Annotated in this window: 323 protein-coding genes, 6 tRNA genes and 1 pseudogene (1 of these 330 only partly in view); 142 read left to right on the forward strand and 188 right to left on the reverse strand. The window is 35.6% G+C overall.

Annotated features, from left to right (window positions below; genetic code table 11):
* Positions 1-583, forward strand: partial view of an outer membrane beta-barrel protein gene (locus tag VB264_RS00430; RefSeq protein ID WP_323246050.1) — the 3' portion only. The gene continues 2225 nt to the left of window position 1, outside the view; only the last 583 of its 2808 coding nucleotides appear in the window; its start codon lies beyond the left edge, outside the window; its stop codon occupies positions 581-583.
* Between the two features lie 100 nt (positions 584-683).
* Positions 684-1427, forward strand: a complete 744-nt coding sequence (locus tag VB264_RS00435) for a GLPGLI family protein (RefSeq protein WP_323246051.1) — start codon at positions 684-686, stop codon at positions 1425-1427.
* Between the two features lie 105 nt (positions 1428-1532).
* On the opposite strand, the gene VB264_RS00440 is transcribed toward VB264_RS00435, so the two are convergent.
* The 3 genes from VB264_RS00440 to VB264_RS00450 are packed head-to-tail and all read right to left on the reverse strand — an operon-like array spanning position 1533 to position 4114.
* Positions 1533-2525 carry an MlaD family protein gene (locus VB264_RS00440; RefSeq protein ID WP_323246052.1) on the reverse strand — a complete coding sequence of 331 codons (993 nt, stop codon included), beginning with the start codon at positions 2523-2525 and terminating at the stop codon, positions 1533-1535.
* Between the two features lie 2 nt (positions 2526-2527).
* Positions 2528-3298, reverse strand: coding sequence for an ABC transporter ATP-binding protein (locus VB264_RS00445; RefSeq protein WP_323246053.1), 771 nt, complete (start codon positions 3296-3298; stop codon positions 2528-2530).
* Between the two features lie 6 nt (positions 3299-3304).
* Positions 3305-4114 carry an MlaE family ABC transporter permease gene (locus VB264_RS00450; RefSeq protein ID WP_323246054.1) on the reverse strand — a complete coding sequence of 270 codons (810 nt, stop codon included), beginning with the start codon at positions 4112-4114 and terminating at the stop codon, positions 3305-3307.
* A 212-nt stretch (positions 4115-4326) separates the two neighbouring features.
* Here VB264_RS00450 and VB264_RS00455 point away from each other — a divergent pair, with 212 nt between their 5' ends.
* Positions 4327-4932, forward strand: a complete 606-nt coding sequence (locus tag VB264_RS00455) for a 2,3-bisphosphoglycerate-dependent phosphoglycerate mutase (RefSeq protein WP_323246055.1) — start codon at positions 4327-4329, stop codon at positions 4930-4932.
* A 6-nt stretch (positions 4933-4938) separates the two neighbouring features.
* Here VB264_RS00455 and VB264_RS00460 read toward each other — a convergent pair whose 3' ends face one another.
* The 6 genes from VB264_RS00460 to rho all read right to left on the reverse strand — a co-directional run bounded on the left by VB264_RS00460 (position 4939) and on the right by rho (position 10500).
* Entirely contained in the window at positions 4939-5385 is a 447-nt protein-coding gene (locus VB264_RS00460) for a PA2169 family four-helix-bundle protein (RefSeq protein WP_323246056.1), read from the reverse strand.
* 126 nt (positions 5386-5511) lie between these two features.
* On the reverse strand, positions 5512-5838 hold the full coding sequence (locus VB264_RS00465) for a hypothetical protein (protein ID WP_323246057.1): 327 nt from the start codon (positions 5836-5838) through the stop codon (positions 5512-5514).
* 315 nt (positions 5839-6153) lie between these two features.
* Positions 6154-7260 (reverse strand): hypothetical protein, encoded by a 1107-nt coding sequence (locus VB264_RS00470; protein WP_323246058.1) that lies wholly within the window; start codon positions 7258-7260, stop codon positions 6154-6156.
* Between the two features lies 1 nt (position 7261).
* A complete protein-coding gene (locus VB264_RS00475; protein ID WP_323246059.1) occupies positions 7262-8350 on the reverse strand; it encodes an SPFH domain-containing protein in 1089 nt (362 codons plus the stop codon).
* 279 nt (positions 8351-8629) lie between these two features.
* Positions 8630-8718: transfer RNA gene (locus VB264_RS00480), tRNA-OTHER, on the reverse strand.
* Positions 8719-8781: 63 nt separating this feature from the next.
* Complete coding sequence (gene rho, locus VB264_RS00485) at positions 8782-10500, reverse strand: transcription termination factor Rho (protein ID WP_323246060.1); 1719 nt, start codon at positions 10498-10500, stop codon at positions 8782-8784.
* A 468-nt stretch (positions 10501-10968) separates the two neighbouring features.
* Here rho and VB264_RS00490 point away from each other — a divergent pair, with 468 nt between their 5' ends.
* From VB264_RS00490 to VB264_RS00500, 3 genes are all read left to right on the forward strand, one after another.
* Entirely contained in the window at positions 10969-11217 is a 249-nt protein-coding gene (locus VB264_RS00490; RefSeq protein ID WP_309994555.1) for a hypothetical protein, read from the forward strand.
* A 100-nt stretch (positions 11218-11317) separates the two neighbouring features.
* Positions 11318-12379: an NAD-dependent epimerase/dehydratase family protein gene (locus VB264_RS00495; protein ID WP_323246061.1), complete on the forward strand. Its 1062-nt coding sequence runs from the start codon at positions 11318-11320 to the stop codon at positions 12377-12379.
* Between the two features lie 86 nt (positions 12380-12465).
* Positions 12466-13200 carry a glycosyltransferase family 2 protein gene (locus VB264_RS00500; RefSeq protein ID WP_323246062.1) on the forward strand — a complete coding sequence of 245 codons (735 nt, stop codon included), beginning with the start codon at positions 12466-12468 and terminating at the stop codon, positions 13198-13200.
* On the opposite strand, the gene VB264_RS00505 is transcribed toward VB264_RS00500, so the two are convergent.
* Positions 13201-13644: a small multi-drug export protein gene (locus VB264_RS00505; protein WP_323246063.1), complete on the reverse strand. Its 444-nt coding sequence runs from the start codon at positions 13642-13644 to the stop codon at positions 13201-13203. It abuts the gene before it with no gap.
* Between the two features lie 148 nt (positions 13645-13792).
* Here VB264_RS00505 and VB264_RS00510 point away from each other — a divergent pair, with 148 nt between their 5' ends.
* On the forward strand, positions 13793-15538 hold the full coding sequence (locus VB264_RS00510) for a hypothetical protein (RefSeq protein WP_309914116.1): 1746 nt from the start codon (positions 13793-13795) through the stop codon (positions 15536-15538).
* A 3-nt stretch (positions 15539-15541) separates the two neighbouring features.
* On the opposite strand, the gene VB264_RS00515 is transcribed toward VB264_RS00510, so the two are convergent.
* The 3 genes from VB264_RS00515 to VB264_RS00525 form a co-directional block, all read right to left on the reverse strand.
* Positions 15542-17071 carry a glycoside hydrolase family 10 protein gene (locus VB264_RS00515; RefSeq protein ID WP_323246064.1) on the reverse strand — a complete coding sequence of 510 codons (1530 nt, stop codon included), beginning with the start codon at positions 17069-17071 and terminating at the stop codon, positions 15542-15544.
* Between the two features lie 216 nt (positions 17072-17287).
* Positions 17288-17983, reverse strand: coding sequence for a response regulator transcription factor (locus tag VB264_RS00520; RefSeq protein WP_309914109.1), 696 nt, complete (start codon positions 17981-17983; stop codon positions 17288-17290).
* Between the two features lie 229 nt (positions 17984-18212).
* Entirely contained in the window at positions 18213-19064 is an 852-nt protein-coding gene (locus VB264_RS00525; protein ID WP_323246065.1) for a hypothetical protein, read from the reverse strand.
* Between the two features lie 198 nt (positions 19065-19262).
* Here VB264_RS00525 and VB264_RS00530 point away from each other — a divergent pair, with 198 nt between their 5' ends.
* From VB264_RS00530 to VB264_RS00545, 4 genes are all read left to right on the forward strand, one after another.
* The gene (locus tag VB264_RS00530; RefSeq protein WP_323246066.1) at positions 19263-20072 is read left to right on the forward strand and encodes a serine O-acetyltransferase; all 810 of its coding nucleotides are present in this window, start codon (positions 19263-19265) and stop codon (positions 20070-20072) included.
* A 9-nt stretch (positions 20073-20081) separates the two neighbouring features.
* Positions 20082-20966 carry a cysteine synthase CysM gene (gene cysM, locus VB264_RS00535; protein ID WP_309914102.1) on the forward strand — a complete coding sequence of 295 codons (885 nt, stop codon included), beginning with the start codon at positions 20082-20084 and terminating at the stop codon, positions 20964-20966.
* A 371-nt stretch (positions 20967-21337) separates the two neighbouring features.
* Positions 21338-22579, forward strand: a complete 1242-nt coding sequence (locus VB264_RS00540) for an RsmB/NOP family class I SAM-dependent RNA methyltransferase (RefSeq protein ID WP_309914100.1) — start codon at positions 21338-21340, stop codon at positions 22577-22579.
* A gap of 148 nt (positions 22580-22727) precedes the next feature.
* Positions 22728-23945: a peroxiredoxin family protein gene (locus VB264_RS00545; protein WP_323246067.1), complete on the forward strand. Its 1218-nt coding sequence runs from the start codon at positions 22728-22730 to the stop codon at positions 23943-23945.
* A 301-nt stretch (positions 23946-24246) separates the two neighbouring features.
* On the opposite strand, the gene nhaD is transcribed toward VB264_RS00545, so the two are convergent.
* Entirely contained in the window at positions 24247-25530 is a 1284-nt protein-coding gene (nhaD, locus tag VB264_RS00550) for a sodium:proton antiporter NhaD (RefSeq protein ID WP_323246068.1), read from the reverse strand.
* Between the two features lie 446 nt (positions 25531-25976).
* Between nhaD and VB264_RS00555 the strand changes: the two genes are divergently transcribed.
* From VB264_RS00555 to VB264_RS00590, 8 genes are all read left to right on the forward strand, one after another.
* A complete protein-coding gene (locus tag VB264_RS00555; protein WP_323246069.1) occupies positions 25977-27182 on the forward strand; it encodes a pyridoxal phosphate-dependent aminotransferase in 1206 nt (401 codons plus the stop codon).
* Between the two features lie 276 nt (positions 27183-27458).
* A complete protein-coding gene (locus tag VB264_RS00560; RefSeq protein ID WP_323246070.1) occupies positions 27459-28505 on the forward strand; it encodes a sensor histidine kinase in 1047 nt (348 codons plus the stop codon).
* A 286-nt stretch (positions 28506-28791) separates the two neighbouring features.
* A complete protein-coding gene (locus VB264_RS00565; RefSeq protein WP_323246071.1) occupies positions 28792-29526 on the forward strand; it encodes a LytR/AlgR family response regulator transcription factor in 735 nt (244 codons plus the stop codon).
* 319 nt (positions 29527-29845) lie between these two features.
* Positions 29846-30634: a lysophospholipid acyltransferase family protein gene (locus VB264_RS00570; protein ID WP_323246072.1), complete on the forward strand. Its 789-nt coding sequence runs from the start codon at positions 29846-29848 to the stop codon at positions 30632-30634.
* 109 nt (positions 30635-30743) lie between these two features.
* A complete protein-coding gene (locus tag VB264_RS00575; RefSeq protein ID WP_309914080.1) occupies positions 30744-31523 on the forward strand; it encodes a TIGR00266 family protein in 780 nt (259 codons plus the stop codon).
* 55 nt (positions 31524-31578) lie between these two features.
* Positions 31579-32202: a gliding motility lipoprotein GldD gene (gene gldD, locus VB264_RS00580; protein ID WP_323246073.1), complete on the forward strand. Its 624-nt coding sequence runs from the start codon at positions 31579-31581 to the stop codon at positions 32200-32202.
* Between the two features lie 268 nt (positions 32203-32470).
* Positions 32471-33196, forward strand: a complete 726-nt coding sequence (locus VB264_RS00585; protein WP_323246074.1) for a nitroreductase family protein — start codon at positions 32471-32473, stop codon at positions 33194-33196.
* Between the two features lie 21 nt (positions 33197-33217).
* Positions 33218-34681 (forward strand): amidohydrolase, encoded by a 1464-nt coding sequence (locus VB264_RS00590; protein ID WP_323246075.1) that lies wholly within the window; start codon positions 33218-33220, stop codon positions 34679-34681.
* A 132-nt stretch (positions 34682-34813) separates the two neighbouring features.
* Here the strand turns inward: VB264_RS00590 and VB264_RS00595 are convergent, their stop codons facing one another.
* From VB264_RS00595 to VB264_RS00615, 5 genes are all read right to left on the reverse strand, one after another.
* A complete protein-coding gene (locus tag VB264_RS00595) occupies positions 34814-35299 on the reverse strand; it encodes a hypothetical protein (protein WP_323246076.1) in 486 nt (161 codons plus the stop codon).
* 513 nt (positions 35300-35812) lie between these two features.
* Complete coding sequence (locus VB264_RS00600) at positions 35813-37144, reverse strand: vanadium-dependent haloperoxidase (RefSeq protein ID WP_323246077.1); 1332 nt, start codon at positions 37142-37144, stop codon at positions 35813-35815.
* A 40-nt stretch (positions 37145-37184) separates the two neighbouring features.
* The gene (locus VB264_RS00605; RefSeq protein WP_323246078.1) at positions 37185-40457 is read right to left on the reverse strand and encodes a VCBS repeat-containing protein; all 3273 of its coding nucleotides are present in this window, start codon (positions 40455-40457) and stop codon (positions 37185-37187) included.
* Positions 40458-40654: 197 nt separating this feature from the next.
* Positions 40655-42238 (reverse strand): SusD/RagB family nutrient-binding outer membrane lipoprotein, encoded by a 1584-nt coding sequence (locus tag VB264_RS00610; RefSeq protein ID WP_323246079.1) that lies wholly within the window; start codon positions 42236-42238, stop codon positions 40655-40657.
* 26 nt (positions 42239-42264) lie between these two features.
* Positions 42265-45345 (reverse strand): SusC/RagA family TonB-linked outer membrane protein, encoded by a 3081-nt coding sequence (locus VB264_RS00615; RefSeq protein ID WP_323246080.1) that lies wholly within the window; start codon positions 45343-45345, stop codon positions 42265-42267.
* Positions 45346-45999: 654 nt separating this feature from the next.
* On the opposite strand from VB264_RS00615, the gene VB264_RS00620 reads away from it, so the two are divergent.
* The 4 genes from VB264_RS00620 to VB264_RS00635 all read left to right on the forward strand — a co-directional run bounded on the left by VB264_RS00620 (position 46000) and on the right by VB264_RS00635 (position 50815).
* The gene (locus VB264_RS00620) at positions 46000-47232 is read left to right on the forward strand and encodes an ROK family protein (protein ID WP_323246081.1); all 1233 of its coding nucleotides are present in this window, start codon (positions 46000-46002) and stop codon (positions 47230-47232) included.
* A 258-nt stretch (positions 47233-47490) separates the two neighbouring features.
* On the forward strand, positions 47491-48024 hold the full coding sequence (locus VB264_RS00625; protein ID WP_323246082.1) for a hypothetical protein: 534 nt from the start codon (positions 47491-47493) through the stop codon (positions 48022-48024).
* Between the two features lie 393 nt (positions 48025-48417).
* On the forward strand, positions 48418-48885 hold the full coding sequence (locus VB264_RS00630; protein ID WP_309914041.1) for a MarR family winged helix-turn-helix transcriptional regulator: 468 nt from the start codon (positions 48418-48420) through the stop codon (positions 48883-48885).
* A 130-nt stretch (positions 48886-49015) separates the two neighbouring features.
* Positions 49016-50815, forward strand: a complete 1800-nt coding sequence (locus VB264_RS00635) for an acyl-CoA dehydrogenase family protein (protein WP_323246083.1) — start codon at positions 49016-49018, stop codon at positions 50813-50815.
* Positions 50816-50885: 70 nt separating this feature from the next.
* Here the strand turns inward: VB264_RS00635 and rplS are convergent, their stop codons facing one another.
* The gene (rplS, locus tag VB264_RS00640; RefSeq protein ID WP_309914035.1) at positions 50886-51245 is read right to left on the reverse strand and encodes a 50S ribosomal protein L19; all 360 of its coding nucleotides are present in this window, start codon (positions 51243-51245) and stop codon (positions 50886-50888) included.
* A 377-nt stretch (positions 51246-51622) separates the two neighbouring features.
* Positions 51623-52705 carry a class II fructose-bisphosphate aldolase gene (gene fbaA / locus VB264_RS00645; protein WP_309914031.1) on the reverse strand — a complete coding sequence of 361 codons (1083 nt, stop codon included), beginning with the start codon at positions 52703-52705 and terminating at the stop codon, positions 51623-51625.
* Positions 52706-53014: 309 nt separating this feature from the next.
* Here fbaA and VB264_RS00650 point away from each other — a divergent pair, with 309 nt between their 5' ends.
* Positions 53015-53572, forward strand: a complete 558-nt coding sequence (locus VB264_RS00650) for a hypothetical protein (protein WP_323246084.1) — start codon at positions 53015-53017, stop codon at positions 53570-53572.
* On the opposite strand, the gene VB264_RS00655 is transcribed toward VB264_RS00650, so the two are convergent.
* Positions 53569-54477, reverse strand: coding sequence for a sugar phosphate isomerase/epimerase family protein (locus tag VB264_RS00655; protein ID WP_323246085.1), 909 nt, complete (start codon positions 54475-54477; stop codon positions 53569-53571). The two genes, VB264_RS00650 and VB264_RS00655, sit on opposite strands and share 4 nt — an antisense overlap.
* Positions 54478-54664: 187 nt before the next feature.
* Positions 54665-56380: a GMC family oxidoreductase gene (locus VB264_RS00660; RefSeq protein ID WP_323246086.1), complete on the reverse strand. Its 1716-nt coding sequence runs from the start codon at positions 56378-56380 to the stop codon at positions 54665-54667.
* A 273-nt stretch (positions 56381-56653) separates the two neighbouring features.
* On the opposite strand from VB264_RS00660, the gene VB264_RS00665 reads away from it, so the two are divergent.
* The 7 genes from VB264_RS00665 to VB264_RS00695 all read left to right on the forward strand — a co-directional run bounded on the left by VB264_RS00665 (position 56654) and on the right by VB264_RS00695 (position 69016).
* Complete coding sequence (locus tag VB264_RS00665) at positions 56654-58414, forward strand: T9SS type B sorting domain-containing protein (RefSeq protein ID WP_323246087.1); 1761 nt, start codon at positions 56654-56656, stop codon at positions 58412-58414.
* A 274-nt stretch (positions 58415-58688) separates the two neighbouring features.
* Positions 58689-59780 carry a carbohydrate-binding family 9-like protein gene (locus VB264_RS00670; protein ID WP_323246088.1) on the forward strand — a complete coding sequence of 364 codons (1092 nt, stop codon included), beginning with the start codon at positions 58689-58691 and terminating at the stop codon, positions 59778-59780.
* A 30-nt stretch (positions 59781-59810) separates the two neighbouring features.
* The gene (locus tag VB264_RS00675) at positions 59811-60890 is read left to right on the forward strand and encodes a family 10 glycosylhydrolase (RefSeq protein WP_323246089.1); all 1080 of its coding nucleotides are present in this window, start codon (positions 59811-59813) and stop codon (positions 60888-60890) included.
* Positions 60891-61488: 598 nt separating this feature from the next.
* Positions 61489-64146, forward strand: coding sequence for a PAS domain-containing protein (locus VB264_RS00680; protein ID WP_323246090.1), 2658 nt, complete (start codon positions 61489-61491; stop codon positions 64144-64146).
* A 573-nt stretch (positions 64147-64719) separates the two neighbouring features.
* Positions 64720-64842 carry an ATP-binding protein gene (locus tag VB264_RS00685; RefSeq protein WP_323246091.1) on the forward strand — a complete coding sequence of 41 codons (123 nt, stop codon included), beginning with the start codon at positions 64720-64722 and terminating at the stop codon, positions 64840-64842.
* A 158-nt stretch (positions 64843-65000) separates the two neighbouring features.
* A complete protein-coding gene (locus VB264_RS00690; RefSeq protein ID WP_323246092.1) occupies positions 65001-65375 on the forward strand; it encodes a response regulator in 375 nt (124 codons plus the stop codon).
* Positions 65376-65464: 89 nt separating this feature from the next.
* Positions 65465-69016 carry a PAS domain S-box protein gene (locus VB264_RS00695; protein ID WP_323246093.1) on the forward strand — a complete coding sequence of 1184 codons (3552 nt, stop codon included), beginning with the start codon at positions 65465-65467 and terminating at the stop codon, positions 69014-69016.
* A 3-nt stretch (positions 69017-69019) separates the two neighbouring features.
* Here VB264_RS00695 and VB264_RS00700 read toward each other — a convergent pair whose 3' ends face one another.
* From VB264_RS00700 to greA, 4 genes are all read right to left on the reverse strand, one after another.
* Positions 69020-70111 (reverse strand): hybrid sensor histidine kinase/response regulator, encoded by a 1092-nt coding sequence (locus VB264_RS00700; RefSeq protein WP_323246094.1) that lies wholly within the window; start codon positions 70109-70111, stop codon positions 69020-69022.
* Positions 70112-70445: 334 nt separating this feature from the next.
* Positions 70446-70850 carry a response regulator gene (locus tag VB264_RS00705; RefSeq protein ID WP_323246095.1) on the reverse strand — a complete coding sequence of 135 codons (405 nt, stop codon included), beginning with the start codon at positions 70848-70850 and terminating at the stop codon, positions 70446-70448.
* Between the two features lie 328 nt (positions 70851-71178).
* Positions 71179-73254 (reverse strand): BatA domain-containing protein, encoded by a 2076-nt coding sequence (locus VB264_RS00710; protein ID WP_323246096.1) that lies wholly within the window; start codon positions 73252-73254, stop codon positions 71179-71181.
* 172 nt (positions 73255-73426) lie between these two features.
* On the reverse strand, positions 73427-73900 hold the full coding sequence (gene greA, locus VB264_RS00715) for a transcription elongation factor GreA (protein WP_309913988.1): 474 nt from the start codon (positions 73898-73900) through the stop codon (positions 73427-73429).
* 506 nt (positions 73901-74406) lie between these two features.
* Between greA and fmt the strand changes: the two genes are divergently transcribed.
* On the forward strand, positions 74407-75321 hold the full coding sequence (gene fmt / locus VB264_RS00720) for a methionyl-tRNA formyltransferase (protein WP_323246097.1): 915 nt from the start codon (positions 74407-74409) through the stop codon (positions 75319-75321).
* Positions 75322-75635: 314 nt separating this feature from the next.
* On the opposite strand, the gene VB264_RS00725 is transcribed toward fmt, so the two are convergent.
* Together VB264_RS00725 and VB264_RS00730 are read right to left on the reverse strand one after the other, a co-directional pair.
* Positions 75636-76070 carry a hypothetical protein gene (locus VB264_RS00725; RefSeq protein ID WP_323246098.1) on the reverse strand — a complete coding sequence of 145 codons (435 nt, stop codon included), beginning with the start codon at positions 76068-76070 and terminating at the stop codon, positions 75636-75638.
* 12 nt (positions 76071-76082) lie between these two features.
* Positions 76083-77303 carry a sulfite oxidase gene (locus VB264_RS00730; RefSeq protein WP_323246099.1) on the reverse strand — a complete coding sequence of 407 codons (1221 nt, stop codon included), beginning with the start codon at positions 77301-77303 and terminating at the stop codon, positions 76083-76085.
* Between the two features lie 190 nt (positions 77304-77493).
* On the opposite strand from VB264_RS00730, the gene VB264_RS00735 reads away from it, so the two are divergent.
* From VB264_RS00735 to VB264_RS00745, 3 genes are all read left to right on the forward strand, one after another.
* Positions 77494-78327: a fumarylacetoacetate hydrolase family protein gene (locus VB264_RS00735; protein ID WP_323246100.1), complete on the forward strand. Its 834-nt coding sequence runs from the start codon at positions 77494-77496 to the stop codon at positions 78325-78327.
* Between the two features lie 135 nt (positions 78328-78462).
* Complete coding sequence (locus VB264_RS00740) at positions 78463-79026, forward strand: hypothetical protein (protein ID WP_323246101.1); 564 nt, start codon at positions 78463-78465, stop codon at positions 79024-79026.
* Between the two features lie 23 nt (positions 79027-79049).
* Complete coding sequence (locus tag VB264_RS00745; protein ID WP_323246102.1) at positions 79050-79613, forward strand: hypothetical protein; 564 nt, start codon at positions 79050-79052, stop codon at positions 79611-79613.
* 47 nt (positions 79614-79660) lie between these two features.
* Here the strand turns inward: VB264_RS00745 and VB264_RS00750 are convergent, their stop codons facing one another.
* The 11 genes from VB264_RS00750 to VB264_RS00800 form a co-directional block, all read right to left on the reverse strand.
* Entirely contained in the window at positions 79661-80200 is a 540-nt protein-coding gene (locus VB264_RS00750) for a DNA polymerase III subunit psi (RefSeq protein WP_323246103.1), read from the reverse strand.
* A 12-nt stretch (positions 80201-80212) separates the two neighbouring features.
* Positions 80213-80935, reverse strand: a complete 723-nt coding sequence (locus VB264_RS00755) for an alpha/beta fold hydrolase (RefSeq protein ID WP_323246104.1) — start codon at positions 80933-80935, stop codon at positions 80213-80215.
* 41 nt (positions 80936-80976) lie between these two features.
* Positions 80977-82326, reverse strand: a complete 1350-nt coding sequence (gene eat / locus VB264_RS00760) for an ethanolamine permease (protein WP_323246105.1) — start codon at positions 82324-82326, stop codon at positions 80977-80979.
* Between the two features lie 241 nt (positions 82327-82567).
* The gene (locus VB264_RS00765) at positions 82568-83710 is read right to left on the reverse strand and encodes a cysteine desulfurase family protein (protein ID WP_323246106.1); all 1143 of its coding nucleotides are present in this window, start codon (positions 83708-83710) and stop codon (positions 82568-82570) included.
* Positions 83711-83817: 107 nt separating this feature from the next.
* Positions 83818-84897 carry a hypothetical protein gene (locus VB264_RS00770; protein WP_323246107.1) on the reverse strand — a complete coding sequence of 360 codons (1080 nt, stop codon included), beginning with the start codon at positions 84895-84897 and terminating at the stop codon, positions 83818-83820.
* Between the two features lie 49 nt (positions 84898-84946).
* Complete coding sequence (gene glmM / locus VB264_RS00775) at positions 84947-86338, reverse strand: phosphoglucosamine mutase (protein WP_323246108.1); 1392 nt, start codon at positions 86336-86338, stop codon at positions 84947-84949.
* Positions 86339-86552: 214 nt separating this feature from the next.
* Positions 86553-86623, reverse strand: a tRNA-Gln gene (locus VB264_RS00780).
* A gap of 69 nt (positions 86624-86692) precedes the next feature.
* Positions 86693-86763, reverse strand: a tRNA-Gln gene (locus VB264_RS00785).
* A gap of 69 nt (positions 86764-86832) precedes the next feature.
* Positions 86833-86903, reverse strand: a tRNA-Gln gene (locus tag VB264_RS00790).
* 174 nt (positions 86904-87077) lie between these two features.
* Positions 87078-87959, reverse strand: coding sequence for an ACP S-malonyltransferase (gene fabD, locus VB264_RS00795; RefSeq protein ID WP_323246109.1), 882 nt, complete (start codon positions 87957-87959; stop codon positions 87078-87080).
* Between the two features lie 111 nt (positions 87960-88070).
* Complete coding sequence (locus VB264_RS00800) at positions 88071-88490, reverse strand: thiol-disulfide oxidoreductase DCC family protein (RefSeq protein WP_323246110.1); 420 nt, start codon at positions 88488-88490, stop codon at positions 88071-88073.
* Positions 88491-88616: 126 nt separating this feature from the next.
* Here VB264_RS00800 and VB264_RS00805 point away from each other — a divergent pair, with 126 nt between their 5' ends.
* The 3 genes from VB264_RS00805 to VB264_RS00815 all read left to right on the forward strand — a co-directional run bounded on the left by VB264_RS00805 (position 88617) and on the right by VB264_RS00815 (position 92213).
* A complete protein-coding gene (locus VB264_RS00805) occupies positions 88617-89792 on the forward strand; it encodes a cation:proton antiporter (protein WP_323246111.1) in 1176 nt (391 codons plus the stop codon).
* 74 nt (positions 89793-89866) lie between these two features.
* Positions 89867-90961, forward strand: coding sequence for an MBL fold metallo-hydrolase (locus tag VB264_RS00810; protein WP_323246112.1), 1095 nt, complete (start codon positions 89867-89869; stop codon positions 90959-90961).
* A 322-nt stretch (positions 90962-91283) separates the two neighbouring features.
* On the forward strand, positions 91284-92213 hold the full coding sequence (locus tag VB264_RS00815) for a hydroxypyruvate isomerase family protein (protein ID WP_309913941.1): 930 nt from the start codon (positions 91284-91286) through the stop codon (positions 92211-92213).
* A gap of 75 nt (positions 92214-92288) precedes the next feature.
* Here VB264_RS00815 and VB264_RS00820 read toward each other — a convergent pair whose 3' ends face one another.
* From VB264_RS00820 to aroQ, 4 genes are all read right to left on the reverse strand, one after another.
* Positions 92289-92927, reverse strand: a complete 639-nt coding sequence (locus VB264_RS00820; protein WP_323246113.1) for a ribonuclease H family protein — start codon at positions 92925-92927, stop codon at positions 92289-92291.
* Positions 92928-93124: 197 nt separating this feature from the next.
* Positions 93125-93700, reverse strand: coding sequence for a MarC family protein (locus VB264_RS00825; RefSeq protein ID WP_309913936.1), 576 nt, complete (start codon positions 93698-93700; stop codon positions 93125-93127).
* Positions 93701-93705: 5 nt separating this feature from the next.
* Positions 93706-94752, reverse strand: a complete 1047-nt coding sequence (locus tag VB264_RS00830) for an aminotransferase class V-fold PLP-dependent enzyme (RefSeq protein WP_323246114.1) — start codon at positions 94750-94752, stop codon at positions 93706-93708.
* 91 nt (positions 94753-94843) lie between these two features.
* Positions 94844-95269, reverse strand: a complete 426-nt coding sequence (aroQ, locus tag VB264_RS00835; RefSeq protein ID WP_323246115.1) for a type II 3-dehydroquinate dehydratase — start codon at positions 95267-95269, stop codon at positions 94844-94846.
* Between the two features lie 148 nt (positions 95270-95417).
* Between aroQ and xerD the strand changes: the two genes are divergently transcribed.
* Entirely contained in the window at positions 95418-96338 is a 921-nt protein-coding gene (gene xerD / locus VB264_RS00840; protein WP_323246116.1) for a site-specific tyrosine recombinase XerD, read from the forward strand.
* Here the strand turns inward: xerD and VB264_RS00845 are convergent.
* From VB264_RS00845 to ade, 11 genes are all read right to left on the reverse strand, one after another.
* Entirely contained in the window at positions 96328-96924 is a 597-nt protein-coding gene (locus tag VB264_RS00845; RefSeq protein ID WP_323246117.1) for a Crp/Fnr family transcriptional regulator, read from the reverse strand. The genes xerD and VB264_RS00845 overlap by 11 nt on opposite strands.
* 107 nt (positions 96925-97031) lie before the next feature.
* Positions 97032-97235 (reverse strand): hypothetical protein, encoded by a 204-nt coding sequence (locus VB264_RS00850; RefSeq protein ID WP_309913921.1) that lies wholly within the window; start codon positions 97233-97235, stop codon positions 97032-97034.
* A 192-nt stretch (positions 97236-97427) separates the two neighbouring features.
* Entirely contained in the window at positions 97428-97829 is a 402-nt protein-coding gene (locus tag VB264_RS00855; RefSeq protein WP_323246118.1) for a hypothetical protein, read from the reverse strand.
* A gap of 283 nt (positions 97830-98112) precedes the next feature.
* On the reverse strand, positions 98113-99333 hold the full coding sequence (locus VB264_RS00860) for an alanine dehydrogenase (protein WP_309913916.1): 1221 nt from the start codon (positions 99331-99333) through the stop codon (positions 98113-98115).
* Between the two features lie 55 nt (positions 99334-99388).
* The gene (tsaE, locus tag VB264_RS00865; RefSeq protein WP_323246119.1) at positions 99389-99832 is read right to left on the reverse strand and encodes a tRNA (adenosine(37)-N6)-threonylcarbamoyltransferase complex ATPase subunit type 1 TsaE; all 444 of its coding nucleotides are present in this window, start codon (positions 99830-99832) and stop codon (positions 99389-99391) included.
* Between the two features lie 126 nt (positions 99833-99958).
* Complete coding sequence (locus tag VB264_RS00870; protein ID WP_323246120.1) at positions 99959-100879, reverse strand: sugar phosphate isomerase/epimerase family protein; 921 nt, start codon at positions 100877-100879, stop codon at positions 99959-99961.
* 94 nt (positions 100880-100973) lie between these two features.
* A complete protein-coding gene (locus VB264_RS00875; RefSeq protein WP_323246121.1) occupies positions 100974-102689 on the reverse strand; it encodes a GMC family oxidoreductase in 1716 nt (571 codons plus the stop codon).
* A gap of 104 nt (positions 102690-102793) precedes the next feature.
* Positions 102794-103651, reverse strand: coding sequence for a BT_3987 domain-containing protein (locus VB264_RS00880; RefSeq protein WP_323246122.1), 858 nt, complete (start codon positions 103649-103651; stop codon positions 102794-102796).
* Between the two features lie 74 nt (positions 103652-103725).
* Positions 103726-105195, reverse strand: a complete 1470-nt coding sequence (locus VB264_RS00885; protein ID WP_323246123.1) for a SusD/RagB family nutrient-binding outer membrane lipoprotein — start codon at positions 105193-105195, stop codon at positions 103726-103728.
* Between the two features lie 64 nt (positions 105196-105259).
* A complete protein-coding gene (locus VB264_RS00890) occupies positions 105260-108430 on the reverse strand; it encodes a SusC/RagA family TonB-linked outer membrane protein (protein ID WP_323246124.1) in 3171 nt (1056 codons plus the stop codon).
* A gap of 233 nt (positions 108431-108663) precedes the next feature.
* Complete coding sequence (ade, locus tag VB264_RS00895) at positions 108664-110313, reverse strand: adenine deaminase (RefSeq protein ID WP_323246125.1); 1650 nt, start codon at positions 110311-110313, stop codon at positions 108664-108666.
* A gap of 207 nt (positions 110314-110520) precedes the next feature.
* On the opposite strand from ade, the gene cmk reads away from it, so the two are divergent.
* The 4 genes from cmk (at position 110521) to VB264_RS00915 (ending at position 117322) form a co-directional block, all read left to right on the forward strand.
* Positions 110521-111204, forward strand: coding sequence for a (d)CMP kinase (gene cmk, locus VB264_RS00900; protein ID WP_323246126.1), 684 nt, complete (start codon positions 110521-110523; stop codon positions 111202-111204).
* 31 nt (positions 111205-111235) lie between these two features.
* Positions 111236-112294, forward strand: a complete 1059-nt coding sequence (locus tag VB264_RS00905; RefSeq protein ID WP_323246127.1) for an NAD(P)/FAD-dependent oxidoreductase — start codon at positions 111236-111238, stop codon at positions 112292-112294.
* Positions 112295-112400: 106 nt separating this feature from the next.
* Positions 112401-115655 (forward strand): hypothetical protein, encoded by a 3255-nt coding sequence (locus VB264_RS00910; RefSeq protein WP_323246128.1) that lies wholly within the window; start codon positions 112401-112403, stop codon positions 115653-115655.
* 17 nt (positions 115656-115672) lie between these two features.
* Complete coding sequence (locus VB264_RS00915; protein WP_323246129.1) at positions 115673-117322, forward strand: CotH kinase family protein; 1650 nt, start codon at positions 115673-115675, stop codon at positions 117320-117322.
* 10 nt (positions 117323-117332) lie between these two features.
* Here VB264_RS00915 and VB264_RS00920 read toward each other — a convergent pair whose 3' ends face one another.
* The 4 genes from VB264_RS00920 to VB264_RS00935 form a co-directional block, all read right to left on the reverse strand.
* Complete coding sequence (locus tag VB264_RS00920) at positions 117333-117845, reverse strand: hypothetical protein (protein ID WP_323246130.1); 513 nt, start codon at positions 117843-117845, stop codon at positions 117333-117335.
* Between the two features lie 239 nt (positions 117846-118084).
* Positions 118085-118822, reverse strand: coding sequence for a dioxygenase family protein (locus VB264_RS00925; protein WP_323246131.1), 738 nt, complete (start codon positions 118820-118822; stop codon positions 118085-118087).
* Positions 118823-118892: 70 nt separating this feature from the next.
* Positions 118893-119573 carry a pirin family protein gene (locus VB264_RS00930; RefSeq protein WP_323246132.1) on the reverse strand — a complete coding sequence of 227 codons (681 nt, stop codon included), beginning with the start codon at positions 119571-119573 and terminating at the stop codon, positions 118893-118895.
* 89 nt (positions 119574-119662) lie between these two features.
* Complete coding sequence (locus VB264_RS00935) at positions 119663-120085, reverse strand: (4Fe-4S)-binding protein (protein ID WP_323246133.1); 423 nt, start codon at positions 120083-120085, stop codon at positions 119663-119665.
* A 98-nt stretch (positions 120086-120183) separates the two neighbouring features.
* On the opposite strand from VB264_RS00935, the gene VB264_RS00940 reads away from it, so the two are divergent.
* From VB264_RS00940 to VB264_RS00990, 11 genes are all read left to right on the forward strand, one after another.
* Positions 120184-121458 (forward strand): glutamate-5-semialdehyde dehydrogenase, encoded by a 1275-nt coding sequence (locus VB264_RS00940; RefSeq protein ID WP_323246134.1) that lies wholly within the window; start codon positions 120184-120186, stop codon positions 121456-121458.
* 71 nt (positions 121459-121529) lie between these two features.
* Complete coding sequence (locus VB264_RS00945; RefSeq protein ID WP_309913864.1) at positions 121530-122309, forward strand: RMD1 family protein; 780 nt, start codon at positions 121530-121532, stop codon at positions 122307-122309.
* 168 nt (positions 122310-122477) lie between these two features.
* Positions 122478-123074 carry a porin family protein gene (locus VB264_RS00950; protein WP_323246135.1) on the forward strand — a complete coding sequence of 199 codons (597 nt, stop codon included), beginning with the start codon at positions 122478-122480 and terminating at the stop codon, positions 123072-123074.
* A gap of 103 nt (positions 123075-123177) precedes the next feature.
* On the forward strand, positions 123178-123762 hold the full coding sequence (locus VB264_RS00955) for a porin family protein (protein ID WP_323246136.1): 585 nt from the start codon (positions 123178-123180) through the stop codon (positions 123760-123762).
* A gap of 179 nt (positions 123763-123941) precedes the next feature.
* Positions 123942-125663, forward strand: a complete 1722-nt coding sequence (locus VB264_RS00960; RefSeq protein WP_323246137.1) for a DNA polymerase III subunit gamma/tau — start codon at positions 123942-123944, stop codon at positions 125661-125663.
* A gap of 60 nt (positions 125664-125723) precedes the next feature.
* Positions 125724-126812, forward strand: coding sequence for an MBL fold metallo-hydrolase (locus tag VB264_RS00965; protein WP_323246138.1), 1089 nt, complete (start codon positions 125724-125726; stop codon positions 126810-126812).
* Between the two features lie 134 nt (positions 126813-126946).
* Positions 126947-127330 carry a BlaI/MecI/CopY family transcriptional regulator gene (locus tag VB264_RS00970; protein WP_309913847.1) on the forward strand — a complete coding sequence of 128 codons (384 nt, stop codon included), beginning with the start codon at positions 126947-126949 and terminating at the stop codon, positions 127328-127330.
* Between the two features lie 178 nt (positions 127331-127508).
* On the forward strand, positions 127509-128006 hold the full coding sequence (locus VB264_RS00975; RefSeq protein WP_323246139.1) for an ExbD/TolR family protein: 498 nt from the start codon (positions 127509-127511) through the stop codon (positions 128004-128006).
* Between the two features lie 52 nt (positions 128007-128058).
* Positions 128059-129726, forward strand: a complete 1668-nt coding sequence (locus VB264_RS00980; RefSeq protein WP_323246140.1) for a M56 family metallopeptidase — start codon at positions 128059-128061, stop codon at positions 129724-129726.
* An 87-nt stretch (positions 129727-129813) separates the two neighbouring features.
* Positions 129814-130653: an energy transducer TonB gene (locus tag VB264_RS00985; RefSeq protein ID WP_323246141.1), complete on the forward strand. Its 840-nt coding sequence runs from the start codon at positions 129814-129816 to the stop codon at positions 130651-130653.
* 415 nt (positions 130654-131068) lie between these two features.
* The gene (locus VB264_RS00990) at positions 131069-131371 is read left to right on the forward strand and encodes an isoamylase early set domain-containing protein (RefSeq protein WP_323246142.1); all 303 of its coding nucleotides are present in this window, start codon (positions 131069-131071) and stop codon (positions 131369-131371) included.
* Positions 131372-131581: 210 nt separating this feature from the next.
* Here VB264_RS00990 and VB264_RS00995 read toward each other — a convergent pair whose 3' ends face one another.
* Together VB264_RS00995 and VB264_RS01000 are read right to left on the reverse strand one after the other, a co-directional pair.
* A complete protein-coding gene (locus VB264_RS00995; protein ID WP_323246143.1) occupies positions 131582-132691 on the reverse strand; it encodes an acyltransferase family protein in 1110 nt (369 codons plus the stop codon).
* 39 nt (positions 132692-132730) lie between these two features.
* On the reverse strand, positions 132731-133681 hold the full coding sequence (locus tag VB264_RS01000) for an alpha/beta hydrolase (protein WP_323246144.1): 951 nt from the start codon (positions 133679-133681) through the stop codon (positions 132731-132733).
* Positions 133682-133961: 280 nt separating this feature from the next.
* On the opposite strand from VB264_RS01000, the gene VB264_RS01005 reads away from it, so the two are divergent.
* Entirely contained in the window at positions 133962-134681 is a 720-nt protein-coding gene (locus VB264_RS01005) for a tRNA1(Val) (adenine(37)-N6)-methyltransferase (protein ID WP_323246145.1), read from the forward strand.
* Between the two features lie 50 nt (positions 134682-134731).
* Positions 134732-135682, forward strand: coding sequence for a glycosyltransferase family 2 protein (locus VB264_RS01010; RefSeq protein ID WP_309913824.1), 951 nt, complete (start codon positions 134732-134734; stop codon positions 135680-135682).
* Positions 135683-136149: 467 nt separating this feature from the next.
* On the opposite strand, the gene VB264_RS01015 is transcribed toward VB264_RS01010, so the two are convergent.
* Positions 136150-136374, reverse strand: coding sequence for a helix-turn-helix transcriptional regulator (locus VB264_RS01015; RefSeq protein ID WP_309913822.1), 225 nt, complete (start codon positions 136372-136374; stop codon positions 136150-136152).
* Positions 136375-137245: 871 nt separating this feature from the next.
* Between VB264_RS01015 and VB264_RS01020 the strand changes: the two genes are divergently transcribed.
* Positions 137246-137929, forward strand: coding sequence for a PAS domain-containing protein (locus VB264_RS01020; protein WP_323246146.1), 684 nt, complete (start codon positions 137246-137248; stop codon positions 137927-137929).
* Positions 137930-137994: 65 nt separating this feature from the next.
* On the opposite strand, the gene VB264_RS01025 is transcribed toward VB264_RS01020, so the two are convergent.
* From VB264_RS01025 to VB264_RS01040, 4 genes are all read right to left on the reverse strand, one after another.
* A complete protein-coding gene (locus tag VB264_RS01025) occupies positions 137995-138798 on the reverse strand; it encodes a polysaccharide deacetylase family protein (protein ID WP_323246147.1) in 804 nt (267 codons plus the stop codon).
* Positions 138799-138842: 44 nt separating this feature from the next.
* On the reverse strand, positions 138843-139682 hold the full coding sequence (locus VB264_RS01030; RefSeq protein ID WP_323246148.1) for a hypothetical protein: 840 nt from the start codon (positions 139680-139682) through the stop codon (positions 138843-138845).
* Positions 139683-139795: 113 nt separating this feature from the next.
* The gene (locus VB264_RS01035; protein WP_323246149.1) at positions 139796-140242 is read right to left on the reverse strand and encodes a GNAT family N-acetyltransferase; all 447 of its coding nucleotides are present in this window, start codon (positions 140240-140242) and stop codon (positions 139796-139798) included.
* 212 nt (positions 140243-140454) lie between these two features.
* Positions 140455-141243 carry a hypothetical protein gene (locus VB264_RS01040; RefSeq protein ID WP_323246150.1) on the reverse strand — a complete coding sequence of 263 codons (789 nt, stop codon included), beginning with the start codon at positions 141241-141243 and terminating at the stop codon, positions 140455-140457.
* 173 nt (positions 141244-141416) lie between these two features.
* On the opposite strand from VB264_RS01040, the gene VB264_RS01045 reads away from it, so the two are divergent.
* Positions 141417-141575 (forward strand): hypothetical protein, encoded by a 159-nt coding sequence (locus VB264_RS01045; protein ID WP_323246151.1) that lies wholly within the window; start codon positions 141417-141419, stop codon positions 141573-141575.
* 96 nt (positions 141576-141671) lie between these two features.
* Here VB264_RS01045 and VB264_RS01050 read toward each other — a convergent pair whose 3' ends face one another.
* The 7 genes from VB264_RS01050 to VB264_RS01080 form a co-directional block, all read right to left on the reverse strand.
* Positions 141672-143252 (reverse strand): DUF1501 domain-containing protein, encoded by a 1581-nt coding sequence (locus VB264_RS01050; protein ID WP_323246152.1) that lies wholly within the window; start codon positions 143250-143252, stop codon positions 141672-141674.
* Between the two features lie 65 nt (positions 143253-143317).
* On the reverse strand, positions 143318-144880 hold the full coding sequence (locus VB264_RS01055) for a DUF1800 domain-containing protein (RefSeq protein ID WP_323246153.1): 1563 nt from the start codon (positions 144878-144880) through the stop codon (positions 143318-143320).
* 322 nt (positions 144881-145202) lie between these two features.
* Positions 145203-146051: a prephenate dehydrogenase gene (locus tag VB264_RS01060; protein ID WP_323246154.1), complete on the reverse strand. Its 849-nt coding sequence runs from the start codon at positions 146049-146051 to the stop codon at positions 145203-145205.
* Positions 146052-146163: 112 nt separating this feature from the next.
* Positions 146164-147330 carry a pyridoxal phosphate-dependent aminotransferase gene (locus VB264_RS01065; protein WP_323246155.1) on the reverse strand — a complete coding sequence of 389 codons (1167 nt, stop codon included), beginning with the start codon at positions 147328-147330 and terminating at the stop codon, positions 146164-146166.
* Positions 147331-147582: 252 nt separating this feature from the next.
* Positions 147583-149991, reverse strand: a complete 2409-nt coding sequence (locus VB264_RS01070; RefSeq protein ID WP_323246156.1) for a ligand-binding sensor domain-containing protein — start codon at positions 149989-149991, stop codon at positions 147583-147585.
* A 78-nt stretch (positions 149992-150069) separates the two neighbouring features.
* A complete protein-coding gene (locus tag VB264_RS01075) occupies positions 150070-150519 on the reverse strand; it encodes a regulatory protein RecX (RefSeq protein WP_323246157.1) in 450 nt (149 codons plus the stop codon).
* A gap of 16 nt (positions 150520-150535) precedes the next feature.
* On the reverse strand, positions 150536-150745 hold the full coding sequence (locus VB264_RS01080) for a hypothetical protein (protein WP_323246158.1): 210 nt from the start codon (positions 150743-150745) through the stop codon (positions 150536-150538).
* A gap of 371 nt (positions 150746-151116) precedes the next feature.
* Here VB264_RS01080 and VB264_RS01085 point away from each other — a divergent pair, with 371 nt between their 5' ends.
* Entirely contained in the window at positions 151117-153186 is a 2070-nt protein-coding gene (locus tag VB264_RS01085; protein WP_323246159.1) for a S9 family peptidase, read from the forward strand.
* A gap of 74 nt (positions 153187-153260) precedes the next feature.
* Positions 153261-154064, forward strand: coding sequence for an SDR family oxidoreductase (locus VB264_RS01090; protein ID WP_323246160.1), 804 nt, complete (start codon positions 153261-153263; stop codon positions 154062-154064).
* Between the two features lie 166 nt (positions 154065-154230).
* Here the strand turns inward: VB264_RS01090 and VB264_RS01095 are convergent, their stop codons facing one another.
* The 7 genes from VB264_RS01095 to tsaD form a co-directional block, all read right to left on the reverse strand.
* Positions 154231-155562 (reverse strand): amidohydrolase, encoded by a 1332-nt coding sequence (locus tag VB264_RS01095; RefSeq protein WP_323246161.1) that lies wholly within the window; start codon positions 155560-155562, stop codon positions 154231-154233.
* 626 nt (positions 155563-156188) lie between these two features.
* A complete protein-coding gene (locus VB264_RS01100) occupies positions 156189-157091 on the reverse strand; it encodes a DUF4349 domain-containing protein (RefSeq protein ID WP_323246162.1) in 903 nt (300 codons plus the stop codon).
* Between the two features lie 162 nt (positions 157092-157253).
* The gene (locus VB264_RS01105; RefSeq protein WP_323246163.1) at positions 157254-158411 is read right to left on the reverse strand and encodes a DUF4349 domain-containing protein; all 1158 of its coding nucleotides are present in this window, start codon (positions 158409-158411) and stop codon (positions 157254-157256) included.
* Between the two features lie 175 nt (positions 158412-158586).
* Positions 158587-159531 carry a 3-oxoacyl-ACP synthase III family protein gene (locus VB264_RS01110; protein WP_323246164.1) on the reverse strand — a complete coding sequence of 315 codons (945 nt, stop codon included), beginning with the start codon at positions 159529-159531 and terminating at the stop codon, positions 158587-158589.
* Between the two features lie 358 nt (positions 159532-159889).
* A complete protein-coding gene (locus VB264_RS01115) occupies positions 159890-161158 on the reverse strand; it encodes a DEAD/DEAH box helicase (protein ID WP_323246165.1) in 1269 nt (422 codons plus the stop codon).
* 127 nt (positions 161159-161285) lie between these two features.
* Entirely contained in the window at positions 161286-162398 is a 1113-nt protein-coding gene (locus tag VB264_RS01120) for a DEAD/DEAH box helicase (RefSeq protein WP_323246166.1), read from the reverse strand.
* Positions 162399-162518: 120 nt separating this feature from the next.
* Positions 162519-163517, reverse strand: a complete 999-nt coding sequence (gene tsaD / locus VB264_RS01125) for a tRNA (adenosine(37)-N6)-threonylcarbamoyltransferase complex transferase subunit TsaD (protein WP_323246167.1) — start codon at positions 163515-163517, stop codon at positions 162519-162521.
* A 124-nt stretch (positions 163518-163641) separates the two neighbouring features.
* Between tsaD and VB264_RS01130 the strand changes: the two genes are divergently transcribed.
* A complete protein-coding gene (locus VB264_RS01130) occupies positions 163642-168171 on the forward strand; it encodes a translocation/assembly module TamB domain-containing protein (RefSeq protein ID WP_323246168.1) in 4530 nt (1509 codons plus the stop codon).
* Position 168172: 1 nt separating this feature from the next.
* Here the strand turns inward: VB264_RS01130 and dapF are convergent, their stop codons facing one another.
* Complete coding sequence (dapF, locus tag VB264_RS01135) at positions 168173-168949, reverse strand: diaminopimelate epimerase (protein WP_323246169.1); 777 nt, start codon at positions 168947-168949, stop codon at positions 168173-168175.
* Between the two features lie 37 nt (positions 168950-168986).
* Positions 168987-169508 (reverse strand): DinB family protein, encoded by a 522-nt coding sequence (locus VB264_RS01140; protein WP_323246170.1) that lies wholly within the window; start codon positions 169506-169508, stop codon positions 168987-168989.
* 118 nt (positions 169509-169626) lie between these two features.
* Here VB264_RS01140 and VB264_RS01145 point away from each other — a divergent pair.
* From VB264_RS01145 to VB264_RS01165, 5 genes are all read left to right on the forward strand, one after another.
* Positions 169627-169700, forward strand: a tRNA-Asp gene (locus VB264_RS01145).
* 130 nt (positions 169701-169830) lie between these two features.
* On the forward strand, positions 169831-173160 hold the full coding sequence (locus tag VB264_RS01150; RefSeq protein ID WP_323246171.1) for a helicase-related protein: 3330 nt from the start codon (positions 169831-169833) through the stop codon (positions 173158-173160).
* Positions 173161-173164: 4 nt separating this feature from the next.
* The gene (locus VB264_RS01155; protein WP_323246172.1) at positions 173165-176737 is read left to right on the forward strand and encodes an Eco57I restriction-modification methylase domain-containing protein; all 3573 of its coding nucleotides are present in this window, start codon (positions 173165-173167) and stop codon (positions 176735-176737) included.
* Between the two features lie 4 nt (positions 176738-176741).
* Positions 176742-178613 (forward strand): AAA family ATPase, encoded by a 1872-nt coding sequence (locus VB264_RS01160; protein ID WP_323246173.1) that lies wholly within the window; start codon positions 176742-176744, stop codon positions 178611-178613.
* A 13-nt stretch (positions 178614-178626) separates the two neighbouring features.
* Positions 178627-178731: a 5'-nucleotidase gene (locus VB264_RS01165; protein ID WP_323246174.1), complete on the forward strand. Its 105-nt coding sequence runs from the start codon at positions 178627-178629 to the stop codon at positions 178729-178731.
* A 247-nt stretch (positions 178732-178978) separates the two neighbouring features.
* Here the strand turns inward: VB264_RS01165 and VB264_RS01170 are convergent, their stop codons facing one another.
* From VB264_RS01170 to VB264_RS01185, 4 genes are all read right to left on the reverse strand, one after another.
* Positions 178979-180400, reverse strand: coding sequence for a RagB/SusD family nutrient uptake outer membrane protein (locus tag VB264_RS01170; RefSeq protein ID WP_323246175.1), 1422 nt, complete (start codon positions 180398-180400; stop codon positions 178979-178981).
* Between the two features lie 42 nt (positions 180401-180442).
* Positions 180443-183952, reverse strand: a complete 3510-nt coding sequence (locus tag VB264_RS01175; protein WP_323246176.1) for a TonB-dependent receptor — start codon at positions 183950-183952, stop codon at positions 180443-180445.
* A 182-nt stretch (positions 183953-184134) separates the two neighbouring features.
* Positions 184135-185235 (reverse strand): FecR family protein, encoded by a 1101-nt coding sequence (locus VB264_RS01180; RefSeq protein WP_323246177.1) that lies wholly within the window; start codon positions 185233-185235, stop codon positions 184135-184137.
* A 131-nt stretch (positions 185236-185366) separates the two neighbouring features.
* Positions 185367-185975, reverse strand: coding sequence for an RNA polymerase sigma factor (locus VB264_RS01185; protein ID WP_309913692.1), 609 nt, complete (start codon positions 185973-185975; stop codon positions 185367-185369).
* 304 nt (positions 185976-186279) lie between these two features.
* On the opposite strand from VB264_RS01185, the gene VB264_RS01190 reads away from it, so the two are divergent.
* From VB264_RS01190 to VB264_RS01200, 3 genes are all read left to right on the forward strand, one after another.
* Positions 186280-186801 (forward strand): hypothetical protein, encoded by a 522-nt coding sequence (locus VB264_RS01190; protein ID WP_323246178.1) that lies wholly within the window; start codon positions 186280-186282, stop codon positions 186799-186801.
* Positions 186802-187017: 216 nt separating this feature from the next.
* Positions 187018-188070 (forward strand): arginyl-tRNA--protein arginylyltransferase, encoded by a 1053-nt coding sequence (locus VB264_RS01195; RefSeq protein WP_323246179.1) that lies wholly within the window; start codon positions 187018-187020, stop codon positions 188068-188070.
* 61 nt (positions 188071-188131) lie between these two features.
* Positions 188132-188800, forward strand: coding sequence for a Rossmann-fold NAD(P)-binding domain-containing protein (locus tag VB264_RS01200; protein ID WP_309913683.1), 669 nt, complete (start codon positions 188132-188134; stop codon positions 188798-188800).
* Here VB264_RS01200 and VB264_RS01205 read toward each other — a convergent pair.
* Positions 188797-189771: an adenylate/guanylate cyclase domain-containing protein gene (locus VB264_RS01205; RefSeq protein ID WP_323246180.1), complete on the reverse strand. Its 975-nt coding sequence runs from the start codon at positions 189769-189771 to the stop codon at positions 188797-188799. The two genes, VB264_RS01200 and VB264_RS01205, sit on opposite strands and share 4 nt — an antisense overlap.
* 418 nt (positions 189772-190189) lie before the next feature.
* Here VB264_RS01205 and VB264_RS01210 point away from each other — a divergent pair, with 418 nt between their 5' ends.
* From VB264_RS01210 to VB264_RS01245, 8 genes are all read left to right on the forward strand, one after another.
* The gene (locus VB264_RS01210) at positions 190190-190936 is read left to right on the forward strand and encodes an acyl-CoA desaturase (protein WP_323246181.1); all 747 of its coding nucleotides are present in this window, start codon (positions 190190-190192) and stop codon (positions 190934-190936) included.
* 107 nt (positions 190937-191043) lie between these two features.
* Positions 191044-191856 carry a phytanoyl-CoA dioxygenase family protein gene (locus VB264_RS01215; protein ID WP_323246182.1) on the forward strand — a complete coding sequence of 271 codons (813 nt, stop codon included), beginning with the start codon at positions 191044-191046 and terminating at the stop codon, positions 191854-191856.
* A 158-nt stretch (positions 191857-192014) separates the two neighbouring features.
* Complete coding sequence (locus VB264_RS01220) at positions 192015-192401, forward strand: group III truncated hemoglobin (protein ID WP_323246183.1); 387 nt, start codon at positions 192015-192017, stop codon at positions 192399-192401.
* Between the two features lie 203 nt (positions 192402-192604).
* Complete coding sequence (locus tag VB264_RS01225) at positions 192605-193684, forward strand: efflux RND transporter periplasmic adaptor subunit (protein WP_323246184.1); 1080 nt, start codon at positions 192605-192607, stop codon at positions 193682-193684.
* On the forward strand, positions 193681-194940 hold the full coding sequence (locus tag VB264_RS01230; protein ID WP_323246185.1) for an ABC transporter permease: 1260 nt from the start codon (positions 193681-193683) through the stop codon (positions 194938-194940). The genes VB264_RS01225 and VB264_RS01230 overlap by 4 nt, the downstream gene beginning before the upstream one ends.
* Before the next feature lies 1 nt (position 194941).
* A complete protein-coding gene (locus tag VB264_RS01235) occupies positions 194942-195625 on the forward strand; it encodes an ABC transporter ATP-binding protein (protein ID WP_323246186.1) in 684 nt (227 codons plus the stop codon).
* Positions 195626-195777: 152 nt separating this feature from the next.
* Complete coding sequence (locus VB264_RS01240; RefSeq protein ID WP_323246187.1) at positions 195778-196059, forward strand: hypothetical protein; 282 nt, start codon at positions 195778-195780, stop codon at positions 196057-196059.
* Positions 196056-196802 (forward strand): NlpC/P60 family protein, encoded by a 747-nt coding sequence (locus VB264_RS01245; RefSeq protein WP_323246188.1) that lies wholly within the window; start codon positions 196056-196058, stop codon positions 196800-196802. The genes VB264_RS01240 and VB264_RS01245 overlap by 4 nt, the downstream gene beginning before the upstream one ends.
* 57 nt (positions 196803-196859) lie before the next feature.
* Here VB264_RS01245 and VB264_RS01250 read toward each other — a convergent pair whose 3' ends face one another.
* The 3 genes from VB264_RS01250 to VB264_RS01260 all read right to left on the reverse strand — a co-directional run bounded on the left by VB264_RS01250 (position 196860) and on the right by VB264_RS01260 (position 198615).
* Positions 196860-197021, reverse strand: a complete 162-nt coding sequence (locus tag VB264_RS01250) for a hypothetical protein (protein ID WP_323246189.1) — start codon at positions 197019-197021, stop codon at positions 196860-196862.
* Positions 197022-197127: 106 nt separating this feature from the next.
* The gene (locus VB264_RS01255; RefSeq protein ID WP_309913664.1) at positions 197128-198285 is read right to left on the reverse strand and encodes an iron-containing alcohol dehydrogenase; all 1158 of its coding nucleotides are present in this window, start codon (positions 198283-198285) and stop codon (positions 197128-197130) included.
* Between the two features lie 120 nt (positions 198286-198405).
* Positions 198406-198615 carry a hypothetical protein gene (locus VB264_RS01260; protein ID WP_323246190.1) on the reverse strand — a complete coding sequence of 70 codons (210 nt, stop codon included), beginning with the start codon at positions 198613-198615 and terminating at the stop codon, positions 198406-198408.
* A gap of 328 nt (positions 198616-198943) precedes the next feature.
* Between VB264_RS01260 and VB264_RS01265 the strand changes: the two genes are divergently transcribed.
* Positions 198944-199930, forward strand: coding sequence for an alpha/beta hydrolase (locus tag VB264_RS01265; protein WP_323246191.1), 987 nt, complete (start codon positions 198944-198946; stop codon positions 199928-199930).
* A gap of 46 nt (positions 199931-199976) precedes the next feature.
* On the opposite strand, the gene VB264_RS01270 is transcribed toward VB264_RS01265, so the two are convergent.
* Complete coding sequence (locus tag VB264_RS01270; RefSeq protein WP_323246192.1) at positions 199977-200813, reverse strand: universal stress protein; 837 nt, start codon at positions 200811-200813, stop codon at positions 199977-199979.
* 254 nt (positions 200814-201067) lie between these two features.
* Between VB264_RS01270 and VB264_RS01275 the strand changes: the two genes are divergently transcribed.
* Positions 201068-202477: a DUF1593 domain-containing protein gene (locus VB264_RS01275; RefSeq protein WP_323246193.1), complete on the forward strand. Its 1410-nt coding sequence runs from the start codon at positions 201068-201070 to the stop codon at positions 202475-202477.
* Positions 202478-202544: 67 nt separating this feature from the next.
* Here VB264_RS01275 and hemN read toward each other — a convergent pair whose 3' ends face one another.
* The gene (gene hemN, locus VB264_RS01280) at positions 202545-203906 is read right to left on the reverse strand and encodes an oxygen-independent coproporphyrinogen III oxidase (protein ID WP_323246194.1); all 1362 of its coding nucleotides are present in this window, start codon (positions 203904-203906) and stop codon (positions 202545-202547) included.
* Positions 203907-204149: 243 nt separating this feature from the next.
* Between hemN and ccoS the strand changes: the two genes are divergently transcribed.
* The 9 genes from ccoS to VB264_RS01325 all read left to right on the forward strand — a co-directional run bounded on the left by ccoS (position 204150) and on the right by VB264_RS01325 (position 215157).
* Positions 204150-204293, forward strand: coding sequence for a cbb3-type cytochrome oxidase assembly protein CcoS (gene ccoS, locus VB264_RS01285; protein WP_309913645.1), 144 nt, complete (start codon positions 204150-204152; stop codon positions 204291-204293).
* A 142-nt stretch (positions 204294-204435) separates the two neighbouring features.
* The gene (gene ccoN / locus VB264_RS01290) at positions 204436-206568 is read left to right on the forward strand and encodes a cytochrome-c oxidase, cbb3-type subunit I (protein WP_323246195.1); all 2133 of its coding nucleotides are present in this window, start codon (positions 204436-204438) and stop codon (positions 206566-206568) included.
* 302 nt (positions 206569-206870) lie between these two features.
* Positions 206871-207773, forward strand: a complete 903-nt coding sequence (locus tag VB264_RS01295) for a cbb3-type cytochrome c oxidase N-terminal domain-containing protein (RefSeq protein ID WP_323246196.1) — start codon at positions 206871-206873, stop codon at positions 207771-207773.
* Between the two features lie 102 nt (positions 207774-207875).
* On the forward strand, positions 207876-209288 hold the full coding sequence (gene ccoG / locus VB264_RS01300; protein ID WP_323246197.1) for a cytochrome c oxidase accessory protein CcoG: 1413 nt from the start codon (positions 207876-207878) through the stop codon (positions 209286-209288).
* Positions 209289-209694: 406 nt separating this feature from the next.
* On the forward strand, positions 209695-210120 hold the full coding sequence (locus tag VB264_RS01305) for a FixH family protein (RefSeq protein ID WP_323246198.1): 426 nt from the start codon (positions 209695-209697) through the stop codon (positions 210118-210120).
* A gap of 75 nt (positions 210121-210195) precedes the next feature.
* On the forward strand, positions 210196-210909 hold the full coding sequence (locus VB264_RS01310; protein ID WP_323246199.1) for a sulfite exporter TauE/SafE family protein: 714 nt from the start codon (positions 210196-210198) through the stop codon (positions 210907-210909).
* Between the two features lie 88 nt (positions 210910-210997).
* Positions 210998-211822 (forward strand): universal stress protein, encoded by an 825-nt coding sequence (locus VB264_RS01315; protein ID WP_309913626.1) that lies wholly within the window; start codon positions 210998-211000, stop codon positions 211820-211822.
* Positions 211823-212057: 235 nt separating this feature from the next.
* The gene (locus VB264_RS01320; RefSeq protein WP_323246338.1) at positions 212058-213959 is read left to right on the forward strand and encodes an AAA domain-containing protein; all 1902 of its coding nucleotides are present in this window, start codon (positions 212058-212060) and stop codon (positions 213957-213959) included.
* Between the two features lie 172 nt (positions 213960-214131).
* Entirely contained in the window at positions 214132-215157 is a 1026-nt protein-coding gene (locus VB264_RS01325; protein WP_323246200.1) for a 2-hydroxyacid dehydrogenase, read from the forward strand.
* A 68-nt stretch (positions 215158-215225) separates the two neighbouring features.
* On the opposite strand, the gene VB264_RS01330 is transcribed toward VB264_RS01325, so the two are convergent.
* From VB264_RS01330 to VB264_RS01345, 4 genes are all read right to left on the reverse strand, one after another.
* Positions 215226-216821, reverse strand: a complete 1596-nt coding sequence (locus VB264_RS01330; RefSeq protein ID WP_323246201.1) for a hypothetical protein — start codon at positions 216819-216821, stop codon at positions 215226-215228.
* 39 nt (positions 216822-216860) lie between these two features.
* Positions 216861-217592, reverse strand: a complete 732-nt coding sequence (locus tag VB264_RS01335) for a hypothetical protein (RefSeq protein WP_323246202.1) — start codon at positions 217590-217592, stop codon at positions 216861-216863.
* Positions 217593-218061: 469 nt separating this feature from the next.
* The gene (locus VB264_RS01340; protein WP_323246203.1) at positions 218062-218433 is read right to left on the reverse strand and encodes a hypothetical protein; all 372 of its coding nucleotides are present in this window, start codon (positions 218431-218433) and stop codon (positions 218062-218064) included.
* A 12-nt stretch (positions 218434-218445) separates the two neighbouring features.
* Positions 218446-218856: a hypothetical protein gene (locus VB264_RS01345; protein WP_323246204.1), complete on the reverse strand. Its 411-nt coding sequence runs from the start codon at positions 218854-218856 to the stop codon at positions 218446-218448.
* Between the two features lie 159 nt (positions 218857-219015).
* Between VB264_RS01345 and VB264_RS01350 the strand changes: the two genes are divergently transcribed.
* Together VB264_RS01350 and VB264_RS01355 are read left to right on the forward strand one after the other, a co-directional pair.
* Positions 219016-220605, forward strand: a complete 1590-nt coding sequence (locus VB264_RS01350; RefSeq protein WP_323246205.1) for a sensor histidine kinase — start codon at positions 219016-219018, stop codon at positions 220603-220605.
* A 207-nt stretch (positions 220606-220812) separates the two neighbouring features.
* Positions 220813-221871, forward strand: coding sequence for a response regulator (locus VB264_RS01355; RefSeq protein WP_323246206.1), 1059 nt, complete (start codon positions 220813-220815; stop codon positions 221869-221871).
* Positions 221872-221874: 3 nt separating this feature from the next.
* On the opposite strand, the gene VB264_RS01360 is transcribed toward VB264_RS01355, so the two are convergent.
* From VB264_RS01360 to VB264_RS01375, 4 genes are all read right to left on the reverse strand, one after another.
* On the reverse strand, positions 221875-222540 hold the full coding sequence (locus VB264_RS01360; RefSeq protein WP_323246207.1) for a DUF3267 domain-containing protein: 666 nt from the start codon (positions 222538-222540) through the stop codon (positions 221875-221877).
* Positions 222541-222583: 43 nt separating this feature from the next.
* Positions 222584-223321 (reverse strand): LytR/AlgR family response regulator transcription factor, encoded by a 738-nt coding sequence (locus VB264_RS01365; RefSeq protein ID WP_323246208.1) that lies wholly within the window; start codon positions 223319-223321, stop codon positions 222584-222586.
* Positions 223322-223375: 54 nt separating this feature from the next.
* Positions 223376-224476 carry a sensor histidine kinase gene (locus VB264_RS01370; protein ID WP_309913595.1) on the reverse strand — a complete coding sequence of 367 codons (1101 nt, stop codon included), beginning with the start codon at positions 224474-224476 and terminating at the stop codon, positions 223376-223378.
* A gap of 216 nt (positions 224477-224692) precedes the next feature.
* Positions 224693-225352, reverse strand: coding sequence for a histidine phosphatase family protein (locus VB264_RS01375; RefSeq protein WP_323246209.1), 660 nt, complete (start codon positions 225350-225352; stop codon positions 224693-224695).
* A 148-nt stretch (positions 225353-225500) separates the two neighbouring features.
* On the opposite strand from VB264_RS01375, the gene VB264_RS01380 reads away from it, so the two are divergent.
* Together VB264_RS01380 and VB264_RS01385 are read left to right on the forward strand one after the other, a co-directional pair.
* On the forward strand, positions 225501-225926 hold the full coding sequence (locus tag VB264_RS01380; RefSeq protein ID WP_323246210.1) for a hotdog fold thioesterase: 426 nt from the start codon (positions 225501-225503) through the stop codon (positions 225924-225926).
* A 140-nt stretch (positions 225927-226066) separates the two neighbouring features.
* Complete coding sequence (locus VB264_RS01385; protein ID WP_323246211.1) at positions 226067-227317, forward strand: chorismate-binding protein; 1251 nt, start codon at positions 226067-226069, stop codon at positions 227315-227317.
* A 5-nt stretch (positions 227318-227322) separates the two neighbouring features.
* Here the strand turns inward: VB264_RS01385 and VB264_RS01390 are convergent, their stop codons facing one another.
* From VB264_RS01390 to VB264_RS01420, 7 genes are all read right to left on the reverse strand, one after another.
* Entirely contained in the window at positions 227323-228624 is a 1302-nt protein-coding gene (locus VB264_RS01390) for a hemolysin family protein (protein ID WP_323246212.1), read from the reverse strand.
* A gap of 82 nt (positions 228625-228706) precedes the next feature.
* Positions 228707-228994: a hypothetical protein gene (locus tag VB264_RS01395; protein WP_323246213.1), complete on the reverse strand. Its 288-nt coding sequence runs from the start codon at positions 228992-228994 to the stop codon at positions 228707-228709.
* A 74-nt stretch (positions 228995-229068) separates the two neighbouring features.
* Positions 229069-231642: a cytochrome c biogenesis protein CcsA gene (ccsA, locus tag VB264_RS01400; protein ID WP_323246214.1), complete on the reverse strand. Its 2574-nt coding sequence runs from the start codon at positions 231640-231642 to the stop codon at positions 229069-229071.
* Between the two features lie 132 nt (positions 231643-231774).
* Positions 231775-232212 (reverse strand): cytochrome c maturation protein CcmE domain-containing protein, encoded by a 438-nt coding sequence (locus VB264_RS01405; protein WP_309913574.1) that lies wholly within the window; start codon positions 232210-232212, stop codon positions 231775-231777.
* 132 nt (positions 232213-232344) lie between these two features.
* The gene (locus tag VB264_RS01410) at positions 232345-232566 is read right to left on the reverse strand and encodes a CcmD family protein (protein ID WP_309913571.1); all 222 of its coding nucleotides are present in this window, start codon (positions 232564-232566) and stop codon (positions 232345-232347) included.
* A 4-nt stretch (positions 232567-232570) separates the two neighbouring features.
* Positions 232571-233230 (reverse strand): cytochrome c biogenesis protein, encoded by a 660-nt coding sequence (locus tag VB264_RS01415; RefSeq protein WP_323246215.1) that lies wholly within the window; start codon positions 233228-233230, stop codon positions 232571-232573.
* Positions 233231-233484: 254 nt separating this feature from the next.
* On the reverse strand, positions 233485-234150 hold the full coding sequence (locus VB264_RS01420) for a heme exporter protein CcmB (protein ID WP_309913563.1): 666 nt from the start codon (positions 234148-234150) through the stop codon (positions 233485-233487).
* Positions 234151-234417: 267 nt separating this feature from the next.
* Between VB264_RS01420 and VB264_RS01425 the strand changes: the two genes are divergently transcribed.
* Together VB264_RS01425 and feoB are read left to right on the forward strand one after the other, a co-directional pair.
* Positions 234418-234636, forward strand: a complete 219-nt coding sequence (locus VB264_RS01425; RefSeq protein ID WP_309913561.1) for a FeoA family protein — start codon at positions 234418-234420, stop codon at positions 234634-234636.
* Between the two features lie 151 nt (positions 234637-234787).
* The gene (feoB, locus tag VB264_RS01430; RefSeq protein ID WP_323246216.1) at positions 234788-236908 is read left to right on the forward strand and encodes a ferrous iron transport protein B; all 2121 of its coding nucleotides are present in this window, start codon (positions 234788-234790) and stop codon (positions 236906-236908) included.
* A gap of 112 nt (positions 236909-237020) precedes the next feature.
* Here feoB and VB264_RS01435 read toward each other — a convergent pair whose 3' ends face one another.
* The 5 genes from VB264_RS01435 to VB264_RS01455 form a co-directional block, all read right to left on the reverse strand.
* Positions 237021-237404: a type II toxin-antitoxin system VapC family toxin gene (locus tag VB264_RS01435; RefSeq protein ID WP_323246217.1), complete on the reverse strand. Its 384-nt coding sequence runs from the start codon at positions 237402-237404 to the stop codon at positions 237021-237023.
* Positions 237401-237601 carry a type II toxin-antitoxin system VapB family antitoxin gene (gene vapB, locus VB264_RS01440; protein ID WP_323246218.1) on the reverse strand — a complete coding sequence of 67 codons (201 nt, stop codon included), beginning with the start codon at positions 237599-237601 and terminating at the stop codon, positions 237401-237403. Before vapB ends, VB264_RS01435 begins: the two co-directional genes overlap by 4 nt.
* Before the next feature lie 80 nt (positions 237602-237681).
* Complete coding sequence (locus VB264_RS01445) at positions 237682-239199, reverse strand: NAD(P)H-hydrate dehydratase (protein ID WP_323246219.1); 1518 nt, start codon at positions 239197-239199, stop codon at positions 237682-237684.
* Positions 239200-239217: 18 nt separating this feature from the next.
* The gene (locus tag VB264_RS01450; protein WP_323246220.1) at positions 239218-239814 is read right to left on the reverse strand and encodes a precorrin-2 dehydrogenase/sirohydrochlorin ferrochelatase family protein; all 597 of its coding nucleotides are present in this window, start codon (positions 239812-239814) and stop codon (positions 239218-239220) included.
* 177 nt (positions 239815-239991) lie between these two features.
* Complete coding sequence (locus tag VB264_RS01455) at positions 239992-241641, reverse strand: fatty acid--CoA ligase (RefSeq protein ID WP_323246221.1); 1650 nt, start codon at positions 241639-241641, stop codon at positions 239992-239994.
* Between the two features lie 428 nt (positions 241642-242069).
* On the opposite strand from VB264_RS01455, the gene VB264_RS01460 reads away from it, so the two are divergent.
* On the forward strand, positions 242070-244733 hold the full coding sequence (locus VB264_RS01460) for a T9SS type A sorting domain-containing protein (RefSeq protein WP_323246222.1): 2664 nt from the start codon (positions 242070-242072) through the stop codon (positions 244731-244733).
* 106 nt (positions 244734-244839) lie between these two features.
* A complete protein-coding gene (locus VB264_RS01465; RefSeq protein ID WP_323246223.1) occupies positions 244840-245886 on the forward strand; it encodes a WD40/YVTN/BNR-like repeat-containing protein in 1047 nt (348 codons plus the stop codon).
* A 5-nt stretch (positions 245887-245891) separates the two neighbouring features.
* On the opposite strand, the gene VB264_RS01470 is transcribed toward VB264_RS01465, so the two are convergent.
* From VB264_RS01470 to VB264_RS01495, 6 genes and pseudogenes are all read right to left on the reverse strand, one after another.
* On the reverse strand, positions 245892-246803 hold the full coding sequence (locus VB264_RS01470; protein WP_323246224.1) for a DMT family transporter: 912 nt from the start codon (positions 246801-246803) through the stop codon (positions 245892-245894).
* A gap of 156 nt (positions 246804-246959) precedes the next feature.
* Positions 246960-248282, reverse strand: coding sequence for a ribosome biogenesis GTPase Der (der, locus tag VB264_RS01475; RefSeq protein ID WP_323246225.1), 1323 nt, complete (start codon positions 248280-248282; stop codon positions 246960-246962).
* A gap of 237 nt (positions 248283-248519) precedes the next feature.
* Positions 248520-249425, reverse strand: a complete 906-nt coding sequence (gene era, locus VB264_RS01480) for a GTPase Era (RefSeq protein ID WP_407654636.1) — start codon at positions 249423-249425, stop codon at positions 248520-248522.
* Between the two features lie 156 nt (positions 249426-249581).
* Positions 249582-249654: transfer RNA gene (locus VB264_RS01485), tRNA-Met, on the reverse strand.
* Positions 249655-249820: 166 nt separating this feature from the next.
* Positions 249821-250550, reverse strand: a pseudogene (locus VB264_RS01490) (ABC transporter ATP-binding protein).
* Positions 250551-250657: 107 nt separating this feature from the next.
* Positions 250658-253105, reverse strand: coding sequence for a tetratricopeptide repeat protein (locus VB264_RS01495; protein WP_323246226.1), 2448 nt, complete (start codon positions 253103-253105; stop codon positions 250658-250660).
* Positions 253106-253650: 545 nt separating this feature from the next.
* Between VB264_RS01495 and atpD the strand changes: the two genes are divergently transcribed.
* The 5 genes from atpD to mnmD all read left to right on the forward strand — a co-directional run bounded on the left by atpD (position 253651) and on the right by mnmD (position 259725).
* On the forward strand, positions 253651-255168 hold the full coding sequence (gene atpD, locus VB264_RS01500) for a F0F1 ATP synthase subunit beta (protein WP_323246227.1): 1518 nt from the start codon (positions 253651-253653) through the stop codon (positions 255166-255168).
* A 102-nt stretch (positions 255169-255270) separates the two neighbouring features.
* Entirely contained in the window at positions 255271-255501 is a 231-nt protein-coding gene (gene atpC, locus VB264_RS01505; RefSeq protein WP_323246228.1) for an ATP synthase F1 subunit epsilon, read from the forward strand.
* Between the two features lie 246 nt (positions 255502-255747).
* Positions 255748-257412 carry a hypothetical protein gene (locus VB264_RS01510; protein ID WP_323246229.1) on the forward strand — a complete coding sequence of 555 codons (1665 nt, stop codon included), beginning with the start codon at positions 255748-255750 and terminating at the stop codon, positions 257410-257412.
* 393 nt (positions 257413-257805) lie between these two features.
* Positions 257806-258903 carry a glutamine-hydrolyzing carbamoyl-phosphate synthase small subunit gene (gene carA, locus VB264_RS01515; protein ID WP_323246230.1) on the forward strand — a complete coding sequence of 366 codons (1098 nt, stop codon included), beginning with the start codon at positions 257806-257808 and terminating at the stop codon, positions 258901-258903.
* A gap of 168 nt (positions 258904-259071) precedes the next feature.
* A complete protein-coding gene (gene mnmD / locus VB264_RS01520) occupies positions 259072-259725 on the forward strand; it encodes a tRNA (5-methylaminomethyl-2-thiouridine)(34)-methyltransferase MnmD (protein WP_323246231.1) in 654 nt (217 codons plus the stop codon).
* A 310-nt stretch (positions 259726-260035) separates the two neighbouring features.
* Here mnmD and VB264_RS01525 read toward each other — a convergent pair whose 3' ends face one another.
* Both VB264_RS01525 and VB264_RS01530 read right to left on the reverse strand, forming a co-directional pair.
* Positions 260036-261460 carry a TonB-dependent receptor gene (locus VB264_RS01525; RefSeq protein WP_323246232.1) on the reverse strand — a complete coding sequence of 475 codons (1425 nt, stop codon included), beginning with the start codon at positions 261458-261460 and terminating at the stop codon, positions 260036-260038.
* 249 nt (positions 261461-261709) lie between these two features.
* The gene (locus VB264_RS01530) at positions 261710-262564 is read right to left on the reverse strand and encodes an N-acetylglucosamine kinase (protein WP_323246233.1); all 855 of its coding nucleotides are present in this window, start codon (positions 262562-262564) and stop codon (positions 261710-261712) included.
* Between the two features lie 137 nt (positions 262565-262701).
* Between VB264_RS01530 and VB264_RS01535 the strand changes: the two genes are divergently transcribed.
* On the forward strand, positions 262702-265284 hold the full coding sequence (locus VB264_RS01535; protein ID WP_323246234.1) for a YCF48-related protein: 2583 nt from the start codon (positions 262702-262704) through the stop codon (positions 265282-265284).
* Positions 265285-265336: 52 nt separating this feature from the next.
* Here the strand turns inward: VB264_RS01535 and VB264_RS01540 are convergent, their stop codons facing one another.
* Positions 265337-265570: a cytochrome b5 domain-containing protein gene (locus tag VB264_RS01540; RefSeq protein ID WP_323246235.1), complete on the reverse strand. Its 234-nt coding sequence runs from the start codon at positions 265568-265570 to the stop codon at positions 265337-265339.
* A gap of 88 nt (positions 265571-265658) precedes the next feature.
* Between VB264_RS01540 and VB264_RS01545 the strand changes: the two genes are divergently transcribed.
* Together VB264_RS01545 and thiL are read left to right on the forward strand one after the other, a co-directional pair.
* Positions 265659-266132 carry a hypothetical protein gene (locus tag VB264_RS01545; protein WP_323246236.1) on the forward strand — a complete coding sequence of 158 codons (474 nt, stop codon included), beginning with the start codon at positions 265659-265661 and terminating at the stop codon, positions 266130-266132.
* Between the two features lie 114 nt (positions 266133-266246).
* Positions 266247-267275, forward strand: coding sequence for a thiamine-phosphate kinase (gene thiL, locus VB264_RS01550; protein ID WP_323246237.1), 1029 nt, complete (start codon positions 266247-266249; stop codon positions 267273-267275).
* Positions 267276-267349: 74 nt separating this feature from the next.
* Here thiL and VB264_RS01555 read toward each other — a convergent pair whose 3' ends face one another.
* On the reverse strand, positions 267350-268240 hold the full coding sequence (locus VB264_RS01555) for a geranylgeranylglycerol-phosphate geranylgeranyltransferase (RefSeq protein WP_323246238.1): 891 nt from the start codon (positions 268238-268240) through the stop codon (positions 267350-267352).
* A gap of 218 nt (positions 268241-268458) precedes the next feature.
* On the opposite strand from VB264_RS01555, the gene bshA reads away from it, so the two are divergent.
* The 5 genes from bshA (at position 268459) to VB264_RS01580 (ending at position 274096) form a co-directional block, all read left to right on the forward strand.
* Positions 268459-269628 carry an N-acetyl-alpha-D-glucosaminyl L-malate synthase BshA gene (bshA, locus tag VB264_RS01560; protein ID WP_323246239.1) on the forward strand — a complete coding sequence of 390 codons (1170 nt, stop codon included), beginning with the start codon at positions 268459-268461 and terminating at the stop codon, positions 269626-269628.
* A gap of 7 nt (positions 269629-269635) precedes the next feature.
* Complete coding sequence (locus VB264_RS01565; RefSeq protein ID WP_323246240.1) at positions 269636-270928, forward strand: NAD(P)/FAD-dependent oxidoreductase; 1293 nt, start codon at positions 269636-269638, stop codon at positions 270926-270928.
* Positions 270929-271107: 179 nt separating this feature from the next.
* Positions 271108-271758: a sterol desaturase family protein gene (locus VB264_RS01570; RefSeq protein ID WP_323246241.1), complete on the forward strand. Its 651-nt coding sequence runs from the start codon at positions 271108-271110 to the stop codon at positions 271756-271758.
* Positions 271759-272012: 254 nt separating this feature from the next.
* Positions 272013-272699 (forward strand): response regulator transcription factor, encoded by a 687-nt coding sequence (locus tag VB264_RS01575; protein WP_309913487.1) that lies wholly within the window; start codon positions 272013-272015, stop codon positions 272697-272699.
* A 23-nt stretch (positions 272700-272722) separates the two neighbouring features.
* Positions 272723-274096 carry a HAMP domain-containing sensor histidine kinase gene (locus VB264_RS01580; RefSeq protein WP_309913482.1) on the forward strand — a complete coding sequence of 458 codons (1374 nt, stop codon included), beginning with the start codon at positions 272723-272725 and terminating at the stop codon, positions 274094-274096.
* Here the strand turns inward: VB264_RS01580 and folK are convergent.
* Positions 274087-274584, reverse strand: coding sequence for a 2-amino-4-hydroxy-6-hydroxymethyldihydropteridine diphosphokinase (gene folK, locus VB264_RS01585; RefSeq protein ID WP_323246242.1), 498 nt, complete (start codon positions 274582-274584; stop codon positions 274087-274089). The two genes, VB264_RS01580 and folK, sit on opposite strands and share 10 nt — an antisense overlap.
* A gap of 136 nt (positions 274585-274720) precedes the next feature.
* Between folK and VB264_RS01590 the strand changes: the two genes are divergently transcribed.
* The 3 genes from VB264_RS01590 to VB264_RS01600 all read left to right on the forward strand — a co-directional run bounded on the left by VB264_RS01590 (position 274721) and on the right by VB264_RS01600 (position 277114).
* Positions 274721-275275: a YqgE/AlgH family protein gene (locus VB264_RS01590; protein ID WP_309913475.1), complete on the forward strand. Its 555-nt coding sequence runs from the start codon at positions 274721-274723 to the stop codon at positions 275273-275275.
* 1 nt (position 275276) lies between these two features.
* Entirely contained in the window at positions 275277-275735 is a 459-nt protein-coding gene (locus VB264_RS01595; RefSeq protein WP_323246243.1) for a hypothetical protein, read from the forward strand.
* A gap of 143 nt (positions 275736-275878) precedes the next feature.
* Complete coding sequence (locus VB264_RS01600; protein WP_323246244.1) at positions 275879-277114, forward strand: 3-phosphoshikimate 1-carboxyvinyltransferase; 1236 nt, start codon at positions 275879-275881, stop codon at positions 277112-277114.
* A 361-nt stretch (positions 277115-277475) separates the two neighbouring features.
* Here the strand turns inward: VB264_RS01600 and VB264_RS01605 are convergent, their stop codons facing one another.
* Positions 277476-278042 carry a DUF6580 family putative transport protein gene (locus VB264_RS01605; protein WP_323246245.1) on the reverse strand — a complete coding sequence of 189 codons (567 nt, stop codon included), beginning with the start codon at positions 278040-278042 and terminating at the stop codon, positions 277476-277478.
* A gap of 181 nt (positions 278043-278223) precedes the next feature.
* Between VB264_RS01605 and VB264_RS01610 the strand changes: the two genes are divergently transcribed.
* The 4 genes from VB264_RS01610 to VB264_RS01625 all read left to right on the forward strand — a co-directional run bounded on the left by VB264_RS01610 (position 278224) and on the right by VB264_RS01625 (position 281888).
* The gene (locus VB264_RS01610) at positions 278224-279357 is read left to right on the forward strand and encodes a 5-(carboxyamino)imidazole ribonucleotide synthase (protein ID WP_323246246.1); all 1134 of its coding nucleotides are present in this window, start codon (positions 278224-278226) and stop codon (positions 279355-279357) included.
* 174 nt (positions 279358-279531) lie between these two features.
* Positions 279532-280521 carry a DUF2167 domain-containing protein gene (locus VB264_RS01615; RefSeq protein WP_323246247.1) on the forward strand — a complete coding sequence of 330 codons (990 nt, stop codon included), beginning with the start codon at positions 279532-279534 and terminating at the stop codon, positions 280519-280521.
* Positions 280522-280636: 115 nt separating this feature from the next.
* Complete coding sequence (gene purE / locus VB264_RS01620; RefSeq protein WP_323246248.1) at positions 280637-281122, forward strand: 5-(carboxyamino)imidazole ribonucleotide mutase; 486 nt, start codon at positions 280637-280639, stop codon at positions 281120-281122.
* 79 nt (positions 281123-281201) lie between these two features.
* Entirely contained in the window at positions 281202-281888 is a 687-nt protein-coding gene (locus tag VB264_RS01625; RefSeq protein WP_323246249.1) for a LysM peptidoglycan-binding domain-containing protein, read from the forward strand.
* Positions 281889-281947: 59 nt separating this feature from the next.
* Here the strand turns inward: VB264_RS01625 and gpmI are convergent, their stop codons facing one another.
* The 6 genes from gpmI to eno form a co-directional block, all read right to left on the reverse strand.
* Positions 281948-283468 carry a 2,3-bisphosphoglycerate-independent phosphoglycerate mutase gene (gene gpmI / locus VB264_RS01630; RefSeq protein ID WP_323246250.1) on the reverse strand — a complete coding sequence of 507 codons (1521 nt, stop codon included), beginning with the start codon at positions 283466-283468 and terminating at the stop codon, positions 281948-281950.
* A gap of 188 nt (positions 283469-283656) precedes the next feature.
* Complete coding sequence (locus VB264_RS01635) at positions 283657-284256, reverse strand: DUF1684 domain-containing protein (protein ID WP_323246251.1); 600 nt, start codon at positions 284254-284256, stop codon at positions 283657-283659.
* Positions 284257-284760 carry a low molecular weight protein-tyrosine-phosphatase gene (locus VB264_RS01640; RefSeq protein ID WP_323246252.1) on the reverse strand — a complete coding sequence of 168 codons (504 nt, stop codon included), beginning with the start codon at positions 284758-284760 and terminating at the stop codon, positions 284257-284259.
* A gap of 132 nt (positions 284761-284892) precedes the next feature.
* Positions 284893-285201, reverse strand: coding sequence for an FtsB family cell division protein (locus tag VB264_RS01645; protein ID WP_309913427.1), 309 nt, complete (start codon positions 285199-285201; stop codon positions 284893-284895).
* 245 nt (positions 285202-285446) lie between these two features.
* Positions 285447-286028: a hypothetical protein gene (locus VB264_RS01650; protein WP_323246253.1), complete on the reverse strand. Its 582-nt coding sequence runs from the start codon at positions 286026-286028 to the stop codon at positions 285447-285449.
* Positions 286029-286146: 118 nt separating this feature from the next.
* On the reverse strand, positions 286147-287424 hold the full coding sequence (eno, locus tag VB264_RS01655; protein WP_323246254.1) for a phosphopyruvate hydratase: 1278 nt from the start codon (positions 287422-287424) through the stop codon (positions 286147-286149).
* Positions 287425-287649: 225 nt separating this feature from the next.
* On the opposite strand from eno, the gene trxA reads away from it, so the two are divergent.
* Together trxA and VB264_RS01665 are read left to right on the forward strand one after the other, a co-directional pair.
* Positions 287650-288369 (forward strand): thioredoxin, encoded by a 720-nt coding sequence (trxA, locus tag VB264_RS01660; RefSeq protein ID WP_323246255.1) that lies wholly within the window; start codon positions 287650-287652, stop codon positions 288367-288369.
* Positions 288370-288953: 584 nt separating this feature from the next.
* Positions 288954-290063, forward strand: a complete 1110-nt coding sequence (locus tag VB264_RS01665; protein ID WP_323246256.1) for an IS110 family RNA-guided transposase — start codon at positions 288954-288956, stop codon at positions 290061-290063.
* 204 nt (positions 290064-290267) lie between these two features.
* Here the strand turns inward: VB264_RS01665 and VB264_RS01670 are convergent, their stop codons facing one another.
* Positions 290268-290810, reverse strand: coding sequence for an META domain-containing protein (locus tag VB264_RS01670; protein WP_323246257.1), 543 nt, complete (start codon positions 290808-290810; stop codon positions 290268-290270).
* 97 nt (positions 290811-290907) lie between these two features.
* Between VB264_RS01670 and purN the strand changes: the two genes are divergently transcribed.
* Positions 290908-291474 (forward strand): phosphoribosylglycinamide formyltransferase, encoded by a 567-nt coding sequence (gene purN, locus VB264_RS01675; RefSeq protein WP_323246258.1) that lies wholly within the window; start codon positions 290908-290910, stop codon positions 291472-291474.
* A 3-nt stretch (positions 291475-291477) separates the two neighbouring features.
* On the opposite strand, the gene VB264_RS01680 is transcribed toward purN, so the two are convergent.
* The 14 genes from VB264_RS01680 to VB264_RS01745 all read right to left on the reverse strand — a co-directional run bounded on the left by VB264_RS01680 (position 291478) and on the right by VB264_RS01745 (position 310280).
* Positions 291478-292503, reverse strand: coding sequence for a M28 family peptidase (locus VB264_RS01680; protein ID WP_323246259.1), 1026 nt, complete (start codon positions 292501-292503; stop codon positions 291478-291480).
* Between the two features lie 96 nt (positions 292504-292599).
* The gene (locus VB264_RS01685) at positions 292600-294192 is read right to left on the reverse strand and encodes a M28 family peptidase (protein WP_323246260.1); all 1593 of its coding nucleotides are present in this window, start codon (positions 294190-294192) and stop codon (positions 292600-292602) included.
* A gap of 169 nt (positions 294193-294361) precedes the next feature.
* Positions 294362-295807, reverse strand: a complete 1446-nt coding sequence (locus tag VB264_RS01690) for a TolC family protein (protein WP_323246261.1) — start codon at positions 295805-295807, stop codon at positions 294362-294364.
* Positions 295808-295810: 3 nt separating this feature from the next.
* On the reverse strand, positions 295811-298957 hold the full coding sequence (locus tag VB264_RS01695; RefSeq protein ID WP_323246262.1) for an efflux RND transporter permease subunit: 3147 nt from the start codon (positions 298955-298957) through the stop codon (positions 295811-295813).
* A gap of 40 nt (positions 298958-298997) precedes the next feature.
* A complete protein-coding gene (locus VB264_RS01700; RefSeq protein ID WP_323246263.1) occupies positions 298998-300119 on the reverse strand; it encodes an efflux RND transporter periplasmic adaptor subunit in 1122 nt (373 codons plus the stop codon).
* A gap of 297 nt (positions 300120-300416) precedes the next feature.
* Complete coding sequence (locus VB264_RS01705) at positions 300417-300938, reverse strand: hypothetical protein (protein WP_323246264.1); 522 nt, start codon at positions 300936-300938, stop codon at positions 300417-300419.
* A 158-nt stretch (positions 300939-301096) separates the two neighbouring features.
* Positions 301097-301354 (reverse strand): DUF4834 family protein, encoded by a 258-nt coding sequence (locus VB264_RS01710; protein ID WP_323246265.1) that lies wholly within the window; start codon positions 301352-301354, stop codon positions 301097-301099.
* A gap of 322 nt (positions 301355-301676) precedes the next feature.
* Complete coding sequence (gene mraY / locus VB264_RS01715; RefSeq protein WP_309913389.1) at positions 301677-302891, reverse strand: phospho-N-acetylmuramoyl-pentapeptide-transferase; 1215 nt, start codon at positions 302889-302891, stop codon at positions 301677-301679.
* Positions 302892-303040: 149 nt separating this feature from the next.
* The gene (locus VB264_RS01720) at positions 303041-304501 is read right to left on the reverse strand and encodes a UDP-N-acetylmuramoyl-L-alanyl-D-glutamate--2,6-diaminopimelate ligase (protein WP_323246266.1); all 1461 of its coding nucleotides are present in this window, start codon (positions 304499-304501) and stop codon (positions 303041-303043) included.
* Between the two features lie 44 nt (positions 304502-304545).
* Positions 304546-306651 carry a penicillin-binding protein gene (locus VB264_RS01725; RefSeq protein ID WP_323246267.1) on the reverse strand — a complete coding sequence of 702 codons (2106 nt, stop codon included), beginning with the start codon at positions 306649-306651 and terminating at the stop codon, positions 304546-304548.
* A 656-nt stretch (positions 306652-307307) separates the two neighbouring features.
* A complete protein-coding gene (locus tag VB264_RS01730) occupies positions 307308-308414 on the reverse strand; it encodes a sensor histidine kinase (protein WP_323246268.1) in 1107 nt (368 codons plus the stop codon).
* A gap of 109 nt (positions 308415-308523) precedes the next feature.
* Entirely contained in the window at positions 308524-309504 is a 981-nt protein-coding gene (locus VB264_RS01735) for a Kelch repeat-containing protein (RefSeq protein ID WP_323246269.1), read from the reverse strand.
* 98 nt (positions 309505-309602) lie between these two features.
* The gene (locus VB264_RS01740; RefSeq protein ID WP_309913374.1) at positions 309603-309803 is read right to left on the reverse strand and encodes a helix-turn-helix transcriptional regulator; all 201 of its coding nucleotides are present in this window, start codon (positions 309801-309803) and stop codon (positions 309603-309605) included.
* 12 nt (positions 309804-309815) lie between these two features.
* Positions 309816-310280, reverse strand: a complete 465-nt coding sequence (locus tag VB264_RS01745; protein ID WP_323246270.1) for a hypothetical protein — start codon at positions 310278-310280, stop codon at positions 309816-309818.
* Between the two features lie 262 nt (positions 310281-310542).
* Here VB264_RS01745 and VB264_RS01750 point away from each other — a divergent pair, with 262 nt between their 5' ends.
* On the forward strand, positions 310543-311127 hold the full coding sequence (locus VB264_RS01750) for a Crp/Fnr family transcriptional regulator (RefSeq protein ID WP_323246271.1): 585 nt from the start codon (positions 310543-310545) through the stop codon (positions 311125-311127).
* A gap of 15 nt (positions 311128-311142) precedes the next feature.
* Here VB264_RS01750 and VB264_RS01755 read toward each other — a convergent pair whose 3' ends face one another.
* The 33 genes from VB264_RS01755 to rplC form a co-directional block, all read right to left on the reverse strand.
* Complete coding sequence (locus VB264_RS01755; protein ID WP_323246272.1) at positions 311143-311520, reverse strand: FtsL-like putative cell division protein; 378 nt, start codon at positions 311518-311520, stop codon at positions 311143-311145.
* A gap of 11 nt (positions 311521-311531) precedes the next feature.
* The gene (rsmH, locus tag VB264_RS01760; protein WP_323246274.1) at positions 311532-312461 is read right to left on the reverse strand and encodes a 16S rRNA (cytosine(1402)-N(4))-methyltransferase RsmH; all 930 of its coding nucleotides are present in this window, start codon (positions 312459-312461) and stop codon (positions 311532-311534) included.
* Between the two features lie 63 nt (positions 312462-312524).
* Positions 312525-313484, reverse strand: coding sequence for a hypothetical protein (locus VB264_RS01765; protein ID WP_323246276.1), 960 nt, complete (start codon positions 313482-313484; stop codon positions 312525-312527).
* Positions 313481-314020: a hypothetical protein gene (locus VB264_RS01770; RefSeq protein ID WP_323246278.1), complete on the reverse strand. Its 540-nt coding sequence runs from the start codon at positions 314018-314020 to the stop codon at positions 313481-313483. Before VB264_RS01770 ends, VB264_RS01765 begins: the two co-directional genes overlap by 4 nt.
* A 119-nt stretch (positions 314021-314139) precedes the next feature.
* Positions 314140-314676, reverse strand: a complete 537-nt coding sequence (rplQ, locus tag VB264_RS01775; RefSeq protein ID WP_309913356.1) for a 50S ribosomal protein L17 — start codon at positions 314674-314676, stop codon at positions 314140-314142.
* 179 nt (positions 314677-314855) lie between these two features.
* The gene (locus VB264_RS01780) at positions 314856-315845 is read right to left on the reverse strand and encodes a DNA-directed RNA polymerase subunit alpha (protein WP_309913354.1); all 990 of its coding nucleotides are present in this window, start codon (positions 315843-315845) and stop codon (positions 314856-314858) included.
* Between the two features lie 322 nt (positions 315846-316167).
* Positions 316168-316773 (reverse strand): 30S ribosomal protein S4, encoded by a 606-nt coding sequence (gene rpsD, locus VB264_RS01785; RefSeq protein ID WP_309914672.1) that lies wholly within the window; start codon positions 316771-316773, stop codon positions 316168-316170.
* Positions 316774-316886: 113 nt separating this feature from the next.
* Positions 316887-317282: a 30S ribosomal protein S11 gene (gene rpsK / locus VB264_RS01790; protein WP_184128614.1), complete on the reverse strand. Its 396-nt coding sequence runs from the start codon at positions 317280-317282 to the stop codon at positions 316887-316889.
* Positions 317283-317397: 115 nt separating this feature from the next.
* Positions 317398-317775, reverse strand: coding sequence for a 30S ribosomal protein S13 (rpsM, locus tag VB264_RS01795; protein ID WP_109741970.1), 378 nt, complete (start codon positions 317773-317775; stop codon positions 317398-317400).
* Positions 317776-317835: 60 nt separating this feature from the next.
* Positions 317836-317952, reverse strand: coding sequence for a 50S ribosomal protein L36 (gene rpmJ / locus VB264_RS01800; RefSeq protein WP_109324399.1), 117 nt, complete (start codon positions 317950-317952; stop codon positions 317836-317838).
* 88 nt (positions 317953-318040) lie between these two features.
* Positions 318041-318259, reverse strand: a complete 219-nt coding sequence (gene infA / locus VB264_RS01805; protein ID WP_095160735.1) for a translation initiation factor IF-1 — start codon at positions 318257-318259, stop codon at positions 318041-318043.
* 18 nt (positions 318260-318277) lie between these two features.
* Positions 318278-319072: a type I methionyl aminopeptidase gene (map, locus tag VB264_RS01810; protein WP_309913350.1), complete on the reverse strand. Its 795-nt coding sequence runs from the start codon at positions 319070-319072 to the stop codon at positions 318278-318280.
* Between the two features lie 36 nt (positions 319073-319108).
* A complete protein-coding gene (secY, locus tag VB264_RS01815; protein WP_309913348.1) occupies positions 319109-320431 on the reverse strand; it encodes a preprotein translocase subunit SecY in 1323 nt (440 codons plus the stop codon).
* Between the two features lie 209 nt (positions 320432-320640).
* The gene (rplO, locus tag VB264_RS01820; protein WP_323246281.1) at positions 320641-321087 is read right to left on the reverse strand and encodes a 50S ribosomal protein L15; all 447 of its coding nucleotides are present in this window, start codon (positions 321085-321087) and stop codon (positions 320641-320643) included.
* An 80-nt stretch (positions 321088-321167) separates the two neighbouring features.
* Positions 321168-321347: a 50S ribosomal protein L30 gene (gene rpmD, locus VB264_RS01825; protein ID WP_309913340.1), complete on the reverse strand. Its 180-nt coding sequence runs from the start codon at positions 321345-321347 to the stop codon at positions 321168-321170.
* 77 nt (positions 321348-321424) lie between these two features.
* Positions 321425-321943 carry a 30S ribosomal protein S5 gene (gene rpsE, locus VB264_RS01830; RefSeq protein WP_309913337.1) on the reverse strand — a complete coding sequence of 173 codons (519 nt, stop codon included), beginning with the start codon at positions 321941-321943 and terminating at the stop codon, positions 321425-321427.
* Positions 321944-321998: 55 nt separating this feature from the next.
* Positions 321999-322346 carry a 50S ribosomal protein L18 gene (gene rplR / locus VB264_RS01835; RefSeq protein ID WP_309913335.1) on the reverse strand — a complete coding sequence of 116 codons (348 nt, stop codon included), beginning with the start codon at positions 322344-322346 and terminating at the stop codon, positions 321999-322001.
* Between the two features lie 132 nt (positions 322347-322478).
* A complete protein-coding gene (rplF, locus tag VB264_RS01840; RefSeq protein WP_323246283.1) occupies positions 322479-323033 on the reverse strand; it encodes a 50S ribosomal protein L6 in 555 nt (184 codons plus the stop codon).
* 89 nt (positions 323034-323122) lie between these two features.
* Positions 323123-323518 (reverse strand): 30S ribosomal protein S8, encoded by a 396-nt coding sequence (gene rpsH, locus VB264_RS01845; RefSeq protein ID WP_184128579.1) that lies wholly within the window; start codon positions 323516-323518, stop codon positions 323123-323125.
* A gap of 133 nt (positions 323519-323651) precedes the next feature.
* A complete protein-coding gene (gene rpsN, locus VB264_RS01850; RefSeq protein ID WP_109741979.1) occupies positions 323652-323921 on the reverse strand; it encodes a 30S ribosomal protein S14 in 270 nt (89 codons plus the stop codon).
* A 105-nt stretch (positions 323922-324026) separates the two neighbouring features.
* A complete protein-coding gene (gene rplE, locus VB264_RS01855; RefSeq protein WP_323246285.1) occupies positions 324027-324581 on the reverse strand; it encodes a 50S ribosomal protein L5 in 555 nt (184 codons plus the stop codon).
* A gap of 85 nt (positions 324582-324666) precedes the next feature.
* Positions 324667-324999: a 50S ribosomal protein L24 gene (gene rplX / locus VB264_RS01860; RefSeq protein WP_309913327.1), complete on the reverse strand. Its 333-nt coding sequence runs from the start codon at positions 324997-324999 to the stop codon at positions 324667-324669.
* 14 nt (positions 325000-325013) lie between these two features.
* Positions 325014-325382, reverse strand: coding sequence for a 50S ribosomal protein L14 (rplN, locus tag VB264_RS01865; RefSeq protein ID WP_309913324.1), 369 nt, complete (start codon positions 325380-325382; stop codon positions 325014-325016).
* Between the two features lie 70 nt (positions 325383-325452).
* The gene (gene rpsQ, locus VB264_RS01870) at positions 325453-325716 is read right to left on the reverse strand and encodes a 30S ribosomal protein S17 (protein ID WP_184128565.1); all 264 of its coding nucleotides are present in this window, start codon (positions 325714-325716) and stop codon (positions 325453-325455) included.
* Between the two features lie 86 nt (positions 325717-325802).
* Positions 325803-325988 (reverse strand): 50S ribosomal protein L29, encoded by a 186-nt coding sequence (rpmC, locus tag VB264_RS01875; RefSeq protein WP_309913321.1) that lies wholly within the window; start codon positions 325986-325988, stop codon positions 325803-325805.
* Positions 325989-326081: 93 nt separating this feature from the next.
* On the reverse strand, positions 326082-326507 hold the full coding sequence (rplP, locus tag VB264_RS01880; RefSeq protein ID WP_184128559.1) for a 50S ribosomal protein L16: 426 nt from the start codon (positions 326505-326507) through the stop codon (positions 326082-326084).
* Positions 326508-326613: 106 nt separating this feature from the next.
* Complete coding sequence (gene rpsC / locus VB264_RS01885) at positions 326614-327501, reverse strand: 30S ribosomal protein S3 (RefSeq protein ID WP_323246286.1); 888 nt, start codon at positions 327499-327501, stop codon at positions 326614-326616.
* A 27-nt stretch (positions 327502-327528) separates the two neighbouring features.
* On the reverse strand, positions 327529-327894 hold the full coding sequence (gene rplV / locus VB264_RS01890) for a 50S ribosomal protein L22 (RefSeq protein WP_184128552.1): 366 nt from the start codon (positions 327892-327894) through the stop codon (positions 327529-327531).
* 96 nt (positions 327895-327990) lie between these two features.
* Positions 327991-328269: a 30S ribosomal protein S19 gene (rpsS, locus tag VB264_RS01895; protein ID WP_184128536.1), complete on the reverse strand. Its 279-nt coding sequence runs from the start codon at positions 328267-328269 to the stop codon at positions 327991-327993.
* 4 nt (positions 328270-328273) lie between these two features.
* On the reverse strand, positions 328274-329101 hold the full coding sequence (gene rplB / locus VB264_RS01900) for a 50S ribosomal protein L2 (RefSeq protein WP_309913315.1): 828 nt from the start codon (positions 329099-329101) through the stop codon (positions 328274-328276).
* Positions 329102-329221: 120 nt separating this feature from the next.
* The gene (rplW, locus tag VB264_RS01905) at positions 329222-329509 is read right to left on the reverse strand and encodes a 50S ribosomal protein L23 (protein ID WP_309913312.1); all 288 of its coding nucleotides are present in this window, start codon (positions 329507-329509) and stop codon (positions 329222-329224) included.
* Positions 329510-329594: 85 nt separating this feature from the next.
* The gene (rplD, locus tag VB264_RS01910) at positions 329595-330224 is read right to left on the reverse strand and encodes a 50S ribosomal protein L4 (RefSeq protein ID WP_323246287.1); all 630 of its coding nucleotides are present in this window, start codon (positions 330222-330224) and stop codon (positions 329595-329597) included.
* Between the two features lie 127 nt (positions 330225-330351).
* Entirely contained in the window at positions 330352-330969 is a 618-nt protein-coding gene (gene rplC / locus VB264_RS01915; protein ID WP_309913306.1) for a 50S ribosomal protein L3, read from the reverse strand.
* 667 nt (positions 330970-331636) lie between these two features.
* On the opposite strand from rplC, the gene VB264_RS01920 reads away from it, so the two are divergent.
* Positions 331637-332389, forward strand: coding sequence for a glycosyltransferase family 2 protein (locus VB264_RS01920; RefSeq protein ID WP_323246289.1), 753 nt, complete (start codon positions 331637-331639; stop codon positions 332387-332389).
* A gap of 9 nt (positions 332390-332398) precedes the next feature.
* On the opposite strand, the gene VB264_RS01925 is transcribed toward VB264_RS01920, so the two are convergent.
* Complete coding sequence (locus tag VB264_RS01925) at positions 332399-332689, reverse strand: YciI family protein (protein WP_309913301.1); 291 nt, start codon at positions 332687-332689, stop codon at positions 332399-332401.
* A 207-nt stretch (positions 332690-332896) separates the two neighbouring features.
* Between VB264_RS01925 and VB264_RS01930 the strand changes: the two genes are divergently transcribed.
* Complete coding sequence (locus tag VB264_RS01930) at positions 332897-333469, forward strand: Crp/Fnr family transcriptional regulator (RefSeq protein ID WP_309913298.1); 573 nt, start codon at positions 332897-332899, stop codon at positions 333467-333469.
* A gap of 41 nt (positions 333470-333510) precedes the next feature.
* On the opposite strand, the gene rocD is transcribed toward VB264_RS01930, so the two are convergent.
* Positions 333511-334761, reverse strand: coding sequence for an ornithine--oxo-acid transaminase (gene rocD, locus VB264_RS01935; protein WP_323246291.1), 1251 nt, complete (start codon positions 334759-334761; stop codon positions 333511-333513).
* Positions 334762-334857: 96 nt separating this feature from the next.
* Entirely contained in the window at positions 334858-335034 is a 177-nt protein-coding gene (locus tag VB264_RS01940; RefSeq protein WP_323246293.1) for a hypothetical protein, read from the reverse strand.
* 91 nt (positions 335035-335125) lie between these two features.
* On the opposite strand from VB264_RS01940, the gene VB264_RS01945 reads away from it, so the two are divergent.
* The 3 genes from VB264_RS01945 to VB264_RS01955 all read left to right on the forward strand — a co-directional run bounded on the left by VB264_RS01945 (position 335126) and on the right by VB264_RS01955 (position 336488).
* Complete coding sequence (locus tag VB264_RS01945) at positions 335126-335299, forward strand: DUF5522 domain-containing protein (protein ID WP_323246295.1); 174 nt, start codon at positions 335126-335128, stop codon at positions 335297-335299.
* A 118-nt stretch (positions 335300-335417) separates the two neighbouring features.
* Positions 335418-335936 carry a GNAT family N-acetyltransferase gene (locus VB264_RS01950; protein WP_323246297.1) on the forward strand — a complete coding sequence of 173 codons (519 nt, stop codon included), beginning with the start codon at positions 335418-335420 and terminating at the stop codon, positions 335934-335936.
* 12 nt (positions 335937-335948) lie between these two features.
* The gene (locus VB264_RS01955; protein ID WP_323246299.1) at positions 335949-336488 is read left to right on the forward strand and encodes a P-loop NTPase family protein; all 540 of its coding nucleotides are present in this window, start codon (positions 335949-335951) and stop codon (positions 336486-336488) included.
* Between the two features lie 40 nt (positions 336489-336528).
* On the opposite strand, the gene VB264_RS01960 is transcribed toward VB264_RS01955, so the two are convergent.
* Together VB264_RS01960 and VB264_RS01965 are read right to left on the reverse strand one after the other, a co-directional pair.
* Entirely contained in the window at positions 336529-338058 is a 1530-nt protein-coding gene (locus VB264_RS01960) for a DUF7133 domain-containing protein (protein ID WP_323246301.1), read from the reverse strand.
* Positions 338055-339149 carry a plastocyanin/azurin family copper-binding protein gene (locus VB264_RS01965; protein WP_323246302.1) on the reverse strand — a complete coding sequence of 365 codons (1095 nt, stop codon included), beginning with the start codon at positions 339147-339149 and terminating at the stop codon, positions 338055-338057. Before VB264_RS01965 ends, VB264_RS01960 begins: the two co-directional genes overlap by 4 nt.
* 257 nt (positions 339150-339406) lie before the next feature.
* On the opposite strand from VB264_RS01965, the gene VB264_RS01970 reads away from it, so the two are divergent.
* The 5 genes from VB264_RS01970 (at position 339407) to VB264_RS01990 (ending at position 342922) form a co-directional block, all read left to right on the forward strand.
* Complete coding sequence (locus tag VB264_RS01970; RefSeq protein WP_323246303.1) at positions 339407-340177, forward strand: helix-turn-helix domain-containing protein; 771 nt, start codon at positions 339407-339409, stop codon at positions 340175-340177.
* 67 nt (positions 340178-340244) lie between these two features.
* Positions 340245-340637, forward strand: a complete 393-nt coding sequence (locus VB264_RS01975) for a DUF1398 domain-containing protein (RefSeq protein WP_323246304.1) — start codon at positions 340245-340247, stop codon at positions 340635-340637.
* A 144-nt stretch (positions 340638-340781) separates the two neighbouring features.
* Positions 340782-342152: a chloride channel protein gene (locus VB264_RS01980; RefSeq protein ID WP_323246306.1), complete on the forward strand. Its 1371-nt coding sequence runs from the start codon at positions 340782-340784 to the stop codon at positions 342150-342152.
* A gap of 158 nt (positions 342153-342310) precedes the next feature.
* Positions 342311-342763 carry a DUF1569 domain-containing protein gene (locus VB264_RS01985; protein ID WP_323246308.1) on the forward strand — a complete coding sequence of 151 codons (453 nt, stop codon included), beginning with the start codon at positions 342311-342313 and terminating at the stop codon, positions 342761-342763.
* 21 nt (positions 342764-342784) lie between these two features.
* Positions 342785-342922: a hypothetical protein gene (locus VB264_RS01990; protein WP_323246309.1), complete on the forward strand. Its 138-nt coding sequence runs from the start codon at positions 342785-342787 to the stop codon at positions 342920-342922.
* A gap of 25 nt (positions 342923-342947) precedes the next feature.
* On the opposite strand, the gene VB264_RS01995 is transcribed toward VB264_RS01990, so the two are convergent.
* Positions 342948-344882, reverse strand: a complete 1935-nt coding sequence (locus VB264_RS01995; protein ID WP_323246311.1) for a DsbA family protein — start codon at positions 344880-344882, stop codon at positions 342948-342950.
* The gene (locus tag VB264_RS02000; RefSeq protein ID WP_323246312.1) at positions 344879-346048 is read right to left on the reverse strand and encodes a pyridoxal phosphate-dependent aminotransferase; all 1170 of its coding nucleotides are present in this window, start codon (positions 346046-346048) and stop codon (positions 344879-344881) included. The genes VB264_RS01995 and VB264_RS02000 overlap by 4 nt, the downstream gene beginning before the upstream one ends.
* 446 nt (positions 346049-346494) lie before the next feature.
* Here VB264_RS02000 and VB264_RS02005 point away from each other — a divergent pair, with 446 nt between their 5' ends.
* The 10 genes from VB264_RS02005 to VB264_RS02050 all read left to right on the forward strand — a co-directional run bounded on the left by VB264_RS02005 (position 346495) and on the right by VB264_RS02050 (position 364631).
* The gene (locus VB264_RS02005; protein ID WP_323246313.1) at positions 346495-347082 is read left to right on the forward strand and encodes an RNA polymerase sigma-70 factor; all 588 of its coding nucleotides are present in this window, start codon (positions 346495-346497) and stop codon (positions 347080-347082) included.
* Positions 347083-347188: 106 nt separating this feature from the next.
* Complete coding sequence (locus tag VB264_RS02010) at positions 347189-348226, forward strand: FecR family protein (RefSeq protein WP_323246314.1); 1038 nt, start codon at positions 347189-347191, stop codon at positions 348224-348226.
* Positions 348227-348407: 181 nt separating this feature from the next.
* Complete coding sequence (locus VB264_RS02015) at positions 348408-352025, forward strand: SusC/RagA family TonB-linked outer membrane protein (protein ID WP_323246315.1); 3618 nt, start codon at positions 348408-348410, stop codon at positions 352023-352025.
* Positions 352026-352104: 79 nt separating this feature from the next.
* Positions 352105-353919, forward strand: a complete 1815-nt coding sequence (locus VB264_RS02020) for a RagB/SusD family nutrient uptake outer membrane protein (RefSeq protein WP_323246316.1) — start codon at positions 352105-352107, stop codon at positions 353917-353919.
* 129 nt (positions 353920-354048) lie between these two features.
* A complete protein-coding gene (locus tag VB264_RS02025; protein ID WP_323246318.1) occupies positions 354049-355710 on the forward strand; it encodes a DUF4957 domain-containing protein in 1662 nt (553 codons plus the stop codon).
* A gap of 75 nt (positions 355711-355785) precedes the next feature.
* Positions 355786-356853 carry a pectate lyase gene (gene pelA, locus VB264_RS02030; protein ID WP_323246320.1) on the forward strand — a complete coding sequence of 356 codons (1068 nt, stop codon included), beginning with the start codon at positions 355786-355788 and terminating at the stop codon, positions 356851-356853.
* A 55-nt stretch (positions 356854-356908) separates the two neighbouring features.
* Positions 356909-361702, forward strand: coding sequence for a pectinesterase family protein (locus VB264_RS02035; RefSeq protein WP_323246322.1), 4794 nt, complete (start codon positions 356909-356911; stop codon positions 361700-361702).
* A gap of 30 nt (positions 361703-361732) precedes the next feature.
* Positions 361733-362686 (forward strand): pectinesterase family protein, encoded by a 954-nt coding sequence (locus VB264_RS02040; protein ID WP_323246324.1) that lies wholly within the window; start codon positions 361733-361735, stop codon positions 362684-362686.
* A 500-nt stretch (positions 362687-363186) separates the two neighbouring features.
* The gene (locus VB264_RS02045) at positions 363187-364185 is read left to right on the forward strand and encodes a DUF4382 domain-containing protein (RefSeq protein ID WP_323246326.1); all 999 of its coding nucleotides are present in this window, start codon (positions 363187-363189) and stop codon (positions 364183-364185) included.
* A 215-nt stretch (positions 364186-364400) separates the two neighbouring features.
* Complete coding sequence (locus VB264_RS02050; RefSeq protein WP_323246327.1) at positions 364401-364631, forward strand: serine hydrolase; 231 nt, start codon at positions 364401-364403, stop codon at positions 364629-364631.
* 194 nt (positions 364632-364825) lie between these two features.
* Here the strand turns inward: VB264_RS02050 and VB264_RS02055 are convergent, their stop codons facing one another.
* The 3 genes from VB264_RS02055 to VB264_RS02065 all read right to left on the reverse strand — a co-directional run bounded on the left by VB264_RS02055 (position 364826) and on the right by VB264_RS02065 (position 369273).
* Entirely contained in the window at positions 364826-366001 is a 1176-nt protein-coding gene (locus VB264_RS02055; RefSeq protein ID WP_323246329.1) for an acetyl-CoA C-acyltransferase, read from the reverse strand.
* 142 nt (positions 366002-366143) lie between these two features.
* Positions 366144-368543, reverse strand: a complete 2400-nt coding sequence (locus VB264_RS02060) for a 3-hydroxyacyl-CoA dehydrogenase/enoyl-CoA hydratase family protein (protein WP_323246331.1) — start codon at positions 368541-368543, stop codon at positions 366144-366146.
* 199 nt (positions 368544-368742) lie between these two features.
* The gene (locus VB264_RS02065; RefSeq protein ID WP_323246333.1) at positions 368743-369273 is read right to left on the reverse strand and encodes a GNAT family N-acetyltransferase; all 531 of its coding nucleotides are present in this window, start codon (positions 369271-369273) and stop codon (positions 368743-368745) included.
* A 164-nt stretch (positions 369274-369437) separates the two neighbouring features.
* On the opposite strand from VB264_RS02065, the gene VB264_RS02070 reads away from it, so the two are divergent.
* Together VB264_RS02070 and VB264_RS02075 are read left to right on the forward strand one after the other, a co-directional pair.
* Entirely contained in the window at positions 369438-370340 is a 903-nt protein-coding gene (locus tag VB264_RS02070) for a LysR substrate-binding domain-containing protein (RefSeq protein WP_323246335.1), read from the forward strand.
* 19 nt (positions 370341-370359) lie between these two features.
* A complete protein-coding gene (locus tag VB264_RS02075) occupies positions 370360-370830 on the forward strand; it encodes an Lrp/AsnC family transcriptional regulator (protein WP_309913206.1) in 471 nt (156 codons plus the stop codon).
* The last annotated feature ends 110 nt before the right edge of the window (positions 370831-370940 follow it).

Genomic DNA, 370940 nt, shown 5'->3' on the forward strand with positions numbered 1-370940 from the left:
CACAAGTTTCCCTATTGTAAAAACGAAATTTACGGTAAATTTGAATGGAAGCATCAATCTCAGCGAAAACCCAACATTTATCAACGGTGTTAAAAACAAAACAAACAACCAAGGTTATAATATTAACTTAGGTTTTAACATTACCCCAAGCGATAAATTGTTGATGAGTCTTAGCGGAAATTTAGGTTTCAATAATATCAAATACTCTATTGAAGAAGGACAAAATCAGAACATTAAAACCAAGGGTGTAGATGCATCTGTAAAATGGAATTTTGCGAAGAAAACCTTCTTTGAAACCAACCTTGATTATAATGGCTACGAAAACGACCGCTTCGGCTTTAACCAAAATATTCCTATCTTGAACTGTTCGGTTAGACGTTTGGTGATGAAAGATAATAAAGTTGAACTTCGTTTAGCGGCCTTTGATGTTTTCAATAAACGCCAGACTATTACGCAACAAGGTTATGTAAACTATGTAACTAACCAAACTTCATTAACCTTGGCTCGTTATTTTATGTTGAGCATTACTTACAACGTAAAAGGACATGTTGATAAATTAAAGAAAAATAATAATGGCTGGTAGATAAAATGAATTAATGAGGATGAGTTTTTAACATTTGTTACATCTGCGAAAACTCATCCTTCATACACTTGAAACATATCAATAATTACAAACTTGAAATATGAAAAAACTATTAATTATAGCACTTATTTTATCGTCTATCCAGATTTTCGCACAGACTAATGAGGGCGTAGTTCAATATACTCGCACAACTTATTGGACAAAAATGAATAACCAATTGAGTTATCTGAGTAAGCAAGAAAAAGAGAGAATGACTTATATGTTTGCTGGAAAGGATGATTGGAAGGTTTATACTACTTTATACTTTAATGAAAACGAAAGTAGGTATATTGACTCTGACGAAAAACCTGAAGAAGACGAAGGCTATGCAGGTAGAAAAGAAGAATTTAGTGTGAATAGAAATTTTGCTAAAAATACAATGACAGATGTTTTTGAAATGTTGGGCAAAACGTATATCATCGAAGATTCTTTGCAAATGCCTAATTGGAAAATCTTGAATGATATTAAAGAAGTAGCAGGGCATATTTGTATGAAAGCGATGATTGAAGACCCTATTAAAAACCAAAAAATCATTGCTTGGTTTGCACAAGACATTCCTTTAAATGCTGGGCCGGAAAGACTTTGGGGATTACCCGGACTGATTCTTGAATTAGATATCAACGATGGTACTGTGACGATAATCGCTTCAAAAATTGAATTCAAGAAATTAAATCAAGAGTTGGCTTTGCCTAAGAAATTAAAAGGCAAGAAAATAAACGAAGCCGAATATAAAGATATGCAGATAAAGTTTATCAAAGAGAAAACCAAAGAAGAACGAAATCCTTTTTGGTTCCTTAGATATTAGTGTAAATTTTTATTCTTTATCACTAGCGAGGGACTTAAGTCCCTCGCTAGTGATAAAGAATATTTTTTTGGAAATGCTATTCTTGAAACTTTAATACTTACGATTTCAATCAGCTTTATTTTTCTCTTTTTCCTTTTTCTTAAAAAAGCCTCTGAATAAGAAATTATGCTGAATCGCTTCAAGATCTTCATCTAGTTTCTTACTACCAGTCTCTAAGTTCTTCAAGGTCATTTTTATGGATGTGGCCGATGCCGAATCATTCAACAATACTCCTACTGTATTATCTTTTCTATTCATTTTTTCGCTTACCATTCTTAGGTTGGCTGTAAACTTATTCACAGAAGCGGACGCACTTTGTAACTGTGTAACCGTACCTACAATTCTATTATACACGAGCGTATCGCTAGCAAAATCATTAATGGAATTGCCGGGGCGATTAATTTTACCAGAGAACTCTTCAAAATTCTGCATAGTCGTCTTACTATTCTCTGAAACAGTTTTAAGATTACTAGCCATTTCTTGGAGATGGTCTACGGTTTTGTTCAACTTTATAGCAAAGCTAGGGTCGTTTAATAAACTTCCTAGACTACCTTTCCCTGCATTCATTTTACCACTAATACTCTTGAAGTCATTAGTAATGGCAAGCAAATTTTTATTATTTGCTTGTAGCGTTGCTAACATATCATCAGTACTGATGCCATCTTCTACTTTCAGTAAATCATCTTTTTGTACTGGCGGATAAGCGGGCGTGCCACCATAGATAACCACGATTTTATTACCAATGAAGCCATCTGAACCAATTTTTGCTTTAGCATCTTTACGGATATGGCTCTCAGCATCTTTTTCTATATTCATCGTAACTTCAACTTGTGAGTTACCATAAAACCCAATTTTCTTTACCGTTCCTACTTTTACACCTGAAAACCAGATGTTAGCACCAACCGATAAACCACCCACATCATTAAAAATAGCCTTTACTGTGAATGATTTCACAAAGGTTTCTTTTTGTCCGCCTATGGTAAACAAGGTAAGGAATAGAATTACTATCCCCAAAAGGATGAAGATTCCAACAACTACGGGGCGATTATTTTTTACCATTTTCATTTATCGTTAATAAAATTATAGTCATAAAAACTTCTCAGGCTCTCATCATCTGAGCTAAAAACTTCTTTGAAAGTACCAATTTCAGAAAATCTTCCTTTCTGTAACATCGTCACTTTATTGGCAGTATTTTTAGCACAGGTAAGGTCATGAGTAATGATTATTGAACTGGTTTTATATTCCTGCTGTACTTTTACAATTAAGTTATTGATTTCAATAGAGGTAATAGGGTCAAGTCCAGAGGTAGGTTCATCATACAGCATAATCTCTGGTTTCAGAATGAGTGTCCGTGCAATACCAATACGCTTTCTTTGTCCGCCAGACAGCTCAGAGGGCATCTGATTGATAGTTTGCGACAGCCCTACTTCATGCAATACCTCCTCAATGGCGTTGTTTACTTCGCTCTTACTCAAGTCACGCTTATTTCTTACCAACGGGAACTCTAGGTTAGCTCTTACACTCATACTATCATACAAAGCACTATTCTGGAACGAAAAGCCTATTTTCATCCTTAGTTCCTGCAAGGCTTCCAGACTAAGTTTATCTATTTCCTGCCCCAGCACTTTTACTGTACCAGAGTCTGGTTTTAATAAACCAGATATTATTTTGATTAATACCGATTTTCCAGTTCCCGAACGCCCTAATACAGCTACGTTTTCCCCTCTGTAAAGGGTCAAATCGATACCATCAAGCACTTTTAGCGTATCAAAAGATTTTTTCAAATCCTTGATATCAATCACGATTTCGTTATCTATGGTCTTATCTTTCATTCCTTTTTACCTAATAGCATTCACAAATTGTACAATAACCATTTCTTCTACAAAAATCAAAAACATGGATATTACTACTGCCGTATTAGCAGCTTTGCCCACGCCTTGCGTACCGTTTCCAGCATGATAACCTTGATAACAACCCGCTACGCCAATGGTAAAACCATAACAAATGGCTTTGAAAATAGAAGCATAAATATCTAAAAAGGTAATGTTTGCAAAAGCACTTTTAAAAAAAGCAACAAAACTGGTTAGCTCCGTTTTGTGGATATTTAAATAAGAGCCCATCATGCCTACAAAACCTGTATATAAAACCAAAATAGGAATCATGATTGTAACGGCTATAATACGGGTCACTACCAAATATTTGAATGGATTGGTAGCTGATACTTCCATCGCATCAATTTGTTCGGTTACTTTCATTGAGCCTAGTTCGGCTCCCATGTTAGAACCTACCTTGCCTGCCGCTATCAAAGACGTAACTAATGGTGCCAAGGCTTTGACGATAGCAATAGATATTAGCGACGGTAGCCACGAGGTAGCGCCAAAGTTTGCCAATGATGGGCGAGACTGCTTAGTGAATACGATGCCCGTAATAAAACCTGTTAAAGAAATTAAGGCTAATGACTTATAACCAACCAAATAGCATTGATTGATGATTTCCTTGAATTCAAAAGGAGCAGAAAAAGCTTCTCTGAAAAATCGGAGAATAAACGTATAGACATTGTATAAATCTATCAAAAAAGCATCTATCTTTTTTGAGATAACGTATTTTTTCCCTACTCCAACTTTTGACATTTCTGAATCTGTTTTCATAAAATCTCATTCCCTATACCAAAGGGCTTTAAACGGTATATAACTTTGTTAATGAAAGTAGTTAGGAAAGGATATAGTTTCAAAAGCATTTCACCGTTACAAACGCTTATTTTCTTTATAATCGCTATACTATTTAGAACTTCCTCGAATAAGCTATGCATTAATATCGTTATGTTATTATACTTACTTTTCAGTACTGATAAAATAAACAGATGGCGATATTAACATTGATACGGCACGGGCAATCGTCCTATAATTTAGAAAATCGTTTCACTGGAAATGTAGACGTAGCATTGACTCCTTTAGGAGAACAAGAAGCTTTGTCGGCAGGGAAAAAGATTAAAGCAATCAACTATGATATTGCTTATACCTCAATGTTGAAACGTGCTCAGAAATCTTTAGCAATTATTCTACAAGAAATTCATCAAAAAACTATGCCAGTTGTTAGAAATGGCGCTTTAGATGAACGGAAGTATGGAGATTTGCAAGGACTTAATAAGGAAGAAACAGCCAAAAAGTATGGAGAAGAACAAGTATTGATTTGGCGAAGAAGCTTTGCAGTTCGTCCACCCGGAGGAGAGAGTCTGGAAGATACTTATAACAGAACTGTTCCCTATTATCAGTCAGAGATAGAACCAAAGCTGAAAGATGGTGAGAACGTGCTGATAGTAGCACATGGGAATAGTTTGCGAGCCTTAATGATGTATTTAGAAAAAATTGATAATGAGGCAATCTCGAAAGTAAATATTCCAACAGGTACTCCAAGGAATTATACATTTGATGGGCAACTGAATATCCTGAAAGTTGAATATTTATGAGGTATATTATTGGCTTAGTTGGCTCTTTACCTGATGGTAATCATTTTCAATAAAAGATAACTGCGTAGTAATCATAACGACGTATTTATCCTCAAGGATTTCCAGATGGTCGTCTAGTACTTTTTTGTATATTATTAGAGCGATCTTTTCGCCAAAAACACACGACTGTAGAATAGATTTATTAGCATGATTTGTAAGCCACGTCTTGATTTCCATCCAAACTCTTAGGAACTTAAAAGCCGTTTTGGTTCCTTTTATGGGTTCGCCTCCTAATTGTTCTACTTCATGAATAAGAACTTTGTTATTTGCTTTACTTGTTTGTATGCAATGAGTAAACAAGGTTTTTAAGGATGTATCTAGTGTTTCTTTAAAGGCAGTTTCATAACCTACTATGCGGTCATTATTTACTTGAATAAGTTTATTGAAGGCGTCAATCTTTTTTGCCTTTTCCAAGGTATGTGCGGAGAAATAATGGAAGTTTGTTTTAATCAGCCTTCATCACATTTAGTACGAAGGATATAAAAAAGTTTGAGGTGTGAATTAGTCAACGCATTTGCTAGCTCACACCTCAATAAATAATTAAAGTAAAAGAATCAACAATAAAACAATAATGATAATTGCCCCTGCTGAAAGGTAAACACCTCCGCCTACTTCTTTCATAGATTTTTTGATAGAACGAACTTCTTGTCGTAAGGCTTTCTTTTCAGCCGAACTCATGTTCGATTTATCCATTGCTTTTATTTCTTCTAGCCTATTCATCATAGACTTTACCTCGGCCTTCACCTCGGGAGATGCTGCTTTTTCTGTTTTTACTTTTTCTAGTTCAGAGGTCTCTGCTTGTACCGAAACAGGCACCACGAGCATGAATAACACTGTGATTAAGAGATATTTTTTTAGTTTTTTCATCTTTGTTATTTTTTAAAGTACTTGGTTTATAATGAAGCTGTTTAAACTTTCCCTTACGGGTTAAACTAAGTCTTTTAGCATAGCTTGTTCCAAAATTTACTCAACGTAGAGATGCTATGCTTCCCAAATTTTGAAAAAATCAATTCAAAAATACAATACTTTCACCTCAGAAACGGAAAGTTTAAACAGCTTCAATATGTATTCGACTTTATAAATACCAAATTGTCATGCCAGACCAAGTAAAAACTCAGATGATTTACTGTTTTTTTAAATATTTTTTTAAAATAAGAAGGTTTCTAACACTAACACCAATTATTACCTTTGATAATTGTTAAAATAGAATATTACCGACGCTATCACAGCAATAATCCCAAGCACAGCAAAAGTTATTTTTATCCAACTATAAGGGCGCTCACCCTGAACTTCGCCAGTACGTGCATTTACTAAAAACTGATACACTTTGTTATTGTATTTGTAAACACTAACATACACAGGGAATAATAAATGTTTAAAAGTAATGTTTTTGTAGCCAGTATTTTTACTATTGATTCTTTGTTCGTCTCCTCCAATATCTCTTCTAATAACCTCCCTGATTCTTTCCTCAGTCATATTTTTAGCGACTTCAAATCCTTCTTTAAGGTCAATTTGATATTTTTCAGTTATAAATCCACTCAAATAACTTTTATCAAAAGGCACTAAATTTTCCATGTCCCAAGGTTCAAGCTGAAGGATGTAAGCAGGTGGAAGCGATTTAGTGGCAGGCACTAATAAATCATCAAATGATACCTGAACATTACCACTTACATAATACCATCGCGTTTTACGAACTTGACGCGTTTGTGTAACTGATTTGCCATTTTCTGTTACAGTGTACATTTCTGTTTCGTAGTAATAGATACCCTGCTCGCCAGTATAGCTAGTGTATGTGTAAGTATCATACGTCCAATAGGGCAAATAAACTCCTTTAAAATTATCAATAGTAAGTACTTTCTTTAAGTCGCTTGGCGCAAACCAACGACTATTAAGCCATTTTTTAAACTCATCTTTGGCGTGGCCTATATCAAGCTTAAAAGGAAGTAATGATTTGGGCTGAATAACATTTTCAGTAAAAGCATTTTTGATAATTAACGGAGTTGAACAATAAGGGCAACAAGCAGAACTTAAGTCACTTATTGTTGAAGTAGCATTACAACTTTCGCATGTTACAAAATGTTCAGCAATAGTTTTATTAGAAACCCTATTATCAAGAAACTCAACATAATCAAGTTCTTCAATAGGTTCATTTTTACTGATAATTTGATTTTCAAAGCCACAATATTCACAACGAAGCAACTGTGTACCAGCTTTGTATTTTAAGTGAGCCCCACAGCCAGTACAGGCAAACTTTATGCCTTCACTAGGTTTATTTTCTGTATCTTCCATTCTACTGGACTGGTATTGGTGGAGGAAGTAATTCAAATAGATGTTTTAATTCAGGCAATACACCTGCTTTACTCCAGTTTGCCATGCCTGCATACCATACCAGTGTCTCTTTTGTAAATACATTTTGAACAGCCATTTGCTTTAAGGTATCTATTTCAAATGGACCAGATTGTTGCCCATTTATTACGGTGTAATAAGTTAAAGCTGTGGGTACTGGTGGAGGTGTTTGAGGTGATGATTGGTTTTGTGAGCTTTGTTGAAAAACATGATTCATCATTCCAGCCACAGCAAACCCCATTCCTGCTCCTGCTGTCCCATCATTTTCAGCAGCCCCTTCTATGGCCTTAGCCATTTTCATTTTGGTAAGCTTATCTAAATCAATAGCATTCAGACGGCTATATTCAAATATTTCTTCTTTAACTTTATCAGGCATTGAAACATTTTCAATGACAAATTTAGTTAACTCAATGCCGTATTCTTCAAACTCACTCTCAATGGCTTCGTGGACTAATTGCGATACTCCGTGTATATTTGATGCATAATTTTCAACAGGTAAATTTGCTTTGCCAATTGTATCAGTAAACCTTGCTACAATCATGCTTTTTAATTGTTCCGCAATTTTATCGGTTGTAAAATAACCATCTGTCCCAACAATTTCTTTCATAAAAACTGCTGCGTCTTTCACACGTATTACATAGGTGCCAAAGGCACGAATCTCAATCATTCCATAACGGTTATCATGAAGTGTAATAGCATTCTTTGTCCCCCATTTTTGATCAGTAATATTACGCGTACTAACAAAATAAACTTCAGCTTTAAAAGGACTATCAAATCCATACTTCCAGCCTTCTAACGTTGAAAGAATAGGGAGGTTTGCGGTACTTAATGTATGTGTACCAGGTGTAAAAACGTCAGCTATGTTTCCCTCTTTGATAAATACAGCCACCTGACTTTCACGGACGATTAGTTTAGCTCCGTTTTTAATTTCGTTTTGATAACGATCGAAACGATATACCAATGTATTATTAGATTCGTCAATCCATTCAATAATGTCAATAAATTCATTCCTTAATTTGTCAAATAGTCCCATTTTGTTTGTAGTGTTTTAAATTATCGTTACTCATTTTAGCCACGAGGCAAGAACTATACGTTTTGATTGATAAATTTAACATCGTATAGGCAACATAATTTATAAAAAAGGTTTGAAAATTCCATGCAGTTAAAACAAAAAGCCTGATAATGTTATAGGGCTTTCAATTTCGTTGTTTTTTTATAGGACATTTTAACAAGGCTGTAAATACAATATTTTAAATTTCAGGGCAATAAAAAAGGACAAAGCTGAATTAATCAACTTTGTCCTTTCTTTATGTCGGGATGACAGGATTTGAACGGCAACGGCCGACCGTCTGCGACTACACGTCCCCAGACGTGTACGCTACCGGACTGCGCCACATCCCGATTTTGAGGATGCAAATCTAAAATTATGTTTTTATTTTTTCAAATTTATCTCCTCAAAAACTATTATCTATTCATCGAAACCAAGAACTCTTCGTTGGTTCTTGTGCCTTTCATTTGTTGTTGTAAAAACTCCATAGCCTCCACAGAATTCATGTCACTCATGTGTTTTCTCAGAATCCATACTCTTTGTAGGGTTTCTTTATCCATCAATAAGTCTTCACGACGAGTACCTGAAGCGGTAACATCAATGGCTGGATACATTCTACGGTTAGACAATTTACGGTCTAGCTGTAATTCCATGTTACCAGTACCTTTGAATTCTTCAAAAATTACTTCATCCATTTTTGAGCCTGTATCTATCAACGCCGTAGCGATAATTGTTAACGAACCACCGTTTTCTACATTTCTGGCAGCACCAAAAAAACGTTTTGGTTTGTGCAATGCGTTAGCATCAACACCACCCGATAAAATTTTTCCTGATGAAGGAACGACAGTATTATACGCACGTGCTAAACGAGTGATAGAATCTAGCAGAATTACTACATCATGTCCGCATTCAACCATACGTTTTGCTTTTTCTAAAACAATGCTTGCTACTTTTACGTGGCGTTCAGCTTGTTCATCAAAGGTTGATGATATTACTTCTGCCCTAACGCTACGTTGCATATCTGTAACTTCTTCTGGACGTTCGTCTATCAACAAAATCAATAAATAAACTTCTGGGTGGTTTTTAGAAATAGCATTCGCAATCTCTTTCAACAATACCGTTTTACCTGTCTTAGGTTGGGCTACAATCATCCCACGTTGACCTTTACCAATTGGGGCAAATAAGTCCAGAATACGGGTTGAATATTGGTCTGGGCGCGAAGAAAGCTTTAATTTTTCTTCTGGGAAAAGCGGTGTTAAATATTCAAAAGGAATTCTATCTCTGATTTCTTCAGTAGTTTTTCCGTTAACAGATTCTACTCTTAAAAGGGCAAAATACTTTTCTCCTTCTTTAGGCGGGCGAATCGAACCACGAACGGTATCCCCTGTTTTTAAACCAAATAGTTTGATTTGTGAAGGAGAAACATAAATATCATCGGGCGAAGCTAGGTAGTTATAGTCTGCTGAACGTAGGAAACCATATCCTCCATCTTGCATAATTTCAAGTACGCCTTCATTTTCAATGATGCCATCAAACTCACGAATGGCTTGATTATAGATTGGTTTTTTGAAATTCCCGTTATTGTTCTGACGAGTCACTTCATTGCTCCGTACTTCCTGTTCTTGTGGTAAACCACCCGTTGGCTCATCAGGTGTAATAAATGATGTATCAATAGCAAATTCTTCTTCTACTTCAATGGGAAAATCTACGATTGGTTCTTCATCAAATTCATAAGCTATTTCTGTTACTACCTCAGGTTTAGCTTTTATTTCTTTTACTTCCTTTGTCGGTTTTACCTTAGGTTGTTCTATAGGGCTTGCTTTGGGTGTTGCATTTTTAGCACTCACTGCTGGATTTTCAGCATCTTCTTTAGAAATACGCTGTCTTTTAGGACGAGGACTATCTGAAGCTGCTCCGGAATCTTTCCTCACTTTTCGTTCTGTTTTATTATCGTCTTGCATAGTATCTTTGCTGGAAGGTTTGCGGCTTTTTGTGGGCATTACCGCCTGTTTATCAAGAATTTTGTAGATGAGTTCTTTTTTGGGAAGGTCATTAACATTAGAAATGGCATATTCTTTGGCAAGCTCATGAAGCTCAGATATAAGCATCATGTCTAATTCTTCAATTTTGTACATAAGGGTTAATGAATAGACTATCTACAATTAAAGTCTTTCTAAATTGTGGTTAAAAAATATTAATAAAAAACATCTTAAAAAAGATTGTCAACTTTAAAGTCAAATTTGGGAAATATTAGAATGATGTGGATGTATGATGTTAAGTATTTAATAATCAAAATCTTAACGGAAGAAACACACAGGATTGTGAATTGTTCTGCAATGATAATTCCATTATTTCAAATAATCAAATTTTTTTGCTTATTTTTTAATACATTTTTTTTAACGTTCTCATAATCAGTACCCTCACTGGTCTATTATATTTTCAAAGACTAAACAGATATCCATATTTTATGATTTATCTTTTACCAAGATTAAAATTAAAAATTCTTAGAATATTATTAAAAAGGGTTAAACTTTATGATAAACTTTTTTAATTGGGAATCCCCTGTTATTTTTGTGTCATCAAACCAGAATATCACGGAAAAAATGAATCGCAAAAATATCTTAGCTATCGCCAGTATCGCTTTGTTAGCCATCGCTTGTGACTATCAAAAAAATAATACCATCAAACAAGCAGACGTTCATGAAGGAGATGAATATGTGTATGGTGTACATCCAGATTCTGCTGCTCGTCAGACAAAAAATAAATATACAGCAAAGCCTGAAAACGAAGTAAGAGCAATCAAAATTCGTGAAAAACTATTCAATGATAGTACGAATGCTCAAGGTAATTAATCTTGACTTCTTGGATATAATTTCTACCTAATATCACATCTCAAAGCGTTGCAATTAAGATTGTGACGCTTTTCGTATTTCTTAACTTTGAACCAATATAATGAACATAGCTCTTGTAACAGGCTCTGCTGGATTAATCGGCAGTGAGGCAGTCGCTTTCTTTTCAGAAAAATTTGATTTAGTAATAGGTATTGATAATAATATGCGTCAGTACTTCTTTGGTAACGAAGCCTCTACTGCTTGGAACCGTAATCGTTTGGAGGAACAATATACTAATTACAAACATTATCAAGCTGATATTCGTGAGGTTCCTCAACTAGAAGTAATCTTTAAAGAATACGGTACTGATATCAAGTGTGTATTACATACAGCTGCACAACCATCGCACGATTGGGCGGCAAAAGAACCTTTCACAGACTTCTCAGTGAATGCTAACGGTACATTAAATATGTTGGAAATGACACGTTTGCATGCACCAGATGCTGTGTTTATCTTTACGTCAACGAATAAAGTTTATGGGGATAATCCAAATTATTTACCATTAATCGAAACGGAAACACGTTATGAGATTGACGCAAGTCACCCTTATTTTGAAAACGGTATCGACGAAAATCATAGCATCGACCATACCAAACACTCATTATTTGGCGCTTCTAAAGTAGCAGCCGACGTATTGGTGCAAGAATATGGTCGTTATTTCGGCATGAAAACTGGTATTTTTCGTGGTGGATGCTTAACAGGTCCAAACCATTCAGGTACGGCCCTACATGGTTTCTTGTCTTACCTGATGAAATGTGCTATTACTGGTAATCACTATACCATCTTTGGCTACAAAGGCAAGCAAGTACGTGATAATATTCACTCTTATGATTTAGTGAATATGTTCTGGAATTTCTATCAAAACCCACGTGCTGGTGAAGTGTATAATGCTGGTGGTGGACGATTCGCCAACTGTTCAATGCTTGAGGCAATTGCTATTTGTGAGGAAATGACTGGCAAAAAAATGAGCTTTAGCTATTCTGAAACGAATAGAATCGGTGACCATATTTGGTACGTTTCTGACCTTTCTAAATTCAAGTCTCATTATCCAAACTGGAATTGGACTTTCGGATTAAACGAAACTTTACAACAAATTCATGATGGCATTGCATCTCGTTTATAAGAGATGTAACTATTTTGATTTCGCTTTAAAATATTTAATTAAAAGATGAATCCGTTTACTATCAAACGGATTCATTGTTGATAGCAATGAAACTTAGTGTAGTAATTCCAGCATATAACGAAGAAGAGTCAATTCCTGAAACGTTGAGGTCATTATATCAAACCCTTCAAGAAAATGGCATTGAGCATGAAATTTGTGTAACAAACGATAACTCAAAAGACCATACGGAGGCTGTTTTGCAAGCACTACAAAAAGAAATTCCTACATTAGTTTATTATACAAACAAAGGCCCTAACGGTTTTGGCTATGCTGTTAGATATGGCCTTGAACGTTTTACTGGCGACTGCGTAGCGGTAATGATGGCTGATATGTCTGACGACCCCAACGATTTAGTAAAGTATTACAACACCATGCTTGAAAAAAACGTTGATGCCGTTTTTGGAAGCCGTTTTATGAAAGGTGGAAAAACCATCGATTACCCTCCTCTGAAACTTTATATCAATAGAGTAGCCAATCTAATCATTCGTTTTTTAGTAGGTATCAAATACAATGATACCACCAATGCCTTCAAATTATACAAAAGAGAAACCATTGAAGGTATCAAACCATTCATATCTCCACACTTTAATTTAACAGTAGAATTACCCCTAAAGGCCTATGTTAGAGGTTATTCTTTTGCTATTGTTCCTAATAGTTGGACTAATAGAAAATATGGAGAATCAAAACTAAAAATCAAAGAAATGGGAAGCAGATATTTCTTTATCTTGCTTTATTGTATGATTGAAAAGTTCTTTTCGCGTGGAGATTATAAGAAGAAATAATCAAACAAATAGTGATTTCAACCATGTAATCTGGAAAATTAGATAACTAAAAATAATACCCCAAGATACCGCAAAAAGTAGCATTGTGAAGAAAATCTTTGCGAAGGGTACTTTAAAAGATAAAGCTAAAAGTGTTCCACCTATTGGTGTAAAAAACAATGGAGTAAAACAAGCAATACCCCAAATGCCTAGTTTTTTCCAGATTTTAACAGCAAATCTTGTCCTTTTTGAAAACAATTTAGGCTTTGATTTCCGATATTTACCTATTAAAGTTTGAATTCTTTTTCCTAAAAAAGTGATTAAGGTTACAGTCGTCATCATACCAATGATACAACAAATAGCTGTTTCCCACCAAGTCAATCCCAATAAAATTCCAGCGATAGGACCATTAAAAAATTTAATGGCTGTTGCAAGCATTACGGTAAAATATTTTCCAAATGTCATAATTATGTGTTAGTAGTTGTAAGTCAAGTATTTATACTTTCTATTGATTAAATCTCCTCATGAAATTATTTAATTTTCAATCAATAATTTTAAACTAACTTGCGAAGGTATTAATTGTAAAATGAAATGCCCAAACCTTAATAAAATTATGTATCAAAAATTACGTTTTTTTACTCTTTTAGTTTGCTCCTTTGCAAGTATTTATACTCAAGCACAAAGTGTTTTCGTTCCCCTCAATCAAGACTATTATCATTTAATAGATCGTTATGAAATAAAGCGTGGAAAATTTTCTGAGGGTTTTCATACTACTATCAAACCTTATACCCGCAAAGGTGTAGTACAATTGGTCGATAGCATCTGGGCAAGCAATTCGATGATATTGTCGGACAGAGATAGATTTAACCTTCAATATCTTGAAAACGACAGTTGGGAATGGAAAAACAACGATACTACGGGCAACAGCAAAAAGCCTTTCTGGAAAATATTTTATCAAAAAAAAGCAGACGCTTATTCTAATTCCGACGATATTCTTGATTTACACGTCAGTCCTGTACTTAATTTAGAATATGGTGCAGTATCGGGCGGTACTCAGAATAGTACAAGCTTAAATACTCGTGGCATCGAAATTCGTGGAATGATTAATAGAAAAGTAGGTTTTTACACCTTCATTTCCGAGAACCAAGCTTATATTCCCGACTATGTAAAGACTTTTGTTGATTCTTATAACCAAAACGAGTTTAGACAAGCAGACCTCCGCCTACCCGGAATGCCGGGTGAAGGACTAACCAAGGCATTCAAGAATAATCCTTATGGTGCAGATTTCTTTGCTGCAAGGGCTTATATTACTTTTCAAGCCACTAAAAATATCCAACTACAATTTGGGCATGATAAGAATTTTATTGGAAATGGTTTCAGGTCAATGCTACTTTCGGATAATGCTGCTCCTAATTTGTTTCTTAAAATCAACACCCATATCGGTAAGTTTCAATACCAAAACCTTTTTACTCAGCTAGTCTATACAGGTTTACAACCTAACAGCCAGATTTTCCCAAAGAAATACATGGCCATGCATCACCTTAGCCTAAATATTTCTAACAATTTAAATATTGGTATCTCTGAAAGCATTATTTTTCAACGTGATAGCACAAATGGTGATAGATTCGATTTGAATTATTTGAATCCAGTAATTTTTTATCGCTCAGTAGAAAGTTTTCAAGGCAGTGGCGACAATGCCCTGATTGGCCTAGATTTCAAATGGAATTTTGCCCAGCGTTTTTCAATCTATGGTCAGTTAATGTTAGATGAATTTATTGCTAAAGAGATTTTCAAATCATCAGGATATTGGGCTAATAAATATGCTTTTCAAGCTGGAGCAAAATATATTGATGTATTTGGGATAAGTAATCTAGATTTCCAGACTGAAGTAAATGCTGCTCGCCCATATACTTATAGCCATTCCGACGGTTCAAATTATACACAGTATAACCAAGCCTTAGCGCATCCGCTTGGAGCCAATTTTGTTGAATGGTCTAATATTATTCGTTGGCAACCTGCCAAAAAACTTAATATCGTTGCTACGATTATTTACGCAAAATTCGGTGAAGACAGAACTCCAACTGAAAACTGGGGAGGAAACATTCAAAAAAGTTATGATACTAGAAGTAGAAAAGTACTTTATGGTGATGATTATGGTAATTTTATCGGGCAAGGTAGAAGTGCTAATACAATGATTTATGATGTAAGGGCATCGTATCAATTCAAGCATAACTTTTTCATAGACTTACACTTGCTAAGTCGTAATTACAAAAGTGGCAACCCTTTATTGGATTATACCAATACGATACAATCTTTTGGTATTCGTTGGAATCTCCCTTATCGACAAATGCTATTCTAAGGATTAATAGCCATATTCGGTCGTAAAAAGAGCATAGTCTTGTGACTCATTATGAAGTCTGTCAAAGGAAGTCACACAATAAATATAACCACGGTATTTCTCCACAGAAGTATCATTAAAAGTGTTGCTTTTGCCTATGTAAATTATTTTTATTGCTTTTGATAGGTCTGGTTTTTCTCCTTTTTCAAAACGATAGACTACAAAATAATTATTTTCGTCACCATCAGTAGCCTTTTCCCCAGGTTGCCAAGTCAACACAGGGGTGCCCTCATCATTTTTGACGACAATTAACTTTTGTGGTGATAAAGGCGGAATGCTATCTTTCCAAGACATAGCGGGAATAATGGCAGGATAGTGGTAATAATTATTCCTTAGAGAGTCTTGAAAACCTCCGTAGTTTTCTGTTAAACTTTTTGAACTAAAAAAGATACTCCCTTGAATTGTCGTCGGGTTTGCACGATTAAATTTAATCTGCTTTGGGGCTTCTGTCAGTAACCAACCCGCTTTAATTTTATAAATTCCATGTCCGATGTAGAGGTGCTTGCCAAAGCTATTTTGTCCCCACCACAATGCTAGTTCGTTAAAAGGTATTTTGCCATGAGCTTGGTCAAAATAAATTTGTGGTGCAATGTAATCTATCCAACCCTGTTGAAGCCATTTACGTGTATCGGCATATAAATTATCATACGACGTTTGTGAAGCATTGGTCAACGAACCTGTGGGGTTTTTGGTGCTATAGTTTCTCCAAACACCAAATGGACTAATGCCAAATTTCATCCTTGGCTTTACTTTTTTGATACCTTCGCTAATTTGGTAAATTAATGAATCAGTATTACTCCTCCGCCAATCTTTTATATTTTTGATACCTCCATTATATTTTCTAAAAGTTTCATCATCTTTCAACACGCCGCCTGCTACCTCATAAGGATAAAAATAATCGTCGAAATGTATTCCATCTATATCATAGTTTTTGGCAATTTGGACTACTATATCAGTGATGTAATTCCTTACTTCGGGAATACCAAAATTCAATAGTTTTTGTCCATCATATACCAACATCCATGCTGGTTTTGTTACACTGATATGGTCTGGAGCAATCGTTTTTCCTTTTTTAAAAGTCGCACGATTGAGGTTTAGCCAAGCATGAAACTCTAGGTTTCTACTATGGGCTTCTTCAATCATAAAACTGAGAGGGTCATAAAATGGTGTGGGGAATTTGCCTTGCTGACCTGTCAGAAATTCAGACCAAGGCTCGGCACCTTTGGCATAATAAGCATCGCAAGCATCTCGTACTTGTACAAACACAGCATTAAGGTTCGATTTCTTATGCTCGTCCAAAATTCGGATGAAATCTTGTTTTTGAAGGTCTGAATTATATTGACCATATTTTGGCCAGTCGATATTCTCTACGGTAGCTATCCAAACTGCTCTAAATTCGTGTTTCTGAGGTTTGCTCAGGTCAGGACTCTGGGCATTACAACTAAAACAAGAAAGGCTAGAAAAAAATAACAGTATAATTTTATTAATCATCATATACGAGACAAAAGGTAATATTTCTTACATAAAAACATTGTCTAAGAAAATCCTGTGAAAAAAGGCTAAACCGTATTTACACAAAAATAATGAATTATCCCCTAAATTGGTAATTTGGGTAAAACTCGCTCATCCAAAATGAGAAAGCAGTGTATATATTCTTGAGGTGTCAAGAATATATACACTGCTTTTGCTAACCTTAATCGTTAATACTATTTAGTCTTCCAAGGTAAACATATACCCAACACCTTTAAGGGTTTTGATATAATGCTCAGGAATCTTTTCTCTCAATTTTCTAATATGAACATCCACTGTTCTTTCTACCACGTACACATCTGCCCCCCATACTTTTTCTAATAATTCGTCGCGGTTAAACACTTTATTAGGATGTTTGGCCAAGAATGAAAGTAATTCAAATTCTTTTTTAGGCATTACCAAAGGGCTTCCATCATTCAATACACTATAGTTTGTACGATTTATCACCAGTTGGCCTATTTCAATTTTCTCATCATTTTCAATCTGCTGTGCATCACGCCTAAACATCGCTTTTATCCTACTTACCAAAGCCCTAGGTTTAATTGGCTTCACGATGTAATCGTCTGCTCCTACATCAAAAGCGGCTACTTCAGTGTACTCTTCAGCACGCGCCGTAAGAAATAAGATATAAACCTCTTTAAACTCTGGAATAAGACGAAGCTGTCTTGCCGTTTCGATACCATCCTGACGTGGCATCATAACATCCAGTAAAATCAAATCTGGTTTGAAAAATTTTGCTACTTCTAAAGCTTGAATGCCATCCAAAGCTGATTGAATTTCAAAACCTTCTTTTTGAAGATTATATTCTAACAACTCAATGATGTCTGGATCGTCATCAACCAGTAAAATTTTGGGAATAGGTAATGCGTTTGCCATATTTTCGTTTGCAGCAATCCATAATTTTCATTAAGAAAACCCTAATTAAATACTTCTTCTGCTCAATTGTTAATGCAAAATTAATAAGCTCAATATTACGAAATTGTTAAATCTAAATCATTGAATCTTTACAGAATCTATGAAAGAAAACATAATGAGGTATTTAAGCAAATTATCATTGGGTATTCCATGAAAATGAAAACGAATATTTGGAATCATCGGTTATTTATCATTTTTTTTCAATGTCAATTTTAATCATTTCTCCTTGCTCATTTGTTACCAACAGCGTATTATTTGTTAAAAAAGTAATCGCTTCTGATTGCTGAAAAGCCAAAAGGTAGCATTTTTGTGGATGTTTGAAGTCTATTATATGATTTTTGATTTTGAAAAATACTACCTTCCCATAGGTTATAAGTGCGAATGTTTTTTCGTCAGGACTTATCGCTGCGCCAGTCACCATCGCATTAATCAATACTTGTCCTTTGGGTAGTAGTGCATAATTCCCTGCCTTGGTCGGAACGGCATACATTTTCACAAAATCATTGCCTCGGTTTTTTGAAAATAAATATAAGCTATCGCTATGTACAAAAAACGCTTCGCAATCAAAATTCTTATCTGCTTTATCTGGCGGAAAACGCTCTTGGTCAGCATAATGAAAAGAGATGGCTTCTGTATGGGTAGGATTGTTTTCGTTTACTTTATAAATCGTTAGATTCCTTCTGGTATTACTATTATTACCGATGTCTCCGATATATAAATTCCCATTTTTATCTCTGGTGATTTCTTCCCAATCTTCATTTTCAATATTATTAAAGTGAATTGTGGATAATAGCTTCCCATGCATATCTACTTCATATATTTCAGGTTTGCCTCCGCTGTCGTTATGCGTCCAGAAGGTTGTGTCTTTTGCACTTTTTATAATGCCCGAGCTTTCATTTACTTCGGGGGCTAATTTCCCGATGGATGTTATTTTATAGAAATTACCTCCTTTCGAAAAATCACTTTTACTGCTCTCTTTATGACAGCTACACAATAGCAATTGAAGATTGAACAACCATAAAACAATTTTTGAATGGAACATAATAATGGGGGTTTCGATTAGTCCTGAATTAACGATTTTTTTATCAAAACAGAATCAAATCAGTACATTTATCGTTATCATTGCGTGAAATTTAATTAATCAGTGGTTAATTGTTTCTTTAATAAAGCAAAATAATATGGTTTTATTTTATGCTTTTACAAATATCAGGTTAGTTTGCTAATAAATATTTGATAACCGATGTCTCAAACGTTGCCGTATAGTTTTTTAGAGGCTCTTTGCCAAAAACATTCAAAACCCAATACTTTTCCATCTACTTCGACGGTAAAAGAATTGTTTACCGACATTTTGTTGGCAATGTTTCCAGAACAAACTCAACGCCATTTTGGCTGTGTTGACGAATTGCAAGAAGCCTTTGATCAAATTCAATTGAGGCTAACCCGTGTATTGCGGTCTATGCAGCAACATCTTGAAGAGGATGCCCGCACCTTGGCAGAGGCTTATATTCAAAAACTTCCAGCAATATACAATGTATTATTAACAGATATACAAGCCATCATGATGGGCGACCCAGCCGCCCAAAGTGAATACGAAGTAATCAGGGCGTACCCAGGTTTTTATGCTATCTTCTTTTATCGCCTTGCTCATGCTTTATTAGAGATGAACGTTCCTATTGTTCCTAGGGTGTTGACAGAATATGCCCACTCAAAAACGGGAATTGATATTCATCCTGGTGCAAACATAGATGAATATTTTATGATTGACCACGGTACTGGCGTAGTAATTGGCGAAACCACTACCATTGGTAAACACGTAAAACTATACCAAGGTGTTACCCTTGGAGCATTGTCAGTTAGCAAAGAAATGGCTTCGCTAAAACGCCATCCTACGATTGAAGACCATGTAGTAATTTATGCTGGAGCCACAATTTTGGGTGGAGAAACCGTAGTAGGGGCAAATTCTATCATCGGAGGAAATGTTTGGCTTACGCGCAGCATTCCTTCATTCACAAAAATATATCACCAAGAGCAGGTAAAAATATTGCAGTAACATAATTGAATGGCAACACTCTTAGACTTAGTTGGCAATACGCCAATTGTTGAATTAAACAGAATCAATCCGAATCCGAATGTTAAGATTTACGGAAAATTAGAAGGACATAACCCAGGGGGTTCGGTAAAAGACCGTGCTGCCTATGGAATGATTCGCGGAGCAGTAGAACGTGGCGAGATAAAACCTGGCACAAAATTGATTGAAGCTACTTCTGGCAATACAGGTATTGCCCTAGCGATGATTGCTCGATTATACGACCTTGACATTGAATTGGTAATGCCTGAAAACTCTACCCGTGAAAGGGTATTAACGATGGAGGCTTTCGGGGCGACAGTTACGCTTACGCCTGCTAGCGTTGGTATTGAAGGCTCAAGAGATTATGCTGAAGCTAAAGTAAAAGAGGGTGGTTTTTTTATGTTAGACCAGTTTTCTAATCCTGATAATTACATGGCTCATTATCATTCTACTGGGCCAGAAATTTGGAAAGATACCAATCAGCAGATAACCCACTTTGTGAGTTCGATGGGAACAACTGGAACAATAATGGGTACTTCTAAATTTTTGAAAGAAGTAAACCCTGATATTCAGATAGTAGGCTGTCAACCGACTGAAGGAGCAAAAATTCCGGGGATTCGTCGTTGGGAAAAAGAATATCTTCCTAAGATTTTTGATGCGTCCAGGGTTGATAGAATTATGGATATTTCAGAAACAGAAGCACGTGCTATGGCCAATACGTTAGCGAAAGTAGAAGGCGTATTTGGTGGAATGAGTAGCGGTGGGGCTGCGTCAGCCGCTGTTAGGTTAGCACAGGAACTAGAATCGGGCGTTATCGTTTGTATCATCTGCGACCGTGGCGACCGTTATCTTTCAAGTGATTTATTCGGAAGCTAATAAGACTCAGTAAGAGTTATGAATTGTGAGTTTTGAGTGTAAAAATAGCCCATACTTGTCGATGTAATTTCCACAATAATATTGTTTTTTGATTGACTACTTAATAGAAAGATAGTTTTTTATGGACATAAAAAAAGCCTTGCTTCACAGCAGGGCTTTTTTGTTTTATTTGTGATATGATATTAAAACGCCAGATGATATACTTTTGTTTCATGACTGAAAAATTATTAAACTATTTTTCAAAATAAAATTAAATATTTTCAAAGGGGTATTTAAAAGCCCTCCGTTCCATAAAAAAGAGCAAGTCTCAACAAATTTTCGGAACTTTGTATTTATTACATAGTATCAAAATTTGAAAATCCAAGATTAGCATGCGTCTTCATCGCCCATTAGTGATAGCAACCGTAAAGGCTCTGCAAGAAATATTTTTTGTTAAGAATCCTCGTCAAGCCGACCGAGTAATTGAACAGACATTGAAATCGAACAAGCAATGGGGTAGCCGCGACCGTGCCTTTATTGCCGAAACTACTTATGAAATTGTCCGCTACTGGCGTTTAATACTTTTCTCGAACAATCTTTATGAAGATAAACTAAAAGCCCCTTACTTCTGGCAAATTGTTGGCTCATGGTTATTAATCAAAAAACGTTTGTATCCCAATGCTGATAATGTTGAGTTTTTACCAAAATGGGACGAATTTTCGCATATCCAAGCGGGCAAAATATTAGACCGCTTTGAAGAAGGTATGCTAATTCGCAAAATTCGTGAATCTGTTCCTGATTGGCTCGACCAATTATGTGAAGAAGAAATAGGCGATGAAAAATGGTCAGAAGAAATCATGGCGATGAACGAACAAGCACCCGTAGTGCTAAGAGCCAACAGATTAAAGACTAATCAAGATAAATTACAAGATTTACTGGATGCAATAGATATCGAAACCATCGTTCCAGAAGGTCTGCCAGATGCGTTGATATTAAAACAACGCCAGAGTATTTTTAGAACTGATTATTTCAGAGAAGGATTCTTTGAGGTACAAGATGCAGGCTCGCAACTGATTGCCCCCTTCTTGGATGTACAGCCCGGCATGAGGGTAATAGATGCCTGTGCTGGTGCGGGGGGGAAATCGCTTCACCTAGCGGCTTTGATGGAAAACAAAGGGAAGATTGTAGCGATGGACGTGGAGGAATACAAACTCGTTGAATTAATGAAACGAGCCAAAAGAAATGGTGTGGATAATATAGAAGTAAAATTGATTGAGCCTAAAGTATTGAAAAAATACGAAGCCAGTGCCGATAGATTATTGCTTGATGTGCCGTGTTCTGGCTTAGGAGTTATCCGTAGAAATCCTGATTCTAAATGGAAATTGACGCCAGAATTTATTGATAACCTCAGAGTAACGCAATGGAATATCCTTACTGAATATTCTGCGATGCTGAAAAAAGGCGGAAAAATGGTTTTTGCTACTTGCAGTCTTTTACCTTCTGAAAGCGAAAATCACATTAGACGCTTTATGGCTGAGTTTGGTGACCAATGGGAGTTTTTAGGCGAACGCCGTACTTCTACTGCTAAAGAAGGTTATGATGGATTTTACATGGCTTGCTTGCAGAAAAAATAGGATTTTGCATAAAAAAACACTCAAAATGAATCATTGAGTGTTTTTTTTATGTTCTTTTACTATATTTAGTATATCTATTTACTTGTTTAGTAGTATCTAATAAAATTTCTGTAAAACTTATCAACAACTAACATCATTAAATTACACAATGAAAAAATTAATCATTTTATTTTTAATCACACTGATTGGGCAACACGTAGATGCACAGGTTGCTACTCGTTGGCGCGCAACTATTCAGACCGACGGTGGAGCATTACCTTTTGGCCTTGAGATTAAACCTACTAAAAACAAAAAAAAGTTTGATGTTTATGTATTGAATGCCGCTGAAAGATTCAAGACAGATGAAGCTACCTTAGAAGGCGACTCGCTTATTATTCCAATTTCATTATTTGATGCTGAGATTATAGCGAAGAAAAGCGATAAAAATCTGGTAGGCTTTTATCGTAAAAACAAAGGGCGTAAGTCTTTTGCACAATCTCCATTCCAAGCTACTTTAGGTTATGCATTCAGATTCAGAACCAATAAAATGGCGATTCTTGGTAATACTACAGGTAAATGGTCTGTGAATTTTATCAATGCTGAAACTCAAAAAGCTAGTTATGCGGTGGGTACTTTCCAACAAAAAGGTACTACCGTAACAGGTTCATTCTTGACAACCACTGGCGATTACCGCTATATGGATGGTAATATTGTTGGCGATAGTTTGTTCCTTTCTACTTTCGACGGCTCACATGCTTTCTTGCTAAAAGCTAAAGTTGAAGGTGACCAAATCACTGGTAAATTTTACGGCGGTATCAAAGGGTTCAGAAACTTTGAAGCGAAAAGAGATGACAACGCAAGTCTCCCCGATTTAAGTAAAATCACGTTATTGAAAGATGGCTACGATCGTTTTGATTTCTCATTCTTAAATGAAAAAGGTGAAAAAGTTTCTCTTTCAGACAATGCTTATAAAGGCAAAGTGGTAGTGGTACAAATTTTAGGCTCATGGTGCCCGAACTGTATGGACGAAACTAATTACCTAGTACCTTTTTATAATAAAAACAAAGCACGTGGTTTTGAAGTAATTGGTTTAGCTTATGAGAAATCGACTGACTCAGAATTCTTTAAACAGAAAATGGCATTACTTCGCAAACGTTTCGGCATTGACTATCAGTTATTAAATGCTGGGCTAAACAATTCTGAAAGTGCTTCACAAAGTTTGCCATCGCTCAATCAAGTTATAGGTTTCCCTACAACCATCATATTGGATAAGAAAGGAGTTATTCGTTTAACTCACGCAGGTTTCTCTGGCCCAGGTACAGGTAAGTATTATACCGAATGGGTGAAGGAGTTTGAAAGTAAGATAGATGAGTTGATTAAGGAATAGGAATAGGAATAACTTTTCTATTCCTATTAGTGGGTGACTTAAGTCCTACTCATTACCCACATCTTTTAAAAAGTTGAAATAGAAATGTTATTATTGATCAAATTAGCTTAAATGTACATAAATAGTCTTTAAAACCAAGCGTTGAAGCCCTCATATCTAGCGAGGGACTTAAGTCCCTCGCTAGATATAAGTATCTGATTATTAATAATTTATAAACTTATGAGTAATCAGTAGGACTTTAGTCACCGACTAAAAGAAAATCATTTCTCCCCAACCCTTTTTAAAGTAGTATCTTTTGAAATCAATGAACTAAAGCATAAATCAACAAATAAGCCCCTACCCCAGCAAAGTAACCTAACAATGCTGTAAAGCTAATTTTACGCATATACCAAAGAAAATCTATTTTCTCCATCCCCATCACTGCTACACCAGCCGCCGAGCCAATAATCAATACACTTCCCCCTGTACCAGCACAATAAGCCATAAATTCCCAAATTTTTGAATCTGTCGGGAAAGCTGTTAAATCATACATACCCATTGATGCCGCCACTAATGGTACGTTATCAATCACAGCAGAAGCCAAACCAATCACTACTACAATAATATCTTGGTTTCCTATCGTCTTATCCATCCAAGTAGCCAATCCTGTCAGTAAGTGGGTAGATTCTAAAGCACTAATAGCGATTAAGATACCAAGGAAAAACAGAATACTCGAAGTATCTATTTTGCTCAAAGCATGTGCGACTGTAAAAGGCTTTCTCTCCTCCTCATCCTTACCCGAATGCAAGATTTCGGACACAATCCAAACAATGCTTAATCCCAGCAAAATACCCATATAAGGGGGCATGTGTGTAATAGTCTTGAAAATGGGCACACCTAATAAAACGCTGAATCCAGTAATAAGCATAATCCTTGAATGCTGTTTTTGATTGACAGCCTCATGGATTTGAGTCTCTTTTTCTTGAGCTTTTTTCACAGAGCCTTTCAGATGATAGCTCATATAAATCAATGGTATAAGGAGGGAAATCAAGCTTGGAATAAATAATACTTTAATGATATTCATAGTAGTAATTTGTCCACCAATCCAAAGCATCGTCGTTGTTACGTCTCCAATGGGAGTCCAAGCTCCTCCAGCATTGGCTGCTATAATCACAATACCTGCAAAGAGCTTCCTAGCTTCTTCGTCTTTTATCAATTTCCTAATTACCGAAACCATCACAATGGCAGAGGTAAGGTTATCTAATACCGAAGAAAGGAAAAAAGTAATGAAGGCTATCGTCCAAAGTAAAGTAACTTTATCACGGCTTGTAATACGGTCTGTAATTAATTTAAACCCTTGATGAGCGTCAATCAATTCTACGATAGTCATGGCTCCTAACAAAAAGAAAAGTATCTCTGATACTGCACCAAGATGATGTGATAGTTCTTGTAAAACAGGCGTTTTCTCCGAAGAGAATATCATGTAGGTAGTCCAACACAATACTCCTGTAAGCAATGCCGTAGCAGTTTTATTAATTTTGATAGGATGTTCTAAAGCGATGGCCAAATAGCCTATTACAAAAATAGAGATAATTAAAATATGCATTATGCGGTTTGTTATATTGAAGCTGTTTAAACTTTCCGTTTCTGAGGTGAAAGTATTGTATTTTTGAATTGATTTTTTCAAAATTTGGGAAGCATAGCATCGCTATGTTGAGTAAATTTTGGAACAAGCTATTCTAAAAGACTTAGTTTAACCCGAAAGAGAAAGTTTAAACAGCTTCTTTGGTAGTAAAGGTAGAATAAAATCCATTTTAATTTTAATCATTCACAATTTTGAAAAGCCTTTATTAAAAATAAGGATACCCAAACAAGGGAAAAATACAAGATTTTCATTCACTATTTACAAAATGCCAGCAGAAATGCTCAATAAATTCCTTTTTTTCTTTCGCATCCCATAATACTCTTCTAACTTTGTGGGATTTAATTTTTTAGTAATGAAAGTTCTTCCATAAAGGCTTTCTGATTTCCATAAATAAATTCTAGCAAAAAATGAGTTCAATAGTATCGCTCGCAGACCGCATTAATGCACTGGAGGAGTCAGCAACGCTCGGGATGACAAAAAAAGCCCGTGAACTTGCTGCTCAGGGACACAAAGTTATCAGCCTTTCAGTAGGCGAACCAGATTTCAAAACCCCAAAGCACATTTGCGATGCCGCCAAAAAAGCCATTGATGATGGTTTTCATGGCTATTCGCCTGTAGCTGGTTATCCTGACCTTCGCAAAGCGATTGCTGATAAGCTCAAGCGTGATAATAATATTGAGTGGAACCCTGAAAATATTGTAGTTTCTACAGGAGCGAAACACTCATTGGCAAACGTAATTTCTACGTTGGTTAACCCTGGTGAGGAGGTAATTATTTTTGCACCATATTGGGTTTCTTACTCTGAAATGGTAAAATTAGCAGAAGGTACTTCTGTCATAATAGATGGTGCTTTTGATAATAACTTCAAAGTAACACCTGAACAATTTGAAGCGGCTATCACACCAAAAACGAAATTGGTGATGTTTGCTTCGCCAAACAACCCAACGGGTTCTGTTTATACTGAGGCTGAATTAAGAGCTATCGGTGCAATAGTAGCAAAACATCCAAATATTTTTGTGATGGCTGATGAGATTTATGAATACATCAACTTTACAGATGCTGGTCATTTTTCTATCGGTTCAATCCCTGAAATCAAAGACCAAGTAATTACGGTTAATGGCGTTGCTAAAGGGCATGCCATGACGGGTTGGAGAATTGGTTTTATCGCTGCGGCAAAATGGATTGCTGATGGTGTTGAAAAATTACAAGGGCAAGTTACTTCTGGAACAAACTCTATCGCTCAGAAAGCAGCTACGGTAGCTTTCAATGGTACTTTAGAGGAGGCTTACAAAATGAAGGAGGCTTATCTTCGTCGTCGTGATTTAGTAGTAGGTCTTTTACGTGAAATCGAAGGTTTCAAAGTAAATATGCCTGACGGTGCATTCTATGCTTTCCCAGATGTAAGCTATTACTTCGGAAAATCAGACGGTACAACTACCATTAAAGATTCTGATGATTTCTCAATGTGGATATTAGCAGATGCTTTTGTAGCTACTGTAGCTGGAACTAGCTTTGGCGCTCCAAATTGCGTTCGTATCTCTACTGCCGCTGCTGACGAACAATTAATTGAAGCTTGTGAAAGAATTAAAACTTCTGTAGCTAAGTTAAAATAATATTTTTTCTAGTGTATTTGAAAACAAAAGTCCACAAGGTATGTATTTACCATGTGGACTTTTGTTTAATCTAGCAAAAAAACATTCATTACCCTTCTTTAAGCCCTAAGGTTTTTTTTCTACGAAAATTATACTTAGTCTGCCTATTAAAATTTGTAATTGATACTTTTATAAACAAAATCTTACACTTATGGAAAATTCATATTAAATATCAATTTAATGAAATTTGTTTTGATTAAATTGTGACGTAATGCCTAATCATTAATGCAAAGTAGTATGGGAAAGAAAGAAATATATTGGACAATTCAATTGATATGTTGGAGTCTATATATTATTTATACAACGAGTGAATATATTTATTATAAAGTAAACATCAATACAGCCCTTATTTCAGGTCTTATCAACTTATGTATTTTTATCATTAGTACCCATCTTTATTATTTAGCTGTTAATAACAAACAAATAGAATTATTCAATTGGCGTAAGTTTATAGTATTTCCAATTCTGGCCAATTTTATTATTTCTATCATCGTTTATAGTATCAACTTATTCTTTTGGAATATTACTATTCCTTATTCAACCAATGATAATAATACAGACTTTTTAGGCCATGTTTTTTGTTTTACTAGAACATTCAGGTTAATTATGCCTTGGTTTATTTTTTATCATGGAATTAAGTTTGCTAAACGTTCCATCCATGAAGAAAGAGCCAAATTGGAGGCAGAAATGCATGTAAAAGAAATAGAATTAGTCAGTTTAAGAAGTCAGCTAAACCCCCATTTTTTATTTAATTCTCTTAATAGTATTCAGTCCCTTACTTTAACCGAACCTAAACTAGCCAGAGATGCTACGATGAAGCTTTCTGATTTATTGAGGGTTTCTCTATCGTTTTACGATTTAAGAGACATTACTTTTCAAGAAGAACTATTGCTTGTTAAAAACTATCTAGATCTTGAAAAAATGCGTTTTGACGAACGCCTGAATTATAAAACAGATATTAGCAAAACTGTATTGATGGCTAGGGTTCCGCCGATGTCCTTACAACTATTAGCCGAAAATGCCGTAAAGCATGGCATTAGCAAACTTAAAAATGGAGGGAATATTACAGTATTTGCCCACAAAAAAAATAATATACTAATATTTGGCATTCAAAATACTGGCACAATTTTGGCAGATAACTCTGAACATAAGACAAGAAAAGGGATTGGACTTGAAAACCTTAATAAAAGACTGCTTATCAATTATGGACTAAAAGATGCACTGACGATTGAATGTGAAAATAACATTGTGACGGCGCAAGTAAGCATTCCTTTTAAGATATAGTTTTTTTATAACGTTGTTTTTCTATCCAAAAAAACTTTATTTCAACGTTAATCAAAAAAAATAACGAGAAAATTGCTAATTAACACCCTCAAATTCCTTGAAAATGGAATGGAAATTGCTATATTAGCGGAAAATACTAGGTAAGTACTAGAACTACCCCTGAAAGGCTCACAGGTGATGACCTATATTAATTATTGCAAATCAGTTAAGCGAGATGGCTAATAGAAAACCTTACTCTCCAAGAGCTGTTGATCGCCAAAATCAAGACTTGTCCAATATTAAGCCAATGAGTAAGAAAATTAAGACTATCTTGGTGGATGACGAGAGGTTAGCTCGCCAAGAATTAAAGTATTTATTACAAGATTATCAGGACATTCAAATCATTGATGAGGCTGAAAATGTGGACGATGCTATTGAAAAGATTCATCGATTACAGCCTGATTTGATTTTTTTAGATATTGAAATGCCTGAAAAAAATGGATTCGATTTATTGGATGAGCTTGAGTTCATTCCTAAAATTGTATTCGTAACAGCGTATAACCAATATGCTATTCAAGCTTTTGAATCGGAAGCAATGGACTATCTATTGAAGCCGATGAAAGCCGAAAGACTTGCGAGAACGATAGAAAAAATCCGTGCTGAAATCCAACAAGCAAGAATCTCTGAGGCTGTATCCGAAGGAAGACTTCCGCCTGATAAAAGAATATTCTTGAAAGATGGAGACAAATGTTACTTTGTACGTCTTACTGAAATATACATGATTGAATCTGTGGGGAATTATTGCCGTTTCCATTTTGGAAATAACCGACCGATGATTCACCGTTCGCTGAACAAAATTCAGGAGCGACTAGACCCGAATACATTTTTCAGAGCTAATCGCCAGCAAATTATCAATACAGAATACATTGCTGAGATAGATTCGTATTACAAGGGAGGCATGAAAGTAGTACTAAACAATGGAATAGAATTGGAGATTTCAACAAGAAACTCGGTTGCGTTTAAAGACATGATGGGTATTTAGTACATCCGTATTTTATAGCTTATAATTTTAGGAGGTTCTCAAAATATAAATTTTGAGAACCTTTTTTGTTCTGCACTTGAACGGTTTTTTTAATTCTTACCATGAAATTTCTCATTTCAAAACTTTTTTAAACACGCCCACCCCTTAATACAGACCTCATCATCCTATTTCTGCGAAAGTGTACTTTCTCTTGCTTTTGTTACCATAAGTTAAGTACATTTACTTAAAGTAATTCAAAAATTACTCAGAAAAAGGTTTAATGGTGGCGGCTATTAAACCTTTTTTATTGTGAATCATTTCTACTTTGGCAAGCAACTGAATGGCAGATTTTATTATCTTTGCTATTATGCGTATACTGAAAATTTTATATACCGTTTGGGCTGTTTTCTGGTTCGTTTCTTTATTCCTTATACTTTTTCCTTTTTTCTGGCTTTTTCTACAGAAAGAAGTATGGAAACCCAAAGCACACTATCTAAACCGATTATGGGGTAAAATATATTTCCCTATAATAGGTGTTCCCATCCATATCAAATTTGAAGCCCCTATTGATGTCAATAAAACGTATGTTTTTTGTGCTAACCATTTTTCATATATAGACATTGCCGTTATGGGTATGGTTATTCAAAACTATTACGCATTTGTTGGCAAGGCAGCCCTCAAGAAAGTTCCCTTGTTTGGCTATATGTTTAGGAAACTGCATATTCAAGTAGATAGAAACGATAAAAAAAGTCGTACAACTTCGCTTACTCGCTCGCTTAGGGCATTAAAAAACGGGCGAAGTATCATCATTTTCCCCGAAGGTGGTATTAAAACCAAGCATCCTCCTCAAATGCATACTCCTCTTAAAGACGGAGGTTTTTTAATGGCTATTAGTCAGCAAGTGCCTGTAGTCCCCATTACTTTTCTTAATAATTTTCATGTATTGAAAGATGGTGAGTATCTATTATCTCCCAATCCTATTCAAGTAATTGTTCATCAGCCCATTGAAACAATAGGAATGACTACAAATGATATTGAGTCTTTGAAAAAACAATTTATTGAGGTTGTTCAAGGAACGTTGAATATGGCATATCACAATCAGGTCAATTTTCAAGAAAGTATGCCATAAAATCCAATCAAAAGTTTGTTTTGCCTATTATCCAAAATAATAATATCATTTGACACGATAGAATTTACTTTGAATCAAAATAAACAATCAAAATCTAAAAGATAAAGTCATGAGATCTCACGAAATAGATTACAAAATTATAGGAGAAGACATCCAACTGGTAGAAGTAGAACTAGACCCTAATGAAACCGTTATTGCCGAAGCAGGAACAATGTGTTATATGGAAGAAGGCATCGTTTTTGAAACAAAAATGGGTGATGGTTCTAGTGCTGACAATTCGATAATAGGTAAATTATTTCAGGCTGGCTCACGTTTATTAACAGGCGAGTCATTGTTTATGACACATTTCACCAACCGTGGTTATGGGAAACGCAAGGTAGCCTTTGCTGCACCGCACCCAGGAACAATTATACCGATTGACCTTTCAACACTCCCTGGTAATACCTTAATTGCCCAAAAAGATAGCTTTTTGTGTGCAGCTTTAGGGACACAAATTTCAATCACTTTCAATCAGAAAATTGGAGCAGGTTTGTTTGGAGGCGAAGGGTTTATTTTAGAGAAACTACAAGGGGATGGTTTAGCTTTTGTGCATGCAGGTGGAACAATCATTGAAAAAAGATTAAACAATGAAACCCTAAGAATAGATACAGGTTGTATTGTTGCGTTTGAACAGACACTAAGTTATGATATTCAGAAGGCTGGAAACCTAAAATCGATGGTTTTTGGCGGAGAAGGTATCTTCTTGGCTACCGTTCGTGGAACTGGTCGCGTTTGGATTCAGTCGATGCCATTATCAAAATTAATCCGTACTTTATCACCATACGGAGGAAATGCTAATAAAGAGAGTGGCTCTGTGATAGGTGGTTTAGGAAATATATTTGGCGATTAATCTATTAACTAAATTATCGGCTTATTTTTGTTGATAATTTTGATTGATACTATTTATGATGATTAAAAAAAGATTCCTTTTTTATAGTAGTGCAAGTTTGTTGGCTTGCACTTTTCTTATTTTGAGCCTTAGCAGTTGTAGGAAAACGCAAGACAAAAACGATTATGTACCTAAACCAAAAGGGTTTAACCGTATTGACTTACCCCCTACAAAGTATGTTCAGTTACTTGAAAATCATCCTTATACTTTTCAGTATTCTAGCCAAGCCATTATAAAGCCTGATACGGTAGCATGGGCAGAGCCCCATTGGATATATATTTATTATCCAGCCTATAAAGCAGTGATTCAGTTAACTTATAAAGACCTTAATAACGACCCCAACAAACTGTCGAAGCTGATTGATGATGCCTACAAACTGGTGGCGAAACATAATCAAAAAGCGTCGTCTATTCAAAATTATGTATTAACAACGGGAGCAAAACAAAAAGCAATGCTGATACAGCTTGAAGGTGAAGTACCCACTTACCTACAGTTTTATACCACAGATTCTACAAAACACTATTTACGTGGAGCATTGTATTTTAACACAGCCCTCAAAAGCGATTCTCTTGAGCCCGTTATCGAATACCTAAAAAAAGATGTGATTCATCTAGTAAATACCTTGCAGTGGAAAAAATAATATGATAAATATGAAGCTGTTTAAACTTTCCGTTTCTGAGGTGAAAGTATTGTATTTTTGGATTGATTTTTTCAAAATTTGCGAAGCATAGCATCGCTACGTTGAGTAAATTTTGGAACAAGCTATGCTAAAAGACTTAGTTTAATCCGAAAGGGAAAGTTTAAACAGCTTCTATATCAATTTCAAAAGCTAGTCTCAAAAGGACTAGCTTTTTATTTTAAGGATTTTCGAGTAAATTACACTTACAAATTATTCCTAATTCCCATATATGTCTGACTCCCTTTTTAAAAGTATTGTTGAGAGACGTCGCTCTGTAAGAGTTTTTGATAACAATGCCCCTTTCGATGACTCAGTAGTTTCTAAAGCCTTATCGCTTGCCGTACTTTCTGCCAATAGCAGTAATATGCAACTTTGGGAATTTTATCAAGTAAAAACACAAAGTGTGCATGAGGCTCTTAACAAAGCTTGTATGGGACAATCGGCGGCAAAAACAGCCAATCAATTAGTAGTTTTTGTTACTCGCCAAGATAAATGGAAAGAAAGAGTAAAATGGAATTTAGCCAATCTCCATAAACAATTTGAGGGCAAAACATTAACCAAGAAAGATGAGCGAGCTTTGGCTTATTATCAAAAATTGATGCCTTTAGTATATCGCAACGATTTCTTTGGTCTCAATACACTTATACGCAGTATTATCGTATTTTTTATGGGTTTCAACAAACCATTTCTACGTATTCGTAATCATGGCGACCAGCGTGTAATGTGTCATAAATCTTGTGCTTTAGCAGCCCAAACTTTTATGCTGAGCATGGCTTCAGATGGATATGATACTTGTCCTATGGAAGGCTTTGATAGCGATTTAGTCAAGAAAATTTTGAAGCTCCCTCCTGCTGCCGAAATCAATATGATAATTGCCTGTGGTGTCGGCAAACCAGAAGGTATTTATTCAGACAGAATAAGAGTGCCGAACGAAGACGTAATCTTTGCAGTATAATTAACAAACTATCTTTATTTTATGAAAAAACCATTATTACTAGCCCTTACGCTAATGTCATTTTGGGGAAATGCCCAAAAGAAAAAAACAGCACCAGTTGCTACTGATACCGATAAACAAACGGTAATCAGCAATATCGACAAACGCTTTGATGAATACGCAGGTATCTCAAAGCAAATCTGGAATTTTGCAGAATTGGGCTATATGGAAGAAAAAAGCTCATTGCTCTTGCAAGAACAGCTCAAGAAAGAAGGCTTTACCGTACAAGCTGGCATTGCAGGCATTCCTACGGCTTTTGTAGCTACTTTTGGCGAAGGCAAACCCGTTATCGGTATTTTGGGTGAATATGATGCCCTACCGGGCTTAGCACAACAGGCAGTTCCAGAAGTAAGTCCTATTCCTAACCAAAAAGGTGGACACGGTTGCGGACATAACCTATTCGGAACGGCTTCTGTAGCGGCGGCGGTTGAGGTAAAAAATTATCTAGTAAAATCAGGACAAAAAGGAACTATCAAAATTTACGGCTGTCCTGCTGAAGAAGGAGGTTCGGGGAAAGTGTACATGGTGCGTGAAGGCTTTTTTAACGATGTAGATGTAGTATTGCATTGGCATCCAGGCTCACAAAACTCAGCCGATGCGGGTACATCTTTAGCCAACAAAAATGCTAAATTTCGTTTCAAAGGAATTGCCTCACACGCTGCGGCTTCACCTGAACGTGGACGTTCTGCCTTAGATGGTGTAGAAGCGATGGATATGATGGTAAATATGATGCGTGAGCACATTCCTCAGGATACTCGTATTCACTATGTTATCACGAAAGGTGGTGACGCACCAAATGTTGTTCCTGCCTATGCAGAAGTATATTATTATGCTCGTCATAAAGACCGTGAAATATTAAAAAGCGTTTGGAAACGCATTGAAAATGCGGCACAAGGTGCTGCTTTGGGAACTGGTACAAAGGTGGAATGGGAAGTGCTAGGAGGAGTATTTAACCTATTACCAAACATTACTTTGGCCAATGTAATGCACGCCAACTTAGCTAAAGTTGGGGGCGTAATTTACAATGAAGAAGAAAAGAAATTTGCCTTATCGCTCAGCGAAACCCTCGGCGAACAAAAACAACCTATCGAAAATGCGGCACAAGTAAAAGATTTTCGTGATGGTGCTGAAAGTGCAACAAGCGGAGGTTCTACAGATGTAGGCGATGTTAGCTGGACAGTTCCGACGGTGGGATTACAAACTGCTACTTGGGTTCCAGGTTCATCTGCACATAGCTGGCAATCTACAGCAGCGAGTGGCATGGGTATTGGGCAAAAAGGAATGATTGTGGCGGCTAAAACCATTGCTTGTACAGCCATCGATCTTTTGAAAGACCAAACATTAATCGACAAAGCAAAAGCTGAGTGGGAACAAAAAAGGGGTGCGAATTTTAAATACGAAGCCTTGTTGGGCGATAGAAAACCAGCGTTGGATTATCGTAAATAGGTTAGAGGATTGTTTTTTTGCTATAAACATTTAAATCTTAACGGTTTTGTAGTTACAAATCCCAAAGGGATTAAATGTTTATAGCAAAAACAAGTTAGGTCAGTAATAGTAAATATTTTTTATAATAATATCCTACTGCAATTTAAAATACTTCATCGTCAGATTACATGAAAACATACTCTCCATATTAAAGTCTGTACGTCCAATACTTTTCAAATGACCAGACAACATGTCATTTAATGCTGATATGTGATTTACTTCCAAAAAGCCTAAAACTCTTTGATAAGTTTTAATCAAAAACTCGTCTCCGAACTGGCAAGAAATCATTACCGTTCTTATATTATTTGAAGCACGTGCCATCCCAAAATAGAATACAGATTGGTCTATTTCCGAATCTTCATAAAGCACAGGATTTTCTGGATTTTCAAGCGATTGGTATAAGATTGGATTCAACTCATTGAGTAAAGAGGTAGATTCATCCACTTGAGTTTTAAAATGTTGTTGCAACGCTGGCGTATAGACTGTCTCAGACAGCTTACAGTATACCTCTATACGTTGACGATTAATTTTAAAGATATTAATCAAGCCTTTCAGTATTTCTTCATTAGTAATTTTCATGGTATGCTATTGGTGTTATAAAATGGATGACGATTCTATCTTTATTATTTTTTTGCAAAAAATGCTATAATTTTTGCAGTGAATATTACCATATTTAGGCAGATAAGCTGGTAAGCGTAGCTAGCATATTTATTAAAAAAATATACCAGTTGCTATTGAATAGGCAATCATCTCATTTTATGAGTAAATAGCTCTACGAGATAGGTCTATAAGGGGAAAAAAATCATTATTATTTATTGAGTGCTTCAAATTCGCTACATCATGTATAGCAAATCTAAACAACGAATAAATGAAATATACCACTAACCGATGAGGTTAAACGGTGCAAAAAAAGGGATGATTGTAAAGATGAAGCTGGTAAAAGATTATCTTTTTAATTGAAGGTGATTGAAAAAATTTAATAACTTACTTTGTTAGGTAAGCTTGCAGAAGCATTGTCAACTTTTTGAAAGTTGACAATGCTTCTGCAAATGCAAATATTATTACCTGCTTTGATATACGTTTAAGCCGGTTTTATTGAGCAAGCACTTTTTTAATAACAAAGTCACCAATATTGGCTCCTTGTTTTGCACCATACTCTATAGAATCTTTGAAGTGAATCCCTCCATAGAATCGAGAAATAGCCGCTTCAGACGCCGCCTGTTTGAAGGATTTAAACGAACGTTTCGGAATACCAAACTCCACTTCTACCACATCAGTATAGGCAAAATTATCCCCTACTAAATGCGTCAGAAGCGTTGCCACTGCCGAAGAGATTACGCTATGCCCACTGGTGTACTCAGGGAAAGGCGGCGTTTGTAGTAATCCTCGCCAATTAGGATCTATTTGTTGATTGATAGCGGTTTCTGGTCTAATTCTATTACTTCTGTATTTTTCATCCCAACAAGAAATAAAAGCATCAGCCATCGTGATGCCCACCATCGCATGCCAACGTACTGCTTCTGATAGATTGACTTTTTTCTGTAAACAAGCTATTCCTGTAATACCCATCCAGTGTCCGCCCGGAGATATTTTTTTGGTGCCAAAACTAACATGCCCTTTTTGATTCAAGAAAAAAGGATTACAATCCCAAAAGTTAGCAATATGAATTTGTTCTTTGGTGAGATGTTGTGTAGCATCGTACACTTCTTTTACGAGTCCAAAAAAGGCACTATTTTTATCTTTACTATATGGAATAGCGGGTGTTGGCTTGAATTGAGCGGCACTATCTAACACAAAAGGACGGAGCGTACGCCAATGTGGCTCGTAGGCTTCTGTATATGCTGGGGGTGTTGGTTGCCAATAGCCTTCTTTATTGATAGGAGTATATCGTAAATAACCACTCGTTTTTACATAGCCGTCTTTAGCGGCATATTTCACTAAGCGTTTTACAACAGAATCGGCATAAGCTATAGATGCTTGCAAAGTTTGCGGCGTAATTTTTCGAGACTGTTCAACATTTTTTACCAATTCTTTACGAGCACTTTCTAAGGTATATCCCGAGGGCAACAAATCTTCGCCCATTCTTAATAACGAATAAATAGCCGCAAAGTCTTCTGCAATGGGTGAAGTAGATTTTAAATCATCAAAATTAGGATAGGCATTTAACTTCCCTTTCAGCTTTACTAATTTGGCATTGGCAACGTTACGCGACAAAATTTCATAAGGGGCTAAGTTGGCATAAGCATAATAACGTGCAGCTGCGCAGGGGCCTGTAACATCGCTCACCATGACATCGGTAAGTTGCTTTAAAGCTTTTACATAAGCTTTTGTATCCGTCAAAGAAGGCGTTTCTTTAGCATATAAGCTAGTTTGTAATAACATTCCCAAACATATTATCACATGGATAAAACCTTGTTTTTTCATTTTTATTATTATTTTATTCGTGGTTAGGTTATCAGCTATCCTAATTATTATTCCTTAATTGATAAGTTGAAATGGTATCGTTATTTCTAAAAAAATGTAACTGTTGTCCTTTTTTATTTTTCGTAATTACAATATCTCTGACTTCCCCTTTCACTTGCAAACCTGTTTGAGATTGTGATAAATATTCAAATTGACAATTACCTTTATTTACAAAAAGCATTCCATAATTGGCGTCCATTTTCCCTATTTTGATACGACTATGAAACTGATTCCCTGCTAGTATCAAATCCTTCAAGCCATCGTTGTTTACATCTATCAAACTAATGGCATAGACGGGGGCAAATTGTGCCTCAATAGGCAAAGCTATGGGCTGAAATGTGCCATTTCCCTTGTTTTCTAGCACAATCGATTGAAAGGAATTCGCTGTGAGCGTATCTGCTAATTTGAGTTGCTCGACATTTAGCATATCTTTTAGCTCGGCATTGGCATAAGCGGCATAGGTTGTAAATTTTTTACGCAGGGCAAATACTTGATTCAAGGCTTCGTCACGACTGACTAAAGGATAGGCTTTTCCTTGAACATAATAACAAAGAAATGGGTCAATGGCTTCATTCTGGTCAAAATCCCCATAGACTAACGACACAGGCTCTTTATCTGAAGGTTTTAGCTGATTATTTAAGCCGTAATTGCCCACAATCACATCCAAATCTCCATCATTATCTAAATCGGCTAATTCCATTGTATTCCACCAACCTTTCTGTTCGTCACCTACAATAGCATTAGCATTTTGAACAAATGTACCTTTATTGTTTATCCAGACGGTTATGGGTTGCCAATCGCCAGCAATAATAAGGTCATCCCATCCATCTTTATTAACATCTAAGCTTTGTGCAGTCGTAACCATTCCCAGCTTTTCAAAAGCTGGTGCCAGTGTTTTGGTGACATCTGTAAAAAAGCCCTTTCCATCATTTTGGAGCAGTCTGCTCGTTATTGCAAGTGGATATGAACCAGGTACTCCCCTCCCTCCAATAAATAAATCAATGTCTCCATCATGGTCAAAATCTATGGCAGTTACACAGGCATCACTATTTATATCACCCGCAATTAGATTATCCTCTGCCTTTTTAAAATGACCTTTTCCATCGTTGATATATAACCTATCTTGAAGCAATAAATCATCTGGTAAATAAGCATAACCTCCACTTACTACGTATAAATCAAGGTCGCCGTCTTTATCTGCATCAAAAAATAAAGCATCCGTATCCGTACACATGATGTCTGCTTCTATACTTGCTTGCTCAGTTCCTAACCATGAACCATCGGCTTGTTGAATCACAATAGCGCCCGACTGTCCTTTTGAGCCTCCAATATAAATATCTTCTAATCCATCACCATCGACATCCCCTTTTGCTACTTTAGGTCCAACATACGAAAGCATATTGGGCAATAGTAACTGACGTTTGAAGTCATTATAATCATCCTCAACATTTCCGTAAGGAATTGTATCTTTTTTGACGGCAACAAATAAGCTGGGTGTAGCTTTTGGAAGAATATCTTTAATGTTTTTCACTGGACTTACAGTTAAAACTTGATTTGCCTTTACTGATTTAAATACTTGAGAAGTCTGATTAGCAAAAACTACCTTGACACTATCTATCAAAGTATGTTCACCTACACCAAAATGTAAGGGCATCAGCATACATGATTGAAATCCACGTGTTGGATAATGCTCTCGATATTGCATTTTTCCTTGATTGTATACCCAAACTTTAGCACCATACGTACTGCTTTTAGCCATATCGCTAAGTTGTACCTTTAAATAGTGCTGTGTAGTATGCTCATTTTGATAAATAGCGGCCTCGTTATTGACGTTATTGGTAATAATTTCTAGATCTCCGTCATTATCCAAATCTGCATACACTGCTCCGTTCGACAATAAAAGCTGATCACAATGCCAATCTTTCGTTTTATTTTCAAACTGCAATCTTCCGTTATTTCTAAAAATATAGTTTTGAGTAGCTGTAGAAGGCATTTCTTTTAAAATATCCATCATGGCAGTAGGACTTCCCTGAGCGGCTTTAAGTTCTTTGTCTGCATAAAACTTCATAAAATCCATGTTGGTATAATCACGGAGGTATCCATTGGTAACAAACAAATCTTTAAACCCATCATTATCAAAATCAGCTACTAATGGCGACCAACTCCAGTCTGTATTAGAGATACCACTTAGCTGGCCGATTTCGCTAAACGTACCATCACCATTATTCAGTTGGAGCATATTCCGCATAATCTGGTGATAAAAACCATTACGAATCATGCTTTTATAATTTTCATAATTCTCTGGGCCATACAACAGTTTTTGTCGGCGGTTGTCCTCAGGAAGCATATCAAGGGTGAAAATATCTGGTAAACCATCATTGTTCATGTCTACTACTTCATTGCCCATTGAAAACTGGCTCAAGTGACCAACTGACTCTTCTAATTTATCTGTAAAAGTACCATCCCCATTATTGATATACAGATAATCTTGTTCGATATAATCGTTTGAAACATAAATATCAGGCCACCCATCAAGGTTAATATCAGCAATAGCAATGCCTAATCCAAAACCTAAAGGATTGCCTTTGATATTAGCCTGTATACTGACATCTACAAACTTTCCCTTTTCATTCTTAAGCAAACGGTCGCCAGCGGTTTCATCACGCTGAGATTTTAGCACCGAGGCATCAAAGCGTTTATAATCTTTGATGCTATGGTTGAGTAAAAAACAATCTAAATCACCGTCTTTGTCATAATCAAAAAATGCAGCTTGCGTAGAATTAGTAGGTAAATCAAGACCGTATTCTGAGGCCTTTTCTTGAAAAATGAAGTTTTTTTGATTGATATACAATTTATTGCGGCGGGAATTTGCATCACCATCTCCTGAATAACATACATAAATATCTAGCCAACCGTCTTGGTTAATATCTACTAAAGTCACGCCTGTTTTCCAGCCATTCCCTTTACTTATTCCTGCTTGTTGCGTAACATTTTTAAACTTTAGATTACCTACATTTTGGTAGATATGGTCTTGCACTATATTACCTGTAAAATACAAATCAAGCAATCCATCGTTATTCAAGTCACCAACAGCTACACCACCACCATTGTAAAAGTATTCATAAGCTAATACATTCCTTTTTTCAGTTTCTATTAACTGATTCACGAAAGTTACACCAGACTCAGTGGAGGGCACAAACCTGAATTGGGCATTTACAGCGCTTGTAATTAACCCAAACAACATTTGTAGGAACAATGCATAAGTCAATTTCATAAGATTCTAAATTTGTGATGAATTTTTGGTTAGGGAGTATTACAAATCAAAATATAACTTAATAAAATTAAGATACAAAATTTAGAACTTCTCTATCATTCAAAATGCCTCCGTAAACAGAGGCATTTTGACATAGCTTTAATATTATAAGTTGTACTATGGGCTTTAGGTTTACCCTAAAGCCCAAAACATTATTATTATTGTTTATCCCACCACATACGAGTAGTAAACAAGTCAGCTCCTTGTTGAGCAATTGCAGCGTTGTACTGAGCAGCATTTTTACTTGATTCGGACTGAGGATATTTTAAACGGCGAGGAATAACACCAGCCGTTTCGTTACCTATGTAGTTAGTCGGTGTTAATACTGGGTATCCAGTACGTCTCCAGTTAGCATACGCTTCATAAGAGTTCAAGAAGTTAACAGCCCAATACTGAGTATGGATTTGTTGCATCTGAGCATCAGTAGTTGTTGCTGTATATGGGTGAGCCACCAAATAAGCAGTAATATCTGCATCAGAAATAGTTGCACCATATAAACTAAACATTTTCATAGCAGCCGTAACACCTTTGTTGTAGTGAGTAGCCGCTTGGCCATCGCCCCAACCACGAACTGCAGCTTCAGCTAATAGATACTCAACTTCTGCATACGATTGGAATACTGTTGGAGCTGCTGGACTAGCGATATAGTTTAGGTTTGCTTCAGAATATTCAGCCAAAGAATTGTCGCCCCAAGTAGGAATCAACGTTTTGATTGTCGTATTGTCATAGCCATTTGGTAAGCCTTTTTGTACAGCAGGAAGAGAGCTTGTTGGTAACTGTGTTGCGTCAGCATTTCCTTGCCACAAAGTAGCAATGTATGGCAAACGAGGGTCGTTATTGTTTTTCAAGAAAGAAACAAAAGTATTACTCAATTTGCTATTAGCTTTACCTTTCAAGTTAGCTGCATCATACTCTTGTGTTCTCAAGGTATTACCATCTAAGTTACGGTTGTTATCGTTGGTATTTTGGTGATTAATCTTAGCAAGATCATCATTGCTTTGCATTACACCAGCAGCGATAGCTTTTTTCACCCAAGCCTGAGCAGAAGCTGCATCAACTTTAGTTAAACGCATACCTAAACGAAGCATCAATGAGTTAGCAAAACGTTTCCATTTTACAACATCTCCTCCATATACAGGGTCAGCAGTACCATAAGTTGCTTTTGAAGCATCTAAAGCAGTACCAGCCGCTTCCAATTCTTTCAACAAGTCTGCATAAATATCTGCTTGCTTGTCATATTTTGGAGAATACACGTTATTCAAATAACCTTTACCAGCTTCAGAGTAAGGAATATCCCCGTAAAGGTCAGTCATACGGCTATAGATATAAGCTCTCCAGATTCTAGCAATGTTGTACTTGTTGCTTAAAGCTGAGTTATCTTTTGTCAACGATACAATTTGCTCAATTTCTTTTACTTGGTTTTGGTAACCAGTATCGAAATAAGCACTATAGTATTCAACATTCGATAAATACTTATCGCCCGACCAATAGGTAGTCAACGAGGCAAAATGTTGAATCATTGCACCACAGTAAATCAAATTGGCACGGTGGTTTTCGTATCCAGTACCTGCAGTTTTAACAATGTTATAAGTAAACAAGTTTTCTAAAACTGGCTCAGTAAGAGCGTTAGGGTTCTTGTTCATTTCTTCGAAACCACTATCGCATGATGAGGCTAACAATGAGGCAGCCGTTAGCATACCTGTTAGCATTAATCCTCTTTTTTGTTTTATATATCTAATCATTATTTCAAAAGTTTTGAGTAAAAAAACTAGAATTTAGCCATTAAGTTCAAGCCAAAACTACGTGTAGTTGGCACACCAAACATTTCTAAACCTTGAGCGTTACCGTTGTTGTAAGTAGATTCTGGGTCAACATTTGGCACGTTGTTGAACAACATCAACAAGTTACGAGCTACAAAAGAGATACTCAATGATTGAATTGGTGATTTACCCAATACCGATTTAGGGAATGTATAACCAAATGTCAATTGTCTCAACTTTGCGTAATTAGCATTATAAACAAACTCATCAGTGATAGTAGTTGAGATTCCAGTGAAGTAATCCTGAGCAGAAATCGTTTTTGTAAACGCCTCACCATTTTCATCAACACCTTTTACTGTTACACCAGTTTCTCTGATACCATTTTCAGCAGTTCTTTGAGCCAAACCGTATCTAGTTGCAAAAGCATTAGTAGCAGAGTACAACGAAGCACCAAATTTTGCATCAATCAAGAAACTCATGTTGAAGTTTTTATAGCTAAACGAGTTAGTTAAACCCATCGTTACTGGAGGTACGCCTCTAGCTATTTGTGTGAATTCTCCTTGTATTGGTAAACCAGTAGCTTTGTTATATACAATATTTCCAGCAGCGTCTCTCTTAGCTTTGTAACCAGCAATCATACCATATGACTGTCCTTCAAAGTTATATACATAAGCGTTACGAGTTCTAGACTCATCCATTGAAAGCGTTTTCAAACCAGGAGCAATTGTTACTACCTTATTATTATTATAGGCTAAGTTATAACTAACATCCCATTTAAATGAACTTGTTCTTACTGGATTCCCAGTTAATAAAATCTCAATACCTTTGTTTTCAACACGACCTACGTTCAACAATACATCTTGATAACCACTTGCTGAAGAAACAGAAGCTTTAACAGCATCATCGGTAGTAACACGATTATAAATAGTTAAATCGATTCCTAAACGATTGTTCAATGTTTTCAATTCAATCCCTAATTCAGACGTAGTAGTAGAGTTTGGTTTCAACGTTGAGTTTGGAATTGTGTTGCTACCAATATTCATCAATGGATTTGAGAAATATGGGTTTGACTGCAAAGTATATGGTAAATTCAATGCGTATTCTTCAGGATATCCACCTCCTACAGTAGCCCAAGAAGCACGTACTTTACCATAAGACAACCAGTTTGGACGTTCAGCTATAGCGTCTGAGAAAACAAATCCTGTACTCACACCTGGATAAAAGATGTTATTGTTTTTAGGATCTAATGTTGAGAACCAGTCATTACGACCTGTCAATGTTAAGAAAAGTATATTCTTATACCCAAAATCAGCTGAACCATATATTGAATTTACAGCACGTTTTTTGTATTCATAGTTCCAGTTACTTGAAATCAAGTTACTTGGGAAATAATTAAATGGAACGTTAAACTGACCACCACTAATACCTGTAGCTTCGTTAGTTCTTAACATTTTGTTTCCTCCAACAAAAGCGTTAATCGAAAGATTACTTACTTCTTTTTGGAATCCTACAATCACCTCAGCATTGGTTTCAATAATCTTACGTTCGCTTTGGCTCATGCTACCAAGTGTGCTATATGCAAGACCAGTTGGCTCTATTTGCCAGAACTTCAATTGGTTATAGTCTGTACCCAAACGACCTTTAGCATAGAAATTATCGTTGAAGTTATAACGCAAATTAAATGAACCCATGAAACGGTTACGATCATCAGTATTTTTTACTTTAGTAGTAGCAAAATATGGGTTTTGGGCATACACGTTATCGTTCCAAAGTGATTCGTAACCACGACTATCAACACCTGGAGCCAAAGTACGAATATCAATACTTGTTGCCAACAATTGTGCTGCTACGTTAGGGTTTTTAGGAGTATCAGACAAGAAAGAACGGTTTTCACCTTTTTCAACGTTGTACTGCACTACACTTTCAAATACAACTTTATTAGAAAGTCTTCCATTCGTACTCAAGTTAAATGATTTACGACCAAAAGTAGAATTAGGAACAACACTTTTTGAGTCTGCATTTGACATCGAGAAACGGAAGTTTAAATCTTTGTTACCTCCGGAAACTGCCAAAGTATTAGAGAACGTACTACCCACATTGTAGAAGTTCTTGATATTATCTTTCTGAGCTACGTAAGGACGAGCAACACCATCAGACTGGATTACTGGAGAACCATCTAACTTAGCACCCCATGACAATTTACCAGCAGCAAGAGCTTCGTCAGCTGTTGTTGGTTTTGCACCACGTGTACCAGCACCGTATTGATATTGATAATCAGATAGCTTCAATGGTACTTCAGCTGTATAAGTAGAGTTGAAATCTACCCCTAAGCCTTTTTGAGATTTACCACTTTTTGTAGTAATCAAAATTACACCACTACCTGCACGGAAACCATATAAAGCAGCAGAGGCACCACCTTTCAATACTGTAACAGATTCGATATCGTCTGGGTTGATTGAGTTCAAACCGTCACCTGTATCGAAACCACCCCACATACCAGCAGAGTTTACGTTAGTATTATCAATAGGTACACCATTGATTACGTATAATGGTTGGTTGTTACCACCCAATGAACCATTACCACGGATAATTACACGGCTAGAACCACCAGGACCAGTAGCAGTACTCGTAGCATTCACCCCTGCAATTTTACCAGAAAGAGCATTACCAAGGTTTAATTCACGAGCTTGTGTAAATTCGCTACCTTTTAATTCAGATACAGCATAACCAAGTGCTTTTTTGTCTTTCTGAACACCTAAGGCAGTCACAACTACTTCATCAAGACTTGCAGCAGTAGCCTCTAATACAACATCAACAACAGTGCGATCTCCAACTTCTACTTCTTTAGTAGCGAATCCTAGCGAGCGAAAAATTAATGTACTTCCTTTTGGTACATTAAGCGAGTAGTTACCTAAAACGTCGGTAACTGTTCCTTTGGCAGTTCCTTTAATAAGGACGTTAACACCCACCAAGGCAGATTGATTACTGTCAGAAACTTTACCTTTTATAGCCTGAGCAAAAAGCTGCGAGCTTGAAAAGAGTAGTAATGCAGTAATTAACATAGTAAAATTACTTTTGCATGCTTTCATTTTTTTTAAGATTACAGTGAAAAATAGACTTCTTTAATAAACTTGACCTAGGTCAAAAAAAATGTAATAAAGACTTTAAGGAGGGATTTGGGTTTTGGAGTACATAACTTTATTTATTAATTAAATTGTTGTTCAATTGATTAGTTTTAGTCACACAGCCCGCCCCACTTTTGTTGTTGAGAAATACTATTTATTTAATTTAAATTAGTACAATTTCCTTTATTTGTAAATAAAATTTATATATATTTAATACATAATAAATTTATTTAAAATATAGATTTTCGATACATAATCTAAAAAGTGAATAAATATAAGAAAATACTATAAGTTCTAACCAAAATAATTAAAAAAAGTAAAAAAAAATGCAAAATTTTCTTTTAATCGGTAACATATTGCATAATTTAAGATTATTTTACACCTACAGTCAAATTTATAAATTGAGCAATTAGTAAAAATTATTAAAAAGTATTTTAAGAATAAATTAGGTAAAGGATAGCTCGGTTGTAGAGGAAATTATTTTTTTGTTCTTTTGTAATGAAACCCATTTAACTCTCGCTTTTGTATCAGATAATTCGTTTTTATAAGACTATTTATTGAAATAAAAAGCCTAATATTGACAACCTTATTTTTCACATAAACTCCATTTATTAAAACATGTCTTTTCATTCCCTAGAATCTTCTGAAATAGAAGTATTTGATAAAGAGTCCATCGTAGATAAGAAAAAAAATAGTTTAAGACGTAAAATATTACAAGACTTATACTTCAATGGGAATAAAACAATTGCTCAGTTAACTAAAGAGATTCATACCAGTGTTCCCTCTGTTACGGCATTACTCGAAGAATTGATGACCGAACGTTGGATTATAGAAATCGGCCCAGCGGAAGCTCAGTTTGGAAGGAAACCCATTCTTTATACATTAAATCCTAAGCAACGATATACTATTATCTTGGATATTGCTATTCATGGTTCTAAAGCAGCCATTATCAATTTGCAGAACCAAGTAGTATTTGAACAAGACATTCATTTTTGTTTAGAAGACAGCCCTGCTATCTTAGATAAAATATGTACATCTATTGATACCATCTTATTAAAGTCTGATATTCAGCTACAGGAAATCATCGGCATTGGTATTTCTATGCCGGGATTGATTAATCCCAACAATGGCTATAATTATACTTATAGAAATATAAACCCTGAAAACCAATCGCTGGTTGAGTGGCTCAAAAACAATTTTTCTATTCCTTTTTACCTTATTAATGATACTCAAGCGACTATCATTGGTGAAAACCAATTTGGGCTATCTAAAGGTATGCAAAATGTGTTGTCTGTAAATATGGATTGGGGTGGGGTTGGATTGGGTATTGTATTAAATGGAAAGGTTTTTCAAGGTTCAAACGGTTTTGCTGGCGAATTAGGACATATCCAAGTAAAGGAAAATGGCGAGTTGTGTTCGTGTGGTAAAGTTGGGTGTTTGGATACGCTCACCTCGGCAGCATCATTAATTCGTAGAGTAAAAGAATGTTTGAAAGAAGGAAAAGTTTCCAGACTTGCTAAAACCAATCTTGCTGATATTGATATAGAGTTGGTGATAGAGGTTGCTAATGGTGGCGATGCCTTGGCTATTGATTTACTACATGATATCGGGAAAGAAATGGGTAAGGGGTTATCTATCGCTGTGCATTTATTTAATCCAGAAGCCATCGTCATCAATGGTATTCTAGCAAAAGCTGGGCGGTTTATCAGTAACCCAATAGAACAAGCTATTAATAAATATTGCTTAGTAGATTTTAAGAGTAATTTAAATATAGAGGTTTCTACTTTGGGTGAATCAGCACGTTTATTGGGCACTCAAGTTTATTTAATTGAAAACATCTTGATTTCTTAACCTTTAATGAGATAGAGATTTTACTACTATATATAGTAAGAAATTCATCTTGATAAAAATAAACCTCCGCCTTAAAAGTACTCTTACATCTAATTATTTTTTTGAATTAGTAACGTAAACATATCATCGTATATCATGAATGTTTGTTTTTTTCCGATACCTCATAATTTTCATATTGATAATGATGGGAAATTTGGAATCTTATTAACTTTTTGATTACTTTTATGGTCACGCCTTTTAACTAATTCACCAGAAGCAATGAAAAAATTTCTGTTTATCATTAGTATCCTATCCTTAACAAGCTGTCAAAAAAACGTTTATTTGACAGGTTCTTTAATGCACCAACTTCAAGAGAATGAACTTGACCTTACTAGAATTCAATTTTATAACGACAATCCCCTTTATTTAGAAAGAGAAGTGCCCTCTTCAGATGCCAATATTAAATCTGGGAAAGTGGTTTTCAAAAATGGAAGATATATCAATAGGATTACCCTAGAAAAAAATACGCCGGGTGTAATGCAAGTTGAGAACAACGGACATTTAATGATTGCCTTTGAAAAAAGCAACGAAGAAAGTTCTTTACGATTTGGCCCTGTAGCGGGTGAAAAAGGAGAATATTTCTATCAACTGGTTGATGTCAACGGTAACCCGATGTTTTCTCGTATAGATTACGAAGGCAGTAAGTACCTTGTCGTTTATAAAAAACCAAGGGTACGCATTATGCTTTCAAGAAGCATTTTTACAAATATGAAAGTAAAAGTACGCAGAATGAAAGGGAACAAGATAAAGTAATAGTATCAATCCTCTGATTTTTAACGATATAATTTGAAGAGTAAGCTTTAAAAGGCTTGCTCTTTTTATTTACATAATATTGCCATCTACCTTTTATGACAGATGCTACTAAAATTGATAAAACATTTATGCACTTGCTTATAATACTATCATTGTGTTCTATATTTTCAAACGTAGTAATTAACTCGTCTGAGGCAAAACACCTGCAAACATCCTGATTGGGCAATCTTTGTTTTTTAGTCTTTACTGATAAAAGGATAATCTCGACAAAATGATTAATTTAGTAGTATGCTTGCATAATAATTTTTTCCTCTCCATTTTTACCATATTATGCCAAGCATAACATTATAATATCCAAAACAGAACCCATTCCTTTATAAATAATTGACCAATATGAAAGCAGACAAAACTGTAGATTATCACATCAAATCTGGTTGGCACGCCATTAGCAGAATGTATAATTCATTTGCAGCACCATTCGACATGACGATGGCAATTGGTTATGTATTATTGAATATTGATAAAAAAGGGACTCCTGCTACCAAAATCGCCCCTGCTTTGGGGTTAGAACCCCGTAGTTTAACAAGAATGTTAAAATCTTTGGAGGATAAAAAATGGATAAGAAGAGAAACCGACGAGGAAGATCGTAGGGTAGTAAAGGTGTACCTGACCGAAGAAGGAAAAAGGAAAAGAGATAAAGCACGAGAAGGAGTATTATTATTTAATAATGCTATTTATGAAAAAATTGGGGCTGAAAAATTGGAGATTTTCTTTGAAGTAATGCAAAAAATCAGTGAAGTGGTAGATATCGATACTGCTGGTTATAAAGCTGATAACATTGGCGAAGATGAGTTTATCTAAAGAATTGAAGAGCACAAAAATAATTTTAAATGTTATGCTTGCATAACATTTTTTTTATTGCTTATCTTTACATAAAATAGTATGTAAGCATCATATTTTAGGCTTTTATTCAGAATAAATTTATAAAGACATGACAATCACAGCTAATAAAGCTTCCATAAAAGGGGGTGAGTTTTTAATTAAAGACATTGACGCTTCACAAATTTTCATTCCTGAAGATTTTACAGAAGAGCAACAAATGATTGCACAGACTTGCTTGGATTTTCTTCGTACAGAAGTGCATCCACGTTTAGATGATATCGATTATGCCAAAAATACTGATTTAATGGTTTCGCTAATGGACAAAGCTGGAGAGCTTGGTTTGTTAGGAACAGCCATTCCTGAAGAATACGGTGGATTCGGAATGAATTTTAATACCTCGATGTTGGTAGCGGAAGCTTGTGGGGGTGGTCATTCATTTTCGGTAGCTTTATCGGCTCATACTGGAATCGGTACATTACCTATTTTATATTATGGAACTGAAGAACAAAAAGCTAAATACCTCCCGAAGTTAGCCACTGGCGAATGGAAAGCGGCTTATTGCTTAACTGAACCAGATTCAGGTTCTGATGCTAATTCGGGGAAAACGAAGGCTGTTTTATCGGAAGATGGAAAACATTATATCATCAATGGGCAAAAAATGTGGATAACTAATGGTGGTTTTGCCGATTTGTTTATCGTTTTTGCTAAAATTGATAATGATAAAGCTTTAACAGCATTTATTGTTGAAAAAAGTTTTGGTGGTATTACGATGAATGAAGAAGAACGCAAGATGGGGATAAAAGGCTCATCTACTCGTCAGATTTTCTTCAATGATTGCAAAGTACCTGTTGAAAATCAGCTATATACGCGTGAAGGTGGATTCAAAATTGCCGTAAACATCCTGAATATTGGTCGTATTAAATTGGCTTCGGCAGTAGTGGGTGCGTCTAAAGGTATTATTGGCAAGGCAGTAAATTATGCCAACGAACGTAAACAATTTGGTACTTCTATCAGCAATTTCGGTGCAATAAAATATAAAATTGCCGAAATGAATGTAAAAGTATTTGCTTCTGAATCAGCATGTTATCGTGCTGGACAAAACATTGATGATGCCATTGAAGATTTATTGGCATCGGGTGTAGAGTCGGCTCAGGCAAAACTAAAAGGTGTGGAGCAATTTGCCATAGAATGTGCGATGCTGAAAGTACATGGGTCGGAAGTATTAGACTATGTTGTTGACGAAGGTGTACAAATTTATGGTGGTATGGGCTTTTCGGCGGAAGCACCTATGGACAGAGCTTACAGAGATTCTAGGATTAACAGGATTTTTGAAGGTACCAACGAAATCAATCGCTTGCTTGCTGTAGGAACGGTTGTGAAACGTGCAATGAAAGGCGAAATCAATTTGATGCCTGCTGCGATGGAAGTTGGCAAAGAGATTATGTCGATTCCAGATTTCAGTGTTTCGGATGACGAAGGTATTTTTGTAGCAGAGAAAAAGGTAATCAAAAATCTGAAAAAGGCCATTTTGATGGTGGCTGGTGCTGCCTTACAGAAATTCATGATGAAATTTGAACAAGAACAAGAAATTATCATGAATCTGGCAGATATGATGATTGAGCTTTATATCGCAGAATCAACCTTATTAAGGGTTGAAAAATTGATTGCTGTGCGTGGAGAAGCTGCATGTGCTTTACACAAAGATGCCGCTTTAATTTACTTACACACTGCTGTAGAGAAAACAAATAATGCTGGCAAAGCAGCGATTACAAGTTTTGCTGAGGGCGACGAACTTCGCGTGATGTTGATGGGATTGAAACGTTTTACTAAAATAGAACCTATCAATTTAAAAGAAGCACGCAGACGAGTTGCCGAAGCGTCTATTGAAAAAAACAGTTATGTATTTTAGTATTTTTTGGTTAGAAACAAAAAGGTCGTTCAATATTGAACGACCTTTTTTTATTGAAAAATCAGTATGATTATTTTTTCTTAACCAATTCTCTAACTTTCGCAGCTCTACCTTGTTTTCCACGTAGATAGAATAATCTAGCACGACGAACTTTACCTCTACGCAATACTTCGATTTTCTCGATGTTTGGTGATAATAAAGGGAAGATTTTTTCTACACCAATACTGTTTGAAATTTTACGTACTGTAAACATTTCACCAGCACCGCTATTACGACGTTGGATTACAGTTCCTTGGAATACCTGAATACGTTCTTTAGCTCCTTCACGGATTTTGATGTAAACATTGATGGTATCACCTGCTGAAAACTCGGGCAATTCTGCACGGCGTGCAGCATTTTCAGCTTCTACGAATTTAATTAACTCGTTCATTTCTTGATTATTTTGCTGTTAAATTCTTAAATAATTTATCCAAAAGACAACCAGCGGTAACTTTAAAGGTCTGATAAACAATTGCTTGCTTCATACAGATTGCCCAGCCACATAATTGCTCTTTAATTGGGGTGCAAAGTTAAGGAGATTTTTCTAAATTTCAATATTGAAATTCAAAAATTATCCATAAAAAAGAGTCAGATTTCATTATGATGAAATCTGACTCTTTTTTTTAGTTTAGGGTTTATGAGTTAAAAGTACAATAATGCAATAGAATTATTTACTATAGCTTTTCATAAGCTTTAAACTAAATGAATACTAAAACTAAACTCTTCAATCCTAAACTTTAAACTCATGAACTCTAAACTCATAAACTACTATAAATATTGATTAGCATTCGCTGCGTTCAAATCTTCAAAAGCTAATTTCAAACGGCTTACAAAAGTATCTTCACCTTTACGTAACCATACACGTGGGTCGTAATATTTCTTGTTTGGTGAATCTTCGCCTTCTGGGTTACCGATTTGTCCTTGTAAATAACCTTCTTTCGCTTTGTAGTATCCTAAGATACCTTCCCAGAATGCCCATTGTAAATCTGTATCAATGTTCATTTTGATAGCTCCATAAGAAAGCGCCTCACGGATTTCTTCACGAGATGAACCAGAACCACCGTGGAATACGAAGTTGATTGGTTTCTCAGCAGTTAAACCATACTTTTCTTTCACAAATTCTTGAGAATTATGAAGAATAACTGGAGATAACTTTACGTTTCCTGGCTTGTAAACACCGTGTACGTTTCCGAAAGCAGCAGCAATCGTGAAACGGTGAGAAATTTTGCTCAATTCTTCATAAGCATAAGCTACTTCTGAAGGCTGAGTATATAATTTTGAAGAATCTACGTCTGAATTATCAACGCCATCTTCTTCTCCACCTGTTACACCTAATTCAATTTCAAGCGTCATACCCAATTTAGCCATTCTCTCAAGGTATGTTTTACAGATTTCGATGTTCTCTTCGATTGGCTCTTCTGAAAGGTCAATCATGTGTGAAGAAAACAATGGCTTACCATGTAGTTCATAAAACTTCTCGCCAGCGTCTAACAAACCGTCTAACCAAGGTAATAATTTCTTAGCACAGTGGTCAGTATGTAAAATCACCTGAACACCATAAACCTCTGCTAATTGGTGTACATGGTGAGCACCTGAAATAGCACCTGCAATAGAAGCCTCTTGTTTACCGTTTGGTAACGATTTACCTGCATAAAACTGAGCTCCACCATTTGAGAACTGGATGATTACTGGTGAATTTACGGCTTTTGCTGCTTCTAAAACGCCATTTACTGTATCTGTTCCTGTAACGTTTACGGCTGGTAAAGCAAACTGGTGCTTTTTAGCGATTTCGAAGAGCTCTTGCACTGCATCTCCATGCAATACGCCTTTTTGAGAAGATAAACTTGACATAGTTTAATTTTTTCTTGTTAAAAACTTATTTCAACTGATTTTTTGGATAAAAGAACCCAAAAATAATTATTTTAATTGGCTTTCTTAGGTTTTGCAGAATAATATTCGGCACTGACCCAATAAACCAAATATTATAAAAACTAATCTAATAACATTTATACAAAGATACAAATTGAATTTTCGATTTTATAGTTTTCTACTAAGTACTTCATTATCAATTATCAAATGTTAAAAAATCTTAATATTTATCATTTTAAAAATACAAAATCAAGTCGGTCGTTCTCAGCAAAACATTAATTGCATGACTATATGAAAACTAATTTTTTACTTATTTTTTTCTTCCTACCATTAACTTTTGTATGTGCTCAAAAACCTCCAGAGTCAAAACAACCTTTTCGTTGTCTTACATTGCAAATGACAGGCAAAATACGCAATATCCATTTTCATGAAGGTAGTGATATTATTTTAAAAACGTTTGGCAATAGGAAAAAACAACACCTCACAATCGTTCAGCTAAGTGATAGTTCATTTTTTTACTTTCCTGATGAAAACCAACATAGTATTTTTGATCTTCAAGAAATAAAATTCAGGGAGATTAAAAAAATATATTCTCAAGGGGAAAAACAACTATTTGCCTTAAATGGGGTTGGGGCATTGGGCGGAGCAGGCGTTTTTCTATTTTCGTTTGATGTATTAAACCAACTCAAAAACCCGCCTATTGTAATAAATCCTACTCTTGTAGCAATTAGTACAGGTTTTATAGGACTTAGTTTTATCATCAATAAACTTCAACATCCTATTTACAAAATTTCTAAACGCCGTTATTTGCGACTATACCACATTAATAATCCAAAACTGCATGACTAAAAGTACTTTTTAATGGCTATCGGAAAATCAGGTATCGCAATTTCTGGTTCTTGAATTTCTGGATGCCAAAGTTTTTCCCATTCAAAGCAATAGTAACCTTTGTATCCCCCTTTTGTTAATACTTTTATCGCTTCTGCGAGGGGCGTTTCGCCCTTACCCAATAGTACGTATTCTTCTTTTCCATTGACCAAATTGGCATCTTTGATATGGGTATGACGAATATATTGATGCAGTTGTTGATAAACGTAAGTGGGACTTTCTTTGGTGACAGACCACATATTAAAAATATCCCAAATCATCCCAACATTGGGGTGTTCGGATGCTTTCATTATCTTTAATAGTATATCAGCCTGAATAACTTTTCCGTGAGATTCTAATAGAACGGTAACGGAAGAGCCTTTGGCATAGTCGCCAAGTTCCAATAATCCCTTGATGATTAAATCGATGGTTTCGTCATCCCGTTGTTCTTTGGGTAAATCATTAGGGAATACCCTTATAAAGGGACAATCTAGCTTTGATGCTAAATCGATAAACCGTTTAGCATCGTCTAATTGTGCCTTGCGTTTGACAGGATTGGCATGGTGCAATTCTGTAGAAGAACCCAAATCGACAATTTTTAACTTATTATCGGCTACCTTTCTTTTAGTCTCTGCAATATTTACTGCACTAAACTCGGGGCATTTTGTCAAATCCAATTGCTTTTGGATTCCCCTGATTTCGATACCGTCATAGGCATTCGCTACAGCATATTTCAAAATGGTATCAAAAGACCAATTAGGACAGCCTAGTGTTGAAAATGACAATAAGGGTTTAGCTTTCTTGAAATCTAAAGAAACTTCAAACATAGCCAACCCTGCTATGGCGAGTGAATTAATAAGAAAATCCCGACGGGTATTTGTATTCATGAGGTTTTAATTGTGATTGAGTGAATTAGTGATTGAGTGATTTTTTTGAAACTCATTTACTATGAAAGTACTTTCTTATCACAACTTATTATCACCTAATTCCTTACGTCTTATATCTAATTTCTTGATTCCTGCATCTTATATCTAATTTCTTGTCTCTAGCATCTTATGTCTAATCTCTTCCTCCTCACAATCTCTGTGCCTTCATCTGCTTTACAGCATAGTCAACAGCCCTCGCAGTAAGTGCCATATACGTAAGGGATGGATTTTGAGTGGCCGTAGATGTCATACAAGCACCATCCGTTACAAATACATTTTTACAACTATGCAACTGATTCCATTTATTGAGCAACGACGTTTTGGGGTCTTTGCCCATTCTGACTCCTCCCATTTCATGATTCTCTGAACCCGGCATTCGGTGGGTTTCGTGTAACTGAATATTATTAAAGCCTGCCTTCGTGTACATTTCAGCAAATTGTTCATGAAAATCCTTCATCATTTTGCGGTCGTTTTCATCAAACTTTACTGATATTCTCAATTGTGGAATCCCATATTTATCTTTCAAATGTGGGTCTAACCTCACTGAACTTTCTTCTTTAGGAATGGTTTCGCCCATCATGTGTGAGCCTATTTTCCACAAGCCTAAATCATTTTTCAACAAGGCACTCTTCAGGTTTTCGCCCATTTCATTAAAAGACTGAATGGGACTCCTCGAAGCGGTAAAGCCAGCAGCATAGCCTCTCAGAAAGTCAGTTTCTTGTTTGAATACATTCCTGAACCTTGGTATATAACTTGCATTGGGTCTGCGACCGTCAGTCGTGGAATCTAACATACCATCATACTCGGCTGAAATTCTGCCTTGATAGGTATGAAAAGCAATGTATTTACCCAATAATCCATTATCATTCCCTAATCCGTTTGGAAAACGCTTTGAAATGGAGTTCAACAAAATAAGGTTAGAATTGATAGCAGATGCATTCAAGAAAATAATGTTAGCGTAATATTCCGTCATTTCTCGAGTAATAGCATCAATTACTCTCACCCCTTTGGCTTTTCCTTTTTGCTCATCATAAATAATAGAATGTACGACCGAATGCGGACGAAGGGTAAGGTTCCCTGTTTTCTCTGCCCAAGGAATAGTTGAGGAATTACTGCTAAAATAGCCCCCAAACGGACAGCCTCTTTCGCATAAAGTACGGTTTTGACATTTTCCACGCCCTTGCTTTACATAAATGGGCTTACTTTCGGTAATATGCGCTGCTCTTCCGATAATCACATGCCTACTGGTTGCATAGTTTTTAGCCACTTGTTGTTTAAAATGCTTTTCAACACATGACATTTCGTGGGGTGCCAAAAACTCGCCATCTGGTAATTCAGGCAAGCCATCTTTGTTGCCAGTAATACCTGCAAATTTTTCAACATAGCTATACCAAGGAGCAATATCTGCATAGCGAATGGGCCAATCTACGGCAAATCCGTCGCGAGCAGGCCCTTCAAAATCAAAATTGCTCCAACGTTGGGTTTGTCTGGCCCATAGTAGCGACCTCCCTCCTACTTGATATCCTCGCATCCAAGTAAACGGATCATCTTGAATATATTCTTGTTCAGCATCTTTCACCAAAAAATGTAAGGTACTTTCTCCGAAAATATAATGGTCGCGCGGAATTTTATATTCGTCATGGAGTGCCAATGGTACTTTCCCATGATGTTCAAACTCCCAAGGGTTCATCATTGTAGTAGGATAGTCTGTTACATGTTTTACATCTCTCCCTCGTTCTAAAACCAACGTTTTTAAACCCTTTTCTGTTAACTCTTTTGCAGCCCACCCTCCACTGATTCCAGAGCCAATCACGATGGCGTCAAAAGTCTGTTTTTTATTACTATCAATATTAAAGTATGTCATATTGTCAATTACACTTGATGAGTCTATAGCCTTGAAAGCTAATTTTTTAGTTCAATTACTTAAATTAATCAATAGTTTTTTTAACTTTATCCTGATTAGTAAATCTAATTCTTCCATGCAACGCTTTCTACTGCTTTACCTGTCTATATAATTACTACACATTGCTCCCTTTTATTAAGATTTATACCTTACCTACAGCTTAAAATTAATAATGATCTCTCTTGTAAATTCATGAGTTAAAATTCTGTTGGATTATTTCATAACCTGATTGAAATGCAAAAACTTTTATTCATTAGCATATTTTTTGTTTTATCAACTGTTTACAGTTTTGCACAAACAGACTGTACAAATATCGGTTTTGAGCTTGGTAATATTAGTGGTTGGACTGTTACTTCAGGAACCGTCACTGATAATGGCACAAAGACAGAGTTTGGTCCTGAACAATCCGGTGGAATTTATAAGATTACCAATAGTTCAAGTGGTTTTGACCCGAAAATAACGAATGAAAGAATTCCGATGGTAGCACCTGGAAGTAATTATTCGATTCAGTTAGGGAATACAACCGAAACTACGCCTGGAGGTGTATATCATCGATTAAGAACTTCTTTTATGGTGACACAAGACAATACCTTGTTTCAATATAAGTTTGCAGTTATTCTTCAAAATGATAATAATAACCATACTGATGCACAAAAACCAGCCTTCAATATCAATATCACAGATGAGAATGGTAACCCGCTGACTTGTAGTAATTTCAATATCCAACTTTCAAGGTCTGGAACAGCTTCTAATTTTAGTGTGCAAAATTATACAAGTGGAGGTAATATTGAGTACCGCAGCTGGACGGTTGGCTCTATCAACTTGTTAAACTATATTGGAAAAAGAATTAATATTGAAGTGACGGCTCATGGTTGTACGAAACAAAAACATTTTGGCTATGCATATTTTGATGCACAATGTCTGAAATCAGAAGTAAAACCTATTGCCGCTTGTCCAGATGCTGATGGTTCTATGACATTAAGTGCTCCTGATGGTTTTGAAAAATATACATGGAGCAATGGCGAAACCACCCCTTCTATTAAAGTATTAGCAAAATTAGGAGATAAATATTCAGTTAAAATACTTCCACAGTCGAGCTTAGACCCTTCTTGCGAACTAAACTTAGATTATACCATTAAATATCAACACCCGTATAATACAATAACTGCTAAAATTTGTGAAGGTGAAAAATATACCCTTGGTACCAAGGATTACAAAACAAGCGGTACATTTATTGAAAATATACAAAGGACTAATATTTGCGACAGTACCGTCACCTTGAATCTTACCGTCAATCCGCTTCTTAAAAAATATCAAGATATTGTCATCTGTGCAGGTACTACTTTAAAGGTTGGTCCTGAAGTTTATAACGCCACGGGTGTATATACTACAACAATTAAGAATGCTGGGCAATGCGATAGTATTGTTACTACTAACCTGAAAGTGATTGACTTTGATGTCACCCTACAAAATAAGGATTTTAATATCCTCTCGGGTGATAAAGTGCTACTGAAAGCCATTGTATCCACTACGGGGAATTATTCTTATTTATGGCAACCTGCGACTGATTTAAGTTGTGCTAATTGTGCGGAAACGTGGGCTAGCCCCACATCAACCAGACAATATTCTGTTTATGTAAGTAGTTTAGACGGCAAAGCATGTGAAAAAATAAAAGTAGCCAATATTTCCGTTAGGAGTTGCGGGTTGGTTTTTCTACCAGATGCCTTTTCGCCTAATAATGATGGTAACAATGACATTTTTTACGCTTTTGCCTCTGGATGTGTCAAACAAATCAAAAACATGAAAGTGTTTGACCGATGGGGAGAAGTTATTTTCTGGAAAGAAAACATCGTTCCTTCACAAGCAAGTTACGGGTGGGATGGCACACACAATGGTTTACCTTCAGACGCAGGCATATACGCCTATGAGGTAGAGGTAGAACTCAATGATGGCACTACTTATAATAGTCAGGGAAGTATTACGCTCTTGCGATAATCGTTTACTCACGAAGATTAACAATTGCCAATTAATTATTAAACATAAGCAATATAATACCGAATTATATTTTTAAATTAAACAACACCTGCCTATTTCCTAGTCATTTATGCCTATTTTACTAGTTTATTGAGTATTTATAGGCTTTTCCTTCCCTTATAATTAGTAATTAGAAGTAAATAATCCTTACTTTGTTTAACTAATTATTACAAGCGATTCGTGGTTTTGTATATCCAACGAGCAAAACCGCGACAATTATCCAAATTTAATGTATATGAAAAAATTATTCCTTACTGGAATAATTGGGTTGAAACTGTGCTCTTCGTTCGCCCAAGTTGTTCCTGAACCTCTTCAATACCATTGTTTCCGAAGTACAGAACCCTTAAAAATTGACGGTAAGCTCTCTGAACCAGCATGGCAAAAAGCTAAGTGGACAAGTCTTTTTGTGGATATTGAAGGAGATAAAAAGCCTAAGCCTTTGCAAGCTACTAGGGCTAAGCTTTTATGGGATGATACGCATCTTTATATAGCTGCTGAACTAGAAGAAAAAAATATCTGGGCGTATCAAAACAAAAAAGACCAGATTGTTTTTTTAGAAAACGACTTTGAAATTTTTATTGATCCAGACGGAGATGCCCAAAACTACTTTGAATTAGAAATAAACGCTATCAACAATACCTTTGATTTATTTCTGCCAAAGCCATACAGAAATGGTGGCAATGCCTTAATCAATTGGGATATTAAACAACTTAAGACGGCGGTAAGTATAGATGGAACGGTAAACAATGCTACAGACACAGATAAAAGGTGGGTAATAGAAATGGCGATTCCATTTGCTTCAATCAGCTTAGATAATCATTTAAACAAACCAGAGGATTTGTCGCTTTGGCGAATAAATTTTTCAAGGGTTGAATGGAATCATGATGTTCAGGCGGGTAAGTATAGTCGCAAGAAAAAAGAAGATGGTCAAGGTGTGCTTCCAGAATATAATTGGGTTTGGTCACCACAAGGCAAAATTGATATGCACATGCCTGAAAATTGGGGCTACTTAGTGTTTTCTGATAAAAAAGTAGGTTCAGAAGATTTTAACTTTGCCATTCCAGACATTGAGAAAGTAAAAAAAATAGCTTGGGATATTTATCATCACCAAAAGGAGTACTTTGCTAAAAATCACGAGTATGCCAAAGAATTATCGCTTTTGGCGATAGACTCTACTGTTCTTAAAACTAGCGAATTAACTCATAGCATCGACATAGAAGCTACTAGTCAAACTTTTGTAATAACGATTATTGACAAAGCGGAAAACAATAAAATATTCCTCAATCAGGACAGCCTCCTCAAGATAAGCAAATTGAAGTCTTTATAATTGTAACAATCTTCAACAAAAAACAAAACAATGGAAAAACGTACTTTCTTAAAACAAATGGGCTTAGGGGCATTGGCTGTTGGGCAAAGCGCAAATTTACTTCAAGCACGCCCTTTAGTTCTTGAGGAAAAAAGCACTCAACTAAAAAACTGGGTTTGGATAAACCCTGACCATAAGGAAACAGAAGACGTACTTACTGAACGTTATAAAAAATATAAAGCACATGGTATCACAGGTGTTTTCTTTGAAGCCGACGATGAAAAACATTTTAGCATTGCCAAAAAGCAAGGATTGACTACGCATCGTTGGATTTGGACCTTGAACAGAGGCGAAGAAAGTCTTTTGAAGGCACATCCAGAATGGTATGCTATCAACCGCAAGGGGGAATCTTGTGCTACTAACCCTCCTTATGTAAATTATTATAGATGGCTTTGTCCATCTCGTCCAGAGGTAAGAGATTATCTAGAGAAAGCTGTTAAAACAGAATTAAGCAAGCCTTATGTAGACGGTATTCACTTAGACTATGTACGTTATTGCGATGTGATTTTAGCAGTAAATCTATGGCAAGTATATGGTATCAAACAAAATCAAGAATTGCCTGAATACGATTTTTGCTATTGTGATGTTTGTCAGGCTAAATTCAAAGAATTGAAAGGGATTGATATTAGAACCTTGGAGAACCCAGACCAAAATTTATCTTGGCGTAAATTCAGATACGATAATGTTACTCGTCTGGTAAATCATTTAGCTAAAACAGCAGCAAGCTTTAAGAAACCTATTACTGCGGCAGTTTTCCCTACGCCAGAAGTAGCCAAAAGAATTGTAAGACAAGACTGGGTAAATTGGAATTTATCGGCTGTATGCCCAATGATTTACCATAAGTTTTATAAAGAAGACGTAAGTTGGATTGGCGATGCCGTAGAAGAAGGCGTAAAGGCATTACATGGAAAATTTCCATTATATGCTGGCTTGTATTTACCCGATTTTGATAGTAATGACGAAATTGTTCAAGGCATTAAATTAGCGTTAAAAAATGGTGCGGCTGGGATTTCATTATTCGGAAACGTTAATGACGATGTACTTAAAGCCTTAGTAAAAGGTACAGCTTAAATCATTGTTTTGTTGACAACCCTATAAAATTTGAATTTATCCTTAAGAAGGGACTGAAGTCACTTCTTAAGGATAAGCATTTAACCGAATAACTCTGCCTCAGGCAAAGGATTTAAACAGCTTCCAAGCATAAGTTCCTAGTTGCCAACTCCGAAACAACATTCCTTATTTTCTGTTCTCAATAAAAATAGCGTATTCCTTCAAAAAAGCTTTATTAGTGGTAAATCTTATCAATACTATTTTTACCTAAAACTTAGCATATACTCAAAATTGCTTTAATTTATTATTGAAGCTGTTTAAACTTTCAGTTTCTTAGGTGAAAGTATTGTATTTTTGAATTGATTTTTTCAACATTTGCGAAGCATAGCATCGCTACGTTGAGTAAATTTTGGAACAAGCTATTCTAAAAGACTTAGTTTAACCCGAAAGGGAAAGTTTAAACAGCTTCATTGTATAAATCACTGTATCTGTATAAATTAAGAGTATATTTCAATTGCAATTAATATTATTAAACCATTTTACCTCTGTTTTTTTCACTCTGCCTCACCAATAAGAGGGGACAAAATTGTTTTCCTTACGACAGATATTTTTTAATGTTATGACAAACTACTTAAAGAATGAATTAGACCTTCATCTAAAAAATGATGAAGAACTTTATGATTTTGTTCAAAAAAATGCGAAAAACGGTTTATGGTTTTGGGATTTGGAGGTATCAAATTTCTGCTGGATAAGCACTGAAATTGAATTGATATTAGGCTACAACGCTATTTTCGAGTATTCTGTATTTGTAAATCAATTAATAGGCTTTTTTATTGATAATGATTTATTAAACTCTACTAGACTAACTGCTAATAATACTCCGCATCCAGAGTATTTATTGAAGTATATTCATCAAAATGGCTCAACAGTAGCCATGAACTGTGTTTGTAAGATATTCTATGATGCTGAAGGAAATCCTAATAGAGTTTTGGGTGCTAATACGCTTGCCCAACATTATGAATTTCCACTGGTAACTTCTGATACAACTTATCAATCAATAGGTACATCTATCAAAAACAGTAAAGTCTTATTTGTGATGAAAACCGACATTTATGGTAATTATAATTTCATTAACGACAACTACCATCAGCTTTTCTGTTCAGATAAAGAATCTTTGCTAGGTACAAACGCTATGCTCTATGTGATTGAAGAGGACCATGAAGTATGCAGAGAAACCATTATGAAATGCTTTAGGAGTCCACTTACTCCTTTTGCGATCTTTCTAAGAAAAATAAATAAACATGGGGAAATCATTACTAATCAATGGGAATTTACAGCCCTAATTGATGATGAAGGTAAACCTTTTGAGGTACTATGCATCGGCTACAACGTTTCTGATCATGTTAAGATAGAAAATGATTTATCAGTATTGGTAGCCAACATGACAGACTTATTGATTTCAGTGGATGATAACGGCGTAGTTACTTATGTTTCGCCCAATGTTACGAAGCTTTACCATTATGAACTAAACGAAATTGTTGGAAAACATTATATAGATTTTATACATCATCAAGATTTAGAAATTGGAATCCGCACTGTAAAAAACGCATTGATTTCGGGTGTGCCGTTTAAAAACCTAGAAATTAGGTTAAAAGAAAAACATGGTTCTTATTACTGGACAAATATCAATTCGAGTATCAATCCGCTGAACAAGGAAACCATCATGGTGCTCAATGATATAACAGCCAGAAAACACGCAGAAATAGAGCTAACCCGAACCAAGACACTCTTGCAAGAGACTAATCAGGTAGCTAAAATTGGTGGGTGGGAGCTTAATATTAGCACAGGTACGCTATATTGGTCTAAAATTACGAAAGAGATTCATGAGCTTGATGAATTGTATCAACCTACTATTGAAGATGGAATTAATTTTTACAAAGATGATAGGAGTAGAAAAGTTATAGCCAATGCCGTAGAAAGCTGTATTAATTTTGGAACTCCCTATGATGTTGAGCTTGAACTCATTACTGCCACAGGTAAAGAAATATGGGTGAGAAGCGTAGGGAAAGCAGACTTTTCTAATCCAAATAGACAAAGAATTTATGGCACTTTTCAGAATATTACAGAAACAAAACTGGCAGAGGAACAACTCAAGAAAACAAAGGATTTACTAGAACAAACCAACAAGCTAGCCAGAATTGGGGGCTGGTCATTTGATGTAGCCACAAGGGATATTTATTGGTCTGATGTAATGAAAGAGATTCTTGAAGTAAACCTAGATTTTAATCCTACCTTTGAAACGGGTATCGCTTTTTATAAAGAAGGCTTTTGCCGAGAATTAATAGAAAATGCCATTCAGAACTGTATAGAATATGGAACACCCTTTGAAGTAGAAACTAAAGTAATAAATACCTCACAAAAAGAAATTTGGGTGAAGCTGATAGGGAAAACTGAAATAGAAGACAATAAAATTAAACGAATTTTTGGCACATTTCAAGACATTCATCAGTCTAAAGTAGTAGAAGAGAATAACAAAAACATACAGAATTTAGAAATCCTTCTGACCAAAGAGAAGCAATTAAATCAGCTAAAATCAAGATTTATCTCGCTCACATCTCACGAGTTCCGAACACCCTTATCTGTCATTCTTGGAAGTACGGAATTATTAGACGTTTACATTAGCAAAATAGAAGATGCTCAACTAAAAGATAAAACGAATAAACAATTAGAAAATATTATTACGCAGGTTAATAGGCTGACAGGGATTATCACCGATATATTAAACTTAGAAAAGACTGCAGAAGGTAAAATTACTGTAAAAAAAGAGCCTTTGTTGATTAAAGCGTTTCTTGAAAAAATGGCTCAGGAATTTCAATATCAACCCAATGAACATAGAAACCTAACGTTATTTCTTCCTAGTGAGGAAAAAGAAATAATTTCAGATGAGTCTATCTTACGGCACGTCATGAATAATCTTATTGGCAATGCCTTTAAATATTCCAGAGGGATATACCAGAACCCCGAAATTCATTTAACTTATTTTGATAATCACTTTTGTATCAATGTAAAAGATTACGGAATAGGCATCCCACAAACTGAACAAAAATATTTATTTGAAACCTTTTTTAGAGCTAGTAATGTAATAAAAACCGAGGGAACTGGCTTAGGATTGAATATTGCCAAAGAATTTACAGAAAAGCTACAGGGTGAAATTAGTTTTGAAAGTGAAGAAGGAAAAGGGTGTAAATTTACGCTGATATTTCCTTATAGTATTTGAGTAAAGCATATTGTCTTTTTACATCTTTATTTGTATCACTAGAGAGGGACTTAAGTCCCTTTCTAGTGATACAAATAAGAGTAGAAAGCTACTGGCACCCTAACAATGTTATCTCCTTATTTTCAGAACGATAGCAATTTTTTGTTAACGTTTCTAACTGAAAATCAATTATTTAATTTTTATTTTTTAGTCTTTTAACTTACTTTTTCTACACTCTATTGCTCCTACCAACAGCCATCACATAAACACAAAAAAGGGTTGATTATAATTTGCTTTTCATCATTGTAAATAGGCTTCCTTTTAATTAAATTGCCAAGTATAAGCCTCTAATTTTAATATTCAAATAATTTATTTTGTTTTCTTACTTAGCGTAAAAACATTTTATCTTATGATAATTTTTGTCATAAATTTACAAGTGATATAAGTATGGCAAATTATTAAAAAATGAGCTTATATAAAGAATCAATGGTTAGATATTTTTAAAGAGAAAGAGCTTTCCCTCCTCTCGTCAAAAAAACATAACACTATATGTTATGTTGATGCTATCACCACCTATTATGTCCATAAAGATGAATGGGCATTCCTTCAAACGACCAACAACATTTATTTGAAACTTTCTTCAGGGAAACGAATGTAATTAGTACAGAGGGTACGGGCTTAGGATTAAGTATCGCCAAAGAATTTACCAAAAACTAGGCGGAAAGATAGATTTTGAAAGCGAGGAAGGAGTTGGAAGTATATTTACATTAAAACTTCCCTATTAAAATTTGTAAACTCTTTCTTTGAAGAAGACAAAAATTATTGTAATTTAATTAACCATTTATTTATGAAAAACTTACTTTATAAATCCTACAATGAAAACTAAAATATTATTTGTTGAAGACGACGTTGTTCTTAGGAACAATTACGTTGAGATTTTAGAGTTATTTGATTTTACAGTTATTCCTGCTGAAGATGGAGAAGAAGCGATGGAAATCCTTCAAAAACAAGATATAGATGTCATTGTTTCTGACATAAGAATGCCCCGTATGAATGGTTTACTATTTTTGAAGAATGTCCGTGCCGAAGAAAAGTGGGCTAATTTACCCTTTATTTTACTATCTGCACATGCTGAAAATACTGATTATGAAAACGGAATAAAAAGCGGAGCCAATGAATATTTGACAAAGCCCATCCGAGGCAAAGATTTGGTAAATGCTATTCAAAATGTAATTGCTGAAGTACAATAAATAATATCCCTGCTAAAAAATACTGTACTGCTAAATAAGCATGAAAGAGTAGGCCTTAAGATGTGATTTAACCTATATAAACAATAGTAATGGAAGATAGTCAAATTTCTTCAAATGAAATCCTTCGTTTGTCCGCCCTAAAGGAATTGAATTTACTTGATACTCCCGCCGACCAAGATTTTGATGATATAGTCACTTTAGGTATTCAGATAAGCGGTGCTACTATTGCTTTGATTAGCCTTATGGATTCAGACCGTCAATGGTTTAAATCAAAAATTGGTATTGACCTTTGCGAAGTATCTCGCGATGACTCTTTTTGTAAGCACATTATTGAAACAGAGTCAATGATACTAGTAGAAGATGCACTTAATGACGACCGCTTCAAAAATAATCCCTTCGTAATAGGTGAGCCTTATGTGCGTTTTTATTTAGGTATTCCCATCAAAAATCAAAAGGGATTGATACTTGGCACTCTTTGTATTCTTGATTCTAAAATATTAAAATTAAGCTCCCGACAAATTAATAGCTTGCAGATTCTGTCGAGACAAGCTCAATCTTTATTTAATAAAAAATCGGAACTACTGCATTCGGAAAAAATTCTCTCTACTTACGTAAATCATACCCTTGAATCTATCATTTTGTTAGATAAAGATAAAAACATCATTGATTCTAATAAGATTTTCCAAAAGAGAGTTAGGGAATTATTACACAAAGAATATCATCAAGGAGAGAAAATATTTAACTACTCACATCCTTCCACACATAGTTTTATTAACAAACACTTCGCTAAAGCTATCCTTGGCGAAGAAATAAAAACAGAACTGCTTATTCCCTTTGATAGTGGCGATAGGTGGTATAAGGTTCTTTTTTTCCCAATTAGAGATTCTTTTCATGAAATTATTGGCGTAATGATTTCATTGACCAATATTACTGATCAAAAAAACTATGAAAAACAATTAAAGTCTTTAAACAATGAACTTAACTTTCATTATACGAACTCGCCATTAGGGGTAATTAATTGGGATAGAACTTTAACCATAAAAAGTTGGTCAGAACAAGCAGAAGTGATTTTTGGCTGGAAAGCCTTTGAAGTTGTGGGGAAATCATTATCTGAATTAAATATTATTCACGAAAGTGATGTTAATAAGGTAAGCGAATATGCTGATGAAATGCTGAGTGGAAGCGTAAATAGGCTGACTTCAAAAAATAGAAATCTAACAAAAACAGGAGAAACTATTTATTGTAATTGGCACAATTCTATCTTAAAAGATGAAAATGGCAAAGTGATTTCTATTTTATCTTTAGTAGAAAACGTTACGGATGTTATCAACATCGCTAGAGATTTAGAATTAAAGAAAAGTAATTATGAGGCTTTGATTAACAGTACAGATGATTGTATTTGGAGCATAGATACCAACTATCAGTTAATGACCATGAATAATGCATTCCTAAAGAGTTTGGCTTTCTCATTGGGCACTAAATATTTTATTGGCGATTCTGTGTTTAAAGCTCCTATGCCCGATGCCCTAAAAACATTTTGGAAAGGTTTGTACGATAGAGTATTCCAAGGAGAACACTTTACGACTGATTTGCTACTGCCTGATTTGAAGCCTAGTATTGACGATGAAATACATTTTGAAATTAAAGCAAATCCTATCTCAAAAAATGGATTAATAGTAGGCGCTGCCTTATTATTGAGAGACGTATCTGAACAAAGAATTGCAGAACAAAAATTATGGGAATCTGAAGCAAACCTTCAAGCTATTTTTAATACAACTGATACGGGCTATATCCTTATTAACAATCATTTGGATGTAGTTTCATTTAATAAAATTGCCAGCGATATTTCTTCTCAGAACTTCTTTAATGCCAATAAAAAAGCGAAAGTAGGAACTCCTATTTTAGATTATTTCCCCGAAGAAAGAAAACCCATACTCAAGACAATGATGCTGACTGTTTTGGATGGCAAGAAGATTGAATACGAAATCAATTTCCCTCAACCCAATGGCTCAACAAATTGGTATTACGTAAGATTATACCCCATAGAGAACAAAACTAATCAGAACTATGGACTGGTAATGGCTTTGTCGGATATTAGCAATCAAAAACTTTCTGCTATTGAGCTGAATATCAGCAAAGAAAGATTTGACCTTGCCGTAAAAGGTTCTAGTGATGGTATTTGGGATTGGGATATTACCCACAATATCACTTATTTATCTCATAGATTCAGGGATATGTTGGGGTATCCTCATGATGAAATATACCTTAATATTCCATTTCTTACCTTTTTGAAAGAATCGAGCCACAATGATGATGTAGATTCGGCTACTTCTGCTATTAATAAACACCTTGAACAACGTGATATTTTTCATCATGAGTTTAGGCTAAAAACTACAACAGGTATTTATCGATGGTTTCTAATTCGTGGGCAAGCTACGTGGGATGAAGAAAATCGTCCTTCAAGAATGGCTGGCTCATTAACAGACATTACCGAGCGTAAGCTAGCAGATAAGCAATTACAACAAAGCGAAAAAATGTTTAGCGATTTAGCTAAAAACTCGCCAGGTATTGTTTTCCAATTCTGTGTTGAGCCTGATGGTTCTTCTTACTTCACTTATTTAAGCGATAAAGGTCTTGAGATATTTGGTACTTTGATAAATGATAAAGACTGGGCATCAAAAATAAAAGTCTCGCATAAAGAAAGTAATGCTTTCTTCAACTCTATCGCAGTGGCTATTGCCAACAAAAAAGAGTGGAACTATGAAGGAGAAATAGAAACAAGGGATGGCAAGAAAAAATGGTTTCAGGGACTAGCAAGTCCGATTATTAAAGAAGATAAAATCACGTATAATGGTATATCTTTTGATATTACTGAAAGAAAGATTGCAGAGGAAGACCGTAAGAATTTACGAAAATTAGAACTCTCTCTTGCTAAAGAAAAGGAAATTAGTAACCTAAAATCAAGGTTTATTTCTCTGACTTCTCATGAATTCAGAACACCCATTACGGCAATTGTCACAAGTGCTGATTTATTGGATTTTCACACCCAACAGATTAGCGATAGTGTACTGCAACATAAAATTAAAATGCATATCGACAAAATAATCCTCCAAACAAGTAGGCTAGATGGTATGTTGAAAGATATTTTAATCATTGGCAAAACAGCGGACGGGAAATTGCCTGTGAAACCCCACCCTATTAACATCAATAAATTCTTGAATGATATTAATAATCAATATTACACTAATAGAAAAGATGGTAGGAAACTAAGGATGTTCTTGAGCGAAGAATATAAGGAAATATCTACTGACCCTGTTTTATTAAGCCATATTATCAGTAATTTAGTCAACAATGCCTTTAAATATTCTGCTAATGCCAAAGAACCAGAGCTTCATTTAAAGTATTATCCTTCATTTTTTTCCATTACCGTAAAAGATTATGGGATAGGTATTCCGCTAGAAGACCAAGAACATTTATTTGAAACTTTCTTTAGGGCCAATAATGTCCTGAATATTGAAGGTACAGGCTTAGGATTAACTATTACCAAAGAGTTCACCAAAAAATTAGGGGGTGATATCAACTTCAGTAGTAATCAATCCAAAGGAAGTACTTTTACACTCAGACTTCCCTATACATTGTAAATTTCAATCAATTTGTAATACTGGGATTTTGAGGATAACCTCAAAAATATTGTTATTTGTATTCACTTCTAAACTTCCCCTTTGTTTGGTAGCCCATTCCTTTACAATGTATAAACCCAAACCAGAGCCATTCATATCTTTAGCATAATGTGCCTGATAAAAGGGTTTTATCAGCGCTGTATTCATAGAATATGAGCCTTTATAATAGTTTGTTATCTTTAATACAAACATATTATTTTCTGAAAAGGCTTCAGAATGTATTTCGAACCGAGGGTCGGAATGCTGAATTACATTTTGCAATAATTCAGTAAGCATTTGCTCAAGCAATTCTCTGTCACAGCCAAACCAAAAAGAGCTTTCACCTTTAAAGGAAATATTAAATTGGGTATTTGTACTATTCTTTAAGAAATAGAAAATATTTTTCTGTAATTCAGCAATATTCACTTTAGCATTGCTGTGAGCATTTCCCCAAGGGTCAATTCTATTTACTAATTGATTATACCACAACAGCTTACGAGTTACCCTAAGCATTCTTTGTCCAGAAGCTTGGATGGCTTTTACAATACTATTCGCCTCTTTTAAATCATTTTGGTTAATCATCTCTTCAAGGAGCCTACCAAAGTTGATGATGCCATTCAAGGGCGTTAGGTATTCGTGTGTAGAAATTTGATAGAAAACATCAATCGCATTTTTCCTTGTTTCAATTGCAGCGTTTACTTTTTTAGCAGAACTTATTTCTATCCTTGCTTGAATAGTTTCAATTAAATCTTTTGATGAATATGGCTTTGTTAAAAAATCGTCAGCTCCAAGATTCATTCCTTTTCTCTTGTCTGTTAAATCTGCTAAGCCTGAAAGGAAAATAAAAGGTAAATTAATAAATCCCTTTTCTTGCCTTATTATTCTCAGGACGTCAAACCCATCCATTGAGTCGAGCATGATATCACAAACCACCAAGTCTGGAATAATCTCTTCTATTAGCAAAATTCCCTCTTTACTACTATTCGCTACAAAACATTCATAGCCATTGAGCGTCAAAATTAAACTGGTATTTTCAGCAAGAAGTAAGTCATCTTCAATGAGTACTATCCTAGACATGGCTTTATCGTTTAGTCAGTAGATTATTTCTAATATAAGTACTTCAATATCTTGAATTTGGTTGCTTTGTATTCATTACGTTCATAAATTTCAATATTATTTGTACTGCATAATACGTTAAAAATAAACAATTTATCAGTCTTTTCATAGAAGTAATATATTCTATTTCTCAAAAACAAGATTATAATACATTGTCTTAAAATTATTTGAATACAATTTAATATTTTTATAGTTAAATTTCAGTATAAATTATTTGAAAACTACCCCTCTTTAAACGAAAATCCCTTTTAGCATTTCTGCTAAAAGGGATTTTCGTTTAAAGACACTTTTAGTGTTATACAATAGCATTGAAATACTCTTGTGCTTGTAAAATAGCTTCATAAAGAGCCTCTTTTCCTACAGGCTTAGAGAGATATTTAATGATTTCAGCATGAGGAGCATTCTGCCTAAAAACGGTATAGTCAGATGCTGAAACTACAATCGTTAATATCTTTTTTTCTTTGAATTCAAAATAGTTATCTACCGTATATTCCAAAAACTCATATCCATCCATTACAGGCATATTCAAATCAAGCAACACTATAATTTTATCATGCTCACTATTTTTAATCCATTCTATGGCCTCTTGTCCATCTGTAACTTCATCAAAAGGGATATTACACGACTGTAAATATTTTCGCATCAAAAAGCGGTTAAGGTGTTCATCGTCAACGATTAAAGCGATAGAGTTATTTGGCATTTTACTAATGTGTTAGTTCTAATATTAAGAATACCGATTTATTGCTAATTATGTTTTGTTAATCAAGTGGTTTGTATTTAATTAAAGGAGAAATCATTCTTTAAAGATAATAATACTAAATGTAATAATATTAGAACATTTGCTTGAAAGAAAACTAACATTCGTCAGGTATTCTACTGAAAGGTTACAATTATCATTCCACATTTCAGGAAACATATAAAATGCTAATCTTTCTACAAATACATCATGTACTGGAAAGTATAAATTTCTCTTACACAAAATTAACATTTGCGAATTCAAAAGCAACTTATTCTTGATTTAAGAAGCATTATTTCATCATTTTTATAATGGCAATCTCAATCAATAAAAAGGCTAATGCGGCTATTAAAAAGTATTTCCACAACGATATACCAAAGTTTTGTTCCTTAAAGGTATCTACTAAGTCGGCATCATCTATTTTATCAAAAACTTCAATATTTTTGTTTTTACTAAAAATATTTTTCAAGTCATTTACACTATAAAAATCCATGATTGATTCATTATGGTCATGATTGAATGCTAATACTTTCTGTAGTTGTCCGTCTAACAACAATTCATAATAGCCCGACTCCAACACTTGATTATCATTCAATTGATTGGCTTTGGGCAGTTCAATCATTAGCGTATTACCAACTAAATTCTGTACAGGAATAAATTCCATCTTATTTCTTTTTAACGTAAACAAAGACTTGCGTCCATTCACATCAGCTTTGACATTGTCCAGAACGATAGCAATAGTATTAGACTCAAAAGAAAAGGCTGCTTGTTCCTGTATAACACTCTGAGCCGCTATCTTATACATGATTGGGACAAATAGTGCATTTCTGGCAAACTCGCCAAATTGAATAGCTAGGGGTGCCGCTAATAAATATAGTTTTCCTTTTTCAACGGGCGAAACCGTTAGGAAAGCTTGATTATTTCTAAAACTCAATAGTTTATCTCCAACAGCTTGCCAATTGATTACGGCTTGTTGGTTAGGCATTTGCATCATTTCTTTTTGAGTAGTATTATCAAAAATATCTGCAAAGAATGAAGACGACTTGGCAGGTTCTGCCAAGGGTGTAGATGCTGTATTAATATTTTTATCCTGAATATTCCGAATATTGAACACACTTAAAAAAGCATTGTAACTATTCAAATCAGGAGATTGATTAGGAATCACCATTAAGCTCCCTCCTGCTCTTACAAAGTCCGTCAAGGCAGTCTTCATGCTTCCTTCGATACTTTGTAAGCCTTCTAAAATAATAAAGTCTACTGTTTTGAAAATCCCCACATCAATATTGGATGCCCCATAGCTTTTAAAAGCAAAAATGCTATCATTGGCAAAAACTGCTGGTAAATATTTATCTCCACTATTTTGCCCAAACAAATGTAATACCTTGATTTTGGGCGCAACATTCAACACAAAGAAATAATCATTATCAAAAGTAATGGGCGTATCATCAAAAGAGATATTGGCTTTTTTAAAGCCTTTGCCTTGAATATTGAAAGAGAAGTTACTGACAGTAGAAGATTTTGCAGGGATAGTAGCAATGGTAGATGAAACCTGTAAGCCATCAATTAATAGTTTTACAGGCAGGTTCTCTACTGCTTTCTCGCCTGTATTAAATAGTTTTACCGATAATTGATTTACCTGCATTTCACGCACAAAAGGTGTATTCAACCAAACAGAATCTACAAAGATATTCTGTAATGCTTTAGCCTGTACAGGTACAACAAAAAGGTGTGAGTTGGAATCTAACGCAAGCTTTGATAGGTTTCCAGCAGTTGATTTTTGAAAATCTGAAAACCAAACGTATTGATTACCGCCCTGTGAGTTATGTTTGGATGCAAGGTTTTTTTGTCGGTTCAAAACCTGTTCTAACGTACGGGGACTATGCGTAAACTTGATTGATGTGGTTCGCTCTTTGATTTGCTGAGTATTGCCAATGGCGTGTTCGTCGGCAGAGAAATCATTGGTAACTAACTGTAGTTTTGAACCTTGCGGAAAGGCAAGTAACAATTCTTCGGTTTTATTGATGGCTTTATCCAGATACGTTTTTTTATCCAGCTCGTTTTGCATTGATAGCGAATTATCAATGTACAAGCTCGTTATTCCTCCTATTTTCACCTTACTCCCACTTTTTGAGGGAATAAATGGCTGGGCAAATGCTAAAACCAATGCGATAATAAAAGCCATTCTAGCAGCCATAATCAATAGGTGTTTTAACCTACGAAATGACGATGTGGTAGTATTGACTGCCCGCAAAAAAGCAACATTGGTAAAATATACTTTTTTGGTTCTTCTAAAATTAAAGAGGTGAATAATTAAGGGAATCGCTGCGGCTAAAAGTCCCCAAAGAAAAAACGGATATAGAAATTGCATGAAAATGTTCCTTCGTTTTTGTTCAAGTCACAGCCTATTACTACTGAGCCTGAAATTTCATTAATGTATAAAACTACAAAAAAAAGCCATCATTGATTAAATCAACGATGGCTAATTCAAGATTTGTATAACATTCTTTTATAGAAAGATGAAATCAAAGAATAGACAATGCCTAGCGACTGATTTCAAGAATTTCAAATTCAAGTTTTCCGGCTGGGGCTTGGATTTCTGCCACGTCGCCTACTGATTTACCGAATAGTCCTTTTCCGAAGGGTGATGAATTAGAGATTTTACCCGCTTTCAAGTCTGCTTCTTCTTCCGACACGATGGTATAAACCACTTCCATGCCGTTTTTCTTATTCTTGATTTTTACTTTTGATAAAATAGATACTTTAGATGTATCAATGTTAGTCTCGTTCAATACACGGGCATTGGCAACGATTTCTTCCATTTTAGAAATCTTCAATTCCAACAAACCTTGTGCATCCTTTGCGGCATCATACTCCGCATTTTCACTAAGATCACCTTTATCACGAGCCTCTGCAATTTGCTTGGCCATATCCGAACGACCCTGCAATTTTAAATATTGCAATTCAGCTTTTAATTCCTCTAACTTCTCTGGAGTATAATACTGTACTTTTCCCATTGTTTTATTTTTTACAAAGTATTAATGTAAACTGACACAAAACCTTAGCCTAGATTTTTGCCGTTTCTATTCATAACTTCTTTGAGTTGATACAAAAAAAATTACTGACATCGCTGCCAGCAAGTGTTATATCAATTCTGAAAATAATAATCTTCAACTCTTTACAAACAAAAAGAACGGCTTTCGACCGTTCTACAAGATTTTTTATGACCTTTGCAGAAATTTCGAAGCTAATTAGCTTTGCTTGATTGAGTCTTTCGTTGCATATTTTACTGAATTGAGTTAGCAAAGATAATAAAACGTATTTCGATTTCAAAGAGAAATTTCAAATTGTGTTTTTTTTAGAAATTTTGTATTCAAATAAAGAAGCTATGCGCTTTGAGCCTTTAGCTGTGAGTTAAAAACTATTACAAGGAAAATCATTTCTTTCACTGAAATATCATTTTTAAAGGACAAATTCAGCATTCTCAATGCCACATTAATCGTGGTATAAAAATATTAATCTTATGAAAATAATCTTTATGGGTACTCCCGACTTTGCGGTTGAGAGTTTGAAAACTTTAGTTGAAAATAATTGTAATGTGGTGGCGGTAATTACAGCACCCGATAAACCGATTGGACGTGGATTGAAAATCGGTATGTCGCCTGTAAAAGAATATGTATTAGCCAATGCTCCACATATACCTATATTACAGCCTGAAAAATTAAAAAATCCAGATTTCTTAACTGAATTAAAAAGCTATGAAGCCGACCTACAAATAGTAGTTGCTTTTAGAATGTTACCCGAAGCTGTTTGGACAATGCCACGCTTAGGAACGTTCAATTTACATGGTTCGCTTTTACCACAATATCGTGGTGCTGCCCCTATCAACTGGGCAATTATGAATGGCGAGACCGAAACGGGTGTTACGACTTTCTTTTTAAAGCATGAAATAGACACAGGGTCAATCATCTTTCAAGAAAAAGAACCGATTGCTGAGACCGATACTGTAGGCGATGTCTATGTGCGTTTGATGCAGATTGGAGCTAAATTGGTTTTAAAGACTGTTAGAGCCATTGAAGCGGGCAACTATCCACAAGAGCCACAGATAGAATCGGATGAAATAAAACACGCTCCTAAGATTTTTAAAGAAACCTGTGAGATTGATTGGCAGAAATCTACTAAATCAATATATGATTTTATCAGAGGGCTATCGCCTTATCCAGCAGCTTGGACAACCTTGAACGGTAAAGTGTGTAAAATATATCGTACTTCAAAAGTAACGGACGAGACTATTCAATTTGAAGATGCGTATAAAAGTGATGGTAAAAAGTACCTGTATTTTAAATGTGCTGATGGCTATTTAGCCATTGAAGAGCTACAATTAGAAGGCAAAAAACGCATGGGAATTGAGGAGTTTTTGAGGGGGTATAGGTTATAGTTTGGACTTTAGGACTAGAGGACTTTAGGACTAGAGGACTTTAGGATTAGAGGACTTTAGGACTAGAGGACTTTAGGACTAGAGGACTTTAGGACTAGAGGACTTTAGGACTAGAGGACTTTAGGACTAGAGGACTTTAGGACTAGAGGACTTTAGGACTAGAGGATTTTAAGACTAAAAACAGCTTATTTATACTTAAATAGTGATGTAAATATTGATTTAAATGGGGTGAAATAATCCTTCAAATTGGGCTTTTCCTCCTTATCACTAGCCCGGGACTTAAGTCTCGGGCTAGTGATAAGGAGGGATATTCATCAACGATTCTCCAATTTATACCACTGTATAGTTTTCAATAATTCACGTCTGTTCTGAATTTTCTGAGAAGCCATCTTTGGTGAATAGTATTTCTCTAAATAATCAAGTACTACTTTTTCTGACTCGCCTAAATCCCATAGTTTATGGTTCTTTTGCATCCATCTGATTTTATCTTTCCAGCCTTCTCGTGTAAATCGATGTTGCTGAATCAATTGGGTATTATGGCAAGCTGTACATTGTGCTTTTATCATTATCAAATTAGCATCGTTGACTAATCCAGTTTCTGAATCAATCGTCAATGAATCAGATAGGTTTTTATAAGGACTTTGAAGTGCTGAGCTTGCTGTATTGATATTACTTTCTTCTGATTGCTTGAAGGCAAGAAAAAACATCATTATCGTTCCGACAAATAAATATGTGTTGATAACTTTCATCTCGATGTTGGTTTATACGACTTTCACCGCAATTCTATGACAAGCATTATTCAAATATCCCCCCGGATTCCACTGAGGAATTACCATTGGTTGTGTAATTCCTTTGCTATCGGTTGCCTTTACCCATACCTCAAAATAGCCCTTTTGTGAAAAATCTAAGGCTAAAGACCAATGTTGCCAAGCTAAACGATTTTTAGGGGCTTCCAGATTACACTTTTTCCAACTAACACCATAATCAAGTGAAACGGCTACTTCTTTAACGGCTAAATCTCCCGCCCAAGCGTGTCCACGCAAGGTAATCGTTTTTCCTGTATCAATTACTGCTCCCGTTTTAGGATAAGTAATTAAAGACTTTACAGGCATGGCTTCGATAATTTTAAAATTTTCGGGCGTTTCGGCTAATTTCTCTCCTGGTTCAATTGGATTAATCGGCACTCTGTAGCTATGCCCACTCATTTTTTCGCCATCATGCTCTTTGTTTCTGACCACAATTTTATCCAACCACTTTCCAGAAACAGAAGCAGGCCAACCACCAATGACTAAGCGTAGCGGGAAACCATGTTCCAAAGGAATATCTTTTCCATTTACAGCCCAAGCAATCAGGGTTTCATCTTCCAATGCTTTTTTAATCGGTACGCCCCTTGAAATAACTGACTTATTGGGTGTTCTGCTCAGGTGAATATCTTTTCCGTAATAACCAATATACACGGCATCTTCTTTTAACCCTACATCTGCTAAAATATCTTTCAATCTAACGCCTGTCCATTCTGCACAACTTACTGCTCCTTGGTCCCATTGATTACCCGAAGTTTGTGGAAAATAGCCAGAACGTCCATTTCCTCCACATTCCAACGTAAGCTGATAAGTATAATGTTTAAATTTTTCCTTTAAGTCTTTGAGTTTATACGTCTTTGAAGTCTTTACAGATTCACCGCCAATGGTCAATGTCCAAGTATTAACGTCAATATTGCCTTCTGGCACCAAGCCATTGTTGCGAATAAACATTTTTTCAACAGGCGTTACTTTATCGTCAAGTAAATGTGGAGGCGTTTCTACGTTCCAAGGTTTATCAGAAAGAATGATTAATTCTTTGTTTTTCCAGTCGGGTAAACCGCCTTCTGCTGGACTTAAAATTGTTGGAGAAGACTTTGCAAAAGGGATGTTGGGAATGACTAATCCCAACAAAGTAGAATAAGTACTTTTCTTTAAAAAATCTCGTCTGTCTTGAATCATTTTTTTATTGTTAATTTGTCTTTCAATAATGTACAAAAAATTAAATCGACATTTTTAGCCAATCAGGTGGTTTGATTCCTCACTACAAAGTTGACTTATTTTAACATACTACAAGCAAGATATTCAGTAAAAATACTATTTCTATCTGCTTTTAGGATTTGAGTCTCCCAAAATAGAAAAAACATTTAATATGAAAATATACAAAACCAAACAAGGAATTATCGTAGAATCGGCAGGTAAGTTTTATTTATCCGCTGAAAACAATTGGGATGTTTATGTAAATCGTGATGATTTATATGAACAAGTCAGCAAGGAAATCACCACACTTTCAAGCATTGAATGGGCTGGGAATGACATCCTTGCCCCTATCAGTCAACAAGAAATTTGGGCATCAGGCGTAACCTATATGCGTAGCCGTGAAGCCAGAATTGAAGAATCTAAAGATGCGGGTGGTGGAGATTTTTATGCACGCGTATATGATGCAGAACGCCCAGAGATTTTCTTTAAATCATCAGCAAGCCGTTGCGTAGGTACAAATGATTTTGTTCGCATCCGTAAAGATTCAGCATGGAATATTCCTGAGCCAGAATTGACTCTCTTTGCTACTTCTAGTGGAAAAATTGTAGGTTATACAGCAGGGAACGATATGAGTTCAAGAGATATTGAGGGCGAGAATCCTTTGTATTTACCGCAAGCTAAAAGTTATGATAAGGCAGCCGCCATTGGCCCATGTTTGTATATAACTGATGGAGAAATTAGCCCTGACACGTTGATTTCGCTAGAGATTTTGAGAGATAACGTTTCTCAATTTCAGGGAAGTATTGCGATTAATCGTATGAAACGCCAGCACAATGAATTGATTTCATTCTTATTTAGAGAGATGTCTTTCCCACACGGAGCTTATTTGATGACAGGAACAGGCGTAGTGCCACCGAATGAATTTTCGTTAGCCATTGGCGATATTGTGAATATTTCTATCGAAGGTATTGGTACACTTACTAATACTGTAGAGCAGAAGGCGTAAAATTAAATAATAACTTAAAAGTAAAATAGTCACTGGTAAAATAATACTAGCGACTATTTTATTTTATAAGTATATATCGATATATTTAACTACAAATACTACTCTTACTCTACTCTTCACTAAATAAGTTACCTTATGAAAAGCCTCCTATTACTATCCATCCTTTTTTTATTCCTTTCTATCAATAGTAAAGCTCAATGCGAGCTAATGAAAGTGGAAATTAAAGATACTACTGTCAAGAAAGCCCTTAAAGAATACATAGGGCTAGGATACAAGTATTCTAAACTACCCGGAGATAAAGGTATTGTTTTATTACAAATTAGTAGAGGATTACAAAGTACAGGAAATGATGGACATGAAACGGGAACACAACTCTGTGTATCTATCACTTGGGATAATCATTATAAGGAGTTTCAGACCCCCTATACAAATTATACTATTATTGATGATGAAATTGTTTTGATTGAGTACGAAGGGCAAGAGGGTATTATTAAACCATCTAAAGAATGTTCAAAATGTATTGATAAAATTGTTGGTAATAAAGTAAAACAATTCCCTGCCAAAGAAGAGTATTGGACAACATTGCCCCTTTCTAATAAAAGAGTAAAAATGATTAAGGAACGTAAAAGTGACACTTACATGGGTGGTTGTTATTATATTGATTTGAAAGGGAATTACATCTTCCGACAAGGTATTTAAACCCTCAATAACAACGTTGTTCTATGAAAAAGCTTCTATTATTATCCATCCTTTTTTTACCCCTTTCAATCAACAGCCATGCTCAATGCGAACTAATGAAAGTGGAAATTAAAGATACTACTGTCAAGAAAGCTCTAAAAGAATATATTGGTCTGGGCTATAAGTACAATAAGCTTCCAGGGGATAAAGGTATTGTTTTATTACATATTAGTAGAGGTATGAAATATATGGGAAATGACATATATGAGATGAAAACTTCGTTGGATGTATGCATCACTTGGGATAATCATTATAAAGAGTACAAAACACCTTATACCAATTATACCATTATTGATGATGAGATTGTTTTGATACAGTATGAAGGACAAGGGGGCATAATAACATCTTCTGAAGAATGTTCAAAGTGTATAGATAAAATTGTTGGTAATAAAGTAAAACAATTCCCTCCTCTTGAAGAATACTGGACGACATTACCTCTTTCAAATAAAAGAGTGAAAATGAGAAAGGATCGTAAAGTAGAAATTTATATGGGTGGTTCTTATTGGATAGATAGTAAAGGAAATTACACCTTTGGATATGGTATTTAATGTTTCAATTTTTGAGCCATAGCTTTAAAAGCTATGACTCAAAAAAACTACAAAAACATTTCCTGCAAAGCCTTCCAAAGGGCTTTTTTCTTTTCTACATCATGCTGCAATTCACTCAATGCATGAGAAAACAAAAAACGAATATTTTTGATTTCTTTGGTTTGATATGGATTGAGTGGAATTTCAAGCTTTATCTTTTGCAGCGCGACCCCAAAAGTAATAAAATGACTAATAAGGTTTTGCGAGAAAGCTGTTCTGGCATTCATCTGGCTCAAATCTGCCAAGTGAACTAAATCTATCTGATTAAGATTGAGCTTTACAGCCGTCAAGATTTTAGCCAATAACGCTTGGTCTGCTTCGCTATATTCATCTACCAAAATAACTATTCTGTGATTAGGCACAAAATGTAAAACTTTTACCTCTTCTACTTTGGTGTCAGCTTTTACTATTGTTTTTTCCTCAACAGGTGTTGCAATTTGGCTATTTTCAACAGCTATTTCTTCTTTTTGCAAACTATGTTCAGGAATTACATACAATTGTTCTCCTACAAAAAGTTGTTGAAAAAGGATGGTATTATTCTCGGGCATTATCTCTTACAATTAACATTTCAACAAAAACTTCCCTACAAATTTCAAACAATCTTCTGGTTCTTCAATCATCCCCATGTGTCCGACTTCATCAAGAATAGAAGATGAGAAAAATTTAGGTATCATAATTTGTGCTTTGGCATCTGCTGGAGCTACACTTTTATCTCTTTCACCAATAATAAACATTACAGGACAACGCAACGACTTCAACACGTGCTTGCGGTCGGGACGGTCGCGCATGGCTTCCATTCCGGCAATCAATGCTTCAACAGGCAAAGACGAAGACGCATCTATGTGTTTTTGGATGATTTCAGGATATTTTTTGGCAAAAGCTTCTGCATATAAATTAGGTGTCGAAACTTTGATAAAAGCTTCCGCACCATGCGTTTTTATGAACTCCACATTTTTATTTCTAGCCGCCTTTTTCTCGTCTGAATCTGCAAAGGCTGTAGAATGAAAAAGTCCAACACCTAATACTTTGTCAGGATATTTTTCCGCAAATGCCAAAGCAATATACCCTCCCATTGAGTGCCCGATGATTACACATTTTTCAAAACCGCTTTCGCTAACTTTTTTTTCCACAAAATCAGCGTAATCATCAATCGTCTTTAGATTACTCAATCGTGCATATTCTGGAACAATTATATAAAAATCCTTTTGTAAAAAAGGTACATAACCGCTCCAAATGGTAGCATCCTCACCATAACCATGTAATAATACAACTGCTTTTTTCATAATATTGATATCAGAAGTCAAGTCTAAACACTTGCTTCTTTTTATTTAATGATAGTTTTTGGAGCCATTTTCCCTCCAAACTTTAATACGAACCCAAGCAAACACACAATCAAACTTCCAAAAAATAAAACACTTAAATACTGATTATAATACACAATAGCAACCATACATACCAAAGACAACACTAAGGCTATAATAGGAAAATATGGATAAAAAGGAGCAATAAAAGGTCGGTCTAGCTGAGGTTCTTTTTTCCGTAAAGCTAACAAACTCAACATACTCATGGCATACATTACCACAGCCCCCAAGCCCGACATAATAATGATTTTATTGGTTGTACCCGTAAAAATAGCAATTGCTCCTACTACACCGCCCGCTATCAATGCCCAATGAGGCGTTTGATACTTTTTGTTAACAACTGATAAAAATTTAGGCAAATAACCCGCCCGAGCCAACGCAAAGATTTGTCGAGAATAACTAATCGTATTACAATGAAACGAAGCAATCAAGCCAAATAGTCCTAAACTAGCAAACACTTTTGAAAGACTATTGTTTTTTCCTAAGGCCATCGATAGTGTTTCGGGCAAAGGATAGTCAATATTACTCAATGTTCGCCAATCGCCAACACCTCCGCTCAGAATCATTACGCCCAAAGCCAATATTACCAAAGTAATGATACTAGAAATATAGGCTTTTGGAATAGTAGTACGGGGTTCTTTTACCTCCTCTGCTACCATGGCTACGCCTTCAATCGCTACAAAAAACCATATTGCAAAAGGTATACCAGCAAAAACACTATCGACCGTGATAGTAGGTGGATTGTTGGCAATAAAGTTTTCTGTTTTGTAAAAAGGAAAGATAACCGCTATAAAAATGATTAATTCTAAAACCGACAAAATAGTGACAAACAATGAAAACCGTGCAGATTCTTTGATACCGAAAAGATTTATCGTAATAAATATCACATACATGCTTATTGCCGTAGGTACTACAGGAATAGCTGGATGTAGGAAATTGACATAACTCCCAAGGGCATAAGCAATCGCAGGTGGTGCTAATAAAAAATCTACTAATGTGGCAAAACCTGCAATAAAACCGCCCACTTGACCAAACGCTCTGTTGGCATAATCAAAAGCTCCACCAGCATGAGGAATAGACGTTGTAAGCTCGGTATAGGAGAAAATAAAGGTAATATACATTACCGTCACCAACAATGTTGCTATTAAAAAGCCAATTGTTCCAGAGGAAGCCCAGCCATAATTCCAGCCAAAATACTCACCTGAAATAACAAGTCCTACTGCAATTGCCCACAATTGGGTAGTATTAATAACTTTTTTAAGGGTTGGTTGATGGTTGTCGGCTGTCGGTTCTCGGCTGTCGATTGTCTGCATAAGTTTATAGTATTAATAAGGATTAAAATGCTGATGAATTGATAATGCTATATATTTTAAATTAAGACGAAACCCACAAACGCTACTAAAACCCATTCCAAAAACCTAGTTACTAAAAAATTGATAGCCGAATTTCGACTGCATAGCGCCATTTTCAAAATGGCTAATTAAACAAATATACAAAAGGCTCAGAGAATCTCTGAGCCTTTTGTATTAAATTCTAAATTGATAATTATAGCACCTAAGCTGTTACTTTCAACATACTCACCAATTTATCTACTACATAATCAATCTCTTCTATCGTATTATACTTTGAAAACGAGAATCTAACTGATGGTCTTTCAGGCGAAACATTCAAGGCAGTTAATACGTGTGAGCCAATATCTGAGCCACTTGTACAGGCACTTCCACCCGACGCTGAGATTTTGTTGATATCTAAATTGAACAAAAACATATCTGCTTCTTCAGATGGTGGGAAACTTACATTTAGCACCGTGTAAAGGCTTTTATCTAAATTGTCAGAGTCGCCATTGAATTCAACATCATCTAATTCACTGCTTAATCTAGCAATCATTCTAGCTTTCAGTGTTTCAACATGCTTTCTGTGTTCGTCCATGCCTGCATAAGCAATTTCTAATGCTTTAGCCAACCCTACGATACCATATACATTTTCCGTTCCTCCACGCATATTTCTTTCTTGCGAACCGCCATGAATAAAGGGAGTTATTTTGCTCTTGGCATTGATGTACAAAAAACCAACGCCTTTAGGACCATGAAATTTATGCGCTGCACCTACCAAGAAATCAATTTTCATTTGTTGTAAATCATGTCGATAATGTCCCATAGTTTGGACGGTATCTGAATGAAAAATAGCACCGTAGTCTTCGCACAATTGCCCAACCACTGTTAAATCTAACAAGTTACCGATTTCATTATTCCCATGCATCAACGAAACTAATGTCTTCGGGTTATCACGTAGTAATTCTTCTAAATGCTTTAAATCTACATGACCTTTTGTATCCAATTCAACATAACTTAGCTTGATTTTCCCTTTTTTAGCCATGTATTCCAATGTATGAAGTACAGCATGGTGTTCAAGAGGCGAAGTAATGGCATGTGTGATGCCGAAATCTTCAATAGAACGGACGATAGCAGTGTTGTCTGCCTCTGTTCCACCAGAGGTAAAAAAGATTTCCGCAGGCGAGGTATTTAATAACCCTGCAATCGTTTTTCTGGCACGCTCAATGGTATTACGCACTTCACGTCCGTGAGTATGGATAGAAGATGGATTTCCAAAATTAGATTCCATCATGGGTAACATCGCTTCGATTACTGCTTTGTCCATTGGGGTTGTGGCAGCATTATCTAAATAAATTCTATTCATTTGCTTGATAAAGTCTATTACTTCTGTCTATTTAATTGGATTTCTTATAAATGCAGAATGTCAGCCCATAGGTCTGACATTCTGCACAAATCTCATTATTCGTATTTTTAAAACTCATACTGATAGCCAACTGCTATTTGTCGTAAACTCTTATCAGTTGATTCTCTGTATTCAATTTTTACAGCTCTTTTCCAGCTAAGCCCAGCGCCCAAAAAACCATTACCTCCATATCTTCCAATCCAAGACATTCCTGCATTGAAAAAAGGTCTAAAACTCTTATGACCCAAAAACTTCCCAAATAATAAACTTACGTTATATACTTGAATAACATCATCAGGTTGAGGATAATAGTAAATACTCTGATCTCTGCTAATATTACTAATATTATTATAGGTACCCTCTACTTGCAAATAAGTATTATTAAAATTACGAGGGAAACTCATCCTTACTGATAGTCCAGCAAGCCAATTCTTTGGATTATCAACGTTTAAATAATGCCCTCCTATAACACCCACAGCAAACCTAGTCTTATCGTTTTTATTTAAGCTTGCATCTATTGTTGATACTGACTCACTATCCTTACATTTCAAATATGACACACATAGTTTTGAAATATCATTTTTAGAATATGGAAAATCATCATTAATTTTAATTTTATCACAATCCGCAAACAATGCCCTTAACTGACCGACATATCCCTTTTTAGTTGTAAGAAACATTCTATCATTCTCATAATGATAATCTTCTGAAAAAAATAATTCTTGAAAAATATTATCTTTTTCGATAAATAGATGATTTTTTCCTTTTGGGTCAACAAATTCAAAAAGTATTATCTTAGGAGTTTTCAAGAAAACCCTTAAAAAATAATCACCTCTAAAAAATGCTGCAATAATTTCGCTATTGGCTTCTTTTGGTGTATCATGATCAATTTTAACATCAATCTTTTTAGAGATATAAACTTCATCATGCACAAAAAACTCTTCAGCACTTTGAGCATTTATTAGTTCAACGGTGCTATTTAAGCTAGCTTTAAATTCTATTGTGTGGGGAGTCCTTAACCAACTCTCATACTTAATAAAACCTTCATTTTTTTTCCCATCTTTAATATAATAGCCTACTTCAAAATTTTGGGAATAAATTGGCAAAAATCCTGTCATTAAGAAAAACAATAAAACTATCTTTTTCATTCAATTAGGTGTTTTTATTTAAAATTAGTTAAGTGTAAAGTAGCAAATTTTATTTCCCAGCGACAATCTCCTTAATATCACTCATCAATTTCTTAGCTAAATTATCAGCTTTGGTGATTGAATCTGATTCAGAATATATCCTAATAATAGGTTCAGTATTTGATTTTCTAAGGTGAACCCACTCTTTATCAAATTCAATTTTTACGCCATCAATCGCATTGATTGGGTTTTTAGCATACTTTTTCTGAATAGCTTCCAACACTCCATCTACATCAATATCTGGCGTAAGTTCAATTTTATTTTTTGAAATATAGTATTCAGGATAGCCTTTTCTCATTACTGAGATTCGCTTGCCTGATTTGGCTAAATGTGTCAAAAACAATGCAATACCCACCAATGCATCACGGCCATAGTGTAATGCTGGATAGATAATACCGCCATTCCCTTCGCCACCGATTACTGCTTTAGCAGATTTCATCAAGGTCACTACGTTTACTTCTCCAACGGCCGAAGCATAATATTTTCCACCAGCCTTCTCTGTTACATCGCGTAAAGCACGTGTCGAAGAAAGGTTTGATACTGAGTTTCCTTTATGGTTTTGTAAAATATAATCTGCCACTGCTACTAAAGTATATTCTTCTCCAAATGGAGAACCGTCTTCACACATAAAGCACAGTCTATCTACATCTGGGTCAACTACTATTCCTACATCAAACTTACCTTTTTCAATAGCCTTCGTAATATCGGTTAAGTTTTCAGGGAGTGGTTCTGGATTATGTGCAAAATGCCCCGTAGGTTCACAGTGCAATTTTGTAATTTGTGTCACCCCCAATGCTTCAAGCAACATCGGTACAGCTATTCCTCCTGATGAGTTTACAGCATCAACAATTACTTTAAAGTTCTTATTTTTGATAGCTTCAACATCTACTAATGGTAAAGCCAAAATCAAATCAATATGCTTTTGAAGCCAAGTATCATCTTGGGTATAGCTTCCTAATTTCTTGACATCAACAAAATCAAAATCTTCATTTTCAGCAATCAGCAGCATTTCTTCTCCATCATTGCCAGAAATAAATTCACCTGCGGCATTCAATAACTTTAAGGCATTCCATTGAATAGGATTATGGCTTGCCGTTAGAATAATACCTCCTGCGGCATTTTCGGCAGGTACGGCCATTTCAACGGTTGGTGTTGTAGAAAGTCCTAAATCAAGTACACTTAATCCTAAACTTTGGAGTGTACCTACTACCAATTTAGAAACCATGTCTCCAGAAAGACGAGCATCACGTCCAAGCACAATCTTAAGGGTCTCAGGGTTTCTTCTTTTTAACCAAGTGCCGAAAGCTGCTGTAAATTTAACAACGTCTAAAGGTGTTAAGGATTCTCCTGCTTTTCCACCGATAGTTCCTCTAATGCCTGATATTGATTTGATTAGTGTCAATTGCTTAATAAAATTTTTAAAAATCGTTTAATTATCAAAAACTAAAGTTAATATAAAAATGCTTGTCTGCTATGATAAACCTAAATTGTATCTATTTAATTGTGCATAAATTTATCTTGCGGTATTCTTTAAGTTTCTTTAACGATATTTTGGTACGTGTACGAAATGATATTAACATAAAAGCCTTCAAACTGAATAGCTTGAAGGCTTTTTGTTAACCGACATGGATTCGAACCATGAATGACGGTACCAAAAACCGTAGTGTTACCATTACACCATCGGTCAATATAATTCTTTTGTGAGTTGACTTGTTAATTAAAAATCTCTCGAAACAATTGTTTCAAGAGATTTTTGTTAACCGACATGGATTCGAACCATGAATGACGGTACCAAAAACCGTAGTGTTACCATTACACCATCGGTCAATATAATTCTTTTGTGAGTTGACTTGTTAATTAAAAATCTCTCGAAACAATTGTTTCAAGAGATTTTTGTTAACCGACATGGATTCGAACCATGAATGACGGTACCAAAAACCGTAGTGTTACCATTACACCATCGGTCAATCACATTTGAATTGTGGTGCAAAATTAGTCGTATAATTCGGCTTTGTCAAGTCATTTTTTCAAAAAATAAAAAAATGACACATTAATATTTTATAAGTTATTGACTAATTGACCTTTATATTTCAAAAAAAACATCATCTCTACCTTACTATTTATGGTAGAAGCAGGATATTTTAAACAGCTACGCCACTAGTTTCAACAGTTGGAGCAATCTTTTTTACTAATCCTTGTAATACTTTACCTGGACCACACTCTACAAAAACCGTTGCGCCATCTTCAACCATATTACGAACTGATTGTGTCCAACGAACAGCACCAGTCAACTGCGAAATAAGATTTGCTTTAATTGTTTCAACATCCGTTGATGGCAGTGCATTTACATTTTGATAAATTGGGCAAGCAGGTTGTGCAAAAGGTGTCGCCTCGATAGCAGCAGCTAGTTCTTCACGAGCAGACTCCATCAATGGCGAGTGAAATGCACCACCTACTGGCAACAATAAAACACGCTTTGCTCCTGCTTCTTTTAGTTTTTCACCAGCTTGGGCAACACCCTCGTTAGAACCAGAAATCACTACCTGACCTGGGCAGTTATAGTTAGCAGCCACTACTACTTCATCCGTAATAGAAGCACAAATTTCTTCAATTAATTCATCTGATAAGTTTAACACCGCTGCCATTGTTGAAGGATTGTTCTCACAGGCTTTTTGCATGGCTAACGCACGTGCAGAAACCAATTTCAAGCCATCTTCAAAACTCAATGCACCTGTAGCTACCAATGCCGAGAACTCTCCTAACGAGTGTCCCGCTACCATTTCTGGGTTAAAATCTGCTGTTTCTTTGGCTAAAATAACTGAATGCAAGAAAATAGCAGGTTGAGTAACTTTGGTTTGTTTAAGCTCCTCATCTGTACCTTCAAACATAATATCTGTAATACGAAAACCTAAAATTTCGTTTGCTTGCTCGAATAATGCCTTGGCTGATGCTGAATTATCGTAAAGGTCTTTACCCATGCCCTTGAATTGAGAGCCTTGACCCGGGAAAACGTATGCTTTCATTTTAATAATTAAATGAATGTGAGTAAAATAAGTAAAAGAGTATAGTATTTCTATTACTCTTGTGCTAAAGTCCGCAAAATTAACTATTCAATTTAACTATTTACTATCCGTTCAGAGAAATCTTTCTCTGAACTCAGGCGTTGGCATTCGGCAAGAATCTGATTTTCCAAAAATTTTATAGCGATTCTTGGCTATCAAATCATAAAAAAAATCAAGAATTGAACTCGGTAATACGCTAAAAAGGGACAAATACTTCCAACAACCGCATAAATCTTTGGCAATTTCTAATGCTGCTTTTGATTTGGTGAATATTCTATTATTTTTCAATAAAATTACCGAATCAAAATCCGTAGTATTTCTCTGGTACTTTTTCAAAACGGCATCCCCAAATTCAGATTGCAACGAAGCAAATTTGAAATGTTTGTTTGGGTCATGGTCAATCACAAAATTGATTGAAGCATTACAAAAATTACAAACACCATCAAATAATATCACTTGTTGTCCATCAACTATTGTATCTATATTTTCCATTTAAATGAATTATTAATCTCCGATTATCCCCTTATTATCTAAACAAAAATATCAGTATAAAAGTCTTAACAATACAAAGAATATCTATTTGCTTTTAAATTAAAGCTAACCTTAATCTTATAAAACATGAGTACAACCATCATCATTACTGTATGTTCGTTATTATTAATTGCCTATGCATTTGATTTAACTGCGTCTCGGACAAAAATTCCATCTGTTATCTTACTCCTATTATTGGGCTGGTTAGTGAAACAAGTTACTACTTTCACTAATGTCCGCGTACCCAATTTAACTGCTATTCTACCTGTGTTGGGCACAATCGGATTAATATTGATTGTGCTAGAAGGAGCCTTGGAACTTGAATTGGACAAATCCAAAATTCCGATTATCAAAAAATCCTTTATTGTGGGTTTCTTCCCGATGGTAATTTTAGCATTTTTGATGGCAGCCACTTTCCAATACTTTGGTGGAGGCTCTTTCAAAAACAATCTGACCAATGTTATTCCTCTATGTGTGGTAAGCAGTGCCATTGCGATACCAAGTGTGAAAAACCTAAAAGCTACGGACAAAGAATTTATCATTTACGAAAGTAGTTTATCCGATATTATTGGGGTGCTTTTTTTCAACTTTATGGCACTCAATGCTACTATTAATGTTGCCTCCTTTACAGAGTTTGCCCTTGAGCTTTTGATTATTATTATAGTATCGTTTGTTTCTACGGCTACTTTGTCATTTTTATTAAGCAAGATTGAACATCCTATCAAATTTGGGCCTATCATTTTATTGGTAATTTTGATTTATGCCATCGCCAAACTGTATCATTTACCTAGCTTGGTTTTTATTCTTCTTTTAGGACTTTTCTTAGGAAACCTCGATAAACTAAAACAGTTTCATTGGATTCAACGATTAAAGCCCGATCAATTAGAAGTAGAAGTTAATAAATTTCATGAACTGGTAGGCGAAGCTACCTTTTTAATCAGAGCCTTGTTTTTTCTTTTATTCGGCTACCTTATCGAATCTGCCGAAATATTAAATACAGATACCCTCAATTGGGCTTTAGGAATCGTCTTTATGATTTTCCTGATTCGTGCTATACAATTAAAATTATCTAAATTAAACCTCCGTCCACTACTTTTTGTAGCACCCAGAGGGCTGATTACAATTTTACTCTTTTTGGCGATAGAACCTAATCAGCATATTCCGTTAATGAATAAATCATTAATTATTCAAGTAATTGTATTAACTGCATTGGTGATGATGTTTGGATTGATGAATACCAGCAGAAATGAACAAAAGCATTAAGAATAGGTGTTAGCAAGGTAATTATTCAAATAACTATTCATTAAAAAGTGATCCTAACATATTTACGCAAAATTATGCTACTAATTATCCTTATTATTGCCTTTCTCGGAATGGGCTTGTATGTCTTTATGCAACAAAAAGTTTTCGGAAAAGACCCTTCAGGCGCTCGCCTAGCTCGTATCGAAAAATCACCTAATTATTCAAATGGCTCTTTCCACAACCTATCGCTTACTGAAGTAATGCCAAAGGATGCTTCTTATTGGGGATTGCTTAACGATTTTTTGAATAAGCCTAAAACAGTTGAACCTGACAATGTCCTTCCCTCTATCAAAACTGATTTAAAAACATTAGCTTCTGAGAAACCAACCATCGTTTGGTTCGGACACTCTTCCTATTTAATCAAATCAAAAAAAACCACGGTTTTGGTTGACCCTGTATTTAGTGGCTCGGCTTCTCCTGTTTCTTTTTTTGGAAAAGCCTTCAAAGGTGCTGATGTGTACAACGTTGAAGATTTTCCTGATATCGATATGCTAGTGCTTTCGCATGACCATTACGACCACTTGGATTATGTGACTATCAGTAAATTAATCCCCAAAGTAAAGAAATTCTATACCGCTTTAGGTGTAGGCGCACATTTAGAAGAATGGGGAGTAAGCCCTGAAAACATTGTCGAGTTCGATTGGTGGGAAGGTAAAAAGATTAATGATGCCTTAGAGATTACATCAACGCCTGCAAGACACTTTTCGGGACGAGGTTTTACACGTGGCAAAACCCTTTGGTCTTCTTTTGTTTTGAAAATTGATGGCTACAGCATTTTTATTGGTGGGGATTCTGGTTATGATCATCACTTCAAAACCATTGGAGAGAAATTTGGCCCATTCGATATTGCCTTATTAGAGAACGGTCAGTATGGTAAAGATTGGCCATTGATACATACTTCGCCAGAGGAAACGGCCAAAGTGGCCGCAGAATTGAAGACCAAAGTATTGATGCCAGTACACTGGGCAAAATTTGCCTTAGGTTATCACGCTTGGGACGAGCCTATCAATCGCTTGGTAAAAAGCTTGGAGCATTCAGATATTAAACTCACAACCCCTCTTATTGGCGAACCCGTTGTTCTAGACAGCATATATCCTCATAAAATGTGGTGGAATTTTAAAAAGCCATAGTCCTATAAGTACGTGCATATTTTATATTTAGCATGTGTATATTTGAACAGTAGCAACTTAAAGAAAAAGTAGTTCAACAAATATATCGGGGCCAAAATAGCATAAAACTAATCTTTTTTGAAGTGATACAATTTTATGACAGATATAATCAATGACTTGCTGATTTTTGTTGTAATTAACTTCGTTAGTTGGTTTATTTAGATACTTTTAGTAAAACCAGTGATAAAACGAAGAAAAAATAGCTATCAAAGGATGATTGATGAAAGTATTTTAGCGGGTATAAAAAATTACTTTATAATATTACTGAAAATTAACTTAAACTATGAAAAGAAGAGATTTCACAAAAAACATCATTGCTGGCACAGGCTTGGCGACGTTGCCAACTTTGGCAAAATCGGCTGAAAAAGCAAATGTAGCTAGTCCTCAACCTGTATTTAAATTAAAATATGCTCCGCACTTTGGTATGTTCCAAAATTCGGCAGGCAAAGATGAAATTGACCAATTGAAGTTTATGCACGAGATGGGATTCCGTGCTTTGGAAGATAACGGAATGATGGGTAGAACCCCAGAATTACAAAAGAAAATAGGCGATACCATGGCTAAGTTGGATATGGCTATGGGCGTTTTTGTGATTGATGGTGGCGACAATTGGAAAACATCTTTAACCACAGGCAAACAAGAATTTAAGGATGTTTTTTTGAATACTTGTAAAAAGGCAGTTGAAGTAGCCAAACGGTGTAATGCAAAATATATGACGATTGTGCCAGGCTATTTTGAACGCAACTTACCGATAGGTGTACAAACGGGGAATGTAATTGATGCTTTTAGAAGAGGTGCTGAGATTTTTGAACCACATGGTTTGGTAATGGTAATGGAACCGCTTTCTGATAATGCTGATTTATTCCTTCGCAATTCTGACCAATCTTATATGATTTGCAAGGCTGTGAATAGTCCATCGTGTAAAATCTTATTCGATATGTGGCACATGCAACGCAACGAAGGACGCATGACCCAACACATGGATTGGGTTTGGGATGAAATTGCTTATTTTCAGATTGGTGATGAACCGGGCAGAAAAGAACCTACTACTGGCGAAGTAAATTATAAGTTTTTGTTCAAACACATTAACGAAAAAGCCAAAGCAACCAATAGAGGCGAATTCATTTTAGGAATGGAACATGGCAATTCTATTGGTGGAAAAGAAGGAGAAATGAAGTTGATTGAAGCATATCGTGCTTCTGATTTAGCTTAAACATATCCCTTCATCACTAGCGAGGGACTTAAGTCCCTTGCTAGTGATGAAGATTAAGACTTAGCGCTGACAGACCTATTTCCTACCATAATCAGCAGGGTTTTCGCCCCAAAATTCCGTTTCCCATTTTAGTATCTTATTCGTGTATTTGTTATTCTTTAACCAAAGCACTCCTCTTTCCATGAGCTGAAATAGCTCTTCATTTTTAGCATTTCGCTCTAGCTTCGTTTTTACGGCTTTGTTCTTTACCCAACTAATGGCTGTTTTAGAATCTGAATAGATTGGTAAAGTAGAATGATGTTTTTGCAAAAAAGCTAATCCATGAACGATGGCTAAAAACTCACCAATGTTTACTGTTCCTTCTGGAAAAGGTCCCATCGAAAACAATACTCGTTTTGTACCTGTTTCTACGCCTTGGTATTCTAACTTGCCCGGATTGCCCGCACAGGCTGCATCTACAGAAATGCTTTCAGCAATAGGTTTGCCAACCAATGCCGACGACTTCCCCGACTTACCTGTAGCACCACTTTGTGTTTTTTGTACAGATTGCCAATAATTACCTTTGAAGGCATCGTCTGCCTCTTTTCTACTTTCAAAAGATTTATATTGAGCGGTCTCAAAACCTTTTACTTGTTCCTCTGCTTCTGCCCAAGTTTCAAAAACGCCCGTTTTTCGTCCTTTCCAGACTACATAAAATTTTGCTTTCTTTGCCAATGTTAATAGATTCTTTTAATGAAGCTGTTTAAACTTTCCGTTTCTGAGGTGAAAGTATTGTATTTTTGAATTGATTTTTTCAAAATTTGAGAAGCATAGCATCGCTACGTTGAGTAAATTTTGGAACAAGCTATTCTAAAAGACTTAGTTTAACCCGAAAGGGAAAGTTTAAACAGCTTCAATGTCGTCAAAAACAATTATCCAATTCTCGACTTAATTATTTTAATTGAGATAGCTAAGAGAATTACGCCAAATACCTTTCTCAGCACGTTAGCACCTACTTGTCCTAAACGGTTTTCAATCCATTGCGAAGCCCTCAAAACAGTGTAGATAAATACAAGATTCAGTAAAATTCCTACTAGGATATTGATTTCATCAAACTGAGATTTCAAGGAAAGAATAGTAGTCATTGTTCCTGCCCCAGCAATTACTGGAAAAGCTAAGGGCACAATTGAAGCAGCTTTGGCTCCGCCTGTCGATTCCTCTGATTTGAAAATACTTCTACCGAGTGTCATTTCTAGACCAATCAAGAAAATGATTAAAGCCCCAGCAATGGCAAATGAGTTGATATCAACACCAAAAAGGTTCAGAATTGACTTCCCGACATATAAAAAGCCGACCATAATTCCGCCTGAAACCAAGGTAGCTTGTTCTGCATGAATATCGCCTGTTTTCCTACGAATATCAATAATAACAGGAATCGAGCCTAGAATATCAATGACCGAAAAAAGAATGAGTGAAACCGAAATGATTTCTTTAAAATTTAATGCCATCTATTTTAATATAAAATTTCTTTTAGTTTACTAATTTCAAATGCTTCAATCGCTGGAAAATTAGCAATCCTAAAAGTAGTATTTTTCCAAGTACCGTAGCCATTCCCCAACGTTATCCCTGATATTTTAGTTCGCTCTTTTATTGCTTTAATTTGCTCTGTTGTCCCTTGTACAGCAATTACAGTATCCGACTGTATATCAATATTTTGCACTAAACAATTTAGACCAAATTTATCATTATCATTGAAGAAATTATACCAATCTTTTGCTTGTTTTTTTATTTTCCTTGAAATCTCAGAAATATTCGAAATATCACTTAAAACTTTATTCAACAAATAAATACTTAGCACATTTGGCGTATAATGCGTTTGATATTTAGCAAAATTTTCTTGTATAAACAACAGACTATTATAGTATTTTCTATCATTAATCAGCTCGGCTTTTTGCAAGGCTTTGGGCGAACAAATCATAATGCCCATACCCGCAGGCAAGCCCAAACATTTCTGAACCGATGCAAACCAAACATCGCCATTGTGCCAGTCTAATTCAATTCCTCCTAAAGATGAAGTAACATCTACCGCAATAATACTCTCTGAAAAAGTCTTTCTAAAAGTGCTCAAATCTCTGATTTGTGTACCGTTTGATGTTTCGTTTTGTGTTAAACAAAGTACTTCTACCTCCGCATTCAGTGCCAAATTTACCGATGGTATTTCTTCTACAGCAAATGATATTCTGTCCACAGTCTTTACGATTTTACTACTATAATCTGCCCATTTCTCTCCAAAAGCCCCATTATAAAAATGTGTTGAGCTTTTTGAAGTAAGCGACTGAGCGATTATCTCCCAAGCCTCTGTTGCTGAAGAAACAAAGTAAATGCTATAGTCAGGAGGAATATTCAATTTTTCATGCAAAAGCTGTATGGCATTTTTTGTAATTGCCATGCATTCAGCACTGCGATGATTGATACTCAAAACGCCTTCCTCAAAAGCCTCTTGCATATAGTTAGCTACTTGCGGATATACTTTTGAAGGTCCAGGATAAAAAGTAATCATTGACATAATGTTACCCGAAATCGGTTAACTGTTAACGGTGTTAATTTTGGTAATCTGTGATTTTATGATGAAGCCTCACATCTACCCAATCTTATAAAAATGTTTGAATCGCAAAATCATAACCTCGCAATCCAAAACCAATGATGATACCAATTGAATTTTTACTGATATAACTATGGTGACGAAACTCTTCACGCTTATGAACATTGGAAATATGCACTTCTACCACAGGCGTTTTTACCCCTGCAATAGCATCAGCCAACGCAATTGATGTGTGTGTAAAAGCACCTGCATTCAAGACGATACCATCGTATGAAAAACCTATTTCATGAATTTTATCAATCAAAAAACCTTCATGATTCGACTGGAAATACACTAAATCTACTCTATCTGAATATTTATCTTTTAATACTTCAAAATATTGCTCAAAAGTTTGGTGACCATAAATTTCTGGTTCACGCTTGCCCAATAAATTCAAGTTTGGGCCATTGATAATGATAATTTGTTTCTTTGACATTGTTTTTTAAATGAATGGTTATTCCTACTCTGTAAAGCAATGCTTCACAAATGGTTTTTAAGTATCTTTGAATTAATTCTGAGGTATTAAAATCAAGATTTTTATTTTTACCGACTTTCTATTCAATAAATCCCAACCGATATTTCTTATGGTATGGCAAAGCTATCTAAAAAATTTCAAAAGCTATCTTACTTTAGAACGTTCTCTTTCTGAAAATTCCATCGAAGCTTACCTGCGTGATGTTCAAAAATTGTGGGAATATCTTGATATTGCTGGTGAAAATGACATTAACCCGACGACCGTTACCGATACACACATCTTTAATTTCTTTACTTATTTAGGTGAATTGGGCTTAGAGACTACTTCCCAAGCACGAATGTTATCTGGTCTTAAAGCTTTTTTTAAATATCTTTTGCTAGAGGATGTAATCAAAACAGACCCTATGGATTTGATTGCTTCTCCCAAAATTGGACGGAAATTACCCCCTACGCTTTCTTTTCCTGAAATCGAGACGATTTTATCCATCGTTGACCTTTCTACACCCGAAGGAGCGAGAAATAGAGCCATACTGGAAGTACTTTACAGCTCTGGTTTAAGGGTTTCTGAATTAGTAGAAATGCAATTAACAGAGTGTTTTCTGGATATTGGTTTTATCAGAATTATCGGTAAAGGCAACAAAGTTAGGCTTGTGCCTATTGGTAAAGATGCCATTCATTATCTTCAAATTTACCTAGAAGAAATCCGAAAATATCAGGTTATCAAAGAGGAAGCAGGCAATTATGTTTTCTTGAACCGCCGAGGGAACAAGCTAACAAGGGTAATGATTTTCCTGATTATTAAAGATTTAGTGGCACAAGCTGGTATTCAAAAAAATGTTAGCCCCCACACTTTTAGGCATTCGTTTGCTACGCACTTAATTGAGGGCGGAGCCGACCTGCGTGCTGTTCAAGAAATGCTTGGGCATGAATCTATCACTACTACAGAGATTTATACTCACCTCGACCGAGAATATTTACAACAGACCATTGTTGATTTTCACCCTAGAAGTAAAAAACATCTTAAAGTTTGATATGGTGACGTATACGGCTCAAACTATCTGGATGAATGCCCAAATAAGAAGCCAAATCTTTCACAGCAATCAGTCTGAGGGCATCTGGCTGATTCTCTAATAAATATAAATATCGCTGTTCGGCATTTTTCGAAATCAGTGAATAAGTCCGTTTGCTCTCTCTCACATACAGTTGTTCTGCAATTAATCGATGAAAACGTTCTGCATTCTTTGATTGCTCCATTAACTCCAACACTTTAGGGTAATATAACCTAAAAGCATTTACAGCCGTCACTGCTTGAATTGAAATATTTGAAACTTGTTGGGATAAACAAGAGGCAAATGAACTAACAAAACTTCCTTTAAAGCCTAAATCAACACAAATACTTTTGCCCTCGGGCGTATATGCTTCATATTTCACAGCCCCTTCTATGATAAAATAAGCATATTTTTCTACCTCGCCCTTTACCGTCAAAAAGGTTCTTTTAGAAAATGTAACTTCCTCAAGGAGTTGTTTATAATACTCCCATTCTTCCGTGGAGAAATTAGCAAGTTTAAAAATCGACTCTTTGACCAGATTAGTTTTATCAAAAGGAAAAGCTACCATACCTATTAATCGTATTAATGTATTACAAATAAAAAATGCTGAGCTTAGTTTAACAACTATACTCAGCATTTAACAAAGTTAAAACATTTTAGATTTCAAAATAACTATTAGTTCCACATTAGATATGTAACAAGGTCGTTATCTCTTTCTACTTCTTCAATAATTTCAAGCGGATAATCGAATTTGATTTCTTTTGAATCCGTTTGTGTAAATGTAATTACGTAGCCAGTAGATTTCAAATTTACAACTACGCCATCTCCATAGTCCGTATGGCGGATACGAGAGCCGATGCCTAAGATTGGGTTTAACATAATGGTTAATATTTTAAATGATTATACATGCTTATTTCTTTATACAACCTTCCAATTATTGTACCATAAATAAGCTTTAGTGGTTGAGGTTGTAAAATTAGTAAACGTAGTTTAATAATCTAAATTATTTGTATAATTATTTTTTTTATTTATATAGTTATATTTTACATTATGCTAACAAATTCCCTATCATCAGTCTTCTGGGAAGGGAATATAAATAAAACTAGCAAAATCTCTGTCTAATACGAAAAGGCAACAATACTCATCGGGGTCTTTATAGCTGCTTTGAAAAACTTCTACATTTTCCTCAGCAATAATTCCCCGCTGTAGAAATTCTTCTACAAATGAGGCATGATAATTCCACGTATTTTCGTTCATCTCATGAATCCCAATTAACTTCTGTCCTATTTGAACAGGATTTTGCGAAACAGCAAAAATTGGAAACTTAGAAAAACCCCTCGTTCTGATTTGATAAGATGCTTCCTTTAAAAATTCAGAAACTAACGCAAAATCTGCTGAAATAATGCCCAAATATTTCCCATTTAAATCAGGAGAATTCGGAGCATTGGATATGGCTGTGTAATCTTCTATCATTGTTTTTTTTTCTTTGTTGGACTTTAGGATTGTAAGACTTGAAGATTTTTTCTTTTGGACTAGAAGACTTTAAGACTGGAGGACTTTAGGATTTTTAGCGTTGAAGATTTAAGAGCTTCTCTTAAAAACCTAAAAGTCCTTTAGTCAGAAAATCAAAGTCCATTATCCTAAAATCTTCTAGTCATAAAGTCCTTTAGTCGGAAAATTAAAGTCCTCTAGTCCTAAAGTCTAAAAATCTTCAAGTCCTAAAGTCTTCAAGTCCAACAATCCTAAAGTCTAAAAATCAAAATCTCGCTGCGGATAGCAAGCTTAAATCCTTATAATTTAAACCAAATTTCTTAGCTACAGTTGCATTTGTTAAACTTCCTTTAAAAGAGTAAACCCCCTTCATAAATGCTTTGTTCGCAAAAATGGCTTCTTCAATCCCTCCCGTCTTACCTGTTTTAAGTAAGAATGAAGTAAAAATATTACTCAACGCCTGACTAGCCGTATGGGCAACCCTCGAAGGAATATTAGGCACGCAATAATGAATTACATCATATTTTCTGAATATTGGCTGGTCGTGCGTAGTAATTTCAGATGTTTCAAAACATCCTCCACTATCAATGCAAACATCAATAATGACCGAATTAGGCTTCATCATCGATACCATCTCTTCTGTGACGATACAAGGCGTAAAACCATCCTCCGCACGCAAAGCACCAATCACCACATCAGCATCACGAATCGCTTGTGTTAAAACATTCGAGTCGATAATACAGGTATAAATATTTTGACCTACCGAGTATTTCAAGCGTTGTAGTTTAAAAATGTCTTTATCAAACACTTTTAAATCTGCCCCTAAGCCTATGGCTATTCTAGCGGCATATTCTGAAACTGTTCCAGCACCCAAAATCACAACTTTGGTTGGTGGAACTCCCGTGATGCCTCCTAGAATAACGCCCATGCCATCATTCCCACTACTCAAATACTCAGCAGCAATCAACATCACCGTACTTCCTGCTATTTCAGACATCGCCCTAATAATCGGAATTCCGCCAGCATTGTCTTCGATATATTCATAGCATAATCCTGTTATTTTTTTTCGATTTAGCTTCTCGAAGTATTCTTTCGTTAGTTTCGACATATTTAAGGAAGAAACTACCGTAGCACCATGCTGTAAATATTCAATTTCAAGGTCTGTTAATGGCTGAACCTTTACGATAACATCAGCTTTATACAATTCTTCGGTTGAATAAACTACCTGTGCGCCAGCCTCAGAGTATTGGCTATCTGTAAATTTTGCACCATTACCTGCCCCAGTTTCAATGACCACTCTATGTCCATTCCTGATTAATAAACCAACGGCATCTGGTGTAAGTGATATCCTATGCTCTTGCATAGACACTTCGCGAGGAAGGCCTATAAACAGGCTTTTTGCATTTTGTTTTGTCCAAACCAATGCCTCTTGTGTCATTAAGCCTGTCTGAGCAAGTACTTCTTTAAATCCTGAAGGTTGAGCCATTTTGATTGCTGAATTTCATTTATCAGAATGAACTAGTCATTCATCAATGATAATCTTAAACTTTTAACAAATTTATCACTCTTTTACCATTTTCATCTACTTCAATATTCACTTTCAAGTGCTTAGATGGCAAGAGGTTTTCTATTCTTGATGGCCATTCAATAAAACAATAATCACCAGAGTATAAATAATCATCCACACCTATGTCCATTGCCTCCTCCTCATTTTTAATTCTATAAAAATCAAAATGATAAATGTTTTCGCCACGTGTAGTAGCATATTCATTCACCAATGAATAAGTTGGACTCTGTACATGGCTATTAACCAACATACATTCGCAGATAGCTTTTATCAACGTGGTTTTCCCAGCACCCATTTGTCCTTCAAAAAGCCAAATTGGTGTGCTTTTCCCAAAAGCTAAAATCGCCTGTGCTGCTTTCTTAATATCTTTCAGTGACGAATATTCTATGGTTTTGCTATTGCTTACGTTTTTACTCATTGTTATGGCTTTAGGCTAAGAGTAGCGAGCTTTTATTGATTTTAAGCAGAAAGCTAATACTCTAGACTTATTGATTTATGTATTAACAGTAATCTCTTGGGATTACTGTTAACAGAATTCTTATTATTAACCTAAAAACTGACTCAAATAGTTTCTTGCTGTTAAGATGGCCGTCTCTACATCTTCGGCAGTCCCTTCATATGCTTTGTCTTCTACTTCTATAACAACTGGTCCACGATAGCGAGCATCGTTCAAAGCAGAAAAGAATTTACCCCAATTAATATCTCCTAGACCCGGTAGTTTCGGTGAATGATATTCCAATGGGTTACCCATAATACCTACTCTATTTAGTTTGTCAGGATATACTTTCGCATCCTTTAAATGAATATGATGTATGCGGTCGCGGTAATCATATAGTGGACGAGTATAATCCATCATTTGCCACACCAAATGCGAAGGGTCATAGTTTAACCCTAATGTTGACGAAGGAATAATGTCAAACATTTTATCCCAGATAGCTGGTGTCGTGGCTAAGTTTTTACCCCCTGGCCATTCGTCATTAGTAAAAAACATCGGACAGTTTTCAATCCCAATCTTCACTCCTACTTCCTCTGCCAGCTTTACAATATCTGTCCAAGTCTCCTTGAATTTATCTAAGTTATAAGCGATATTTTTAGAAGGGTCTCTACCAATAAAGGTATTCATTACAGGAATATCCAATTTGGTTGTTGCCAAGATGATTTTCTTGATATGATCTACATAAAAATTGGCCTTATCAATATCTGGATCAAGCGGATTAGGATAATACCCTAATCCAGAAATAAATACACCTTTTTCGGCTGTATATTTTTTAATATGCGCAATCTGTGCATCGTCTAGGGTATCAACATTAATATGCGTAACCCCTGCATACCTGCGGGCATCAGCATTTCCAGCTGGCCAGCACATTACTTCTACACATTTAAAGTTTTTCTCTGAAGCAAAATCTATTACTTGTTCAAAAGTATGATCCGCTAAAATAGCACTTACAAATCCTAACTGATGCATTGTATGATAGTATATTTATTAAATTGGCTTTAGTAATTTTAAGTAAAATTAGAGAATCCATTGAAGAGTTTATACTATATCGTAAAATTACTTATCATAGCATCCCCTTCTTCCTCTCTTCTACAGCATGATTTACTGCACGCGCCGTAAGTGCCATAAAAGTAAGCGATGGATTTTGGTTGCCCACTGAAGGCATACAAGCACCATCTGTTACAAATACATTTTTACAGGCATGCAATTGATTAAACTTATTCAATAATGATGTTTTGGGGTCTTTTCCCATGCGTACGCCACCCATTTCATGAATATCTAACCCTGGAGCCTGTTTGCTATCCGACATATAAATATTTTTGCATCCTGCCTTTTCTAGCATTTCAGTAGCTTGTTCATGAAAATCTTTAATCATCCTCTCATCGTTTTCAGTATCGTATCCAATAGATGTAATCAACTGTGGAATGCCCCATTCATCTTTCTTTTCAGTACTTAGTCTAAGATGATTTTCTTTTTGAGGAACTGTTTCTCCTTGCATCATAATAAATACTCCCCACTGCCCAGCTTTGGTAACTTTTGCTTTATAATCTTCTCCAAAAGTAGGCTGACTTATATCTTGTTGCCAACCTGCTCGCGAGGCTGAAAAGGCTACCATGTATCCACGTTGAAAATCCATCTCTTGCTTTTCAAGATTTCGGAACGATGGCATAAAAGCAGAAGTAGGTCTTCGACCTAAATAATATTGGTCTTCAAAACCATCGAAAGTAGCTCCACCTGAACCACGATAATTATGGAAAGCCACGTACTTACCCATTAACTCATTATCATTTCCTAAACCATTTGGAAAACGATTTGAAGTAGAATTCAACAAAATCAAGTTAGTATTTAAAGTAGCGGCATTCACAAAAATGATTTTTGCATAAAATTCCAGTATTTCCTTTGATTGTGAATCTACCACTCTTACACCTTTGGCTTTTCCTTTTTGCTCATCGTAAATGATTGAATGTACTACTGAATACGGACGAAGCGTTAGGTTTCCTGTTTTTGCTGCCCAAGGGAGCGTGGAAGAGTTGGAACTAAAGTACCCACCAAAAGGGCAACCACGATAACATAAATGTCGAGCCTGACATTGACCACGCCCTTGTGCTAAATGAATTGGATTGGGCTTAGTTAGATGTGCGCAACGTCCAATAATCACCTGTCTGTTAGCATAATTTTCTTTTACACTTTTCTGAATATGCTTCTCTAAACAATTCAATTCCCAAGCAGGCAGGAATTCACCATCGGGCAAGCTCTTGATGCCATCTTTATTACCACTAATCCCTACAAATTTCTCCACTTTGCTATACCACGGCGCAATATCTTTATAACGAATGGGCCAATCTACAGCGAAACCATCACGAGCAGGCCCTTCAAATTCATAGTCACTCCAGCGTTGTGTTTGTCTTGCCCATAGCAAAGATTTCCCTCCTACTTGGTAGCCTCTAATCCAGTCAAAAGGTTTCTCCTGGATATAGGGGTGCTCTTTATCTTTCACAAAGAAATGTTGAGTCGCTTCATCAAAAGCATAGCAACGGTCTGCGATAGGGTTTTCGCTGACCATTTCCTCAGTTAGTTTACCATGATGAGGTAAATCCCAAGGGTCAGTCATTGCAGTTGGGTAGTCTTGGATATGTTTTACATCTCGTCCACGTTCCAATACAAGCGTTTTCAACCCTGCCTCACACAATTCCTTTGCAGCATATCCACCGCTGATTCCAGAGCCAATTACGATGGCATCGTACGTTATTTTTTTTGAAGCTATTCCGTTTAGATACATTATAAGCTGTTTGATTTTATACGTCAATTTAGCATAAAAATGATGAAATGCCATAAAAAAAGGGTCGCCTAAGAGCGACCCTTTTTTAGTAAAATAAAAAAAAACTATTTTTTCTTAATTACTTCAGATATAACACGTGTTCCAACATTATATTGATAATTCAATGTAAATGTTTTAGTAACAGGGTCATATTTATTTACTCCTGTTTGTTCAAAAGGGCCAGCCAAAGTAGCAGCAGTTCCTTGAGGAATAATAGTTACAGTGTTATCCTTATTCACTTTCAACCACATGATATACCCTAAATCTGCAAATTCAGTTTCAGAAGTAGATTTATCAATGGTTTTTAATGTTTTATCTCTATCTATATCACGAGGTGCTGTAGGGTGAGAAAAATATCCTGTAGCGTGATAAGCACCGTCAAATTTATTAGGAGTACCCCCAACAAAGATGTTCATAAAACCTAAGTTTGAGCTGATTTTAACACCGCTAGCATCTGCAATCCCAACTGGAATTACATATTCCTTCGAGAAATCAAGTGTTTTAGGAAGCTTCACTCGCACTTTTAAAGTATCATCTCTTTTTCCAGCTTTAATCACTACAGGATTTACAAATGTGTAAGCCGATGTAGGCAAAGCCTCGTAAGGGTCATCCCCAGCCGCTGCTCTTTTAGCATTGGTAGATTTTAAGAAATCAGTTGCAGCCGAAGTAACTCCAATTGTTAATGATAAATCTTTATCTAAAGGATTAACAGAGCCCAAATTAACCAAGTATTTTACTTCAACTAATGTATCAATTTTAAATTGTCCTGTTTGTAATGAGCCCCCTGCATTTCCAAAAATACTAACGATTGGTTCTGCTCCGACACCATTGATGATGTCTGTATAGCCTTTGTCCTCTAAACAACTGCTTAGTCCGATAATTGAAGCGAAAAGTATCAGACCTGTTTTTATTATTCTTTTCATTTTGTAATTGCTAATGTTATAATTGAGTAAATGTGACCACTTGAGTAATAATTCACTCAAATTTTCAAATTAATTTATTTCTTAGCCCAGAAGATTTTGTTATCAAATTGACTAGTAACATTTTGTGCTGCCACGTTATCTGCATTTGTTGCAATTTCAGAAGTTGGATAGAACAAACGAGCTGGAGCTTTCGCTTGCACAGCTTTAGTAGCCAAAGGTACTTTAGGGAAACCTGTTCTACGGAATTCACTCCATGCTTCAAAACCTGTCAAACTAAACATTGCAACCCATTTCTGAGTAATAATAGCCTCAATCTTATCTGGGGAATTAGCCCAGTTTGCATTTACAATGCTAGACCCATAATACCCTGCCGCATCAGCAGCTGTTAAACCAGCAGCAGTAAAGGCTTCAGTGATACCAGCTTCATAGGTAGCTTTGGCATCGCCAGTCATAAAACCTCTTTGAATAGCTTCTGCTTGTAAAAAGAAACTCTCGGCAGCCGTCATTAAAACCATTGGTTGATCAAACGACTTGATAATAGCCGGGCCAAACCATGAACGTTTAGGGAAAAGATTGGCATCATTTCCATCTCCAAGTGGTACACCAACATAAATACCAGCATTGTTTTTAGCAGCCAAACGTGGTAAGCGTGGGTCTTTCAACACATCTTGAATAGTAGTAATAAAAAAGTCTGAACAAACATAAGCTTGTTTAGCACCAGCATCACTACCTGCAGCATTTTGCACGTAGTTTTCCCAGAATGGATTAAGCTTACCTGCTGTTTTCAAATAACCAGGCGTTGAAGTTACAGTAGCACCAGCACCTAAGAAACCAGCACCTTCAGCAACTACTTTTGCAATTTCAGTTTTTAAATCTTTGCCGGTTACATTGGTTTGACGCATTAAAATTCTCAATCTAAGCGTATTAGCAAATTTTCTCCATTTAGTCAAATCACCTTTGAAAACGATGTCTTGACCAGCAGGACTTGGGTTATCCCCAGAAATTGCTACTTTCAAATCAGCAGAAGCTGCATCTAATAATGTAATTAATCCGTTATAAACTGCTTGAGCATCATCATATTTCGGACGAATTGACGTAGTACCTTTCAAAGCATCGCTGAAAGGAATATTCCCATAAGCATCTACTAAGATTTGATAATTGAATGCTATCATTACTTTAGCAATTCCTGAAACAGCTTTCCATTTCTGAGCCTCTGCTTTATCTACAATATACTGATAGTCAGTCAAGTTATCATAGCAACCATTCCAAACACCTGTACCATAAGTAGCACCGTAGTCAAATTGACGTTCTTCAATAAAACCTGAATAACTACCCGATGGAGCCCAGTATCCTCCGAAGAAATTACCGATTTGATTGTGCGTTAATCTACCAGCTGTCGTATTTAATGCATTGGATAATACTAGTTCTGGTGTTGAAGATACCGCTGAGTTGGGGTTATCGTTAATATCTAGATAATCACCTGTACAACCTCCTAAAAATAAAAGAGCCGTTGCGGTAAGGATTGAATATATTTTTCTTTTCATCTTGAATTTCTATTTAACGTAAAATATTTATCTGAAGGACAAGTATTTAACTTAATATTTTGATTTAGAATCCTAAATTAACCGTAAAACCATAAGTACGAGTTGGAGGTGTCTGTCCTGTGTTATTCAAACCAACTGCATTAGAAGTTGTATTAGCAAATTCTGGATCAGTATAAACGTTCTCTTTAGGAAGTAAAGTAATTAAGTTACGACCCACTAAACCAACTGAAGCACTTTTGATAAATTTAGTACTTGCTAAAACTTTCTTAGGTACATCGTAAGTCAAAGCAATTTCACGAAGTTTCCAGAATGCAGCACTTGTTACGAAGTTTTCACCATAACGACGAAGGTTACTATCCCATACTCCTAAACCACCATCTTTTACAGTAACTGTAGTATTAGGTGTGTATGAACCATCAGCATTTTGAATTACTGAGTTAGGGAATACAAAACGCTCGCGACCATAAACTGCTGTAGCTTCAGCAACGCCTGTAAACCACATAGTACTTGCTAAACCATGATACACATAATTTCCACCACGGTATTCAGCCACTGCATTAAATCCAAATCCTTTATATCTCAAACTTGTTGTTAATCCTAATCTGTATTTAGGGTTAGTCTGACCAATAGTTTTCAATCCAGTAGCAACTGATGGATAACCAGTTTCAGAGTTTACGATAACACGACCTTGTGGGTCACGCTTGTAAGCAATTGCTTTAATTAATGGATATTGCTCTCCTACTGTTGCAAATACTTGTCCTAAAGAAGCATCACTTGTTAAACCATAATAGTTAGAAAGATTCAATTCGTTAATACCTTGGTATAACTCAAGCACTTTGTTATCTACTTGGCTAAAGTTAATGTTGAAATCCCATTTGAAACCATTTGCCAATTTAATTGGAGTAGTTTTCAAATCTAATTCAAAACCAGTGTTTTGCATTGTTCCAGCATTAATCAAAGCTCCGTTATAACCTGTAGCTTGTGAAGTAGAAATTGTAACTGTTTGTCCAGTAGTCTTTTGAGTATAATAAGCTACTTCTAAGTTTACTCTATTATTTAAGAAACCAAATTCTCCACCAATTTCATACGAAGTTGTAAATTCTGGTGTTAAGTTAGGGTCAGGTAATGTATTACCTACTGAATAACCAGCTAAGCTACCATAAGGGAAGTTACCTGTTCCAAATGTTGTTTGAAGTGCATAAGGACCAACATTAATACCCCCTACTTTAGTAGCAGCTCCTCTAAGTTTAGCAAAATTCAAGAATGTTAATTCTTTCATTGCTGGAATAGCTTCAGTTAATACTAAAGAAACGTCAGCACCAGGATAGAAGAATGAACGGTTTTGTTTGCTCAATAATGAAGACCAGTCGTTACGACCTGATACGTGTAATGAAAGGAAATTATTGTAAGTAATAGACAAATCACCATAAGCACCGAACAAACGGTTTTTGTAATCACTTTCACCAGCACCTGCTTCGCCAATACGGTTACCTACGTTATACAAACCTGGCACAACTAATGAATTGGCACCTGTACTTACGTTTTTGATAGTAGTTTCTTTATTATTGATACCAGCGATAAATACTCCAGCAAACTTACCTATTTTCTTATCAACTGTTAAGAAGAAGTCAGAACTTAAACGCGTTTCGCTTGAATTATAATCATAAGCATTTCCATTCAAATCATTCTGAGCTTCAGAGAAATCTGCTACGCTTTTAGCATAAGCACTATATTTGAATTTTTCTTGGTAATATTTACCGTTGTAATCTTTTTTGGTAATACCCACACGACCCAAGAAACTTAACCAAGAAGTAGCTTTATAAGCAAGTTCAACGTTACCTGTTAAGTTAGTGTTAACTTCTTTTCTACGGTTTACATCTTTGAAGAAGAAAGGCGAATAGAAATAAGCATTATAATAGTTATTTGGATGAGCATAGTTTAATGAACCATCTGCATTTTTAAAATCTCTCCAATTTCTATATTGATCAAGTGGTACTTGTCCACCTGTATTTAAGATATTGTTATAAAAATCTGAAGTAGTGAAATCAACCGTATTAGTAGTATAACCAATGTTGAAAGCACCTTTAAACTTACCGTACTCGTGCGAAGCATTTGTACGAATAGTAGTTTGATTCTTTACATCACCCGGAACAATTGCTTTAGTATTGTTTTGTTGAGCAGAAATAAAGAAAGTACTTGATTTATCTCCTACTGAAAGAGATACCGCACTTTGAGTTGTAACACCTTTATCATAAGATTTCAATTTTGAATCTTTTTTGTAAGAATAAGGAGTTTTTTGGATTGTTCCATCTTCTAAAGGCATACCTAAGTCAACACTTGTTCCTGGTTGCATACCACCTGGACTAACAAGTACTGAACCCGAAGTATATTCTGGGCCAAAAGATTGGTTTTCGAAAGGGATGTAAGTACGGCTATAAGATTCTGTACCACTACCAAATCTTTCTTGTAACTTAGGCATGAAGCTAATTTCTTCGATGTAAGTAGTATTAGATACTGAAATTTTTGGAGCTCCAGCAGAACCTTTCTTTGTAGTAATAATTAAAGCACCGTTTGATGCATCAGAACCATAAAGAGCAGCAGCGTTAGCACCTTTCAATACAGTTACATCATCAATATCATTTGGGTTTAAGTAATTTAATACATCCGAAGGCGCTACCGTACCATCTACTACAATAAGAGCCTCGTTATTTCCTAATAATGAACGGTTACCACGCAAAACAACACGGTTTGAAGGGTTAACACCATTGTTAACAGTATTGATTTGAAGACCTGACACCTTACCTTGTAAAGCACTTGCTACAGATACTGCTTTAGCTTGATTAAGCTCTCCACCTTTCACACTTGTTGTACTATAGCCTAAAGATTCTTTTTGGCGAGAAACCCCTAAAGCAGTAATTACTACTTCTTGAAGTTGTGATGTATTTGCCCCTAGTGTAACATTAATAGTGGTTTGTCCACCCACAGCGACTGTTTTAGAGTCGAAACCTACAAAAGAAAAGGTTAGAGATGCTGTATTACTTACACTGATTTTAAAAACACCTTCAGCATTTGTAGTAGTACCTCTTGAAGTCCCTTTGACAGTAATGCTAACTCCTGGTAATGGAGAACCATCTTCTGTTGCTGTCACTTTTCCTGTAATGAGCCTATCTTGAGCATAGGTTTGCCCGATTAAAGCCAACAGAAACACGGAGGTAATGAGTAGAAATTTTCTCATTTCTTTGATTAGTTTTGGTTGATTAAAAAATAAATATATTACAAACAAATATGTAATCGATTTTAATTTACCCTAAAAACAGTTGGGTATTTTTATGATACCTAAAAAAACGAGAAATGCTTGGAACATGGCATATTTTACTACCACTGTTCCTTAAAAGAAGCAAAGAGAAATGTTTTTTTAGTTTTGGTTGATGATGCAATAACCTTCAATAGATTATTACAATGTTAAAATTAGTTAATTTTTTCAATAAACAAGCTAGTTAGTGAAAAATTTTCTCCATCGAATAATCCAATGTCTGATAATTTAATATTGGGTATCACTAAAAGTGCCATAAACGATAGACTCATAAAGGGTGAATTCAATGTACATCCTAAATCTTTTGCAAATTTGTCAATCGCAGAATATTCTTTGGCGACTAAATAGCCATCTTCCCCTGTCATAATGCCCGCTATCGGCAATTTAAGTAACATTTTGGTCTTATTTCCACCAATTGCGGCTACTCCCCCCTGTGTTTCAATAAGCATATTCACTACTGTTACAATCGACTCGTCGTCTACTCCTACTACTATAATATTATGAGAGTCATGAGCCACAGAAGATCCTATTGCACCTTGTTTTAATCCAAAATTTTTAATAAATCCAATGGCTGGAGGAGCATCATGATAACGATTAACAACTGTGATTTTTAAAATGTCGTTTGCTAAATCTGACACGACCATATCGTCTTTGACCATAGCTGGGTATTCAGACTTCAAAGTAATCAATTGGCCATCCAATACTTCTATTACTTTAATAGTTTCCGTTTTAGCCTTTACTTGAAATTGTTCAATTGTTTTAAAGTTGCAATCAAAGTGATTTATTATATCACTAGGTAAATCAGGAATCTTTGAAAAACCATTTTCTGCAACAATTTCTCCAGAAATGTATGTTGCTAGTACCTTAAAATTCTCAAGGTTTTCTACTACCACAAAATCAGCAGTATCTCCTTCTTGTAACAAGCCCACTGGTAAATTGTAATGTTTTACAGGATTCACACATGCCACCTGCAAAATTTCGAACAATAATGAGGGGAATTTCTCCAAGGCCCTTAACACAAGTAAATTAATATGTCCCTCCACTAAATTATCAGGATGTTTATCATCCGAACAAAACATTAGTTCATTATAATACTTGGGCAGTAGTTCGATTAAGGCATCAAAGTTTTTTGCCGCAGAGCCTTCTCTTATTAGTATTTTCATACCATATTTTAGCTTGTCTAAGGCTTCATCTGCCGTAAAGCACTCATGGTCTGTCTGGCAACCAGCGTCTATGTATTTCTTGGCAGCCTCACCCCTCAAACCTGGTGCATGCCCATCTACGGGCTTGTGATAGGCTTTTGCTAAGGCAATTTTAGCGAGCATATCTGCATCTCCATTCAATACTCCCGGAAAGTTCATTACTTCTGCTAAGTAGCCTATTTCTTCATATTGTTGAAAGAGTTCTTCTATATCGGTTGGTGTGATGGTTGCTCCTGCTGTTTCAAAAACCGTTGCAGGCACACAAGATGGTGCACCAAAGCAAAATTTGAAGGACGTTTGTCTTGCATTGTGAATCATGTATTCTACACCAGCTTTCCCCAACACGTTGCCAATTTCATGTGGGTCTGAAACAGTTGAAACCGTTCCATGAACTACTGCCAATCGGGCAAATTGTACGGGTGTAAGCATCGAACTTTCTACATGAACATGGGCATCTACAAAACCTGGCAAAATGTACGGAGCATTATCATCTATGTTCTCTGCTAGTATTTCTATTTTACTAATGTTGCCATTTTGCACTTCGATACTTCCATATTTTATTGTTTTATCAAAAATGTTGATGATATTTCCTTTTACTTGCATGATTTATATTTTTTTGAAAGTCAATTGTTTAACCTAAAATGAATTTTATTCGAAATTTTAATCTATATATTTAAACATTCAGAAGCCATCTGTACTGCCCATTTAAGTATCTTTGTTTATATTTAAATGTTGTTCTATTGAATTTTTCTAGCGAATAAAGCTATTTATATTATCATTTTATTGTTTTATCCTCAAAATTATCTTTCAATGAAAAAAGTTATTATTGCTCTTGATGGGCATTCGAGCTGTGGAAAAAGTACCACTGCAAAGCGAGTTGCTGCTAAATTAGGGTATGCTTTTATTGATACAGGGGCGATGTACCGTGCAGTTAGTCTTTATTTTCATGAAAATCATGTGACGTTAACTAATCCAAAAGAAGTTGAAAAGGCACTTGCTGACATTCATATTAGTTTTCAATTTAATGAACATCGAGGTGCAAGTGATGTTTATCTGAATGGCTTGAATGTTGAAGAGGAAATCAGGAAAATGTATATTTCTGAAATGGTGTCAGAAACCAGTGCGATTACTTTAGTAAGAAAAGCAATGGTTGCTCAACAACAACAAATGGCTAAGCATCGTGGTGTGGTAATGGATGGAAGAGACATTGGCTCTAAAGTGTTCCCTGATGCTGAAGTAAAAGTATTCATGACAGCCGACCCTGTAATTCGTGCGGAAAGAAGACAAAAAGAATTGCTTGATAAAGGAGAATTGGTTGATTTAGATGAAATCATTGATAATTTAAAGAAAAGAGATATTCTGGATTCTACTCGTGCCGAAGGGCCATTGGTGCAAGCCGAAGATGCCGTATTAATGGATACTTCTTTTATGACATTGGAAGAACAAGTGAATTTTGTATTACAATTACACCAAAACGTATTAGAAAGGCTTTAAGTTAGTTGCCCGTTCAATACTATTATATCTTATGAGTAAAGAATCCGCTGAAACAGATTTTATAATTGTTGGACAAGGTCTGGCAGGCTCTTTATTAGCTTACTTACTTCTTCAAAGAGGGAAAAAAGTGCAGATTTTTGATGCACCAGAAATTCCTTCTTCGTCAAGGGTGGCCGCTGGTATTTTCAATCCTGTTACTGGTAGAAAATTAGTTAAAACTTGGATGGCGGATGAATTATTCCCATTTCTTGAACAATTTTATCTTGAATTAGAAGATGTTTTACAAGTAAAATTTTTTCATCAGGTTCCAATTTATCGCCCATTTCCTAACGAAGAAGTACAAGAATATTTTAAAAGTGATAAAGTACCCGAGAATTTCGCTGATTTTGCTACTATTGAATTTGAAAACATCGCCTACCAAGACCTTGTCAATAGTCAGTTGGGAGGAGTAACTACCAAACAATCGGGCTGGGTAGATTTAAAAATATTATTAGATGCATTCAGAGCATTTTTTAGGCAAAAGGGTGTCCTTTTTCAAGAAAACTTTAATCCTGAAAGTGCATTGTCTAATAATTGTAAGACTATTTTTTGTGAAGGCTTTCAAGCAAGAGTAAATCCTTATTTCAATTACCTTCCTTTCAATCCTGTAAAAGGGGAAGTGTTAGAGGTAACCATTGAAGATATCAATTTAGATACAATCATTAATCAAGGGGCTTTTGTGGTTCCTTTATCCCAAAATACATTCAGGCTCGGAGCAACTTATAGCTGGCACGAACTTGATTTTATACCAACACATCAAGGTAAAGAAGATTTGTTAATGAAGTATCATAAACTAATGAAGCCAAATTTAGCAGTAATCGGTCATTTGGCGGGTGTACGCCCTGCTACAAAAGACCGTCGCCCATTCATAGGAATCCATCCAGATTTTCCACAAATAGGGATTTTCAATGGTTTAGGCTCAAAAGGGGTATCACTTGCCCCCTATTTTGCTACCCAGTTTACAGAATTTTTACTCTTTGGAAAAGAACTTTCTCCAGAAGTCAATATAAATCGTTTTACTTCGTTATATTTAAGAGCTGGGAATTCGTGATTGCTTATTCGTTGTTTATTAGGGAATTGGCTTAAAATGCACTTCCCTCTTTCATATAGCAGTGGTTAATATACGAAGAAACGCCCTTTAACTTCGTCCTAAAACAATGAGAAAACTATTACCAATAATATTTATTCTGACTACTTTTTGTTCATTAGCTCAGAATTTTTTACCTACACAAGAACCTTTCGGTAAAAACCGTATTCAATACCGTCCGTTCAAATGGAAGGTACTGGCTTCGCAAAATTTTGAAATTTATTTTTACGAAGGGGGTCAGCAAACCGCTACTTTGGCCGTTCAATTGGCTGAATCAGAATTCGATAGAATTACTGAAATTCTAGGCTATTCGCCATTTACAAAAACAAAGATTTTTGTGTATAATGCCACACAAGACCTCAATCAAAGCAATGTGGGGCTAAACCTTTCAAGCGAAAGAGAGATTCGTGAGGAAAATTTAGCAAAATCGAGAATCGAAATTGCGTATTCGGGCAATGCCGAGAGCTTCAAAAAGCATATTACCAAAGAAGTTGCCCATGTTTTTGTCCATGATATGCTATATGGTGGAAGCATCAAAGAATCTTTACAAAACTCTTTGTTGCTAAGTGTACCTGAATGGTATATGAGCGGTATTACAGCCTATATTTCTGAAGGCTGGAATACCGAAGTTGATACTTATATGCGTGATGCTATCAACAATAAATATTTAAAAAGACCCAACTTAGCGAGTGGCAGAGAGTCGGAATTAATAGGACAGTCTATCTGGACTTATATTGCTGAAAAATATGGAAAGGATAATATTGCCAATATTCTGAACTTAACCAGAATCATTAGGAATGAACAAACGTCGATTTCTAGTACTATTGGTGTTCCTTTTTCTAGATTTTTGAAAGATTGGCGTGAATATTATTCAGTAATGAATGATGCTATCAATAATAGTAACTATCAGGCGCTGAAATACGATTTAAAAATAGACGAAAGCAAATTCAACAGTTTTGATAAAATCAGCAAGTTCAAAATAAGTCCAGACGGCGCTTTTATTGCTTATTCAAGAAATGAACTGGGCAAATCGAGTATCGAAATACTGGATGTAAAAACTAAAAAGAAAGCCTTGTTGCTTACGGCGGGCTATAAAACACTCAAGCAGTCTGTAGATTATAATACGCCTTTACTTTCATGGACAAAAGGTGGCTCGTTGGCTGTTATTTATGAGAACCAAGGCGATGTGGTACTCAGTGTATTTACAGATATTACAGAGAAAGATTTGACAGGTAAGTTTTTTACTCGAAAAGTATTGAGCGATTTTGACCAAGTTCAGGATTTTGATATTTCTGACAATGGTAGCACTGTAGTACTTAGTGCCATCAGTAAAGGACAAAACGATTTGTTTCTTTATGACATTCCAAGAGGGAAAGTACAGCAATTAACAAATGATTTGTATGATGATTTAAGCCCACAATTTGTAGGCAGTGCGGGTAAAATTATTTTTACCTCAAACCGACTGAAAGATTCTTTAGATATTGATAAGGGTACCTACAAGCAAGTAAATAATCATTTCAACTTATTTTTACACGAAGGCAAGCCAAAGCAAGAAACGGTAAAGCGTTTGGTTGATTCATTAGGAACGATTACAAGACCTATCGTATCAGACGGAAGTACGGTGTATTTCTTAAGTGATGAGCGTGGTATCAAAAATATTTATCGTTTAACTGCTGGAGATTCTACCGTAACGCAAGTAAGTAATTTCAGAAATAACATTGAAGATTTCGACTATACAGCAAGCACTAATAGCTTGATTTACAAATTTTTAGAAAAAAATCAGGATATTATCGCCTATCAGGCACAAGCTGACTTTAGTCCTAAAACTAATGTTCCATACACGCTTAGAAATGTAAGGCTTTATGGCATCAATCAAGCGGCTTATAATCCTGTAAAACCAACCACGCCATCATCAACACCTACTACTGAAACAGCAAATACTGCTGTTAAAACTCCGAAATTAATACTTGATAAAGGAGAAATAGATACAAACGATTATACGTTTGATATTACTTCTGTTCCAAAAAATTCAGGACAAAATAGTACTGAGGCACCGAAAAATGATAAAAGAAATAAGGTAGAGAAAATCATTTTAGCAAAGCAAAATCGTAAAGAAAATATTAAAATAAAAGCCCCGACAGATTATAATAACCCTTTTGTTGTTAATAATACCGACCTTGACTTTATGGTTGACCCGCTTCCGCAAAGAGGCTTTGGGTTGAAAGGAACCATCAATATGAATGACTTGCTTGAAAACCACCATCTTCAAGGAGGGATATTTATTACGCCAAATTTGAAAAACTCAGATTTATGGGGTGAATATTCATATTTAGCGAATAGAATAGATTATAGTGTAAGATTTGACCGTCGTTCAATTTCAGAAGAAACATCATCGACTATCAATAAATATCATTTTAATAGAATTTCAGTAGCAGCTTCCTACCCTATTAATACTAATACCCGCATTACGGCAACGCCTTCATTTACCACAAACAGGTTTTTGAATTTGGTAGATTTGACTACTCCCGATGGTTTCTCTTCTTATTTAGGCGGTAAAATTGAACTTGTTTACGACAATACCATCAGCCACGGCGTAAATATGTTGGAAGGAACTAGGTTCAGAGCCAGAATTGAACATTATACTGGTCTAGCCAATTCTATGGATGGGTATAATAGAATCTATCTCGATTTACGTCATTATCTAAAACTAGGGAAAGGCACTATTATCGCTGCAAGATTGTCGGGAGGACATTCTTTTGGAAACTCTCCGAAACAAACTGTAATGGGAGGTATGGATAACTGGCTTGGTATTCAGTATCAAGATAGAAGTGGTGATACTAAAAATCCTTTTAATCCTTTAACTGCCAATACAAAAGAGCCACAAATCGATAATAAAGATATATTTTTATTAGACTACGCTACTTCATTGCGTGGCTTTAATATCAACAAGTTATCAGGAACAAGTCACTTATTATTTAATTTTGAGGTAAGATTACCGATTGCTAAATATTTATACAGTGGACCGATTTATAATAATTTCTTCAAAAATCTTCAGTTAACTGGCTTCACTGATGTTGGTTCTGCTTGGACAGGTGCTAGTCCATTCTCTAGAAGAAATGGTTTTAATACCATCGTAAAAGGGCCTTCTACTAACCCATTTCAAGCAACAGTAACGGATTTTCGTAATCCATTCTTGGTTGGCTATGGTGTAGGTGCAAGAACTACCATACTAGGATATTTTGTAAAGTATGACTTGGGCTGGGGGCTAGACAATAAAGAGATACAAAGTCCAATTTCTTATATAACTTTGGGATATGATTTTTAAAATATCCTAAAGTTTATATGAATAAGTCAATTTGTGTATTATCTATTTTATTGTCGTTTAGTTTCTATTCAGGGAATAGTCAAATTTTGACGACTTCAAATCTTCCTATTTTAAAAGTCAATACCAAAGGAAGAAATATTGTTGACGAACCCAAAATATTAGCAACAATGCAGCTAATTCATAATGAAAAAGGGGGGCAAAACAATGTAAATGATATTCCTAATGTTTACAACGGACTTATTGGTATCGAACTAAGGGGATCTTCTTCTCAAGACCTTTTCCCTAAAAAACCTTATGGCTTTGAAACATGGGCAGATACCACTGGTAAAAGTCGTAAAATTAGTTTTCTCAATTTTCCCGAAGAATCAGATTGGGTGCTTAACGCCACTTATAATGATAAGACTTTGATGCGTGATGTATTGACGTATGACTTAGTCAATAAAATGGGTAGATATGCTACACGTACTCGTTACTGCGAAATGCTGGTGAATAATGACTATCAAGGTTTGTACATTTTGATGGAAAAAATCAAAAGAGATAAAAATCGGGTTGATATTTCTAGCTTAAAAATAACCGATAATACTGGCGACGATGTGACGGGAGGCTATATTTTGAAATTAGATAAAACTTCTGGCTCTCCTTCTAAAAACTGGACTAACAATACTACCACTCCTTTCGGGAACTACAAAACATTTTTTCAGGTAGAATATCCAAAATATGCGGATATTAGCCAACCTCAATTCGACTACATCCAAAAATATGTCAATGATTTTGAAGCAGCTTTGCTAGCACCAGATTTTAAGAGTCCACAAGCAAAATGGCGTGAAATGTGCGATTTAGATACGTTTATCGACTATTTCTTGATTACTGAATTTGTCAAAAATGTAGATGGATACAGATTAAGCACATTTTTCTATAAAGAAAAAATCACAAAAGGCGGTAAATTGAAAATGGGACCTGCCTGGGACTACAATCTAGCCTTTGGCAATGCTGATTATTATGATGGCTATAAATCTACGGGCTGGCAATACAAGGTTAATGAAATTGCTTTGCCTAAAGGTGATATATACCCTGCTCCCTTTTGGTGGCAACAATTAGCTCAGGATTCTATCTTCAAAACCAAAACAGTAAAACGCTGGGAAGCACTTCGTAAAACTACCTTCAATACTGAAAACATTAATAAATGGATTGATTCTACTGCCAGTGGGTTAGAGCCAGCCATGAAAAGAAATTTCAATAAATGGCCTAATGTTTTGGGTAAGTATGTATGGCCCAATTATTACGTAGGTTCTACTTATCAGGATGAAGTCAATTGGCTAAAAGAATGGATTAGAATACGGACTTTGTGGTTGGATACACAATTTCAAACATTTGCCTTGACATTAGGCAATGAAAATATGGCAGAAAGAGAGCAACCTATTAGAGTATTCCCCAATCCGATAGAAAGCCAAACAACGATTGATTATCAGGTATTTAAGAAAGGGAATGTTTCAATCATTTTGTATGACATCAACGGTAAAACAATAAAAACCTTAGTAGATGAAATACAGACAAGCAATACTTATCAGCTATCGGTGAGCTTAGAAAACCTTTCTGCTGGCACTTATATATTAAATTATTTATTAGACGGCATCCCTGTTGAAAGAGTGAAATTGTTAAAAAAATAAACAGCTACTTTCAACTTGGTTTATAAAAAGCGACTGATAAACGAGGTTGTAATTTAAACAACATAGTAGAAAGTCCTTCGCTAAGATTTTGCAGATGTTCATCTAAAGAAATCAAATAGTGACCATCCCAAATATCAATTAAAGAAACCAAAGGAGTATAAAACGTTATGCCTATTTCATGAGCTTTGATGTCTTTAATACTGGAATCGATAATATCCATTTGGTAGTTATTGAAGGGCATAAAGTTATTACCAAGGTTATCTGCCAAGTGATATATTTTACCCTTCCATTGTAGGATATAGGGATGAGCTGCCATGCTTACCAAAAAATGTAGTTTTTCAGCATTTTCGTCTTTACTAAGTATTTCTTTGAAGGTGAGTAGCGGCTCGTTCTTATTATTATAAAGCTGAGATTGCATCAAAAATTCTTGATAGGTACTTTCCCAGATATATTTCTCCCATGCTGTGCGCGAGTGTTGATTAATAACAATCCTAAACGCAAATCTTACTTGTCCTTGTGGCATTATTTGATATAGAAGCTGTTTAAACTTTCCCTTTCGGGTTAAACTAAGTCTTTTAGAATAGCTTGTTCCAAAATTTACTCAACGTAGCGATGCTATACTTTGCAAATTTTGAAAAAATCAATTCAAAAATACAATACTTTCACCTAAGAAACGAAACGTTTAAACAGCTTCATAATTTAAAAAAGAGGTCTGGAAAGTATTATCCAAAACCTCTTTCATGAATATGAATAGTTAATTGCCTAAGCCTTTACATAAATCGTATGAACCAATACATATCCATCTGCTACACTGCCTGTTACTGTTGACATTTCATTAGTAAAACCATCTCCAAAAACATTATCTGTAGCATTTTTAGTATCAGCTTGTCCATGACTGGCATAAACGCCTTGTGCATAGACTACGGCACTAATATTCTCAGGAAATGCAATTTGTGTAACCAACAAGGATGTACCCGATGCATTATATACATGCACATGGATATGTGGCGCTCTTCCCGAATACCAGCCCGGATAGATACTTTTGAAACTAGCCACACCAGTACTATCAGTAGTTTGTCTTCCTCTTAAAAAATGCACAGAAGTATAATTCGTTTTTTGCATACCCGTTCCTCCGTATTCTGAATACTCACCTGCGGCATCACAATGCCAAATATCTGTAATAGCGTTGGCTAAAATATTACAGCTATTATTTACATTTCTGATGACAATATTTATTGTGAGCGGAGTACCTGTTCTGTCCGAAGTAATGTCTTTAATAACTAACGTAGCAGGAGACTTTGTAGGAAAAGGACCTTCTGTCTCAGAATTTGTGACTGAACAACTTGACGGTGTAACTGTAGTATCTACAGTACCACTTGTGGTTGTCGTAGTTGTATTAGCAACTATATCATCTTCTTTGCAGGCTGTTATTAAGGGAACGGCTATCGCTACGGCACCTAAAGAGCCAAAGCTTTTTCTTAAAAAATCTATTCTTTTCATTTGATCAACATTTAAGGGGGTTCATCACAGAATACACCATTTAAGAAAGCTTTATTGCCTGGCCTAAAAATTAATTTAAACGAACTTCCATCAATAAGATAATTGCATTGTTTGAAAGAGCCTCAAATTCTATCTTGGTATCAATAGCTAAGTTCCATAAAGCCAGTCCATCTTTCTTTTCTAAAAGCCTGTTTTGTACTTCAAAAGCACCTTCAATTACGAAAGCAAACAAGCCATTGGCAGGATTTTCCAATTGATAAACTCCCTCATTGCGTCCATCATATTGACCAATGGCAATTGGGATAGTGCCAGACCCAAAACTTAATAATTGATTTTTATTTTCAAGCGAAAGATTAATAATATCATTTGTACTAGCGAGTGAATCAATATCGCTAATACTTATTTGTATTTGTAAAAAATTGATTGATTTATCAGGATAAGGGTTATCAAGGATAACTACATCGCCTATCTTTCTTGTAAGTATCATTACTTGCCCAGCAACAATATATTCTGGCTCTTGATGACCTCTGATAGCTAAGCCACCAACAATAGGAAGAAGGATTAAGACAGCATCTTCTTTTAGAAAGAAAATGAAATGCGTCTGTTCTGGCCCAAGCACTTCATCATTCAATACTTTTAAGTTTCCAAAAGGGCACTCATCATTAAAAGTATGAAACCTTTTGAAGCTTCCTCCAACAGTAAGTCCTCTTTTTTCAGCAAGGTATATTCTAGCTTCGTTTTGTTCTAGCATGATCAATGAAACGTTATTTATCTTTCTTCAACAGAGAATACATCAAACTTGACAAGCATATTGCTTTTGAAATGATACGTCTTGTTTAACTAACCTTCAAAAGCAATTTTCGCATGTGCACCATCACAATAAGGTTTATTGCTCGACCCTCCACAACGACAAAAGGCAGTTGTTTGGCTTTTCATGGATTCATTGCCCTCGTTATCTTTTACGGTTAAGTTTCCATAGACCAACAATGGCCCGTTTGCGAGTACTTCTACTAATGTACTTGCTGTAGATTGGTTTTCTTGTTTATCTTCATCATTCATAAAGTAGCTTAAAGCACTAGAAGGGCAAGCTTTTACTTGTTCAACAATCGTATTAGTATCTTCATTTTCTAGTGTTACCCACGGACGTTTCCTAGGATTAAAAACAGTAGGCAAGCTTTTGAAGCAAATGGTAGAATGGATACATTTTGAAGGTTGCCAAACCACGGTTACTTCTCCGTTTGAATATTTCTTCTTGATTTCCATGAATATATTGGGCTTTGTTCAAACGATATTACAAAAAATCCTGATACATTCTAAAAACTTTGCGAACTTTACACTGAATTTTGTTAATCAGAAAAACAATGGAACTTGAAACTTTAGCACTTCCAAAAACAATCATTCCGCTTTTAGAGAAAACCCATGCGGCATCTGGAGAAATGAGACGTTTGACGGATGAAAAGAAAAAAGCAATTCTGGAGCGTTTGGCAGTGGTTTTATTAGAAAACAAAGCTCAAATCATCGCTGAAAATTTGAAAGATTTAATCCGTATGGATTTATCTGACCCTAAGTATGACCGACTGGTATTAAACGAAAGTCGTATTGAAGCTTTGGCAGAAAGCATTAGAGAAATAGCGGTACTCCCCGACCCTTCAGGTGCAACTTTATTAGAAAAAACCTTAGATAACGGTTTAAAAATCAAAAAAATAGCTGTTCCGATGGGTGTAATCGGAATTATTTATGAAGCACGCCCTAATGTAACGGTTGATGTAACGGCATTATGTATTCGTTCTGGAAATGCGGTGGTATTACGTGGCGGTTCGGATGCTTTTGATACCAATTCATACTTGTTGAGCTTGATTCATCAAGTTTTAAAAGAATTTAATATCAATCCAGCTTGTATTACGCTCTTACCAACCGACAGAGCATTGGTAAAAGAATTATTGACAGCTACTCGTTTTGTGGATTTAATTATTCCACGAGGTTCAGCCTCTTTGATTCAATTTGTGCGTAAAAATTCGTTAGTGCCTACCATCGAAACGGGTGCGGGTGTTTGTCATACTTATGTAGAAAGCTCGGCAGATTTAGCAAAAGCCATAGAAATTGTAGCCAATGCTAAAATATCAAGACCATCGGTTTGTAATTCATTAGAGACCATTATTATTGATGAAGCCATTGCTCCTACTTTTTTGCCTTTAATTGTTCAGGATTTTGCTAAAGCTGAAGTAGAGATTTTTGCTGATGAAGTATCTTTCGATGTATTGTCAAAAAGCAATTATCCTTATTTACAAAAAGCCCAAGACGATGATTTTGGTAAAGAATTTACTGATTTTAAATGCTCTATCAAAACTGTTAAAAACATTGAGGAGGCTTTGGAACATATCCGTAAACATTCAACCCGCCATTCAGAGGCTATTCTAACTACTAATGAAAAGCTTGCTGAACTATTTACTACTGAAGTAGATGCCGCTGCGGTTTACACCAATGCATCTACCCGTTTTACTGATGGCGGACAGTTTGGATTGGGAGCTGAAATCGGAATCTCAACTCAAAAATTACATGCACGTGGGCCATTTGCTTTAGAAAAATTAGTGACTGAGAAATGGGTGATTACAGGTGACGGACAAGTAAGATGGTAGTGTGCATATAAATTGGTATTTCGAAGAAAATAAATAAAGGGGTGGCTCGTCCATCCCATCTCGTTATTATTATGAAAATTGAAGCCTACCAAGTATCAGAAGTAATCAACTTAAAAAAGTTTAGAAACGAATATACCAACGAACCTTTGTTGTTTAATAATTCTGAACTTTTTTATAAACAAGAAGAAAATAAATACTGCTATTTACTAAGTTATGGTGTGGTTGTATTTGGCGGATTTAATGATTTAGAGAAAAGTGCGTTTCTGAAATTTGTAAAAACTTTTGCCGAAGACCTTGTCACCGCAAAGTTTGAAGAAAACTTTCACCTTCAAATGGAGGCTCAAACAGCCCTTATTCTTCGTCATAATTCTATTACTATTCCCGAAATCACTGAAGATTCTATTAGAATTGTAATGCTTAATATCGGGCAGTCGGTGGCCTTAGATTATTATGAATTTTTGACGCTAGAAATTTTTCAGGATTCTCAGAAATTCACTGACGAACTTGAACAAACGGGTACGTTCAGTCATTCAAAAAAGGATTTATTGAAATTTATCGGCAGAACCCTCAACATTAAAAATAGTATTATCGATAATCTTTACATTTTTGATGCGCCAGATATCGTATGGGAAAATGAAGATTTAGAACGTATAGACAAGGGGTTAAAAAGAAATCTTGATTTAAAAATGCGTTATCAAGATATTGACTACAAACTAAAGATTGTTCAGGAAAACCTAAAGCTCTTCACAGATTTATTACAAAACCGAGAAAGCACGCGATTAGAATGGATTGTAATTATCTTGATTCTGATAGAAGTTTTTGACATTTTGGTAAAAAAGTTTTTTGATTGAGTTACCGTATAATAAAAAACAAGCGAAATAATCCACTAATAATCAACCTATTAAGAAAAATAATTGCTTTTTTATCACGTAATTTATTTGTAGATTACTTTTTCTACTTTATCTTTGTACAGTATTATATATTATTTTACACTCATACATTTAAAATAACCCACACAAATGAAAAAAACGTTTCTACTCATCTTAAGCTTAATCGCTTTCTCTTACGCCTCTAAAGCTCAAACTCGTTTTGGTATCAAAGGCGGTGTCAATTTTGCTAATACTACAAACTCTATAGGAGGAATTTCTGTATCTGGAAGTTCAATTACGTCTTTTCATGTTGGAGGTGTACTAGAATCTAGATTATCTGAAAGAGTCTTTATTCAACCTAATTTGTTATTTTCTCAAAAAGGGACTAGTATAGAAATATCTGGCTTGGGTTCTGGAAAAGATACTTATAGTTATCTTGAACTTCCTGTAAATGTACTATATGAAGTAGCAGATTATTTCACGCTTGGCGGTGGACCATATTTAGGTTATGCCCTAAGTGCAAAAACTACCTCTGGAGGAGTTTCTCAAGACATAGAATTTGGAGCTGGTGGCATGAAACGCTTAGATTATGGTTTAAATTTTACTGCTGGTTATGAAGTAATTGATGGTTTAACAATAAGTGCTAACTATTCATTGGGTCTTGCAAATATTGCTGACATAAATAATGTTACAATTAAAAATAATGTAATTGGTATTTCAGTTACTAAGTTTTTTGGTGCTAAATAATTATAATAATTTAATATTCAAAAAGCTCAGCAAATTTGTTTTGCTGAGCTTTTTGAATATTAAGGCATTTATTATTTTTAAATCCTCTCAATTAATTATTATAATGATCAATAAAATTCTATTAGTAATACTTCTTATTACCTGCATATTTACTTCAAAAGCCCAAACGAGAATAGGTATCAAGGGTGGAGCTAATATAGCCAATGTTTACGCAACTTCAGGAAATGAATCAAGCTCTGGAGACGCTATCACTACTTTTCATATTGGTGCTTTATTAGAAAGTAGATTTACTGATAAAATTCTTTTTCAGCCTAATCTTTTATTTTCACAGAAAGGTTTTTCTGAAAAGCCTACCAATAAAGCTACTGTAAATTATATTGAACTTCCAGTAAATCTCTTGTATGAAATAAGTAGGAATCTCACTTTTGGAGGTGGAATATATGGTGCCTATGCTATCAATGGCAAAGGAACATTAAATGGTAAAAGCTATGATTATGATTTTAGTAAAGGCAAAGCAAACCGTTTTGATTTAGGTGTAAACCTAATCGTTGGATATGAAGTGATAGATGGAATAAGACTCAATGTAAATTATACACATGGTTTTGCCAATACTGTCGACAACGTAAATCTAAATATTACTAACAGAGTTTTGGGTTTTTCAGTAATAGCACTTTGGGGAGAAAGATAAACCATCATACTTTATAAGTTTTAATTGCCCTGCAAAATTGATTTTGTAGGGCAATTTTATTTACTGACGGCATGACTTGGAGGCATAACCATCAGTATGCTATGCTAAAACTAAATCCATAAAATCGACATCCTCTTATTCCTATTTGAAATATCGTACGCTTGTACTTACATTTGTATATGGAAAACTTTGTCGTTTCAGCCCGAAAATATCGCCCGCAATTATTTGATTCCGTCGTTGGTCAGTCGCACATTACCACTACGCTCAAAAATGCTATCCGTACCAACCACTTAGCGCAAGCTTTCTTGTTTTGTGGTCCTCGTGGAGTAGGAAAAACTACTTGTGCCAGAATTTTAGCTAAAACTATTAACTGCCAGAACCTTAGCGAAGAAGCAGAAGCTTGTGGCGAATGTGAATCATGCCGTTCATTTCAGAATAATGCCTCTTTTAATATTCATGAACTAGATGCTGCCTCAAACAATTCTGTTGATGACATCCGTAGCTTGATTGATCAAGTGCGTTATCCTCCGCAATCTGGTAAATACAAGATTTATATCATCGATGAGGTGCACATGCTTTCAACGAGTGCATTCAATGCCTTCTTGAAAACATTAGAAGAACCACCTTCGTATGCCATTTTTATTTTAGCTACTACCGAAAAGCATAAAATATTACCGACGATTCTTTCACGTTGTCAGATATTTGATTTTAATAGAATTCAAATTCATGATATGACACAGCATTTATCTAAAATTGCTGTGCAAGAAGGCATAGAAGCTGATAATGATGCCTTGGAATTAATTGCCCAAAAGGCAGATGGTGGCTTGAGAGATGCCCTTTCGATGTTTGATTTGAATGTTACTTTTTCAAAAGATAACATTTTGAGGTATTCGGAAGTACTGGATAATTTACACATTCTGGATTATGATTACTATTTCAGAATGACAGAGGCTTTACTGAATAGTAATATCTCAGAGTCATTCTTACTTTTTGATGAAATTTTGAAAAAAGGATTTGATGGTCATCAGTTTACTGTAGGTTTACTAGAGCATTTCCGTAATCTATTAGTTTGCAAAGACCCTATTACAGTCAGATTATTACAAGTATCCGAATCAGTACAAGCCAAGTATTTGGCACAATCGGCTAAAGCTCCTTATTCGTTTTTAGCTTCTGCATTGAGCATCGGTTCTGCTTGTGACTTAAACTATAAAGCGGCTAAAAATCAAAAGCTACATGTTGAGATTTGCTTATTGAAACTAGCCAATATTTCAAAAGTATTGAACTTAGCCACCTTACCAGCTACGGAGGGCGAAGGCCTGGGAAAGGATTTAGGGAGTAAGGAAAACGAAACGAAGGCAAATGAAGTTGTTGCAAGTACCACTGTACAAACTTCTAACCCAATAAGTGTTCCCCAAACCCAAACTATCGCTCCGCCAATTGGTAAATTAAGAAGTACAGCTACGCTCGGTAAGCCTATTAATGTGGCTCAGGAACCTGTCAATACGATAGCACAGCCTGCTACTATTCAGCAAAATAAGGCTTTTACATTTGAAGAATTACAAACAGCATGGAATGCTTTGGTTAAGCATTTAGAAGAAAAAGAACGTTTTAGCGAATTCGTAATTTTGAACAGGCCTTTTACACTAAAAGGTACGACTATTCACATAGAAGTAGATAATGATATTCAGGTAGATTTATTAACGACTACTTTACGGACAGAAATTCTTAATCATCTAAGAAAGGTTCTTTATAATACGACGATTCATCTGGAAGTAGTAGTGGCTGAGGTAGAAAATAAAACGTTGATTTATACCCAAGCAGATAAGTTTAGGTTTTTGGCAGAGAAAAATCCTGCCCTCAATGAATTAAGAAATACATTAGGATTGGATTATGATTATTAATACATTGCTTTAAGCATCAAGCAATAAGCTTTAGGTTATGCTTGAATTTCGAAGAAAAGTATGAAACGCAGAAAGTTCATTCATAAAATTTTTACCCTCGCTACGATGTCAAAATCTGGCGGGGGTATTCTTTTTACACAAGTTGAAAAAAAACAAGTCATGAAAACTCGTACAAATAATCCTGATTTAAAAACCATCTTGGACACGTGGGAAGGAACTCCAATCGACGATGAAGGTCGATATATGAACCATGAATTTCCTTTTCTTCCTACATTTGGGAGCGTCTTTAAATGGATGACCACTAAGAATCCACAGAAACAATTCAAAAAAGAAGATACTTGGCGGTTACCCGTCATAAAAGATGATGCTTTTTTGAAGGACACACAAGATATGATTGTCTGGCTTGGTCATGCTTCGTTTTTTATTCGATTGAATGGCAAGCAAATCTTGATTGACCCAGTACTTGGTAAAATACCTGCTACAAAACGCCATTCTGAATTACCAATTTCCCCAGAAAAACTAACCAAGATTGACTATATTTTAGTTTCTCATGCACATTACGACCATTGTGATAAAAGCAGTTTGAAATTATTACAAAGCCAAAATCCTAAAGCAATTGTTTTGACGGGTCTAAGAATGACTTCTTTACTCAGCAAGTGGATTCCTAATAACGAAATCCAAGAGGCTGGCTGGTATCAGCAATATCAAACCTATGATGATTTAGCCTTTTATTTCTTACCTTCCAGACATTGGTCAAATCGTTCTTTAGGCGATGCCAACAAAAGACTTTGGGGAGCATTTGTGATAAAAAGTGGTAATAAAACTATTTACTTTGGTGGAGACTCAGGCTATGGAAGTCATTTTAAAGAAGTAGCTACCTTATTTCCTAACATTGATGTAGCCATGATTGGTGCGGGTGCTTATTCGCCACGTTGGTTTATGTCTCCCAACCATCAAGACCCTGAGCATGCTGTTCAAGCGTTTAACGAAACACAAGCCAAAGTAATGGTTCCATTTCATTATGGTACTTTCGACCAAGCTGATGAGCCCCTATCAGAACCAGAAAAGATTTTAACACAATTGGAAAGCGAAGGACAAATTAATCAAACACTAAAAATTTTAAAAGTTGGTGAAGTCCTTCCTGTATAAAAGAGCTTCTTTTTTACATTTGCAGAAAAAAATTTAACAAAAACTAAGAAAATAGTTTGTAAACTAAAAAATTAGTTTTATATTTATATCAAGAATTCAAAGAGGTATCTATCATAAATAAATTCATAGAAAAAATGCAATCAGTAGAAAGAGAATTAACCAAAGCTGAAGAACAAATTATGCAAGTACTTTGGCAGATAGAAAAAGGTTTTGTTAAAGACGTTTTGGATGAGTTGCCAGAACCTAAGCCAGCTTATAACACAGTATCAACCATTATCAGAATTTTACAAGAAAAAGGGTTTGTTAGTCATAACTCTTATGGAAAATCACACGAGTATTTTCCAATTATTAGCAAAGAAAGTTATAGCTCGTTTGCCACTGAAAAATTAGTAGAAGGCTATTTTGAAAATTCGTTTTCTAGTTTGTTTTCATTCTTTTCTAAAAAAGGGAAAATTGATGTAAAAGATGCAGATGAAATTCTGAGTATGATTAATAAAATGAAAGAAGAAGGGCAGTAAAATGCTTTAAGTAAGTGTCATTAAGTAAGTTCCAAAATACACCTGTTAAATATTAAACGTACCAAGTTCTACATTCATTAGTTGATAAGTGTGATAAAACAAAAACACGATAATTCTACACCTTATAATTTTAACTTTTGAAAATTAACGTTCTATCAATCAAAACACAATTAATACAATGGCTGAAATATCTGCATCCGAAAACAATGGTTCAAAAAAGAGGAGTCATAAATTATCAACCAAGATTGATATGACACCTATGGTAGATTTAGGCTTTCTACTCATCACTTTTTTTATGTTAACCACTACCCTCGCTAAGCCTGTAGTTATGCAATTGAATATGCCTGAAAAAGATGGTCCTAAGAAATCGGATGTTCGTTGTTCAGAATCTTTGACAGTTGTACTAGATGACCAAAATAAGATTTTTTATTATCAAGGCCTAGCTTGTGACCCAAAAGTTAGAAGTACTGATTTTTCTGACCGAGGAATCAGACAAGTACTCTTTGACTATAAACGCAAGATTGGAGACAATTTTACGGTAGTGATAAAGTCTACTAATAAAGCAAAATATCGAAACATGATTGATTTATTAGATGAAATGAAAATCACTAATAATAGACGATATGCCATCGTTAATATTACATCTGAAGACGAAAAACTATTGAGTATTAAATAATTGCAACAATCTCTTTAATCATTAAGCTATCCGAAAACCAAAATGTACCGCTATGAATTGGCTAAGCTATCTCCTTCAAGTAAATCTGTATTTAATACTTTTTTACGGTTTCTATCGATTATTATTAAAAACAGAGACATTTTTCAACCTCAATCGAGGCTACTTGGTGGCATCAGCTGCATTGGCCTTTTTTATACCGTTGATGCAGTCGGAATGGGTAAGAAGCTGGTTCGTTACCGAGCAAGTATCACAAACCTTTAGTACGTTTTATTCACCAGAGGTTTTTTACATTCCTACTCAAAAGATGCCAAAGGGTAGCTTAACAGTGGGTGATATGCTTGCGTTCTCCTACATCATAGGTATTATTTTGGGCATTTGTCGCTTCGCAGGCAACTTGGCATACTTAGGAAAAATGATGAAAAGAAAGATTGATGGGGATAAAAATCAAAGAGCCTTCTCTTTTTTCAATGTAGTATTTGTTAGTAGAGAGTTGAAAAATCGCTCTACTATTATGAAACATGAGTTTGTTCATATCCGACAATTACACTCTGCCGATATTATGTTGTTTGAGCTCATCGCTATTTTCAACTGGTTCAACCCTATTGTGTATCTCTACAAAAGTTCCATAAAACAAATACATGAATTTATAGCCGACGAAGTGGCTAGTCGCCATGAAGCATCCAAAGCAGATTATGCTATGCTACTTTTTCAAGAACAATTTGGTGTTCAAGCGATTCCTTTAACTAATAATTTTTTCAATAATTCACTTCTAAAACTACGCATTGATATGTTACAAAAACAACGTTCTACTAGTACAGCATTATTGAAATATGGTTTGACGGCACCCTTATTTATGGCAATGATAGTAGTTTCATCAGCAACTTTGGCTAGTAAATCTATTGCTAATATTGAGGATAGTATTTCGGAAGTGAGTAAGCAGGGTATCGAAAAGATTAACATTGCCTCCCAACCTTCAAAGTCTGCTAAACAAGTATTGGCAGAGTCTGGGATTGACGTATCTGATGCTTTAATCATTAGTCCAACCTTGGCAAAGGAGCTTAGAGAAGCTAAAGGACTTGTTAAAAAGGATACACCTGAAGTATTTATTGCTGCTGAGAATATAGTTGTTGAGAAAAATCCGGAGTTCCCGGGTGGTATGGAAGCTTTTGCACAGTATCTTCACGCCAATTTGAAATACCCAGAAGCTGCTCAAAAGGCTAATGTATCAGGAAAGGTATATGTACAATTTATCGTTAATCAAGATGGAAGTACTTCAGACCACGAAATACTAAAAGGAGTTGGATATGGCTTGGATGAAGAAGCCATCAGGGTTTTAAAAAGTGTGCCTAAGTGGGAAGCAGGTGAGCATCAGGGACGCAAAGTAAATAGCCGTTTTACTGTACCTATCAACTTTGTGTTGAATAATAATAAAAAGAATGATAATCCAGGAATTTATATAAATAAAGATAATGGGCAAAAAATAATTGAAGGTAAGATAAGTGAGATAACAGTCACTTTAGACAATGTACAAGGAGGATTGAAAAATAAGCCCCAACCCCTTTATATTTTAGATGGCACAGAAATTCCATCATTTAAATTAGAGAAAATAGACCCAAATACCATTGAAAAAATTGATGTTTATAAAGATGAAAAAGCCATTGTAAGATATGGCGAAAAAGCTAAAAATGGGGTAATTGTGATAACCTCTAAGAAAAAGTAAATAAGTCGAAAACCTCAATACTACATTGAGGTTTTTTAAAAATCAAATCAACTAAAAAATTAGTTTAACATCCAAACACAAACAATCATGGAAAATCAAACAGTATTACACGAAGAAGACGAAACATTGGAAGACATTGTTTTCCAAAACCGTAACAAAGCTTATGGTGCTTATCTTTTACGCACTGGATACCATAAATCTATCAAAATTGCACTGGGAATTGGTGTCAGCTTATTTTGCTTGGCTGTAGCGGCTCCTATGATTTTAGCCAATATCAAACCTAAAGAGAAAACAGAACTAACGATAGTGTTAGAAGATTATATAATTCCAGATCCTCCCAAAGATGTGCCAATAGAACCTAAATTGACTCCACCCCCACCACAAGAGGAGGTTAAAGTACCTAAAACAATTGCCTTTAACGAACCTGAAATTGTAGAAGACGATAAAGCAACAGAACTCCCTCCTGATCAAGAAACACTTAATAATACAGATGCTAAGATTGGTTCAGTAACGCAAGATGGAGATACAGGTGAAATACCCGTAGATGACCCTGACAAATTTAAAACTGGAGAAGGTACTGCCCCTGTAGAAATAAAAGCTGAAGTAGAACAAGAATTTTTATCTGTCGAAGTAATGCCTGAATATGCAGGTGGGAACGCTGCCTTGGCAAAATTTCTTCAGAAAAATCTACGCTATCCTCGAAATGCCTCAGATGCTGGTATTGGTGGTAAAGTATATGTACAGTTTGTGGTTGGTAAAGATGGAAACATTTCAAACATTGATATTCTGAAAGGCTTAGGGTTTGGATGTGATGAAGAAGCCCAAAGAGTAATAAAGCTTATGCCACGCTGGAAACCGGGAAAACAATCGGGTAGAAATGTTACTGTAAAGTTTACGCTACCAATTGTTTTTCAGCTTGACCAATAAAGTAAGTGCTAATACTTAGGAGATATAAGAAAATAAAATTTGTTTTAGTAAAAAGTATTGTTAAAATATAATTATTTCAACTTTATTATATTTTAATCATTTGGTAGTTAGGATATTATAAAATATTTTTTTGAATATTTGTGTTAACTTTGGTGATAATAATAAGACTGTTTTAACTTTATAAGAATATAAATTCTATGATTGTTCTCTACTTTACTTTTTGTCTTGATACAAAAAGTAACAAAATCAAGAATTTATAATCGCAGTGGCGAACCACCTCGCTTCGCTCAAACAGTATAAATTCATTACTGGACACCGAAAAAGTATAAAGATTTAACAGGTAGCTTCAACCAAAAATATTAACCTGAATTATTTTATAAAATAAAAATATTAATCTTAAAACCCAATTACGATTATGGCTTTAACGAAACAGTATTCAAAAAGTAAACCAGTTTGTAAAGTAACTTTTGCTCTTCCAGCAGAAACTGTAAATGGTGCAAAACAAGTAAGTGTATTAGGTGATTTTAACGAATGGAATCCTACAGCTTTGAAAAAACAAAAAGATGGTACATTTAAAGCATCTGTTGAATTAGAAGTAGGCAAAGAATTTGCCTTCCGTTATTTAGTTGATAACGACCTTTGGTTGAATGATGCAGAAGCAGATAAATTTGTTCCAAATGGTGTTTCTTACGACGAAAACTCGGTAGTAGTACTTTAAGTAGGAGTTGTAAATTGTGAGTGATGAATTGTGAATCGTTTATTTAATACAGACTACTTAATTAAAAGACGGTAGAAAATTAGAGTATTTTGCTCAACTTAATTTTCTACCGTATTGTAAGCATACAACACTTTTGTACTGAACTTGGGGTAATTTAGGTTATTGCTAGTCTTAATCCTTAGTTTTTGATTTCTCCTCGGATGCTTCTATTTATACTTTTACTATCATTTTCTTCTCGTACATAATCCACAAGATTCCCAACCAAATCAGTACAAAAGTGATTGCTCCTGCCAAAGAAGCATTTTTTGGTTCGCTAAAAAAAGGAACAATGAATGATTTATACAGCCACGTAATGGAGCTTACCTTTTCGCCATCGGGCATCGCTATTTTTATCATGTTCATAATGCGTGGAATTAAGCCTGATAAAAAGAACACTGTGATGGCATTGACACCATATACGACGAAAGGCTTTGTCCAGAAAGTATATTTTTTGACATCTATCAACCAGTAAAAGCTAGCCAGAAAAATCATCGCCAAGCCAATCGTCCAAAGGGCATAAGAACTTGTCCAGAGCGACTTGTTAATCGGAAAACCTGTGGCATCCCAAGCCCATGCTAGCGCTAAAGAAATACTTGCGTAGAAATAGACATACATCAACTTCTCTGTTACTTCTTTATCTTTTCTTTGCAACCAAGTACCTACTAATACGCCAGCTAGTCCATTGGCAATAGCGGGAATTGTGCTTAATATTCCTTCAGGGTCCCACGTCTTTACTGCCTTGTATAAATGAGGAACACCCAAAATTAGTCTGTCTAAATACGCCCCTAGATTATGTTCTGGTTCTAGGTTGGCAGCACCAGCATCAGGAACAGGCACAAAAGTCATCAATAACCAATAGCCTATCAGTAGCGACGCAAAGATGATTTGTTGCGTTCTATTTTTAGTGGTTAAAAACACAATAGAGCTTACTAAAAATACCAAAGCTATTCTTTGTAAAACACCAGGAATTCTGACTACTGAAAAATCAAATTTTGGAAAAAGTGAGAGAAAAAGTCCTAATCCAAAAAGCTTGGCACTTCTTTCAATAATCTTTAGAATAGTTTTACGGTCGGCTGTTTTTCCTTGAAAGGCAAATGAGATGGAGACGCCTACAATAAACAGAAAAAAGGGAAAGACTAAGTCTGTGGGGGTACAGCCATTCCATTCGGCGTGTTCTAATGGTGCATAAATATGTCCCCAATCGCCTGGGTTATTGACAAGAATCATCATGGCGACCGTCATTCCACGAAATACATCCAAAGAAAGTAAGCGTTGTTTCATATATATGTTGATGAATAAGTTTTCTCTAATTTATCATTTCTACACAAATTCTACAATCCCTTCTACTAAACCTTTTGAAAGTGGTAAATCTGGATTGCTGTATGTTTTCAAATTCTCTTCTCTATCCATAGGTGCATCTTTTAAAGTATGGTTCATGCCCGCAAGAATTAACAACTTGGCTTTCGGATTAGCTTCTGCCAATAGCTTTGCTTCGTTTTCAGCTACCTGAATATCCGTTGTTCCTTGTATAATAAGTGCTTTAGCCTTTACTTTTTTAATTTCCTCAGAAGGCACATATTTCAACCAAGAAATCATATAAGGTTGAATACTGGGTCTAAAAAGTGAAAAGATAAAGAAAACCTGCATCAATTTTGGTAGCTTCTGTCCGCTTTTTAACACAGAAAAATCTCTCTTCACTTCATTTTTAACAGAATCTGGCAAAATTTGTTTTTCCGTTTGTTCAATGATGATATCATCTATTCCTCTGGCAGGGCCAGCCACAGAAATATAACCATCTACGGTTAATCGCTGCGCTACGACCATCCCTATCAAAGAACCTTCTGAATGCCCCAAGATAATTATTTTCGAAAAACGATTACTTTTCTTTAAAGTATCTATCCATTGCTCAGCATCCTGAATGTAGGTTTCAAAGGTTAAATCACTTTCTTTCATCATGGCACCCATACTTTTGCCTACGCCTCTTTTGTCATACCGAAGCGACGCTATTCCATTATTGGCAAACCCTTCTGCTAAGAACTGGTAAGAATTGGCTTTTATGTTTAGCATACTGTTGCCATTTCTATCAGTAGGTCCAGAACCTGCGATGATTAATACGACTGGTATTTTTTTCTTTGTGTTTTGGGGCAAAAGCAATGTTCCATCTAAAACGCCTTTGGGTTGTTTTAAGACGATGTTTTCTTCTTGGTTTTGGGCAAAAGCATGATTGAGTAACCCTAAGCAAGCAAGGAAAATGATGAGGATAGACTTCATGAGGATGATTTTTAGTGATATTAAATCAATGAAGCTGTTTAAACTTTCCATTTCCGAGGTGAAAGTATTGTATTTTTGAATTGATTTTTTCAAAATTTACGAAGCATAGCATCGCTACGTTGAGAAAATTTTGGAACAAGCTATTCTAAAAGACTTAGTTTAATCCGAAAGGGAAAGCTTAAACAGTTTCAATACTTTAAAAGCATAATGACTAATATCAGTACTTAATTTATTGTAATTTTGAAACTGTTTCAAAGATGCAAATTATCCACAATATTCAATGTCAAAAAGTATAAACGGCTTTCAGTTTAAACAATTTACGGTTCAGCAACAAAATACTGCCATGAAAGTAACCACTGATGCCTGTATTTTAGGAGCTTACACCGATGTAGCGGAAGCTAAAAATATTTTGGATATTGGTACGGGTACTGGCTTACTTTCATTGATGTTGGCACAACGAACAAATGCTAAGATTATGGCCGTGGAAGTAGACGACAAAGCTTATCAACAAGCCTTAGAAAATGTTCAAGATAGTATTTTCAAGGAGCAAATAGCGGTTTTTCATCAAAGTATTCAGGATTTTACGGAACGCAATAAAGGTTTATCTTTTGAGTTAATTATTAGCAATCCTCCTTTTTTTCAGAACCACTTAAAGTCTCAACAAGAAAAAAGGAACACGGCTTTACATACTGATACGCTTTCTTTTGAAGATTTAATAGCATCCGTTATTCAATTATTAGCACCAGTGGGTCAGTTTGTGGTTTTACTTCCTGCCTATGAAAGTAGTGTTTTAGAGATATTGGCTTTAGAGAAAGGACTTTATCCCCAGAAAAAATTACTGATAAGACATAGAAAGGAATCGAAAATATTAAGAATTATTACGACCTTTGGGCTTGCTAAAAAAGAGCTTGCCCAAGAAGAATTAATTATTCGTAATCTTGACGAAAGCTATACTGCTCAATTTGAAACGCTACTAAAAGCGTATTATTTAATTTTTTAGAAATACAACGGAGAACATTCCGTTAGTTATCCCGAAATCGTATTCACAACATGTTAGATATTTCTGTTATTATTCCGCTATATAACGAAGAAGAATCATTACCTGAACTTTGCAATTGGATAGAAAAAGTGATGAAAGAACATCATTTTAGCTATGAAATCATTTTTGTAAATGATGGAAGTCGTGATAATTCTTGGCAAGTTATAAAGGGTTTGTCTGAGCACAACAGCTTTGTAAAAGGTATTTCCTTTAGTAGAAACTACGGAAAATCGGCGGCTTTGCATGTTGGTTTTAAAGAAGCTTCTGGTAGAGTAGTCATCACGATGGATGCTGATTTACAGGATAGTCCTGAGGAAATCCCTGAGCTATATCGAATGATTACAGAAGATAATTATGATTTAGTCTCGGGCTGGAAACAAAAACGTTTCGACCCTATTACTAAAACCATTCCTACAAAATTATACAATGCGGCTACTCGCTCGATGTCGGGTGTATATTTGAATGATTTTAATTGCGGGCTAAAAGCTTATAAAAACGAAGTAATTAAATCTATCACGCTTTATGGCGAAATGCACCGCTATATTCCTGTACAGGCAAAATGGAATGGTTATGATAAAATCGGGGAGAAAGTAGTACAGCATCAATCTAGAAAGTATGGAACGACCAAATTTGGTATTGAAAGGTTTCTATATGGTTTCTTAGATTTACTTTCAATCACCTTTGTTCAGAAGTTTGGCAAAAGGCCCATGCACCTTTTTGGTGGGTTTGGTATTTTGTTCTTCATGATTGGTAGTTTTATTACTGTTTATTTGATTGGCGATAAGGTTTATGCCATTGCTAACCACCTAAAATTCAGAAATGTAACCGACAATCCCCTTTTCTTCATGGCCTTGGTTTCCATCATCATAGGCGTGCAGTTGTTTGTGGCTGGTTTTATTGGTGAATTAATGACAAGAAACTCGGAGAAGACTACTGATTACCAGATTCGAGAGAAGGTGTAGCTTGAACGACAAATATCTTTATTTACAGATGGCATGGCTTTGAGAAGTCATGCCATTTTTGTTTTTATTTATACCATCGCTAATCACCTAATATTTTGGGGTTTTGTTTTAACCAGTTAAGTGGTTTGTGCAAGACAGAAGCTTGGATTAATTTACTAAAGTTTAGCACATTTGAGCTTTATTTTACACTTGTGCTAATTATGCTATCACAATTTAGACTTATTAATGTTAATATCTAATCATATCTTGCTAAGATATGATTAGATGTCCCTTCTTTTTATAATTACCTTTACGGGTATCTTCAAGTAATTGGGATGTATTAAGACTTAATGCTGTTGCCCAAAGACAGGTACAAAGTATATTAACATATACGTTATACCTGTTGGATTAAACAAGATTTGTTTGAATTATAAAAAACAAAATAATTTAAGAATACTTGCCCTTCCTGTAGTATGGTTTTACGTATACTATTTGTCAATATTAATAATAATTCGTTCCAAAGAAATTCCTAAACCTTCAGATATTTCAAAAAGATAGTATAACGTTGGATTAATATTTCCGGCTTCAAGTCGCTGAATAGATTGTTGATCCTTCCCAACCGAATGGGCAAGTTGTGTCTGGGTGATTGACTTTTCCTTTCTAATCTCCCTTATTCTAACACCAAGTTTATTTAAGAAATCCTCTTTTTTCATTTAAGAGTAAAGGAATGAGAGAAAACAAGAAAATTATACAACGTATCCGTTGTATTTTTATTTATTTTGCATAATTTAGCGATATAATAAACAATTTCCATAAAATACAATCCTTACATACTTAACCCATTAATTTAAAGCACCATTCATTTCTGCTATCTAGTTGATTGTAAAGCGTGTAAAGGAAAATGTATCGATATTTTCTTTGATTTTTTAACAGTATTTTATTTACAACCTAATTATACGAACACAAGATGTTCTAATTATTACTAACACACCAACAAAATGCATAGTTTTTTTTTAACCCCTTACTTACTCGCAGGAGTAAGCCTACTAATTTCGTGCCAAATATTTATAATCTTATATTATTTGATTCGAAAAACTGACACAAACAAATGCCCAAGCTGTGGAAATAAACTGAGTGGAGTTAGGATAAGCAGACCCTTTATTATTAAAGTATTTTTGTCACCTTTCGTTAGCAATGTAAGATATTACAAGTGCCTTAGCTGTTACCGTAATTTCTTCATTGTTAATAATGAATCACAGAAAGATGTGAATGGAAATAAAGAATATTCTAAATCCATTAGTAACGGTTAGGACTATTCTGCACCTCGATTTATGAAAATAAAATAATTATTAGAAAGTTCACTTCATTATAAATTTCACTTTTTACCGCCACCTAACCACTTGCATTTCAGGGCAGTTATATACTGTCCTTGAAATGAGTTAGGAAGTATCAAGTTTTATTACCTCTACTGAATAAGTATTTTACATGTTTATTTAATCTAATATACGAGTAAATATCTCAAGGTCATTAAATATCAATGCGTGAACATTAATAAACTTATTTAAAATACCTACATTAATTAAGATGGAAAAAACAAAGTTCTTTAATCTCGAAACTGATATCAAAAGTGAAATTATAAATCGTCTTCTGTATAGCATGCCATTAGCTATTTCACTATTTGACATACAAAAGCGACAAAATATATTTACCAACGAACAGTATTATAAAGGGGTTGGTTACACTGCCGATGAGTTTGACCCACTTGACAAAGATTGTTTTAATAGACTAATACATCCTGACGACCTTCCAAGTCTAAATAAATTTCTCAATGTACTGACAAATTCTCCCAACGATGGTTTTCATATTTTAGTTAATAGGTGTCTATGCAAAAATGGAGAATTCAAATGGTTCAAAAACTATATTACTATTGTAGAAAGGGAACCGTCTGGTGGACCTAGCCTTTTGTTAGGGCTTGCTCAAGATATTACAAGCCAAATAGATTCTAGGCAAAAGTTTTTGGAACAGATACATAATATGGAAAAAGTATCCTTTACGCTATCACACGAACTTCGTCATGAACATAGCAAAATACTCAGTATTCTAGATATTTCAAAAGATAGCGACATGATAGAAATTGGAGATCTTCAATGGCTTGCTAATACCATTTATACAAGTGCTGAAAGCATTGATAAATCTATCCATAGTATTTCTCAACAATTACTATCAATAAAAACAAAATTCATTACACTTAACTCAACTGAATTGTAAATTAAATAATATTACTGATGGCATAATTTTGAGTCATGCCATCAGCATTTCCTTATTAGTTTCTTTTACTTCTTAGTTTGCAATGCTTTAATATGTTCTGCTACATCCAACATCGGTGCTACCCAAATATCTTTTTCATTTTGCTTTAAGTAATTTAATAATTCTCGATGAGCTTTTAGCGAAACATCTATGTTATGCTCCCCGCCTACTCCATGAAATAAGAAAACTAAAAGCTTGCCCGATGTTACTGCTTTTTTTACTAAGTCAATCATCTGCTCACCTGTCTGTCCATTAATGGCATAACAATCTGTGGCATATAAATCCACTTCTTGTAAATTATGCATATCTGACCTTACGCCTCTAGCAGCTACAAAATCATTCTTTAAATCGTTCATGAAGTAGGTATCACCAATTTTCATATCTCCACAGGTATAAGCAAAAGTACGTTTTGATTTTCCATCTAACGTTTTTAGCAATACATTGTTCATCTTGATTTCATCTATCATTCTCCTGACAGAATATTTACTCATGTCTTTTTCAGGACTCACCCATTCTCTACCTTTTAAAGAAGCATCACAGGGATGAAAAAGGGTATGATTGCCCATTTCATGTCCATTCTTAGCCGCAATTTTCCAATCTTCAATACGATTTTTAAATCCGTCTGCATAGCCTATTAAGTAAAATGTTCCTTTGAAACCTAGAGAATCTAATAAGGGAATGGCATTATCTAAATGTACATTTAGGGCATCGTCATAAGTCAATACAACAGCACATTTTTTCCCATTCCAAACTTGTTGGGAGCTTTGCGCTAAAGAAATAGAGAACTGAATAAGTATAAAGAATAAAGCGAGTATAGCTTTCAATTTCATATTTGTGGATAATTATTTTGAGATGTTTATTGATTTGGACAAACTTACTGGCGAACAATTTTAAATTTAACTTTATTAATTTTAGAAGTCCCCTCCTCCTCATTTTCAATGGTAGAGTATAAAAAAGTTGTGTCTTTTACTATTTTAAAAGCAAATTGGGTCGGCTTGCCAGTAGCAAGGTTAAAACTTATAAGATCAAGATTACTATTGGGTTCACCCATAAAGTCTGTAAAAATATGGAAGGTCTTAAACGTAGGATGTCCTGTTAAACTACCGTCAGGATTAAAATTTAGCTTTGTTGCATGATTGTCTGTATCAATCAATAATTTTTTCCCTGTTAATAATTTATCGTTTACCATGTATTGAAGTCCCGAAGCTACATCTTTCTTGTTATCGGATAAATCAGTTACTTTAGAGAATTGTGTTTTCTCTAGGAGTTCATTCGTTTTGTTAAAATGATACAAAAACAGAAAAGCTTCTTTATCGATAACCTCATAACCAAGCTCATAATAGTTTGACTTATCTTGATAATCTACGATATTGGTTTTAAAGGCCTTTTTGTTATTTTTATTTAGATAGACAAAGAAATTAAGCTCCTCGTGATTATTCCAACTTGCCTGAACTTCCAAGCTATCGCCTTTTACAGTCCCTCCAATAATTATGGCAACAACTCCTTCAAGTTTATTAGATGATTTTACAGGAGATTTAGTTTTTTCTATCTCATTGATATAGTCTGTTAAAACCCAATTCCCATTAAAATCTGATGGATTTTTTTGCGGTAAACTGTCAACCAGAACAGGTGTTTTTTCAATCGTCTGTTTCTTTTCATTTGAACAACTTGTCAAAAAGAAGCCTGTTATCAGTATAAAAATTAATATCCTCATGGTTAATCTTTTATATTGTAATTGATATAACAAGAACACAAAATTTCATACCAACAGCTTATAATAATTATGTAAAAAATTAGTCTCCGATAAAAACGAGATGAAATCTCGTTCTACAGTTGTTTTTTCATTTTCCAATGCTGGATTTCACCAAAGAGTAAATATGAATCTGCATAAATTTCATACCCGATAGCTTTATAAAAATCAAGGGCATTGATGCGGGCATCGAGAATAATTTCTTCTAAGCCTTTTGATTTCCCTAAATCTTCTAAATATTTCATCAAGAATTTACCGACGCCTTTACCTTGGGCATTTTTAGACACTGCCACACATCGTACTTGTCCTTGCGTAGCTGAATTCATTTGTAAACGGGCTACTCCTAATAGTTCATCTGTTTCACTATCATCACTATCAATCGCCATCACATGGTCTGCTTCGTTTTCATCTGTTAATACTTCGCTCCCTTTTTTCTGGTGCCAAGGTTCACGCAATACTACGAACCGTAAATCATAATATTTTTCCCATTCTGCTGGCGTACTTGGTATTTTGGCAATAAGCATATTTTGGCTGTAAGCTTTGAGCAATGAGCTTTGAGCTTTTTTTAGTTTTTAAATAATGAAGTTAACTTAATGTTGTCATAAATTACTGATAGCTTAAACTAAAGAAATAACTATGTTTTTTTAGCTGTAAGTTTTGAGCAATGAGCTTATTTTAGTTTTTTACTTCGTACTATCATAAAAGCTCAAGGCTGATAGCTCATAGCTCAAAGCTGTTATAATTCCTTCACTTCACCAGAAACGCCTAATTCAGAAAAAAGGCGTTGCCAATAGGTAGAAATCGCAGGATTGTTCAGTTTTCTAGAAGCAGTGGGTTCAAAAGGTTTTGCAATAAAAATTTGTGCCATGCTGATATTGGGTAACACACTTTGCAAACGAGCAGCATCTTCCCGAGCCCAGCCTACCGCAGAAGCATCATCTACAGGTGGTGTTTTGTGGAAATCTCTGCGATTAGTCCCCGACATACTTTCTACCATATCAGAAAGAAAATATGCCTTTACTTTAAATCCTTTACCAATTTCGTGGTCAATCAATGGTAATGCAGCCTGAATATCAGTATTATTTTTACTAGTAGAAGTGTTTTGAGAGGTTAAGTGAGTGATCACTACTTTCTTGAAAATGCTTCGCTCTTTACCAATTTCCATCGCAAATGCTGTCTTTTGTGCTTCTGCGTCTGTGGCACTTGTTCCTTCGGCTATTTCCATTTCTGACCGTGCAACTAATTCAGCCACTTTAGCTTTTGCCGTATTTTCATGGATAAAAAACACTTCTATTTTATCGCCTTTTACGTTGATATTTTCATCAATCAATTCATTAATAATCTTAGTGTATTTTTCATAAATAAACTGCTTACTTGGATTTACACTAACGGATTTATCGATAAAAATCATTGAGCAAGTCTTACTTTCGTCGACAGCATTTTCATATTTTGTAGCGGGACTTGAACAGCAAAACAATATGGAACTAGCAATAACAAACAAAAAATATTTTATTTTTTTTCTCATGGTTTTTCAAGGGTTATTATATATAATGAAGGCCGTTAAAAGGTTGGTTTACTGCTTAGTAATTCAAAACTTTTGCAAAATAATCAGATTTGCTTTAGAATCCATCATTACGACAAACTTATCGTTTATCAATATGTTATTATCTTTGAAGCATTATTTAATTTTGACGACTCATGAACAAAAATCAAAAAATATTTCGCTGGGTTTTTATCATTTTCACACTATTGATGGCTGGATTAGCGATACAGATGGGGATGAATACAACTGCTCCGTGGAACAAGAACAAGAATAAGGCAAAGATTGAAATCGGCAAAATAGTACACAGACCGTAAATAAATAAAGCTTTGTGCTGGGCCATACTGACAAAAAAGTGCCATTGCTGTATATTTTGGCTATGGCACTTTTTACAAACCCCAAATGATAAGTTATTATCTTTGAACCATAAGTGCTTTTACGATAGGTTCTTTATCGGTTTCTACTTTTACAAAGTATTTACCCATTGGCATATTATCGACGTTCAAGCGTATTTTGGTACGAGAAAGTCTTTCTGGATGAGTGTAAAAACTACGTCCGTACACATCTGTAACTACTAACTCCATATTTTTAGCGAATGCCTCCGAATCCAAAAAGGTTTCGCTCTGTGCTGGATTAGGATATATATTAAGTTCATATTCCCCTATTTCTTCTTCGTTTGCCAATACAGCAGGTGCTCTAAAAATAGGAAGCGGTGCTGGGTCTACCCCTAACAAAACATTTTTTACCGAACTTTCGCTTGCTCCCATCCAATCTTGTAATACAGCGGCATAAACTTTTCTGAAGTCGTTTTGCAATGTAATATTACCACTTTGTAAGGCTTTTAAATCTGGATTTTTGCCAATCATTTGTTGTTTTACCCCATTGCCAAAAATCAAAAGGGGTGATGCCCAGCCGTGGTCTGTACCATAACTACCATTAGAGGCAGCTCTTCTCCCAAATTCAGAGAATGTCATACCAGCTACTTTGTCTTCTGTGCCTTGTGCCTTTAAATCATCCATAAATGCTTTGATGCCCTCAGAAAGTCTGCCCATCAGTGTAGCATGAGTCCCCGTTGTGGTATCACTTGCCACTACTTGTGACGCATGGGTATCAAATCCGCCTAATGACACAAAATAGATTTTGGTTTGTAAGCCTCCGTGAATCATTCTAGCTACAATTTTTAATTGATCTGCCAACGTATTGGAGCTAGGATAGGAAACCAAATTTTTGCCTTTTTCAGCGGCAATTTTCAAGGATGAAGCATAAGCAACCGATGAAATTTGCTGTTGGCGAACAAAAGCAGTGTATTTACCTGCTGGTGTATTCGGCAATGACCCCGGAATTACGCTAGGCTTGTCACCAATGATTTTGTAAAAAGTATCAGGGTCTTGAATAGCCAATGCAGATGAAACAGAACTTGTATTGAATACTGTCGATGAAATAGAAGCTATTTGAACAGCCAAAGGATCTGGGTTAGCCGTATTCGGGTAATCGTCCGCAAAATTAGGGTATTTGCCTTCAATATACCGCCCAAGCCAACCCGAAGTAGAGAATTGATTAGCATTGGTAGCTGTAAACCAAATATCACTCGCTCTGAAATGTGAAAAGCTTGGATTGTCATATCCTGCTGCTTGTATAATAGATAGTTTACCTTCATTGAATAGCGTTTGTAATCCCTTCATAGATGGGTGCAAACCAGTTGCTTGATAGCCATTTAATGATAATACCTTAGCCTCTGGAATAGCAATACTTCCTCTGAAATTACTGGCAGTATAGGTAGAATATTGGTCTAATGGCAATACCATATTGAGTCCATCATTGCCTCCAGCTAATTGAATTACTACTAAAATACGCTCGTTCACATCTGCAACCTTTAGCATTTCCTGCATAAAAGGGGTAGTTGCTTCCGTATGTGCTTTGGCTCCGAAACCATCTAGCAAAAATGGCAACAACAAAGACGAACCAGTATATTGAATAAAATCTCTACGTTTCATTACTCAAAATCAGGATAATGTGGATTATGTTATTTTGTAGTTTCTCTAATTATTTAGCTATCAACTTAACCCATCTGAAATTCCGCTAATCGGAGTAAGTAGGTAAACAGCCTATCTAAACGACTTTTTACGGCAGTCTTTTTATTGTTATTATTAGGGTCATCAATATGGTCTGTCCAGATTGTAATCCATTCGTAGTAAGGTTGACCAGCCATCAATACTTCTTCTACTAAATATTTATTTTGTTCGTCGCTAAGGACAACAGCGAAAAGTGGCTGTGTTAATGCTTTCACTAAGCCATAAGGCTCTTTTGGATTACTGGTGTTTTTAGCAAGAGCAATAGAATCAAAAGTCAGTTTCAGAGAAGTTGAACCCTTGACGATGATATCGGTAAATGAACCTTTTAAAGCAAGCGTTGTTGAATTTATCCAAATTTCGTAGAAATCGGTATCATAATAGGGTCGCCAGCCAAATACGCTAGGTTGTTCCAATACTTCCATTTGCTGTTCGCGTGCCCTAGTAAAAAAGTAAGTAGTAGCATTATCGAAAGTCAAGCGGTCTGTTAAGGGGTCGGGGAGTTGATAATTAAACGTTCGTAGTGTTCCAATGACCAAATCTAAAGGTGATTTTATTTGCGAACCCAACAGATTTACATCGAAAAAATGCTGACTTTTCAACAATGCTTCAATGACAGGTTTAATTTCATAATTTTTCCGAAATATGGTTGCTAAGGGCTCTATTACTTCTTTTTCTATTTGTTCGGAAATCTCTGCTTGTACAAACCAGCGATAGAACTTACGCACGATAAACAATGCTGTTGCCTTTTGAGCAAGGATTAAATCAATAAATTCTGTTAATTCCTCCTCTCCTGCCGTGGCAGTGGTACGTCCCTTAATGGTTTTATTTTGATAGAATATTGAAAACACTTTGTCTTTAGTATCGTGCTGACTAATTCTAAATTCTGTTCCAATATCTGGCTTAGTAATATCTCTGTAACCGATAGTACGCCAACCAGTTAACACCCTCGCAGCAGCTTTTACATCGTCTTCATTATAATTCCCAATACCAATCGTAAATAATTCTTGGAGTTCACGAGCGTAGTTTTCATTAGATTTTGCCGCTGTATTTTGGTCATTATCTAGGTATTTCAGCATTGCAGGGTCTTTGCTTACCTCAATGACGAATTGCCTGAAATTGCCTAAAGCATATTTACGCATCAACTGTAAATAACGATACATAAATCGGGCATCGGAAGCTTCAGTAGTGGTTGAAACAAAATGATTTTGCCAAAAAAGCGTCATTTTTTCAATGATTGAAACAGGTTGTTTAATCATTAATCCAATCCACCAATACTTTAATTGTTTGCGTGCATTTCCATCGTAAGTATTCCTATCAGCATCTGTTGCAGCATTATTTCCCCATGATAAATTATGAAAAGTTGTACCATCTTTAAGGGTGGGATGTGCTGGTGTTGGCTGACTTGCTAAAAGTTGTATAACGATTTCGTCAACTTTCTTTCCTGTCCATTCTTTTAATTGAGCTGGCGTGGCTCCAAAGGTAGTTCTACGCAGTAAATGGGCAACCTGCTCACTAGAAAGAGGTTGAGAATAAGTATCAATTAATGCCATGTGATAGCTTAACTTTCAAAGCGTTTATAAAGAGAGTTTGAAAGTTAGACAAATATGACATTAAATAGTTTAATTTGAACAAAAATAATCTTTTTCAACTATTTTTAATAGCTATATGTATTGGCAAATAAGCTAGTAGACTTTATGATAATTGCTTACAAAAATAGCTACCCTCAGTATTAAAATTTGGGGGTAGCTAAGTAAGAGTTGTGAATTGAGAGTGATGAGTTGTCTTTGCAGCCGAGGTTTAAAACCTTGATATATAACACTTTAATTCATACACTAACGCTGTTTATTTTACATAGAGTACTATAAGTACAAATTATTTATTCAATATTCGTTTAATATCGTTTGCTTGTGTAAGGTACTCTCCAAACTTCTCATAGCTATCTGAAATCATCAGCCCTTTGAATTTCAATAAAGTAGTAATATAAGCATCTAGCACATCGATGATATTTTCTTGGTTTTGTCTGAAAATTGGAATCCAAGTTTCGGGGCTTGACTTAGCCAAACGAACCGTTGATTCAAAACCAGTACTTGCCAAATTGAAAATACTCTCTTCGTCCTTTTCTTTGGCTAATACTGTTGATGCCAACGCAAAAGAACAAATATGCGAAATATGTGAAATATAGGCAGTATGTATGTCATGAGCAGTAGAATCCAGATAAGTAATTCTCATTTTTAATCCCTCCACATACATTTTCTTAACTAATTCCACCAATTCTGGCTTAGAATCTTCAATATCACAAAGCACGCAGTTTTTATGATCAAACAGGTTTCTGATAGCAGCTTCTGGTCCTGAGAACTCAGTACCAGCCATCGGGTGAGTTGCTACAAAGTTGCCCCTATTGGGGTGATTCTTTACTGCATCAATCACTGCCTTTTTAGTAGAACCTACTTCTATCACCACTTGGTTTTCAGTAACCTGATTTAATACGTCTGGCAATAAAGTAAGTAAGGCATCTACAGGAACAGCCAAAATGATAATATCCGACTGCTTAATGGCATCTTGCAAAAGTGCGATACGGTCTATTAGTTTTAATTCTAATGCCTTAATAATGTGTTCAGTTTTGTTATCAACACCTATGATGGTATCAGCAAAACCATTTTCTTTTAAACTCAAAGCCATTGAACCACCAATAAGCCCAAGTCCAACTACTGAAATAGTCATAATTTTGTTATTTGCTATAAGCTTTAGGCAGTAGGCTTTAAGCTTATTGTTTATATTATTTTGCTCTTTGGATAGGCTTTATGTACTATTTTACTTGCCTAAAGCCTATAGCTTACAGCTTAAAGCCTTGACAAATTCTACCAATCGCCTCCTCAAAAACAGAAACTTCTGCACACAAAGAAGTACGGATATAGCCATCTCCTGCTGAGCCAAAGATTCCCCCCGGAGTGATAAATACGCCTGTTTTCGCTAGAATTTCATCAGATAATTCATATCCCGTTTGATAGTTAGCTGGAATTTTAGCCCATACAAACATCCCTGCTTGATTATGGTCGTATTCACAGTTTAGTAAATCCATCAATTCAAAAACCTTCTTCTGGCGTTCTTTATAGACAGCATTTAGTTTCTCAAACCAAGCAGGTGGATTTTCTAATGCTTTTACTGCTGCCATTTGCAAAGGCAAAAACATACCAGAATCCATGTTAGATTTGAAGCGTAATACTGGATTAATAAACTCAGCTTTCCCCACTAAAACACCTAAACGCCAGCCAGCCATATTATGCGACTTTGACAGTGAGTTTAACTCCAATGCTACTTCTTTCATTCCTTCTACGGCCAACATACTTTGTGGGTCGTCGTTTAGGATAAAGCTGTATGGATTGTCGTTTATGATTAAGATATTATTTGCTAAAGCAAAATCCCTAAGCTCTTCAAAAAAGGCTTTATTCGCTTTCGCTCCCGTTGGCATATGTGGATAGTTTACCCACATCAATTTCACTTTTGATAAGTCTTGTTCTGCTAGCTTTTTCAAATCGGGCAACCATCCGTTTTCTTCCGAAAGGTCATAAGCCACTATCGTTGCACCCGTCAACAATGAAGCAGCACGATAGGTTGGATACCCAGGGTTTGGCACTAAAACTTCATCACCAGCTTCCAAATAGGCCATAGAAATGTGCATAACACCTTCTTTTGAGCCTATTAAAGGCAATACTTCATCGACAGGATTTACACTTACTCCATAAGCATTTTGGTAAAAGGTAGCGAAACCTTCACGCAAAGCAGGAATACCTACATAGCTTTGATAGGCATGGTTTTTAGGATTCTGAGCAGCCGTTGCCAATGCTGAAATAGTCTCAGCAGAGGGTGGTAAGTCGGGACTACCGATGCCCAAATTCAATACGTCAATACCTGAGACACGCATTTCTGCGATTTGTTTTAGCTTGGTCGAGAAGTAATACTCCTGCACCAAATCCATTCGGGAAGCTGGTTTTACATTCATTGGTTAAAAACCTCATCGAACTTGCGAAAAGGCACAAAAAAAAACCGACTTTTTCAAGTCGGTTTGTGTATATGTATTTTTTGAATTTCAAAAAGATTAGTCAAAACACAACCGACTGCTACTGCGCGTAGTAGTAATAATAAGTACGGTATGTGTTCGCTGCATTATTCATGACTTCAAAGGTAATGTGATTTTTTTATTTTGACAAGTGTTTATGATGATTTTCATTTCAATAATAATTTCAACTAAACCTCATCTAACGATAGCTATTTTTCTACTAAATTTCATTTCTCCAACATCAATCAAAAGTACATATACTCCAACTGGAAATTCTTTAACAGAAAGTACATCTTGATTTTCTACTTGTTTAAGCAAAATTCCATTATTATTTAATAAATAAGCTTTAAATGACTTTTGGGGTAATTGTATTTTAATTTGGTCTTGAGTAGGATTAGGAAATACCTTAATGATATTTTCCAATAACTGCTCATTACCTAAAATTGTTATTACCTCAAGCAAAGCGGCATTAGAATATGCTGTTTCACAAGCCGTTGATATGCCACATCTATAAAGGTATCCATTATCAGTTTTAAAAGCAGAAGTTTTACTAAGTGTTGAACTTTGTTGTCCTTGGTATAGCGTATCTTGAACTCCTATATTACTCCAAGTAATGCCTTTATCTATGCTTATTTGCCATTGGTAAGTTTTTACATTTTCACCTTTTATTTCAAAGATGACTTTAGTATTCTCTAATACACTTTGGGCAGAAGGTTGTTGATTAACTGTTGGCTTTAATCCTTGACAATCAGTCAGTACGGCTATTCCATGTTTTGTTCCTACCCATATGTTATCGTCTTGGGCTATTTGAATTGTAGCAATATTATTATTTAACAATCCTGTATTTCTTACATTATAATAATTTACAGTTTTGCCATCATATTTATAAAGTCCATCAACTGTCCCACTCCACAAGTTCCCATTTTTATCAACTATAAAGCGATTACTAGTTTCAGACCTATCAATAATAAATCCCGTTGGAATAATCCATTTAACCCAAACGTTGCCATCATATTTCAACAAATAATCTGCTGATTTTTCAGGGAAAACCCAAAGAACTCCCAAAGGATCTACATATAGTTTATTAATAGTATCAGGAATTGTTATTGACTTGTCTGTAGAAGAGAGTTTTACTATGTTTTTCCCATCATAAGTTAATAGCCCATCTGTAGTAGCCAAAAACATTCCATTTTCATTATTATGTATAATATCATTAATATGAAAATTCAACGAGAACCTTTCCCAAGTATCATTCTTTAATCTATATAAATCCGTTCTTTTAGTAAACCAATAATCCTTATATGCTAATAGCCATAAATTATCTTCTTTATCTGTTGCTATTTTCTTCGAAACAGAGACAGGGGAAGCTACTGTAGTCCAGTTTTTCCCATCATATTTAGAAATAGTCTCAAACCCTCCTATCCAAACTTCTTGATTTTTACCAAAGCAGATTACACTTCCAGTATTAGGAGCAACAATGATATCATTTGTAACTGGATTAAATCTAATTGGTTTCGTGGCAAAAATATTAGACGAAATCCAAATATTATTTTGTTCGTCAATACTGATTTGGCTAACAATATTTGAAGGTAGCGCTAACGACGAGCCCGAATTAAATAATTTCAAAGTCTGTCCGTCATAAATAACTATTTTGTTATAAGACCCAAGTAATAAATTCCCTTTCGTATCTTCAATCATTGAAGTAATACGAGTTTGCGAATCTAATAGACTGTTGGTAGTCAATGACAAACTAAGAGTACTATCGGATAAATCATAAATCCTATTGCTGGTACTAATTTTTATTTTACCATCATGTGTTTTAAAAAAACAACCTAGAATATTTGAATTTAGTGGGTAAGGTATTGATACCAAGGTTTTAGATACCATATTGACCTTATATATATCATCCCATCCAGAAACTAGAATATTTCCTTCCTTGTCAGAGGTAATCATCGAAAAAAAATCTTTGGGTAAAATACTATTTTTCGAATCATAGTAATTCCATTTTTTTCCATCAAACTTATAAAGCGTACTATTAATAGCAACCCAAATATTACCTGCATTATCCAATGTGATATTCGTTTTCATAAACTTTGAAATACCACCTTCTTTCCAATCATATTTTGTATGTACCGAGTCAATCCCTAATTGAACGAATTTTGTCCCTTTTTCGTAACAAATCCAATTTCTTCCAAACTTATCAAAAAAGAATAAAGCCTCCTCAGGCTGAAAGTCATTAGATATTTGATTCTCTTGAAGTATTTTTTCACGATCAAAAGCATACACTCCTCCGTATGGATAGAATCCTATACTTGCCCATATAATTCCTGTTTTATTATCTTTTACAAGTGTCTCAACACTTGTTGTATCCATAAACCATTTTGTATCTTCAATTGATATTTTCTGTAAAATATTGTACTCTTTGTCATAGTGAATAATACCCCCTGTCGAACCCACCCAAACGCTCTCATCTTTATCAATAAGGAAACTAGCTCCTGTCACATTATCAGATAAAAAAGTTTCCACTTTTTGAGCAAAAAGGTCATTTTTTGTTATAAATAGAAGCACAAAAAGGCATAAATAGGTTTTGAAAAAGGTTGTCATTTATTGTATATTTAACAGAGTGAATTAAAACTACTTATTGAGATTCTCTGGAAACTGTAGCATTATTATTACGATGTATCATCCGACTTTTCCTATCAAATCAAACACCAAATCAGATTCAAAACCCTTACTTAATGCATAGCTTACTAGCTTCTGTTTGCGTTTTAGGGGATTGCTTTCTTTGATTTCTTTAGATTTCTTTTCAAGGATTTCAGCGAGTGTTTGGATATAATCTTCATCATCTATTTCGCTCATGCCTGCTTTCAAGCAATATTCAGAAACACCACGCATTTTTAGCTCTTGACGAATCTTTAATCTTCCCCAACGTTTCTGTCGGAATTTGCTTCCTGCAAATATTCTGGCGAAGCGTTCTTCATTAAGATAATTATTCTCAATCAACCAGACAATCATCTCTTCGGCTTCGTCGCCTATTACTTCCAATTCTGATAACCTTTTACGTACTTCCTGTTGGGTGCGTTCTTGATAGGCACAAAAATTGGCGACTTTCACGAGGGCTTCTTTATTCATGTTTAATAAGGGTACTCTATTTTCGTAATTTATCTTTTTTGATAGAATCCATTGCAACAAAAATCACTCTGCCGATTAGTCCAAAACCTGCAATACAACCAAAAATTATGATAAAGAGTGTTTTCTCGCTCAATCCTATTTCATAGATACTAATAATTGCCCAAATCAAAAAGGCGACTAGCATTAGCCCTCCAACAATTAATAATCCATACGCTATCGTTTTCATGTGTTTTATAAGGGTTAATTTTCAGTTTATGTACAATATTAATAACTACTTACTAAGCTTTAAAGTTTACACAAGCAATTTACTAATTTTTTCCCCTCCGTGGCTGGTCTCCCTACCAGTCCACATTAGCTTATGAAGCTAAAATAGCTTTTACCTTTACCTCGGAATCTAAAACAATATTAATGATTGCGTACTTGATGTGAATAAGTATCAATAAAACAATGTGGACTGGTCGGGAGACCAGCCACGGGAGCAAGAGCAAAGATGAAAGTTTCACAGATAAAAGTCTCATTTATCTGTGAAAAACTTATCTTTGAGCATTGGCGTTTCCACTTTGAGGGTAAGTTGATTGAAAGTAAAAAATTAAAATAATGAATCCAGATGTAATGCAAGCTCCTGTGGCAGCGATAAAGCCACATCCCATGACGCTACACGGCGACACTCGTCAAGATAATTATTATTGGTTGAATGAACCTGAAAATCCAGAAGTTATTGAATACCTTAATGCAGAAAATGCCTATACAGATGCCGTAATGGCACCTACTAAGCCCTTACAAGAAGCCCTTTTCAATGAAATGAAGGGCAGAGTGAAGGAAAACGACGAGTCTGTACCAGTAAAAGATGGTAATTATTATTACTATTCTAGGTATATTGAAGGCGGAGAATATCCTTTGTATTGTAGAAAAAAGGGTTCTTTAGATGCAGTAGAACAGATTATGTTAGATGGAAACGTAATGGCAGAAGGCTTGTCTTACTTCAGTATTGGCGGTTATGAAATATCAGATGATGAACAAATATTAGCGTATGGAATAGATACCGTCAGTAGAAGAAATTATACCTTGAAGTTTAAAGATTTAACAACGGGTGAAATATTAGCTGACGAAATTCCTAATACAGAAGGCGGTGCTTATGCTTGGGCGACTGACAATAAAACCATTTTCTATATGGTGCGTGATCAGCAGACTTTGCTGGCTTCAAAAGTATATCGCCATGAAATAGGCACGCCAATCGCATCAGATGTTTTGGTTTATACCGAAGAAGACCCACAGTTTTATATGGGCTTGGGTAGAATGAAATCTAAGAAATACATCATTTCGGTTTCAGAACAAAATGGCGTTTCTACAGAATATCGTTTGTTAGAGTCCTCCAATCCAACAGGACAATTTGTTCCTTTCTATCCACGCGAAGAGGGTTTAGAATATTCTATCGAGCATTTTGAGGATAAGTTTTATATCAGAACAAACGTTGATGATGCTACTAACTTCAAATTAATGGAAGTATCGGAAGGACAAAGTGCAGATATAACCAAATGGAAAGAGGTAATTCCGCATCGTGAAGATACTTATCTGGATGGCATGGAGGTTTTTAAAAACCATCTGGTTTTGCAGGAACGAAGCAACGCTTTGATACATATTCGTATTATCAACCAAGCTACGCAGGCAGAACATTATATTCAATTTAATGAAACGGCTTATGATGCTGGAGTTTCATCTAATCCAGATTTTGAAACGAATATTCTTCGGTACTCATATACTTCGCTGTCTACGCCTTCTTCTGTGTATGATTATGATATGGATAGTCAAGCTCAAACCCTGATGAAGGAGCAAACGGTTTTGGGCGAGTTTGATAAAGATGATTATGCCAGCGAACGCCTGTATGCTACTGCTAGAGATGGTATTAAAATACCAATTTCTATTGTGTATAAAAAAGGATTTAAAAGGGATGGCTCTCAACCGCTACTCCAATACGCTTATGGTTCATATGGCTATTCGATAGACCCTTATTTTTCTGCGGCCCGACTTAGCTTGCTAAATCGTGGCTTTGCTTTTGCTATTGCACATATCCGTGGAGGACAGGAAATGGGGAGGCAATGGTATGAAGATGGTAAATTGTTAAAGAAACTTAATACTTTCAATGATTTTATCGATGTTTCGGAATATTTGATAGCAGAGCAATGGACATCCAAAGATAAGCTTTTTGCCAATGGTGGCTCTGCGGGTGGTTTATTGATGGGAGCTGTAACCAATATGCGTCCAGATTTATACAAAGGTATTTTGGCGGCAGTGCCATTTGTAGATGTAGTAACAACCATGCTCGACGAAAGTATTCCTTTGACTACAGGTGAATGGGAAGAATGGGGAAATCCTAAACAAAAAGAGTATTACGTTTATATGAAATCGTATTCACCTGTTGATAATGTAGAAGCGAAGGATTATCCGAATATGTTGGTAACAACAGGCTTGCACGATTCTCAAGTACAGTATTTTGAACCTGCCAAATGGGTAGCGAAATTACGTGCTTTAAAAACCAACAATAATCTATTGTTGATGCACACAGATATGGAAGCAGGTCATGGTGGAGCTTCGGGTAGATTTAAGCGTTTTCATGATATAGCCTTGGAATATGCTTTTATGTTGAATTTGATGGAAATCCATTCTTGAGTGATGAGTTTGGAGTTCGGAATGAGGAGTTGTTTGAATTGGGAATTTTGAGTTTTGAATACTAAGTCATTATCATGAATAAATTCCATAACAAAATAGTCTGGATTACAGGGGCTTCGTCAGGAATTGGCGAAGCTCTCGCTTATCAGTTTGCTAAGGAAGGAGCTAAATTAGTGCTTTCAGCCAGACGAGAACAGGAATTACAAAGAGTAGCTAACACCACGGGCTTAAACCTCGAAAACATTTTGGTTTTACCAATGGATATGCTACAATTTGAGTTATTTCCTAAAAAAGTAAATACTGTGTTGGCTTATTTCGGACAAATAGATGTGGTTGTTCAAAATGCGGGCATTACCCAACGTTCATTTGTAAAAGACACTGATTTCAACGTTTACCGAGATATTATGGAATTGGATTTTTTCAGTACTGTTGCATTGACAAAAGCCATTCTTCCACATTTTAGTAAAAGAAAAACGGGTCATTTTGTAGCGATTAGTAGCGTAGCAGGAAAAATTGGCACGCCTCTTAGAAGTGGTTATTGCGCAGCTAAACATGCTTTAATTGCCTTTTTTGATTCATTAAGAGCGGAGACTTGGCAAGAGAACATAAAGGTAACAGTAGTTTGTCCGGGATATATCAATACGCCTATTTCACTGCATGCCTTAGATGGAAAAGGAAATGTTCATGGCAAAATGGATAGTAACCAAAGTCGCGGGATGAGTGCAGCAACTTGTGCTCAAAGAATTGTTAAAGCTGTTAAACATAACAAAAAAGAAGTATACATTGGCGGAATGTTTGAAGTAATGGCTGTATACTTAAAACGATATTTCCCTGCCATCGTCTATAAAATGGTTCAGAAAGTAAATACTGCAAAATAATTTGAAGATTTGAGAATTTGAAGATTTGAAAATGAGTTAATATTATTGAATACACTCAAATTCAAACAATTGAAGATTTGAAATTGGGAAATATTATTTGATAAGTTCAAGTAATATAATTTCCCCATTTTCAAATCTTCAAATTCGCAAATCTTCAAATTAACTCCTATTTCCCCACACTAATCTTCCCCACAGGATTCATTTCCATATAATCAACTACCAAACTAGCCATTGATTTCATCCCTAATACAAAGCCACCCTCGTCAATATAAAAATCAGGCGTATGATGCGCAGGTGTCTGTGCTGGCGATTTACCTTTGGGTGCTCCTCCTAAAAAGAAGAAAAAGCCCGGCACTTTTTGTTGATAGAAAGCAAAATCTTCAGCACCTGTAACGGCAGCAGTGATTGAAACGTTTTCTTTCCCTGCTACTCCATCCAAAGTAGGAATCATTTTCTCAGTCAAAGGAATATCATTATACGTAACAGGGCACATTCTAGTAATGCTTACTTCGGCAGTTGCGCCTGCACTTTCTGCAATGTTGGTGGCAATCTGTGAAATACGAGCATGAATCATATCTTGTACGCCAGTATCTAAGGCACGAATAGTACCGTTCATATTTACCTCCTCAGGAATAATATTACTTCTGACACCACCATTAATTTGCCCTACTGTAACTACCGCAGCCGATTCTGTCACAGGTGCATTTCTACTTACGATGGTCTGTAAACCCATAATCACTTGCGAAGCCGTCACAATTGGGTCAATACTTGACCAAGGATAGGCACCATGCGATTGCTTGCCTTTGATTTTGATTTTAAACCAGTCAGAACTAGCCATTGTACCGCCGGGACGATATTTTATTTTCCCGATTTCTGTTTGCGAATTAATATGCAAACCAAAAATGGCATCTACTTTAGGATTTTCTAACACACCTTCTTTAATCATTAAAGCGGCTCCTCCTTCTTCGCCTTCAGGTGCTCCTTCTTCGGCAGGTTGGAAGATGAATTTTACCGTACCTTTTAATTCACTTTTCATCGAGGCTAGAATCTCTGCTGTCCCCATCAGAATAGCCACGTGCGTATCGTGCCCGCAAGCATGCATGATACTTACTGGTTGTCCGTTATATTCGCCTGTAGCTTTTGAAGCAAAAGGAATATCTACTCTTTCCTTTACAGGTAAGCCATCCATATCCGCACGTAAGGCTACTACTGGTCCAGGTTTACCGCCCTTTAATACCCCTACAACTCCCGTTTTACCTACGCCTGTTTTTACTTCTATTCCTAATGCACGTAAATGCGTTGCTATTTTTTCAGCCGTTTTAAATTCTCGGTTTCCTAATTCTGGATTTTGGTGAAAATCTCTTCTCCAAGTAACCACTTTAGCTTCTAGCGATTCTGCCTTTTGCGCAATTTTAGATTTTAAAGCAACTGCACCTTGCCCAAATGATGTTGATAAAGAAAATATCAACAACGCCATAGGCATAATTATCTTTTTCATATGATACTAGTTTGGTTTTAAGATGAAATGAATTTTAACTAAATCTACTATTTTAAAAACCATCTGCCAAATGTTTAATACCTATTTAACTATTTTTACTCCGTAAAATATGGCATATTTAAGTTTAATGATAGGTTTTACTCATTGAAGTCATCCTGACTTTTTTATTTTCTTAATTGTCATGATAATAAAAACGATAAAGTTAAATCCCATCCAACTCGAAAGCATCGTATCAATTTAACAAAGACCTATAACTATCTATTCATGCGTTAGTTCATTCAATAGAATACCTCTCTTTGTAGCGTTCCTTTTGTTAAGAGCAATATTGGCGATAATTTGTTTTTGATAACATGGTTGATGTAAACTTTGCCCATCAAATCACATAGGCGAACGGTCCTCTTCTACATTCATAAATAGTCCAGTAGCATCCTCTAACATCGTTGTGAGTTCTTCAAAAGTCTGCTCAATATTAAATAAATCATTGTGATTACCTGAAAATGGTGTTCACATGGATAACACAAATCACTGTTTATCAGTTAAGTAAAGAGCATTAGTTATTTTTCGCTTCTTGACAAGCAACTTCCTCTCTACCAAGAATACAAGAAGAATGACTTCTATTAATTATTCTAATCTTTTATAGACTTACGATAAGTTTTATAAATCCAATATGTCCCAAAACCAATCAGGATAAACAACCAAAGTTTGCTCAAAAACACTACTATTTCTTCAAAAACATACCATCCAATTTTTAAACTACTCCAAATTCTAAGAAAAAGATTGGGTTTAAAAGCAAAGCTATTATCCATATTAAGGGAAACTTCAATGGTATTAGTCATAGGCTGATACACCTCGACAGTAATATTACTATAATTAATTTGGTCTTTCAAACTCAGCGTTTGTACTTTATTCATATCTGCTTGTGTCTGAACATCCAACAGATTTTCTTCTGCTCTTGCAGTTTCACTTAATCTTTTACCTTTTTCAGCAATCCCTTTTTGATAACGTTTTTCAAAATCTGAAAACCGCTTTTTAGTTAATTCTTTTGCCATCAAAGAAAAGCTTACATCGTCTGCTGTAATGTTTTTATAATCCACAAATGTCATAATTGGTTGTATTTCCCTTAGTGCTTTCTCAAAATATTGATTAGGTACTCTCATTGAAATTCGGTTAACCACTACATAAGCTTTATTATGTAAAACCGAATCCTCGCTGATTTCAACGTCATTGATTTGAATTACGTTGTTTTCTAATTCAGCATGTGTCACAAAACCATCATACTTTTCTACAATATCTTCAATCTGATTTGTAGCTTCTTGTACATTCTTAACTTTCCCTTTTAATTCGCCTGTTTTAATAAATTTTCTGTCTTTAGTGGACTCTGACTGTAAGCCTGCAAAACCATCGTTAGTGATAGTATCAGCACTGTCAGGCAAAATCATAGTCGTCTCAGCTTTTTTTTCTGAACAACCCATAAACATCATCACTGCACTGATGGCAATGGCTAAAAGAGGTAATTGGTAAGTTTTCATTGTAATGGGATTTAGTTTTAAATGAAACGTCAATAATTACTCAAGCATTTCAAATACTTAAAAACTTATTAAAAAATACTTAAAAAATCATTAAAACAAATTCATATTTATAAAAATAGAGGCTATCATTTTCGGATAGCCTCTACTTAATTATTAACTATTCTACTCTTTTACTGATTTAGCATAAGTTTTATAAATCCAATATCCTCCTAATGCAATCAATATAAAAAACCAGTATGTCGCAAAGAAAATCAATATGTCCTCAATAAAGAACCATCCAGTTTGTAAACTATTCGAGAATCGAGCAAAGAAAGTAGGCTGAACAGCTAACCTATTATCCGTATTAGCAAGAACTTCTACAGTATTTGCCATAGGCTGATATAATTCAATCGTTAGGGTACTATAATTTATTTGATCTTTTAAACTTAAAGCCTGTACTTTGTTCATATCTGCTTTAGTCTGTAATTCTAATAGCTTTTCTTCTGATGTAGTCGTTTCTTTTAATTTTTTACCGTTTTTATCAATTTCTTTGGCATAACGGTCTTCAAATTTTGAAAAACGCTTTTTGCTTAATTCAGTAGCTAATAATGAGGCACTTACATCATCTACAGCTATATTTTTATGATCAATATATACCATCACGGGCTGAATTTCTCGTAGTACTTTCTCAAAATATCGACTTGGCACTCTTATCGTAATGCTATTAGTGATTTCGTATGTTCTATTGTGTAAAACTGAATCTTCACTAATTTCAACTTCATCATTTTGAAATGTTCTGGTCTCCAATTCAGCATGCGTTACATAGCCATCATACTTTTCTACAACATCCTCAATATGATTTGTAGCTTCTTGTACATCCGTTACTTTACACCTCAAATCTGCCGTTTTAATAATTTTCTTTTTGTCAAGACCTATTGTTGGTTCTTGATTTGACGCAACTTCATTTGTTGCCTTTTGATTTGAAGCAACCCCTTCTTTTAATTTTTTATCAGACGTAATATCCTCTTCCTTAGGTTTTTGACCTAAAGCAACATCTTCTTCCGACTTTTGCTCCAAAATAATCTCTCCTTCTGGCTCTTGACCTAAAGCAAAGTCTTCTTCTGACTTTGGCTCAGAAATAGTATCTTCTGCTGGTTTTTGGTCTGAAGCCACATCTTCTTCCGACTTCTGGTTGTAAGTGTCATTTTCCGATGCATACAAAGCTGTAGTGTCAGCATTTTCGGATGAACTGATAGTCGTTTCAGCCTTTTTTTCTGAACAACTTGTAAACATCATTGCACTCATCGCAATGACAAAAAGAGATAATTGGTAAGTTTTCATTGGCAATAAAGGATTTAGTTTCCAATGTAACGTCCTCAATTACTCAAGTATTGTGAATACTTAAAAACTTATTAAAAAAAAATTAAAAACTTATTAAAAATATTAAAATTCATTAAAAAAAACCTCAAGCTTAGCTAGCTAAACTTGAGGTTTAAAAAAAAATTCTTTGAAATTCTTAAATTGTAATTAACATCGCTCCATAAGAATATCCTCCACCGAATACAGTTACGATAATATTTTCTCCTTTTTTAAATTCTGTTTTGTGTTCATCCAAAACAATAGCACAGCCTGCACAACCTGTATTGCCTAAATACTGAATATTAGAAAGCATAATGTCTTCTGAAACACCCAAAGTACCCGCTACATTTTTAGAAATTCTAAGATTTGCCTGATGTGGAGCAATATAGGCTACGTCCTCAATTGTAAGGTTATTTCTTTCTAAGATTTGTAAGCTCGCCTTAGGCATATAAGTACATGCGTTGATAAATACATCTCTACCAAAAGGCATAACAAGTCCCTTTTGATTTAATTTCAAGGTAACACTTTCAGATGCTTTACCCACATTGGCAGCTCCGCCAGTTAATAAATCCTTAATTTCCCAGTTGCTGTCAGCTGTACGTTCCTTGGAAATAGAAACAACAACGGCTCCATCACCCCAAAGATGTCCTGCTTTGGTATCGTCTTCGTTGTTATAAGCAGTATTGTGTTCAGAAGCCACTACCAAGGCTTTGGTAGCTTTGCCAAGAGCAAAATATCCTTGAACAATCTCAATGGCATTTAACAAAGATGAACAAGCAGAAGAAATAGTAACTACTGGTATTTCGCTAACATTAATATGATGTTGGATTGCATGAGCTAATGTAAAAATACTATCATACGGAGTATAAGTTGCACCAACTATTAAATCAACTTCAGCAATATCATAAGGTAAACTCTCTTTAATTTTATCCACAGCCTGAATGGCCATTGTATGCGTATTCTCGTCGGCTGAGGCCTTACGACGTTGGCGAATGCCAGTACGTTCGGTAATCCAGTCGTCAGTTAATCCATTTAATTCTTCAAAATAAGCGTTGGTAATAATTTGTTCGGGCAAATAACTTGCGATAGCGTTTATAAACATTTGGGTTATTTTGGTCTATTCTTGTAAATATCAACGTAATCACTTGACAATGAACTTGGTATAACTTTATGAGCATTCCGATTTCATTGATGACCACAAAAAAATAAATTTTGGGTCTAAATCTAATACAAAGGAACTCAATGTTTTTTCATAGTACAACAATTTATTAGAAATAAACAATTATTACTTAATAAAATCCTGTATTTTTTTGTACTATTTCCATGTTTTTTGGATAAATCTCATAAAACTAAAGTTAAATGCTATATTCAACAAGTTTTATCCATTAGAAGCCTCAAAATGATGATTCTTTCAAAAAATGATATATATCATTGTGCTGTCAATACTTTTCATCCTATTTCTACCTCGATTCAGCCTTTTTCTTGAACCAAACTTTTTTGCTTTTGTTGCTTACCTCACTTGATTTTGCAGGTGCTTTTTGGGCAGCTTGAGGGCGTACTTGAGTCGGAGTCGGGGCTGATATTCTCGGACTACTATTTTTAAAAGCATGGTCTTCAATTACTGGAATGTTTTTAGCAATTAGCTTTTGAATATCTCTTAAAAAGGTTTTCTCTTCACTATCACAGAAAGAATAGGCTGTACCGTTTGCTCCTGCCCTGCCCGTACGTCCAATTCTATGTACATAAGTTTCAGGAATATTCGGAATATCAAAATTGATGACATACGCTAAATTATCCACATCAATCCCTCTGGCTGCAATATCAGTAGCGACAAGCACTCTGGTTGTCTTGTTTTTAAAGTTTTCCAAAGCTCTTTGGCGTGCATTTTGGGCTTTATTGCCATGAATGGCTTCCGCTTTAATCTCATGTTTTGCCAATACCTTTACTACTTTATCAGCACCATGTTTTGTGCGTGTAAAAACTAATACCGTTTCAATAGATTTATCTTTCAAAATATCCATCAACAAAGCATTTTTTTGGTCTTTTTCTACAAAATACACAGCTTGTTTGATGGTATCTGCCGTTGATGATACGGGTGTTACCTCTACTTTAACAGGCTTATAAAGAATATTATCCGCTAATTTTTGAATTTCTGGAGGCATTGTAGCTGAGAAAAATAGCGATTGGCGTTTGGCTGGCAGAAAAGTTAAGATTTTCTTGATGTCATGTACAAAACCCATATCTAGCATACGGTCGGCTTCGTCAAGGATAAAAACTTGAATATCTTTCAGGGTAATAAATCGCTGATTGATTAAATCTAACAATCTACCCGGTGTAGCTACTAAAATATCCACGCCATCTTGTAAAACATCTGTCTGACGCCCTTGTTTTACACCACCAAAAATTACGGTGTGCTTAAGCCCTGTAAATCGTCCATAGGCTTTGAAACTATCATCTATTTGTATGGCTAATTCACGTGTGGGCGTAACAATCAATGCTTTGATAGTTCGCTTCGCACGATGTTGAACAGGATGTTGCGTTAAAAGTTGTATCGTAGGAATGGCAAAAGCCGCAGTTTTGCCAGTACCTGTTTGGGCTACTCCTAACAAATCTTTTCCTTGAAGTATTGCTGGAATCGCTTGAGCTTGAATAGGTGTCGGAGTACTATAACCTTCCTCAGCTAGTGCTTTTTGGATAGGTTCAATTAAATTTAATGCTTGAAATGACATGAGAATGTTGTTAAAAACGAAAAGGTTTTGATATGCAAAACGAGCATATAAAACACTAAAAATCAAATGGTTGTTTATTTATGATAAACGTTAAATACTACAGTTTAGTTACAAACAATAGTATTTGTTACAATTTTCTAAAGGATATATTCAACAATTTAGAAAACTCTGAAATTCTTTTTACCTCTGATTGGCTAACAAAGCAAATCGAAATACCTCTTTTTCCTGCTCTGGCAGTTCTACCACTTCGGTGAGTGTAATATTCTGGCTGGTCAGGTAATTGATAGTGAATAACATACGCTAAATCATCAACGTCAATCCCTCGGGCAGAAATATCTGTAGCTACTAATATCTTTAATTTATGGTTTTTGAACGCACGCATTACTTTATCTCGCTCGCTTTGTTGCAAATCTCCATGAATAGCATCTACCGCTATATTTTTGCTGACAAGTTGCTTCGTCAATGTTTGTACCGCTACTTTGGTTCTACAAAAAATAATGCCAGTAGAAGCACCCATCGTATTCAAAAACTGTAGCACATAATTAAATTTCTCGCGTTCATCGCACACAAAAAATTGGTGTTCTATCAGGTTATTCACCACTTCGCTTTTGCTAACTTGAACGGTATGCGTATTTTTAGACATATAAGTGTCTATCAATTTTTGCAAAACGGATGGCAAAGTAGCCGAAAATAGCCATTTTGTACCATCATGAGGTATTTGTCTTAAAATGCTATCTAGTTCATCTTTGAAACCCATGCTTAGCATTTCGTCGGCTTCATCCAAAATTAAGGTTCTCACAGCCGTTAAACTCACCGCTTTTCTGGCTAGTAAATCAATTAACCTCCCTGGGGTAGCTACAATAATTTGCGTTGGTTTTGATAATGCCCTTAGCTGAATATCTATTTTTTCTCCTCCATACACTGCTTCAACAAATATTTTGTCAGGGGCATATTTTGTCAGTTTAAACAAATGCTTGGCTATTTGTTGACATAGTTCGCGCGTGGGCGCTAATATCAATGCTTGTACTTCTTTTGATTTAGGATTGACCTTCATCAGTAGCGGCAAACCAAAAGCAGCAGTTTTACCTGTTCCTGTTTGGGCTTGTCCGATAAAATCGTTTTGATTCTTTAATAAATATGGAATTGCTTTTTCCTGTATTTCAGTAGGCTTATTGATGTTCATTTCAGTCATTGCTTGGATGAAATGTTCAGATACGCCTAATTCTTTGAATGTTGCCAAAATTGTGTTTTTTAAGTGACAAAGGTAAGGAAATATTAATGAAGAAGCCCTTTGCCAGAACATGATATAAAAAAGGGCTACAAGTTTGGTTACTTGTAGCCCCAAAAAGATAAAGCACAATTACCAAGCCATTCTTGGCAAAGGGCTTACATCTTGTGAACAAAATACGCCTTTTTCTGCTTTAAAATGCGCCGCCATCGCTATCATTCCTGCATTATCTGTGCAGTATTGAAAAGCGGGTATATATACATTCCAGTTTTCTTGTTCGCCCATTTTTTGCAATGCTGTTCTTAATCCAGAATTAGCCGAAACGCCACCCGCAATGGCAATTTCTTTGATTTTGTATTGCTTAGCAGCTTTCTTGAGTTTTTGTAATAATATTTTTATCAAGGTAGCCTGCATAGAAGCACAAATATCTGCTATATTTTCCTCTACAAAATTGGCATTTTGTTTAATTTCTTTTTGTAAAAAATACAGGAAAGACGTTTTGATGCCTGAAAAAGAATAGTTCAAGCCTTGCATTTCTACCATTGGAAACGGAAATCTTTCTGGGTTTCCTTCTTTGGCATATTTATCAATCAATGGCCCTCCTGGGTAAGGTAAATTCAACAGTTTTGCTGTTTTATCAAAGGCCTCTCCTACCGCATCGTCTTGTGTTTCGCCGATTACTTCCATTTCTAACGGTGAACGTACAAAAACAATTTGCGTATGTCCGCCACTTACTGTTAAACATAAAAAGGGGAAATTTGGCTTGGGTTCGTCAATAAAATGTGCCAAAACGTGCGCTTGCATGTGGTGAACATCAATCAAAGGAATATTCAAACCCATTGCTAAAGCTTTTGCAAAGGAAGCCCCTACTAATAATGAACCTAAAAGACCCGGTCCACGTGTAAAAGCAATGGCATTTAGGTCATTTTTTGTTATCTTCGCTCTTTCAAGTGCCTCTGCCACAACAGGTACAATGTGTTGTTGATGTGCACGACTTGCTAATTCAGGTACAACCCCACCCCATTTTGTATGAATGGCTTGGCTTGCTACAATGTTGGAACAAAGTTTGCCGTTAATAATTACAGCCGCTGAGCTGTCATCACATGATGATTCGATTGCTAAGATTGTCATAATAATGCAAAGATAATGAATGCTAGTTGATAGAACATATATAAACCCAATACCTTAGTAATTCTATAGTACCTTCTAAATCTTGTTCTTAGCATTCAACCAGTTTTAATATAGTAAAAAATAAATGTTCATAAAGGTTTCTAAAATACTGACAAAAATAATTCTCTACACGGTAGTAGGCTTATTGTTGTTGGCTGTTTTAGGGTCTTTGGCTTTGAGGAGTTCATATTTACAAACCAGAATTGCTCAATATTACGCACCTAAAATCTCTCAAGCCCTTGGCTATCCTATCGAAATCGACAAAGTAACTATTCGTTTTTTTGATGAAGCTACGCTGGAAGGCGTAAGAGTAAAAGATTATCAGAACCACCAAATGATTGATATTGAAAAGCTCGACCTTGATTTTCAATTAAAAAGTCTTTTACAGGATTCCCTCAAAACAAGGTTAGATTATGTAAGGCTATATCACCCGAAGGTGGGTTTGGTAACGGATAAAAACGGAGATTTGAATATTGATGAATTTATTCGTCGGATTAATAAATTGACGGCTTCGCCTACACCAAACCCTAAACATAAACCAACTCCTTTTATCATTGGTGAGGCTGATATTGTAGAAGGTATTTTTAGCATGAATGATGAGTCGGAACCCTATATGAACGACCGAAAATCATTCGACCATTATCATTTCAAGTTGCATGAACTGAATGCACATCTTAAGAATTTTACTTTAATACGTGATACTGTTACTTTTCAGACAACGCTAAAAGCCTACGACCGTTCGTCTGACCTCAGGATTAAAACACTGAAAACACATTTCTTGATTTCGGATACACAGATGCGTTTTGATGATTTATTACTGAAAGTGAATAATTCGGTAATAAGGAATAACATCGTGATGTCGTTCAAAAGTCAGAAAGACTTTAAGCATTGGAATGCTAAAGTAAAAATGCATGCTAATTTCGACTCTTCAGTAGTAGTAGCCAACGACATTGCTCGATTTGTGAATGATATGTATCAATACAAAGATGTGTATTACCTCAATGGCAAATTTGATGGTACGGTAAATGAGTTTAAACTTCATAATTTTGATTTATACTTCGGGCAAAAATCTAAGCTGCGGGGTGATTTTTCGTTTAAAGGACTTCCTGATATTCCTACAACAGATATGGATTTCAACATGCGAAAATCGTATGTTTTTGTCAATGACTTAGAAAAATACATTGGAAAAGACCCTGTAAAAGCCATTGAAAAGTTTAATAATATTACTTTTGATGGAGTGTTCAAAGGGACGACTTCTAATTTTAAAACGACGGGCTTGATTACCTCTGATTTAGGGAAATCGGATGTGGATGTAGCGATGGTTTTAAAAGCTAACGAAGCTAATTCTACTTATAAAGGCTCATTGAAATTAGAAGATTTTAAATTAGGCAAACTAATTGAAAATGCAGGCTCATTGGGTGACATCTCTCTTTCTGGCAAGATAGAGGGCATAGGCTTTTCACTAAAAAATGCTAGTTTAAATTTTGATGGAACCGTTAAGCAAATCACTTACAACGATTATAATTACAAGAATATTGATATTAATGGTAAACTAGCCAAAGAGCTTTTTGATGGTAGAATTGCTGTTAAAGATACTAACTTGGTGCTTAACGTATTTAGTAAAGTAGATTTACGCAATGGCAAAAGCGATGTAGATATGCTGGGTAAATTATCTAAAGCTAACCTAAAACACCTTCATTTCACCAAAGATGACTGGCGGATTTCTACCATCCTTGATGTTCAATCAAAAGGGAAAAATATTGATGAATTAGTAGGCAAGGCAAAGTTTATCAATACGTATGTTACGCTAGACAAAAGAAACTTAATCCTCGATTCTCTTTATATTACCTCAACAATTGAAGAGATAGGAAGAAAATTGAATATCGAATCAGATTTAGTAAACTTAGACTTCAAAGGCAATTTCAAACCTAGTCAGGCTTTCGATGATTTAAAGGTTCTTGTTGAGGAATATAAAATTTATTTTGTGGGTGACGAAGCTACTAGAAATGCATACTATGCCAAAAAACCATTAACACCGCCACAGAATTATCAAATAGACTATCAATTCTACCTCAAAAACTTTGACCCAATATTGGGCTTTTATTACCCCGATGGTCATATTTCAAAAAAGACTTTGATAGAAGGTACTTTCGGAATTAGTAATACGTCTACCTTTTCGCTTAGTTCCAAAATAGATACATTGGTATTGGGACAAAAATATCGTTTCTATCAGTCGGATATAGATTTGAATAGTTCGAAATTTTATAACACGCCAGAAATACTAGCGTCTTTGATTCTGAATTCCAAAAAACAAAAACTTGGCGTATTAGCCCCTACCGTTAACCTCGAAGCTGAAGCGTCGTGGGCAGTAGATAGAATTGGATTTACGAGCGGTCTTAAACAAGAAGGAACAACCAACCAAGTAAACTTGAACGGTACGTTACAGTTTATTCAAGACGGCTTGGCCTTGCAATTCAAGCGTTCTAAGTTCCATTTATTAGATCAAGATTGGAAGATTAGTCCAGACAACTCGTTGACAATTATTGGTAACGAAATCACGGCGAAAGATTTATACTTGAGCAATTTAGACCAACTGATAGCCTTAAACGGCACGCTTTCGGAAGATTCGCTCAAAAATCTAACGTTCAAAGCCAAAAATTTTCAATTAGAAACCCTAGCACCTATCATTTCATTAAACATGAAAGGGTTAGTGAATGCCGAGGTTGATTTAAAAAATATTTATAAAAACATAAACGTTGATAGTAGACTGAGCATTAAAGATTTATATGTTGATAATTTCTTGATTGGAAATGTAACGGGTGATGGCATTTTTGATAACGAACGCCAATTGGTTGACATCAACTATTCATTGGAACGTTTGCAGAACCAAGTATTGACTATCAGAGGTATTTATGACCCTAAACAAGCAGAAAATTCGCTAGACTTATTAGCGACCTTAAACCAAACAAACCTGCAAATTTTAGAGCCTTTTACGAAAGGACTTTTCTCTAAAATTGGTGGCGTAGCCATTGGTACAATCAATGTTTCTGGAAAACCTTCGCACCCAATTTTGGAAGGAGCAATTGATATTAAGAGAGGAACGCTTTTCTTTGACTACCTTAAATCAACATTGAACTTTGAAGATAAAATCACGTTTGAGCCTGATGAAGTAAGGGCAAAAAGTCTTCGCCTTACGGACGACGAAGGCAATAAAGGGACGTTGAAAGGCAGTGTTTTCTTTGATGGTGACAAGACATTTAACGTTCAGTTAGGGACTACGATGAATCGTTTCAAAATTTTGAATACCACCAGAAGAGATAATGATACCTATTATGGCACCGCCTACGCAACGGGGAAACTAAACTTAGGAGGCACGTTTGATAACTTGACTATCTCAGCTGACTTAAGAAGTGACCGAGGAACAAAATTATATATTCCGCTTGATAAAGCCCAAGATGCTGGGAACCAAGAAGAGATTGAATTCATGAGTGCTAGAGTTGCCAAAGATTCTCTTAATAAAAACTTAGCCCTTAATAATACCTCAACCAGTGGTATTAAAATGGATTTCAACTTTGAAATTACACCTGATGCTTATGGCGAAGTACAATTTGACAAACAAACTGGTGATATTATGCGTGCGAATGGGTCGGGTATTATTAACCTGAAAGTGGATACCAGAGGAGGCTTTGATATGACGGGTGATTATAACATAGAGCGTGGAGATTATACCTTTACGTTTCAGAACATTATCAATAAAAAGTTTAATATTCAACGGGGAAGTAAAATCTCATGGTCGGGTAATCCATACGAAGCCATTGTTGATATTCGTGCCGCTTATACTCAAAATTTAAGCTATTTGGGTTCAGTAATAGATTCAACGGGTAGAGGGAAAGAATTGCGTAGCAAAGCAGATTATACTCGACGCTATCCTGTAGATATTACGATTAACTTAAAAGATAGGTTGTTACAACCAACCATTTCGTTTAATTTGAGAATGCACGATTATCCTCAAAACCCTGATTTCAATTCGGCTGTTACCGCTTTTGAAAACAGGATGAAAACGGATGAGCAAGAACTAAACAGACAGGTAAGTAATGTGTTGTTGTTAGGACAAATGGTTTCGCAGACGAATGCTAGTGCCTTTGCAGCGGCTAACTTAGTCAGTAACTTAACGGAACTTTTATCTAATCAGTTGAGTAATGTATTCTCTAAGATTGACCAAAACCTAAATGTTGACTTATCCCTCAATGGTAATGGATTGAACCAAGATTTAATCAATAATTTACAACTTAGGCTTTCTTATAATTTCAACGACCGTTTTAGGATTACACGAAGCGGAGGATTTACTACGGCTACCAATCAAACAAATGCCCAATCACTTATTGGCGACTGGGCATTGGAATGGTTTATTACAAAAGACGGAAGCCTGAGATTTAAAACATATAACAGAAATATTCAAACATCCATTTTAGGGGCATTGAATACCTATCAGACTTTTACGTCGGGTGGAGCTAGTTTGCTATACACCAAAAGTTTCAACTACTTATTTATTAATAGGAAAAAAGCTAGAAATCCACTAGCCCAAACAGACGAGCCCGTTATTATCAATCCGTAGCCTAAACGGTCAAATCAACTTCACCTTCAAAAGCTCTAATGGCTGGGCCAATTAAGAATATGTTTTGATAGCCGTTTTCAGTACGTTCGAACTCAATTCTTAGCTGTCCACCTATTACTTTTATATCTACAAAATTTTCAAAGCCCAAACGAATATTGGCAGATAAAGCACAAGCCGTCACTCCTGTTCCACAAGCATAAGTTTCATCTTCAACACCACGTTCATACGTACGTACAGATAAAGCGTTTTCGCCAGTCACCTCCACAAAATTCACATTCGTTCCCCCCTTGCTTACAAAAGGTTCACCATAACGTATAGTCTTGCCAGTATTAAATACATCATAGTTAGTCAAATCACTCACATACGTTACATAGTGTGGCGAGCCAGTATTCATAAAATCATATTCAGGTGTTTTATCTATTTGGTTGACATCAATCATTTTTAATGAAATCACCTCCTTTGTCACCTTCGCCTCATGTTCGCCATCAACGGCAATGAATGTGGTAGAATTACCAATAATACCTAAATCATGGGCAAAACGTACTAAGCATCTACCACCATTCCCACACATTGAACCCTCTGTACCATCGGCATTGAAGTAAACCATTCTAAAATCATAGCCTTCTGCTTCTTGCAAGAGCATTAAACCATCTGCACCAATCCCAAAACGACGATGACATAAATGGGCAATCAATTCTTGTGAAATAGGAAACGTTTGTGAACGGTCATCTACCACCACAAAATCATTACCAGTACCTTGATATTTATAAAACTTCATCTTAAATCTATTCTACTGTTGTATATTCCTTAAAAATCTACGCAATATTATAACGCTCTTTTAATATATTCAAATGGTGGCGTTCATGACCAGCAATCATCCAAACCAAAGCCCTTGCCGAAACTGCATTTCCATTCGCTATTCCAATCCTCGACGCTACTTCTTCAGAGAAAGACGAAAACAGGGCGATAGAGCTTTCTCTTACTAAACGATACTGTTCTAACAAAGATTCAAAAGGCTGTTCATTAAAATCAGAGGCATCCATGTATTCATTTTCATCAAAACTGGGTAAAGATTGTTTTTCACCCCTAGCAATTGCTAAAGCTCGGTAGCCAAAAATGCGTTCTGTATCGGTGAGGTGACCTAAAATTTGTTGTGGAGTCCACTTTCCAACAGCATATCGATACATTTTTTGCTCTTCTGACAAATTTTTATATAATTTTTTTACGACATCTTTCTGCACTGTAAGTGCCTCAATAACATTTTGACTTTCAACCTTTTCTATATAAAAAGAAAAATACTTACCATCAGGAAACTCGTTTTCAAAAGGTTTTCTCATTATTTTTTTTGATTTTTTTTTTACAAAGGTATTGTATTCTAAAATAAAACGACTAATTTTGCATCACAATAAAACAACGGGATAACAAAAAGTTAACAAGTTGTTAAAATTGTAAAAAGGTTTGGTAGTTCAGTTGGTTAGAATACATGCCTGTCACGCATGGGGTCGCGGGTTCGAGTCCCGTCCAGACCGCAAAAGCACTCAGAAATGGGTGCTTTTTTGGTTTAAAAAGCTTCAAATCTTCTACAAATTCTGGAATTAATTCTAATTTTCCCAAGTGTTTTAACTAAATTTGGCTAAACTAAATTTTAAATATATCCAGATGCCCACCAAGTTTTTCACCAATAGTTACGAACGAAATCTATTCGATAAATTCAAAGGAATTTTTGAACAAATGAAAGACTTGTATGCTTTTCATGCTGTCGTTGGTTACTTTCGTTCTTCTGGTTACTTCGCTCTTCAACCATACCTAAAAAACCTTCCTAGTGTAAAAATTTTAGTGGGAATAAATGTAGATTCTATTTTTGCAGAGGCACAAAGAAAGGGAATGCTATTCTTTGGAGATGACAATCGTACAAAAAATGAATTTCTAAAATGGTTTATTCAAGACATTAAAGAGGCTAAATATTCTGAGGAAGTTGAAAACGGAGTTTTACAATTTATCAATGACTTGATTGATGGGAAAATAGAAGTAAGAGCCTCAAATCATCAAACTATTCATGCAAAATTCTATTTGTTATTACCTGAAAACCACTCTGAACACTCAGATGGATGGGTAATTATGGGTTCTTCCAACCTAACAGATGCAGGATTAGGTACTAAGCAAAGTCCAAACTACGAATTAAATATTGCACTGAAAGATTATGATGATGTAAAGTTTACTAAAGATGAATTTGAAATACTTTGGAAGAAATCCACTCCTATTCTTCCTGCTGATATTGAGGTATTTAAACAAAAAACTCATATAGGACAAACGTTTACTCCTTTTGAACTCTATATAAAATTTTTAATTGAATATTTTGGTAAAAACATTGACTATGACCCCGACACAGTTGGAGATTTACCTCAAAACTTCAAAAAACTAAGTTACCAAGTTGAAGCCGTAAATCAGGCATTTCAAATGTTGATGGTGCATAATGGCTTCTTTTTGGCTGATGTTGTTGGTTTGGGTAAAACAATCATTGCCACTATGATTGCCAAGCGTTTTTTGATTGCCAATGGCTCTGTCAATACCAAAATTCTCGTTATTTATCCTCCAGCACTTGAAAAAAACTGGGTTGAAACATTCAAACAATTCAAAATTGATAAACATACTAAGTTCATTACAAATGGTCGTTTAGATAAAATTTTGGAGGAAAAAGACCCTAAATATTGGGCAAAAGAAGAGTATGATTTGATTTTGGTTGATGAGGCTCACAGATACCGAAATCATACTTCTCAGATGTTCAGTCAATTACAAAGAATTTGTAAAGCTCCAAGAACTGGAGATGGCTTAATTGATGATAATCGTAAAAAGGTTGTCTTGATTTCAGCAACTCCACTAAACAACCGTCCTCAAGATTTATATTATTTGCTACAATTGTTCCAAGATGCACGTCGTAGTACATTGCCAGAAACTAATTTGCAAAGTTTCTTTGGCCCTATAATCAGAGAATACAGGGAAATTATCGCTAGTGATAGTCCTAATATGGATAGAATTAGAGAATTGTACACACAAATTCGTACTCGTGTAGTTGAACCTGTGACGGTACGACGTACAAGAAAAAACTTACTTAACTTTCCCAGTTATCAAAAAGATTTAAAAGAACAGGGTATCATATTTCCTGAAATTGCAGCTCCCAAAGCTAAAATTTATCAGCTCGATGGCAAACTAAATAAGCTTTTCATTAGAACAGTGATGTATCTAACTGAAGATATACATTACTATCGGTATCAAGCGATACGTTTCTTGACGAGAGAGAAACAAGAGGAATGTGGCTATACTCAAGCAGAATTGGTATCAAGGTCATTAGCAAGTATCATGAAAACGTTGATGGTCAAACGTTTGGAAAGTAGTTTTCATGCTTTTAAGATTTCATTAAATAATCTCAAAACTGCTACTGCTCGCATGATTGAGATGTTTGAAAATGAAAGAATCCTTATTGCTCCAGACCTACGAATCAATGATTTACAAGAAAAAGGCACAAGTGTAGAAGAGATAGAACTATTGATTGATGCACTGTCACAAAAAAACCCAAGGAATAATATATTTAGTCCTGAAGAATTTATAGAACAACCTATCAGTAATACTGACCCAATCTTGATTAGTCTTATTAATGGTCTAAAAAGTGACTATAGATTACTTTCTGAATTGGTCAATTATTGGGATGATGTGAATAAAGACCCTAAATTAAATGCCTTCATCGACAATCTGAACAATGAGTTTTTAAGAAAAGACATTAATCCTACTGGTAAGTTGGTAGTATTTACAGAAAGTACCGACACGGCTAATTATTTGACCGAAAAACTCAAGGAGAATATCAACCTGAATATTCTTTGTGTTTCGTCTGATAACAGAAGTAAAATCTTTGAAACCATTCTTGAAAACTTTGATGCAAACCGTGATTTAGCCAAACAGAAAGATGACTATCAAATAATCATCACCACTGATGTATTGGCAGAAGGAGTAAACTTGCATCGTGCAAATGTAATCGTCAATTATGATACTCCGTGGAATGCAACTCGTTTGATGCAACGAATAGGACGTGTGAACCGTATTGGTAGTCTGGCTGGTACTATTTTTAACTATAACTATTACCCATCTCAGCAGGGCGATGAAGAAATAAAATTATACAACAAAGCCTTGGTTAAGTTGCAAGGCTTTCACTCTACTTTTGGTGAAGATGCTCAGATTTTCACCCATGAAGAACTAGTAGAACAGTTTAAACTATTTGAAGAAGGATTGCCAGATGATGAAGACCTTAGACTAAAATACCTTAAATTTATTCGTGAGTATAAAGACTTGAATCCTAGAGAGTTTAAGCGTATTGAAAACTTACCACTTAAAGCCAGAACTGGACGACGTGGTAATAAAGAAACACAAAACTCTTCTGTTGTATTCTTGAAATCTGCTTACAAATTAGAGTTCTATAAAATAGATTATCAAAACAAAGTATCTGCTCTTACTTTTCTGGAAGTTGCTAAATACTTTGAAGCTGATGCTACAGAACCAGCATTACCATTGCCCGATACGCACTACACACAAGTAAGAGCTTCGCTTGAGGCTTTTGAACGTGATTTTTTGGGTGCTAATACAGAGAAAGTTAGTAGTAATGACAAAGCGGATGCTGTAACTGCACAGGCTCGTAAGTTTTTAAGAGATTATAAGGCAACCTTTACCAAAAATAAAGATGTCAAGAACGATTGTGACAAACTCATTGAATTAATTGAAAAAGGCACATATACACCACTCCCAAACGAGGTTCGCCAATTAGCCAGAAAAATAAATAAAAAAGAAATTACATTTGCTCAAGGAGATAATTTGATTCTGCTGTTAGCAAAAAAGTACAAAGTATCGGAACAAAACGAAGAGGAAGAATTTGGTGTAATAACAAACTCTTTACCCATCATCATTGAACCCGACATTGTAATTTCTGAAACTTTTATCGCTTAAAATTATGAATAAACAAGAACTGCAAACCATTTTATCAAGCCCTTTTGATATATTATCTTGGATAGATATACTTGTAGAGGTGTTTGGTGTTAGAAATTTATTTGCAAAGGAAATAACTGTATCACTACCAGAAAATGACCTAGCTATCCATGCCTCTGAAATTGGTAATTTTAAGACCATTGATAAAAAAACTGTTGGACTTTTTGTAGTCTATCTAAAACAAAATGTCAAGATTGAGTCGAATAAAGTTGGGGTAAAGAAAATCTTAGAAAGTATCTATAAATATAATGTAGATGCTGCCTTAGTGGTATTTGTAGATTATACCCAACAAAAATGGAGATTCTCATTTATTTCAGACATCAACGTCTTAAATGAAGACACTTTAGAAATTGAAAGAAAAACTACAGAAGAGAAAAAATCAAGAAAAAGATATACTTATGTATTAGGTAAAAATGAACCTACACGTACAGCAACTGAACGTTTTTGGTTTTTGAACGAAAAACCGATTTCACTCAACGATTTATACGAGGCTTTCAATGTTGACAAACTCAATAAAGAATTTTTTAAAGGTTATAAAGACAACTACGAAAGATTTTGGTTATTCATCAAAAATCAGCCTGAATACTATGATATTTTAAAAGATACTGAACAAACGGATATTAATAAGCAAGAAAAACCTATCCGTGATTTTGCTAAAAAATTGTTAGGACGTATCGTTTTCTTATACTTTTTACAGAAAAAAGGTTGGATGGGTGTAGCTCCCAACCATCATGATTGGAAAAATGGAGATAGCGAATTTATCAAGCATTTATTTCAAAATGCCTCGGATAAATCAAGATTCTATTCTGATTATTTGGTTGAGCTATTTTTCAATACCCTTAATAAAGATAGAAAAAATGATAATGATGTATTTAAACCCACAGGAACAAAAGTACCTTATCTGAATGGTGGGCTTTTTGATAATGATGCTCCTGAAACGAATCATTTTAACTTCCCCGAAAGCTGCTTTTCAGAACTGTTTGATTTCTTTGAAAAGTTTAATTTTACCATTGACGAAAATAGCCCTGATGATGCGGAAGTAGGTATTGACCCCGAAATGCTTGGGCATATTTTTGAAAATCTTCTCGAAGAAAATAAAGACAAAGGTGCTTTTTATACTCCTAAAGAGATTGTTCAGTTTATGTGTCAAGAAGCTTTGACACAATACTTAAGCCCTCACTTTCCTTCAGAAGCAACCATTCAAAACTTTATTAGAGAAAAAACTATTTCTGAGTTTTTAAAGAAAAAAGATAATGCCCATAAATTAGATAAGCTACTTAGCAAGGTTAGGGTTTGCGACCCTGCTATTGGCTCTGGGGCATTTCCAATTGGTATTTTACAAGAAATCTTTGAAGCTAAACGCTTTATTTTTCCATACTTAAATACTAATAAGTTTGATGCTGCTGAAATAAAGCTTAGTATCATTGAAAACTCAATTTACGGTATTGATTTAGATAAGGGGGCTGTTGACATTGCTCGTTTAAGGTTTTGGTTAGCATTGGTAGTAGATGAAGAGAGTCCAAGACCTTTGCCAAATCTTGATTATAAAATTATGCAAGGCAATAGCTTATTTGATACTTTTGAAGGTGTTGATTTAAGTAAAATTGGTACTGATAATGACGATGACGAGGTAGTATTAGAACAAAAAGACCAGCTACAGCTTTTTGGAGGTATTACTCAGTCTGTACTAATATTTGATGCTGCTTCAAGAAGTGACCTTACTTCATTAATTCATCATTACTTTGACCCTAAAAGAAGTAATTCATCCAAATCAGAAATCAAGAAAAAGATTGATGATAAAATCAATCAAAAAATTCATACTTCTTTTGAGCGTGAAAAATTAGACTATCGAGTTAAGATTGAAAAGCAGGAAAAACTTTGGGAAGAACAAGGAGTTACAGGCAGAATTAACGAGAAGTCTAAGGAAATGAAACGATACAAGACTTGGGTTGAGCAATACCACAAATTTGATGAAAGAGAACGAAAAGTATTAGAACTTCAAAAAAAACCACACGAAAAACCTTTTTTCTTGTGGCGTTTATTCTTTAGAGAAGTATTCGATGAGGGTGGCTTTGATATTGTGATTGGGAATCCCCCTTATTTTTCAATTAGTAAACAACCTCAACTGAAAGAATTAGCGACTCAATACAAAACTTATGAATCGACAGGGGATATTTATGCCCTGTTCTATGAACGTGGACAAAAAATGTTACGCTCTGGTGGAGTTTTGGTTTATATCACAGGTAGCTCGTGGCTACGCTCAAATTATGGTCAATCTTTAAGGAAGTTTTTTAGAGAGGAAACTGAGCCACTTAAATTAATTGACCTTTCTGATTGCCAAATTTTTGAGTCTGCAACGGTTCTTACCACTATTCTGGCATATCGTAAGCAAAAAAATACGAATACTCTGTGTGCATTACGATTAACGAGACGTACACAATATGCAGTTAAAAATCTGAATCATTATTTTGAAAAGAATCATATTACCCTCAAATCACAGCCAGACACCGCTTGGGTAATTTTGGAACGTACTCGCTATGAACTAAAACAAAAAATAGAAGCTAAAGGTTTGAAGTTGAAAAATTGGAATATTAACATTAATAGAGGTGTTCTAACAGGCTTTAATGAAGCATTTATTATTGATAGAACTAAAAAAAATGAACTAATTGAAAAAGATATTCGCAACCAAGAGATAATCAAGCCATTATTGAGAGGTAGAGATGTTGGACGTTACGGTTTTGAGTTTTCTGATTTATGGATGATAAATGTCCACAATGGTATCAAAGAGAAAAAAGTATCAAGGATTAATGTACAAACGGATTATCAATCTGTTTATGAACATCTTACAGCTTTCAAAATCGAATTGATAAAAAGGTCAGACCAAGGAGACCATTGGACAAACCTAAGAAACTGTGCTTATTTAGAAGACTTTGAAAAACCTAAAATCATTTATCCCAATATGGTAAAAGATATTTCTTTTGCTTATGATGATAAAGGATTCTACACTAATCAAAAGTGCTTTATTATGACAGGAGAAAAGCTTAAATATCTGTTAGGAGTATTAAACTCAAAGTTGTTTCGCTATGCTTTTGAAGAAAACTTCCCAGAATTACAAGGCAATTCAAGAGAGATTAATAAAGTGGTATTTGAAGAAATTCCAATTAAAATACCATCGGAAATTGAAGAGCGTAACATCTCAATTATAGCTGATTACTTACTTTATTTATATGACTCAACAAATGAACGAGTGAACCCCTATGCTGATAACAAACAAGTAGCAGGTTTTTTTGAAGATGTGATGAATCATTTGATATGTGAGCTATATTTTGAAGAAGAGATGATAGAAAAAGGAGTAGCCATGAAACCAGTTTTGGAAATAAAAGACATTGATAAACTTGAGCCTGATAAACAAAAAGACATTATTGGAGAGGTTTTCTTGAATATTCAAAAACCTGGCAGTCCTGTAAGAAAATGTTTAGCCATGACAAATATTAAATTACCTGATACCGTTGGCAAAATTCTAAGCAATACTATCTAACAAAATGGGAAATAAACCTATACAAGAACTACACATTAACTATTTTAAATTTTTTGCCGATAACGAGCCTATAAAAATAGAAGGCAAACACCTATTGCTTTATGGCGAAAATGGCAGCGGCAAAAGCTCAATTTATTGGGCTTTATATACACTTTTGGAGGCAGTTTATAAGTCGGATGAAGAGCAAAATAAATATTTTGAGAATACTAATGATAATTCCCTTTTGAATTTACATGCGGCAAAGCATACTGATTCATTTGTCGAAATGACATTAAGTGGGGGAAAAAAATACCGAATTGCTCATAACAATTTTAGTATTAAAAACAATTTTAGAGATTTAGCTGATTCTTCTGCAAGAGGTTCTGATTTCATAAACTATCGATTTATGCTTCGTCTAAGTGATGTCCGTCACTCAAATGAAATAGATTTGTTTAGTCTTTTTGTGAAGGAAGTCTTTCCATATGTAAAAACTTCTAATTTAATCCCACTAATTCATACTCAAAATAAAAGTAGTAATGACTTCAATGAGATATGGGAAGATTTAGAACAAGGCACTGTTGATTTGAGTAAAATAACTTCTGAAGATGATAAAAATCGTCTCAAAAAAGAATATGCAGATAACCTTAGAGCATTTGTAAATGAAATTAGCCGAATTACACAAAGAGTGAATGTTGATGGAAATCAGCTTTTACAAAACGATTTAGGCTATACACAAATACATTTTGAATTAAAGTGTATTCAAAAATTTAGAGTTTATCAAGGAAGTGGCCAACTATCAGGACGAGAAAGTGACGAACCAATTGGAGTCCCTCAAATAAAACTTTCTATCCCAAAATATTTTACATGGGATAATGCAGTTAAAAAACCACACACCTTTTTAAATGAAGCTAAAACGACCTCGATTGGTCTTGCTATTCGATTGGCTTTATTAGGAATAAGACTTGACTATGTTGATGGGGTAGATTTTCAGGTTTTGGTATTAGACGACCTTCTGATTAGCCTTGATATGGAAAATAGAGATGTTGTATTAGAATTATTACTGAATAAATATGCTCAAAAATTTCAGTTGATTATACTAACTCATGATGCACAATTTGCCCAGTTAGTACAACATAAAATTAAAACAAAAGGACAGTCAAGAGAATGGATTAACTATGAAATGTACGAAGACACAACTTCTACAATTATTAAGCCGTATATAACCCAATACAAGCGATACATAGAGCGAGCCAGAGTGCATTATTTCAAATTAGATTATGAAGCCGCAGGTAATTACCTAAGAAAAGAAACCGAAAGATTTTGTAGGGATTTTTTACCAAGAAGACGACAATTGGGAAAGGATTTTGAAGAAAAAGATTTGAATGGGTTAATCATTTCGTGTATAGAGTACGCAAAACAAAACAAGTTGACAGAAGAGCTTTTTAAAGCTTTAGATCAGCATCGAAAGTTTATTTTTAATGTATTAAGTCACGATTCTTATGACGTACCGAGATTTAGAACAGAATTAAAAAAGGCTTTTCAGACCTTCGAGGAATTAGACAAAATTAATTTTAGAACTATTTTAGAAGCTGAAAGTATCTTAACTTTTGAAATGCACGATGGTACTAATTTATGGAAAGCTCAAATCACTATTTATGAGCCACTTGTATTGATAAAAGAAAAAAATAAGGAAAGTTTTTTAGGTAAAGTATTCGTAAATTATCAGTTATTTAAAGATGGGACAAAGCATCAAAAAATATGTCATGACTATATTAATATCAAAGATTTTTACGAGAAATGGTGGAATAACTCTGACCAAGCAAAGAATAATGACTTTTGGCAAGAAATTATAATTTCTTCAACAGGAGAAAAATTAGGTACACTTAGAACATTTTAACCATTTACCATCAATGCCATATCCTATTGAAAAAAAACTTGTCGTTGGTGTATCTTCCAGTGCTTTGTTTAGCTTAGAGAGAGAAGATAACATTTATACACAAAAAGGTGTAGAATAGTACTGACAATGAAAGTATTCATTAAACTGTATCGGAGATTTTAATGAGTACTTCCAAATGTATCTAAGAAATAGTAGTAAAACATTTTAACAAGATTAAAATCCTTTTAAATAGCAACTTTTATTAAATAAACATTTTTACTAATTCATATTTTTTCGTTGATATTCAAAAATTTTTGATAATATTAAATTGACGCTGTTTGTATCACTACAAACAGCGTCAAACAGTCCTATATCAGTAAGCTATTTTAATTATACCCATTATTCTGCGTAATACCAGCATTTTGTGAACGAACAATCTGTGGAATGGGTAGCAATAATTTATCGTTAGTAATAGCTTTCCCCTTGGCTGTTAATAAGGACACCGCTCTGCCGCTACGTTTTAAATCGAACCAACGATGAAATTCTAGGGCTAACTCTACCCTACGTTCGTGTTCTACTGCCAGACTTATCGTCGAATAAGCGGTTGGATAATTCGTTTCTCCAAATTTTGGTAACCCAGCCCTAGCTCTTACTAAATTCAAGTAGCTTGCTTCGCCTGTGGCCTCAGCCAACATCAATAAAACATCTGCATAACGCAAAACCATAAAATTGTTGTTAGCTAATGGATTTCCTCCTCCTAATACTGCATTGGTATGAGTCCATTTAATAGGATATTTCTGGGCAATAAATGTGTTTCCATTATTATAGCCCAACGCAATTGACAAGTCGCGACGAGGGTCTGCACTTTCATATTCGTTGTATAAATCATCTGTTACTTGGTTCATGCCTGCTCCGTAAAAGCCTAAGAAATTATTATTTGGATAAAACGTTTGGTAATATCTGCTATAAGGTGCCGATACTGAACCGCCTAAGTATTGAATCTCGAAAATTGATTCTTTCGTATTTTTTACGTTTGGTCCCCAAAGACTTGCATAACTTGGCAACAGCGCGTATTCATTACTATTATAAACTTCTTTCAAAACTGCTGCAGCCGATGTTTTATCGCCCAATGTTAAATATACCTTTCCTAATAACGTTTGGGCGGCTCCTTTTGAAGCACGACCAACCTTTGTACTTGGTATGGCTGAGGCCAAAGGCAATTTATCAATGGCAAAAAGTAAATCTTTTTTAATTTGCTCGTATACTGCTGCTTGGGGTGAACGGAGGATAGCATACGCTTCATCACCTGTTAATGGGGTTGTTACAATAGGCAAATCTCCCCAAGTTTGAACCATATTAAAATAATATAAGGCTCTGAGAAACTGCATTTGAGCTTTTACTTCATTTTTATAAGCTGCACTCAAATTAGCTCCTTCAATTTTATTCAAGACAATATTGGTACTAAAAATCGATTTGTAGTAGTCTTGCCAAAATTGGTAAACCATCGTATTGGTGGTCATTAATGAGTAATCTTTAAATTGCCATTTATCGGCTTGAATACCCGAAATATTGAACATAATGGCATTGTCGCTCATTTGTTCATTACAGTATGATACTGGCCCTTCAGGATGATATATTGTATAAAGAGAAGCATAGGCTGAATTGACAGCCAATTCAAAATCATCGGTTGTTTTGAAATTATCCGCCGTAGCATTTGAAATGGGGGCTAATTCCAAGAATGAATCCTTACAACTTGTTGCCACCAAACAGATGGCTAACAGGACGTATAATTGTTTAATTTTTTTCATTGTCTTATCTGTTTTGAGGTTCCTTGAAACCAAAATATCTTCTTAAAAATCGAATTTAGCACCAATCGTAATTACTCTTGGAATTGGATACGACCCATAGTCAACCCCTACAAAAGCGCCATTTGGAGCATTTCCTGAGGCATTTAACCCCGTTGAAGTATTTCCGTTGGCTTCTCCTGAGAAACTCGAAGCATTATAGGTAGTATTTTCAGGGTCATAATTGGTGTAATGACTCCACAAGTAAACGTTCTCAGCATTCATGTAAATACGAGCGGTTTTAACTGGTAATTTTTTTAGGATACTAGCAGGTAAGCTATAAGAAATACGGATATTTTTTAACCTTACGAATGACGCATCTTCAACCCATAGGCTGGTAAATTGGTCTTGCAAGCCCGTTAAACCCAATGTTGCTCTGAAGTGCTGTCCGTCGCCTGGGTCAGCCTCTGAACGCCATCTATTAGCTACGCCCGAATACATATTACGACCGTTATTCCAGAAACCTGAGTAACGGAAGTTTTGATTAACAATTTCGCCTCCGAATGTTCCTTGAAACATAAATGAAAAGTCGAAGCCTTTGTATGAAAAAGTGTTGTTCAATCCCGCCATAAAATCAGGCTGATAATTTCCTAATGTTGTACGGTCGTCTACAGTAATTTTTCCATCGCCGTTTACATCTCTGATAATTGGGTCACCTGGGTGTGTCGTTGAATAATGCGGATAAGCATCTACTGCAGCTTGATTTTTGAAAACTCCATCTACTACATATCCGTAAAAGTTAGAAATAGGTTGCCCAACTTCAGTTTTTACTGCTACCACAAAGTCCGTATACGTAATAGGCGCATTGCTTTGACCTAATTGTAATACTTTGTTACGGTTCAAACTGAAATTAAAATCAGTCGACCAACTGAATTTTCCTTTTACGTTTTGTGTATTCAGGTTTAACTCAATCCCCTTATTCTCCATTTTACCAATATTGGTCAATTGGGTTGCAAAACCTGTAATATCGGGTACGGGAACATTCAATAACATATCGTTGGTAGTAGAATTATAATATTCTGCTGATAAACCGATGCGATTATTCAATGCTTTTAAATCAAAACCTATGTTAAATTGAGTGGTACGCTCCCACTTTAAATCCGTATTAGCAATGTTAGCAATGGTCAAACCCGGTGCTAATGTTGTGCCTGATACATAGTTAGATGAATTCAACAAACTTTTTGAGCCATAATTTGGAATTTGGTTGTTTCCCGCCATCCCATAGCTCACTCTTAGTTTAAGGCTACTGATTGCATTGACATCTTGTAAGAAGCTCTCGTCTGATATCATCCACGCCCCAGATACAGAAGGGAAATAACCCCAACGAGTATTTGAGCCAAAGCGAGAGCTACCATCACGACGAATAGCGGCTGTTAGGAAATATTTATTCTGAAAATTATATTGTGCCCTTGCTAAATATGAAAGCATAGACCATTCAGAGGCATTGGTAAAACCGCTAGATACAACCCCTGCATTAAGGGTTTCAACCAAATCATTAGGGAAACTTCCAGAAGTAAGCGATGCAAATTCATTGCGTTGTTTCTGAGCTGAATACCCTAACAATACGTTGACATTATGATCACCATACGACTTTTCATAGCTCAACGTATTCTCACTTAGCCAGTTAAACGTATATCCACTTGTTGAATATCCTTCGGCTGCTAACACTCCCGAATATCCGTAACCTTGTTTGTTTATTCGATAAGAATTATAACGAGTATTATACAAATTGGCATTGATACTGGTTCTGAATTTCAATCCATCTATTATCTTATATTCTAAAAACCCTGTCGCTAAGGTATTAAAGGTTTTATTTTCTTTATGGATGTAACGTGTCAGAGAGTATGGATGCCATAAATTCAAATCGTTATAAGCTACATATTTGTTCCAAACTGAATTAGGGTCACGGTAACCAATGTTGCCATTTTCGTTGTAAACAGGAAATATAGGGTCGCTTTGTAGGGCTAAACTCACGACATCACTTTTACCTTGAGTTCCATCAGTACGGTCGAAAATACTGGTTACGCCCAAATTCAACCCAATTGTAAATTGCTCGCTAAGTTGATGTTTGATATTAGAACGAATAGAAAGGCGTTTGTAATAATTTTCGTCCAACACTGCTTGCTGATTAAGATAAGCCGCTGAAAACATAAACTGGGTTTTCTCTGTACCACCCGATGCAGATAATTGTGCATTTTGTGATGGAGCTACTCTGAACATCACATCTTGCCAATCAGTACCTTTGCCAAACTGCTGTGGATTAGTTAAAAAATCATCTGGAATTTTATAAGTTGAAGTACGAACACTGTTCGGGTCTGAAGCCTTATTTTTGGCTGGATTCAAATCTACCCACGCATTGTTATGAGCATCGATATAATAATCAATCCATTGCTGAGCATCCATCATAGAAACTCTTCTTTGTACACTTTGTACGCCAGATTCATAGCCTACGCTAAAGGTAGTTTTTCCTGCTTTTCCCAATTTTGTAGTTACTAAAATAACGCCATTTGCTCCGCGTGAACCATAAATTGCCGCAGATGAAGCATCCTTCAATACCTCCACCGATTCAATATCTTGTGGGTTAATCATATTCAAGTTAAAGTTTTCTAAAGGCACACCATCTACCACAAACAATGGGTTTGTCCCTGCTGTAATTGAACTAACACCACGGATACGAATAATAGGCGAAACTCCAGGTGCACCTTGCCCCTGCGAAATGTTTACCCCAGCAATCTGACCCGCCAAAGCTTGCGTAACGTTACTAAAAGAACGGTCTTGAAATTGTTTGAAATTAACAGATGATACAGCTCCTGAAACCGCTCGTTTGCTTTGCGTTCCATAACCCACTACTACTACTTCATCTAATGATTTTTGGTCAACAGCCATCGAAATATTGAAAACTGTTTTATTTCCTATTGTTACTTCTTGTTTTCCATAACCTACATAACTAAATACCAAGACGGTATTTTCGTTGGCAACATCTATTTTGAACTGTCCGTTGGCATCTGAATTTGTGCCTTTGGTTGTTCCTTTTATGGTAATATTTACGCCTGCCAAAGGATTCCCTTTTTCGTCTTTTACCGTTCCAGAAACACTTTGTTCCACGGCAAATTCTTCCTTACTTTCTTCAATAATATTCAAGGATTGTGAAGCGTTTTCTAGTTTTCTTAACACAATCTGTTTGTTTACCACAACATAGGTTACAGCTAACGGCTTGAGTAAACGTTCAAGTACTTCTGCCAGTTTTTCATTCTTGGCAGATAAAAAGACAAGTCGCTCTAATGGCACTACTTGCGAGTTATAAGAAATGCGTATTTGAGCAGTTTTTTCGATTTTTTGCAAAGCTGACTTTAGCGCAATGCCATCAATCGATACACTGATTTTTCTATTGAGTTCTTCCTGGGCTGAACTTTTAGCCCATGAGAAACTCGTGAGAGATAAAATCATGAAAAACTGTAGTCCAGTTATTTTCATAATAGTAAGCCATAAGGCATTTGATTGTCGATTTTTTTTCATATAATTGTTCGTTTTTGAATTACAAAAGCACAAAAAATCCCCTTTCCCTCGCTAAAGGGTTTATGTTCATCAGGCATCAAGGGGATATAATACTAAGGTGTTAGCAGTGGTGGTACATTGCTAATACCTTTTTTTGTGTCTATGGAGGTAATGTTAAAGGGAAAAGCATAACATGTCTTATTTTATTGGTTACAACCTCGTGATTGAATAATAATCTTTTCGTTTACTACTTCAAAACGAGAATTTGGCCCTATTGCTTCGCAAATCAATTTTAGTTTTTCAAATAAAGGTTCGTCGGCTAGGCTTGTCGTTAACGAGCAATCTGCCAGTAGTTTTTGGTCAAAATAGATAGAAATACCATAGGCTTTTTCGAGTGTTTGAAAGATGTCACTAATGGGCCTATCATTAAATTCCAGCGTCGGCGTACTACTAGAAGTAATCGCTAAAATTTGCTCAGGTTTAACATCTGACTGGTTAGCACTATGGTTTTCATTATTCACAATTACCTGCTGATTGGGTAATAAGGTGATGATATTGGCGGTATTATCAACATTGGTATCTTCTTTCGAAAAAACCATTACTTTTCCTGTTTTTACCACAACTTTTACGTCCGTAGATTTCAAAAAGGCTTGAACTGTAAAACTTGTTCCCAATACCTTTACGATAACATCTTTAGCATGCACTAAAAAGGGGTGATTAGCATTTTTAACTACTTCAAAAAAAGCCTGTCCTTTTAAATAAACTTCTCTATTGCTAGCTTGCTCAAACGTTTCAGGAAAACTTATTGTGCTGTTCGGTTGCAAAAGTACGGTACTGCCATCTGGCAATTCCACTGGCATTTTTTGAGCTGTAAAATTTTCTTTCTCAATTAGTTTCTGATTGGTTTTATCGACAAAAAGTTCTTGTGACATATTTTTCTGCCATAGATAAGCTGCTAACCCAATGGTAAGAAATATGGCTACCGACGCAACCAATTTTAAAAGTGATTCCCTACTTTGGAAAATTCTTACTGGAAAAGATGTGCTATTATTTGCTGTATTAATGATACTCAGGGTTTTATTGACTAATAATTCTACTTGAAAATCACTCACCGATTCTTCTTTTAAGGCAGTAGCAAGGATAAAGTCAGTAGCTTGTTGTACAATAGCATATTGTTGGGGATTTTCATTAACCCACATAGTCCAAAAGTCGTCAGGATTTTTATAGCCTGCATTCTTTACCCATTGAACAAATGTTGGTTCAAGGACAAAATCATCTATCGTATAATCATTATATTTTTTCATAAAATAATAATATGCTTTCTATATACAGTAGAAAGTCTGTAACAGGGTTATACTGCTTTTTGAATAAAAAAAATAAAAATATTTACAATCAACTGAGATTCAGCTCATTCAAAAGCCTCTGGCAGGAATATTTAATTAATATAAACCATTAGTAGGCTTAACCATACAGCATCATTTGGAAATACTGTCCGTAAAAAAGTAAGGGCTTCGTGAATTAAATTGCCAACGGTTTGATACTTAACACCCATAATATCAGCTATTTCCTGATTAGTGAGTTCTTTGAAGTATTTTAAATAAATGGCTTCTTTTTGGCGTTTTGGAAGGCTATTAAGATGTTGATTAATGATTTTTACACGATGTAGTTCGGTTTCATTTTGGATAATTTTCTCTTCGATAGAGAAACCAATATCAAAATATCCATCAGAGGCTGAATTGTCGTATTGAGTAGTAGCAAAAGTGTTTTTCTTGACTTCTGTAATAATTCTCCGTCTTACCGAAGCAAAAATATAGGCCTTTACAGAGCCAACATCTTCTTTGAGTGAGCATCTGTATTGCCAAAGCTGTATAAATACTTCTTGGATACAGTCTTCAATGACAGCGTCGTCACTAATCATTTTTCGTCCATAACTTATCAGAGGCTTCGCATAAAGCCTTAAAAGAGTAGCCAAGGCTTCTTCGTCCCCATTACGCAAATCGTACCAAAGGGCTAATTCATCATATCGTGAAGACGAATATAACATAAGTTATGGGTTGAGTTAAACAATTATGAAACACCAACAAACAGTTTACACAGAATATCAATAAATAAAAAAGAAAAAATACTAAAATTCTACTCAAAAAACAACCTCCTTTTATTAATTATTTTTTTCGAATACTTTCGTTTTTATTAAAATACAAATAATCATATTAATATCTGGACTAGTTTTTTATCTTTGTTATGTAGCATAGGGGTAGGAAGTCGAATTTTAGCATCTCATTTTTTATTTCCCAATACTAAAATACACTAACAATATATATTCATAACAGCCTTATTTATAACTAAACATGACTAAACTCCAACAACTCCACGAACACATCTATTCTTTTTTAATGAATCATCCTGATTTTGTTTTTAAACCAAGAGTAAATTCAGGAGAAAAAATGAACAATCGATTATGGCTTAATGGTAATGACACCTATATTTCGATAGGTGTGTATAATTCGAAAGGTTGGGATAGAAGGATTAATATAGAAATTAGTTTAAGAGACGATCTCCCTAGAAGAACTCACCTTGTAGTTAACTTTAAAAATGAAGAACGTCAAAATTATTCTTCCTTCTATAAGTTATTAGTGAGTAAACTATCAAATGTAATTAAATGTGATAGTATATCTAAAGAGGGTAATTTATATTTTATTTTAGAAGAATATAGTAATTGGGAGAAAGGTATTGAGTGTTTTTATAATAAGGTAAGACCTATTATTAATCAGTTAATTATTGATGAAGGATTGGAGGATATTTTTTTTATTTCCCCTGAGGATTTTCATAAATACACTGCTAAAATAAATACCCTCAGAAATAATCTCTAATTATATTTTTACGTATTAATTTGTCAAATAGATAAGTAACTAAGGCTATAAATATTAATATATGTTATTCTGAAATAAGGCTTATGCTTCTAATGAGTAATTGATTTATAAAAGGGAGTAGGCTGACTATACCAGTCTATTCCCCTCCGTTTTTATCAAACAAACATTTTCCTTATATTTATAGTTAGTTTTATATTAAAATCTTACTGTTTATAGATGTTTGCTAAATTAATCTTTCCTGATGCTATACACCCCGACGACCTAGATAGTTACCTTTATGATGGATGGTTCAGAATGGGACAAACTATTTTTACTACTAATTTTCTAAAATTCTCAGGTACTATTTACAGTGCTATCTGGCTAAGAATTAATTTACTAACTTTTGAAAAATCGAGAACGCAACAAAAACTCTATAAACTGAATGCTGATTTTAGGGTCGAGGTTCAACCTATTCACCTCACTAGCGCTCATGAAGACCTTTTTCAAAAATACAGGAGCCATATTGCTTTTGATGCTTCGCCTAATCTTGAAAACCTCCTCTTCAACAATGGCATCAATGATATTTATAATACCTACGAAGTGAATGTGTATGACCACCATAAATTAATTGCTACAGGTTTTTTCGATTTAGGTAGTACTTCCTCTGCTGGCATTACGTGTTTTTATGACCCTGACTATCGAAAACATAGCTTGGGGAAATTTCTGATGTATCAGAAAATGGAGTTCTGCCAAAAACTCGGACATACTTATTTTTACCCTGGTTATTTTGCACCTGGCTATCGCTTGTTTGACTATAAATTAGATTTAGCTAAACCAAGCCTTGAATATCTTGATGTTTGTACTGATACTTGGCTTCCGTTTAGTCAGTATGACCCTAATATCAATCCATTAGTGATAATGACGGATAAGCTTAATCAGCTATCAGTATATTTAAAAGAAATAGGGTTTGAACATACCTTCTTTCAATATGAGTATTTTGATGCAGACTTAATGACGAGTTTGAATGCCCTGAACTTATTCGATTTCCCTGTCTTTATTTATTGTTTTGAAGTAGATGACACCAATACTAGTCCAATGATTGTATATGATGTACGAGATAATCAGTTTCATTTGATGCTGTGTTCTAGTGTTTTCAGAACCCATAGCGATTATAATATTGATGATCACTATTCTACTAATCTGTTAAAAACCATTAAGCACTTATACTCAACAGAATCCATAAGAATGATGGCAGATGTTATTTCTATGTCTTTAATTAAAACAGTATAGCCCTTTATAGCAATACTTCAAGTTTTTATATGTAATTTAAAAGATATATTAATCTGAAATTATGAAGAAAAAAATAAAAGCAATCATTACAGGGACAACAGGGATGGTTGGCGAAGGTGTTTTACACGAATGCTTATTGCATCCACAAGTTGAAACAGTTTTGGTTGTAAACAGAAAACCTTGTGGTATCAATCATCCCAAATTGATTGAAATCATCCATCAGGATTTCTACGATTTTTCTTCTATCAAAGATGACCTATCTGATTATAATGCTTGTTATTTCTGTTTAGGGGTTACTTCTTTAGGAAAAAAAGAACCTGAATACACCAAGCTAACCTATACACTTACGCTCTATTTTGCTGGAATTCTTAGTGAATTAAACCCCGATATGACTTTCTGTTATGTTTCTGGGGCGGGCACGGATAGTACCGAAAAAGGGAGAAGTATGTGGGCAAGGGTAAAAGGCAAGACAGAAAACGATTTGATGAAACTGCCTTTCAAAAATGTTTTTGCTTTCAGACCGGGCTATATTCATCCAACTGATGGTTTAAAAAATACTCAACGCTACTATTCTTACCTCAGCTGGTTATTTCCAATCTTTCAAACATTGTTTCACAACTATGTTTGTACACTCACACAAGTTGGTTTAGCCATGATTAATGCTACGTTGGATGGATATAAAAAAAAGGTATTGGAAGTAAAAGATATCCACGAACTAGCAGGCATCTAACATTGCTCGATACTCATAATCTCAACAAGATTCCGCTTTCCTTTTAACAAAACTTCGCCCATTGACTGTACAACATACTGTTTAGTTACTTTTGCACAGTCAATCATTTCTTTAGAGGCCAATAAATATTTGCCGTGGTCATTACAAACACTTTGTATTCTGGCTGCGGTATTTAGCGTGTCGCCATGATAAGCAATATCTCTTTTTATTTCACCGATTTCTACTGCCGTTACCTTTCCTAAATGAAGTCCCGCCTTAAACTTTGGTACTATACCATACTCATTTGTATAATCTATCGCTTTTTTGTTGAATTGTGCCTCGCAAGCAAAATAAAAAGCAATACACGATGATTCTCTCAACCCTTCAGAAACCGTCCATGAAATTACAATTTCATCACCAACATATTGATATATCTCTGCCCTAAACTTAGGTACAACATCGTTAATATCCATAAAACTCTCCTGAATAAAAGCACTGTATTTAATATGCCCTAAGCTTTCGGCAATGGTTGTGGATGACTGTAAATCCATAAACATAAATATTCTTTCTTCTTCTCTAGGATTACGATACTTACCTAGTAAAAGAGGTAACAAAATTCCAGGTCCAAACTTTTTATTCATTTGGTTGATAAAACTGATGATAATATTCATAAAAGAAGTTTGAATCAGGAATAAATAGAAGATGTATCTCCACGATTCGTCATTCAGTCTTATATTGCTTAAATTAACCACTGGAGCAATAAATCGCACAAAGAGCACATACCTGATAATATAGAAAAGCATCAAGGAAACAATAAGAGATAGTATGGCTTTTAATATCATTACTCTCCCAAGTGATTTCCTTCTGAAAAATCTATTTTCTAAATAGTATTCAATCATTCCAAATGAGATACCAAATAAAATACCTAAAATCACTGCTAGTAAAAAACTTGATGCTAAGGTATCGCCCATGACAAAATTTGCAGTTGTCATAAACGAACGAAGTATTAAATAATGAATAACTCCAAAAGAGATATGTGCTAGAATCCAAAAATTTATTTGGATAGATAAATGAGCGAATAAGGGATATTTAAAAGTTATTCTTCTAGCACGACTTGTGTAACCTAATTTTTCTACTGACATATCAAATTTTATCAAAATTAAAGCGTGGTTCTGGGCCTCAAATCAACTACAACAAATAAAGCTATTAAGTTCTAAAGCACACAAGGCTTGGTCAATTTATCTTCAAATATTTTCTGAATACCCAATATTAAAGCTTCGACCATCAATGAAATAATTAAAGATGGTGGGTGATCAAAATCATGCTATTGTTAATCATCCTCAGTATCTCCACTGATTTTTATCATATTTTAAGCCTAGCGCTTGCCATAATTTTGTAAAAAAAACTTATATGGCAATTTTAATTTTCTTTGTAGCACACTGGTACTTATCATTATTCTCACAAACATTCTTTTTACATCGCTATGCAGCACATCAGATGTTCACGATGTCTAAAGGTTGGGAGAAATTCTTTTACTGGTTTACTTTTATTACTCAAGGCTCTTCATTTCTAAGCCCTAAGGCTTATGGTATTATGCACCGTTTGCATCATGCTTATGCCGATACAGAAAAAGACCCTCACTCACCAAGTTATTCAGACAACCTTTTCCACATGATGTGGAAAACCAAGGATTATTATAATGCTGTATTGAACGACCGTGCTGGAATTGAGCCTAAATTCTTGAAGGGTGTTCCCTATTATGCTTTGGTTGAAAAACTAGGAGACAAATGGTTTGTAAGAATTGCTTGGGGTGTTTTATACACTTTGTTTTATATGAAATTTGCTACGCATGCTTGGGAATATGCCTTATTACCCATCCACTATTTGATGGGGCCTGTTCATGGGGTAATCATCAACTGGTTTGCTCATAAATATGGTTATGTCAATTTTAAAGTAAATGACACGGCAAAAAACTTATTACCTTTTGATTTCTTGATGATGGGAGAATCGTACCACAACAATCACCATAAATTAGGTGGCAGAGCCAATTTTGGTATCAAATGGCATGAATTCGACCCTACTTATCCAGTTATCTTAGTACTGAATTTATTACACGTCATCAAACTAAAACGCAATAACGACTTGAATTATATGTAAAATCAGTTGTGAGTTAGTGAATTGTGAGTTAGTGATTTTAATTAAAGTCTCTAACTCACAATTCACTAACTCACAACTAACTCTCACTCATTCACAATTAATAACATATGGACTTTGAGGCAAAAACATTTACGCTTGGTGAACAAATAACTCCTGAACAAAAAGCGTATTTCGACCAATATGGATTTATTCATTTCAAAAATTTTATTTCAAAAGAAACCGTTGAAGCTTTTAAAAATGAGGCTCACCGTGTAGAAAAAGAATGGCTTACGGCAGGCATCGATAAGATGAACGGAATACCCCTGAAATTCGGAAAGGATGAAAAGGGTAATCCCATGATTCAGCGTTTATGCTTTTTATCACAACACAGTGCTATCTTGCATGAATATTTACAAGACCCTCGTTTAAAGGCTTTACTAACATTGATTCCCAACAATGCCAATCGCATCGGTGAAGATGAAAAAGATGGTTTGGTTTTTAATCATTATGTAAATGCTAATAACAGTAAGTTTTCGCAAATGGGTTGGCATACAGATAGTCCACGAGATTTGTTTTTAGGACAAAAAATTCTAAAAATGCTGAATGTAGGTACACATTTGGATGATTGCCCGATGGAAAACGGAGGATTAAGAGTTTTACCGGGTACACATCGATTGAATAAGATGAAAGTGTTATTTTTGAAAAAACAATTCATCGACCATAACCCTGATAAAAACGAAGTTGGTTTAAATATAGAAGCAGGCGATTTAACCGTACACGATGGTGACCTTTGGCATAGAGTAGAGGTGTGTCCATTTACAGGTGAAAAATCACGCAGAAGAGTGATGTATTTCCCGATTGTTCAAGGAAAATATCAGCCCAAAGATGAAAAAAGCAAAACACCATTTTATCATAAATTGGGTAAATTAGTTGTAAAATAGTGATTAGTAATTGGTAATTAGTGATTAAAAAAAGCGTTCTTTATTTTTCTAATCTAATAACATCAGTTTTGTCCTCCTTTAAAATAGATTAACCAAAAATCGACTTATTTCAGGACAAAATTCTAATCACTAATCACCAATTACTAATCACTAAAGAGATGAAAAAAGACTTAGAAAGCCGTGAAGACATTGAACTATTAGTCAATAGTTTTTATGATAAGATACGCAATAATGATACTTTAGGTTATATTTTCGACGAAGTAGCCAAAGTAAACTGGGAAAAACATTTACCTAAAATGTATAGTTTTTGGGAGATGATTTTATTCAATAAAGAAGGTTATGAAGGACATCCACTTCGTCCACACCTTGTAATTAACAATCAACACCCACTAAATCCACAGCATTTTAATACATGGCTTGAGCTTTTTGAGGCTACCGTCAACGAATATTTTGAAGGAGAAAAAGCAACTGAAATTAAAAGTAGGGCTAAAAATGTAGCGTTGTCTTGGGCATTTAAAATACATCATTTTAATCGTGCAGAGTGAGGACTTGTCCACTTTTGAAAAAAGGGACAAGTCTAAATACATAACTAATATTGATTAGAGGTAAATTGTACAAGCATTATTCTATCAAAAACCTCAAAGTTCTCCACGCTCAAGCAGATACCTGTTTCTTTTCTACAACTAAATCGGTACTTTTGATAATTCACTGAAACACATCTCCTTGAATATATTTCTAATCGAAAATCATGAAAATAATCTATTTTCTATTAATTCCCTTCCTATTCTTCTCTTGCAAAAAAAAGCAAGAGCAAACCCAACCAGAAGTAATGAATATTTCTGAATCGGTGTATGCTTCAGGAATCGTGAAAAGTAAAAATCAATATCAGGTATTTTCTAAAGTAAACGGCATTATTGATGAGTTGTATGTAAAAGAGGGAGATTTTGTACAGAAAGGACAGCCTTTGATGAAAATATTTAATCAAACTAGCAGATTAAATACTGAAAATGCTGCACTGATAGTTGAAAATACAGCTATAAATGCCAATGCTGATAAATTGAAAGATTTGAGTATTACGATAGACTTGGCACATAAAAAACTTCAAAGTGATTCGCTGTTGTTTCTTCGTCAAAGTAATCTTTGGACCCAACAAATAGGTACAAAGGTAGAGCTTGAACAACGGGAATTAGCCTATTCAAATGCTAAAACAGCCTACCAGTCAGCTATTTTGAAGTATAAAGAACTAAAACGGCAAGTGAATTTCTCTGCGGCACAATCAAAGAAAAACCTAGCCATTAGCCAGACAATGGAAGCAGACTATACGTTGAAGAGTGAATATACAGGTAGGCTCTATAGTCTTCAAAAAGAAAAAGGTGAAATGGTTAATTTGCAGACTGCCTTAGCCGTAATAGGTGATGCCAATATGTTTAGTCTTGAACTACAAGTAGATGAAGATGATGTAGTAAGAGTAAAGATTGGGCAAAAAATCATGGTATCAATGGATAGTTACCAAGGCAAATCTTTTGAGGCTACAGTGTATGAAATAGACCCTTTGATGAATGAAAAAACGAGGGCTTTTACGGTAAAAGCAAACTTTACTAAGCAACCAAAAATATTGTATCCAAACCTCACAGTAGAAGCAAATATTATCATTCAGACCAAACAAAAAGCATTGACCATTCCTAGGAACTATTTGGTGGATGATAGTTATGTACTGAATGAAAAAAATGAGAAAGTTAAAGTAAAAATAGGCTTAAAAGATTATCAGTCTGTAGAAATCATTTCAGGTTTAACCGCACAAGACATCATTTTAAAACCTGCCAAATGAACACAAAACTCATTTTCAGCATAGCCAAATCATTATTATTAGCACGCTGGCGACAAACGCTAGTAGCGGCTGTGGGCGTTACTTTTAGTATTACGATGTTCATTACGCTGCTAGGATTCATGAACGGTCTAAACGACTTGTTAGATAATTTAATCCTGAATCGTACCCCGCACGTTAGGCTTTTTAATGAAATAAAAGCCAATAGAAACCAACCTATTGATATTTCAGCACGTTATAAAGCCTATCATAACTTTATTCGTTCTATCAAACCTAGTGGCAATAGTATTGAAATTCGAAATAATGGGCTCATCATGCAGGCACTCCGCAATGATGATAGAGTATTAGGCATTTCACCCAAAATGACAGCTCAAGTATTTTATAACGTCGGGGATATCGATATTACTGGTGTAGTAAATGGTATAGATGTAGAAGCCGAAAGCAAACTGTTTTTCTTTCAAGACTACGTTACAGAGGGCTCTTCACTTGATTTAAAGAATGTACCTAATAGTATTATTCTTGGAAAAGGAGCGGCAGATAAAATGTTGGCTAAAATTGGCGATGTTATCCAGATTACTACACCCAAAGGTGAACGTTTTCTACTGAAAGTCGTTGGTTTTTTTCAATCAGGTATTGTTGAAATTGATAAAGTACAAAGCTATGCGTCAATAAAAACGGCTCAGAAATTATTAGGGCAGACCAATAGTTATATAACAGACATTCAAGTAAAGCTAAAAGACATGAAACAGGCTCCTGCATTGAGCAAGGAGTATGCGCATATTTTCGAAACCGATGCCGAAGATATTCAAACTGCCAATTCGCAATTTGAAACTGGGAGTTCTATACGCACGTTGATTTCTTATGCCGTTGGTATCACCTTACTGATTGTGGCAGGTTTCGGGATATACAATATCTTGAATATGATGATTTATGAAAAAATGGATACCATTGCCATTTTAAAAGCAACGGGATTTTCAGGGAAAGATGTCAATAGAATCTTTATTACAATAGCCCTGAGCATTGGATTCTTTGGTGGAATTACGGGTTTGGTTTGTGGCTTTTTGCTCTCTTCTATCATCGACCAAATTCCATTTAATACAGCAGCCTTACCTACCGTAACGACTTATCCAATCAATTATAATCTTAAATTTTACTTAATTGGAATATCCTTCTCGTTAATCACAACCTATTTCGCTGGACTTTTTCCTGCCCGAAAAGCAAGTAAAATTGACCCTGTGGACATTATTAGAGGAAAATAATATGGAACACACGACCATCATTGAGGCAAAAGCCATCAACAAAAGTTTTCATGACCCCGTAACAATCCCTATATTGAAGGATATTAACTTTTCTATCAATAAAGGGGAATTCACTTCTATCGTCGGGAAATCAGGCTGTGGCAAATCTACGTTGTTATACATTCTTTCTACAATGGATACAGACTATGAAGGCGAATTGTTGATAGATGGCGTTAGTATGCAAGGCAAAAAAGAGCAGGACTTAGCCCGAGTGCGTAATGAAAAGATTGGCTTTGTATTTCAGTTTCATTATTTATTGAATGAATTTACGGTATTAAAAAACGTAATGTTGCCCGGATTGAAACTTAATAAATATTCTGAACAGGAATTAGAACATAGAGCGATGGAACACCTAAGGAAATTAGGAATTGAAAAACAAGCTTTGAAAAATGCTACACAACTTTCGGGTGGCGAAAAACAAAGAGTAGCGATTGCCAGAGCTTTAATTAATGACCCCTTAATTATCATGGGCGATGAACCCACAGGAAACTTAGATAAGAAGAATACAGAAGTAGTTTTTGATATTTTTCAACAATTAGCCACCGAGTATCACCAAGCCCTGCTTATCGTAACGCATGACCCAAGCTTTGCCAGTCGAACCAATCGAATTATTGAGATGGAGGATGGTAGGATTATTAAGAGTTGAAAGTAAAAAATATTGATTCGTAAATTAAGGGTTGAGAACAAGAAAAATATTCAAACAACTTTTCTAATAAATTATAAATATTTAATATATTTACAAAACTATAAAAATAGACTTTTACTTTACATTTCTCAAGTTGTTCAAATAAATTCAAAATGACCGAAGAAGAATTAAACGCAAGATTTAATGTAGTCGAAAAACTCACAAATCTTTTCAAATTTGAGAGAATGCTACACCTTGTAGTTACATCTACGTCATTAATTATTTTATTTGCAAGCATTATTCTTACAATACAAAAAGAGAAAGCAGGTAGTACTGAATTAACATTAATGTTTGGTTCATCTGGATTAATTACATATGCTGCTGGTAGATTACTAAGGATGTGGGATCAAGCTTTGAAAGTTATTGTTGGTGGAAAAATAGATGAAAAGATATGAACCCAATTGATATATCAAAAATTGAAAAAAGCTCAAAAATTTCAGCAATTGTGAGCTTTATGGGAATTGTAATTTTCATGGGTTCACTCATATATGCTGGTTTAAGCTTAAATTCTGTAGAAAATGAATTAACCCTTAAACAAAAAAAAATTGACTCATTAAATATCTACTATTCTAGCCTATCTAAAAATATTAATAGTTTAAAAGACGATGAAAAAGAACTTACAGATTTCTTAGTCAGATTAATCGAATCAACTAGTAAAGCTAACAAATCTTCTGATTTATATAATGGGATTAATTGGAATAGCGTTACAAAAAGTATTACAAATCTTCCTTCTGGCAAAAGAAAAACTTCTGTTTTTATTGCCTTATTGATGACTTGGAAGGAAATACCTTTTATGTTGAATAAAAAAAATCCTTCAATTGGGTTTGATTCTCCACGGTTTATAAAATATGTATTGGAACAAGTTGGAGTAAATGTTGAGAAAAAAAAGGATGAACGTTTATCAGACGCAATGATGAGGAGTTTTCAAAAAGTTGAGAAACCTTTACCTGGAGATTTAATTTTTTATAAAGGAAAGGTAGGTAGTTTCTGTCTGATTTACTTGGGCGATGGTTTGGAGAATGGACAAGGTATAGCAATTGGAACATTACAAGCAATATCGCCTCTTTCAATTTATGAGACCAAGAACATTAATACACCTTTTTTTCCATTTATAGGCTATTATCGCCCAAATTATTAGAATGAAATACAAAGTGTTCAACAAGCTGGCTTACAAAATTATGTACCAATGGAAAACTTATTGAGCAGATTTGGGGAGGCTCTTTATAACCTTAACTAACACTTCTTGCCCCACAGATTCAGGAATCACAATACCTTCTATGCTAGCAGAAGCAATTGCAGAAGCTAAAATACGCTGTCTCAGGGCCTCTTTATCCGATATATTTATTAGCTTTTTCATATCCTAAATTTACACTATTACTTTTCATTTAACAAATAAAGTATTAAGCCAAGACTAAGCTTTGAGATTTCAACAAAAAAATCTCAAAGCTCAATACAAACAACTATCAATAACTCAACTCAACAATTTCTTTCACAATAGCTGGTGTAATATCTTTACGTTCGCCGAGGGCTTTCCAACCTCTTTCTGTAAAACGTTTTTCGATAAAATCTGCTGATTTGGCATAATCGTCAGTGTATTCTGACAAACGAGTTTTTGCCCCTAATTCATGTAAGAATGCTACTGTGCGGTCTATCGCAGCATTGGCTCTTTCTTCCAAAGTTCCTTCGGTAATGTTCCACACTCTTTGTCCGTATTGTGCTAATTTATCCTTTTTATTCTCGAAGCGTACACGGTATAAATTCGGGAAAATAATGGCTAATGTCATGGCATGATCAATATTGTACAAAGCCGTAAGTTCATGACCAATAGCATGAGTAGCCCAGTCGGTAGGTACGCCTTTTTGAATCAAACCGTTCAATGCCATCGTACAACTCCACATAAAATTAGAAGCCGCTTGATAATCGCTAGGGTCTGCCAAAATTTTAGGGGCAACCTCAACCAAGGTTTGTAAAATACTTTCAGCAAAACGGTCTTGTAACAAAGCCCCTGCTGGATAGGTAAGGTATTGTTCTAACACGTGGGTATAAGCATCAACAATCCCATTTAAAAGCTGACGATGTGGAATGCTTTTGATTACTTCAGGGTCAAGTACAGAAAATTTTGGAAATAATCCAGGGCCACCCATGCCTAGTTTTTCATGAGTAGATTTTCGAGTAATAACTGCCCCTGAATTCATTTCTGAACCTGTAGCTGGTAATGTTAATACAGTTCCAAAAGGCATTGCTTTAGTAGTACGAACTGGCTTTGTTAAAATCTCCCAAGGGTCGCCTTGGTAATCTACAGCCGCTACCAAGAATTTTGTACCGTCTATTACCGAACCTCCACCTACAGCTAGTACATAATCTACTTTTTCAGCACGCATGATTTCTACGGCTTTCATGAGGGTTTCATAGCTTGGGTTAGGCTCAATACCAGCAAACTCAATAACTTTTCTACCAGCCAAAGCCTTGGTTACTTGTTCGTAAACGCCATTGGTTTTAATACTTCCTCCACCGTAAGTCATTAAAATAGTGGCATCAGCAGGAATTTCTTTGGTGATTGAGGCTATTTGTCCCTTTCCAAAAAGGATTTTAGTAGGGTTCTGAAAATCAAAATTTAACATGATTATGGTTTTGTTTATAAATGAAATTTTCAGCAAATCTTTTTAATAAAAATGGTTTGCTGATACATATTCAACAAACCACAGCATTGAAAAGTTTTTATACTCTCAAAAATCATAACATCACTTATCTATCGGAAAGAAATCAATTACCTCCTCAATAATTTTAAAAGCTTTGTCCTGCACATACGGTGCATTAATCAATACTTCAAGAAGATTGGTTTGGATGACACGAAGGTTATTTTGTTTCCACCAAAAATCAGTCTTTAAGCCTTGAGCCAATACCAGATTGGTCAAAAAAAGGAATAATACAAATAGGAAAAGCTTTTTCATGAGTTAATGCTTGAGGGTGAATAAAATAAAAGTAAAACAAAAACCTGAAAGTGAAAGTCGGGTTTGTAGGTAATAAAATTTTCTTGTAGCTTATATTTTCAAGATAGACATCCGTTTTTATGAAGTTTGTATATTTACCAAATGAAGCAGTTTAAAGTTTCCGTTTCTTAGGTGAAAGTATTGTATTTTTGAATTGATTTTTTCAACATTTGCGAAGCATAGCATCGCTACGTTGAGTAAATTTTGGAACAAGCTATGCTAAAAGACTTAGTTTAACCCGAAAGGGAAAGTTTAAACAGCTTCAATATTAAAACAAAACCTTATTTATATGAAAAAAATCTTTAGTATCGTACTATTATTATGCTTAGTTAAATCAGCTTTTGCTCAACAAAAATTTTATCAGATTGGCGATTATCCTTTAGAGAATGGACAGGTTCTGAAAGACTGTAAAATTGGCTATCGCACTTTCGGAAAATTAAATGGGGATAAATCGAATGCAGTATTGGTGCCTACTTGGTTTACGGGTACGAGCCAACAAAAATCTTTTGTGGCCAATCCAAGTGATATTGCCGACAGCACTAAATACTTTGTCATCGTTGTAGATGCCCTCGGAAATGGCGTTTCCTCCTCTCCTTCTAATAGCATTAGTCAGAAAGATAAACTTTTTCCCACAATCAGCATTCGAGACATGGTAAATACTGAATACAAATTGGTGAAAGAATCGTTAAAAATCAATCATTTATATGCAGTAACAGGTATTTCAATGGGTGGAATGCAGTCTTTCCAGTGGATGGTTAGTTATCCTGATTTTGTTGATAAAATTGTACCTATTATTGGTAGTCCAAAGCAAAGTTCTTATGATAAATTGTATTGGAATCTACAGTTGAATATTATTGAGAGAGGTCAATATGCTAATGAGACGATGAAGACTGTCTATGCCTTACATCAATTAAACTTATGGACGCCTAGTTTCAGAGAAGAAAATACACAGTCGGACGATTATGCCAATTATATCAAAAAGATTGAGGAGGATGCATTGAAGCTAAATCCTTATGATTGGGCGATACAATTAAAGGCAATGATTAATCATGATATTTTTCAAGGGAAAAAGCCAGAAGAAATTGCCACAAAAGTAAAGGCAAAGGTGATGATAGTAGTTGCTACTCAAGACCACATGGTCAATCCACAAGCAGCCATTCGTTTTGGGAAATTATTAAAAGCACCCATCGTAGAACTAACGGGTAATTGCGGACACATGGCTACTTCGTGTGAGGGAGATAAAATGCGTGCCCACATTAAAGGCTTTTTGGATTAGCATTTATATTTAGGCGGTGACTTAGGTCACCGCCTAAATATAAAATTTACAGTTCTTCTTTAAACTGAAACGTAAGTACTGGTAATGGTGAACGAATGATTACTTGTTTAGACTTGCTTGGGTCTATAATTTGGCTGAGAAAATTGCGATGATGAGCCGCTAGAACAATTAAATCTGCTCCTTGGGCTTTAGCAGCTTTCAAAATCCCGTCGGTTACATGTTCGTCCTTCACTTTGCTTATTTCAAAATCTTCTTTAATAAAAGTACCTTTAATCTGGTCAATAAATTGTTGATCTGACTGAATATCAGGTTCAAATGAAGCTTCTACTTTTACAAGATTTACTTTAGCCTTCAATTGACTGGTAATAGCAAACAATTGTGCTAATATATCACTTTCATCAAACTCTAATTGGGTAGCATATAATACTTGCTTAATGACTACATTTTCTACATTCTGGGGAATTGCCAACACAGGAATAGAAGACTTGGCGATAATATGAGCAGCATTGCTTCCTATCAACTTATTTAAAAAGCCTCCTGAACCTGTTCTTCCTATTACCAATAAGTCTATTTCATGTTTTTCAATTACATCAAAAATACCAGAAGTTACATCATTTAATTCTAACACGGTTTCGTATGCTATACCTGCTGCCTCTATCTCTTTTTCAAAAGGAACGAATTTGGCATACATACTTTTAGTCTGCTCATTTAAAGATTCCATCATCAATAAAGAGTCTGCATAGATACCTGGTTCTACATAATAAGGCAAATAGGTATGTACTAAATAGATTTTAGCATCATAAGCTTTTGCTATTAAGATAGCATATTCTAGCGTTTTGTGTGAGTTCTCCGAGAAGTCGGTTGCAACAAGGATGTTTTTCATGGTTTGTAAATTGGTTTAATACAAATTTGTATTTTTTTTTAATTTTTTCAACTAATGAATATCAACCTTTTAACTGAATTTAGTCATATCAGAAGTATTATAATAATATGAATAAAATTCTGTACCAGACATTCACTAACAAAAGCCATACCTCTTTGTATATTTACCTAAGCTTTTTAGTTTATTGGCAAACAACTATGTATCAACTTGCCTTACTATAATGGCAAAAAACAATCTCTTAAAAACTAAATAACATGAAAAAATGCTTACTCTTGATTTTACTCTTTTTGAGCACATTCACAACCTTTAGCCAAACATCCCAAAAATTACGCGTGTTGGTATTGACCGATATTGAAGCTGACCCTGATGATTCGCAGTCTTTAGTAAGATTTTTGACTTACGCCAATCAGTGGGATATTGAAGGTTTTATTGCTACTACTTCTATTCATCAAAAAGACATGGTAGCCCCTGAAAGTATTCATGCCACTTTAGATGCCTATGGAAAAATTCAAGCGAATTTATTAAAACATGAGCAAGGCTACCCTACTGCAACCATGCTCAAGGCAAAAGTAAAGAAACATCTCGCTTTGTATGGTATGGAAGGTGTGGGCGAAGGAAAGGATTCTGAAGGTTCTGATTTAATCATTAAGACCCTTGAACAAAAAGATAGCCGTCCTGTTTGGATTCCTGTTTGGGGTGGTACTAACTGCTTGGCACAGGCTCTTTGGAAAATACGAAAAACCAAAAATAACAAAGAGGCTCAAATACTTTACGATAAAATAAGGGTTTACACGATTTCAGATCAAGATGACTCAGGGCCTTGGATTCGGAAAAACTTCCCAAGTATTTTTTACATCGTAACGCCGGGGTATAATTATTCAAGAGCTACTTGGTTGGGCATTGCTTTTGGTTTACCGGGCTCTAATACAGAAGTAGTAAGTAGCGATTGGCTGGCTAAAAATATTCAGCAAGGACACGGAGCTTTAGGAGCTACTTATCCTGATGTTGCTTATGGCATGGAAGGCGACACGCCATCTTTTTTATCATTAATCAATAATGGATTGAACACCCCTGAAAAACCTGATTTTGGGGGTTGGGGTGGGCGATATGAACTATACTTGCCTGATTTTGAAGATTCAAACACAGGGATGTTTAAAAGAGCAAATTGGCCAAAAGATGAACCTGAAACTCGACCAATATGGACAAATGTTAAAGATTCGATTGTTTCTGCTATCGACAAAAAGACCTATATCGGTAATAAAGAAACAATATGGCGATGGAGAGAAGCTTTTCAGAATGACTTCGCTGCCAGAATGCTTTGGTGTACCAAAGATTATAAAGAGGTAAATCACCCACCTATTCCTAAGCTTAAACACGCTGAAGAAATCACGGTTAAAGCTGGGCAATTATTTTATTTAGATGCCTCGCCAACTACTGACCCTGATGGTGATTCTGTCAGTTTTCTTTGGTTTCAGTATCCAGAAGCAGGCACTTATAAAGGGTTGGTAAGCCATAAACCCTATGCTGCCAATTTGAAAAGATTACCAATAACAGCTCCATTGGTCAATTCAGCAGAAAGTGTTCACTTTATTTTAGCTGTAAAAGACAAAGGAACGCCTGCTCTAACAAGGTATAAAAGAGTAATTATTAATATTGTTCCTTGATGATTGTTCTATAAAGCTTATTCCAAACCTGTAGAATTATTCAGATTGGAATAAGCTTTATAGAATCCTAAACCGTCTGCGAAAATAATTTCTTTGAGGTATTCGCTTGTAACATCCTTTTATCAAAAGCCATACAAATATTACGGATGAAGGGTCTGCCTTCTGGATTTACTTTTAACGAATTGGCATCATAAGTCAATAGTCCGTCCTGCTTAAAGCCTTCTAGCTTTTCAAACAGTGCTTGTTTTTCTTCAAAACTAAATTCTTCATCAGTCCACGAAGTAGCAAACTGACACATAATATCAAGTATCTGTTGACGTACTGTTAAATCCTCCTCTGTCAGAATATGTCCTTTCAAAATTGGCAGTTCATTATTCGCTATCATGTTTTGGTATTCATCAATATCCTTTACATTTTGCGAAAAAGCGTTCCAAGAATCACTAATGGATGATACTCCTAAACCTAACAATACTTTTGTTTGGGTAGTAGTATACCCCATAAAGTTTCTGTTTAAAGTCCCCTGTTGCATGGCTTTATACATAGCATCGTGCGGTAACGCAAAATGATCCATCCCTATTTCAGCATACCCGTTTTCTTCAAAAAGCATCCTACCTGTTTCATAAAGCTTGCGTTTTAATTCAGCCGAAGGTAAATCTTCATCCTTAAAACCTCGCTGACCACTTCCTTTTATCCAAGGCACATGGGCATAAGAATAAAAAGCCAAGCGGTCTGGTTGCAACTCAATCGTTTTGGCAATAGTGTCCTCAATAGAAGATACCTCCTGAAAGGGTAAACCAAAGACTAAATCGTGGCTAATAGACTCATAACCGATGGCTCTACTCCATTCTGTCACTTGCTTTACATTTTCGAATGGTTGTATTCTATGAATAGCTTTTTGAACGACAGGGTCATAATCTTGTACCCCAAAGCTTACTCTTTTAAAGCCTAAATCATATAATGTTTTTAAGTGTTGGTATGAAGTATTATTGGGATGGCCTTCAAAACTAAATTCATAAGCTGAATTAATAGTGGCATGTTTTAAAATACCATCTATTAATAAATCTAGCATTTCTGGAGCAAAGAAACTCGGCGTTCCGCCTCCCAGATGAATTTCAGCAATGTTCGGTTTTTCAGAAAAATGATTCAAATACAATTGCCATTCTTTCAAAACCGCCTCTATATAAGGTTTTTCTACCTGATGATTTTTAGTAATGCGTTTATTACATCCACAAAAAGTACAAAGACTTTCACAATAGGGAAGATGAATGTATAGACTAATGCCCGTAGCGGTATTGGTAGTTTCAAAAGTATTACTCAAAGAAGACACCCATGCGTTTTCTCCAAAACTATCATCCTGCCAGAAAGGTACCGTCGGGTAGCTTGTATAGCGTGGGCCGGGCACATTGTATTTACTAATTAATGTATTCATAAGTAGTGATTAGTGATTGGCTGTGCTTGCCTAAATGTTATCATTTGTTTACGATAGATGATAACGTTGTTTAAATTATATTGATTACTTAGCTCAAAATTAGCTTTAAGTCCTTACCAAGTCTTATGATTTTTATCAGTTTAGTTACTGATAAATCCTTGTGTAGGCTCTGACTTATCTCATGGGCAAAGCAAGTCTTTTAGGCGAATTTTGAGGCATAAATAATGCTAAAATCTTCAAAAAATGCAAGTTATCTTCTTTATGATTGGTATAAGTTTATTGATGGCCTTAGGTTTTCTGGGGGCTTTCTTCTGGTCGATGTCTAAAGGACAAAATGATGATTTACATACACCCGCTATGCGGATTTTATTTGAAGACAAAGACTAAAAACCCTCCCCACCATGAAAAACAACACACAAAATCAAAACAGTCAAGAACAGAAAAAATGTACCTGCGACAAAGACTGTAAACGTTGCAAAGCCCTTAAAGAAATTGACTTTGAGCTAATTAACCAGAAATAAATAATATTATGTCAGCGATCAATACCAATGTAGAACATTTTGAGTACGATAATAAAATCGTCCGAAATTTTGCACTTGCCTCTATTATTTTTGCCATAGTGGGCTTGCTAGTCGGAGTACTTATTGCCACTCAACTCTTTATGCCTTCTGCCAACATTACGCAATACTTTACTTTTGGCCGTATTCGTGCATTACACACTAATGCAGTAATTTTTGCCTTTGTAGGAAATGCTATTTTTGCAGGAATTTATTATTCTTTACAACGTCTTTGTAAAGCCCGTTTGTTTAGCGACTTACTGTCGAAAATTCACTTTTGGGGTTGGCAATTAATTATTTTGTCGGCTGCCATTACGCTTCCTTTAGGGATGAGTACCTCTAAAGAATATGCAGAATTAGAATGGCCTATCGATATCGCCATTGCCTTGATTTGGGTAGTATTTGGTATCAATATGTTTGGTACTATTCTAAAACGCCGCGAACGTCACTTATACGTAGCCATCTGGTTTTATATAGCTACCTTCGTTACAATTGCCCTATTGCATATTGTTAACTCGTTGGCTATTCCCATTTCTTGGACAAAAAGCTATTCAATTTACGCAGGTGTACAAGATGCCTTAGTACAATGGTGGTACGGACACAATGCTGTGGCATTCTTCTTAACAACGCCATTTTTAGGGTTGATGTACTATTTCTTACCTAAAATGGCTAACCGTCCTGTATATTCTTATAAATTATCAATTCTTCACTTTTGGTCATTGATTTTCTTATATATCTGGGCTGGGCCACACCATTTACTTTATACAAGCTTACCCGACTGGGCACAGTCTTTAGGGACTGTTTTCTCTATCATGCTGATTGCTCCATCTTGGGGGGGTATGATTAACGGTTTGCTTACGCTTCGTGGTGCTTGGGATAGTGTACGAGAAGACCCTCGATTAAAAATGATGGTAGTGGGTATTACGGCCTACGGTATGGCTACTTTTGAAGGACCAATGCTTTCGTTGAAAAACATCAATGCTATTGCTCACTATACCGACTGGATTCCTGCACACGTACACGTAGGAGCGTTGGGCTGGAATGGCTTCCTTTCATTTGCCATCATGTATTATATGATTCCTAAGATTTATGGAAACCAGATGTTCTCTAAAAAATTGATGAACGCTCACTTCTGGTTAGGTACTTTAGGAATTTTGTTCTGGGCTGTGCCAATGTATATCGCTGGTTTTACTCAAGGTATGATGTGGAAAGAATTTACAGCAGAAGGTAATTTAAAATATGCCAACTTCTTAGAAACTACGCTACAGATTATTCCAATGTATATGATGCGTGCTTTGGGTGGTGTTTTCTACTTATCTGGTGCTTTAATTGGTGCTTACAACATCTTCAAAACGATGCTTGTTGGTAAATTAGTAGCTAACGAAGCTGCTCAGGCTCCTGCACTAGAAAAAGTATTTGTAGCACAAGGAACGGATACTTACTGGCATAGATGGCTTGAACGCAAACCAATGCCTTTGTTAGTAGGTGCTTTAGTAGTAGTAGCGATAGGGTCTTTAATTGAGCTGATGCCTACTTTAATGGTAAAATCTAATGTGCCTACCATCGCTTCGGTAATGCCTTATACGCCTTTAGAACTACAAGGTAGAGATTTATACATTCGTGAGGGTTGTGTTTCTTGTCATAGTCAGATGATTCGTCCTTTCCGTTCAGAAACTGAAAGATATGGTGAATATTCTAAAGCAGGCGAATTTGTGTACGACCACCCATTCTTGTGGGGTTCAAAGAGAACAGGTCCAGATTTACATCGCGAGGGTGGAAAGTATCCAGATTCTTGGCACTATCACCACATGCGTGAACCAAGTTCTATGTCGCCTGGCTCTATTATGCCTAATTATGATTGGTTGTTAACGCAAACGCTGAATAGCTCAAACACCAAAGACAAACTAAAAGCCATGAAGACTTTAGGCGTGCCTTATGATGAATACGCTATCGAGCATGCTGATGAAGACCTTAAAATTCAGGCAAAAGGTATTGCAGATAACTTAGCCAAAGAGGGAATTAAAGTTACTCCAGACAAGGAAATTATCGCATTGATTGCTTATCTGCAAAGGATAGGTACTGATATTAAAAAAGGAGAGAAATAAAACCTCCTTCCCATTATTATCATTCAAGTATCTGGTAATCAAAAAATACACCAATTATTCTCTCTGCGTGTCTTTCCCTCCTCTTAACGAGGAGGGGGCAGAGGGTGAGGTTCTTTTTTTAAACAACTAAAAAGATGTTCAGACAATTGCTAAATAAAGTTCAAGGAGCGGATGTTCCTATGATTACTTCTCTTCTGATATTTTTTGTGTTTTTTTTAATGGTCGGAGTATATCTGTTCATTATTGATAAAAAACACCTTCAATATATGAGTCACTTACCCCTAGAGGAAAACAATTAAGCGATGAAAAAGATATATATATTCTCATTTTTATTAGGCTCGCATCAAATCTTTGCAGCCGATACTCCCCAAAAAGAGTACTTTTTCGGTGGTATCAAAACTGGCGAAGACCTCCTCATGGTCTCGTTATTGGGCATTTTAATCATTGTTTGTATCATTATTTGTTTCCTTGCCTACGGATTACAGCAAAAAGTGAATGCTTTTTTGAAGCCTACTCTGCAAATTGATGAGGCTTATGAGCAAGCCATGCAAAATCGTACTTTCTGGCAAAAATTAGCCAGTTTGAAGCCTTTGTCAATGGAAAAAGACTTGGAAATGGAGCATAAGTATGATGACATTGCCGAGTTGGACAACCCTACTCCTCCATGGTTTATGTACCTTTTCTATGCTACTATCATATTCGGAGTTGTCTATTTAATAGGTTTCCATATCATTGGTAATGGTAAAATTATGGTCACTGAATATACAGAGGAGGTAACGATTGCCGAGAAAGCTCGCGAAGAATACATGAAGAAATTTGCCAATGCTGTTAATGAAGACAATGTAAAAGCTTTGGGAGACGCTAAAGCTTTGGCAAGTGGGGCCAAAATTTATACACAAAACTGTGTGGCTTGTCACGGAGAAAAAGGTGAAGGGAAAGTTGGACCAAACCTTACTGACGAATTTTGGCTACATGGTGGCTCTGCAAAAAATATATTTCATACCATTACCGAAGGTGTACCCGAAAAAGGGATGATTTCATGGAAAAAGTCACTAAACCCTATTCAAGTACAGGAGGTGCTTAGTTATATCGTTTCATTGAAAGGTACTAATCCACCGAATCCGAAAGAACCTCAGGGAGAAAAATATGACCCATCTGAAGCTTCGGTAGATTCAACAGCTAACAAAACCATAAGTGTTCATTAAAGTAAAATTGATACAATCCCCTAAGCGTAAAACACACTTAGGGGATTTGCTTTCTAACATTAAACAGATAAAATCGTGATACGATTATTATCTACAACAAATATGAAACAGGCAAAAATTGATACAAGCAATTACCGCGACCACCTCTCGAATGTTACAGAAACTGGTAAGCGTATCTGGATTTATCCTCGTATTGTCATCGGAAATTTTTATAAACTTCGAACCTACTTTTCATGGTTATTATTAGGCCTGCTTTTCGGTCTTCCTCTTATTGAAGTAGATGGTCACCCTGTGTTTATGTTTAATGTTATTGAAAGAAAGTTCATCTTTTGGGGAGTAACTTTTTTTCCACAAGATTTCCATTTAGTAGCCATTGGTTTACTTACTTTTATTGTATTCGTCATTCTCTTTACGGTTATTTTTGGTAGAATTTGGTGCGGGTGGGCTTGTCCGCAAACTATTTTTATGGAAATGCTCTTCAGAAAAGTGGAGGTATTAATAGAGGGCGACCATAATGCCCAAAGAAGATTGGATGCCGAAACTTGGACGACCGAAAAAATCTGGAAAAAGACCCTTAAACACAGTATTTTTGTATTGCTTTCTTTCTTGATTGCCAATACTTTTTTGGCCTATATTATTGGTAAAAGAGCGTTATTGACAATCATCCTTGATAATCCACTCGACCACCTCGCAGGGCTTTTCGCTATCATTATTTTTACGGCTGTTTTTTATTTTGTATTTGCTCGTTTTCGCGAATTGGTTTGTATTGTAGTTTGCCCGTATGGACGCTTACAGGGTGTTATGCTTGATAAAAAATCAATTGTTGTTGCGTATGATTTCATCAGGGGTGAACCTCGTGGAAAAAAACAAACTGTTGAAGAAAAAAAGGTAGCTCCTGTAGCACATGGTTCTTGTATAGATTGTAAAATATGCGTACAAGTTTGCCCAACAGGTATCGACATTCGCAATGGCACGCAATTAGAATGCATAGGTTGTACTGCTTGTATTGATGCCTGCGATGAGGTAATGGATAAAATCAGCGAACCGCGCGGATTGATTCGCTATGCTTCTCAGGAGGGTATCGAGCAAAAAACAAAACTAACATTCAATACTAGAATTGCTTCTTACTCTTTTATATTGGTGGCTTTGTTAAGCATTCTAGGTTATTTATTAATGACCAGAAACATTATTGAAACCACTATTCTAAGGGCACAAGGGCTTACTTATCAGGAAAATAAAAACGGGACGGTTTCAAATCTTTATAACGTACAGGTATTGAATAAAAGTTATAAAACTATGCCCGTACAATTTAGGATAAATCAACAGAATGCACAGATTAAAATGATTGGCAAAGCTTTGGTAGTTCAGCCAGGGGAATTAGCAGAATCATCGTTTTTCATAGAAATTCCGACCAAATCTCTCACTGATGGAAGTGTAAAAGTGGACATCGAAATAATTTCAGGGGGCAAAGTAATTGATCATGTAAAAACAAAATTCCTCGGTCCGATTCTTTAGGGGACTTTAGGATTTTTAGACTTTAGGACTTGAGGAAGTTAGACTTGAAGACTTTAGGATTATGGACTTTAGGACGCTAGACTTGAAGACTTTAGACACTAGACTTTTGGATTTAGGGATAGTTAAGATAGATAAAATTTAGGTATAAGAGTTTATAGCCACTATGTTCCAAACATAAAATGTCTAATACTTAAAATTTAGCATCTAAAATCCAGCGTCTAACATCTTCTAATCTAAAATCTAGCGTCTTGTGTCTTGTGTCTTCAAGTGTAACATCTTCAAGTCCTAAAGTCCACAATCCTCAAGTCTAGCATCCAAAAAATAACTCTTTTCATACAAAAGACTAACAAAACTCATATCTTTTTATTGTTTAATACCATAGCTTTGAATCATAAAAACAACCAATATGAACTGGGGAAAATCAATCATTTTATGTTTTATACTTTTTGCTAGCTTTATTGGCACAATGGCTTATAGAATGTCTACGGCCAAGGTAGATTTAGTAAATAAAGATTACTATAAAAACGAAATAAACTATCAAGAACAAATTAATAAAAGGAAGAATTCATCCAATTTCAATGCTGCCAATATCATGACTTATTCATCTGATAATCAAACATTAAGGATTGCATTTCCAACAAATGTAAATAATGGAGCTATCACTTTCTTCAGACCTTCTGACAAACGTTTAGACTTTACAGTACCTGTTAAAAAAGAACCTATTTTCAATTATTCCACCGAAAAGTTAGAAAAAGGCAAATGGAAAGTACAGGCTACTTGGACAGACGGAATCAGAGAATATTACCTAGAAGATGAATTTGTTGTTCGTTGAGTAAAACTAAAGATTATACTTTAACCATTTTTTATAGATACGGACTTACAATCCGTTCAAGTTTGAATTGATATAATGAATGTTCTTTTTTCCATAGCTTTTATGACGGGTCTGGCTGGCAGTTTTCATTGTGTTGGTATGTGCGGTTCTATTGCCCTAGCCTTACCCGTCGGAAAGCTTTCTTATATTCAAGCTACCCTTTCACGAATATTTTATAACCTTGGGCGAACGCTTACTTATGGGATACTAGGCTATATTTTTGGATATTTCGGAGGACAAATTTTTGTAGCAGGCTTTCAGCAACAATTATCTATTTCAATTGGTTTGTTGATGCTCATTTTTATGATTCCCAACAAATCAATTTCGTTCTATCCTTTTCAAAAAATACCTTCTTTGATAAAAAGAAGTTTCGGGTCGTTAATAAATACTCATTCACTAATTAATTTCGCATTTTTAGGAATGCTAAATGGACTTTTGCCATGTGGGACTGTATACCTAGCATTGGCTGGTGCTACAGTTACCACATCGCCCATTGAAGGGGCTATGTATATGGCTTTTTTTGGTTTGGGAACTTCCCCACTAATGTTTTCAGTTAGTATTCTACCTAAGTTTTTAAGTTTAACTGCCCGAAAAAAAATTAATAAATATTTACCCGTATATTCGTTTGTATTAGCCTCTTTTTTTATTGTTCGAGGACTGAATCTAGGCATTCCTTATATTAGTCCAAAATTTGAGAAAGTACCCCTTAGCCAAGGAATTACAGATTGTCACGGAAAAATAAATAATTAACAAAAAATATTCATACTTATCTGCTTTCGTGCTCGTTAATATTATACAAGGCTTCGCTAAATCAAGCCTGATTTAAACAAATACAGTCATGAAAAAAATACTTGTTCCAACCGACTTTTCAAACCTTTCCCTACTTGCATTAGATGCAGCGGTTGAGATTGCACAACAATCAAAAGCGGAAATTTTACTTTTCCATGCCCAGCCTTTACATTATATGGTAAGTGCTGATCCATTTCCAGTAACAATGTTGCCAAATTTAGATTTGGATTTATATAAATATGAGGTAGAAGATGCAACTAAGAAATTACACGAAATTGCAGACGCACCTATTTACGATGGCGTAACTATTACTCCTATTTTAGCAGATAGTTACTTACCCATTGAAGATGCCATTACTCAACAATCGGATGTAGATTTAATTGTGATGGGTTCGACGGGCGCTGATGGCTGGAAAGATTTATTAAGTCATTCAAATGCTGAATCTGTTATCAGAAATTCGCATTGCCCAGTGTTAATCGTAAAGCAGACTGAGAAGAAATTCAAGATGAAACGCATTATGGTAGCGGTAGACTTTGAGACTAAAATTACAGCCAGTTTTATTCATAAACTACAAGCTACTAAAGCTAAATTAACGTTTGTGTTCATTAACACGCCAGATGGTTTTGAAGATAGTCATACTACTACCGAAAAGATGTTTAAACTCGGTGAAGAGTTAGGTATTAAAGAAATCGATTTCTTGATTTACAACTACTATAATATTGCCAAAGGAATTGTAGCTTGTGCCAAAGATATGAAAACTGACATGGTTGTATTAACAACTAACGGCAGAAAAGGCTTGAGCTTATTATTTGCTGGTAGTATTACAGAAGATGTGGTTAATCATTCAGATATTCCTGTATTAGCACTGGTTTAAATCAAATCCTATTGACGGCTAGCAAAGCGACTTTTTCAGGTGAAAGAGTCGCTTTTTTTGTTTTAATATCATTATAGCCACCTATCAACACCGCCATGATGTGAGCAGGTCATCATTTTCTTTCTTTATTGACTCTCCCATATTTTTATACACGAAAGCTTTATCAAGAAAAGCTTACATAGCCTTCATTTAAACAGATTTCTTTATGAAAGTCAATAATCCATTACCTTTGTATATGGATTATTTTAAAAAACTACTCAACTTACTAAAAACTGAGCGAGACGAAAGCCTAAATCAGTATATCCAACTTACCGAAAAATCATCCGTGAGCGAACGTAGAGCAAACGGACTAACGTGGTATCCGATTGCTATAAGAGGTTCTGAAATTGGCCGTGGAGACTATTTAACGGTTGAAATTGAACGTACTACTCATCATGACCTTTCTCATCAATTCAGGTTTGGCATGCCTGCGGTGCTTTTTAGTAATCATGATCCTCAAGCAGATAGAATCGAAGGTACAATTACCCATCAAAATGGCAATCGTTTAAAAATTACCCTCAAAACAGACGAACTACCCGACTGGAGTAGAGATGGCAAACTAGGCATTGATGTCTTGTTTGATGACAATAGTTTCGATGAAATGCAGGCTGCTCTTAAGCAAGCCGCTGCCCTCAGCGAACAAGCTAATACAAATTTGGTAAAAGTACTTATCGGAGAGAAAACGCCTACTTTTCAAACAGACATTAAAACAGTTTCTGTTCCTAGTTTGAATACTTGGCAAAATGAGGCTGTCAATAAAATATTAGCTGCCAACGAACTAGCCATTATTCACGGTCCTCCGGGTACTGGTAAAACCACTACGCTGATTCAAGCGATTAAAGCCCTTATCCAACGAGATAATCAAAAAATTCTAGTAGTAGCACCAAGCAATACCGCTGTAGATTTACTCAGCGAAAAATTGCATGAAGAAGGGCTAAATGTATTGCGTGTTGGAAATCCGGCCAAAGTAAATGAAAAGCAATTGGCCCTTACGCTTGATAGCAAAATGGCTGACCATACGATGCTTCGTGATGCTAAAAAACTTAAAAAACAGGCTCAGGAATACAAAAACATGGCACATAAGTACAAGCGTAGTTTCGGCAAATCTGAACGAGACCAACGCAAGCTACTTTTTGATGAAGCTCATAAAATCATGAAGGAAGTCGGGAATACCGAACAGTACATCATTGATGATATCGTAGGCAAAGCACAAATTATTACAGCTACTTTGGTGGGGGCTACTCATTACACAGTTAGAAATCTAAAATTCGATACCGTAATTATTGATGAAGCTGGGCAAGCCCTTGAACCTGCCTGTTGGATTCCGATACTGAAAGCACAGAAAGTAGTATTGGCGGGCGACCACTGTCAGTTACCGCCTACTATCAAATCAAATGAGGCGGCAAAAGATGGACTAAACAATACCTTATTAGAAAAATGTATTGCTTTACATCCCGAAGCAGTTACTTTATTGGCCGAGCAATATCGTATGAATGAGCAGATTATGGGCTATTCTTCTAAAGTATTTTATCACAACAAACTAAGGGCTCATGCTTCGGTGGCTAAACGTACCCTCAAAAGTGATAATACTCCTTTACTATTCATTGATACTGCGGGCTGTGGTTTTGAAGAAAAAATAGAAGGTACAAGTTCTACTAATCCTGAAGAAGCGATGCTGTTGATAAAACATCTTAGCCTTTTTAGTGATGAATTGGCATTGGAATACAAACCCGAAGATTTCCCGACTGTTGCAGTTATTTCGCCTTACAAACAGCAAATCAAGTTATTAAATGAGCAATTGCTCCATACGCCTGCGTTGCAAATATTTACGGATAAAATATCCGTGAATACCATTGATAGTTTCCAAGGACAAGAGCGTGATATTGTTTACATCAGCATGACGAGAAGCAACACCGAAGGAGCCATTGGCTTTTTATCAGACATTCGCAGGATGAATGTAGCGATGACCCGTGCTAGGAAAAAACTGGTAATCATTGGTGATAGTGCTACATTGGCTCAGTTTCCTTTTTATTCAGATTTTATAGAATACACTGAAAGCCTAAATGCCTACCAAAGTGCTTGGGAGTTTATTAATTAATTTCACTGTATTCAATCAATAATTCAACTAACAAATATCATAGTTTAGGGGTAAACAAGGGTGTAATTTTGACATAACAAAAACGGATAATCAGTAATTATTTAGCTGTTTTTCAATGCTTTAAATGAATCGATAGCAATGTCAAAATTATCACTCAATTAAACCTAAATCCATGAAGACTTTTTTTTATAGCATCAAAGAATTCGAGAAACAATATCTTTTAAATGCGAATCAAAATACACATGAAGTTAGTTTAACTAGTCAGAATTTAGCAGTTGAAACCGCCATTTTATCTGCTGGCTATGAGGCAATTTCAGTGTTCACTAATGATGATGCCTCGGCGGAAGTCTTAGAACTTCTTCGAGAGAATGGTGTTAAATATATTGCTACACGGTCAGTAGGAACAGATCATATCGACCTTGTAGCAGCAAAACAAATGGATATTAAAGTTGGCAATGTTCCTGCCTACTCGCCTTATTCCATCGCAGAACATACTATCGGTATGATGCTGGCATTGAATAGAAAATTGATTTTAGCAAATGCCAATGCCCATCAATATCAGTTTGATTTAGCTCCGTTAATTGGCTTCGATATGCATGGCAAAACGGTAGGTATCATTGGTTTAGGAGAAATCGGTTCGATTGTCGCAAAGATTCTACATGGTTTTGGTTGTAATGTATTAGTTTATGATCTTATTCAAGATTCAAAAAAGGCTGAAACATTACATTTTACGTATGTTTCTTTAGACACACTTTATGCAGAGGCTGATATTATCACTTTGCATGTGCCTTTTACAGCACAGACTAAGTACTTGATTAACCTAGAAAGTATTAATAAAATGAAAAACGGAGTAATGTTGATTAATACAAGTAGAGGTGGAATTGTTAATACCAAAGATATTCTTAATGCCTTAATATCTGGCAAAATTGGATATTTAGGCTTAGATGTTTACGAAAATGAAAGAGGTATATTTTTTAAAAACCATCAACCTCAAGAGAAAAAAGATCAGCTTTTATTGACATTAATGCAATTAGAGAATGTACTGATTACAGGACATCAGGCATTTTTAACGAATGAAGCTTTAACCAATATTGCTGACAAAACCATCGAAAATTTAAGCGATTGGGAAAGTGAATATTACAAAGAGTGTAATTCAAAAATAGGTAAAGTTGCACATTTAGAAGAATTATTACATTAGTTTTAGGGTGGATACATGAAAAAGGCTTCCGAATTCGGAAGCCTTTTTGTTTATAGCTTACTTTTTATTTACTTACATAAAAACGATGGTAAGCTAAAGGTAGAGTTCAATTCCGCAGCATTATCAATCCACAAATCGTTCTGATAATACCAGATACCACCAAGGTTAAACATAAAATTATACTTTTCTCCTCTGACTAATAAAGTTGATTGAGCTACCAATTTATTATCAGCCGTTGCCTTTAATGTACCTATACTTGTATATCCTTTTCCATCTTTTAAGTCTGCCGCCGCTTGCACGTCTCCAATCTTGAATGGATAACCATTATCACACTTAGGGGTAATCGTTATTTTAACATAGTTGATAGGACTTATTAAAGCAACATCAACATTTGTCACAGCATTTACATTGGTACAACTTACATTCAAAGATTTAGTAAATAATACTTTACCTGTAATACTTGTAGTAGTAATAGTTAAGTTAGACGACGTTGGAGTATTACCACCTATTTGACCTTGTACAAAAAGTTTACAATTCAAGGTTATCCCTAAGCCATGCGATTCATTAAATAAAATTCTTCCGCTGTTATCTATTACAGTCGTTTTAACGGTCTCTCCTGTATACAAAGGATCACTCAAAACATTCAGCTTAAGGTTTGAACACTCTGATAATAAGTCACCACAATAAAATTCTGTTAAATGGTTTACCGAAGCCACAAATTCAAAAACACTTCCATTTTTCTTAACAATTGCTGTTCCTTCGTATTTAAGTGTTTTGGCATCTGCATCATAACTCGCAAAGTTTAAAGCATCTCCTTCTTTAATATCTTGTCCAGCAGAATTTTTGGTACCTACCCCAAACTGGAATTTGATTTCAATTGGTGATGAAAACGTTTTTACCTTCTGACTATTTTCATTAGAAATCACAGCACTTACTGCCGATATAGGATTAATACTAAAGTTTGGAATGACATTATCGTTTTTATCCACAACTTTCATCCCAGTTTGTTGCTTATTAACAATTACACTAGCCTTTTGTGGATCTATTTGTACGAGTACAACATTCAGCTTACCTCCTACCGGAACGCCCGCTCCATCTTTCAAGGTTACTCCAGCGCCAACGGTCAATGTAGCTGAATGACTACTACCTGCTAATGCTGGTGTAGAAATCTGGATAGCTTTCGTAGTTTTCCCTGTATTATCAGCATCCTCTTCTTTTTGAATTACCGTTGTACCTGTTGGTGGCGTAGCAATTTTAGTAAGCTTAACAATTACCTTCTGATCAGTATTACTAGTAATTTCTACAGGAGTTATCTCTTTTAAATACCCATCTATGGCTGTTACAATCGTAAATTTAACTGGTGCCGTAGTGCTGGCTGTAGTTCCGGGTTTTAATGCCAGAATCATGATACCATTCTTAGGTTTAAACACCTTTTTATTAAAGCTATCTACAATTTTTGCAGAGTCACTTCCTGCAATATGTACATCTATGGTGCTTGGTAATTCCCCTAAGTTATCATTCGCCTGCGCATATTGAACGATAATACTAGTGCTTACTACAGCGTCAGGAAATTTGAATTTTACACCTTCTAAAGGTGGAGTACAGGAATAGCTTATAGCTATGCAAGCAAAAAGAAGTAGTGCGTAAGTAATATATTTTTTCATTGTGTGATGTCATTTGAGTTAAGTACTGTACTGTTATCTTTATAGTTTAATTCTAACAGTAAAAGATAATTTAGGAATAAATGCGTAGTTCTTCACGTTATTCTGAATACTCAAGATGTTGGCATCAGTAATCAATGTTTCAACCACACCAGAACGGTCTAGCGCTAATTTGGGCGAACCAGAATAATAAGCACCCATCTCAAAACCAAAACCTACTCTACTTTTAGGAATTGCTCGTCCAAAACCTATTCCTAAATAAGGACGAATTTTATTGCCTGTAACTTTCAAATTTGCTTTTCCAAAATCCTGTGCATCTATTTCAAAATCTGATGCAAATTTAAACTTTCCTGTTTTGACAGTTGGTTCTGCCATCACCTCTGAATCTCCAGTACCATAAGCTAAACCTCCTACCAACTTAAATGATTTTCTCTTGAACGGATGAAAATCAATAAGTGCATCTATTTGAAGCGATTTAACTTTCGGAGAAATATCAAGGTCAGAAGCACCATCTCCAAGTGATACAGTGATAGGAGGTGTTACAAACATGCTTACATCCAAGTAGTTAAAGCCAACTCTAAGGTTTACAGAATTGTCTCGTTTAAGTGCCTGAGCAAATTCAGCACCAAATCCCATTGTTCCGAACTGAATACCTATAGCGTTTTTTCCATAAACATGTTCCGCTAAAATCGGTGGCGTCTGAGACGGGGATGATTGAGCAATTACATGGGTTGTTATGCCAAATGTCAGCAAAAAGTAGAAGAGCTTTTTCATTAGTTTAAAATATACGATTTAGTTATAATGTTTAATTTAATTAGAATAATAAGGATTTGAAAACCATAAGTTTCTGTGATGTGCTAGACTTACAAAAAACCAAAAATATAATTTTATTTTTATTATTTTGTTTTTTTTTAATAAAAAGAAATACATATCCGACAATACTAAAATTGTCAGTTTATTTCATCTGCCTGATTTTTTTATAGAATGATGATTTAGTGGAAGAATTCAAAAATACAACTTTATCCTTATTTTTTTGAATTTTATAAAAAACCCTGGATTTATTTCACTCGAAAGGGTTGTCTTGCATGAATAGTTTCTAAATGTACGCTATTAATATGAATAAATAATACACATTAAGAAAAACATCCTTGATGAGGCTTTATGGATTGCCTATTAAAAACAAATAGGAGCTTACCAATAAGAAGTAAGCTCCTAGTAAAATTTAATTGAAATCAGCATTTATTTATAGTACTTTGCTGAGAAATTGATACAGTTGATGCTTAGAGAAATTGAAGTCTTTTTCAAGCATCTCGAATGCCGATCTTTGGCGTTCATGAATTAGCTCCATTTGTTCGTCAAACAGAAAACGCCTATTTTGTGCATAATCTACAAAAGCCCTTTCCTGAGTTTTGATACCAATTAGTAAATTTTCACTTACTTCACTAATATGCCTAAATCGTTCATAGAGCATACCTACTTCTTTCACTAATTCCTCCTCAGTATTTTTACTTTTAACCTCTTCTAAAAGCGTTTGGAAGTACTTCACTTCATCAGCAAAAAAAGCCAATGATTCTATCCATTTATTGTTTTCATGGTGACATACTTCAAATTTCATAACTATTTGGGATTAAAGGATTTTTGATAAACACTTATAAAAATCATTTTTGGTATGAATAAACTCTTTCTCAAAAACTTGATAACGTTCGCGAAGTGTATAATGCTGGTCATAAATCTCTTCTCCTAATAAAAATTCTCTCCCCAGTGCATCGTCTTCAAACCCCCATTGCTCCTGATTGATTAAGTGTACTAATTCATCAGACTCTTTATGTAAGTTTTGCCATCTTGTTTCAAAAACAAAAACTTGATTTAATACTTCTAATAAAGTATTTTTTGATTTGACTTCGTCAATCAGTGTATAAAAGTACGTTAATTCTTCCCGATAAAAGGCTAAATTCTGTAACCATTTGATATTTTCTTTATGATAAACACCATATTTAAACACCTGAGTATCATAAACGTTTTTTGCTATCTCATTCATATTTCAACAATTTGATAATTAAATATTTATAACATAAATTTCTTTAACTTTTAGGGTTTTAACTATCATTAGAATCATATTGGGAACTGACATATATCAAGTTTCTTGCGTATATAGCTGTCTAATTTGTACCTTTATCATATATTAATTTCTTTCATTATGGACTTCCCTATCAATAGCCTACTTTTAAAATCAATTCTGGAAGATACGCCTACTTTTATGGGTATCTACAATATCGCTACTAATCGGTATGTTTTCATTAATAAAGTAGGTTTAAACATGTTTGAAGTTAGCGATATAGAGGAGTTTGCCACAAAATATCCAGAAGGCTTTAGAAAAGACAAACTGAATTTAGAGAATCGCAACGAAATATATGAGCATGTAAAAACCAAGCAAACTAGGATTGAAGAGGCACTCTTTGAGACTTCAAGCAAGCTTCAATTCTGGGGAACACTTCAAATTTCAATATTTGAAAGCGAAGGGCATGAGTATTATTTGGTCAGAATCAATGATACTACCTATCAAAAAAACGCTGAACAACAACTAGAGGACGACAACAACCGTTTTCAAGCATTATTTATGCACGCTGCTATCGGGCTAGTCATGGTTGACCGTGAAGGAAAAATTATTTTATCAAACCGTTTTGCCAATGTAATATTTGGCTATGAAACGGGGGAATTAGAAGGACAATTACTAGAAGTATTGATTCCCCATAATATTAGAGAGAAGCATCGGGAAACATACGAAAACTATACACACAAGCCACAGTCAAGACCCATGGGTATTGGGCTTGACTTAAAAGCTCGTAAGAAAGATGGTACACTTTTCCCCGTAGAGATTAGTTTAAGTCATTTTAAATCTGGTGGCAAACCTTATTATATTTCTTTTATTAATGATGCGACGTTCAAGAAGAAAGCCGAGACCGATTTATTAATAAAAACTACTGAAATACAAAAACTGAATAATAGTCTTGAAAAAGAAGTAGTAAACCGCACGAACGCTTTGGTTGAAACGTTAAAGAACTTAGAACAATCTAAAAAAGAGCTTGAAGTTGCCCTTAACAAAGAAAAAGAATTGGGCGAGCTAAAATCAAGATTTGTATCGATGGCGTCACATGAATTTAGAACACCTCTTACAGCCATCCTTTCGGCGGCTTCATTAATTGAGAAATATGTTAAAACGGAAGAACAAGACAAAAGACAACGCCACACACAGCGAATTATGAATGCTGTGGGTAATTTGACTGATATATTAGAAGAATTCCTTTCTGTAGGCAAACTAGAAGAAGGAAAAGTATATGCTAAATTAGCTAATTTTGAATTGCCAGCTCTAGTAGAAGAAAGTATCAGCGACTTGAAGAGTATACTCAAGAAAAACCAGCGGATAGATTATCAGCATATTGGTGATACTATTGTGTGTTTGGATAAATCGTTGTTCAGGAAAATTATTATTAATTTAGGCTCTAATGCCGTGAAATTTTCAAATGAAAATTCAACGATAAGTATATCTACTGAAAAGCTTGAAAAAATGCTCGTCCTTAAAGTATCCGATCAAGGCATTGGTATTTCCGAGGAAGATCAAAAACATTTATTCGACCGCTTCTTTAGAGGTGCCAACGTAACAAATATCCAAGGAACTGGTTTGGGTTTACACATCGTAGCACGATATACGGAGTTGCTTGGTGGACAAGTATTTGTAGAAAGTAAACTTAATCGCGGAACAACTTTTAGTATTAAGTTTGATTTGTAATTTTAAACCACACATTGAAGCTGTTTAAACTTTCCATTTCTGAGGTGAAAGTATTGTATTTTTGAATTGATTTTTTCAAAATTTACGAAGCATAGCATCGCTACGTTGAGAAAATTTTGGAACAAGCTATTCTAAAAGACTTCGTTTAATCCGAAAGGGAAAGCTTAAACAGCTTCATTATTAAAAAATTCTTAACTATCAAAACATATGAAAACAATCCTACTTATCGAAGATAGTGATGACATCAGAGAAACCACTGCAGAGATATTAGAACTTGCTAGTTATAATGTTCATACAGCTGAAAATGGAAAAGCTGGGGTTGAGCTTGCCCAGAAAGTGAAACCAGATTTAGTAATTTGCGATATCATGATGCCTATTTTAGATGGGTATGGCGTATTGCACATTTTCACTCAAAATCCAGACCTGCAAAATATTCCCTTTATTTTTTTAACTGCCAAAGCTGAACGCTCGGACCATCGAAAAGGCATGGAAATGGGTGCTGACGATTATCTAACAAAACCTTTTCAGGAAATCGAGCTTTTGAATGCTGTAGAAAGCAGGTTAAAGAAAATAGACAACCTTACGAAGTCTTTTAAAAATACAGCATCAGAAATAGAAGAGCTTTATCAGCAAGCACGTGAATATGTTGATATTAATTCTCTTTCTAAAGACAGAAAAATATCGAATATTAAAAAGAAGCAAATCATCTATACAGAAGGCGATGAGCCTATTAAGTTTTACTTTTTAAAGTCAGGCAAAATAAAGACATATCAGTCTAATCGTGATGGCAAAGAGTTTGTTACGGGCTTATACAATTCAGGTGATTTTTTCGGTCATATCGCCATCATAGAAAGTAGTGAATACCAAGAATCAGCAGAGGCCCTTGAAGATTGTGAAATTATCGGTATCCCTAAAAATGATTTCTTAGAATTAATCACCAGAAACCAGTCTGTCGCTAATAAATTCATTAAAATGTTGGCTAATGATATCCATGAGAAAGAAAAGCACTTAACTCAAATGGCATATAATTCTTTGCGAAAGCGTACTGCTGATGCATTAGTCATGTTGTCTAGAAAATATAAAACTGAAAAACAAGATAAATTTTCAATCCGAATTTCCAGAGACGACCTAGCTTCGGTAGTGGGTACTGCTACAGAATCGCTTATCAGAACACTGAGCGACTTTAAATCTGATAAACTGATTGAAGTAAATGGTAGTGAAATTACCATTCTTGAAGAATACAAGTTAGCTAACCTTAGGGGATAAGCATCAGTCTTTTTCAAAAAAATAAGACATTCCCTCTTCATCAATATCGTCATAAGTGAACATTTCTTTATGGCGATTTTTTATGTAATACCTAATCAAGATAAAATCGCCCAAGCAACCATACGTGTGCAATATTAAAGTTGTAATAATCAACACCTTGTAGCTAGGAATAAAGACCAAGGCTATTATCAATCCCAAAGAAATTACGAGGAAAGGCATTACAGCCACGATGGCGTTTTCTTTAAGACTCATCACAAACTTTTGGGCATAAGCATACACCATCAGGCTTTTGGGGGTCCAGCCGAATCCTACTTTTTCAGCGCCCAATATTTTAAATACTAATCCATGAATCCCTTCGTGAATTGGTAACAAAATAAATATTAACACGGGGAATGCTGCTGCTATTTGCCAAACATCAACTTTGGCTTGCCCGATCTGCTTCCCAATAACATATCCGAAAGCACCGCCTGCTATAAATAATAATACCACAAAAAAGATTTTTTGAGCAAGAGGTTTTTTTGTTTGATTCGAGCTATTAGGGTTGACTCCTAACTCTCTCATCAAAAACTTCATCATCTCTTCAATCCTAAAGGATTCAATCAGTGAAAAATTATTAGGATTATGCAGTTCGTCGATACTTGGCTTTTTCATGTCAAAAAAAATGTTCATTAATTACAGCTTTTATTTTGTAACTAATGAACATCTGATATGTTTATAAACTTAACAATTCTTTAAATCGAATGGCTTGACGTCTAGAGATTTCGATTTTATCACCGCTTTCTCGTAACGTCACTTGCAAACCTCCCGAGAACCAAGGCTCAATTTTCTGAATGTATTTTAGATTGATAATGTGTTTACGGTTGGCTCTGAAAAAGGTCTTTGGGTCTAATCTATCCTCCAAGGCATTTAATGATTTTAAAACCAATGGCTTTTGGTCATCAAAATACAACCTTACATAATTCCCCATCGACTCGAACAAGCGCACATTTCCTAAACGAACAAACCAACATTTTTCACCATCTTTTACAAATACTTGGTCGTTTTCTGTTAATACGATTGTATTATCTTTTACTGTTTCTGTAAGTTGCTTTTGGCGGTCAAATTCCTCCTCTACTTTCTGAATAGCCTCGCTAAGTCTGTGTAATTCTATTGGTTTTAGTAGATAATCTAGGGCATTAAATTCAAAGGCTTTAATAGCATATTCGTCGTAGGCCGTCGTAAAAATCACTTCTGGTACATTTCCTTCAAGGTCGCTTAATAAATCAAAGCCCGTTTTGCCTGGCATTTGAATATCCAGAAATAATAAATCTGGGTGTAACTCATCGATAAGCACTACCGCTTCATCAGCATTAGCAGCTTCGCCAACGATATTAATTTTAGGAAAATTCTCTAGCAAGCGTTTTAATTCGTTTCTTGCCAAACGTTCGTCATCAACAATAATAGCCTTCATATTTAATTTTATGGTTTCTGATTAGCGGTATCATCCTTTATAACTAATCATACATTAGATTGTCACTTTGGGTTTTACAATATTGGTTATTTTTGAAAACGGTGTATCTTTTTCTGGTTCTACTGAGGGTATCGGTATCGTAATCTCGGCTGTTACTACCTCTTTGGAAGCCTGATATATTCTAAATTTAGACTCTGGTCCAAACAATAATTCTAATCTATGGGCAGTGTTTTCTAGTCCAAAACCTCCTGATTCTGTCGTTTCTAAAATACCCGTATTACTAATAATAATCAATAGATTCTTTCCTACCAATTTTGCTTCCAAGCTTACGAATCCACCTTTTACAGGCTTTGATACACCGTGCTTGATGGCATTTTCTACCAGCGTTTGTAGTAACATTGGTGGAACTTGCACATGCATGGTATCTGGATAAACATTCTTCCTGATTTGCAGCCGTTCTTCATATCTTATTTTCTCTAAGGCTAAGTAATCGTCAACAGTTCTTAGTTCTTCCGACAGCGAAACTGTTTTCCTTCTATCTGCCAATAAAGAACTTCTCAGGATATTGGATAATTGCGTGACCGCTTTCTGTGCTTTGTCGGGTTCTTCCAGAATCAACGCACGAATACTATTCAAGGCATTGAACATAAAATGCGGATTCATCTGTGCCCTTAATACTTTCGATTCTGTTTCTTTTACCGATGATTCTAATCGTATTTTATCTACTTCCACTTCCGACTTCCGTTCAAAGTAGTGTGAAGCGTAATAAAACAACGTCCAAATCATTAATGGCTTTGCCCAGCTAAATATGAATTGCATGACAAAAAAGAACGACCATAGGTTTCGACCTTCTTCTTCACGCAATAGATAAGAATCTAAAGGAATGTTTACAAATGCCATAAAAAACGACATAAACCCTACCGCTATCAATATGCGTGGGATTACTCTATCTATTGGCAATTCTACCCATCCGTATTTTTTTATTACTTTCCTGAAATTATGTGTAATTATAATGGCTACAACAACATTTAATAATGCTGCCACGAACCAATCTAAAGACCAACCGAAATCATTCGAATAAATCAAGGCCTCGTTGGCCAACCAAGCTGACCAGCCGAATACTTGTAGAATCCAATATAACTTAGCTCTAGACATATTAATCTATTCAAATACACTTCAAATAAAAGCGTATAAATTTATTTACTACCGTTTCTTCTATCTTTTTTTATAACAAATTAAGGCAATGTAATAAAAAGCAATGGAATTATTCAGTAAACGGAAGGTGGGGATGATAAACGGATAAAAGAAGAAATGAAGATTTAAGGGAAATATGTGTTGGAGTATTTTAACGCCATATTTCCCTGAATGATTTTATTCAACGATTAGGTCGTCTAGATGTGAAAGGTCATTTTCTAATTCTACAGAAAACTTACCTTGTTCATAATCATAAGTAAGTTTGTATAAACAAAGGTTAGCATGTTCAAACGAATCCATTTCATGTAGTTCGCGTTCAAGCAACAATGTCAGGATTATCCTAATAGCCCTGCCATGCATGGCTACCAAAATAGTTTCTTCGTCTGATCGCGATATAATCAAATCTATCACGGGCTTCTGGCGAGTTAGTACATCTTGTGGGCTTTCTCCCCCTTCTGAAGGCAAATCTACCTTTCCATTAATCCAACCGTCTATTAATATTTTATAATATTCGTTATCAATATCATTAGGCACTTTTCCTTCTCGTACTCCCCAGCTTATTTCGTTGAGTCCTTCGTGTTGTTCCCATGGTAGCCCTTTTTCAAGGAATTTTTTTACCGATTGGTGGGTTCTCTTTAAAGCAGAAGTATACACTTTATCGAAAAGAATGTGTTGATACTTTTGATAGAAAGCTTCAGCCTGGGCTTGTCCTAATTCATTCAAATCAGAATCTACACCACTGCCTTGAACTATTCCCTGACGGTTGAAGTCTGTTTCTCCATGACGGATTAAATAAATGGTTTTAACTTTTGGAGTTTTTGATTGGTCGTTAGACATTGATTTGAAGGATTATATTTATGGCAATCTTAATAAAGTATTTCACGCCTTTTTTCAAATTTTATAAAGTTAATCAATAAAAAAATAATTTACTTTGACTAATTTCCCGCAAAAATACAGTTTTTGAACATAATTCATACCATCTGACATGATAAAAACATCCTATACACTCGAACAACTTAATGAAAGAAGTGCAGGTAATATGGTTGGCTACTTAGGAATCGTATTTACCGAAATTACAGCTACTTATATTTGTGCTAAAATGCCTGTTGATGAAAGAACCAAACAGCCTATGGGATTATTACACGGTGGGGCTTCGGTAGTATTAGCAGAATCATTAGGAAGTATTGCTTCATGGATGGTTTTAGAAGACCATACTAAGTTTGCTGCAGTAGGAGTTGAAATCAATGCGAATCATTTAAAGTCTGCACGTGAGGGTTATGTTTATGCAAAATGTTCTCCTTTGAAAATCGGAAGAACAATGCACGTTTGGGATATAAAAATAACCGATGAAAAAGGAGATTTAGTATGTGCTAGCAGACTGACAACCGCCATTATTGAAAAACGTTTATAGTTGAAGCATATCAATAAAATACAAATTACTAATAATCAACATCTTATAAAATATCAGGAAAATTTTAAGTTTTCTGAAACCTCATTACTATACAAGATGTTATTTTTACATCAATAATACATCACTAAAAACTTCAGGATATGACCCCGACTTCGGAATTTCATATTTTACAACAAACAAATAAATTAGCAAAACTCTGGCAAACAGCTTTTTCAGAAGGTTTTCCTATGGCATTATGGCAATTGCCACAATCTACCGAGAAACAACTCATCATTGATCTTTCTGGGAGTACTCAGCGAAAAAAAACAGACTTAGATGAATTACCTGCGGGCTTTGTCATGAGTCCTTTTCAGGGTGAATCATTATTCCTTAGAGGTGACTTATACTATCGTTTTGATACTAATAATCACGAGATAGAAGATGACATCAAAGGCAAAACACTAGAAGCCGCAATCTTTGAAAAAAAATACTTACATTATTCAGACGAAGACGCGATAGCACCTTCGTCTGCAAAAGAAGAAGAGATAAGCCCTAAGCATTCATTAGACAGTAGCTTAGAAAAATGGAACGGTGGCTTATATAATGAAATGATTTTTGCAGAAATGGTTTCCAAAGCTATTATAGCCATTGAAAATGGTGAAATGCAAAAAGTAGTTTTATCAAGAACTAAAAACGTTACCTTGCCCGAAAGTTTTGAAATTATTGATGCTTTCCAGAAATTGTGCAAAGCTTATCCAAATGCCTTTATTTCTTTAGTCTATTTACCAGAGTTTGAAGCCATTTGGTTGGGTGCTACTCCTGAAACCTTAGTAAGTGTAGATGGACAAGGGATTTTCAAAACCATGTCTTTAGCAGGTACTCAATCTGCCATTGGTGATAACGGTGAGATGCTTTCACCCATCAGCATTCGTTGGTCACATAAAGAAATTGAAGAACAAGCCTTCGTAAGCAGGTATGTGATTGAATGTTTCAAGAAAATTCGATTGAGAGAATATTGTGAGAGCGGTCCTAAAACGGTACAGGCTGGGAATTTGATGCACTTACGAACCGACTTTAAAGTTGATACGAAAGCGCTAAATTTTCCACAATTAGGCACTGTCATGCTTGAATTACTTCATCCTACTTCGGCTGTTTGCGGAATGCCCAAAGAGCCCGCCTTGCGTTTGATTGCTGAAACAGAACTCCACCATCGCGAATTTTATAGTGGTTTTCTAGGCCCTGTAAATATCAAAGACGAAAGTCATCTGTTTGTCAACCTTAGAACAGTAAAAATTCAAGGAAATCACGCTACTTTTTTTGCAGGCTGTGGCATCACCGCAGATTCTAACCCTGTGAAAGAATGGTACGAAACAGAAATGAAAAGCCAGACTTTAATGAATGTAATCTTATAGATGACCTAGTGTTTCATCGTAAAAGATTCTGATTTCTTTTCGATATCTCCTATAATCATCAACTTAACAATATCAATTCTAGCATCTGTCATTTCAATGATTTGAAAGTTGAATGGGTGCAGGATGATCGTTTCATTAATTTCGGGAATATCCTCGTTAATGCTAATAATCATTCCGCCTAGGGTATCATAATCCCCTTCTGGAAGATTCCAGTCATATTTGTCGTTCAAATAGTCAATCTCTAATCTTGCCGAAAGCAAATAGGTTTTCTCTTCAATTCGTTTTTCGGTAAGGTTTTCATTATCATCGTATTCGTCCTCAATTTCACCGAAAATCTGTTCCATTACGTCTTCCATACTTACTAAACCAGCAGTACTTCCAAATTCATCCACTACTAAAGCTAACGATTTATGTTCTTTAGAAAAACGGAATAATAAATCTTTGGCAGGCATAGCCTCTGGCACAATAGGAATAGGCGTAAGAATGCCCTGAATTTCTTTGGGTTTTTTAAACAAAGCCAAAGAATGGCAATATCCCAATACATCCTCCATCGTTTCTTTGTAGATAAGTACTCTTGAATGCCCACTTTCTACAAATACTTTTTTCAATTCCTCAATACCCCCTTCGATATCCACTCCTACAATATCCGTTCTTGGAATCATGCAGTCTCGGACACGTACTTGTTTGAATTCAAGGGCATTATTAAAAATCTTTGTATCAACCTCCGCTTCTTCTTCTGTTGATATTTTTCGATTAAGGTTTTGTAAGTAATTATTCAAGTCAGTCAAACCAAAAGCTGGTCTTTCTTCTGAATATTCCAATCGTAATACATTGTTAATAAACCATTTAGACAACCCTACAATTGCCCAAACTAATGGATACATCAACGTATAAATAATCAGAATTGGGATGGCTAGTACTTCTAAAAATCCATCAGGATTTAATAAAAAAATACTTTTGGGCGTAAACTCAGAAGTAGCTAAAATGATGATAGTACCGATAAAAGACGCTATTAATCCAGCCGCTATTCCCGAAATGGGCAAATAGGCTTCTATTTCATGATGTAAATATCCTTCCATAAAAATACCATAGGCCACCAAGGAAAGCGTATTTCCAATAAGCATAGTACCGATAAATTTTGAAGGATTTTTAAGATAATTTGAGATAATCTGACCCGTGATTACTCCTTGTTTGGCTTGGAGTTCAAAGTACAGTTTATTGGCAGATACGAAGGCCATTTCTACCCCTGAAAAAAATGCCGAGGCTATAATGGCGATAATTATACTTAGTGCTTGTTGGGAGTCCATATTTTGGGTTAGGAGCTTAGAGATATACCTAACAGAATTGTTATTTCTTTTTCAAATATAGAAAGAATTCTTTAAAAATCACTTATTTTTTCCCTTTCATTAATGCCTTTCTTTGGGCTTGTTTATCATCCTTAGGCTTTTCGGCAGGTTTATTTTTTGCTTCTTCCTCTTCTTTCTTCAAGCGAACTTGCTTGGTATATTGGAAATAAAACAAACAAACCATCGCAAACATTAAAAATGAATAATGATAAAATATTTTATTCCAGAAGGTAGGCTCTAGCCCTGCGGGTAAACCAGCACGTAAATCTAATATCCACATGATGATAAAACCAATGGATGCAAAAAGTAGTAATATTTCTTTCTTACTCATGTTAATCTTAAATATTAATATATCAAAGGTTAACGCTTTTCAATGTAAAATCTCCAAGCGTTAACCTTTGTCACTTAAAAACCTTTGTCTCTCATTAATCTAAACTCTCGGTATCTTCTGATAATGGCCATTACAAAGCCTATAATTAATACAAAAGTACCTAACCAAAGTAGGTTGATTAATGGCTTTTTGATAGCTTTTAAGATAATAAAATCTCGCTGAGTAGTATTGATGGCAAACCCAAACTGACCAGTTTTAGGGTCGATATTTGTAAATTTAGCTCTTACCCCGATTTCATCATTTTCTATCGAAGGCATTGCCACCAACCCTTCTTTTATCACGAATACAGGATTTACTTCATAAGGTCTAAAGTCTTTGCCCATTACTTTAATCGTAGCTTGTACGGCTGCATCGTTAGGGCCTAAAGGTTTGCCTTCATATGTATCTACACGCTTTACTTGGTCTAACACAGCCACATAGTCGTTCAAGAAGAAAGTATCTTTTAGTGCTACGGTAAAGTTTTCTGTTTTACTCCACTCCTTTTCTTCCAAATTTGGGGCTAATGCTACATAAGTGTAAAGGTCACCACCAATCGTATGTTTCAAGGCTGGCGATGGTGCATTACCCATTTTTTTATTAATCTGAAATCTTGGATATAGTGTTGTTATTTTCCCTTCTTTGTCTCTAAAATCAATCTCATAGAATTTATTTTCAGGGAAAACTGGTAAAGTATCGCCCGCTGAATAGTATTTCTTTCCTTGTTGAACGATGTCTTCTAAAGCTACCGCATGGAAATCATTCTCTATTAATTCCACTTGTTTTGGATGCAGGTATTCAGGCAATTCTCGTCCTTCTACTCTTACACCTTTATAAGTAAGTGTATAATCACTCATTTCAGACGGTGTGTTCAACCACAGAATGACGTTTTCTTTATTTTCTTTGTCATTATTTTTTGTAAAGGCTTCATCTTTTTCAGAAATAGCAAAACCACTATTATTGATAGACACCACTTTTGAATAACCAGAAGAAAATAATATTCCTAGAAGCATCATAGCTACGCCAATATGCGTAACTGCTCCGCCTGATAATTTATAATTTCCTTTGAAAATATCTAATAGAATACTTCCATTGGTGATGATAGAGAAAATCCCTCCAAACAATAAGGTAATATAAGTTGGCGTACTGAAAAAATCTCCGACTTGTGTTTTAGCTGTAAAAAATATCGCTACAAATGTTAACACTAAACTCAACAAAAGTGGTGTAAGTAAATGTTTACTAAGCGTCTCTTTCTTGATTTTTCTCCACCAAAATGCTTGTCCAATCCCAGAGAAAACAGCAATGCCTACGCCAAACCATAATTGAAATTTAGAATAATAGGTTGGTGCATCTGCGGGTGGTGCTAGTTTTGAAACAAACCCTAAGCCTTCAACAATTTTATTATACACTGGCAATGATGTAGCGGCAATAATCTGGAAAGCCGACAAGCAAAGCGTAGTAGCACCCATAAAAATCCAAAACTCACGGCTGTATGTTGTTACCTCTTTATCATCTGATGGAATTTGTTTCCAACGGATGATTAGCAATACCACTGCCACGAACAAGAAGAATAACATATAAATCAATAACTGACCAGAAAGCCCTAAATCAGTAAATGAGTGAACGGATGCTTCTCCTAAAATACCACTTCTATTCAAGAAGGTTGAATACAAAACCAAGATAAATGTTGCTACGACCAAGATAAAAGAGGTACGAAGGGCAGCTTCATTATTTTTGTAGATAATCATACAGTGAATGGCGGCTATCAATACTAGCCAAGGCACAAACGAGGCGTTTTCAACAGGATCCCAGTTCCAATATCCTCCAAAATTCAAGGTTTCATAAGCCCAATAGCCACCCATAATAATACCCACGCCTAATACCAAGGCCGATACTAAAGCCCAAGGTAAAGCTGGACGAATCCATTCACTAAACTCTTTTCTCCAAAGCCCCGCAATAGCATAAGCAAAAGGAATCAAGGTAGTAGCAAAACCTAAAAACAGGGTTGGTGGGTGAATAACCATCCAATAGTTTTGAAGTAATGGGTTTAAACCGTTACCATCTTCAGGTATAAAATCTGGTTTCATAGCCCATACTGGTAGGTCGGGCATGGCTTCACGCATTAATAAGAATGGGGATGACCCTATTTTCAAATCAATTAATGGCAGTACTACGCCTAAAATCATTGATGACAAAAACACTTGCACAGCCCCAAATATGGCCATTACGGGCGCTTCCCAATGTTTATTGGTATTGATTAATACGACACCCAATACGGCATGCCAAAATATCCAAAGCAAAAAGCTACCTTCTTGACCTTCCCAAAAACAAGAAACAATATAATAAACGGGTAGCGCTTTTGATGAGTGTGACCACGCATAGTGGTATTCAAAATAGTGCTTGTAAATAATGGTGTACAAGACTGCTATAATTCCTACAACTGCTGCTCCGTGGATATAAAAAGCAAAACGCGAAAAGCGTTTCCAAGAAGCTTGCTGTAATAAATCAGTCGTTTGCACTGATTTGAAGTAGCCAATTGTTGAAATTAATGATGTCACAAAGGACAAAATAATAAACAAATGACCAATATTTCCGATGGTTGTATGTAACATAAAGGGAATTGGGATTTTGGAGTAGGGTTGAATAGACCTAAATACCCACTCCAAAATCGTTGATAAAGTTGCTTTCGCAATGTTCGGATAGCCTAAAGCTGTTGGCTGAAAGCTATTTAATTTTCAAGAGAATTATGACTGTTTTTCGGGTTTTGCTTCTTTAAATTCTACTTTACCATCTTGGTATTTTGAAGGGCATTTTAGTAGAATTTTCTCGCATTTAAACACATTGCCATCCATATTCCCGATAATTACCATTTGCTCTGCTCTGCCCATATCTTGTGGTTTAGGGGCATTATAGATTACTTTTTGTTCACGACCATTGTTATCAATAAGCATAAACTCTAAATGGTTGGCATCTAATACAGGGTTATAAACCAAATCTTGAATATTACCCGAAGCGTCTTTTTTTAATTTCCCAACTACGTGTACTTGGTCATTATCTCCTGCTTTAGCCATATTTTCAGCTACAGAGAAATCAACATAAGTACTTGCTTCGGTACCTGTTGAAACAAGAATGGCAACTGCAATAGCAATTACGATAAGTCCGATGATATGAGTCTTTTTCATATTTGTTTATAGTTAGTGATTGAGTGAATTGTGAGTTAGTGATTGGGCTGACAATCACATTGGCAAGCCAACATCTAACTTCTCTATTACTCATTTCTAAAAAGCTTAAAGCTTATAGCTCAAAGCTCACCGCTATTTTTTAAGTTGTTTTTCTAGCTTAGTAATCTTGCTATCAAGATTTATTAAGTAAACAATAATTCCAGCAAAAATGGTTGCAACAACTGCTACTACTACATAAATTCTACCGTCAGCAAATAATTTATCGGCCATTTCAGGTTCTCCTGCGGCATTATCCTGAGCAAAAAGGCTTACAGAAATCAGTAAGCAAATAATTAACGAAAGTGATTTTTTCATATTTCTAATCTTGATTCAATGCTATCAATTTTCTAATTCTTAGTCGTAAGCTGGTAATCCAAAAAGCCAGACAAATCCAGCCGATACAGGCAGGGTAAAAAACGATTCTCATCGTATGTTCCGTATCCATTGGTTTAAAACCTGGGTTCCCACCATTTCCTGGATGCAGAGAATCTGTCATTCTTGGTAAAATAATCAATAAGGGAATCAACAAAGCTACCGCAAAGATGTTATAAATTGCTGAAATCCTTGCCCTTTGCTGTTCATCTGTAAAAGAGCCTCTGAGGATAATGTAAGCGAAGTAGATTAACAGTCCAATAGCAGCTCCATTCAGTTTCACATCATTTGTCCACCAAGTACCCCAAGTATATCTTGCCCAAATACTACCTGTTGCGATACCAACAATCCCAAAGACAATCCCTGTATTGGCATATTCAGATGCTTTATCATCAAAACTCATTAAAGGATTACGAAGATATTGGATAGAATTCCATACCGAAACACCTAGCATAGCAAACATTGCAAACCACATAGGCACATGAAAATAAAGATTGCGAGCGGTTTCGTGAAGTATCGGCTGACTAGGGATATGTCCTAGAAATCCCCAAATTACTACATAGGCCAATAGCACAACGGCCAAGATTTTATACCAGTTTTGTTTCATTATATTATTTGTGATTGAGTGAGTTGTGAGTTAGTGATTTACTATTTCACGCTACATTTTATCACTCTCTCGTTATTTTTTTTGTAATCTAGTGATTGATAATTTCCATAATCTATTTTATCAACCTCAACTTATATCTTTTCCCTTTTACAAATATTTAAGCCCACAAACTCAAATCTAAAGTCTTACCTCTTGTCTCTAAAAGCCCAAAGTCCTAAAGTCTAGAATCTTGCGTCTTGTCTCTTCCTTCTCCTCTAACTCCTCCACAAAAAAGGAAAAAGAATAATACTTAATACCAATACAATGGCATCTATCGCCAACAGCATCAATACTTCGTCTAAACTGCTTGCTCTATCCAAGCCATCCAAAGCATTTTTAGATATTTTCAATAACATTAATAGCATTGGTAGTATTACGGGGAAACTAAGGATAGCCATCAAGGTAGCACTGTTCTCTGCTTTAGATGCAATACCTGCAATCATTGTTAGTGTACTCGAAAACCCTACTGCCCCCAATACTATACTTGCTAAGTACAGTGGTATATCCTCTACTGGATTACCCATCACTACAGCATATACCCCAAAACCCGCCAACGCTAATACTAACATCAAAAGAGTATTATAAACAATTTTGGAAATAATAATACCTACAGGGCTAGCCAAAGTATAGTAATACAAAAGCCTTCCATATCGCTCTTGCGTAAAACTTTTGGCTATGGCATTCATTGCTGTAAATAATAAAATAATCCAAAACAGCGTATTCCACGTAATTTTATCAATTTGATTAGCTTTCATCCGAAAAGACAAATAACAAACATACACTGTACTAACAATATATAACAGCATACCATTAAGCGCATATTTTTGTCTTAGTTCAAGCGTAATTTCCTTTTCTATTAAAGCTTTAATCTCTTTATACATGCTGCGGAATAAGCAATTGTCTATTTTGCGTATTTTTTTTGCAAAGTTACGACACAAACAAAACGCTTGGTCATGAAACAAAATAATATTTTGACATTCCAAAATGATTTTAGTCATTAATTGTTTCTAATGAAGGAACTCTTTGTTAATTTGCATTTGTTTTAGAATAAGTCTAAATAAATCATTTCAAGATTACATGAAATTGACTATTCGATTCTGTTTTTAGAATTGAATTTCTATTCAGTTGAGTACTGATAAATAAAGCCCATGAAAACCATTGCAGATTTACAAATAGGAGAAAGAGGAATTATCGTTAATTTTACAGACGAAGGTTTGTCCTTAAAATTACTTGAAATGGGTTGTTTACCCGGCACACAAGTAACCATGACACATATTGCTCCTTTTGGTGACCCTATTGCTGTGAAGGTTTCTGGATATGTACTTTCGATGAGAGTAGATGAAGCCTCGACGATTGTAGTTGCTTAACAGTAATTGAAAGATGGTATTTGTGTGTTTCTGTATGAAAAGGCAATTATCAAAAACTGCAAAAATTCAGTGTCATCATCTCAATTACTGAGCTTAAAGCCTCTTTATATAAAGTTCGCTCAAAAAATTGCCGTTAATTTAATTTAAAAAATTGAAAAAATCTCCAAAAATAGCTCTCATCGGTAATCCAAACGCTGGGAAATCATCATTATTTAATTCGCTAACTGGCCTTCGTCAGAAAACAGGTAATTTTCCTGGGGTGACGATGGACAAACTAATTGGTAAATGGAAATTAGAAAGTGGGGATGATGCTGAAATTCTGGATTTGCCAGGTATCTATAGTATTTATCCTAAATCTGTGGATGAACAAGTAGTTATCAATATTTTGGCTAATCCAAAACATCCCGACTATCCAGATTTAGCCATTGTTGTGGTGGATGCGTCCAACCTAAAGCGTAATTTATTGCTCTTTAGCCAAGTACGTGATTTGGGCATTCCTACTGTACTAGCACTAAATATGATTGATGTTGCTGAAAATCAAGGAATTGTAATTAATTCTGTAAAATTAGCACGTGAGTTGAATGTTGAAATTGCCGAAGTGAATGCTAAAAAAGGCATTGGATTAAACGGTTTACGGTTGGCGGTGAATAAAACATTGGCATCTGGCTATAATTCTAATGATACCCTACCAATGACTTATTCAAGTGAATTGGTTGACGAAATCAAACAGAAATATGGCGATACTGACGATTATCATGCTTTACTCTGGCTTTCGGAACATGATAATTTAAGGCAATTCAATACCCAACAAAGAGTAGGCTTTGATGAACTGCAAACAAAGTATGGTTGGAAAACCCAAGAGGCGCAGTCAAAGGAAACTATGGCAAGGTATGCACAATTGAATGAAATTGTGGATAACTGCTTACATGAAATGCCAGTTGAAGAAGACCCTATCAATACTTGGACAGACCGCCTTGATAAAATATTCTTGCATCGTTTTTGGGGTTATTTCATTTTCTTAGCCATTCTATTTATCGTTTTCCAAGCCATTTTTACTTGGGCAACTTATCCGATGGATTTGATTGATGGAGGTATAGCCTCACTCAACGAGTTCCTTAAAACAGAGCTTCCTGATTCTAAACTAACCGATTTGCTCACCGACGGATTGATTTCGGGTATCGGTGGCGTGTTGATTTTCATTCCTCAAATTGCTTTTTTGTTCTTCTTTATTTCAATGTTGGAAGAAACAGGCTATATGTCGAGAGTGATGTTTATCATGGATAAACTCATGCGTAGATTCGGTTTGAGTGGGAAATCCGTTGTGCCTTTAATTTCAGGCGTTGCTTGTGCGGTACCAGCTATCATGAGTACGCGTAGTATTAGTTCTTGGAAAGACCGACTGATTACCATCATGGTAACGCCTTTAATGTCGTGTTCGGCACGTTTACCAATTTATACCGTGTTGATTGCCCTTGTGGTGCCAGAAACGAGTTCCTTATTTGGTATTTTCAATTTACAAGGAGTAGCCTTGTTTGCTTTGTATTTATTAGGCTTCTTTGTTGCATTGGTTTCGGCTTGGATTATGAAGCTACTTTTAAAGGTAAAAGAAAGAAGCTACTTCATTATGGAATTGCCTTCTTATAAAGGGCCTAGGTTTTCACATGTTGCCATAACAATTTGGAATTCTACTAAAGCTTTCGTTTTTCAAGCTGGTAAAATTATCGTGGCTATCTCTATTGTCCTTTGGGTATTAGCGAGTTATGGACCAGGTGATTCGATTGAACGAGCTGAAATTAAAATAAAAGCAGAAAACCCAACATTGACGGGTATCGAGTTGGAGAATAAAATAGCTTCTCAGAAATTAGAAAACTCTTATGCTGGTGTTTTTGGTAAAGTAATTGAACCAGTGATTAAGCCTTTGGGATATGATTGGAAAATTGGGATTGCCTTAATCACCTCTTTTGCTGCGCGTGAAGTATTCGTCGGTACGATGTCAACCATTTATAGTTTAGGTGGCGAAGTAGATGATGAAAACGCTACGGTAATGAACAGAATGCGTGCGGAAATCAATCCTGAAACGGGTAAACCCATGTATGATACTGCGTTGGGCTTTTCACTATTAATTTTTTATGCCTTTGCGATGCAGTGTATGAGTACGCTGGCAATTACTTATCGCGAAACTAAATCATGGAAATACCCAGCCATTCAATTATTCTATATGACTGGCCTTGCTTACATTTCAGCATTTATTGTTTATCAGGTATTGAAATAATAATGTTAATAGTTAAAAATATTGATAGAAGGCAAGCTTAGGTTTGCCTTTTTTTGTTGGCAAAAAGAATGACGCTATTTTGAATTATTGAAGGTTGTTAGCATATTTATATTCACCAAAGCAAGTCAACATGATATTCACTAAAAGAACCATCTCTACTAACGATTGTCATTTTTTCACAAAGCGTTTGAGCGATTAACATTCTATCAAAAGGTTCACGATGATGAAATGGCAGAGAAGATACACACACAATGTGTTCTGCCAAAATCGGAAGTGTGAAGAAACCACATTCTTCAATTTTAATAATAAGTTTAGGTATATCTATTGTCATTGCTAACTTACCAAGGCTTACCTTTACAGCAATTTCCCACAGGCTTACAACACTTATATAAATTTCATTAACAGGATTTTCTATTTCTGTTTTTAGTTTGCCGGGTAAATTTAAATCATTCTCAACAAACCAAATAAAGGTGTGCGTATCAAGTAACAACTTCATTCCATATATTCTTTAAAATCATCTAATGGCTCATCAAAATCATCTTCCATTTTAAACGTGCCTTTCATACACCCTGCTTTAGGATGAAGTTTAGATGATTGATATTTTTTTTCCAAAAACTCAATATAATCTATCACCTCTATTTTAAGATGTTCAGGTAAACTAGATAGTTTTGAAAATAAAGCTAAATCTGACATGTTTTTTAATTTTGCTTTAAATTAAATAATTATACGATAAAATACAAATAGTCAATTACTTACAACAGTTAATCCTCTCTTCACCACCTTAAATCATCAATAATATCACTCGCAATCATAGCCATTTGTCCACGACTATTCGCTGCCAAATCTCCTGCTTCGCCATGTTTAAAAACACCTAGAATAGCCGCTTCTTTGGCTGAATATCCTTGTGCTAATAAAGCTACAATAATACCCGTCAACACATCCCCACTCCCCGCAGTTGCCATGCCTGCATTGCCTGTTGAATTAAAATAAACATCTCCTTCGGGAGTAGCAACAGCCGTTTGATAACCCTTTAATACTACAAATATTTGATGCTTTTTAGCAAACTGTTGCAGTAAGCTCAGCTTGTCAAAATCATCTTTCCATGTCAATCCCAATAATTTTTGAAACTCTTTGGGATGGGGTGTCAAGATAGTATTAGGAGGCAATTGTTTTAATAAACTTCTGCCTTCTTCAGTTCCAAGTAAATTCAAAGCATCAGCATCAATGACCATTGGTTTGTTGGTAGCGGCGATTATTACGCTTTCCAACATTTTATAAACATCTGGGTGTGTGCTGATACCCGGACCAATAGCAATAGCTTGATAGTGTTCGAAATCTTTTTCGGTAAAGTGTGTTGAAATAAAATCCAAGTCATCTGAAGTAGTTAGCGTCATAGCTTCTGGCACAGAAACTTGCATTATTGTATAAGCTATATCTGGCACATAACAAGTAAGTTTACCAACACCCGAACGCAAACAAGCCTTAGCAGATAAAATGGCGGCTCCCATCATTCCTTTTGATCCTCCCAATATCAGGCTATGTCCATAAGTGCCTTTGTGAGAGAATTTTTTGCGATGCTTAGGAAAAATTTGCGCTGTATAAAAATAATAAGATGGGAGTTCATTAATCATTTGCTCCTGTAAGCCAATGTCAAGTACTTCCCATTCACCTACAAATTCATAATTCTGAGGCAACATCAATGCCAATTTGGGCAACTGAAAAGTAACAGTAAAATCAGGCTTGAAAATAACATCTTCTTTATCATTTGCATTATCCATAAACAACCCCGAAGCAATATCTACGGCAATTTTTATGGCTGTCGTTTCATTTAAGGTATTGATAAGTTCTTTTAAGATTCCTTCAACACACCGATTGATTCCAGCCCCTAATAGGGCATCAATGATAATGTTATTTTGTTGAATTTCCGAAAATAACGTAAAATCGTTAACGGTCTTGATGAAATTAACTTTAGCAAAACTTTGAAGGCGTTTCAGGTTTATATCAAAATCAGCACTTGTTTTGTCGGTATATTGCACGACAAAAACTTTTACACAAAAGCCCTGTTGCTTTAATAAACGAGCGATAGCTAAACCATCTCCCCCATTATTCCCCAAGCCACAAAATATGTTGACACACAATTTTGTATTCAAAAAATATTTTTGACCAAACCAATTGACAAAAGTAGCACAAGCCCTTTCCATTAAATCAATAGAAGAAATTCCTTCTTTTTGTATCGTAAAAGCATCCAAGGCTCTTATCTGACTAGCATTAAGAATTTTAAGCGTTTCCATTGATTTATTATCTATAAGTTACTTTTTATTAATCATTGTTTCTGTTACTTCATTCAACACCCTAATTTTTTCTTGAAAGTCGCCTTTAATTGACTTTCGGATTTCTCGCAAATTGTCCAATAATTGTTGAATATCATCTGGAATAATATCATCTAAAAACTCTCGCATCCTTTTTGCCATCGTGGGCGATTTTCCATTGGTCGAAATGCCTATTTTTAAATCTCCTTTTTGTACGATTGACCCTAAATAAAAATCACAAAGGGCTGGTGTATCTGCTACATTGCATAAGATGTGTCTTTCAGCGGTACTGCGTTTGATGTTTGCATGCAATTCGGGGTTATCCGTTGCCAAAATCACCAAATCTCTATTATCTAAATCATTATACTCAAAATTCCGTTCCTCTATAATTACTTGTGGAAAACTCTGCGCATATTCTCTCAATTCGGGTCTTATCATCGTTCCCACCACAGTTACTTTAGCTTCAGGACTATTATTGAGCATCGCCGAAAGTTTTTCTAAACCCACATTTCCTCCGCCCACAAGCAAAACATTTAATTCTTCTAACTTAAGAAAAACGGGAAACAATCGGTTTTTTATGGAAGTATTTTGTATCATCTATTTGTTCGAATAATTGAATGAGAATGTCTATAAATATAAAATTAATATCCAACAATGGCTATTAATGAACAATTTGAAAGGCGAAGATACAAACAAAAAACCTTGCTCGGAATCCGAGCAAGGTTTCAGTAATCAAGCATTTATATAAAAATCGTTATGAAAGATTTTTCTTCTTTAGATTGGCAACAAAGTCCTAATCACTTTTTTGTCAATTTTTCCGACAGATGTTTTCGGGATAGCCTTGGCGAAATCAACCGATGTTGGGATTGTCCAAGCAGTGATTGTTTTATCATCCACATACTTTTGTAAGAAATTCTTTAATTCTTCTTTTGTCAGACTTTGGTCTTGTTTCAATACAATCATGGCATGTGGGCGTTCGCCCCATTTTGTATCTGGAATCCCCACGACTGCCACTTCCTGAACAGCTTCATGTTTGCCAATCAGGCTTTCCAAGGCGATAGAGCTTACCCATTCTCCTCCAGACTTAATCACATCTTTTATTCTGTCAGTTATTTTTAAGGAATGATGCTGATCCATTGTAGCTACATCGCCAGTATGCAACCACCCTCCTTCCCACAAATCTTCCGACTTTTCGGGTTCATTAAAATAACCTTGTGTCAACCACGGTGTTCTTGCTGTTATTTCCCCAATTGTTTCTCCATCATTACTAGCAATGCTTCCATTCTCCGTGAGCAACTGTAAATCAACTAAAATAGCAGGCGTTCCAGAACGCGTACGGGCTTTCACTTGAAAATCTATATCTGGATTTTTTGCATCTTCAGGGTTCAAGTACACTGTTGATAAAATGGGGCAAGTCTCAGACATCCCATATCCAGTAATTACATCTATTCCTCTTTGTAAAGCTGCTTTGGCCAAAGCCTCTGGTAAAGCAGAACCACCAATGACTACTTTCCATTGAGATAAATCAATTTGTTGAGTAGCTGGATGTGAGACAAACATCTGTAAAATAGTAGGCACGCAATGTGAAAAGGTAACTTTTTCTTTCACAAAACATTTCAATACCATTTCAGGATCAAACTTGCCAACATACACTTGCTTAGTATTACACATCGTAGCTACATAAGGAAAGCCCCATGCGTGTACATGAAACATGGGCGTAAGTGGCATATATACATCGGTATTATTAAAACGACAAGCACCAGCAATCGCACTGAATGTTACGCTGATGGATAAAGTATGTAACACTAACTGACGATGAGTAAAATACACCCCTTTAGGGTTACCTGTGGTGCCTGTAGTATAAAAAGTAGTGGCTACGGCATCTTCGTCAAAGTCCTCGAAGTCATATTCATCAGCAGCATTTTCTAATAGAGCCTCATATTCGCCTATTATTGGTAACGAAGTATTATTAATATATTCGCCGTCATCAGTACAAACAATAATACTTTTAACGGTAGTTATTTCATCAAATAAAGACGCCAAAAGTGGCAAAAAATCAACGTGACAAATAATTACTTCGTCTTCAGCATGATTAATAGTATATAATATCTGAGCAGGTGAAAGGCGCCAATTGATGGTATGTAATACATTGCCCGTCATCGGAACACCAAAGAAACACTCCAAATATCTATGAGAATCATAGTCTATGACAGCAACAGTTTTGCCACCATCTATCCCCATGTTTTTGAGAACATTTGCTTGTTTTCGAACTCTCCGATTCAGTTCGAAATAATTATACCGTAACGAGTCCTTATAAACAATTTCGTTATGAGGTTCCAAAATTGTAGAATAAGCAAGGATACTTTTAATCAATAAAGGATATTTAAAAGCGTGACTGGCTGAGGGCAACTTGCGAATATTCATTTAAAATCGTCGAGTTATCACAATTTTTTTATAAAAAATATAAAATTATTAATAATAATACAAAGGTAAATGTTTTGTGAAATTAATGTAATTAAATACAAAATTTTATTTCTAAAATCAACTCAATACTATCTTACTACACGATTGATGATGGCATTAAATTGTATCAATACCTGCAAATTTTGAAACAAATAGATTTAATAATCACTAAATCCAATACGGTAAAGCATTTAAATTATCTAAATCAAAAAGTTTAATGTTTTTTTTATGGTTTTAAGCGAGTCCTGTCTTATTTTTACTCCGTACTTTACAAGGCATAGCATTTATTTAGAATAAAATAAGTAAATTGCTACGTGCATTAAAGCGAAATTTCTGATGCATTCTAAAATCTCAACCTAAAAATTTTACCAAAAAAAAATATTTTAATTATGAACAACTTTACTCAAAGAACACTCTTAGTCATTTTGTTTCTGATAGCGTCTTTAGGTGTTGTCTTAGCGAATGGTTCCACTTCAATTTCAGAAGAGAATAAGAACTCTACAAACACCTCCATTCCAGACGCCCCAACTGTTCAATACGTAGGAATAGAAAGGTGTGGTTATCAATCTATTGGTGATCCACGAAGTGCTGTAGTATTAAGATCGTCAGGTTGTAATACTGGTACTATTACTTGGTATGATTCTAATGGAACGGATCTCGGTCTAAACAAACCAACTACTGAGATAAAGATTTTGGAAATCTCTTCAGACATCACTGTTTATGCAACTTGTAGCATTGGAACTGATGTTAGTCCTCATTCAAATGAATTGAAAGTAAAGCATATATCAGCTCCACCACTCCCACACATTACTCAAGACAAGATTATTGCATGCGATGGTGAGACTGTAACATTAAAATCATCTAATGTAACTAATCCTACCTATGAATATAGATGGCAAAGAATGATTAGTGTTTTTCCCTCTCCAAATTATATAGACCCTTCTACTGAAGGATTCGGAACTCCTGAATTAAAAACCAAGGTTTCTGGGTATTACTATCTTTCAGTAGTTGCTCCTGAATGTCCTCAAGCTCCTGCTTATGCAGACGGTCAGGTTTATGTAGAATTTTACTCATTACCTAAACCTAAAATTACCGTTGGAACACCTACTTTTTGCGAAGACATAGGTACTACTCTGAAAGTTGATAGTATTCAATTTATCAAGAATTATCAATGGTATGTAAATGGTGTAAAACAAGATAATTTAGGCACAGTAAGTCACATTGAAAAATTCAATAAAACAGCTTCTATTCAAGTAGTATCTGTAGAATCTAGAATTGGTTGTCTTTCTCCAATATCTGATGCGGTTTCTCTAAAAGCAGTTACAGTTCCTACAAAACCTGTCCTTACTGCTAGTGCATTAGAATTTTGTGAAGATAAAACTGTTTCTTTAAAAGCAGATAGTAGTGCAGTAACCGCTAAATATCAATGGTATATCAATGGGGTAAAACAAGATAGCTTAGGCACATTAAGTTCAGTAAAATCATTCAACAAAACGGCAACTATTCAAGTATTGGGTGTTGAAAAAGTATTAGGATGTAGTTCTCCACTTTCTGAACCAGTAAAATTAACAGCGCTTGTATTACCAACTAAGCCTGTTATTACCTCATCAAAAGCAAATGCTACTATTTGTGCTGGCGATACATTATCTCTTACATCAACAGCGGGTTTTAGCTACAATTGGAATACAGGTGCCACTACTAGAACTATCGCCAATATTAAAGTTGCAGGCAAATATGCTTTGCAAATAATTGATGCCAAAGGTTGTGTGTCTAAATCATCAGATACTACAACAATTAAAGTAAATGCACTTCCTGCGAAACCTGTCGTTACAGCAAGTGGTCCAATCGCATTTTGTGATGGTGGAACGGTTACTTTAACATCAACCCCAAATGTTAAATATGTTTGGAGTAACAACGAAACGACTCGCTCAATTACTTTAAGTACTTCTAAAGACTTGACAGTTGCCGTTATTGATGCAAATAACTGTACTTCGCCTTCGTCTGACTTAGTAAAAGTTACTGTTTATGCATTGCCTGCTAAGCCAACAATTACTTCAAGTGGAAATTTATCTTTCTGTGCTGACCAAAGCGTAATTATTACTTCTTCGGATTTAATCAATGGCGAAAAAACAAAATATATATGGAGTAGCAAAGATTCAACTAAGTCTATTACAGTAAAAACTACGGGGACTTTCTCTGTAAAAGTAATTGACCCACGTGGCTGTATTTCTCCTTCATCTGACCTTGTATCAACAGTTGCTTTACCTGTACCAGATGCACCAACGATTGCTGCTGATGGCGCAACAATATTCTGTTCAAGAAGTAATGATGATTATAGTAAAATCAATACTGTAAACTTACTAGCAACAAGTCCTTTTGAAGTAACATGGAGCACAGGCTTTGTAGGAAAAACACTTAATTTAGCTTCTATTAATAGCCAAGGTACTTTCGTGGATATTTCTAGAGAATATACTGCATTTGCGAAGAACACTGCTACGGGTTGTATTTCACCGAAATCAGCACCGATTAACATCATTGTTAGAAACAACCCTGATGCATCAGCAGCATCTATTGAAAAAGACGGTACTTATACGTTAAAAGCAGTTAATTTCCCTACTGGAAACGAATATGAATGGAAGTATGGTTCTGAAGTATTAGCATTCAAAGAAGGAATCATTAAAGCCAATAGATTTGGAGACTATACAGCGAGAATTAAAACATTGTTTGCTATTCCTTCAGCACCAGGTGGTCAGTTAGCATGTTTTTCAAATTTCTCTAAAGCATTTTCTTTCAAAGAAGACCCAAGTTTCGCAGGATTATCTATTTATCCTAACCCAAGCAACGGTTTGTTAACCATTGAAACGTTAGCTGATTATGACAATCCAGAGATTTTGATTTATGACCTTTTAGGAAGACAGATTTACGCTGGAACTTTACCAACTATCAAAGGCAAAGTAATCATTGATTTAAGAAATAACAACGAAGGCGAATATATGCTTCGTTTCAAAGCAGCAAATTTTGATTTAACAAAACGTATTATTGTTAATAGATAATTTTAAAAATCATTTTAAAGCCTTCTCAACAAAATTGAGAAGGCTTTTTTATTGGGCTTTTTGTACATTCGTAATTCAAATCATTTAACATTAAATCTTTTCATTAATGACAACCCTTAAATATTTTACCTCCTCCTTATTGCTAATCCTAGTTTCCATCCATACGCATGCTCAATGGCTCAAACAAAATATCAATACGGATGCAAGCTTTAGGGCTGTACATGCTGTATCAGATAAAATCGTTTGGATGGGTGGCTCAAAAGGGACTTTCATTAAGACGATTGATGGAGGAAAAACTTGGGAAGTAAAACAAGTACCTGAAGCCGAAAAGTTGGATTTTAGAGACATCCATGCTTTCGATGCAAACAAGGCTATTTTGATGAGTGCAGGTGAAGCCGAAAAAGGTAATGCTAAAATATACCGCACTGAAGATGGTGGTAAAAGCTGGAATATTGTTTACCAAACTAATGAAAAAGGTGTTTTCTTCGATGGGATTGATTTCTGGGATAAACAAAATGGTATCGCTTTTAGCGACCCTATTAACGGGCATTTCTTTATTATTAAAACAAAGGATAGTGGAAAGACTTGGACACCGATTAATCCAGAGAATATTCCTACTAACCAAGAAGGCGAAGCAGCTTTTGCGGCTAGTGGAACAAGTTTGATTGTTTCAGGTAAAAGCAATGTATATATATGCACTGGTGGAGCCAAAAATTCAAGAATTTTCAGAAGTACTGACCAAGGTAATAATTGGGAAGTAATTAACACAACGATGTCGGCGAGCCAAGCCAGTGGATTGTTTGGCATGAGGTTCTGGGATACTAATCATGGGATTGCTGTGGGTGGTGATTATTTAGAAGTTAACAAAGCTATACCAAATGTTTTACTGACAAGTGATGGTGGTAAAACTTGGGTTGATGCACCCCAAACAAACCCTGCGGGTTTGAAAGAAGGGGTAGCGATTTATAAGAAAAAAATCCTGATAGCCGTTGGACCATCAGGAACTAGTTATTCAAAAGATTTTGGAAAGTCGTGGAAAGCGATCGACACCTCCGCTTTTCATGCTATTAGTATTATGGGAAATGGCATTTGGGCCGTTGGTGGAAGAGGAAACATTGCCAAATTGGATACTTCATTGTTAGAAAAAGAATAAAGCAATTATTTCCCTTTCCAAGAAATCATTAATACACCAGATAGCACAACGAAAGTTCCTGCTAGTTGCCAAGCAGTGATATTTTCATCTAAAAAAATATTCGCCATAATAATGGTGGCTACTGGCCCGACACTTCCAATAATAGACGCATTGCCTGAGCCAATGCGTCTTATTCCTTCCGAAATCATAAACGAAGGAATAACCGTTGAAAATATAGCCATCGCTAGACTCAACCAATAAGCCCCTGCTTCATAAGAGAGCAAACCCTTTTCTCTTGCAACAAAGTAATGCACGATGACCATACCCGTAGAAATAAGCATGGCATAGCAAGTAAATCGGAGAGCACCAACCTTTTGAATCATTTCGCCACTGCCTATTAGGTATAAGGCATAGGTAAAGGCACTTAAGAAAATCAGGATTGAGCCAATCACTAAGTCTTTTTGCAAACCTAATTGTAAGTCAGGGACAAAAGCAATCGCTACGCCCAGATAGGTAATTATTAAAGCTATGTACTGAATTTTATAAATAGGCTTCTTTAAAAAAATGGCCGATATAATTACTACAATAGTAGGATATATAAAAAGGATGAGGCGTTCTACACTGGCAGTGATATAATTTAAACCCCAGAAATCAAACAGTGAAGCCAAATAATATCCGACTAACCCAATAGCAAACATCCAAAACCATTGTCGTGTAGTAAGCTTTACTTGGTCTTGTTGTTTTTGCTGTTGAAAGAATAGAATTATCAGATAAAATGGTGCTGAGAACAACATTCTTAGGGCTAACAAAGAAACAGTATCTACGTGATAATGTAGATAATTATACTTTACCAGAACAGCTTTTCCTGCAAATAAAATTGCGCCTGTCAATACTAAAATTACGCCAACAAAATACTGAAACTTGCTTTTTTCGGTCATGGTTATTCTAAATTAAGGTAAAAACAAAAAGACCTTTCACATTGCTGAGAAAGGTCTTTTCAATAAATTCATATCAAATAGTTACTTATCTCATGCCTTGGGGGCTGATAGCGAGAAGTAACCAAGATGCTGAAATCATTTTCATGATATATATTATTATTTTTTTCTAAAAAATATCTGAATCGGTACACCTGTAAAATCAAAGTGCTCACGCATTTGATTTTCTAAATAACGTTCGTAAGACTCACGAATATACTGAGGTAAGTTACAGAACATTACAAACGATGGTGCTTTTGTTGGTAATTGAGTCATGTATTTGATTTTGATATACTTTCCTTTCCAAGCTGGCGGAGGATAGTTTTCAATCACTTTCAACATCACATCATTCAATTTAGAAGTAGGAATTTTTCGGGTTTTATTTTCATATACCTCCAAAACTTTTTCTACTGCTTGGAAAATACGCTGCTTATCTTTTACAGAAGTAAAGATAATTGGCATATAATTGATTGGTGCCATTCTTTGACGAACTGCATCTTCAATGCGTTTTGCCGTCATTGAATCTTTCTCAACCAAATCCCACTTATTAATCATCAACACGATACCTTTCTTAGCTTTATCAGCCATCGATACGATGTTCATATCTTGTGCTTGCAAACCAGTCTGAACGTCAATGGTTGTAGCATCAACAATAATTACTGCTACATCACATTCTTCCATCGCCTTGATTGAACGTAATATTGAATAATATTCAATGTTATCATCAATCCTGGCTTTTCTACGAATACCAGCGGTATCTGTAATGATAAAATCTTTCCCAAATAAGGTATAGTGATTATCAATTGCATCACGCGTAGTTCCTGCTATATCTGTTACGATACTTCTTTCTTTTCCTAATAACGCATTCAAGAAAGATGATTTACCTACGTTTGGTTTACCTAAAATAGCAATTTTAGGAATACCAGCATTCGGATTTTCAATTCCTTCTTCAGGGAAATTACTTACTACAGCATCTAATAAATCTCCTGTTCCCGAACCACTTTCTGCTGCAATAGGATAAGGCTCGCCCATTCCTAATTCATAAAACTCAACAGCTTCCATACCTTTTTCATAAGTATCAGCTTTATTGGCTACAATATAAACAGGTTTTTTTGAACGACGAAGCACTTTTGCAAAGTCTTTATCTAAATCTGTAACACCTGTAGAACAATCTACCACAAATAAACAAACGGCGGCTTCTTCGATTGCCATTTCTACTTGTTCACGGATAGCTCCTTCAAAGGTATCATCAGAACCATGTACATATCCACCAGTATCAATAATGGTGAAATATTTACCAATCCATTCACCATATCCATAGTGACGGTCACGTGTAACGCCTGAAACGTTATCCATAATGGCCTTTTTCTGTTCGATAAGGCGATTAAAAAGGGTAGATTTACCCACGTTTGGGCGACCTACAATTGCAACAATGTTTGACATTTTTTAATTTTTTGAGCTGTTCCCTGCGTACCTTTTATGATTAATTTCCTGAATATCAGTCGCTCAATCTTGGCTTAACAAGCACCTCAACGTTAAAGATTACAATATACTGTTAAAAATTAGGGTAGAATGGCTATCAGCTATCAGCAGTGAGCTTTCAGCTTTGAGCTAATTATATTTTAAAAATCATTTAAGTATTAATTTTCAAATTAGCACACTTTCAAATTTTCAAATTCATTAGTCTTGACTATAACCAAATGATTTCACTTTTTGTGCTTTTGAACGCCAATCTGGTTCTACTTTGATAAATTGCTCTAAGAACACTTTTTTACCAAAGAATTTCTCCATCGCTTCACGTGCCTGAGTACCTACCTTTTTGATAGATTCTCCTTTATGACCAATCAAAATGGCTCTTTGCGTTACTCTTTCCACATAAATTTCCGCCGAGATTCTGATAAGATTGTCTTCTTCTTTGAAAGAGACGATTACTACTTCGCAAGAATAAGGAATCTCTTTTTTATAATTCAAGAAGATTTTTTCTCTTAAAATCTCTGATGCAAAAAAACGTTCGGGCTTATCAGTTAATTCCTCTTTATCAAAATATGGAGGATGTAATGGCAATTGTTCAACGATAGAATCAAAAATCTGACCAATATTTTCTTCTTTCAAGGCAGAAATCGGAATAATAGCTTGTGTTGGGAAACGTTCGCGCCAATGGGCTATTTTTTCTTCAACCTGTTCTGGAGTTGCTAAATCAATCTTGTTAATTAACAACAAAACAGGCACATGGTCAATTCTGGCTAATTTATTGATAACATCGTCTTCATCGTATTTCTCAAAAATATCCGTAACAAATAATATCACATCGGCATCTTCTAAAGAACTATGCACGAAGGTCATCATTGATTTATGTAACTCGTATTTTGGAAGAATAATTCCAGGGGTATCAGAGTAAACCAATTGAAAATCAGTGCCTTTATGCGTACCATTCAAGATACCCATGATACGATGGCGAGTAGTTTGTGCCTTTGAAGTAATAATTGAAAGGCGTTCACCCACCAAGACATTCATCAAAGTAGATTTTCCAACGTTTGGTTTTCCGACAATACTGACAAAGCCAGCTTTATGATTAATTGTTTCCATCATTATCCTCGTTTATTTGTCAAAATTACTGAAATCAGTAGAGGAAGGAATCAAGATAGTTTTGGGGAGTAGCTAACGAGTTCCCTACGGGATGACAAAACGAATTGTATTAATTTTAAAATAAAAAGACGAGTCGTATGACTCGTCTTCTCTCTGTAGCAGGAACAGGACTCGAACCTGTGACCTTTGGGTTATGAGCCCAACGAGCTACCTACTGCTCCATCCTGCGGTGTTGTTTCCATTTGATTGGACTGCAAAGGTACGAAACTTATTTTATTCTGCAAGCATTCACTGAAATAAAAATCTAAAATATTTTACATTTAATTTAAATTATATTTCAACTAAATGACAATCAGCAACTTATAACGTTAAAATATTTTCAAATAAATTCATTCTCAATGTCCTTCAAGACCTGCCATCAAGTCTTTTGCCTTTTTAACATTGTTATTTATCTTGTCAGATTCCACTAAACCATCGCGCAATCTTACAATTCTGTGTGCATATTGAGCAATATCATCTTCGTGTGTTACCATTACAATGGTATTACCTTTAGAATAAAGCTGATCGAACAAATCCATGATTTCGTAAGATGTCTTTGAATCCAAGTTACCAGTTGGCTCATCGGCTAACAAAATAGAAGGATCGTTTACTAATGCTCTAGCAATGGCTACACGTTGGCGTTGTCCCCCCGAAAGTTCATTAGGCTTGTGTCCAGCACGGTTTTCTAGTCCAACACCTTTTAAGGCTAACATTGCTTTTTCAATACGGTCGGCTTTATTATAACCAGCATAAATCAATGGCAGTGCTACGTTTTCTAAAGAAGATTGGCGAGGCAATAAGTTGAACGTTTGAAAAACAAACCCAATTTCCTTATTACGAACAGTGGCCAATTCATTTTCAGTCATTTCACTTACATCTTGATTATTTAGTATGTACCTGCCAGTAGAAGGGGTATCCAAACAACCAATTATGTTCATCAATGTAGATTTCCCTGAACCCGACGGTCCCATAAAGGCTACGTATTCGCCTTTACTCACTGAAATACTTACATCTTTACAAGGCTTGAATTACTTCTGCACCCATTACGTAACGTCTTGAGATATGGCTAGTTTCAATAATTTTCATTTTTCCTGAGTGGTAAAGATTTGTATTCAATAGGCTAATAAAAGAAAACGCAATTTATTTTTCTTTTTTTGACCCACTAATAGTTTACATTAAACAAACTTAAAAAATTACTGAAAACCAGCACTTACCTTTTCTATGGATTGTATTTTAGCTTGGTAGGTCGGCAGAAAACGCTGATAGTCGGTTGGAGATAATTTTTGTAGTATCTTCAATCCATCTGTCGCATACTCTTTCATTCCAATATCTAAGGCTTGTAAAATATATAATTGATATAAAACATGCGAATCTTTCCGCCAAGTTATCGCATTCAATACGGCCTGATAAGCCTTTTCTCCTTGTTTTTGTTGATTAAAAATCTGTATGGCTTTTTGTACTACCAATTCATTAAGGGGGTGCTGTTTCAAGCCATCAGTAGTCAGGTTTTTCAACGCTGAAATATCTACTTTTTCTACTGATTCTTTTTTCAGCAAAGTATTTAATAATAATTGATAATACTTCCCTTTTTTATCAGTAGAATCGGCAGCGGCTAAAGAATACAGGTTTTGGAAAGTCGATATTTTATCCCCTTTGTAATATTCCTGAACAATGTTTGCAAAGTGTAAATCCTCTGCATGTGCTTCATTGTCTTCTAATTCAGATAATCTTAACAAAGGAAACTTCTCTCCTTTTGACTTCTGAAAAAGTGTTTGGTTGTATATCCAAGCGAAGTCTGATATATTGCTTAATACAGAATCTGGCGATAATATTACCTTCCAATCATCCTTTGAAGCACCTTCCACATTAGCAATATTCTTAAGCGCAGCAATATTAGCCTCATAGGAAGCATATTGAATATTTTCAGGCTTGGCTAGTAACTCCTTTATCGTTTGTTTCTTTCCATTCATTGCCCAAAACGCTAAAAGATTACTTGACGGAACTGCTGGTTTTTGGGCATTCTTAATCGCCATGTTGTAATACAACACTGTAGAATCTATCAAATTAGATTTGTTGTATAAATATGCTAGATTATTCTGTAATTCACCCGAATTAGGGAATTTTTGTAATCCTTCTTTCAGCGTAAACATGGCATCAAAAAAATGTTCTTCTTCATAAAAAGAACGGCTCAAGCCTTCATAAGCAAAGGCAGAAGGGTTTTTCGCTAAAGCTTTTCTAAAATAAAGGGCTGCTCTTTCATTATCATTTTGCCATAGTGCCAAAGACGCCAAGGCATAATTGGTTTTATGGTTTCGATATTCATAGATTAGGGCTGACTGGTATTCAGATTCTGCTATTCTGAATTGCTTATCAAAGGCATAATAATCACCCAAGGCGTTATAATAAGCGGCATTGGCTTGTTGGAATGGAAAGAAATTTTTCAGCACCAACAGTGCGGCAATCACGATAACAGATAATACTCTGGTAGTCCAAATAGGTAAGTTTAGGGGTTTAAAAACTACTTTATGTACCTCAAAACCTTGCTTAAAAATTGGTAAGAAGTTTACTAAAACATACATAAAAAACAATATACCCATTGCCAAATGTGTATAGGTAATGGCATCTTCTAATACCTCAATCATTGGGTCATTTCCTGTAGCAAAGGCTTGTCCGTTAGTGGCAAAAGTAATGATGGCCAAGCCGAGGTAAATAAATGCTCCTGACGATTCAAAATCGATAATTTCTTTATTGCCAGCTAATCTTTTTTTGAAACCCCAAATACCTAATGTTGTGGATACAACAAGTAATATAAAGGGGTTAATGTAAATCATTTCCCAATCAATGGTTTTATTGTTATGCAAAAAAACTAACAACACATTGATAAGGTAAATAGCGGAAATCAAGATAAAATTCTTTAAAGCTTGTGGACTCTTAGCTGAAGTAGTAAGCACTAAAAAACCTTGGACGATTTCGTAGGCAATCATAAAAATAAATACGGTACTCAATACCATTGCACCTGCTGTTCGGTAACTGGCTAATAGTAAAAAAGGACTATTTACCTTGGCAGTATAAGCAATGAATAAGGTTACTAATACTGTTATCAATAAGAAACTTATAAACCTTGTAAGAATATTAATAGCAGGGCGAAAAGCATGAAAGTAATAACTAAGCCCTGCATAGAGTACAATCAAACTTATGGTAAAATATCGGTTAGTTACATTATATAGTAATTCAAAATTGAAGGTAACCAACAATAAAATAACAAGCCCCATCGCCATTAAATACCAGAACCGTGCAAGTGCTGAAAGTGCCGATAGTATTAGGATAGTACCAAAGGCAAAAAGTCCTATAAAAATATAATTACCAAGAAGATTAATCTCCATGGTCGAAGCTAAGAATTGCTCGGTAACAATAAAAGTTTTGGTAGGAAACGAAAGCGTTTCTTTGCCAATATTAAATTGGTCGAGTATGAAAGGAACCTCTCCTAGTTCACTAAGTATGTTCCAATGGATGACATTTTCCAAGCCTTTAAAATAAAAGAAAATGAAGGCAATTAGGGTCAATAATAAAATACTTAATGAAAAAAAATAAAGTATGCGAGAAGGTTTCTGCCAGTTTCTCCAGAATTGTATTGAATGCATATTGATACGATAATTAAAGCTTTATTAAGGCAAGGCGATTAAGCTGTTTTAAAAAATATCATGTCATTCATTCTCTAGCAAGGGACTTAAGTCTCTCGCTAGGAATAATTGAACTTAGTAGTAATGTCTTTGTCAATACTACTAATGCACAAATTTGGTAATTATTATGCTTTGTTGAAAGTCTGACAAATTATTTACGGTTTAAAGTATTTTTTTATCCAAACTTCCTTAAGTCTATAGGAAATAACATTATAGTAAACCGTCAAAATTACTGAATTTGCAAAAAGAGTTGAAATGGATACTTTTAAGAAGATATCGAGCAAAAAGTGATTCTGTCCTAAAAACCATGAAAAAATCATAATTTTTAAGGCTCGCTCTTAAACCAATCCAACAAAACGATACTTTTTAAGCAAAAAATATGGTAAAAATCCAAAAACAGAATTGTTAATTTGAATTTTACCAAGTAGTTTTGCAGTCTGAAATACTACGTTAAGTACATAAAAAACGTAATCACTTGACAATCAGATAACAAAATCACAATACAAATGGCAAATGCAGTCAATATAGGGAAAGTTACGCAAGTAATCGGACCGGTTGTGGACGTGAGCTTCGAGGGTGCTAACTCTCATCTCCCCACAATTTTGAATGCCTTGGAGGTTACAAAAGCCAACGGCACCAAAGTTATTCTCGAAGTACAACAACATTTAGGTGAAGACCGAGTTCGTACCATTGCAATGGAAGGAACAGAAGGACTTCAAAGAGGTCAAGACGTTTATGACTTAGGACAATCTATTTCTATGCCAACTGGAGATTCGATTAAAGGTCGTTTATTCAACGTAATTGGTGAAGCAATTGATGGTATTCCCCAGCCTGTTTCGGAATTGAATATGCCTATTCACCGTCTTGCTCCAAAATTCGAAGATTTAGCAACCTCAACTGAAGTGCTTTTCACAGGTATCAAAGTAATCGACTTGCTTGCTCCTTATGTAAAAGGTGGTAAAATTGGTTTATTTGGTGGTGCTGGTGTAGGAAAAACTGTTTTAATTCAAGAACTTATCAACAACATCGCTAAAGCTTACGAAGGGCTTTCGGTATTTGCTGGTGTTGGTGAGCGTACACGTGAGGGTAACGACTTATTACGTGAAATGATTGAATCAGGTATCGTTAAATATGGTGATGCGTTTAAACACTCTATGGAAGAGGGTGGATGGGATTTGAGCAAAGTTGATCAAGAAGCTTTAAAAGAATCTCAGGCTACATTTATCTTCGGTCAAATGAACGAACCTCCTGGAGCCCGTGCTAGAGTTGCTTTATCTGGATTAACTATTGCTGAATACTTCCGTGATGGTGATGGCGAAGGAAAAGGTAGAGATATCCTTTTCTTTATCGATAATATCTTCCGTTTTACTCAAGCAGGTTCAGAGGTATCGGCTCTTTTAGGTCGTATGCCTTCGGCGGTAGGTTACCAACCAACGCTTGCTACTGAAATGGGTGCGATGCAAGAACGTATTGCTTCAACAAAAAGAGGTTCAATTACTTCAGTACAGGCCGTTTATGTACCTGCCGATGACTTAACTGACCCTGCTCCGGCTACTACGTTTACTCACTTAGATGCTACGACAGTATTATCTCGTAAGATTGCTGAATTAGGTATCTATCCAGCCGTGGATCCATTAGATTCTTCATCACGTATTTTATCTGCAAGTATTTTAGGTGATGTTCACTATAACACTGCTCAACGTGTTAAAGAGATTCTTCAACGTTATAAAGAATTACAAGATATTATCGCCATCCTTGGTTTGGACGAATTATCTGAAGATGATAAATTGGCAGTATCTCGTGCTAGACGTGTACAACGTTTCTTGTCACAACCATTCTTTGTGGCTGAACAATTTACAGGTTTAAAAGGAGTATTGGTTGATATTAACGACACTATCAAAGGATTCAACGCAATCATTGATGGTGAGTATGACCACCTTCCTGAAGCTGCTTTCAACTTAGTAGGTAGTATCGAAGATGCTATTGCTAAAGGAGAAAGATTAGTAGCTGAAGCATCGAAATAATTTGAAAATTTGAAAGTGTGTTAATCTGAAAACGATTGGGACACTTTTGATTTGAATTCTTTTCAAATTTTCAGATTTTCAAATTTTCAAATTCTTATAGAAATGAATTTACAAATTATTACTCCCGACAAGAAAGTGTTCTCTGGTGAAGTAGAAGTTGTTACGCTACCAGGTACAGATGGTTCTTTTCAAATTTTGAAAGACCACGCTCCTATCGTTTCGACATTAGGAAAAGGAACATTAGCGGCTGACAAACAAGAATTCATCATCGATGGTGGTGTTGTTGAAGTATTGAACAACAAAATTTTAGTTTTGGCTGAAGCTGTATTGTAATAAAATATCGTTATTGAAAACCTGTTTTCAATAAACAAGCTATTAAAAGCACAGACTCTTTGGGGTTTGTGCTTTTTTTGTGATAATCAAGTAAAGTATATTTTGTAAAAATGCTGAAACTCTATTCGTAATTATATTTAGTTAGAACTATTAGTAATTTCTTCAAGCAATTAAAGAGGAGTATTTCATAAAATGCATATATATCCTTAATTTAATTAAAATTCTAACATTAAACTCTAATTGCAAATGCCCTCCCCTGAGATTACCAGAACTACTATTATGCAAGCTTCTCTTTTCTGTAAAATAATCCAAGCTAAAAAAGGAGAAGAACAGATATGGAAAAATTGGTTTTCCTCTAATGGAGAAATAAAATTAAACAATATTGTTATAAACCAAGCCATTAAACTAGATACTGAATACGAGTATACTTATCCAATAATATTAACGAATTGTTCTATAACAAGTTTAACATTAAACAGAGGCAGTTTCAATAGTTATGTAAAGTTCGATACCTCCCAAATAAGTCATATCAGAATAAATTCTGATACAATTTTCTATAACCAATTATTCATAACAAATTGTGAAATCGGCAATTTGTTTCTTGATGGTTCTTACAAGGATGAAGTTTACATATTTTCTAATAGATTCAAAAATATTTTTGAGACACGAGACCCTACTTTTTGGGATAAAATAATATTTAACAATAACACTTTTGAAAATTCCATAAGATTTTGGGGAGGTGTTTTTAAAAGAGAGTTTTTTCTTTATGATTCAATGTTTAAAGGAGATGTTTCATTTCAAAACACTTGCTTTGAGAAAGGTTTAAAAATTGGGGAAAATAATATTTTCGAATCTGAACTTAATTTTCAATCTGGAAGATACGAATCGTTATTAATATTTGGTGGACAGTTTAAAGAGGTTGATATTAATGGAGGTGTTTTTGGACGACTTAGTTTTTCAGATAATATGAAAATAAATGATAGATTAAGACTATCTTTTTCTTTTAATTTAACCATAAATGACTTACAAATAGATTTTACAAAAATCAATTGTAAAAATTTTTTAGTTGAAAATAGAAATGGACAAATTTCATCTCTCAAATTAGAAGGAATAATTCCAAAAGACACTTACTGCGAGTTTGTTAGTATTAATACTCCCACAAATATTAATATTGATAATCTAACAAATTTTGGGTACATATATTTTAAAGATGTTACGTACTCTACACCAAAATTTAGCAATGAACAATTAGGTTTTTGGGTCATCAAAAACTCAGATTTAGGGAAAACTACTTTCATGGGTTCTGATTTTTCAAGATTATATCTAGATTTTAAAAGCTCAAAAATCACTGAATCATTTTTATCAGATACTATTATGCCTTCAGAAATTAAGTCACATGATGGTGTAAATAGTTCTGAACAACAACGCCTTGGCTACGGGCAACTAAAAAAAATCTATGAAAATAGAGGTGATGCGGTTAGTGCTTTAGAGTATTATGCTAAAGAAATGAACGCATTGGAAAAAAGTAAAAAGATTAGTCTTTGGGAAAAAATAAACTTGTTCTTGGGAAGAATATCAACTAATCATGGAACAAACTGGGCTAGAGGATTATTTTCAACAATGATATGCACACTATTATGTTTCTCACTAATAAGTTTAAGTAGTGGTATTTCCTCTTCATTCACAAAGGTTGGATGGATATTCTTTTGTAATAACTCTATACCTGCTTTCTTAGAATTTTTCAATCCTCTACATAAATCAAAAGACATTATTTCAATTCTAAAAAGCACAAAACCCGAACTAATCAAGCTTACATGGGCAATTAGCGTTGTTGATTTTCTCTCTAAAATTTTCATAACTTACTTTGAATATCAACTAATCCAAGCTTTTAGGAAGCATGGTAAAAAATAATTTCACTAAATATATTTTTTTCTCCGAAATTCCGCTGTTTGAGCGAAGCGAGTTTCGGAATTTCTTGATTTTCTTTTGTTACTTTTCTTGTATCAAGACAAGAAAAGTAAGAAGTGTACAATAAAATCTCAGAAAAACCTTTCATTCAAGCTTTTAAAAAGAATTCTCATTAAAAAGCGTTTGTCCAAAAATCTTTTATTCCCTATCTTTGTACCAGAAATGAAACAAATGATGATACAAGCAGTTTTTACAAGTAACTTTTGGGAAATGTCCAAAGATTTACCTTCAAAAAAAGGCTGTTTTATCGTTTCTAAAAATATTTTTATTAGGAGGTCAAATTAATTGACCTCCTTTTTTATAGTACAATCTTTACAGTAACCAAGAAACAATCAAATGAAAGTAACACAAAGCCAAGCAGCTATTTTGTTGTTGGAAGACGGTACAGTTTTTAGAGGGAATGCCCTTGGAAAAATCGGGACGAGTGGCGGAGAAATTTGCTTCAATACAGGTATGACTGGCTATCAGGAAATTTATACTGACCCTTCATATTTCGGACAAGTAATTGTAAATACGACTTCTCATATCGGTAATTATGGAGTTGTTAACGATTTAGAAGAAGAGTCTGGCTCTATAAAAATTTCAGGAATGGTTTGTAATGAATTTTCACCTATCCATTCACGTAAAACATCTGATGGCTCTTTGCAAAATTACTTTGAGAAAGCTGGAATCGTAGGAATCTCAGGAGTTGATACGCGTCAAATTGTACGTCACATTCGTGAAGTAGGTGTGATGAACTGTATTATTTCTTCTGAAATCTTAGATGTGGAAGAATTAAAAAAGGAGTTGGCTAAAGTGCCTCAAATGGAAGGACTTGAACTTTCATCACAAGTTTGTACACAAGAATCTTATTTCTTGGGCAACCCTGATGCTGAACACAAAGTGGCTGTATTAGACTTAGGTGTAAAGAAAAGTATTCTAAGTAACCTTACTGATAGAGATTGTTATTTGAAAGTATTCCCTGCTAAAACGCCATATTCAGAAATGAAAGCGTGGAATCCTGATGGATATTTTATCTCGAATGGCCCTGGCGACCCTGCGGTAATGCCTTACGCTATTGAAACAGTAAAAGAGATTGTTGATAACAATAGCCCTACTTTTGGTATCTGTTTAGGACACCAAATTTTGGCACAAGCGTCTGGTCTTTCAACGTATAAAATGAAAAACGGACACCGTGGTTTAAATCACCCTGTGAAAAACTTGGTAACTGGTTTATCAGAAATCACTTCACAAAACCATGGTTTTGCCGTAAAAATGGGAGAATTGGAAGCGAACGAAAATGTAGAACTTACTCATATTAACCTAAACGACAAAACCGTTGAAGGTTTAAGAAGAGTAGACAAACCTGCTTTCTCAGTTCAGCACCACCCTGAAGCATCACCAGGCCCACACGATTCTCGTTATTTGTTTGATAATTTTGTGGAGATGCTTTAATTTTAGACTTTAGGATTTTAGACTAAAGGACTTGAAGATTTTTGACTTGAGGACTTGAAGATAAAAGGTTTTAGGCTTTCTATCTTCAAGTCTTTTGTTATTAAATAATCTTAAAAGTCACAAAATCCTAAAGTCTTCAAGTCCTAAATCCTAAAGTCCCAAATAAAAATGGAAAGAGTAAGAATTACTGACGACGGTTTTACTACTTTATTCAGTACAGAGTTTAACCAATATTATCATTCCGTTCGTGGTGCTTTAGACGAAACCCAAAGAGTATATATTGAATTGGGATTGTTGGCTAAAATGCAAGAAACGAATGAGATTAATATTTTAGAAATAGGTTTCGGCACTGGCTTAAATGCCTTGGTAACAGCCTTAGAGGCACAAAAGAACAACCTCACAGTGCAGTATACCACTCTTGAGCCTTTCCCCATTTCAGAAGAAGATGTATCATCATTGAATTATCAAACTGGTGCTGAAACTGATTTGCTTCAAAAACTTCATCATGTAAAGTGGCATGAAAATATAGAAATATCACCTAATTTTTCACTTCAAAAAGTAAACTGTACACTTCAAGAATTTAAGACATCACAACTATTTGATGTAGTTTATTATGATGCCTTTGCTCCTTCTTCACAACCAGAACTCTGGACGGTAGAGACATTTACCCATGTGGCATCTTTCTTAAAAAAAGGAGGATTTCTTACTACTTATTGCTCAAAAACAGTGGTAAGAAGAGCGATGGAACAAGCAGGATTTAAAGTAGAAAAGCATATAGGTATATGGGGGAAAAGAGAAGTAGTAAGAGCCATTAAGCTCTAAAAAGTTCAAATCCTTCCTATTAGGTGGTGACTTAAGTCCTATTGATTACCCACATCTTTTAAAAAGTTGAAATGAAGATGTGATTATTGAAAAAAATGGTTTAAATAGGCTTAAATCGCCTTTCAAACTGAGCTTTGGTCGCCTCATTTCATAGCCTGACTACGTGAAGCTCTTATTCCTAGCGAGGGACTTAAGTCCCTCGCTAGAGATAAAATTCTTGATTACCCGTTATTTATACACTTGTGGGTAATCAATAGGACTTAGGTCACCGCCTAATAGAAAGAATTTGAGAATTAGCCGTTCTAGTTTCTTATGCAGGCGTTACTTCACAAGGATATCCAAATAAACAATTTCCTTTTACCAATTTAGAGACTACTGGCGGTACTAATTCCTCCCATCCCGGTTCGCCAGACTGTATCAATTTCAATACCGCATCGGTATTAATTTTCAGCAAGTCCTTATCATATTGTTTAATATCTGCAAACTTATCGTTGTCTTGCAAATACTGGAACAACCCTTTCAGGTGCGAAGGAGGAGTAAATTCTTTAGTAGTTACAATTTCTCCTTCAGCATTCAACATGGGGTGCAAATACAATTTAATTTTAGGAGCAAACAATGTCGAGAAAGCCGCAAGAATTCCCCCTGCAATATTCGTATAATGCTTTTCCTCAAAGATATAATCGAGGTTAGGCATTCCCAGAATCAAACCCATCCTTAATTTAGTAAAACCACATAGGTATTGTACTAGACGATAATATTCATGGAAGTTTGAAATCAATACCGTGTGACCGAGTGAACATAAGATATCAACACGGTCTAAGAAATCTCTTTCATTGATTTGCTCTCCACCAGCTTGTAAATTCTTTAAAGTAAGCTCGGCTAATAAAACCACTTTATCATCATCCACATCAGGCTCAGCTTCAAACTGCTTCAAGCCCGTTTTTATCATATCTAAGGAAACATTAGTCACTGGTCTGAAACGACCACGCACTGCTACAATATGTTTTTTATAGAACGCTTCTGAAGGTTGCATCACATTGCCATCTGGACCAAAAAGTGCTGCATTGGTAAATCCATTTTTTACAAGGTGAAGCGACATTAAGCGGTCGTCTACCTCTTTAAAATCTGGCCCACGGAAACGAATCATATCAATCTCAATTCTATCTGATGATAAATCATCCATCAAAGATTGAAGTAAAATTTCGGGTTGAGCATTGTAATAAAAACAACCATACATCAGGTTTACACCGATAACCCCCAAAGCCTGTTGCTGTAGTACGTTATCATTGTCTTTCATTCTTACGTGAATAACAACATCGTTTGGTGCACCATTTGGCTCAAGTTGGAAACGCAGGCCAATCCAACCATGAGGGTCATTCGTTTTTTGATAGTTTAAAGCAGCCACTGTATCAGCAAAAGCAAAAAATGTACGTTCTGAGGCCATTTCCGTCAAGCGTACATTCAATAACTTATACTCACGCGTAAGCATTTTCATTAGGCGAGCTTCTACTACATATCGCCCTGACTCTTCTTCTCCATAAATCGCATCCGAAAAAGCCATATCGTATGCTGAGATGGTTTTTGCAATTGTACCTGATGCTCCACCAGACTTAAAAAAATTAGCCGCAACGTCTTGCCCCGCCCCGATTTCAGCAAAAGAGCCATAAATCCTGCGGTCGAGATTGATGCGAAGAGCCTTCTGTTTTGTGCCTAAATTTCTATCGTAATTTACCATGAAATTATTCTCCTTTTTTAATTGTACATTATCACTAAAACCATTTCCTAATTTACAATTCTAAGGTCAAAGCTTGACAAAAATCTACCAAAAATATAACTCTTTACTAAAAAAGTAATACAAAAATATAATTAGCCATAAATATGTATCCTTTTTAAAAGGTTAAGCGTCATCTTCTGATATAGCTAAGAGCTGTCTATATATTTTAAACACCTAACAGCTTAGTAGAATTCATTTTTCAGCGAGGTTTTACAACTTTGCTGGCTTATGATATAATGTTAATCCTGCGATGGGACTTTCCATAATTATTCCTATGCTAAAACCTTTTTCGATGGCTACCCTTCTAAGAATATCTGAATAATAAAAAGCGACAGAACCCGTAAAATGAACTTTGTGTTGCTGATAGTCGGGATACTTCAATAAGTATTTTTCAAAGAATAAACCAAAAGCGTCTGTTACTAATTTAAACGTAAATTGATTATTTCGATTATCAAAAATAAATTTTGAAAAAGAAGCAAAATAGCGATTGGGAAAAGGCTTCTGATAAGCATTCTCTAATACCTCCAGACGGTCTTTGACACCGAAACGCTTTTCAAATTTTTCACGAATATCTTGTGGCATTTCTTTGTGTAAATAACTTAATACTAATTGTTTGCCCAGATAGCCTCCGCTGCCTTCGTCGCCTAACCAAAAACCTAATGGTGGTACCTGAAAAGCAATATCATTCCCATCATAAAAACAAGAATTGGAACCCGTTCCTAAAATACAGGCAATGCCAGCAGTGTGTCCACACAAAGCACGTGCTGCCGCCAACATATCACTATGAACCTCAATAGATGTTACCTCAGTGAAAATTGCTTTAAAAGCCAAACGAATAATTTCTGCTTTTTCATCGTTGGTTACGCCCGTACCATAATAAAAAACCTCAGAAACTACCTGATTGTTAAGAGAAGGCAATAAATTTTTCTGTAATTCTTCAATAATAGAATCGGTAGTTTGATAATATGGATTCAACCCAATCGTTTTGACTTGAGATACGCTTCCGTTGGGAGCAATCATTCGCCAATCTGTTTTACTTGAGCCACTTTCTGCAATTAAAATCATTGTTAATTGAATAATATTTTGTAAAAAAAAGAAGAATTTATATTAATTTTACAGCTGTGTTCAACACCTCTGAGACACAATTATACAACAAAAAAACAAATGCCTTCTATTCTGAGGTAAGAAGCACCTTTAAAACAATGAAAAAACTACTACTGCTATTATTTATTATTCCTTCTTGCCAACTCTTCGCCCAACTTAAAATTGCTACAACTTCTACCAATCTTTGTGAGGGAACTAATGTAACTTTTGATGCAACTGGCATTCCGACAAATGCCTCAATCCAATGGCAAAAAAATGGCATTGATATTCAAAATGCTAATGCAAAAACTTATCAAACTTCAGCTTCAGGGAATTATTCTGTAAAAGCAGTGAGTGGTACTAACAGTTGGGTCAGAAAAACTCCGACTGAAGAGTATGACCATCTATTAGATGTTTATTTCATAAACGAAAAAATTGGCTATGCAGTAGGTGCTAATGGAACTATTATTAAAACAATAAATGGTGGTGCTAATTGGGAAAGCCAAATATCAAAAACGACTGAAATTCTTCGCGCTGTTTTCTTTACTGATGAACAAAATGGATGGATAGTAGGTATGCGTGGAGAGATATTAAAAACTAGTGACGGTGGGAGTAATTGGGTAAAGGCTCCTAAAACTTGGACTTATGACAGATATTTTGAAAACATTTTTTTCCTTAATCCTAAAGTAGGGTGGATTTTGGGAAGTGAAATAATTTTAAAAACTACTAATGGGGGGGAAACATGGACATCAATGCCCCAATACTCCCCTTATGTGAGTGTATATGCTATTTTTTTTACTGATGCCCAAACAGGTTGGGTAGCCGATTATTTTGGAAGTATTTATAAAACAACAGATGGTGGTGCTACTTGGCGAGAAAGTTATTATATAAATGATAATAAGCCTTTTAATGAACCCCAAGAATCTGGATTATTTCGTTCTATATTCTTCACGGATAGTAATAATGGGTGGGCTGTTGGATCAAATGGTTTGATGATTACTACATCAAATGGTGGAATAACTTGGACAAGGAAAAAAGGTGTTAACGACGGTTTATACTTAACTAATATTAACTTTAGTGACACTAAAAATGGCTTTGCCTTCTCTCTAAGTAATGAGTATTTACAAACAACTGATGGAGGAAATACTTGGATTAAAAAAAGTATAGGTTTGAATACGTCCACATATTCAAGCTTTGCATTTGGGAAAAATAATATATGGTCTGTTGGTAATGAAGGAACAATTATTAATACTATAGACGGTGGACTTAATTGGAAAATACTTAGAGGAAATCCACAAGACTTATCAGATATTAATTTTGTAAATTCTTCTATTGGCTACAAAGTAGGAAATTATGGATCAATTGAAAAAACAATTGATGGTGGTGTTACTTGGAAAAAGCAAAATTCTGGCGTTAACAATGCTATCACTAAAGTAAAATTTGTTGATGAAAATACAGGTTGGGCTTTAATTAAAGGTGGCATTCAAGGAAGTCAAGGTAGTGTATTGAGAACTGTTGATGGCGGAAATACATGGACCAATCATAATATATATCCCAAAACTATTTATTTAGAATTTATCAATGAAATGTTTTTTAATGATGCTAAAGATGGTTTTGTTGTTGGATTTAAAAATGCTATTTACAATACTAAAGATGGTGGTGTTACTTGGAATAAAGTAAAAACTACTCTCGATTCTAATCAACATTTAGAGTCTGTCTTTTTTTCTGATTCAAAAAATGGTTGGGCAGTAGGTTATCCTGGTAATATTGTTAAAACTACTGACGGAGGAGAAACATGGACAAAACTCAGTATTGACGAGAAATATAAAAATGATGGATTTGTATCTGTATGGTTTAATGATACAAAAAATGGCTGGGTAGTTAAATACCCCAACCTTATTTTGAAAACTACTGATGCTGGCATCTCTTGGACTGAGTTTGAACTAGAAAACAAAACATTAAAATCTATTATTTTTACTGACAATAAAACTGGATGGGTAACTGGCGAGAGTGGATTGTTGTTAAAAACCATTGATGGAGGAATTACTTGGGAAACTCAACAATATAATAGTTCTAAAAACTTAAATGGACTGTTTTTTTCAAATACTCAAAACGGATGGGCAGTAGGAGCTGGCAATACTTTACTTAAATATGAGCTTCAGGTTTTAGCTACATCAAATACTGTTACGATTAATACAAAACCAAATGTACCAAGCTTAACTTGGAGTAATAATGACGGGCGTTTAATTGCTACAAGTATAACACTGCCTGTACAGTTTGCTTGGTTTAAAGGAAATGATGAAATGAAAAATTTCACAGCATCCGATTATCGTCCTAGTAGCTCAGGAGCATACAGGGTACGTGTGACAGACTCAAATTCTTGTTCAGAATATTCAAAATCTATAGATGTAAGCATTTTAGGAAATGATAGTCCTTTTGAGACCTCCCCCCTAAGTACTTATCCTAATCCGAATAACAATGGAATATTAAAAGTAGCTTACTCAAATGTAATGAACAACAAAGTTGCCGAACTACAGATAATTGGTATTGATGGTCTATCTCTTCATAATCAAAAACTCGAGCTTCACAATAACGCATTTACTGGTGAGGTTGACCTCAGCAGTTTATCTTCTGGGATATACTTTTTACAAGTAGTATCAGGTGAACAAAAATCTGTCGTTAAAATAAGTGTTATGAAATAATGCAACCAAAAATTGCTTCCTCGTGTCTATTTGTGTGAGAAATCAACAATTATTAGGGGGTCAATTCGCCCACAACAACAAATTTTTCAAAAACTTTATCAGTATGTGGTGCGTCTTTTAGTTCATCAGTTAAGTCTTGGCCAGCCCAATGTTCGTAATGTTTACCATTACGCCAAAGTCTGGAATGTGTAACATCATAAATATGACCTTTGTAAGCTACCCAGATTTCATCACGGTCTTGACCATTTCTTAACGATAGTTGAGATTTCGAGTATTTTTTTAGCATAATTATTTTTTATATATTGTATCAAATTTGCTGAAATCAATTTATTTTATCATTTTTATCTCTCAAAAATTAAAAATCTAACATGGTAATGAAAAAATTAATTCTATCCCTTCCTATTCTCTTTGCATTTATCGTAGTATTAAGTAGCTGTGGTGGTAAAAATCCAGTTGAGCCTTCTGTGAAAGAAAAGCTAACAAAAACATTCACAGTGAGTATTGCTAAAGAAGCTGGTGTTGAAGTTTATAACAAAACAAAAGCAACAAACATCGAGGCTGGATATAGTTATTATAAATTAAGCTTAACTTCATCAGGTGCGGCTACATTAACTGCTAAAGACAACTCGACTTTCACAGGAAGCTGGACTTTAACAAATACAGATAAAACTTTAAGCCTTACAGGCTTGAAAAACGCAGCAGGAAGCAATCCTACTGGTACAACAGGTACAATAGAATTTACTATTGTTAGTATTGATGGTACTGGTGCTGCTGTTACGTTGGAATCTTTGCAAGCAGATATAAAAGCTGGCAATAAAATTGTTAATTTACAATTAGTAAATCCTTAAACCAAACATAAATTATTGCACCGAAGCCATCCGTAACTGGGTGGCTTTTTTCTTTTCCCTAAAATATCAATCCTTCGGTTGTCTCAATCACAAAATCCAACGTAACTTTGTAGTATGGAAACAAGAACAGAATTAAGTACAATCGGAGAATTTGGCTTGATAAAGTTAATCGATTCAAAATTTCAAAGCATCAATCCCGAAACCATCAAAGGCATTGGCGATGATGCTGCCATTATTGATACCGCTGGCAAAGAATTAGTAGTGTCTACTGATCTTTTGATGGAAGGCGTACATTTCGATTTAGCTTATACACCCCTTAAACATTTAGGCTATAAGGCTGTTGCAGTGAACGTTTCTGACATTGCGGCGATGAATGCTATTCCTAAGCAAATTACGGTTAGCCTAGGGTTAAGCAATCGTTTTTCAGTAGAAGCCATTGAAGAACTGTATGAAGGAATCAAGATAGCTTGTGATGAATATAAAGTAGATTTGGTAGGTGGTGATACTTCCGCTTCGCGTGCTGGACTAGTAATTTCGATTACGGCATTGGGAACTGCCGAAAAAAAGAACATCGTTTTAAGAAATACTGCCAAGACAAATGATATTATTTGCGTTTCGGGCGATTTGGGTGCTGCCTTGATTGGTTTACAAACCCTTGAAAGAGAAAAACAGGTATTCTTGGCTAATCCTGATATGCAACCTCAGTTAGATAAAGACAAAGATTATGTGATAGAGCGCCAATTGAAACCGAATGCAAGAATGGATGTAATCTATGAATTGCGTGATTTAGGGGTTGTCCCTACATCAATGATTGATGTTTCAGACGGATTGGCTTCTGAATTACTACATCTTTGTAAAAACTCAGGCACTGGTGCCGTGATTTTTGAAGATAAAATTCCAATCGACGACCAAACATATTTAGTAGCTACTGAATTGAATTTTAGTCCGATGACGGCAGCCTTGAATGGTGGCGAAGATTATGAATTGTTATTTACGGTAAAACAAGAAGATTTTGAAACCATCAAAAATATGTCTGACATTAGCTTTTTGGGCTATATGACAAACGATGTTGATGGGGTAAAACTAATGATGAAGTCGGGTACATTGATTAATGTTACGTCCCCAGGTTTTGAACATTTTTAATCAACTTTAATGATGATTATTCAGAGGCTTCGCTTAAGCGAGGCCTCTTTTTATTTTATGTAACTTTGGCATTTCTACGCAAATATCATCGTTAGTACACCTATCAGCATAATCATTTTACAAGCATTACTTAGAAAAGCAAAGTCGTCTGGCTTATCGGCATATACTAGTTTGTAGGTCAAAAAACCTACGGGGAACATCAGTACTAGAAAAATATAAGCTACTCGCTGATTAGGTAACTGTGTAGCTAATACAAACAAAATGGAGATAAATATTGCTATAAATCCAAAAACGAGCCTTTTGGTGCGCGCAATCCCCCAAATGATAGGGAGTGTTTTACAGCCGTGTAGTTCGTCCCCTTTTACATCTTCCATGTCTTTAATTATTTCCCTAATTAAAGTAATAAAAAACGAAAAGATAGCATACACCCATACTTCACGCTGATGTCCTGGATAATAAACAGCTAATACTAATAAAGAAAAACCCGTGAGGATAGCTACCATTAAATTCCCCCAAAAGGGTAATCTTTTTAATTGATTAGAATAGAGCCACAAACAAAAAACGGCAAATAGGTTTACTAAGGCTATTTTTTTATCTACCAATAAGCCCAATGCTATGCCCGCGCCATTAAAAAATTGGTGTATCAATAATGCCCATCTTCTTTTGATATATCGCCCTATCACTACCCTGTCTGGTTTATTGACAAGGTCAATCTTAATGTCGTAATAATCGTTAATGATATAGCCTGAGGCGGCAATAAACACCGTAGCCAACGAGATGAGAAATAAGTTTTTTTCAAATAAAATTTCAAATAAGTGAGTAAAAGAAAGCGGTTTATCACGAATTAGGAAATACCTTGTGAAATATTGGGTAAATACGATAATTGCTAAATTCTGCCAACGGATTAGTCGACTAAAGCCCATAATTACTTGTAGATATGTTACTTTACGAGGGGTTCTCAACATTTTGTTAAAGGCTAGTTTTCGTGAATTAAACAGCAACCGTGGAATAAACGATTTACTCTAACAACCAAATTTATTCCATTTTCGTCCCTTAAAAAACTTTTTAGTGACTTAAAGAGATTTTTTTTTGTTTTTGTGTGTTAGTCTCTTAATAAGTCTATTCGCTAAGACTTAACTTTACATATCCACAACGTGCGGCGAACCGCTTCAATACTAGATTAATGAAAATCGGAATTGTTTGTTATCCTACTTACGGAGGTAGTGGTGTAGTAGCCACAGAATTAGGTAAGGCACTTGCTAAGGCAGGTCATGAAGTACATTTTATCACCTATTCACAACCTTCAAGGTTAGACTTTTTTAACGAAAATATCTATTATCACGAAGTGAGTGTATCCAGCTATCCACTTTTCCAATACCTTCCTTATGAATCGGCATTGGCAAGTAAAATAGTTGATGTAGTTCTCAATGAAAGGCTCGATTTATTACATGTTCATTATGCTATTCCGCATGCATCGGCGGCTTATTTAGCTAAACAAATTCTAAAATCAAAGGGTATTCATATTCCTTTTATCACCACTTTGCATGGAACAGACATTACTTTAGTAGGCAAAGACCCTTCTTTTGAGCCTGTTGTTACTTTTTCTATCAACGAGTCTGACGGTGTAACAGCAGTTTCTGAAAGTTTGAAAAATGATACTTATGACGAATTTGAAATTGTCAGTAAAATAGAGGTAATTCCTAATTTTATAGATTTGGAACGTTTTAAAAAGCTTCGTAAAGATCATTTTAAAATAGCGATTTGCCCAAATGGGGAAAAATTGCTAATGCATACCTCAAATTTCAGGAAAGTAAAGAGAATTGAGGACGTGGTACATGTTTTTCATAAAGTAAATCAGAAGATTCCCTCTAAGTTACTCTTAGTTGGCGATGGTCCAGAACGTACTTCTATTGAAATGCTTTGCAGAGAATTGGGAGTACAACAAGACGTAAGATTTTTAGGGAAATTAGATGTAATAGAGGAAGTACTTTCATTGGCAGATTTATTTTTACTGACTTCTGAAAAAGAAAGTTTTGGTTTGGCAGCACTAGAAGCAATGGCTTGTGAAGTGCCAATTATTTCATCAGACGCCGGTGGCTTGCCTGAAGTAAACATTAATGGGGTAACAGGTTATGTTTCAAAAATTGGAGATACGGACGATATGGCAAAAAATGCCATCTCAATTCTTGAAGATGATGAAGTATTAGCCCGATTCAAACATAATGCCCATGAAAGAGCCAAAGAATTTGATATTGCCAATATTTTACCTCTATACGAACGTTACTATGAAGAAGTGACAGCTAAAAGTTGGAAATTTCCACCCCAACCCTGTGCTGTAGATACCTTAAATTAAGAACCTTATGCCCCTGAACATTCAAGAAAGTAATCGTAAGAGAGTAGTAATTATTGGAGCGGGTTTTGGAGGACTAAAACTAGCCCAAGAATTAGCAGGTAGTGATGATTTTGAGGTTGTTCTGATTGACAAAAACAATTATCATCAATTTCAACCGCTGTTTTATCAAGTAGCGACTGCTGGGCTCGAACCATCAGCCATTTCGTTTCCGCTTCGGCTAGCTTTTCATCATTACAACAATGTATTTGTAAGGGTGGCAACTGTAACAAAGATTATCCCTGAGCAGAACATTATCGAAACAAATATTGGCGAGCTTACTTTCGATTATTTAGTATTGGCGATTGGAGCTGACACCAATTTTTTTGGCAATCAAAATATTGAAGATAATGCTTTGCCCATGAAATCGGTAAGCGAAGCACTAGGGCTTAGGAATAGGTTATTAGAAAACTTTGAAAAAGCCTTATTGGCTGATCAAGAAGAAGACAAAATCGGCTTGATGAATGTGGTCGTAGTAGGTGGTGGTCCTACTGGTGTGGAAGTATCAGGCACACTGGCTGAAATGAAAAAAATGGTTTTGCCAAATGATTATCCTGAGCTAGATTTCAATTTGATGCAGGTGCACATTATAGAGTCTGGGGCTGAATTATTAGGGCCGATGTCTGTTAATGCACAAATTAAATCAAAAGATTATCTGGAACAATTAGGCGTGATTGTTCACCTCAATACCCGAGTGACTGATTTTGATGGTAAGCATGTTTATTTTAACAATGGAACTACTATCCGAACCAACAATTTAGTATGGGCTGCGGGGGTAAAAGCGAATGTGATACAGGGTATCAAGCCCGAAATTATGGTTCGTGGAGGAAGGTTGAAAGTAAATAGACAAAATCTGGTAGATGGCTATGAAAACATTTTTGCGATTGGTGATGTTGCGTATATGACTGAAGATAAATTTCCGAATGGTCATCCACAAGTAGCTCAACCAGCGATACAGCAAGGTAAATTACTGGCTACTAATCTAAAAAACATACTAAAAGGAAATGCCCTCGAAGATTTTAAATACAAAGATTTGGGGTCAATGGCTACTATTGGTAGAAACAAAGCTGTAGTAGATTTACCTTTTTGGCGTTTTCAAGGTTTTTTTGCTTGGCTTACATGGATGTTTGTACACTTAATCGCTATTGTAGGCGTAAAAAACAAGGTACTGATATTTATTAACTGGCTTTGGAATTATATTACCTACGACCAATCGTTACGATTAATTATTAAAGCTAAAGCACCCAAGAATAATCAAACATAGCGGACTGACTATTAGTGATATACATAATATCACTAAATAACATGATAAATGGTATTTTATTGTAAATAAAAGTTGAGTATCTTTGTCGTTATAATTCAACAAAATGATAGGTATTAAGCTCTTAATATTAAATTAATACAATTTATACGCTAACTCTCCTACTTATCTAAAATAGTATTATGGAAGCGAAAAACACAAAAATTAGACCTAAAAATAGTGGCTCTAAACAATTATTTGAAAATCCAATCTTAGAGAAACTATCGCACACACACATTGCCATTCCAGTATCTTTATTTTTTGTTGCAGGTTTTGTGCTTGGATTTTATGCCTTTACTCATACAGAATTAGCCAATTGGGCTATTGGTGCTTTGTTCTTCATTGGTGCAATCTCATTTACATTCATTGAATATTGGGTACATAGAAGTGTATATCACATTGAACCAACAACCGAAGCAAGAGCTAAATTTCAATACATTGCTCATGGTGTACATCATGAATACCCTAAAGACAAAACTCGTTTAGCGATGCCTCCTATCGTGGCAGTGATTGTAGCTGTAACATTGTTTGCTTTCTTTTTTGTTTTGATGGGCGAGGCAGCCTACGCTTTCTTCCCAGGGTTTATTTGGGGATATGCAGCGTATTTGTTAGTACATTATTCTGTTCATGCGTATGCTCCACCTAAAAACTTCATGAAGCAATTATGGATTAACCATGCTGTGCATCATTATAAAGATGGTAACGCTGTCTTTGGTGTATCTTCTCCACTTTGGGATTATATTTTTGGAACGATGGCAACGATGGATAAATCAAAAGTCTCTGAAAATCTATAAAAATATTTAATTAGTGATGGCTCCGCAAGAATTTAAGTGTCTTGTGGAGTTTTTTATTTTATCTTTGATAAAGAAGCTGTTTAAACTTTCCGTTTCTGAGGTGAAAGTATTGTATTTTTGAATTGATTTTTCCAAAATTTACGAAGCATAGCATCGCTACGTTGAGTAAATTTTGGAACAAGCTATTCTAAAAGACTTAGTTTAACCCGAAAGGGAAAGTTTAAACAGCTTCAAAGTATTTACCTACAATATCCATGAAAATATTATTAATAGAAGATGAACCCAAAACACTCCAATCGCTTCGACAGGGATTAGAGGAAAATGGTTTTGAAGTAGATATAGCTTATGATGGACTCATTGGCAAACACCTTGCACGCAAAAATCAATATCAAATCATCGTTACTGACATCATTATGCCGGGTATTAACGGGCTTGAATTGTGCAAGCAACTTCGTGAAGAAGGAGTAGTCACGCCTATTCTAATGCTTACGGCAATGGGTAGTATTCAAGAAAAATTGATGGGCTTTGATGCTGGTGCTGATGATTACTTAGTAAAGCCCTTTGATTTTCTGGAACTCATGGCACGTATCAAGGTATTAAGCAAACGTACACATGTTGCGCCATTACTTAGCAATACCAATATTTTGAGCTATAATAATTTAGAAATGAATCTGGATGCCCATTTAGTCACTAGGGCTGGCAATAAAATTGATTTAACCGCTCGTGAGTTTGCTTTGTTAGAATACCTTTTAAGAAATCAGGGGAAAGTAATTTCCAAAGCAGATATTGCCGAAAAAGTATGGGATAGTCGTTTTGAAATGGGCACAAACGTTATCGAAGTATTTATGACGATGCTTCGCAAGAAAGTTGACAAAAATTACGACACCAAACTTATACATACCCAATATGGTGTTGGATATGTATTAAAAGTTGAAGAATAACTCTAAAAACGTTCTCATAAATTATGCAAATTAGAGCAAAGCTTACTTTACAATTTACACTGTTAGTGTCTGTAATTGTTTTGGTGATTTTTATTGTAATTTATGGTTTACGCTATAATTACGTAAAAGAAGAATTCTATAATCGTCTTACCCAAAAAGCTTCTACCTCTGCAAAATTGTTGGTGACATTTAATGAAGTAAATTCTAAGTTGCTCAAGAAAATTAATCAAAACAACAGAGATGTTCTTTATCGTGAAAACCTCATTATTTACGATTATGAGAATTTAAAAGTATATTCTACCAATGACACAAGTGGGTTCAAGATTTCTTCTGAAATGCTGAATCAGGTAAGAAAAGAACGCATTTCAAGATTTACACAAGGAGATTTTAAGATTGTAGGTATTCTTTATAGAGACCGCTTCAATCGGGTTGTTACCATTGCAGGGGCGGTAGATTCATCTGGAGAGCGAGATTTAAAGAATTTACAAAACACCATGTTTGGGTTGTTTTTTATTGTAATTGCCGTAGTGGCCGTAACGGGTTGGTATTTTTCTGTTCGTGCCTTGTCGCCTATTTCTGAGGTAATTAAACAAGTAAAGACCATTTATCCTCAAAACGTTAATCAGCGACTGACGATTCAAAACCCCAAAGATGAAATTGGGCAATTAACTGCCACCTTTAATGAGCTACTAGAAAGAATTGGAGAGGTATTTCGTTTACAAAATTTATTTGTTTCGAATGTATCCCATGAAATGAAAAATCCTTTGATGAAAATAGGGTCACAAATAGATGTTACCTTATTGAAAAGCAGAAGCGAAGAACAGTATTTAACAACGCTACTATCTGTCAGACAAGATATTCGGGAGTTAGGTCAGCTATCAAATACTTTATTGGAGCTAGCCAAAGTAAGCGATTTGAACCATAGTTTGATGTATGATGAAGTACGGCTTGATGAAATAATCTGGGAAGCGGGAGATTTATTATTACAAGCTGAAAAGGACTATCAGGTACAAGTAAATTTCACCAGTGAATTAGAAGAAGATACTCAGCTAGTGATTCAAGGAAATGCACAATTACTCAAAACTGCTTTTGTGAATTTATTAGAAAACGGCTGTAAATTCTCAGAAAATCACTCCGTAAAAGTATGCATTCGTTTTCTGGAGAATCAGATTGAAGTACAGTTTGAAAACACAGGCGCTATGCCTCAGAAGGAAATTGCTTTAGTGTTTGAACCTTTCTATAGAAGCCAAAATACTGCCAATATCAAAGGTTATGGCGTTGGGCTGTCGTTGGTCAATCGCATTGTAAAACTTCACGGTGGGAGCATCAATGCGCATACTAACGGGAATACCACTTTTTTTACGCTCCTCCTCCCCTATTCTGTGGGTCATAAATAAGGCTTTACTTCCCCTATATCAGCACAGAGATTACATAATGTTGTGATACTTTTATGGAAAATTGGGTGTATAAAATCAGGGGCAATTTCTTCAAGGGGTACTAACACAAAATTTCTATCATGCATCAACGGATGAGGTATTACAAGGGTTGGCTCGTTAATAATTTGTTCTCCGTAAAAAATAATATCAATGTCAATTAGCCTTGCGCCCCATTTTTCTAGTCGTATTCGTCCTAACGTTTCTTCAATCTGTTGTGTTTCTATCAACAATTCATTAGGATTCAGGGTTGTAGTTACAGCAATGGCTATATTCAAATAATTAGGCTGATTATCTACGCCCCACGGAGCGGTTTCATAGAATTTTGAACGTTTAAGCACAAGCCCTACCCTATTTCCAATTAATTTAATAGCATTTTCAAGAATTTCTTCTCTGTTTCCCAAATTTGAGCCTAAAAGTAGGTAAGTAGTTTGGAGATTCAGGTTTTGCATTGTATTTTTAGTTAAACTTCTTAATTAAGCTCCATAGCACTTAATCTATATCATTACGACTATTATCCTTTCAGGATATTCCTGCAAAGATTTACAAATATTCCTTAATTCACCAATAATCCTTTAAATACCTACCATGAAAAACGTCACAAAAGGCTCCATACTTATTTCAGAACCTTTTCTCAAGGATCCTAACTTCAACCGTAGTGTTGTACTTATTTGTGAACACGAAACTAACCAAGGTTCTTTTGGATTAATCCTGAATCAAGCTTCTAATCTGAATCTTGATGATGTATTAGAAGAAAATATTTATCCAGATATACCCCTTTATGTAGGGGGACCAGTTCAGCATAATACGTTGCATTATGTACACCGCCGCCCTGATATCATCGAAGGGGGGATTACTTTGATGGATGGTGTTACATGGGGTGGAAACTTCCAGCAAGTAAAGAGTTTGCTCAATAATGGTGTTTTATCTCCTAGCGATATCCGCTGCTTTATTGGATATTCGGGTTGGGAAGAAGACCAACTAGATAATGAACTCAAGAAAGACTCATGGATTGTATCAACCACTACCGCAGAAGTAATTTTTGATACGCCAATAGAAAATTTTTGGAGAACAATTCTCAAAGAAATGGGAGGTTCTTTTAAAGTATTAGCTAATTATCCTAGCGACCCTAGCTTGAATTGATATGCCTGAAAAAGTAGAGATTCCCCAAGTGACAGTTATTTATACTCGTCCATCCGACCAACATCTACTGCTGTTGGGTGGACTAGGAACATTTTTATACGTAATTTTTTTCTTAATCAGAACAGAATATATATCAAGTGTATTATGTTTATTCACTAGTATCGTATTGACTTATAGGTATTTAGAAAAAATCAAATCAAAAGCGAAAATTATTATTAGTCAAGATGGCATTCAAGTAGTTGGTCAACCTTTCGTTTCTTGGGCATTTGTGCATGGTTTACAAATTCGTCCAGAAGTGAAAGGGAATAGTTATTCGGAAACATTGGTTTTTACTAATAATGGACGAATTCAAGAGATTCCCATCAATACATTAGCCATTACAGCTTGGCAATTAGAAGAATTGCTCAATACTTATCAAGAACGTTTTAGAGAGAGTATTGTTGAGGATGAAGAGTTCTAGCTCTTACTTTGTACGCTGTAAAGCGTTTCTACAGAGCCTATTTTCAAGGTTTTCTTGTATCTTTGTATTCTTTAAATCCGAAAAACGAATCAGAGAAGTATATCGGGAATGATATTTTCCGAAAATAAATCAGAAATCATACATTGAAAAAGCTATTACTTCCTAAAGTACAGAAATCTTTCCAAACGGAAATACCCTTACCTTCTTCAAAATCAGAATCTAATCGTGCCTTGATTATCAATGCCTTGGCGCAAGGAAAAGACAATTTATCAAATCTTGCTGAAGCACGTGACACACAAACGATGATGCGTTTGTTAGCTTCTGATGATGCTATTGCAGATGTGATTGATGCTGGTACTACTATGCGTTTTTTAACGGCGTATTTTGCAGTTACAGGTCAGCACAAGACGATGACAGGTACGCCAAGAATGTGTGAACGTCCGATTGGTATTTTGGTAGATGCCCTTCGTTCTTTGGGTGCTGATATTGAATATTTGAATAAAGAAGGCTATCCTCCATTACAATTAAATGGATTTAGTTTCTCTGGAAACAACCATTTGGCTATCAGAGGGGATGTTTCTTCACAATACATTTCTGCCATTTTGATGATTGCCCCATTGTTGCCAGAAGGATTAATTCTGACGATTACGGGAGAGTTAGGGTCTAAACCTTATATCGAAATGACGATTCAACAAATGAAAAGTTTCGGTATTACGGTGAGTCCAGATTGGGAAAATTTGACGATTACAGTACCTGCTCAAAAATACGAAGTAATTCCTTATGCCATCGAATCTGACTGGTCGGGAGCAAGCTATTGGTTTTCAATTGTAGCACTTTCTGAATTTGAAGATGCTGAATTAGAGTTATTAGGATTAAAAGAAAATTCATTACAAGGTGACTCTGTCATTACAGATATTATGAGCCACCTAGGCGTGAAATCTGAATATACAGGTCGTGGGTTTAAACTAACTAAAATTCCTGCTGAAAGTACTTTAGCTTGGGATTTCACCAATTGCCCAGACCTTGCTCAAACGGTTTGTGTAGTAGCAGCAGCCAAAAACATTCCGCTTACTTTAACAGGCGTAGAATCGCTAAAAGTAAAAGAAACTGATAGAATTTATGCCTTACAAACAGAGTTGGCTAAAATCGGAGCGAGTTTAGTAGAAACAGAAAAAAATCATAAATACTTATTGACTTCAAGTAATCAAAGCATTCCAGCGGGAACATCATTCCATACTTATGATGACCACCGTATGGCAATGGCTTTTGCTCCTTTAGCTTTAATGGCAGAGGTAGAGATTGAAGAACCAGACGTTGTAGTAAAATCATACCCTTCGTTCTGGAAACACTTAGCAGCGATTGTTGACATTGAGGCTTAAAACAACTAGATATTATTGTAGAGATAAGTGTAGGGCGCATACCCTGCACTTTTTTTTGTTTTATATAATGTGTATAAGTCTAAATAATAAAAGTATGTTTAACACTTTCTGCAACCTTTTAAATCAAATATTAAACTAGCGTAAGCATTTTACGAAATTCCGCTGTTTGAGCGAAGCGAGTTTCGGAATTTCTTGACTTTCTTTTGTTACTTTTCTTGCGTCAAGGCAAGAAAAGTAAGACGTAGCGAAAGGAATTTTTTTTTGATGAAGAGCAAATAAAATTTTCAAACATTTTCTGAGGACAAAAAAATGGTGTAAAGCCAGCCTTACACCATTTTCAAGATAAGTATTATAAAATATCTTACTGCAACTGCAACGATTTACTAGTCGATTGTGCATATTCAAAAGCACCAAACATAATAGCAGAAAAGATTAGGTTACTCATCAACGTATTTTTCAAGAAGGGTAAAGCCATCGTATAGCATGATACCAATCCATCAAAAGTTTGAGGATAGATTTTTCCAGCCGTCCAAACAAAGAAGTTTGATACAATAAAAAACACTAGTGTGCCCAATAAATTAGCACCAAGTAAGTTTGTTACATTTACTTTTTTCAAAGTAACAATTCCCACTAACACCACTAAAGCAAAGCTGATAAACACTGCGGCTTCAAAACCGAATGAAAACGTAGGATACCACTGCTTGTAAAAAACGTTATTCAATACCAAGTTTGATAACCACAAAGCAAGGATAGGTACTACAAAAGCCCAATATTTTTTAGTAAAATATGCTCCACCAAATAGCGCAATAGTGCCTACTGGTGAAAAGTTTGATAAAGTTGGTGCTACAACAGCTAAAAAACGGAAAGCAGTAGCCACTAAAATAATAGCAACCAAAATACCAAAACGAAGATTTATTGAATTTTTCATAAATTTTTCTCCAAAATTTCCCCTCTAATTTATTTAGAGTACACAAATTTACTAAGGTTTACAGATTTCAACGTAATTTTGTGAAAAATTAAAATAAGGTAAGATACTACGACAAAGCAAACAAGGGTTTTTATTCAATTTTTGCTACTAATTGCTAGTATCTTTCCCCAACAGCAATCCAATGTTTTCTAAAAATTTCAAATTAGGTTTATTAGGCGGTGGTCAACTAGGAAGGATGTTACTCCAAGCCGCTATCGATTTAGATATTCACGTAAAAGCACTTGACCCAGACCCTGATGCTCCTTGTGCTAAAATTGCACCAGAGTTTGTTGTTGGGTCATTTCTGGACTATGACACCGTTTACCAGTTTGGACAAGACTGCGAAGTAATTACGATTGAAATAGAGAATGTTAATTTAGAAGCATTAAAAAAACTTCGTTCAGAAGGCAAGAAAGTATTTCCACAGCCCGAAGTATTAGAAATCATTCAAGATAAACGCATTCAGAAACAGTTTTATTTAGATAACAATCTACCTACTTCTGCTTTTATCTTGACAGATTCTGTAGAACAAATTAGTAAAAATCTTGATTTCTTACCTGCCTTCAATAAATTGGGCAAAGGGGGTTATGATGGACGTGGTGTACAAAAACTAAGTTCTGAAGATGATTTACCTTTGGCTTTTACTGAACCAAGTTTATTAGAAAAAGCGATAGACTTTGATAAAGAGATAGCCGTAATCGTTGCAAGAAACGAACATGGCGAAATCAAGACATTCCCAACCGTTGAATGTGTATTTCATCCTGTATATAATTTGGTGGAATACCTATTCGCACCAGCGGCTGTGAATGAACATATCCATGAAGAAGCAAAGAGAATTGCGATAGAAACTGCCGAAAAATTAGGTATTGTAGGCTTACTGGCTGTCGAAATGTTTTTGACGAAAGATGGTCAGATTCTTATCAATGAAGTAGCTCCACGTACACATAATAGCGGTCATCATACCATCAGGGCAAATCACACTTCTCAGTTTGAGCAACATCTTAGGGCTGTTCTAGGCTTACCATTAGGCGACACTACTGCCCATTCAAAAGCAGCGATGGTGAACTTATTGGGTGAAGATAATTACACTGGCGAAGCAAAATATGTTGGGATGAATGAGGCTTTAGCCATAGCAGGTGTATATCCATTTTTGTATGGTAAAAAAATCACAAAGCCATTCCGTAAAATGGGGCATGTAACAGTAGTAGATGAAGACTTAACTTCTCTAAAAGAAAAAGTGAAAGCTGTGAAGGAAACGCTTAAAGTAATTGCTTAAAAGACAAATCTGTACGATTTTATTCACAAAAAATAAAAGCCCCAAGGTCATCTATTATACTTGACTTTGGGGCTTTTCCATTTTTAAACCTAATAACTTACCGTTTAATAAATTATTTTCCTTTTTTCATTTATTAATGATATTTTTAAGGCTCACATCTTAAATTTTATACACATGAAAAAAACTTTAGGTCTACTACTGTTATGTATCTCTTTTATTTATTCAGTATCTGCACAGAAAGACAAAAAAAACAGTGATGAGGAATCAAAAGCCTTGGCAGTACAAGAAGCCTTCATTGATTCCGTCGAGCATGCCATGAATTACCAACATGGTACAATCTTGCTAAAAAATGGTATTGCAAAAATTACCATTCCTGCTGGCTTTAAATTCCTGAATGCCGAACAAGCTGATTTTGTAGTGACTGAACTTTGGGGAAATCCTCCTCAAGAAATCTTAGGTATGATTTTACCAGAAGGGGGAAAAGTGACTGATGCGTCAAGTTATTCTTTTATCGTTCAATGGGACGAAATGGGCTTTGTAAAAGATGATGATGCAGACGACATAAACTATGACGATCTGCTAGCTGATATGCAGGAAGATATAGCTGCTGGCAATGAAGAACGAGTAAAAGAGGGTTATGGAAGTGTTAAGTTAGTAGGTTGGGCTGCAAAACCATTTTATGATAAAGAACATAAGGTATTGCATTGGGCCAAAGAAATTAAATTTGATGATAGCGCCGAAAATACACTTAATTACAACATTAGGATTTTGGGCAGAAAAGGTGTGTTGATATTAAATGCTGTAGGTGGAATGTCTCAATTAGCCATGGTTAATAATGACGTCAGCAAAGTTTTGAACATCGTAGAATTTACAGATGGCAATAAATACAAAGATTTTGATCCGGGTTTAGACATGGTAGCAGCCGTAGGTATCGGAGGTTTGGTAGCAGGAAAAGTATTGGCTAAATTGGGGTTCTTAGGACTATTAGGTAAGTTTTTCCTTCCATTACTCAAGTTAGGAAAACTGGGTATCGTGGCGATTGGTGCAGGTTTAACGGCTATCTGGCGTTTTATTACGGGAAAAAGAAAAGAAGATGAGCCTGTAGAAAGTTTTAAAGAAGAATTACCAGAAAATCCATCCATTGAACCTTCTGAAAATGCTTAATCTTTAAGCATTTATATTATTTTAAAAGCCTCTGCGTTATAGGAAGTAGAGGCTTTTTCGATTTTTCGACCTAAATTTGTATTCTTTATAACGCAATTTAATTTGTTATTGTACAATGGTAGGAATCATCATGGGTAGTATTTCAGACATTAAAGTAATGCAAGAAGCTGCCGACGTTTGTAAACAATTTGGAGTAGAGTATGAAATAGACATCGTTTCGGCTCATAGAACACCTTTGAAAATGGTTGAGTATGCACAGAGTGCTCGTGAAAGAGGCGTTAAAGTAATCATTGCTGGAGCAGGCGGTGCGGCACATTTGCCGGGCATGGTAGCTTCTGTAACAACGCTTCCTGTTATTGGTGTACCTGTAAAATCTTCAAATTCAATCGATGGCTGGGATTCTGTACTCTCTATTTTACAAATGCCCTCAGGTGTTCCTGTAGCTACTGTCGCTTTGAATGGTGCTAAAAATGCAGGAATTCTTGCCATACAAATGTTGGGTATTGAAAATCAGGAAATAGCTACTAAATTGCAAAATTATAAAAGCGAACTAAGCGAAAAAGTTGCAGAAATGGTTAATGAATTGAAGGGAAGTAACTAGTTATTTTAAATTAATTGATTATTTTAACAGTCGAAAACTCTTTAATTTTTTAAATAAACCTCACCAATCCTTACGAAATATGGAAGATTATCGTAATCCTCGCCCAGTTGAAGAAAACTCAAACATTCCAATGATAACCCTTTTGGTTTTAGTGGCATTGGTAATTGCTTTGTTGTACGTTGGTTGGCAGTCGATGAGTGATGAAACTACAAAAACTGAAGTTGTTTTAAGTACTGCCCCACAGTCGGATGCGATGAAAGGTCAAGACGATGCCGACCTTGTAACCGCTCCGTCAGAAATGCCTGAGGAGGATGTTGAAAATGAGGCCAAAAAAGCTTCAGAGAAAGCTGAAATAAAGAAGAAAGAAAAAGAAGAGAAGAAAGTAGATGAGAAGGAAAAAGAAGAACCTAAAAAGAAAGAGGAAACAGCTAAACCAGAAAAGAAAGCAACCGAAGTTGCCGTAAAAGGGACATCGTTTACCCATACAGTACAATCAGGCGAAACTTTTTATGGTATTGCCAATCGTTATCATCTTAGCAAGTCTGCTTTGCAAACACTTAATCCTGATATTTCACCCGAAGGTATTAAGGTAGGAATTACTAAACTGAATGTAAAAGTGAAAGCTATTCATACAGTAGGCCCTGGAGACATTCTGAGGGTAGTAGCAGAAAAATATGGCGTTAGCAAACAATTGATAATGACTGCTAACAAAAAGACTAAGGATTTGACTGAACGCGGAGAGAAGTTAATTATTCCATTGCCATAGAAAAAGGTCAGGTTTTTGAAACCTGACCTTTTTTATTATCTGATTGGTATCTTCAAAGCTTATACTAAGCTTAGACCAGTCATGATTGCTGGTTTTTCGACACCCATTAAATCCAAAATAGTTGGAGCGATGTCACCTAATTTACCATTTTTGATTGCTTTTTTATCTTTGTCAATCAAAATACAAGGAACAAGGTTTAAGCTATGTTGTGTATTTGGCGAACCGTCGTCATTAATCATGTAATCAGCATTTCCGTGGTCAGCTAAAACAATTACTGAATAGCCATGTTCAACACCTGCTGTTACTACGGCTTCCAACGATTGATCTACTGCCTCGCAAGCATCAACTACCGCTTGGAAATCACCAGTATGACCCACCATATCAGGGTTAGCAAAGTTCAAGCATACAAAATCAGCTTTTTCGTCTCTTAAAGCAGGGACTAAACTATCACGTACTTCATATACAGACATTTCTGGCTGTAAATCGTAAGTAGCCACTTTCGGAGAATTACACAAAATACGGCTTTCACCTTCAAACTCTTCGTTACGTCCACCTGAGAAGAAGAAAGTAACGTGTGGATATTTTTCAGTTTCAGCAATTCTGATTTGCTTTTTACCAGCTTCTGATAATATTTCACCCAACGTAGCAGGTAAGTTACTATCATCAAAAATAATATTGATACCTGTGAAAGACTTATTATAATTGGTCAAAGTATAATACTGAATATCCAATTTTTTCATGCCATTCTCAGGAAAATCTTGTTGCGTCAAAGCTTTAGTGATTTCCTGTGGGCGGTCTGTACGGTAGTTAAAACACAATACAACATCACCTTCTTGAATAGTGGCAACAGGTACTCCGTTTTCAGTCACTAAAAGCGGGTCGATGAACTCATCTGTTACGCCAGCTTCATAAGACGCTGCAATTGACGCTAACACGTCTTCCGTCGTTGTTCCAATCCCTTTTACCATTACGTCGTAAGCTTTCTGAATACGCTCCCAACGATTATCTCTATCCATTGCATAATAACGACCCGTTACACTCGCAATTTTACCTACCGAGGTTTTCAGGAATGATGATAAATCTGCGATATATCCTTTTCCTGATTTCGGGTCAGTATCACGTCCATCTGTAAAAGCATGGATATATACTTTTTCTAAACCATTATCTTTTAAAACATTGCACAATGCTTTTACATGATTGATATGTGCGTGTACGCCACCATCAGACACTAAGCCCATCAAATGAAAAGGTTTGTTATTATCTTTTGCATATTTGATAGCCTTTACCAAGACAGGCTCATGACGAAGAGTATCTTGTTCAATCGCATCATTCAAACGTACCAAACTTTGTTTTACAGTACGACCAGCACCTAAGTTCATGTGGCCAACCTCAGAGTTACCAAATTGTCCTTCTGGTAAACCAACTTCAGGACCGAAGGTAACTAAAGTACTGTTTGGATTATTCGCCAAAATAGAATCATAAAATGGCGTTTTTGCTGCAATGATTGCCGAACGGTCTTCATAACCCTTCTGAGCTATTCCCCAACCGTCTAGGATGATTAAAATTACTTTTTTGTCCACGTATGTATTGCTTAATTTGTTTTATTAACGCTTGGATAATTTGCTTTAAGCTCTTTAAGTAGTGATTGGTAAATAGTAATTGGTGATTAGTATTATAAGTTTCTAATTATCAATCATTTATACCCAATATAAAACGTCGATTAAATTGTATTCATTACTTAACTCATCATTCACAACTCTTAACAAATTTAATGTACTTTACCGAAAGTCTTCTCTCCTGCTTCAATTCCTACTGTTAAATGGTTTTCTTTAGGTGGAATTGGGCAAGAATATCCATCACTAAAAGCACAATAAGGGTTATATGCTTTATTAAAGTCTAAAATTACGCTATCATTTTGAATATCGGTAGTTTCAAGGGCTAAATAACGCCCGCCTCCATAAGTATCTTTCCCATTAGTAGCATCTTTAAAGGGAATAAACAGGTAATTTTTATACTGAGATACTCGCATTAAACTTAGGCTTCTATATACGTTTAGCTCCATATTTTTACCTTGCAATTGAAAGCTCAATACCCCATATTTGTAATATTCTTGCTTCTGACCAGAGGAGGTTGACATATTAAAAGGCTTAACATTCTCCGATTTTTTAAAGATGCAATTCACACGATAGTGTACATCTGGTTCATAAAACCTTAGATAAGATAAATCTGCTTCTTTCAAAGGGCTACTCTTACTATCCAAGAACTCCTTCTTATAGTTTTCTCGATGATTAGCAATGCTATCTTGGTACGATTGAGCCAAGAGTTGGTGCGAGATAAACAACAGACATATTAGTAGAAGCCTCTTCATTTACAAATTATGTTTAATAATTAAGAAATCTAAAAATGTTTCAGCACAACGATTGACAATCTGATAGACTTCCTCAAAATTAGTTGAATTTCCATAGTATGGGTCTGGCACTTCCAATACTTTGTCTATTGTCGTATTCGTATTATCGAACTTTCTATACAAAAAACAATTTTCAGCTGGCTGTTTTATACCGATAGATCTCGCACTGATTGTCTGGATATTTTCCATATTATAATTATCCATTGCCACGATATAATCAAACACCGAAAAATCTTCGCCCGATAGTTTCCTGCAATGATGCGTAAGTTTTAGGTCATGCGATTCAGCATTTTTCCGTGTTCTAGGGTCAGGCAAGTCACCAATATGATAAGCATGCGTTGCCGCAGAGTCACACAGAATGACACGCTGTAAACCACGAGCCTTTACGGCTCTTCTAAAAGTTTCCTCCGCTATTGGCGAACGGCAGATATTACCAGTACAAACAAATAAAATTTTTAACATCATTTTTTAACGCTAACAATTCTGGGCTACATTCAAGCTAAGAATTGTGTAAAATAAAGCTGGAATGCAAATTTTACAAAAAAAACCTGTAAAACAGCAGGGTTATTACAGGCTCAATTCATTTTTAATTATTTTTTATTTTTCAATCGGCTGATTATCTTCATCAACTATTACAAAAATCTCTTCGTTGGGCTTTTTCATCAGGTACTTCTCGCGTGCAAATTTTTCTATCAAACTCGAATTGCCCATTACTTCTATTTTTTCTTTCTCTACCTCCTTTAATTTTTGAGCATAATAAGCTGTTTCATCTTCTAATCGCCCTAACTCTCGGTACATCTTAAACTGACTAAAAACATTGTTATCATCAAAAAAAATCATCCACACCACCAATACTGATAGCGTAAGGGTATAAAATCGATATTTTACTAAGAGTAATCTTCTCATGTGAATGTCAAGAAAGTCTAATTTAAAAAGCTTTTTACAAATATAATAGTTTTAGGGCTTCCTAAATTAATCTCGTATGGAACTATAACTTTATGATATTCAATTTTAAATCCTCATTTTCAATTCTCCTATCCTTTTTTTAATTAAAGGCTTTTCGTAAAGAGTTTATATATTAAGTATTTACTTCAAAAACTAAAAGAGTCTTTTTAAAAAACTTCACAAGACTCTTTTAATATATTTAAATACTATTCATTAGCTTTAGAAGCCCCTACAGATTCAAATTCTTTACGAGTAACATCACTAATTAATAGCCTAATCATTTTAGGGTCTTTACGAGAATAAATTAGTTCAACAGGTTGATATTGACTTACTAACCCAAAATCTGATTCACCAATATCTTTGGTTACAGTTATGCTATCTCCCTCATTTGTTAAAAATTGTACAGTCACATCATAGGAAGCACCTTTTCTAATTTTAATGCCAGAACCGTCAGTAATTATTCCAACTGTTCTTATTCCATCCTTTTTTAGTTCATCTGATTCCCTAAATGAAAAGTTCATTGAAAAAACAAAAAACAGTATAATTACACCGAATACAGACGAAAAGATAGAAAACATGTATTTCCAATCTGCATTTCTTGGTTTATTAAAATCCTCATAACTTTTGAAATCAGATATAGCCTGCATCCAAAAGAATGCAGTTAAGGCGGCTCCGATTATTGGGATAAATGTAGGTGCCATATTGGCAATGTTATCTGGAATTAAATAAAAAACTACAATAAATGTAGCAATTGCACTTAAAAGCCAAATTAATTTTCTTTTTGTCATGATTTTAGTCTGTAGTTTATTAAAGGGTAAAGATATTTACAATATATAACGTGTTTGTAACATAAAAAAGAGCCTTGCAAAAAATACTGCAAGGCTCTTTTAAATCTGTTATTTCCAATTAGAAATTCAATCCTGGGAAGTAAGCGTTTGCGCCTAATTCTTCTTCGATACGAAGTAATTGGTTGTATTTTGCCATACGGTCTGAACGAGAAGCCGAACCAGTTTTGATTTGACCTGTGTTCAATGCTACTGCTAAGTCAGCAATTGTAGCATCTTCAGTTTCACCTGAACGGTGAGACATGATGTTTTTGTATGAATTACGTTTCGCTAAGTTGATAGTATCGATTGTTTCAGTTAAAGAACCAATTTGGTTTACTTTTACTAATACAGCGTTAGCAACACCTTGTTCGATACCCATTTGTAAACGTTTTACGTTTGTTACAAATAAATCGTCACCTACTAATTGAACTTTGCTACCAATCAATTTAGTTTGCTCTTTCCAACCAGCCCAGTCATCTTCAGCCATACCGTCTTCGATAGAGATGATTGGATATTTATCAGCCCAAGTTTTCCAGTAAGCAGCCATTTCCATATTGTTCAATTGCTTGCCATCAGATTTCTTGAATGTATAAAGACCAGTTTCTTCGTTATAGAATTCAGAAGCAGCAGCATCCATTGCGATGAAAATTTCTTCACCTGGTTTGTAACCTGCTTTTTCGATTGATTGTAAAACGATTTCGATTGCCTCTTCGTTAGACTTGATGTTTGGTGCAAAACCACCTTCATCACCTACGTTTGTTGAATATCCTTTAGATTTCAATACACCTTTCAAAGCATGGAAAACTTCAGTACCCATACGCAAAGCGTGTGAGAATGACTCAGCTTTAGCTGGCATTACCATGAACTCTTGGAAATCGATTGAGTTATCAGCGTGAGAACCACCATTCAAGATATTCATCATTGGTACTGGCAAAGTGTTGGCATTAACACCACCAATATAACGGTATAAAGACAACCCAGACTCTTGAGCTGCCGCTTTAGCTACTGCCAAAGAAACACCCAAAATAGCGTTTGCTCCTAAATTACCTTTGTTTGGAGTTCCGTCTAATTCAATCATCAAACGGTCAATCATATTTTGCTCAGAAACTTCTAAGCCCCACAATTCTTGAGCAATAGCAGTATTTACGTTTTCAACGGCTTTTAAAACACCTTTACCCACGTAAACGCTTTTGTCCTCATCACGTAATTCAACGGCCTCGTGAATACCTGTTGAAGCTCCAGAAGGCACTGCGGCACGTCCAAAAGCACCATCTTCGGTACGGATATCTACTTCGATTGTTGGATTTCCACGAGAATCCAAAATTTGTCTTGCGTGTACATGTTGAATTGCACTCATTTTGCGTAAATTTTGTTTTTGGTTATAAACGGAGGGAATTTTTGTAAATTAGATAATACTCTCTCTTGTTCAAATAAAATATTTCTTCAATCATTGAAAATTAAATCTATTTTCGCATGATTTGAATACTTTAATTAAATATTGAGAACAAATTTAAGCCTTTTTTCAAGATTGCTTGTACTTTTCTAATACTTTCACAGTTAGTTAATTTTAATACTAAAAATAATGAAAAATATTATTCGCACATTTATATTTTTAACCATACTTTCTATTGCAAATATAAGCATAAGCCTCTCACAAGTTTTGTCTACAGCAGAATTTCAGAAAAAATATTCTGAAAACACTAATGCCCAACTTATAGATGTTCGTACAAATGGTGAATATGGCGGTGGACATTTGGCAAAAGCCCAAAATATCGATTACAGAAGCCCAGATTTCATTCAAAAAATAAATACTTTAGATAAATCTAAGCCCGTATTCGTCTATTGCTTATCTGGTGGAAGAAGCAAAGCCGCAGCTGAAGTATTAAAGCAAAATGGATTTACGACTGTTTACGACCTTCAAGGTGGTTATTTGAAATGGACTGCTAGTAATTTACCCGTAGAAGGTTCAAAGGAAAATACTAATGCAAAGGGTTATAGCAAAACAGAGATTGAAGCTATTTTGAAAGAAAACGAAGTAGTAGTGCTAGACTTTTTTGCTTCGTGGTGTGGTCCATGTATCAAAATGATGCCTAGCGTAGATAAGCTTTCACAGGAATTATCAGGAAAAGTAAAATTTGTAAAAGTAGATGCTGATGCCAGCAAAGCTGTGGTAGAAAACTATAAAGTAGATGAAATTCCGACATTTATTGTTTTCAAAAACGGGAAACAAGTAAAACGTTCAACTGGATATTTGGAAGAGAAAGCTTTACAGAAAATGATTACAAATCAGCTTTCAATATGAGTCATCCCGAATTTTTCCTAAAATTGTGCGTTTGGGAGACAATTTGTGAGGTTTTCTACTTAATTATCGTCTAGTCCTTACTTTTCTTTCCTTGATGAAAGAAAAGTAACAAAAGAAAATCAAGAATTCCTAAACTCGCTTCGCTCAAACAGTAGGAATTCGTTGTTCATCAATCATAAAGAAGCGGTCGAAATTAGTTTTTCGACCGCTTCTTTATGATTTTAAAATTCGGGATGACTCATGTTTATGATTGAGGGAAACCGAATTCCTACTGTTTGAGCGAAGCGAGTTTAGGAATTCTTGATTTTTTTACGGTCCGCCGTTCATATCTTTGTAGTTCATTGAAATTGTTGGAAAAAGTGCAATTTTGAAATATAATTTGACAGGGGTGAGCAGCAGCTCTGGGTCCGCCGCAAACACGTTTTTCATTAAATGATGTTGTATCGCTGGTTTATCTGTTCACCCTGTTTTTCTCAGTAAATTCGACAGTACCTGTGGATGTAGCTTTAAGCAACAATCCTGTATTCATGTGCTAAATTGGAGAAAAGCTGTCAGATGAAATTCACTTCAAAATCACTCTGACTATGAGCAAGCAACTACAAACCTCAGCTACTTTATTACGTTATTGTGTAGGTATAGATGTCAGTAAAGACACTTTACAAATTTGTGTTTCAGTTATTGATAGCCACGGCAAAGTTACCATCAAAGGTACTTGTAAGGTAAATAACAAAGTTACTTGTTTTGATAGTTTACTAAGTTGGGTTAAAAAACATTGCAAAGACGTAAGTTTGCCTATCCGTTTTGTAATGGAGTCCACTGGGGTTTATCATGAACAAATAGCCTGGTATCTATTTCAAAATGACTTAGCAGTGAGTATTGTCTTGCCCAATAAAGCCAAGCATTATTTAAAAAGCCTTGGTCATAAATCTAAAAACGATAAGATAGATGCCAAGGGTTTATCCCAAATGGGCTTAGAACAAACCCTAACTTTATGGCAACCCTTATCAAAGACTATTTATTCGCTCAGGATGCTCACTCGTCAGCACCAGCGGTTGCAAGAGTTGAAAACCCAATCAGAAAATCAAAAACATGCTATTTTACATAGTCAAATTAGTGATAAATTCATTATTAAGCAGTTGGATAAGTTAATCAAACTCTATGAGCAACAAATTCAACAGGTTGGTCAAGAAATAGAAAAACTTTTAGCGAAAGACCAAGTTTTGAAAACTAAAATTGAGAAAATATGTAAAATCAAAGGTTTAGCATTACTTTCTGTTTCAACACTGGTTGCAGAAACTAATGGCTTTGATGGCTTTGAAAATATTCGTCAATTAGTGAGCTTCGCTGGTTATGATGTGGTAGAAAACCAATCAGGAAAACGAGCAGGGAAAACAAAAATCTCGAAAAAGGGCAATAGCCGAATTAGACGGATTTTATTTCTACCTGCCTTCAATGCTGTCAGATACGGAGAACCGTCCTGTCAAGCTCTGTTTAAGCGAGTTTTTGAACGAACACAAATCAAGATGAAAGGCTATGTAGCCGTTCAGAAAAAATTACTTACACTTAGCTTTGCCATCTGGAAAAGCAATGAAGAATATAATCCGATGCACTATGCCAACAATGTCAAAGAACTTGAAAGTGAGACTAAAAAAATAGTCCCAACAAGTGGGACTACACAGGATGTACCAGCTTAAAATCTGGTACTCCTTCAGTAGTCCAAAATTATAAAAAATAAAATCGAAATATTAAAAAAATAATATTTCAAAACTTGACTTTTACGACAGTACCAGCGGTTACTTTTTGTATCAAGACAAAAAGTAAGGTCAAGTATAAATCCAAAAATCTCTGAAATCTTTTAAAATTTACTAATTTATGAGAAAATTCGGGATGACTCATATTTATCTCTTTCTCACAAAAAGCATTTCATCATTTGGTATTTTAACTCTTAATAAGATATTTGCTCCATCTTCTATCTTAACTTTTTCGCCTACAGAAAGACCATTTAAGTATTTTAATTCAAAAGCCATTGCTTCATTGCTACCTGCCATTTTTGTTTGTGCTATAGCACCACTAGTTATCGGTGTCCATGCTCTCCAAGACGAATCAGTAGTTCCAGTTCCTAAAGTAATTCCTCCATTATAAGTATTTACGGACGAACTCCCTGTAAAAGTCAACTCTTTTCTATTCTGACTTGTTTTACTAAACGACAATTCTAAATCAGCTGGAAAATCTGGTGTACTTGCTTTTAGTTTTTCTTGGTCAATATTCAAACTATCCTCTTTGATATACCCTACAAAATTCCATTTACCAACTAAAATATCTGGTAAAGTAACCACTGGTGAACATCCACATAAAGGTGTTGGGTCAATTGTAATACCACATGCCCAAACTAAAGCTGTTAATAATGTAACTGCTAAAGTGTGATAAAGATTCTTTTTCATGATTTAGATATTTAGTTTTAACAAAGACGCAGAAAAGTTAAGCTTGGTTGTAAATCTATGCTTAAATTTGTCAGAAATTTGTTAAATCCAATCTATTTTGTCTAAAAATATTGCCATTTTCGCTTCTGGTTCGGGCTCAAATGCCGAACGTATCGTTGAATATTTCTCAGATTCAACTGAAATCAACGTGAAATTATTTCTTTGTAACAATCCCCAAGCGGGCGTCATTCAAAGAGCCGAACGCCTGAATATTCCTTTGGTGATGTTCAATCGTCAACAATTCAAGTCGGGCAAAGTAGTTGATATTTTGAAAGAAAATGAAATCGACTGGGTAATTTTGGCTGGCTTTTTATGGCTTGTTCCTCAAAATGTGGTAGAAGCTTTTCCCAATAAAATCATTAATATTCATCCAGCTCTTCTACCAAAATTTGGTGGTAAAGGTATGTACGGACATTTTGTTCATGAGGCCGTTGTTGAAAATAAAGAAACAGAATCAGGCATCACTATTCATTTGGTGAATGAACATTACGACGAAGGGGCTATCATCTTCCAAGCATCTTATCCAGTATTACCTACAGATTTGCCCGAAGATGTAGCTAAAAAAGGACAAGTATTAGAACACAAACATTTTCCAGAAGTAATTGAAAAAGCCATTCTTGGCTAATGATTACTTTAATGTTCCTTCGCGATTGGCAATGTCCCAAGCGGTATAAAACACCAATTGGGCTCTTTTTCTGAGCAACCCAAAATCTATTTTATCAACATCATCCGTAGGTTGATGATAGTCTGGGTGTTCGCCATCGAAGTAAAAAATAATGGGAATATGATTTTTGGCAAAATTATAATGGTCTGAGCGATAGTACAATTGTTGCGGATGCGATTCTGAATTATAGCTATAATCTAAAGTCAGTTTAGTATAAAGCTCATTATTATGTTCGCTCAGGGCATGAAGTTCTTGTGAAATTTTATCCGAACCTATCAAGAATATATATTCCTTCTTATCCAGATAGGCATTATCTATCCGCCCAATCATATCGATATTCAAATCACAAACAGTATTTTTAAGGGGAACCACAGGCTTTGCCACATAATATTCCGACCCTAGCAAACCGAACTCTTCTCCTGCAAAAGCAATAAACAGAATACTTCTACGTGGACCTCTGCCTTGTTTTTTGGCTTCTGAAAACACCCTTGCCATTTCCATCATTGCGACAGTCCCTGAGCCATCGTCATCAGCACCATTGAATACAATACCATTTTTTGTACCAATGTGGTCATAATGGGCAGAGATAACCAATACTTCTTCTTTTTTGTCTGTTCCTTCCAAAAAGCCCATTACATTTTCGGTAGCTATTACACTTTTAGCACGACGCATTTTATCCGTCGGATTCAGCATCACACTATGCTGTTTGCCAAAATATTGCTTGATATAAAATGGCTGAAAGTAGGAGTTTGTGGTATCTCCCGACACAATCGCTTCTAGTCCATGTTCTTGAAAATGCTTGGCAATGAAAGCTGCTGCTATTTTTTGTTCTTTCGAGCCCGTCAAACGTCCTCGTAAGCTATCGCTTGCTAAAAAAGTCAAATTGCTTTGTAGGTTTGCTATCGAAATAGTCTCGGCAAAATAAGTAACCGTAAGTTCATCAGAAACAGCATTAACGAGTAGAAGCAGGAAAAAGAAATATTTTTTCATAAATGACCTAACAAATCTAGGCTCCAATCTGGAATAATTATTCACAAATTGAAGCCTATATTTATCAGATTAACGTAAAATGATTGAAAGAGAAACCTATTTTTTATCTGAATCTACAACGAGTCTCTTATCACGATTAGCAACATCCCAAGTTAAATAGAAAATCAATTTGGCTCTTTTTTCCATTTGCTCGAATTCTATTTTCTCAACATCATCTGTCGGTTGATGATAGTCATCATGAACTCCATTGAAGAAAAATGCTACTGGAATTTTATTTTTAGCAAAATTATAATGGTCTGAACGATAATAAAAACGGTTTGGATCATTCGGGTCGTTATAACGAAAATCTAAATTGATAGGGTTATGTTTATCATTTTGCTCAATCAAAGAAGCATGTAACTCGGAAGAAAGTTTATCCGAACCAATCACATAAATATAGTCTCCTTTGCCTTCATGTTCTTTATCAGACCTACCAACCATATCAATATGAATATCGCTCACTGTACTTGCCAATGGAAAAACTGGATGAGTTACATAAAATTCAGACCCTAACAAGCCTTTTTCTTCGCCAGTTACTGTTAAAAAAAGCATACTTCTGCGAGGCTTATTTCCCGCTTTTGCGGCTTCACCAAATGCCTGAGCTACTTCTAGTACAGAAACAGTTCCAGAACCATCATCATCAGCACCATTATAGATTTTCCCATCGGTTACTCCTACGTGGTCATAATGTGCAGAAACAATCACTAATTCGTCTTTTTTATCCGTTCCTTCTAAATACCCTAATACATTGTAAGTCTCAACAGGTTGAGCAGTTCTTTCAATTTTTATCCCTACAGATTGCTTTTCTAATTGATTTGCAACACTTTTAGTAATGGCTTTTTCTTTCAGAATATCCAATTGAGCAACCGTTGTATTAAACAAATCAGCAGCCATTGTTGGTCCAACTGTTAAAACAGCAAAGTCAGAACCTTGAGGGTCTTTTTGGTCAGCAAAGCCAAGTCTTGCATTACCAAACCGTTTTAGCATGGTCTGACGTTGTTTGATTACTTTCTCAAACTCTTCAACACTTTGTTTTGAAATCAATAATAAAGCCTTTGCTCCTTTACTTTTAGCAGTAGCCATTTTCTCTTTCCAAGCCTCACCTTTACTCCATTTAGACATTTCTGTATTGCCTGAAATCAAGTAACTGCCATCTGCCAAACGTGGCTCACCTTCAAAAGCGACAACAATTTTACCGTTTACTTTTGTACTTTCGTAATCGTTCAAGGCTTTATCCTCAATACCGTATCCCACAAAAACCATTTCAAAGGTTTCTTCTTGTGGCATTGGTGAAATAGTATTGGCAATAAAATCAAACAAGTATTTGAATTCTTTCGACTTAGTTTTCAAGTAAAAATCTCCCCAACCACGTTTTATTAAATCTACTGGTTGAAGATAAGAATTCCCATTAACGGGACCTTTTAAACCATAACTATCAAATTGTTTGGCGATATATTCTGCCGCTACTTTTTGTTCAGGAGAACCCGTGTCACGTCCTTTTAAACTATCTGAAGCGATAAAGGTGAGATGTTTTTTTAAGTCTTTTACCGTGATGGTTTTAGCATACTTCTCTGCAATCTTTTGAGCATTGGTCTGAGAAACCGTAGCCGAAAGAAGCAAGACGCTAATCAGAAATGAATATTTTTTCATGAAAGGGTATTTTAATTTATTGATGATGCGAATTTAAGGAAATTATTTGAAAACATTTTCTTAACAATTTGCTCATACCAAACTCCCTTCCCGACAATTCAATTAATTTATTAGAGGTTTTCTTATTTCTTGAAAAAATATCTTCAAGAAATAAGAAAACCAAAAGGCATTATCTCCAACCTCCGCCTAGTGCTTTATAAATATTCACTACGGCATCGTATTGGCGTTTTTTTACGTTGATTAATTCTATCCTAGCCTGTAAAGCATTAGCCTGTGTTAACAGAACCTCCAGATAGGTCGCTCTACCTGTTTTGAATAAATCTGTAGACGTTACAATAGATTCCGTCAATACATTTACCTCCTTACTTTTCAAATCCTGAATCAGGCTAAGATTTTTAATATTAGACATTTCGTTATATACTTCTGTATAAGCACCAATGATGCTCTTTTGATAATTGTACAAAGCTTCTATCTGAACAGCACTCGTTACACCGAAATCAGCTATTAATCCTTTTCTATTGATAATAGGTGCCGATAAGCCCCCTAAAACATTATAGGCTAACGACTGTGGAGCAATTACATAGGCAGGATTAAAAGTCTGAAATCCTAAAGTAGCATTGATATTCAGTGATGGATAAAATGCCAACCGAGCGGCTTCTACGTCAGCTTTCGCTGCGAGTAGTTCGTATTCAGCTTTTTTAACATCAGGGCGATTTCTCAATAACTGAGCAGGCACGCCCATTCTGATTTGGGTTGGCAAAGGCTTCGTAAACTGTAATTTATCTCGATAAATTGGTTGTGGATATCGTCCCAATAAAAAGTTGATTTTGTTCTCAATCTCAATAATTGATTGTAAAATCTCAACTTCTAAGCTTCTGGTATTTAGGATTCTCGATTCAAACTGTTTTACCGCTAACTCGTTGGCATAACCTGCTTCTTTCTGAGCTTGAATAATTTGTAATTCATTCAATTGCAGATTTCTGGTTTCTTTGATAATATCTAATTCATTATCCAACGCAATTAGGCTATAATAGCCCGCCGAAATTTCTGAAATCAAATTGGTGATTATCCAGTTTTTCCCTTCTACACTTGCTAAGTATCGAGCGATAGCGGCTTTCTTTTTATTACGCAATTTTCCCCAAATATCTATTTCCCATGAACTCTGTAAACCAATGTTAAAATCAGGAAGATGTTCTGGAATTTTTTGGTCGTTAGTAATATTATTTGAGAAATTGGTATCATAATTACCAACACCATCCATGGTATATTTCCCAAATCTTTTTTGTCCAGCCGAAATGCCCGCCCCTACAAAAGGCTTTCCTAATACTTTCGCAAAATTGAGCTGGTTTTGAGCCATCTCAATTCTTTGCAAAGTCATTAACAAATCAATATTGTTATTCAGCGAGGTATCTATCAAAGCAATCAGCGTTGTGTCTGTAAAATAGCTTTTCCAATTGATGGCTGCATCATTGGTCGAATCCTTTTTATTATTATAGGATTCGGGCATTGGTTTTAAAGACGGCTGTTTGTAGGTTTTCAGCGGTTGACAATTGGTAAACACCATCGCCATGAAAAGCCCACAAGTAAGTATATAATATTTTAGTTTAATCATCATTTTCTAATTAAGAATTAGTTCTTCTTTCTTGTTTTTCTTAGCTTTTCCTTGTGCCAGCGTAGCAAAAATCACGTATAATCCTGGGATAATTATTACTCCAAATACCGTCCCAAAGAGCATCCCTCCTGCTGCTGCCGAACCAATGGTTTTGTTACCGATAGCACCCGCTCCAGAGGCCGTCATTAGCGGAATTAGCCCTGCGATAAAGGCAAAGGAAGTCATCAAGATTGGTCTTAACCTTGATACCGCACCTTCAATAGCGGCTTCTAATGGAGTACGCCCTTCTTTTTGTTTCAAAATGGCGAATTCTACAATCAAAATGGCATTTTTACCCAGTAGACCAATTAGCATTACGAGGGCTACTTGTGCATAAATGTTGTTTTGTAAACCCAATATCAACAATAAGAAGAAGGCTCCGAATATCCCCGTCGGCAACGATAGGATTACAGGAATGGGTAGCAAGAAACTCTCGTACTGAGCAGCTAATAAAAGATAAACGAAGACTAAACAAATGATAAAGATATAAATGGCTTGGTCACCTGATAAGATTTCATCTCTCGTCATACCAGACCAATCATAAGTATATCCTTTAGGAAGTTTTTCTGCTGCTACTTCCTTGATGGCTTCAATGGCTTTACCACTACTGAAACCAGGAGCAGGCTCACCATTTATCATGGCAGAAGTGTACATGTTATAACGCGTAAGTTGTTCTGGGCCATAAACTCTTTCTATCCTGATAAAAGCAGAATAAGGTACCATTTCACCTTGGTCATTTTTTACATACATTCTTAATATATCATCTGGCTGAGCACGATACTTAGGCAATGCCTGAATCATTACTTTATACATTTGTCCGAAACGAATAAAGTTTGTAGCATAAAAACTACCAATCAACGATTGCAGGTTATCCATCGCATTATTCACAGAAACACCTTTTTGAGCTGCTTTGTCGTTGTCCACATTAATCAGATACTGTGGGAAACTAGCATCAAAACTGGTAAAGGCATTTTCAATTTCTGGTCGCTTATTCAATTCTTCAATAAAGCTTTGAGTCACTTTTTGAAGCTTTTGTAAATCACCGCTACCTGTTCTGTCTTGTACCCTTAATTCAAAACCACTGGCATTACCATACCCAGGCACGGCAGGCGGAGGGAAAAACTGAATACTGGCATCTTTGATATTTTTAGTTTTTTCTGTCAAGATTTCCACTACATCATCAACCGATTCTTTTCTTTCTTCCCAAGCTTTTAGGTTAATCATGCCCATACCAAAGGATGCTCCAGAACCATCTGTCAACAAACTAAAGCCTGATAAGGTGGATATTGACTCAACAGCTTCTATTTCGGTAGTAGCTCGCTGAATTTCATCCATTACGGCTTCTGTTCTTTCAACCGTTGAGCCCGACGGGGTAGTTACGTTGGCATAAACTGTACCTTGGTCTTCAGTAGGAATAAATCCAGACGGCAGGAAAATATTAGTACCCCAAGTAGCGCCAATAAAGAATAATAGCATTAATAATGTAACCACTCTTCTGTTGGCAATCGAACCTAATAGCGACTTATAACCATCTGATAAACCATCATATTTCTCATTAAACTTTACGAAGAACTTGCTTAACAAATTGGTCTTTTTAGGTTGTCCATGATTATTTTTCAACATAATAGCACAAAGTGCTGGCGTAAGCGTCAGGGCGTTTACTCCAGAAATCACAATGGCAATAGCCATGGTAATAGAGAACTGCCGATAGAAAACCCCCACTGGCCCTGATAAAAAGGCTACAGGAATAAACACGGCCGTCATCACTAAAGTAATGGCTACGATAGCCCCACTGATTTCATTCATGGATGAAATAGTGGCTTCTCGTGCATCCAGATGTTCCAATTCCATTTTGGCATGAACGGCCTCCACTACTACAATGGCATTATCCACCACAATACCGATGGCTAGTACCAAAGCAAAAAGGGTTAATAAGTTAATCGAAAACCCGAAAATCTGCATAAAGAAGAAAGTACCAATCAGCGAAACGGGCACAGCCAACGCAGGAATCAACGTAGAACGGAAATCTTGTAAGAAGATAAACACTACTAATGCTACCAAAATAAAGGCTTCGATAAGGGTTTTGATTACTTCGTGAATAGAAGCATCTAAGAAACGAGAAACGTCATAACTGATGTTATAGTCCATCCCCGGAGGGAAAGTCGCTACTTTCAGTTCTGCCATTCTTTTCTTTACATTGCTAATTACCTGACTTGCATTAGACCCTGGTCTTTGCTTTAAGATAATAGCAGCTGAGGGTTTTCCATTTTCTTTTGAAAGTACATCGTAATCAAGTGAACCAAATTCAATGTCTGCAATATCTTTTAACCTAAGCATCTCGCCATTGGCATTGGCTTTAATTACTACGTTTTCGTATTGCTCTATTTTGGTATATTTTCCCGTATAACGCAATACATATTGTAATGACTGTGCCTTTCTACCTGAACTTTCCCCTATTTTACCCGGAGCGGCTTCAACGTTTTGGCTTTTCAGTGCATTCATTACATCTTCCGCTGAAACGTTGTATGATGTCATTCTATCTGGTTTCAACCATACACGCATAGAGTATTCACGTTGCCCCATAATGTCGGCAAAACCTACTCCGTCAATTCTCTTTAATTCTGCTAAGATGTTAATATCTGTAAAATTGTATAAGAATTTCTCATCAGCAGTCGTATCGTTCGTCATGATGTTTAAGTACATCAACATACTATTTACTTCTTTTTCGGTAGAAACCCCCGCCTTGATTACCTCTTCTGGCAATTCATCTAATACTGTTGAAACCCTATTCTGTACGTTTACGGCAGCTAAGTCTGGGTCTGTTCCTACTTGAAAATACACTTGAACAATACTTGAACCATCATTCCCTGATACTGAGGTCATGTAGGTCATTCCTGGTACACCATTGATGGCACGTTCTAAGGGCGTTACTACCGCTTTAGCACATACCTCTGCATTAGCACCAGTATATTTTGTGGTTACTGTTACTGCTGGAGGTGCAATATCTGGAAATTGGGTAACGGGCAGTTGGGTCATTGCTAACACCCCTAATAATAGTATTATTAAGGATATTACAATTGACAATACTGGCCTATTTATGAATGTTGTAAACATATTTTTTCGTCTTTGGATGGAAGAATGGAATTGAATGAGATTATTTACTTCTTAAATCAGCAATAATTTTTGTCATTGAAATCATCTCTGGAATAATCTTCATTCCGTCTTTCACATTCTGGATACCCTCATAAATAATTCTATCACTAGTAGTAAGTCCTGTTTCTATTACATACAAGTGTGGAATCCTTAGTCTAGGCACAATACTTCTGGTTTGTACTTTATTGTCTTTGTCTAACACATATACAAAAATCTTATCTTGAATTTCAAAAGTTGATTTTTGAGGAATTACCAAAGCACTTTTTACATTATTATTGATTCTTACTTTCCCACTTGATCCATGTCTTAATATTCTCTCTGGATTAGCAAAACGTGCTCTGAAGGCAATACTCCCTGTATTTTTATCAAATTCCCCTTCAATGGTTTCTATGTTTCCTTTGTAGTTATGGGGCTCATTATTGGCCAAAATCAATGATACCTCACTCTTGGCAGATTCTTTGATTGTTTTGGCAAAGTCTAAATATTCTTTTTCAGATACATTAAAATAAGCGAATACCTCTTTGTTATCTGAAATAGTGGTTAGCAAAGTACCTTCGTCAATTAAACTTCCTATTTTGTTCGGAATTCTATCTACTACTCCATCAAAAGGAGCTTTTATTTCGGTTAATGACAACTTCAATTTGGCACTAGTTTCGTGCGACTGTGCTTCTTCTATTCTAGCGTTCAAAGCATCTAACTTTGCTTTGGCCATTTCAAACTCAGTTTTCGACACTACATTTTTATCAACCAATAGCTTAACATTTTGTAAGTTCAGCTCGGCTGCTTTAGCTTCAGCAATAGCACTTTTCAGCATGGCTTTAGCTTTCAGGATTTCCTCTTTATATTCCTGATTACTGATGCAAAATAGTATTTGTCCTTGTTTGACAGACTTACCTTCATCTACCAATATTTTATCGATATACCCTTTTACACGGGCACGTATTTCTACATTCTTGATGGCATGAATATCTGATACATAATCATTATTATAATCCGTATCAATGATGATGGGATTAGTGGTTGGAAACGCCTCTTGCTTCTCTTTGCTTTCTTTGTTAGTTGAACAAGCTGTCATGCACAAAACAGTAGCACTGAAACATAAAAGCACGAATACTTTTTTCATTACATTAATAAATTAAGTGAATAAATACTTTGGGCTGATTATGAGAGACATCGAAAACCCAGTAAAATTTTACTACTATTTTTAAGGAATGTGGTTATTGAAAACTAATCAATATAGTATCAGGAAACGCCAATGCGGGATTTCATTGATACTGACTCAATCATCAGTTTTTTCCAATACGATAAGATTTTACGATTCAAAATCTTTCTAAAAAGTATAGCCACAGCAAATGTTACCTCGCCAAAACGAAGACATTATTCACCATCAAGCAATTAATTTTAAGAAAGTTTTTGGATGTTAAGCCACATTAACGAGGCTCTCGGGAGGAGGAGAATGGAATAAAATAATTACATCAAGATAATGGGCATCTTTATAGATAAAATTGCCCTTAGTTTTAAGAGGTGTCCCTAAATCAAATAAAAATGAATCTCCCTCGGCACAAACTCTTGTAATATAACCAGCGCGATTACGCTTAGTACTTTTTGTCTTTTTTTGTACATGTTCTTCTTCTACATCTGAATCATCAAACCCAAGTATTAGGTTTTCAAGAGAGAAAAAATAAGCATGATTTTTTAAATCTTTAAGTGTCTTATAACGCTTTGATGAATTGTTGATATTTTGGCATGAAAAGCCAATCAATTTTTCGAAATTCTTGGAAGATAGAAGGGGATTATTAATTAAACCAGCACTATGTTGATTGACAAAAAAACTTTGATTAGTACAATTTATATTTGCAGATACTGGCGTGATTTTGATGAGGAATAATATCAAAAATGTGCATTTAATGCAAAAAAGGATATGTTTTGAGGTTAATTCCACAAAATTTACAAATTCACGTTTAACAAAAATACAATTTTTATCCTAAAATCAAAATATTTATAATTGATTTTTAGACGAACAAAAAGAATGATGATACTAAATCATCGATTTGTTATGATAAACTTTTTGAAGAGTATTTTTTATAAAAAAAGAGGCCTTTATTTGACCTCCTCATAATCTACGTATTCGCCACCGTCAAAATTTTCTGTACTTTTCCCTTTTTTGGGTGGAACAAAATCCACATCAATCTGGCCTTCACGCTTATTAGATGAAGAATGATACGATTGCTGTTTTTGGTTAAAGTCCTGCTGGGCTTTATTAATCTGAGAAACCACAAATCCTCTTAAAGCCCATTTTAATAAACGAGGAAAGATAAATAAGATAAGACAAATTATAAGGAATATCTTGAACAACATGATTGTTATGATTTACGGAACTACTAAAAGAAAAAATATTTCAATTGATGATTGCCAAATACATTACTATGCTACAAAAATACTACATTCTAATGAGTAACCTGTACTGTTTTGGTAAGCTCCAGTGATTTGATTTCATAAATTAATAACGTCAAATTTACAAATTAGTTTTTTCAGTCATTATAAAAATCAAAAAGTTTTTATAAATGGTCGTATTTTCATTTGAATAAGATTTAAAGCTTTTGGATAGATTAAAAATAAAAAGCACTTTCAGAAATTCCGAAAGTGCTTTTGTCTTAGAATATAGTTTTATTCCGAAAATCTATCTCAATTTTAACGTAACGACCGAAACAACTACTAAAAGAATACAGATAATCCAAAAGCGTGTTACAATTTTAGCTTCATGATAGCCTTTTTTCTGAAAGTGATGGTGTAGAGGCGACATTAAGAAAATACGACGCCCTTCGCCAAATTTATTTTTGGTATATTTAAAATAACTTACCTGCATAATGACAGAGAGTAGTTCTATCAAGAATATGCCACATAATACAGGTATCAACAATTCTTTTCTGATTACGATAGCAAGTGTTGCGATAATTCCACCTAACATCAAGCTACCAGTATCTCCCATAAATACTTGCGCTGGGAAAGAGTTGTACCATAAAAAGCCAACGCATGCACCTACAAAAGCCGCACAAAAAACGGCCAGTTCCCCAGAATTGGGAATAAACATTACGTTCAAATATTGAGAGAACACTTTATTACCTGATACATACGCTAATACTGCCAAACCAATACCAATAATTACAGACGTTCCAGCCGCCAAACCATCAATTCCATCAGTAATGTTTGCACCGTTAGAAACCGCCGTAATAATGAAAATAACAGCAATTACATATATTACCCAAGTGTATTGGTCAAGCCCCAAGAAATCAGGGATTAAATAGCTATAATCAAACTGGTTGTTTTTTAGGAAAGGTACTGTTGAAATCAACGCTTTTGAATCCGTAAATTTTTGTACCTGTCCAATGTTGGTAGCAATCTTTGCTTTCTCGTAAAACCTTACTTTAATGTCATCATTAAACCACATCGTAAGACCCACGATTAAGCCTAAGCCAATCTGACCAACGATTTTGAATCTCCCTGAAAGACCTTCTTTATTCTTTTTGAATACTTTGATATAATCATCAATAAAGCCAACGCCACCCAACCAAACGGCAGTTACCAACAACAAAATGATGTAAATATTATTAAGCTTCGCAAACAACAAAGTGGGCACTAGTAAAGACAAAAGAATAATAAAGCCACCCATTGTAGGCGTACCTTTCTTTTGCATTTGTCCTTCTAATCCTAAATCTCTGATGGCTTCGCCAATTTGTAATTTACTCAATAGATTAATCACGGCTTTTCCCCAAATGGCTGCAATTCCTAAAGAAGTAACTACTGCCGCAAAAGCACGGAAGGTAATGTATTGAAACAAACCTGCTCCCGGAAAGTTGAAGTGTTTATCTAAATAATCAAATAGATAATAAAGCATAATAATTTGGTTAGTATGATGGCGAAATTATGAAGACAGATTAAAATAGCTTTTGTTTGTATAAACAGAAGTGCAAATTTAGTAATGTTATTTAGTTTTAAAGCAATATTCTATACCTAATCGTGCATCTCTTTTGTTGATAAGTTCTGTTAATTCCCGAAAGCTTCTTTCAAAATCAATCTATCATCAAAATCATATTTTACTCCTTGAATATCCTGATAGGTTTCGTGCCCTTTGCCTGCTACTAATATAATATCCCCTGCCTCGGCCAAGGTATTTACAGCATAATCAATGGCTTCTTTTCTGTCTACAATAGTTTTCGTTTTTTTGAAGTCTAGCGGAGGAACGCCTTTTTGCATCTGAGCCAAAATTTCTAATGGGTCTTCTTTTCGTGGATTATCAGACGTCAATATTACTTTATTCGATAAGCTACAAGCTATTTTTGCCATAATCGGGCGCTTAGTAGCATCTCTGTTTCCGCCACAGCCCACTACCGTGATTACCTGTTGGTTGTCTCCTTTTATCTGCTTGATGGTTTTCAACACATTCTCTAAAGCATCTGGCGTATGGGCATAATCTACAATACCTACTTTTTTGTCTTTGATTGAAACAATCTGTTCAAAGCGTCCTGGAGCAGTTTTTAATCCTGACATCTGTACCAGTACTTCGTCAGGGTCTTCGCCCAACAAGGTAGCAGCGCCATAAATAGCCATCAAATTATACGCATTGAAAGTACCTATTAGCTGAAAATGTATCTCACGTCCATCTATTTCCATTTGCAAACCATAGATACTATCTGAAACAATCCTACCTTTTACCGTAGCAAGGGTTTCTAGGGAGTAGGTTTTTATACTGGCCTTGGTATTTTGAACCATCACTGCACCGCGACGGTCATCGATATTTACTAAAGCAAACGCCGTTTTGGGTAAAGCATCAAAAAAACCTTTTTTAGCTTTGATATAGTTATCAAACGTACCGTGAAAATCAAGGTGGTCGTGGGTGATGTTTGAGAAAATAGCCCCTGCAAAAGTTACTCCCGTAATGCGATGTTGTACGACCGAGTGTGAGCTTACTTCCATAAAGGCATTCGTACAGCCAGCCTCAACCATTTCTGCCAATAGTTTATTCAAACTTACTGCATCTGGAGTAGTATGGGTAGAAGGTATTATTTCTTCGTCAATCTGATTTTGAACGGTAGAAATCAATCCACAACGATAACCTAGTTGACGAAACAAACGAAATAACAACATCACTGTCGTAGTCTTTCCATTAGTACCCGTAATACCTACTAGTTTTAATTTTTGAGATGGATTACCATAAAAAGCAGAGGCAATATATCCCAACGCTTCGGAAGTATCTTTTACTTGAATGTAAGTAACTGATGCCGACGGATTTTCAGGGAAATCTTCACAAAGAATAGTACTTGCCCCTAATTCAATGGCTTTATCAATAAATGTATGACCATCCACCTGTGTGCCTTTTAAAGCCACAAACATCGAGCCTTTTGTAACAGCACGAGAGTCGATGATGATAGATGAAACTGCTATTTCGGTATTACCTAGTATAGTAATTGTTTTAATATTTTTAAGAAGACCAGTCAGGATTTGCATAATGATAATTGAAAAATTCAAATTAAAAAACCACTAATTCGCCATTAGTTTAGTACTAACCCAATTGTTCTATTTTTAGTAGCGAAAGAACCGGGTGGAATCGATTGGCTACTTACGCGACCAATACCTTTATAACTTACTTTATAACCTTTGTTTTCTAATACATAAATAGCATCCCTCAACGACATTCCTCTCATATCTGGTACTTTATTTTTAGGATTTCGGTGTTCTTCAAAATGCATCTTGCCATTTTCAGCTTGCATCGTTGCCCATCCCTCATTAGTAGGCATTTTTTCGATACCAAACTCTTCGTTGATAGCCTTGATGTCTGAAGTATGAGCAATTTGTTTTTGACTTGTAAGCTTGGTACCGCCTTTTGCCAATAATTTGTGCATCTGAATATCGCACGCATAAATTTTATCTGCAATTTCTTTAAAAACGGGAGCTGAGGCATCACTAGCAAAAAGGGCTTCTTTCTTTACGCCCCTCGGATTATCAATGGCCACTACACAGCTATATTTAGGAGCATCCGCAGGGAAATAGCCAATAAAAGAGGTATAATACATTCCTTTTCTGTATTTACCATTAATTAGTTTCTGCGAAGTTCCAGTTTTACCTGCTATTTTGTATAAATCATTTTTGATATTAGATGCTGTTCCTCTTTCCACAACGCCTTCCAACATCTTCCTTACTTTCGCTAAAGTTTCTTCGGAACAAATAGGGTTTTCGTCTACTTCTTGCTTGATTTTGAAATCATCCTCCACTTTATCTGCCACTCTGGTTTCTTTTACGATAATGGGCTGAATCCATTTCCCGTTGTTGGCAATGGCATTATAGAAGGTTAGCATTTGAAGGGGTGTCAAAGCCATCCCGTATCCGATAGAGTTCCACGGCAAACCTGTGATATCTCCCTTTTTAGGGGGACTGATTTTAGGAATAGCATCTGGGCGTAATTGAAAATTCAAGCGTTGGTCTAAATGAAAATCATGTAGTTTTTGATAATACTTCATTTCATTTCCTTTGCCAAAATACTTTAACATTAACTTGGCAGTACCAACATTTGACGAATGTTCAAAAACTGATTGGGCTGTTATTGTTCCATAGCCCGTAGTTTTAGAATCTTCTAAGATTTTATCGCCGATTTTCATTTTACCGTCACCTGTCTCTACCAGCTCATTATTAGATAAATTCCATTCTTCCATCAATGCCACCATGGATGCTAATTTGAATACAGAACCTGGGTCTGTTAAACCCAACACAGCATGATTATAAGTTTCTGCATAATTAGACGTATCCCGCATTCTGGTAAGGTTGGTCATCGCTTTGATTTCACCCGTAGCTACTTCCATTACTACCACACAGCCTTTATCAGCCCCTGATCTTTTCAAGGCCCTGAGTAAAGAGCTTTCGGCAACGTCTTGGATATTTACATTAATGGTCGTGTGAATATCCAAACCTGGAATTGGAATAGATTCCTCTCCTCCATCTATTGGTCGAAAACTTCCTTGACCTATTTTCTCAAAAATACCTTTTCCGGGTACTCCTGCTAATTGACTATCAAAACTGTTTTCAATCCCTACTTTTTCTTTATCTTTTTTATACCCTATTGTACGGAACCCCATTTTACCAAAAGGGTTATAGCGCACATTTACTTTTTCAAAAACCACTCCGCCCTTATATTTTCCTTCTTTGAAAATAGGCCAAGTCTTCATCATTTTTACATCTTGAAAATCAATCAAAGAATTATTCAGAAGAATATAGCGGTCTTTTTCGTGACGGGCTAAATTAATCATCGAGAAATAATCCTTCCAGTCTTTATCTCCGTAAAAGTTTGATAACTTTTTACATAAATCTTCAATTCCCTCCTCAAAAATCTTTTTGTTTTTATCAGACAAAGAAACGAGTGGGTCAAAGCCCAAACGATATTTCGGCAAAGAAGTAGCCAGCAAACTACCGTCGTCTGCATAAATATTTCCTCGAACAGCCTCTATCGTTCTTTCACTCACATACCTGCGACTCGATTCTTTTCGCCATTTTTCACCTTCAATATTCTGTAATTGAACAATTCGCCATACTATTCCTATGGCAAAAAATAGAATTAGCAAAAACACAAAGCGTAACCTTAAAACAATGTCTTTTTTGATGTTCATTGATATATAAATCTGACAGAAAAATGCTTATAAATACTTTTCCAAGCTACAATATCCACAAATATACTAAAAATCGGAAATGCGAATTGAAGAAAGCATCAAGATGATTAAGAAAGGGAAAATAAATACAAGACGAAGTCCTAATAAACTGAGCCTTCTATTTGCGTCTCCCTAAACAAACTTTACGATAGACTAATATTTTTTTGGGAAGGGTAAATTTTGAAGCTGTTTAAACTTTCTTTTTCGGGTTAAACTAAGTCTTTTAGAATACTTTCACCTCAGAAACGGAAAGTTTAAACAGCTTATATAGTAAACATGAGTCATCCCGAATTTTAAAATCATAAAAAAGCGGTCGAAATTAGTTTTTCGACCGCTTTTTTATGATTGATGGGCAACGAATTCCTACTGTTTGAGCGAAGCGAGTCGGTTCGCCGATGCGATTAGGGATTCTTGATTTTTTTACGGTCCGCCGTTGTACTTACTTTTTGCATCAAGGCAAAAAGTAAGTACGAGAATAAATCCAAAAAACATTGAAATCTTTTAAAACTTGCTTTTCCAAGAGAAAATTCGGGATGACTCATGTTTATCATAAAATCTATAAGTCTTTAATTTATGTTCTTCTTATGTTCTTCAACGAAATATAAACCCCATTTGAATTACGATAATACAACTTTCAAGTTGATTGAATAAGTATCTTTTTCATCCTTAATTTCAAGCGAGTGAGCATTAGGATAAAGCGTTATTAAACGTTTTTTTGTATTACTTAAACCAATCCCACCAAAAGTCGTTTTTCGATTAATAGATACAATATTAGACTTACTATTTACCACCTCAAATGATAAACTATCATCAACAACTTTTAAATGAATTTTAATAAAACATCTTGATTTTAAATCGACTATACTATGCTTGAAGGCATTTTCAACAAAAGTAACGAGTATCATTGGAGGAATATTTCCATGTATTTCACCTTCTACTACAAAGTCTACTTCTAATCTTTTAGTATTCCTGATTTTCTCTAATTCTATGAAATTTGTCAGGAAACTTATTTCTCTTTCAAGGCTTATAGTTTGTTCATTAGATTCATAAAGCACATAATCTAATAAACTTGATAAAGACAAAATGGCATCACCATTACGCTTATCATCTGTTATCGTAAGGCTATAAATATTATTAAGTGTATTCGTTAAGAAATGAGGATTGATTTGTGCTCTTAAATAATCAATTTCAATTTGCTTCTTTTCAGAAACACTCTTACCTAATGAACGCGTTAGTTTAATAAAAAAAGCAGGTAAAGCTGTAAGAAATATTTCAAGTGTACTACCAATCACTTCGCCTGTATTAAAATACGACCAATAACCTTTTTTGTAAAAAGCAAGCAAACCGCTATCAAGTCCATTAATATTTTTTGTATTAAACCATTTATTGTCAAATATTAAATGTACTCTGAAATAGAAAAGAATGCTCAAAATAAAAATCAAAAAGATGATTCCAAAAATTGTGACAAAGTATTTTTGGTAATTATCATTTGACCAAGTTTGCAGTATTACATAAGTTATAAAATAGAAATATATAAAATCTGATATAACAATATACAGTATAGTCGTTAGTTGATAATAAATATTAACAGTTGGTCCGAGAATTATTCCCCATAATCCAATAAAAAAAACAATCCAAAAAACAACATGCAACAACACCCTTTTTTGGTTAGATACCCCTTCTATAGGATATACTTTTAGAAATAAATCGGTAATCTTTTCCATTCAAAAACAGGTTTACTCTTTAATTGTCTTTATTTGTTTGTACTTTCATTTTCTGTAGAACTATATAAACATTATAAGAATACTTTCAAAAATAACTTTATTATCAATATTACTTCAATACCTCTATCACATCTAAATCTGGACCACCGCCACGGTTTCCTGAACCTGCTATGGTGTAAACTTTGCCTTTTACTACTACTGCACCAGTACCATGTCGCCCTTGATTAAGGCTTGGAAATTTGCCCCATGTTTGTTTATCCACATCAAATGCTTCTACATCACTATGAGCTGGCACTTGTGCTGGGCTTTCTCCTCCAATAATCAACAGTTTATTGCCCAATGCTACTGCCGAATTGCCCGCTCTTTGTGTTGGTAGGTTTAAGTTTTCTGGCAATATTTTCCAACTGTTCTGTTTAAAATCATACACATCTACCGCAGGTTCTGTCAGCTCCAATACTTTGTTAATTTTAGCGGTTGAACGTCTGCCACCTGCTAAATACAATTTGTCTTTTATCACCGCCACACTTACATGGTCGCGAACATGAGGAGCATCAGCCAATTTACGCCAAGTATTATTTTGTGGATTATATTCATCCAACCATGCTACGTGGCCATCCCAATGTCCATCTTGAATCCCACAAACCAAATAAATTTTATTCTTATAAACCACACAACCAGCAGAACCTCTTAATCTATCCGTGGGAATCTCAGGGCCTTTGCGCCATTCTCCTTTTTCAATGTTAAAAATATAAATATTAGGAATAGGCGTTTCATGAGGATATTGACCCGTCAAAGCACCCATTACATATACTTCATTATGATAAGTAACTGCTTGTAAATGATGAATCTCTAAAGGCGCATCCGCCACTTTCGTCCATGTCTTTGTATTGATGTCATATACTTCGGTAGCTTTTACATTTCTTCCACCAAACAATACTAATTTATCGCCAACTGCTGCTAATGTGTTTTCTGACCGTTTGGTACAAGTATTTACAGGCTGTATAATCTCCCAAGTTTGTGAATATATATTTACATTGGCAAAGCTGGTTAATGCACAAAAGATTGACAAAAAATGAAGTTTAATTTTCATAGTATTTAAATTATTTTTAAGTTTTGATGCTTCAATTTAGTTACTAAATCTTAAAAATCAAGCCTTAGCTATGGCTATCGTACTCTATAAATTCATCACTAATCATTGTCTTCTAATTCAAAAATTTCTTCAACTTTTTTTGTAAACTCACGGGCAATTTTCAAGGCTAATACTGTTGAAGGGACATATTTGTTACTTTCTATCGCATTGATTGTTTGTCGAGAAACTTTAACTCTTTCTGCTAGTTCTCCTTGGGTAATGTTTAGTATCGCCCTTTCTATTCTGATTGTATTTTTCATAAAGCAGTACGGTTAACTTTCAATTTTTGATTTCAGGTATAAAACATAATAAAACCTGCCAATGAAAAACAGCAAAGGTGTAAACATATTATATATCATTACATTAAAATAATAAGTGCCATATACAAATATTGTGGCTACTATTAAAAGTACAAAATTAATATAAATAGCCCACTGTAGGGTTTCTAGCCTTACTTGTGATACATATTCATCTTCTACTTTTTCTTTTGAGAAAGCAATCAGAATCATCCCAACGATGAGTCCTATTACAATAAATTCGTCGCCCAAATTAAGTGTTGTTTCATTGCTGGATGCGCCGAAACTATCTTGTAATGCATATTTAAAGGGTAAAGTAATGGTAAAAAAATCAAGCCCTGTTTTTGTAATGGCTCCAACAATCCAAATTAATAAGAAAAGGATTGTTAATGTCCAACCAACAAATTTGTACTGATACGGAAATAAATATTTTGCTTTCATCGGAATATATGTTAAGAGTTTTAGACAAGTTTAACGAACTAAAAGTAAAGTATATTTTACACTATGACAAATATTTTATACAATTTCTTTAGCCGTGAGTTTTGAGCCTTGAGCTGTGAGCCTTCATTTGTTATAAATCTTTACTGCTTAAAGAAAGGCAAGCTATTTTAGGCAAGCACAAAAAAAGCTCATCACTCACAGCTCTTACAAACTTGTTAGCTTTTTTTTATTCCTACATGTATCTTTGAAAAAACTTTCCTGAATGACTTCCCCAAAGCTTCTACTTCAACAAACCGTTAATCATATTCATCCTTTATCAGAGGAAGACTTTGAGGCTTTTTATGCGTTGTTTAAGCCTTTTTCTGCCAAAAGAAAAGAGATGCTTACTGAGGCTGGCTGTGTTGAAAAGTATTTATATTTTGTAGTGGATGGATTGCAAAGACTGTATTATCTGGACGAACAAAACCGAGAAGCGACTTTGGTTTTTTCTTATCAATCAAATTTTGGCGGTATCCTCGATTCGATGATGAATCAAACCCCGTCTAAATATTATTATGAGACCTTAAGCCCTTCTGTTTTTTTGAGGGCTTCTTATACTCAGATAGATGAGCTTTTAGCTACTCACCCTGCTATTGAAGTATTATTAAGGAAAGGATTAACAGGGGCGTTTTCGGGAATATTAGAGAGGCTAGTAGAACTACAATGTTTTTCTTCCGAAGAAAAATTTCAACAATTATTACGGAGAAGCCCGCATATCTTACAGATTGTACCGCATAAATATTTGGCCAATTATATCGGTATCGACCCTAGTAATTTTAGTAAACTAATCAATAGCATTAAGATTTAGCTTTTTTATACTCGCCTAATCTTCAACCACAATTTTGGTTGGAGGAACTTTGTTTTCTTCCAGTCCCATTGGCGCTACTTTCTTGATGATTTCAGACTGCTTTCCTGCTTTCATAAAATCAGCCTTTTGGGTAGTATAGTCAGCCCTTTTTTCTTCCAATACAAACTTTGCTTTGTCTATTTTATGAATCAGACTTTCGGCATTCAACGATGACACGATATAGATAACAATGAGTCCCGATACCCATAATACATAGCGAAGTTGGCTGGCTGGAAACTCGCCACCCAACAGTCTATCCATATTGAATATCTTATCAAAAAAAGCAAAGATACCCTTACTAGGTTTATTACTCGACTGACTAACCTTTGGGGCACGGGATACATTTTTTGCCATAATGCTTATTTTTACTTTTCAGACAATGTTGCAATTCTTAGTTTAGCACTTCTACTTCTACCATTGATTGATAATTCCTCTGGCGATGCCTCAATAGGTTTTTTATTGATAGCCATCAAAGGTTTGGTTACCGTACCGTAAATAATGTCTTTATCAGGCTCTCCTTTGAAGTTTCCTGCCTTGATATAGTTCTTAACGAGTCTATCCTCCAAAGAATGGAACGTCATGATACAGAGCCTACTTTCTTCGTCTTTCAACAAATCAGGCACTTGCTCTAAAAATTCTTCTATTACTTCCAATTCTTGATTAACTTCAATCCTAATGGCTTGAAATACCTGTGCAAAATACTTGAACTCTTTGAATTTAGGAGCATATTTTTCTAAAATAGCTTTCAATTCGCCTGTAGTTTTGATGGGTGTATTCAGCCTTGCACTATGAATAGCATTGGCCAAAGTACGAGCATTTTTGATTTCGCCATACATTCCCAAAATTTTATGCAATTGTGCCTCAGAATATTCATTGACAATCGTATAAGCTGACACCTCTGCCTTTTGATTCATCCTCATATCTAAATCACCTTCAAAGCGTGTCGAAAATCCACGTGTTGGTTCATCTATCTGATGTGATGAAATACCAAAATCGGCTAAAATACCATCTACTTTTTTGACTCCGTACAATCGTAGGTATTTTTTAATATTCCTAAAATTGGTTTCGATGAATGTAAAGCGAGGGTCTTGAAAAGCCTGAGCATTTACTTTAGCGTCGGGGTCTTGGTCAAAAGCATATAGTTTTCCCTTTTCGCCTAATTGTGCCAAAATAGCTCTTGAATGACCACCGCCCCCAAAAGTTACATCTACATAAACGCCATCAGGACGTATATTTAGTCCGTCAAGGCATTCTTGAAGCATTATTGGGCGATGGTACTCAGTATTGATTGTCATTATTTTTAATCTTTAAATACAAATTTATGGATAATCTTGCTGGAATTTAGCGAAGCGTTTCAATTAAATATGAAGCAATTTCTTTACGTCCAACGCTAATTTTTGAGAAAAAATCTCAGCTCCATATTTATTCAAATGCTGAGAATTATAAAAATACTTTCGTTGATAACACAGCGAATCTTTTGAATAATCTAAAAAATAGCAATGATAGCGTTCAGATGCTTCTTTACACATTTTAATCATTGTATGCTTATTTTTATACAAAGGCTGTACTTCATAATATTCTGGGGCATACAATAACACCACTTTGATGTGTTGCTTTTCGCAAAAAGCTAAATATTCTTCAAACTGCTTTTTGATAGTCTTATCAAACGTATACCTTACTCCTTTTGGATACCGCTTCTTAAACCTTTCAAAATCATGGTTCCATTCATAAGTATTGCCTCTGTAACCCTTATATTTAGTAGTAGTATCGTATAGTGAAGTAAAATTTACAAAATTACAAATGCCTTCCCAAGCCAAAGCTTGCTGATTTTTATACTTTAATAAGGGTATATTTTGTTGATACTCATCAAACTCTCCTTTATGTCCACGTGTAGTTTCAGTTATGACTGGCTCGTTAATAAAAGGTAGAAACTGTTCAGGATTTACTACATCAGCACGTTTAGCAAAACCATATACATCTACGTTATGAATAATATATTTAGGCTTTTTATTATGGGCCAAATACAATTTAAATCGGGCAAATTGCATATCGAAATGCCAAGCCGACATACCTAAGTTATAAGAATTAAGTCGTAAAGAACTGTCAATAATTTTAGGAGAAATATGAAACTCTGCTCTTGATGACCCTAAAATCAATAAATCTGCATTGATTTTTCCATCAAACAAATCATTCCAGCTTGCATAATATGCATTTCTAGATTTTCTCAGACCGCTATCTACAACAAATGCCAATGCATATAAACTAATGATAATTAGAAAGGACAATAAAGCTATTTTCTTTAAAAACCTTTGTATCATTTTTGTGCTTTTGCTTCTATCTTAAATGCCTTTTTATCCCCAAACACTAGCTTCTGTGTGCCTTCTATTAAATAATAGTCAACCACTCCATTCGCCAAAGTCATTTTAATATGCTTATTGGTTTCATAAAGGTAGTTTTCGTTAGTAATAGTGGCTTCTAATGCCGTAAATGCTCCCTTTTGAAGATAGATTTTCACCATTTTTACTGGAAGATTTTCTTTAGCTTTTAAGGTATAAACTATGGTAGAATCAGACTGGCTGATGTCATAACTATTTAAATAAGCAGGTTTATTCAAATCAGTTTGTACGAATAGCTCTAATTCTTTTGACCAGTCTTCTATCTTGATAAGCTTGGTTTCTGGTATATTATTACTCCAAACAGTTTTATTAAAAGATGGTTTCTTTGTATTCAGAATATTGATTTGATTGCTTATTGTAGTTTTTAAATCAAAATATTTATTGATAAAAGAAGTCTTTTCTTCCTTACAAGCAATAAGCAAAGTAAGCATTACAAGTATTATGATGGATGATTTCATATTACAAAATTACGGATGTATATTGATATTAATAACGTAAAAGTTATAATCGACCAAAATAACAAAAGGACTTCGACCAAAGTCAAAGTCCTTTTTGAAATAGAAAAATCTACTTTAGATTATTCTTCAGTTTTTTCTTCCGAAGTTTCAGCAGCAGGAGTTTCATCTTCTACTACTTCAGCCGAAGGAACCTCAGCTACTGGTGCAGCTTCGATAGTATCTTCAGTTTTCTTAGCTCCAGAACGACGACCACGACGAGTTTTCACTGCTTTCTCAGCTGTAGCTGCCAATAAAGTTTCGTTGAAGTCAACTAATTCCATTAAGCACATTTCAGCATTATCACCAAGACGATTCGCCAATTTGATAATTCTAGTGTAACCACCTGGACGGCTAGCAACTTTCTCAGAAACAATACCAAAAAGTTCTTTAACAGACTCTTTGTTTTGTAAGTAAGAGAATACAATACGACGATTGTGAGTATTGTCGTCTTTTGATTTAGTAATCAAAGGCTCAACATACTTTCTTAATTCTTTAGCTTTAGCAGCTGTAGTTTCGATTCTTTTGTGAAGAATCAAAGAAGATGCCATGTTCGATAACATAGCGGCTCTGTGAGGAGCAGTTCTACCTAAATGGTTGAATTTTTTACCGTGTCTCATTATATTGTTTCGTAAGTTTGAAATGACACACTTAGTTCCCAGCGGAAATAAGCTATCATTGCGGTTAAGTTAATTCGCATCAACTCACCTATTACTACTATTAAAAATTAAAAAATTAGTGCTTACTACAGTTAGCAAACACTAATTTTTCCTTGATTGCTAAACAAGCTGAATGGCTCTTAGTCTTCGTCTAAACGATAACGAGCAACATCCATACCGAAGTGAAGTCCTTTTTCTTCGATTAGTTGTTCTAATTCAGTCAACGATTTCTTACCGAAGTTACGGAATTTCATCATGTCAGAAATTTCTAATCTAGCCAAGTCTCCTAAAGTTCTAACATCAGCTGATTTAAGACAGTTGTAAGCACGAACTGACAAGTCTAAATCTGCTAGAGCAGTCTTCAATAATTTTCTCATGTGTAGCATTTCTTCATCTACCACGTTGTCTTCTTCTGCCTTCATAGACTCGAAAGTCATTGTTTGGTCAGAGAATAACATAAAGTGTTGAATCAAGATATATGCTGCACCTTTTAATGCGTCTTCAGGGTGAATTGATCCGTCTGTTTCAATATCCAAAACCAATTTCTCATAATCTGTTTTTTGTTCAACACGAGTATTTTCGATGCTGAATTTCACATTTTTGATTGGTGTAAAGATTGCATCAATCGGAATGTGACCAAAAGGAGGTTCTGAGTTTCTAGTTTCGTCTGAAGGAACATATCCACGACCTTTTTCAACGATAATCTCCATCTCAAATTCTTTTGATTCATCTAAATTACAGATAACTAAATCTGGATTTAAGATGTCAAAATAATTTGTAAATTTAGCAATATCGCCTGCTTTAAGAGTGCTTTGACCTTTCACTCTTACATTGATTTTATTCTCAAGGATTTCCTGACTTTTTTTGAATCGAACTTTCTTCAAATTCAAAATAATTTCAGTCATATCCTCAATTACTCCTTCAATGGCTGAAAATTCGTGCAAAACTCCGCCAACCTTAACGCTTGTAATAGCGTAGCCTTCTAATGAAGACAGCAAGATTCTACGAAGTGCATTACCGATTGTAACGCCATAGCCTTTTTCGAGTGGCTTAAACTCAAATAACCCGTGAAAGTCGTCAGCTTTTTCCATGACAACTTTATCGGGCATTTGGAATGCTAATATTGACATATTTCGTAGCGTAATTTACCTTGGAATGTGTAAGAATAGAGTAATCAATTCGCAATTTACGAATTAACTCTGTAATTTTAGCATTTAGGGTTACTATTTTTTCGATAAAATCTTGACATTTCAGAAGAAATCATCTATATTACAAGTTTACGGAAAATTAAGTCCCTTAGAATAAACAATATTAATTATTGTACATCTAATATTGAATAAACACAAAATCAAACAAACTTAGATTTTACACATTAATGTAAAATCTAAGTCACAAAGTTTTCAATTAAATTGTCAGAATATTTTTGACCATTTACTCTGTCAAAATATATGATTACTTAGAATAAAGTTCAACGATTGCTTGCTCATTGAAGTTCTCTGGAATGTCAGAACGTTCTGGATAAGAAACGAATTTACCAGTCATTGTAGGAGTATCCCATTCTAACCAGTTGAAACGTTTTCCAGCTTTTCCAGCAAGTGAGTTAGAAACTACCTCTAAAGATTTAGATTTCTCACGTACACTTACTAATTGTCCTGGCTTAAGAGAATACGATGGAATGTTTACAATTTCACCGTCAATAAGAATGTGCTTATGAATAACCAACTGACGAGCTGCACGACGAGTAGGAGCAATTCCTAAACGATATACAGTGTTATCAAGACGAGCTTCACAAAGTTTCAAAAGGTTTTCACCTTTGATACCTTCTCTTACAGCCGCTTTGTGGTATAAGTTTTCAAATTGCTTTTCAAGGATACCGTAAGTATATTTCACTTTTTGCTTTTCTTTTAATTGCAAAGCATATTCTGAAACTTTACCACGTTTACCTTTACCGTGCTGACCTGGACCATAGTTTTTGCGTGCTAACGCTTTACTTGGACCTAAGATTGGCTCACCAAAACGACGAGCAATTTTTGATTTTGGACCTGTATATCTTGCCATTTCTAAAATTAATAAAGTCATCAAACCTCTTTTGTTCGATGAAGTAATTAAGATAAATAAAAGAAAACGTTAATAATTACTAATTAACGTTTCCAGTAAATTTTTAATGAAGATTAAACTCTACGACGTTTTGGAGGACGACATCCGTTGTGAGGAAGTGGAGTAATATCTTTGATAGAGATTACTTCGATACCAGCATTAGAAATAGTTCTAATAGCTGATTCACGACCTGAACCTGGTCCTTTTACAAAAACATCAGCTTTTTTCATCCCAGCTTCTACAGCTACGGCAGCGCAGTTTGTTGCGGCTGTTTGTGCAGCATAAGGAGTATTTTTCTTAGAACCTTTGAAGCCCATTTTACCAGCAGAAGCCCAAGAGATTACTTGTCCTTGACTGTTAGTAATAGAAATAATGATGTTATTAAAAGAAGCTTTGATGTGTACTTGACCATGCTGTTCAACTACAACAACTCTCTTCTTTGCTTTGTCTTTTCTTTTAGCCTGTGCCATTGTTAGATTTGTTTTTCAATTCCAGTTTTGAGTACGTACATTCTCCGAAGAGCAACCTTCTCATCTTAGAACTCGACGAATTAAGAATATTATATTCTTAAACTCAGCCTAATTTTTACTTAGTAGCTTTTTTCTTGTTCGCAATAGTCTTACGCTTACCTTTACGAGTACGAGAGTTGTTCTTAGTTCTCTGACCACGTAATGGAAGACCTTTACGGTGACGAAGACCACGGTAACAACCGATGTCCATCAAACGCTTGATGTTCAACTGGATTTCTGAACGAAGTTGACCTTCTGTCTTGAATTCTCCAGCGATAATCGCACGAATTGCACTTGCCTCTTCATCGTTCCATTCGCCAGCTTTTTTGTCGAAAGAAATATTAGCTTGTGTTAAAATTTTCTGAGCAGTGCTACGACCTATTCCGAAGATGTAAGTCAGAGCAATTTCGCCTCTTTTTTTGTCGGGAATATCAACCCCTGCAATACGAGCCATACTTTTTTAGCTTTTTAGATTTTAAATGAAGGAAGTTTCTCAACTACCCCATGTTAATAATCATCCTTGTCTTTGTTTGAACTTTGGATTTTTTTTGTTAATAACATAAAGTTTTCCGTGACGACGGATTACTTTACATTCAGCACTACGCTTCTTGATAGACGCTTTAACTTTCATTGTAGTATTTATTAATGTTTCTATTAATTACAGTTTTGCAAAAGCATCCGTAAAGTTTACTAAAACTATCAATTGCCAACTGCCTATTTTACTTGTAACGATACACAATTCTTGCTTTACTTAAGTCATAAGGAGACATTTCTAACTTCACCTTATCACCAGGTAAGATTTTAATGTAATTCATTCGCATCTTACCAGAAATATGGGCAATCACTTGATGGGTATTTTCTAACTCTACTCTAAACATAGCATTTGAAAGAGCCTCAATGATAATTCCATCTACTTCTATTGATGATTGTTTTGCCATAAATTCAATTTGAAAATTTCAAATATTAACGATGTACTCTGATTTAGCAATAACTTCCTCAATAAATTTAAAGGTAGTTAGTATATCTGCTTTATCCTTTTTAATTGCTATTGTGTGTTCAAAATGGGCAGATGGCTTTCTATCTTGGGTTCTGATAGTCCAACCATCATTTTCTTGATGAATGGCTTTCTTTCCTTGATTTACCATCGGTTCTATGGCAATTACCATATTCTCCTTTAGCTTTGCTCCATCGCCTCTTCTACCATAATTGGCTACCTCTGGTTTTTCATGAAGAGATTTCCCTACTCCATGCCCTACTAGCTCTCTAACAATGGTAAAACCTAATTTCTCACTGAAAGTTTGGATAGCAAAGCCAATATCACCAATTCTTTTACCTACTACTGCTTGTTCAATTCCTTGGTAAAGTGATTCTTTGGTGGTTCTCAGTAAAAGAAGAGTCTCTTCGTTTACATTACCGATTGCATAAGTATATGCGCTGTCGGCATGAAAACCATTTTTAAATACACCCCCATCAATTGTTACAATATCTCCGTCTCTTAATTGATAATTGTTAGGTATTCCATGAACCACTACATCATTTACCGAAATGCATAAAGATGCAGGGAACTTGTTGTAATTAAGAAACGAAGGGGTACTATTATTATCTTTAATAAACTCGTAAGCTACTTTATCTAACTCCTTAGTCGTTACGCCTGGTTTAATCATTTTGGCTACCTCTGCATGAGCTTGACCAAGTATAATACCATTTGCTCTGATGATTTCTAAATCGCTATTTGTTTTTAAATAAATCATTCTTATTGGTGCTTAGGAAATAACATCCTAAAATTGTTATTGAGCAACCGCCTCTGTTCTACCTTTAATTCTACCTGATTGCATCAATCCTTCATACTTACGCATCAATAAATAACTTTCTATTTGCTGTAAGGTATCTAATACAACACCTACTAAAATTAGCAATGAAGTTCCTCCGAAGAAAGATGCAAAACCACGAGTGATTCCGAATAAACTTGCTAAAGCAGGAAGGATAGCAATAATGGCTAACATAAATGCTCCTGGCAAAGTAATTCTATCTAAAATATCAGCGATAAAAGTTGAAGTAGCTTCACCTGGCTTAACACCTGGTACAAAACCACCACCTCTTTTCATATCATCAGAAATTTGTGTTGGGTTAATTGAAATAGCCGTATAAAAGAATGTAAATACGATAATCAAGAACGCAAATAACAAATTGTATTCTAATGAAGTGAAATCACTGAATTTCTGAGCTACCGACTGTGCGAATTCACTTTTCTCAGCTAAAGAACCTGCTACCAATCCTGGAACAAACATTAAAGCTTGTGCAAAAATGATAGGCATTACACCTGCTGAGTTAAGCTTCAACGGAATATACTGGCGTTCGCCACCTACAGATGAAGTTCTGTTACCTACTACTTGTTTAGCATATTGTACTGGGATTCTTCTAACTGCTTGCGTAACCATTACCGCACCCATTACAACGAAGAAAAGCGCTACAATTTCTATTACAAATAATAAAGCTCCTGACATTCCACGAGATTGAGCTTCACCGATGATTGATCCCGGGAAACGAGACACAATACCAATCATAATTAGCATTGAAATACCGTTACCAACTCCTTTATCAGTAATTTTTTCTCCTAACCACATACAAAACATTGTACCAGCAATCAAGATAATTACAGCAAACAAGCGGAACGACCATGCACTAACGATGATTGCTTCTGCAGGAATAGTTGTTTGTAGGTATGCTGTTGCTTGAGCAGCAGTAACAAAGATTGTTAAAACTCTTGTAATTTGGTTTAACTTCTTTCTTCCTGACTCTCCATCCTTTTGCATCTTCTGAAAATATGGCAATGCAATTGTTAACAATTGAATAGCAATAGAGGCAGAGATGTAAGGCATAATACCTAAAGCAAATATAGAAGCATTATTGAATGCTCCACCCGAAAACATATTCAACAAACCTAATAAACCGCCTTCTCCTTTTTGTTCTAATTTTGCAGCATCAATACCTGGTAAAACGATATAAGAACCTAAGCGAAAAAAGGTGATAAACAACAGAGTGTTAAGGATTCTACCTCTTAGTTCCTCTATTGAGAAAATGTTTTTGATAGTGTTAATAAACTTGTTCATGCTATCTGTTTAAATAATCGTCAAATAATGAATGAAAACTGAAATTGTTCAACTTTTTCTTTAATCACAAATCTGTTGCCAGTTTTTACACGATTACTCAAATATTTCTGTTGTCTATCTAATTAATTTGAAAATCGGGATTTTGAAAATTTGAAAACTAACAAATCTATTAAACAAAACTTGAAGCTCCAAATTTTCATAATTTCAAACTACCCCACAATTGCTTTTCCACCTGCTGCTTCGATAGCAGTTTTGGCAGATTCAGAAAAACCTTTAACTGTTACTTCTAATGCTGATGTTACCGCACCACGTGACAAGATTTTCACTAAATCATTTTTAGAAACTAATCCATTGTTATAAAGTACATCATGATTGATTACTGTTGTACCAATTGAATCAGCTAAAGCTTGTAGCGTATCAAGGTTAATTGCCTTGTATTCTACACGATTAATATTTTTAAATCCGAACTTAGGAACTCTACGCTGTAAAGGCATTTGACCACCTTCAAAACCAGCTTTACGAGAATAACCTGAACGAGACTTTGCACCTTTGTGACCACGAGCAGAAGTACCACCTAAACCAGAACCAGCACCACGACCAACTCTTTTTCTAACTTTTGTTGAGCCTTGAGCAGGCTTTAATGAAGAAAGATTCATTGTATTATTTTTTTAATGTTTGCTAAACGCTACTCCCCTGTGGAGTAACTCGCTATACTAATGAGGGAACCTCAATAATATTAGATATTCTCAACTACAATCATGTGTTGAACCGCACGAATCATCCCTTCAATAGCAGGATTCAACTCTTTTTCAACGCTTTTGTTAATTTTGCCTAAGCCTAAAGCTTGCATAGTACGTTTTTGAACGTCTGGGCGTTTGATTGTACTTTTTACTTGTGTAATTTTTACCTTTGACATGGTCTTATAGTTACGAGTTTGGGTTAAAAGTTATTACAATGCATTACACCTTAATAACTCATAACCTTAAACTGCTCTTATCCGTTGAAAACTTTTGCTAAAGAAACGCTTCTTTGGAAAGCAACTGTATGTGGATTTCTCATTTTCACAAGAGCATCAACTGTTGCTTTAACCACGTTGTGTGGATTTGAAGAACCTTTAGATTTTGCTAATACGTCATGTACACCAGCAGATTCTAATACAGCACGCATCGCACCACCCGCAATTACTCCAGTACCCGGAGCAGCAGGCTTCAACAATACGAAACCACCAGAGAATTTACCAATTTGTTCGTGCGGAACAGAGTTTTTCAATAAAGCTACTTGGAATACATTTTTCTTTGCATCCTCAATACCTTTAGCGATAGCATCCGTTACTTCGTTAGCTTTTCCTAAACCGAAACCTACGATACCTTTTCCGTCACCAACTACAACGATTGCAGAGAAGCTGAAACGACGTCCACCTTTTACTACTTTCGCTACACGATTGATAGCAACAACTTTTTCTTTTAATTCGCCTTCGTTAACCTTTATTGGCTTTGATATTAATTGCGACATTTTTTCTGAATTTGAAAATTTGTGAATTTGACTAATGAATAATCAAATTGACTAATTAGAATTTAAGACCACCTTCTCTTGCACCATCGGCAATTGCTTTTACACGACCATGATACAAGTATCCGTTACGATCGAAAACAACCGCTAATATACCAGCCGCTAATGCCTTCTCTGCGATTTTTACTCCTACTTGCTTAGCATTCTCTACATTGCCATTAGCCAAGCCAAGTTCTTTTGTAGAAACTGCTGCTAATGTATGTCCTTGAACATCATCAATAATTTGAGCATACACACCAGTGTTTGAACGAAACACTGATAATCTTGGTTTGCTAGCTGTACCAGAAACCTTTGCTCTTATTGATCGTTTTATGCGTAATCTTCTTGAATCTTTTTGCGTAGCCATTGTAATATTTATATGTTTTGTGGATTGCCGACCCACGATTGGAATTTGAATTTTGTCAATTTGAAAATTTAAAATACTTTGTATAAATACGAGTATTTCAAATTTTCAAATCATATCAATTACAAATTACGATTATTTTTTACCACCAGTTTTACCAGCTTTTCTACGAATTTGCTCACCCACAAAACGAATACCTTTACCTTTGTAAGGTTCGATTTTACGTAATGAACGAATTTTCGCTGAAACTTGGCCTACTAATTCTTTATCAATTCCTTCTAAAGTTACTTTAGGGTTTTGACCTTTCTCCATTGCAGTAGTCACTTTCAATTCACTTGGAATCTGAACAAATACAGCGTGAGAATATCCTAAACTTAACTCAAGAATATTTCCTTGATTTGATGCTTTATAACCAACCCCAACAATTTCCATCTGAGATTTGTATCCTTCACTTACACCAATAACCATGTTATTGATTAAAGAACGATATAAACCATGAAGGGCTTTGTGACGTTTCTGTTCAGTAGGGCGTTTTACTGCTAATTCTGCACCTTCAATCTCAACAGTGATGTCTGGATCGATAGTACGTTCTAAAGCACCTTTAGGTCCTTTTACTGATACATGGTTTTTATCAATCGTTACTGTTACACCAGCAGGTAACGTGATAACCTTATTGCCAATTCTTGACATGATTGTAATTTGTTTTGCTTAAATGGAAGTCCAAAAATTATAACCAATGGTTATCAAATAATGGAAACTTCTTTCAGCGTTAAGAAATATTAATAAACGTGGCAAAGTACTTCACCACCTACATTTAACACACGAGCTTCTTTGTCGGTGATAACCCCTTTTGATGTCGAAAGAATTGCAATACCTAAACCATTCAATACACGTGGCAACTCAGTTGCACCTTTGTATTTACGTAAACCTGGCTTAGAAATTCTTTCTAATTTAACGATTGCCGACTGCTTAGTAACTGGGTTATACTTCAAAGCAACTTTGATGGTACCCTGAACAGTTGTATCGTCAAATTTATAGTTTTGAATATATCCTTTATCAAAAAGCACCTTAGTGATTTCCTTTTTGATGTTAGAAGCAGGGATTTCAACGATTCTATGGCGTGCCTTGATGGCATTTCTCAATCGTGTTAAGTAATCTGCTATTGGATCTGTCATTGTTTTCGATATTTGAAACGAAACCTTTTCTGAAAAGGCTCGCAAAATTACGGAATTAAAATTAAGAAGACAAGTAATTGATAATTAAAATAATTCTAATTACTTAATTATCAATTATCTGAAGTGGTAATGATTACCAGCTTGATTTAGTTACCCCTGGAATTAATCCATCAGAAGCCATTTGGCGGAAAGTAACACGGTTGATACCGAACTTACGCATATAACCTCTTGGGCGTCCTGTAAGTTTACAACGGTTATGTAAACGAACTGGTGAAGCATTTTTAGGTAACTTATCAAGTCCTAAATAATCTCCAGCTGCTTTCAAGGCTGCACGTTTTGCGGCATACTTAGCAACTGTTGCTTCTTTCTTTCTTTCTCTTGCTTTTACTGATTCTTTTGCCATTGTGTTGAGAATCTTTATTTGTTATCGGTTATCTGTATCCGTTATCGGTAAATGTTATTTAGAAAATAATATCAATAATAACAGTTCACAGATAACTTAAATCAATTACTTCTTCTGATTTGAGAAAGGCATTCCCATTGCTGTTAACAATGCATTAGCCTCTTCGTCAGTTTTTGCGGTAGTTACAAAAGTGATATCCATACCAGAAATTTTATTTACTTTATCAATAGAAATTTCAGGGAAGATAATTTGTTCTTTAACACCTAATGTATAATTACCACGACCATCGAAACCTTTGTCTGATACACCTTTGAAGTCACGTACACGAGGTAACGAAACAGTCATCAAACGATCAAGGAATTCGTACATTTTTTGTCCTCTCAACGTTACTTTAACACCAATTGGCATATTTTCACGTAATTTGAAGTTTGAGATAGCTTTCTTAGAAATTGTTGCAACAGCTTTCTGTCCAGCGATAAGAGTAATTTCTTCAACACCCGTATCAATCAATTTCTTGTCAGCCACAGCAGCACCAATACCTTTGTTGATTACAACTTTAGTAACTTTTGGAACTTGCATTACTGATTTGTATTGAAATTTTTCCTTTAAAGCAGGAACGATTTCATTTACATATTTATCTTTCAGTCTTGTAGTTGTCATTGTATGAAAATTTATGTGGATTTCCGACCCACTTTTTCAATTGATAGTTTTGATAATGCATCAAAACTATTTACTTGAGATTTAATTAAATGAATTTTCCTGTTGCTTTCGAGAATCTTTGCAACTTTCCTTCTTCGTTCAATTTACGACCTGTACGTACTGGCTTGCCGTTTTCAGCAACTGCCAAGTTTGAGATGTGAATAGAACCTTCACGTTTCTCAATACCACCTTGCGGAGTATTTGCATTAGGCTTAACGTGTTTAGTTTGAAGATTTACGCCTTCAACGATAGCACGTTGCTTATCAACTAATACTTTTTTGATTACGCCTGTCTTACCTTTTGAGTTTCCAGCGATAACGATAACTGTATCACCAGATTTGATGTGCAGTTTTGGCTGCTTATTAAACTTTCTTTCCATGATACGAATTATGATTAAAGCACCTCTGGGGCTAATGAAACGATTTTCATGAAACCTGCATCACGTAATTCACGTGCAACTGGCCCGAAAATACGAGTACCACGTGGCTCGTCGTTGGCATTCAACAATACGGCTGCGTTATCCTCGAAACGAATATATGAACCGTCTTTACGACGAATCTCTTTTTTAGTTCTTACTACTACGGCTTTAGAAACCGTACCTTTCTTCATATTTGATGATGAAAGTGCTGATTTAACAGTCACTACAATTTTATCACCAATTGAAGCGTATCTTTTTCCTGTACCGCCCAACACACGGATAACTAGAACTTCTTTAGCTCCTGAGTTATCTGCTACGCCGAGTCTTGATTCTTGCTGTACCATTTTATGATTGGAATACTGATTTTAACGAAAAATTTAACTTCTTAATAATATTAGATTGTTGGGAAGGAAATTATTTCGCTTTCTCGATAACTTCAACTAATCTCCAACGTTTATTTTTTGAAAGTGGACGAGTTTCCATTACTTTCACTGTATCACCAATACCACATTCATTGTTCTCATCGTGAGCCATCAACTTTGAAGTTTTTTTCATAAACTTACCATAAAGTGGATGCTTTACTTTTCTTTCTACGGCTACAGTGATTGATTTGTCCATCTTGTCGCTCACTACGCGCCCTACTCTGATTTTTCTCAGATTTCTTTTTAATTCTTCCATCGTTGGATTCTATTAATTGTTGTTACAAGATTGACCTCAAGCGTTATATTGATGAGGTCTGTTATAATTACTTCTCAGTAATTGATTTATTTCGCTGCCGAGATAGCAGTTTCCAATCGAGCAATAACTTTACGAGCCTCACGGATACGTAATGGATTTTCAATTGGAGAAATAGCGTGAGCAAACTTTAGGCGAGCTAAAGCCTCTTTTTCAGAGGCTAAAGTACTTACTAGTTGTTCCGCACTTAATTTTTTAATTTCTGCGTTTTTCATGACTTTGATTATGAATATTATAATCTGAATATGTATTAATAGATTCGATAAACTTTGGAAAGCCATCAAATCATAACTAACCAAATTTTCAAATTATTGAGCTTCTTGATAATCTCTACGCACTACGAATGAAGTACGAAGTGGCAATTTTTGAGCTGCTAAACGAAGCGCCTCTTGTGCCAATTCTAAAGGTACACCAGCCGATTCAAACAAGATAGTTCCTGGCTTGATACGTGCTACCCAGTATTCTGGAGCACCCTTACCTTTACCCATACGTACCTCTGCTGGTTTCTTCGTAATAGGTTTGTCAGGGAATACACGAATCCAAACTTGACCTTCACGTTTCATGGCACGAGTTACTGAAATACGAGCCGCTTCAATCTGACGAGCAGTGATGCGTCCTGGTTCCAAAGCTTTGATAGCGAACGTACCGAAATCAAGTTCATGACCACGAGTAGCGTTTCCTTTAATCCTACCTTTCTGTTGCTTACGGAACTTGGTTCTTTTTGGTTGTAACATTGTCTTATTAAGTCTATGGGTCGGTGGCTTCAAGAATTAAGAAATGAGTTGTTAAGAACACTCTTATCTTACATTTCACTACTGACCACTGACAAGAATTTACGAATTATCTCTTTCCACCCGCTGGTTTGTTGCCACCGCCAGGACGATTTCCGCCAGGTTTGTTAGCTCCGCCACCACGGTTGTTATTGTTGTTATTACGACGTTGTGCATCGTCACGACCACCAGCACCGCCACGGTTGTCACGACCACCACGACCTTTACGATCGCCTTCTTCGCCACGTCCACCACGGTTGTTACCTCCACGAGAGTCCGCTCCACTAGCAGCTTGTTGTGCAGCCATACCAGCATTTGGAGAAAGATCACGCTTACCATAAACTTCACCACGGAAAATCCATACTTTGATACCGATTTTTCCGTAAACAGTTAATGCTTCAGAAATAGCATAATCAATATCAGCACGAAGTGTGTGCAAAGGAATACGACCTTCTTTGTATCCTTCAGAACGTGCCATTTCAGCACCTCCTAAACGACCTGAAAGTTTCAATTTGATACCTTGAGCACCTACACGCATTGCTGATGCGATAGCTTGCTTCATAGCACGACGGAATGAAATACGAGCTTCTAATTGTTGTGCGATAGCCTCACCAATTAATTTAGCATCAATCTCAGGGCGTTTGATTTCAAAAATATTAATTTGAACATCTTTTCCTGTGATTTTCTTTAATTCTTCCTTGATTTTATCAACTTCTTGACCACCTTTACCAATGACAACGCCTGGGCGTGCAGTATTGATAGTCAAAGTTATCCGCTTTAAAGTACGCTCAATGATTACCTTAGAGATAGCACCCTTTGGAATACGTGCGGCAACATATTTACGAATTTTATCGTCTTCAACTAATTTATCGGCAAAACTCTTACCACCATACCAGTTAGAATCCCAACCTCTGACGATACCAAGTCTAAAACCAACGGGGTTTATTTTCTGTCCCATTTTTTGATATTTAGATTATTTCTCTAATTATTCTGTGATTATTGTTGGTGCGGTTGCTGAAGCAACTACAAGGGTAATGTGGTTAGAACGTTTTAAGATTCTGTGACCACGTCCTTGTGGAGCTGGACGCAAACGCTTTAATGAGCTACCGCCATCTACTGTAACGGTTTTAACATATAAGTCAGCATCTTCTAACTTTACATCCTCATTTTTATTTTGCCAGTTAGCAATGGCTGAGAGTAACAATTTCTCAACGTGTCTTGCACCAACCTTAGGCTCGTATTTTAAAATACCGAGAGCCTTATTTACTTTCTGACCTCTAATCATGTCTACCACGATTCTCATTTTCTGAGGTGAAGTCGGAACATTATTTAACTTAGCTACTGCTTCCATTTTATGATTTCGGATTTCGGAGTTGGACATTGGGAATTTCAATTATGATGATAATAATATCTTAATAATTCAAACCCCATTTTCCAGCATTCCAAATTATCTTTTGCCTTTATCTTTTTTTGCCGTGTGACCTCGGAAGTTGCGTGTTGGAGCAAATTCACCCAATTTATGACCTACCATGTTCTCTGTCACAAATACTGGAATAAATTTATTACCATTGTGCACTGCGAAGGTGTGTCCAACGAAATCAGGTGAAATCATCGAACGACGTGACCAAGTCTTAATAACTGACTTTTTTCCTGATTCGGTCATGACTTGCACCTTGTTGTCAAGGCGGTAGTCAATATAAGGTCCTTTTTTTAATGAACGTGCCATCTACCTATTTTTTCTTTCTACTGATGATTAGACGATTTGATTGTTTCTTCGGCGTACGAGTTTTCTTACCTTTCGCTAATAAACCTTTACGTGAACGAGGGTGACCTCCTGATGAGCGACCCTCACCACCACCCATTGGGTGATCGACTGGGTTCATCACTACACCACGAACTCTTGGACGGCGACCTAACCAACGATGACGACCTGCTTTACCCATTACGGTATTCATGTGGTCACTGTTAGATACCGAACCTACTGTTGCTAAACATCTTGACAATACCATACGCATCTCGCCTGAAGGCAATTTTAACGTAGCATATTTGCTATCACGAGCTAACAATTGTGCATAAGTACCAGCAGAACGAGCCATTTCTGCACCACCACCAGGACGAAGTTCAATTGCGTGAATAATTGTACCTGTTGGAATGTTTGATAATGGAATAGTGTTACCTACTTCTGGTGCTGCTGTAGCACTTGAGATTACTTTTTGTCCAACAACAATTCCTGCTGGAGCAATGATGTATGCTTTTTCGCCATCTGTATATTCAATAAGAGCGATACGAGCTGTACGGTTTGGATCGTATTCAACTGTTAAAACTGTTGCTTCAACATCGAATTTATTACGGAAGAAATCAACTAAACGATAACGACGTTTGTGACCTCCACCGATATAACGCATGGCACGGTGACCATCTGCATTACGTCCACCTGTTCTTTTTACTGGGGCTAACAAAGGCTTGTAGGGCTTTGAGGCTGTTATTTCCTCGAAAGTCGCAGCAATCCTGTGGCGTGAACCCGGGCTTGTTGGTTTTAATTTTCTAGTAGCTGCCATTTCTGTGCTTTGTTCAATTTATCGGGATGAACTCCCATAGTTAAGTAATTTGAAGATTTGATAACTTGAAGATGAAATCGAATTCCAAATTTTCAAATTAGCTTAATTTCAAATTATAATTTAAATTCCATCATAGAAATCGATAACTTCACCTTTAGCGATAGTTACGATTGCCTTTTTGAATGTTGAAGTAACACCAGAAGTAACTTTAGTTCTAGTACTTCTTGATTTCTTCTTACCAAATTGGCGAAGTGTGTTTACAGCCGTAACTTCAACACCATACATTTTCTTAATTTCTTTCGCAATCTCGATTTTGTTTGTCTTGCTTGCTACTTCGAAAACGTATTGACCGCCTTTCTGTAAGTCCTGAGATTTCTCAGTAAGAATTGGTCTTTTGATAATGCTCATTTTCTTATTTTCGTTATTTATTATCCGCTATTGCTATCTGTTAAACGCTTATTCATACGGATAACGAATAACAATTAACCAATAACTAATTACTAAAAGATGATTCGATTTTTGAAATTGCTCCTTCTACGATAAGCAATTTTGTTGCGTTAACTAAATCATAAGTGTTAACTTGTCCTGTTGAAGCAATTTTCGTTTTTGGAAGATTACGACCTGACAAATACACATTTTGATCTTCTTCTGGCAAGATTAACAATGTCTTAGTATCATTTAAAGACAATGCGCTTAATAATGCGATGTAAGATTTAGTTTTCGGAGCATCAAAAGAAAAGCCTTCTAATACTGTTACTGAACCTGACTGCACTTTAGCAGCATAAGCTGATTGGCGAGCCAATGATTTCACTTTCTTGTTTACCTTGAAAGAGTAATCTCTTGGAACTGGACCAAAAATACGTCCACCACCTTTCATCAATGGAGATTTTGCTGAACCAGCACGAGCACCACCTGTACCTTTTTGTTTTTTAATCTTGCGAGTTGAGCGAGAAACTTCTGCTCTTGGTTTCGCTCTGTGAGTTCCTTGACGTTGGTTTGCCAAGAACTGCTTTACGTCTAACCAAACTACGTGTTCGTTTGGCTCGATGCCAAAGATTTCGTCAGAAAGAGTTACCTTTTTGCCTGTTTCTTTGCCTTGTATGTTTAAAACTGATAATTCCATTTGTCTAATTTGAAAATTTTAATCGGGCGACGAACCGCCGGGCGGCGAACCGCTTGAAAACCTGAAAATTTAATAATGTAATGTCAACGCTACTAAGAGCTAATTGATACCCTTCAAATTTTCAAATCTATTTTTCAAGAATAACGTAAGAGTTTTTCGCTCCTGGGATTGAACCCGATACCACGATTAGGTTTTTCTCTGAATAAACTTTCAATACTTGTAAGTTTTGAACTTTTACACGATTACCACCTGTACGACCTGCCATGCGAATACCTTTGAATACACGAGATGGGAATGAACAAGCACCGATTGAACCTGGGTGACGACCTCTGTTGTGCTGACCGTGAGTTTGACCTCCAACCCCTGCAAAACCGTGGCGCTTAACAACACCTTGGAAACCTTTACCTTTTGATGTTCCGATAGCATCTACGAAATCGCCTTCTACGAACAACTCTGCGGTAATAACTTCTCCAAGTGAAAGTTCATTTTCGAATGATTTAAACTCTACGAGTTTTTTCTTTGGAGTAGTTCCTGCTTTTTTGAAGTGACCTAAAAGAGGTTGCGTTGTGTGCTTCTCTTTTTTCTCGCCATAACCCAACTGAATGGCGCTATAACCTTCTTTTTCTACTGTTTTTACTTGTGTTACTACACAAGGACCGGCTTCGATCAGCGTACAAGCGACAGCAGTACCGTCAGCGTTGTAGAGGCTGGTCATACCGACTTTCTTTCCGATAATTCCAGACATTTTATTAGAATAAAACGTTAATAATTGATTGTGAATGAACGAGTTACGACAAAACCCCAACTGGGAGCGTAAAACGGACTGCAAAGGTCGGAATTTAATTTGGCATAAACAAAATCTATACTAAATTAATTCACTAATAAATTGCGACAGAAATGAGTAAAGCTACAAGATGTGCACGTATGCAGACGAAGAGACGGAAAAACCGTATTGCGTTAGAAAAACGAAACGTTTCTTGTGTAGCTTAATATTAACATTACAGACTGGGCATTCAGTGTTATAATATAATATCAGTTCTGACACGCTTGCAGGCAAGCCTGCGGTAATTTCAAATTAGAAGATTTACGTTTTGCCTATTTCCGTATTTTTTATCGAGTTCTGCCAACCCATATAAAAACAAAGAAAACGTTCTCTCTTAATTGGACTGCAAAATTAGAGGATTCTTTTTGAAATACAATGAGTTAAGTAAAAAAATATTTTAATTATTTTACTTTTTTTTAACAATCAATCTGACACCTTATTTTATTGCGAAATACTCACTAATAAAAAAAATACTGATGGCATGACTTGAAGTCGTGCCATCAGTAATAACCGATGTCTGATAGCGGAAGTTCTATCCCTCTTTACAAGAAATATTACTATCTTTGTGCTCTTAGCAAAATAGCTCTTTATGAAAATTTCTATCATTACTGTTTCCTTTAATAGTGCAACTACGATTCGTCAAACCATTGAAAGTGTTTTAGCGCAGGATTATCCCGAATTAGAATATATCGTTGTAGATGGCGCCTCTAAAGATGGAACAGTGGAAATTTTGAAGGAATTTGCTGATAGCATAAAGTTTATCTCTGAACCCGATAAAGGCATTTACGATGCCATGAACAAGGGTTTGAAAATGGTCACTGGTGATGCCATTGGTACAATTGGTGGGGATGACTTCTACCCCAACAACCAAGTAATTAGTCAAGTAGCTAAAGCTTTTGTTGAATACCAAACCGATGCGGTATATGGAGATATACAATTTATCAACCCAGACGATATTCATACGATTGTTCGCTATTGGAAAGCTGGAGAATACTCACGTAAAAATTGGTTACAGGGATGGATGCCTCCGCATCTTTCGTTTTACCTGAAAAAAGCTGCTTTTGAAAAGTATGGTGAATACCTAACAGATTTCACTTGCTCTGGTGACTATGAGTTAATGTTAAGAATGCTTTATAAAAATAACCTTTCTGCACATTATCTACCGCTAACGCTTACTACAATGCGTAATGGTGGCACAAGTACTGCCTCGCTTAAGCATCGTTATAGAGCTAACATGGAAGATAGAAGAGCATGGAAAATAAATAACCTAAAGCCTAATTGGTACACTTTGTGGATGAAACCGCTATCAAAAATTACTCAGTTATTTAAAAAGGGAGCATAACATCTATTGTTACACATTGGCTACTCTGAACGGATGTATTGCTGTTTTGTGCCACACTCCCATCGTATTATAAGGATCATTATTAAACCAATCTTGAAAAGCTGTTTCAGTTTCAAACTGGACAATCATTGTTGAGCCAATCATTTGTTGTGACTCATCCAACATTGCACCTCCCATCAAGAAGTTTCCGTTTTCTTTTAGTTTTTTTACACACTCTAAATGATAAGGACGAGCCACTAGTCTTCGATTAAGTGCCTCACTGTCTGTTCCATCAAAAGCATAAATTACATACTGTAACATTTTATTTATCATTTATAATGTGACTTTTTTAAAATATTGATGTCCAAAGTAAATATTAAATGTAACTCCTATTCCATAGTTATTGCTATAGATAACCTAGTATTGCTCTAAAAGTTAGTAGTGATGCTCTAAAAAATTACTTGAACATTCAATTTATTACGAAGTTGCATCATTTAACGCAAACCATCAACCTTATAAGCCCATCACATGAGAGATAATTTAATAGCATTTGTGCGCAAGTACGTTAATTTTTCTGATGAAGATATTGAATTTGCACAACCTTATTTTACTGATGTTATTTTAAAAAAAGGTGGTTTTTGGGTAAAAAAAGGAGAATACAATGCCGACGTCGCCTTTATTAATAAAGGCATGTTACGTTCTTATTTCATTAAAGATAATGTAGATATCACTTACGATTTAAGTTTTGAAGATCAAATAATAACAAGTACGTCATCCTATTCCCAAGGCTTGCCTAGCATAGATTATATCCAAGCCATAGAGGACTGTGATTTATGTGCGATAACAAAAATCAATCTTGACTTTTTATATTCACATTCGCCCAAATGGGAGCGTCTGGGAAGGGTTTTATATGAGAACTATACTGTTCAGCAAGAAATAAGGCTACGTTCTTTTATTTCAGAAACTGCCCGAGAACGCTATGAGGCATTATCTAAACATAAACCAGAGCTATTGAGGCGAACACCTCAGATATACTTGGCTAATTATTTAGGCATTACGCCACAGTCGCTTAGCAGATTGAGAAGAGAAATTACGAAATAATCATAGAGGCTCATTGCATCAAACAATGAGCCTCTATGATGTTATTCCCAATTCAATATTACTTTTTCTATAATATCACAGGCTTCGTTCATTTGCCCTTCTGTAATGACTAAAGGTGGTGCAAATCGAATTTTATTTCCGTGGGTTGGTTTGGCAAGTAAGCCATTATTTTTAAAAGCTACACACAGTTCCCAAGCAGTTTCGCTTTCTTCATCAGTATTAATTTCAATAGCATTTAATAAGCCTTTGCCTCTGACTAATCTTACTAAGTCAGGACGTTGAGTAATCAGCTTTGCCATTCTTTCTCTGAAGATTTCTCCCATTTTCATAGCATTGTCGGCTAAATTTTCCTCTTTAACTACTGTCAAAGCAGCAATTGCCACCGCACAAGCCAAGGGGTTTCCTCCATAAGTAGAGCCGTGTTCCCCAGGTTTGATTGTCAACATGATTTCATCTCTGCAAAAAACAGCCGATACTGGATAAGTACCGCCAGAAAGAGCTTTGCCCAAAATTAGTATATCGGGCTGAAAATCTTCGTAGTCGCAAGCCAAACGTTTTCCTGTACGAGCAATACCCGTCTGTACTTCATCAGCAATGAATAATACATTTTTTTCACGACACATTTCATAGGCTTTTTTCAAATAGCCTTCGTCTGGTACTACAACCCCAGCTTCGCCTTGAATGGGTTCAACCATAAAACCTGCAACATTAGGGTCTTTCAAAATCTCTGCCAATGCCTCTAAGTCGTTATAAGGGATAATTTCATATCCTGGTAAAAGCGGACCGTAATCAGCATAACTAGAAGGGTCGGTTGATGAGGAGATGGCCGCAATGGTGCGTCCCCAAAAATTACCTGCTGCATAAACGGTCTTAGCCTGATTTTGTGGAATACCTTTTACTTTATAAGCCCATTTACGGGTAAGTTTCAAGGCTGTCTCCCCTCCTTCTGCCCCAGAGTTCATCATCAATACTTTATCGTAACCGAAATATTCGCATAGGAACTTTTCACAAACCCCTAATTGATCACTATAAAAAGCACGAGAAGTAAGCGTCAATTTTTGCGCTTGTTCAATCAAGGCTTGAACAATTTTAGGGTGACAATGCCCTTGGTTTACGGCACTATAAGCAGAAAGGAAATCGAAATATCGTTTATCATCTACATCCCATACAAATACTCCTTCTCCTCTTTGAAGGACAACTGGCATAGGGTGATAATTGTGTGCGCCGAAACGGTCTTCTAACTGCATCGCTTTCTCTGAAGCGGATGCAGTACTTAGTGATTGTACTGTCATTGTGATAAATTGGTGATTGAGTGAATGGTGAATGAGTAATTTTAATAAATCTACCATTCAGCATCATTGAAAATAAATACTAAAGACGATGAGTAATTAGCAATCATTCAATCCAGACAAGCCGATGATGTACAAGATAAGCACGAATACAGAAAGGATACGGTGAATTTTACAGAAGTGACCATACAATGAGCTTGTCGTAAACACACGATTAGTAATACGTTTATTGGAACGCATCACAAAATATTGGTATTTAGGATAAAAATCACTCATGGTTGTAAGATTCTCTATTTATTTTAAACGAGAATACCTCAAATCTACAAAATATTGAACATTTTACAAAATTAGCTGTTGATTAAATACCATGAAGAAAACCAACCCACAAAACGATAATAATCCATCCAAATTAAAAACTGACGACTTTTATATTAATGAAAATGGCTTCATGGTTTTTACAGAGGCTTATCATTTAAAAAGAGGTTATTGTTGTAAAAATCGTTGCAAGCATTGTCCTTATGGATTTAAAAGAAACTATTAATTGTTTTTTGCTACGTAGAATAAAAAGGGGCTCAAAACAATATTTCGGCAAAATTTACCCCTCTCTATCGTATAGTAATGTAAGAATAATTATTTTAGCGATAATTTAATTCATCAACATGAAAAAAGTACTAGAAACCGAACGGCTCATTTTAAGAGAGTACACCCTTGACGATACCCAATTTGTCATTACATTATTAAATACTGAAGGCTGGTTAGCCTTTATTGGCGACAAAAATGTTCGTACCGAAGAGGACGCAAAAACATATTTATTGAATGGTCCAATCAAAAGCTATGCTGAAAATGGTTATGGATTGAGCTTAGTAGTCACCAAAGACGGCTTAACACCCATTGGAATGTGTGGATTAATTAAAAGAGATAATCTTGATTGCCCTGATATTGGGTTTGCCTTTTTACCTGAGTTCACAGGCAAAGGTTATGCTTTTGAAATTGCAGATGCTATTATTACTTATGCCAAAGACACCTTAAAGTTACCACGGGTTTATGGCATCACGATGCCCGAAAACGAGCATTCTAAAAGACTTTTAGAAAAAATAGGATTGAGTTACCAGGAAATGTATTCTTTCCCGAATCAGGAAAAAGAACTGATGCTATTGTGCTACGAGTTTAGTAATTAATCTCTCTTTAAAATGAAAATCCACATTTTTGGAGCATCATCTAGTGGCGTAACTACGTTAGGAAATGCGCTATCCAACGATCTGAATATTCCTTATTTTGATAGTGATGAATATTATTGGGAAAAGTCAGACCCTCCGTTTACCGTTAGGAGGAATCCATCCGACAGGACCTTGATGATAAAAAAAGATATTGAACAAACCGACGATTGGATTCTGGGTGGTTCGATAATCAGTTGGGGAGATATTTTTCCAAGCTTTGATTTAATCGTTTTCTTGTGGGTACCTCCGCATATTAGGATGGAAAGACTTAGAGAAAGAGAGTTCAGTCGCTATGGAAATATTATTTATACCGACCCTGCTAGAATAAAACAATACAACGATTTTATGGCTTGGGCAGCCGACTACGACAATCATACGGGCATTGCTACCAGAACATTGGATGCACATGAAAATTGGCTACACCAAACTACTAGTCCAACTTTAGCAATACGAGGCGATTTTACTACTGAACAAAGAATTGACCTTATATTAAACAAGCTATCCGAATTGTGAATAAGTTTACAATTCGGATAGCTTGTTTAACTCCTTTTGATTATTTCAAATGATTCAACGTATAGCAAATTATATTATTGAAAAGATATTTGCCATCGCTGGTTTGTAAATCCCCTGTTTTCAGTTCATATATATATCCAGCTTTTAATTCTGCTAATTCCAAAGATACCTTTTTGCCATCTGCCGAAACTTTGATTGATTTTACAGGTACGTCTTGTACATCAAACTGTTTTGAACCATAAGCCTGATGGTACTCATAATAAAAACGTCGGAATTTATAATTGAGTAACTCTTGTGCTTTAGCTGGGTCGAGCGGTAAAGAGAATGTCAAGTCAAAACCTGTTTTGGTCAAGTTCATCGCCATAATATCCAAGTGATTTTTCCCCTTCCATGTGATGCGTTGAACACCTCTCGCTCCTACCCAACCGTGGTCGTTCTGACCAACCCACAGGCTACCGTCTGGCGCAAAAGCTAGACGATTATTACCAATTCTCATTTTTGAGCTAAAATTCAATGGAATACAAGCTCCCTGCATAGCGCCTCCAACTTCTTCAATCAATAGGCGAATCACATATTTATGGTCCATATCGCCAATCAACATTTGTCCGCCAAACATTCCGAACTTTCCTCCTGTATTTTCTAGTACTGGTTGCGTGGGTGAATTAGCAAAATAGCCATGTGGAAACTGAATAGATTCTTTTACCCGCATACTGTCTAATTTGGCAACTGGTAAATTAATCGGTACTACTCGTGGGAAATCCTCTTTCCAGATTAAGCCAGCAGGATGTCCATAAAACTTACCTTCTTCTACATGATACAATTTACTAGTTCCCAACCAGTCACCTTGGTTATCAGATACCAATAATCGTCCTTGTGCATCAAAGCCCAAACCATTAGGTGAACGAAAACCTACTGCATAAGGCTTTAGGACACCATCTTTCCCCAATTTCATAATCCAACCACGGTAAGGCACACAAGAATACATACGCCCCGGACGAGAAAGCGAATCGTATTTCCCCCTAATCTCATTTCTAATCCCTGCTCCGTTAGACGCTAAATTTAGGGCAATAAATAAATTCCCTTGTTTATCGGCGATAGGACCAAAAGCAAATTCATGATAATTGCCCGACATCCCAAAGTCATCCGTTACTGTCTGATATTCATCCGCTACACCATCACCATCGGTATCCTTTACCCTAGTAAGTTCTGGACGTTGCATGATTAACATTTCGTGGTTATTAATCACCATCATACCTAAAGGTTCGTGTAAGCCTTCTGCAAACATTTTCCATTGCTTGGTCTTATGGTTATACATCATTACCTCGCCACGGTGAAAACAGGCTACAAAACGCCCATCGGGCATAAAACCTATCGCACCCGTTTCGGCAACTAAGCCATCGGGCAAAGTAATGTTTTCTACCTCATAATAATTAGCCGCAGAATCTTTGGGGACAGAAACTTGTGCTGAAAGGCTTGTAGTAAAAAGTAGTAAACAAAAAATCCAGCTAAAATAGATTCTTATCCGACTACTGTATTCTATTGTGTTGTGAAGACGATTGATATTTTTCATTTTTTCATGGAAATACTAAGACGTTGTACATTGGCAGGAATCCTGAGTGTGCCTTTATTGAATTTACCTTGCTTACTTTGGTAAACGATGCCATCATCAGTATTTACTAAAAAGTAAAGTGTTTGTTTATTGTTCTTAAACGTAAAATCTCTTATCAAGCTTTTGCCATCACTGCTCAATCGGATGGTTTCGGTTACTGCTACTTTATCTAAAGTATATTTAAAAGTGGGGAGTCTTTTTGTAAGTTTATACCCTTTGAAATCAACCTGTGGAATAGTCTTTGCATTTCCAACTCTAAAAGGAAAGGTGGTGCTGTCTCGCCAATATATTTCACCAACTACTTTGGTTAATTTACTGCCATTACCTTTCCATTGCTCTGAGTTATCCACAAATCCACCCGACCAAGCGTATCTGAGATAACACTTTCCTGCATCAAAACAATAGGATTCTGTCGCTGTCAAGCCTACTACAATAGCCGCTGGGCCACAATCTGGCATAAACGTTCTGTACAGCAATGGATATTTTAAAGCGAATGGATGTGGTGAAGGCATTTCCATATGGTGCCCTTCATGACTGACTACTGGTGCAGTCTTTTGTCGCTGGGCATCAGGCACATTCATGTCTTTTTCCAAAGGGGGGAGTGCCTTAGTGGTTGCATAAATAGCCCCATACATGACAAAGCCATGCCCAGGATAAGTGCACACATACGGGTAAATACCTTCTTTCCCCAATAAAAAAGTAATGGTATCCATTCTCCCTGGTTCTACGATTTTGGTATTCGCAATAATTAAGGATGAATTGGGTACATAATCCATGCTCGCACCTTTATCCCCTAGTTTTAAGGCTTCCTCAACTACTTTCAATCTGGCATTTGGTTTGGTTACCACCATGTTGTGTGCCATGTCATCATGGTTATCCAGTATTATCGTCAATCTAGTATTAGGTTGTACCGCAAATCGAGGCAGGTCGAATTGGAGTCCTCCTAAAACTTTAACAGTTATCGTGGTATCTTTTTGAGAAAAGCCATGTAAGCTTGCCAACAATAAGCTACACAACAAGCCTAAACGAATCATTTTTATATTTTTTAGCATTTCTGAAGCAAAGGAAAATATATTCAATAAATTTCAACACGTAAATTAAGCATGATAGTGTAATTTCTCTTCATGCATTGTAGGCTTTAGTCATAGTTTATGATGATGAAATGTTAGTTTTGCCATTGTAAATATCTGTGTGGTAACATCCAAACGTTTAATTATGTATATAAAGATGAGTACATGATAAATCTAATGATTTGAAAAAAGATAAACAATAACATTGTATTGACTTCGATGCTTAATCTATTGAAAATATGAAATTTGAAAAGGTATTTCCCTCTCCTTTACTGAAACCTTACATCAAACATTTGGTCATTTCTGAAGCCTCAGAAGAGCAAACCTACAAGGTTTTCCCTTCTACTGGACTTGTGATGGGTTTTCAATACAGAGGGCGTCTGGCTTATATTACCAAAGACGGAGAAAACCCTTTATCTAACACGGGCATTACGGGTTTGCAAGATGGTTTCAGGGTTTTCAAAAGTAATCCAAACATTGGGTCTGTATTGGTATTTTTTAATGAAATTGGTGCCTCTTATTTCTTAAAAACGCCCATCAACGAATTATATGCTGAAAGTGTTTCGCTTGAACATTTTATCAATCGGTATGATTTGGAAAAAGTTGAAGAAGCTTTGAGTACTGCCGAAACTGATGAATACAGAATCTACATCATTGAGCAATTCTTACTCGCTAGAATCATCGAAAAAAAAGATGATAAACTAGTGATAAAAGCCATTCAGTATATCTACCATTCAAAAGGTAAAATTAAAATAAAAGCATTGGCCGAAATACTTTGTATCAGCCAAAGCCCCTTTGAAAAACGTTTTAGACAGTTGGTTGGTACATCTCCCAAGAAATTTGCCTCTATCGTCAGGTTTCATGCCGTATTAGACAGCCTAAATCAGGTAAAATCTATGACCGAAATATGTTTTGAAAACAACTATTTCGACCAAGCACATTTTATCAAAGACTTTAAACATTTTACGGGAGAAACACCCGAAAAATTTATCAAAAAGAATGATAAGTAAACGATTTTTTACAATTTCAAACCACGGGAAACTGCCAAATTTGCATCACATTTAAACGCAAAAAGACATGTTTACAATCAATCAGATTAAAGACATTCACTCAAAAGTAAAAAGCGGAGCAGATTTCCCACAGTATGTTCAGAATCTTATTGATTTAGGCTTAATTGGCTATGACCATTACGTTTGTGATGGTCACTCAAAATACTATGGAAAAGATAATTTTCAAATTCAATCTGAAGCCAAATATGCACTTTTGGAAATATCTTCCACAGGTAATATTGAAGCCTTAAGAAATGCTTTAAAAATCCATCAAGCTGGGGAAACCGATTACCTAACATTCTGTAGGCAATCAGCAGAAGCAGGTGTTGAAAAATGGACACTTGATATGAAAAAAATGACTTGCGTATATTATGATAAGAATGGTCTTGAAATGGTAACAGAAGTAGTACCTAGTATTTAGTATTATTTTATATTTGATTGACTTTTCAATATCATTTTTTAGAAGAAAGCTAATACTATACGTTTATATCCGTATATATACTTATATATTATTTTAAAAGGCTGTAAATTTGTATGTTTATAGCCTTTTAAAATAAATACAGGTATGAGATTTTTTAGCTTTTTACGTTATCGACTCAAATCATGGTTCGATGCTATCCATAACAAAAAATTACAAAAGGACATTTTAAATGCTTTACCATTTTGGCTAGGTGCATTTATCACAGGAATCATTGCTGTATTATATGCTAAGTTATTTTCATTGGCAGAGGCTGGCACACATTTTCTATTTCATCACGCAGGCTGGTCATTCTTCATTATTACGCCTATTTGCTTTTTGGTAGCATGGTGGTTGGTTATCAAGTTTGCTCCTTTTTCTAGAGGAAGTGGTATTCCTCAAGTAAGTGCCGCTATTGAATTAGCTAACCCAAAACATTATTACAAAGTAGATAGCTTACTAAGCCTAAAAGTCATTCTCATCAAAATCATTTCTAGTTTAATTATGGTTTTGGGTGGTGGCGTAGTAGGTAGAGAAGGCCCTACTATTCAAATTTCAGCTTCAATCTTCAAAAAAATCAATGACTTTCTACCTGATTGGTATCCCAAAATATCAAAAAGAAATATGATTGTAACAGGGGCTGCCTCTGGGCTTGCGGCTGCCTTTAATACTCCTTTGGGCGGTATCGTATTTGCTATTGAGGAACTTACCAAAACCCATTTTAGTCTTTTTAAGTCCGCTTTGTTAACGGGAGTAATCATCGCAGGGCTTACAGCATTGCACTTTTTAGGACCATATCTTTATTTGGGTTATCCTGCTTTAAATAATATTTCTACTTGGATTATCGCTTCAATTGTACCTCTAGCAATCATTACAGGCTTTGCAGGTTGTGGAATGAGTAATATTATTTTGTTTGTTTTTAGAAAAAAGAATACCCTAACCCACAATTACCAGAAAGTAATTTACATCATTGCATGTGGGCTAATTATTGCTGGTATGGGTTACTTTATTGATAACAGAACATTTGGTTCAGGTAAAGAAATCATGGTGAGTACTTTGTTTAGCAACGACAAACATTTGGAATGGTACATGCCTATTTTAAGAATTCTTGGTCCAATTGTATCGTTTTCTGTAGGAGGGTCAGGTGGCGTTTTTGCACCAGCCCTAAGTGCAGGAGCAAGCATTGGGGCGGTGATGGCAGGTTGGTTGCATTTGTCAGCAACCGAAACTAATTTGATGGTTTTATGCGGTATGGGGGGCTTCCTAACGGGTGTTACCAGAAGCCCCTTTACGTCATCTATCCTTGTCATTGAGATGACCAATAGTCACAATATTATTTTTTATATCATGCTCGCAACGCTTCTGGCTAGTTTAATTGCCAATTTGATGAGCAAACACACTTTCTATGATTATTTAAAAATGCAGTATATTGATGAAATCCATAAAAGCGAAGTCCAACAAGATACTGCAAAGGAATAATAGACAGAATGCTCAGTAAAGTTAGTAAGTAATTCTATTTGAGCGAATTACTCTTACTTACCAACGAAATCTTAATTTTAAAATAACCTGTCAATTTGGCTATTTTTCATATCTTTATAAAAACGAAATGTAAACCATCCTAAATTAATTGACAGATAATGAAAAGTGTATTTAACCAAACAGAAACCGCCGAGCTTCTAGCACGCATCGACAAATTAAGTCCCGATTCCACAGCACTATGGGGTAAAATGAATGTTGGGCAAATGTTGGCTCATTGCAATGTTACCTACGAACTTATATATGAAGACAAATACCCAAAGCCGAATTTTTTCATGAAGACTATTTTGAAATTAATGGTTAAAAACACCGTTGTTAGCGAAAAACCATACAAGAAAAATAGTCCTACTGCACCAATATTTATCATCAAAGAATCAAAAGATTTTGAAGCAGAAAAAACTCGTTTGAAAGACCATATCAATAAAACATTGTCCTTAGGCGAAAACTATTTCAATGGCAAAGAATCACACTCCTTCGGAGTATTAACCATACAAGAATGGAATAATATGTTTTATAAACACCTAGACCATCACCTTAGTCAGTTTGGAGTTTAGAAGAGTTGTGAGTTGTGAATTTTGAGTGATGAGTCGCCAGCTATCGGTCGTCGGCTTTCAGCTTATGCCCTTAGGTGTCATGTAGCGGCAACCCTTGCGGTTGCCGACGTTCCGACAAAAGAAACGGTAACCGCAAGGGTTACCGCTACAATTACTTAAAATTCCTATTTTTGAGATGTTATCACTAATAATTTGCCAATTTACTTTTCCAAATTATTCCGTTTTTGCTTTCATATTTATCAATAAATCCCTTTTCAAACAAATCCGCTAACGTTCCATTAGTCTCTTCCATAGAAGTACTACTTAAAAACGAAAACTCTTTACTCGTCATCGTCGAGAAATTGGTAAACAAGAATATCGGGTCGGTATCAAACGTTCTTTTCTGTGCATGAGGCACCAATTGATGGATGATACCTTCTAAATATTCATATTCTTGATAATCTTTACTGATGATTTGTTCATTTTCAAGATTTCTAAAGATAAGCGTTGGCAATACACCCACCTGCATATTCTGGGCTAAAATTAAATCTTCTTTAAAAGCTTCCTGTGCTTTATTTTCATAATCATACACAAAACGTGCAGAATCTAATCCCACATCAAAGGCTGCCTTTTCCAGATAAGCCATATCAACAATGTTTTTCTTTTCAAGAAACAACATTTCTTTGATACGTCTCAAAAATAATAAAGCCAAATCTGCATCTTGCATCTGGGCAGCTTTGAAAGCAATAGAAGGTGGATAAGAAGATGGCAATGGGTCTTCAATCCAAATATCTCCATCAAGCGGGATACCATGAATCATACATACTTCTTCCCAATGTGGCGCTACATCCGAAGGTTTAGTAATAGACCCACGTTCGTATTCATCCCATGATGGCAGTAAACCTCCCATACGGTAGTCAATCTGAATATAGGCTCCGTACTCTAACTTCAACTTTCTGAGTAATGGTTGCACTACCCAACAAGTAGAACAAATAGGGTCGGTGAAATATTGAATATCTATTAGTTTTTGAGTATGGGCATCTCTGTCTTCCTTTTTTGTAATCAACGGCACTACCATTTTATCGCCATCTACGTCGAGAGGATTCAAAAACAGCTCTTTTAGCTCTCTACCTAAATAGATATGTTTCTTAATATCATCCTTGCGTTCGTCATAATACGCCTGAAAAGCTTCTTCAATATTATTTAATGACAACAACTTTTCAGTCAGTTTTTTAGCATCTAAGATAGCATTGGTTGTTCCTGCACTGGTAAAAGGCAAAGCCAAGTGGGCAGCATCTCCAATCAATACTATATTATTAGCATGGAATTTAGGAAGTAAACCAAAATCACGGGTATTCCAGATATAACTCGTGCTGAAATCATTCGTAGATAATAATTCCGTCACGACTGGTGGAAAATCAGCCAATTGGTAATTACAAAATGCTTTGAGTTCATCGGGCGTACAACCTTGATTACAATCTGCCTCAGCTACGCTATATTGCATAAACCAAACAAAGTCTTTTTCTGAGACAGGAATCATCCCAAAGCTTAGCCCACGGTTACAGCTCTGGTATTTTGTAAATATATTTTGGTGCGAAGTCCCCAGTTTTTCATTTGTACAAATCCCTACCACTTCCTTCACTTCCACGGCTGTATAACTGACAGCCCCTAAGATTGCTTCACGTACTTCTGAGTTTCCGCCGTCTGCTCCTACAAAAACATCGCCATATTCTATTTCGCCATTGGTGAAATAAGCAGCCACGGCTTTGCCGTTTTCGTAAATAAAATGAGAGAATATTCTTCCTGTTTTTAGTTGTTCTTTCGGAAACAAATCGTACAAAAACTGTATCAAGTCTTTGCGTTTAATACAACGCCAAAGATTCAGTTTTTGCTTTTTTACTTGTCTTCCATCTTGCTTATTTAAACTAAAAGCCCCGATTTCTTCTCCGGGTAGATTGATTTCAGTATTGGCATTTAATTCATTTAAAATCGACCATCCATCTATGTGCATTAAAAATGCATGTCCACGTGTAGTCATTTGCTTAAACTTCTCGTTTACAACAACATTTATATTATTTTTTCTGAGTAAGAGTCCCAGTGTTAGGCCTGCAACTCCTCCGCCAATAATTACTACTTTCATAATGCGTTTAATACTATTTTAGTTTGTGTGAGTGCTTGAGTAAGGATTTCATTTGATGTAGCAAAGCTCAAACGAATGTATCCATCTGCACCTGCACCGAACCATTCTTTTAGTCCAGGAACAACGGCTACTTTGGCTTCATTCAAGAGTAACTCGTGAATTTCTTTACTGGTTTTGCCTGTTCCCGTAATATTAGCAAAAGCTACATAACACCCTTCGGGAGCAATACAGCTTACACCTTTCATGCTGTTGAGTTCTGTTACACAAAGTTGTTTCATGTGGTGTAGATGTTCAACAAAGGCTTTCAACCAATAGTCGCATTCATTCAAGGCGGTAGTAGCTGCTATTTGTCCAATTACATTGGCTCCATGTACGGTAGATTGGTGTAATGACACTTTGATAAGTTTATCAAAATGTGCCTGATTGGAGGCCATCACCGAGCCTATCCGTAAACCAGCTAAACCGTATGATTTACTATAACCAGTAACGGTTACAGTTCGTTCCCGAATAGCTTCATCAAGGGATGCTATGCTTGTGTAGGTATGTGGATTGTAAATAATATCACTCCAAATTTCATCTGACAAAATAATCAAATTGTGTTTGCAAGCAATATTCCCTAGTTGCAGTAGTTCTTCTCTAGTAAACACTTTCCCCGTTGGGTTCAGCGGATTACACAAACAAATTAAGCGTGTTTTGGGTGTAATTAATTTTTCAAGCTCTTCAAAATCAACCTTTTCTGTACCCGCAGGAATGGCAAAAGAAATTGCCTTTCCTCCTACTGTTTCTACAGAATATCTGAAAAGGAAATCGACAGGGTCAAATATAATGGCTTCATCATTGGGCGATAGAAAAGCCTGACATATCACAAAAATACCAAAAGCGGCACTATCCACTGGAAAAATATAGGCTGGCTTAGCAGGTATATTCCTTTTATCCTGAAAAAAAGTAGCTACGCTTTCTTTAAAATCTGGCAGACCATCAGGCGGGCCATAACATAAATAACGGTCTTTTACAAAACGCGTAATAGCCTCCGCAATTTCTGGAGCACTCGGAAAATCTGGGTCAGCTGCTGTAAGGGGAATAACGCCTTGTGGCACAGTTGCCCATCTTAAATTGTATGCACGTTGTTTTAAAATCTCTAAATTAACAGCGGTACTATCAAACATTGAATGTTGGGTTGGCGGTTTATTCTAGTCTTGCTGAATTATATCAAAGAACCCCAAATATAGTTTTGGAGCCTGTAAATATTGTTTGGATGCTAAATATGTTGAATAAATGTAGAATTTACAATATTATGCCCACTTTTCTTTCAATAATTACCATTTGTTCATAAGCTGTATTTTGTAGTACTATTTGTTTTGCATCTGGCTTAACAATTTTTTAAAGGTTTGTTAATAAAGCCCATTTCATTGGTTGAGTATTATTTATAAGACAAGATATATCATTTTGGACGATTTTATGAATAAATATAAATGAAGAATTGGTCGAAATTATGATATGGAAACGTTGTCGGGAACGATTGCGTAAAAATTTAAGCTAAAACATTGGATATTGTAATTGCTTAATCATACTTTTGAAAATAATTTTTTTAATAATAATTATTACTTTTCTTATGTACAGACCCCTCAAAGCTTCAAGTGATACAGAATTACTCGGTCTTTTGCTGGAAGACAATGAAGCTGCTTTTGAGGAAATTTACAGAAGATACTTCCAAAAGCTATATGCATTAGCTAAACGTAGGCTTTATGACACCCAACAAACCGAGGATATTATCCATGATTTGTTTTTGAACCTTTGGCTCAATCGTCAGAAAATTCAGATTGACTCCCTTCCCAACTACCTTATGCGTAGTGTAAAGTACAGGATTTTAGATGCCCTTGATCACCATACTGTCAAACAAAATTTTCTGGATTATCAATTACACATCGACCAGAGTTCTAACATCACCGAAGAGAATATTCTTTATGCAGATGCCATGCGTTTGTATCAAGAAAACCTTGTGGTATTACCTGAAAGATGCCGTGAGGTATTCTTATTGAGCAGAGCAGGCGTATCTCAGAAAGAAATTGCTATTCAATTGGGTATTTCAGAAAATACCGTAGAAAACCATATTGCCAAAGCTTTACGCTTATTGAAGTCTCGGATGGCTGAATTTATCAGCCCAAATATGCTATTCCCCTTCTTTTTCTTCTTTTTTTAAAATTATTTTAACAAAAAATCATATTCAAGTAGTGGAACTATTTCTCTTGACCGACATCTAGGTTAAGGAGTAAATAGTATTTTATTAATAAAAAATAAAAATAAACATGAACCAAGGTGAATTCAAGGATGATGATGAAATCATCAATTCGCTCCGACAAAAATATACTCCTGATGAAATCAAAAAACTGCTGGATTGGTACAACGCCTTCGATGATAAGCAAGACATCGTTAAAGCGCCTGAACTTGAAGATAGGATTTGGGATACATTACAAAACGAGATAAACGAATCTCAAGCAACACTACAAACGCCTGTTCCTTTATTCAAACGTAAAGCTTTTGTTTGGTCTGTTGTGGCTATTGCAGCTAGCTTGTTGATGGTATGGGGTTGGTTATGGTTACCCCAAGAAGACTCGGATATGCAATCAATGGTTGGTTTCAGGGATGTTCCCCAACAAGAACTTGCCCTTTGGCAATCGTTTACCAATACTACTAAAGCCATTCATGAATTACCGCTTCCTGACGGTAGTAAGGTGTGGTTGAATCCAGCTACGACGATTCTGTACAAGATTGTAAAAAATGCTGCTACCAGAGAAGTCTATTTAGAAGGCGAGGCTTTTTTCGATGTAAAACCGAATAAAGAACAACCTTTCTATGTAAAAAACAAAGGACTGAATGTGGTAGTACTAGGAACAAGTTTTAATGTGATAGCTTCTTCTAAAGATGCAAAATATGAGGTTTCGGTAGTGACGGGCAAAGTAAAAGTAAAATATCAAGACCCCGAAAATAGCGAGCGTTTCAACCAAGTAATCATTACGCCACAACAACAGGTAGTGATTCAGAAAGAAGAAAACACGTTAGAAACCCATGATTTGACCCTTGAGAAAAGCAAACATCGACAACTCTGGGAACCTGTCAGTATCAGTTTTGATGAAGTAATATTAGATAAGGTTTTAGCAAGATTAGAACAAGAATATGGAATGACCATCCGTACACCAAACATGGACATTCGGAAATGTGAATTGTTTGCCAATTTCAACAACCAACGTTTGCCTATTATCATGGATATTATCTGTAGCTCTATCAATGCAACTTATCAGATAGAAGGCAATGAAATTACGATTATCGGTGAAGGCTGTTTGTAATCCTAAACAAACGTTTTTCATCAAGTAGTGTACTCAGAAAAGTAAAAACAATCAATACAAATTAGTAAAAAAAAGGGCTTGAAGTGTTACTAGCACCCAAGCCCAAGAATTACCCCAATCATTTCCTAGGTGATTAAAGAGTAACGTAGATTTCAAACACAAAATCGTACAAAGCAAATTTATGGAAAAACATTTTATTAAGACAACATTTTTCAAAATCATGAGGATGACTGTCATTCAGTTGGCCATTGCTATAGCTTTCATGGTGGCATCTTATGCCAAAGAAGCCAACGCGCAGGAAGTTTTAGCCAAAACCGTGACTGTTTCTATAAAAAACAGCACAATAAAAGGTGTTCTCAAGGAACTTGAGAAGGAATCTGGCGTGTCTTTTGTTTTTAGTTCTAAAAACAGCTTCGCACAAGCCACCAATCTTACTTTGACGGCTAATAATGAAAGCCTAAAAAACATATTGAGCCGTTTTTTACCACCGCTCAATATTGGTTATAAAGTTGTACACAACGCCATTATATTAACGCCTATGACTGAGGAGAAGGTAGTGCTACCCTCCACCATCGAGTTACCCATGCCCACGGCGACTATATCCGCCGACGCTACTGTTAAAGGTAAAGTGGTGGATTCAGAGACAGGCGAAACACTTCCTGGCGTAACGGTAAAAGTAAAAGGTACTACTGCGGGTACAACCACGGATGCTTCAGGGAAATACAGTATTTCTGTGGCAAAAGGTGCAGTCTTGGTGTTTTCATTCATTGGTATGAAAACGCAGGAGGTAAGCGTAGATGGTCGCTCAGAAGTAAATGTTTCGCTTGCACCAGACAACAGTATGTTGGCCGAAGTAGCTGTCGTAAGTGATGGTTATGGTTTGGTGAAGAAAACAGACAATACGGGGTCAGTAGCGAGTATGTCGGCAAGAGATTTAAAGAATATTCCTATCACAAGTGCTGCACAAGCCATGACTGGCCGTATGGCTGGGGTAAGTGTAGTGACTACCGATGGTTCGCCCGATGCTGATGTTGTTATTCGTGTGCGTGGGGGTGGGTCTATCACACAAGATAATTCGCCTTTGTATGTAGTGGATGGTTTTATTGTAAGTAGTATCAAAGATGTGCCACCATCTGATATTGAAAGTATCAACGTATTAAAAGATGCTGCCGCCACCGCTATTTATGGTGCTCAGGCTTCAAATGGTGTAGTGGTTATTACTACTAAAAAGCCTCGTCCAGGCCGCACTACGGTATCATACAATGGTTTTATGCAGTTTAAAACTTTGCCTTCTGACAGAGCCTACAAAGTGCTTTCGCCTTATGAATACGTTTTGGTAAACTATGAAAGAGCCAAACTGAAGACTACTACTGATGTTGCCAACATGGAGAAGTTTTTTGGAAAATATGGCGACTACGATTTGTATCAAAACCAAAAAGGTACAAACTGGCAAGACGAACTTTTTGGTGCGCCACGTACTACACAGTCGCATAACGTAAGCATCAGCGGGGGTAACGAAAACACTACGATGAGTTTGAGCTTAACAAACAATACTGACCAAGGTCTTTTGACGGGCTCGGGCTATACTCGTAACGTTATCAACTTTAAAATCAACCAAACTATTTCTAAAAAATTAAAGTTTGATGCCTCTACCCGTGTTACAAATACGGTTGTCGATGGTGCTGGTACTTCAGGTTCGGCTCAGTTAAATATCAAAGATGCTGTTCAGACAAGACCAACAAACGGTATTGCTGACCAATTGGATATTGATTTAAGTACGGCAGGTACTGACGACGACTTTGCGTCTTTCCTTTTAGCACTTGTTAACCCTAAAAAATTAGTATCGCAAGATTGGCGTAAAAAAACTACACAAGACTATGTTTTTAACGCAGGTTTGAGCTGGGCAATTCTTAAAGACCTTAATTTAAAATCAACCATTACTGGTTCTAAACAATTTGATAAATCTTTACGATACTATGGTCCATTAACAGGCGAGTCTTTCAACAATGGTAGTAGCTTACCTATCGGAGAAAAAACGGTGAATGAAAACGATTCTTTCCGTTGGTTAAATACATTAAGCTACCAAATGCCAAGTTTGGGTGCGCATAAACTTGACTTTTTATTAGGTCATGAGGTTTATGCTACAAGCGGAAATCAAAGTTTTATTCGTACAGAAGATTTTAGAGCATCTATTACGCCAGAAGAACTATTTGCGAATATGTCATTCGGTCGTACAGATCGCCAATCTACTACTGAAAATACTGATATCAATCGTGTTTCTGGATTTGGTCGTATCAACTACCAATTCAAAGACCGTTATTTGGCAGCCATTACTTTTAGAGCAGATGCTTCAAGTAAATTCAGTGCTGAAAATCGTGTAGGTTTATTCCCTGCGTTGGCATTAGGCTGGAAACTGTCGGAAACTAAATTGTTCAAACAAATAAAAGGATTAGACGAGTTGAAAATCCGTGCAAGTTATGGTGCAACAGGTAACGACCGTATCGATGCTACCGCTACAAAATTATTGTTTGAGGCTACTACGCTCCGTGGACCTGGTTTTGGTAATGTTGATAACGTTTATTATACGCCAACTGGAACTACGTTGTACAACCCTAATCTAGTTTGGGAAACCACAATCAACAAAAACTTAGGGCTTGACTTCGCTTTCTTCAAACAACGCATTGTGGGTAGTTTGGATTTATACCAAAATACTACTAGAGATTTATTACTTCAATCAGCGATTCCGTCAAGTTCTGGTTTTACCAAACAATGGAACAATGTGGGTAGTACATCAAACAAAGGTATCGAACTATCACTTACTGGATATATCATCGACAAAGCTGATGTTTCTTTCTCTGCCAATTTCAACTTTGGTATAAACAGAGCAAAAGTAGAAGCATTGGATGGTACTACTGAACGTTTCTTCCAATCAAACTGGGCAAGTACTGATTTAAGAGAACAAGATGACTTTTATGTAAAAGTAGGTGGAACATTGGGTGATATCTATGGTTACGTATCTGATGGCTTTTATACAACTAATGACTTTTCAAGTTATGACCCTGCAACAAAAAAATATATCCTAAAAGAAGGTGTGACCAACTCTACATCAACTACTGGTAATACCGCTATCAGACCAGGCTTTATGAAACTTAAAGACCTTAACGGTGATGGCGTCATTAATAGCTTAGACCGTAAGGTAATTGGTAATACGCTTCCAAAAGCTCAGGGTGGTTTTGGTTTCAATGGTCGCTATAAAGGCCTTGATGCTTCAATATTCTTCAACTGGTCGTATGGAAATAGTGTGTACAACACAGGAAAAATTCAGTACAATCAATTCCGTCGTGTTACTTACGGTAACCTAACGACCGACATGAGCATCGATAATCGTTTTACTTACCTTGACGTTGACGGAAAATATACAGGAACGCCGGGTGAAATCGTAACTGATTTAAATCAATTGGCAGAATTAAATGCTAATAAAACGATATGGTCTCCTTTAGGTTTTGGAGATGCACAAGCTGTAATGAGCGACTGGGCAGTAGAAGATGGTTCTTTCATCCGTTTGAACAACTTGAACATTGGATATTCTTTACCTAAAAAATGGATTGCAAAACTTGGTATGTCGCAATTAAGAGTTTATGCTACGGGTAACAACCTTTATTTATGGACGAAATACTCTGGCTATGACCCTGAGGTAAGTACGACAAGAAGTACCTATTCGGGCTTAACACCGGGCGTAGATTATTCATCTTTCCCTAGAAGCCGTTCTTATACTTTCGGAGTAAATATTACTTTTTAATTAATTGTAACACTTATTCTAATAGTGGTAATCAACATCAATCACTGAACGTTTTTACGAACAGTTAATGTAAATAATTATGAAAAAGAAATTAGTAATTCTCGCGGTATTGTCTATGTTTATGACATCCTGCAAAGACTTTTTAGAACCAGATTCTCTATCAACTTTCGATACAAACTATATTTATTCAAACGTAGATGATGCCCGCAAGGGAGTAAATGCCATCTATGAGTCGTTCGGACAAGATGCTTTTCGTTCAAGACTTTCGAACAATATGACGGGCAATACCGACATCGAACACCAAAGTGGTTGGTCGAGCACGGCAGACCGTTACCAAATTTGGGATTTAACTGCTGTGGCAACCAATAGTGACTTGCGTATTATGTGGAATGCGGCCTATACCGCTATCAGAAACTGTAATGTTGCTATCGAAGGTATCGAAGCAAGCTCGGCATTAAATTCTACTGATATTGCTACTTCTAAAAAAATGTATAACATGCTTGGTGAAGCGTATACTATCCGTGCTTACTGGTATAGTATGTTAACATTTTATTTTGGCGATGTGCCAAACGTGCGTCAGGCACCTAAAGCTGGTAATGATTTCTTTTTACCGAAAGAAGACCGCAACGTAATTTTAGGACAGGTTATTAAAGATTTGATTGATATTGAAGGAAAGATGTCGTGGGCTGACCAAACTAGCTACGGAATTGAGCAAATTAACCGTGAATATACCTTAGGCATGATTGCTCGTTTAGCCTTACAAAGAGGAGGTTATTACCTTACTCCTGCATTGGCAATGGAACGTAAGTCAGATTACTTAGACTATTATAAAATTGCAAAAGAGTATTCTGAAAAATTAATTACGCTAAAAGACCGCCCATTACCTACCGATTACAGACAAGTATTTTTGAATGAATCTAAGTTTGTAACACCAACCAACAGTGATATTTTATTTGAAGTACCCTTTGCGAATGGCAATGGCGATGTGGGCTGGAACATCGGTATTACGGTAGATGGTGGTACAACGGCTGCACATAGTTATGGGTCAGGTAGTAATTATATGGCTATTCCTCCTACCTATTATTTCTCTTTTGATACCCTTGATATTCGTCGTGATGTAACTTGTGCCTTATACAAAATCAATACAAGTGGGCAAGCTATTTTTGTAAACAATTCGATGAACATTGCTCAAGGGAAATGGAGTCGTTGGTTCTTGGATAAAGCTCCGGGTGCTTCTACGGCTAAAGGTACGGGTATCAACTGGCCAATGTTACGTTATTCAGATGTATTATTGATGTTGGCTGAGGCAGAAAATGAAATCAATGGACCGACTTCTATTGCACAAGAAGCGTTAAAAAGAGTACGCCAAAGAGCTTTTGATTCGAAATATTGGCCAGAAAAAGTGACTAGCTATATAACGAACATTTCGGGAAGTAAACAAGCATTCTTTAATGCAATTGTAAATGAAAGAGCTTGGGAATTTGGTGGTGAAATGATTCGTAAATATGAATTGATTCGCTGGAATTTATATGCAAAAAAAACACAAGAGACTGTAAACGCTACTAAAGAAATGGCTGATGCAGCACTGACAGGTACAGGAAAATATGCTGAATTGCCAGACTATATGTACTGGAAAAGAGATGCAAGTGGCAATTTCAAAGTATTGAACCCAAGCCGTAAATATGTTGGCATTCCAGATGCGTCTTGGACAAGAGTATCCTTTTTGGCTAGCTTAAAACCAACAGCTACTACTTATCAAGATTGGATTACGAAAGATTGGGATAAGTATTATAATGGACCAGTACCAGGTATAGCACGATACATTTTCCCTATTCCGGCAGAAGCTATTACCAACAGCCAAGGAAAATTGCTGAACGATGGATACCAGTTTTAAGAGAATGGTGAATGTATAAGTTGTGAATTAGTGAACAATTCATTGAATATATTTTAAATGTTAAAATCGTTTATGCATAATTCACTAACACACAACTCATCACTAAAAAAAATAAACAAAGAAATACTCATGAATAAAACACATATAAAACAAAGTTTAGCAGTAGTATTAGTGAGCTTAGGGGCTTTCTTTGCTTGCAAAACTGAAGATGAAATTACCGCCGAAACTCGTCTTTTCAGACCTGTTTTGAACAAAGAACTTTCTGCTAAAAATAATACCATTATCGTAAATATGGGTAATATTAAAGCAGCTACAGGCTATACAGTAGAAGTAAGTAGAGATACTTTCAAAACGACTGATTACTCTTTTAAAGTTGATACTAACTATGTAGTGGTTGACCAAACTTTATTAAAAGGCGAATCTCTCTATTGGAATACTACTTATCAAGTTCGTGCAAAAGCCCACGCTCTTAAAGCAGAATTTGATAGTAAGGTTTCGGATTTAGGTAGTGTAAGGACAGAAAAATTCCCAAGTATCATGGTGACGCCTACTGCTGCCGATGTGATTGATGTAGCCGCTAGAGTAAGATGGGCGACAGGTGGTGTAGCCATTACCAAAGTAAAGGTTTTTGCTAAAACAGATTTGAAACTAGCTACGCCATTGGCTCAATACGATGTATCTGAAGCAGACCAAAAGGCTGGAAGTACTATTATTAAAAAATTGAATCCGCTTACTACTTATCAATTGGCTATTTATAGTGCTGATGGAACGGTAAAAGGTTGGGATAACTATACAACTATCAGTCGTGCAGTAGATACTAGTAGCCCTAACGTAATAGACTTATCAGAAAGCGATGACCCAAATGCACTGAATGCGGCTTTATTGACTGTGGTTGAAGGTGGAACTATTGTCTTGAAAAAGGGGGCTACTTATGTAATGCCTACTAACAATTTTCTTAAATCAGTTACCATAACAAGTGCTTATGGTTTTGGCGAGCAAAAAACAATCATTACTACTTCAGGTGGTGGGAATATCGGTGCTGGCGTAACGTTAGACTATATCCGTTTTAGTAATATCGAATTTATTGGTGCTGATATTGGTGGTAGTTATATTTTCAACCCTAACATTGCTACATTGACTACCGTGAAAGAACTTTCGTTTGATAATTGTATTATCTCTAATATGCGTGGGGTATTGCGTATCAGAGCAAAAGCTTTCGTAAACAATTTTATTATCAAAAACTCTATCGTTTATCAGATTGGTACTTATGGGGTATTGACAACTGATACAGACGGAGCTGGAAATGCGGCGGTTGATAACATTATTTTACAAAGCAGTACATTTAGCAAAATCAACATTTTCTTGACATCTCGTCAAAATTCAAATTCTGTTGTTATTGAAGACTGTACTTTGAGTGAAATTGCGACAAATGGCGGTTCTTTATTCAACTGGCGTGGTACTTCGGTTGGTTTACGTAATGTGACAAATGGCATTAAAATAGCTAACTGTATTTGGGGACACGCTTGGGACCAAGCAGGTACGTCAGTCTTGACAGTCCGTGGAAAATCTGCTGGTTTAGATGTTACTAACTTTACGGTATTGAATACTTATACTACAGGTGACTTTGGTTTTGTAGCAGGTACTGAAATCTCGGGTTTACCATCGTTTACTTATACAAAAAAGGCATCAGAACTTTGGGTTAGCCCTTATTCTGGTTTAAATTTCAACTTCAAAGATGCTACCTTCGCTGGTCGTAAAGACACTGGCGACCCTCGTTGGAGAGTAAAATAACCTGATTGATTAGTAGTTTTTAAAATAAATCCCTTTTAAAAACTACTAATCAATTTATATTATATCCCTAAAATCATGTATTATAAAATCCTACTTTGTGTTGCTTGTTTAGTAAGCTTTGAGATGATTGCTTGCAAAAGTGTACAACCAATCCAAAATACTCAAACAACTGCTTACCCTCAAGATTCTGTAGCGGAAAGAATGCTTTTGTACCAAAGAGATAACGGAGGTTGGCCACAGCCAGGCGGTGATGCTATCAATTATAACTTGACGGTTTCAAGTACTTTGAAAGCAAAATTATTATCAGAGAAAAAAGTATATGATACTACAATCGATGATAAAGCTACGACTAACGAAATCAGTACTTTAGTGGGTGCGTATAAGAAAACGCAGAATCCAGCTTATATCCAAGCGGCAGAAAGAGGTATCAAGTATCTATTGGAGGCTCAAAATAAAGCAGGTGGCTGGGGACAATTCTTTCCTGATACTTCAGGCTATCACAAGCACATCACTTACAATGATAACGCCATGATTGATGTGATGAATGTATTGAGAAATACTGCGGAGGCTAAAAATAATTTTGAGGTAGTAGATGCTTCATTAAGACCACAGGCTAAAGAAGCAGTACAAAAAGGCATTGCTTGTATCTTGAATACCCAATACAAACAAAATGGTAAACTTACAGCATGGTGTGCTCAACATGACAGAGTGACTTTGCTTCCTGCTAAAGCCCGTAAGTTTGAATTACCTTCGTTAAGTGGTGCTGAAACAGTGGGAATTATCCATTTTTTAATGGGCATTGACAATCCCTCTCCCGAAGTAAAACGAGCTATCAATGCGGCTGTAAGCTGGTTAGATGCTGTAAAATTGGTAGGTATCAAAATAGAGGAGGTAAAAGACCCATCGCTTCCTAAAGGTAAAGACCGCCTTGTTAAATCAGACCCTAATTCTACGCTCTGGGCAAGGTTCTATAATTATGAAACGAATGTCCCTTTCTTTACTGGTAGAGACAGCGTACCGAGAGCTACGTTAGCAGATATTGAAAATGAAAGAAGAGTTGGCTATGCTTATTACGGCATTTGGCCAGCTAAACTTTTAGCGGTTGACTACCCTAATTGGGTTAAAAAGTGGGATAAAAAATAATTTTTGTAAAAAAACTACACTACAACAATTTAAACACATCCTGCTTTGTTAACAAATGACAAAGCAGGGAACAAAACAATCTTCAAAAGCATCTTTAACCTTTTTAACGGAAAACATATTTCCTGAAAAAACGATGAAAACTTCTTTGCTATTTAGTGAAAACAAAAAAGCTTTTTTTTTGTCTGTGATATTCCTTTTGTTTTTTTCTTCGATACTCAATGCACAACAACTGGCATTTCCCACTGCCGAAGGTGGTGGTCGTTTTGCCAAAGGTGGTCGTGGTGGTACTGTTTATGAAGTAACCAATCTCAACGATGCTGGCACAGGAAGTTTAAGAGACGCCATCAGTCAGCCTAATAGAACAATTGTATTCAAAGTATCAGGTGAAATAAAACTGAAAAGCCGTTTACAAATCAAACAAAGTAATATTACCATTGCTGGACAAACCGCCCCCGGTCAGGGTATTTGTATTACGGGCTATACCGTAAATATTTCGGCTTCGGATGTCATCATACGCTATATCCGTTGCCGTTTTGGGGATGACAATGCTGTAGATGATGATGCCATGAACAGCTGGAATCATCTTTTTGAAAACATCATTGTTGACCACTGCTCAATGAGTTGGTCAATTGACGAAACAGGCTCATTTTATGGCATTCGCAATTTTACTTTACAGTGGTGTATCCTCAGCGAAAGTTTATTTAATTCAAAACATGATAAAGGCAAACACGGCTACGGAGGAATATGGGGGGGGGCTAACGCTACTTTCCACCATAATTTAATTGCACACCATACTTCCAGAAATCCACGCTTTGGCGGTACTCGTCCAGGGTATATTCCTTACTCAGCCTCAGAGGAATTAGTTGACTATCGAAACAACGTATTATATAACTGGGGAAACATTAATTCGTCTTATGGTGGCGAAGGCAGTAGAATAAATATGGTCAATAATTACTATAAACCAGGGCCAGCCACTCCGGGAAGTCTTACGGTTAGTTCTGCTTCAAATAAAAGAAACCGCCTTCTTTATTATTCGAGCTATGTAGTAGATAATGAAACAGATACTACGTGGGGCGGTAAATTTTATATCAATGGGAATGTAGTAGCGGGTTATCCAGATGTATCGGCAGACAACTGGGCAAAGGGTGTACAAAAAGACGGCTATGCAAAGGCTGATGCATTACTAGCAGTAGCCCGACAAAGTCAGCCATTCGCAACCGCACCTGTGCGTACACAAACAGCAGAAGCTGCGTATTTATCTGTGTTGGATAGTGCAGGAGCTATACTTCCTAGACGTGATGGCATTGATGCCCGAATTGTAAGAGAGACAACTTATGGTACAGCTACTTATGAAGGTGCGGCCTATGCTACTATCAAAGATACTGGGGTAAGTCATCCTTCTGGTATTATTGATAGTCCTTCGGATGTGGGAGGGGTGCCTAAATATGGTTCAAATACTCCGTATAAAGACGCTGATAAAGATGGAATGGACGACCTTTGGGAAATAGCCAATGGACTAAATCCCAACAATGCTAGTGATGGAAACTCAGTAGGTACAAATGGTTATACAAATTTAGAGAATTTCTTGAATGGTATTAATAAAGATACAGGTACAGGCGAAATCGCTGGTGGTTCTGTCATCATAGATTTAATGGGTTATGATGCTGTCGTTGCCCATGATGGTACTGGTTCATACAAGACGATACAGGCTGCTATTGATGCTGCCCCTGTCAATAGCACAAAACCTTATAGAATCTTTATCAAAAATGGGAAGTATCTTGAAAAGGTATCTATCGTTGCTAACAAAACTTTTATTCATCTGATTGGTGAAAGTGCCGCTAAAACTATTATTTCTTGGAATGACTATTCTGGAAAAGTAAATCCTGCGGGTGGAACCTTCGGCACAAGCACCTCGGCAACATTAACCATCAAAGCAGCCGATTGTTATTTACAAAACTTGACAGTAGAAAACACTACAGGCGATGCCCCACAAGCTTTGGCTATTTCGATGGAAGGAGATAAAAATGTAGCGAAAAGCTGTATTTTTCTAGGTGGACAAGATACTGTATTAAGTAATGGAGACGGTAAAAGACAATACTTTAAAAATTGTTATATCGACGGTGTTGTTGATTTTATCTTCGGAAGTGCCATTACTGTTTTCGATTCATGTATCGTATATGCCAAAGATCGTGTCGATAAATTGTCGGGGAGCTATATCACTGCCGCTAACACGCCTAATACTCAAAATTATGGCTATGTTTTCAGGGATTGCATTTTGCCTGCTAATACAGGCGTAACTGCTTATGTACTGGGCAGACCTTGGCAAAACGATGCTTCTACGGCTGATGTAGCGAAAAAATACAACAAAGTGGTTTTCTTGAATAGTATCTATGGCAACAAAATAGTAAAACCAGAAGGGTGGTCAACATGGGATAGTGGTACAAATACAGCTTTGATTACCTATGCGGAATATAAAAGCAGGCGTTATGATGGCTCATTGGCAGATATTAGCAAAAGACTATCATGGTCAAAACAATTGACAGATGCCCAAGCATTACCCTATTACGACAATACCAAAATATTTGGTGATTGGAATCCATGTACTACCGCCACAGATTTTTGTACAACTCCTAAAGCTGAAATCGTAGCTGTCAATATCAAAACGATAAAAGGAGCCAACCTCTCTACTCCTACTACTTTTTCATGGAACATTGCTTGGGCGATGAAAGACCTCCGCTATGAACTATACAGAAGTACTGACAATAAGGTTAGCTTTTCCAAAATCAGTGAAACAGTGGCTACTACCGATACCCTGATAAATTTTAGCATAACAGACGCCGCTCCTGTGGCAGGGAAAACCTATTATTATTTATTAAAAATAAGCAAAACGGGTTTGAAAGATTTTGTTTCTGATACCCTAACCATTTCTAGTGTTCCAACCATCACGATAGCAGGAACACCTAAAGATTTTATTCAGGGTTTGGGGAAAGCCTCCTCAGCACAAGTATATACGTTGTCTGCTGAAAATTTAGCTGATAAGCTTAACATCAGCATTCCAACTAATTTTGAGGTTTCAATTGATGGAGGAAAAACGTGGGTTGATACTAAAAGTAGTGTAAGCATTGTTCCAACAAACGGCAGTATCCCTTCTACTAATATACAAGTACGATTGAATAGTACGCTGGCAGGGACTTTCAGTGGAAATATTATACACACCAGTACTGGAGCAACCAGTAAATCAATCACAGTAAATGGTACTACCCAAATAGATGCCTTGCCTGTTTCTCAACGATTGGCTTATTGGTCAATGGCTATTTCAGACACTGATAGTTCGGCACTAAGAGCCAAAGGCATAACAGTGGGCAAACCTGTTTTGAAAAAACTTAGTTTATCAAATGGTTCTGTAATTCCTGCTTATTCAGCACTACATGGACAAGCTTTTGCTCCTTCAACTGATGGGGGTGGTCTTTGGACTACCGCTGGTGGAGGCTTTGGCAATAATTTGAGCCGTTCATCTTATGAACAATTTACTATTAAAGCTTCCACTGGCTATGCTATAAAAGTAGACTCAATCAGTTTAAAAATGGCTTTATATGCCGCTGCCACAGGTAAATTTGCAGTGGTTTATTCAAAAACAGGCTTTAAATCAGATTCTGCTGACGTTTCTGGTGGATTAATAGCTGGTGTGCCTATGCTTAGTTCGGCTAATGCTTCCTTTGCAAATCCTGCTATTCCAGTATCAGAGCCAAGTGCCACCGTTACTTTATACCAAATAGCCCTAAATGGTGCCAATGGCATTAACTTAGCTACTGGCGATTCTTTAACTATCCGTATGTATTTTAGTACAGGAAGTTCAAGTGCTGGTCGTTATGCCAAAATCAAAGATTTAAGTTTATTAGGCTCAACCAAGGAGACACAGCCTGCTACGCTCAATATTATTCAGTCTCTGACCGATTTTACTTATATGGTTGGCAGTAATTCGCCCGTTCAAACCTATTCGGTTGCAGGCGAGAACCTAAGCGATGATATTAGCCTGACGGCACCGAGCAACTTTGAAATTTCAAAAGATGGTACTACTTGGGTTACTTCAACGGGGGTTTTAAAATTAACCCAGTCTGCTGGAAAAGTAGCTAAAACCACTATTTATGTAAGAGCAAGCATCAATACTGCTGGTACGTACACTGGTAATATTATTCATGCTACGACAGGGCTGAATGCGATTACATTACCGATAAAAGCCATTTTAACAGCCTCTGCTCCTACCCTAACAATTTCACAAAATTTACAAGACTTTACTTATCTGATAGGTTTGTCAGTAGCTACGCAAAGCTATAGTCTAACGGGGGATAATTTTCTCGGAGAGCTAATATTAACACCTCCTCCTCATTTCGAGATTTCTATTGATAATGCTACATGGATAAATGCGGCATCAACCTTGAAGCTTACTCCGTCCGCAGGAAAATTATCGCAAACGACTATCTATGTAAAATTGACAGCAAAGCTTATCGGTACTTTTACAGGAGAGATTAGTCATGCTTCGTCTGGTATGAGTACTAAAATGCTAGCGTTGAAAGGAATAGTCAGTAGCCCTTTGGGAATAGAAGAAGAACCTGTTAAGAAAATATTGTTTGGTCCTAATCCATCACAAAATGAATTAACGGTCTTCCATCCTTTAGCCAAAGCAATTTTAACTATCTTAGGGACTTCTGGACAAAAAATTCAGAGTGTCAATACACAATCTAATAGTACTTCAACTATTTTAGACCTCAATCACCTATCTTCAGGAACATACTTCCTTGAATATCTCAATGGTGATTATCGGGAAGTGTTGAAGTTTATCAAAAATTAATGATCAAGCTTACATCAAAAGTATTTATTTATGAAAACTAAAAGTGTCTTTCTCTGCTTTTTACTGTTATTGATAGCCAATATTTTGAAGGCACAGCAATATGATTTTGTAGTTGCTCAAGATGGTACAGGACAATTCAAAACCGTTCAGGAAGCCATCAATGCTGTACCTGATTTTCGGAAGAAACCTACGACAATCTTTATCAAGAAAGGTATTTATAAAGAAAAATTAGTACTGGCTGAATCAAAAGCTATGGTGCAATTCATAGGAGAAAGCCTTCCTGAAACCATTCTTAGTTATGATGATTATGCACAGAAAAAGAATATTTTTGGCGAAGAAAAAGGTACAACAGGTTCGGCAAGTTTTTATGTGTTTGGTAATGAGTTTTCAGCTAAAAATATCACTTTTCAAAACTCAGCTGGGCCAGTAGGTCAAGCAGTAGCTATTTGGGTAAAGGGCGATAAAGCCAAATTTGAACATTGCAGGTTCTTAGGTTTTCAAGATACCCTTTATACGTATGGGCACGAAAGCAGACAATACTATTACGATTGCTATATAGAAGGAACTGTTGATTTTATCTTTGGCTCATCTACTGCTCTCTTTGAAAAATGCACTTTGTTTGCCAAGAAAAACGGTTACTTAACAGCAGCTTCGACACCAGAAAATAAAGCATTTGGGTATGTTTTTAAAAAGTGTACCATTACAGGAGATGCCGAGGCTAACACTTTTTATTTAGGCCGACCTTGGAGACCTTTTGCTAAAGTAGTATTCATACAATGTAACCTTGGCAAACAAATAAGACCAGAGGGGTGGCACAATTGGGATAAAGCAAGCAATGAACAAACAAGCTATTTTGCTGAATATAAAAACACAGGCGAAGGGGCAAATACTGGCAAAAGAACTCCGTGGGCACATCAGTTAAGTGATGAAGAAGCTAAGGGCTACAGCAAAGAAGCTATTTTTGGTGATTGGAAGGTAGATTAACGTACCAAAGTTTTATATTATAAGTATCCATTTGTTTCACACTCATTATTCTTCAATGCTAAAGTTCATTTAAGCAATTTTTATCTATTGTTTGAATGAACTTTTATATTTTTATCCCATTCTTCCCAGTATATTCCTCAGGTATGTCCTAAAAATTACCCATTTTTTACTCACTTCTCCTCAATTTATTATTTATTTTCATGTTGTTTGATTTTCCTTTCAAAAACGATTGCTTCCTTAAAACTTCATTTTTTCATCACACAATGATGTGAAGTGCCACGTTAGTCATTTTTTATAAATAATTAATAATCAAATATTTATAAAAACATCGTCTCCCTTTCATGGTATCACATCAATAGGTATTTCCTCCATTCATGTACATTTCTTTTACGTTGATTAGACAAACAGGCAAATTAGACACTGCACAAGAGCAGCAATCAGAAAAACCTTTGACTAAAAACCCTAAAAATCAAACGTCCAAATTTAAACTTTAATGTCTTATGAAAACTAGAAAAATCCTTATGTATGCTTTATTGGCTTTGGGAATTATTACATTACAATGGTCATGCAGTAAAGATGACGATAACGTAACGCCCGCAGCTACTGAACAAGACCCTAATGCGCCAAAAGGACAAGTAAAAGTAGGTATTACTGATGCTCCGATTGACAATGCCGAAATTAATGGTGCTTTTGTAACCATTACAGAAGTAAGATTAGATGGAAAAAGATATGATGGATTTCAAGGACCAAAAACAGTAAACATTGCTGAACTTAACAATGGTAATTTCTTGACATTGGTTGATGGCAAATTCCAAACTGGTACGTATAGTAAACTAACGTTTGTATTTGACTATGAAAAAGACCAAGCTGGTAATGCCCCTGGTACGTATATCTCTAAAGTAGACGGGACTAAAAGTAAGTTAGTTATTTCAGGAAATGCTAGAAACTCGCTTGATGTAAATAGCAAACCTTTTACTATTAGTGAAACTGGTACTACTGATTTAATGGTTGATTTCGATTTACGAAAAGCCATTAAAACTTATCAAGAAAATGCTAAGAAAAACTATTCATTTGTTACTTACGGCGAATTGCAGTCATCAGTTAGAGTAGTTAACAAAAGCGTAACAGGTACTATCACAGGTCATGCAAACGGATATAATTCTACGATGATGGGAAAAGTGGTAGCATACGTGTATAAAAAAGGAGAATTTAACCCTAGTACTGAAGCGAAAGGACAAGGCGATAGTTCAATAGAATTTAAAAATGCTGTTTCAAGCTCAATAGTTGATGGAAACGGTAATTTCAAAGTATCGTTCTTGGAACAAGGTAATTATGAAATACACTTTGCTTCTTACAAGCCTTCAGGTGATGCTAATTCTTCATTTACATTAAATGCGTTATTGAATGTATCGAGTGCATTAGATTTAAATACTATTGCAGTACAATCTAATACTAATGTTTCATTATCTGTATCCATCATAGGTGTGATTGGCTTATAATAATACATCATTCGTTCAATAAAAAACCTCAGTAAATGCTTAATTGGTATTTGCTGAGTTTTTTTCATTGTATAATGTTAAATCAATAATGTTTGTATTCTCTTTCTACAAAATATCGTGTTTAAAATGACAGACTTAGGATCTTTTTCCATTTTTTTACAAGCTAACACGATGTATTATGCATAACAGATTAATTCCTTACGTCAATTTCGGAATTGCCAAATCAAATCACAGACAAACAACCAACAGGCTATGGCATAGGCTGGTACACAGGTAAAGACAAAAATGGGCATCGCATCTGGTATCACGCTGGCGACTCATTTAGCAGTAGTTCATATTTAATCATTTACCCAGACGATGATATCATCATTGCCTTTCTTGGCAATTCACAGGAGGGTGTGATGTTTAATGTGCAGAACATTGGAGAGTTGGTTTATGGGAAGTAGTGTTGAGTTTAAATTATAGTAGAATTAAGTCAAATCTTTATTAATTTCTAGCGAGGGACTTAAGTCCCTCGCTAGAAATTAATACATTGATTATCATCCATTTATATACTTATGGATAATCGATACTAGCTAGTGATAAATAAAGCAAAAAAGGGCAAGTAACCCTGCCCCTTTCAACTTAACGAATCTAAAAACTACAATAACTCATAAATGCCAGCTACGCCTTGGCCGCCACCTACGCAAGCTGAAACCATTCCGTATTTTTGATTTCTTCGACGCATTTCGTTAAATAATTGTATAGAAAGCTTTGCCCCCGAACAGCCTAGCGGATGTCCTAAAGCAATAGCACCTCCATTTACATTTATCTTTGAACGATCTAAATCTAATTCCTTGATTACAGCTAACGACTGCGCTGCAAAGGCTTCATTTAGTTCTATTTGGTCAATATCATTGATGTTCAAGCCTGCCTTTTTCAACGCTAATGGAATAGCAGCTACTGGACCAATACCCATAATACGTGGCTCTACGCCAGCCGTAGCATAAGTAACCATACGAGCGATAGGCTCAAGATTTAGTTCCTTCACCATTGCCTCTGACATTACCATGACAAAAGCCGCACCGTCAGACGTTTGTGAGGAATTACCAGCCGTTACCGTTCCTCCTGCTGCGAAAACAGGTTTTAGGTTTGTTAATGCTTGCATTGTTGTACCTGCACGTGGTCCTTCGTCTGTATCAACTACATATTCACGGGTTTTCTTTTTGCCTGAGTTCGCATCAAAAAACGTTTCTTTTACCGTAATCGGCACGATTTCATCTTTGAATAATCCATTCGCTTGCGCTGCCAATGCCTTGGTATGTGATGCTACTGAGAATTCGTCTTGCTCTTCACGAGAAATATTAAATTGTTCACGTACCTGTTCGGCTGTTAGTCCCATGCCGATATAATAATCAGGATGTTTCTGAGCAATTTCAAAATTTAAGGCCATTTTGTAACCTGTAGTAGGAACCAACGACATCGACTCTGCCCCACCTGCAATAATACAGTCTGCAATACCCGCATGAATTTTAGCCGAAGCCAAAGCGATTGCCTCGATACCAGAACCGCAGTAGCGATTAATGGTAAAGCCTGGAACATTTTTAGGTAATGATAATAAAGCGATGTAGCGAGCAATCTGCATTCCTTGCTCTGCTTCTGGAACGGCATTACCTACAATCAAATCATCTACACGCGTAGGGTCTAGGGCAGGCACTTGTGCCACCAAATGTTTGATAACTTCAGCCGCCAAATCGTCTGGTCTTGTAAAACGGAAAACACCTCTTGGGGCTTTTCCAACAGCGGTACGATAGCCCGCTACTATATATGCGTTCATTTTTTTTAGCTTTAGGCCATAAGCTGTAAGCTTTAGGCAGGGACAATAACAAATACTTTGTTGGATAATTGAAATCAAACCGTTTTGTAAAAGCAAAAACTGAATAAGCCTAAAGCTTACAGCCTATTGCCTACGGCATAGCCTAATTCCTCAACGGTTTTCCTCCATTTAATAAACTCTGGATACGCTCTAATGTCTTTTTCTCTGCAGAAAGCGACAAGAAAGCTTCACGTTCAAGGTCTAATAAATATTGTTCTGATACCAACTGTGGATAACTCAAATCTCCTCCAGAAATCACATACGCTAGTTTTTCTGCAATTTTGGCATCATGGTCTGAAATATATCTACCCATTTTCATGCCTTGAACACCTGCTTTAAATAAGGCTATACCAGCTTTACCTTGAACTCTGATATCGTTACGTTTTTTTGGTTGAGTGTACCCTGCTTCTGCTAATTCAATGGCTGCTTGTTTGGCATCCGCAATGAGGCGAGAACGATTCAAGACAATCTCATCTCCACGACGCAAATAGTTCATCTCATACGCTTCTTGTGCCGAAGTACTTACTTTTGCCATCGCTATATTCATAAACGCATTTTGTAGCGTATTCAGTTCAGGATCACCATTTTTGTATAAATCTGAACAACGAAGTGCCATTTCTTTCGTACCACCACCCGCAGGAATCAAGCCTACACCTACTTCAACCAATCCCATATAAGTTTCTGCGGAGGCTACCACTCTATCAGCATGCAGATTGATTTCGCAACCACCACCCAAAGCCAACGAATGTGGCGCAACGACAACAGGGATTGAAGAATAACGTACTCTCATCATGGTTTGTTGGAACTGAGCAATCATCATGTTGATTTCGTCGTACTCTTGTTCGATAGCAAACATAAACAACATCGCCAAATTGGCTCCTGCCGAAAATGCCTCTGTACTATCGTTCCCGATCACTAAACCACGAAAATCTTTCTCTGCCAAACTGATTCCTTTCTGAATTCCTTCTATCACGCCAGCACCAAAGGTGTTCATTTTTGAACGAAATTCTAAGCCTAAAATACCATCGCCCAAATCATATACGTTGCTCTCTGCATTTTTCCAGACAATGTTATTAGACAAGTTTTCTAGAATAATAAACGATTCCGTGCCAGGAATTACCTTGTATGATTTCGTTGGAATATCATAATACAAACGCTTTCCTCCTTCTCGTTTATAGAAAGTCTTTGCTCCCGACGCTAACATTTCGTGTACCCAGTCTGCTGATTTCATGCCTTCAGCTTCCATCAGCGCAAGTCCTTTTTCTACCCCAATGGCATCCCATGTTTCAAACAAGCCAATTTCCCAACCAAAACCTGCGCAAATAGCGGCATCAATGCGGTATAATTCATCCGAAATCTCAGGGATTCTGTTGGTTACATACCTGAAACCATCTAAGACAGTTTTTCTATAAAATTCCCCTGCTTTGCTTTTGTCTGCTAATAAAACAGCAAAACGCTCTTTCAAAGGCAAGCTTTTAGTTTGCTCAAAAACAGCAAATTTTACTTTTTGAGAAGGCTCATATTCAAAGGTTTTTAGGTTCAAGGCTAAAATCTCTGATTTGCCATTCGCTCCTTTTATTTTCTTATAAAATCCTTGACCAGTTTTATCTCCTAACCATTTTTTCTCCTGCAACTTTTTCACCATTTCTGGCAAGATAAAAGTATCTTTTGCGTCGTCGTTGGTTAGTCCTGCATACAAATTATTCGAAACGTTGATGGTAGTATCTAAACCCACCACATCCGACAAACGGAAAGTTCCTGATTTCGGACGACCTACCACTACAGATGTCAACTTATCTACTTCCTCCACTGTCAATCCAAGCTCTTCTACTACCTGCATGGTTTTCATCATCGAATAAACCCCCACACGGTTAGCAATAAAAGCAGGAGTATCTTTACACAAAACGGTGGTTTTGCCAAGATAACGGTCGCCATAATGCATCAGGAAATCTATAACGGTAGTATCGGTGTTTGGCGTTGGAATAATCTCCAATAGTTTCAGATAACGAGGAGGGTTAAAAAAGTGTGTCCCACAGAAGTGTTTTTTGAAATCTTCCGAACGTCCTTCTGCCATTAGGTGGATAGGAATTCCAGAAGTATTGGAAGTAACCAAAGTACCTACTTTACGCAAAGCATCTACTTTTTCATACAATGATTTTTTAATAGCTAAATTTTCAACAATTACTTCAATTACCCAGTCATATTGACTGATTTCGGCTAAATTATCATCAAAATTGCCCAGTTTTATTCTATTGGCAAAAGATGCAGCATACAATGCCGCTGGATTAGCTTTTAAAGTTTGTTGAAAGGCGTCGTTTACAATACGATTTCGCACCGCAGGATGATCAGTGCTAAGCCCTTTGGCTTTTTCAGTATCGTTGGGTTCTTTCGGAACAATATCCAAAAGCATGACCTCAACGCCTATATTAGCAAAATGGCAAGCGATACGGCTTCCCATAATCCCAGAGCCCAAAACGGCTACTTTTCTAATTGAACGGTTCATGTTGTTTGTTTTATAAAAAATATAGGTAAAGTTAAATAAAAATAAATTTGTTATGCAAGCATACTATTTAATTATTTCTATCTTTCACAAAAAAACAAAAATCCCCACCAAGGGTAGGGATTTTGTGTATTAACCTTTTCTAAAAATTCACACGAATTGTGTAAATATTGTTTATACTCACTTCTTTTCGATTGAGTATTTATACTTTAAGTATATTCAATTCTTTTGTCATTAAATAATCCGTCTGCTCATCGCTTCCTAACATAAAAATATGGCTTCCATTTATTTCAAACCCTTTACTTTTATAAAAGTTCAATGCTTTCAAATTATACTCCCATACACCCAGCCAGAGCAGGTCACAGCCTACAGCCTTCGTCTTTTCACAGCATTGCTCTAATAACAATCCACCTAACTTTTGTCCATGAAAATCCTTTTTAACGTAGATGCGTTCTAATTCTAAGGCATTTCTATCCGAAAATTCGCTTTTATTTACCCTAAGTTTAGCATAACCAACCGCTTCGTCCTCAAGCGTTACTATTAAAAAAATCGTTCTATCTGTCTGAATTTCAGTTAGTATCTGTGCTTGATTGAAATGCTTCGTTAAATAAGCCTGTAGGTTCTCAGGAGTATTCTGTTCTCCATAAGTATCTATAAAAGTTTCTTCACTAATCTTACAAATCAAGGGAGCATCTAAGTAATTTACCTCACGAATTTGGATATTTTTACTCATAAGAACTAGCTATTTTAAACGTATAATAGAATATTTACAAATAAACCATTTTCTATTTATAATAAAAAATGCTTAATTTATATCAACTTATGCTTTTTAGGCATAAGTCAAAACTTCTGCACTTATCTATTTTTTTACTTCCTGACTCTTTAAAATTAAAAACAATGGATTTTAGACAGCTATCTTATTTTTTAGGTGTTGCTTCCGAGCTTCATTTTTCTAAAGCTTCCGAAAAGCTTTTTATTGCTCAACCCGCTTTAAGTCGGCAGGTTCAACAATTGGAAAATAAATTAGGAGTATTGCTATTCGAGCGAGACAAACGCAATGTAAAACTTACGCCCGCAGGCGAATATCTCAATAATGAAGCGCAAAAAATTCTGTCGCAATTAGATAATATCAAACACAGAACTCAACTGATTCATAATGGTGAAGAAGGCGAAATTAGGATTGGACACCCTGGTTCTGCTATTTATTCTGTAATTCCTCCGCTTCTATCAGCCTTGAAATTATTTTTTCCAAGTATCAAAGCCAACTTATCTGAAATGCTAGATAGCTCTGTGATGGATGCTTTGAAAAACTATGAAATTGATGTTGGTTTTATTCGAGAATTGCATCCAGACAAATACCTTACTTCTAAAATTATTTTTAGAGAGCCTTTTGCCCTAATTTTACCAGCGTGTCACCCTATCAATGAGGATAATTTTAAGAGTTTAGCTCAGGTAAAAAACGATAATTTTATTTTACCCCCTAATAATTCTAGTTCTGTTTATCATGATTTATTATTGAGGCTTTGTGAAAGAGAGGGCTTTCTGCCCAATGTAGTCCATGAATCAAACTATGGGGCTACTATTTTAAAGTTAGTAGAGCACAATCTTGGCATTTCATTGATGCCCATTTCATACAAACATAGTTCGGCCATGAAAGTAAAGTTTATTGAGCTTAAAAATATTTCAGAGCAAACTAATCTCTCTATCATGTGGCGAAAAGATGATACTAATCCTGTGTTGCAGAATTTCTTAAAAATCGCTGATTCCTTAAGTTTTAGTGATTCACTTCCCATTAAATAATCTTTTAATTACCCATAAAATGGCAGCATTAGATAACATAGATTTAAAAATCTTGCAGTTTCTGCAAGCAAATGCGTTGATGACCAATAAGGAAATTGCTGCAAGACTTAATTTAACAACAACGCCTATTCACGAAAGGATAAAACGCCTTGAAAGTGAAGGAGTAATTGAAAAATACACGGCCATTCTGAATAAATCTAAACTCGGAAAAAGTTTGGTGGTATTGGTGGATGTAACCTTAAAAGAGCATGCAGCTAGTTTTCTAGAGCAATTTGAAAAAGATGTTTTACTCTTGCCAGAAGTAGTAGAATGTTATTGTATTTCTGGAGGATCGGATTTCTTATTAAAAGTATTGGTAAGAGATATGGATGAATACCGCCATTTTATTTTACACAAATTAGCGACACTCTCAAATATTGGAAATGCTCAAAGCAGATTTGTAGTCAACGAAATAAAAAGCCAAACGCCTGTACCTATTGAGGTGATTTAGTGATTTAGTGATTTAGTGATTTAGTGATTTAGTGATTTAGTGATTTAGTGATTTAGTGATTTAGTGATTTAGTGATTTAGTGATTTAGTGATTTAGTGATTTAGTGATTT

The organism is Arcicella aquatica, assembly GCF_034928825.1.
Lineage (GTDB): Bacteria > Bacteroidota > Bacteroidia > Cytophagales > Spirosomataceae > Arcicella > Arcicella aquatica.

Coding starts and splice junctions, on each gene's coding strand:
- VB264_RS01085 (WP_323246159.1), top strand. CDS start 151,117: ATGAATCCAGATGTAATGCAAGCTCCTGTGGCAGCGATAAAGCCACAT.
- atpD (WP_323246227.1), top strand. CDS start 253,651: ATGGCAAATGCAGTCAATATAGGGAAAGTTACGCAAGTAATCGGACCG.
- VB264_RS00635 (WP_323246083.1), top strand. CDS start 49,016: ATGACAATCACAGCTAATAAAGCTTCCATAAAAGGGGGTGAGTTTTTA.
- VB264_RS00620 (WP_323246081.1), top strand. CDS start 46,000: ATGTCTTTTCATTCCCTAGAATCTTCTGAAATAGAAGTATTTGATAAA.
- VB264_RS01970 (WP_323246303.1), top strand. CDS start 339,407: ATGAAATTTGAAAAGGTATTTCCCTCTCCTTTACTGAAACCTTACATC.
- VB264_RS00675 (WP_323246089.1), top strand. CDS start 59,811: ATGGAAAAACGTACTTTCTTAAAACAAATGGGCTTAGGGGCATTGGCT.
- mnmD (WP_323246231.1), top strand. CDS start 259,072: ATGGAAAGAGTAAGAATTACTGACGACGGTTTTACTACTTTATTCAGT.
- VB264_RS00500 (WP_323246062.1), top strand. CDS start 12,466: ATGAAACTTAGTGTAGTAATTCCAGCATATAACGAAGAAGAGTCAATT.
- VB264_RS00930 (WP_323246132.1), bottom strand. CDS start 119,573: ATGCTAGAACAAAACGAAGCTAGAATATACCTTGCTGAAAAAAGAGGA.
- VB264_RS01205 (WP_323246180.1), bottom strand. CDS start 189,771: ATGACAACTGCAAATTTTGTCATGGGCGATACCTTAGCATCAAGTTTT.
- VB264_RS01070 (WP_323246156.1), bottom strand. CDS start 149,991: ATGACAACCTTTTTCAAAACCTATTTATGCCTTTTTGTGCTTCTATTT.
- ade (WP_323246125.1), bottom strand. CDS start 110,313: ATGCAAGTAAAAGGAAATATCATCAACATTTTTGATAAAACAATAAAA.
- VB264_RS01540 (WP_323246235.1), bottom strand. CDS start 265,570: ATGCTAAAAAAATACTCGAAATCTCAACTATCGTTAAGAAATGGTCAA.
- VB264_RS01080 (WP_323246158.1), bottom strand. CDS start 150,745: ATGAAAACGATAGCGTATGGATTATTAATTGTTGGAGGGCTAATGCTA.
- VB264_RS01555 (WP_323246238.1), bottom strand. CDS start 268,240: ATGTTGAGAACCCCTCGTAAAGTAACATATCTACAAGTAATTATGGGC.
- VB264_RS00980 (WP_323246140.1), top strand. CDS start 128,059: ATGAATTGGCTAAGCTATCTCCTTCAAGTAAATCTGTATTTAATACTT.
- VB264_RS00845 (WP_323246117.1), bottom strand. CDS start 96,924: ATGGTAGCTTTTCCTTTTGATAAAACTAATCTGGTCAAAGAGTCGATT.
- ccoN (WP_323246195.1), top strand. CDS start 204,436: ATGTCAGCGATCAATACCAATGTAGAACATTTTGAGTACGATAATAAA.
- VB264_RS01310 (WP_323246199.1), top strand. CDS start 210,196: ATGAATGTTCTTTTTTCCATAGCTTTTATGACGGGTCTGGCTGGCAGT.
- VB264_RS01680 (WP_323246259.1), bottom strand. CDS start 292,503: ATGAAAAAATATTTCTTTTTCCTGCTTCTACTCGTTAATGCTGTTTCT.
- VB264_RS00470 (WP_323246058.1), bottom strand. CDS start 7,260: ATGGAAGATACAGAAAATAAACCTAGTGAAGGCATAAAGTTTGCCTGT.
- tsaD (WP_323246167.1), bottom strand. CDS start 163,517: ATGACAATCTTAGCAATCGAATCATCATGTGATGACAGCTCAGCGGCT.
- VB264_RS00800 (WP_323246110.1), bottom strand. CDS start 88,490: ATGGAAAATATAGATACAATAGTTGATGGACAACAAGTGATATTATTT.
- VB264_RS01130 (WP_323246168.1), top strand. CDS start 163,642: ATGTTCATAAAGGTTTCTAAAATACTGACAAAAATAATTCTCTACACG.
- VB264_RS00805 (WP_323246111.1), top strand. CDS start 88,617: ATGAGTACAACCATCATCATTACTGTATGTTCGTTATTATTAATTGCC.
- VB264_RS01415 (WP_323246215.1), bottom strand. CDS start 233,230: ATGAAACAAAACTGGTATAAAATCTTGGCCGTTGTGCTATTGGCCTAT.
- VB264_RS00945 (WP_309913864.1), top strand. CDS start 121,530: ATGAAAATTGAAGCCTACCAAGTATCAGAAGTAATCAACTTAAAAAAG.
- eno (WP_323246254.1), bottom strand. CDS start 287,424: ATGAGTGCAATTCAACATGTACACGCAAGACAAATTTTGGATTCTCGT.
- VB264_RS00965 (WP_323246138.1), top strand. CDS start 125,724: ATGAAACGCAGAAAGTTCATTCATAAAATTTTTACCCTCGCTACGATG.
- VB264_RS01640 (WP_323246252.1), bottom strand. CDS start 284,760: ATGATGTTAAAAATTTTATTTGTTTGTACTGGTAATATCTGCCGTTCG.
- rplV (WP_184128552.1), bottom strand. CDS start 327,894: ATGGAAGCAGTAGCTAAGTTAAATAATGTTCCGACTTCACCTCAGAAA.
- VB264_RS01730 (WP_323246268.1), bottom strand. CDS start 308,414: ATGGAAAAGATTACCGATTTATTTCTAAAAGTATATCCTATAGAAGGG.
- VB264_RS02005 (WP_323246313.1), top strand. CDS start 346,495: ATGTACAGACCCCTCAAAGCTTCAAGTGATACAGAATTACTCGGTCTT.
- fmt (WP_323246097.1), top strand. CDS start 74,407: ATGAAAATAATCTTTATGGGTACTCCCGACTTTGCGGTTGAGAGTTTG.
- VB264_RS01035 (WP_323246149.1), bottom strand. CDS start 140,242: ATGCTTATTGCCAAAATACCAAGTACGCCAGCAGAATGGGAAAAATAT.
- VB264_RS01735 (WP_323246269.1), bottom strand. CDS start 309,504: ATGAAAATTAAACTTCATTTTTTGTCAATCTTTTGTGCATTAACCAGC.
- VB264_RS01695 (WP_323246262.1), bottom strand. CDS start 298,957: ATGTTTACAACATTCATAAATAGGCCAGTATTGTCAATTGTAATATCC.
- rplE (WP_323246285.1), bottom strand. CDS start 324,581: ATGACAACTACAAGACTGAAAGATAAATATGTAAATGAAATCGTTCCT.
- VB264_RS01575 (WP_309913487.1), top strand. CDS start 272,013: ATGAAAATATTATTAATAGAAGATGAACCCAAAACACTCCAATCGCTT.
- VB264_RS00925 (WP_323246131.1), bottom strand. CDS start 118,822: ATGAAAAGAATAGATTTTTTAAGAAAAAGCTTTGGCTCTTTAGGTGCC.
- mraY (WP_309913389.1), bottom strand. CDS start 302,891: ATGCTTTATTATCTATTTGATTATTTAGATAAACACTTCAACTTTCCG.
- VB264_RS01245 (WP_323246188.1), top strand. CDS start 196,056: ATGAACCCAATTGATATATCAAAAATTGAAAAAAGCTCAAAAATTTCA.
- VB264_RS01115 (WP_323246165.1), bottom strand. CDS start 161,158: ATGTCATTTCAAGCATTAAATTTAATTGAACCTATCCAAAAAGCACTA.
- VB264_RS00695 (WP_323246093.1), top strand. CDS start 65,465: ATGGAAGATAGTCAAATTTCTTCAAATGAAATCCTTCGTTTGTCCGCC.
- VB264_RS02045 (WP_323246326.1), top strand. CDS start 363,187: ATGAAAACTAGAAAAATCCTTATGTATGCTTTATTGGCTTTGGGAATT.
- VB264_RS01920 (WP_323246289.1), top strand. CDS start 331,637: ATGAAAATTTCTATCATTACTGTTTCCTTTAATAGTGCAACTACGATT.
- VB264_RS02035 (WP_323246322.1), top strand. CDS start 356,909: ATGACAAAGCAGGGAACAAAACAATCTTCAAAAGCATCTTTAACCTTT.
- map (WP_309913350.1), bottom strand. CDS start 319,072: ATGATTTATTTAAAAACAAATAGCGATTTAGAAATCATCAGAGCAAAT.
- VB264_RS00605 (WP_323246078.1), bottom strand. CDS start 40,457: ATGAAATTGACTTATGCATTGTTCCTACAAATGTTGTTTGGGTTAATT.
- VB264_RS01360 (WP_323246207.1), bottom strand. CDS start 222,540: ATGAACATTTTTTTTGACATGAAAAAGCCAAGTATCGACGAACTGCAT.
- VB264_RS01765 (WP_323246276.1), bottom strand. CDS start 313,484: ATGATACAAAGGTTTTTAAAGAAAATAGCTTTATTGTCCTTTCTAATT.
- VB264_RS01000 (WP_323246144.1), bottom strand. CDS start 133,681: ATGAAGTCTATCCTCATCATTTTCCTTGCTTGCTTAGGGTTACTCAAT.
- atpC (WP_323246228.1), top strand. CDS start 255,271: ATGAATTTACAAATTATTACTCCCGACAAGAAAGTGTTCTCTGGTGAA.
- carA (WP_323246230.1), top strand. CDS start 257,806: ATGAAAGTAACACAAAGCCAAGCAGCTATTTTGTTGTTGGAAGACGGT.
- folK (WP_323246242.1), bottom strand. CDS start 274,584: ATGCAAAACCTGAATCTCCAAACTACTTACCTACTTTTAGGCTCAAAT.
- VB264_RS01075 (WP_323246157.1), bottom strand. CDS start 150,519: ATGAATAAAGAAGCCCTCGTGAAAGTCGCCAATTTTTGTGCCTATCAA.
- rplQ (WP_309913356.1), bottom strand. CDS start 314,676: ATGAGACACGGTAAAAAATTCAACCATTTAGGTAGAACTGCTCCTCAC.
- VB264_RS00690 (WP_323246092.1), top strand. CDS start 65,001: ATGAAAACTAAAATATTATTTGTTGAAGACGACGTTGTTCTTAGGAAC.
- VB264_RS01255 (WP_309913664.1), bottom strand. CDS start 198,285: ATGTTAAATTTTGATTTTCAGAACCCTACTAAAATCCTTTTTGGAAAG.
- VB264_RS00505 (WP_323246063.1), bottom strand. CDS start 13,644: ATGACATTTGGAAAATATTTTACCGTAATGCTTGCAACAGCCATTAAA.
- VB264_RS01395 (WP_323246213.1), bottom strand. CDS start 228,994: ATGAGTAAGAAAGAAATATTACTACTTTTTGCATCCATTGGTTTTATC.
- VB264_RS00985 (WP_323246141.1), top strand. CDS start 129,814: ATGGAAAATCAAACAGTATTACACGAAGAAGACGAAACATTGGAAGAC.
- rplC (WP_309913306.1), bottom strand. CDS start 330,969: ATGTCTGGAATTATCGGAAAGAAAGTCGGTATGACCAGCCTCTACAAC.
- VB264_RS01780 (WP_309913354.1), bottom strand. CDS start 315,845: ATGTCAATATTAGCATTCCAAATGCCCGATAAAGTTGTCATGGAAAAA.
- VB264_RS01095 (WP_323246161.1), bottom strand. CDS start 155,562: ATGAAAAAGATAATTATGCCTATGGCGTTGTTGATATTTTCTTTATCA.
- VB264_RS00560 (WP_323246070.1), top strand. CDS start 27,459: ATGGGAAAGAAAGAAATATATTGGACAATTCAATTGATATGTTGGAGT.
- VB264_RS01685 (WP_323246260.1), bottom strand. CDS start 294,192: ATGAAAAAATATTCATTTCTGATTAGCGTCTTGCTTCTTTCGGCTACG.
- rpsQ (WP_184128565.1), bottom strand. CDS start 325,716: ATGGAAGAATTAAAAAGAAATCTGAGAAAAATCAGAGTAGGGCGCGTA.
- VB264_RS00515 (WP_323246064.1), bottom strand. CDS start 17,071: ATGATGATTAATAAAATTATACTGTTATTTTTTTCTAGCCTTTCTTGT.
- VB264_RS01955 (WP_323246299.1), top strand. CDS start 335,949: ATGAAAATCCACATTTTTGGAGCATCATCTAGTGGCGTAACTACGTTA.
- VB264_RS01580 (WP_309913482.1), top strand. CDS start 272,723: ATGCAAATTAGAGCAAAGCTTACTTTACAATTTACACTGTTAGTGTCT.
- VB264_RS01370 (WP_309913595.1), bottom strand. CDS start 224,476: ATGTCTAGAGCTAAGTTATATTGGATTCTACAAGTATTCGGCTGGTCA.
- VB264_RS01325 (WP_323246200.1), top strand. CDS start 214,132: ATGAAGACTTTTTTTTATAGCATCAAAGAATTCGAGAAACAATATCTT.
- VB264_RS00555 (WP_323246069.1), top strand. CDS start 25,977: ATGAGTTCAATAGTATCGCTCGCAGACCGCATTAATGCACTGGAGGAG.
- VB264_RS00970 (WP_309913847.1), top strand. CDS start 126,947: ATGCAATCAGTAGAAAGAGAATTAACCAAAGCTGAAGAACAAATTATG.
- VB264_RS01225 (WP_323246184.1), top strand. CDS start 192,605: ATGAAAATAATCTATTTTCTATTAATTCCCTTCCTATTCTTCTCTTGC.
- VB264_RS01435 (WP_323246217.1), bottom strand. CDS start 237,404: ATGAAGTTGTTACTTGATACGCACACCTTTATTTGGTTTGTTGAGAAT.
- rsmH (WP_323246274.1), bottom strand. CDS start 312,461: ATGACAATCAATACTGAGTACCATCGCCCAATAATGCTTCAAGAATGC.
- VB264_RS01690 (WP_323246261.1), bottom strand. CDS start 295,807: ATGATGATTAAACTAAAATATTATATACTTACTTGTGGGCTTTTCATG.
- VB264_RS00440 (WP_323246052.1), bottom strand. CDS start 2,525: ATGGTAAAAAATAATCGCCCCGTAGTTGTTGGAATCTTCATCCTTTTG.
- VB264_RS00880 (WP_323246122.1), bottom strand. CDS start 103,651: ATGAAAAGAATAATAAAAACAGGTCTGATACTTTTCGCTTCAATTATC.
- VB264_RS00660 (WP_323246086.1), bottom strand. CDS start 56,380: ATGACATACTTTAATATTGATAGTAATAAAAAACAGACTTTTGACGCC.
- VB264_RS00575 (WP_309914080.1), top strand. CDS start 30,744: ATGAGATCTCACGAAATAGATTACAAAATTATAGGAGAAGACATCCAA.
- VB264_RS00905 (WP_323246127.1), top strand. CDS start 111,236: ATGAGTAAAGAATCCGCTGAAACAGATTTTATAATTGTTGGACAAGGT.
- ccoG (WP_323246197.1), top strand. CDS start 207,876: ATGAAACAGGCAAAAATTGATACAAGCAATTACCGCGACCACCTCTCG.
- VB264_RS00815 (WP_309913941.1), top strand. CDS start 91,284: ATGAAAAGAAGAGATTTCACAAAAAACATCATTGCTGGCACAGGCTTG.
- VB264_RS01565 (WP_323246240.1), top strand. CDS start 269,636: ATGCCCCTGAACATTCAAGAAAGTAATCGTAAGAGAGTAGTAATTATT.
- VB264_RS01510 (WP_323246229.1), top strand. CDS start 255,748: ATGCCCTCCCCTGAGATTACCAGAACTACTATTATGCAAGCTTCTCTT.
- VB264_RS01755 (WP_323246272.1), bottom strand. CDS start 311,520: ATGGCAAAAAATGTATCCCGTGCCCCAAAGGTTAGTCAGTCGAGTAAT.
- VB264_RS01210 (WP_323246181.1), top strand. CDS start 190,190: ATGGCAATTTTAATTTTCTTTGTAGCACACTGGTACTTATCATTATTC.
- VB264_RS01390 (WP_323246212.1), bottom strand. CDS start 228,624: ATGGACTCCCAACAAGCACTAAGTATAATTATCGCCATTATAGCCTCG.
- VB264_RS01995 (WP_323246311.1), bottom strand. CDS start 344,882: ATGAAAGTAGTAATTATTGGCGGAGGAGTTGCAGGCCTAACACTGGGA.
- VB264_RS00625 (WP_323246082.1), top strand. CDS start 47,491: ATGAAAAAATTTCTGTTTATCATTAGTATCCTATCCTTAACAAGCTGT.
- VB264_RS01375 (WP_323246209.1), bottom strand. CDS start 225,352: ATGTCTAACGACCAATCAAAAACTCCAAAAGTTAAAACCATTTATTTA.
- VB264_RS01960 (WP_323246301.1), bottom strand. CDS start 338,058: ATGAAAAATATCAATCGTCTTCACAACACAATAGAATACAGTAGTCGG.
- VB264_RS00955 (WP_323246136.1), top strand. CDS start 123,178: ATGATCAATAAAATTCTATTAGTAATACTTCTTATTACCTGCATATTT.
- VB264_RS01185 (WP_309913692.1), bottom strand. CDS start 185,975: ATGTTATATTCGTCTTCACGATATGATGAATTAGCCCTTTGGTACGAT.
- VB264_RS01165 (WP_323246174.1), top strand. CDS start 178,627: ATGCCATATCCTATTGAAAAAAAACTTGTCGTTGGTGTATCTTCCAGT.
- VB264_RS01750 (WP_323246271.1), top strand. CDS start 310,543: ATGACTTCCCCAAAGCTTCTACTTCAACAAACCGTTAATCATATTCAT.
- VB264_RS01340 (WP_323246203.1), bottom strand. CDS start 218,433: ATGAAATTTGAAGTATGTCACCATGAAAACAATAAATGGATAGAATCA.
- VB264_RS01270 (WP_323246192.1), bottom strand. CDS start 200,813: ATGAAAAACATCCTTGTTGCAACCGACTTCTCGGAGAACTCACACAAA.
- purE (WP_323246248.1), top strand. CDS start 280,637: ATGGTAGGAATCATCATGGGTAGTATTTCAGACATTAAAGTAATGCAA.
- VB264_RS01380 (WP_323246210.1), top strand. CDS start 225,501: ATGATAAAAACATCCTATACACTCGAACAACTTAATGAAAGAAGTGCA.
- VB264_RS01320 (WP_323246338.1), top strand. CDS start 212,058: ATGGATTATTTTAAAAAACTACTCAACTTACTAAAAACTGAGCGAGAC.
- VB264_RS00910 (WP_323246128.1), top strand. CDS start 112,401: ATGAGAAAACTATTACCAATAATATTTATTCTGACTACTTTTTGTTCA.
- VB264_RS00510 (WP_309914116.1), top strand. CDS start 13,793: ATGTATCAAAAATTACGTTTTTTTACTCTTTTAGTTTGCTCCTTTGCA.
- VB264_RS01005 (WP_323246145.1), top strand. CDS start 133,962: ATGTCAAAAAGTATAAACGGCTTTCAGTTTAAACAATTTACGGTTCAG.
- VB264_RS00685 (WP_323246091.1), top strand. CDS start 64,720: ATGGGCATTCCTTCAAACGACCAACAACATTTATTTGAAACTTTCTTC.
- VB264_RS01330 (WP_323246201.1), bottom strand. CDS start 216,821: ATGAAAAAATATATTACTTACGCACTACTTCTTTTTGCTTGCATAGCT.
- VB264_RS01625 (WP_323246249.1), top strand. CDS start 281,202: ATGGAAGATTATCGTAATCCTCGCCCAGTTGAAGAAAACTCAAACATT.
- VB264_RS01100 (WP_323246162.1), bottom strand. CDS start 157,091: ATGAAAACTTACCAATTACCTCTTTTAGCCATTGCCATCAGTGCAGTG.
- infA (WP_095160735.1), bottom strand. CDS start 318,259: ATGGCAAAACAATCATCAATAGAAGTAGATGGAATTATCATTGAGGCT.
- VB264_RS01355 (WP_323246206.1), top strand. CDS start 220,813: ATGAAAACAATCCTACTTATCGAAGATAGTGATGACATCAGAGAAACC.
- VB264_RS00940 (WP_323246134.1), top strand. CDS start 120,184: ATGGAACTTGAAACTTTAGCACTTCCAAAAACAATCATTCCGCTTTTA.
- VB264_RS01265 (WP_323246191.1), top strand. CDS start 198,944: ATGAAAAAAATCTTTAGTATCGTACTATTATTATGCTTAGTTAAATCA.
- VB264_RS00680 (WP_323246090.1), top strand. CDS start 61,489: ATGACAAACTACTTAAAGAATGAATTAGACCTTCATCTAAAAAATGAT.
- VB264_RS01335 (WP_323246202.1), bottom strand. CDS start 217,592: ATGAAAAAGCTCTTCTACTTTTTGCTGACATTTGGCATAACAACCCAT.
- VB264_RS01945 (WP_323246295.1), top strand. CDS start 335,126: ATGAAGAAAACCAACCCACAAAACGATAATAATCCATCCAAATTAAAA.
- VB264_RS01495 (WP_323246226.1), bottom strand. CDS start 253,105: ATGCATTCAATACAATTCTGGAGAAACTGGCAGAAACCTTCTCGCATA.
- VB264_RS01455 (WP_323246221.1), bottom strand. CDS start 241,641: ATGAATATTCGCAAGTTGCCCTCAGCCAGTCACGCTTTTAAATATCCT.
- VB264_RS01535 (WP_323246234.1), top strand. CDS start 262,702: ATGAAAAAACTACTACTGCTATTATTTATTATTCCTTCTTGCCAACTC.
- rpsC (WP_323246286.1), bottom strand. CDS start 327,501: ATGGGACAGAAAATAAACCCCGTTGGTTTTAGACTTGGTATCGTCAGA.
- VB264_RS00875 (WP_323246121.1), bottom strand. CDS start 102,689: ATGTATCTAAACGGAATAGCTTCAAAAAAAATAACGTACGATGCCATC.
- VB264_RS02060 (WP_323246331.1), bottom strand. CDS start 368,543: ATGAACCGTTCAATTAGAAAAGTAGCCGTTTTGGGCTCTGGGATTATG.
- VB264_RS01700 (WP_323246263.1), bottom strand. CDS start 300,119: ATGAAAAAAGTATTCGTGCTTTTATGTTTCAGTGCTACTGTTTTGTGC.
- VB264_RS00960 (WP_323246137.1), top strand. CDS start 123,942: ATGGAAAACTTTGTCGTTTCAGCCCGAAAATATCGCCCGCAATTATTT.
- VB264_RS01150 (WP_323246171.1), top strand. CDS start 169,831: ATGCCCACCAAGTTTTTCACCAATAGTTACGAACGAAATCTATTCGAT.
- VB264_RS01220 (WP_323246183.1), top strand. CDS start 192,015: ATGAAAAAAGACTTAGAAAGCCGTGAAGACATTGAACTATTAGTCAAT.
- VB264_RS00810 (WP_323246112.1), top strand. CDS start 89,867: ATGCTACTAATTATCCTTATTATTGCCTTTCTCGGAATGGGCTTGTAT.
- VB264_RS00545 (WP_323246067.1), top strand. CDS start 22,728: ATGAAAAAATTAATCATTTTATTTTTAATCACACTGATTGGGCAACAC.
- VB264_RS01645 (WP_309913427.1), bottom strand. CDS start 285,201: ATGAGAAGATTACTCTTAGTAAAATATCGATTTTATACCCTTACGCTA.
- VB264_RS00630 (WP_309914041.1), top strand. CDS start 48,418: ATGAAAGCAGACAAAACTGTAGATTATCACATCAAATCTGGTTGGCAC.
- rocD (WP_323246291.1), bottom strand. CDS start 334,761: ATGACAGTACAATCACTAAGTACTGCATCCGCTTCAGAGAAAGCGATG.
- VB264_RS01420 (WP_309913563.1), bottom strand. CDS start 234,150: ATGTATAAAGAGATTAAAGCTTTAATAGAAAAGGAAATTACGCTTGAA.
- VB264_RS01385 (WP_323246211.1), top strand. CDS start 226,067: ATGACCCCGACTTCGGAATTTCATATTTTACAACAAACAAATAAATTA.
- VB264_RS00710 (WP_323246096.1), bottom strand. CDS start 73,254: ATGCAATTTCTATATCCGTTTTTTCTTTGGGGACTTTTAGCCGCAGCG.
- VB264_RS00855 (WP_323246118.1), bottom strand. CDS start 97,829: ATGATAGAAGATTACACAGCCATATCCAATGCTCCGAATTCTCCTGAT.
- VB264_RS00705 (WP_323246095.1), bottom strand. CDS start 70,850: ATGCCAAATAACTCTATCGCTTTAATCGTTGACGATGAACACCTTAAC.
- VB264_RS00530 (WP_323246066.1), top strand. CDS start 19,263: ATGTCTCAAACGTTGCCGTATAGTTTTTTAGAGGCTCTTTGCCAAAAA.
- ccsA (WP_323246214.1), bottom strand. CDS start 231,642: ATGTTACATACAACCATCGGAAATATTGGTCATTTGTTTATTATTTTG.
- VB264_RS01275 (WP_323246193.1), top strand. CDS start 201,068: ATGAAAAAATGCTTACTCTTGATTTTACTCTTTTTGAGCACATTCACA.
- VB264_RS02000 (WP_323246312.1), bottom strand. CDS start 346,048: ATGTTTGATAGTACCGCTGTTAATTTAGAGATTTTAAAACAACGTGCA.
- VB264_RS01060 (WP_323246154.1), bottom strand. CDS start 146,051: ATGACTATTTCAGTAGTTGGACTTGGGCTTATTGGTGGTTCAATGGCT.
- rpmJ (WP_109324399.1), bottom strand. CDS start 317,952: ATGAAAGTTAAAGCGTCTATCAAGAAGCGTAGTGCTGAATGTAAAGTA.
- thiL (WP_323246237.1), top strand. CDS start 266,247: ATGGAAACAAGAACAGAATTAAGTACAATCGGAGAATTTGGCTTGATA.
- VB264_RS01230 (WP_323246185.1), top strand. CDS start 193,681: ATGAACACAAAACTCATTTTCAGCATAGCCAAATCATTATTATTAGCA.
- VB264_RS01450 (WP_323246220.1), bottom strand. CDS start 239,814: ATGATACAAAATACTTCCATAAAAAACCGATTGTTTCCCGTTTTTCTT.
- aroQ (WP_323246115.1), bottom strand. CDS start 95,269: ATGTCAAAGAAACAAATTATCATTATCAATGGCCCAAACTTGAATTTA.
- VB264_RS00830 (WP_323246114.1), bottom strand. CDS start 94,752: ATGATTACTTTTTATCCTGGACCTTCAAAAGTATATCCGCAAGTAGCT.
- VB264_RS00450 (WP_323246054.1), bottom strand. CDS start 4,114: ATGAAAACAGATTCAGAAATGTCAAAAGTTGGAGTAGGGAAAAAATAC.
- VB264_RS00455 (WP_323246055.1), top strand. CDS start 4,327: ATGGCGATATTAACATTGATACGGCACGGGCAATCGTCCTATAATTTA.
- rplN (WP_309913324.1), bottom strand. CDS start 325,382: ATGGTACAGCAAGAATCAAGACTCGGCGTAGCAGATAACTCAGGAGCT.
- VB264_RS00740 (WP_323246101.1), top strand. CDS start 78,463: ATGAAAAGCCTCCTATTACTATCCATCCTTTTTTTATTCCTTTCTATC.
- rplW (WP_309913312.1), bottom strand. CDS start 329,509: ATGAGCATTATCAAAAGACCAATTCTTACTGAGAAATCTCAGGACTTA.
- rplX (WP_309913327.1), bottom strand. CDS start 324,999: ATGGAAAGAAAGTTTAATAAGCAGCCAAAACTGCACATCAAATCTGGT.
- VB264_RS00435 (WP_323246051.1), top strand. CDS start 684: ATGAAAAAACTATTAATTATAGCACTTATTTTATCGTCTATCCAGATT.
- VB264_RS00615 (WP_323246080.1), bottom strand. CDS start 45,345: ATGAAAGCATGCAAAAGTAATTTTACTATGTTAATTACTGCATTACTA.
- rpmD (WP_309913340.1), bottom strand. CDS start 321,347: ATGTCAAAGGTAAAAATTACACAAGTAAAAAGTACAATCAAACGCCCA.
- VB264_RS00570 (WP_323246072.1), top strand. CDS start 29,846: ATGGCAGATTTTATTATCTTTGCTATTATGCGTATACTGAAAATTTTA.
- VB264_RS00650 (WP_323246084.1), top strand. CDS start 53,015: ATGAAAACTAATTTTTTACTTATTTTTTTCTTCCTACCATTAACTTTT.
- VB264_RS01010 (WP_309913824.1), top strand. CDS start 134,732: ATGTTAGATATTTCTGTTATTATTCCGCTATATAACGAAGAAGAATCA.
- dapF (WP_323246169.1), bottom strand. CDS start 168,949: ATGAAGTTTTATAAATATCAAGGTACTGGTAATGATTTTGTGGTGGTA.
- VB264_RS01740 (WP_309913374.1), bottom strand. CDS start 309,803: ATGAAAAATACAATCAGAATAGAAAGGGCGATACTAAACATTACCCAA.
- VB264_RS01405 (WP_309913574.1), bottom strand. CDS start 232,212: ATGAAAAAGACTCATATCATCGGACTTATCGTAATTGCTATTGCAGTT.
- VB264_RS01725 (WP_323246267.1), bottom strand. CDS start 306,651: ATGAACATCAAAAAAGACATTGTTTTAAGGTTACGCTTTGTGTTTTTG.
- VB264_RS01215 (WP_323246182.1), top strand. CDS start 191,044: ATGGACTTTGAGGCAAAAACATTTACGCTTGGTGAACAAATAACTCCT.
- VB264_RS01030 (WP_323246148.1), bottom strand. CDS start 139,682: ATGAGGATATTAATTTTTATACTGATAACAGGCTTCTTTTTGACAAGT.
- VB264_RS02020 (WP_323246316.1), top strand. CDS start 352,105: ATGAAAAAGAAATTAGTAATTCTCGCGGTATTGTCTATGTTTATGACA.
- trxA (WP_323246255.1), top strand. CDS start 287,650: ATGAAAAATATTATTCGCACATTTATATTTTTAACCATACTTTCTATT.
- VB264_RS01250 (WP_323246189.1), bottom strand. CDS start 197,021: ATGAAAAAGCTAATAAATATATCGGATAAAGAGGCCCTGAGACAGCGT.
- VB264_RS00465 (WP_323246057.1), bottom strand. CDS start 5,838: ATGAAAAAACTAAAAAAATATCTCTTAATCACAGTGTTATTCATGCTC.
- VB264_RS01925 (WP_309913301.1), bottom strand. CDS start 332,689: ATGTTACAGTATGTAATTTATGCTTTTGATGGAACAGACAGTGAGGCA.
- VB264_RS01595 (WP_323246243.1), top strand. CDS start 275,277: ATGCCTGAAAAAGTAGAGATTCCCCAAGTGACAGTTATTTATACTCGT.
- VB264_RS01050 (WP_323246152.1), bottom strand. CDS start 143,252: ATGAAACGTAGAGATTTTATTCAATATACTGGTTCGTCTTTGTTGTTG.
- VB264_RS01235 (WP_323246186.1), top strand. CDS start 194,942: ATGGAACACACGACCATCATTGAGGCAAAAGCCATCAACAAAAGTTTT.
- VB264_RS01065 (WP_323246155.1), bottom strand. CDS start 147,330: ATGAATGTAAAACCAGCTTCCCGAATGGATTTGGTGCAGGAGTATTAC.
- VB264_RS00860 (WP_309913916.1), bottom strand. CDS start 99,333: ATGGCTCAACCTTCAGGATTTAAAGAAGTACTTGCTCAGACAGGCTTA.
- VB264_RS01545 (WP_323246236.1), top strand. CDS start 265,659: ATGAAAAAATTAATTCTATCCCTTCCTATTCTCTTTGCATTTATCGTA.
- VB264_RS01525 (WP_323246232.1), bottom strand. CDS start 261,460: ATGGTAAATTACGATAGAAATTTAGGCACAAAACAGAAGGCTCTTCGC.
- VB264_RS01365 (WP_323246208.1), bottom strand. CDS start 223,321: ATGAAGGCTATTATTGTTGATGACGAACGTTTGGCAAGAAACGAATTA.
- hemN (WP_323246194.1), bottom strand. CDS start 203,906: ATGAATACATTAATTAGTAAATACAATGTGCCCGGCCCACGCTATACA.
- VB264_RS00745 (WP_323246102.1), top strand. CDS start 79,050: ATGAAAAAGCTTCTATTATTATCCATCCTTTTTTTACCCCTTTCAATC.
- VB264_RS00700 (WP_323246094.1), bottom strand. CDS start 70,111: ATGTCTAGGATAGTACTCATTGAAGATGACTTACTTCTTGCTGAAAAT.
- VB264_RS01055 (WP_323246153.1), bottom strand. CDS start 144,880: ATGGCATTAATTGATACTTATTCTCAACCTCTTTCTAGTGAGCAGGTT.
- VB264_RS01180 (WP_323246177.1), bottom strand. CDS start 185,235: ATGAAAAAATATAATGATTATACGATAGATGATTTTGTCCTTGAACCA.
- era (WP_407654636.1), bottom strand. CDS start 249,425: ATGGAAACAATTAATCATAAAGCTGGCTTTGTCAGTATTGTCGGAAAA.
- rho (WP_323246060.1), bottom strand. CDS start 10,500: ATGTACAAAATTGAAGAATTAGACATGATGCTTATATCTGAGCTTCAT.
- VB264_RS01530 (WP_323246233.1), bottom strand. CDS start 262,564: ATGATTTTAATTGCAGAAAGTGGCTCAAGTAAAACAGATTGGCGAATG.
- rpsK (WP_184128614.1), bottom strand. CDS start 317,282: ATGGCACAGGCTAAAAGAAAAGACAAAGCAAAGAAGAGAGTTGTTGTA.
- VB264_RS02065 (WP_323246333.1), bottom strand. CDS start 369,273: ATGAGTAAAAATATCCAAATTCGTGAGGTAAATTACTTAGATGCTCCC.
- VB264_RS01710 (WP_323246265.1), bottom strand. CDS start 301,354: ATGTTGTTCAAGATATTCCTTATAATTTGTCTTATCTTATTTATCTTT.
- VB264_RS01090 (WP_323246160.1), top strand. CDS start 153,261: ATGAATAAATTCCATAACAAAATAGTCTGGATTACAGGGGCTTCGTCA.
- VB264_RS01260 (WP_323246190.1), bottom strand. CDS start 198,615: ATGAAAAAGCTTTTCCTATTTGTATTATTCCTTTTTTTGACCAATCTG.
- ccoS (WP_309913645.1), top strand. CDS start 204,150: ATGCAAGTTATCTTCTTTATGATTGGTATAAGTTTATTGATGGCCTTA.
- VB264_RS01610 (WP_323246246.1), top strand. CDS start 278,224: ATGTTTTCTAAAAATTTCAAATTAGGTTTATTAGGCGGTGGTCAACTA.
- VB264_RS00885 (WP_323246123.1), bottom strand. CDS start 105,195: ATGAAAAGAAAAATATATTCAATCCTTACCGCAACGGCTCTTTTATTT.
- pelA (WP_323246320.1), top strand. CDS start 355,786: ATGTATTATAAAATCCTACTTTGTGTTGCTTGTTTAGTAAGCTTTGAG.
- rplO (WP_323246281.1), bottom strand. CDS start 321,087: ATGAATCTTTCTTCATTAAAGCCTGCTCAAGGCTCAACAAAAGTTAGA.
- VB264_RS00565 (WP_323246071.1), top strand. CDS start 28,792: ATGAGTAAGAAAATTAAGACTATCTTGGTGGATGACGAGAGGTTAGCT.
- VB264_RS02055 (WP_323246329.1), bottom strand. CDS start 366,001: ATGAACGCATATATAGTAGCGGGCTATCGTACCGCTGTTGGAAAAGCC.
- gldD (WP_323246073.1), top strand. CDS start 31,579: ATGATGATTAAAAAAAGATTCCTTTTTTATAGTAGTGCAAGTTTGTTG.
- VB264_RS00665 (WP_323246087.1), top strand. CDS start 56,654: ATGCAAAAACTTTTATTCATTAGCATATTTTTTGTTTTATCAACTGTT.
- VB264_RS00915 (WP_323246129.1), top strand. CDS start 115,673: ATGAATAAGTCAATTTGTGTATTATCTATTTTATTGTCGTTTAGTTTC.
- rpsS (WP_184128536.1), bottom strand. CDS start 328,269: ATGGCACGTTCATTAAAAAAAGGACCTTATATTGACTACCGCCTTGAC.
- nhaD (WP_323246068.1), bottom strand. CDS start 25,530: ATGCATATTTTAATTATCTCTATTTTTGTAATAGGCTATTTGGCCATC.
- VB264_RS00975 (WP_323246139.1), top strand. CDS start 127,509: ATGGCTGAAATATCTGCATCCGAAAACAATGGTTCAAAAAAGAGGAGT.
- VB264_RS00540 (WP_309914100.1), top strand. CDS start 21,338: ATGCGTCTTCATCGCCCATTAGTGATAGCAACCGTAAAGGCTCTGCAA.
- VB264_RS01040 (WP_323246150.1), bottom strand. CDS start 141,243: ATGAGAAAAAAAATAAAATATTTTTTGTTTGTTATTGCTAGTTCCATA.
- VB264_RS01160 (WP_323246173.1), top strand. CDS start 176,742: ATGGGAAATAAACCTATACAAGAACTACACATTAACTATTTTAAATTT.
- VB264_RS01175 (WP_323246176.1), bottom strand. CDS start 183,952: ATGAAAAAAAATCGACAATCAAATGCCTTATGGCTTACTATTATGAAA.
- VB264_RS00670 (WP_323246088.1), top strand. CDS start 58,689: ATGAAAAAATTATTCCTTACTGGAATAATTGGGTTGAAACTGTGCTCT.
- VB264_RS00475 (WP_323246059.1), bottom strand. CDS start 8,350: ATGGGACTATTTGACAAATTAAGGAATGAATTTATTGACATTATTGAA.
- VB264_RS00585 (WP_323246074.1), top strand. CDS start 32,471: ATGTCTGACTCCCTTTTTAAAAGTATTGTTGAGAGACGTCGCTCTGTA.
- VB264_RS00525 (WP_323246065.1), bottom strand. CDS start 19,064: ATGTTCCATTCAAAAATTGTTTTATGGTTGTTCAATCTTCAATTGCTA.
- VB264_RS01980 (WP_323246306.1), top strand. CDS start 340,782: ATGAGATTTTTTAGCTTTTTACGTTATCGACTCAAATCATGGTTCGAT.
- VB264_RS00825 (WP_309913936.1), bottom strand. CDS start 93,700: ATGGCATTAAATTTTAAAGAAATCATTTCGGTTTCACTCATTCTTTTT.
- VB264_RS00490 (WP_309994555.1), top strand. CDS start 10,969: ATGAATCGCAAAAATATCTTAGCTATCGCCAGTATCGCTTTGTTAGCC.
- VB264_RS01975 (WP_323246304.1), top strand. CDS start 340,245: ATGTTTACAATCAATCAGATTAAAGACATTCACTCAAAAGTAAAAAGC.
- greA (WP_309913988.1), bottom strand. CDS start 73,900: ATGGGAAAAGTACAGTATTATACTCCAGAGAAGTTAGAGGAATTAAAA.
- VB264_RS01570 (WP_323246241.1), top strand. CDS start 271,108: ATGGAAGCGAAAAACACAAAAATTAGACCTAAAAATAGTGGCTCTAAA.
- VB264_RS00610 (WP_323246079.1), bottom strand. CDS start 42,238: ATGATTAGATATATAAAACAAAAAAGAGGATTAATGCTAACAGGTATG.
- bshA (WP_323246239.1), top strand. CDS start 268,459: ATGAAAATCGGAATTGTTTGTTATCCTACTTACGGAGGTAGTGGTGTA.
- VB264_RS01445 (WP_323246219.1), bottom strand. CDS start 239,199: ATGGAAACGCTTAAAATTCTTAATGCTAGTCAGATAAGAGCCTTGGAT.
- VB264_RS01345 (WP_323246204.1), bottom strand. CDS start 218,856: ATGAATGAGATAGCAAAAAACGTTTATGATACTCAGGTGTTTAAATAT.
- VB264_RS00950 (WP_323246135.1), top strand. CDS start 122,478: ATGAAAAAAACGTTTCTACTCATCTTAAGCTTAATCGCTTTCTCTTAC.
- VB264_RS00765 (WP_323246106.1), bottom strand. CDS start 83,710: ATGAATAGAATTTATTTAGATAATGCTGCCACAACCCCAATGGACAAA.
- rpsH (WP_184128579.1), bottom strand. CDS start 323,518: ATGACAGATCCAATAGCAGATTACTTAACACGATTGAGAAATGCCATC.
- xerD (WP_323246116.1), top strand. CDS start 95,418: ATGGTATGGCAAAGCTATCTAAAAAATTTCAAAAGCTATCTTACTTTA.
- VB264_RS01410 (WP_309913571.1), bottom strand. CDS start 232,566: ATGAAAAAATCACTTTCGTTAATTATTTGCTTACTGATTTCTGTAAGC.
- VB264_RS01195 (WP_323246179.1), top strand. CDS start 187,018: ATGTTTGCTAAATTAATCTTTCCTGATGCTATACACCCCGACGACCTA.
- rpmC (WP_309913321.1), bottom strand. CDS start 325,988: ATGAAAAACGCAGAAATTAAAAAATTAAGTGCGGAACAACTAGTAAGT.
- VB264_RS01590 (WP_309913475.1), top strand. CDS start 274,721: ATGAAAAACGTCACAAAAGGCTCCATACTTATTTCAGAACCTTTTCTC.
- VB264_RS01965 (WP_323246302.1), bottom strand. CDS start 339,149: ATGCTAAAAAATATAAAAATGATTCGTTTAGGCTTGTTGTGTAGCTTA.
- VB264_RS00655 (WP_323246085.1), bottom strand. CDS start 54,477: ATGAATACAAATACCCGTCGGGATTTTCTTATTAATTCACTCGCCATA.
- VB264_RS00850 (WP_309913921.1), bottom strand. CDS start 97,235: ATGTTAAACCCAATCTTAGGCATCGGCTCTCGTATCCGCCATACGGAC.
- rpsE (WP_309913337.1), bottom strand. CDS start 321,943: ATGTCGCAATTAATATCAAAGCCAATAAAGGTTAACGAAGGCGAATTA.
- VB264_RS01025 (WP_323246147.1), bottom strand. CDS start 138,798: ATGAAATTGAAAGCTATACTCGCTTTATTCTTTATACTTATTCAGTTC.
- VB264_RS00755 (WP_323246104.1), bottom strand. CDS start 80,935: ATGAAAAAAGCAGTTGTATTATTACATGGTTATGGTGAGGATGCTACC.
- rplP (WP_184128559.1), bottom strand. CDS start 326,507: ATGTTACAACCAAAAAGAACCAAGTTCCGTAAGCAACAGAAAGGTAGG.
- VB264_RS01745 (WP_323246270.1), bottom strand. CDS start 310,280: ATGAAAGCAAAATATTTATTTCCGTATCAGTACAAATTTGTTGGTTGG.
- VB264_RS01635 (WP_323246251.1), bottom strand. CDS start 284,256: ATGAAGAGGCTTCTACTAATATGTCTGTTGTTTATCTCGCACCAACTC.
- VB264_RS02070 (WP_323246335.1), top strand. CDS start 369,438: ATGGATTTTAGACAGCTATCTTATTTTTTAGGTGTTGCTTCCGAGCTT.
- VB264_RS01295 (WP_323246196.1), top strand. CDS start 206,871: ATGAAAAAGATATATATATTCTCATTTTTATTAGGCTCGCATCAAATC.
- VB264_RS01155 (WP_323246172.1), top strand. CDS start 173,165: ATGAATAAACAAGAACTGCAAACCATTTTATCAAGCCCTTTTGATATA.
- VB264_RS01770 (WP_323246278.1), bottom strand. CDS start 314,020: ATGAAATCATCCATCATAATACTTGTAATGCTTACTTTGCTTATTGCT.
- VB264_RS00935 (WP_323246133.1), bottom strand. CDS start 120,085: ATGGAAATCAAGAAGAAATATTCAAACGGAGAAGTAACCGTGGTTTGG.
- VB264_RS01240 (WP_323246187.1), top strand. CDS start 195,778: ATGACCGAAGAAGAATTAAACGCAAGATTTAATGTAGTCGAAAAACTC.
- VB264_RS00730 (WP_323246099.1), bottom strand. CDS start 77,303: ATGATTCAAGACAGACGAGATTTTTTAAAGAAAAGTACTTATTCTACT.
- VB264_RS01045 (WP_323246151.1), top strand. CDS start 141,417: ATGAACAAAAATCAAAAAATATTTCGCTGGGTTTTTATCATTTTCACA.
- VB264_RS01305 (WP_323246198.1), top strand. CDS start 209,695: ATGAACTGGGGAAAATCAATCATTTTATGTTTTATACTTTTTGCTAGC.
- VB264_RS02010 (WP_323246314.1), top strand. CDS start 347,189: ATGAACCAAGGTGAATTCAAGGATGATGATGAAATCATCAATTCGCTC.
- VB264_RS01470 (WP_323246224.1), bottom strand. CDS start 246,803: ATGACCGAAAAAAGCAAGTTTCAGTATTTTGTTGGCGTAATTTTAGTA.
- VB264_RS00995 (WP_323246143.1), bottom strand. CDS start 132,691: ATGAAACAACGCTTACTTTCTTTGGATGTATTTCGTGGAATGACGGTC.
- VB264_RS01190 (WP_323246178.1), top strand. CDS start 186,280: ATGACTAAACTCCAACAACTCCACGAACACATCTATTCTTTTTTAATG.
- VB264_RS01460 (WP_323246222.1), top strand. CDS start 242,070: ATGAACAACTTTACTCAAAGAACACTCTTAGTCATTTTGTTTCTGATA.
- VB264_RS00590 (WP_323246075.1), top strand. CDS start 33,218: ATGAAAAAACCATTATTACTAGCCCTTACGCTAATGTCATTTTGGGGA.
- VB264_RS02040 (WP_323246324.1), top strand. CDS start 361,733: ATGAAAACTAAAAGTGTCTTTCTCTGCTTTTTACTGTTATTGATAGCC.
- VB264_RS01020 (WP_323246146.1), top strand. CDS start 137,246: ATGGAAAAAACAAAGTTCTTTAATCTCGAAACTGATATCAAAAGTGAA.
- VB264_RS01140 (WP_323246170.1), bottom strand. CDS start 169,508: ATGAGAAAACCTTTTGAAAACGAGTTTCCTGATGGTAAGTATTTTTCT.
- VB264_RS00750 (WP_323246103.1), bottom strand. CDS start 80,200: ATGCCCGAGAATAATACCATCCTTTTTCAACAACTTTTTGTAGGAGAA.
- VB264_RS01985 (WP_323246308.1), top strand. CDS start 342,311: ATGAAAAGTGTATTTAACCAAACAGAAACCGCCGAGCTTCTAGCACGC.
- VB264_RS01425 (WP_309913561.1), top strand. CDS start 234,418: ATGAAAACCATTGCAGATTTACAAATAGGAGAAAGAGGAATTATCGTT.
- VB264_RS00770 (WP_323246107.1), bottom strand. CDS start 84,897: ATGAAAAAGATAGTTTTATTGTTTTTCTTAATGACAGGATTTTTGCCA.
- VB264_RS00725 (WP_323246098.1), bottom strand. CDS start 76,070: ATGAAAGTTATCAACACATATTTATTTGTCGGAACGATAATGATGTTT.
- rplS (WP_309914035.1), bottom strand. CDS start 51,245: ATGAACGAGTTAATTAAATTCGTAGAAGCTGAAAATGCTGCACGCCGT.
- tsaE (WP_323246119.1), bottom strand. CDS start 99,832: ATGAGTAAAAACGTAAGCAATAGCAAAACCATAGAATATTCGTCACTG.
- secY (WP_309913348.1), bottom strand. CDS start 320,431: ATGAACAAGTTTATTAACACTATCAAAAACATTTTCTCAATAGAGGAA.
- VB264_RS01465 (WP_323246223.1), top strand. CDS start 244,840: ATGACAACCCTTAAATATTTTACCTCCTCCTTATTGCTAATCCTAGTT.
- VB264_RS01015 (WP_309913822.1), bottom strand. CDS start 136,374: ATGAAAAAAGAGGATTTCTTAAATAAACTTGGTGTTAGAATAAGGGAG.
- fabD (WP_323246109.1), bottom strand. CDS start 87,959: ATGAAAGCATACGTTTTCCCGGGTCAAGGCTCTCAATTCAAGGGCATG.
- rpsN (WP_109741979.1), bottom strand. CDS start 323,921: ATGGCAAAAGAATCAGTAAAAGCAAGAGAAAGAAAGAAAGAAGCAACA.
- cmk (WP_323246126.1), top strand. CDS start 110,521: ATGAAAAAAGTTATTATTGCTCTTGATGGGCATTCGAGCTGTGGAAAA.
- VB264_RS02015 (WP_323246315.1), top strand. CDS start 348,408: ATGGAAAAACATTTTATTAAGACAACATTTTTCAAAATCATGAGGATG.
- VB264_RS01170 (WP_323246175.1), bottom strand. CDS start 180,400: ATGAAAAAAATTAAACAATTATACGTCCTGTTAGCCATCTGTTTGGTG.
- fbaA (WP_309914031.1), bottom strand. CDS start 52,705: ATGTCAAGTTTATCTTCTCAAAAAGGCGTATTGCATGGAGATGCAGTG.
- VB264_RS00445 (WP_323246053.1), bottom strand. CDS start 3,298: ATGAAAGATAAGACCATAGATAACGAAATCGTGATTGATATCAAGGAT.
- eat (WP_323246105.1), bottom strand. CDS start 82,326: ATGCAGACAATCGACAGCCGAGAACCGACAGCCGACAACCATCAACCA.
- VB264_RS01940 (WP_323246293.1), bottom strand. CDS start 335,034: ATGAGTGATTTTTATCCTAAATACCAATATTTTGTGATGCGTTCCAAT.
- VB264_RS02075 (WP_309913206.1), top strand. CDS start 370,360: ATGGCAGCATTAGATAACATAGATTTAAAAATCTTGCAGTTTCTGCAA.
- VB264_RS01950 (WP_323246297.1), top strand. CDS start 335,418: ATGAAAAAAGTACTAGAAACCGAACGGCTCATTTTAAGAGAGTACACC.
- rpsD (WP_309914672.1), bottom strand. CDS start 316,773: ATGGCAAGATATACAGGTCCAAAATCAAAAATTGCTCGTCGTTTTGGT.
- VB264_RS00520 (WP_309914109.1), bottom strand. CDS start 17,983: ATGGCAAACGCATTACCTATTCCCAAAATTTTACTGGTTGATGACGAT.
- VB264_RS02025 (WP_323246318.1), top strand. CDS start 354,049: ATGAATAAAACACATATAAAACAAAGTTTAGCAGTAGTATTAGTGAGC.
- vapB (WP_323246218.1), bottom strand. CDS start 237,601: ATGTCAGATTTAGCTTTATTTTCAAAACTATCTAGTTTACCTGAACAT.
- VB264_RS01110 (WP_323246164.1), bottom strand. CDS start 159,531: ATGTTTATAAACGCTATCGCAAGTTATTTGCCCGAACAAATTATTACC.
- rplB (WP_309913315.1), bottom strand. CDS start 329,101: ATGGCAGCTACTAGAAAATTAAAACCAACAAGCCCGGGTTCACGCCAC.
- VB264_RS01930 (WP_309913298.1), top strand. CDS start 332,897: ATGAGAGATAATTTAATAGCATTTGTGCGCAAGTACGTTAATTTTTCT.
- VB264_RS00920 (WP_323246130.1), bottom strand. CDS start 117,845: ATGCCACAAGGACAAGTAAGATTTGCGTTTAGGATTGTTATTAATCAA.
- VB264_RS00600 (WP_323246077.1), bottom strand. CDS start 37,144: ATGAAAAAACAAGGTTTTATCCATGTGATAATATGTTTGGGAATGTTA.
- VB264_RS01615 (WP_323246247.1), top strand. CDS start 279,532: ATGAAAAAAACTTTAGGTCTACTACTGTTATGTATCTCTTTTATTTAT.
- VB264_RS01105 (WP_323246163.1), bottom strand. CDS start 158,411: ATGAAAACTTACCAATTATCTCTTTTTGTCATTGCGATGAGTGCAATG.
- VB264_RS00595 (WP_323246076.1), bottom strand. CDS start 35,299: ATGAAAATTACTAATGAAGAAATACTGAAAGGCTTGATTAATATCTTT.
- VB264_RS00990 (WP_323246142.1), top strand. CDS start 131,069: ATGGCTTTAACGAAACAGTATTCAAAAAGTAAACCAGTTTGTAAAGTA.
- VB264_RS00890 (WP_323246124.1), bottom strand. CDS start 108,430: ATGAGAAAATTTCTACTCATTACCTCCGTGTTTCTGTTGGCTTTAATC.
- VB264_RS01670 (WP_323246257.1), bottom strand. CDS start 290,810: ATGAAAAAGAATCTTTATCACACTTTAGCAGTTACATTATTAACAGCT.
- VB264_RS01350 (WP_323246205.1), top strand. CDS start 219,016: ATGGACTTCCCTATCAATAGCCTACTTTTAAAATCAATTCTGGAAGAT.
- rplD (WP_323246287.1), bottom strand. CDS start 330,224: ATGGAATTATCAGTTTTAAACATACAAGGCAAAGAAACAGGCAAAAAG.
- VB264_RS01605 (WP_323246245.1), bottom strand. CDS start 278,042: ATGAAAAATTCAATAAATCTTCGTTTTGGTATTTTGGTTGCTATTATT.
- VB264_RS00735 (WP_323246100.1), top strand. CDS start 77,494: ATGAAAATATACAAAACCAAACAAGGAATTATCGTAGAATCGGCAGGT.
- cysM (WP_309914102.1), top strand. CDS start 20,082: ATGGCAACACTCTTAGACTTAGTTGGCAATACGCCAATTGTTGAATTA.
- rpsM (WP_109741970.1), bottom strand. CDS start 317,775: ATGGCTCGTATTGCAGGGGTTGATATTCCCGACAAAAAAAGAGGCGAA.
- rplR (WP_309913335.1), bottom strand. CDS start 322,346: ATGGCTACGCAAAAAGATTCAAGAAGATTACGCATAAAACGATCAATA.
- der (WP_323246225.1), bottom strand. CDS start 248,282: ATGTCAAACATTGTTGCAATTGTAGGTCGCCCAAACGTGGGTAAATCT.
- VB264_RS00495 (WP_323246061.1), top strand. CDS start 11,318: ATGAACATAGCTCTTGTAACAGGCTCTGCTGGATTAATCGGCAGTGAG.
- VB264_RS01720 (WP_323246266.1), bottom strand. CDS start 304,501: ATGCAAATCCTGACTGGTCTTCTTAAAAATATTAAAACAATTACTATA.
- VB264_RS01665 (WP_323246256.1), top strand. CDS start 288,954: ATGAGCAAGCAACTACAAACCTCAGCTACTTTATTACGTTATTGTGTA.
- VB264_RS00870 (WP_323246120.1), bottom strand. CDS start 100,879: ATGCATCAGTTAGGATTTGTAAGTGCTATTTTAGCGGATCATACTTTT.
- rplF (WP_323246283.1), bottom strand. CDS start 323,033: ATGTCAAGAATTGGCAATAAGGTTATCACGTTACCTGCTGGTGTAACA.
- VB264_RS01315 (WP_309913626.1), top strand. CDS start 210,998: ATGAAAAAAATACTTGTTCCAACCGACTTTTCAAACCTTTCCCTACTT.
- VB264_RS01200 (WP_309913683.1), top strand. CDS start 188,132: ATGAAGAAAAAAATAAAAGCAATCATTACAGGGACAACAGGGATGGTT.
- VB264_RS01650 (WP_323246253.1), bottom strand. CDS start 286,028: ATGACAAAAAGAAAATTAATTTGGCTTTTAAGTGCAATTGCTACATTT.